Genomic DNA, 437,707 nt, shown 5'->3' with positions numbered 1-437,707 from the left:
TAATGATTAAAAATCATGCATTTATTGCGTCAAAATAGCCAAATAAGTGGCCCAAGGCCGCGTATTATGAAGACACTTTATCCACAAGTAAAAGATTGATTTTTATAAAATTGTTGATATCGCTGTATAAAAACATTAACAGACTGATTTAAATAAGCTTTTATTTCAAAGCCTGATGACAGATCATAACAAAATAACGCTAAGATCGCGAACCAATTTTACGATCCATTTTACTTTTCCCCTGCTTTTATTCACTTTTTATACAGGGGCTGTGGAAAACTTCTTATTTATGATGATCCTAGTGGATCATAATTCTCGATCACCATGAATAGAGTAACTAACACTTAGTATAGGCTGTAATTATGATTGACTTTGAGTCACTTCATCTATAATATCTCGCGCTCGCAATGGCACCTATGCCAGGATCGCGACCTGTATAGGATGTTTTAACTTTAACCGATCGGATGAGATTGTTATGAAAAGAACTTTTCAACCTAGCGTTTTAAAACGCAAACGTGCACACGGCTTCCGTGCTCGCATGGCAACTGTAAATGGCCGTAAAGTATTAGCACGTCGCCGCGCTAAAGGCCGCAAAGTTCTTTCTGCTTAATTTATAAGTGGAAGACTTTAGCTTTGGCAGGGAGTTACGTCTGTTAACTCCCTCGCATTACTCTCGCATATTTAATGAACCCGCTCGGGCTGCAACTCCTTTCTTTACTCTATTAGCTAAACCAAATAACCAAGATAAACCTAGGTTAGGGCTTACTGTTGCTAAAAAACGTGTAAAAAAGGCATGCCAACGAAACCGTATTAAACGTCTCGCTCGCGAAAGTTTTCGTTTAAATCAACACAGCATCGATAATATTGATATTGTGCTTATGGTTAAAAATGGTATTGATGAGCAGTCTAATGAAGAAATAACCAAACAACTTACTAAATTATGGCGAAAAATTAACGAACGCTGTAAACCAGGTGCACCTAAACCGCCACCTTTTAAGAAACGCCCAAACAAATCAGCTAAATCTAATAAACAAACCTAATTGCAATAGAATTGCAGGGTTAATTAATGTATCTTTAGCTCACCTTTTAATCATGCATTTAAAATTTCTAATTGAGTCTTTAAATACATGATATCTATCTCACTAAACTTAAGTAGGGGCATAAACATCATGAGGTTACTTAAACCACTTGTTGCTTTACCAACTTTTTGTTTAGTGTTATTTATCCGCGGTTATCAAAAGTGGATTAGCCCGCTGTTAGGTCCGCATTGTCGTTTTAATCCAACCTGTTCTAGTTATGCTATTCAAGCAATTAAATTGCATGGATCGGTAAAAGGTAGTTGGTTAGCTTTGAAACGCATATTAAAATGCCATCCTTTACATTCAGGCGGAGACGACCCCGTCCCTGAAAAATTAACCCATATTAACCACCAACACGAGAAATAAGAGCTGTTATGGAATCGCAACGCACGTTTTTATTAATTGGCCTAATGCTAGTGTCGTTTTTATTGTTCCAAGAATGGGACAATGATTACAACAAGCCTAAAGTCGATCCAAGTGCCACAACACAAACACTAAAAGCAAATTCACCAGAGTCGGATGATTATATTCCTTCATCGTCAGATTCAGAATTACCTACTTCAGCAACTTTAGCTAAACGTTCAGTTATTGAAATCACAACTGACGTTTTTAAAGTTAAAATTGACACCAAAGGCGGTGACATTGTTGAAGCAGACCTTCTTCAATACGAAGACACCAAAGGAAGTAACACTCCTTTTATGTTGCTTGGTGAGTTTGATGGCAAACAATACTTTTCACAAAGTGGCTTAATTGGCTTAAATGGCCCTGACGCATCAGCTAACGGTCGCCCTACTTACAATACCGAACAAAAGTCATATACCTTAACGGGTGATGAGCTTCGCGTTCCACTTCAGTTTACAGATCGTAATGGTGTTAGTTTTACTAAAACGTATGTATTCAAAAAAGGTCAGTATGACGTAGGCTTAGAATACAAAATTAACAACACCACCAGCGCACCACTTCAAGTACAGCTATACACGCAAATTAAGCGCACAGTACAAGAAAAAGGCAGCATGGTTGATCAAAACTATTTAGGCGCTGCATACGGTACTGATGAAGAAAAATACGAAAAGTATAGTTTTTCAGATATGGCTGATAAAAACCTAAACAAAAACACCCAAGGTGGTTATGTTGCGTTTATCCAGCATTACTTTGTAAGTGCTTGGGTGCCAATGCAGGATCAATCAAATACACTTTATAGTTTAATTACAAAAAGTAATGCCGCTATTATTGGTGCTAAAGATGAAGCTGTTAATATTCAAGCAGGTAGTGAGCAAACACTAACTGCTATTTATTACATGGGCCCGAAAGAATCGGATATTCTTGAAGCGATTCACCCAGACCTAGATTTAACTGTAGATTACGGTTGGTTATTTTTTATCTCGCAGCCTTTATTTGTATTACTAAAATGGTTACACAGCATTTTAGGTAACTGGGGTGTTGCAATTATTGCCATCACTATTATCGTTAAATCGTTAATGTACCCACTTACCAAAGCGCAATACACCTCAATGGCAAAAATGCGTGCCCTACAACCTAAAATGGCAGCTCTTAAAGAAAAGTTTGGTGATGACCGTCAAAAGTTCGGCCAAGCAACTATGGAAATGTACAAAAAAGAAAAAGTTAACCCTATGGGTGGCTGTTTCCCTATTTTGCTACAAATGCCAATTTTCTTAGCCTTGTTCTACGTATTCTTAGAGTCAACTGAACTTCGCCACGCTGAATTCATTTTTTGGTTAACTGACCTTTCTGCGAAAGACCCATACTACGTATTACCAATATTATTTGGTGCGAGTATGTTTGTGACGCAAAAGCTACAACCTATGACGGTTACTGATCCAATGCAGCAAAAAATGATGACCTTTATGCCGGTTATCTTCTCTGTATTTTTCTTATGGTTCCCATCGGGTTTAGTTCTTTACTGGTTAGTGTCTAACCTTATTTCTATTGTCCAGATGTTAATCATCTACCGTGGCATGGAAAAGAAAGGAATTAAAGTAAGAGGCTAATTGCCTGTACCCAAGCCACATCGAGATGGTTTGGGTATATTACTTATATAAAGGCGACTTAGGTCGCCTTTTTTATTGCCTGTTTTTCACCAGAGTATTCGCGAGTGTTTATTTCATAGGTTACAATACCGCCATAAAGTTACTCATCGTTGGCAAATTAATAGCATGATCAATCAAGATACAATTGCAGCACAAGCAACCGCTCCCGGACGTGGTGGCGTTGGTATAATTCGCGTTTCAGGCAGCCTTGCTAAAAGCGTTGCCGAAAAAGTGGTAGGTAAAATTCCTAAAGTTCGCTACGCCGATTACGTGCCATTTAAAAGCCTAGCTGGCGAGCAACTTGATCAAGGTCTTGCCATTTACTTTGCAGGTCCTAACTCATTTACAGGCGAAGATGTGCTTGAGCTACAAGGCCACGGCGGCCCTGTAGTACTGGATATGTTACTTAAAGAAATTAGTAAAATCGAGGGCGTTCGTTTAGCAAAACCAGGTGAGTTTTCTGAACGTGCATTTATGAACGACAAGCTTGATTTAACACAAGCAGAAGCCATCGCCGACTTAATTAATGCCACCAGCGAACAAGCCGCTAAAAGCGCCTTACAGTCTCTCCAAGGTGAATTTTCTAAGCACATAGAAACACTCGTTGAAAAAGTAATTCACTTACGTATGTACGTAGAAGCGGCAATTGATTTTCCTGATGAAGAAATTGATTTTTTATCTGACGGTAAAGTATCTGGTGATTTAGATGCCATTATAAATCAGCTCAATACCGTAACTAATCAAGCCAAGCAAGGCAGCATAATGCGCGAAGGTATGCGTGTTGTTATTGCTGGTCGCCCAAATGCGGGTAAATCAAGCCTACTCAACGCTCTAGCTGGTCGTGAAGCCGCAATAGTAACAGAAATAGCCGGTACCACTCGCGACGTACTACGAGAGCATATACATATAGATGGTATGCCACTGCATATTATAGATACCGCAGGCCTACGCGAAAGCCCCGATCGCGTAGAGCAAATAGGTATTGAACGTGCTTGGGATGAAATAAATCAAGCCGATCGGGTTTTATTTATGCTTGATGGCACCGATACTACAGATACCGACCCACACAAAATTTGGCCTGAATTTATGGCAAAATTACCAGAAGGTATGGGCGTGACAGTCATCAGAAACAAGGCCGATTTGTCGGGCGATATTGTCGGTATGGAGCAAGAGCAACAATACCCGGTCATCAGCTTAAGTGCCAAAAATGCTGACGGTATTGAACTTGTTCGCGAGCATTTAAAAGCCTGTATAGGCTTTCAAGGTGCAACTGAAGGTGGCTTTATGGCGCGCCGTCGTCATCTAGATGCACTGGAAAGTGCGGCCCATCATTTAGATACCGGTAAAACACAATTAGAAATGCACATTGCCGGTGAAATACTGGCTGAAGAACTGCGTTTAACACAGCAGTATTTGAATGAAATAACCGGTGAATTTACCTCTGACGATTTACTAGGAAAGATATTTAGCTCGTTTTGTATCGGCAAATAACAAGGTAAACTAAAGGAAACAAACATCCAACTTAAGTTAAAAAACCTAATTTATTCATACATTTAATAACTTTTTTATCTTTCAATAGTTTCCTTTAGTTTCATAATATGGGTCTTGAACGGCCCACCTACTTCTTTGATGTGGGCCACTATTGGTCCACCAAAGAGGAAGTTATTATGAAACTAACCATCGAGAAAAAGTCACCTGATAGCACAGGCCGCCAACAACTACTATTAACGAGAAATTATGGTTCTTACCTAAACGAAAACGGCAAACGAGTTAAACGCCGTAAAAGACAATCAATGGACTTGTTCATTTATGCTAACCCTAAGGACAAGTTCCAACGTGACCACAATAAAAAGACCTTAGATATTTCAGAAAAGATAAGAGCGCAAGCGATTGTCGATTTAGCTAACAACAAGCATCACTTTGAAGACTCAGAAAAACAGCAAGAAAGCTTTTATAGCTACATGCAGCAAATAATTAATGACAAAGAACACACGGATAGCCCTTCAAATGTATCGCTGTGGGAATCAGCATTAATCCATTTGCAAAAATATTGCGAGGGTAACCCTTTATCATTTGCAGACTTCGATGCTAATGTATTATTAGGATTCAGAACATACTTAATAAAACATGCACGAACAAAGTCAGATAAGCTACTTTCTTCAAATACTACATCATGCTATTTCAATAAAGTGAGAGCGGCTTTAAACAAAGCATTTCACGAAGGCATTATTCGCCGAAATCCTGTAAACGAAGTAAAAAGCATCAAGATAGAACAAAACCCTCGTAATTACTTAGAAGAGGAAGAAGTAACAGCTCTTTACAGAACAGAGTGCCGATATGATGTACTAAAGCGAGCATTCTTATTCGGATGCCTAACAGGTATGCGCTGGAGCGATATTCAAAAACTAACGTGGGATCGAATCGCTTTAAAAGAGCAACGCGCGACGTTCAGACATACGAAAACAAAACACCTCCAGTACCTTGATTTACCCGATGATGCGATCAGCTTATTAGGTTCGCAAGGAGAAGCCCATGAACGTGTTTTTAAAGGCTTAAGATACTCGAGCTATACTAACGTAGCCCTAACCCAATGGATGCTCAGAGCAGGTATTACAAAGCACATAACCTTTCACTGCGCGAGACACACATTTGCAGTCCGTATGTTAACTAATGATATCGATATCTATACGGTATCAAAGCTACTAGGCCACTCAGAGTTGAAAACAACACAAATTTACTCTGATATAGTTGAGCGTAAGCGAAAAGAGGCGATGACCACCCTACCTAGTTTATTTCAATAAAGGATATTAGGTTGGGAAATATGGGAAACTGGGAAAATATAATAAAAACAGATAAATATAAATTTATTTACCTTCCCTCTTTCCCGTTTTTATTTGATAAGCCAGTTGTATCCAGGAGGTATGAAAGCGTCGAGTGCTTGCCACTCAGAGCGCCGCATACCTCTTGGATAACCTTCACTACGCAGTGAAAATCCAGTCAAGCTAGAAATCGCCCGAAGGGTTGCGTAGCAAGGGGGCCCCGCTTGCGGGGTTCCGATTTATAGCTTTACGGGATTTGAAAGGAGTGGTTTTACTAATTCAAGTAACTGTACTATTTGAGTTTTGTCGTGGTAGAGTTAGTTATTATATTTAAATTATTGGATTCTTATGGACGAGGCGACAAAAGAACTATCAATGGCTGGTCAAGAGCTTTGTACATCCTATCAAAAAGAACTACTCCCAATAGACGCAATACAAATTCATAAAAATGACCAAGGAAGTGCTGATCTTAATGTGATTGTTACTGCATCAAATAATAAAGACTATGCTGTTAAATTAATTTCCGATGGGAATGGTTATGTTCCAACGACTGAACTATTTTGTTATGAGCTAGCCACTATTTTAGATATTCCTACACCAACTTATGATCTAATTCGTATGAGAGATGGCTCTTTAGCTTTTGGATCATTATGGGAAGGAGGAGTTCATCATATTAGAGACTTCAATCAACTTTCGGATATTTTATCTGGTAAGCTGCGTGTTAGAGATTTAAGTAGGTTTTTTAGTAAGGTCTATGCCTTTGATCTATTTATAAACAACATAGATAGACATTTTGGTAACTATATATTTAGGCAAAGTTATAACTCCCTCATTGGTCTTGCATTCGACTTCAGTAGAGCTTGGTACGAAGTTGGACCATATGAGTACGATAGCCTAAAAGATAAAGAAACTAATACTCAAAAGTGTTATCAATTAATAAAAGATAGAAAAAAATATGATAAAGATGTAGCCATACAAACATTGAACGATATTGCTAAAATTGATGTGGAAAAAATACGAAAAATACTACAGCAAATTCCTGAACCTTGGTTTCAAAAAGAAAAAAGAGAAGAGGTTCTAGCGTGGTGGCAAAGCAGTGATAAAGCTAATCGCCTTACAAAATTGTTGGGGAGTGTGTAATGATTTGGTTTGATTATTCTCTTTTAAAATATTTACCAGACCCAAAACGAGGGGAAGTTATAAATATCGGCTTGATCGTCTTTCGTAATTCAGGTGTTGATGTAAGGCTGCTTAAAAATACAACAAAGGTAAGAGTTTTTGACGGAGTAACAAGTATCAATGAGTTATCTCGTCTTAAGGCATCTATTGAAGATTTATGTGGAAAGGATGTATCAGCACAAGTCCAGCATCAAAGGTTGAAGATGTTAGGGACAGGTATATTTACTAGTGGGTTATCTGCTTTTTCGATTGAGAATATTAGTAACTATGAAAAGACTGTTAGTGATTTATTTCATCAACTTGTGTCTCCATATTCTCCTAGAGAACCTAGAAGACCAAACTCGAGACTTTTCACTAAACTAAAGAATGAATTCAAAGCATTAGATATATTAGCTAAAGAACTTAGTGATATAGAACAGCATAAAGTAGTACCTTCCTATTTAATCGATGCCAATACAGGTCTAGAAGCTGATTTCATGCTAAAAAATGGTAAATTTCACATGACGGAGGTTGTTGACTTTAATGTCGAAGATGTCCAAAGAAAGTTCCGAGAAACTTCTTTAAAAACTATGACTTTTATAACAGGAAAACGTGTTATTGAAAGTAATATGGGATGTTATTTTTTATATTCTGCTTCAACATCGAAAGAGCAAGAAATCATATCTCACTTAAATTTAGCAGAAGCAAACTGCGATAAAATGTTTAATATAGAATCATCAAGTGAGAAAGCTGACTACTACCAAATGCTCTCCGATCTCATTGGTAATGAGCTACCATTAGCTATAAATTAATAACCAATGTTTGAAGAGTATACAGTCGTCCCTACTCGAAAGAGGTAGGGACGACTCGCAGAGTCGCCCGTCGAGGCCACTGCTCATGATGCCTCGACACCCAATCTGCCCTGAAAAATTGCAGGGCCAGAAGAGGGATGGAGATTTGAGCGCATCAAAAAGGTGTTGCAATCTCTGATCACTGTGATAATTTTAATATTGAACTCGCTCGAAATGAGCACAAAGAAAAAGGGCGTATTCACTGCCCGCAACACGTTCCTGAGGAGCTGCATTCGCAGCATTATGGGTCACACGACCACCCCACTATAAACAACACAAATATAAACCACAGTAGTTCGCGCTGTATTTCAACAGAAATCACACGGCTCAGCTTTGTTGCTTTAGACCAGTTAGCCTTTATGTCTTACGACAATATGCTCGGTTACGCACCGTTCATATGGCTTTAAAACTTACCTATTTTGGCGTTTCGCCCCCTGGTCTTCGGTTTGGTGTTTTTCTCAATACTTTCAAAATTACTTTTTAAATTAATGAGGAACATGAAATGAGCCAATTAGGATATCGACTTCATCAAATGGTGAACGTCACACACCGAGAAAGTAGCTTTAGCACTAGAGCTACACGAAGCAAAGTTTTAAACCTTGCAGCAGTACAGCTACTTAGCCATGGTTATCGATTAAGAGATCCATCAGGTCTAAAAACTAAACATATCAATCACCTTGTAACGCGATGGCAAGATGAAGGTTTAGCACCAAAAACGATTAAAAACAGAATGGCCGCACTGCGTTGGATTGCCGAAAAAATAGGTAAACCTAATATCTGTTCACGCAGCAATGATGATTACGGCATTCCAAGAGTGCGTATTCTCATGACTTTGATCACCGATTCTCATCAGCTTTGATCACCTGATTTATCATTTTGTAGAGCCATTTTTAAATTAGCTTAACTGATCATCATCAGTCAATTTATTTAACTGTTTTCGTATCGATTCTCCTTTTAAATTCAACTTAATCGAACCATGAATTAGCCTATCTAAAATGGCGTCAGCATGGGTTGATTCTCCAATCATCTCATGCCAGTTTTCCTGCGGGAGCTGACTTATAATTATGTGTGATTTATACCCATACCGCGCATCGATTAATTCGAGTAAGTCACCTCGTTGCTGTGCACTCAGTGGTTCAAGCCCCCAGTCGTCTAAGATCAGTAGATCATACTTTATTAACTTCGCCAGTAATTTCCGGTAACTACCATCTGCTTGTGCTAGAAACAGGCTTTCAAGTAGTTCTTTTAATCGAATATAGTAAACGCTTTTTCCTTGTAGGCAGTGCTCATGCCCTAAGGCACATGCGAGGTATGTTTTTCCACAGCCTGTTGCCCCGGTGATTAAGATATTTTGATGTAAGTTCAGCCAGCTATTTTGGCTTAAGTTACGTATCTGTGCTTTTTCTATATTACGTGCCGGTGAGTAAATCAGCTGATTTAACTGAGCCGGTAAGCGGAATTTAGCGTGTCGCACGAGCCGGTCGATTTTTCTTTGCTCACGCGTGTCAATTTCATGTGTTAGCAATAAACTGATGCGCTCTATAAAGCTTTGCTCTTGGTATAAGTTAGGCTGCTCAAGCTGCTGCTTTAATGCGTGTTTTATACCGGATAACTTGAGTAGTTGAAGTTGTTGGTTAATGGTGTCTATCATGATTCATTTCCTTAATGGTAATACTGTGTGCCGCGTATGTTGTCATGCTTTATTGGCTTTTCTGGCTCTGTTTGCTGTGTGGGTAACGGTTGTTGATCCAACCCTTTCTTCAGCATCTGCTTTATTGATTTGAGTGTTGTCGTATTCATTATGATTGCGCGATAACACGCTTGATCAAGCCGTTCTTTTGAATAAGTTTTAGCTAAACTTAACACCCCTAAACAGGCGCGATAAGCGTGCTCGGGGTGACGCCGTCCACTGAGCTGTAACTCAATAACTTGGTGAGTATACTCCCCGATACTTAATGCCCATGAGCGTAAATTTATCGGTGACTGCTCATGCTGTTTTTGATGCGCCAGAGGCATATGATGAGACTGTGTTGTATGCCCTCCTAAACGATGTGAGCGCGGATGCTGTGCGATTAAGGTATCGTCATGATAAAGCTGTACTAGCTGATTGGTTATGTGTGCGCGTAATTGTTTCTTAACCCACTGATACGGCACACTGTAATAATGTTTTTCTATTTCAACATGATAATCAATGTGTACTCGCACCGTTTTGATTTGTGTATAGTGATAGGGCTTTTCAGGCAATGGCTTTAATGCGCTTTTATCCACCATCTCAAATAGCTGTTTACGTGACTGTTGATATTGCTTCATGACCTTATTGTTCATTACATCAAGTAGCTTTGCTATTTCTTGATTTAGATGCGCTAAGCTGTAGAAGGTTTGCTTGCGTAGACGTGCCATGATCCAACGCTCAACAATTTGTACACCGACTTCAGCCTTCGATTTATCTTTGGGTTTATAAGGTCTAGCCGGTATGACAGCGACATTAAAATACTCGGCTAATTGATGATACGTGGGGTTTAAATCAGGCTCGTAGCGACAGGGTTTACTAACGGCGCTTTTTAAGTTGTCGGGAATAACAAGCTCTGGAACACCGCCTAAAAATGCAAAGCAACGGGCATGACTCATCACCCAATCTTCAAGTTGTTGACTATACGTTGCCTCAGCATAGGTATAATTTGATGCGCCGAGCACGGCAACAAACACTTGAGCAGGTCGTGTTTCCTGTGTTGTAGGGCACGTGATGGTCAGCGTAGGGCCACAATAATCCACAAACAGCTTTTCACCGCCTTTATGATGCTGACGCATCGACAACCGTTGTTTTCCTAACCATTGCCGGTAGGCGCGGCAGAAGTGGCTATAGCTGTAATAAGGCTCACCGACTTTCTCACACAATTCATCGAAGACTAACTGCAACGTCAAATGTTTGTGCTGCTTTAAATCCTTATTGATGGTGAGCCAGTCAGGTGTTGGGTATCTTTTTTGACGGGTTGAGAAGTCCCTGATTTTTGTATTAAGAAAAGTACCGTGTTGTTTATCTTCAGGTAACGGCCATTGGTTTAACCCTAACTCATTGGCCTTTTTAACGTAATTAGCCACAGTGCCAGGGGAGATATTTAAGCTTCTAGCAATCTCTCGATGGGATAATTTTGCTGAATATTTCAGCCGTAAAATAGCATGTAATTTACTCATAGATATAGGTCTTGTTGACATTATTGTTATCCTCATCAAATGATTTAGATAACGGTTTAACATACCTACAAAAATGATAAAACGTGAACTCGGTTACGAGTGGCATTAAGCTTTGATCGGCAAAATCATTAAGAACACAAAAGTGATCATTATAGAGTGATTTTCGTGATCAAAGCTTAATGAGAATAAGTGATCAAAGTTAGTGCCATTGGGTGATCAAAGCTGGGGAGAATATGCAGGCTCATGGGCTAAGGGTGGCAAATACCGCAAAATTCCGATTTTAAAAGAGTCTCAACAACAGCTTATTCGTGATATTGGTGCCGTTACTAAAGGCGCACTTATCGAACCTGACAAAAACTATAAGTCACAAATGGAACAGTACGACCGCGAAACAATTCGAGTTGGATTAAATAAAAATCACGGACTGCGTCATCATTACGCAAGGGAGCGTTATTTAGAGCTTACAGGCTGGAAATGCCCTGCCGACGGTGGCCCGCATAGAAGAGAGCTCTCGCCAACCGATTATGAGCACGATACCAAAGTCCGTGAACAAATTAGCCAAGAGTTAGGTCATGAACGTTTAAAGATAACCTATGCTTACTTGGGAAGTTAAAATTAGGCATGCCTAATTTTGAATGGGCGAATACACTAACATCGCCCTAGTTTATTGCTCTACTAACCCTCAGTTTTTACAACCGTTTTTATCGCAGTTGATTTTAGAGTGAGAGTCTACCCAATGGGTAGCTTCCTTTTTAGTATCAAAACCACATCCTGTTGTTCCACCTTTACTTCCTTTGTGAACAATTCCAGTTGGCACATGTTTAACAGCCATAATTCTACTCCATCAGATTGATTTAAAAATTAACGCTTATAAGTTAAGCATTAATAGGATGGCAATTATTGAGCAAAAAGCTAGTTGTTTATTCTTATTTTTTGAAAAAAGTAAAAGTATAGGTTTTGAATAATTTACTATAACCACATGAAAGTTATTGTTTTTAGTGTTTCAAATTTTAACGTGTGAGACATCCTCCATATTGATTTAAAAGGATTTATTGGCTTAACTAAAAATAAGACAATGAATCGATCAGATTAGGCATGCCTAATTTCTTTGGAGGTAGAAATGGGATTCGAAGGCTTTTTGGGAATATTAGTTGTTGTAGCTTTTTTCGTAGCAAGTACATTTTTCAGTTGCAGCGAAACAGCCAAAAATGAAAGCGAACAACTAGATAAACTAGATGATGGTATGGGAAATATTATCGCTGATGGCGAGCATATGACTCGTGCAGAGGCTGAGGATGCTCAGGCTCGTGGCGAGCTCTACGATACTTATCTGTAAATTAGGCATGCCTAATTTTAAAAGGGGAAATAATGACAAATAAAGAGCTTTGGCCATTTAAGCCTGTATACGATGAGTTAAAGATTCGCTTAGCTGGTATTGAGGACGAATGTGAGCCACTAGGTTTAGAGGTAAACCTTTGCAATGAAACGGAAGAAGAGATGTTCATTGCTTTAAACACACAAAAAGCGTTTGCATTTGATGTTATGAATGAACATGGCGATATTTGGGATATTCGACTAGAACCCTTTTCAACGTTCAAAAGGCGTAGTGCTCAGATTTTCTTTCCTTTCACAGGCCTTAACCCAGCTAAACGGTTGAAAATTAGTAACTGGATTTTAGAGCTTTGCAATTGGGAAGGTAATATCTACTTGGGTAATACAAGACATTAAGGTGTTCTTATGACTGACTATGAATGGTTTCAGATGTGGGTGTTAATGGTACTAGCTATTCGCGCTACTCGCCACTACGACAAACTGAAGCATGATCTATTTGAAGCAATTAAAGAGGGGAAAATATAGCAATGGCTCCTTTACTTACAGGATGCGCCATGGTTCCAACGTTGGTGATATTTTTTGCTTTGCTATTTCATTTTAATCGCGACAACCTCAATAAATTCGACTGATATCCAATATTTCTAGCGAAAAAATTAGGCATGCCTAATTTTTTACGTTCAAAAACGTCATTTTTACGCCAATTTTATGTAAAAAAGTCGTACCCATAATGTCAACACCGCATTTTTAAAGGGCTGAAAAACCCACTGAAATTCCCCCTAGTTTTTCCCAGCATCCCATGAAATTTCCTGCTCAAATAACTCCAAACGAAACTAAAAGAAATCAAAGTAAAGGAGCTTTATTATGTTTGAGCTTAGAGAAACAGGTTTATTTTACACCCCAACAGCCGATTCAGAACCAAGGTTCTTGTGTGGCCCAATTCAAGTGCTTGGCATTTCAAGAGGAGGTAATAGTACTCGAGACTACGGCTTGCTTGTTGAGTGGAAAAACTTAGACGGTATTTGCATACGCAAGCTAATACCACGACGCCACATTATTAATGATCAAGGTAAGGTGTTAAAAGAATTGCTTGTAGATACAGGCCTTGCACTTTCAAGTCGTAAAGGTATATGGGACCCAATAACATCTTACCTGATTCAAGCAAGGCCAGAAAAACGATATAAGAGCGCGACTCAAACAGGCTGGCTTAATAATAGCTTTGTTACACCCAGTTGGTGCGTAAGTAATGGAGCAGAGCAAGTTATTTACTCAGGCACAAAAGAAGCTGATTTTTTAAGTTCCGCAGGTACCTTATCTAGTTGGCAGAAAGAGGTTGGTACTCTTTGTATTAATAACCCATTACTTGCATTTACTGTTTGCACAGGCTTGTGTGCCCCCCTGCTTCATTGGTTAAATTGGCCCAGTTGTGGTGTTCACCTGTTTGGTAAGTCCAAAGTATCTAAAACAACGATCTTAATCATGGCTGCAAGCTTGTACTCAGGTACTGACTTCTATTATGCATGGAGAAGCACCGCTAATGGGTTAGAAGCAATAGCGGTAGAACACAATAACTTACTGCTTTGCTTAGATGAACTGCATCAGGTAGACCCTGAGGTCGTCGATCAGTCCATTTATACAATAGCTAATGGAATGTCAAAATCACGCAGTAATAAAGATGGGTCCCAAAGCCAGCGAAAAAAGTGGCGACTTATCTTTTTAAGTACCGGTGAAATGGGACTTGAAGAAAAACTTTCATCAATACATAAAGGCGTAAAAGCAGGTCAAGAAATCCGTTTCTTAGAAGTACCAGCCCAAAGGCAACATGGTGCTTATGACGATCTTTATGGTCATAACAACATGAATGACTTCTCTGAATCTATTTGGAAAGCCGTTAACGAAAATCACGGCACTGTCATGCCACAATGGGTTGAGTACTTAAGCACTATTGATGATCTCCCTACTCTTTTAAATCGCAATATCAAAGCGATGTTAACCCATTGGGAAATAACAAAAGAAAATAATGGCAATCAGGTTATTGAAGCAGCAAAAAGATTTGCGTTACATGGCGTGAGTGGTGAGTTAGCAGCTTCAGCTGGGCTTATGCCTTGGCCTAAAGGCCTTGCTGAAAAAAGTGCAAAAGAAGCATTTGATGCTTGGCTCGAGATACGTGGCTCTTCTAGTGACTCAGAAGATGACAAGTTGATAAAACAATTACCAGCTGCATTAAAACTTTGGCGACGGAAATTATTACCTGAAGGTAAGTTTTTGGGTGATAACTTCGGCTACGCAATAGAAAAAGATGGTCAGCTTGCTTGGTTCGTAACTCGTGATGCATTTATGGAAGGCTTAAAGGTTAGTTATAGAACTGATATTTCTCATACGATTAAACTAATGTGTAAAAATCATTGGTTGGAAAGTCGTGAAGGTCGAGGAACATTCAAGAAAGTAATCGCAGGTGGGCCACCTGGTGGTCGCTACTTTAAAGTGCTACCACAACAAATAGTAGCAGATCTAGCTTTAGATGAAGCACTTTCCCAAGTTTATTTCCCAACTTAAAGTTATGAATTAATTTGATTTTCCCAACATTCCCGTTTTCCCAAAGATTTTAGAGAGTAGACCATGAAAAATGATATAAGTGATGCATTACGTAAGAATGACGAATTACCAGATATCCGAAATACAATTGAAGAGATGATCTTGAAAAGTCACTTATGCAACAAAGCCGCATTAACAGTTGACGAATGCGCACTTTATACAGGTATGGCAAAAAGCTACATCTATAAACTAACCCATGAAGGCATTATTCCTCATGCAAAACCTAATGGTAAAAAGATCTTTTTCGATAGGTTAGAGCTTGATCAATGGCTTCTTGGTAACAAGATAAAAGGTGATATAAGCGAAAGTAAATTCATCAAAAAAACGGCTGAAAACCTAAATAGAAAGGCGAGTATAAGTTTAAGGAAATGAAAAAGGCTGCCATAAGGCAGCCTTCTCAAGATACTTTGCTGTTTGCAGCCCTACAAACCTGCTATTAGAGGTGGTTTATAAGTTACCGCTACAAACGCTTACGAGGTAAATTCTGGTCAATTACAACATTTTTGTCAACTGTTATTTTTAATTTATGATAATGTTTAAAACATAGTTTTCTAAAGGATGTGAGAATAAATTGAGGCCAAATAACCTAACCATTGTTTTTGATTCCTTATCTCAGCCTAGAATAAATGCGTATAAACGTTACTTTGGGAATCAATTATCTGATGATGAGGTTTACAACTGCTATCTATGGAACGACGCTATAAGTAAGGCGTTATTTAATGTCATAACTCAAATAGAAATTACTTTGAGAAACCGTATGCATGTAAGCCTAAGTAATCATTTGTATAATCCACAAAAAATAATTGTAGATCGCTGTATTGGCAATCCAAGAAATTGGAATACCTCAATTACAAGCACAATAGGTACAGCAACGTCATGCAACTGGTACGAAGCTGGGTTACTCGAAACTAAATCGCTGTCTAAGATACATACCACTACTCATCATTATCGTAGCAAGACCCCTCTGTTAGGAAGAGATCGCCCTTCACCCGATGATGTAGTATCAAGTCTACATTTTGGTTTCTGGTCATCCCTTATTGATAAGAACCCTAATATTCAATGGGGAAACGTACTAGCTCATATATTCCCTAAACATAGAGCTTCTAACAGTAGCCAATGGAATGTTGTAACTCAGCAGAAAAGATTGACGTATCGTTTAGAATTGGTAAGAGATATCCGTAATAGAATAGCTCACCATGAACCACTTTGGAAAACGCCAAGAATATTAGATGAAACCCCTCCTACACAAAGCTCTAATAGAGCTGTGTTACATCCACCAAGCTCAGGTCCAAGTGAAAGTATCCATCGCCTGAGAATCATATTGGACTTCCCATAGTTTGCTAGACACCCAATAAGTTACATTGTAACTTCTAATAAGAGGTGTTTTATGAGCAAAGGCAAACGTTATACCCAAGAGTTTAAAGAAGCGGCTGTTAAACAAATTACTGAGCGTGGATATTCAGTTGCTGAAGTCGCTGAACGATTAGATATTTGTACCAAAACGTTATATCACTGGCGGAGTCAGTTATCAGATAAACCTAAATCCGTTCAATCATCCGATGAAAAATTGAAGATCGCTAAATTAGAGGCACAATTGAAACGTGTCACGGAGGAACGGGATATTTTAAAAAAGGCCGCAAGGTACTTTGCCAGCAACCCCGAGTAAAGTACGGCTTCATTCGTGATCACCAAGATGAATTTTCTATCACAACGATGTGCCGCCTTTTTAAACTGCATCGCAGTGGTTTTTATGCGTGGTTAAAAAAGCCTTTAAGCAATAGAGCGCTTGAAGATAATCGCTTGTTGAAGCTCATTAAAGCGTTTTATGTAGCCAGTGGCGGCACGTATGGTAGCCCTTGGATACATGCAGACTTGCGTGAAGCCGGTGAGCAATGCAGCGTAAATCGTGTCGCTAAGATCATGCGACAACATAAGCTTAAAGCGCAAATTGGATATAAGCGTCGCCATATTAAAGGCGGTAAGACATCGCGGATTGCAGATAACTTATTAGCGCGTCAATTTAACCCACCTGCGCCGAATCAATCATGGGTGAGCGACATAACTTACATAAGAACTTATGAAGGTTTTTTATATGTGGCAACAGTAATGGACTTATTCTCTAGGCGTATTGTGGGTTGGTCGATGGATAAAAATATGGACAAACACCTTGTTATAAACGCATTGTTGATGGCTGTATATCAACGTCAACCGAAGGCTGAGGTAATGGTGCATAGTGATCAAGGTAGTCAATACGGTAGCGCAGACTATCTCGCATTTATGAAAGAACACAATCTTGTGCCTTCAATGAGTCGCGCGGGGAACTGTCATGATAATGCGGTTGCAGAAAGCTTTTTTGCGACAATTAAAAAGCGAATAGTTAAGCGTAAGATATACTCGACACGCGAAGATGCGAAAGGTGAGATATTCAATTTTATAGAAATGTTTTACAATCCAAAAAAGCGCCACTCACATACAGGCGGTGTTTCACCTGCTAAGTTTGAAGAAGCGTATTATTCTGAATTAAAAACTGTCTAGTGAAAGCTGGGAAGTCCATATATTCTAAAATAACCGAACTGTTAAGATGGATGTCTCAAGAACTTTACGATGATTTAATGAATTCAGCAACTCATACTCATTTTCTCTGGTTGTGCTCAACTGATGGACTAGATTTCTACATTAAACACCACGAAATAGCGAGTAGCCATATTAAAAGCTGTAAATTCAAACGAGAGTTAGGATCTATAATAAAGATGAAAAAAAGTGTGTTTCTGGTTCACGGTAAGAGAGGTATGTCAGCACTGCACCCTATTTAGTTTCCTTTAGTTTACTTGCACGATATTTTCTAATGCGAAAGTGGGCCACTACAGACCCACCATAAAACAGGCATTGATCAGACCCCTAGGCAACTTTTTGGATTTTATATAAATGCAACGCATGTCCACCAATGAGCCTTATTATCTTTTCCCTGAACTCATCAAAACCATCCAAGCTGATTTTGTCGCCTTGCTGGAGTAGATTAATTCCCTCAAAACACTGAAAGACCCAACGTAATGTTGGGTTAGATATTTCTTTATTGATTTGATTCGCTATCGTGGCTTTTTCTTTTTTCATATTCGCTCTCATTCGTCTTTGCGCGATTGAATAAACTAACAATGAAAGTGTCATCACCATCAACAGAGCATCTATTCTACTTGGCTTTTTGATAAATAATGATGAAACAAAAAACAAGGGGTCTTTTAAAAACCTAAACCCTTTTTCTACTTCAGATTGTGCTTTGTAATGCTTAAGTAAACCTACTGGTGAAAGGGCTTCTTTATCAATATTCGTTGCTAATACGAAGCATGACTTTTGTTCTACAATCTGTTTTATTGCGCTTTCGTTTTCTTCAATTTCTGCCGTGATTTGCCATTCAATATTTTTTACTGGCGCATCTTTTTTAGGTCGCCCTTTACCTTCATAGACTTTATGCTTAATAAATTGCTGAGTCGCTATTTGATGATGCTTCATCTTTTTCGCTAATTTATCTAATGCGCGTTGTGCGTCAGTTTGACAAGCGAAACGTTGAGCTTGTAAATGGAAGAGGTCTTTTTTGATGCCTGTGTGTGCTCGCTCAACTTGTCGAACAATGCTTTTTTGTGCTCGGCTATTAGCTGCTTTTGAATAAATAATCATCCATCTTTGCTTTATCCCCATATGCTCAATCTCTTCAACAACATATTGATAGTTATCATCAATATTAACCCATTGGTTGGCTGCTATGGCTGTACTTATAGAGGATTTTTCAAGAGAAATTGTTGAAGGTACTAGCGTGAGAAATTGAATTTTGGTTAAAAACTCAGCATTACTTTTATGATAAAGTTTACAGTCTGCCACAAGGTATTTAGGAGCTTGGCTTTTTTTGAACTCGTCAACAAGCGCCTTACTTCGCGCTTTAAAAATAGCGGTGTCTGCGCTGTTACCATCCCAGTTTTTACATGCAAGCGGGATCCCACCATCTTGGCTAACAATGATTTCTTGTACGACTTGTTTTAAATCAGGACGGTGAGCCTTGCTATAGCCATGAGTAATTTTAATGACGTTTTCATCACTATCTCCATCATCAAAAGCATATTCACCTGTCAGTGAGTGACTCGTTGTATCAAGTGATTCAAAGGTTTTATCAACTTGTTCTATTTCACATGCTTGTCCGGAGACTAATGAAAATAAGCTTTCACAGCCAAACTCGAAGCATTGATCGAGAGTTCTACCAAGTTTGTGACGATTAAAATGTGATGCTTGAACCCCTTCACGAAATAAATGTTCAAGAGGCAAGTTAGTAAAAAATTGAGGGCTGAGTGATAAAGGTCGATTGGCAAAACCGAGTCCATTCATGATCATGCCTTTTACAGCTTCACCGGGGGTGATTTCTTGTTTATCGTCTTGAGGTAAGTATTGATCTAAAAGGCTGACAATTTTTAAGTCTTCTATAACACCTGAAACAATACCGTGATGGTCTAACCGTTTGATTTTTAGATTCATATACACCTCAAAGTTGAGATGTTATTTTATCAAATTAAAGAGAATTAAGCGTTTAAATTAAATCGAAATTTTTGAAATTGGTCTGATCAATGTCTGATAAAAACATAAACCTAATGTTTTTATTGGATTTTTCACTTATTGTATTGGTAAATAAACACCTTATTACAAGCATATTCTTATTATAAAGAGCACTCAGGTGCTCTTTTTCATATAAAAAATTAGGCTTTAAAATATGCTATTTATACGTCTAATACCTGAGAGTTACAGTCGATAAATCATATTCAAAGCTACCTTTGTTACGTGCTAAGAGAGGTCTGATTTCGTAGATTAAACAATGTGGAATATACTCTTTAGCGGCATTAATAGCGTAAATTACCCCTATTATTAATACAAAACCGATACATTTTTCAAACAATAACACACTTTTAAAGCGTTATACTTCATACAAAAATTAGTTATAAATGGCTTTCTTATACTTACTTTAGCCCACAAAAATGCACTAAAACACACCTCATACACGCAAAGAATGATGTTTTTTGCTCAATTAAAGAGCTAAAAAACACTGGTTAATGCTCTAAAAAGCTTACTTTTTAAATATATGATTTGATGATCACTGTGATTATTTAAATAAAAAGCTCAACAGTTAATTTTGATCTACTAATCCACCAGCAAAATATATAAAAATAACGACTCTAAACCTACATTCATAGGTTGGATCTTAAGAAAACTTGAAGTTGAACTCTGTTAATGATCAAATAGTTACGCCAATAAAAACATGACTAAAAACAGAGTTCACATGCAGATTAACCAAGTTTCAAACCAATTAAAAGCCCTTATCTCAGAAAAACACCTCATTGAGCTTGCAAAAACCTCTGGATTTCAAGTTCGACACCGTTGCCTGTCGATCGTTTCTCTGCTCAAAGCCGTATTTAAAAGCTTATCTTGCCTGCAAGACGCTAACTTGTCAGATATCCATCAAAACTTGCGAACGCAGGCTGATTGCACGATAAGTTATAAACCCTTTCATAATCAAATTCGAAAACCAGCCTTGACTGAGCTTGTCCGTGAGCTCGTTATTCAAGCGATGTCTAAATTGACTGTAAACACGCTGGATAAAACCTTTTTTACCCAGCGAGGAATACAGCGAGTGTTATTGCAAGATGGTTCTTCATTTGCTCTACATGATGAATTAGCGCAGGTTTTTGCTGGTCGTTTTACTGCTGTAAGTCCTGCCGCAATTGAGTTGCACGTTACCTATGACCTATTTAATGAACAACCCTGCGAAATAGATATTCGTCCTGATGTTGAAACTGAGCGCGCCTTTTTACCAGGTAGCCACACACTTGAAGATACGTTATTACTTGCTGATGCTGGGTATTTTGACTTAGATTACTTTGAGCAAGTAGCTCAAGATGGCGGATATTTTTTGATCAGAGCAAATAAAAACATTAACCCAATCGTTACATCAGCTTATTGCGCGGGTATAGAACTTAAAGAAAAGAACATTAAAATCAAAACGTTACTCGATAAATTCGCAAGCCAACCACTTGAATTAACAGTACGTTGGAAGAAAAATGGGCCCGAGTACAGGCTTATCTATTTACCGAATGAAAAGCGCCCCGTTTTCCTTGTTACTAATTTAAAAGAGGCACAGTTTAGCTTTGACGAACTACTCGATATATATGCAACTCGTTGGCAAATTGAGTTGTTTTTCAAAGAACTAAAGTCATGGAATAACCTTAAAGGGTTCATCACACGAGATCCTCATATTGCCGAATCATTGGTTTGGCTGAGCATACTGCAAACACTTATCAAGCGTTTTATCTGCCATAGTGCAGCGGGTATGTTTAAGTGTGCGATCTCGACATTTAGAGCGAGTAAGTGCAGTTATCTTTGGTTGGATGATATTCTGGATTGCATAGAACAAACACGGTGCAGCCATAAGATACATCGTGTATTTGAGCTACTAGCGGTAAATTGTAAGCGGCAAAGCATTGAGAAAAACAATGATATTTGCCGTTTTAAGATAGGAAGTCACACGGTCTGTGTTCCTTAAGAACTAAGCTATGAACCTACATTAAATTTAAAAAACCTCGATCACTTATCCACAATGCCAGCTTTTTTGATCAAACAAATACCAAAAACAGGTAAATAAGCTGAAAAAACCTCACTATTTATTAATATTTATCCGTTTATGAGCTTATTTTTAATTAATTTCATTAGATCTGCTGTATTAGATCATTTTAAAAATTTATTTTAGATCTAAATTTGAGGTTATCAACAGGCTTTATATCCACATTATGATCAACATCTACTTTTAATATATAAATTACTATTTCAACTTTTTACTGATTAGAAATATCAATAACTTAGCGGATATAAAACAACCTAATGAGCCTACTTAAGCAGAGCTTTCCCCACTGTTATCAACAACTTGATCAGAAGATTACATTTAAAGATAATTTGTTAAACCCTATATTATCAACAAGTTAAAGAAACACTTTTGAATGAGCGTAAAATTGCTGCAAAAATAGTTATACAAAATGGCACTCTTAACTTTACTGTTACCCTCACTCAGTTATCATAGTCAGCAATTAAAACAAATGTGATCACTAATATTCATGAGTTCAGTAAATCTTATTGTTGGCAGCCAAATGGGATCAGCCGAGTATGTTGCAGAGCAACTAAGCGACGCGCTAAATAACCTTGGTATTACTACACAACTACATGATCAACCTGAATTTAGCGATATTGATCAGCAAAATACCATTTGGTTAATTTGCACATCTACTTATGGCGCAGGTGATTACCCTGAAAACTTTATTAGCTTTGTTGAAGATGTGACACAAGCTAATGATTTATCTCAATTAAAATACTCAGTAATCGCTTTAGGTGATACCAGTTATGACACTTACAACCAAGCTGGACGTAATATAGATGCCTTATTAGCTCAAAAAGGCGCTATAAAAGTAGCAGAACGCTTAGAGCTTAATATTCTCGATGAAGCACTACCAGAGGACACCGCATTAGCATGGTTAGACTCTTGGATAACCAAAACAGGCTTAAAATAGAGAGATAAAGTAAAAAGTTACATATAAAGTTACCCACAATTTACTAATAATTTAATAGATTTTGTGGATAAAGATTGAATAAACTGCTTTTTAAAGCATGCTTATCCATGGGATAAGATCTAACTTATTCAGCCCTGTGCATAAAGTGCCTTTTTGATCAGAGCTTATTTGCGGGATGATCCGATCATATTAACACCTTTAGATCTGATCTAATTTGATGTTTTTAATAAAGATCTAAACCTTATCAACAGAAAAGTCGATCAGTAGTAGTAATAGTAATAAAAGATCTCTTTAAAAGATCCTTTATATTATTAGAGATCACATACTTAGATCTTGCCCACTGTTTAATCATTTATCTTCTGCCAATTTCTAGGTAGAATACGCTCCCTTTTGAAGTTTACCGGTTTGATTTAAGTAGGATCCCATTAATGATTTTTCACGAAAATTTTGACGTTATCGTAGTAGGTGGTGGACATGCTGGCACTGAAGCCGCATTAGCAGCTGCCCGTATGGGGATGAATACCCTGCTACTGACTCACAATATGGATACCCTTGGTCAAATGTCTTGTAACCCAGCAATTGGTGGGATAGGCAAAGGTCATTTGGTAAAAGAAATTGACGCGCTTGGTGGTGCAATGGCACAGGCCATTGATAAAGGCGGGATCCAATTTCGTACACTAAATTCTTCAAAAGGACCTGCTGTTCGTGCAACTCGAGCACAAGCAGATCGCGCCTTGTACAAAGCGGCTATTCAAACAACATTGCAAAATCAAGATAATCTTAAAATTTTTCAACAATCGTGTGATGATCTTATTGTTGAAAACGATCGTGTTACTGGCGTAGTAACTCAAATGGGTTTGCGTTTTAGTGCACCAAGTGTTGTTTTAACCGTGGGTACTTTTTTAGGTGGCTTAATCCATATAGGGTTAGAAAATTACAAAGGCGGCCGTGCAGGCGATCCTCCTTCAATCGCTTTAGCTGATCGCTTACGTGAACATCCATTTAGAGTTGATCGTTTAAAAACAGGTACACCGCCACGTATTGATGCACGTACTGTTGATTTTACAAAAATGGAAGCACAGCCTGGTGATACACCAACACCTGTGTTTTCGTTTATGGGTAAACAATCAGATCACCCACAACAGATACCGTGTTACATCACTTACACAAACGAAAAAACACATGATGTTATTCGTAAAAACCTACATCGCTCACCTATGTACTCAGGTGTTGTTGAAGGTATTGGTCCTCGCTACTGCCCTTCAATTGAAGATAAAATTGTTCGTTTTGCAGATAAAGATAAACATCAAATATTTGTTGAGCCTGAAGGTTTAACATCATACGAATTATATCCAAATGGTATTTCGACTAGTTTACCGTTTGATGTACAACTTGAGATTGTGCAATCTATTTCTGGTTTTGAAAATGCACATATTTGTCGACCAGGTTATGCAATAGAATATGACTACTTTGATCCACGTGATTTAAAACAGTCTTTAGAAACTAAATTTATTGAAGGCTTATTTTTCGCGGGTCAAATTAACGGTACTACCGGCTATGAAGAAGCAGGTGCACAAGGCTTAATTGCAGGTATGAATGCTGCGCTAAAAGTGCAAGGCAAAGATTCTTGGACACCACGTCGTGATGAAGCTTATGTTGGTGTATTAATCGACGACTTAGCAACACTGGGTACAAAAGAACCCTACCGTATGTTTACCAGCCGTGCTGAATATCGTTTATTACTTCGTGAAGATAATGCTGATATTCGTTTAACTGAAAAAGGCCGTGAGCTTGGTTTAGTTAATGACGAACGCTGGCAGGCATTTAACGAAAAAATGGAAGTAATCGAAAAAGAGAAACAACGCATTAAAGATACATGGATCCACAAAGATCATGCCGTTGTAGATCAAGTAAACGCATTACTTAAAACCCCGCTTACGCGTGAAGCAAGCTTGGAAGAATTACTTCGCCGTCCGGAAATTCGTTACAACGATCTGATGGCTATTGACGGATTGGGATCTGAATTCACAAATAAAGCAGCACTCGAGCAAGTTGAGATCCATACTAAGTACGCAGGTTATATTGCGCGCCAACAAGATGAAATCAATAAACAGCTTCGTCATGAGCAAACAATTTTACCAAAAGAGTTTGATTACAAAACCGTATCTGGTTTATCAAATGAGGTAGTTGCTAAGCTTATTGAGTCACGTCCTGACACGATTGGTCAAGCATCGCGTATTTCTGGTATCACCCCTGCGGCGATTTCGCTATTATTGGTGTATCTGAAGAAGCAAGGCTTATTACGCAAATCTGCGTAACTATAAGGGTACATAGTGTTACAGCAACAATTAACTACATTGTTAGCGCAAACTGATATTGCGCTAACAGAAAAACAACAGCAACAGCTAGTCCGTTACGTTGAGTTATTAAATAAGTGGAATAAAGCTTATAACTTAACTTCAGTACGTTTACCTGAAGAAATGATGATTAAGCATATTATGGACAGTTTAGTTGTTGCGCCTCATTTACCCGGGCATCATTATATTGATGTAGGTACAGGCCCTGGCTTACCGGGTATCGTGTTGGCAATTGCATTACCAAATACACATTTTGTGCTATTAGATAGTTTAGGTAAACGTGTGCGATTTTTAATGCATGTTAAACATGAACTTGGACTTGATAACGTCACCCCTGTGCAGTCAAGAGTTGAAGAATATCAACCAAGTGTTAAATTAGACGGCGTACTCAGTCGTGCATTTGCTTCATTACAAGATATGGTTGACTGGTGTTCGCACTTAATTGATCATTCGGGTAAATTTATAGCACTTAAAGGCGTGTTCCCTAGCGAAGAGCTAGAGTCATTACCCGCAGGCGTTAAGTTTGAGCAAAAAATTGCATTAGAAGTGCCTAAGTTAGATGCACAACGACATTTAATTATTCTTTCTAAAGACTAGGGATCAGAGACACTGTGGCAAAAGTCATCGCATTAGCAAATCAAAAAGGTGGGGTGGGTAAAACTACAACCGCTGTTAACCTCGCTGCGTCTATGGCTGCAACGAAACGTAAAGTGCTGTTAATTGATCTCGATCCGCAAGGTAATGCGACTATGGGGAGTGGCGTAGATAAGTACGGCGATGTGCCAACTATTTACGACTTACTTATTGAAGATAAACCTATAAAAGACGTTATCATCAAAGAAACGTCTGGCGAATACCATATGATTGCTGCAAACGGTGATGTAACCGCTGCAGAAGTTAAACTCATGGAATTATTTGCCCGTGAGGTGCGTTTACGTAACGCACTTGAAAAAATTCAGGACCAGTACGAATTTATTTTTATAGACTGTCCGCCTTCTTTAAATATGTTAACTGTTAATGCTATGGCTGCGGCTGATTCTATTTTGGTACCAATGCAGTGTGAATATTATGCACTTGAAGGGTTAACCGCATTAATGGATACGATTACGCAGCTTGCTAGATTAGTGAATCCGAGTTTACAAATTGAAGGCATACTTCGTACTATGTATGACCCGCGTAACCGTTTGGCAAATGATGTATCAGAACAATTAAAACAACATTTTGGCGATAAAGTATACCGTACGGTGATCCCACGTAATGTTCGCTTAGCTGAAGCACCTAGTTTTGGTGCTCCAGCTATGTATTATGACCGGGCATCAAGTGGCGCTAAAGCGTATTTAGCACTCGCTGGTGAAATGTTACGCAGAAAAGAAAAAACAGCGTCCGTTGTCGCCTAACTTTGAGGTAAAAAAATAACATGTCTGCTAAAAAACGAGGTTTAGGCCGAGGACTCGATGCACTTTTAAGTTCGTCAAAGCCTGCACCGAGCGCAAGCAAGGAACAAGACACATCAAACGTGACTGAAGTTGTAAAAAATGCAGCTGGGCCAAATAATAGTGAATTACAAAAACTTCCAATAGAGTTTTTACACTCTGGTAAATACCAACCTCGTAAAGACATGTCTGAAGAGGCGCTAGAAGAGCTTGCTAGTTCTATTCGCTCACAAGGTATTATTCAACCTATTGTTGTGCGCCCTATTGCACATAATAGCTTTGAGATTATAGCGGGTGAGCGTCGTTGGCGCGCAGCACAGATAGCGAAGCTTGAAACAGTACCTTGTATTATTAAAGATGTGCCGGATGAAGCTGCGGTTGCTATAGCGCTGATAGAAAACATTCAGCGTGAAGACTTAAATGCCATGGAAGAAGCGGTTGCGTTAAATCGTTTGCTAAATGAGTTTGAACTAACACATCAGCAAGTGGCAGACGCCGTTGGTAAATCACGCACTACAGTAACGAACTTACTTCGTTTAAATAATCTAAACAGTGATGTGAAAATTCTGTTGGAACATGGCGATATTGAAATGGGTCATGCCCGTTGCTTGTTAGCCCTTGAAGGCGAAGCGCAATCAGATGCTGCTCGTTTAGCCGTAGCTAAGGCGCTCACTGTTCGCGAAACAGAAAAGCTAGTACGCTCAATTTTAGAACCTGTACCTGCCAAAGAAGTAACCGAGAAAGATCCAGATGTTAAGCAGTTAGAGCAACAACTCGCTGAAAACCTTGGTGCTAAAGTAGAAATAAACTATAACAAAAAAGGCAAAGGTAATCTGGTTATTTCGTACACGAATCTAGATGAACTTGACGGCATTTTAAACCGTATCAATCAAGACAATACTCAGCATTAGTTTTCTACATGTCCAATAAGGGACATTTGTAGCTATTTTGTGTTACAAACCGTCTACTCAAGTTGCAAAACTGGCAGGATTAAGTATAATTTCGCCAGTTTTCACGCCCTAGCAATTAGAATGTCATAAAGGTTAACTAAACGTGACTAATAAGTTAGCAGGCCCTTATAGGCTTGCCGCATTTAAATTAATTTGTCTTCAGGGTTTAGTAGCATTAGTTGCTGCCGTAATTATTTTTGTTGGTTGGGGAGTTGATGCCAGTCTGTCAGCGTTAGCTGGTGGTGCTGTGACGATACTTCCTAACTTTGTATTTGCTACTTACGCATTCAGATATATGGGTGCAAGTAAAGCAAAACAAGTGTTTGCCTCGTTTAAACGTGGCAACGGATTAAAATTTTTGCTAACAATTTTTTTGTTCGCACTTATATTTAAACTTTATCCGGTAATGTTGTTGCCATTTTTTTGTAGTTTTATATTAGTGATGTTCGTTGGATTGTTCGCGCCAGTTTTTTTTAATCATTAACTTTTGGGATATAACATGGCTGCAGGTGAAGAGCTAACTCTAACGGGTTACATCAAGCACCATTTAACTAATGGTCAGGTGCGTCTAACCGACGACCCTAACAATTGGTGGATGGTACTTAATGTCGATACCCTCGCATGGTCTATCGGTTTAGGATTGATTTTCCTTTGGATTTTCAAGCGCGCAGCTAATAAAGCAACGCTTGGTGTTCCGGGGAAAATGCAGTGCTTTATCGAGATGGTCGTAGAATTCGTAGACTCTAACGTGAAAGATACTTTTCATGGTAAGAGTAAACTGATTGCCCCACTTGCCCTTACAATTTTTGTATGGGTATTTTTGATGAACTTAATGGATTTAATCCCAGTTGATTTTTTACCTACACTTGCTGCGCTTATAAACGGCGAGTCAATGGATGTTATTGCTGCGGGTAAATCTCATACGTACATGAAAGTGGTACCAACTACTGACCTTAACCTAACGCTTGCGATGGGTTTAGGTGTATTTGCACTTATCATTTTTTACTCAATTCGTGTTAAAGGTGTAATGGGTTTTGTAAAAGAACTTACATTACAACCGTTTAATGTTAAAAACCCAGTGATTCAAGCGCTATTTATTCCAGTAAACTTGTTATTAGAGTTAGTAACATTGTTTGCTAAGCCAATTTCGTTGGCACTACGTTTATTTGGTAACCTATATGCAGGTGAGTTGATCTTCATCCTGATTGCAGCTATTGGTTTATTCCAATTACCACTGCACTTTATATGGGCTGTATTCCACATTCTCGTAATCGTATTGCAAGCATTTATCTTCATGATGCTAACAATTGTATACCTGAGCATGGCGTCAACTGACCACTAATTGATGCCAGTTCAATAAAGATTTTTTTACTTAAACTTTAAACTTTGAAAATTAATCGGAGAAAACAATGGAAATCGTACTAGGTCTTAAATATATCGCTGTAGCGTTGCTAATCGGTTTTGGTGCTTTAGGTACTGCTATCGGTTTTGGTAACTTAGGTGGTAAATTCCTTGAGTCTGCTGCTCGTCAACCTGAGCTTGCACCACAACTACAAGTTAAAATGTTCATCGTAGCGGGTCTTATCGATGCTATCGCTATGATCGGTGTTGGTATCGGTCTATACATGTTGTTCGCACTTTAATATTGAGAAAAAACACTTTTTTCCGCGATCAACATTTGACTAAGGAGGAGTGGTTGTGAGTTTAAACCTTACTCTACTCGGCGAATTAATAGCATTTATCGTATTCGTTTGGTTCTGCATGAAGTTTGTGTGGCCACCATTAAACGGTGCGATTGAAGCTCGCCAGAAAAAAATTGAAGATGGTTTAGCCGCCTCAGACCAAGCTGAAAAAGATTTAGAACTTGCTCGTAAAAAAGCAACTGCAGGTCTTAAAGAAGCAAAGTCACAAGCCGCTGATATCATCGAGCAAGCTAAAAAGCGTGCAACGCAAATCGTAGACGAAGAGACATCTCGTGGTCACGAAGAGCGCGAAAACATCATTGCTCAAGGTCATTCTGAAATTGAAGCCGAGCGTAACCGTGTTAAAGAAGAACTGCGTAAGCAAGTTGCTACTTTAGCGGTTATCGGCGCACAGAAGATTCTAGAGCGCGAAATCAATGAAGCCGCGCACAGCGACATTGTTGAAAAACTTGTAGCTGAGCTTTAATAGGAGGGTCTGAGCATGTCTGAATTGACTACTATCGCTCGCCCATACGCTAAAGCGGCTTTTGAATTTGCCGTTGATCAGGGCGCAGTTGAGAGTTGGAATGACATGTTGTTTTTTGCTTCAGAAGTTGCAAAAAACGAACAAGTCGCTCAATTCCTAACTGGAAGCGCCTCTGCTGATAAGCAATCAGAAATTATGATTTCTGTTTGTGCAGAGCAACTCAACGAATACGGTCAAAACCTTGTAAAGGTTATGGCTGAAAATGGACGTTTGACAGCTCTACCAGCTGTTGCACAGTTGTTTTCTGTTTTTAAAGCAGATTTCGACAAAGAGATTGATGTAGACATCATCTCTGCAACAACCCTTGCTGCTCCGCAGCAAAATTTATTGGTAGCGGCACTTGAAAAACGTTTCGCACGCAAAGTTAAGCTGAATTGTAGTGTTGACGCATCAGTTGTTGGTGGCCTTTATATCCAGGCTGGTGACACTGTAATCGACGGCACTGTTCGCGGTAAATTAAACCGTTTAGCCACTACACTACAATCGTAATTGGGAAGAAGAGCATGCAACTTAATTCCACTGAAATTTCTGATCTGATCAAACAACGTATTGAGAAGTTCGAAGTTGTAAGTGAAGCTCGTAACGAAGGTACTATCGTATCTGTTACTGACGGTATCATCCGCATCCACGGTCTTGCTGACTGTATGCAAGGTGAAATGATTGAGCTTCCAGGCAGCCGTTACGCTATCGCACTAAACCTTGAGCGCGACTCAATTGGTGCAGTAGTAATGGGTCCTTACGCTGACCTTACAGAAGGCGTTAAAGTATACACAACTGGTCGTATCCTAGAAGTACCTGTTGGTCCTGGTCTACTTGGTCGTGTTGTAAACACACTAGGTGCACCGATCGATGGTAAAGGCGCTTTAGATAATGACGGGTTTGAACCTGTAGAAAAAATTGCACCAGGTGTAATCGAGCGTAAATCTGTAGATGAGCCAGTTCAAACTGGTTATAAATCTATCGATGCGATGATTCCAGTTGGTCGTGGTCAACGTGAACTTATCATTGGTGACCGCCAAACAGGTAAAACTGCACTAGCAATCGATGCAATCATCAATCAAAAAGACACCGGCGTTAAGTGTGTGTACGTTGCGATTGGTCAAAAAGCATCCACTATTGCAAACGTAGTTCGTAAATTAGAAGAGCATGGTGCACTAGCAAATACTATCGTAGTTGTTGCATCTGCTTCTGAATCTGCGGCACTTCAGTACTTAGCACCGTTTGCGGGCTGTACTATGGGTGAATACTTCCGTGACCGTGGTGAAAACGCATTAATCGTATATGATGATTTGTCTAAGCAAGCAGTTGCTTACCGTCAAATTTCATTACTACTTAAGCGTCCACCAGGCCGTGAAGCATACCCAGGTGACGTATTCTACCTTCACTCTCGTCTTTTAGAGCGTGCATCGCGTGTAAACGCAGATTACGTTGAAAAGTTCACCAATGGTGAAGTGAAAGGTAAAACAGGTTCATTGACGGCATTGCCAATCATTGAAACTCAAGGCGGCGACGTTTCTGCGTTCGTACCGACTAACGTTATCTCTATCACCGATGGTCAGATTTTCTTAGAAACTGACTTATTCAACTCAGGTATCCGTCCGGCAGTAAATGCTGGTATCTCGGTATCGCGTGTTGGTGGTGCTGCACAAACTAAAATCGTTAAGAAACTAGGTGGCGGTATTCGTCTAGCCCTAGCTCAGTACCGTGAATTAGCTGCGTTCTCGCAGTTCGCGTCTGACCTTGATGATGCTACTCGTGCTCAACTTGAGCATGGTGAGCGTGTAACAGAGCTAATGAAGCAGAAACAGTACGCGCCAATGTCTGTTGCTGAAATGTCTTTGTCGTTATTTGCTGCTGAAAAAGGCTTCCTTCAAGACATCGAAATCGCGAAAATCGGTGACTTTGAAGCGGCTTTACTTTCTTATGCAACTAGTACATACGCAGAGCTTGTGGCTCAAATCAATGAAACAGGTAACTTGAATGCCGAGATCGAAGCGCAACTTAAAGAACTTCTAACGAAGTTCAAGTCTACGCAAACTTGGTAATTTAGTTATTAATGGTGTGCTTTAGTTTTCTAAAGTACACCTTGATTCGGAGAAAGAGTCATGGCCAGCGGAAAAGAGATTAAAAGCAAGATCGGTAGTATTAAAAATACTCAAAAGATCACTAGCGCGATGGAAATGGTTGCTGCGTCTAAAATGAAAAAGGCTCAGGAACGTGTGGCTTTAAGCCGTCCGTACGCTGAAAATTTACGCAAAGTGATCGGTCATGTTGCTAATGCTAACCTCGAATATCGCCATCCTTATATGGAAGAGCGTGAGGTCAAGCGCGTTGGTTATATCGTCATCTCTACAGACCGTGGTTTATGTGGTGGCTTAAATTCTAACGAGTTTAAAAAAGTAGCACTAGATATCAAAGCGTGGAAAGAAAAAGGTGTTTCTGCAGATTTTGCAGTAATGGGCTCAAAAGCCGGCACTTTCTTTAACCGTTTTGGTGGCACAGTACTTGCCAAAAAATCAGGGTTAGGCGATGCGCCTTCAGTACAAGACATAATTGGTCCTGTACGTGTAATGCTTGAAGCATTTAACGAAGGCAAATTAGACCGTTTGTTCGTGGTTTACAACAAGTTTGTAAACACCATGAAGCAAGAGCCAACAATCGATCAGTTGTTGCCTTTGCCAAAAGACGAAAGCAAAGAACTTGCTCACCGTTGGGATTACATTTACGAACCAGATCCAAAAGCTTTATTGGATACATTAATGGTTCGTTTTATGGAATCTCAGGTATACCAAGGTGTAGTTGAAAATGCCGCCTCTGAACAGGCCGCCCGTATGGTTGCAATGAAAGCTGCAACTGATAACGCAGGTGACCTTATGGATGAGCTTCAGCTTGTTTATAACAAGGCGCGCCAAGCAGCAATCACACAAGAAATTAGTGAGATTTGTTCTGGCTCAGCAGCAGTTTAATGCTTCGGGTAAAGATTAACGAGAGGAATAGACATGAGTTTAGGTAAGGTCGTCCAAATTATCGGCGCCGTTGTGGATATTGAATTTCCACAAGACAGCGTGCCAGCCGTATATGACGCGTTAAAAGTAACAGATGGCGATTTAGCTGGTTTGACTCTAGAAGTTCAACAACAGCTAGGTGGCGGTGTGGTACGTACTATCGCACTAGGTACTACTGACGGTTTGCGCCGTGGTGCAGCAGTATCAAACACAGGTGAAGCGATTCAAGTTCCAGTTGGTAAAGCAACGCTTGGTCGTATCATGAACGTACTTGGTGAGCCAATCGATGAAGCAGGCCCAATCGGCGAAGAAGACCGTATGTCTATTCACCGTGCAGCTCCTTCTTACGAAGAGCAATCAAGTTCAGTTGAGCTTTTAGAAACTGGTATCAAGGTAATCGACCTTGTATGTCCATTTGCTAAAGGTGGTAAAGTTGGTTTATTCGGTGGTGCCGGTGTTGGTAAAACCGTAAACATGATGGAACTTATCCGTAACATCGCAATCGAGCACAGCGGCTACTCAGTATTCGCAGGTGTTGGTGAGCGTACACGTGAGGGTAACGATTTCTACCATGAAATGAACGATTCAAACGTACTTGATAAAGTATCGCTTGTATACGGTCAGATGAACGAGCCTCCAGGTAACCGTTTACGCGTAGCGTTAACAGGTCTTACTATGGCTGAAAAGTTCCGTGATGAAGGTCGCGACGTACTTTTCTTCGTAGATAACATCTACCGTTATACACTTGCTGGTACAGAAGTATCTGCACTTCTTGGTCGTATGCCATCAGCGGTAGGTTACCAGCCTACACTTGCTGAAGAAATGGGTGTGCTTCAAGAGCGTATCGCTTCTACTAAGACGGGTTCAATTACATCAATCCAAGCGGTATATGTACCTGCGGATGATTTAACGGATCCATCTCCAGCAACTACCTTTGCTCACTTAGATGCAACTGTAGTACTTTCTCGTGATATCGCATCACTTGGTATCTACCCAGCGGTAGACCCACTTGATTCATCGTCACGTCAACTTGATCCATTAGTAATCGGTCAAGAGCACTACGATACAGCACGTGGCGTTCAAACAGTTCTTCAGCGTTATAAAGAACTTAAAGACATCATTGCAATCCTAGGTATGGACGAGCTTTCTGACGAAGATAAGCAACTTGTATCTCGTGCACGTAAAATCCAACGTTTCCTATCTCAGCCATTCTTCGTGGCAGAGGTGTTTACAGGCGCGTCTGGTAAATACGTATCACTAAAAGATACAATTGCTGGCTTTAAAGGCATCTTAAACGGTGAATTTGATGATATGCCAGAGCAAGCGTTCTACATGGTTGGCTCTATCGAAGAAGCTCAAGAAAAAGCCAAAGGCATGTAACTAGGAGGGTAGTATGACAGCTATGACTGTACATCTTGACGTAGTAAGCGCTGAGCAGAGTTTGTTCTCTGGTCTTGTTGAATCGATTCAAGTATCTGGTAGTGAAGGCGAGCTGGGTGTAAACCTAGGCCATGCTCCATTACTAACTGCCCTTAAACCTGGTATGGTACGTTTAGTTAAGCAATTTGGTCACGAAGATGTGATATATGTTGCTGGCGGTACATTAGAAGTTCAACCAAATCACATCACGATTCTTGCAGATACAGCGGTTCGTGGTGAAGATTTAGATGAAGATTCTGTACAAAAAGCTAAACGTGAAGCTGAAGAACATATGGCGAATTCGTCAGCTGTTGAGTTTGATTATCAACAAGCGGCAACGCGACTGGCAGAAGCAGTTGCTCAGTTACGCGTAATTCAGCAATTACGTCACAAGTAAGCCTATCCGGTTTTAAAAAGCCCACTTTATGTGGGCTTTTTTGTGACTGTTCAGATGACATTACTTTATATAGCTGTTAATCTCTCGTTAATGTTTTCCCATTTGAAACAGTTTAAACATTTTTTATTCTCAAGCTGTGATATGGATGTTGGGTTATAACAATTATGAAAGAAGTAAATTTCCCCCGTAGTGTCAAAGAAATCAAGTTTGGTGCGTGGAGCCTTAATCCAAAACTTCAAATAATTTCTGATGGTGAAGTAGAAAGAGAATTGGAGCCTCTTCTTTTTAAAATCTTATGTTATTTGATCATAAATAAAGACGAGATTATTACGCGTCAAGATCTTGTTGATGATGTTTGGTGCCAACACTATGTTGATGACAACGCAATTAACCGAGCAATGTCAGAACTTAGAAAAGTCCTAAAATCTGAAATTCAACGCGGTTTAGTAGTAAAAACACACTACAGAAAGGGCTATAGTTTTTTTTTAGAGCCGGAAGTTATTTACTATGAAGACGAATCTTTGGCTTTGGGCCAAGTTAGCGCATTAAAAGAAACACCTAATAAAAAACAAAAAAAGTTAATAGTGCTAATAGCCATGTTAATTTTAGGATTTTTTAGTAGTATCTACATGCTTCAAAGCATACTAAATCAAAATGGCAATAAACAAAAAGATACGTTATCAAAGGTTGAAACAAAAAGCTCAAAGATTGTAGAGAAAAAATTTAACGAAGAAACGCTTTCTTGGCTACAGGGAGTGTATAGTCGAATGATACTTTCCCCAGACAGCTCAACTGTCGCACTTTCATTCCTTGAAGAAGATCAATCATATTCAGCACTTTTATTAAAAAACTTAAATACCGGGCAAGAGAGAAAAATCTCAGAAGTAAACGCTAATATATTCCCAGCAGGTTGGTCAATTGATAGCGAACGTGCAATTTATAGTTTAGAAACTGAAGGTAAATGTGAGCTGTGGGAGGTTGGTTTAACAGGTAATGCTGATAGTAAATTTTTATTCGAGTGTGAGCCTTCGCATCAAGTAAACGCTTTAAGTTTAGCTAACAACTCTTATATTTACTCAAAATATGGTTACAGGAAGCGTTCAGAATTGTCAGCCCTTGTTAATCGAAACTTAAGCACTGGTGATGAGTTTCAAATAAGTTCGCCAAACTTAAATTCGTATGGAGATAAGCTTCTCTACTTTATAAAAAGTAAAAACAAAATTATATTTGAAAGACACCAATTTAATTCTAGTGAATTATATATGACGGATTTGGAAGGTGGCGCACAAATAAAACTATACGAGACTAAGAGTAGAATATGGTCAATTAATTACCAAAATGAAACAGATTCATTGTTGTGGTATGACAATAAAGAAGAGATTTTTTACGAATACTCATTAAGAAATAATCGTTTAGAAAGTAAGACAAAGGTGGATAGTGAAAGTGTTTACTCAGTAACCTATCCAATTGATAATAAAAATATTTTAGGGCTTACTTACCCTTTTTCTCATAATATTTACAGGTTCGATTTAACTTCTAAAAACTTTGAACGTGTATCAAAGCTAGAAAGTGGCTTTGCAAATATAGTTGGAGAAAATGTTGTTTTTTTAAGTAGGGATGGGGGATTAATTAAGTTAAATACAGTATTCAAAGACGGTAAGGTCACGTCTAAAAAGGTAAATTTAAGATATAAGGACTTTAAAATATCTTCTGATTCCCAAGAAGCCCTTGGTATTAATAAAAATGAAATAGAAATACTCAGATATGAAGATTTATCGGTTAAAGATGTCATTACGCCAAAAGGTAATTTAATCTCGGTTAATTATTTGCAAGAAAATAATATTGGCTATATTGTACAAGGTGAAATTACTACGAATAGTACTGCTTATATTTTTAACAGGAGCAATTCTAATAGTATATTGTTGCCAGTAAAAAATGCGGTGTGGTTTGGCCAGTTACTTGATAATAAACTCGTTTTTTTGAATAATCTAGATATGTTGATATTTTTCGATTTATCTACAGGGGAGCAAACAAAAGGTTTTAAAGTTAAACAATCAGCTTATAAACACTCTTTATCAATAAGTCAAAATAAACTTTATCACTCAACGGGGAAAGCTGTTTACGAATATGATTTTTCTGAAGGCATTAAAGTTATTCCTAAAAAAGTATATGAAGTTAATAAGACCGAAGAACTCATTTTAAATGTTAATTCTTCGAGTACAGTAAATACCCTATCATTAGAAGTATCAGAGTTAGTGAATAATGAACTTGTGAGGTTATCACTATAGAAAAAATAAATTACTGTTTTGTAAGGTGAGCGCTATATATCAAAATTAGTACCAGGGCAAGAGCATGAAAAAAGTCTATGCGTTCAGTACCTTTTCAAGGTAGGCTGTACTGCGCATAGCTTTTTTCTGTTTTGCGGGCATGCCTTTACTAAAGCTTTTTTCTGCTTTTAGCTGATTAAATGCGATGTGTCTCAGCCCCGCAAATACAGGTGCTGCACCTTCGCGCCTAATTCGACACTCATCTTCTTTAAATCCTACATCTAAACGCCAATGTAATCCATTTTCTATTTGCCAATGTTGTCGTGCTCCTCTCGTGAGCTCTTCCGCTGTTAAATTCGCTGAACTAATATAGTATCTATAGCATAACTCATTGCTTAATTTACCTTTTTCTTTCCTATAAGAAACAATAACACCCACTGTTTTTACACCTTCCCAGTGTATCGTTTCTGATAAACCGCTCACGTTATGGCTCACTGCACAGCACCTAAATTCTTCTCTATTTTTTTGATAATCGGCTTCGTTAAACAAGAGCCCATCAGATGCTTGTCGTGCTACCTCAGGTAATAGCACATCTTCTATTTGTGACAGTAGCCTTTTATGGTTTGCTTTTACCGCAAGTAAGTAATCGGCTTCTTTACCAACTATTTTTTTTGCAATTGATTTTTGACACCCCATAGCGTCAATCGTTACTAAGCAGCCTTTTATCTCTAATAATTCAAGCAGCTCTGGCAACGCTTTTATTTCATTTGACTTTTTATCAACAGGGCATTGTGCCAAAACAACACCATTTTCGCATGCAAATGCACTGATCATATAAAGCGCATCGCGTCTATCTGACTGATTAAATGAACCTTTCAATCGTTTACCGTCAATAGCAACTACACCGCCTTGAGTTAATTTGGAGCAGGCTTTCATCCAAGAAGAAAAGGAATCTTGGAATTGCGTCATGTCAATACGGCTCGAGCTATAGTCGTTTCTGGTGTATGAGAAAAAGTCATTGCGATGTAATCTGTTAATTGATCTTGACCGGATCAACAATTAACCAGAGAGACATCGCAATGACTGAAAATGATAATGTTATTTCCATTGAAAAACCAGACAATCCGTTAGAGCAGTTGCTTAAAAGCGGGGCGCAGCAGTTGTTAGCTCAAGCGATTGAGGCTGAGTTGGCTGTTTTATTGGCTCAATACCAGCATGAGACCGTCGAGGGACTTCAGCGGATCGTCAAAAATGGTCACCAGCCTGAGCGTACGATCCAAACAGGCCTTGGTGATATTGAGGTCAAAATACCTAAAGTCAGGGATCGAAAAAAGGAAGGCATTAAATTCAATAGTGCCTTGATCCCGCCTTATCTGAAACGGACAAAAAATATCGAAGAGCTGATCCCATGGCTCTATTTACGAGGAATTTCGACGGGTGATATGCAGCCCGCTTTAGTGTCTCTTTTAGGCGAGCAAGCCAAAGGTTTGTCGGCCAATAGTGTCTCTCGGTTGAAATCCACCTGGGAAACGGAGTATCAGCAGTGGTCTAAACGTTCCTTGGCTAAACGTCGATATGTGTATATCTGGGCCGATGGGATTTACAGTAAAATTCGAATGGATGATAAGCTGTGCTTACTGGTAATTATGGGGGTAGATGAAACGGGCAGAAAGGAGCTATTGGCGGTGGTTGACGGGGTTCGTGAGTCTGAGCAGAGCTGGACTGAAGTGTTAAATCAACTGCGCTCACAGGGTCTAACAATACCACCAAAATTGGCCATAGGGGATGGTGCGCTGGGGTTTTGGAATGCCCTCACCAAAGTATGGCCAACAACCCAACATCAACGTTGCTGGGTGCATAAAATCGCGAATGTGCTAAACAAAGTGCCGAAATCAATGCAACCTAAAATCAAAGCGAATTTACAAGATATCTGGATGGCAGAGAGTCGAGCTTCTGCTTATAAAGCGTATGATTTATTTGTTAAAAATTACTCAGTCAAATACCCAAAAGCGACGGATTGCTTGATGAAGGATAAAGATGAAATGCTGGCATTTTATGATTATCCTGCTGAGCATTGGATGCACATAAGAACGAGTAATCCGATAGAGTCAACGTTTGCGACGGTAAGGCTGAGAACGCATAAAGTGAAGAGTTGTGGCAGCCGGACAACCACCTTAATGATGGTTTTTAAACTCGCGCAGTCGGCAGAGAAAAAATGGTACCGCTTGCGAGGATTTAAGCTACTGGCTGAAGTAATTACAGGGGTAAAATTTAAAGACGGCGAAAGAATAACTCAAGATCAAACAGAGCATCAAGATGAGCTCATACACCAGATTTGACAATAACTCTAAACCAACTCAAGTTCTTTTATTTCCCTACCTATAAATATTTTTTGATAACTTAAGTCTACTTGTAAATTATATCTTTCATACAGCGACCTATGGTGGCCTTCATTGATAGCCCCACCAACTATCAATGGTGTGGTAATCCCCCCGAAAAATAATAGATGCCAAACGTAGAATTTTCTCTTATTGTAAACACAGGAGAAAATTATGAAAAAAGCACATTTTACAGACAGTCAGATCCTTGCCATTTTAAAACAAGCAGAAAGCGGCGTGCCTATTCCTGAGCTATGCCGTGAACATGGTATGGGCAACTCAACCTTTTATAAATGGCGCGCTAAATACGGCGGCATGGATGCGTCTTTAATGACACGAATGAAAGAGCTTGAAGATGAAAATCGCCGTTTAAAGAAAATGTATGCAGAAGAGCGGCTAAAATCTGAGGTCATTCAGGAGGCAATGGCAAAAAAGTGGTAAAGGCTTCTGAGCGCAAAGTCTTGGCTCATGAAGTCGTTAGCACAAATAAAATGAGTATTGCCTTAGCCTGTCGCTTGTTCAATGTGATTGATGATTTCAATCGCGAAGGACTCACAATAGATGCTGACTTATCACTCCCCGCTGAGCGTGTTATCCGCTCACTCAATCAAATTATAGAATGGCGTGGTAAGCCAAAAGCTATCAGGTGTGACAATGGGCCTGAATATATTAGCCATAAATTAGCAGAGTGGGCGTTAAATAATAATATTGAATTACGATTTATTCAACCAGGTAACCCGCAACAAAATGCTTATGTAGAGCGGTTTAATCGCACGGTTAGGTATGACTGGCTAAGTCATTATATTTACAGTGATATTAGTGAGTTACAAGATAAAGCAACCGATTGGTTATGGACTTATAATAATGAACGCCCTAACATGGGCATAGGTGGCATAACACCCATACAAAAACTGGAAAAGTTAAACAACGAAAATTCTACAGATAGCCTCCATTAAAAATGGGGGGATTACCGTGTAATCTCATTTGGTACGAGCTGCATGCCTGAGGATAAGCTTTTAATATTCTTTTTATGTAATTTCATTTCTAATTTATAGCTTAGTAACATAGTAGTACGTTATTACACCACACTAAGTTAAACATGCAATGTAAAACATTAACATTTGTACTTTTAATGTTAATATGAAATTATGATTATTTAAAATTTAAAGATGTTGATAGAAAGGAATTCCATGATAATCAATGGGTTGGTTGGAAGTGCGCAAAGCGATGTGATGAGGGGTATCCTCAAAGAAATAACTCAAAAAATATCAGAAGAGATAATAAAAAAAGAGAGTGGTAATGGGCTATTAAATGGGCTGGCTGGTTACATCTTGTTTTTATACAATGCAGGTAAGTTTGAGGATATTTGTGTCGGTGATTCACTCCTAAATGAAAAAATGGAGCTTTTACAGGCTCAGTTAGCTAAGCAGTCCTTGGAGTTTAGTTCGGGATTAGCTGGGCAGGCATGGTTGTTGGAGTTTTTAAATCAATCAAATAAAGCTGATTACGATAGCGAGCTTCTTGAAAGTATAGATATTCTATTTGCTAATAGTTTGTCTCAGAATGATGTTTGGCTTGGTGAGATTGAAACAATACTAGGTCTAGCAGGTTACACACCTTATACAGCAAGACGTGCTCGTTTTACTGATCAAACAAGACTTTACAGTATTATCGTTAGAGCTTTTGAGCAAACAGCCACTTACTTTGATAATGGAAACATTACTTGGTCTCAACCCTATAAGTCGGCTTATAGGTTTAATCAAAATGATGAAAACTTACCTGAGTATAATTTAGGCTTAGCCCATGGTGTGCCAGGTATTATTGCTGCTTTAGTTCCTGTCCTACATATACCCAAACTAAAGGCAAGAGCGCGTAAGTTATTATTAGGCAGTTGTGATTGGCTATTGACTAATCAAAACTGTAATTTAAGTAGTAACGCTTGTTTTGGCAGTTGTGCTGGTGATGGGGGAGATTCCCGTTTAGGTTGGTGTTATGGTGACTTAACAATTGCTTTGACTCTTATGCGCGTAGGGGTCGCTTTAAATATGCCTCATTATGTTGAAAGAGCACTAGGTATCGCTCGTCACGCAGCCAAGCGTGATGAAATTTCTGGTTACGTCAAGGATGCGGGGATTTGCCACGGTTACTTTGGGTTAATAATGATATTTAGCTTGTTAAATAAACTATCTCCACACCCAGATTTACAAGCAGCAATTAACTATTGGCTAAGTTTTGCTTTAGAGCAATATGAAGATAATGGAGTTAGCAGCTTTTACAGCTATAAAGGTGATGAAGGCGGTTATGAAGAGGATTTCAGTCTCTTAATGGGGTATTCAGGAATTGGGCTAGTAATTATAAGTCTTTTAAATGGTGAGTTTGGTTGGGCCGATAGTTTGCTAATTGATTAAAATACAAAAGGAAATTGGAATGACCAATAAAATAAAAAATGCTCCATTCTTTGTTGTACGTGCACCACGGTTAAGTAACGAACAACTTCTACAGTTTAATAATGCGAATGCTGATACTAATAAAATACTTGAAAGCTGGTTATCTATGTATGGTGTTCAAGAAGCACTTTATTTAGCTAGCCCCTCGCTATTAGAACGCATAAATCTATGGCGTGAAAAACCAGACACTAAGCAAGGTAAAAAGGTATCACACGCTTTAATAAAATATATGATCCGGATGTGTTCAAGAGCAACACCGTTCGGTTTATTTTCGGGTGTAAGTAAAGGTGAGATCACTTCGGTTACAGATTTAATCTGTGGGGATTATAAAAAAGATAGCCGAAAGACTCGTTTAGACATGTTTTACCTAAATGAGCTTAAAGACTATTTTATCAAGCATACCTCGAAATCTGACACACTAAAATATAAACCAAATCCCTCTCATTATTTCATCGCGGAGCAGTGTCGTTACATAGAAGCTTACCTCTTCGATGATAGTATGCAATATCGTTTAAGCGCGGTGGAAAGTGACGAATATTTTAAATTTGCTTTAAATTTAGCAAGTACCGGGATTAGCTTTAATAACTTATGTAAGGCTTTTTGTGAGCAATATATAGATGCCGATAAAGAAGATGTAGAGTCATACATTCAAGATTTAATAGATGAAGGCATTTTAATAGCTGATATACCATTGCCATTAACTGGAGATTCTCCAGATTATGCTTTATTAAAGTCTATTCAAAATCTTAAAGAAAATATTTACGCTGATCATCTTGCTACAGTTTTGGTAAAAATAGATCATCTAGATGAAGATAACTTAGGAAGCATTGCACCATACAAGCAATTACTTACACATTTAGATAAATTGCCAATAAAAGCACAAGAAAATAAGCTGTTTCAAGCTGATATATATCGCAACTACAGTACTTGTTATTTAAGCGAAATAGAAATTAACCGCTTGCAAAAGCAACTTGAGCTACTGTCTGGTTTGAGCTTGAACGAAAGAAGCAATCCTTTATCCCCGTTTATTAACCAATTTAATGCTCGTTTTGAAGGGCAGTTTGTAGCACTTGATGTCATTTTAGATGATGAAACCGGAATTGGCATTTCAGATGAAACAGGCTATGAAGCACCTTTGGTTGCCGGCTTACACTTCGCTCGGGCTGGCGGTATTGTCAATACTCCGGCAGGTGTGAGTCTAATTGATGCAATTATTGAAGAAGCAATTAGTTTACCAAAAAATCGCAATAAAAACTGTATTGCTCTAAAAAGTAAAGAACTCAAAGTTAAAGCGACAAATACTGACGCACTAAAATATTATCCCAGCTTTTTTGCTGCAATGCTAAGTTTGTACGAAGATGATAAACACAATCCTATAATTAAGTTTAATGGCTGCTATGGGCCATCATCAGCAAATTTATTAGGCCGTTTTTGTCATTTAGATGAAAGTTTAAAAAATGCAGTGAGGGAAGAGTTAAGGCTAGAACAGGCGCATTCTCCAGATGTTATTTTTGCTGAAGTTGTACATATGCCAGAAGGGCGACCCGGTAACGTTATTGCTCGTCCGCATTTACGTGAATACGAGATTGTATTTATGGCTGACAGCAGCCTAAATGACGAATATCAAATTCATTTAAGTGATTTATATGTTTGGGTTGAAGGCCATCAGGTTAAGCTCTGGAGTAAGCGATTAAATAAACAAATTGTTCCGCGCTTGTCATGTGCACACAATTATTCTTCGCGCAGCCTTAGTGCATATAAATTTTTATGCATGCTGCAACATCAAGATGGGCGAGTACCGCAGTTTTCTATGCCGCAAAGTACAACCAGAGATAGTTTTGTACCACGGATAATGTTAGATAATTTAGTGCTTAGTGAAAAAACATGGCGCATCGATAGAAAATATCTACAAGAAGTGTTAATTGATGGCCAGCTTAATATGGATAAGCTCAATGCTCTCTTAGCTACCTTCCAATTAGACCCGCAAGTTTGTTATGCAATGTTTGATAATATTTTGCAATTGGACTTGCGAAACTCTGACATGTTTGAAATTTTACTAGCAGAGACTAAAGGACAAACCAGGGTTGAATTAAAGGAGGTTTTATCTTCTAACTTTTCCTCACGTGTAAAAGATGAGCAAGGGCATCATTATAATAATGAAGTAATAGTACCTTTTAGAAATACAGCGGCAAAAGTACATAAGCACTTTGTAGATGAGCCACTTGCAAATATATCGGCCAAGCCAATTAAAAGAAGGTTTAGTGCTGGTTCTGAGTGGCTCAGTTTAAAAATTTATAGCGGTAATTCTTTAGTTGAACAACTTCTGTGTGAGAAGTTACTTCCACTCATTGAGTCAAACAAAAACCTTTATAACAAGTGGTTTTTTATTAGATACTCAGATCCAGACTGGCATATTAGAGTTCGTTTTCATGGAAAGCCAAATATATTATGTGGTGAGTTACTACCTTTATTAAATAACCTACTTGATCCAATGATCGAAAGCGGTGAATTACATAAAGTAGAGCTAATGACATATGAGCGAGAAGTTGAGCGCTATGGTGGGCCTGAGTCCATAGCCTTGGCTGAATCTTTATTTATGTATGATAGTGAGTTAATTACAAACGCATGTTTACTAGTTGACGACTACGGTGAAGATATACGTTGGCGAATAGCATTAAATTATACACATAAGTTACTCAATCTATTTAATTACACGGATGATGAGCGTTTAAGTTTGATTAGCCGTTTACGAGATGGTTTTGGTAATGAGTTTAACGAAAATAGTATTTTACGTAAGCAGTTAGGTAGCCGTTTTCGAGAGTATCAAGATCAGTTAAATGACGACTTCATTAAGCTAAATACTGTTGATACAGATGGCCTTGATGAAACGCAAAAGTTTATTTTTAAATTACTTAAAAAATGGCAAAATAACGCTGAGCCAATTGTTAAAACCTTAGTTCAGCTCATTAAAGAAAATAAGCTTAACTGTACACGAGATTCACTTTTAGGCTCACTTTTACACATGCATAATAACCGTATATTTAAAGCATATGGAAGAGAGCAAGAGTTTGTAATACATGATTTGCTAAGGAGAAAATACTTTTCTACAGGTAAAGCTAAATAAAAAAGCGCGTTTAAAGTTGTAATACCTTTAAACGCGCTTATATATTTTACCAATCCTCGCTACAATAACGCTATTCAATTAAGTGTGTTTTTCAGTCAAGATTCAGTACTAATAAACTAACCTACTGAGTATTTGCACAAGAAGTGATTTACGTAATCTTCTGCACAAACATAAGACTTATTTAGCTAAAACAACGGAAAAAGGAAATTGTTTTAATGGCTCTAACAACTGTTATTCTTGCTGCGGGTAAAGGTACTCGTATGCGCTCTGCTCTACCTAAAGTTTTGCACAATGTTGCAGGTAAACCAATGGTACAGCACGTTATTGATAATGCGATGGCATTAGGTGCAACGACTACAAACTTAGTTTATGGACATGGCGGCGAACTATTACAACAACAACTTGCCGATAACGATGTAAATTGGGTACTCCAAGCAGAACAACTCGGTACTGGCCACGCAGTAGCGCAAGCCAACTCTCATATTAACGATGAAGACACAGTATTGATTTTATACGGTGATGTACCGCTAACAAAACAATCAACACTAGAGCGTTTATTAGCCGCAACACCTAAAAATGGTTTAGCGGTATTAACGGTAAATTTGGTAAACCCAAATGGCTATGGTCGAATGCTTCGTGCCGGTGGTAAGTTAGTCGGTATTGTTGAGCAAAAAGATGCAAGCTCAGAGCAGTTACTTATTAACGAAGTAAATACAGGCATTATGGCTGTTAACGGTAAGCTATTAAAAACATGGTTAGGTAACCTATCTAACAATAATGCACAAGGCGAGTACTACTTAACAGATATCGTTGCAATGGCTCACAATGAAGGCGTAGAGATCACTTCAGCGCAACCAGATCATGCAATGGAAGTTGAAGGCGCAAATAACCGTGTACAACTTGCAGGTCTTGAGCGTGCTTACCAAGCATGGCAAGCGCAAGAGTTAATGTTAAATGGTGCCACCCTCGCCGACCCTGCTCGTATTGATGTACGTGGAACAGTTACCACCGGTGAAGATGTACTTATTGATATAAACGTTATTTTTGAAGGTAATGTAACCCTTGGTAGCAATGTACAAATTGGCCCTAACTGTGTCCTTAAAAACTGTACCATAGGTGATAACGTTATTATTAAAGCTAATACGCTGATTGAAGATGCCACAGTTGCAGATAAGTGTACGTTGGGTCCTTATGCTCGGCTTCGCCCAGGCGCTGTAATGGAAGAAGACTCACACATTGGTAACTTTGTTGAGATGAAAAAAACCCGTTTAGGCAAAGGCTCAAAAGCCAACCACTTAAGTTACTTAGGTGATGCTGAAATTGGCGAAAAAGTGAATATTGGCGCGGGTACTATTACCTGTAACTACGATGGTGTTAATAAATCAAAAACTATTATTGGCGATAATGCTTTTATTGGTTCTAATTCATCACTTGTTGCCCCAGTAAATATAGGTGCAACTGCAACAATTGGTGCAGGCTCTGTGATCACCAGTACCGTTGAAGATGACCAATTAGCAATAGCACGCTCTAAACAGCGTAATTTAACAGGTTGGAAACGCCCAGTTAAAAAATAATAAGCCAACACCTTTTTAAAGCGAGTTATATACTCGCTTTTTATTGCCTAAATTTTCTTGATTAAGTAGACTATAAAATAATGGATTAAAATATACTCAAGGAAGTGTTATATGTCAGCTCATGCTCGCCGTGCTATTGCCGAAAGGCAACGTCAAAGCCAAATAAAAAGCATTCTATCAGGTAATAACCACACTCTTATTCAAATGAACTCAGCAGAGTTTGTAGACTACATTATCTCTGTAAAGATGAAGCAAGGTAAATCTCGTTCAGAAGTGGTTGATTGGCTTGATGAGTTACTAGAAGAGCATAATTCACTATCAAGTAAATGGAAACGAATTAAAGAACCATTAAAGACAGGAGGTGGGTTATACCCTTTATTTGATGATATTAAGGCATTAGCCATTATAGCGGCTACAATGCAGCGCCAAGGTAATGTTTTCGGTAAGTTTAAAATTAAAGTTTATAACGGTTCCCCCGCTATTATAATCACTTCTTACTCTGGTATCCGAGCTCATTTAACGGGTACTCGTTATTTAGCAAGTAACCCCAAACTTTTTACTATCGGTGTCGGTAAATTAGAAGCTGCAAAAGCTATGAAGGGTGGGTTTGTGCTCACTCTAGCAATTTCAGTGACATTTCATGCTACAGACTACCTTTTAAACGATCAAAAAACATGGCATGACTTAGTGGCAGGTGTAGCCGTGGATATGGCTGTAGTTGGAGCTGCTATTGTGACTACTAGTACAATATTAGGTGTCGCATCAGCAGCATCAGCAGGTTTAGCAACAATAATTGCTGGTACAGTATTAGTGCCCTTGTTGGTTGTTGTAATCGTTGGGGTGGCTTTTTCAATTGCATTTTCGGATACCAGTGATTATGTAAAAGTACTTTCTGATGAGTTAAGAAATATTGAAAATAAGATACAGAGTGGTGTAGTTAAAATTAAGGCTGGAGCGCAGAAAATTAATAGCGAATATAAAGAAAATCCAAATGAATTTTTACATGAAACCTTTGGAGTTCCTATGTTTAAAAAAACTAGGTCTTATAACTAATGCCTATTTTAGAATGGAAAAAAGCAGATAAAAAGTTATCCCTTGCAAATGTGAAAGAATTAGCTTCTGTTTTCTTCTTGTTAATTGTTAGTGGAGGACTGTGCTATAAAATAGCCTTAAATTTTTTTTCCGAAGTGGAAACAATATTTTTAGTTAGTCGGCCTCAATTTTTTATCAAAGAGCAAGCCACCATACTGCTATCTTTTTTATTATTACCTTGCTTATTTCTAACGTTTTTATCGACTTTACAGCGCTTTTTGGGGTTTGATATAAAGTTAACTTTAATTAATGCATTTAAAAGTGCAGTTGTAGGTTTAATTGTTTTATTAATTCTATCAATCCCGACGAATCTTGTCATAGAGTCTAATTTAAAAAGCCAAGGTTACACTTATTGTAGTTGGTATACTGGACCCTCACTTCGAGCGCCTGATGTTTGGCTAAAAAATAATGATTTATGTCTACAAGACGGTTCTATAATAATTAGCGACATAGCCGATTGGTTTGAAATGCATAATGAAAAAGGCATTGAGCCAACGCTTAATGAGCTTAAAGTTTTTATACAGAAAATTAGAGCAGAGTATAATCGCTAAAATTAAAACAAGATTGCTTTAGCCGTTTTTATTTAAAAACCAGATAATCTAGTCAATTACACAAGAGATTTTTTGTTTTCCAACGATAAACCTGAATCGTAGTGGGTTGGCTAGAAAGTGTACTCGAAAGATCAATACGCTCTAGGCATACTATTTTTCTTGATTTATAACTCCCTCTTTTCCCCCTCATGGCTTTTAAAAGGCACCAAATATCTTTATAGCCGATCATAAGCTGTTTTAACCAGATAGCCTTATCTGCCATTATTCCCTTTTATCCTCCTATAAAGCCACCCATCACCTAATTTACCAAGCTCACATTATCGCTTTACAATTTTTGCAGATCAGGAGGATAAGATGAAAATAATATTGGGTGTTATTTGCAAAGTATATGTGCTGTTCGTGATGGTTATATCTTCAGTGAGTGAAGCAAAACAGTTTACAGAAAAATTACAGTTTGATAGTCAAATTCGTATTAATGGGCAAAATATAAAAGGGACGAATCAAGCAATTTTTGCAACTAAAAATATTTCATCTCTTTTCTCGGCTCTGGATGTAAGTTTAGAAGGTGAAGGGTTGCGTTTTGCGGCAACTGCTAACGTATATAAAGAAGGTGGGACGAGTGAAACCGATTTTACTATTTCAGAAGCGTTCTATGATTTTAGTACGGAAAATTGGTTTTTATCTGTAGGGAAAAAGAAGCTTGATTGGGATGTTGCCTATGGATTTAGACCATTAGACATGTTTTCTCCAACTGACTCATTAGCGATATATACAGCAGTGCCCCCTGGTGTGTTAATGATAACGGGGGACTACTTTACTGAATCAGGAAATATCACTGTGATTTGCAATGAAACGAAACCTGATTATCTTGAACGAGGTATTAAAGTAGCACAAAGTTACGGTTGTGGTGGGCGTTATTATCAATTCTTTGATGGTTATGAAGCGCAAGCAATAGCGCACTATGACGATAAACTGGGCTTTAGAATTGGTGGAAGTACCCTTGCAGTAATAGGTGATAGCTTAGAATTACATAGTTCATTACTCTGGCAGCAAAACTATCGTTCGCCTAAAGTTACTCAACTGTATAAGAATACTTTATCTGCATATGATAATGTTGAAACAATTTGGCGCAAAGGCAGTTTGCAAGCTTTAGTGGGTTTTAACTACAGTTTTTCGATGGGGGTAACAGCCATTGTAGAATACTGGCATGATGGTCGAGCACCAAGTGACAAGCAATGGCGAACATTAATTGCACGCGCTAATGAAGGTGTCCAATATCATCAATTGAGATTATATCGAGCTCACTTTTCGACACAAAATCTATTCAGAGATAGTGTGATGGTGCATTTGAGAACATCTAATTCTACCTGGCAACCTTCGATGACATGGTTAACAAACCCTCAGGATAACAGCATGTTAATAAATAGTGAGCTGTGTTACTCTGGTTTTAAAAATGGTCGTCTCTGTCTCGGTTATAGGAGCTATGCTGGCGGAAGCGAAACAATATATGAGCAGCTAAGCCATCAAAAAACTGGATATCTTAGCGTCGAAATTAAGTTGTAATTTAATGCCTTTTATTAAACCATTCTCAGGATCAGAAAGCTGGGTGAGTAATTTAAAGTTAGCTGTAGTCTGTATTTCTCTTGGGTTATTGATTCACTTTATTGGGTGGGCTAAGTATCCTGTTATTTCAATTATGATCTCTCTTGGAGTTGGGTTCAGTATTCGCTTATGCCGTAAATGGTTAAAGCGGCATTATCCACAAATGAATCTTGCCTTGCAGTTTTTCTTAGCTGCTCTTTTTTCTTTTATTGTGTGGGGACTGACACCACTCTTATTAGGTGTTGTGAAGAGTAGTGGTGGCTATATTGGTGATTTACAACAATATGTAGGTATTTTGCTGATTGGCAGTTTTATTATGGTGGTGGTGAGTTTTACATACTATCGAAGTGCACAAGCACAGAATTTAAAACAATCGTTAGCACAAGTTGAATTAGAGCAAATAAAGAAAGATAAAGTATTGTTAGAGACTCAATTAAGGTTACTACAATCTCAAATTGAGCCGCACTTTTTATTTAATACACTCGCTAATATTCAAGCATTGATAGCTGTTGATACTAAACAGGCGAATAAGATGTTAGCCGCACTTTCGGCTTTATTGAGACAAAGTTTAGATAGGACTAGGTCTGAGTGGTTAACCCTCGGCCATGAATTACGTTTTAATAAAGCTTATTTGGCCATACAGAAAATACGTTTAGGGGATAGACTTAATATTCACTATGACGTAACGGATAAAATAACCGATGATATTTTGTTTCCTCCAATGTTACTTCAACCTCTCATAGAAAATGCCGTTACACATGGTATAGAACAGTTAACATCGGGTGGAGAATTGACTCTATTAGTCAAAAAGGAAGAAAATAACTTATTAATACGCATTACGAATAATACACCTAATGAAGGCAGTAATCACAAAGGCACACAAGTTGGGATGAACAACGTAAAAACCAGATTACAACAATTGTATGGTGAACAAGCCAGCCTTTTATTTGATCACAGTCAGGCGGGTATTGTGACCGTCACTATGGAGGTACCCTTAAATGTCTCACCGAGTTAGAGTTGTTATTGCTGACGATGAGCCCATTTTGCGTACACATTTGAAAATGATGTTAGAAGAGGTTTGGCCTGAAATCGATATTGTTGGTCAAGCAGCTAATGGTGAAGAAGCTTTAGCACTGACCGAGGCATTTACACCTAAGGTTGTATTTTTAGATATTAATATGCCAGGAATGGATGGTTTAGAAGTTTCTAAAAAACTATGTGATGATGACTCACCCCCCATTATGGTTTTTGTAACTGCTTATAATGAATATGCAGTTACTGCATTTGAGAACCAAGCAATTGACTATCTTTTAAAACCTTTAGAAAAAATAAGGCTTGAAAAAACCGTACAGCGAATAAAAAAGCTTTTGTCATCCGAAAGCACTGAGACTAGTCAACAAACACAGTTACAGGCTATGTTCTCCCAGTTAATGCAGAGTAATAACCTAGCATCATCTAATGCGTATTTAAAGTGGATTAAAGCAAGTAAAAACAATCATATATATATGATTGATGTTGATGACGTAGATTATTTTATCGCCGACAATAAGTACACCGAAGTTACTGCTGGGCAACAGAAGCATTTAATAAAAACATCTATTACTCATTTAGAAAGTGAGTTAGAGCCTGATACTTTTTGGCGCATTCATCGTAATTGTATTGTTCGAGTTGACACTATTGATCATGTATCTAAAGATGATTTAGGTCATGTCTATATATACTTGAAAGGGAGTGATGAAAAACTTTCTGTGAGTAGAAAATATCACCATTTATTTAAGCAGATGTAACAGAAAAAATAACCAACCATTATTGAAGCGGATTTAATACTGTAAAAGAGGTAAATCATGATTTACCTCTTTTTTGATTGTATTGAGTGCGCTCTAATCACTATCATAATTCAACTTACTAATTTGATCGCTCCCCTAAAAAAGGACTACAAAGTATACTCATCATTACTATTTCCCGTTTATCTCCCTATTCAACCGATTATCGCCTGCCTAACATTCTATGGTGATTGTTTCTTAAGATATGTTCATCAACAGAAACAATACAGGATAACGATAATGAACCAATTTTCTACGATTAAAAAAATGCTTTTAGGCGTTGTACTAGCAAGCTCTTCAGTTACTGCAAGTGAAATCCCAGCGCATGTTATTACAGCATATCAACAGGGACTTACTGGCTCCCAAGAGCAAAATCAACTTGCTGTTAACGCGCTTTCTGAACTCAACAATAAAGCATCAAATCCCGTTGTTTTAGCTATGTTAGGAAGTGCTGAAACAACGCAGGCACGATACACCAGTCAACCTTGGCAAAAAATGAAATTCGCAGAAGCCGGCATTGCGAAATTAAATAAAGCAATTAAGCAAGTTAAAGGAATGCCATATCCACTTAAGGCAAGCGTTTATGTGACTGCTGGCTGTACCTTTGCGCAGGTACCAAAAATGATGAATCGTGCTGAACATGGTGCTCATTTATTAAATCAAGTATTGGCCGATAGTGATGGATTTTCAAAGTTAGATAAACAGCTAAAACAATCAACTTATAGATGTGCCGCATTGGCTGCAAATAAATTAGAAGATCAAACTAGAGCGAAATTATTCATCGAAAAATCTGACGCTCTAGCGCGCCTTTCAAAGGCTGAAAAAGGATAATTGTAATGCTTAAATTTTCGAACATTGTTAAGTCTTACAAGACTGGAGAAGTCGTCGTCAACGCATTAAAAGGCGTATCTGCTGAGATAAAAAAAGGGGAAACTGTTGCATTATGTGGCCCTTCAGGTAGCGGGAAATCAACACTTTTAAACATTTGTGGCTTGCTTGACGATGACTATAAAGGTGAAATTTGGCTTGCAGGTAAAGCAGTCTCAAAAGATAAAAAAGTAATGACACAAATTCGTCGTGAAAAACTAGGATTTATCTTCCAGAGATATAATTTGATCCCAGTGATGTCTGTTTATGAAAACGTGGAGTATCCACTTTTAATGCTTAATATGAATAAGCGAGAAAGAATGGATAAAGTTGTTGATATTATTAATAAAGTTGGTTTAAAAGGTCATATATCTAAACGCCCTGATCAATTATCAGGTGGTCAACAGCAGCGTGTTGCTATTGCTCGAGCATTGGTTAAGCGACCTGAGATTGTGATTGCGGATGAACCCACCGCAAATTTAGATACATCGACCGCGAATATGGTCATTGATCTGATGCGTGATTTAGGCAATGACCTAGGTTGTACCTTTATTGTAGCAACACATGACCACCGTATGACAGATCGCTGTCATCGTGTTTTAAATCTAGCTGATGGTAATTTATCGGCATTTAATCCATATGAAACTCATAGGAGAGCAGGATAATGCGTTGGATCTCATTTGCATTTTTTAACGTTTGCCGAAATGGTAGGCGTTCATTATTCACAATATTAGTTGCTGCAGTTGCCGTAGCCGCTATTTTAACGACGAGTGGTTTTGCCTTATTTACTTATCAATCACTGGCAGAAAAAGCGGCTAGAGATGAAGGTAATTTTATTATTACACATCAAAAATTTCTAAAAGAAGAAGAAGATACACCGCTGCAATATGGTTTATCTGATATTGAAAAGTTAATAGCTCAACTTGAAACCGACGAAGGCATTAAAAGTGTATTGCCACGCATAAACTTCAATGGTCTTGTATCTAACGGTGAAAAAAGCTCAATTTTTATTGGTCTGGGTGTAGACCCCGAAGAGTTTATGGTTAAAGGGCCTTTTTTAACAATGTTAGAAGGTAAAGCATTATCAAACTTTGGTAATGAAGATGAAGCAGAAGTTGTATTAGGTAAGGAGCTAGCACGCAACTTAAAGGTGACTGTGGGGGATTATATTACGCTCATGTTGACAACGACAGATGGTGCGTTGAATGCGATGGATTTTACAATAAGGGGTATTTATACGACAGGTGTGCCAGATTTAGATAAGCGACAGCTCTATGTGAAACTATCAGATGCGCAATCATTGTTGTATACCGAGAAAGTCAGCTCATTGTCGGTTTACTTATTTGACATAAGTAAAACACAACAAACAGTTTTAGATTATCAGAAGCGTGACCAGTCATTGGAGTTTACACCTTGGTGGAAGCGCGCATTCTATTATCAGTCAGTAAAAGATCTTTATAACCGTATTTTTGGCCTGTTAGGTGGAATTATGGTGTTACTTGTATTCTTCTCAATTTCAAACACGATGGCGATGACTGTTAGTGAAAGAACCCGTGAAATAGGGACTGTATCGGCAATGGGCTCTTATCAATGGGAAATTATTCGTAACTTTGTATTAGAGTCAAGCATGATAGGGTTCATTGGCGCGGCGTTAGGTATTGTTGCATCTGCCTTCATTGCTTGGGGATTGGTTTATTTAGGTTTAGAAATGCCACCACCGCCAGGTAGCAATCAGGGTTACCCTTTAACCATTACTTTCTCATGGGAAGTAGCAGGTATTGTATTACTTACTATGGTATTGGTATGTGTATTAGCGGCACTAAAGGCTGCATATAAAGGCAGTTCAAAATCAATTACAGAGGCGCTAAGTCATGTTTAAATTTAAAAATATTATATCTATCTGTGCGCTTTTGCTTATTTCTGTATCAGCTGTTGCGCAAACTGTAAATGAACAATACGAAGGTGGACTTGATCTGCAAACAGCTCTTGTCAACGTTGATGCTTATCGAAGTGAAGCAGAGTCAGTAAAAATTTCGGCAACAGTCAGTGCATATAATAAAGAGAAGCTAAAAAGTGAAAAGCAATATGATGTTTATTCATCTATCAATAAACAATCACTTGTTGTTTTTAAAACGGCTTCAGAGCAAGGACAAAAGGTCTTGATGAAGGAAAATGATTATTGGATGTTCATGCCGAAAAGCCGACGACCAATACGCATAACCCCTTTACAAAAATTATTGGGGGAGGCATCACTGGGCGATATTGCGACACTTAGTTGGAGTCAAGATTACGATATAGAGTCTTATGAAACGAATGAAGCTGTCATAGTGTTTAATTTAACGGCTTATTCAGAAAAGGCGAGCTATCAAAAAATTCAACTTACCGTTGATAAAGCCGATTTATTTCCATTGCAAGCAGAGTTGTATCTTCGTTCTGGCAAACATGCCAAAACGGCTACCTTTGAAAGAGGTGAGAGAAACAACAAAGTTAAAGTGATTTCTATGTCGTTAATCGATCAAATGCAGCCAGGTAAAAAAACAGTGATTGCTTATGATGAAATTAAGCCAATTGATGTACCGCAAAAGTTATTTAATCCGCAAATATTAATTCGCAGTGATTTAAATAGCCTTTTAACTGAGTGAAAGGCTAAAAACTTGGAACTACAATTAAATGAGCATCAAATCGATACTTGGCAAACCTCTTCAAGTTTGTTTGAACAAAATAATGCGCTTTCAGATCTTGATGTACAGTTAAGTGTGTCAGATAAGCTGGTGGCCAACTAAACTTGGCCACTGATTTTAGTGTAAGCCATTATCGCTTGTTTGATTTGTATTATTGCAACGTTAGTTTAAATTGCTCTTTATAGCGTCTAGATAGGTTTAGTACTTTACCTGTTGTTAGTTTTATTTCACTGTCGCCACTGGGTAGTGGTGTAATGGACTCCACTTTATCGAGTTTTACGCCATGGCTGCGGTGAATTCTACAAAACCCCTGCACTTCAAGTTGTTTACTTAATGCTGTAAGCGTTGCCCTTAACGGATATATACGTGAGCCTATATGTAGGTTTACATAATTACCCGACGATTCAAGCCAATCAACATCCTCTATTTTTATAATGAATTCTTTTCCGAGCTTTTTAACTAATAGGCGGTTTATGGTCGATGTTGTTTGCTGCTCACTTTCTTCAATTGAAGAGGCTTCACCTAGTAACTGCTGCACCACATATTGATATACTTTGATAAGTACGATGAAAAACACAAAGCTTATAGCGTCTTTCTGGTATTCATAAATAAGCTCAAACCAGCTAAGTCCAAAGTTGTAAGACCCATCATTCAACAAATATATGAATTTACGAATCCCTACCATAATACCAACGTGTAACACGCTAAATATAATAGAGGCACCAAAGTACATACCTAATGAGGCCGTAATATTTTGCCAATTAAAAGGTAAGTGTCTTAAAAACCAAATTAGAATAGGGAATATAAGCAAAGTACTCAAGGCACTTGAATACTCCCAAACAAATGGCTCCCACATTAAAAAAGTTAAAGCGCCTTCTCTTTGGGCTTCCATTATTTGGGTTGTAGCGTTTACTGTATTATTAATTAATACGTAAGCACACAGTAATACTGATGCGTAAATGCTTTGAAAACGTTGAAAGTGCTGTAGGTTCATAAATGTATGCTTATTGCTGATGTGGCACGCTTATCCCTGTATACCACCTTTTATCACTATTGCCTGTAATATAAGCACTTGTAGATAGTTTTAGCGAGAGCTTTAGGTATGAATAACGCATAAAATTCATAAAGTAGTAAAAGCATGAACACTCAAACACAACAACCTTCATTAGTTAATTCGCGTAAATATTATCTTGATTGGCTTAGGGTAATCGCATTTGCGTCGCTAATTTTTTATCACATTGGCATGTTGTATAGCGAAAACTGGGGATTTCATTTTAAAAGTAATTACACATCACAGTATGTTGAATATTTAATGTTGGTGTTTTCACCTTGGCGTATGTTGCTCATTTGGTTTATATCGGGCGTAGCACTGCGTTTTATGATTGATAAAGTAAGCGGCTTTAAGCCTTGGTTATTGTTCACTTTAACTCGTTCCATTTTTTTACTATTACCCTTGCTGGTGGGATTATGGCTAATAGTGCCTTTTCAGCTGTTTGCAGAAATGTTGCAGCAAGGTGTTATTGATATTAGTTATTGGCAATTTTATTTAGCTTTTATAGAGACTAACAATACGCTTTTTATTAATTATCAGTCTGGAGTGTGGCCGAATGTGGATGTAAATCACTTATGGTATTTGCGCTCATTGTGGCAATTTATGCTGATCATTATTGTTTTAACTCTTTTTGCACGCTTGCCCTTTATTGCGCCTTTAAAAACATTTGTTAAAGGGGATATGTCATTTGGGCTTTTAATTACCTTGTTCACTATTGCCGTACTATTTACAAGCCATTACTTAACTGGTGATTTAATCAGAGAAACCAATGGCTTTATGCTGCTACTCGCAGGATACATCCTTGCTAAAAACACTTACTTTTGGAACTGTTTAAATAAAAACTTGGTATTACTGGCTTTGTGTTTTTCGGTTTTGTTTGTACTTATAATATTAAGTTATCAGAAGGCGTTTACTCTTCCTCATTTTATTTTAAGCGGTAGCTACAATATTCAACGTGTTGTAGGTGTATTTTTTGTACTTGCGCTCGCTCACCGATTTTTAAATTTTAATACCTACTATTTAAAGCAGCTCAATGCATGGGTGTTTCCCTTTTATTTATTGCATCAAAGCATTTTGATTATTTTGTGTTTTTTACTGCAACCTTTAAGTTTAGGGACTGTTGTTGAGCCATTTATCATTATTACAGGAACTTGGTCTCTCTGCGGGGTTATAACATGGAGTATTACACGTATTGATGTACTTAGACCTTTGCTAGGAGTTGCAATTAAACGAGAGTATTCCTCGAGTGCAAAAATGCTTGGTTATACGGCCGCTTTAATTTTAATTACTCCGCTAGCGTATAAGCTAATTACTTAGGCTAAGAGGCTGTATTAAAACTGCCATAATCTTGTCATGCCTGTGTGTTGATATTTAGCAAATACAATACTAAGGAAAATCACATGTTTAAAAAATCAATTATTGCGCTCTCACTTATATCTATTCTTACTGGTTGCGCACTTGATGGTGACGATGGTCAAAACGGCTCTCAAGGATTACAGGGAGAACAAGGCGCAAATGGCATTAATGGGATAAATGGTGTAAATGCTAATTCAGCATTAAATATTAACCTTGTGGGTAGAGGTGTACTAAATGCACAAAGCCCAGAAGGTGCGGCTGAAATAGTTGCATACCAAGCATCTAAAAAATGGATTTACGCTATTAACAGTTCAGGCGATGACGCTGTTGTTGATATTTTACCCGCCGACACCTTTGATACTGCCGCACTCGTTAAAGATAACGAAGGGGTTATCAGCGCCACAAATTTAACGTCCGTTATTACGTTGTCTTTAAACGAGCATACCCAAGGCGATGCAAACAGCATTGCTATTGATGAAGATAATAATTAACTAGCGGTCGCAATGGCTGCTAAAAGCACGGGTGATGCAGGTCAAATTGCTTTTTACGATATAAGCGGCGACTCACCTGTATTTATTAAAAATGTTACAGTCGGATTTTTACCAGACATGGTGACGTTCACCCATGATGGCGCAAAGGCAGTGGTTGCTAACGAAGGTGAACCAAGTGGCGACTACAGCGTAGATCCTGAAGGTTCTATTAGTATTATCGATATAACAAATAATGTAATAGCCGATACAGCAATAAATATTGATTTTAAAGCCTATAACAACAAACAAACCGAACTAGAAGCGCAAGGGGTAGTTTTTGCAAACCCAAATGGTCGTACTATTAACGGTAATCTAATAAATACTACAGTAGCTATGGATTTAGAGCCCGAGTACGTTAGCATTTCTAAAGATAACAAATATGCTTATGTATCTATTCAAGAAAACAATGCACTTGCAATAGTTAACCTACAAGACAACAGTCTTGAGCTAAAGGGCTTAGGCTTTAAAGATTGGTCAAGCTTACAGCTTGATGCCTCAGATAAAGATGGCGGCGTTAATTTTAAATCATACCCAGGGCTTTATGGTATGTACCAGCCCGATACTATCTCAAACTTTAGTTGGAAAGGCGCAAACTTTATAGTCACTGCCAACGAAGGTGACGCAAGAGAATACTTTTTTGATGCAACAGGTGAAGCCGATTGCATAGCAAAGGGCGGACTTGATTACGATAAAGGCGATGGCTGCTTAGCTTATATAGATGAAAGCCGCGTTGAAGACTTAACGCTTGCTGCTAATTTTGATTACTTAAATAATGACGATGATGATATTGGTCGCTTAAAAGTAACAACAATAAAAGGCGATACCAATAACGACGGACAATACGAATCGCTTTACGGCTATGGCGCACGTTCTTTTACTATTTGGGATAGCAATGGGCTGGTGGTTTTTGATTCAGGCGACGATATAGCACGTATAACAGCATCTGTGCATGGTGAATCATTTAACAATAATGAAGATGAAAACAAAGGTGACTCACGTTCAGATGATAAAGGCGCAGAGCCTGAAGCGCTGACTATTGGTAAAATTGACGATCGTACATTTGCTTTTATAGGGCTTGAGCGTATGGGCGGCATTATGGTGTACGACATTACTAGTCCATACAATGTGCAGTTTGAAGACTACTTCTATAATAGAGGCTTAATTAAAGACGCTAATATTACAGGCGATTTAGCGCCTGAAGGAATGGAATTCGTTCCAGCAGAGCAGAGTGCTACAGGAAACCCACTCTTAATCGTTGGAAATGAAATATCAGGCTCCATTGCCGTATGGGAAATAGCATCTAAATAAACCTTTAATTTAAAATAAAGCTGTGTGTTGTTTGTTTAACATACAGCTTAGTTTAAACCTTACTAATACCTCATCAATAGATACATATGTTGTGCGTGTTTTTTAAACTAAAAGTATCCTGTAGCCCTTTATTTGTATAGCTTTCATACTAAATTCATTTAATTGTCAAAAAGCTGAAATAAAACATTGACCCCCGCTCGAATCTCCCTATAATGCGACCCCACTGAGACGGGAAAGGCCAACGCATAGCGAGGCACGAACTACTCACAGAGTTAAATAAAACTTCGGTTTTAAATTGTCGAAAGAAAGTTTGAAACAAAGTGTTGACTCGAAAAATAAAGGGTGTATTATTCGCATCCCTTGAGACGCTAAAGCGACTCAAAACGTTCTTTAACAATGTAAAGCAATCATCTGTGTGGGCACTCGTACAGATTGAGTTCTAACAGCCAAGCTACTTCGTTCTTTATTGAGCAAGTAGCGAGGCAAACAAATTAGAGTCTCAATTGAAAACTGAGTGACCAACAGAAGTAACTTATTTATAAGTTGCTTCGGCACAGTCAATTCAATATCGAAAGATATTAAAAAATTCAGAATTCATTGAGCTGTCGAAAGACATAAAACTTTTTAATTGAAGAGTTTGATCATGGCTCAGATTGAACGCTGGCGGCAGGCCTAACACATGCAAGTCGAGCGGTAACAGAGAGTAGCTTGCTACTTTGCTGACGAGCGGCGGACGGGTGAGTAATGCTTGGGAACATGCCTTGAGGTGGGGGACAACAGTTGGAAACGACTGCTAATACCGCATAATGTCTACGGACCAAAGGGGGCTTCGGCTCTCGCCTTTAGATTGGCCCAAGTGGGATTAGCTAGTTGGTGAGGTAATGGCTCACCAAGGCGACGATCCCTAGCTGGTTTGAGAGGATGATCAGCCACACTGGGACTGAGACACGGCCCAGACTCCTACGGGAGGCAGCAGTGGGGAATATTGCACAATGGGCGCAAGCCTGATGCAGCCATGCCGCGTGTGTGAAGAAGGCCTTCGGGTTGTAAAGCACTTTCAGTCAGGAGGAAAGGTTAACGGTTAATACCCGTTAGCTGTGACGTTACTGACAGAAGAAGCACCGGCTAACTCCGTGCCAGCAGCCGCGGTAATACGGAGGGTGCGAGCGTTAATCGGAATTACTGGGCGTAAAGCGTACGCAGGCGGTTTGTTAAGCGAGATGTGAAAGCCCCGGGCTCAACCTGGGAACTGCATTTCGAACTGGCAAACTAGAGTGTGATAGAGGGTGGTAGAATTTCAGGTGTAGCGGTGAAATGCGTAGAGATCTGAAGGAATACCGATGGCGAAGGCAGCCACCTGGGTCAACACTGACGCTCATGTACGAAAGCGTGGGGAGCAAACGGGATTAGATACCCCGGTAGTCCACGCCGTAAACGATGTCTACTAGAAGCTCGGAGCCTCGGTTCTGTTTTTCAAAGCTAACGCATTAAGTAGACCGCCTGGGGAGTACGGCCGCAAGGTTAAAACTCAAATGAATTGACGGGGGCCCGCACAAGCGGTGGAGCATGTGGTTTAATTCGATGCAACGCGAAGAACCTTACCTACACTTGACATACAGAGAACTTACCAGAGATGGTTTGGTGCCTTCGGGAACTCTGATACAGGTGCTGCATGGCTGTCGTCAGCTCGTGTTGTGAGATGTTGGGTTAAGTCCCGCAACGAGCGCAACCCCTATCCTTAGTTGCTAGCAGGTAATGCTGAGAACTCTAAGGAGACTGCCGGTGATAAACCGGAGGAAGGTGGGGACGACGTCAAGTCATCATGGCCCTTACGTGTAGGGCTACACACGTGCTACAATGGCGCATACAGAGTGCTGCGAACCTGCGAAGGTAAGCGAATCACTTAAAGTGCGTCGTAGTCCGGATTGGAGTCTGCAACTCGACTCCATGAAGTCGGAATCGCTAGTAATCGCGTATCAGAATGACGCGGTGAATACGTTCCCGGGCCTTGTACACACCGCCCGTCACACCATGGGAGTGGGTTGCTCCAGAAGTAGATAGTCTAACCCTCGGGAGGACGTTTACCACGGAGTGATTCATGACTGGGGTGAAGTCGTAACAAGGTAGCCCTAGGGGAACCTGGGGCTGGATCACCTCCTTATACGATTTAGAACTTATTTGTTCGTAGTGTCCACACAGATGATTGTTAATTAGTGCTTGTTCTTCGGAATAACTAATTAATATGCTCTTTAAAAATTTGGAAAAGCTGATAATAAAATTCTGATAGATACATTGTATTTATCAAGAGTTTTCAAAAGTAAAAAACAATGGTAGCAGTACCATTGAGTGCCATTTAGTTAACTCTTATGAGTTGATTGATTGGTATCTACTTTAGTATTCAATATTGACTTCTGGCGAAGTTAAACTGTCACGAAACAAAGACCCGTTTGGGTTGTATGGTTAAGTGACTAAGCGTACACGGTGGATGCCTTGGCAGTTGGAGGCGATGAAGGACGTATTAACTTGCGATAAGCCTAGTCAAGCTAGTAAAAAGCGCTTGAGACTAGGATTTCCGAATGGGGAAACCCACCTGCTTGCAGGTATCGTTAACTGAATACATAGGTTAACGAGGCGAACGCGGAGAACTGAAACATCTAAGTACCCGTAGGAAAAGAAATCAACCGAGATTCCGAAAGTAGCGGCGAGCGAAATCGGAACAGCCCTTAAGCTCATTATGTGTTAATGGAAGGCTGCTGGAAAGCGCCACGATACAGGGTGATAGTCCCGTACATGAAAAGACATTTTAAGTGAAATCGAGTAGGTCGGAGCACGTGAAACTTTGACTGAATATAGGTGGACCATCATCTAAGGCTAAATACTCCCAACTGACCGATAGTGAACCAGTACCGTGAGGGAAAGGCGAAAAGAACCCCTGTGAGGGGAGTGAAATAGAACCTGAAACCGTGTACGTACAAGCAGTAGGAGCCCACTTGTTGGGTGACTGCGTACCTTTTGTATAATGGGTCAGCGACTTATATTTTGTAGCGAGGTTAACCGAATAGGGTAGCCGTAGGGAAACCGAGTCTTAACTGGGCGACTAGTTGCAAGGTATAGACCCGAAACCCGGTGATCTAGCCATGGGCAGGTTGAAGGTTGAGTAACATCAACTGGAGGACCGAACCCACTAACGTTGAAAAGTTAGGGGATGACCTGTGGCTAGGAGTGAAAGGCTAATCAAACCGGGAGATAGCTGGTTCTCCCCGAAATCTATTTAGGTAGAGCCTCGGACGAATACTTACGGGGGTAGAGCACTGTTAAGGCTAGGGGGTCATCCCGACTTACCAACCCTTTGCAAACTCCGAATACCGTAAAGTAATATCCGGGAGACACACGGCGGGTGCTAACGTCCGTCGTGAAGAGGGAAACAACCCAGACCGCCAGCTAAGGTCCCAAAGTCATAGTTAAGTGGGAAACGATGTGGAAAGGCCCAGACAGCCAGGAGGTTGGCTTAGAAGCAGCCATCCTTTAAAGAAAGCGTAATAGCTCACTGGTCGAGTCGGTCTGCGCGGAAGATGTAACGGGGCTAAACTATGCACCGAAGCTGCGGATTCAGAATTTATTCTGAGTGGTAGGGGAGCGTTCTGTAAGCGGTTGAAGGTGTACCGGGAGGTATGCTGGACGTATCAGAAGTGCGAATGCTGACATGAGTAACGATAATGGGAGTGAAAAACTCCCACGCCGGAAGACCAAGGGTTCCTATCCCATGTTAATCAGGGTAGGGTAAGTCAACCCCTAAGGCGAGGCCGAAAGGCGTAGTCGATGGGAAACAGATTAATATTTCTGTACTCGATATAATTGCGATGGGGGGACGGAGCAGGCTAAGCAAGCATAGCGTTGGTAGTCTATGTGAAAGTGAGTAGGGCGTTTGTTTAGGTAAATCCGGACGAACACTAAACCTGAGACACGAGACGAGTCACTACGGTGATGAAGTTGCTGATGCCATACTTCCAGGAAAAGCCTCTAAGCTTCAGATTATATGGAATCGTACCCCAAACCGACACAGGTGGTCAGGTAGAGAATACTAAGGCGCTTGAGAGAACTCGGGTGAAGGAACTAGGCAAAATCGTACCGTAACTTCGGGAGAAGGTACGCTCCTATCTGTGATGAGACTTGCTCTCTAAGCGGACGGGAGCCGCAGTGACCAGGTGGCTGGGACTGTTTATTAAAAACACAGCACTGTGCAAAATCGCAAGATGACGTATACGGTGTGACACCTGCCCGGTGCCGGAAGGTTAATTGATGGGGTTATCCTTAGGGAGAAGCTCTTGATCGAAGCCCCGGTAAACGGCGGCCGTAACTATAACGGTCCTAAGGTAGCGAAATTCCTTGTCGGGTAAGTTCCGACCTGCACGAATGGTGTAACCATGGCCACGCTGTCTCCACCCGAGACTCAGTGAAATTGAAATCGCAGTGAAGATGCTGTGTACCCGCGGCTAGACGGAAAGACCCCGTGAACCTTTACTACAGCTTGGCACTGAACATTGAACCTACATGTGTAGGATAGGTGGGAGACTTTGAAGCAGCGACGCTAGTTGTTGTGGAGTCAACCTTGAAATACCACCCTTGTAGTTTTGATGTTCTAACGTTGGCCCCTGAATCGGGGTTACGGACAGTGCCTGGTGGGTAGTTTGACTGGGGCGGTCTCCTCCTAAAGAGTAACGGAGGAGCACGAAGGTTGGCTAAGTACGGTCGGACATCGTACGGTTAGTGTAATGGTAGAAGCCAGCTTAACTGCGAGACAGACACGTCGAGCAGGTACGAAAGTAGGTCATAGTGATCCGGTGGTTCTGAATGGAAGGGCCATCGCTCAACGGATAAAAGGTACTCCGGGGATAACAGGCTGATACCGCCCAAGAGTTCATATCGACGGCGGTGTTTGGCACCTCGATGTCGGCTCATCACATCCTGGGGCTGAAGTCGGTCCCAAGGGTATGGCTGTTCGCCATTTAAAGTGGTACGCGAGCTGGGTTTAGAACGTCGTGAGACAGTTCGGTCCCTATCTGCCGTGGGCGTTTGAGAATTGAGAGGGGTTGCTCCTAGTACGAGAGGACCGGAGTGAACGAACCGCTGGTGTTCGGGTTGTCATGCCAATGGCATTGCCCGGTAGCTACGTTCGGAACTGATAAGCGCTGAAAGCATCTAAGCGCGAAGCAGGCCTCGAGATGAGTTCTCACTAGACTTTTAAAGTCTCTGAAGGGCCGTTGAAGACTACAACGTTGATAGGCAAGATGTGGAAGTGGTGTGAGCCATTAAGCTAACTTGTACTAATTACCCGTGAGGCTTAACCATACAACGCCAAACGCGTTTTATGTGATAGTGAAGCAAGCGAAGAAGTTAATATAACTAAAGTAGATATTACTTAGAAAGACTTAAAAAATATTATCAGATATTTTCCAAATTAAGTTAGTGCGCAGAAATACGTATTAACGCCCAAATTTGCTTGGTGACAATAGCGTTTTGGACCCACCTGACTCCATGCCGAACTCAGTAGTGAAACGAAACAGCGCCGATGATAGTGTAGCATTTGCTATGTGAAAGTAGGACATTACCAGGCTTCAAATTGTAGAGAGCCCGAATCTAACGATTCGGGCTTTTTTACGTCTGCAGAAAAGTGAAATGTGCACACTTAACACACACTCATATCGCGACACAAAGATAGTGTAGCATTTGCTATGTGGCTCTACACCGCTGTGGGCACTAAGACATCCTACTGCGTAGCGCACCGAATTCACATTGTAGAAAGCCCGAATCTAGCGATTCGGGCTTTTTTTACGTCTGCAGAAAAGTGAAATTCGCGCAATTAACACACACTACATCAACACCCATCACGTAGGGCGAGCGAGCGAAGCGACTCCCGACGCTAGAATCACAACAAAACCCCTCAATATCTCAGTCGGCCATTATCCCAGTCCGACCTCCCAATAAAGTAGCATTTGCTACGTGACTTTCCACCGCTGTGGGTACCACGACATTCTACTGCGTAGCGCACCGGCCTCACATTGTAGAAAGCCCGACTAGAAATAGTCGGGCTTTTTTACGTCTGCAGAAAATTTAAATATAAGGGAGTAGCGAACATTACTCACTCGAGGTCCTGCAGTCACAACTTATGTATTGTGTGGAGCAAGTATGTAGAGCATTAAATGTGTTTTGCTCAAATGTTGCAGTTTTAAATGTATGTATTTTAAAAATGGATAAACCGAATCACTTAATAAATGATATTGGTATGATTGATAAATAATCAAACCATTTCTTTGAAGGGTATATGAGCTGATAAAATTATCAGCTCATATATTTAATAATTAGCCAAGTAGTTAGCTATTAGACAAGAATACAGTAAGTTTTTTACCTATTTTTAAATGGTCACTTGAAAGGTTATTCCATTGTTTTAGTTTGTTAATACTGACTTTGTAATACTTAGCGATTTTCCATAAGCTTTCGCCTGATTTAACTTTATGCTCGATTTCTTGATCTGCAAGTATAGGGAGTATCAGCTTTTTCCCTGCGCGAATACGATTGCTTTTTAGATTGTTAAAGGCCTTTAACTGATTAACTGTTATTGCATGGCGTTTAGCTATGACACTGAGGCTGTCGCCAGATTGAATGGTGTAGTGTTGCCATTGACTGTAATCACTACTTTTTTGATTTGCGAGCATTGCTTTAAACTCTATTTGCTCATCGGCAAGAACAACGATATGAGGTGCATCAATAACTGCTGGAAAGCGGATCACACCGTAATTTAATGATTCGAGTTGTTGCCACTTCTTTTTGTTATCTATGATAACAGATCCCGAAACTGGTATTACCGCAATGGTATTTTTGTTTGCTATCGCAGGAAATGCCATTTTTTGGCTTTTGAGTAGTTGGGCAGCAGCAAGTAACTTAGGGACATATTGACTTGTTTGTTTAGGTAGTTTTAAGCTGAAGAAATCGGTTGGCTTACCCTGCCTTTTATTGTTTTTAATTGCTCTTAAAACGCGGCCTTCACCTAAATTATAAGCCGCAATAGCATGATACCAATTGCCATCGAAACGTTTGTATAAATACTCCATAAAATCCAATGCTGCACGGGTACTGTCTATCACGTCTTGTCTACCGTCATACCAAGGTGAAATTTTTACTTTAAAATATTGTAACTATTCAGCCACATTTTCAATAAATATATCAGGTAACTGATTTTTGAAGAGTAATTCAAGGGCTAGGCTTGCTGATACATGCTGTTTTCTGCAAGTCGAGAGGTAGCTTCTGATTAAACAAAACATCTCTGCACCTTGCATGCTTCTGAAGCACCCAGATATCTTTTGATGAACCTTGGTCATCCTAATATCATTCTCACCTTGGTTGTTGCTAAAAGGCACCGCTGTTTCCGTCATGAACCGTAAGACATCATCTTGATAATCTCTTAACCGCTCTAACAACGCTCTAGACTTTGTTCGTTTCAATCTGCCTCGCTGGCCTTTTACTCGGCTGTTTCTATCCGGTGGAGGGCATTTAATGTCACCTTGAGCCAATATTTGTTGATATTTCTCTATATAGTGAGCTTTTGTGTCTGCATCTAGCTCGGGGTTATCTATTTGATGTTTATTGATTTCAGTCAGTAGGGTTTGCAAATCCTTTGCCCATTGCATACCGTCTTGCTCCCATGCCCTTTCTAACTCTCGGATATGATGTGCATTACACAAGGCATGTTGGCACTGTGTATATTGATAATACGGTTTCCAGTGGTCGTGGCATAGTACCCCAGTAAAGTGAGGTAAAATATCGGCGTCATCCATCGCTATTTTCCCTCTTTTCTCATGCGGGTAAAAATACGTCCACCACGTCGTTGATGCACCATGAAGCCATCGTCGTTTACCACCTATATTAATCCCCGTTTCATCAACGTGTAAGGCTTGATAAGTCGTTTTCAGGGCTTTCTTGAGCGCGGCTTCTGCGCCGGAGGACTTTACCAAGGCCGCTGCTTGTTCATTAAAGTTAAATAAACTACCCGCACTGATTGGAATACCGAGTTGATCACAAAAATATTCTTCAATGCGGTTGTAAGGGAGTAATTGATATTGGGATAGGTAAACTGCATGGGCTTTTACACCAACCCCATATTGAATAGGACTGTTAACGTCTTCTGGAAATTCACCAATAAAACGCTTACCTTGCTCATTTTCCAGAATTTGTGCTTGGTATTCAGTGACCACTTTCCTGATATCTATATCGACAACCTGTCGTTTTTGAAAGCCAATTTCACGGTAGTGACCTTTCGGTAAAAAATCACGTTCAACTAGGATGATTTTGATCTCATCAGGCGTCTGTGTTTGGGTTAGTGTTTTACCTGCACGGCCTTTTTGACCACCCGCTGACTTGGCTGATTTCTCTTTGTTTTGTTTTTTTCGGTTGATGTCTTTTGATGGCGGGATACTGCTATTGTTACTGTTAAGTCCTAATTTACTTGCTAACATAACAACGACAACCAGAATGAGTTCAATAGACATCTTCAGCGCAGGCGTGAGAGTTTTACCTTCTTGTAATTGAGCTTTGGTTTTCTCAACGATTTCGTCGATGTTGATGCTGTTTAAATTCATTGAAGCTAGGGCTATTAGGTCATAGCCCTAGCTTGGCATACTGGCGGGATCGGTCAATAGTTAAAAAAGATCCTTTGAAAATAATTTACCATGGTGAATAGTTACAAAATATTTAGCAATAGAGGGCGTTAGCTGCCACAGGCCAGACGCATGTTTATGAGAATAGGCGCTTGCATCAAAATCGCTTTCAATAAGTGGCATTAATGCCAGCTCTATTGGTAAATCTCGTTTTTCTATTTCAGTCACTATATGATAAAGATAGGGTGTAGCGCGGCGGCTAATTTCATCCATATAATTAGGATGAGATAAGTACCAAGCAATACGCTTGTTCACAGCGGGGTGGCTTGAATTAGTAAAGCTTAGCTGCGCGCGAATACGTTGCCAAACATCATCCAGCTCTTTAGGACTTAAAGGCGCGATTTGTTCAATTGCTTTACTTTGTTGATTAACAACAGGATTGGCTTTAATAATTGTTTTAGGGGCTGGTTGTTCTGGTGTTGTCTCACAGCCAGATAAAATAAAAATCAGTGGCAAAATGCCGATATATCGATTTAAAAACACGTAAAAACTACTCCGTAATATAAATGCAGCTAGCTAAAAGCCGGTTAGCTTAACATAGGGAATGTTCATAGGTTGGATCTTAAGAAAACTTGAAGTTGAACTCTGTTAATGATCAAATAGTTACGCCAATAAAAACATGACTAAAAACAGAGTTCACATGCAGATTAACCAAGTTTCAAACCAATTAAAAGCCCTTATCTCAGAAAAACACCTCATTGAGCTTGCAAAAACCTCTGGATTTCAAGTTCGACACCGTTGCCTGTCGATCGTTTCTCTGCTCAAAGCCGTATTTAAAAGCTTATCTTGCCTGCAAGACGCTAACTTGTCAGATATCCATCAAAACTTGCGAACGCAGGCTGATTGCACGATAAGTTATAAACCCTTTCATAATCAAATTCGAAAACCAGCCTTGACTGAGCTTGTCCGTGAGCTCGTTATTCAAGCGATGTCTAAATTGACTGTAAACACGCTGGATAAAACCTTTTTTACCCAGCGAGGAATACAGCGAGTGTTATTGCAAGATGGTTCTTCATTTGCTCTACATGATGAATTAGCGCAGGTTTTTGCTGGTCGTTTTACTGCTGTAAGTCCTGCCGCAATTGAGTTGCACGTTACCTATGACCTATTTAATGAACAACCCTGCGAAATAGATATCCGTCCTGATGTTGAAACTGAGCGCGCCTTTTTACCAGGTAGCCACACACTTGAAGATACGTTATTACTTGCTGATGCTGGGTATTTTGACTTAGATTACTTTGAGCAAGTAGCTCAAGATGGCGGATATTTTTTGATCAGAGCAAATAAAAACATTAACCCAATCGTTACATCAGCCTATTGCGCGGGTATAGAACTTAAAGAAAAGAACATTAAACTCAAAACGTTACTCGATAAATTCGCAAGCCAACCACTTGAATTAACAGTACGTTGGAAGAAAAATGGGCCCGAGTACAGGCTTATCTATTTACCGAATGAAAAGCGCCCCGTTTTCCTTGTTACTAATTTAAAAGAGGCACAGTTTAGCTTTGACGAGCTACTCGATATATATGCAACTCGTTGGCAAATTGAGTTGTTTTTCAAAGAACTAAAGTCATGGAATAACCTTAAAGGGTTCATCACACGAGATCCTCATATTGCCGAATCATTGGTTTGGCTGAGTATACTGCAAACACTTATCAAGCGTTTTATCTGCCATAGTGCAGCGGGTATGTTTAAGTGTGCGATCTCGACATTTAGAGCGAGTAAGTGCAGTTATCTTTGGTTGGATGATATTCTGGATTGCATAGAACAAACACGGTGCAGCCATAAGATACATCGTGTATTTGAGCTACTAGCGGTAAATTGTAAGCGGCAAAGCATTGAGAAAAACAATGATATTTGCCGTTTTAAGATAGGAAGTCACACGGTCTGTGTTCCTTAAGAACTAAGCTATGAGGGAATGTTATAAACAGCGCTATAATCACCCGTTTAAACTATTTTACAGGTGAGTATTTTAGATGGTATGTATTGTTAAACTCAGTTAAATTAATAGGGTTACAATAATTTATCGATTTAGTATTGGCCAAACGGGCTTGTTTTTTAAGGATGATGGATGCGTTTAATCTTACTTTTTTTATTTTTATCGACTTTGCTGAACGTAAATATTGTCGCAGCCACACAAGTCACACCTCCTGTAACTATGGCTCCTTCGTTGCCTAATACGCAAAATAACCATGATTTGGTATACCAGCAATTATTTAGTATACACAGCCAACTTGCTAGGGCGTGTTGATCTTTGCGGTATAAAAAACAAACAGCATAAGGATAAGGTATAATTGAATTCGCTAAAAAACGTTACACCGAACCCTTTAAGGCGTAGCATAGTCAACAAGCTTGGTGATTACCCTTTTTGGAATTCAGTATATTTGTAGGTATTTGTCGCCATAAATGACGACCTAGAGTGGACGTACTTTAGCGCGTAAGGCAGTTTGTAGTAGAGTTAAGCTACTCTGTGTTGTCGCCATAAATGACGACCTACAGTGGACGTGCTTTCGCACGTAAAGCAGTTTGTTGTAGGATTGCTGCTTTATGTTGTTGCTGTGAACGACGATCTACTGATTACTCACCCAAACACACACCTAAAACATGCCCCTTGTGGTTTTTGTACATAAACCAAATCACCGCCGTGGTTGAGCATAATTTGCCGCGACAAGCTCAAACCAATACCCGAGCCTTGTTGTTTGGTAGAAAAAAAGGGCACAAATACCATGTCGATAACATGTTCAGCAATACCAGGTCCGTTATCGCTGACTTCAATGTAAAGCTGTTGTGCGTGATTTTGCGCGAGGGTGAGTTGAATCGTTGGTGTTTTATTAGGATTTTGCGCGTTATGTTGGTGGCTTGTGGCGAGTACTTCAAGTGCATTTTTAACTAAGTTAACCAGTACTTGTTCTATTTGACTGTTGTCGAGCATCACTAATTGTTGGGTATTAATATTAAGCTCAAAAGTAGTGCCTTGGCTAAATGCTTGCTGCTGATGTAATGCAACTATTTGTGTGAGCACACTAGCTAAATTATAAGGCGCTAATTTAGGTGTAGGTAAGCTACTAACTTGACGAAAGCGTGCTATAAAATCGCCTAAATGCTCAGTGCGAGACGCAAGTGTAGTGAGTGCGAGCTGTAAATCTTGCTTATCTTCAAGCTCATTAAAGCACAGTGTTTGCGGTAATAAAGTGGTGCACGTGTTAGCGAGTGATGAAAGTGGCGTTATAGAATTCGCTATTTCGTGAGTTAGCACTTTAGTTAAGCGCTTATAGGCCTGCTGCTCTTTTAACTGCAATTGGTCGTGAATAGACTGTATGCTGACAACGCGGCGAACTTTACCTTGAATTTCGGCGATGCTGAGTGCAATTGATAATGTATCTTGCTGTTCACCTGTTTGCCAATGCAGGGTATTACGTACGTTTCGCTCGGCTTTTAAAAGAAGATCACCCACAGCGCCCAATTCACTCAAGTGCTTAATGTTTCTACCTAAAAGCTTACTTACAGCGGGGTTTGATTCAATCACTTGGCCACTGTTATCAGACACCAATACAGCCAAATCGACATGAATTAGTAATGCTTGTAAAAACTGAGCTTGTTGCTCGGCATTAAAGCGTGCGGTTTGCATTTGTGCTTTTACTTGATCGAACTGCTGGCGCATTGGGTGATACTGGCTAAGGCCTAACGTACTATCGCCATTAGCGAGTGCGCGAATAACTATTTCAGCTTGTTTTTGTTGGCGAGTAAATAGTGTGAAAATATGGGCGCTCAACGCAATACTAACTAAGACGATTAACAATAATGTTGCCGAGAAACCTTTATTAATAAGTAAGTAGCACAGTAATGCACTGCAGCTGCTTAATGCGACTAGGTTAAATCCGAGGGAAAAGTAAGGTCGCATGTTTATAATCCATACTTTTCAAGGCGACGATACATAGCACCGCGCGTTAAACCAAGCGCTTTGGCAGCGTGGCTTACATTACCTTGATGATGAGTAAGGGCAGCTCGAACTGTGCGTTGTTCAAGTGCCTCTAAATCAAAAGTGTCGTATGAATTATTGCTATTAACGGCTGTATTATTCGCATTATTATTGTTGTTAGCGGTAGCGCCAACCACTGAACTCACATCAAGATTTTCGCCTTCACTTAATATTACCGCGCGCTCTATTGAGTGGGCTAGCTCACGCACATTACCCGGCCATGAGTATTGGCAAAGTGATGTCATATCATCTGCTGCAATGGTTAAGTCGCGTTTGTATTTTTGTGAAAAATGATTTAGGTAATAATCTACTAGTAATGGAATGTCGTCACTACGCTCACGTAAGGGAGGTAATCTGATTTCAACAGTATTAATACGATACAGTAAGTCTTGACGAAAGCGACCGTCAACGACGGCTTGCTCAAGATTATCGTTAGTGGCACAAATGAGGCGAATATCAATATCAATTGTTTTACTGCTGCCGATCGGAGTTACTTGGCGGTTTTGCAATGCGGCGAGTAACTTAGCTTGATGTTCAAGAGGTAAGTTACCTAACTCATCTAAAAATAAACTGCCGCCTTGGGCAAGTTCAAATTTACCAATTCGATCAGCTTTAGCGTCAGTAAACGCGCCTTTTTTATGGCCGAATAACTCACTTTCAAACAGGTTTTGCGCTATTGCGCCCATATCTACACTCATAAAGGTTTGTTCGCTGCGCATACTTGCTTGATGAATTGCGTGAGCGGTGAGCTCTTTACCTGTGCCACTTTCGCCAGTGACCAATATATTAGCGTCGGTTTGCGCGGCTTTTTCGATAGTATTAAATACTTGCTGCATTGCTGCGCTTTGCCCTAAAAACTCAAATGATGGCGTGTTTAATGCCTGATTAAGTCCCTGCTTTTGGCGAGTAAGTTTACCAACTTGTTGCTTGTCTTTTGCGTGCGAGAACGCAGCAGCAACCGCGCCAAGTAATTGCTCATTTTGCCAAGGTTTAGCAATAAAATCAGACGCACCTGCTTTAATGGCATCCACCGCAAGCTGAATATCACTGTAAGCGGTCATCAGTAGCACCACAATATTAGCGTCTTGCTCAATGATTTTTTTGAGCCAATAAAACCCTTCTTTGCCGCTAATCGAATCTTGGCTAAAGTTCATATCCAATAAAATCACGTCAATGGGCTGATCGCTTTCTCGTTGCTTGCTAATAATGCCAGCAATATCAAAGGGATTATCAGTAGTTTTGACGCTTTGATAGTGTTGCTTTAATAGCAAGCGTGCTGCAATGAGAATATCGGGATTGTCGTCAACAATTAAAATTGAGTCTGTGTGTTTCATGGTTTTTATTTTTATAGAGTTTTATTTAGACTAAAACAAAAAAGGAACAGTGTCCATAAATGGACGCTTATTAAAATAAAAAGTGTTCTATAAACGGACACTTAAAGTATCTATCTGTATAAGGTGTTATTCAAGCTGTTGTAATTAAAGAATAATTAAAGTTGGCATACGCTTTGTAATAGCAATAGGTAATTAGTTAAATTAAACCTGTATCAAGGCGGCAACATGGATAAGAAAATAGAACGCTCATTTACTCAAAAGTATTTTAAAAAATTCATCTTTGCAACGATGGCCTTAGGTGTTGCGGCGGCTGCGTATGGCTTTACGCAAACTAGCGATATCGGTCGTAGCCAACATGTTGAGCGCAGTAGCCTCACCGTTAGCACAGTTAAACAAGGTGCATTTAAAGATGCGTTGAGCTTACGCGGTCAAGTGGTGCCAAAAACCAGTATTTACCTTGATACTATCGCCGGTGGCCAAGTTGAGGAGCGTTTGGTAGAGCAAGGCGAATTTGTAGAAGCAGGCCAGCCCTTGGTGCGCTTGAGTAATACTAACTTGCAACTTGATGTTATGGGCCGTGAGGCTCAAGTAACAGAGCAGCTAAATTTTTTACGTAATACGCAAATGAATATGGAAACCAGCCGTTTAAACTTACGCCGCGACTTATTAGAAATAGAGTTAAAGATTACGCATTTAACGCGCCGTTTAAAACAAACTAAACCATTAGTTAAAAGTGGGGTGTTGGCGCAAGATAAATTAGCAGAGCTTGAGGAAGATTTAAGTTATTACCATGCTCGCAAGGAGCTAACGCTTGAGCGTCAAAAGCAAGAAAAGTCAATACGTGAAGTGCAAGTCGCACAGCTTTCAGATAGCGCTAAAATGCTCGAGAAAAACCTTCAATTTGCTCGTCGAAACCTCGATAACTTATTAGTAAAAGCACCGGTATCAGGTTATTTAAGTGAGCTTGATGTAGAAATTGGCGAATCAAAAAGCAGCGGCGCACGCCTCGGACAAATCGATATTCCTAACGAGTACAAATTAGTGGTGCGTCTTGATGAGTTTTATTTAAATCAAGTTCAGCGCGATATGGCCGTGATGATTGAACTTGATGATGACGCGATTACTGCCAAAGTGAGCAAAATTGATAGCCGCGTACAGCAGTCTCAATTTCAAATCGAAGTGGATTTACCAAGTAACATTAAAAGTATTAAGCGTGGCCAAAGTATTGACCTTGAGTTGATGCTTGGCAACAACAAAAACAATGCCTTATTGCTTAATCGAGGCGCATTTTTCACAAACTCGGGTGGTAATTGGGTTTACGTAATTGAGCAAGGTAGTGATAAAGCACTGCGCCGTGATATTCGTTTAGGTAAAAAAAATCAACATTATTTTGAAGTGCTTGAAGGGCTAAAAGCAGGGGATCAAGTGATCACCTCAAGCTACAGCAACTTCGAAAAAGCACAACAACTACAATTTTAAGGATAACAATAATGATTAAACTAACTAATTTAAGCCGTGTATTTCGTACTCAAGATGTTGAAACAGCTGCACTAAGCAATATTACTCTAACCGTAAAAGAAGGTGATTTTTTAGCAATTATGGGCCCATCTGGCTGTGGTAAATCAACCTTATTATCTATTTTAGGCATGTTAGATTCGCCAACAAGTGGAAGCTTTGAGTTTGCAGGTACTGACATTGCAGGTTATAGCGAAAAACAATTAGCAGAGTTACGTAAAGCCTCGATTGGTTTTGTATTTCAGAGCTTTAACTTAATTGATGAATTGACAGTTTATCAAAATGTAGAGCTGCCTTTGCAATATCAAAAAATTTCAAAAAGTGAGCGTAAAGAGCGTGTTGAAACCATTTTAAAGCGAGTGGGTATTGATCATCGAGGCGATCATTTACCGCAACAGTTATCGGGTGGTCAGCAGCAGCGTGTGGCTGTAGCGCGTGCTTTGGTGATTAACCCTAAGCTAATTTTAGCTGATGAACCAACGGGTAATTTAGACTCAAAAAATGGTGATGAAGTAATGGCAATGCTCCGCGAATTAAATAAAGAAGGCACCACGGTAATTATGGTTACGCACTCTGATAAAGAGGGTAATTACGCAGATCGTTTAGTACGCCTACTTGATGGCCAAGTGATGCTTGATAAAGCAAATAACGTACAACAAACGGTGGAGGTTGCATAGCATGTTTGTAAGTTACTTTATTACAGCGCTGCGTTCGTTCAAACAGCAAAAACAACATTTTATTTTAAATGTATTAGGTTTAAGTATTGGCTTAGCTTCAGCTATTTTAGTGGCGTTGTTCGCACAAAATGAGCTGTCTTACGATAGTCAGCAGCCACATGCTGAACGTGTTTACCGCGTAGGCCAAGACTTCTCGAAGTTGGGCTTATTTGTGATCCCAATCTTCAATTATTCACAAGGAGCGAAGGCAGTCGAGTATAGCCAAGTGGAAGAAGTCTTTGGTTTGACTATGGTGTCGATGACTAGAGAGGCGATGGTTGACGTACAGTATCGCGATCAGGGTTTTAAGCTCAGCGATTTATATGGAGCAACTCCCAATATTGAGAATTTTATCAATATGAACACATTGGCTGGCGATTTAAAAAATGCTATGAGTACACCTGGTAGCCTAGCATTGAGTGAGTCTGAAGCACTGCGTATTTTTGGTTCTGTGAATGTTATTGGTAATACGCTACAGCACGAACAAGGGCAATATACTGTACGGGCGGTGTTTGCGGATTTACCAAGCAATACTCACTTTGCATTTAAAAACCTAGTGTATGTAAAACATGACCCGAGCAACCTTATGATGAATAGTAGCTACGTTTATATGCGTTTAGCGCCACAGGCCGATCCAATCGCACTTGCGGATACACTTTCTAAACAATACTTTAATGGGCAAATGGCGGGGCAAATTGCCATTGAATTTCACCCACTATTAGACTTACATTTAATAGCCAAATCACCATTTGAAATGAAAGCGGGTGGCGCAAAGCAAGTCGTAATGATTTGTGCGGGTTTGAGTGTGTTGCTTATTTTAATTGCGGGCTTTAACTTTATCAATATGACGGTGGCGCAGTCCACAAGGCGTGCTAAAGAAGTTGGGGTGCGTAAAGCGCTTGGCGCAAGTAAAGGGCAGTTAGTAACGCAATTTTTAGCTGAGTCTATGTTGGTTGCGTTATTGTCGATGATTACTGCATGTGTATTAGTAGAGCTGTTATTACCGAGCTTTAATCAGTTAGTCGATCGTGAGCTAGTCGTGATTTATTTTTCAGCCTTTGGTTTGGGTATTATGAGCGTGGTGATTGCTGTAGGCATACTTGCCGGTTTGTACCCTGCATTGTTTATCTCATCATTTAGCGCTAAACGAGTATTAAGTGGCGATTTACAACGAGGCAGTACAGCTACTTGGGTGCGTAAAAGTTTATTAACCCTACAAGCTTCATTGGCAATAGGCCTGATCATTGCCTCGATTACGTTATTAAACCAATTATCTCACTTACAAAGTCTTCCTTTGGGCTATCAAACACAGCAACGCTTAGTGGTTTCAGAGTTGCCTGTGCAATCGGTATTTACGCAGCAGCCTAGCGCACTCATTAATCGCTTGACGGCTATTGATGGCGTAGAGCAAGCAACGATTATTGATACCCGTTTAACCGTTTCAATTAATAATACATTACAGCCAACTTGGCCCAATGGAGAATCATCAGGTGGAATAACCCCTGTGATAGGTTCTGGTTTTGATGTCGTAAAAGGGCTAGGCCTTACGCTCATTGCTGGTAGAGACTTTAGCCGTGAGTTTTCCTCAGACTGGGCGACGCGAGCAAACGGAGTTACAACGGTGGGCACAATTATTACAGAAACCGTTGCCAAGCAGGCTGGTTATAGCAATGTGGCTGATATTGTTGGACAAACAATTAAAGACACAGGGCGTAATGTGGATATGCGGGTTGTCGGTGTTGTAAAAGATGTAAAAATTGGTAATGCACAAGATGCAAATTCTAACATTATGTTTTTATGTGGCTTTAACTATTTAGCACCGGTATCTGAAGTGATTTTAACAGTTAATTTGCATAAGCTCCCAGCTATAAAGCAAGAAGTGATCGCAGCCTTGGCTGAGGTGTCTAATATTTATGAGCCAAAAATAAACCTACTAGCTGAAAACTATAAAGCGGTTTTAAAAGCTGATGAGCGTGTTTCTTTTGTAGTACTTATTTTTACGGGCCTTGCGGTATTCTTAACCTGCTTAGGTACATTTGGTTTAGCTTCGTTTGCCACAATTCGTCGCCAAAAAGAAGTGGCGGTACGCAAAGTACTTGGCGCATCACGTATTAGTATTATGAACCTACTGGCAAAAGAGTTTTTAATTTTAGTGTTGGTGAGTGTAGCCATTGCATACCCATTAACCTATTGGCTGGTGGGCGATTGGCTCGCTAATTTTAATGAGCGTGTTGATCAAGCGCTGTGGGTTTATTTAATTGCAGCCCTTAGTGTTGCAGTAATTACTTGGCTGACGGTTGCAAGCCTTGCATTTAAAGCTGCAAGCACAAGGCCATCGCTTACTTTACGTTATGAGTAAATAAAATTTATTAGTCAAAACCATGGTCTATCGGAGTAACAGGTAGGCCATTTTTGGGTGAGAACAAAATCTTATAGGTTAGATATGTTGATATCACATGTAACAACAGCATTTAGAGTATTTAAGCAACATAAGCTTTATTCGTTATTGAGTGTCTCTGGGTTAAGTATTGGTCTTGCCGCAGCTCTGTTAGTGGCTTTATTCGCAGAGTATGAATTGTCGTTTGATGAAATGCAGCCCGATCACCAGCAAGTATATCGTCTGCATGTTGATGTAAAGGTACCGGGTTTAGAAGAGATTCCATTAACCGTTGTAAGCATTGCGCAGACAGTGTCTTCACGTAGTGATGTAAGCGACTTATTGGTGCTGGCAGATGTGGTCGATAGTGATTTATTTACTGATCATATTAATGTTGCAGGGCAAGTATTTAAGCTGCGTAATTTATATGGAGCATCGGCCAATTTACGTGATTTTATTCATCTAGATGTGATGGCTGGCAACCTTGAACAAGTGCTCTCAGAACCCAATCAAATCGCCTTGAGTGCTAGTGAGGCTGCGAGGTTATTCGGCAGTGTTAGCAATGCGTTCGAACAAACCTTATTGATGGGCGAGAAAAGAGTCACTGTGCGTGCTGTTTTTGATGATTTACCCGATAACAGCCACTTTTTGTTTCATGCTTTAGTGTCTGTTGATTTCACCGAACATAATGATATATCGAGTTATGTTTATCTAAAAACTCAGCAAGGAGCTGATTTAAAAGACATAGAAAAGCAGTTAGCTAGTCGTCTTATCGAAAAATATCAGATAAAGAACAGCCAACTTGAATATCGTTTAGTGCCGATGCGAGAGGTGTACTTTAAAGCCCATTCGCCATTTGAATTTAAACCTGGCGGGTCGGCTTTTTTAGTGAACTTGAGCCTGATATTGAGCGTGTTACTACTCGCCATTGCTGCAGCCAATTACATTAATATTGCGGTATCGCAATTACTTTATCGCAGCAAAGAAATTGCCATGCGCAAAACCTTGGGGGCGAGTAAGCGACAATTAATACTGCAATTTTTGTTAGAAGCCTTACTAATGGTGACCCTTGCTACGGTGTTAGCGTTGTGTTGGGTTGAGATGTTATTACCAAGTTTTAGTGGCTTTGCAAACCGCCCATTGCTGCTAGTTTGGGGTTGGTCACAATTGATAGCTGTATTGGGTGTGGTGTTTTTATTGGCTTTTATATCTGGTGCTTATCCGGCTTTTTGTGTCGCACGCGCACCGCTAAAAAGTTTACTTGCAGGGCAATTGCAAACAGGTCAGGTGGTGCGTAAAGGTCTGTTAGTATTTCAAGCAGCCATGGCAATGGCCTTAATTGTTTGTACTATGGTGAGCTTACAACAGTTAACGTTCTTGCAAAACTTATCGCTTGGTTATGATGCGACAGATCGCATTGTGATACACGATTTAAGTAGCAAGCAATTGATGGAAAAAGAACACGCGATACTCAATGAGATCCGAGCGTTGCCCGGTGTAGTGCAAATAACTACTACTGACACAGACTTAACCGACAGTATTCTTGAAAGCTTTTATTTCCGATGGCCAAACGGCTATGAGGAAAGTGAACTGCCACCGACCATAGGCACAGGTTTCCATGCCGTTGAAACCTTGGGTTTGACACTACTTGCAGGCAGAGACTTTTCACCACAGTTCCAGAGCGATTGGTTGCACTCTACTAATGAGCATACTGGGGCGCAGCAGGGCGAAGACAACCCTCAAGCAGTGGCTATTTTGGTGACCGAACAAATGGCAAAACGTGCTGGTTACGATAATATGGATGAGGTGGTAGGTCTGCAAGTTCAGGGGCTTTATCGCAACATTAATGCAACCATTGTCGGTGTGGTAAAAGACATTAAAGTCGGCTCGGCGAAAGATGATTGGCTACCTGTGTCATTTTCAGCAGGGTATAGCTCACAATCAACCGTTCGATTGGTGATAAGGACCGAACAAGCAAACTTTCCTCAGTTATTTAATCAGTTACGCCAGCTTTTAAAGCAGTTTAATTTAACCGCCGATCCGCAATTTAGCCTGATGCAGCAAGACTTAGCCAAGGTTTATCGCGTCGAGCATGACTTATTTGTGCTCATTCGAAATTTCTCTGTGCTGGCCATGTTTTTAAGTTGCTTAGGTTTATTTGGACTTGCAGCGTTTGCAGCGAAACGTCAGCAAAAGCAATTAGCCATTCGAAAAGTATTGGGTGCAACCCGTTTAAGTTTAGTTAATCTACTTGCCCGTGAGTTTTTAATCATGGTGTTCGCAGCGGCGGCAATTGCTTTGCCTCTAGCTTATTGGCTAATGGATAATTGGTTGCAAGGTTTTAACGACCGTATTGAGCAAGCCATTTGGGTATATGGCGTTGCGGCGCTTGTGGTCGCACTCTTTACTTGGCTCACGGTTGCAAGCCTTGCATTTAAAGCTGCAAGCACACGGCCATCGCTTACTTTACGTTATGAGTAAATAAAGCTCCGTGAATTAAAAAAGGGTTAGTGAACACACTAACCCTTTTTTGTATCGTAAATTTTATTGATACGAAATGTAATACCCAGCTACATGTGCTTGGGTATACAAATGCCCGTCAATGTATGAATCTTGTATTAAAGTTCCAATATTTGCAGCGTTAATACGCATACGAGCCACCATTTCATGGACTGCTTCAGCTGTAAAAACGTCTTCGACAGGAGGGTCGCCAACAAAATTAGTAAACCACGGAAACCAGCTATTATCATTGCCACTTACGCTTTGGTCGGGGTGGTAGATACCGCCCTGCCAGCGATCAAATTTCAGACTTTCTAAACTAAATAGGCCAAAGTTTGCTTGCGTCATACATGCATCAGCGGCTTGGTATTCAGGCTAGCCAGAACTGGCAGCAAACTGATTGCACACATTGTGTGGAAGGTTGCTGGTATTTGCTGCAGAATATTCTACAGCTCTAAACATAACAGGACGAGAAGAGCTACCTGCGGGGAAAATAATATTTGCCGCAACAGGAGAATTCCAACGTTCATTATACATCGCAATTGATAGGCCTAAGTCCTCTTTGTTTATTGCAACGTTATTTTCATGTGTCCATGAGCCGCCAGGATCAACAGGAGTGCCGCTGTTATCGAATATTGTTCCATGTTGGTTTGCCTCCAGTTGGTTAAGTAGGTTTGGCGTTGTATTGTCAACAACCGTTACTGGGATCATGCTACTAGCTGCACTAGGTGTATAATTTGTAGTTGGGTTGTTCAATGCTTTCCAACATAATAAGCCATAACCATAGCCGTCATTTATCATCGGGCAGTTTGCCATATTTGCAGATGATTGGTTGCTTTGATAAGTGTGATTAACCGATGCAGCTGCGGCTTCACCTGTACCTACTAATACTCCCCACGATTGAAGTGTTATTTGTGCATACGGTAGTTCACTTTCTGGTAAATAGAGTGTGGTGCTAGATATTAAGTTAAGCGCTAAATCGAACTCATAGAGCACTACGGGGCGCATTCTATTTTGCTTTTTCTTAGGGTACTGGGCTATCACGGTTTGCTTTGAAGGTGGGGTTAGGTACTTATCACTCACTTGTGCTAATAAATAAATCTGATTTTTTGATATATAGCTGCTTATAAATTTGTTTACGTGCCAAGTTGATAGCTCGCGAGACTTTATAATTTTTGCATTATTATCAGTCAGCTGTAGAGTACTATCTTGTTGCAAAAGCCATGTATTTTCACTCAAACCAATTACTTTAGTATGCTCAAAATTATATTGATTTTGTTGATCATGACTCAGTGTATTTATGATGGCATTACTATTTACTTGGTAGCTAGAAAATGATGTTTCTTCATTGTGATACTGATGTAAAGGCGCCGAATATTGACCAAATAAAGCGGTTAATTCAATTCTAATAGTGTTATCTAATTCTTTAACAACCCACTGATCCTTTGCCTGCTGGTGGAAAGTTATTGGAGTGTATTGACCCTCCTCACCTACACTGTATGCCTGCCATGTTGTTTCACACTTTGATATACATAACTTAGACGAGCGAACAAGGGCATGTTGTTCCTGTGAGATTAGAGAATCTTGTTCGTCTTCAAATTTGAACCGTAATGGCGTGCCTTTTTCAGTGATCTCGAAAGAAAAAAGAATACGCCGTTGGTTACCGCTAACATGCAATGTATTGTGATTACTCTGGCCTAATCTGAGTTTGGAATAGGTATTTGATGTGTGTACTTTATCTGCTTTACCTAAAAAAGCTGAGCCATTATTTTGTTTATGGCTTTGCTCTCCTTCTTGAAGTTCTAAAAATTGTAAACGTTGAATACACGCTTCTTCCTTACAAGTTTGTAGCTGTATTTTACGTTGCAGGTATGTAAAATTAAACCAAGGTGTTTGAGCTAAATAGCTTTCTTGGTTTGCATAAAATAGTACGGGTAGTGTGCTTGTATCGAATTGTTTTGCTATTGCTGCACAATGCATACTTGCTGTTATTGTAAGTGCAGTGATAAAAAATGTAAGTAGTTTTTTCATGATGGTTCCTTTGCTTTAAACATACAAAAGAGGGTAGGAAACACCTACCCTTTATAAGTTTGATCGCAGTGCTTAATATACAACCCCTTGCTGCTGAATAGCATTAACACCTTGATTTAGCTGAATAGATAGCCAGCCTTCTACATCACTACGAAGAGATGCGGTGTTATCAGGACCTGACTGGCTGGCATAAAACCATAAACCGGTAGGCATAGGTGCGGTAACATTTGGGCCACAAGTAAAGTGATTAGCGGCATACATTACAGCGCCAGAGCTACCAAACTCAAAATGACTATCAGAATAACCGCCATAACCTCGTGCTTTAACATGGGCTTCTGAGTCCAGCGTGAAGTGGTAAACTTCGTTAGGTTGCAACAAAAATGGACTTACGTCAGATGAATCAAATCGAGCTCGCATCGTCGAGTTTACGCTTGCTTCGTTACCCGAGCGGGTAATTATGCCTGCAATATTAGTAATTAAATCACTGGCAAGTTGTGCATCGAGTAAGCTGCCCGCATTGTCATTCACTATTGCAGCAGTAATACCTAAAGCTGCTTTTATAGTGCCCAGCACCGAGTTAATATCCCATCCAGTGTTAAAGCTCATTGCTGCACCACCGGCTTTATTAAACAATACAATCTCAGGGGCAGAACCAGGTAAATCAACGGCAAACTTTGCACCATCGGCAGAGTGTGCATTAGTGGCTTTTGACCAAATTTGTCTTGCAGTCCCTTTTACATGGAAACGCGAGGCATAAGTGCCTCTAACTTCTAAGTTTCCTGAACATGAATTACTTTGATTACAATCAAAACCCGCTTTATCGGCACACAGCATTTTTACCGAAAACTCAGTAGAGTTATGGCTTATTGTGTTGTCGTAGCCATAGGCTTTGTGTTTTGACCAACGCTCACCATCGCCTGAATGAAATGCGCCGTAAGCAGTACTGGTAAAGTTAAGTCCGTGTTTAGACATTCCTTTATTGTCACTAGACGTATCAGTTGAGGCTGATGGGGTTGAAGGGTAATTTGTTACCACAGTACCAGAGCCTGTATTTGGCACTACCATTTGGCAGGCGCAGGCTGACTTTGGACCACCCTTTGCATCTTTATTTAATAACTCTTTAATTTCATTATAAGTAGTTGGATCCATTTCCTTGTTATAGCTTAAAACAGAGAGCCCTTTTTTCTTAGGAGCTGCGTAAGTTTCAAACCACGCTTCAAATAACCGTGGATTGTTTATTTCGACAAACTCAGCTAACGAAACCATTTTTTGCATTGTTAACCATTGCTTAAAAAGAGCCGGCTTATATTGTATAAGGTAGCGCGCAAGGTAATAGCTGTCCTCTGGTGAGTGATCAGCAAGCACCGTAGACCATAAATCAAGCGCATTTACGTCTATCTCTTTTATTTGGCTTAAGATTTCTTCGGCCCGATAAGTTGCGGTTAGTTTTTCAATATAATGATTGAGTACCGCTTCTTCGTCGTTTTCAGCCATAAAATCAAGCAAAGAAAGCGAGTCAGTAGACCACGCTGAAATAGTCTGCCAAGTTTGTTTGCTAACTTGAGCAGGTGCCATTGCACCATAATCATTTTCTAAAGCGGTAGTACGGTGGTTGGTATTTTCAACAGTACCTGCAAATGCAGTGGTACTTATGATTGCCATATATACAAGAGAACCTAAAGCAAGTGGTGTCATTAATGTACGTTTCATTTTTATTCCTCCATAAATAATAAATAAGCACAAATAATGTGCCCTTTTATATTGCTTGTTTATTTTCATCACGAAAGGAATTAGCAGGGTCAGCAGGGGGCGAGTTAGGTAAAAGTGAGAAAAGTAAGGGGGTGTAAACATGCTGGGCATCATTTTTTGAATTGAATAAATATATATATTTTTAAATACAATAACTTAAAAATAAATTTACCCGTTTTTACCCAATTGCCCCATGATTTTAAGTGTGATTTACCTCTCTTTGATGCACACTTTTTGAGTTGATTTTGTATTTAATAGATATGTAAATACAGTCTCAACAACAGGAGCAAGTAAATAAATGGAGGTAAATATAATGAAATATACAATTTTAATATCAAGTCTGTTACTAACAACCTTTGCACATGCTCATAGTGCAAAAATGCTGCAAGAAGAACTGCAAGCTAATGCGCAAAACGGCCCTAAAAAGCAAACAACGTTCCTCGCTTCAATGAAAATATCGACAGGAACGTTTTCATTTTTAAAAAGTGATACAAGTAGTGGGTGTACGGAAAAAAGGCTTTCAGCATCAGGTCGAGAAAGTCCGATGTTAGATTGTGGCCAGTTTGATGATTGGCGTTTAGCTTACGATATGGGAAACAATATGTGTGAGTCGTTACACTCAAATATGATGCGTTTTGACAATACATTAAACCCAGATATGCAAATATTTACTCGCTTTGAAGGCCCTTATGAATTTAAAGGGGACGAACATCATCAAAAATTTAAAGCCAACATGGGCGTTACATTAGCGTGTTATATCTGTGATACAGCAAAATAGTTAAACCGTAGCACGAGGTGATATAAGTGATACCTTGTGCTTTTTAATTCTGATTCAGGTTAAGTAACCTGAACTCTGGATAATAAATCTATCTCGAGCAGCTATTTTCAGCGCTAACTGCGTTGAATTTACTTGCAATAGGCCCGCTATTGACGCGTAAATTCGCCTTGTTTTCATTGAAAATCTCTGGCTAGAGAAAATAAATTTAAATATCACCATGATTCAATATGTTAGTAAATCTCTTAACCAGAGTTCAGGTTAAATAGTGAGGTGAGGCTTTAGCAAGTACTTCAAGCTTTTGTATTTGTTGTTTTAGTTTATGTAAATCATCATGCTCTTCATTGCAGTGGTTAATAACATAATGTGCGGTTTTTATTATATTACGCCAGCGTGGTTTTTTAGGCAGTGTTTTAATCGCTAAATAGCGCTCTAATGTACGCACCCGCAGCCGACCATCATCAATGTTTACTTTCCACATTTTACTTTCTTCTGCTAGCTCAATTCTTGTTTTTGAGCTTGTTTGTTCCCAAATACTCAGCGATAGCGTCATAACTTCTACAATTAATTGGCGAGTGTCTTGCTCTGTGTCGGTAGCTTCGTTGGGGGCGGCGTTATTCACTGTATTTGGAGGTTTGCTTATTTGTGCTAAATATTTATAACTGAGCAACATTCCTGCCATAAAGGCACTAAATACCGCTAATACATTATAAAGAGTGAAATAGTTATGTTGTGGCTTATTTGGGAGAATATCGGCTTGCTTCAAGCGTAGCTGGTATAGATTGGCCGTATCTGTTCGATTTTGGCGTAACATTGTATTGTAATCTTCAAGCGTACTTAGCGCATCACGGTATTGTTTTGATTGTTGTTGTGACTGAGCGAGTGCGATGTAAAATAACTCTGTTAGTTGGCTGTTTTGATTGTGGTTTTTGGCTAACCCTTGTTTTAATAACACTTGTGCTTCAGTGTCATTACCTTCTAGTTGTTTTAATTTTGCCTCTATTAATAGCGCCCGTTGGTCAACTTTGTCATTTTGAATAAGGCTACGGGTACGTTTTTGTGTTGCTAGCCATTTATGTGCTTCATTAAGTTTATTTTGAGCTAAAGCGATTTCAGCGAGTAGTAAGTAGGCGCGTGAAGCTTGAGTATGCGCACCACTATTATTTAACTGCGTGAGCGTTGAATTTATAAGATTTATAGCTTTATCAAACTGTAACTTTTTAAAAAACACTTCAGCTAAGCTTATCAGCGTATGGTTTGCCTTTGTTTGATTGCCAAGTTGTGTATGTAGTAAATGTGCTTGTCGAAATGACACGATAGCATCATCTAATTGATTAATATCTCGCGATATATTACCTAAATTATTTAAAGTAACGGCTTGGCGTTTTAAGTCGTTTAATTGCTTAGCAATGTCGTAACTGTTTAAAAATAAAGTTAAAGCGGTGTCTAAATCCCCAAGCGCTTGATATACATTAGCAAGATCATTCGATGTTTGACCTTCATAACTTAAGTTTTTTAACTGCGTAGCAAGCTTTTGTGTTTTATGAAAATAAGTAAGAGATTGAATATAACCTCTTTGTCTGTATGCATTAATACCGAGTTGTCGCGTTACATGATATTGCTGTGAAATACTTAAACTTTGGCTAAGTAGTTGCTCAAGCTCTGAATTTGCTAAGGCTAAATCACCAGCTTGCCTATACAGTACAGCTAATTCTAATTTAGCCTCAAATGATGCTGTTGAATGTGGCTTGAGTTTACTGATTTTTTGCTTGCAGGTTAAAATGTCACTCGTTATATCAACCGATTTATCCTGCTCACAAACACTTGCCGATACCGGATAAGAAAAAAGTAAAAATATAATAAAAACAATATTTAGAAACATCACTAAGTACGAGTTGCATTTTTGTTAAATTAAAAGTAACACAGTATTAACTTTACGTCATAAAGATTGTGTGACTATTAAATGTCACGTATTTTTTGTGCTGGATTTCCTACAACCACGGTATTAGCGGTTACGTCTTTGGTGACTACCGAGCCGGCACCAATCACGCTATTATCGCCAATGGTAATACCTGCTAAAACAATAGCTCCCGCGCCAATCCATACGTTATTACCTATAGTTATTGGTGCTGCAAAGTTTTCTTTATTTAAACGCTGAGCTGGGTTTAATGCGTGGGACACAGTTAAAATTTGAACATTAGGGCCAATTAAGCAGTCACTGCCAATCGTTATTGCACCTTCATCAATTGGTGCATCTAATACAGTACAATTAACATTCATAAAAGTACGATCACCAATAACGATTTGATTGCCGTAATCGCAATGAAAACCAGCTTCAATTATAACGCCCTCACCACATTCCAAAAATAACTCTCTAATACGTTTTAAGTTGCCTTTGCTCGGACTTTTATTAAATAGGCGGCAGGTGTCGCCAGTTTGTTTGCGCAGCGCTAAATATTCTTTGTTTAAACTAGTAAATACTTGCATGTGGTTTCTTTTAAAATAAAGCTTATGGCATTCTACCTTTATTATTATTTGATTAAAGCTGCTTTAATTTCATTCATTCACTTGTCATTTAACTTGTTTCGTTTAAAATCTAATAACTTTCGAAACGAAACTTAATTTATGACTAAACGAAACACACAGCAACGTCGTCACAATATCTTGGTTCAAGTTAATGAGCTAGGTGAAGTCGTGGTTGAAAAGTTAGCAGAACAGTTTCAAACCTCCGAAGTAACCATTCGAAAAGATTTAACCGCGCTTGAAAAAAGTGGTTTATTGCTGCGCCGTTACGGTGGTGCTATTGCACTGCCTAAAGAGATTGTTAGCGATGAAATAGATTCAAAGCGTAAAGTCGCAATAGCAAAAGCTGCAGCAAAACTTATAAAAGATCATAACCGAATTATTATAGATAGCGGGCGCACTACTGCTGCGATGATCCCCGAGCTTGCAAATAAGCGTGGGTTAGTTGTTATGACCAATGCCATTAAAGTCGCGAGTCGTTTACTATCACTTGAAAACGAGCCGACACTTTTGATGACCGGTGGAACATGGGACCCGCATTCTGAGTCGTTTCAGGGGCAAGTTGCCGAAAATGTATTATGCTCTTACGACTTCGATCAGCTATTTATTGGTGCTGATGGCATAGATGTAAAACGTGGCACAACCACTTTTAATGAGCTGGTGGGTTTGAGCCAAGTTATGGCAAAAGCGGCACGTGAAGTAATCGTAATGGTTGAATCCGACAAGATTGGCCGAAAAATACCAAATTTAGAATTACCGTGGAAAATAGTAACCACATTAATAACCGACAATGGCTTAGCTGACGATAAACGCAAGGCAATTGAGGCGTGTGGTGTAAAACTAATTTGCGCAGAGATTATACAATAGCTACTTAGTAGCAAGTATTTAAAAAATTAATGGAGACACTATGTGTGGAATAGTCGGGGCAGTTGCAGAACGTCCAGTAAACAAAATTTTAGTTGAAGGCCTTAAGCGTCTTGAATACCGTGGTTATGACTCAGCAGGCGTAGCATTGCTTGATGGCAACACACTTAATACTGTTAAAGCAGTAGGTAAAGTAGTTAACGTAGAAGCAGCGCTAGAAAAAGCAGGCGTTAGCGGTCATACAGGTATTGCACACACTCGCTGGGCAACACACGGTAGCGTAACAGAAGCCAATGCACATCCACATGTTTCAAATAGCCAGCTTGCACTTGTCCACAATGGTATTATTGAAAACCATGCAAGCTTACGTGCTGCGCTTAAAGGTGACGGCTATGAATTTTTATCAGACACCGATACCGAAGTTATGGTGCATTTAATTCATCAATTACGCCAACAACACACTACATTGTTAGCCTCTGTTCAAGCTGCTGTTAAACAGTTTGAAGGCGCTTTTGGTACCGTTGTATTTGATAAAGACAACGACAACGAAATTATTGTAGCGCGCTCAGGCAGCCCACTTGTTATTGGTTTAGGCCTTGGTGAAAACTTTATTGCCTCTGACCAACTTGCATTATTACCAGTTACTCGCAGCTTCATCTTTTTAGAAGAAGGCGACGTAGCGCGTATTACACGTGACACAGTAGAAATTTTTGATGAAAATGGCGACGCTGTAGAGCGAGAAGTGATTGAATCAAACATTACGCAAGATGCATCAGGCAAAGGCGACTACCGCCATTACATGCTAAAAGAAATTTACGAGCAGCCACTTGCTGTACGTAATACCCTTGAAGGACGTTTAAACGACGACCGCGTAGCAATTGATGCCTTTTGCGAAAGCGCTCAGCAAATATTTAAAGATGTGAAACACGTACAAATTATTGCCTGTGGTACGTCTTACCATTCAGGTATGGTTGCACGTTACTGGCTTGAGCAGTTTGCGGGTGTTAGCTGTAATGTAGAAATAGCTTCTGAATTTAGATACCGTCAGTCGTTTGTACACGAAAACAGCCTACTAGTTACTATTTCTCAATCGGGTGAAACAGCCGACACGCTAGCCGCATTACGCCTAGCTAAAGAGCAAGGTTACATGGCCTCAATGACCATTTGTAACGTACCGGGCTCATCGCTTGTACGCGAATCAGACCTTGCCTTTATGACCAAAGCGGGCGCTGAAATTGGTGTTGCATCTACTAAAGCATTTACTACGCAATTAGTTGGTTTGTTAATGCTTACTGCGTCTATCGCGCAAGAAAAAGGCCTTGATCAAAGCGCAATTGTAAATGCAATTAAAGTACTTCCAGCTAAGTTAGAAGAAACATTACTACTCGCTGATGGTATTGCAGACCTTGCAGAAGAGTTTGCCGACAAGCACCACTCACTGTTTTTAGGCCGTGGCTCGCAATACCCAATTGCAATGGAAGGTGCGCTTAAACTTAAAGAGATTTCGTACATTCACGCAGAAGCCTACGCCGCTGGCGAGCTAAAACATGGGCCACTCGCGCTTATTGATGCCGACATGCCAATTATTGTTGTAGCACCAAACAATGAGCTATTAGAAAAGCTTAAATCAAACGTAGAAGAAGTACGCGCACGTGGCGGCATTATTTACGTATTCGCAGATAAAGATTCACACTTTGAGTCAGACGACACAATGCGTGTAATCAACGTAAACCACACTGACGATATTATTGCGCCAATTGTTTACACACTGCCATTACAGCTACTGTCGTACTACGTAGCGGTAATTAAAGGCACAGACGTTGACCAACCACGTAACTTAGCTAAATCAGTTACAGTTGAATAAAATCAATAGGTTGGTAATTACCTGTTAAAGATAAAAAGGCGCTTAATGCGCCTTTTTTATTAACCTTAATTCAAGGTTTTGTCGCATTGATTTTAACGAGCGCTCTCAGGTATGCGTGGGAGCGAGCTTTAGCCGCGAACGTTTATCTCTAAAATTACCGTAATTAATGTAAATGAGTCTGAAATCCTCGAATATAAGTTCTACCTCAAGCCGTTGAAATGGCAGTTTAAAAAACAGTCAAAAATCCTCTTAAAAAAATAAGTGTTTAAGCGCTGGCTATGCAGTAATATAAACCTAATTATCATAAGTTTATGTTAGCCCAGTGATTTGCTAGCCATTATTAAAGAGACTCTCCATGCTAACAGGTAAAATTCGTAATCAAGTCGACCAAGTTTGGGAAATGTTTTGGACTGGCGGTGTCGCCAACCCAATCTCTGTTATCGAGCAAATATCCTACCTGCTGTTTATTCGCCGTTTAGACGAATTACAACGTACCGCAGAGCGCCGCAGCCAAGCAACAGGCTTGCCAGTTAATAACCCAACGTTTGCAGCCGATGAGCAAACATTGCGTTGGAATAACTTTAAAGATAAAGATCCCGATATCATGATGGATATCGTGCAAAACCAAGTATTCCCCAAAATTAAAGCCTTACAAAACGAAGGCAGCTTTGCCGAGCACATGAAAGACGCTATTTTCATGATCCCGTCGGCCAAATTACTCGACCAAGTGGTGCAACTGTTAAGTGCCATTAACATGGACGACAAAGACACCAAAGGCGACTTATACGAATACCTGTTAAGCAAGTTGCAACAATCGGGTGTTAACGGGCAGTTCCGTACCCCACGTAACATTATCGAAATGATGGTTGAGCTAATGCAGCCTAAAGTGGGCGACACTATTTGTGACCCATCATCAGGCACCTGTGGCTTTTTAATGGCCGCAGTAGAATACGTAGAAGAACATCATTCAAAAGACATTAACAAACCAGACAACCGCAAACACTTTAATAACGACATGTTCACTGGTTTTGATTTCGACAAACACATGTTACGTATTGGCGCGATGAACATGCTATTGCACGGTATTGAAAACCCCAGCGTACACTACCGCGATAGCTTGCAAGACCAAGGTGATGGCAATATTTCAGAGGCTTACAGCCTAATATTAGCAAACCCGCCGTTTAAAGGCGCGGTCAACTTTGGCATAGTTGCGCCAGACTTACTGCGCGCCTTAGGTAAAAACCCGATAGTTAAAAAGGCCGCCCCTAAGTATAAAACCGAAATAGACGAAGACGGCAATGAGATACAAGTAGAAGTTAAAACCAAAGGACCTACTGAAAAATCAGAGCTACTATTTTTAGCGCTTATTTTACGTATGCTAAAAGTGGGTGGTCGAGCAGCGGTTATTGTGCCAGACGGCGTATTGTTTGGCTCAACCAAAGCGCATAAGTCGATACGTGAAAAAATCATTAACGAGCAAAAGTTAGAGGCGGTTATTTCACTGCCCTCTGGTGTATTTAAACCGTATGCTGGTGTAAGTACCGCCATTCTTATTTTTACTAAAACCAATAGTGGCGGCACCGATAACGTGTGGTTTTACGATATGTTAGCTGATGGTTTATCACTCGATGACAAGCGTACACCACTCTTTAAAGAGGGTGCAACACCAACCCACGAACAAAGCAATATTGCCGATATTCTTAGCCGTTTCAAAACACTAACGAATGGAGATAATACGCCAAATACAAACAGCCCAGAATACACCCGCCCAAAAACCGAACAAAGCTTTATGGTGCCAGTGGATTCTATAATCAATAATGACTTTGATTTAAGTCTTAACCGCTACAAAGAAGTGGTATACCAAGAAGTACATTACGATGCGCCCCGAGACATCCTAAAACGCATTAAGACTTTGCAAACAAAAATGGCTAAGGGTGTTAGTGAGTTAGAAGGGTTACTGAAATGAGCTGGCCTTTAGTAAAGCTAAAGGATATCTGTGAAACAACTCAGGGAGTCCAAGTAACAAAGGAAAACACTTCAAGTAAACCTTATAAAGGAGGGTACAGATATCTTTATATAGCTGACTTTTTGCGCGACACAAAGTTGAGTTTTATTGATGATGTATTTGAACATAAAAAAGTAACTATAAATGACTTGGTTATGGCTAATACAGGTAGCCCAGGTAGGGTGTTTAAGGGTAAAGAGGGAATACTAAGCAATAATTTATTTAAGATATCGTTCAATCAAGTTACTGTTGATCGTGATTATCTTTTTTATGTGCTGTCCTCCGACGAATTTCAGTATATTTTACAAACTCAGATGAAAGGCGGGATACAAAAGCACCTAGGGCATCAGACGATTTCTAAGCAGGTAATCCCACTTCCTCCACTCGAAACACAAAAGAAAATTGCGGCGGTATTAGAAAAAGCCGACCAACTGCGTAAAGACTGCCAGCAAATGGAACAAGAGCTAAATAGCCTCGCCCAATCTGTGTTTATTGATATGTTTGGCGATCCAGTGACGAATCCGAAAGGTTGGGAGAAATCTCCTTTATCATCTATTACAGAAGATTTTTTAGGTGGGAAAAGTTTAGTTGCCTCAGATGATAATAATACTGAATTTACAAACCGAGTTTTAAAAATTAGCGCGGTTACATCTGGTGAATTTAAACCTAACGAAAGCAAACCCTTACCCAATGATTACCAGCCACAAGATGAACATTTTGTTCAAGTGGGTGATCTGTTATTTAGCCGTGCGAATACAACAGAGCTAGTTGGTGCTACATCAATGGTTTTTGAGGAATATAAGAATTTACTACTTCCTGATAAATTATGGCGTTTTATCTGGAATAAAGAAAAACCTGTATCTGTTGTGTTTATATGGCAACAATTATGCGGTGAAGCGGTTCGTAAGGAGATAAGTAAACTATCATCTGGTTCTGGTGGCTCAATGAAAAATATATCTAAAGGTAAGTTGAAAACCTTACCTGTTATTTTACCTCCTATTGAGTTACAAGAAAAGTTTGAGCGCGTTTATATGAAGCTACGTGCAGAGCTTCAAAATAACAAGCAGCAGATTCAATCTTCAGAGCATGCTTTCAGCTCTCTTATGCAAAAAGCGTTTAAAGGCGAATTGAATTTATAAAGCGTTGAATAGCGCTAAAACAACAAGATAAATGATGTCAAAGGAAGGCTAATGTCAGAGACGGTTAATCAATCAGCGGCTTCTAATACAGCTCAAGGCTGTAGCAATTTTGATTTTTTTGAAATTGCGTTAAGTACGCACAATGCAACCAATAAAAATATTGCAAGTGATATGTTTTCAACCCGTTGCACAGAAATTTTAACGCGTGCAAAGAATGCTGAGAGCAACATTAAAACCGACCCACGTATTGCTGGTTTTTATGCCCGTAATGCCTTGGAGTTAATGGTTGAAACCGTATTTGACATAGACAACTGGTTAACCCGACCACGCCATGACGCGGCCTTAATGTCGCTGATTCATGACAAAGACTTTAAAGAAAACCTTACTAGTAATTTATTCCCGAAACTTAAACTGATTATTAAAGTAGGTAATGAAGCGGTACACAGCAAAACCAGTTTGCCGCAACGTGATGCCTTGCAAGCCGTTAAAGAGCTGCACCATGTGTTGTATTGGTTTATTCGTACTTATACGCCAAACCTTGAGCGCGATAAATTTGTGGTTCAACCGTTTGATGAAGCGATAACCCCGCAAAAAGTAGCCATTGATTCTACCTTAGTCACCAAAGCCGTTAGTAGCATTAAGCGGGTTAAAGAGTTAGAGCAACAGCTTGCAGAGAACGATAAAGTTGCGCGGGATGAATACTTAGCAACGCTTAAAGAAAATGAACAGCTTAAAGCCGATAACCAAGCACTATTAGCGCAAATTGAACAAGCCAAACAAGCAGCTAAAGAACAAGCTGACCCACATAACTACAATGAAGTAGAAACTCGTGATTATTTAATTGATGGCCTTTTGCTTGAAGCTGGCTGGCAGCTTAAAAACAAGCGTGATAGAGAATACCCAGTAAACGGTATGCCTATTTCAACCGCTAACCCAAAGAGTAATGGTTTTGTTGATTACGTATTATGGGGCGATGACGGTACGGCGCTCGCTGTAGTTGAGGCGAAAAGAACCACCTTAAACCCTGAAAACGGCCAACAACAAGCCAAACTTTATGCCGATTGTTTGGAAAAAGAGTGCGGCGTTCGCCCTGTTATTTTTTATACCAACGGTTATGAAACTCGCCTTTGGGATGACTTTCAATCTAGTGAGCAAGCCGTACACGGCGGTTATATACCAAGGCCTGTGCAAGGGTTTTATACCAAAGCAGAGCTAGAGTTATTAATAAAACGCAGACACGACAGGGCTACTTTTTTTAGCTTAAATAAAAGTGACGACGTAGGTAGCAATAAGCGCTTTACGGCGCAAATTAGTAACGATATTACTAACCGCTATTATCAAAAGGCCGCCATTACCCATATTTTAGATGACTTTGAAAATGAGCATCAGCGCAAGGCGTTATTGGTTATGGCTACCGGTACCGGTAAAACCCGTACTGTGATCAGCTTAGTTGATCTGTTATTAAAACATGATTGGATTAAAAACGTATTATTTTTGGCTGACCGTAATGCGCTACTCACCCAAGCAAAGAAAAACTTTGTTAAGTTACTGCCGCGTATTAGTTGCTCTGTTTTAGACTCAAGCCAAAGCAAAGACAGCATTGACAGCAGGCTGTATTTTTCTACCTACCCGACTATGAAAAACCTACTGGATAGAGCTGCAGATGAACGCCCTTTTGGAGTTGGCCATTTTGACCTTATTATTGTAGATGAAGCGCATCGCTCGGTTTACTCAAAATACCGCCAAATATTTAAGTATTTTGATGGCTACCTTGTAGGGCTTACCGCCACGCCAAAAGACGAAGTAGAAAAAGATACTTATGGCATTTTTGATTTACAAAAAAACATGCCTACCTATGCCTATGAAGACGAAAGTGCATACGCTGAAAAATACCTTGTTCCACCCACTAAGATATCGGTAGCCACTAAATTTATTCGAGAAGGTATTAAGTACAAAGAACTCTCAGCCCAAGAACAAAAAGAATGGGAAGACAAAGCCGAACTTGAAGACAGAGACGAAGTACTACCGTCAGAAGTAAATAAGTTTTTATTTAACGAAGATACCGCCGAAAAAATGTTTGCTCAGTTAATGAGTAAAGATAAAGATGGCGGTATTCATGTTGAAGGTGGTGATGTAATAGGTAAAACGATCATTTTTGCGGCCAATAACGACCACGCACTATTTTTAGAAAAAATGTTTAACCGGAGTTATCAAAAATGGGCAGGAAAACTAGCCCGTGTTATTACCTTTAAAGAAACGTATGCGCAAAGTTTAATTGACGAGTTTAGTGGTGATGAAAACGAGCGCAAAGACTTTGACCCTAAAAATCCAACGTGCCGTATTGCGATTTCGGTAGATATGCTAGACACCGGTATTGATGTGCCGGAAGTGGTTAATCTTGTATTTTTTAAAGTGATACGCTCTAAAGTTAAATTTACCCAAATGATTGGCCGTGGTACGCGTTTGTGTGAAGACTTATTTGGACCTGGGGATAATAAAAAGACCTTTAAGGTTTTTGATTATTGCCAAAACTTTGAGTACTTTGATGCAAATCCTAAAGGGGTTGCGGTAGGAGGTTCAACGCCTGTTAGTCAGCAAGTTTTTGAAAAACGCGTGAAGTTAAGCACGCTGTTAAATCATTGCTTGAAAGATGAAAAATTTCAGGCTGAGCAGTCTGAATATTGTGAACGCCTGAGTGATTTAAACAATTATCAGCTCGATATGCTGCATCATTTAGTTGTTGGTATGAATTTAGACAACTTTATTGTTAGGCCGAAACGTCAATTAGTTGAGCCGTTTTTAGAAAGAGAGCACTGGAACAATATTGACGACAGTAAGTTTACGGTGCTAGAAAGTCATGTTTCTGATTTGCCCACAGACGCTGAGCCCTTTAATAGCGATGAGCAACTTAATAACTTATCTAATCGTTTTGACAATATTATTTTGACCATGCAATTGGCGTTACTTGAAAAAGGTAGGATACCCGATCAAAACCGTATTCGCGTGATGGAGTTTGCCCAAATGCTAGAAGGAAAGGCTAGTAATATTCCGGCGATACAGGCACACCTTGAGCTTATTCAAGACATTCAAACCATAGAGTTTTGGCAAGATATAAATTTAGTGATTTTAGAAGAGGTAAGAAGACGTTTACGCAACTTAATGTTTGCCCTCGACAAAGACAAAAAAGAAGTGGTTTACACCAATTTTGAAGACGAAGTGCAAGGCGTGCACGATGTAACCGCTGTTTATGCAAGCCCAACGGTTGATTTAGCGCAGTATCGTAAAAAAATTGAGCTGTATATTCAAGATCATCAAGATCAATTGACCATTCAAAAACTTAAGCGTAATAAAGCGATTACCCAAGCTGATTTAGACGTCTTAGATAGCCTTTTGCTTGACGCAAGTGGAATGGCAGACGTTGACATATATCGTGAAAAAATTCTCAATGAAAAGCCTCTAGGAGCGTTTATACGTGAATTAGTAGGTCTTGACCTGAACGCTGCCAAAGAAGCCTTTAGCGAATTTCTAGATGAAGGGGTTTACAACATTGAGCAAATTCAATTTGTTAACCAAGTTATTAACTATTTGGTAGATAACGGCGTGCTAGATATGGCACAAATATTTGAACCACCCTTTACTGATCAACATGGCGAAAGCGCATACGGATTTTTTGATGAAGATAAGGTAGTCGAACTGTTTGGCGTTATTCGCAAAGTAAACGCTAATGCGGTGGTTGAAGAAAATAAGAGTGCGTAATTTGATTATTTGTAATTACAAAGGAAGGTATTAGTGGTGGATTATTTATTTGAATATATTGATGATCTACTAAGGTTACAATCAAAGGCTGTGGAGCGTTATAACCATAAAGGCGTACTTGGGGATGCTCGTGAGGAATTTGTTCATTCTGAAATAAAACTGCGAATCGATGATTTAGCTAGTCAACTGCATAAAGGCGAGATTTTTTGTAAAGATACAGAATATGGTCAGCATGATATTATTTTGCGAAAAAAAGACACTCTTAATCTTTCTTTAGGTGGGCAATTTCGAATTGATAGTAATGACTGTGCGGCAGTTATTGAAGTAAAAACAAATGCAAAATTAACAGAAATAAGAGATTTTGAAGAAAAATCAAAACAGTTAAAAGAGAACGTTCCTAGCCTTATTTGCGGTATGTTCTGTTATAAAATTAGAGGAAAAACGAGTACAGTTCTAGAGCGGGCTGGTTTTAAATTTGATCGTGAGTATCAGCTTTTTGAAGAGAATAGTGACAAAAAACAGTATGAAAATATCGATTTTATACTGTGTTTAGATGACCAAATAGAGATCAATGGAGTTGATCATGATAAAGCTGATATTACCTACTCAAAAGGTTTTTTCTTAAAAAAAGGTAATGAAGACTATCAGTTACATCATGCTGCACCATTCTCCAAGTTTCTATTTCAAGAATTAAAAAGAGCAGATGAACTGAATCGTTAATCAGGTACTAATTTTGTTCCTTAAAAGTTTAGGTGGAATAGATATGGTTACTATAATACAAAAGTATTCTCGCTTTACTTTGGCGGCTAAGGTTTTATAAAAAACTAGGTCGATTGTGAAATTAAGTTTATGTCAGTTATTTTTCTTTTTTATATTTCTTATTTAAACAGTTTGTTACGAGTATTTTTTTCATAATTTTTGTCGTATTTTTTCTTTTATCAATGCCGTATTTTTTCTTTTATCAATGCCGTATTATTTTTAAACAGTGGTGGATTTAAGTTATACTAAAACAAATCATTACGTAGGAAAATTAGCCATGACTGCAACTGACCGTATTTATCAAAAAATAAAGCGTTCTCGCCGCTATGTGTTTGAACGTAAAGATTTCGACAATTATGCAAGCTACGATCAGGTTGGTCGTGTGTTAAAGCAATTAGTCGATAAAGGCATACTGATGAAAATTGGCTATGGTTTATATACTAAAGCAGCGATTAACAGCCTTACTAATAAGCCGATGCCAACAAGCCCAGGCGGTACTGACGCAATAATGCGTGAAATTTTAAAACTGCGCGGTGTAGACTTTGAGATGGATGCCATGTCATTGAGGAGTATTAACGGTGAATCTACCCAAATATCCGCGTCTATTAAGTACAGCTGGGATTCTAAGCAATTTAACCGAAATCTTAAAGTTGGCAATAGAATATTGAGTTATCGCAGATGAGTATACCCAAACTGAAAAAACAGTTTCTTGAGATCTCTGATGCATTGGATTTAGGTAATCCATCGATTCCAGAGCAGCTTATTGGGTAACATTTAATTCATTCATTTAAGTACTTTGAATACAAGGATTATTCTAAACACATTAATTAAGTGCGGGATAAACTCGCGTCTACAAACACACAAATCTGCTCGCAATTTATAGCTCGAATCGCGCAGCTGTTTCCTATACAAACATTAAAATCACTAATCCCTACTTAATAAGCGGTAAATACGCTAAAATTGCAGGCTACTTTTTTAGCAATAAGCCCGTAATAAATATGACCTCAGCCACAAGCCCTAGCACTTTTTCCGAACTTGGCCTTATTCCAGAGCTATTAGCTCGTTTAACCGATTTGGAATATACCCAGCCTACACCTATTCAAGCTAAGGCTATACCTAGTGTGCTTGCGGGCAGTGACCTAATTGCAGGGGCAAATACGGGTTCAGGTAAAACGGCAACGTTTGCATTACCTATGTTGCAAAAAGCTTTCCTTGAGCAGGGCGCTAAAAATACTGCGAGCAAAGGTAACTTTGTAACGGGACTTATTTTAGTGCCGACTCGTGAGCTTGCTACGCAAGTGGCCGATAGCATTAAATCGTATTCTGCTAACTTTAATGGCGCAATTAAAACGGTGGCTGTGTTTGGTGGTGTGTCGGTTAATACACAAATGCAGGCACTGCGTGGTGGTGCTGACATTATTGTGGCAACACCAGGGCGCTTACTCGATTTAATCTCAAGCAATGCCATTAAGCTCGATAATGTAACTACGCTTGTGCTTGATGAAGCCGACCGTATGCTAAGCCTTGGCTTTACCGAAGAGCTGGCTAATTTGTTGGCTCTTATGCCTGCTAAAAAACAAACTATGTTGTTTTCAGCGACCTTTCCTGAGCAAGTAACACAATTAACGCAAGAGCTGCTAAATAATCCAGTTGAAATACAAGTACAAAACAAAGAAGAGAGCACACTTGTTCAACGCGTGTTTAGTGTTAATAAAGGCGAAAAAACCACGGTTTTAGCGCATTTAATTAAAACTCACAAATGGCGCCAAGCACTGATTTTTGTCAACGCCAAAAAAGATTGTGAGCACTTAGCCAGCAAACTTGAAAAACGTGGTGTTAATGCACAAGTTTTCCATGGCGATAAAGGCCAAAGTGAACGTACCCGCGTAATTGAAAAATTTAAAGCGGGCGAAATCGAAGTACTTATTGCAACTGATATTGCTGCGCGTGGTTTGGACATTGAAAAGCTGCCAGTGGTAATAAACTTTAATCTACCACGTAGTCCTGCTGATTATATGCACCGTATTGGCCGAAGCGGCCGTGCTGGTGAAGTAGGTTTAGCGTTATCACTAATTGATTACGAAGACTTTCATCACTTTAGAATCATTGAGAAGAAAAACAAGCTACGTTTAGAACGCGAAGAGGTTACAGGCTTTGCCGTAAACCAAGCCAACCTTGATGCCGCACAAGCGCTTAAAAATGAAAAGCCAATGGCAAAGCCAGAAGGCACAGGCAAGAAAAAGAAAAAAAATAAAGCCGATGATATAGATGATGTATGGAGTGGCTGGCGTCGTAAGTAACAATAGAGCTAAATAAATAGCTGTAAAAAACCCGTAATTAGTAAACCTAATTACGGGTTTTTTGTTTTGTGGCTTTAACTTAAAGCGTTAGTTTTAAATTAATGGTCGTGACCTTCATCTTCTACTTCTTCTGCAATCCCTAACCAGGTAATGCTTGCAGGTGGAAAAGTTAACTCTAGCTCGCCTTCAACTTCTAGATCTTCTAGGTGTACTTGCACTATGTGTTGAGCAATTGGGTCGGCAATATAAGCAAACTGACCATTTTGCGCCACTGTCATACTAAAGCTCATACCTTCGGGCATTGTGGTTACGTCTGCTTGAGTAATATCTACTTGGCCTGCGAGTTCCCAGTGCATTTCGCCATCATGGTCGTGTGCGCTAAATACATTTAAAAAGCCTAAGCTGTCTAATATTAAAAAGTGCTCGCCATGGGCAGAAAAAGAGTACGATACAGCACTTGCGCCATCCGCAAGTTGCCATTCTACTTCTTCCATTTCTGCGGTTGCTGGTTTAATAGTTACAATGACAGCCTCGCCTCCGCCATGGCCAGATGCTATGCCAATAAAGCTCTCGCTATCTTCGTGGCCATAAATACTACCAATACGAAGATCGCCTACAGCTACAATGTTTGCTATTTTTTCAGCTTCGTACTCATCACCTTGCTGGTGGGCAATCAATACACCATCGCCACAACCAAATACAACATAATCGTGATTTTGTGCTGCGCCGTGTAAATCGGGGCAGGTTACTTCTAACGTTTGCTCTAGTTCGTAATTACCATCGTGAAGATGATATACACCCACTTGATCGGGAAGTACTTTGGCATTAGATGTGCTACTTGCATCGTCTCGACGAATGGTTGAGAGTAAATGCTCACCGCGAGGCTCAGCTACACCATGCATGTTAATATCGTAGTTAATGCCAGTAAGTGTGGCTGTTGCATTGGTAATATCGTTATCGGTTAATACTTCAACCGAAGCAGAAGCGCCTGAATCTGCATCGCCATCGTAAAATATTGCTAATTGTCCGTCGTGAGTTATTAAGTGTGTAGGGCGGCTGCCGCTTGTAAGCTCGTAACTACTAAACACCGGGCCTTGCTCGTAATCATGTAAATGAGCGCCGTGATCTTCGCGCCACATACCGCCGTCTATAAACCCTAGGTAATCTTGGGTACGATTAGCAATAACAGCATAACGAAAGTCAGGTGATGCAGATAACGTGTTTGAGTCATCGTTTAATACAAACGTATCAAGTAGTGCGTTATCGTCTAAATCAAAAAAGCTCGCTTCGTTGCTGTCACCTGCCAGAACAGCAAGCCTGCCAAATGAGCTTATGGTATAGCCGTCGTCATGCTCGTCATCACTTTTATGCTCGTCATCTACCACAGCAATAGGATCTTTTTCTACAATGTTGGTTTCTGCATCGCCACAGGCGGTAATTAATGTGCTGCTTACTGCAAGTGCTATCAATTTTAGTTTGAATAATTTGGTCATATTAGTTTCCCTTTATTTAAAATTCTTTTAGAAGTAACCGCGAATACCAAGTGCGAAACTTCGTCCTGGGCGTGGCGCTATCTCTTTTAAAAATGAGCTATGCACGCGTGCCTCTGTATCTGTTAGGTTTGTACCTTTTAAATACAGAGATAGGTCTTGATTAAGTATCGATAGGTCGTAACTCACACTGGCATCAATTAGGGTGTAACCGTCTGTCGCGGTTTCTTCAGGAGCCGTGCGATCTTGATCTTGGTAGCGAGTTACATGAATATGCGCACTTAATTTTTCGGTTTGGTAGCTAAATTCAGTACCGAAACGCAGTGGAGGTGTGCGCGGCAGGTCGCCGCCGTCTTTAAGGCGTGCACGTACATAATCTGAGAATAAATCTAACTTAAACTCATCTGTTAATTGCCACGCAATTTGCGCTTCAAACCCGTGTAAAATTACATCATCTGTTTTAAATAAATAAACAGGAAGCTCTTCTGAGTGCTCGTCCTCGTCGCCATGATTGTGCTCATCTTCATCATGGTTGTGGCCACTTTCGGCGTATAAGCCGGTATTTATTTGGTAGTAATAGTTGTCTACTTGGTTATAAAAGGCGTTAAATATAAAGCCAATATCACCTTGGGTTTTACGAAAGGTTAAATCAATATTATTGGCAGTTTCTAGGTCTGTTGTTTGCTCAGACAAGCCTAAATGGCCATCTTCATCTAAATCAAATAAGGCGCCAACTTCATAAGTTGCGGTGCCAATATGTGGCCCAAACGACAATAATTCAGACGCAGAAGGTGCGCGCTCTGAGCGCGATACCGAAAGCCCTAAGTTATAGTTAGGTGTAAAGTCCCATACTACACCGGCCGACAAACTGACTGGCGTAAATTCATGCTCTGCATCAAATACGCGAGTAAAATTGGTTTCTTCTTCGTGATTATGATCGTCATGTTCATCACTTTCATTATGTGCATGAGCATCAATACTTGGCAGTAATACATTGCTTGCGTTAAGTTCTACGCGCTCTATTCGGCCACCTAATTGCACTAAAAAGTCGCCAAAGTGCCTTTCTTCCATTAACGCTACAGCAAAGCTTTCGGTCTCTGATGGCGGTGTAAAAGCTTCTTCACCTTGCGCCTCTACATCACTATTTTTATAGTGAAAACTAAAGCCGCCATTCCACTCGCTAAATTGGTTATGTAGTAGGTCTATGCGTAATTCGTTTGTTTCGTTTTTAAAGGTCGTGCCAACAGCGCCACCCTCAATTTCAGCGTGTTCGTAGTCGGTATGGCCAGCGCGCAGATTTACTTTGTGTAGCCACTTATTATTTAGAGTGTATTCACCTAGTAATTGCACTTTAGTTTGCTCTAAATCGGCAAATACACTTTCCTCTTCATCGCTATGCTCTTCCTCTTCTTCCTCGCCGTGCGTATGGCCTGGAATGCCGTATTGACGATTAAATTGCTCTACTGCTAAGCCAATAAATCCGTTATCCATTAAATAGCTAGCGCCAACAGTAAAACCGTCAGACTCTTCATTACTGTTTTCAACAGTGTAATCGCCACTATGGCTTTCACCATCGCTATCTATATCGGCAGCGACAGGTATCTCGTAGTCATCGGCTTCACGCCAAAACGCATCGGCATAAAATGCAAAAGAGTCTGTACCTGTGGTGGCATTAAACGAGGCTATTTTTTGATTGTCTACTGAGTTGTGCTCTACGTTCCATTCGCCACGTGTTGTGCTGTCGGTTGGTACGCGATTATCAACTATATTTACCACGCCCCCAATAGCGCCACTGCCGTAAAATAAGGTCGCAGGACCGCGTAATACTTCAATTTGTTGTGCGGTAGAAGCCTCCGATGCTACCGAGTGATCGGGACCAACGCGCGAAACATCACTTACATCAAGGCCATTTTGAGTTATGAGTACACGGGGGCCACTTAGTCCACGAATTATTGGTGTACTCGCCACCTTGCCATGAAAATTGGTATTTACACCGGGGAGTTTTTCAAGGGTGTCACCTAGTGTGGCGGCTTGATCGCGCCTTAATTGTTCGCCTGATAAAACGCTGACTGGTGAGGCTGATTCCATAGCCGACATATGAATTGGTGTTGCCTCAATGTCTATTACTTCAATAGGTGAGCGCTGAAGCGTAAACGATACAGAGCGTGTTTCATCTGTGTCTATAGCAATATCACGATGTAAATGCGCATAACCTGGCGCAACGATGTGAAGCTCTTTGAGTCCATTGTTTAGTTTGGCTATTACAAAGTGACCGTTTTTATCGGTGGTGACTTTTATGTCTGAGCCTTCAAGTTCTATTACAGCATTACTTATAGCGCTGCCTTGTGTATTTACCACTGTGCCTTGAATGGTTTTTGCAAGCACACTCGCGGGAAATAAAGCGGCTATTAAAAGAGCTAACTGTGATTTTTTTTTCATTCTACCCTACTTTTGGTATGTTATATTGTATCAATTGTGCTTCAAATGTTATAATGTAGCAAGTGTAATTAACGATTGTTATTTAAATGCTCATGCAAAAGTAAATATTTATTTTTAGACATTGATTAGTAGAGGAAAAAATGAAATCGAGTCAAAGTGTAATGGATCGTCTAGCAATAGGGCTTTCGTTAATGTGTACAGTGCATTGTTTTGCAACGCCAATTATTTTAGTACTTCTACCTAGTTTGGCAGCACTACAACTAGATAACGAACAGTTTCATATATGGATATTAATGGCGGTGCTACCCACAAGTTTACTTGCGTTAAGCTTAGGCTGTAAAAAACATAAACAGTTTAGTTATATGGCTTTTGGGATTGTGGGGTTGTGCTTAATGTTACTTGCTATTTTTATAGGGCATGAAGGTGCAGAAAAGGCGCTAACTTTAACTGGCTCAGCTTTTATAGCTGTAGCACATTGGTTTAACTATCGTCAGTGTCTTAAAAAAGAAGATGAGGATTGTCCGTGCTCTGGTGATACATCGGAGCAGGTTACATAAAAAAGACGCCTTCGCGTCTTTTTTTGCATTTTATACCTTGCCTTAGGTGTGTTATTAGGTTTTTATATACGGCTCAAAACCGAACGTCTAATAACTTTTTGTTGGGCGTAAAATGCCGCATATGGATCATGTGTATTTAGTTAACTGGCTAAATGTTGCGTATTCATACTCAAACAAGCTACGCAGGATACGTAATGTCAGAAAAGCCACCTTTCCCGTCAGCACCTCAATCTATAAGTAAGCGCCGCCGTAATATATCAATACTGCTATTGATAGGCGCTAGCTCATTACTTATACGTACGCTAATGTCTTATAACTTTGATAAAACAGCATTATTATATGTTGGCATACCATTTTTTGTCTCAATCGCTTTACTGTACATAATTAAAAAGCCTGAACAACCCACCTTAAACCGATATTACGGAAATTTAGTTTTGTGGTCGCTTATTGTAATGTTTGGCACGTCTGTTGTTTTATTTGAGGGCTTTGTTTGTGTAATTATGTTTATGCCAATCTACTTTGGCATATTATTGCTTATGTATTTATTTCAGCTACTAACCTGTTATTTACGAAGTAGAAAGAAGGGCACACATTATGCCCATATATTACCGGCTGTTATTTTTTTAAGTGCATTTGAAGGAGTAGTGCCAAGTGCCAGTTTTGAACGAGAGTATTCGATAACTAAAGAGTTGGTTATAAATGCGACCCCTGAAGAAATCCAACAAAAACTTATCAAACCTATGCAGTTAGATATTGAGCGTAATTGGCTGTTAAGTTTATTCCCAATGCCAAGCAATATAGAAGCGGGTACTTTATCCGCTGGTGATGTGCATCATATTGATTTTACTTATCATCGTTGGTTTGTAACAAACACACACAAAGGGCATATGAAACTAGAGTTAACCCAAGTCGAAAACGATTATATTCGCACTACATTTTTAGAAGACACGAGCTACATAGGTAACTATTTAAAACTAAAGGGAACCGAAATCCGCTTTATTAAAACTGAAAATGGAAATACTAAAGTAGCGTTGACTATTTATTATCATCGATTTTTAGATCCCGCTTGGTATTTTAGTCCAATTCAAGAATACGCTATTGGGCAAACGGCAGATATGCTTTTGAATGAGCTATTTGTTCCAGAAACAGCTTAGGATAGCTATGTACACAAACGAGAGGATCTTAACAAATAAACAAAGCTGCGCCAAAGCTGGGCGTGTTGTTTTATCCCCAGTAAAAGTGTTGTGGGTAGGTGGGATGATATTAACTGCCATTATAGGAGGCTGGTATACGTTTTCACTTACAGTTTTATTTGTTTTTATTATAACGACTAGTGTTATTTTATGCTTTGGGCACTCTCTTGGGATGCATCGTAGACTGATACATAAAAGCTACCAATGCCCCGAGTTGCTTGAATACCTTTTTGTTCATTTAGGTGTAATAGTTGGTTTAGCTGGGCCTGTAGGTATGATTAAAACCCATGATATGCGCGATTGGGCACAGCGACAGCAGTATTGCCACGACTACTTTGGGCATCAGCAGCCTATGTGGAAAGATTTTTTCTGGCAAATTTTCTGCGATATTAAACTGACCCACCCACCGACTTTTAATATTGAAACATGTGTTACACAAAACAATACTTATAGATGGATGGAGAAAACATGGATGCTGCAACAGCTACCTTTGGCAATGTTGCTATTTTGGCTGGGAGGCATGCCTTGGGTTGTATGGGGAATATGCGTGAGAGTAAGTATTTCTATTACAGGTCACTGGTTGATTGGGTATTTTGCACATAACCATGGACAAAGAAATTGGCATGTAAATCATGCGCATATACAAGGTTATAACGTCCCCTTTGCGGCGCTGCTAACAATGGGAGAAAGTTATCATAATAACCACCATGCATTTCCTGGTTCGGCTAACTTTGCTTTAGAAAAAGGCCAGCTAGATATTGGCTGGCTAGTACTTAAAAAAATGGAGACACTAGGCTTGGTTTGGGATTTAGTATTACCAAAGCATCTCCCTAAACGCGATGAATTAAAAAGGATAAATCTTTAGTATGAAAATGAATTTACTACTAAAGTGGTTATTATTTTTTTGCGCAGTTATGTGCTTTAAATTAAGCGCCAATACGCCATACGAAATCCCCAGAAGTAATGTTTTAGAGCTTACTGAGCCTTCAACTAAGCGCGTTTATCCTATTTATATTCAGCTTCCAACATCATATACAAAACAGCCTGATAAAACGTATCCGGTTATTTATGTAACTGATGCGCCGTATACGTTTCCTATAGTAGCAGGAGCAACACGGTTCCCTATGAACAGCGGCAAAATGCAGCAGGCTATTATTGTGGCTATTGGTTATGAAAAAGGCTCTGTTGGCTCCAATAGTCGAATTAGAGATTACACGCCTACCTTTGCAAAAGATTGGAAAAAGCAAACGGGTAATGCCAAAGGGCATGCTGAATTTTTACAAAGTACAGTGTTTCCCTTTATCGAAAAAAACTATCGGGCCAGTAACTTACAAAGAACCTACATAGGTAACTCGCTAGGCGGCTTATTTGGTGCAACTATTTTACTTTTAACGCCTGATTTATTTAGTAATTATATTATTGGCAGCCCATCGGTTTGGTTTGATAATAATGCACTATTAGCGTTACAAGCGCATAAGTCAAAATTGCCTATAAAGGTGTATATATCTGTTGGTGCAAGGGAAATACCAGCTTTTGGCGAAGGGCAAAATATGGTTGAAGGTGTAGCGCAGCTAGTGCAAAAAATTAATGCGATTAAAAGTGACAATATAGAATTAAAAAGTGTTGATATTGAAGGGGCTAGTCATGCAACCGCATTTCCAACAACAGCAATCCAAGGCTTAGATTGGGTGCTGGGTAAAGCGAAAAATAATAAAATTAAATGATTCTTAACAAGCACAAAAAAAGCGACTACCTAATAAGGTGTCGCTTTTTTAGTAAGCATTATTAGCTTACTTGTAAAAGGCTTCAACAGTGCCTTTTCTTGTAAGTAAAAGTGGTTGCCCGCGACGATCAAGCCCTTTTGGAGATGCAAATTTTATCCAACCTTCGCTGATGCAGTATTCTTCAACATCAAAACGCTCTTTGCCGTTGAACGTGATACCAATATCGTGTTCAAAAACGTCTTCCACATGATGTGGGCTGCGTGGATTAATAGAAAGGCGATCTGGTAAAGCAGGTTTTGCGGTAGTGTCGTTCATGGTCATATTCTATATTGAATGAAGTATGCGCTATTGTAGGCAATACAAAGCTTTCGCTCAAGAGAGATAGTGGTAAATGTGTTTAAAAATGTACTAATTAATGAGTTGTGTATACAAATGAGATTGAGCTTGGAAAATATTTACAGAGGAGGATTTTGAAGATATTTGACTAAAAAGTGATAAAGGTAAAAATATTAATGGGTTATCTCTAACCCACTAAATTGTTTAGCAATTAGATGCAAACAATGTTTTCGGCTTGTGGGCCTTTTTGACCTTGTGTAACAGTAAACTGTACACGTTGGCCTTCAGCTAAAGTTTTAAAACCGTCGCCAGAGATTGCGCTAAAATGTGCAAAAACGTCTGCGCCAGATTCTTGCTCGATAAAACCAAAACCTTTTGCTTCGTTAAACCATTTTACTGAACCAGTAGTTGTATTAGACATAATATGTATCCTAAAAAATTAATATAAGTGTGCCTGAAAAGAGGCAATTGAGCCGGAAAAAATAGTTAACTTGAGGATATCGTGTAGGATTATTACTAAAACAACTCGGTACTAACAAATAAAACAGAACTTCTTTCAAACTAGTATTCAAAATGGGTTATTGCTAACCCATTTAACGAAAGCAATTAGATGCTAACGATGTTTTCAGCTTGTGGGCCTTTTTGACCTTGAGTAACAGTAAACTGTACACGTTGGCCTTCAGCTAAAGTTTTGAAACCGTCACCAGAGATTGCGCTGAAATGAGCGAAAACGTCAGGACCAGATTCTTGCTCGATGAAACCAAAACCTTTTGCTTCATTGAAAAATTTAACTGTACCAGTTGTAGTATTAGACATAATAGTATCCTAAGAATTAATAAAAGTGCGCCTTAAATTAAGGCAATTTAACAGGAAGAAAACATACATTTAACTGAGGATAACGCGAAGGATTATTACTAATATCAACGTGGTACTTACAAATAAATAGGGTTTTCTATCAACCCGATGCGAAGCAGGATAACAGTAAGTTAAGCCGTATACCAAGCTTTATTGTGATTTTATTTTAGAAGTACTACTTTTTTATCTGTTAATTATTAGCCAGTTTACTAACTCCTATGCAGATTTGTTTTTTAAAATTAAATTAAAGCTTTTTAAATCAGTTTGTTATGTTTTATGTAGTGTTCTTTGAAGTGAATTAAATAGAAACCTCAAGTGCTTAAAACGTCTATCACTTATCTGTTTAATTTTTATATGGATCTTAGATTATTTAATTGACTGGCTCTAAATTGCAAATTTAGGTGCTAATAATGTAATCCAAAGTGTTTCAGTAATTATTTAAATAATCGATTTTATGTCCACTTTGATGGGTTTTACCTCTTTTTATATTTATGGAGGCAAGCGTAATTAAAAAATAACAAAAGGTTATTGGCGTTTTTAATCACTATATAAAAGGTGAAAAGTAACTACTTGTTATACGGGCGATACTCAGTTCTATCAACATAGGCGAGTGTAACTTAGTCGCTTTAAGCCAGAGTTATAGCATTTAACATGCTGCGTTTTTTATGTCTTTTTTTTGTAAAATATTAGTCACTTTTTATTCACCAAAATTACCTTTTTTAGTCATATCTTTTTTCTATAGTGCAGCGGTTACTCATTTGAGATTTTTAACTTCAAGCAAAAAATAACCACTAAACAATGGGAATTATGAATGAAAATTAAAAAAGTCGCTGCGGCAATCGCTCTAACGTTTGCGTTTAGCGCAGTGAGCCATGCAGATGTACTACCGCAAAGCCAAAAAGGCAGCAGCTGGTATAGCGCTGCGCAAACTAAACTAACAACAAAAACAGAACAAGCGCAGGCTACACAAGCCACTAAAGCTAAAAATGTCATTTTATTTGTGGGCGATGGCATGGGTATTTCTACTCTTACCGCAGCGCGCATTTTGCAAGGGCAGCGTAATAACCAACCCGGCGAAGAAGGTTATTTAAGCTTTGAAGAGTTCCCATACTCTGCACAAGTTAAAACGTATAACGTAGATGCCCAAACTCCCGACTCAGCAGGCACGATGACGGCAATGATTTCGGGTGTTAAAACCGATGTTGGCGTAATTGGTGTAGATGAAGATATTGAACGCGGCGTGTGTTCAACAGTGGCAGGTAATGAATTACTTACAGCTACAGAGCTTGCTGAAATTAAAGGTCTTGCAACAGGCGTTATTTCTACAGCACGTATTACTCATGCAACCCCTGCTGCAACGTATGCTAAATCGGCTGACCGTAACTGGGAAGACGTATCCGATATGCCAGAAGATGCCGTAACGGGTGGCTGTGAAGACATTGCATCGCAACTGGTTAACTTCGAAAAAAACCTAGAAGCACGATTTGTAGGGACCGACGTAGACGGCCTTGATTTTGTAATGGGTGGCGGTCGTCGTCACTTTTTACCAAAAGACGAAACAGCTAACTCAACAGATGCAGTAAGTGCTATAGAAGGCGACCGTACTGACGAGCGCAACCTAGTGACTGAGTGGCAAACACAATACCCAGACGCTACGTACGTGATGGATCAAACAGGCTTTGATGCAATAGAGGATGACGCCACTAAAGTATTTGGTTTATTTAACGAATCGCACATGCAGTACGAAGCTGACCGCGCAAACGATGTAGCGGGCGAGCCTTCACTTACCGATATGACCACTAAAGCAATTGAAGTGCTTGGTAAAAACGATAATGGATTTTTCTTAACGGTTGAGTCGGGTCGAATTGACCATGCGCACCACGCGGGTAATGCGTACAACGCGCTTAACGACACCATTGAGTTTGCTAAAGCCGTGCAGGCTGCGGTAGATAACACCAACCCAGAAGAAACCCTTATTTTAGTAACCGCCGATCACAGCCATGTATTTACTATTGCAGGCTACCCTAAGCGTGGTAATCCAATTTTAGGTCAAGTAGTTGCAGTAGGTGCAACAACACCAAGCCTAGCCGCCGACGATATGCCGTACACCACAGTCGGTTACGCAAATGGCTTAGGTTTTAGAAATTTAGGCGACGAGACAAATGCTGATGCAAGTTACACAAGTGCTGCTGTTGCAGGGCGTGTTGAGCTAAATGGCGTTGATACAACAACCCCAGGTTTTCACCAACAAGCAACCGTACCAATGGGCTCAGAAACACACGCAGGTGAAGACATCTCTTTACATGCTAAAGGTCCTGGTGCTCAGCTAGCCCAAGGTGTAATTGAACAAAACGTTGTATTTCATCTAATTAATCAAGCTCTTGAATTAACTCAGCAATAATGGCGGCTAACATGAACAAATTAACGGTACTTTCTTTGGCAGTAATGGTCGCGCTTGCAGGTTGCTCGAGTGACGATAACAAAAATGAAAATAATATTATCGCAGTAGATAATACTATTGCAGTGGGCTCTGAGCAGTGCATTAATGGTGGCGTAGAGACGCAAGTAGGCGCAGATACCAATAATAACGACGTGCTAGACAGCGATGAAGTTAACTCAACTAATTTAGTGTGTAATGCACCCGCAACGTCGCTAACAAGCGAGCAGTTAGCCTCGCTCACTAGTAATGCTTGGTTTAGTGAAGCACAAACAAAATTAGGTGCTGCACAAACAGCCAGTAGCAACATTGTTACTGAATCAGGCAAAGCTAAAAACGTTATTTTATTTGTTGGCGATGGTATGGGTATTTCTACCATAACCGCAGCACGTATTTTAGCGGGTCAGTTAGAGGGCGAAATGGGTGAAGATCACCAGTTAAGCTTTGAAACTATGCCTTTTTCGGGCTTTGTAAAAACATACAACGTAGATGCGCAAACGCCAGATTCGGCAGGCACTATGACCGCAATGGCATCGGGCGTTAAAACCGATGCAGGCGTTATTGGTATTGATGAAGCGGTTGAACGTGGTAATTGTGCATCAGGCAAAGGGCACGAACTTGTTACCTCGTTAGAGCTTGCTGAAATTGCAGGCAAAGCAACAGGGATTATTTCTACAGCGCGTATTACTCACGCAACACCCGCTGCAACGTATGCTAAATCGGCAGAGCGTAACTGGGAAGATATCTCCGATATGCCAGAAAGTGCTGCAACATGTGAAGACATTGCATCGCAACTGGTTAATTTTGAAGCCAACCTAGAAGCACGCTTTAGTGGTGTTGATGTAGACGGTATTGACGTAGTAATGGGCGGCGGTCGTCGTCACTTTTTACCAAAAGATGCCGCGTTTAATTCAACCGATGCAGTAAGTGCTGTTGAAGGGGATCGAACAGATAACCGCGACTTAACCGCAGAGTGGAAAACGCAATATCCAAATGGCACTTACGTAATGGATCAAACCGGTTTTGATGCAATAAGTGACGACGCCACTAAAGTGTTTGGCTTATTTAATGAGTCCCACATGCAGTACGAAGCTGACCGTGCAAATGACGTTGCTGGCGAGCCGTCTTTATCACAAATGACCAAAAAAGCGATTAATGTGCTTGATAACAACGAGCAAGGCTTTTTCTTAACCGTTGAATCGGGCCGTATTGACCACGCACACCATGCGGGTAATGCTTATAATGCACTTAACGACACAATTGAGCTTGCTAAAGCCGTTAAAGTCGCGATGCAAAACACTAATCCAGAAGAAACACTCATTGTTGTAACTGCCGATCACAGCCATGTATTTACCATTGCCGGTTACCCTAAACGCGGTAATCCAATTTTAGGTAAAGTGGTTGGTGTAGGAAAAACAGAGCCAAGCCTTGCAGCGGATGATATGCCTTACACAACCGTAGGCTACACAAATGGTTTGGGTTACAGAGATTTAGGTAATGAAACCGATGCCGATGCTTCTTACTTAGCAGCCGCAGTAACAGGTCGCGTTGATTTAACTAACGTTGATACAACAACACCAGGTTTTCACCAAGAGTCGTTAGTACCACTTAGCTCAGAAACTCATGCGGGTGAAGATGTGGGTGTTTACGCTATGGGGCCAGGTGCTCATCTAGTAACAGGCACAAACGAGCAAAGCTTTTTATTCCATGTAATGGACTTTGCCGCTGACTTTGTAAAAACCGCAGACGAAAAACTAGCGCAATAAATACCGGCTAGTTATAAATTTAGTTAAATATATCTAAATAAAAAACCCCGCCTACTTTGCGGGGTTTTTGTCATTAAGCTGACATTTTTAATCGTTATGTTATTGCCATAAACTTGAAATATAAATAAGAGATAGCTAAATGAAAAAAGCGTTATTAATAATTGCCACGCTTGTAAGTACAAGTAGCTTTGCCTCGCAATGTGATATTGATGCTAAGCATTTAAAAGCCGATTATAAAATTACCAACAGCCATAAAGCGCAGCAAAGTAGCGAGTCACTTACCCTTTGGCGAAACAACCAGCAAATAGCGCATCAAAGTGAAGTAATAACCGAGCTTTGGCAGCACTTAGCCAATAATCAAATACGACCAATACGTTACTTTAATGCCCAGCAACGCGGCATTGAATACCAACCATCTGAAGTACGCGGCGTGCAAAATTGGAGTGCTAAAAGTCAGCTGGTGGATAACCACCTAATAAAAAAAATGACCTTAGTAAGCACACAAGGCAAAGGCTGCGATGAAGTAAAAAACTATACATTGAGCGAAAATGGCAACGACTTTAACCTCGCCTTTTTTACGCATTCAAAATTAGTTAAAACATTTAGTATTAGTAATAAAAAAAGCCAAACAACTACCTTGCTTAGCCTTAATAATGTAAGCACTGATGAGCCATTAATTACCGCTCAATTTGCACAGTGGGATCGCTTTCAAACCACCGACTACGCCGACATTGGCGATAACGAAGGCGACCCATTTTTAGCTAAAATGATAAACCTAGGTTTTATTGAGCACAGCGCAACTGGCTTTTATAACCAGCAGGGTGAGGCTATTCAAGGCGGACATCACCACTAGGTTTTAGTTGAGTTTTAATGTGGCGTAAAACGAGCTTGCTGTTTTGGGGGTAAATGTATACTTCAATCAGCAAGCCGTGGTGAGCTACCAATCGCCCTCTAAAATAAAGTGAATTTAAAATACTTCCGCCTAAACAATACCTCGAATAACCGTCCCTTCTTATAAATGAGCATAACTTTTTACTAATTATTTATAGTTGGCAATAACTTACGCTATTTGATACTAATAGAAGTCCACGCAATAGGGATGTTTGCAACAGTGCCTATTAACAAAGCTGTTATATGGGGAATTAAATGCGAGTACTTTTAGTTATATGCTTTGTATGGACTCACTTGTTATTTTCCTGCGGCAATGTTTAAACAAAGTTCATAGCTTAGTTCTTAAGGAACACAGACCGTGTGACTTCCTATCTTAAAACGGCAAATATCATTGTTTTTCTCAATGCTTTGCCGCTTACAATTTACCGCTAGTAGCTCAAATACACGATGTATCTTATGGCTGCACCGTGTTTGTTCTATGCAATCCAGAATATCATCCAACCAAAGATAACTGCACTTACTCGCTCTAAATGTCGAGATCGCACACTTAAACATACCCGCTGCACTATGGCAGATAAAACGCTTGATAAGTGTTTGCAGTATACTCAGCCAAACCAATGATTCGGCAATATGAGGATCTCGTGTGATGAACCCTTTAAGGTTATTCCATGACTTTAGTTCTTTGAAAAACAACTCAATTTGCCAACGAGTTGCATATATATCGAGTAGCTCGTCAAAGCTAAACTGTGCCTCTTTTAAATTAGTAACAAGGAAAACGGGGCGCTTTTCATTCGGTAAATAGATAAGCCTGTACTCGGGCCCATTTTTCTTCCAACGTACTGTTAATTCAAGTGGTTGGCTTGCGAATTTATCGAGTAACGTTTTGAGTTTAATGTTCTTTTCTTTAAGTTCTATACCCGCGCAATAGGCTGATGTAACGATTGGGTTAATGTTTTTATTTGCTCTGATCAAAAAATATCCGCCATCTTGAGCTACTTGCTCAAAGTAATCTAAGTCAAAATACCCAGCATCAGCAAGTAATAACGTATCTTCAAGTGTGTGGCTACCTGGTAAAAAGGCGCGCTCAGTTTCAACATCAGGACGAATATCTATTTCGCAGGGTTGTTCATTAAATAGGTCATAGGTAACGTGCAACTCAATTGCGGCAGGACTTACAGCAGTAAAACGACCAGCAAAAACCTGCGCTAATTCATCATGTAGAGCAAATGAAGAACCATCTTGCAATAACACTCGCTGTATTCCTCGCTGGGTAAAAAAGGTTTTATCCAGCGTGTTTACAGTCAATTTAGACATCGCTTGAATAACGAGCTCACGGACAAGCTCAGTCAAGGCTGGTTTTCGAATTTGATTATGAAAGGGTTTATAACTTATCGTGCAATCAGCCTGCGTTCGCAAGTTTTGATGGATATCTGACAAGTTAGCGTCTTGCAGGCAAGATAAGCTTTTAAATACGGCTTTGAGCAGAGAAACGATCGACAGGCAACGGTGTCGAACTTGAAATCCAGAGGTTTTTGCAAGCTCAATGAGGTGTTTTTCTGAGATAAGGGCTTTTAATTGGTTTGAAACTTGGTTAATCTGCATGTGAACTCTGTTTTTAGTCATGTTTTTATTGGCGTAACTATTTGATCATTAACAGAATTCAACTTCAAGCTTTCTTAAGATCCAACCTATGAAACAAAGTTAGAAGTTGCTTCATATGACAAAGTATATATTTAGTCTTTTATTTGTTTTATTACTATCTGGGTGTGATTTTAAAGTAACTGGGGCCGATGAGAAATTTGGTACACAAAATTTTGTATCTGCTATTTCTCTAATTGAACTACATAAAACCCGCAATGGGGTATACCCAAACACTTTAGCTGAACTGGATTTTTTAGGTGATTGGGATGGTATTTGGTTGTCCGCTGTTACATATGAAAAAAATGATGACGGCTACAATTTATATCTTGAAAGAGGCTGGGCTGGTAAGCCCACATTAGAGTTTCCTGTAAGCTTCAAGCAAGGTCTAGGTATTAAACAAACCAATATAAAATGGGTAAAAAATTAATTACCAAAGGTGAAACAGTTGTTTATACCCGTGATCAATGAAGGTGCTTGATTTTTACAGTAATGAGGATCATGATACCAGCATGAACAAAATTGAACTGACCGCCGAACAAAAAGTAGACCTTGAAGCCTTTCATGACACAAGTCGTGATGGCCGTATTCGAGATCGCATCAAAGCGGTATTACTACGCTCTGAAGGTTGGTCAACAGCGATGATTGCTCAAGCATTGCGACTTCATGAAACCACGATTACCAGACACATCGATGATTATATAAGTAAAAACAAGTTAGCACCTGAAAATGGGGGCTCACACCCTTATTTAAGTCAAGAGCAAACTGCGGATGTCATTGAACATATTACGCAAAATACTTATCGTTATTCTTACGAAATCATCGAGTACATATGGAAAACTCATGCAATCCGCTTTTCTATTTCAGGATTGAATAAATGGCTCCATCAGCACAATTTTAGCTACAAGTATCCTAAGGGCGTACCACATAAATTTGATGAAGAAAAACAAGCTGTTTTTATTAAAGAATATGAAGAGTTAAAAGTGCAAACGGCTGATGAAACAATCTATTTCATTGATGCGATGCACCCAACTCAAGCAACAAAAGTAAGTTGTGGTTGGATAAGAAAAGGACAGGATAAACCGCTAGCAACCACGGGGAGTCGAACACGATTAAATCTTATTGGTGCGATTGATTTAAATAACTTAACAGCGGCACACGTAAAGCGCTATGAGAAAGTAAATAGTGAGACAATTCAGACGTTTTTTACTGAGTTACGCGCGCGTAATGATGGTGACAAGCGCATTCATATCATTTTAGATGGTGCAGGATATCATCGAGCAATTGACGTTAAAAAGAAAGCAAAAGAGCTCAATATTAGACTTCATTACCTCCCTCCTTACAGCCCAAATTTGAACCCTATAGAGCGGCTATGGAAAGTAATGAATGAGTATGTCAGGAATAATAAATATTTTGCAACGGCAAAAGAATTTAGAGATAAAATTGATAAGTTTTTTAGTCAAACACTTCCTAATCTAGGTGATATTTTGGCGAGTCGAATTAACGACAATTTTCAGGTGTTAAATTCTGCATCTTGAAGTGTGATGGGTATATAAGGAGTTTGCGTTGAGAACACGTATTATGAATTTTATTGAGAAATCTAATCAGGTATTACTATTTATTGCTGCGATAGTTGTAATTTTTGCTATTGGTAAGAGCCTTATTAGTGATCTTTTTAAAAGTGGCTATTCTGCGCCTAAGGTTCAGGTGATTGAACATAGCGTAGCCCTTGATGAAGAACCAAAGTTACAAAAAAATTATATTGGTCAAATCAAAGATGTTCACATTTTAGAAATCACGTCTGACAAAATAATAAATCAAAAACCTTACAGCGCTAATGCTGAGATTATTATTTCATCAGCACTGAGTTTGAGTCGTAATGCAGTAAATTTAATGTTTACTAAAGCTGGCGAGAAAAACAAAGTGTTATTCAAAAATAACGTATTAATTGTAGGCTTTTCTCCGGTTCAATTAAAAGAAACCAGTTACCAAAGCGTTCTAAGTAAAAACATCTTCTCAGTTGTACAAAAAGATACAAATAAAAATGGCTTTTTAAATAGTGATGACCAAAAAGAGTTATTAGTTTCTGAATACGACGGCTCTGGCTTGAAATCTATTATGGATAATATTGAAGGCTATCAGCTAATTAGTAATAATATGGTATTAATTTATACCAAGCCGGAGAGTGAAGCACTTTATTATATTTTTGATGTACTATCAGGTGAGTTGGTTAAGCTTGATACACGCTTGTAGTTAGCTATTTACTTAAACACAAAACTTAATTGTGCGCTAAAAAGCGTTCTATATGGACATTACTATGCTCAAATCTATTACTGTTACTAAAAAGAATTATACCGACTATGCTGATTTTATAATAAAAAAGTTGTGTGCGCCTAAAGATAATAAAGGTTTAGGGTTTATAAAAAACATGATTGTATGGTTTGTGTTAGCCGTTGTTCTTATGACTTTTTTTCAGGTTGAGTCTATTCGCCTTTCTGACTTTCATTGGCCAAGTGGGTTAATTGTAGCAGTGCCATTTTTAATATTAATTATTGTATTTTTATACAATAATTATAAGTTAAAAGAGCAATCAATCCCCAATGAAAATGGCGTAATGATTGGCAATAAAACAATTGAATTTCAAGCTGATGGCATTTGCGAGACTAATCATCTTGGAAGTTACTTTTATAAATGGCAAGCCGTTGAAGCAATGGAAGAAAATAAAGGTGATTTATATATATTTGTAGACAAGTTATTGGCTTTAATAATCCCAGCTAGCACATTTACAAACGAAGCCGAAAAAGAAGAACTAAAAGCATTTATTAAAGCTCATATTTAGTCATGCGTAATTTTATAAATATTTACACCGTCTTAGTGTTTATTTTAATGCTTATACCTATTTCATCAATGGGAAGTGAAAAACCAGCTAACACTACCGATGAAAAATGGGGTAAGTATCTAGAGCATAGAGCTGCTTGGAATAAAATGCTTAAAGAGCGTTATGAAAATAAGTTAAAGCATACTCCGCCAAAACCGCCTTGGATTAAATTTCCAAATTATCATCCGAGCGATATATTTTGGAGAATGGGTGACGGCGAAAGCTACATAAGTGACTATTTTTCTATCTATTTTCAGTACGCTTCTAAGGCTGAAATAAATGCTTATAAGGTTAAATATCCTGAAAATTTAGATTGGCGTGGAACATATAAGCGCTTTGAACACTAACTAAAAAGTACAGCTATGCTTTCAGACAACTTATTTGATTGTAGCACTTATTCACAGTGCTATTAACTCACGCTAATAGCACATATCAGTTTTTAGACGCTACTCCAAATGAGCATCATCAGGCTTTTTAGGTTTACTCACTACTTCTGTTAAGCCGTCTTCGCAGTCGCCGCTATCGCAGGTATTTAAATCGCTTTGTGCTTGTTTATCTTGTTGCAGCACTTGCTTTAAATCTTCCATGCGTTGGCGAACTGCTACACCGTAGCTGGCGTCGTCTCCCCATAATGCAGCAAGTTGCAGTACTGCAGCGCGGTCGTGGTCTCTAAACAGCTTACCGGCGCGCTCTGCATCTTGCTTAGTGTTACCTAGTAACTCGAGTGCTTCTACGGCAAGGTTAATAGCTGAGTCAACTGTTTCGCGATTAAACGCATCTACTTTTAAATTAAGTAACTGATACGCATGGCGGCGGTCGATTGCGCGAGCAACTATTTTAAGCTGCGGGTAGTTTTTATGCGCGAACTTAATTATCTCAATAGTTTTATCGGGGTTATCAATTGCAATTACTAGCATTTGCGCTGTGTGCGCGCCTGCGGCTTCAAGGAGTTCTTGGCGTGCTGCATCGCCATAAAATACAGTATTGCCAAAACGGCGTAGTAATTCTATTTGGCTAGGGCTGTGGTCAAGTACGGTAATTTCGTAGCCTTGCGCGTGCAGTAAACGCCCCATAATTTGGCCAAAACGTCCGTAGCCCGCAATAATTACGTGCTTAGCGGTGCTAATTTGCTCTGGCTTATCAAACTCAGGTAAAGCACTGCTGCTGCGTTTTTGTATTTGCTCATAAACCATAAGTAATAACGGCGCTATTAGCATTGATACCGCGACAACTAAGGTAACAAGGCTGGTTTGCTCGGGCGTTAAAATACTTAAGGTGGTGGTTACGCTTAGCAGTACAAAGGCAAATTCACCCCCTTGGGCAAGCGCTAGGGCAAATAATAACTGCTGTTTGCTGCTAATTTTAAAGGTAACTGCAAGGGCAAATAAAATGCAGGCTTTAACTACAATGAGTAAAACCACTAAGCCTATAACGGTACTAAACTCGTTAAATAGCAGTTCAAAGTTAATTGATGCGCCAACAGTTATAAAAAACAATCCTAAAAGTAAGCCTTTAAAGGGTTCTATATCGGCTTCTAATTCGTGTCTAAATTCGCTCTCGGCAAGTACAACGCCCGCTAAAAAAGTTCCCAATGCAGGCGATAAACCAATACTTTGCATAACCAGTGCAATAGCGACCACTAAAAACAGTGCAAAAATAGTAAATATTTCACGCATGTGTGTTTGAGCAATGTATCTAAATAACGGGGCCGATACGTATTTACCGCCGGCAATAATAGCGGCAATAACCGCAACCGAAACACATACTTGTTGCCATACAGGCCAGCTTGCAATAATCGAATCGCTGATTTCTTTTGTGCTAGTTTGCGGGGCAAATGCAAGCAGTGGCAATAGGGCTAAAATAGGAATAATTGCGATGTCTTGAAACAGCAATACCGAAAAAGCGTTTTGTCCGGCTTCTTGCTTTAGCCAGCCTTTTTCTTCAAGGCTTTGCAGTACAATAGCGGTAGAGGAGAGCGCGAGCATTAAACCAATGGCGAGTGCGGTTTGCCAATGCATGGCAAAAAACCAATAACAAAATGCAAAAATAGCCGCTGCCGATAACACAACCTGTAAGCCGCCAAGCCCTAAAATAGAGTGGCGTAATGTCCATAAACGCGAAGGTTGTAGTTCAAGACCAACTAAAAACAGCATCATTACTACGCCAAATTCAGCGAAGTGCATTACATCGGTTTGATCGCCCACAACACCCAGCGCATAAGGGCCAATGAGTATTCCGGCAATTAAATAACCTAATACTGAGCCAAGTCCGACTCGTTTAGCAATAGGCACAGCGACTATGGCTGCTGCTAAGTAAATTAAAGCAATTTCTAACACGCGTTTATCCTAATAACGTCAAGGCTTTTAGAATGGCTTAGCTGCTTATAAAATACAATGGATTATATGGCTCAAAGTTGCTTATTTATCAGTAGTTATAACACTAATGGTTATAACTACTGGGCTAAAAATAGCACTTTATGTTGAAGGGCTTATTTGGGGGCTAAATATTACAAATACTTATAATTGCAGAGCTTGGTTGGCCTGAATCAGAATGGTAAATAGTAATGTTTGAGCTGATTGTATTTTCAACGTTTGTTTCAATTACTGTTACTTCAAATTCGGCTGATGCAGGTAGGTCGATATCTAATTCGCTATCGAGGTAAGTACTTCCGCTTTTTTGTAAAGTAAGTGGTTTTGTTTGATCAAAGCTAAATTGAAAGCTATCTGACGCTAAAAGTGTATCTACCATGTTAAAACGTAAATTAACGGTGTCGGGGCCTGAAAACTCAGCACACACAAATACCGAAACCTCAACAGCCTGTAAAACGGGCATGCTATTTTGGCCTATATCCACAGTAAAATTGCTTTGCGTAATAGCTACAGAGTTATATTCCCCAGCTGCAAGCCTTTGATCTGCTGTTGTTATCGTTATTTTTTCACCTTGCGCTAAATTAACCTCTTCATCAAAAAAGCCATTTGTGTTGGTGCTGTACTGCTGTCCATTAATTGTTAGCTGTGCATTGCTTATAGCGGCTTTTTGCACATTAGTGAGTTGCCCTTTAATACGACCGGTAAGTTGTGCAGAGTTAGTTACTGTAATTGAAAATTGCACACTTTTTGAAAAGCCATCAGCATCAGTTGCTACAACGGTTAGCGTGTAACTACCTGTCATATCTGCGATAAATTCGGTAATACTTTGGTTTGTATTGCTTAAGCTGGTGCTCGAGCCTGAAGGGGCTGATAGTGTCCAAGCGTAATCGAGAGTGGTTCCCTCTGGGTCGTAACTTTGGCTTACATCAAATTTAACCGTATTGCCCACTACATCGTAGCGTGATTGCTCCCCCGTGAAGCTAATTACTGGCAGTGCATTTTGTATTACATCAATTGTTAGGGTTTTTGTGTCAGAGAACTGCACGCCATCGTTAGTGCGTAACGAAATAACAACTTGCCCCTCTACTGATGCGCTAAACGTTGGTTTTGATATTGTATTACTGCTAAGCGTTGCTTGGCCTTGCGACGAAATGATTTCCCATTGGTAACTTAGTGGCTGGCCCTCTGGATCGTAACTATTTGAGGCATCAAGTAAAACTTGTTCATCAACTGTTATGGAGGTTGCATAAGTTACCAAAGTAATAGGCTTTTTATTGCTACTGGCATGCAGTACTGAGGTTGCTTGGTTTGAGCTTAATTGCACATCAGATACAGTAAGCACTACAACGTAAGCGCCTTCGTTATCGGCAATAATAGAGGGCATTGCTGATGTACTGTTGGTCAGTTGTGATGCACTATTTACAGGCTTGGCTTGTAACTGCCAGTTATAACTCAGCGTATCTCCGTCGGGGTCGCTGCATTGTTGGCACTGCAAAGTGGTTGATTCGTTTAACGTAATATCACGTTCGGATTCAAGTGTTGCTATTGGGGCTTTATTGCTTGTGGTAACAGTTAAAGTAACTGATGCGGTATCACTTTCGTTTTGTTGATCGGTAACAGTGAGTGAAAGCGCGTAATCTCCAACTGTTGACGCTGAAAACCCAGCGGTATGATTTTTCATGTTTGAAAGAGCTGGCGTGCTGCCCTGGGGTTTTGATGTAATTGCCCACGCATAACTAAGCGTATCGTTTTTATCGGGATCAGTACTTTGGTTACCATAAAGTGTAACAACTTCATTTGGGGCAATTGTTTTATTTTCTACGTTTATAACCGCTTGTGGTGATGAATTAGAATTAAGCGATTCACTTTTTATGAGTACGACAGTGCTTGCTGTATCACCTTGTGAATCAGTAACGGTAAGCTCAACTTTAAACTCGCCTATTTTGTCTGCAACAAACTGGCTTTTTACTTGAGTCGCATTTTCAAGCGTTGCATTACTTGCTACGGGCTTGGTAATAAATTGCCATTTGTATTGATTAATGGCGCCGCTGGTTGTGCTACTTTGCGCGCCATTTAAAAGCACAACATCACCTTGTTTAACGGTTTGTGTGCTACCTGCGTTAGCAATTAGTTGGGTACTTGCAGTAACGGTGAGTTGTTTTTGTGCAGGTGTGCTTGAAAGCTTGCCGTCACTCACGGTTAATACTAATTGGTACTCTTGTGCTTCAGATACTGAAAACTCAACGGTACTTTCATTATTAACCGTAATCGGTATTTCTACTTGTTCGTTTTTGCTGGTTAATTGCCATTGATAGGTGAGTGCATCGCCATCGGGGTCGCTACTTTGTGTTGCGCTAAAAACGAGGGTGGTATTTACTTTAAACTCCGATTGCTCGGTGGTGATAACCGCAATAGGCTTTGTGTTAGTGCTGAGCGGTTTAGTTACTGTTTTGGAGTCTGAACCTCCAGAGCCACATGCAACAAGCGTGAATAGAGTCGTGATTAGAATTAAGAGCTTCCATTTCATAGTATTAATATCCTTTTAATAAAGTCGAATACTAATATGTACCGAAATTAGCTATAAAGCAATAAAATAAATCAAATAAGTACTTTTTATATTATTTTAGGAAATAGTTAACGTGAAACAGTGCTGCTTTTGAATCATTTATACATTGAGGGGGAGTGCTTTATGCCCAGATTGATAGGGCATAAAGTATATTAAATGGCAGTTAAATAAAGTTAGTCAGCTACTTTTACTGAGCCGCTAATATTATCGATACTTACATCGCCCGAGCCTGATTCAGTAATGCTCAGCCCCTTTGCATGATTAACGCGAATATCACCCGAACCGTCTTCAATTGTTACGCTTGAACCAATATGCTCAATAAGCAGGTCACCAGAGTTATCATCAACATTAACAGCACCGCTTATATGGCTTATCACTAAATTACCCGATCCATCTTCAACGTTTAGCGAACCGTTTATGTTGCTCACGTGCATTTCGCCAGACCCATCGTCAATAGTTGCATTGACGCTTACGTTGTTAATGTGAATACTGCCAGATCCATCGGTTAATTCTAAATTACCTGCGATGTTTTCAAGGTTTACTTCACCTGATCCATCGTCAACAGTTAGGTTTTTAGCACCGCTTATTGTTAAATTTCCTGAGCCGTCTTTTACATCAATATTGCTTTGCATAGCACTTATAAAAATGTCGCCAGAGCCATCATCAATATCTAAATTTAGATTACTTGGCACAGTAACCACTAAATTAATACTTGGAGATTGACCACTGTAAAAGCTAATGCCATTACGGCTTTTATTTTGGGCAACAAGCTTTGCCTGTTTACCGTCTTGCTCGAGCGTTAGCTCGTATTCGTCTTCAATGTCGGCTGTGTAAATAGTGGCATCAACACTGATGCTGGTGGCCGTTTTTGAGCCTTTTATTTCAAGGCTACCTGCGCCGCTTAACACATTTAAATATTCTAAATTATTGCTTGGCAGTGATAGCTGTTTTGTTTGTTTTACTGAGGCAACGCTTGGCGATATATGAAATACACAGCCACTTAATAATAAAATGCCGCCAATAAGTGAAAGTGGTTTTGTAATGTTAGATACAGTTGATGAGCTCATGTTTAGTCCTTTGGTATTTATTGTTTGTATTTATATAAACAATATAGAGCAAAAATGAGGCCGAAATGTAAGCTGTTGTTTTATATAGGGTGGTGGTTTTTTATGAAAGTTGAAATACTAATAAGTGGTTAAAATAACTAATTATTAATATAAAAGGATGCGTGATGCATCCTTTGTTTAATTTAGAAACTTTAACTGTGGTATTAATGTGCTCTGAAGTAGCTTATTTGTTGCTTAATTTTTTCAGCTAATGTCATTAGTTCACTTGCCGAATTTACAGTACTTTGCGTGCGAGACTCACCCTCTTTAGCGAGTTGGCTTATAGAGTGTAAATTTTGAGTAATCTCTGCTGCAACGGTGCTTTGTTGATCTGTTGCCTCAGCTATATTATTTGATGAGCGAGTTAGATCACCAATACTTTGAGTGATTAAGTTAAGTTGCTCTCCTGTTTTTTCGCCCTCTTCAGCTGATTTAATACCCAACTGACGGCTTTGTTCCATTTGTTTAGTTGCGGCGGTAACTTGTATTTGTAGCTGTTCAATTGTTTGGCTAATTTCTAAAATTGATTTTTGAGTGCGCTGCGCTAATGTTCTAACTTCATCGGCTACAACTGCAAACCCTCTACCTTGTTCGCCAGCTCTTGCCGCTTCTATTGCTGCATTAAGTGCTAGTAAGTTTGTTTGCTCAGCAATCCCATTAATTACTTCGGTTACTTTACTTATTTCGTTACTCGCGGTGTTTACTTTTTCTACAGAGTTATGGCTATCATTTAACTGTTGGCTTAGTTGCATTAAATCATTAACAACTTGGGTTAATTGTGTTCGACCTAATTGAGCTTCTGCATCAACTTGTTGGGTTCGTTGAGCGCCTTCATTTGCGTTATTGGCTACATCTTTAATGGATACTGACATTTCTTCGATGGCGGTGGCTATTAGATCTGTTTGCCCCATCATTGCATGTGCTTCTTTGCCGTTAGTGAGTGCAATTTTTTTGGAGATGCCCGCTTGCTTTTCCAGCTCAACTACAGAGTTTTGTAAGGCGAGTATTAGTTTTTTGAGTTCAACCGACATGCTGCTTACACTCGCGGTAATTTGGTCTATTTCATTTTCACTATTTGTGTTGGTATTTAAAAAATGTTGTGACAAATCACCTTTACCTAATGCATCAACGCTACGTGTTAACTGTCTTAATGGTTTAAGTGTTTTTACTAGCACCCAAAAAAGTAAAATTGAGATAGCAAGGATCCCCCCAACAGACGTTATGCTGTTAACTACCATTAGTTTTATGCTTTCTTCAGTGAGTTCGCTTTCTTTTACACGACCAAGTAAGGTCCAATCCCACCCAGGTACCGTTTTACTGTAAGCAAACATCGGGGTGTTATTTTCACTATTGTATTTTAATGACAGACCCTTTTTAATTGCCTCTAGATTAAGCCCATCAAGTGCTTTGGAGTTCACTTTTGAGTCAACTGCGGCCTCTTTACCCGCTATAACTACATCATTTGTATTTCTGAAAACAAATAAGTTACCGCTTTCTTCAATTACTATTTTATTAACAGACTCTCTCAGCGATGCCAGTGCATCGTTTATATTAAAACCTATGTATAAAATACCAATTACTTGGTTTTGTTTATTTTTAATTGGTTGGTAAACAGTCATATACTCGTTGCCGAATAATTTAGCGTAACCTTCATAGCTTTGACCGTTCATAAGAGGCTGATAGCCTGTGTGTTTTTTTCCTAGGTATGTGCCAATAGCCCGTTGCCCATCACTCTTTTTTAAAGAGGTAGTAATACGAAAAAAATCATCCCCATCTCGCATAAATACCGTGGCGTTACCTCCGGTTAATTTAGCGTAATTTTCAACAATATCGATATTGTTATTAACCTGTTCACCATCATGTAAAAGAATAGGAACCATAGTATCTACGACCATTACTTTTTGATCGCTTTTTTTAAATTCACCAGGGTACATACCTTTAAATACGGTCGCATTGCGTTTTGCTATTGCAAGTAGGCTGTCGTATTGGAGTTCTAAAAGATCTGAAATAGCGGTTATTTCAGACTTAATCGCAGTTTCACTTTTTTCAGAAAGTGTATTAGCCGAGATTAAATAGGTAGATAGTCCCACTAAACTAAAAATACATAACGTTAAAGTGAATGCTAGGGCACCAATTTGTTTTGATATTGACCAGTTTTTATAGCTCATACTTCACTCCAAAGAAAGACGGTATTTATGCGTACTTAGTTTAATTATAGGCGTTTTAAGTTGTTTTTTGATGACTTACTAGCAACTAACTTAACCTAATAATCAATTTATCATATAAAAAAAATTTAATAATAATAAAAAGTTAGCAATTTATGTTGAAGGTGTTATTGCTGAATTTATTTGATTATAGCTAGGATGGTTATTTTTATTACTATTTTTTAAATATAAAAAATCCGATATGGCATGCCATATCGGATTTTAATTTAACTCATTAAATTTAAAGCTGTAAGTAATATTACCGTATAGGAAACGTCCGTCTAATCCGTAAGGTGCATACGGTGTGTACGGGAATATTTGGCCAAAGTCAGAGTAACCAATGTTATCCACGGTGGCTTGTGGGTACTGATCGAATAAGTTGTTTGCACCAACGGCAAATTTCCAATATTCGTCTGGACGGTATGCCACTTCTAGGTCGGTGATCCATTTAGGGTCTAGGTATTCATCGCGATCGGCTGTAGTTGATATATCAGCGACTTCACCATAACGTGTGGCACGAAGCGTTGTTTGCCATTCGTTAAAGTTCCACACTGCTGATAGGTTCCATTTGCTATCTGGCGTGCCTTCTTCAAAGCGACCTACTTCACGACGTGCAAACACTACGTAGTCGTCACCTAGTGAGTTAAGCTGTGCTGGGTTGTCGTTTACGTGTGTTACTTCGGTATCGTTAAAGTTAGCAGCTACGTTTAGGCGTAAATCACCTAAGTTGTCTAAATCTAGGTTATAAGTGGCTACTATATCTACACCTTGCGTGCGCGAGTCGATAGCGTTGGTAAAGTAACGTACGCTTTCGGTGTTTAGCTCACCGGCATTTTGTAGTATTTCAACAACTGCATCGCCCTCTAAGTTTTCAGATAATACAATACGGTCATCAATATCAATACGGTATGCATCAACGGTTAAGCTAAAGCTCCCTTGAGTGTAAATAAAGCCAGCTGTAACGTTTACTGACTCTTCAGCATCTAATGGCTGGGAACCTAGCGCTTGCGCTGCTGCAGAATCAGTTGGGAATAAACCAACTTCAAATGGTTGGTTGTTTTCAAGTACGGTTGATATTTGGCGGTACGAGCTTTGCGCTAAAGATGGCGCACGGAAACCTGTGCTAATTGCACCGCGCAGTGATAGGTTTTCAGTAATGCTGTAACGCGAAGCAAGCTTAGAAGTAAATGTGTCACCAAAGTCGCTGTAATCTTCATAACGACCCGCTAAAACTACGTTCCATTTTTCTGTTAAGTAGGTATCAAACTCAACAATTAAAGCGATGTTATGACGGCTTTCGTCAGTCGCACTTTCTGGTCCAAAACCAGCAAGTACTTGCGCGCCACCGGCTGCAATTGGGTTACCGTCGCTATCAAGTGCGGTGATGTAAGACGCTTCTTCGCCTTCTTCTATTTTGTAGCTTTCGTGGCGGTATTCAGTACCTACGGTAAAAAATACGTCATCAGGTAAGCCTAAATCGAGTGTGGTATTGGCCGTTGCGTTTACTAAAAACTGATCGTAAACCAATGCACCGTTGTCAAATTCGGTTGGGCTGTCGGCACCTAGTGATGTGTTAATACTATTTACAACACCGAAACCAAAGTCGTTGCGGCCGTAGTTGGTACTTACATCCCATATCCAGTCGTTAGTTTCGCCTTGTAAGCCCAATGCAAATGAGTAGTCTTGTACGTCAGTTTCAATTTGCGGCAAAAAGCCATCTGGGTACACTTCTAAAACGTTACGGCTGTCTTTTGCTCGGCGGTAAAAACCACCTGAATTACCTTCACGCTTTGAGTAGCTACCAAATGAATAAAGGTTTAAGCCGTTATTTAAATCGTAACCCATGTTGTAAAACAACGCGTAATCTTCAAGGTCGGCTTTACCAAAACGGTGATTGTAACGATCGATAGTAAATTCGCGTGGGTCTAGGCTGCCATCATCAAGGCGGCTGTATTGTTCGCGTGGGTCAAAGCCTGAGCGCTGCGTTGAGTCGTTATCGCGGTATTCAATTGATACGTTTACAAAGCCGTTATCAGATAACGCAAAACCAGAGTTTGCGCTAACAGTGCGTGTTGCACCGTCGTTTACTTCGCGGTCGCCACCGGTATTAAACGCTAAGTCGCCGTTAGCATCTGCATAGGTGCTTTCTAGCTGAGGTACGCCAGCCATTTGAGTATCGTATTTACCGTACGTTACGCTTACGCTGCCGCCTTCTGAGGCATCTTTAAGTACAATATTAATACCCCAGCAATTGCATCAGAACCGTACTGTGCGGCTGCGCCATCACGTAGTACTTCAACACGTTTAATTGCAGAGGTTGGGATCATGTTCAAATCAACAGCGGTAGAGCCTCGACCAACAACACCTGCTAAGTTTAATAGCGCACCGGCATGGCGGCGCTTACCGTTTATAAGCACTAGGGTGTGATCGGGTGCTAATCCACGTAAAACAGCTGGTTTTGCATGGTCAGTACCATCACCCATAGTGGCACTTGGGTAGTTAAAGCTAGGTACTTGGTTTGCTAGTATTTGGCTTATTTCTAGCTGACCCGTACTTTGCATATCACCGCTGGTAATAATATCTACAGGTACTGAGCTTTCGGCAATACTGCGTAAGCTTCTGCGAGTACCGGTAACCGAAATCACTTCGATATTCTTTTCTGCTTGATTATCTTGCTCTGCGGCAACGGCCATAGAGTAAGGTGTGCTAAGTGCAGTGGTAACGGCCAAGCTAAGTGCTAGTTTATTTGCAGATAAACGCTTAAAAGTCATTAATTGTTCCCCAAGAGCTGCTAGTCGAAAAGGAGCGCATCATATAGAAGCGACTACCCTAGTGCAAAGATAAAAACTATCTAAGATATTCTAAGTTGTTAACATATAAGGTCACTGATTACGCGCGATATAGGCGTTTGGATCGTTGTAGTTGCAATCTTGTGTCGAATGGTTGCGAATTCAAGGGGATTTTAGATAAAAGTTAGTAAGACGTAAAAAGGCCAAGCAAATGCTTGGCCTTTCAATTTTTTTAAATTTAGTAATTTAAATTATTCAGGGGCAACTTCAAGCGTTGTAAATAATGCATAACGTCCTGCATCTACGCCTTCTTCATTTACGGTAACCTTGTTAGAGGTTTCGATTAGGTATAGGCCTGGCTCTTTCCACGTAATTGTAAACATCCCGTCTTTATCGGTCGTTACTTTTACTTCGCCACGCTCATTACGGTAGCGTGTGTCGCCTTTTAAAATACTTACTTCAACGCCTTCACCAGCAGATTTACCATCTTGTAGTAACTGAAAACGTGCTTGTTCACCTACAAATAAATCGTTTGGATGCGTTGGACCGCTAAGCTCTAAGCCTAAACCTAGCTGTGCAGGTTTTGAGGTGCCATTTCGGCTTACAAATGTATCTACTGTTGAAACAACTTTCGTTGTCGTTACATCTTTTGCATTGCTAGGTAACTCAGCTTCTGTTTTTTTACCAAATACGCGCTTGCGCTTACCTTCTTCGTTTTTATAGAAGGTCATGTACATTGGCTTTTGGGTCATTGCAATGTGGTAAGTGCCTTGCTCTGTTAAGCTTACCGCAGCTGAGCTTTTACGCTTTAAGTAATAAGCACGAATGGTTTCAGATACTGGCTCACCATTAGGCGCAAGTGCCATTAATAATGTGTCGTCGTACTCGGCGCCTTTTTCTTTAGGTTTAAAGGCTTTGTCTGGTGCAAACATTTCGTTAGAGATACTAGCGTCAATCATTACGTAATGCGCTTTATCGCCTGATAAAGATGTATGTGAAGGTAGTAACCAACGTCCGTGTGCACTTGCTGAAGTTGACACTAAAGCAGATAAGCTCAATGCGCCGATTAATGCCGTTTTTAATAAATTAATTTTCATTGTATTTCCTTAAATTCAAATGATTAAGTAGCAGCTACTTAGTGCTTACAGTGACGAAGCTTTTAGAAAACTCGTTTTTACCATCAATTGTTAGTTTGCCTGATTTAGTTAAATCGAGCTCAACGCGGGTGTAGTCTCTGCCGCCTTCTTCGCGTACAACTTCAATATTTAGTAAGTATTTACCTGGTTTTACTGGGTTACCGTCTAAATCATTACCTTGCCAATTTATGGTGTAAGTACCCGCGCGCTTGGTTGCGCCGCTAATGCCGTCAAAGTTGGCATCGCTTTTACCAGCTTTACGCCACCATTGGCGTAAGTCTTTAAACCATTCTGCTTTTTGCACCCAAAGTGCAAGCGTTGTCACGTGTTTGCGCTCTGGTGTTTCAAGCCAAACTGCAACGTATGGGCGGTGATACGGTTGCACTTCTAAGTCGGGAAGCGTTAATTCAACCTCTAGCTGTGGTGTTTGTGCATGCGCCGTTGTTTGAAAAAACGCAGCTACGAGCAGTAATGCGGCGCTTATAAATAATTTAAATTTAACCATTAATACACTCCTTTTATTTGTGGAACCCAACATAAATATATAACCAGTGGAGTTGCCACTCCTAGTAAAGTTATCCATATTCCTGCTAAGCGTTTTTTTCTATTTTGAAACAAAATAATCATGCCAGTGATGGCAAATAAAATCATCAGTACGGCAGATATATCAATTACCCAACTCCATACTTCACCGCTGTGGCGGCCTTTATGTAAGTCGCCAATAAGGCTTAAAAAGCCACCTGTTTGGTAATCAAGATTTAGCTCGCCAGTTGTAAAATCAAGCTCTGCGTAGGCAAACCCAGCAGGCAGTGGGTAGTCGAGCATGACAAGCGCGTCTTCTTTTTCCCACTCAATGCTTTTTACTTTTGTAAGTGAATATTGCTCGGCTAGGTAAGCTTCTATTTCAGGGTAAAGCGTTGGTAGCGTATTTAGCTGTTCATTGGCTTTGGTAACTAGCTCTGCTGGAATTGTTGCAGTTACTTGACCGTTATCTTTATCGTTTTTAAGCCAATCAATATGGTTGAGCACAATGCCGCTAACGCAAAACAAAATAAGCAGAAAAAATAAAGCTGTAGAAATATAAATATGTAGAGCGCGACTTGTACTATACAAAGTTCGCTTATTAATAAACGCCATAAATAGTTTAATATTGTAAAATTTACAACATGATAATGATTTGCATTAGTCATTACAAGTTTACTTACTTAACTTTACATTAAGATTTTACAAGTGGAGGGTATTTGTAGGTATACGTTTAGTACTTAGGTGGAGTAGAGGGCCTTAAGATAAGGTAAATCATTACCGATATTTCTATCGCTGCAACGAGGTAAATAACCCAAATCGGGGCAGTAGAGTACAGTAAAAATATAAACCCAATTAACATGCCAATGGCGGCATAACATTTTGCTTTAACGGGAACCACTTTGTGAGCTTGCCACTGTTGTAATGTAGCCCCATAACGAGGATGGTTAAGTAACCAGTGTTCTAGCGCGGGCGATGAGCGAGTAAAACAAGTGAGCGCTAAAATGAAAAATATAGTGGTGGGCATAACAGGCAGTACAATGCCAATAATACCAAGTGCAACCAGTATCAGCCCTAGCATTTTTAGCCATAAATTTTTATAACAAACAAAGGCTGCTCTTATATTCACTTATGCTCATTTTGTTTAATTACGGATACATTAAATTGTAGGCTAATTGAGGCGTAATTCGAAGTACTTATGCCAATTTTATTAAAAACATGATGATTATATAGCCTAAATTCGGATAATAAGTGCAATTTCTCAGATTAGATGGCCAGCTGTTATAATTCGGCCATTCTCTCGCCAAAGGAAATTGCTTTAATGAAATATAAACAGCTGACACAAGCAGAAAGATACCAGATTTACGCGTTAATAAAAGCAGGAAATAACCAAAAACAGATAGCTGATGAACTCACTCGTTCACCGTCATCTATCTCTAGAGAGTTAAAACGCAATAAAGGGCTTAAAGGCTATCGACCTAACCAAGCCAATAATTTTGCAGAGCAAAGACGCAAGTCATCTTTCAAAGCAAGTAAGTTAACAGATGATGTTACTGACTGGATTAATAAATTGTTGGTTGACGGACTTTCGCCAGAGCAGGTGGCAGGCCGCTTAGCTTTAGAGAAAAAGGTCGTTTTGCATCATGAAACGATTTATCAATATATTTACAGAGACAAGGCTCGTGGTGGTGAACTACATAAGACACTCACTCGTGCATGTAAAAAGTATAAAAAACGCTATGGAAGCTACGATAAACGTGGACAGATAGTTAATCGAGTCAGTATTGATGAACGCCCAAGTATTGTGGATTCAAAGTCTAGGATTGGTGATTGGGAGGGCGATACAGTGATAGGCAAAGGGCGTAAAAATGCCCTTGTTACAATGGTTGAACGTAAAACGTTATATACAGTCGTTCACAGAATTGAAAGCAAGCATGCGAAAATAACAGCCGATGCGCTGATCAAGTGTATGACACCCTATAAAGGTAAGGTTATTACCGTGACTTTAGATAATGGAAAAGAGTTTGCTCACCATGAGCATGTTGCACAAAAATTAGAAGCGGATGTGTATTTCGCTCACCCATATTCATCATGGGAGCGGGGCATAAATGAGAATACCAACGGCTTACTTAGACGCTTCTTCCCCAAGGGAACTGACTTTATGTCGCTAAGTGAAGCAGAAATACAGGCGGCAGTTGATAAGCTCAACCATCGGCCAAGAAAAACAAGAGGGTATAAAACCCCTCATGAGTTATTTACGGGGCAATCAGAAGTTCTGGTGGCTGCATAATGATTGCACTTAATACTTGAATTCAAGTAGTATTAAATAGTGGACTCATTTCGTTAAAAGTTTTTGCTTGGTTTTAGTGAGGTTTTTAATCATTAAATAGACCAAATATATAAGCAGATTGGTATGAAATAACAACAGCACGCAATAAAAAAAGGATAAATGTATTTTGCCCTTTTTTATTGTTGAATAGATTATGTGCGACTTTTTAGAAGTAGTAACCTAAATTTATATTGAAGCGACGCTCTGTATCGCCATCTCCTATCATTGTTCCGCCAATAAATGGCTGGTTACGCGCTTGAACATAATCAAAGTAGGTAAAAAAGGCACCGGCCGATACACTCACACCTGTTATATTCATCCACGTATTGGCGCTATCGTCTGATTTGTCGTATATGGTGCTGTAGTCGTTATAAAATTGTAGGGCATTTACAGGCCCCCATTCTACCGAATAATTGTAGGCAACGTTAAGGCTAGACATAGTTGCCTCGCTTGAAATCGTATCGTAATAGGCATAGGCTGCAACCGAAATACGGTCACTTTGATCGTCTAAGTCGTAGTCATACTCGCCATGTTGAAGCTGAATATTCCAGTTATTAATCTGACTATCAAGGTGTACAGCCCATGCACCATAACTACCTGCTCGATCTACACCGTCATGTAAGCCGCCACTGAGTAGTGAAATACCAATATCTGTTGTTATGTTTTTATTGTGCTTAATTTGATATGTTGCACGCCTAAAGTATCCCCAGAATTAGCCTTTATATATCAATAAACTAACAGTATTAAAAAATGTGGGAAGCGAGGGAACATTCATGGTGTTTTGTGATCTTATGAATCACTTACAAACAACAGAGCTAAACACCATGAATGCTTTTACTATTTTGCACAATATGCTCCGCGCTGTCACCCCTAAATCAATTCATAAAGCCAGATTTAATACTCTAGTCGCTGCCGTTAAATCTCTTTTGCACTGTCAGCAATGCACCTTGACGTCTATTGGTCGCAATTTGAATTCAAAAACAACTGAAAAACATGATATTAAACGTATTGATCGACTGCTCAGTAACCACGAGCTTTTACGTGAATCAACAACGGTTTATGTTCACTTAAGCCGTTTTGTGGTCACTGAAAAGCATCCCGTCATTTTGGTTGATTGGAGTCATGCCGATACACAAACCAAATATTGTATTCTGCGTGCCAGCATTGTCAGTGAAGGTCGCTCTTTAACCCTGTATCAGGAAAGTGCACTCAGCTTTCAATATCATTGCCCAAAAGTACAAAAACGGTTCTTGAAGATGCTCAAACTGATCTTGCCGAGTGATTGCCGGCCCGTCATTGTGACGGATGCGGGCTTTAAAGTACCTTGGCTCAAAGCCGTGCGAAACAATGGCTGGCATTATATTAGCCGAGTTCGAGGTACGGCACACTTGAAAACGCAGGGCAGCGATGAGTTTGTTCCATGCCAGTCACTATTCAAGAGCAATCAACGTAAGAGCCAGTATCTTGGCGCGACCGAGTTGACCAAAAGTGCAAAATATCAAACGCATGCAGTGCTGGTTGGCAAGGGGCATAAGTTATTAAAAAGAGATAAAAAACGTGGTTATAAGGAGCCTTGGCTACTCGTTTCTTCACTTCCAAAAAGGCACCACTTCCTCGAAAAAGTGCTCAAATTATATGGTATGAGAATGCAAATAGAAGCCGGATTTCGAGATCAAAAAAGTGTTAGGTTCGGCTTAGGCTCAGATCTACACAGAACGAACAAACTCTACCGATTAGACATACTTTTACTGCTCGCAACACTGGCGCATTGGTTCTCAATGATGCTGGGTGCAGTGATAGACAAAGCAGGAAAGACAGGATCTTTTCAAGCTAACTCAACCAAAAGCAGGCGAGTAGTGTCATGGGCATTTGTTGGGTTGCGATACTTCAAAAACAGTCCATTAAACTGCGACGGCGAGATTATTTAGAAGGGCTCGCCTATTTCGCACAAGTGGTAGTGCAACTCGATTGGAAAAATATGGATGTGAGTGATGTAATTGAAACTTAATGATTATTTTTGGGGATCCCTTAGGTTGCACGCCCAGCAAAGGTATTGTACTCACCAAGCTCATTAGCTGGTTCTGCATATGTTCCTTCGCTTGCACTGCGGCTACCAACAATATCATAAGAATAACGATGGCTTTTATCTGATGCTGATCCGTCAACACCGCCAAGCTCGTCATTTTTGAAAAAGCCTAACTCTAATTTCCAGTTATCTTTCAATTTGCGTTTAACGACAACACCTAAATCAAAATCATCTTCTAGGCCAATATAATAGTTGCTGCTAAAAAAGTAGTTATGAGAATTATAAGGACCGTTACCAAATGGCACTTGTGTAATGCCTGCTTGCGCTTCCCAATCATTTGTAAACTCATAACCTAGATAGGCATATTTAATTACGGTCATATAATCAAAAAAGCGAATTTCACCATTTACTGAGATATCGTTAATTTTTCCTGATACATTTAAACGAAAAATATCAAAATCGAAATCACCGTCACGATCTTTATTATCTTCATCGTATGAGGCCACGCTATAGTTAGCGCGAATTGCACCACCGAATTTAATACCGTCGTCTTTTTTTACTGGCTCTACAACAGTTGCTGTTTGCTGAGCCTTTTTACTAATTTTAGCAACTTGCTCTTCATGCTTTTTATTGATTTTCTGTTGTTTGGATTTCTCTTCGATTAATTGATTTTCGAGCAGCTGCATTTGCTGTTTTAGTTGTTTTAATTGGTTTTGAAGGGTGTCGAGATCCGTGGCGTAAGAAGTGCCAGTAACACCACTTAAAATTAATGCTAACGTTAATTTAGAGAGTTTAGTCATAGTAGCTGCTCAGATGTTGATTAAAAAATAAAAAATTCAAGGCGTCAAAAAACGCCTTACGTTTAGAGTAAGTACAAAACTTATGTGTTTTTATTATTTATTCTTTAGGAGCTTGAGTCAGCGCACCAACTTCTAGTAGGGGAGATGCATCTAATTTGTCAGCATCCATCATTGCGGCTACGCGCTGCATTGACGAGAGTAAAAGACTCTGTTCCCATTCAGCAAGTGCAGAGAACTTTTCAATAAAGTGTTCTTGCAATGGCTGAGGTGCTTTTTCAAGTAACTCTTTTCCTTTTTCTGTGAGGTATAAGCTCACTCGTCGTTTATCCATTTGACTGCGTACGCGTGTTACTAAATCTCTACTTTCGATTCTATCGAGAATATTTGTGACGGTTGCTGGGCTTAAATTGACATTTTGAGCAATACGACTGGCAGTTATGCCGTTTGTTTGGGAAACTTCCTGCATAATAAGCAGTTGTGGCCCTGTTAAACCCGCTGTTTTATTTAGTTGCTTAGAGTGCAAATCAATCGCACGGATCACTTTACGTAAAGAAACTAATAACTCGTCATATTTCTGCATTTTTTTATCTCGTCGAAAAAGCAATAGCTTGCCGTAATCGCGAAATGTTACACATCAAATAAATTGAATTCAAATTATATATTGTATTTCAACCCGCTTTTATTGGTTTTTAATGCTTAGAGCAGAAACTAATGTAAAATTATATTGTTCAAAATTTATTAAATATTCTTAGCATCTTGTATACATTAAGTTGCGCACAGTACGTAGGTTGTGAATAATTGGCAAGTCTTATTACATAGACTTTAGTATTATTCATTTACAGCTGTTAGTACAAAGTAATTGTTTGTGAGTTTACTGTAGATGTATTAATCGGCAATGAACAAATTCAGCAATCAATATTTAATATCAATAGCGTATACTTTAAGTATGCATTATTGTTTTTGCACAAATATTAAAAATCTTTAGTATCAGTATTATAGGGGAAGGTATGAAATTATCGCCATCAGTTAGCATTGAGCAAAGCGAAACCGGTCTTGAGTTTATTAAAATAGCTAGTGCAAAGTGCGATGCAAAAATATTTTTGCAAGGTGGGCAAATTACCGAGTTTATTCCTAAAAATAACAAGCCGCTTATTTGGGTGTCACAGAGCGAAACCTATCAAGAAGGTGTAAGTATTCGAGGTGGTATTCCAATTTGTTGGCCATGGTTTGGTACACATGCTAATGATGGATGGCCTGCCCACGGTTTTGCACGCACAAGTGTGTGGCAAGCCGATGAAGTACACGAATCTGATGAGCAAATTACGGTTAGTTTAAAGTTACCTATGAAGCTAGTTAATACAACGTATTGGCCGCATCAGTCAGCATTAAAAGTTGAGTTTGTGTTAAGCGATAAATTACAGGTTCGCTTGACGACCACTAACTTAGGAAGTGTGCCATTTAGCTTTACTCAAGCGCTGCATACCTATTTTCCAACCTCAGATATTACAAATACCCATGTTGATGGTTTGCAAGGCGCGCAATATATTGAGTTTAGTGAAGGGCCATTTGTACAAAATGATGTTGTAAGCTTTAATCGCGAAACCGATATGGTTTATACACAAGCAAGTACAGTGCAAAGCATTAATACGCCAGAAGGTGTTATTAATGTGAGCCGCGAAAACTCAAGTTCGTGTGTGCTGTGGAATCCATGGATAGAAAAGTCAAAACGCTTATCTAACTTTGCTGATGATGAATATAAAACAATGCTCTGCCTAGAGGCCGCTAATGTACTGACAGATAAAGTAACGCTTGAGCCAAAACAAAGCCACACCTTAATAACCACCATTAGTTGGTAAGTAATTAAAGCAGTAATAGGGATAAATAGTGTTTAGCAATCAACAAATAATGGATTTACCAAAGCATAGTGATATTAGCTTTAAGCCATTGGCTGATAAAGCCTTATTACATACACAGCTTAGCTCGCTTCTGTTTTATGTACCGCTAATTGGAGCGCTTATTGCTGTTTGTTATTTTAATAAAGCCTTTGCTAATAATGCACAAACGTATTTGCTAATTGGTATGCCAATTTTGGTGGCCGTATCTATGGCGTACAACATGATAAGTGTGAGGTTGCGAGGTTTTGCAGTGCGAGATCATGACATTGCTTTTAAAAAAGGCGTTATTTGGCAACAAGTGACGGTATTACCTTTAGCGCGTGTACAGCATATGGAAATACACCAAGGGCCAATAGAGCGAAAACTTAGCCTTGCAAGCATTAAATTATTTAGCGCTGGCGGTGTAAGTGCCGATTTACAAATTAGTGGGCTAACCCATGATGATTGTAAAAATATGCGCCAATTTGTACAAAACTACCGCCAAGACGACGCAACTACTCAGGCAGCTTTAGTCGATGAGTAATACAACTATCGAAGATAAAGCCAGCCCTATTTACTGGCAAAAAGTATCGCCCTGGGCACTTTTATACTTTGTTGTGCACTTTAGTGTGCGCTTTGTAAAAGATGGCCTTTTAAACTTACTGCCCATGCTTGTGGTGTTTGTTACTCAAGTAGAAAATAAGTTGTTTTGGGCGCAGGTTGCAGGCGGTATTGCACTAATTTTGCTACTTGTTTACTCATTTTTATATTATTTAAATTTTAAGTTTAGTATTAGGGGCTGTTGATCTTTCACATTGGTAGCCAAATCATTGCACATGCCAGCGCTAACATACTCTCAAACTGTAATTTCAATTTATCGTACCTTGTCGCTATAGCACGGAAGTGCTTTAGCCTTGCAAAGGCATTTTCAACTAAATGCCTATATTTATATAAGCACCAATCAATATCACCATTACCTGTTTTTGAGTTTTTCTTTCTAGGGATCACTGGGCTTGAGTTTCTCTCTCGAACCTTATTTCTAATGACTTCACTATCATAGCCTTTGTCTGCGATAACAAAATCGCCTTGGGGCAATAATTCAATCAGTTCATTTGCCACTTTACTATCATGAACATCGCCGCCTGTAATAATAAATTCAATTGGTAAGCCATAACTATCAACAGCTAAATGAATTTTACTTGTATTACCGCCACGACTTAATGCTATCGCTTGTTCTTGTTGAGACGCAGCACCTGTACTGTGTTGATGTGCTTTAACATAACTGCCATCAATGAATTCCCACTCAGTGTCACTATTGGCGGATAATGATTTGAACAACCTTATTAATATTCCTTTTTTAGACCAAAGTAGAAATCGGCGGTAAATAGTATTCCATAAACCAAAACACTCAGGGAGGTCACGCCATGGGCAACCAACACGTAAGCGATATAAAATTCCTTCCATCGTTTGTCTGTGTTCAAGCTTGTTATAAACTCTATCTTCAAGCAAAATTGATTTTAGCTTCGACCACAACTTATCAGTGAGCATTAATCGGGGCATGGTAATCTCGTAAGGTTTGTTTTTGGCGAAGTAAATTATACGAGATTACCGCTTACGCACAAAATTCAAACAAAGATCAACAGCCCCTAGTAGCGACAACGAAATATTGCTTAACAAAGGTGTATTTAAAAAAGAGCGACTTACGCTTAAATTTGGCCGCGTGCAAAACGTTAATATTGCCGAGCCGTTTTATTTTACCCCCGTAAACTTAGTTAATTGTATTTTTGATGCCGCTGGCAGTGTGTCGCAAGAAGTTGTTTTACCTGGTGTCACTAAAGATTATGCACAGCAAATGCGTAAACAAATATTTGATTTTAAAGCGCAGCAACAGCAAGAAGCACCAAATACTGAACAAAACGAAACAGACACTATCGAAAACAGCCTAAGCATTAGCAATAAAGAAATAGCCAAATTTGGTTTAATGTCGAATATGGCTATTTTAGCAATCGCTGCTTTTGCCCCTTTTATAAACCTAATTGTTGATTTTTTAGAGAAGCAAATTATTGCGAAAGTAGAAGGTTTTTACCAACAAGAGCTTGGTATGCTGGCAAGTGCTGCTGTTTTTGCGATGATCACCTTAATTGTTTTGCTAGTTTTGGTCGCTGTGATGCTATCGGTGACTATGTCGCTTATTCGTTTTTATAACTTTGAGCTTTATTTTAAAGGTCAAAAGTTTAAACGTATTGCTGGCTTGTTAGAGCGCCATCAGCTTTCTATGAGTATGGACAAGGTGCAATCTATTGTTATAAAGCAAAACTTAATGGGGCGATTACTAAAGCGATTTACCGTTGAGTGTTTACAAGCAAGTAGCGGCGGAATAGCAGCCGGTGTGGCGGCTAAAAAAAATAAACAAACGTTAGTATTACCTGTATTAAATAGCGAACAAGTTGATAGTGTATGCCAATGGATTTACCCGTGGTTTAATAGTAAAAAACTCGCTTTTAAGCGCGCAGAGCGTGCGCTTTTGTATAAAAATTTAGGCTTTTATTCATTGCTACCCAGTGTATTAGTGTTTGGCTTTTGTTTTATTGCTGATATTAATACTTTGATAAGCCTTGGTGTTTTGGTGGGGTTTTCTGGCTTGGTAACTTTGTCGTATCAGCGTTATGGTTATTACATGCATGAGGATAATGGCCGATTTTACATGGTTGTACGCAAAGGTATGATTGGCGTTCATTACCGAGTTTTTGAGCTTTATAAAGCGCAAAGTGCACGCAGTATAAGTACGTACTTAATGAGAAAATCAGGTTTAAAAAGCCTGTATATACAACTTGCTTCAGGCTTTGCATTTATGCCCTACATAAAGCAGCAAGATGCTGACTTTATTATTGATTTTACAATTAAGCAGATTGAGTCAGATACGCGCAGCTGGATGTAAACTCCCCTAATAAAACATGTGTAAATACACATTTGCACATGCTTTATTACACTTTCTTACTGCCCATGAAAGACATTTAATAATACCCTAGATGGTATTAAGGAATTCTTTTAGGGACGCTCATGAAAAAAACAGTTATCGCATCAGCTTTATTACTAGCAGCACCGAGCTTTGCAGCCGATTGGCAAACTATTCATACCGAACATTTCAACATTCACTACAGTGTTGAGCATGCTGATTTTGCTAAATCAACTGCAGCAGAGCTTGAAATAGTTCGCACCAAAGTGCTTGAGCAGCAAAACCGAGCGCTTGATAAAACAGTTGATGTAGTAGTGTTTGATCCCCTAAATGCAGCTAATGGCTTTGCGTTACCTACCTCAAATAACCCTGTGATGGCACTTTTTACAACCCCACCGCAATCGGATACGGTTATATCAAATAGTACAGGTTGGCAGCAGTTACTTGTACTGCATGAATATATTCACTTAGTACACTTAGCGCAGCCTACACGTAATGACTGGCAGCAAAAAATGCGCGGTATATGGGATTTATACGATTTAACCTATAGCAATACACCACGATGGGTTGCTGAAGGCTATGCCACTCTAATTGAATCTAAAATGACGGGACGTGGGCGCCTGTTTGATAACTACTCTGAGTCAATACTGCGAGAATTTGCTCAGCAAGGTGCTTTGCCTACATATGGGCAATTAAATGGCGAGCAGGGCTTTATGGGCGGCTCAATGGCGTATTTAATGGGGAGCCGCTTTTTATATTGGCTAGAGCAAAATTATTCAGAGCAAACACTCGATAGTGTTTGGACGCGAATGCAAGGCGTAAAAACGCGTGATTTTGATGAGGCATTTAGCGGTGTGTTTGGGCAAAGTGCAGCCAAGCTATACCGCCGATTTATAGCTGAATATACCTATAAATCAATGCAAATAGAGCAAGGGGAACCGTTACTTAATAGTGAACATTGGCTTGAGCTTAACTTATATGCAAGTAACCCAGTACTCTCAAAAGATGGTAGTAAAATTGCGATTGTTGAGCGAGATAAAGAGAGTAATACCAAGCTTATAATTTATAGCACGGATGACAACATTAAAGCGCAAGAAGAGTTTACTAAAGCGCAAAAAGAGCTACTCGAAAACGATGCACAAGACATTCCCGATACAGCACCAAGTGTATTTAAGCGCGAACAAAAAAAAGTGCTTAATCAAATTAACCGAGCCGGTATTGCAAACCCGCAATGGGTAAATAACACAACGTTATATTTTAATGCGTACAGCAATGAAGAGTCGGGTATTTATAACAAAGTGTCTGACATATTTAGCTATAACACTGAAACTGGTAATATTGAACAGCTTACCGAGCTTGCTGGTATACGCCGCTTTAACGTAACCAGTAACGGTGAAACCTTATATGGCGAACAAATAAGAGATGGCTACTCTGAATTAGTGAAGGTTGACCTCAATACGCAAACCATCACGCCATTATTTACAAAAAGCCTTGAGACAACTTACGATTACCCAATTCTCAGTCCTGATGAGACTAAATTAGCTTATTTATCAACATCATTAAATGAAAATTGGCAATTGTATATACAAGGTGTAGGCGGCAATCAGCAGCAATTAGTACCTATGCCAAACGGGTATCAATATTTAAGTCAGCCGAGCTTTAGTCTTAATGGCGAGTCACTTTACTTTGTTGCAGGTTTAAATAGCGCTACTGATATTTATAACTACAACATAGAGAGTAAAACACTCACCAAGTTAACCCAAGGGCAAGAGGCAGTTGCCCACCCAATTGAAAGGGCTGATGGCTCGTTACTCTATTTTTCGATAACCGCAGATGGGCCAAATGTAAAAACACTGCCAAAAGCTATAAAAAGCACTGTAGTTACTGAGTTTGCAGCTAACAAAAAAGCACCGCTGCTAATAGTAAACGAACATAAACTTCCAAAAGCTAAAATATATACGCACGAAACTACAGAGCAAACAAATTACAACGTGCTCGACCAGCACGCTACCTTTGCGCTTGGCTCTCAGTATTATTCGGCTTCTACCAGTTTGTTAGATTTAAGCATTAAAAGTAGCGACTTATTAAAGCAGCTCGACTTACAAGCGGGTTATAGCACTGATTTACACGATGGGGCACTGCACGGTGGTTATGTGCAGGCAAAATATAATGCGCTTGATGTAAAACTGAAACTTGCACTGTTTGACTATGATTTAAATACATCGCGCCAGTACCAAGCAAGTTTAAATACCGACATAGATGCCCGTGGTGGTTTTGCTGCAGTAAGTTACCCAGTTAAATTTGGGCAGCTAAGTTTAACGCCAGAGATTGCCTACAATTACACTGATTATAAGCTAAGCCATAAAAGTTGGACGCGTTTAGGCGTTGCTCAAAATTGGCAATATGATCGTCAAGATTTTGCGATAGGCCAAAGTGTTTATGCGAGTTGGTACGATGGCAGTAGTAAAAGTAGTAATTGGCAAGGTTACGATTTAGCCGCCAAAATTTTTGGTAGGGCGTTTGGTATTCCTCTTTATGCAAACTTTGATCAAAAACAGCGTGATGACAATAGCCTTGCATTAGGTGGTTTTAGCTCAAATCTTATTAATCAGCAACAAAGTAGTGAACATGTACTTTCATCTGTTCTGCCCTTTTACAGCGCAACTGCAAAGCGCTATCAAGGCTACGGTGGCGGCTTTAGCTTTAAAGAAGGCATGCCGTGGCTTTATTATAAGCAACATCAACTCGACGACACCGTATACGCACAAAGCTACGGCTTAAAATACCAAGGTGATTTTAGTTTTGGGATGGGGCCTGCGGGCGTAAATGATTTAACATTTAATATGGGACTGTCGCGAGTAGAAGGCGACAGTTTTGAAGATGAAAAGCGTGCTTGGCTGAGCTTCTATTATTCGCTTTGAATGGTTATTAAGTAAGTGTTATATTCTGATTTAGTTTAATAAAATAAGTATTTTAACAATGTCATTTAAACACTTGAAAGTCCCACTGGATGTGGTACTTCCAAGCGTCCCGTCCGACGCACCAGGCTTAAGGTATGAAAAGCCATCAATTGGTAACAACTATTGGGTTGTTGATGACTTTTTTGATAGCGAAGAGGCGATGAGTATTCGCTCTTCATGTTTAAACAGTGAAGTTTGGAAATTCGGCAAACCTTATACAAAAGAGCTTTGGCCAGGAATGCGTACGCCCGATGCGTTAAGTGATTTACAGCTTAATAAAGTAGAAGAATATGTTAAGTCTGTTATAAAAAAAGATAAATTATGGGTTGCTAAGTCAGATAAAGTTGTAGTGGATACGAATACTGCAATATTAGTGGGTGCAGATGAAGGGGCATCTCGACCTCATGTAGATAATCGTTTTTTATGCAGATATGCAGCCGTTTTATATTTAAGCCCGAACCCTAAACCCTCTGCAGGTACCTCTTTTTATCGTTTAAAATATGCAAATGAAGCGGCTGGTGGGAATATTGTAGATCCTCCGTTCGCTAATCTGGTTGATGCTTTGAATGTAACTAGTTTACCTTATAGTGCATGGTATAAAGACATCGACATTGATAACCGCTTTAATCGTTTAATTGTATTTAAAGGTAAGCGCTTCAAAGTATTTTGGAGACGATTTAAATACTAAAAGGTTGGCGGTAACTTTTTTTTGGATGTGTGAAGATTAATTAAAAATAATTAACTATTACCTGCTCGTCCCAATTGTTATTTCGTCTTTTCTTAGATAAAACACCTTATTGTTAAACCAACAACAAGGTGTTTCTTTATTAAGCGTTTGTGGCATGTCGTTTTTTATAGCGATTTACCTGTGACTGTTTTTTACGTTTTCGGCGGGTAAACCATAAGTAAAAGCCGGTTCCGGCTAGCCATACCAGACTTAAGCCAATTACACACCACAGTATTTTACTAATAAGACCTGCGAAATAACCAAAGTGAAGTTTTCTGAAGCTATCAATTACTTGCCAGCCAATACCAACTTCGCGAATATCCCAGTTGACCATGTGGTCACCAGTCAATTTATTGTAGGTAACAGTATTGGCGTATTCACTGGCAAACGGGTTGGCCGTTTTAACTTCTCCAAATACGGTAATATTTTCATCCGGTTCTAATGGCATAACCAAAAAAGTGCTATTAAAAGTAGTTATTTGTTGTTTGCTATTATCTAAAATATCTTGAAACGAGATATCTGCACTATGTAGCTTTTTGGTTAGCACAAAATGTTCTTCTTCTGCGTGCTCTATTACTTCGTGATACCAAACAGCCCAGTTAAAGTAGCCACCTGTAATCGCTAAAATAATAATGATAGGGGAACCAATAACACCGGTCATTTTATGAATATCGCTAAGGACTATTTGTAGTGTCGCACGCCAGCGTACACTAAACAGACGTTGCCAAAACTTGCGATAAATAATGAGGCCTGTAATGCCTAAGATTAATAAAAACAAAGCAAAAAAGAAGCCTAAAACAGTACCTGTTTGCCCAGGTAAACTTTTTAAGTCATTTAGTAAAAATGTGTAATGTAGTTCTAAAAACCAATCAGTAAAGTAATGGCTAGTGTCTACTGGCTCCGATAAAATATCACCTGTGTACTGGTTTAAATGAAACTTATACCATTGCTCTGTACCGCGTTTAACTAAGTAAACCCGATCAGCAGTATCATTGTTAAAAATCTCCCAGCTACCCACTAGATACTCAGGGTAAGCATGTTCTGCTTTAGCGATTAATTTATCGATTGCTATACGCTCTGGCAACGCTTTTACAACAAAGTGACTATCAGGCATAAGTAAGCCATCTATTTCACTTTTAAAAACTAATACACTGCCTGTAATACTAATGACAATGAGTGGAATGATTGCAATAAGGGCAATCCAGCTGTGGATCTTAAAAAGTATTTTTCTCATGGATGGTTTTATATGCAGTAGCTAATGACCTGCGCATGATAACAACTATCATTTTTATTTGTAAGTTTCAGTAATGAATTTCAATAAAACAAACAAACTGTGAACTTAATTCTACGGTTTTTGTATACTCAGCTTGCCAGTACCTAAAATAAGTTTTTGCTATTTAGTTGAGTTAAATTTACGCGGCTCTACAATGCCGCGCTCATAGTAAAAGCCTTTTAAAACATATGTTTAATAAATGTTTTTATTTCCATTTCTAGTTAACATTTATGTAACGAGTGAGGTTGCTTTGGCGCATTATTTGCCTATATTGTCTTCTTTTATTTTGGTTTTTAGTTTTTTACCACTACTAAACAAAATTCGAAAAAATCGTAGTGTCTCAGGTTTATCACTATTGATGATGACGTTTGGGTTAGCGCAAAGCCTTTATTTTATAACCTACAATATTTACTTTGAGCGCTATTATATTGCATTACCATTTATTGTAACCGGTGCGTTAAGCGGGCTTATTTTGTATTTTTTTGCACGTTTCAATGCAGCTAAACGAGAGCGCGTACAGCTGGTTACTATGTTAGGTTTTTCGTTACTGCCCTTTTCACTGCTTTTGAATTCAAACCTCGATACTGCAACGGTATTAAGCGCTTTAACGTATGTTGGCCTTGTGATGAGTTCGGTACGTGTTATGCCGCAAACTTATAAAACATTGCGTACGGGTAATGTAAGTAATTTAAGCGCGCGCTACTTTAGCTTGCAGTTTATTGCTGGTATTTGCGGCTTAGTTGTTGAGCTTTCAAATGCAGCCACAAGTACTGCGCACTTACTTATGTTTATTATGTTGTTGCTTACAAATGCTGTGCAATTTGGCTGTATGCAATATTATAGAGTGCGACCTGTAATGGCTTAAAGCTAAAATAAAAGTGCTAATTGAGTTTAGGTGTGGCAGTTTTAAGCTATTAATCATTACAAAGTTTAAACAATGCAATTAACTATTCATCAAATTGATGCGTTTACGAATGAGTTATTTAAAGGTAACTATGCGGCAGTGATCCCATTGAAATCGTGGCTAAGTGACGATTTAATGCTAAAAATTGGCGCAGAAAATAACGTATCTGAAACGGCTTTTACCTGCCAGCAAGACGATGGCAGTTTTGTTATTCGCTGGTTTTCGCCGTTAATGGAAATCGACTTTTGCGGTCATGCCACACTTGCGGCTGCCTATGTTTTATGTGAAGAGCATAATATATCGCAAATTCGCTTTATTGCTGATGCGGTGGGCGAGCTAATCGTTAATAAAAACGCTGATGGCAGCTTTGCAATGACCTTTCCGAAACAAGCACCGGTTGAAGTGCAAAATGTACCGCAGCAATTGCTTGATGGCTTGTCTATACAACCGAGTAAAGTGCTTAAAAACCGCCAAGCTTACTTTGCTATTTATGAAAATGCCGATCAAATACTTGAATTAAAAACTAGCTCAGAGCTTTTAAAAACGCTTTATCCACTTGATGTAGTGGCCACTGCTCCGAGTGCTGAATATGATTTTATATCTCGTTATTTTTGGCCTGCAAGCGGTGGCGACGAAGATTATGTGACAGGTTCTATTCATACTGGCTTGGCACCTGCTGCAATTAGGTAAAACTACGTTAAGCGCTTATCAGGCTTCAAGCAGAGGCGGGCAGCTAACTTGCGAAGTGGGTGATACAACCGTCACCTTAACCGGGCATGCTGTAAGGTATTTAAAAGGCACTATTTATATTTAATCTTTATTGTTCTTGTTATAAAAAAGGCCACGTTTAACGTGGCCTTGGTTTTACTCAATTGTTAGAGCTGCTTTACGCTTCTAGCGCTTTTGCAATTAAGCGATCAATATATTTTTTATGCGCTTTAGTCGCAGTATCTGATCCCCATGCAACACTGGTATCGGCTATTTGAGTTAGCTGATATAACGCAGCGGTTTTAGCTAGGTTATCAAATTTACTTGCTTTACCAAGGCCTGCAATCGCGATTAGCTGGTTAACATACTCAATTTGTAAGTTGTGGCTAATAGAGTTGGCGTCTTTGCTTTTCACAAAAATGCTGGCAGTTAAATCTTGCATAAACTGAGTTAGGCTATATTCATTACCGTATAGAGCGGTGTCAGAAATACGCAGTAATACGGCTGGATGTAATAGCTGCGCAAGTACAGACTTTTGCATGCCTAAAATCATTTTGTGTGCTTTAGGGTCTTCATTTTTACCAAAGTGATTAAAGCCACGACGTTGCAGTTGCAAGTAGCTATACAGAGGTTGCATGTTTTGTAGTACGTCTGGTGCAAATACAAACTTTGCGAGTATATCCATCGCTTGTGTTTGACGCTCAAGCGATACCGGTGTAAATGGTTTATCTGCGTTTGCATCACCCACTACAGCGCGCTCAACGTACACACCACCAATCTGGCGAGAAACAACACCTGCTTGAGCTCGGTATTGACCAAATAAGCTATTAGCAGAGGTAACAAGCTGTTGGTAAGACTCACCTTTAACCGTTGCTTTATCTTTTAGTTCAGTAAATAGTTTATTGATAAGTGCCATACGATCTGCGCCATAGGCTGCAGGGTTTGACGACAAATCACCAATCATTACACGTGGATCGATATGGCGACCTGGTGCGCGCATGTCGTCGGCATCGTTACCAAAGGCAAGGGCATGTTCACTTGAACGAGCAAGTATTTTTTCAAGTCGAGCTTGCTCAGCAGCTTCATCTGCAAGCGCTACGCTGTAGCCGTAGTTAATTGCCCAATCGTCATAAGGACCTGGTTTTGTTTGAAAAATATCACCTTGCTGCATACCAATTGGGGCAATGTTAGCGGGTGCATAATCCATTACAGAACCGGTTACTATGCCTTGGGTTTTGTTTTTGTCGTGTACTTCTTTTTCATCCCACAAAATAGATGATTTCATATTGTGGTTAAGACCTAAAGTATGGCCTACTTCGTGAAGTACCAGTTGCGTTAAACCTTGGCGAAGCATTTCTTTATCTTCAATTTTTTCGCCGCTAGCAAGGCCTTTAGCAAGCATTAGATTTTGTTGAATCTCATGCCCAAGAGAGCAATTGAGTTCGCCGGTATTTGTTGTTTCACCGTGGCTCATTGTTCCTTGGGTGAAAAGTGTGTCGTAAATCCAGCGATTTTTCATAAATACAAACTCAAGCATAATGTCTGAGCCCAGTATTTCGCCTGTTAATGGGTTAGCAAGTGCTGGTCCGTATCCACCAAATGGAGGTTTAGGTGACGAGGTCCAGCGCAGTACGTTGTAATTAATATCGCCCGCATCCCAATCTGCATCATCTGGTTGTACTTTTACCTCTAAGGCATTTTTAAAACCGGCTTTTTCAAAAGAGGTATTCCATGTTAAAACAGCGTCACGAATAGTATCGCGCCATTGGATAGGTGTGGTGTTTTCTATCCACCAAGTAATTGGTTTTACTGGCTCTGAAAGCGCTGCACTTGGGTCTTTCTTTTGTAAGTCCCAGCGCTTTATAACATCTTCATAAGGTGCCCAATCGGTAGATGTCATTTGATCAAATTGATTTGTAAAATAACCAATACGGGCGTCGTCCATGCGCGGCTGGTAATCGTTTTTAGGTAGAGCAACAAATGAGTGCTGTACTTTTACCGATACGCTACGCGGGTCGCTTACTGCATTTGAGCCTCGTACCGTTGGGCTTGGGTTAGTAAATACGTAATCAACAACCACGTCTAAGTTATTAGGGTATGGACGCTGTTTAATAATGCGTGATTTTTTAGCGTCTAGTTTACCTACTTTAAAGCGCTTTTTAGCGTTTTTATCAGCTGGATTTGGCGTAGGTGATACTTTATGAAGTGCTTCGCTTAAAAATAACTTATTTACATTAAATGCTATTTTACCGTCTTCTTCTTTTTCTATTTTAATGCTCGCAAGTACCGCTTCACTAATATTGGCATCACTCGCTTTTGAAATAGCACTGTTTTCGTCAAATTTGTAGCGAGGTGTTTTGCTAATAATATCGATACGATCAAAGTATTTTCTAAATTCAATTAACTTAGTTTCGCGGTACGAACCACGATAATGGCCTGCGTCTGTAACGCCATCAACGGTATGCGCAAAATACACAAATGGTGTGTTGAGTTGCGACTCGTTAATTACCATTAAATGCTTACCTGTTTTTTCGTCTTGGTAAAGGCTAAATATACCGGCAAATTCGGTTTGTCCTTTGATCATTTCGCTAAGTGTTTTTGGCTCTTTTTCGTCTTTTTTATCGGCTGCAAATGCATGGCTGCCAAACGCTAAGCCAAGCGCAAGGGTGATGGTCGTTAATTTCATTTTGAGACTTCTAATATTAGTTAATTTAATTGGACTGTACGTAAATTAATTTAATTTCGCACATCTTCGCGATGAAATTTAAGCGTTCAAAGCTAATTGATTGATATTAATAGATAAAAGTTTGTAACAAAATATAACGAATGAGATTAATCACCATTTCATTCATCTTTTATACTTATATAAAGTTGTAATTTGGATGTATTTGCAACAGTTGCTTACAAATATCATCTTAATGTTTCGTATGGCTCTGGTATTATGGTGTTAATAGAATTTTAGGGATAAATAAGATATGCAAACAAATTCACTTAGATGGGTTTTTCCATTCGTCGCGCTTGCTTTAGGTATCGTTGGTTTTATGGCAATTAACGCTATTGCAAAAGAATCAGAAAAAAAAGAAGTTATTGATGCTCGTCCAACGGTGCAAGTTGAGCCTGTGGCAGCAAATGATCACCAAGTTATCATTAATAGCTACGGCGAAGTAAGACCACTTGAAAATACACAGCTTTCGGCGCAGGTGTCGGGCGAGGTGTTAAGTTGGCATCCTAATTTTGTAGCCGGTGGCATAGTTGCTCGCGGTGAAACCTTATTCACTATCGAAAAAGACAACTATGAAGCAGCAGTACTTGTTGCAGAGGCAGAGCTTGCTCGCGCGCAAGCCGGTTTAATTGAAGAGCAAGCTCAAGCTCAAGTAGCCGAAGACGAAGCCAAGCGCTTTCCAAGTAAAGCGCGCACAGATTTATTTTTACGTAAACCTCAAGTGCTCAGTGCTCAAGCATCTGTTAAGTCGGCGCAAGCAGCATTAAAGCGCGCGCAACGTGATTTGGATAATTGTGATGTAACAGCCCCTTATGATGCGTTGGTGATTAGCCGAAATATAGGTGTTGGACAATTTGTCACTATGGGCTCGCAAGTTGCTGAGCTCAATAATATTGAGACCGCTGAAGTGATTATTCCTATAGCAGGGTTCGATAGCGTTTTTTTGCCAGAGCGTATTAAAGGTATTACCGCAACGATTATTCAAAAAGGCCTAAACAGCTTCACCCGTGAAGGTGTAATTGACCGCGACCTAGGGATTGTTGATAACGCTACGCGTATGAGCAGTTTAGTAGTGCGTATAGAAGACCCATACGGTCTTAAAAACATACAACCAGCCATTAAGTTTGGTAGCTACGTACAGGTAAATTTTGCAGGTGCAATGCTTAATAATATTTACCGCTTACCGCAAGAATTAGTTAATAACAAAACCGTATGGATCGTTAATGAAGAGCAGCAACTTGAGCCGCGCAAAGTCACAGTTATTCGTGAAGAGGGTGAGTACTTTTACATCAGTGATGGTTTGCAAGCAGATGATAAGTTGGTGATTACGTTGCCAGAGTATCCGCAAAAAGGCATGGCTGTAAAAATTGCGGGCCTTCAAAATACTAAAAATACAGAGGCACTTGAAAATGCTTCCACTGAAAAATTATAAAGGTAGGCTGAGTTATGAGTAACACTGAACTACCAAATACAGCGCCTAACGCTGAAAAGCAAACCGGTATTATTGCTTATTTCGCTAATAACTCCGTTGCTGCCAACCTAATGATGATTTTTATTGTGGTGATGGGAATTATTAGCTTTCTAAATATCCAACGCCAAATGTTCCCTAATGTAGAAATTAACTACATTAATATTGAGGCTAATTACCCCGGTGCCTCTCCTCAGGAAATAGAAGAAAGCATACTTATAAAAATTGAAGAGTCGCTAAAAGATGTGACCGAAATTAAAAAAGGTGTGTACAGGGCATTTAGAAATGGCGGTAGAGCAAGTCTTGAAATTAATACTGATGTAGAGCTGACCGATATACTCGATAAAGTTAAGTTACGGGTTGATGGTATAGCAACGTTCCCAGCCGGTATGGAACCGGTCACCATAAGTCAAGTTGAGTTTAGGCAAGATGTTATAGGTATGACGCTCGTTGCTGACTTGCCGCTTACTGAGCTTAAGCCTATAGCAAACCAAATAGAGGATGAGTTACTACAGCTATCTAACGTGTCGTTAGTGGTAAACGATGTTCCTCTTGATGAAATAGCAATTGAAATAGAACCCGATACGCTGCGTCAATATAACCTAACCCTTAGTGATGTAATGAATGCAGTGCGTCGTTACTCAGCTAACTTTTCGGCGGGGCAGTTAAAAACCGATGCGGGTGTTATTTCTGTACGAGTCGAAAATCAGTTTTACTCAGGTGAAGAATTTAGACAAATACCGGTAAAAATAGGGGCTAATGGCGCTAAAGTGTTGCTGCAAGATATTGCCGTGATTAAAGATCAGTTCACTGAGGGTGAGCGTTACTTTAAATTTAATGGTGAAAATGCGGTTTATATATCGGTGAAAGCGACCGAAGAGCAAAGTATTATCCCAGTTGCTGATTCAGTAAAAGCATTTATAGAATTAAAAAATAAAGAGCTACCACTGGGGGTTCGTTTAGAGCCATTAATGGATATGACGTACTACTTAAATGCTCGCTTAGACATGATGGTTACAAACCTTATTCAGGGTGCTGTTTTGGTTGCAATTATGCTATCAATCTTTTTACGCTTTAAGTTGGCATTATGGGTAATGATTGGTTTACCAGTGTGCTTTTTGGGCGCAATGATGATGATGCCACTGTTTGGTGTAACCATTAATATTTTATCACTTTTTGCTTTTATTATGGTGCTAGGGATTGTGGTGGACGATGCCATTGTCATAGGCGAAAGTGCCTACACCGAAATAGAGAAAAAAGGCGGTGGTGTTGTTAATGTGGTTAATGGCGCAAAACGCGTAGCAACCCCCGCAACTTTTGGTGTACTAACTACCATTGCAGTATTTGCTCCGTTTACGTTATCTACAGGCCCAGAAAGTGCCTTCTTTTATGGTATAGCTGTGGTGGTAATGCTGTGTTTGGTATTTAGTTTGATTGAATCAAAGTTGATATTGCCTGCCCATATTGCCCACACTCACTTTTCACCAATAAAAGAGGGTGGCTGGCGCGATCGGTTTAATACGCGATTTTTTGGTTTTGTAAATGGCCCATATAAACGCTTTGTTATACGTTGTGTTGAATGGCGTTGGTCAGTGTTATTTTCATTTATCGCCCTGTTGATCGTAACCTTTGCTTTAATCTCATCAAATCAAGTTCGTACCGGGTTTATGCCAAAGATCCCGCATGACTACCCGCAAATAAATCTAGAAATGAATGACAATGTATCAGACATACAAACAATAAATGCTATTCGTGAAATAGAAGCGATGGTGATTGCGATTGATGAAGATACTGAACGCAAATATGGTCAAAAACTCATAAGAGATATTTTAGTCTATAACCAAGGGCGAACTGAAGCACAAGTGCTTGTTCCCCTTGTTGATGAAAGTATAAGGCCTTATAACGCGTTTGAATTATCACGACGTTGGCGCGAGGCGATGCCCGATATTGCCGGTGTTAAATCATTAACCATTTATGATGATGTAAATGGAGGAGGCAGTGATGGCGAATTTGGTTATTTATTATATGGCTCTGATATTGATACATTAAATAATGCAGGACGTCGTTTTATAGAGTTGCTGCAACAGCAAGAAGGCCTGTTTGATATTAGCTCAACAATAGATCCTGCAAGTAAAGAAGTGCAAATGAGCCTAAAACCGGTCGCTTACGACTTAGGTTTAGACTTAGCTTCTATTGCAAATCAAGTTGGGGCAAGCTTTTACGGTGGTGAGGCTCAACGTGTTATTCGCCGAGGCGAAGAGGTGCGTGTAATGGTGCGTTACCCTAAACTGACTCGAGAGGCATTTTCGTCACTTAAGCATGCGGTTGTTACTACCCCGCAGGGCCGTGAAGTACTGCTTGGTGATGTAGTTGAACTTACTGAAACACCAGGCATTAGTTATATCCGCCGGGAAGGGGGCTATCGTACTGTGTATGTTTATGGAAACATAGATGAAGAAGTGATTGAGCCAAACGAAGTTGTAGATCAAATTAAAGAAAAGCTACTACCACAACTTAAAGAAGAATATCCAAGTGTTAAGTCAGAACTAGGTGGCGCCATTGAAGAGCAACAAGATCAGGCTAATCAGCAGAAGATGTTTTTCTTCGGCGGTATGATTTTGGTGTATATTTTATTAGCCGTACCCCTTAAGAGTTATGCGCAACCACTTATTGTTATGTCGGTGATTCCATTTAGCTTAACGGGAGCAATATGGGGGCATTACTGGTTTGGTTTGGATATAACTTTAATGTCAGGCTTTGGTATTATTGCAGCAGCAGGGGTGGTTATAAACGACTCACTCGTTATGACCGATTATGTGAATCAAGCCCGTAAAACAGGTGTTAGTATTAAAAATGCTGTAATAGATGCCGGTTGTGCTCGATTCAGACCTATATTACTTACTTCAATTACTACATTTGCAGGTGTATTGCCCATTATGTTTGAAACAAGCCTGCAGGCTAAGTTTGTAATACCTATGGCGGTAGCGCTTGGTTTTGCAGTGATGTTTGCAACATTAATAACACTTATATTGGTGCCATGTTTGTACATTATATTAAGTGATATTGGTAAGGTGTTTCCACGCATTTTGGGTGGGATTAGGACTGTATTTAAACGTCGCCCGCAGAAGGTTTAGCTCAATAAATAACATACGGGCTTAAATGCCGGGTACAAAAAAGCACTGAACGATTAACCGTTCAGTGCTTTTTATCATTTGTTGTTACTACATTAAGTATTAAAACAACAATAATTAATCTTTAAATTGCTTATGGCAATCTTTACAGCCTTTAGCCCATGCACCAAAAGCTTTACCAATTACGGCCTTATCGCCTGATTGAGCCGCTACTGCTAACTCATCTGCGTATTGTTGGAATGCAGTTGCTTTTTTCATAAAAATATCGTTTTCAGACCAAACAGCAGCAAGTGCAGCTGTGTCGCCTTTATCTGTCCCTTGGTAAAAAGCTTCCCATGGCATTTTTGAGAGTGCAGCTGCGTTGTTAGCACGCTTTTTAAATTGCTCTGCGTCAAAAGGTACTTTGCCTTTTAGCATTGCGCCCATGTCACCAATTTGTACTGAGATCATTGAAAACGCTGCTTGGCGGTATTCAATCGCGTCACTTGGCTCTTTAAATGCAGAATTTGCCGATACGCTAAATGCACACGTTGCCAGTGCTATTGTTGCTAATACTTTTTTTAATTTCATGTTTGCCACTGTTGAAAATTTTAATTATTAATTAAGTATATTGTATCTAACATCGTATTTATTCAAGCAAATGCGATGGGTTTAATTAAAATTTAATCGTTTATGTCTATGTCAGCAAATATCATCCCGCGACGCATGCTTCGAGTTGCTAAAAACACCTCGCCAAGTAAAGACATAAAGGCACATATAAGCAATGCCATTGCTGCAACAAAGCAGCAGGCAATTGTAACGCCTAAATTTATAGATTGAATATGTGATAAAAACAACAGCATAACAACGGCACATACAAGCAAAGCACTTAAAACACTCAAGCTAAAAGCGATATGTATACATCGAGAGCGCTTTAAAAGGGCGCGAAGTTCTGTCGCTAGTGATTTATTAAAATCTTCATCTGTACTTACTTTTAACCTGCGTTCTAATTGGCGTGCCCTATCGGTAATTCGTGCTAAGCGATTAGATAAAACACCCAGCGTGGCAGCAATCCCGGTTATGAGGAACACAGGAGCCACTGCGGTTTGAATTACTTTAGCCATAGTTAAGATATTAATCACTTCATTATTCATATTTGTCTCAAAAAGGTCGATTTGTTTACACTTGTTTACAAATTTAAGTTGAATTATTGTTAATTCAAATCAATTGCTTAGGGTTGTTTTTGGTCTTTGTGTAGACGCATTGTAATTTGTTTGTAATCAAGGTGTTGCTCAGGGTGGGTGTAAAGTTTTATATTCTAGTTACAAACCAATTACGATTGGTATATGCACAATAATATAAAATTCATCCCAGGGGAAACAATGTCAAATATAATAATGAGAAAAACAGCTATATCGACTGCTATTGGTTTAGCTATGATGTCATATGGTGTAGTTGCTGGACCTGATTTATCTAAAGGATATGTACCTGAAAATTCAAGTATTAAAACTTACTCTCAAGATAAAACAATATCGAGTAAAGCGCGTTATATTATTCAACTTGAAGATGAGCCGTTAGCGACTTACAAAGGTGATATTGCAGGGCTTGAAGCAACTTCTGCAGCAGTAACAGGTGATAGAAAATTAAAGCTATCTTCAGCACCGGCTTTAAAGTACAGCAGCTATTTAAAAGCAAAACAAAAAAGCGTAGCACAAGTTGCAGCATCAGTAAGTGGTGGTTCTATATCACATTCATTTAGCACGTTGTTTAACGGTATTGTTATTGAGGGCGAACAAGGTCAACGTGAAGCGCTTGCTAAGCTTTCAGGCGTAAAAAAAGTATTTTTAGATACTGAATATCACACGTTAATGGATGCATCTATTGATGTGATAAAAGGTGTAGAAGCATGGCAGGCTCTAGGCGGCCAATCTGAAGCCGGTAAAGGCGTTAAAGTTGCTATTATTGACTCAGGTATTCGCCCAGAAAACCCTATGTTCTCTGATATTGGTTTTGCTGCGGCTGAGTTTAGTGAAGACGAAGCAGCTTATATTGCTGAAAACCCAGATTACTGTCGTGTAGAGGGTGGTGAAGCTAATTTTTGTAATAACAAATTAATTGTAGCGCGTGCATTTGGTCCAACACCAAGTGATGTCCACCCTGATGAATATATTGGCTCTCCATTAGGCTACAACGGCCATGGTACTCACGTCGCAGGTACTGCAGTTGGTAATCCTATTGAAATTACCTATCACGATAACAATGTGTCAATTTCAGGTGTTGCTCCAGCAGCGCAGTTAATGGCTTATAAAGCGCTTTGGCATACAGCTGATGGCAGTGGCAGTGGTACAACCGTTGCACTAATGGCGGCATTAGAAGCGGCAATTAAAGATGGCGCAGATGTCATTAACAACTCGTGGGGTGGCGGTGCAGGTGGTAACCCTTCTACTAGCGCCTATAGCGATTTATTCACAGCTGCGGAAGAGGCGGGTGTGGTAGTTGTAACTGCCGCAGGTAATGATGGTAATGGCGCACAGACTATTGGCTGTCCTAGCTGTATTGAATCTGGTTTAACTGTTGCGAATACGCAAACGGGTCGATTCTTTTCACAACAAATTGAAGTAGCTGGAGAAACTTATTCAAGCACTGAAGGGAGCAATGGTTTATTAACTGATCCTATTTCATTACCTATCATTTCTGCGCAAGTGATCGCTCCTGATAATTTTGAAGGGTGTGAAGAGTTTGCTGAAGATGTCTCATTTGCAGATTCTGTAGCGCTAATTTCTCGTGGTAGCTGTGCATTTTCAGCTAAAGCTGCAAATGCTGAAAAAGCAGGTGCAACGGCTGTAATAATCCATAACAACGTTGCAGGCGGTGCGATGGGTATGTCTATGGATGATGCTACAATTCCTGCCTCAGCTATTAGTCAAGAAGATGGCTTAAGCCTAGTTGAACTTTTAACTGATGCTGAAGAGCCGATTATTGCTTCATTAGATCCTAGCGTTAAAAGAACGATTCAAGAGAAATTTACTGATGCTGTGAACTCTTCAAGCTCACGTGGCCCTAATGGAGAGCCTAGCTTTTTAAAACCTGATATTGCAGCGCCGGGTACGGACATTCTTTCTGCGTACTCTCCAGATGAAGGTAACGGTATAACCTTTAATGCGATTACTGGTACAAGCATGGCTAGCCCACATGTTGCTGGAGCAGCAGCATTAATGAAACAAGCTCACCCAGAGTGGAATGCAGTACAAATTAAAACAGCGCTTATGAGTTCATCTAAAATGGATGGCCTACATAAAGAAGACTTAGTTACTAAAGCAGATGCATTTGATGTAGGTGCCGGTCGATTAGATATGCCTAATGCGCTAGATGCAGCACTTACGTTTGATCATGGCTCTTACGCCGATCCTAGCTGTTTAAGCGTTTGTAGTTTTTCAAATACCGTGCAAAACATGACTGATACTGCCGGTGAGTGGACTGCAAAAGTAGTGACTGATATGAAAGGCGCTGAAATTACTGTATCTCCTAGTACTGTTATGCTTGGCGCACATGTCTCTACCTCTACAGATTCAGAAGGTGCAGAAACAAGCACTGATATTGCTGAATTTAACCTAGATATTGATTCAACGTTTAATGATGTAAAAGGCTGGAACTTTGGTCACGTAGTGTGGACTCATACTGAGACAGGCCAAGTCGCCCATTTACCATTTGCTATTTACGATAACGAAGCAACAAATAGCAGTGTATTTAATGCAACGGTAGATGCCGATTCTTTAAATTCTTCTACTCCTGCAAAAATAGGGGTGCAATTTAACAATACTCTGTTCACTGACGAGCTATCAGTAAATGTAAAACTTGATGAAAATGCGGAGCTTCTTAAAGGTGCGGCCCCTGTTGTTGAAGTTACTAATGGTGCAGGTGAAGTAACATTAAGTGAAGACAATAAAGAGCTAACCTGGACGGGTACATTAGGGCCAAAAGAGTTTGCTATTAACAGCAGTGATTTCTTAGGTACCTTCTCATTAGCTGATGAAGGCTTTGAGCCACAAGCTTGTCCTGACGGGTGTGATGAAATAACCATTACGGTTGAAGCTGACTTTATTTTTGATGGGAAAGAGTATTCAGCATTTACCATCTCAGATAACGGCTTTATTGCTGTTGGTGCAGATGTAAATACGACTAACTCTTGGAGCCCTCAAGCAATGCCTAATGCACGTACACCTAACGGTGTCATTGCGCCGCTTTGGGCTGACTTTGATTTAGCTGGCGGTACGAGCGGTGGTGGTGACCTTTATGTCGCTAAATTTGATAGCGGCTATGTAGTTGTAGAATGGCATGACGTTGAGCTTTGGGGTAGTTCTTTAGGTGATAAGTACACGTTCCAAGTGATCTTAAAAGAAGGCACAGATGAAGTTCGTATGAACTACATTGATGTGCCTGCTTTACCTGCACCTTACTCAGCGGGTGTTGAGTCTGCCGATGGCAACGTAGGTGCTATGTTAGATACAGTTCCAACAGGCAGTGGTATTGGTAGTGGCTACTTGGTCGATCAAATTAAAGGCGGTGTTGTTGATATACAGTATCAAGCCTTTGCAAAAGATCGCAGCCATTACACAGCTGCAGATGCAGTAGACGTTGATGAAGAGCAAACAGTGACTATTGATGTATTAGCTAATGATATGGCAGAGTCGCGTTTTGTATTTGATGCGCTAGCTTCTTCAGAAACAGAAAATGCAGAATTTTCTGCTCATAAAGGTGTAAGAATTAAAGGCAGCTTAGTGGCATCAACTGTTGAGGTGGTTTCTGCACCTGTAAATGGCTCTACAACCGTGAATGAAGATGGCACGATTGATTATACGCCAAATGCACAGTTCTCTGGTGAAGATAGCTTTACATACACTGTACGTGAAGCATCAGGCATTAGCGCTGAAGAAACTATGGTATCAATCGTTGTTAACGATACCATTGCAGACCCTCAGCCAGAGCCTGAAAGCAATGGTTCATCGGGCTCACTAGTTTGGTTAACGTTACTTGCTGCGCCGTTTACATTTATGCGTCGTCGTAAACAAAAGTAGTTTTATAACTAACACGTTATTTTAAAGGGAGCCTCGGCTCCCTTTTTACATAGCTTCACAAACTAAATTACACCACGCTTTATTATTAGGTATATTTAATGTCACCAATAATAAAAACCATAGAGATTTCATAATGATTCGTTCTTCATTCACGCTAGCCGCGTTATCACTAGCTGTGCTAGCCGGGTGTGATAATGCCCCAAAAAGTACACCTTCAGATACAGCAACAACTATGCAAACACAGCAAACAGAAAAACCAGTGAGTGCCGTGGCGCCGATTGCTAAAAAAGTACCTCATGAAATGACTATTCATGGGGATACGCGTATAGATGATTACTATTGGCTACGTGATGATGAGCGTAAAGCACCTGAAGTGATTAACTATTTAGAAGCCGAAAATACATATACAGATGCAATGCTTGCACATACTAAAACGTTGCAAAGTAAATTGTTTGAGGAGCTAAAAGGGCGTATTCAAAAAGACGATGATTCAGTCCCAGTTAAAAACGGTGATTATTTTTACTCAACGCAAACACGTGGCGATAACGAGTACACTACTTATTTACGCAGCAGTGATTTTACAGGTACCGATCAGCAAGTTATTTTAGATGTAAATGAGCTTGCTAAAGGCCATGATTATTATGCGGTAAGTGGCTTAGATGTAAGCCCGAATGGCAATTTAATGGCTTATGGCGAAGATACTGTTAGCCGTCGTATTTATAGTGTAAAAATAAAAGATTTAACAACCGGTAAATTACTCGAAGACACACTTGAGGGCACTAACGGTGGCATTGTGTGGGCAAACGATAATAAAACGGTTTACTACATTAAAAAAGATTTGCAAACCCTACTAGGCTACCAAGTTTATCGTCATACATTAGGTACATCACAAGCTGATGATGAGCTAATTTACGAAGAAACTGATACCAGTTACTACATGGGTATGAGTAAAAGTAAAGATGAGTCAGAGATTTATATTTGGCACAGCAGCACGGCTGCATCAGGTGTGTCGGTATTGAGCGCTGATGATGCTAAGGCAACGCCTAAGCGTTTAATTGAGCGCGAAGTAGGGCTTGAATATGAAATATCTAAACTAGGAAATACTTACTACATTGTAACTAATTTAAACGCAGTAAATTTTCAGCTAATGAAGGTGGATGTTGATAAAGCGGGTAACAAAGCTAATTGGCAAAGTGTGATCCCAGCGCGTGATAATGTCAAACTAGAGGGCATTGATTTATTTGGTAACTACCTAGTATATCAAGAACGTGAAATGGGTCAGTCAAAACTTATTGCTCGCAATTTAAAAACAGGTAAAGAGTTACCACTGAGCTTTAACGACAGCGCTTATACAATTAGCACTTATGGCAATAATGAGATTGATAGCGATACGTTACGTGTTTACTACACAAGCATGACAACGCCTGATTCATCATACGATGTAAATTTAGCAACAGGCAACAAAACATTACTTAAACAACAAACTGTATTGGGCGGCTTTAGTGCTGACAACTATGCCTCAGAGCGCATTTTTGTAACTGCGCGTGACGGTATAAAAGTACCGGTAAGTTTGGTTTATCGTAAAGATGCGTTTAAAAAAGACGGTACAAATCCATTGCTGCAGTACGGTTATGGTTCGTACGGGGCAACGATGGATCCAACGTTCTCCAGCTCACGCTTGAGCTTGTTAGACCGTGGCTTTGTATTTGCCATTGCTCATGTTCGAGGCTCGCAAATGTTAGGTCGTCCTTGGTACGAAGACGGCAAGCTACTAACTAAAAAGAATACGTTTAATGACTTTGTTGACGTAACTAAAGCATTGGTTTCTCAAAAGTATGGCGCAAAAGATGAAATATTTGCGTTAGGTGGTAGTGCTGGTGGCTTATTAATGGGCGCAGTTGCAAACCAAGCACCAGAGCTTTATAAAGGCATGGTTGCTGCGGTGCCATTTGTCGATGTAGTAACAACCATGCTAGATGCGAGCATTCCACTTACAACAAATGAATATGGAGAGTGGGGTAATCCGAACGAAAAAGCGTATTACGATTACATGTTGTCTTACTCGCCATACGACCAAGTATCTAAGCAAGCATATCCTAATATGTTAGTAACGACTGGCTTGCACGATTCGCAAGTTCAATACTTTGAGCCTGCAAAATGGGTTGCTAAGCTGCGTGACTATAAAACAGATGACAATAAGTTACTGTTTAAAATAGATATGGAAGCAGGGCACGGTGGTGCATCAGGTCGCTTTAAGCGCTTAGAAGATACCGCGCTAAACTATGCATTTATGCTTGATTTAGCAGGTATTAAAAAGTAACGAACCTGTTGAGCTAAAACAGGTCATTATGTGAATATAAAGTGCTTCTTAAAGAAGCACTTTTTTTTGTGGTAGGTTAAAACTAAATATAGTGCCTTTACCAAGTTCACTGTGTACATTAATTTCGCTGTCCATCAGTTTCAATAACCCCGACATATAGCTAGCCCTAAGCCGCCTTGCTGACGACCCGCTTTATTTGAATTAGTGGCTTGATAGTGAGGATTAAAAATAGCACTCAGTTCATCTTGTTTTATTCCAACGCCAGTATCTGAAACATGCACGAATAGCTGATTGTCGCCACTGCGCTTTACATGCACTGCAATGCTACCACCGCTAGGCGTATGCCTAATCGCGTTGTCAATTAAGTTACTTAACACGCGTTCTAATTTTGCGATATCGGCTACAACAGGGAAATCACAAATTGCAGGTTCTACCGATAAATGAATACCCTTTTTATTTACAGCTAAGCTAAATTTAGCAATGCAGTCATAAATTAACTCGCCTAAATTAAAGGTTTCTTTATTTATGTTTATTTCGCCATTTTCTAAATGGGCAAGTTCAAATATTTGCTCTATGAGTAATTTTAATTGTCCGCAATTATTAAGTGACACTTGTAAGTATTCTTGTTGTTCTTTTTGACTTAATTGCTCACCAGATTGATTTAAAACCTCTAAAAATCCTTGCAGTGATGCAAGTGGTGTACGTAGGTCGTGCGATAAGTGAGTGAGTAACTCTTTGCGTTGTTTATCGCCCTCTTCAAGTGCTTTAAATTGCTCATTAATACGGGTAAGCATTGCTTGAATGCTGCGACCCAAACTATGTACTTCATTGCTTTTTTGTGTTGAATAGTTACTTAATTTTGTATCTGTAAGGCTGTAATTGGCCGCTTCAATATTGCTTACATCACGGGCTAAACGCTGTATTGGATTGGTGAAAAAACGCAGTAAAATTAGCATTGCAATGAGTAAAAAGGCTAAAGCGGAGCCAAGCCATAAAGCGGCTAGCCATAGCCTGTCATTATTTTTTATAGTATTGAGGGAGGTATCGTAGGCTTCACCGCCAATAATTACATATAGGTAACCTTGTAACTTGTCGTGATTAAATACAGGCGCAACCGAAAATATTTTTTTTTGGTCTTTATTGCGCGGATTATCACCATAGATAGGTGCTGCTTTAGGATCATTAATGAGCTTTTTTAAAGGCGCTAAATCGATATAGTTACGCTTAACTTTTCCTGGCTTTGCTGAGTAAGTAAGAATTTTTCCGGTTTCGTCTACAAAATAAAATTCAAACGCAGGGCCTAATAGCATTAAAGTATGAAAAAGGTTTTCGAGCGCTTTATAGTCGTAAACACCTTCTTTTATCAATGGGTTATCTTGTACTAAATGCTCAGCTAATGCTAAATGCAGATTTTGCTCACCATGGTGTTTTGAAGTAAGTTCTAATTGTTTGCTCCAGCCATAAACAAGTGCACAAATAAAACAAAATATAACAACTAACGATATGGCTAATTTTTGGTACAAAGATAATTTCATAATAGGAGTCTTAATTTAGTTGGCTAGGGTTTAGTTTATAACCCACACCCCAAGCCGTTTCTATAATGGGCACTTTCTGGTGCTCTTCTAGCTTGGCGCGTAAGCGGTTTATGTGCGAATTAACTGTGTGCTCGTAACCACTATGTTGATATCCCCATACTTTATCGAGTAATTGTTGGCGACTAAAAACATGACTAGGGTGGCGTGCAAAATAAACAAGTAAATCAAATTCGGTGGCGGTAAGGTTGAGTGCTTGCTTGCCTAAATAAACTTGGTGCGAACTGAACTCAATGTGGAGTGACCCTACGTTTAGCGTTTGTTCGCTATCAACGGGTGAGTTATCGTTATTCTGACTGGCAAGTAATTGTGCTCTGTGGCGCAGTTGGGTCTTTACTCTGGCTTGTAACTCACGCGCAAAAAAAGGTTTACAAATATAATCATCTGCGCCCATTTCAAGACCAATCACTCTGTCCATATCGCTACTGAGCGCGGTCAGTAAAATCACAGAAGTAGTAGGATAATGTTCTTTTATTTTCCGGCATAAACTCAAACCATCCATTTGCGGTAAGTTTATATCGAGTAAAATGAGTCCGTAGGGGTGCTTAGCTATTTTTTTTAAAGCAAGCTCGGCACTCACAACATGATCAACATGTAAGTTAAGTGAAGTAAGCTGCGTGGTAATTAATTTACCTATTTCTCTGTCGTCTTCTACTACTAATAATTTTTCGTGACGCATGTATAACCTCGTAAAAAGGGGGGCATCCGTGCTCCCTTACTTCCCCATTACAAGCTGGTATGTCAACGCGTAAATATCGTTAATATTAATTACTGAGTTCGAGTAATGACAACTTTCGCCAATGGATTATCAAATTTATGTTCAGGGCTTAGCACTGAACTTGATAGCCCGTCTTCATTAGTAACTACACCAGGGTGTCTTGCTACAAAATCAACATCATCGCGGGCTTCATTAAAGCCTTCGCCGCCATCCACAGGACCCGGTAATGTACCAGCTGCTTCTGTATTTGCTTCCGTACCTGCATCATAAGCAACGGTGGTGCGCATAATAGACTCACCAACGGCTAATGTAGATACATCTACAGCACTAAGACCGGTAAACCCATCATTTGTATTCACCATCATAGTGGCAAGCGATAGTTTTAGTACTTCAAGCGTGTCGGTAGTAATCGTGATTGTGGTATTTGCACCAGGTCCAACTGGGCCTTCACTCGATGCATTAGCAATACCATTTTCAAATGTAAGGAGTTGGCTGTTATCCCCGCCTTCAGCCATTGTTTCTAATGCCACTGATGAAGGACTGCCTATTTGCCATAGCGTACCTTCATGGTGTGCAATAACGGCAACTGGTGAAAATGGTTGACCAGCAGTTAAATTACTTACAGTAACATTAAATTCATAGCTGGTAGCTGTCGGTGCTGGTGTTGGTGCAACTACTTGATCAGGCTCGTTGCTATCATTGTCGCCACATGCTGCAAGAGTAGTTGCAAGCGCTAGTATTAAAGCGCTTTTTTTAAAGTTTTTAAAAGATGACATTATAGCGCTCCTACTTAACCGTAACGGTTAGTTTTGCTACTGGGTTTAACCATCTGTGCACTGTATTGCTTAAGTCACTATTACCAGCGGTTAGATCATCATCACCTAAGTTACCAGGATGAATATGAATATTAATATTGCTATCGGTGCTTGTTAAACCAGCACCACCGGTACCAGCATTACCACCAGGAGCAGCTGGAATACCAGGCGTACCTGGTGCACCTGAACCTTCTACTACAAGTTCATTATTTTGTTCAGTACCTGCATCGTAAGCATTTAAAAACACAGTATACGTTCCGGCTTCAGTTGGAATTTTCCAGCTATCAAGACCGACAAAACCGTCATTTGTAGGAAGTAGCATTGCGGCAACAGAAAGGTATTCGTTACCATCAGATGTCGTTAGGGTTGCCATTGCAGATACTGTTGGCGCAAGTAGACCTTCAGCCGGGTTTGCAGCCATATCACTACCTGCGGCAGTTGCTTGTGCAACTAGTTCTGCAATATTTCCGCCCTCAGCCATTGTTTGTAATGCGGTAGAGGCTTCCGTTGCTACTTCGAACAGTTTATCTTCACTGTCGTGAGCAGTTATTAATACGGGTGTAAAATGGATGCCTTGAGTTAAGTTGGTTATTTTTAAATCTAACTCTGCGGCCATAGTTGATTGGCTAGCTGCCGCTAAAAGAGTTGCAATTGTTAATGTAGAAGCTTTCATTATTATTTCCTGTAAGTGATGATTCGAGTTAAGTATTGAATAATCGTCTCCAGAAACTCTCACAAACTTATCACTTTTTTATCACAAGATTTTACGTTGTGATTTTTTGCTAATACAGCAGTTGATTTATGGACATTTGTTTAATTAAAAGGCAACATACATGAAACAAAAAGGAGAGTGTTATGGAAGAAAATCAACAGGTTGAACCAGTTAATAAAGATGACCGTACGTGGGCTATGCTATGTCATTTAAGTGCATTAGCTGGATTTATTGTGCCGTTTGGCTCAATAATTGGGCCATTAATTGTGTGGTTAATTAAAAAAGATGAAATGCCAGTTGTTGACGTGCACGGTAAAAAGGCGCTTAACTTTCAAATAACGATGGCAATTGCATATGTAGTTTGTTTTTTACTGATGTTTGTAGCAGTAGGCTTAATATTACTACCTTTAGTGGCAATTTTTGGGTTTGTAATGGTTGTACTGGCGAGTATTAAAGCTAACGAAGGTACATAGCTTAGTTCTTAAGGAACACAGACCGTGTGACTTCCTATCTTAAAACGGCAAATATCATTGTTTTTCTCAATGCTTTGCCGCTTACAATTTACCGCTAGTAGCTCAAATACACGATGTATCTTATGGCTGCACCGTGTTTGTTCTATGCAATCCAGAATATCATCCAACCAAAGATAACTGCACTTACTCGCTCTAAATGTCGAGATCGCACACTTAAACATACCCGCTGCACTATGGCAGATAAAACGCTTGATAAGTGTTTGCAGTATACTCAGCCAAACCAATGATTCGGCAATATGAGGATCTCGTGTGATGAACCCTTTAAGGTTATTCCATGACTTTAGTTCTTTGAAAAACAACTCAATTTGCCAACGAGTTGCATATATATCGAGTAGCTCGTCAAAGCTAAACTGTGCCTCTTTTAAATTAGTAACAAGGAAAACGGGGCGCTTTTCATTCGGTAAATAGATAAGCCTGTACTCGGGCCCATTTTTCTTCCAACGTACTGTTAATTCAAGTGGTTGGCTTGCGAATTTATCGAGTAACGTTTTGATTTTAATGTTCTTTTCTTTAAGTTCTATACCCGCGCAATAAGCTGATGTAACGATTGGGTTAATGTTTTTATTTGCTCTGATCAAAAAATATCCGCCATCTTGAGCTACTTGCTCAAAGTAATCTAAGTCAAAATACCCAGCATCAGCAAGTAATAACGTATCTTCAAGTGTGTGGCTACCTGGTAAAAAGGCGCGCTCAGTTTCAACATCGGGACGAATATCTATTTCGCAGGGTTGTTCATTAAATAGGTCATAGGTAACGTGCAACTCAATTGCGGCAGGACTTACAGCAGTAAAACGACCAGCAAAAACCTGCGCTAATTCATCATGTAGAGCAAATGAAGAACCATCTTGCAATAACACTCGCTGTATTCCTCGCTGGGTAAAAAAGGTTTTATCCAGCGTGTTTACAGTCAATTTAGACATCGCTTGAATAACGAGCTCACGGACAAGCTCAGTCAAGGCTGGTTTTCGAATTTGATTATGAAAGGGTTTATAACTTATCGTGCAATCAGCCTGCGTTCGCAAGTTTTGATGGATATCTGACAAGTTAGCGTCTTGCAGGCAAGATAAGCTTTTAAATACGGCTTTGAGCAGAGAAACGATCGACAGGCAACGGTGTCGAACTTGAAATCCAGAGGTTTTTGCAAGCTCAATGAGGTGTTTTTCTGAGATAAGGGCTTTTAATTGGTTTGAAACTTGGTTAATCTGCATGTGAACTCTGTTTTTAGTCATGTTTTTATTGGCGTAACTATTTGATCATTAACAGAGTTCAACTTCAAGTTTTCTTAAGATCCAACCTATGAACGAAGGTAAAGAGTTTAATTACCCGTTTAGTTTAAATTTTATAAAATAAAACCTCAGTTTATTTTTATACCAATTGCATTAAATTAGTGATCTATTATAGCGATAAGAAAATAGCTCAATAACAAGGCTAAAATTATGATACTTAGTTGTCTATATAAATAATTTTTAACGTAGTTAGTGAGTTATTTAATACGCTAGAATGATCATGTTTTTAATAAAATTGGTATTATAAACCCAGCTATAGGCTTAATGCCGATCAGTTAAGAAATATTTGACGATCCATTGACCGATCTTCTGGTTAGTTTATAAAGGCTTCTGAATTTATTCAGGAGCCTTTTATTTTGCAACTCACTACCGCACTTTCTCTTGCCAATAGCTACGCACCCAATTCAGAAGGCTTAGGTCAACTGAGTCATTTGTATGTCGTTTTATCGTGAAGACCCACTGTGGAGTATTGTCAGTAAATTAGGGCTCGCTTTACCAGGTAAAAAAGAACTCGTTGCACCCAGTGCGGTTGTACAGGCTAGGCAGCGGCTTGGGGCTGATGCCGTTAAACAGGTTTTTGAGAAAAGTCAGCAAATGTGGAATGCTGATGCGAACCATCCCACATGGTGCGGGCTATCACTACTGGGTGTTGATGGTGTTATTTGGCGCACACCGGATACTGCTGAAAATCAACATGCATTCTCCGTGTGGAAAAATCAGCATGGTGACACGGCTTTCCCTCAGGTTCGCATGGTGTGTTTGATGGAGTTAACTAGCCATTTATTAATGGGGAGCGCCTTTGATAGTTGTCGTACTAGTGAAATGGTGTTGGCTGAAGACTTAATCGAGGCAACACCCGATAACTCACTGACGTTATTTGATAGAGGCTTCTATTCTCTAGGCTTACTCAATCGTTGGCATCATGCTGGGGAAAATAGGCATTGGCTTCAACCGATGAGAAAAGGCACGCAATATGAAATTGTTCGCTCTTTAGGTCGTCAAGACAAACTTATCAAGCTAAAAGCAACAGCACAAGCGAGAAAAAAGTTCGACGATTTACCACAGAGCATTGAAGTCAGGCTAGTCACAAAAACGGTTAAGGGGAAAGAGGTGAATATACTCACTTCACTGACTGATCCAATGCGTTTCCCTAAGGCTGACATTGTTGACCTCTATAGTGAACGGTGGGAAATTGAACTTGGTTATCGAGAAATGAAACAAACGTTACTGAATAGTCACTTCACGCTACGCAGCAAGAAACCTGAGATGATAGCGCAAGAATTATGGGGCGTAATGTTGAGCTATAACTTGCTCCGATATCAGATGGTGAAAATGGCGCAGAAAAAGTCTGGAATATATGCAAAACACCTGAGTTTTACGACGTGTGCTATTAGTATTATTAACCTTATTCATACAATGTTTATAGAAAATGCAGGACGGATACCTAAATCAATAGAGCAATTACAAGCTCAAGTTGAACATCACATATTACCGATAAAACAGGAGCGGGCGTATCCGAGATGTGTGAAACCAAAACCCAGTAAATACCCCAATAAAAAACGCCAGTCAGCTGTTAACTGACTGGCATTAAGCTATAGGCTGGGTTTTTACGTTTAGCCATAAGGGCATTATGCTTTATCTCACGTTATTTATTAGCGCATTTATATCTGCCACATTATTGCCCAGCTCTTCTGAGGTAATCATGGTGGGGATGATTACTCAAGGTGAAGTTAATTTATGGCTTATGTGGTGCGTAGCAACACTTGGAAATGTATTGGGAAGCTGCGTTAATTACTGGTTAGGCACGCAGGTACTGCGTTTTAAAGATAAAAAGTGGTTTCCTGTATCGCAAAAAGGGCTTGATAGCGCACAAAAACAATTTAATAAATATGGTGTATATAGTTTGTTATTTGCTTGGTTACCGGTTGTGGGAGATCCATTAACAGTAATTGGAGGCATATTTAAAGTACGGTTTAGTGCTTTTTTGTTGCTAGTAATGCTAGGCAAAGGCGCGCGCTATTTAGCGGTTATCGCCCTTGCCGTTGGATTCGAAAAACTCATTTAGATACAAAAGTTATTTCGCCCAATCAAGTGTTAACGACACTGAGTCGGCAAAACGCAGTGCATGCGGTTTATCAACACGTGCTTTAGCGTAATGAACACTTGGGTGCGAGTGACAAACCGCAAGAATTTCAGCAACTAATTTCTCGAGCAGTAAAAAGTGCCCTTGCTCTACTAAACTAATCACTTCTTTGGTGATCACTTTATAATTTAGTGCTTGGTCTACTTCATCCGTTTTACAGGCATCATCAGCAGGGTAGTGAATCTCCAGATTGATCACTACGTCTTGCTTTTTTTCACGCTCATCGGGGTTAAAGCCAATAAATGTACGCAGTCGCAAATTAGTAACGTTAATAATTGCATTAGCCATAGGTTAACCTTTTATAAGCTGCAAAAATTCGTTACGCGTTTTAGGATCGCTTCTAAAGTTACCTAACATTACTGATGTACGCATGCTTGAATTTTGCTTTTCTACACCACGCATCATCATACACATGTGTTTTGCCTCAACAATAACGCCTACGCCCTTAGCGCCTGTCACTTCTTCAACTGCTTTAGCGATTTGATGCGTTAGCTGTTCTTGAATTTGAAAACGGCGTGAAAACATATCAACAATACGGGCAAATTTAGACAAGCCTAATACTTTACCGTTTGGAATATAAGCAATATGGCAGCGGCCAATAAAAGGCAGTAAATGATGTTCACACATAGAGTAAAGCTCTATGTCTTGCACTAACACCATGTCGTCAGCATCAGACGTAAATACCGCTTTATTAGTTATTTCATCAAGTGTTTGACGATACCCCTGCGTTAAATATTCCATTGCTTTTGCAGCACGTTTTGGCGTATCAAGTAAACCTTCGCGGTTAGCATCTTCGCCTACTGCGGTGATGATTTTTTGGTAACTTTCTTTTAATTCATTATGCATAAATATCTCAGTTTATTTAGCTTATTTACTTTAAATGACGACCGCCATCTACAGGCAAAGAGCGCCCTGTGATGTATTGGCTTTGTAATAGTAAATCAATGCTATTGATAATTTCTTGGCATCCGGGTTCAATGCCCATTAATGATTTTTTAAGGGTCTTAGCTCGATATTGCTTATCGTCATGTTCATTAAAAATAATGAGTGATGGAGCAACCGAGTTCACTTTTATGTTTGGCGCATATTTAGCGCTAAACGATTTAGTTAGGTTGTCGAGTGCTGCTTTACTTGCTGCGTAAGCTAAATGTTTAGGGCTGCCTGTTTCAACTACATAATCAGTGAGATGAATTATATCGGCAGGTACTTTTTCATTTTGCTGATAGTTTAAAAGCAGCTCTGCGCACATTAAATTAATTAAATACGGTGTTTTGGCATGTATACGCATCATATTATCAAACAGTGCTACAAAATCAGGGTTGTTAGCTTCGCAGTCCCAGCTTGATGCGTTATGTACAATAGCGCGCAGCGATGTTGTATGCATATTAAGCGTATTTATAAATGCACTAATACCGTCATCGGTACTAAAGTCAGCATAAATACATACAGCGCCTTGTTGCTCTAATTTATCAACAGCGTCGTGACGAGTACGATACGTAATAATAACAGCCTGCCCTTGGGCTATGTAATGCTGAGCTAGCGCTAAACCAATACGTTGGCCTGCGCCGGTAATTAAAATGGGCGATGTCATATAATGCAGTGTTCTCTTTGGCGGGTAATTAATAAATATTAGCGTGTTAATTTAGTAAAATATACGCAGTCTCTTGATCTGTCGATCAAAAAAGCAATTAATCATTAATGGTATTAATTGCTTTATTTTATTTACTAAAACATTAATCGTAAATTGTCGGAATTGGTTGGCGCTTATGTTGTGTACGCGTGTAAATACTCACAAGCTTTTGTTCAACATCATTAGACACAGGTTTACCTTCTAAAAAGTCATCAATTTGCTCATAGCTTAAACCAAGTGCTTCTTCATCTGTTAAGCCTGGGCGGTCACTTTCTAAATCAGCTGTAGGTGCTTTATCTACTAATAAAGCTGGCGCACCTAGTGCAGTTGCAAGCGCACGAACTTGGCGTTTTGATAAACCAAAAAGCGGCGCTAAATCGCATGCACCATCACCAAATTTGGTATAAAAACCAGTAATGTTTTCAGCACTATGATCAGTGCCTACGACTAAACCTTGGCAAAAACCTGCAATTTCATACTGAGCAACCATACGTTGGCGTGCTTTAACGTTGCCTTTGATAAAATCTATCTGAGCTTGTTCAGGAAGGGCTTCGCCGCTACCAACTATAGCTGCAAGCGCTTGCTCATGCAGCGCATCGGCTGCCGGTTGTACGTTAACGGTCATACGTTTACTTGGCTGAATAAAATCAACCGCCATTTGGGCTTCGTCTTCATCGGCTTGTACGCCATAAGGCAAGCGAACAGCAATAAATTGATACTTATCAGTGTCTAGCTCTTCATTTAGCTGGTTGACTGCTAATTGGCACAAACGTCCACAAGTTGATGAGTCAACGCCACCACTTATACCGAGCACTAACGACCTTGAGTAAGCTGCCACTAAGCGTGCTTTTATAAAATTAACTCGACGGATTATTTCTGCGTTTATATCAATTGTTGGCTGAACTTTCATTTCAGCCATAATTTCGGCGCGCATGGCCAGCTCCTATAGTCTTATATAAACTTATTATGTGATTAAGCGTTTAATAATTAAAGCCCTAAATGGGCTTTAATTTGACGTAGTTCTGTTTTTAGTTGCTCAACTTCTGCGAGTAGTTCGTCTAACTCACTATTTTTAAGTGCATTAACTTTTGGCTCATGAGTATTATTTGTTAAGTTAGTTTGCTGGTCTGCGAGCTGATGTATATAGCGACTTTCTCGCTTACCAGGTTCTCGTTCTAACTTTATTACGTAATCATTTTCAATAAGCTCATTTAGTGCACTCTCTACTTCGTTTACATTATTAAACTCAGCAAGTCGAGTACTTCGAGTTCTCAGCTCTCCTGGTGTTTGTGCGCCGCGTAATAGCAGTAAACAAACAATAGCGCGCTGTTGCTGTGAAAATTGTAAATTATTAAATTCAGTATTACAAAAACGATGGTCGTATTTATTTACGCGACCAGAAAGGCCTTCGTCTATTGTAACCAAATGCAGTTCGATTAGTTCATCAAGTATATTTTGTACGTCGTTTTCAGTGAAATTTACAACAGGATCGCGATTAGACTTTTGATTACATGCATTTGTAAGGCCATTTAACGATAGCGGATAATGCTCTGGCGTCGTACTTTGCTTTTCTAGTAAGCAACCAATAACACGTTGTTGATTTGCTGATAACTGCATAAATAATCTCAAATTAGTAAGCGTATTTTATTAGCTTACACTTTTATTGGGTATCAAGCCATTGGCTAAGTTTAGGTTGTAAAGCGGCTAGATCGAGAGGTTTACTCAAATAGTCGTCCATTCCAGCGGCAAGGCATTTATCTTTATCGCCCTGCATAGCATTTGCGGTTAAGGCTATTATAGTAATATTTTTATTATACTTACCTGCATCGCCTTTTCTTATCGCTTGTGTTGCCTGATAACCGTCCATTTCTGGCATCTGGCAGTCCATTAAAATAAGCTCATAAGGCTCGCCTTGCTTTGTATTGAGCTTAACAATTGCCTCAAACCCATTTTGTGCAATATCAAAGCTCACTCCAGCCTGTTTTAATAACGCTGAGGCGACTACTTGGTTTACTTTATTATCTTCCACTAATAAAATTTGTGGTTGAGAAAAGTTAGTGGCGACCATTTTTGTGAGTTTGTTTTGCAACTGAGCTTGCTTTTGTTGTAGTTCTAATTAGTGAGTGAATCAAATAAATCAGAAGGCGTTAGCGGTTTTAAAATCATACAATCAATCTTTATCGCTAGCTTTGATTCCTCTTTTGAGTAGCTCATAGGTGCCATTATTACTAATTTACAGCCTTGTATATTTATAAATCCTTTTAGAGCAGTAATGCATTCTGGCGACGCTTTTTCAAAAAAGTAGTAATCAATTAAAATGGCATCAGTATTTTGAACCTCATTATGTGAGTAATTCAATATTTGTTGATAGTCATTGATGCAATCTACACTAGCGCCCCAAACAGAGAGCTGCTTACTTGCTGTATTAGCATTTAAGCTGCATTCATCAATTATTAAAATATGCTTATCTTTAATTAAATGACTCGGTAGATCTTGCTCTTTACTGAGTCGAGGTTGTATCTTTATTGTGAAAGAAAAAGTGCTGCCTTGGCCTTTCACGCTGGTTACACTAACCTCTCCGTTCATGAGTTCACAAAGCTGTTTTACTATCGCAAGGCCTAATCCTGTACCACCAAACTGACGCGTTTTTGAGGCATCTGCCTGTGTAAAGGAGTTAAACAATGTCGCTTGTTTTTTAAAGTCGATACCAATACCAGTATCAATAATAGAGCATTGTAAAAATGAACCGTTGGTTGTGTCATTTATTTTTGCCACAATTATTACTTCACCATTTAAGGTGAATTTAACAGCGTTACCGATCAAGTTATTTAAAATTTGACGTAGCCTGTTTGGGTCGCTAATTATTTCGCTGACTGTAATTTGAGTGGCATCTAAAATAAGCTTGGTATTGTTTTGCTCTACTTTTAAGGCGAACGATTCAACCACCTCACCTAATAATTTAGGTAAGTTAAATTGTACATTGTCGATATCGAGTTTACCGGCTTCTATTTTTGAAAAGTCTAAAATGTCATTAATTATATTAAGTAATGATTGAGCAGAAGATTGGGCTAACTCTATATGGTGTTCTTGTTGTTGATCTAATTTTGTTTGCTTTATTATATTTAACATTCCGAGCACGCCGTTCATTGGGGTGCGAATTTCGTGACTCATACTCGCTAAAAACTCACTTTTTTCGGCAACTGCTTGTTCTGCTGTTTCTTTAGCTGTTACTAGCTCTTGTTCAGTTTCAATACGTTGCTGGCTAGAATGTAGGCTACCTATCAATGCGGCGACAGCGATTAAAAAACTTTCCTCATTTTTAGTCCAATTACGTTTAATTCTACATTGCTCAGCACAAATAATACCCAATACACCACTGCCTGCAGGTATAATTACACACAGCATAGATTTGATCTCTAACGGCAGTAAATAATGTGTGGAGAGAGGCGCCAAGGTTGAATTTTGTAAAACATCAGAAGCATTAAATACAGCTTGATGGTCAATAGTATTAAAAAAGTCTGGGAGGTTTTTCCTAAGCCAAAGTAACTCTATTTTATCTGCTGAGTTCAATTCACTGTGCACGGCAAATGGAATTAGTTGGCTTTTGCCTTTATCAAAAAACCGTATGCTGGCGCGCTCAATTTGAAATGCTTGGCAAATAGATTGTGTAATTATGTCTTTGGATTGGCTTAGCTGGCCGTTTAAAATTAATTTATTTATAGTAAGCGAGGCTAAAATTTCGTTATGCAACGCTATAGAGCTACTTTCTAATTCAACTTTTTTTCGGGTATCTATATTCTGCAATGATCCAAAAATTCTTACACATCGTCCGTTTTTTTGCTCTGCCTCACCATGCACAAGCACCCAAATTGACTCTCCTTCTGCATTCATTACCTCCAGCTCAACTTCGTATTTTTCGCCGAGTTTTATAGCACGTTCAATCAAAGGTTTAATGGTTTCTCTGCTCATGCCTTTTTTAAAGTAGCTCAAATCTATTGGCCACTTAGGTTGGGTATTTAATGGGTATTTGAATATTTTTTTGGTCATATCTGACCAATACACTTGCTGAATTTCTAAATTAAATGACCATGCGCCGATTTGTGCTAAATCACTCATTGTTTCGAGCATTTTCTCGTTTTGTTGTTGGCGATTAAGCATTTTTAAAAAGAATAAAAACGCCCAAGTCAGTAATCCACAAATAATAATAATAGCCAAACGCAATGGCCAAATAGCTGAATGAGGCGGATTCCAACCGAGCTTTGGGGTAACGTATAGTTGCCAGCTTCCACCTTGGAAGTTCAAAGTGAATTCAAGAGGGTTTTGTTCAATAATATTTGAGTTCCCATAAAAAAACTCCCCCTTTTTACCTAAACCATTGCGACCTTGTATGGCAACGAGATACTCCTTTTCAAGTTCATAGATTCCAGAGTTGGTATAAATTTTTTGAATATCGAGCACAACTGATAACAAACCCCAAAATTCATTTTTAGGAGGGGTGTATACAGGGACTCTGGCTATTAATGCCTCACCTCCTTGCACTAAAGTGAGTGGCCCAGCCATGATGATCGTGTTTGTGTCGCGGGCTCTAATTGCATCTGCACGTTGATTTTTGTTATTTAAAAAATTAAGACCTATCGCTTTTTCATTTCCTTTTAAAGGATAAGTCATTTGAATAACCATATTTGGGGCGCCGCCAATATTACGCAGTTCTTTTGAGGTATTGAAAAGAGGGGTGGCAATCTGTGCAAAGCGTTCTTGCTCTAAGTTTGGCTCTACGGCTACGGCAACACCTAAGCCACGCACTAGTTGGATATTAGAAACTAAAGTCGATTCAAGCTGGGCGCGATAGGTGCTTACTTCGGAGAGGATTTGCAATCGATGGGCGTCTTTTGCTCGATTATAGTTAATACGCTCAAGTACCACACAAACCAATACAGTTAATGTAAGCGATAGCCAAAAGGTCAGCTTAAAGTTATGAACATTCGTTTTTTTATTATTAATCGATGGTGGCATTAGCTGCATGTTGGCGTTAATTAAGGCAAATTAACTATAGCTAATTTATTACGAAAATGAAAACAGCGCTAGAGCCTGTTGGTCTTTCGAGGTTAAAAAATTAATCCTGAAAGGTCAACATGCCCTTAAATACGCCGTTTATTTTTTATAATTAGTTGTTTAACTAGTTACGCATCGCTAACTTCACGCGCCCAATGATTTTGCTTTGCTACATGTAGCTTGCGGTAACCATCAAGTAGCGCCGCATGCTTTTTAAAGCCTTCAAGCGATAAACCAGGGAAAGTTAAACCGTTAAACTGCTTTTCACCGTCGGCAATTTCTATAGCCAGCGCTACATTATTAGCACCAAACATTAAGCCTAATGCATCTTGGTAATCGGCGTATTCGCGCTCGTCATCGTATTTAATTTCAAGAACTGCTTTTAAACAGCGGAAGTGGCGCATTGCCTCTTCGTTTACTTGGCCTGTATGAAGTATCCAGTCAACCCAATCAATGGCTTCTTCGCTGCCTGCAGCTAAACATAGGTGTGCTTTAAGCTCACCAATGCGCAGCGTGTGCCATGGTGTGTTGGCATCGGTTGCAAGGCCAATAAATTCTGCGGCGCGGATAATATCGCTGTGGCCTGCTTCTTCAAGGCTGTCGTAAATGTCCATCCATTGCTCTGCATCGTACTGATCAAGCGATAGGAATGTTTCGCGGAATTTCGCGCCTTCGTTGTTGTTGCGCCAAATAAGCTCATCAACAGGGTAAATGTCTGACATGCCCGGTACTAAAATACGACATGCGTATACGTTTAGATGCGTGTAATCCATGATGTAGATATCATGATCCATGCTGTGAATTAGGTCAGTACAGAAGTTATATTCTTGCTCTGTTGTGCCGCTAAAGTCCCAATGGACAAATTTAAAGTCAGGTTTTGCACGGAAGAAATCATGCGAAATCAAACCGCTTGAATCAATAAAGTGCAGTTCAATGTTCTCTGGTGTTGCTACTTCATCGTTATCAAATGTTGCAGGTTGGAATACATCTAGCTGATCAAGACGACGACCTTGTAGTAACTCGGTAACGGTACGCTCAAGCGCAACTTCAAATGATGGGTGAGCACCAAACGAAGCAAATACAGAGCCATCTGTTGGGTTAATAAGCGTTACGCTCATTACAGGGTATTTACCCCCAAGCGATGCATCGGCAATGCGTAAATGAAAGCCATGGCTGCGAAGCTCTTCACACGCTTCGTGAATTTTAGGGTATTGCTTAACAACGTCTTCAGGCACGATTGGTAAACAAATACCTTCGGCGATGATGCGGTTTTTAATCGCGCGTTCAAATACTTCTGATAAACCTTGTACGCGCGCTTCAAATTTCGTGTTACCAGCGCTCATACCGTTAGATACAAAAATATTACCAATAACGTTTACCGGTATGTATACGTCTTGGTTATCGCGTTGGCGAGTGTAGGGCAGGGTACAAATGCCACGATCGATATTGCCTGAGTTAAAATCAAAAAGGTGTGATGCGTTAAGTTCGTGCTCTGGGTCAAAGTAATCCCATAAGCTTTCATCCATAATACCTTGTGGTACTTCATCGCCTTCAACTTTAAACCATTTTTCGCTTGGGTAATGAGTGAACTCGCCATTAGCAAATTCTTCACCTAGATAAAAGTCTGCAAAAAAGTAGTTACAGCTTAAACGTTCAAAGTATTCACCTAGCGCTGAAGCAATAGATGCTTTGTCGGTTGCGCCTTTACCATTGGTAAACATAACACCGCAGTCGCTGTCTTTTATATGAACCGAATAACAGTTAGCTACAGGATTAAGCCAAAGCGCTTCTTCAACATTAATGTTTAGGGCTTTAAGCTTGTTTTGCATGGTAGAGATTGACGATTCTAGGTCGCGGTCTTTACCTTTGATAAATGTTTTTTCAGTCATATTGATCTCAACTAGTTCTGCACGATGTGTGGAGCTGACATTATCGTGGATTTTGATGTTTATTTCACCCTTTGCGAGCAAGAACATTATTATTTAATAAAACTGTGGTTATTATATGCTCTCAACGCTTGGTGAAAATTATCAAAGGAAAGGCCGATGTTTAAATTAATCAAATGGTTACTGTTATTGACTGTTATTTTAGGGTTGGCGAGTACCGCCGTTGTTTATGGTGTACTTAGTTTAAGTTTACCGGCTCTTGACGGAAGCGGGCGTAGTAACGCGGTAGTAGAGCCTGTAAAAATTTCGCGAGATGCATTAGGGCAAGCAGTAATAAACGCCAATAGCCGAAACGACGCCGCCTACGGTTTAGGTTATGCACACGGGCAAGACCGATTCTTTCAAATGGATTTATTAAGGCGTAATGCAGCAGGCGAGCTAAGTGAATTATTTGGCGAAGCTGCGCTGGGGCTTGATAAAAAAATGCGTTTTCATCAATTGCGTAAACGCAGCCAAATTATTTTACAAACGCTGCCAGAGGCAGATAAGCAATTACTTAAACGTTACGCTCAAGGTGTAAACGAAGGTTTAGCGCAAGTAGGGTATTCAAGCTTTGAGTATTTACTAACCGGTGCAACACAAAAGCCATGGCAAAGTGAAGACAGCCTACTTGTGATATTTAGTATGTACCTTGATTTACAAAGCGCCACATTTGAGCGCGACCAAGCACTCATTCAAATTGAGCAAGCGTACACAAAGCAAATGGTTGATTTTTTAACGCAACCAAGTAATTACCAAGCCGCACTTGATGGCAGTAGATTAGCGCCTTATAGCGGCGGCATACCTACTTTGCCAACTCAAACACAACACACAGTTAAAAGTATTGAAGCCAATCAAGAGCGCGGCAGTAATAACTGGGCTGTTACAGGAGCGCTTACTAAAACAGGCGCTGGTATGGTGTCGGATGATATGCATTTATCGATGGCAGTGCCTGTAATTTGGTACAGAACACAGCTAAATTACATGCAAAATGGAGCGCCTACCCAAGTAACTGGTGTATCGCTGCCAGGCGCACCTGCCATTGTAGTGGGCACAAACAATAATATTGCATGGGGATTTACGAATGGCTATTTAGATACTGCCGATTGGATTGCTTTAAATGACGAGCGTAAAACATGGCAAGTAGATGAATCGATTGCATTACCCGATGGGGAGGTTGAAAACTACCCATTAATACTTAGCGAATATGGCCCTGTAAAATATATTAACAAAAAACCTTATGCACTTAGCTGGGCTGCACATCAGCCTTACGCCGTTAATATGCAACTCTTAAAGTTAGAGCAAGCCAAAACAGTAGATGATGCACTTGCTGTAGCAAGCGATGTGGGCATTCCGGTGCAAAATTTAATGGTGGTAGACAGCCAAGGTAGCGCAGCGTGGAAAAATATCGGTGGTATACCGGCTCGTAAAACACCAAGTGAGCTTGGCGTAAATGCCGATGATTACAGCGTGCTTTGGCAGCAAAACGAATTACAACGGCCCTTTGTTAAAAACCCACAGAGTGGGCGATTATGGACTGGTAATTCTCGCGTGGTATCGGCTGAAGATAACGCGCGTTTTGGTAATGGTGGTTATGCACTCGGTGCGCGTTCAAGTCAAATTCGCGATAGATTATTTGAAAAAAAAACATTTGCTGAGAGCGACTTTTACGCATTACAACTTGATAATCAAGCTCGCTTTTTAATGCCTTGGCATGCTCTGCTATTAAAGCAATTAAAAACCGATACAACTAAAAATCAACAATATATAACAGCACTCGAAAATTGGCAGCAATGTGCATGTTCAAACTCCATAGGGTATACCTTGGTTAAGCGCTACCGCAATGAAGTGATTAATATTTTATTTAGCGATATGGAAGACGAATTAAATAAACAACAAGGCACACTTAAATACGTAAAACGAGATTTAGAGCCCGCAGTTTGGCAGCTTATTAACAACAAACCCAACACATGGATAAACCCACAATTTAAGAGCTGGGATGCACAATTACACGGTGCATTTAGCCAAACTATCACTAAGCTTACAGAACAATTTGGCAATAACGTACAAAGCTGGCAGTGGGGCAAGGTAAATGAGTTAGTGATAGAGCATCCATTTGCAAAGCAAATGCCGTTACTTGCTAAGTTATTAAATATGCCTACAGCTAAGGGTTTTGGTGATAGTTACATGCCTGCTGTACAAGGGCGTAGTTTTGGCGCATCGCAACGCTTTATTGCTCAACCTGGGCATTTAGAGCATGCAATTATGGCTATTTCTGGTGGGCAATCGGGGCATCCATTATCTGAATTTTATAGAGCGGGTTTTAGTGATTACGTTGAGGGCAAACATACACCTTTATTGCCGCAAGAATTAATACATCAAATTGTAATAGAGCCTGCGCAATGAACTAAAGTATAGCTAAACACGTTCTATATAATTACTAATAAAACAACAGAGAACTAAAATGAAAAAAATATTACCCGCATTAATAACAGGTTTATTACTAAGTACAGCAGTGCAAGCAGATGAAGGTCCAGTAACAGCACAAAAATTAAGTGACCATGTATACGTACTATTTGGGCAAGGCGGTAATATTGCAGCAAGTGTAGGCGATGATGGCATATATATTATTGATGATCAGTTTGCCAAGTTATCAGACGACATCAAAAAAACCATTAGCGATTTAAAACCAGATAGCGCAGAGTTTGTTATTAATACGCACCATCATGGCGATCATACCGGTGGCAACGAGAACTTTGCTAAAGCGGGCGCGCACGTTATAGCGCACGACAACGTACATAAACGCTTAAAAGAAAAGCATGGAGAAGGGTCCGATTTTTTACCCCGCATTAGCTTTGGTCACGATTTAAAACTGCATTTCAATAACGAACACGCCCATGTGGTGCATTATGAACATGCACACACCGATGGCGACTCAGTTATCTTTTTCAGTAACGACAACATAGTGCACATGGGCGACATTTACTTTAATTTTGGCAGCTTACCGTTTGTTGATGTAGATAGCGGCGGCAGCGTTGATGGTATTTTAGCGGCAGTAAACGATGTAGTTAATCAAATTGACGACAACACTAAAGTAATACCAGGACACGGCAAGGTAAGTGACCGTTCAGGACTGATAGCGTATGGTAAGCTAGTTCAAAACGCGAAAGGCGTAATGCTAAAAGCAATGCAAAATAATGCAAGCTTAGAGCAAGTACTTAAAGCCGATCCATTGGCAGAACTTGGTCTTGAATACGCAGGCTGGTTACCAAAAGAGAAAGTAACCACACTTTTTTATCGCAGTTTAAAGTAGTACATCTAAAGTAAAAAACATGATACAAAGCTGAGTGTATTCTTGATTTAATCGAGCGTACATTTGGCTCTTATTTTCTTATGCCTAAAGGAGTTGTGTATGTCGGCAGAAAAAACCCATCTTGAAATTTGTAACTTAACCAGAGAGCAATATCCGCAAATTAAGACCTTGATGGATCAAGCGTATCCCGACTTAGGTGGTGCGTGGCCAAGTCATACCATTTTTAGGTTAATAGACCAATTTCCTGAAGGGCAAATAGGTATTGTAGATGACAGCGTGCTGGTGGGCTTAGCGCTGAGCGTACAAGTTGATTACACACGTTTTTCAAACCCGCATACATACGAAGACATTGCAGATGGTCACGACCGTGTATTTAGCGATACCGACGGCGATGCACTATATGGCTTAGATGTTGCCATTAGCGAAACTCACAGAGGCATGCGTTTAGGTCGTCGCCTTTATGATGCCCGTAAAGAACTGTGCCGCCAATATAACCTACGCGCTATTTTAGCGGGTGGTCGTATTCCACGTTATTACAATCATAGCAGTGAAATGACGCCAATGGAATACATTGCAAAAGTAGATCAGAGAGAGCTATACGATCCTATTTTAAGCTTTCAGCTATCTAACGATTTTCAGGTAAAGCGTTTGCTTAAAAAGTACTTACCAGAGGATCAAGAGTCAGTTGGTTACGCCACTTTACTTGAGTGGAATAACATTATGTATGAGCCAACCGACACGGTACTTGAGTCAACTAAATCAATTGTGCGTGTGGGTGCTGTGCAATGGCAAATGCGCTGTGTTGAATCGGTTGAAGAAATGCTAAAGCAGGTTGAATACTTTGTAGATACCGTATCTGACTACAAAAGTGACTTTATACTATTCCCTGAGTTTTTTAACGCGCCATTAATGGGCTTAGGAAATCAAAGCAACCAAACTGAAGCAATTCGTTATTTAGCTGAATATACCGAAACGTTTAAAAATGCCATGTCGCGTATGGCAATAGAATACAACGCCAATATTATTACAGGCTCTATGCCACTTGCCGAAGATGATAAAATTTATAACGTGAGTTATTTATGCCACCGCAGCGGTAAAATAGACGAGCAACGTAAAATACATATTACCCCGCATGAGCAAAACGATTGGGTTATTCAAGGCGGCGATAAAATTGCCGTGTTTGATACCGATGCTGGTCGTGTAGGTATTCAAATTTGTTATGACGTAGAGTTTCCTGAGCTTTCACGCATATTGGCCAAACAAGGTTTAGATATTTTGTTTGTGCCATTTTGGACCGATACCAAAAATAGTTATTTACGTGTGCGCCATTGTGCACAAGCGCGTGCAATAGAAAACGAATGTTATGTGGTTATTGCGGGCTCGGTAGGTAACTTACCACAAGTAGAAAGCCTTGATGTGCAGTATTCGCAATCAGCTGTATTAACGCCATCGGACTTTTCGTTCCCGCACGATGCAACACTTAACGAAGCCACGCCAAACACCGAAATGCTATTATTTAGCGATCTTGATATGGATAAACTTAAAATTCTTCACAGCGAAGGCACGGTGCGTAACTTAAAAGATCGCCGCGAAGATTTATACGAAGTTATTTTGAAAAAGAGAGACGTTTAATGGCGTGGGTGTACTTAATTATTGCTGGGTTACTTGAAATTGGCTGGCCGATAGGTTTAAAAATTTCGCAAAACGATGATACTCGCTGGCAGGGTATAGCAATAGCTGTGGCATTTATGGTCGCTAGTGGCTTTATGTTGTGGCTTGCGCAAAAGCAAATATCAATGGGCACATCATACGCCGTATGGACAGGTATTGGCGCTGCAGGTACGTTTTTGGTGGGGATATTGTTTTATAACGATGCCGCTACATTTGGTCGTATTGCGGGAGTATTAATGATTATTAGTGGTGTGATAACCCTAAAAATCAGCTCTTAGAATCAGTTCTTAAAGCTATAAAAAATTATAACAGCGCAGGTATAAAAGCCTGCGCTTTTTTGTGCCCTTAATTCGGCAACATAACCAAAACAGCGGCAATGGCTATGAGGATTAAGCCTGCGGTGTCTTGCTTTTTAAGCGGTTGTTTTAGCCAAAGCACAGCAATTAGCATGGTAAAAAACACTTCAACCTGTCCAAGTGTTTTAACGTAAGCAACGTGCTGTAAGCTCATTGCACTAAACCAGCCAATAGAGCCGATACAACTAAAAACACTAATTGCGGCTGTAGTACCTTTGTATTGCCACAGTTTACTAAGTGTTTGCGGCTCTTTTAATAATAAATAGCCCAGTAGTATTAGTGTTTGTAGGCTAATTACAAACAGCAAAACCCAAGCTGCTGAGTGAGGAAATAATAATCCTGAGTTTAAGCTTGCTTCTCGTACCCACAGCGATGTAAGTGCAAAGCAAGTACCACAAGCCAGTCCTAGTAATGCTGTTTTAGCATTAAAGTGTTTAACGCTTGTTATGCCGCTGAGTAGCAATACGGCAATAGCGCCAAAAAACACACCAAGCCAACCGAGTAAAGAAAGTGCCGAGCCAAAAAATAATACACCTAAAATGGCAGCTACTAACGCCTCGCTTTTGGCAAGCCCAGCACCTACGGCGTAATTATTCATTTTAAATAGCTTAACCATTAAACCAGTGGCAAGTATTTGCATCACACTTGCGCCTACAATAAATCCCCAAAAGGCATTATTAAACGTAGGCATGGCTGTATCTTGGTATTGATACAAACCATATAAATACACGGCAGCAATGGGGCCTGCGATAATAAAGCGAGAGAGGGTTACGCCAGCCACACTCACATCGTTACTTAATTTACTTTGCAGGGCATTACGCCATGCTTGCATGAAGGCGGCTAAAAAAGTGAAAAATATCCAGGTCATGGTCGTCATCGTTAAAATGTAAGGCAGTAAAGTTAACAAGCTTTGAGAAGTAAAGCGATGCATTAACCGTGATGTTGAATATTCATCATCTGCGACATTATGTCGCACAAGATTGAAGATAAATTTAGTTATAGTAAGCCTGATGTTATTGCTAGCCGCTAGAGTTTGCCATAAAACGCATCTGGCGGCTTTTTTACATTGGTTGTGTTATTTTATCTAATTAACAATAACTCAGAATACCACTATGACTATTTTAATTGTTTGTGCTTTATTGGCTGTATTAATGCCATACATTGCTAGAATCCCTGCCGTAATTGAGTTAAATAAACTCGGCGGATACGATAATAAACATCCTCGACAACAACAAACTCAATTAACCGGTTTGGGAGCACGTGCTTTGGCAGCTCATCAAAATTGCTTTGAGTCGCTAGCTGTTTTTGCGGTCGCGCTTGCGGTAGTTTTAGGTACTAACAATGCAAATGCAGTGACTGAAACCCTTGCCATGACACATATTATTGCACGTGTTTTATTTTGTGTTTTTTATTACTTAAATCTTGATATTATTCGCTCAATTATGTGGTTTATTGGTTTGGGGTCAGCCATTGCCATGATTGTGGTGAGCTTATAACTTTATAGCGTAAAACTACAAAGCAAGCAGCCTAAAAGGGCGCTTGCTTTGTAGTCTTGAAAAATCTAATAAAGTTAGTGCGATACTTTAATTCGCTCTATTAAATCGGTATTAGCAACTTCATTGTTTATTGCAAAATCGAGCTGTACAAGTACGTTTTGATAACCCATTGATGAGGGTTTATATTGCCACTGTCTTAGCGCCTTTTTAGCTTCACGGTCAAATATGGCTTCAGGCTTTGCACTAACAACAGAAACATTAGCGGTTTCACCATTGGGAGTTATATCGTACTTTAATACCACTGAGCCACTGATGCCTTGTTGAGCTGCTTGTTTCGGATAAAGGGGTTCAATACGCATTGTCGGTGAAATGTGATCCTCTTTAGTCATTGCCTCTGGTTGCTTTGCAATCGCCAATCCACTTAGCATACTTGCTGCTACAAGTAATAAGCCACCTTTAGCAAACTTTGAATGTTTTCCGCTGTGTTTTATATTAGTAAGTCGTTGTAACATCGTTTTTTTATCTCCGTAGTGTGAATAAGCCATAAGTCCTGTGGGCGCATTTTCCGCACAGCTTATTAAGGCTTTGCTGTATAAAATGTGTTGTTGTGTGGTTTTATTGGCAAGTACCCGTTCATCACAAGTCAGCTCTTGTAGTCGGCGCATGCTTGCGTAACAAGCCCAAGCTAGTGGGTTAAACCAAAGTAAAATAGTAGGCAGTAATATAAGTGCGTTTGTTAGGTTGTCTTTGCGTTTAATGTGTACGTTTTCGTGCTCTAAAATAAGGGCTAATGTGGCTTTATCGAATTGCGCATTATAGTTACTAGGTAACACCAGTTTACTGTTTAAAATCCCGATCACCATTGGCGTGGCTACATGTTGACTGGTGTAAGTTTTAACATCAGCGGTAAGAGTGCCTTCAAATTGGGTTAACTCAGTTAACTGCAGGCTTTTAACAAAACGGGTATGTGTAATAAAACTAGCTATTAATAACCCTGCGGTAATAAGTAGATACATGAGCGCCCAGCTAATACCTACCTCGTTTGTAAAAGGTTGGTTGGGGGTGATTAAGTAGTGACTAATATTACTGTTTTGCAGTGGTTTAATTGCGTTTGGTAAATTAGCAATAACCAATGCCGCAGGTAATAGCCATGCTAATTTATATACAAATCGCGAGCCAAGGGCTTTTAAACCAAATCGCTCGAGTAAAATAAATCCACAAAACAAAATACTTAATAGTAGTTGCTGCTCAATCAACCAATTAAAACCAGTTTGAATAACCATGTTAACCCCTTACTTTTGGTTTTTCTCCCAGTCATCTATAACTTTTTTAAGCTCGTTTATATCTTGCTGAGAAAGCTGCTCCGATTTAGCAAAGCCACTTACAAGTGGCGCAATACGCCCACTAAAAAATCGCTCAATAAAGTTTTGGCTTTCTTTTAGGGTGTAGTCGGCGCGCTCCATACAGGGAGTATAAATATATTGGCGACCTTCTTTTTCAAATGTAAGTGCGCCTTTTTTTACTAGTTGACCTAGCAGGGTTTTAATGGTTTTTTCGTGCCATTGCTTATCGTCGCTTAAGCGCTCAATTATTTGGCTCGCGGTGGCGGGGTAGTTAATCCAAAGTGCGTCGAGCACGTCAAACTCTGCTTTTGATAACTCAATCATGCTATTGCCTACAAATGTAATCTTTAATTAAAGACTACACCTGTAATCTATAATTGCAAGTTTATTTTTAACTTTTTGAGATGTAGTTAAGTGACTTGGTATTAGATTTTTGAAATGTCGGTTTTATTAATTTGTATATATTGGTTTTCAGGTAGGTTTAGTTTTGAAAGGGTGAGGTCACTAAATTGCGATCTATATAAATCAATAACTTTGTATCCGCAGTAATGCGCCATTTTACGTATTTGCCTGTTTAGCCCTTGTTTTAAAACAATACTAAACTGATTACTGGCTATTTTATTTACTTCACAAGGCAGGGATATGTGTTTATCAACGGGTACGCCTGCTGCCATTTTGCTACAAAAAGCATCGTCTAAAGGCTTATTTACGGTGACTAAATAATGTTTAGGCTGGTGGAAATCAGGATGTATTAGTTGGTTACAAAAATCCCCATCGTTGGTCAAAATAAGCAAACCACGAGAGTCTTTATCTAATCGACCAATAGGGTAAACACGGGTAAGTGTAGGCAAGTGGTGAATAAGGCTGGCAGGGTCATCAATATTTAATTTGCAGTCAATGCCTACCGGCTTGTGATACGCAAAATAAACTAAATCGGCCGCGCCTTTAATTTCTTTTTCGTTCACTATTATTGTGTCTTGCTCGTCAACGTGATCTATATGATTCGCTGGGCGATTATTTACAGTCACAACACCTTCATCAATTAAACGCGATGCTTGTTTACGAGAGCAAATACCTGCATGGGCAATATATTTAGCGAGTCGGATTTTTGTGATCATAACGTGTGACGCCAGCGGCTAATAAAAATTTGATCGCGATTATAGCAAAGCTGCGTATCTATGAGGTTACTTTTAAAAAAGGTGGTTGTTATGGGTATGAAATTCTCAGAATTAAAGAAACATGAGCCATTACAAAAGGTGGTTGCGCATTCTCTTGAAATGGCATTATACCAAGTCTCTGTAATTATAAATAATGTCGAATACTATGTGACAGAGGAAAATGGTGAGTTTATAAAAGCACTAAGTCCACTGCATATTCAAAAGCGTTTTGAAAAAATAGCCTATGCACAAATGATGCTACGCCATACAAGTGCTTACGATGAAATGTGCGGTCAACCCGAAAAAACAGCCAGTAATATGCTTGAAGTCCCATTTGGAAAAAATAATCTGTTTTGATTGAGCTAGTTTGCTAGTATCAGCTCTTTAACAGGCATTGATCAGACCCCTAGGCAACTTTTTGGATTTTATATAAATGCAACGCATGTCCACCAATGAGCCTTATTATCTTTTCCCTGAACTCATCAAAACCATCCAAGCTGATTTTGTCGCCTTGCTGGAGTAGATTAATTCCCTCAAAACACTGAAAGACCCAACGTAATGTTGGGTTAGATATTTCTTTATTGATTTGATTCGCTATCGTGGCTTTTTCTTTTTTCATATTCGCTCTCATTCGTCTTTGCGCGATTGAATAAACTAACAATGAAAGTGTCATCACCATCAACAGAGCATCTATTCTACTTGGCTTTTTGATAAATAATGATGAAACAAAAAACAAGGGGTCTTTTAAAAACCTAAACCCTTTTTCTACTTCAGATTGTGCTTTGTAATGCTTAAGTAAACCTACTGGTGAAAGGGCTTCTTTATCAATATTCGTTGCTAATACGAAGCATGACTTTTGTTCTACAATCTGTTTTATTGCGCTTTCGTTTTCTTCAATTTCTGCCGTGATTTGCCATTCAATATTTTTTACTGGCGCATCTTTTTTAGGTCGCCCTTTACCTTCATAGACTTTATGCTTAATAAATTGCTGAGTCGCTATTTGATGATGCTTCATCTTTTTCGCTAATTTATCTAATGCGCGTTGTGCGTCAGTTTGACAAGCGAAACGTTGAGCTTGTAAATGGAAGAGGTCTTTTTTGATGCCTGTGTGTGCTCGCTCAACTTGTCGAACAATGCTTTTTTGTGCTCGGCTATTAGCTGCTTTTGAATAAATAATCATCCATCTTTGCTTTATCCCCATATGCTCAATCTCTTCAACAACATATTGATAGTTATCATCAATATTAACCCATTGGTTGGCTGCTATGGCTGTACTTATAGAGGATTTTTCAAGAGAAATTGTTGAAGGTACTAGCGTGAGAAATTGAATTTTGGTTAAAAACTCAGCATTACTTTTATGATAAAGTTTACAGTCTGCCACAAGGTATTTAGGAGCTTGGCTTTTTTTGAACTCGTCAACAAGCGCCTTACTTCGCGCTTTAAAAATAGCGGTGTCTGCGCTGTTACCATCCCAGTTTTTACATGCAAGCGGGATCCCACCATCTTGGCTAACAATGATTTCTTGTACGACTTGTTTTAAATCAGGACGGTGAGCCTTGCTATAGCCATGAGTAATTTTAATGACGTTTTCATCACTATCTCCATCATCAAAAGCATATTCACCTGTCAGTGAGTGACTCGTTGTATCAAGTGATTCAAAGGTTTTATCAACTTGTTCTATTTCACATGCTTGTCCGGAGACTAATGAAAATAAGCTTTCACAGCCAAACTCGAAGCATTGATCGAGAGTTCTACCAAGTTTGTGACGATTAAAATGTGATGCTTGAACCCCTTCACGAAATAAATGTTCAAGAGGCAAGTTAGTAAAAAATTGAGGGCTGAGTGATAAAGGTCGATTGGCAAAACCGAGTCCATTCATGATCATGCCTTTTACAGCTTCACCGGGGGTGATTTCTTGTTTATCGTCTTGAGGTAAGTATTGATCTAAAAGGCTGACAATTTTTAAGTCTTCTATAACACCTGAAACAATACCGTGATGGTCTAACCGTTTGATTTTTAGATTCATATACACCTCAAAGTTGAGATGTTATTTTATCAAATTAAAGAGAATTAAGCGTTTAAATTAAATCGAAATTTTTGAAATTGGTCTGATCAATGTCTGCTTTAAGGGCGGCACATGTATCAATTAACAGCAGATAATACTGATGCGTTAAACGTAGCGCTTCGCGCGCAAATGGTTGAATTTAACGCCCAGCATTTTGATGCGCAAAGGCTGCCACTAGGCTATAAATTTACTGATGAGCAAGGCGAGCTTGTTGCCGGTATTAGTGGGTGTGTGTTTGGTAATTGGCTAATGATTAACTGGCTTTGGTGTAGCGATATTGCGCGAGGTAAAGGGCTTGCAGATAAACTGCTAACGGCACTTGAACAAGCTGCTATTGAGCTAGGTGCTACAACTGCTCAGCTTGATACACTTGATTTTCAAGCAAAACCTTTTTACGAAAAGCGCGGTTATAGTTTTAAGTATCAACTTAATAATTACCCACGCTCAGGTACGCGTTACTTTATGGAAAAGCCACTTTAATTTTTGCGGGCTATTTTTCTTTTAGTGGCTCGCCTTCAAAGGTAATACCTAAAAAAGGTGTTGCCTCTGGTGCTAACATGAAAGTGCGAATATTTAGGTGATCATCGCCTTTTGGGTTTTGCAGCACGTCTTCTCGGTAAAACTTACCAAAGCAATCTAACGTATTTTGTTTACTTAAATCGTTTAATTTAGCAAACGCAAAAATTTTACATGAGCCGTTGTTCTCACTCGCAGCGCTAAGTAATCCATGGTTATTAAAGCCACATGCAGTAAAGTCGTAATTTGCTTCAATCACCGCCATTGTATCGGTAAATTGAATGCTTTTTGGGTTTTCAGCAAGTGCTTTTAAATAGTTATTTAGTGTCATGTGTTACCTTTGGATTTTTAATTATTTAGCGCTCAACTCTAGCTCATCTGTTTGCTGATTTATATTGAATTTAAATCGCGATAAAAAGTTCATCCCTAGCAAACCTTGTCCGCGTGTGTTTTCAATGCTCAACACTTCAAAACCATAAATAATTTGCGAGCCCACTTTAAACGATTCAATTTGATAACGTTTTACAACAATTTGACCGTTAGCTGTGTTTACCGTTACATCGCCTAAATATAAAGGTTGTGGCGAAATTTGCTCAATTATACTTGTAGGTAGTGAGGTTACGCTTGCGCCTGTATCAATCATTAGTTCGGTTGATAGATTATTATTTATTTCGGTGTTTATTAAGTAGTGCGCGCCGTAAGGCGTTAAAGCAACGAAGTCGTCTTGCGATTGTACTTTATTGATCATAGCTTGCAGTGTTTGCACTTGGCTTTTCAGATTGTGCTGGTTTGGCATTCGATCGAGGGTTGCTTGTGCGCTAATTAAATCGCCTTGCTGATAGTAGGCATACGCAAGCGGATATAAAAACTGTGCGTTATCGCTTTTATAGTCGAGCCAAATTTGTGTTTGCTCAATAATAGCTTGCCAATTTTGTTGCTCAGTTAATGTGTGTAATTCGTTTTGAGTGAGCGTATTTAAACGTGTATTTACGTTACTTTGCTGATCAGCCGGCAGTAATGAATTAAGCTCAAATAAAGCAATAATGGCATTTTGTGTTTGCTCGCTATTTATTAAATACTCAACCTGTAAATTAAGTAACTCTACGTTATAAGGGTTATTATTTAATAGCGCATTGAGAAATGATTCGCTAAGTAATAAATTGCTATTTAGCCATATTTTAAGCTGTATCAGCCATGATGAATAAAGGTTTATTGCGATTTCTGGATTGCTGCTTTTGAGTTGTTGATAGCTACTAAGTGCGGCTTCAAATTGGTGTTTTTTAAACTGCTGCTTTGCCGTATTTAATAGCGTATTTTGCTGTTTAGGCGATATGCTTTTTTCAGTACCTTGCGTTTTTTGTACTTTGGTTGGCGCGGGCTGCGGCCACAATAAATAAGCGTTAAGGCTAAGTGAGCCAATTAATAACAAGGTAATTGGCTTGGTATAGTGGCTCATTGTGACCTCTTATTTAATGCAATTGGTATTATTTAATAAAGCGCGTTAGGGCATGAATATTGGCTATTTCAATATCAGCTAGCCCTTTATAAGCATAATTGGCGTCTTGATCGTTTAACCATACCGATTGGCAACCGGCATTATTTGCGCCTTGTACGTCGGTATCTAGGCTATCGCCAATGTGTAAAATTTCACTTTTAGCAACGTTTAAGTGCTCGGCGGCTTTATCAAATAAGGTGCTGTGAGGTTTTGCTTTACCGTGCATACCTGCTTGTAATACTAGCTCAAATTTATCGTGTAAGTTAAAGCGTTCAATTTCAACATTACCATTAGTTATAGCAACCAGCGTAAAGTGCTGGGCTAAGTTATCTAGCAGCTTTAGTACGTCATCGGTTACTACTATTTTACTGCGCGCATCGGCAAAGGCGTTGTAGGCAGCATCGGCATGATGCTCTACCTCTTCCTCATTCAAATCTAGTTTAGAAAGGGCTAAGCGCAATGTATGTTGGCGCCATTTAGTGACGTTATCAGCAAGTTCAGGTAACTGTAATACGGCCTCATTGCGGCATTGTTGCCAGTATTTTGGGCCTTGGGCTAAGTAGCTAGGGAGCGCATTTAAATAATCTTGCTGCGCTTTAACCGCTGCTTTTATAATGGGGTGATTGTTGTAAAGAGTGTCGTCTAAATCAAAGCTCATGACAGAAAATGGCTTAATAGCACGATTAAATCGGATCATTTTTATTTACCTAATCAGTTCGTTTTTTTGCACGAGGGTGAGTGTTGTCGTACACCTTGGCTAAATGTTGAAAATCTAAATGCGTATACACTTGTGTAGCCGACAAACTGCTGTGCCCTAGTAATTCTTGCACGGCGCGTAAATCACCAGATGATTCTAAAATATGTGACGCGAACGAGTGGCGCAGCTTATGCGGGTGAACCTGCGAGCTAATACCTTGTTTTATTCCCCACTCTTGCATACGCAGGCGTACTTGGCGAATCGAAATACGGTTTTTTTGGCTACTTAAAAAAACGGCTATTTCATCGGGCTTTGTAAACTGAGGGCGTATTGTGAGCCATTTTTTTAATGCGTCTAACGCTTTTTTACCCACCGGAATTAACCGCTCTTTATTGCCTTTACCACGCACTAAAATTTCGCCATTGGCAGCGCTAATATCTTGCATGTTAGCGCCAACTAACTCGCTTATACGCAGCCCTGATGAATACATCAACTCCATCATTGCTTTATCTCTAATAGCGAGAGGTTCGTCGTCGGGTATTTCGAGCAAGCGTGCCATTTGATCTACATCGAGGTTTTTAGGTAAAGGCTTTGCAAACTTAGGGCCTTTTATACCCACTGCCGGATTATGGTAATGCGATTGCTCGGCAATGTTTTTTGCTTTTAAAAACTTATACAAACTGCGAATGCAGCTGAGCTTTAAGCTAATAGTACGGCCACTTAATTGTTTTGAACGCAGTGCCATGCTGTAGCGGCGAATATGCTCGCCTTGCACGCCAAACCAGTCATCACATAATTTGTTAAAATAAAGAGCTGCAAAGCTAAGCTGGCTTACGTATTGATTAACTGTGTGCGCTGAATATTGTTTTTCAAACTTTAAATAGTCGCTAAATAGCATTATGGGTGTGCGCCAATTGTCGCTTAATTGGGTAATGTTAGGCGCGTCTTCACTCATGCTAGTTCAAGTAAACGTAGTTGTAATGAACGTACAAAATCGAGAGCAAATAAATTATCTTGTGTGGGCTCAAAATGGTTAGCATTATTGCTACCAAAAGCCAATATGGCAATTGGGTTTACAGCCTCTCCAATTAAGTAAATAGCCGTTGATTGTGTTGTTTCATTAAATAACAACAGGCTTTCTTGTTGATCTATGCGGCCTAAATAATGGCTTGAATTAGTTAGGCGGTGAGCAATCAGTTCATCATAATTTTTGTTGTACTTTAATAATTTACAATTGCTTATTGTTGGGTTTGTGCAAATAATATTTTGTAAGTTACTTGCTAATGTATTGAAGTCGTAGTTACTCCAAAGCTGGCGATGACATTGACTAAATAAGCGATAAACAAACTCGTTTTGAGTAGCGTGTTGGCTCATGGTCTCTATTTGGTTTTTTAAAAGCGTATTATGCTCGCGTAGCTGGCGTTGTTGAATATGTACCAGCGATGTTGCACCTTGAGTTTGCTGCTGCAGTTCAAGTTGGACTAGTAGTTCTGGATGCTGAATTAAAAAATCAGGGTGTTGCTGCAAGTAATCAATAACTTGCTCTTTATTTAGCTCGGTCATAGCGCGACTTGTCCATCGAATACATGCTCTGCTGGGCCTGTCATACGTACTGGGTGACCTTCGCCACTCCAGCGCACTTGCAAACTTCCACCTGGCAAATCGACTTGAACGGTTGTTGATAATTTATTTTGAATATGACCAATAACCATTGCTGCACACGCGCCAGTTCCACACGCTAGGGTTTCGTTAACGCCGCGCTCCCAAACTCTTAATTTAATGTGCTCTTGCGATACAACCTGCATAAAGCCAATGTTCGCTTTTTGCGGAAAGCGTTCATGGTTTTCAAGCAATGGACCCAATATATCAACTTGGGCGGTAGTGATATCGTCAACTTCCAGCACACAATGCGGATTACCCATAGATACCGCGCCACTAAATACCGTGTGCTCTTGCGTTCTAATAATATAAGTAAGCTCACGCTTGCTGGCTTTTAAAGGAATTTTACTTGGCTCAAAGTTAGGGTGACCCATGTTAACCGTTACTTGACCGTCTTTTTCTATGTAGAGCGTTAAGTTGCCCGACTTGGTCGATACACTAATTTTGTGCTTGTTAGTAAGGCCTTTCATACGTACAAAACGGGCAAAACAGCGTGCGCCGTTGCCGCATTGCTCTACTTCGGTACCGTCGGCATTAAAAATTCGATAATGAAAGTCGAGATCGGGAGAGTACGGCGCTTCAACCATCAGTAATTGGTCAAAGCCAATGCCAAAATGGCGATCTGCCAGTTTTTTGATTTGATCTCGCGACAAAAAAACATTTTGTGTAATGTTATCAATCACAACAAAGTCGTTGCCTAAGCCGTGCATTTTGGAAAAATTAACTAACATAGCGCTCTAATTCGGTTTTGCTCTGTGCTAATCATGCCACAGAGCAGCTAGTAGACAAAAACGTTTATGGTAAAACTTTCTCACCTTGATAAAGGCTTTCAATAGTTTCGCGTTCGCGAATAAGATGATGCTGCTGACCATCTACCATTATTTCTGCAACACGCGGGCGCGAGTTGTAGTTTGAGCTCATGGTAAAGCCATATGCCCCCGCACTTCTTTGTGCGAGTAAATCGCCTTGTTTTAGGGCAAGTTCGCGGTCTTTTCCTAAAAAGTCGCCGGTTTCGCACACCGGCCCCACAATATCAAAGTTGTGAGTCGGTGTTTCGTCGTCGCGCACGGATACCGGAATAATTTTTTGCCACGCTTGATAAAGCGCAGGGCGAAGCATATCGTTCATACCAGCATCGACAATGGCAAAAAATTTGTCTTGGTTTTGTTTAATAAATTCAACTTGAGTAACTAAAATACCTGCGTTAGCTGCAATAGCGCGCCCTGGTTCAAAAATTAGTTCAAGGTGTTTATAGTTAGCTAAGCGCTCGGTAACTTGCGCTGCATATTCACTTGGGTGCGGTGGTTGCTCGTTGTTGTACGGTACGCCTAAACCGCCACCAATATCTAAATGAGTTAGTTCAATACCGTTAGTTTTTAGCTCATCAATAAGCGCCATTAGTTTATCAAGGGCTTCTAAAAAAGGTCTGACTTGCGTTAATTGAGAGCCAATATGACAATCGACACCAATTACTTTTAAACCAGGTAAAGCCGCTGCTTGTTGATAAACACTCACTGCTGTTTGAATATCAATACCAAATTTATTCTCTTTTAAACCGGTAGAAATATACGGATGTGTTTTTGCATCTATATCGGGGTTTACGCGAATAGAAATAGGCGCTTCTAGGTTAAGCTCGCAAGCCACTTCAGAAATACGTTCAAGCTCAGAGGCTGATTCAACGTTAAAACATTTAATCCCCAGCTTTAATGCATACGCTATTTCGTCAGACGTTTTAGCCACGCCTGAAAAAACCACATTAGAGGCGTCGCCACCTGCTTTAATTACACGCGCAAGTTCGCCTTTGGATACAATATCGAAACCCGATCCTAAGCGCGCTAATATATTAAGTACGGCAATATTTGAGTTTGCTTTTACAGCGTAACACACCAAGCTTTTATGATTTTTAGTGGCGTTAGCAAATGCTAAGTAATGGCGTTCAAATGTAGCACGCGAGTATACATAACACGGCGTGCCGTATTGCTGCGCTATGCTTGCTACGCTGACGTCTTCGGCAAATAATTGGTTGTTTTTGTAGTTAAAATAATCCATTTATTGCTCCTGACTTTGCGATGTTTTAGCTTGCTCAGCGGTAGTGGCTGGTTTAGCTGTATTTTGAGGTTGGTTTTGCTCTGTTTGTTGCTCTGGTAAATATAACGGACCGCTTTGTCCGCAGCCAGCTAAGGCGCTTAACAGTACAGTGCTTATTAATAGTCTTTTTAATTGTAAGGTATGTGTCGCTTTCATTAGATTAATACGGTTGCTGGCTTTATAATCGCAGAGTAACAGAATATCTAAAAAATGCAGCTATTCGCGGATGATTTTATTCCTGTTACACTAGCTGCACATTTTTAAAGCTAATTTAAAGCTAAAACGTACCCAATATTAGGCGGCTCGCCTGCAAAGGAAATAACAATGACTGAACACGAATATCACCAATTAGCCGAAGCTCTTATGTTCACTATTGAAGAGCAGGTTGATGATTGCGAAGCTGATTTAGATTATGAATCGGCACAAGGTATTTTAGAAATTATTTTTCCTGATAAAAGTAAAATAGTGATCAATAAGCAAGCACCTCTTCACCAAGTATGGGTTGCGACTAAGTTTAACGGACATCATTTTGAAATGCGTGATGGGTTATGGATTGATAACCGCTCTGGCGCTGAATTTTGGGCGTTTATAAATGAAGCCTCAACTCGCCAAGCAGGCCAAGAAGTTAAGTGGCAATCATCACTATGAGTTTAGAATTTGTAGAATATGCAGCCCAAAGTGAACACAAAGCAACGGTTATTTGGTTACATGGTTTAGGTGACTCTGGGGATGGTTTTGCGCCAGTAGCCCCACAGCTAAATTTACCAAGCGAGCTTGGTATACGGTTTATTTTTCCGCATGCGCCAGTGCAACCGGTCACCATAAATGGTGGCATGGAAATGCGCTCTTGGTACGATATTAAGTCTATAGAATTAGATAAGCGTGCCGATGAACAAGGCGTAAGAGATTCTGCTGCAAAGGTAGAAGAGTTAATTAATAAAGAAATTGCTAATGGCATTCCTGCTAATAAAATAATTTTAGCTGGTTTTTCTCAAGGTGGTGTTGTGTCTTTGCATTTAGCGCCGCGCTTTGGGCAAAAGCTTGGGGGTGTTATGGCGCTTTCTACTTATATGTGTGTGCCACACAAATTTGCTGATGAAGCAAAACATACTGATTTAAACGTATTTATGGCTCATGGTAGTCAAGATAATGTTGTACCTTATAGCGCAGGTAAAAGTGCGTTTGAAGTATTAACAGCACATAACATGGATGTAAGCTGGCAAGAATATCCAATGGCTCATCAAGTTTGCGCAGAAGAATTGCAAGCTATTCGCCAATGGTTGGTTGCTCGTTTAAGTTAATTTTGGAACCGCTGAGGTCAATATGAGTCAAAAAATAGTTATAAAAGCAAATGTTAAACGCGAATTACAACAGAGCGTACCAACGGTAAGCTACGAGTGGAATTGGCGTCGTATTGTGAGTATTGCTATGTTGGTATTAATGACCTCTGCAGCAGTTGTTTATGGCTTAACCACCTCTGTTAATGCAGAGCAAGGTGAGCACCCAAATGAGCAGGAACAATTCTTAAGTTTCAGCAGTAACGCTGAAAACCAAACAAGCGATGAGGTAATGGATGTTGAGCCTCAATCATCAGTAAACAATACCCCAGCTGAGTCTGCAGAGGTAACTCAAGCGAGTATTGAACCTTTGTTAGCTGAGCAAAATGAGACTCAACTAAGCATTTCAAGTAATACACCTGCCGAAGTAGACCCTGTAAATAATACCCCGACTTTGTTGGCTAACAACGATATTGTTACTGATCAAAGCGAAAGTATTAATACAGAGTTAAACTCAAACCTTGATAATGATGTGCAAGAAGAAACCGCAGAAGCCCAAAACGTAACTGAGCCTGCTAGTCAAAGTGACTTACTTTTAGAGTTAGAAAGTGATGATGGCGCATTGAGTGGCACTGAAGGTTTTTCCTCTACAGCACATGTGGCAAGTGTGGCATTGGGGGCGCAAATAGACACGGGTAAAATTAGTCGTGCGGTACTTACTCGTAAAGTAAGTAAGCGTGAGCCTACTAATGTGTTTGCTGCTGATATTAGGTTAAGCCAGTTTGAGGAAGGGTTATCGTTTTTTAGCGAGATTAAAAACCTTCAAGGCCAGCAAGTTAAGCATGTTTGGTCGTTTGAAGGTGAAACGATGGCTGAAATTACACTTAATGTTACTTCGCCTCGTTACAGAACGTACTCAACAAAAAATATCATGAACACACAAACAGGTCATTGGCGTGTTGATGTAGTTGATGAGCAAGGTAATTTAATTGCCCAAAAAGAATTTAGAATTTTAGCTGACTAAAACAGGCTAAACGCAGTAATTAATTGGATACCCCTATGACAGAAAAAACAAAACTAGTACGCATCGCAACGCGCAAAAGCGCTTTAGCACTTTGGCAGGCCGAATTTGTAAAAGCAGAGCTTGAGCATTTTCATACAGATGTGCGCGTAGAATTAGTCCCAATGTCAACGCAAGGGGATATAATTTTAGATACGCCATTGGCTAAAATTGGCGGTAAAGGCTTATTTGTTAAAGAACTAGAGCAAGCCATGCTAGATGGCCGAGCTGACATTGCCGTACATTCTATGAAAGATGTGCCAGTAGAGTTTCCTCAAGGGCTAGCACTGCATACTATTTGTGAGCGTGAGGATCCACGCGATGCGTTTGTATCAAACAATTTTGCTAATTTAAGTGCCCTACCACAAGGCGCTATTGTTGGTACTTCGAGCTTACGCCGCCAGTGCCAAATTAAGGCACTTCGCCCTGATTTAGATATTCGTGATTTACGCGGCAATGTAAATACGCGTTTAGGTAAATTAGATGACGGCCAATATGATGCTATTATTTTAGCGGCTGCAGGGCTTATTCGTTTAGAAATGGAGTCGCGTATTGCTGACTACATTGAGCCAGAAGTGTCATTACCAGCAAATGGTCAAGGCGCTGTAGGTATCGAGTGTCGTATTGATGATGAAGTAACCAAAGCATTACTTGCACCACTTGAGCATACACAAACACGTATTCGAGTAAACGCAGAGCGTTCGATGAATCGCTATTTAGAAGGTGGTTGCCAAGTTCCTATTGGTGCTTATGCATTGGTTGATGGCGAACAAGTGCATTTACGTGGTTTAGTTGGTGCTGTTGATGGCAGCGAAATTTTACGTGACGAAGTAACGGGCCATGTAAATGACGCAGAAAAACTAGGTATTGAGCTTGCTAAAAAATTACTAGCTCAAGGTGCAGACAAAATATTAGCTGAAGTTTATAGAGACGCATAAATGACACATATTCTGATAACTCGGCCCGAAGGAAAAGGCGCAGCCCTTGCACAGCAACTTGAGCAAGCGGGTTATCAGGCGTCTTTATTTCCGGTATTAAAAATAACGCATTTAACACCCTCCAGCACTGAGCTTAGTCCACTATTAAATGCAGATAAAATAATATTTATATCGCAAGATGCAGTCAGTGCACTTTCGCAATTAAAACCAGATATAAATACCAAAGCGCAGTTTTATGCGGTTGGGCAACAAACAGCCGATGTTATATATGAGCAATTTGGTGTGCGCGCAGCAGTACCAAAGCAGTATGATTCAGAAGGGTTACTTGCGCTTAAATCACTCGCCGAGGTGGATGGCTGTAATATAGTATTAGTTAAGGGCCAAGGTGGCCGCCCTGAGTTAGCTAAAACGCTCAAAGAGCGCGGTGCTTTTTTAAATAATTGTGTTGTGTACAAACGTGAGCCTACAGAGAGTATCACCTCTAACTGGACAGACCACTGGAAAAGCCAGAATGTACACGGTATAGTCATAACAAGTAATGCAGCAGTTGATGCTATATTTAAAAGCCTTGCTGCACAACAACTACTATGGTTACAACAGTGCCAATTTTATGTTGCCAGCGAGCGGATAGCCGCTTATTTAAAGCTGCAACAAGTAAGCTTGGCTAATATACATATTGCAGCAGGGGCTAGCGATGATGCTATGTTTACCTGCATAAATCAGCAAGGTAGCAACATGAGCGAACAGTCAAAGCCAGTTACGGCAGAAAAAGCCACACCAACAACAGCTAACACAGCCTCAGCTAAATCAACAAAGCAAGAGCCTGTAGCTACAAAAAATACGGCAGACAAAAATAAACAAAAAGCAAGTAAGGTTGCAGCACTTGCGCTTTTGATTTCGTTAATTGTGGCCTCTGGTGTTGGATACGAGTTTTATCAAAAATTAAATGCTGGTAAGGCGCAAAACCTAGCCGTTAATGAGTTAAGCGAGCAAAATAAGTTACTCGTTCAAGAGCTGCAAGCACTTAAATCGGCGCAATCTAATTTACAGCAAGCGCTGTTTAATAGTGAGAAAAAAATTGCCACAGCCCTCAGTGAAAGTGCAGCTCAAAATCAGCAAGAATTGAAAGCAGCTTTGCAAAAGGCGCAGCAACAAGGCTCGTCTCTAAACCCACAAGAAGTAACCAGTTTACAACGTATGGCTGAGTTTAAGCTATGGGCTGAAAAAGATTACCAAGGCACTAGTGCTGTTTTAAAACGCTTAGATGGATTACTTAGTGAGCACCCAGGAACAGTTGAAGTTCGCCAAGCTATTATGCAAGACATACAAACACTTGATAGCCTCAAACCAATAGCAACAGAGGCTATTTATTTACAGCTAAACAGTGCACTTAATAACGTTGATAATTTAGTTTTTAATGCGGTTAATTTACCTGAAGAAGCAGCTGCAATAGATGAAAATGCTTTAAGTGGTGACGTGAGTGATTGGCAGCAAAACTTGAGTAATAGCTGGAATAAAATTGTGGATAGCTTTATTACTATTCGCCAGCACGAAGGTATTTCCATTGAGCCATTACTTACGGATCAAGAGCGCCATTTAATAAATCAACGAATCAAGCTTAATATAACTCAGGCACAAGATGCACTTATGAGTAAGCAGGCGAGTATTTTCTTTAGCGCCTTAAGTGAAGCAAAACGTTTAGTTGGTGAGTACTTTAAGCAAGACGATGATACAACTAAAACGGTACTTAAAGCGTTGTCTAAACTTGAAAAAGAGCAGCTTAACTTTAATCCAAAAGTAACCTTAAACAGTACACAAAAGGTTAAGGAGTGGGCGCAATGATAGGGCTAATTATTTTAATTGTAGCTATTGTTGTTGTACTAGCGGTTACTCCATTCGTTCTAGATGAAAAAGGTTATGTACTTATTTCATTTAACAATACGACGATAGAAGGCACTATAGTATCGTTTTGTATAATGGCAGTCATTACCGCTGTTGTTTTATATTTAACATATAAGTTAATTCGTTATTTATTATCGATTTATCATAATACTAAGCATGGCTTTTTTGCACGTAATCAAGAGCGCAAACAAGCAGCTATTGAGCAGGCTCTGTGGAGTGCTATTAACGATGATTATGAGCATGTAGAGCAGGCTTTATCGGGTAATAGTGTGCCAGATAAGTTTGAAGATATTCGCTTAGCATTACTTGCCAAAGCAGCGCTTGCTAATAATCAAACAGATAAAGCACTTGAGCGTTTATTTGAAATAAGCCCTGAGCATCAACTAAAAGTCGCGAAACTTTGGCTAGCAAGTGGCGATAGTAGCGCAATTGAATCGCAGATGCGTGTAAGCGCCGAATCTAAAAAAGCTACTGCGCTTGAGTTAAAGCTGTATACCGAAGTGTTGGTGCAACAGCAGCACTTTAATGCTTTAGAAGACGTTTTACCAAGATTGTTACGCAAAAAGGTGTTTTCAAGCGAGCAGTGGACATGTGTTTTTAATGCTTACTTTTCAGCTCTGCCAATTGAAAAAATTACACATAAATATAAACAGCTTCCTAAAAAGCTACAAGCTTATGCGCATACTGCTTATTTAGCGAAAATGGCAGCGATAGGTCAGCTAGCTGTAATTGAGGGCGACTTGATAAAAATGGTTAAACACAACGAACAGCACAATCAACTTGCCCATATCTTAAATGGCGCAGCCAATGCTGATGCAATCAAGTTGCAGACCTGCATTCAAGAGCGCCTTAAAAAAGATGAAAGTAATAATGCTTTATTACTAGCACTTGCTTGCCTTGCCAATGCACAAGGTGACTATGATTTAGCCGCAAGGGTATTTGATAAAGCGTTGAACTCTGAAAATAAAAAACAGTACGCGGAACAAGCTGCGCTAAGCTATAGTAAAAGTGCACAAACTGAGAAAGCACTGGTTTTGTATCAATGAGCTTAAATATGAAAAACTAAACTAAACTAAATGTAAGTACAGGTATAGGAGCTGAGTATTGAAAAATTTATTCGTATTAACTTTCAGCCTAGCCAGTGCTTACTTTTTAACTGGATTTGCTAGTAATCTTCTTCTTTCTATTGATGGTTATGCCGTTGCTTCATGGCCTCCTTCGGGCATTGCACTGGCTGGACTTTTACTGTGGAATCGTAGAGCTTTACCTGGCATCATTATTGGTGCGTTATTAACAAATATAGTTAACCTCGATAGCGCATCTGATATCTTCAATCGGCAAATTGCCATTCAAGCCTTGTTAGTTACTACAGCGTCTGTGTTGCAAGCATGGATAGGCGCTCAATTTATTACAAAAGTTATAAAAGCCCCCCTTGATCTCTCTTCTTTAAAGCATTGTATACAAAGCTTATTTATAGCTGGTCCAGTGTGTTGTGTTCTGGCTGCAGGAGTCGGTACGTTTTTATTAGTTAGTAATCACGTAATACCAGCACATGGCGCTATTGATAATTTTATCGCATGGTGGATAGGTGATAGCGTTGGAGTATTAATTTTTACTCCGCTGGTGCTTGCTGGGTTTAACTATCAACAAGTTCAAAATAGGCTGCAGGTTATTATTCCTTCTCTAATGATATATATCATTATTAGTGCAGGATTTTATACTGCGTCTAATTTTAAAAAAGAAAAAGAAATACAAAAACAAGAGCTTAAAATATTGTCTGTTCAAGATGCTATAAGCCAACGAATTGATGAAGTGTCAGCCCATCTAAGCTTGCTAGCAACATTTTTTGCAAGTAGTGATGAGGTGACTTTTGATGAATTTAAGCTATTCACTTCTAAACAGCTTAGTTATAGTCAAGAAATTGTTGCATTTGAATGGGTACCTTACATTTCAGCAGAGCAATTAGCCGATTTTGAACGCTCAGAAAACACTCAATACATTGATGATTACTATGTAAAAGAAAGATGGTCAGAAGGGGTATGGGAGCCAGTAAGTTCACGTGACTTTTATTACCCTGTACTTTATGCATACCCATTGATTGGTAATGCAAGTGTTGTTGGTTTTGACTTAGCCTCAAATAAAGGGAGGGCGGCAGCATTACACAAAGCAAAAATTTTAAATGAGCTAGTGCTAAGTGAGCCCATCGATTTAGTACAAAATACGCAAGAAAAAGGTGTGTTATTTTTGCACCCTGTTTTTGGAAACTCCACTACTGAAGATGACTTTAAAGGGTTTGTTGTTGCAGTAGTAAGCCTTAAAAAATTATCGCAATCGTTATTATTTGACCAAAATAACCTCGTTGCAGCTAGCTTTTTAGATGTGACTTTACCCAATCAAAAACAGAGTATTTACACAGCCGATACTCATTCTTTTGAACTATTAAAAGAATACCAATTACTTATTGGCAAGCGGATCTGGCAAGTGCAATTACATGAGCCTGTAGTTAGAACATCATGGTTAATGTATTGGCTTGCACAAATAGTAGGTATGCTATTTGTGTGGTTATTAATAACTTTTTTGATTTCGGTTACTGGTACAAATATACAAATTCGTGAGCAAGTGGCAAAACAAACTCGTGTTTTACGTCAAGAAAAGCAAAAAGCTGATGAAGCAAGCCATATTAAAAGCCAGTTTTTAGCTAATATGAGTCATGAGGTGCGCACACCTATTAATGGTATAAAAGGACTGCACTATTTAGCGCTGCAGCAAAATGATTGGCCACAGGCTCGAACTTATATAGAGCAAGCGGATGGTGCGCTTGGTGTGTTACTGAGGGTATTAAACGATGTACTCGATTTCTCTAAGATGGAAGCTGGCAAACTTGATTTAGTACAAGAGCCAATTAATGTGGGTCGCTTAGTGGATGAAGTGACGAATTTAATGCAATTTGAAGTAGATGTTAAGTCACTGGAATTGCATCTCGATTACGATAAAACAACAAACTTAACTATTCATACCGATCCTATTCGTTTAAAACAAATACTTTTAAATTTACTTAATAATGCAGTTAAATTTACAGCGCAAGGCTGCATAACACTTAAAGTATGGCAATCAAAAAAGATGACTTATTTTAGTGTTAACGATACGGGTATTGGTATTAGTGAAGCAGCTCAAAAACAGTTGTTTAAACCTTTTTCTCAAGCCGATAGTTCTACTTCTCGACAATATGGTGGCACAGGACTAGGTTTGAGTATTTGCAAAAAACTGGTTGAGTTGATGGGAGGGGCTATTGATTTAGCTAGCCACGAGGGTAAAGGCTCTACTTTTACATTTAGTGTGCCGTTGAATTCCCCCCTACCAAAAGCAGAGCAGGTACAGCAACAATATAATGAGATAGATGTTGAGAGCTTATCGTTTACTGATTATAAGCTGCTTTTAGTTGAGGACAATTCTTTAAATCAACATGTTGCTAGTGCAATATTAAAGACCAAGGGGTGTGTAGCTGATATTGCGAGTGATGGGTTTGAAGCAATAAAAATGTTGACTACCAATAGTTATGACATTGTGCTGATGGATATTCAAATGCCAAATATGGATGGTTTACAGGCAACCAAAGTTATCCGTAATGATTTAGGGCTGATTGATTTACCTATTATTGGTTTGTCTGCCAACGCGCATGATGATGATGTTAAAAAAGCAGTTGCTTGTGGAATGGATAACTATATAACCAAGCCAATTGATGCTAATACGCTATTTAAAACACTGTGGCATCATTTATCACATAAATAAGTTACGTTATTTTTGCACAAAAAGCAGACATATGACCGCTTAAACTTACCGCAAACCATATAGACTTGAAAAATAACTATATCTGCGTATCATGCGCGCAAATTTAACTAAACTGGGTTGCTATTATGATCAATAGAAAATTACCTTTGCTAGATATTCACCGCCATTTAGACGGTAATGTACGTGCGCAAACCATATTAGAACTTGGTCGTCAGTTTAATATAGAGTTACCTGCAGATAATGTTGAGGCACTCATTCCTCATGTTCAAGTTATTGATCCTGAGCCAAATCTTATGGCTTTTTTACAAAAGTTAGATTGGGGTGTTGCAGTACTTGGCGACTACGATGCGTGTAGGCGCATAGCGATTGAAAACATTGAAGATGCTCAAGCCCAAGGCCTTGATTACGTAGAGCTTCGTTTTAGCCCTTACTATATGGCACAAAGCCAAGGTTTACACCCGCAAGGGGTTGTAGAAGCGGTTGTTGATGGTATTAAATCAGCAACAAAAGGCGCAAACATAAAAGCAAATTTAATTGGTATTTTATCGCGTACTTATGGCGTAAAAACATGCCAGAAAGAGCTTGATGCATTACTCGCATTTAAAAATGATTTAGTAGCGGTTGATTTAGCGGGTGACGAAATTGGCTTCCCGGGTGAGTTGTTTGTAGCGCACTTTAAACAGGTACGAAATGCCTATTTAGCATCGACTATTCATGCTGGAGAAGCTCTTGGTGCTCCGAGTATTTGGCAAGCAATTAATGAATTAGGGGCGAGCCGAATAGGGCATGGCGTTAAAGCCATTGAAGATCCAAAGCTCATGGATTACTTACGCGATAATCGCATTGGTATTGAGTCATGCTTAACAAGTAATATTCAAACCAGTACAGTGAGCGACCTAGCTAAGCATCCACTTAAGCAGTTTTTAGATCACGGTATTTTAGCGTGTATTAATACTGATGATCCTGCTGTGGAAGGGATTGAAATTGAGTATGAATATGCAGTTGCAGCACCTCAAGCTGGTTTATCTCAAGCTGATATGGAAAAAGCCCAAGCAAATGCATTAGAAATAGCATTTTTAAGCGATGGCGATAAAAAAGAACTTTCGGCAATCGTTAGCGCACGTTAATTTAAGAGTATTAAAAATGCCGCTTTATATAAGCGGCATTTTGTTATCGAGCTATAGTCGTTTCTGGTGTATGAGAAAAAGTCATTGCGATGTAATCTGTTAATTGATCTTGACCGGATCAACAATTAACCAGAGAGACATCGCAATGACTGAAAATGATAATGTTATTTCCATTGAAAAACCAGACAATCCGTTAGAGCAGTTGCTTAAAAGCGGGGCGCAGCAGTTGTTAGCTCAAGCGATTGAGGCTGAGTTGGCTGTTTTATTGGCTCAATACCAGCATGAGACCGTCGAGGGACTTCAGCGGATCGTCAAAAATGGTCACCAGCCTGAGCGTACGATCCAAACAGGCCTTGGTGATATTGAGGTCAAAATACCTAAAGTCAGGGATCGAAAAAAGGAAGGCATTAAATTCAATAGTGCCTTGATCCCGCCTTATCTGAAACGGACAAAAAATATCGAAGAGCTGATCCCATGGCTCTATTTACGAGGAATTTCGACGGGTGATATGCAGCCCGCTTTAGTGTCTCTTTTAGGCGAGCAAGCCAAAGGTTTGTCGGCCAATAGTGTCTCTCGGTTGAAATCCACCTGGGAAACGGAGTATCAGCAGTGGTCTAAACGTTCCTTGGCTAAACGTCGATATGTGTATATCTGGGCCGATGGGATTTACAGTAAAATTCGAATGGATGATAAGCTGTGCTTACTGGTAATTATGGGGGTAGATGAAACGGGCAGAAAGGAGCTATTGGCGGTGGTTGACGGGGTTCGTGAGTCTGAGCAGAGCTGGACTGAAGTGTTAAATCAACTGCGCTCACAGGGTCTAACAATACCACCAAAATTGGCCATAGGGGATGGTGCGCTGGGGTTTTGGAATGCCCTCACCAAAGTATGGCCAACAACCCAACATCAACGTTGCTGGGTGCATAAAATCGCGAATGTGCTAAACAAAGTGCCGAAATCAATGCAACCTAAAATCAAAGCGAATTTACAAGATATCTGGATGGCAGAGAGTCGAGCTTCTGCTTATAAAGCGTATGATTTATTTGTTAAAAATTACTCAGTCAAATACCCAAAAGCGACGGATTGCTTGATGAAGGATAAAGATGAAATGCTGGCATTTTATGATTATCCTGCTGAGCATTGGATGCACATAAGAACGAGTAATCCGATAGAGTCAACGTTTGCGACGGTAAGGCTGAGAACGCATAAAGTGAAGAGTTGTGGCAGCCGGACAACCACCTTAATGATGGTTTTTAAACTCGCGCAGTCGGCAGAGAAAAAATGGTACCGCTTGCGAGGATTTAAGCTACTGGCTGAAGTAATTACAGGGGTAAAATTTAAAGACGGCGAAAGAATAACTCAAGATCAAACAGAGCATCAAGATGAGCTCATACACCAGATTTGACAATAACTCTTTGTTATCTGCAATTTAGTGTGTTTGGCAGCTTATGTAATTATCGTAAAGTGCTTTAAGTACATCTGCCCGGCTGATCATACCGATTACTTTAATGCCATCTACAACTGGGTAGTTTTTTGGTTTACCAGGCTGCATTTTTTCAGCAAGCTCAATAATATTTGTATCACCATCTATAGTAACGACTCCTGTTTGCATAAGCTGCGATACTTTTACTATACCATCACAAAAATAACTGCTTTGCATAAGTGGCTTTAAAAGCTCTTGTTCGGAAATAAATCCGACTAAGCATTTATCTTTATCGAATACTGGTGCACCAAGTAGTTTAAATTTTTGTAGTTCTGCTATGGCTGTCGTCATTTCTGTATCTGGTGTGATATTTGGCAACTTGCGTTGCATAAAATCTTTTACTTTTGTATTTAGCATTTGGGTCTCTCCCGCTGATGTTCTATACAAAGTATGGTTTATAGATAGGGATTTAGGAAATTGTTTATATTGATGGGGTTGATAGGTTTTAACTATTAAATATTTGTTGTTATAAAAATAAAGGCACCGATTAGGTGCTTTTATTTATAACTGAAAGTAAATTTCAATTATTTGATAAATGCGAATGCGTCGGCGTACATGTTTTCACGAATTGCACCATGGGTAATAAAGTCATCGCGGACTATACCTATCATGTCAAAACGACCCGCCATATAAATATCATATGGGGCAAGTGATACGATATCTTGCATTACGGCTTTGTGTACATAGCCAGTATGACCTTGCCAATTCGCTGATGGATTTTCTACCACAGGGATAAACTCAAAGTTTTTATGGCTATCGGCCCATGTTTGCATTTCTGTGCGCGCGTATAAAGCTGACTCTTCTTTTACACCCCAGTAAAATAATACAGGACGGTCGCACTTAATTTCAGCTAAGTGATCAGCCATTGATTTTGCGTATGAAAAACCAGTACCGCCGGCGAGTAAAATAATAGGGCGCTCACATTGCAGGCGCAACTGTGAAATACCTAGGCCAGCTTCAATGTCTACTAACTGCCCTGTGGTATGGGCGTTTCGTAAATGTTCTAACGATTGCATTGCATAAGAATCGGCACCAGATGCGCCAATATGCAGTTCTATTGCATCGCACTGTGAAGGGCGGCTAGCAATAGAAAAAGCACGTTTGTCTTTTTCGCCTAATACGAGTTGCATGTATTGGCCAGCTTCAAAGGTCACAGGTTGTTGTGGCTTTAAAATTACTTTATGAACAAATTCTGTAAGTGGGCTGATAGCTACAACTTCAGCTTTTAATGTTTGCATTTTTTACCTTTTAGCAGCGCTTTTAACAGCAGATACGCAATCGAATGACTCGATTCTAGCATATCTGCAGGGTTATTTTATAGCCTGTTATGTACTTACATATAAACACTTAAACAATATTAAGGCTTTCCCAAATATCATCTACGCGGTCTTTGGTGTCTTTATCCATAACAATAGGCTCGCCCCATTCGCGGGTGGTTTCGCCAGGCCATTTATTGGTAGCATCCATTCCCATTTTTGAACCAAGGCCAGAGACTGGCGATGCAAAATCGAGATAATCAATAGGCGTGTTTTCTATTAATGTTGTATCACGCGCAGGATCCATTCGGGTTGTTATAGCCCAAATAACATCTTCCCAATCACGGGCATTAATATCGTCATCGCACACAATTACAAACTTGGTATACATAAACTGACGTAAGAACGACCAAACCCCCATCATCACGCGCTTGGCATGGCCAGGATATTGTTTTTTCATTGTTACAATCGCCATACGATATGAGCACCCTTCAGGCGGAAGGTAAAAGTCAACAATTTCAGGAAATTGCTTTTGTAATATCGGCACAAACACTTCATTAAGTGCTACACCTAAAATCGCAGGCTCATCAGGCGGTCGGCCAGTAAATGTGCTGTGATAAATAGGATCTTTACGATGCGTTAAGTGAGTGACCGTCATTACTGGAAAGTCATCTACTTCATTATAGTAACCGGTATGGTCACCATAAGGGCCTTCTGGCGCCATTTCACCAGGCATTATGTAACCTTCAAGTACTATTTCTGCACTGGCAGGGACTTGTAGGTCATTTGAAATAGATTTTACAACTTCGGTTCTGCTACCACGTAATAAGCCAGCGAATGCATATTCGCTTAGAGTGTCAGGTACAGGCGTTACAGCACCTAATATAGTGGCAGGATCGGCACCTAGTGCTACCGATACAGGGTAGGGTTGCCCTGGGTTTTCTTTACACCATTCTTGAAAATCAAGCGCGCCACCACGATGTGACAACCAACGCATAATTATTTTATTTTTTCCTAATAATTGCTGGCGATAAATACCCAGATTTTGGCGTTTTTTATATGGGCCTTTAGTGACCGTAAGGCCCCAAGTAATTAATGGCGCTGCATCACCTGGCCAGCAATGCTGAATGGGCAACTTAGTTAAATCGACATCATCACCTTCTAAAACTACTTGTTGGCAAGGCGCTTTTTTAACTTCTTTTGCTGGCATATTAAGCACTTGCTTAAAAATAGGTATAGCGCCTAGAGCTTCTTTAATGCCTTTTGGTGGCTCAGGCTCTTTTAAAAAAGCGAGCAGTTTACCGACTTCACGTAGCTCGCTAACCTCTGTTTGGCCCATTCCCATAGCAACGCGCTTTGGTGTACCAAATAAGTTGGTAAGCACCGGCATATCGTAGCCTTTTGGATTTTCGAATAATAACGCAGGACCTTTTGCACGCAATGTGCGATCAGATATTTCGGTCATTTCAAGATACGGGTCGATTTCTTGGGTGATACGTTTAAGTTCGCCTTTTTTCTCAAGTAAATCGATAAAATCACGTAGATCTTTATATTTCATTGTGGGCCGCTATTAAGCAAAAGAGTTGAAGTATTATACCCATTTCATGCAAGGCAAGTCATTACTTGTGCTTAAAACTTAAAGCGCTCTACGGCACTCGTTAGAGAGTGTGCAAGTTGATTTACGTCTTCACTTTCGCTTGCTAGGGTTGTCGCGTTTTTGGCATTTAAGGTGGCTTGCTCTGTTACCTTTGCCATTATTTTTTGGATGTCGTTACTATTAGTTAACTGTTCATGAGAGGCCTTTGCTATTTGTTCGCTCATTTGATTAACCGATAGTAATGTGCTTTTTATACGCTCTACAGCTTTATTTAGTTCAGCACTATTTTCAACACATTTTTTGGCTTGTTGTTGGCCATCATTAATTTCACTTTGTGTTGTTTTAGTATGCTGTTGTAATGTTTGGATCATGGTATTTATTTCGCTTGTTGAGCTTTGTGTACGCGCAGCTAGTGAGCGAACTTCATCAGCGACAACTGCAAATCCTCGTCCATTTTCACCAGCTCTTGCCGCTTCTATTGCAGCATTGAGCGCAAGCAAGTTTGTTTGCTCAGCAATACTACTAATAGTCTCTACAATGGCACCAATGAGTTCGGTAAATTCAGCAAGCTCTTTTGTGCTACTAACTGCCTTATCTAAACGGCTTAATAGTGCCTCAATACTTTGGCTATTTTGATTGGCTATTTGGTTAACGTCATTAGCAAACTGTGAGGCGTTAGTTATTTCATTTGATGTGCTATCAGCTTGTTCGTACACGGCTTGTGAATTATCTAGCATACTTTGTGCAAGCGCAGTTGCTTGTGCGCTCCGCTCTAGCTGTAGTTGGGCAACAATGGTCATTTGCTGGCCTTTTTCACTGGTTTGAATCGCTGATTTGTCTAGTTCATGTGCATCGTTACTAATTGCTTTTATTAAATGGCTTAAGTCGTCACTAAGTTTATTAATATTGTTAAGTAAAGTGCCAAACTCATCTTTACTGCGTGGATGGCTGCGCTTAGAAAAGTCACCTGAGGCTATGCAAGCTAAATCACGATTTACTTTATTAAGGGGCTTTAGCATTGCATTGGTGGTAAAAATTGAAATTATGATCACCAGTATAATCAGTACAAGGGCGATTATAATTACCGAGCTTGAGCCCATATTAATGGCTGATTTGGCATTATTTTGAAGGGTGTTAAATCGTTCATCAGCAAGTTTATTAAGTTTAAGTAATTGGTTTTCTGTGTTTATAAATTCTTGTTGAAAGCGTTCAAATTTTTGTTGCGCCGTTGTTTTGTTTTCAATCGTTTTCTTTTGTTTTACATAAATACCATTTGGCGCATTTAAGAGATCCCTTAAATCGTTGAACTCAATAGTAAGTTGGCCGATGTTTAGATCATTACTAAAAGGTGTCGCCTGCTGCTCTAGGTAAGTAAAGTTAGGCTGAATATTATCGAGTAAAAACAAAGTATCTTGTTGGTGATTACTTAAGTCGCTAGTACTTGTAGTTTGAGTGATGCTTTTAACATTGTTACTTAAATTAAATAGTAGATCATCAATACGTGTTGCCGTACCAAACATAGAATCGAGTAGAGGCTGTTGTGTTGAGGGTACTTCTAATAGCTCTATATCAAGCAAACGATTACTCAAGCTACTCAATTGCTCAATGAATTCTTTAATAAGTGATAGGGCCGAGTTTTGTGCTTTAAATCGTTGTTCCTTTGCACTAAACATTGCAGCACTTATTTTGCTTAGTTGATTAAAGTTATCAGTTGTTGCTGCAAGTAAAGCTTGCATATTTTGCTGCTGAAACAGTTGAGATTCAAGCGCATTAAGCATTGTTAGAAATTGCTCTTGCTCTGCGTATGCTTGGTCTTTATTTCGCAATAGTGAATCTGGTTTGGTCTGGCTGTAAGCAACAGCATTAAATTTAGTTATGGAAAGAAGTGAAAGCCTTAAATCTTTACTAACTTGTTGTACTGGAACGGCTAAGGTTTCTATACGTGAAGTAGTAATACTAATTTGGTTTAACGACCAATAAAAAAACACACAGCTAGTCAGCATTAACAGCCCTATGGCAGAAAAAGCTAAGATTATTTTATGTTTTATAGCAATAGAGCGCATAACTTCATCAACAAAATTAACACTTTATTTAGTGTAGCAGTGTTTTTTAGATGTTGTTAATTGGTGGCTAATTAATAATGCATTGCTGCTTTTTCCCTGAAATTATAAGCATGGCGTGATTATCTTTACCCCAAAACAGTACATTTTCGCTTATGTACTTATTCCCTGATGCACTTTTTTCATGATTAATTAAATGCGTTTCGTTGTTAAAAGTAAGCTCAGCATATTTATCGTTGATAATACTTAGTGTTAGTTTGTTTTTACCACATAGATAGGTAGTATTTACTTGCTGTTCGCTACATGCGATTAAGCTAAGTAAGCTGACTATAATTGCTATATTTATTTTCACTCTTACCTCCATCTACGTTCAAAATGATCATCTTTGGGAAGCCCTGCCCTTAATTCTAATTAGAGATTAACAAAGCTAAATTAACCGTTGGTGAAAGTAGTGCTTTACGTTATGTTTATAGCAATATTTTTTGAGCTCGGAAGCTTTATGGCAGGCACTAACCTTTTAACGTTATTAGATGATATAACCACTTTACTTGATGATATTGCGACAATGAGTAAAGTAGCAACAAAAAAAACAGCGGGTGTATTAGGCGATGACTTAGCACTCAATGCACAGCAGGTTACAGGTGTAGCAGCAGAGCGTGAATTACCGGTTGTTTGGGCTGTGGCAAAGGGCTCATTTTTAAATAAAGCGATACTCGTACCCGCCGCTTTATTAATAAGCGTATGGCTGCCTTGGTTAATAACACCGCTTTTAATGATGGGTGGTTTGTTTTTATGTTTTGAGGGAGCTGAAAAAGTATTTGCTAATTTTTTACCTCATCATAATGAAGTAGTTGATGAAAGCGAGAAACTAGATTTAGTTGAGTACGAAAAACAAAAGATTAAAGGCGCTATAAGAACAGACTTTATTCTTTCTGCTGAAATCATTGTTATTACGCTAGGTACTGTTGCTGGTGCTACATTATTTAACCAAGCTTTAGTGCTCTGCGTTATCGCAATTATAATGACTATTGGCGTTTATGGCTTAGTGGCAGGTATTGTAAAACTGGATGATGCCGGACTTTATTTACTTAACCAATCAAAGGTGAAGGCTAGGGCGTGTTGATCTTTGCGGTATAAAAAACAAACAGCATAAGGATAAGGTATAATTGAATTCGCTAAAAAACGTTACACCGAACCCTCATGCCAAGATTAATGTTAACAGACGCGACATGGAATGTCTTATCAAAAGTAATGCACTTAAGTGGTCGAATTTATAATAAGCCTGAGCATAGAAAAACGCTCGAAGGCATACTCTATAAGATGCGTACCGGTATTCCTTGGCGAGATTTACCGTCTTATTTCGGCTCGTGGAGTGCTATTTATAGACGATTTAATTTATGGTCCAAAAAAGATATTTTGAATGAATTATTTCGAGTGTTATCCCACTATGCTGATATGGATTGGATCTTTATTGATGGCAGTATTGTCAGGGCTCACCAGCATAGTTGCGGTGCAAGAACCGCTGACAATGAATCAATCGGTAAGAGTCGAGGTGGTAATTCGACTAAAATTCATCTTGCAGTAGATAGCGGAGGATTGCCTGTTTATTATGAATTATCCTGTGGAAATACGCATGATATCGTCCATGCAGAGTCACTTGTAGCCAATTGCCCAACGAGTAATGTTGTTGTCGCAGATAAAGGCTACGATAGTGAAAAACTAAGAGAGTTTATTCGTGACAATAGCGCTACACCCGTTATTCCACGCAAGGATAACAGTTTAGTGGGTAATGAAGATATTGACTGGTGCATGTACAAATATAGGCACTTAGTTGAGAATGCCTTTGGTCGGATCAAACAATATAGAGGGATAGCCACACGGTATGAAAAGCTTGAGCGGAATTATCATTCCATGCTCGCTTTAGCATTCACTATGATGTGGCTACCAATATGGGCTGATTAATATATATACTACAAAGATCAACAGCCCCTAATAAATTTAAAGAATTACTAGGTAAAGGTTTGCTTGCCGCCGCACCTAGGCTAATGCAGTTTTTAGCGTTTGCGGGCACCATTGCGATGTTCTTAGTAGGCGGCGGTATTTTGGTCCATGGTGTTGCGTTGCTGCATCATATACAGTTGGATGTAACAAGCTATGCTCAATCGGTTGCTGGCGGTACAGGAGAAGTATTAGCACCTCTCTTGTTTGATGGTTTGCTAGGCGTTATTGCCGGCTTAGTTGTTGTGCTTATACATGTAGGTTATACAAAGTTATTTACAAAATAATTTATAGCTGGCGTACTTGTTGCGCCAGCTATATTAAAGTTCACTCATTTACAGATAGTTATTTTACAAAGTGACTCCAATTCAAATTGTGCTTTAGTATTTTTTTGCTCAATGGCCTTTTTATACCAATAAATAGCTTGCTGTTGATCCTGATCTATTCCCTGACCATCACGATACATTTGCGCTAAATTTAATTGCCCCCACTGAGAGCCTGCTTCAGCAGCTAGCTTAAAGCTATTAAATGCTTCAACAAATAACTTATCTTTAAAATAAATTATGCCTTGTTGATTGTTTTTATCGAGTTTTAAACCTTTATATAGTGGCTTAGGTTTGGGAGGGAACATCACAAACCCGCCATAAAGGCTGTTGGCATAAGGTCGCAGCACGTCATAAATAGCTTCGTCTTTATACAAACGCTTTACTTCATCACGAGGGAGAGTGATTGTTTTAGTGGAAAAGTAATTGTCTTGAATTAGCTGGCTGGTACGCATTGCCAAAGTAATACTATTATTACGTTTATAGCTGTAGTTGCTTATCTGAAAGGTAATAAACTGTTTATCAAAACTTAAAACTTGAGCAATTCTTAAATTGGTTAGGGTCCAGGGTTCGTGTGTAAATTTATCGGCGTGTACTAAATAGGTGTCATATATTTTAGGTGTATTCAAATAGCTTTGCTTTTTAGTCTCGGTATCAAGATGCTGTTGATAAAAAAACGAAACAATCCAAAGTAATAAAAATGCGCCAATAAAGTATTTGGGTAGGCTTAGTTTTTCTATTAACGGTAGTTGCGTTATTTTAACCTGTTCGCTTTTTCCGCATTGATAGCACTCGCGTTTATAACTTAATTTTAAGGCAAGCATAGGTAAAATACTAAACCGTAAATAGCGGCTTTTATTTACTAAATGGTAGGCGTCGCTTTGACAATGAGGGCAGCGTGTTGTTTGTGCAAAATGTGGAAATGATTCACTCGTGTTGAAAAGTAACATAAAGCACGCTCCTTGTTTAATTACCTAAAGGTAAAACAAGAAGCGTGTTAGTTAAAGCCACAAACTGTAAGTAAGTATGTCTGTTATTACTTATTTTGAGCTTTAGGCTTAATAGTTGTTTTTGCATCGGCAGCCATTAGAGCAAATACAGCGTATGCAGCGGTATTTTGACGAAGCTTAGCAGGTGTTACTTTATCAAGCGTATCGTCAGCTGTATGGTGGTAATCAAAGTAATCTGTTCCATCTTGAGCAAGTTCAAAAATAGGCGCTGAGGTTGCTGCTTTAAGTGGAATTAGATCGGGGCCACCATTCGCTTGGTTTTTACCAATATGCTCAATATTTAACGGCGAAAGTTCTTTTGCAATAGCACGCACTACAGGAAGTGACTCTGCGCTTACGTTCGATTCAAAAGCATATACAACATCGGCGCCAAAATCAGACTCAGCGGCTGCAACAATATTGCTTAGCTCGTTTTTATGCTTTGCAAAATAGGCTTTTGCACCCCAAAGGCCTAGCTCTTCGGCTGCAAAAAGTACCACACGAATACTGCGCTTAGGACGTTTTACATCGCTAATATGTTTAGCGGCTGCCATTGTTAGTGCAACGCCTGCGCCGTCATCTAATGCGCCAGTCCCTAAGTCCCAAGAATCTAAATGCCCGCCAATTAATACATATTGCTCAGGGTTTTCGGTACCATTAAATTGGCCAATAACGTTATAACCAGTGCCTTCACCAAGGCTTTCGGTTTGCACATTAATATTTACCGATACGTCCTTATTTAAAGCGACTAAGCGTGCTATTTGATCTGCATCTGGGTTAGCAATGGTTACGTTAGGTATTTTTGTAACACCTTCTTTATAGTAACTACCACCGGTGTGTGCAAAACGATGATGACCGGTACTTACCGAGCGCATCATGTAGGCAACAGCGCCTTTTTTAGACGCTTCTATAGCGCCAGTTGCACGTGCTTTTACAGCAGGTCCGTAACCATTCCCGTCTATATCGCGGTTCATGCGGTAATTAATATACGCAATTTTGCCTTTTAAGCTGTTCGCCGGTGCGGCTTTTAGTTCATCAAGTGTTTCGAACAAGACTACTGGTGCGGTAATCCCATCTTTTGGGGTACTTATACTGTTACCTAATGCAGTTAAGTGCAGTGGTTGCTCGCTTGGTGTTAGTATTTTTCCGCTTTCACTATAACGGCGCCATTCAGGAAAAGTCGCTTCTTCAAGCCATACTTTATCAAAACCAAGCTCATTAAATTTAGCTTTAGCCCATGCCATTGCTTTTTTATCATTTTCAGTACCAGGTAAGCGAGGGCCTACTTCAGTTGTTAATGACTCTAGTAATTTATAGCTTAGATCACTATTTAGTGCAGAGGTGCGCACTTCATTGACTTGTTGTAATTGCTTTTGGGTAAATTCGGCGTTGTTAGCGTTTGCAGCCATACTGCTAGTAAGCAGCAGTGCGGTAATTAATTTTTTCATTTTGGTAGGCCTTTTTAATAATTAGTGCTATTAGAACATGTAACAAACATGATAAAAAATAGATGAGATGAATAGGCTTTGTAATAGGTTTAATGCTGTTAGGTATAAACGTTTAGATATAAAAAAAGCCCGCGTACATGTACGCGGGCTATATTTTAAAGCTGTTATTTAAGGCATTTATTTAAAAGCTAAATTGCGCAGCTAAACGAAGATTAGTACCTTCGCCAACAGTTACATTATTAGTGCCGCCACCACCTAAATAGCTTTTATCAAATAAGTTTTTAACGTTAAACGTAGGTTGATATCAGTATTGTTTATATTAAATTTGTAAGTTGCACCAACATCAACACGTGTATATGCATCTTTAGTAATTGTATTATCGCTATCTGCAAAGCGCTCGCCTTCATAAAAAGCACCAGCGTTAAAAGCAATCGCATCATTTAGCTCATAACGAGTCCAAAGTGATGCCGACCATTTAGGTGCGTCGGTCGGGCGTTTACCTTGCAGCTCATCATTCGCTCTTTCATAGTTCGCATCTAAATACATCGTAGAGGCCATTACAAATAAACGATCGGTTGCAGCGCCTTGTGCTGCAACTTCAAAGCCTTTGTGGCGTTGTTCGCCAACCTGATTTGTCTCGGTTGTAACTGAGCCAATAGGAGCTACAAGGTCTTCAGTGACCAGCGTTCCGTTTTTACTTATATCGAAAACGGCACCACTAAGCAGTAAACGGTCATCAAGCAGTTGCCATTTTATGCCAAGTTCTCTTTGTTCAGAGGTAACAGCATCTATTTCCATACCGAAGTTAATATCAGTTTCGTCGGTGATGGTCTCATTTTGTGGCTCAAAGCCTTCTGAGTAACTAGCGTATATAGTTGCAGAAGCATTTGGGTGATAAAGCACACCTACTTTTGGTACAAATGATTCGTTATTTTGGCCTTCACGCGTTTGCTTATCGTAACGGCCACCTAGCGATAATTGCCACTCTGGTGAGAACGAAATTAAGTCTTGAACGTAAATACCGTAGTAGTCGTATTCAGTTTCGCTTATTGTATCATCTGTTTTATAGCTGATTGATGGACGAGATGGCTCGTCTTGACCTGCTGAATAGTAAAGGTATTCTTCTTTAGGCAGTGCTGTGCGTAATTGCCCGTAGTAGTAATCAAGCGAGTTAGCGCCTACTAATAACTGGTGTTGAATGCCCGCGGTTTCAAACTCACCAATAAAATCAATAAATGCAGTTTTAAATTGCCAATCATCAAAGCGATCGTAAGGGCGAGATTCATAGCTGTCACCTTCAGCAAAGCCATTAGGCATGCGAGGTGCTGACTCAAAGCGTTGGCGTTCAAACGTTTGTTCGTTGTAACCAAGTTTTACTTGCCAGTTATCGGTTAAAAATACCTCTAGGTCTACACCTAGGTTTTCTACGGTTATGTCGGTAAATGCCCAAGACATATCACGGATTGTTTTATCATCGCCAATTACATTTGCATTGTCGTCTATCCATGCGCCCGTATCTAAACCGGCTTCGTCGTCTGTGCGGTCGTAATGTACACGCACTAATGCGTTGTCGCTAATATCGTAATCTACAACTAAAGCACCTAAAAAGCGGTCGCGTTCACGGTTTTCGCCGTTTTGGTATTCACGCCAGTAGTCAACGTCTTGCTTTACTAAAATACCACGAGCACGTAAATCTTCCGATTCAGTTAATGCGCCTGCAGCATCAACCATAAAACGGGTTGAGCCATGCTGATCTACATCGGCACTGGCATTAAATAATGTTTGTGCTGTAGGCTTTTTAGTGACCATATTAACCAAGCCACCCGGGCCTGACTGACCATATAAAATGCTTGATGGACCTTTAATTACTTCAACCTGTTGCAATATTTCGATGGGTTGTTGATAGTGTGACCAATGTTGATGCCCGTCGCGTAAATAACCCGTAGATGAACTTAGCTCAAACCCACGCAAGTTAAATACTTCACGGTTTCGTTGTTGTGAGCCAGCTGTTAGGCTTGCGTCATTTGTGAGTACTTCGCCAAGGGTAGTGGCAAGTTGTTCGCTAATAATAGTGTCGGTTATTACAGTAACAGATTGTGCAGTTTCAAGTAATGAAGCTGATGTTCTCATTGCGCCATTGGCGTTATCTACTTTGTAATCGTTAAAGTAGCTACCTTTTACTTCTATGCGTTCAAGGTCGGTAGAGTTTGCATGTGCGTTTGCGGTAATACTTGCTAATAGTGCTATGTAAAGAGAGTTCAGTTTCATTAATTGCTTCCAGGGCAGATATGTAAAAAACAATCAAGATTTTAATGCAAACTACTGTCATTTTTAACACCTTTCATTAACCTGTTTATAATGTGTTTGCTAATGGTTGCCAATTACGAATTCTGCTATTATTAGCGGCATATTTAGTGGGACTTTCTCCCATGTTATTTTATTGCTATGGAATTTACTGTGACTTCAACTGCTTTTTCATCTTTGGCTTTACCAGCTGGACTCGTTGATAATTTATCAACACTTGGCTATGCCCACATGACACCTGTGCAAGCGCAAAGTTTGCCGCCTGTACTTGCTGGTAAAGATATCATTGCTCAGGCAAAAACCGGTTCAGGTAAAACTGCTGCGTTTAGCTTGGGTGTTTTAGCTAAACTAAACGTAAAACGTTTTCGTATTCAATCTTTAGTGTTATGTCCGACTCGCGAACTTGCTGAGCAAGTTGCAGTTGAAATGCGTAAATTAGCGCGCGGCATTCATAATATTAAAATACTGACGTTATGTGGTGGTGTTTCAATTGGCCCGCAAATTGGTTCACTTGAACATGGCGCGCATATCATTGTTGGCACACCTGGGCGTGTTGATGATCATATCCGTAAAGGTACTTTGCGTTTAGATGATGTTGAAACACTGGTACTTGATGAAGCAGATCAAATGCTTGATATGGGTTTTCAAGACACACTTGATGCAATTATTGAGCGTATTCCACAAAATCGTCAAACATTGTTATTTAGTGCAACATTCCCAAGAGCTATTGAAGCAATTGCTAAGCGTGTACTTCAAAATCCAGAAATGGTTAAAGTAGAAGAAGAGCAAGCTAAAAGTACAATTAAGCAGTACTTCTACAAAATGGATAATAACAAGCAGCGCTACCCAACGCTTAAATTATTGCTACTTAAATTTACGCCACAAAGCTGTGTTGTATTTTGTAATACCAAAGTAGAAACACAACAAGTGTGTGATGATTTAGCTGACGAAGGCTTCAGCGCTGTTGCATTGCATGGTGATTTAGAACAACGCGATCGTGAACGTACGCTAATTCACTTTGCAAATAAAAGTGCTTCAATACTTGTTGCCACCGATGTTGCAGCACGTGGTTTAGATATTGATGACATGGACATGGTTATTAACTACCATTTAGCACACGACACGCAAACACATGTACATCGTGTTGGTCGTACTGGTCGCGCTGGTAAAAAGGGCATTGCATGTTCGATTTATGGTGAAGCCGAAGCGTTTAAAATTGCACAAATTGGCGATCATTACGAACGCGATATTACGCCTGAGCAAATGCCTCCGTTTAATTTATTAGACAAGCCGCCGTACCGCCCAGAAATGGTTACTTTAATGATAGATTCAGGTAAAAAGCAGAAAGTGCGCGCTGGAGATATTTTAGGTGCTCTGACAGGTAAGGATGGGGTTGCAGGTCGTCAAGTAGGTAAAATTAATGTACTCGATAACGTAGCATTTGTTGCTGTTGAACGTAACTCATCAAAACCAGCACTTCGTAAATTAACCGAAGGCAACATTAAGGGGCGTAAAATACGCGCTCGTCGCCTTACACGTTAATTTATATTTGAATTAATGTGTTAACGAGCAGCTGCTTTTAGTTGCTCGTATTCTCCTTTTACTTTTTTAAATTTTATTTCGCAGCCGCCAGGCTTGTCAGGATGATTTTTGAGAGCTTGTTGCCGCCAGCGTTTTTGTAGCTCTTTAAGGGTAAAGTTAGTTGGCAATTCCCACTCAGCAGTGAGCTCATCATAATTTTCTTTTGTTAACGTTACTGTTGTATCTGCATGTTTTACCCTCTCCCAAAAACTAGTCAAGAGTGCATCCACTTCTTGTGCTGAGGCGTCGTAATTTTCCCAGTTTAGATAATAGTCCTTCAAACTTGTTTTAATTATTAGTGGGTACTCACTCTCTTTTTCTAAAAGTTCTATATGCAAAGCTGAAACTAACAATGTTTGCGGATGAAGCTGAGTTTGAAGTTGATACAGTGCATTCATGATGAGAAAGTTGCGCTTAAATAAATCACGATCAGGATTTTTATCAAGTGATTTAATTGCACCACTATTTATAAGTTCTGATGCTAGAATATGAACTTGCCAAACTTGCTTTGTTAATATTAAATCAAATATCTGGTCAATCAGTGGGTTAAGCATTGTTTACGCCCTAGTAATTGGTGTATCTTCGATAAAGATTACATTGTTATAAGTAACAATCTGAAGGATTAAAATTATGCGAGGCAAGTTTAAGTGCCTTTTATTCATTGTATGTAGTGCGCTAGCTCCACCGAGCTGTGCACAAAATGCTACTTTGTTACTTGATGAGTTTAAACAACAACAGCAATGGAGTGCAAAGCTTCAATCTGGTAATACATTGCTGGAAATGCAGGCAACCACCGCTAAAGATCGTGCTTTAGTGTATTCAGAGTTGGGTAATTTAGCATTTTCTAACGGCCAATATCCTGATGCATTACACTATTTTAAACTACTCGAAAAAGAAACATCCCTCTCATTTTTACCTACAGAAAATTTTCGCGCAATAAAAATGCAAGGGGTGATACTGTTTTATCAAGGCTTATTTCAGCAGGCTATTGTTGAATATAGTCGTGCATTGGTTATTGCTGAAAATAACAATGAAAAGCTTGAACAAGCTAATATATTAAATAATATAGGTTTAGCCTATTTTGATATGCATAATTTAAAGCTCACTCTTGATTATTATTTAAAAGTACAAAGCCTCTATGAAACTGAAGGTAGCGATCAGGATAAGGCTGATATTTTGCTTAATATCGCTGGAGTTTATGTGCGGTTATCGCGATATGACAGTGCATTCGCTATCTATAAAGATGTTCTTCAAGTTTACCAAAAGCTAGGAGATCAAAGTGGTATTGCCCAAGTATATAACAATATGGGTGTGGCTTCTTTTGAAAGTAATCAATTCGACTTAGCACTACATTACTACGAGTTAGCACTGCATTATTATTTATCTGTTAATGACTATAACCACTTATCAACTCAGTACACCAATTTAGCGAATATTAACTTAATATTAAATAAAGTGGATGTTGCCTATGAACAAGCAAGATTAGGTGAGAAATTTGCACTTAAAATTTCAAATCAAAGTTTGGAGCTTAATGCGCTATATGCTTTGGGAAAGGTACAATTTGTAAAAGGGGAACTCGATAAAGCTAAAATGAGCTTGGAGCGTTCAACAGCGCTTGCCCACGAGTATAAAAGTGAGCGGATGATCCGAAATGGTTTAGGCACCAAGTCATTACTTGAAGCAAGCCAAGGTAATTACTCTAGTGCAATGATCCTTCATGAAAAGTTTATAGGTGAACTAAGACTATTGAGAAGCGATAGTATTATTAATGCATTGGCTGCATTGCAGGATCAATTCAAAGCAACTCAATTAAACCAAGAAATAAAGCAACTTAAGCAAGAGCGCAAAGTACAAGAATTAAAAATGGCTCAGCGCTCTCAGCTCACTTTGTTTGTTTTTGTATTGTTATTCTTGGTTGTTGTGACTGGTGTGGCACTGTATCGGCGTGGTGCAGAAAAGCGGGCGAAACATCACCTAGCTGAGCAGGTTGAGCAGCGTACAGCTGAATTGCAAGCAGTGGCGCAAGAATTAAGAGAAGCTAATGATGTAAAAAGTCAGTTTTTAGCAAATATTAGTCATGAAATTCGCACTCCTCTGACCGCAATTTTAGGCCAAACTGATGATTTAATTAACGGACTGTATGAACCTGAGCAACTTCAAGATGAATTAGAGATAATTCAACGCCATAGTGATCATTTAAAGAGTTTAATTAATGATGTGCTCGATTTAAGTAAAATAGAAGCAAACAGATTAGAGCTCAGTATTTCTTGTTTTGATATTGTGCAGTTAATAAATGATGTACACGCTATGTTTATTACTCAAGCGACAGCAAAAAACCTACGTTTAGTGTTAGATAATCAAATTGGTGATGAGTTTTACACAAAATTAGATTTAATTCGTGTTAAACAAATACTCATTAATTTATGTGCTAATGCGATCAAGTTTACCCATTCAGGCCAAGTAGTGATTGTTCTAAATAAGACAGAACAAGGAGTCGTATTGGTCATTAAAGACACCGGAATTGGTATGAACTCAACACAATTAAAACTGATTTTCGAGTGCTTTAGCCAAGCTGATAACAGTATTAGTCGCCGATTTGGTGGTACGGGTTTAGGTTTGAGTTTGTCGCAGCAATTAGCCTCTATGATGGGAGGTTATATTAGTGTGCAAAGCGAATATAAGAAAGGCAGTCAGTTTTCATTCTTTTTACCGTGTGTAAAAGTTTCGAAAGAGCAGGGTCTTGCCGAATTACAAGCTCCAGTTTTAAAAGACAAGCAGTTAAGTGGGAGGGTTTTACTTGCTGAAGATCACCCTGATAATCGAAGGCTAATAAGTCGTTATTTACGCTCAATAGGACTCGAAGTTATTGCAGTTGAAAATGGTGAGCAAGCCGTTGAACAATGCTTGCAAGAAGATCCAGATATAGTCTTACTCGATATACAAATGCCAGTGATGGACGGACGAGCTGCCTTTCAATTATTACAACAATGCGGTTTTCAACGTCCTATTTTTGCTTTAACTGCGAATGCAATGAGCCATGAGGTGGATGATTATTTAACACTAGGGTTCAGCGGATATCTAGCCAAACCTATCGATAAAGAATTATTTTATAAAACGTTAACTCAGTATCTTGGTTACACTAAAACGCCACAACAAGTTGAACAAAGTGATATTGATATGAGTGACTTGGTTATTAGTTTTAAGCAGAGTTTTACTTTAGAAAATGAGACTATAACACAGCACTTTATATGTGAAGATTTTGAAGCATTACAAAAAGATAGTCATCGTATTTTAGGTGCAGCGCAAATGTTTGGGCTGGATGAAATAGCGCAAGCAGCTAAAGATCTAGACAGAGCTTTATTACAAAAAGAAGATAATAGGAATAAGCAACATATCAAAGAGTTAGTGTTTAACCTGCAAGCTATTCTTCGAAAATACATGAAGGTTAACACATAAGTCAAATTGTTATTTATGGTATTAAAAAAGCGCCAAAAGGCGCTTTTTATTTTGAGTTTGGACGCTTCTTATTGACGTCTCATCGAATCAAAGAACTCATCGTTGGTTTTGCTCATTGATAGTTTATCGATTAAAAATTCCATCGCATCAATTTCTGACATGTCATGAACAATTTTACGTAAAATCCAAAGCTTCTGTAGCTCATCTGGCTTAGTTAGTAATTCTTCACGACGAGTACCTGAGCGGTTAAAGTCGATAGCAGGGAATACACGTCTTTCCGCAATTTTACGGTTAAGGTGCAGTTCCATGTTACCAGTACCTTTAAACTCTTCGTAGATAACTTCATCCATTTTAGAGCCAGTGTCGATAAGCGCTGTAGCTATGATTGTTAAGCTACCGCCTTCCTCAACGTTACGTGCAGCACCAAAGAAACGCTTAGGTTTATGAAGTGCGTTAGCATCAACACCACCAGTAAGTACTTTTCCTGATGAAGGAATAACGGTGTTATAAGCACGTGCTAAACGAGTGATTGAATCTAATAAGATAACAACATCTTTTTTATGCTCAACTAAACGTTTTGCTTTTTCGATAACCATTTCGGCAACTTGTACGTGACGAGAAGCGGGTTCATCGAATGTAGAGGCAATAACTTCGCCTTTAACTAAGCGCTGCATTTCTGTTACTTCTTCCGGACGCTCATCAATTAACAATACCATAAGCGTTGCATCTGGATGATTGTGTGTAATCGATTGCGCGATATTTTGTAGTAGCATTGTTTTACCCGCTTTTGGCGGAGCCACTAACAAACCACGTTGACCGCGGCCAATTGGCGATGCTAAATCAAGTACACGGGCTGTAATATCTTCTTTACTGCCGTTACCGCGTTCCATACGAAAACGTTCGTTAGCATGTAACGGAGTCAGATTTTCGAAAAGAATTTTAGTACGAGAGTTTTCAGGTTTATCAAAGTTAACTTCATTTACTTTAAGTAAAGCAAAGTAGCGTTCACCGTCTTTCGGTGGACGGATAAGACCTGAGATTGAATCGCCAGTACGCATGCTGAAGCGGCGAATTTGGCTAGGTGAAACATAAATGTCATCTGGCCCAGCTAAGTAAGAGGCTTCTGATGATCTTAAAAAGCCGAAACCATCTTGTAAAATCTCTAATACACCGCCGCCGAAGATGTTCTCTCCGCCTTTGGCATGTGATTTAAGAATAGCAAAAATAATGTCCTGCTTTCTTAAACGGGCTACGTTTTCGAGCCCCATGGACTCAGCTTGGTTTACAAGTTCTTTTATAGACTTGTCTTTTAATTCGCGTAAATGCATATTGGTGGGTTCTTTATTACAGTTGTCATACTCAAAATCGCTTTGATCGTTGAGTGAGGTTTGTTGAATATAACTAAGGATTAGTTGGCTTTATAAACTAGCAGTTCACTGGCGAAGCGTCCAGTCTTTATACAAAATAAATTCAAAAAAGGGCAAAAAGCCCTTTTTTATAGTTCTAGCTTACAGTTAGATGTTGTTTTCTAAAAACTCGATAAGCTGAGTTTTTGAAAGGGCACCTACTTTCGTTGCTGCAACTTGGCCGTCTTTAAAAAGAAGCAAAGTAGGGATACCACGAATACCAAATTTTGGCGGTGTGCCCGCATTTTGGTCAATATTTAATTTAGCAACAGTTACACGGCTGTCGTATTCATCAGCAACTTCGTGAAGAATAGGGGCGATCATCTTACAAGGTCCACACCATTCAGCCCAGAAATCTACTAGTACTGGTTTGTCAGATTGTAATACGTCAGCTTCAAAGCTATCGTCAGTAATTTGGATTATTTTCTCGCTCATTGCGCTCTCCGATTTAGTTAGGCGAAATATTTAGTGCGTATTTAAACACTCTTGTTTCTTATTGCAAGTTTAAACGTTATGCTTAAACGCTATGACTAAGACACATTTAACCGATAAAAAGTTTTCAGACTTTGCTATCGCACCGGAAGTGGTTGCCGGTTTAACCGAGAATGGGTTTGAATATTGCACACCTATTCAAGCAAAATGCCTACCTTTTATTTGTGATGGACGCGATATCGCGGGCCAAGCTCAAACTGGTACAGGCAAAACGTTGGCATTTTTAACTGCCACGTGCCATCGGTTATTACAATCTAGCAAAGCACCTAGTAAACATCCAAGAGCCCTGATCATGGCCCCTACTCGGGAGCTTGCGATTCAGATACACAAAGATGCTAAAATTTTAGCGCCGCACTGTAATCTTAACTTAGGTTTAGTATATGGTGGCGAAGATTACGAAAAACAACGTGCACAACTAGAAAAAGGCGTTGATATTTTAATTGGTACTACAGGTCGCCTAATTGATCTGTATAAGCAAGGCTGTTACACCCTTAATGAAATTGAGGTTGTCGTGCTTGACGAAGCTGATCGTATGTTCGATTTAGGTTTCATAAAAGATATTCGTTATATGTTTCATCGTATGCCGGATACATCAAAGCGTTTAAACTTATTATTCTCTGCCACACTATCGTATCGCGTACAAGAATTAGCGTTTGAGCACATGACAAACCCAGAACATGTTCAAATTGAACCTGATGTTAAAACGGGTAAACGCATCCAAGAAGAGCTATTTCATCCTTCGCAAGAAGATAAAATTAAGCTGTTATTAACCTTAATTGAAGAAGAATGGCCGGAAAAAGCAATTGTATTTGCAAATACAAAACACAGTTGTGAAACCGTTTATGCTTGGCTTAAGTCAGACGGTCATCGTGTGGGCATGCTTACTGGTGATGTTAATCAGAAAAAACGCCAAACTATATTAGCGCAATTTAGTAAAGGTGAATTGGACTTTTTAGTAGCAACTGATGTTGCAGCACGGGGTCTTCATATTCCAGAAGTAAGTCATGTATTTAACTTTGATTTACCGGACGATTGTGAAGATTATGTTCACCGTATTGGTCGTACTGGCCGCGCTGGTGCATCAGGCCATGCAATTAGCTTTGCGTGTGAGCAATATGCATATAACCTGCATGAAATTGAAGAATATATAGAGCACAGCATTCCTTTATCGCATTACGATAAAACTGCATTGCTAGATGATTTAACTCAGCCTATTATTCAAAGAAAGCGCAACTATTCAACAGGTCCACGTAGCCGTAGTAATAACAGCGGACGTCGCCCAAATAATAGTTACCAAAAAGGACGGTCGTAAGCGATCGTTTGTATAAGCAGTAGTAACTAGAGGTTTTTGAACGGTGGGGCAACTTAAACCGCAAAAAAATGTTTATGCAGTTATTGATTTAGGCTCAAATAGCTTTCATATGCTTATTGTTAAATCAATCGCTGGTGGCCTACAAACAATAGGCCGCGTTAAACGAAAAGTTAGATTAGCCGCAGGACTTGATACAAAAAATGTATTGAGTTCTGAAGCAATGCAGCGAGGCTGGGAATGCCTTGCTCTTTTTGCTGAGCGCTTACAGGATATCCCCAAAAAAAATATCACCATAGTTGCAACTGCAACACTGCGTTTAGCAACGAATGCTGATGTTTTCAAAATTAAAGCCGAAAAAATTCTTGGTCATAATATCAATGTAATTAGCGGAGAAGTAGAAGCGCGCACAATTTATAAAGGTGTTGCTCATACTTCATCATGCACGGGCAAACAGCTTGTTATTGATATCGGTGGTGCTAGTACCGAGGTTGTTATCGGCAAAGGTTTTGAAGCACTGCACTATAAAAGCCTCAATATGGGGTGTGTAACCTATCTTGAACGCTACTTTAAAGATTGCCAATTAAGTGATAGTAACTTTAATACGGCAATAAAAGCAGCTCGCACTGTCATTGACGAAATATCTCCCGAATATAAAGCCGCTAGTTGGAAAGTTGCTTCAGGTGCTTCTGGTACAGTCCAAGCAATTCAAGAAATAATGGTCGCGCAAAATCTTGACGACTTACTTACGCTTGAAAAGCTTAACACGATAAAAAATCAAGCCATTGCATTTAGCACTATAGCCGCATTAGACCTTCCAGGGCTAAGTGAAGACCGCCGCTTGGTATTTGTATCCGGACTCGCTATCTTAATTGCGTTATTTGAATCTCTTGAAATAGAGAGCATGGGATTAGCGGGTGGAGCTCTGCGTGAAGGTGTTTTATATAGTATGGTGCCAGAGCTTCATAATAACAATATTCGTAAACGCACAGTTGATGGGTTTATGAGTCGTTATCATGTTGATCAAAAACAAGCGTGTCGAGTTTCAGGTTTAGCTGTGCAGTTAGCTGCAAATATTAATAAAGATTGGCCAATTGAAAGTTTAAATGGGCTACCATTATTAAAAGCAGTAGCACAGCTTCATGAGGTTGGATTGCTAATTGAGTATAAGCAGTACCATAAACACACTGCTTATATTTTGGAAAATACCGATATGCCAGGTTTTTCACAGTCTGAGCATAAATTAATAGTAGCGGTAGCAGATGCACATCGTTCTGACTTTCCAAAAGACTGCTTTAACTCTCTCGGTATAAATAGTTTATTGGCACAATACATTGTTAGGCTATTACGTATTGCGGTTATTTTATCAATGCGTAGACAAGATGATGTAGTGCCTCATTTTGAGTTAACTGCTAAAAATGAAGTGTTAGACCTTAAGTTCGAAAGAAACTGGTTAAAGGATCATCCATTAATGGCCAGTGAGCTACAACAAGAGTCTAAACAACAAGGTAAACTTGGGTGGAAGTTCATAGTAAACTAATTAAAAAGGCCCATCAGGGCCTTTTTAGTGTTTAAAGTAACCATTTCGATGCAAATATGTGCGAACAGCATATTATTTCAAGTTTTCTTCAAAAAAGTGCTTGCGTAAAAATCTGTTCTCCCTATAATGCGACCCCACTGAGACGGGAAAGGCCAACGCATAGCGAGGCACGAACTAATCAGAGAGTTAAATAAAACTTCGGTTTTAAATCTTCTAAAAAGAAAGTTTAAAACTAAGTATTGACTCGAAAAATAAAGGGTGTATTATTCGCATCCCTTGAGGCGCTAAAGCGACTCAAAACGTTCTTTAACAATATAAAGCAATCATCTGTGTGGGCACTCGTACAGATTGAGTTCTAACAGCCAAGCTACTTAGGTAGCGAGGCAAACAAATTAGAGTCTCAATTGAAAACTGAGTGACCAACAGAAGTAACTTATTTATAAGTTGCTTCGGCACAGTCAATTCAATATCGAAAGATATTAAAAATTCAGAATTCATTGAGCTGTCGAAAGACATAAAACTTTTTAATTGAAGAGTTTGATCATGGCTCAGATTGAACGCTGGCGGCAGGCCTAACACATGCAAGTCGAGCGGTAACAGAAAGTAGCTTGCTACTTTGCTGACGAGCGGCGGACGGGTGAGTAATGCTTGGGAACATGCCTTGAGGTGGGGGACAACAGTTGGAAACGACTGCTAATACCGCATAATGTCTACGGACCAAAGGGGGCTTCGGCTCTCGCCTTTAGATTGGCCCAAGTGGGATTAGCTAGTTGGTGAGGTAATGGCTCACCAAGGCGACGATCCCTAGCTGGTTTGAGAGGATGATCAGCCACACTGGGACTGAGACACGGCCCAGACTCCTACGGGAGGCAGCAGTGGGGAATATTGCACAATGGGCGCAAGCCTGATGCAGCCATGCCGCGTGTGTGAAGAAGGCCTTCGGGTTGTAAAGCACTTTCAGTCAGGAGGAAAGGTTAACGGTTAATACCCGTTAGCTGTGACGTTACTGACAGAAGAAGCACCGGCTAACTCCGTGCCAGCAGCCGCGGTAATACGGAGGGTGCGAGCGTTAATCGGAATTACTGGGCGTAAAGCGTACGCAGGCGGTTTGTTAAGCGAGATGTGAAAGCCCCGGGCTCAACCTGGGAACTGCATTTCGAACTGGCAAACTAGAGTGTGATAGAGGGTGGTAGAATTTCAGGTGTAGCGGTGAAATGCGTAGAGATCTGAAGGAATACCGATGGCGAAGGCAGCCACCTGGGTCAACACTGACGCTCATGTACGAAAGCGTGGGGAGCAAACGGGATTAGATACCCCGGTAGTCCACGCCGTAAACGATGTCTACTAGAAGCTCGGAGCCTCGGTTCTGTTTTTCAAAGCTAACGCATTAAGTAGACCGCCTGGGGAGTACGGCCGCAAGGTTAAAACTCAAATGAATTGACGGGGGCCCGCACAAGCGGTGGAGCATGTGGTTTAATTCGATGCAACGCGAAGAACCTTACCTACACTTGACATACAGAGAACTTACCAGAGATGGTTTGGTGCCTTCGGGAACTCTGATACAGGTGCTGCATGGCTGTCGTCAGCTCGTGTTGTGAGATGTTGGGTTAAGTCCCGCAACGAGCGCAACCCCTATCCTTAGTTGCTAGCAGGTAATGCTGAGAACTCTAAGGAGACTGCCGGTGATAAACCGGAGGAAGGTGGGGACGACGTCAAGTCATCATGGCCCTTACGTGTAGGGCTACACACGTGCTACAATGGCGCATACAGAGTGCTGCGAACCTGCGAAGGTAAGCGAATCACTTAAAGTGCGTCGTAGTCCGGATTGGAGTCTGCAACTCGACTCCATGAAGTCGGAATCGCTAGTAATCGCGTATCAGAATGACGCGGTGAATACGTTCCCGGGCCTTGTACACACCGCCCGTCACACCATGGGAGTGGGTTGCTCCAGAAGTAGATAGTCTAACCCTCGGGAGGACGTTTACCACGGAGTGATTCATGACTGGGGTGAAGTCGTAACAAGGTAGCCCTAGGGGAACCTGGGGCTGGATCACCTCCTTATACGATTTAGAACTTATTTGTTCGTAGTGTCCACACAGATGATTGTTAATTAGTGCTTGTTCTTCGGAATAACTAATTAATATGCTCTTTAAAAATTTGGAAAAGCTGATAATAAAATTCTGATAGATACATTGTATTTATCAAGAGTTTTCAAAAGTAAAAAACAATGGTAGCAGTACCATTGAGTGCCATTTAGTTAACTCTTATGAGTTGATTGATTGGTATCTACTTTAGTATTCAATATTGACTTCTGGCGAAGTTAAACTGTCACGAAACAAAGACCCGTTTGGGTTGTATGGTTAAGTGACTAAGCGTACACGGTGGATGCCTTGGCAGTTGGAGGCGATGAAGGACGTATTAACTTGCGATAAGCCTAGTCAAGCTAGTAAAAAGCGCTTGAGACTAGGATTTCCGAATGGGGAAACCCACCTGCTTGCAGGTATCGTTAACTGAATACATAGGTTAACGAGGCGAACGCGGAGAACTGAAACATCTAAGTACCCGTAGGAAAAGAAATCAACCGAGATTCCGAAAGTAGCGGCGAGCGAAATCGGAACAGCCCTTAAGCTCATTATGTGTTAATGGAAGGCTGCTGGAAAGCGCCACGATACAGGGTGATAGTCCCGTACATGAAAAGACATTTTAAGTGAAATCGAGTAGGTCGGAGCACGTGAAACTTTGACTGAATATAGGTGGACCATCATCTAAGGCTAAATACTCCCAACTGACCGATAGTGAACCAGTACCGTGAGGGAAAGGCGAAAAGAACCCCTGTGAGGGGAGTGAAATAGAACCTGAAACCGTGTACGTACAAGCAGTAGGAGCCCACTTGTTGGGTGACTGCGTACCTTTTGTATAATGGGTCAGCGACTTATATTTTGTAGCGAGGTTAACCGAATAGGGTAGCCGTAGGGAAACCGAGTCTTAACTGGGCGACTAGTTGCAAGGTATAGACCCGAAACCCGGTGATCTAGCCATGGGCAGGTTGAAGGTTGAGTAACATCAACTGGAGGACCGAACCCACTAACGTTGAAAAGTTAGGGGATGACCTGTGGCTAGGAGTGAAAGGCTAATCAAACCGGGAGATAGCTGGTTCTCCCCGAAATCTATTTAGGTAGAGCCTCGGACGAATACTTACGGGGGTAGAGCACTGTTAAGGCTAGGGGGTCATCCCGACTTACCAACCCTTTGCAAACTCCGAATACCGTAAAGTAATATCCGGGAGACACACGGCGGGTGCTAACGTCCGTCGTGAAGAGGGAAACAACCCAGACCGCCAGCTAAGGTCCCAAAGTCATAGTTAAGTGGGAAACGATGTGGAAAGGCCCAGACAGCCAGGAGGTTGGCTTAGAAGCAGCCATCCTTTAAAGAAAGCGTAATAGCTCACTGGTCGAGTCGGTCTGCGCGGAAGATGTAACGGGGCTAAACTATGCACCGAAGCTGCGGATTCAGAATTTATTCTGAGTGGTAGGGGAGCGTTCTGTAAGCGGTTGAAGGTGTACCGGGAGGTATGCTGGACGTATCAGAAGTGCGAATGCTGACATGAGTAACGATAATGGGAGTGAAAAACTCCCACGCCGGAAGACCAAGGGTTCCTATCCCATGTTAATCAGGGTAGGGTAAGTCAACCCCTAAGGCGAGGCCGAAAGGCGTAGTCGATGGGAAACAGATTAATATTTCTGTACTCGATATAATTGCGATGGGGGGACGGAGCAGGCTAAGCAAGCATAGCGTTGGTAGTCTATGTGAAAGTGAGTAGGGCGTTTGTTTAGGTAAATCCGGACGAACACTAAACCTGAGACACGAGACGAGTCACTACGGTGATGAAGTTGCTGATGCCATACTTCCAGGAAAAGCCTCTAAGCTTCAGATTATATGGAATCGTACCCCAAACCGACACAGGTGGTCAGGTAGAGAATACTAAGGCGCTTGAGAGAACTCGGGTGAAGGAACTAGGCAAAATCGTACCGTAACTTCGGGAGAAGGTACGCTCCTATCTGTGATGAGACTTGCTCTCTAAGCGGACGGGAGCCGCAGTGACCAGGTGGCTGGGACTGTTTATTAAAAACACAGCACTGTGCAAAATCGCAAGATGACGTATACGGTGTGACACCTGCCCGGTGCCGGAAGGTTAATTGATGGGGTTATCCTTAGGGAGAAGCTCTTGATCGAAGCCCCGGTAAACGGCGGCCGTAACTATAACGGTCCTAAGGTAGCGAAATTCCTTGTCGGGTAAGTTCCGACCTGCACGAATGGTGTAACCATGGCCACGCTGTCTCCACCCGAGACTCAGTGAAATTGAAATCGCAGTGAAGATGCTGTGTACCCGCGGCTAGACGGAAAGACCCCGTGAACCTTTACTACAGCTTGGCACTGAACATTGAACCTACATGTGTAGGATAGGTGGGAGACTTTGAAGCAGCGACGCTAGTTGTTGTGGAGTCAACCTTGAAATACCACCCTTGTAGTTTTGATGTTCTAACGTTGGCCCCTGAATCGGGGTTACGGACAGTGCCTGGTGGGTAGTTTGACTGGGGCGGTCTCCTCCTAAAGAGTAACGGAGGAGCACGAAGGTTGGCTAAGTACGGTCGGACATCGTACGGTTAGTGTAATGGTAGAAGCCAGCTTAACTGCGAGACAGACACGTCGAGCAGGTACGAAAGTAGGTCATAGTGATCCGGTGGTTCTGAATGGAAGGGCCATCGCTCAACGGATAAAAGGTACTCCGGGGATAACAGGCTGATACCGCCCAAGAGTTCATATCGACGGCGGTGTTTGGCACCTCGATGTCGGCTCATCACATCCTGGGGCTGAAGTCGGTCCCAAGGGTATGGCTGTTCGCCATTTAAAGTGGTACGCGAGCTGGGTTTAGAACGTCGTGAGACAGTTCGGTCCCTATCTGCCGTGGGCGTTTGAGAATTGAGAGGGGTTGCTCCTAGTACGAGAGGACCGGAGTGAACGAACCGCTGGTGTTCGGGTTGTCATGCCAATGGCATTGCCCGGTAGCTACGTTCGGAACTGATAAGCGCTGAAAGCATCTAAGCGCGAAGCAGGCCTCGAGATGAGTTCTCACTAGACTTTTAAAGTCTCTGAAGGGCCGTTGAAGACTACAACGTTGATAGGCAAGATGTGGAAGTGGTGTGAGCCATTAAGCTAACTTGTACTAATTACCCGTGAGGCTTAACCATACAACGCCAAACGCGTTTTATGTGATAGTGAAGCAAGCGAAGAAGTTAATATAACTAAAGTAGATATTACTTAGAAAGACTTAAAAAATATTATCAGATATTTTCCAAATTAAGTTAGTGCGCAGAAATACGTATTAACGCCCAAATTTGCTTGGTGACAATAGCGTTTTGGACCCACCTGACTCCATGCCGAACTCAGTAGTGAAACGAAACAGCGCCGATGATAGTGTAGCATTTGCTATGTGAAAGTAGGACATTACCAGGCTTCAAATTGTAGAGAGCCCGAATCTAACGATTCGGGCTTTTTTACGTCTGCAGAAAATTTAAATATAAGGGAATAGCGAACATTACTCCAGTACTCAAAGTTAATAACCAAATTTAAAGGTTATTTAAAATAGTCCGTAAGCTTGGGTTTCTTCACTTTCGGATTCTTCTATTTGGGTTGGTTTAAATATCACGCTTGGATCAATTAACACACTGTGCTTTTGTGAAAGCTTGATTAATCCTCGCATCATATTTTTAGTTTGTGGGTCTAGATCAAAACCAACCTCAGTGAGCTTATCCAGTGGCCTTATGTCTTCTTTTTTATAGTCGATATTGTCTTCGACTTTATCTACTAATAAACCAACATGTGGATTTAATCCGTCTTTGGTGGTGAAAACAATAATAGGTTTATAGTCTAAGGTTATTTGCTCTTTAGCTGATTCAAATAAACGCTCAAGCTGAATTAGACTATTACGCTTAATTTTGTCGAGCAGAGCTGATGTGTGTTTATGATCACTTTGATTATGGGCTGCTATGGCTGCTTTCGCTGTCTCTAGTAATGATTGGAAAGGCTCGTCAAGCCGAGAGATTGTTAATTTTAAATCTTCATTGTCGGTGTTGAATTCTTTGTAAAACAAAACAAAATCTTGTAGTTCTGCGTCATTATTTGAAATAGAAGCCGAGCTATTTAATACGTTACTTTGAAGGGTATTAAACCAGTTTAATAGTTTGTCTTGCCATATTCTTAGTTGCTTTAGTACATGCGTATTACTTTGTTCAGTTGAGATATTATTTAAAATAATACCTAAATCAAAAACAGGTGTTGGTATATCCATATAATCTTTAACACCAATAAAGCTTTTATTATTGTTTGGTAAAGTTGTTAGATTATTGTCAAAGCGCTCAGTTAATAAAATGTCGAGTATCTTTAGTGAAATTGTTTTGCAGCCCACTTTAAAGTTTATTAATTCCATGCCTTTATCTTAATTTACCTATTAATGCTTTAAGGATAGAACAAATTAAATAAATAGCTTAAAGATGGATAAAATTTAACAGAGATAGGGCAACTAGAAATTATTAGATGGTACTAGTGAGGTTTTTTATGGCACGTTTAAATTGATTCTCAAGCTGTTTTTTTCCTAATAATCCTAAGTGTTGAATCACTTTTTCATTACTTTCATTTTGAAGTACTAACTTTATTAACAGTTGTTTATCAGACTCTGTTAATTGAGACATACAAGAAGGTGACTGGCTCAGTAACTGCCAAAGAGTTGCAGAGATACTAAATTGAGTGAAGTTACTTTTAGTGAGCAGCGCTAGTCGCTCGTGAGTCTCTAGGCTTATTAACTCGTCGCTAAATCCTTCAATTAAAATATTCACGAGTTGCGAATCTAGTGTTTTAAAGTGTGTTAAAAGAGCATAAAAGAAATCATTTTTAAACTGCTTTTTTAGGAGTTGAATAATTGTACTTTTGTCACTTAAGCATTTAACCACAAGCGCCGAATGTTCAGCGGTGCTTTTATCGCGTTGATATCCCAGTTTTACAGTATCAAACCCTCGGTTTTGCCAAAAATTAAGTAACTGCGCTGTTGCCCCGAAGCTTGCACCAAGCCAACTACATTGGCTTTTTACCTGCGACTCGCAATAACTAAGTAGCTTTTTACCAAGTCCTATATTGTGGGAACTCGGATCAATCGCTATTCGTACAACGCGAGCGCTCAGTTGTGTTAAACAGTCATTATTAAAGCTAAGTTGTGAGAGTGCTTGCGCCATTAAGTGACCCTGTGGGCGACGCTCTCCACTTATAACCTGTAGGGCAAGGTCTTCACTCAAACCACCTTCTATGGCGATTAAGCATACGCCAACTAATTGATTATTAATTTTGCTAATAAATAGCCGTTGCGATGGTGCGTCTAGTAGTTGGCGTAAGTCGTTGACACTACTTTGATAGTGAGCCAGTGCAAGTAGGGCAATAACTTGTTGCAGTAAAGGCTCATTGTTTACAAGGGATTGCTGAGTTATTTCGCTATGTACTGGCTGCTCTAATTGATCACTACTTAACTCTATATATTGTGCATCGAGTGCTAGTAGTGTGCGAATGTGTTGCTCAAGAGGATCGTGTTTAGCAAAGCGCAGGGGCTCATCAAGCGTTACAACTTTAGAGGCTTTATAGTGTGCTTTAATATAGTTACTAAAGCGAATGGTATAACCCCTACCATTGCCTTCATACCCAACCAGAGTGCTTGCAAATACTATACGAGGGTAATGAGCTAGCATTTGTAGTAATAACGGAACAGGGATTGCTGCAGCTTCATCAACGAGTAGTAAATCGCACTCAGGTAGTGTGTTTAATAACGCGTCAGGTGCAACGTAGTGCAAGTTGGCGAGCTGTTTATGTTCAGCGTTGTATTGAAGGCTTAACTCTTGGGCTAAATGTTTAAAGCTGCTATGGGTCGCTTTAAACTGAGTGCTGCAAATAATTACTTTTTTATCAGTTAGTTTTGCGGCTGCTAAGCCAAGTGCTGCCGACTTGCCTCTACCTCTATCAGCATTAATGAGTAAAGGCCTGTTGGCACGGCCATTAGCTACTTTTACTATTTGTTCAACGCAGTTTTGCTGTGGTAGATAATCAATTTTATTATCCGTAACAGAGCTGACGAGATTACTAATACAGCCATTTTGTTCACTAAAATGAAAAGCGGGTAATCGCTTAATAATAGTCGCGAAACGTTGATTAAATAAACTGTAGTCAATGCTCTGACCGTGTGATTGCACTGTACTTAATGCTGGATCTTGCCAAGAGGCTAAATCATCTAGTTCAGGCAGTAATAAAAACAGTATACCGCCTGCTTTAACGGTGCCGGCAAGTGCTGCAAGTTTATCAGGGTGCAAACCACTAAAGCCATCGTAAACAGCATGAGCAAATTCTTGCCCTAAAATTTGGTGTGTGCGAGTAGGCCAGTACGAATTTTTAATCGCACACTGCTTGGATACAACAAGTATATTGTTTTCATCTATTAATGAGTTAAGTAATTCACAACACCAAGTTGAGCTGCCAGTAATTAGCACCAGCTGACGATGATACGCGCCAGCTAATTGTTGCTCTAACTCATTTAGGTGTGCTTTATACCGCTTGTAATCGTGCATAAGCCGTTACTAACCATTTACTACCAAGGTCGTCAAAGTTAACTTGTACGCGAGATTGCGCGCCACTGCCTTCGTAATTTAGTACGGTACCAATACCAAACTTAGCATGCAGTACGCGTTGTCCTAAGTTAAAGCCACTGTCTTCAAATGCGGCATGGCTAACTGATGCGCTAAAACGCCCAGCGGCAGGTGGACGAGAAACCTGTGTTTTAATACGGATTTCTTCTACGCAGTCTTCAGGGATTTCGCGTAAAAAGCGTGATGGGCTATGGTACTTTTCTTGGCCGTATAAGCGGCGACTCTCAGCATGGCTAATGTATAACTTATCCATTGCTCGTGTCATGCCTACATAACAAAGGCGGCGCTCTTCTTCTAAGCGACCCGACTCTTCGTTACTTTGCTGAGAAGGGAACATGCCTTCTTCTACGCCTACCATAAACACTAGCGGAAACTCTAAGCCTTTAGCTGAGTGAAGTGTCATCATTTGAACGGCGTCTTCGTGTTCTTCTGCTTGTCCTTCACCTGACTCAAGTGATGTATGCGCTAAAAAGCCTTGTAGTGGTGAGCTGTACTCTTCGTCTTCAGGCAGCTCATACTGATCACACGCACTAATTAGCTCTTCTAAGTTTTCTACGCGAGCACGGCCTTTTTCACCTTTTTCGGCTTGGTACATTGCCATCAAGCCTGAGGTTTGAATTGTGTACTTGGCTTGCTCATGCAAAGTTAGATCGCTAATTTTATCTTCTATTTGTTCAACGAGTTCTACAAACTTACTTACTGCGCCAGAAGCACGACCAGATAAATGCTGTTGTTCTACAATTGCTTTGGCGGCATACCAAAGCGGTAACGATTCTGCTCGTGCGCAGTCGCGTATATGGCTCAATGTTTTATCACCAATACCGCGTGCTGGCGTATTAATTACGCGCTCAAATGCGGCATCGTCTTGACGATTACCTACTAGGCGTAAGTACGACAACGCATCTTTAATTTCTTGTCGTTCGAAGAATCGCATACCACCATAAATACGGTATTTTAAGCCTTCTTGCAGCATAGCCTCCTCGAGTACACGAGATTGCGCGTTACTACGGTATAAAATTGCGGCATCTTGTAGGGCATTACCTGCATTTAACCAGCTTCGTAGTTTGCTACTTACAAAGCGTGCTTCGTCTAATTCATTAAATGCCGCATAAATAGAGATTGGCTCGCCGTCATTACCGTCGGTCCACAAGCTTTTACCCATACGTTCTGAGTTATTTTGAATTAATGCGTTAGACGCTTTCAAAATAGTTGCAGTTGAACGGTAGTTTTGTTCAAGGCGAATGGTTTCTGCGCTAAAGTCAGTTAAAAATCGTTTAATATTTTCGATTTTAGCACCGCGCCAACCGTAAATACTTTGGTCATCGTCGCCTACAATCATGATACTGTTTGTATCGCCTGCAAGTAACTTTAACCAAGCATATTGAATGGTATTTGTATCTTGGAACTCGTCTACGAGCATATGTGCAAAGCGTTGCTGATAATGACGTAGTAACGTAGGGTTATTTTTTAATACTTCGTAGCTGCGTAGTAATATTTCAGCAAAATCAACTAGGCCCGCTCTATCACAGGCCTCTTGATAGGCGGCATAAACACGCAGCATCATTTGCTCGTTAATATCGTATGCTTGAATATCTTTAGGGCGAAGTGCTTCATCTTTTTTGGCGCTTATGTACCAGCCAAATTGTTTAGCAGGCCATTTTTTATCATCAATATTCATCGATTTTAATAAGCGCTTGATCATCCGAAGTTGATCGTCAGAGTCTAAAATTTGAAAGGCTTCAGGTAAGTTAGCTTCACGGTGATGAGCACGTAAAATACGATGCGACAAACCATGGAACGTACCAATCCACATACCACCTACAGGGGCTTTTAGTGTTTCTTCAACGCGGCTGCGCATTTCTTTAGCCGCTTTATTAGTAAAGGTTACGGCAAAAATACTGTAAGCAGATGCTTGCTCAACTTGCATAAGCCACGCAATACGATGAACTAACACTCGTGTTTTACCAGACCCAGCACCTGCTAACACCAGCATGTTTTGTAGTGGGGCTGCAACGGCATCGCGTTGTTTGTCATTTAAGCCATCGAGTAATTGTGAAACGTCCATCGTTACGCCTTTTTAATCAATATTGTGGGCAGTATAACAGGTGTTTTTGTTAGGCTAAATAAAATACTGTTTTTATAAACAGCTATTTATAAAATAGCCTTAAAAACGAGTAACTTGCTAATTTTTTGAACAAACAAAAAAGCGTAAACGCACAATAAAAATTGCTAATTTGACCTAAAGTTAGCAAAATTTACTAACTCTCTAAATCTAGGCTAATTTAACTATTTGATTTGTAAGCTTTAATAAATTGGCATAGAGTGTGTAAGTAAATAATTATAAAATCAAATAAATACAGAGGTTAGTATGGCAGATCAAGGTTCTGGCGGTAACGTAATCGCAGCATTATGTAATATATTTTTTCCAGGTTTAGGGCAGTTAGTGCAAGGGCGTATTTTAGCGGCTATATTTTTTGCACTCGCTATTATAATAAGTTACGCACTAATTTATGTGCTTGTAGGCTTTGTACTTGTGCCTATTATTTACTTATGGTCGATTATTGACGCAGCGCGTTATAGATCGCGAAGTTAACGGCTTTAAAGTTGAGTAAAATAGCGCCCATGTGGCGCTATTTTACTTTATATATCCTGTGGTTTACGGGCGTTTACGTATATAATTACGCAATTAAAGATTTACAGGCAAACCCTATGGAATATCAATTTATTCGTGACCCTATTAGTGGGCTACGTATTAAAATAAGCAGTGAACACGCTATTATTGGTCGCTGGCTAAACGAAGAAATAGGCAAAGACAAAGTAGCCATGGTGCAAGCGCTTATTGCATCGGTGAACTCAAGCTATGAGCCGCTAACGCTAAAAGGCCAAGAAATAGATTTAATATTAACCAAAGACGAAGCATTATTTGAAGCCCATGCGCTTCATCAAGACAGCGAAGACCTAATAGCGTATCAAGATGACGATTTAGCGCTTGAAGAAAATGGTTTAAGTAGTGGTTGTGGCTTTGAAGATTTCATTGATTTAATTGATTCATGGCATGAGTTTACGACTTCAAGATAAGCATAACTAGCACACTAATAAAAATATACAGCAATGCACAATCAGCATTTTATCTGTATTATTCTGTTTATAAACTTATTCAAAGTAGAAAGTGAAAATGAGAAATATTGATTTAAAAATTATAGATAAGCGCCTAGGCACTGAATTCCCATTACCAAAATATGCAACAGAAGGTTCTGCTGGTATTGACCTTAGAGCTTGTATTGAAGCCGATCTAGTTTTAGAACCTGGGCAAGTTGAACTTATTCCATCTGGTTTTGCTGTACATATGAAAGATAATGGTCTTGCCGCTACTATAATCCCTCGCTCAGGATCTGGTCATAAGCATGGCTTAGTCATGGGTAATTTAGTTGGGCTTATTGACTCAGATTATCAAGGGCAAATATTTATTTCTCTTTGGAATCGCAGTAATAAAACATATACAGTTGAAGTGGGTGAAAGAATAGCTCAGCTTGTGTTTGTACCAATTGTACAAGTAGGTTTTAACGTTGTTAACGAATTTGATGCGACTGAGCGTGGAGAAGGTGGTTTTGGTAGTTCAGGTAAAAGCTAACTAAATACTAAGGATAGTCTATGATACTTGCAAAGGATTTAGAAAATAGAAGAATAGATATAGCTCCTCTGTGCACTGATTCGGCAGAGCAGGTTTCTGTTGATCTTAGTGTCGGCTCTATGTACAAGAAAGCTGGGGATTCTGATTGGAGAAATATCACAGATAAAGTCGTGATTTCGCCAAACAGTTGCTTACTTATCTGTACAGAACAGACAATAAAGATGCCGAATAATGCCTTTGCATTTTTGTCTTCTAAAGGAAGTCTTGGTGCGAAGGGAATCCTCGTCGCAAATACCAAGGTAGATCCTTTATTTGAAGGAAAGCTACACATACCGGTTTTTAACGTAGGTAATAAAAAAGTATCTTTATCAGCGAAGGATAAATTTTGCTCTCTGACTTTTTTGACGACAGAGCATCCAATTATTGGCGACAGTACCAGAAATGCTGTAAATATTGAACCTAGTGATACAAGTATAATTAAAGACTTCTTCAGTAACCATACACCGCATGTAATCACGGGAGTTGTGTCTATTTTAGCATCGCTAATGGCAGTTCTTTTAACATACCTACTTACAAAGGCATAATGATGATTCTGACACAAGTTGCACTTAGAGCTCTAGTTGAAAAGAATGCAGTGGTTAGAAGGAACCAGGATGTTGTTGTTGATACAACATCAATAGGGCTCCATTTAGATAATCAGTTTACTAAATATGCACCTTATGATGGTGAGGCTTTTACTCCACCAAGAAAAATGGAAACAACAACGACGACATTAGGTGAAGGACAAGACATTATTCTTCCGCCTAATGGTAAGTTGCTTGCGTGTACACAAGAAGAAATCGTATTACCTACTAACAAATTTGGATTGGTACAAACCAAGGGCTCAATTGCTCGAGGTTTTCTGTTTGCTCATGTTTGTGATGGTCAAATAGATCCTGGGTATAGAGGAAAAATTACTTTGGAATTAATTAATATGAGTGAATTTTACTATAAATTAGTACTAGGTATGCCTATAGCTTCTTTATTTCTTTTTGAAACGGACACTGATGTAGCAGGTTATGCTGGGCGCTATCAAAATTCAATGCACCCAACAGCCATGGCTTAAAAGAGCATTACCAAAAAGCTAGTTTATCCAAAGTTGAGTTAAATAATCTTACGATAGTCGGTAACACTCAGGTAGTCGGCTATTTCATTATGTGGTTGTTGGCTATCAGGGTTCGCAACTGCAAGTAAGTGCTCGATGCCGTATTCTCGTGCGGCATTTAATACCGGCACACTGTCATCTACAAACAAAGTGCGCTGCTTATTAAACCCTAAGTCTTTTTGTACTTGGTGCCACAAACTTTGTTGCTCTTTACTCACTCCATATTCATGAGTAGACACTACACCATCTAGGTAGTTATCAATCGCTGTATGCTCAAATTTCAGCATGACACTTTCAGGGTGGGCGTTGGTAAGTAAAATTAACTCTTTGCCTGCTTTTTTAAGCTCGGTTAAAAAATGAGGTACGTCTTCGCGCATTTTAATTAAATGCTGAGACTCTCGTTTAAGCTCCATTATAGGCAAGCTTAATTGCTGCTCCCAATAATCTAAACAATACCACTGTATTTGACCGCTCACAGCCTGATAGCGTTTTAAAATATCTGCTTTAGCTGCATCTAGGCTAATGCCTCTTGCTAATGCGTGTTGCGCAGGGATAACGTTAAGCCAAAAATGACTGTCGTAATGTAAATCGAGTAATGTTCCATCCATATCGAGCAAAACGGTATCGATTTTTGACCAATTTAACATAGGAATTTCAACTTATAAGGTTTATTATTGAACTAACTGCCATGATAGCAAATTAACGCCAATGACACAGAAAAAGCACCCAACACCACCACAAATCCTCAGTAACAATGTTGTTGCTAAAAGTCGCCTGTTTACTGTGGAGTCTTTAGAGTTAAAGTTTTCTAATAACGAAGAGCGCCAGTATGAGCGAATTCGCGGCGGTGGCCGGGGAGCAGTGATGATTGTTCCGTTAAGTGCAGATAATGAGTTACTACTTGTACGTGAATACTGTGCGGGCACAAACAATTACCAGTTAGGTTTTCCTAAAGGCTTAATTGATCCGGGCGAAACCCCAGAGCAAGCTGCTAACAGAGAGCTTAAAGAAGAAATTGGCTTTGGTGCTGAGTATTTTAAACCATTAAGAACAGTAACAATGGCGCCGAGTTACTTTAATGCCACAATGCATATTTTATTTGCTAAGCAATTATACCCTCAAACCCTTATTGGTGACGAACCTGAGCCGCTTGTTGTTGTTAAGTGGCCATTAACTCAGTGGCAGTCATTATTAGAGCAAGAAGATTTTACCGAAGCACGCAGTGTTGCAGCTTTGCTATTATTAGATAAGTATTTAGCGTCTGGAGCTGCCGATGAATAAATTAATCGAACCGTGTATTGAATTAGCTGAGCGCGCTGGCGATGCAATTATGGCCATTTATAAAAAAGGCGATATTGGTCAGCAAGAAAAATCAGACAACACGCCTGTTACCAAAGCTGATTTAGCAGCAAATGACGTACTGGTTGCTGGATTAAAAGTCTTAGCGCCCGATATTCCAATTATGTCGGAAGAAACACCTATACCAGCACTCGCTGACAGACAAGACTGGCAGCGTTATTGGTTGCTCGATCCGATGGATGGTACAGGCGAATTTATTTTAGAAAGTGGCGACTTTGCAGTAAACATTGCATTGATTGAAAATAACCACCCAGTGCTAGGGGTTATTCATTGGCCTGCCAAAAGTGTGACTTATTTTGCTACAGCTAAAAATGGTGCTTTTAAACGTGAAAACTCAATTGATAAGCAAATATCTGTAGCGCCACCAGAGAACTTAACGCTTGCAGTGAGCCGCCGCCAAAAAATAGAAGCGGTGAGCCAGTATTTAAATAGTCAGTTTACAACGATAGCTGTTGGCTCCTGTTCTTTAAAAGCTTGTATCGTTGCAGAAGGCAAAGCAGATTGTTTTTTAAGAATTGGCCCAACGGGTGAGTGGGATACAGGTGCTTCGCAAGTTATTATTGAAGAGGCGGGTGGTTGCATTACCGATGCAGAATTTAACCCGTTAACGTACAATCAACGCGAGAGTACTGAAAACCCTGACTTTATTGTTATGGGCCATCCTGATTGGGAATGGCAAAAAATGATAAATCCACACCAAAGATTGAGCGCAGAATAGCGCTTTGGTTGCTTTTTGTTCACTTGAACAGCATTAAGTAGTTTAAGCCTTGCATTATATGTTTATTCCTATATAGTAGCGCTCTCTTCAAGGCAGGCTCGTAAATATTACGAAAATGTTTTAAAGAAATTATAGTCGCGGGATGGAGCAGTCTGGTAGCTCGTCGGGCTCATAACCCGAAGGTCGTCGGTTCAAATCCGGCTCCCGCAACCAATATTTTTATTGAAATTTGGTGCAATAGGTAGTTTTAAAAGGTCGTCGGTTCATTCTTCACCTTCACAACTCCCGCAACCAATTTCCTTAGGGATTGAGGTTGCTGTAAACTCTAACTTAAGAGATAAAATAAAGTAGTCGATAGACTTAAAATATACAGGCGCGGGATGGAGCAGTCTGGTAGCTCGTCGGGCTCATAACCCGAAGGTCGTCGGTTCAAATCCGGCTCCCGCAACCAATTTTTTATAAAGATTTAGTGCAGTAGGTAGCTTAAAAAGGTCGTCGGTTCACTTTCCACCTTCACAGCTCTCGCAATAAATTTTTAATTGGAAGCCAAGTTGTAATGTAAGCAACTTAAAACAAGTCTACAAATTTCAGGCGCGGGATGGAGCAGTCTGGTAGCTCGTCGGGCTCATAACCCGAAGGTCGTCGGTTCAAATCCGGCTCCCGCAACCACTGAAATTAAATATCTAAAAAATTAAAACAAAATCGCACTCTTTATTGAGTGATTTTTTGCGTTTGGAGTTTAATAAATTATTATAAATTTAAATCCACTGTTAGTGCGTAAAACACTTTGCACAAGTAAGCGAAGGTCGTCGGTTCGCTTTTTACAAACTCAAGCTCCCGCAACCACTGAAATTAAATATCTAAAAAATTAAAACAAAATCGCACTCTTTATTGAGTGATTTTTTGCGTTTGGAGTTTAATAAATCATTATAAATTTAAATCCACTGTTAGTGCGTAAAACACTTTGCACAAGTAAGCGAAGGTCGTCGGTTCGCTTTTTACAAACTCAAGCTCCCGCAACCACTGAAATTAAATATCTAAAAAGTTAAAAAAAATCGCACTCTTTATTGAGTGATTTTTTGCGTCTGAAGTTTGGTAAAATTCTTTATATTCTGCTTTATTTAATGACTTTCCTCTAATACCTGTAGCCTTTAACAAATAAATTTTTTAAAAGAGTATTTTATGTTAAAACGGTTAAAATATTTTAAGTAACAATACACATGACAGAACTTTATCACTGGTTTGATTTAATAGGCATTGCGGTGTTTGCTGTATCGGGCACTTTATTAGCGTACGAGAAAAAAATGGATGGCTTTGGAGTCGTAGTTTTAGCTACGGTAACCGCAATTGGTGGTGGTACAGTACGAGACCTAATTTTAGACGCTCCTGTGTTTTGGTTACACGATCAAAGTTACTTTTTTGCCATACTCGCTTCAGTATTTGTTACAACACGCCTTATAAATAAGCAAAAGCCGATACCTCATTATATTTTACAAACAGCGGATGCGTTTGGCTTAGCTTTTTTTGCCGTAATGGGGGCGCAAAAAGCGCAACTTGCTGGTATGCCTGATATGACAGCGGTAATAATGGGTGTAATTACAGGCTGCTTTGGTGGATTAATTCGAGATGTACTTGCCCGTGAAATCCCTATGTTATTAAAAGGTGAGCTTTACGCTATTACCTGCATAGCGGGAGGCACTGTTTATACACTTAGTATTGGTATTTCGTTAGCAACCGAAGTGGCAATGATATTAGGTATGTTAATGACCTTATTACTTCGTTTAGCTGCAATAAAGTGGCAAATCACATTACACGTTTTTAAATATCCTGACTAAACTGGTGTAATCACACCATTTACTAGGATAAGGAATGTCTTTAGCTCGTATATTTTCTCGTGCCCAAGTGGGTATAAGCGCCCCTGAAGTTATTGTAGAAGTTCACCTAGGAAATGGTTTACCCGCTTTTCATATTGTAGGCCTGCCCGAAGCGTCAGTTAAAGAGTCGAAAGATAGAGTGCGTAGTGCGCTCGAAAACTCTCAATTTGGCTTCCCCGATCAACGAATAACCGTAAATTTAGCCCCTGCTGATTTGCCAAAAGATGGCGGGCGGTTTGATCTTGCAATTGCTGTGGGTATTTTAGTTGCCTCTGGACAAATAGTGTGTCCTGATATTCATAAATACGAGTTTTATGGTGAGCTTGCACTTAATGGTGAGGTGCGTGGTGTGAATGCTATTTTACCTTCGGTACTTGCTGCAAAAGAGCAAGATCGCTGCTGCTTTTTACCCTTTGCAAATGACAGTCTAGCAAGCCTAGTTAATGGCGTTAAACGCAAAGCCGTCAGTTCTATTCAAGAAGTGTGGGGGGACTTACTTAATCAACAACCCTTGCCATTAAATATAGAGTACCCCGACTGTACGCAAGCCCCTGACTTTTTGCTCGATTTAAGCGATGTGAAAGGTCAGCCTGGCGCAAAGCGAGTATTAGAAATCGCCGCAGCTGGCGGGCATAATTTACTTTTTTTAGGCCCCCCAGGCACTGGTAAATCAATGTTGGCCCAGCGAATGGCAACTATAATGCCTACTATGTCGGACGATGAAGCTATTTCAACTGCTGCGCTTTACTCTATTATTGGGCAATCTATAGATTTAACTAATTGGCGACAGCGGCCATTTCGTAACCCGCATCATACGTGCTCAGCGGTTGCTTTGGTTGGTGGCTCATCAAACCCTAAACCGGGTGAAATTTCATTGGCACATAATGGAGTGCTTTTCTTAGACGAATTACCAGAGTTTGAGCGTAAGGTGCTTGATTCACTGCGTGAGCCGATGGAGACTGGTACGGTTACTATTTCACGTGCAGCTAGGCAAATGGAGTTCCCAGCGCAGTTTCAGCTTATAACCGCATTAAACCCAAGTCCAACAGGGAGCCATACTGATAAGCGAGCAACTCCCGATCAAGTTATGCGTTATTTATCGCGCGTGTCGGGGCCTTTTATTGACCGTATTGATTTACAAATAGAGCTTCCTCGGTTAACGAGTGTTGAATTACAAAGCACTCAGCCGGAGGAAAGTAGCGCTGAGGTTAGAGTAAGAGTTGAAGCGGCTTATTACCTACAGTTAAAACGCCAAGGTAAGGTTAATGCGAGGCTTAATAATAAAGAAATGAGTGTGCATTGCGTATTAGCGCCTGCAGAGTTGCAGTTCTTAGCCAGAGCAAGCGAGAAGCTGTCTTTATCGCCACGTTCTTATCATCGAGTGATAAAAGTGGCGCGTACTATTAGTGATTTAAAAGGCACTGAAAATATTAGTTTAAATGAGCTTAAAGAGGCACTTAATTACCGTGCTTTTGAGCGCCTTATTGCGCAATTGACTAAGTATTAAATAGAAAGCATATAACCTTTACCGCGTACGGTAACAATGCGTTTCTGATCTTTTTCGTCATTTAACTTTTTACGTAAACGACCAATAAGTACATCAACAGTGCGATCATTTGGGCTCCAATCTGGCTGGCCTATTTCTTCTGATATTTTTTCGCGGGAAGTTGCTTTACCTGCATTACTAATTAAACAAATCAGCACTTTATGCTCGGCTTCAGTTAAGCGTGATTCAGCGCCCGCAGCAGTAATTAATGTGCGGTTATCGGGATGAAGCTTAAAGTCAGCATACTCTATAAACTCTTCGCTTTCGTCGTCTTCTAGGTTAACGGCAACACGCTTATAGAGTGCGCGCATGCGTAGCTCCAACTCAAGTAAATCGACGGGCTTACAAATATAGTCGTCAGCACCTTGAGCAAGACCAGCAATACGATCGGCTTGGGAGTCACGACTCGATAATACAATAACGCCAATATCGGTCAGTGTGTTTAATTCTTTTGCGAGCTGAAGACCATCGCGCTTAGGTAAAACAATGTCAATTATGGCTAATGATATAGCACCGCGCAGGTTTACTCGCTGCTTTACAATGCTAAGTGCATCAGCGCCAGTGGGGTCTACCTCTATTGTAAATTCGGTATCTGCAAAGTGATTTTGGATGCGTTTAACGAGTAGTTCATCGTCTTCAACCAATAAAACATTAATAGCCATAGTACTTTATTTTGAATGCTTATAGCCTTATATGGTAGCACCATTAGGTAAATGCTGAGAAGGGTGTTTAGTAGTTTTAGGTAACTTAATATTTCAAAAGAGAGAAAGGCGTTATGAGAGGATGAGATTAGCACCTTTAAACTAATTCAAAGGTGCTAAATAATTAATACTGCTATTAATAAATCTGTATTAAGTCGTTATTTTTAAGGTCTAGGCTCAGTCATTTTTATACATGGAGTCCCACCATTGAGGCTCGTCTTTTAGTTTTTTATCAAAATATGCGAGCATGGTGTTCCACCAATTAAATCGTTTATCGCGTGCAAAAATTTGGTGGTCGGCGCCTTTGTATTCTATTAACTCTACGTCTTTATTAAGCAGTTTAAGTGCGGTGTACATTGTTAAGCTCTCGCCAACAGGTACATTGGTATCGCTATCACCATGAAGAAGTAGCATAGGTGTTGTTACTTTGTCGGCATGAAATACAGGACTATGTTGGCTGTACAGCTCAGAGTTATTCCACGGGAAGCTATTTTTTGATGCTTCGCCAGAATATAAGTAACCCCACCAACCTTCACCCCAATACGAAGTAATATTAGAAATACCCGCATGAGCTATTGAAGCGCTAAATATATCGGTTTTAGTTGCCAATAACATGGTCATGAAGCCACCGTATGATGCCCCTAAATTCCCTATTTTTTTACTATCAACATAGTTGTATTTTTTTAAAAAGGCTTGCGTGCCTTCGATAATATCGTCTGCGGTGTAGTCGCCCCAGGCATTAACATGCTGCGCTGAAAACTTTTGTCCAAACCCTGTTGCGCCAGTAGGTTGTACTACATAAACAACGTAGCCATTTTCTGCCCATAAGTTAAATGGATAACGACCTGTAAAACCACGCGTAACTGGTGAAGTACCGCCGTAATAATACACGAGCGCTGGGTGCTTTTTAGTTTTATCTAAATTGCTCGGAATGTAAACACGGCCAGTTATTTCAACACCATGTTTATTTTTAAAATTAAAGTCTTCTAATGTAGGGAGTCGTGTATTTGCATAGCTACTTGGTTTTGAATCCCATATTAAATCTGTTTTATTTTTACTTACGTTCAGGCGCTTTAGTTGTTGTGGCGCTAAAGCGTTAGTGCCACTTAGTAAAATTTCGGTATTACGGTCGTGCGAGTAACTAAATTTTTCAACAATATCCAATCCCGTATTTAATTTTTTAAAGCGCTGTTTACTTAAATCAAATAGATAAAGTGGTTGAGTGTCTTGCTCTGTTACTTTAATAAGCGCATCGCCGTTTTCTAAAACGTGCAGTTGGCCAATAGCGGGGTCGAACTGTTTACTGAGTGCTTTTACGTTTTTACCGCCTTCAGTAAGTAGGTAAAGTTGCCCGTCGTAGTTATTAGCGAGCATAGCTTTTGGTAATGCTCTGCCTGCGCCATTTTTAAAGTCGGGGCCTGCAACTACATAAATATCTTTATTTGTGTATTTGGCTAAATTAAACGTTTTGAATTTACCAAGCGATGAAAGTTTGCTCGATTTTAAATCGAGTTCAACTAACTCTGTTTCTGGGTGGGTTGATGCCTGCATTGCCATTACTGGGCGGCTCATTAATATTTTGCCACGGTTACTATTTGAATCTTCAAGGCTGTAAGAAAGAGGACCTTGGCTAAGTGCTTTTGTTAAACCACTTTTAGTATCAAGCATATAAATTTGGCTGATGGAACGTGCATACGACCAGCGATCTTGCAGACCTTTATAATGCTTAGTTAAGCTATCAGTACTCTCAGGTGATTTAGACCAGCTAAATAAAAGGCTACTGTCGTTATAAAAGGTAAAGCCATTGGCTCCTTCTAAATCGTTTGCTAATATTTTTATTGATAAATTTTTACGATTCAGTTGTTTTAATTCACCGTTGAGCAAATACACCAAAAACTGATTATCAGGGCTCCAGATTATGTTACTTGGTTGACCTGCTTCAAATCGATATAGCGTGTGGTCGTCTGCATCTTTAAGTACAGTAACGGTATTCGCTTGGTTTTGTGTTTTATCGCTATAAGTGCGCGTGGTAGTAACGTACTGCTTGGCATTAGGTGCGAGTGATAATTGGCTAATTGTAGGGGCGTCAAACAGTTGTTTTGCAGATAAACGTTTTGTTTGTGAAGTGCTAAGCGTAATTTTATCAACCTCGCTTTTAGGTGTAAAATCAAGCGTTACGTCGCGCCAATTAGCTACTTGCTGAGCTACTATTAAAACAGTGTGAGTACTGTTATTCAAAGCTAGCTTATAGCTATTTTTATCGCCAGTTTGTAGTTCACCATTAATAAATAACTGATCTTGCTCGAGCCCTTTTAAGGTAAGCGTACCTTGTGTGAAGCGGGTTGTTTCAATATTAAATTTTAGTGCTTGTAACCCACCTAGAGTAAGTGCATTAATTTTATTAAATGGTTGCCAATTTTGTTTTTTCCCAAATACAGAAAAACTCTCTGAGTCTGCTTGTAATTGCGGTAATAGGTTGTTAATAATGGCCTCACCGTGAGGTGTTTGAAAAGGCTTTAACTGCATGTCTTCGGCAAGTGGGCCGATAAATTGAATTTTTGATTTATCCAATGGTGCTGCTATTGCTGCAAAGCTTAAGCTACTAAGCGTTAAAAGAGTTGCTGCGCGTTTGACTAGCTTATTTTGATGACACCAAGGTGCGCTAAATTTCATTATTGTGCCTATTATTATTGGAAGTTTGGTCAAATATAGCATGTATTGTTACTATGCTTACATACCCAATATAGAGGAGAGAAAGTGACTTTACTGATAGTTTATATGGTAGTGGCGATTGTGATATCGTTTTTATGTTCTGTGATGGAGGCTGTGCTATTAAGTATTTCGCCCAGTTATGTTGCATCACTTAGAAAAGAGCATCCTGAGCTTGCTAAACGGCTCGAAAAGCTTAAAAACAATATAGATCAGCCTTTAGCTGCTATTTTAACTTTAAATACAGTTGCTCACACTGCCGGTGCTGCTGGAGTGGGGGCACAAGCTGCCGTCGTATTTTCCGACGCAGCTGTGGGTATTGCATCAGCTATTATGACGTTACTTGTATTAATTCTTTCTGAAATTATTCCTAAAACATTAGGTGCTAATTACTGGCGAGCTTTAACGCCAAGTGTGACCTATTCATTACGCTTTTTAGTTATATCCTTAAAGCCTTTTGTTTGGTTTGCACAAAAGCTCACTAACCTGATGAGGCCAGAGCACAACGAAGCGTATTACATCCGTCAAGAAATAGAGGCTATGGCTGATATAGGCACTGAATCAGGGGCGCTTCATCAAGATGAGTCTGAAATAATTCGTAACCTATTGCACTTTAGACATGCAAAGTTATGCGATTTAATGACACCTCGTACGGTCATTTTTAAAGTTCATAAAGATTTGACGGTTAATCAGTATTTAAACGATCACGGCTCGTCATCATTTTCTCGTATATTGGTATTTGATAAAGACAGCGACGATATTGTAGGGTTTGTGCATAAAAACGATATTATGCTGGCATTTCACCGTTTAGGTACTGATTACAAAATTAGCAAATTGATTAAGCCCATTTATACGGTGCCAACCTCTCAGAATGTATCGTCATTACTGCAAACTCTTTTAACAAAGCGCACACATATATGCTTAGTTGTTGATGAGTACGGTGACGTGCAAGGAATTGTAACGCTAGAGGATATGATTGAAGCTTTAATGGGATTAGAAATCGTAGATGAGCGTGACCAATCAACTAATATGCGAGCAGTAGCTAAGCAACGTTGGCACAAACGCTTAGCAAGTAGTGCGCATATAGTTAGTGAAGAAGATAAGCACACTCGGGGTGATAATTAGCTAACAGGCCCCGAGTAAATATTAGTACCGCTTTAAGCGGGGCTGCCATCAGTTTTTAGCCAATTTATAGCCCAATCTATAAATTCATTTTTGGGTTTAGGAGAGCTATATAGAAAGCCTTGTATGGTTAAGTCTTTTTTATAGTGTTTTAGATAGGCAAGCTCTTCTGGTCGTTCAACACCCTCGGCGACTAAATCTAAATGCTCTTTGTTCGTGATATTAACCAATGAACTAACAATAACCTGAGAAAATAAGTCAGTTTCTATATTACTAATGAGGGAGCGATCTATTTTAATTTCAGTAAAGGGTAGGTTTCTGAGTTGGTTTATATTAGTAAAACCAACACCAAAGTCGTCAAGCGACACTCCAAAACCATGCATTCTTAATCTGTTTAATGTTTCAAGCTGTGCGAGGCTTGAGAGTGCATGCTGTTCTGTTATTTCAATAATAATGTTACTAGGAGTGAGTTGATTAAGCTCTAAAATTAGCAGTAATTTATTTGGACAATTTAGATCATCAAGTTGGATAGATGATAAGTTAAATGCCATTTTAAAATCGTGACCGAGCTGTGCTTTTATATTTGAAAATTCGCTGGTGGCCTTTTCAAAAAGAGAGAATGTAATTTGATTAATTAAATTGCACTGCTCAGCAAGGCTAATAAAGCGATTTGGTAAAATAATGCTACCATCTTTACTTGATACAATCCGCGCCAGTATTTCAACACTCTCTATTTTATTATTGATCGCATTAACTTTAGGTTGATAAAAGGGTGTTACCTCATCATTTTTTAATGCCTTAATAAGTTCACTTTTTGAGATCAGGCTCTCTCTTAATAAAGTATGGCTATTTAATTTTGCTACTTTGGTAAGTAATTTTCTCATTTGGGATAGTTGAACAGGTTTTGGTATATTACCAATCAGGTGTGCGTTGTGTTGTTTTGCCAGATCAGCTGCTAGGCTAATTACTTTATGGTCCATTTCAGACACAATAATAATTCCGCCTTGATAATTTAATGCTCCGAGATGTCGTATTAATTCCATTCCATCCATTTCAGGCATATTGAGATCGGTGAAAACAGCGTCAAAGCGGTTTATGTCATTGGCTACTTTTTCGAGTGCCTCGGCAGCACTTAAGCAGGTAACAACCTTTTCAGACATATCTAATTCACTGAGTATGGCTTCCATAATTATCAAAATTGCCTTTGAATCATCAACGACTAAAATATTTGGTACCATTTTTTTCATTGTTATCCCTTTCAAAATAAGGCGTATTATTACTGTAAAAGTAGTAGTATTTTTTGCGTTTGTCAGTTTTAAATAATTTTATTTAAAAAGTTACTAACTACCGTTACTCGTGTTTTTAGCCGATTCGGTATACTAACGCCATTGTTTTAAACGGTTTTAATTATGATAAGAATAGATCTTACTTTAGCTGAACAGCCTTTTTCATTTATGGTTTCAGGGCAAAAGATTGTACAAGTTTTTCATGCTCAACAAGCCATTACCTTTGATAATCCTCGTGAAAACTATTATCAATTTACTTACGACAACAAAGTAATAGGTATTGATACAGAGGCAGTGGAAGAGCAAAGCATTTCGCTATTTGTAGATGAGCAATTTGCAACACAACTTGCGTTACCTGCCCCGGTAAATGCAGCACCTAAAAAAGGCTTTTTAGGATTAGCAGCATTAGGTTTTAAGCTTTTTAAAAGTGCCAAGGTAATTAAAGTAGTGCTTGCAGGGGCTTCTGTTGCAGGCTATGCGTGGTTATTTAGTATCGAATTTGCACTAATGCTAATTGGTTGTTTGGTCGTACATGAGTACGGACATGTGCGCGCAATGAAATACTTTGGCATAAAAACCAAGGGCATTTACCTAATCCCATTTGTGGGTGGACTCGCTGTTAGTGACGATAAAATAACAACGCGTTGGCAAGATGTAGTTATATCACTAATGGGGCCTGCATTTGGTTTAATTACTTCTGTATTGGGCGTGGTTTTATATTATGCCACAGAGATGGAAATATTTGCCGGTGTGGCGGTGCTTAGTGCGTTATTAAATTTATTTAACTTGTTACCTATTTTACCGCTTGATGGTGGGCATGTATTAAAAAGTATCAGTTTTTCAATGCGTTCATGGATTGGTTTGAGCGTATGTTTACTCGGGGTACTATTTGGCCTATGGCTGAGTTACACATTTGGTTTGATGTTACTGGTATTCTTTTTGTTTGTCGGTGCGCTGGAGATTGTATTTGAATGGCGAGGCCGTCACTATTCACATTTGATGCCGCTAGATAAGTATGGCCAAGGCTTTTCAGCTGTTATGTATGCAGTTGTAGTGGCTGGGCATGTAGCAGTAATAATGCATTTTGCCGACTCGGAGAACCCCATATTAAGCCTGCCTATGACCATTTTATCGAGTTGATAATTTACGATTAAAGAAATATCTCAGTAAGCTGTATACGTAGACAATACAAAAGGGTACCTATTGTCTACGTATAATTAAGCACTATCTTTAAACGGCTTTGTACTTCTTCAACGAGTAAGTCTGGCTGAAACTTAGATAAGAATGCATTACACCCTACTTTTTCTACCATAGCTTCGTTAAAACTACCACTTAAGGAAGTATTAAGGACGACATAGAGATTTTTAAGCCTGCTATCATTACGTATTTCATGGGTTAAGCGATAGCCATCCATTGAAGGCATTTCAGCATCTGTAATTACCATTAAGAGCTCTTTTTCGACATCTCGCCCTTCATCAGCCCAGCCTCTAAGCATGTTAAGAGCTTCTAAGCCATTACTTGCAGGCACAATCTCAATGCCCAGTTGTGACAGCGTATCGCTTACTTGTTTACGTGCAGTGGGTGAGTCATCGGCGTGAAGTATTTTACGTCCTGCAAACTCATTGACGATACCTTGATCAAGTACTCCCTCTGAAATATCTACTTCATATTCAACTATTTCGGCAAGCACTTTTTCTACATCAATAATTTCAACGAGCTGTTCTTGGCCATCGCGCTTTATTTTAGTGAGGGCTGTTAAGTAATGATTTTTACCAACAGAGCTAGGCGGAGGCATAATATCTGACCATGTCATATTGACGATTTGATCAACTTTGCCAATTAAAAAGCCTTGTACGCTTCTATTGTATTCAGTAATAACTAAGTTACAGTCTTCGGCGTATTTTACTGCGGACATAGAAATAGCCTGCCGTAAATCGATTACAGGTATAGATTCACCTCTAATATTCGCAACTCCGGTTATTTTGGAATGAGAATGGGGAATTTTGCTTAAATGTGGCAATTTTACCACTTCCTTTATTTTAAACACATTGAGTGCAAATAAATGCCGGCTATGTAAATAAAACAGTAACAACTCTAAGCGGTTTTCACCAACCAACTGAGTACGTTGATCAACCGAAGCTAAAACACCAACCATAATGAACTTATCTAATCCAATTATTTTATAACTATAGTCTACTATTTTTTAACTTCATAGCTCAGTTATTATTTTTCGATTACAGCTAGTTGTTGCTATGGTGGTATAATTTGCAGTACCGTACTACAGAGTAATTTTACTAATCTATTAGCAATAACTATGCATCATATTTTTAAACGTTTTATCGTGTTATTACGCAGTCATATAGAGCAAGTGAGTTGGCAATCTGTTGCGATTGTTACCTTTATGCATATTATTATTACGTGGTGCTTATTAGTGATCGCAAATGAAAAAGCCTTGATACCCCCAAGTACTTTTTTTTACTATTACGTAATAACAACATCAACGGTAGGTTATGGTGATTTTAGCCCAACGACAGAACTTGGCCGTTGGGTGGTAGCATTAGTACAGATCCCATTTGGTTTAGCTTTATTTGGTGTCCTGCTTGGAAAAACAGGGCAAACAGTTACTTATTTAATTAGGCGCGCTATGACTGGTGATAAAAGTTTTGCACACAGTATTAACCATATTATTATTTTTGGTTGGCACGACACTCGTACAAAAAAGATGATTGATTACATTTTGGCTGACAGGAAGCGAACTGACCGCCGTATTTTACTCGCGGTAACAGAGCAAATGGATCACCCTTTTTTAACTAACGAACATGTTGATTTTGCACATCTAACCAGTTTTACAAATTTATCCGAACTTGAGCGTGTTGCAATAAGTCGTGCCGATAAAGTCATTATTGATGGGCAAGATGACGATCAAACATTTACTACTGCACTGCGTATAAGCCGTTTAGTTAAAGATGATTGCCATATCAGTGCTCATTTCTTAGATGAGACAAAAATAGATATGCTGTTAGAGCATTGTCAAAATGTAGAGTGTAGCAGTGCTAAATCGGCAGAAATACTTGTACGTTCAATGCAAGATCCAGGTTCTAGCCGTGTACAAGAGGAGCTGCTTTCTACACTCCATGGTGATACGCAATTTAGTTTGGCAATACCTAAAGACTGTAAAGATATGAAATTTGGCACTTTGTTTCATCATTTTAAGCTTGAACATGATGCAATATTATTAGGCGTTGCACACAATTTGAGTGCGCAAAATATGGATTTAAACCCACCGCTTGATTACAAAGTAAGTGAAGGTGATATTTTGCACTACATATCTGTAGAGCGAGTATTAAGTAGTGAAGTTGATTGGACAAGTTTGGAACGATAGTTAGCCTACCCAAGGCGATGAAAAAGGCTCTTTTATCAGTGTCGTGACTTTTTGTGACACAGGTTACTTCTTTGCTTTGGATTGCGCCTAAAGACCGAAAGAATAAAGCTAAGTGCTAACCATCTTCACTATTTGCAGCCAGTCATGTTCTGTGACTGGCATAACAGATAATCGCCCTGCTTTTTTTAGTGCTAACTCAGTAATTGAATCATTCGCTTTTATATCTTTAAGACTCACCAATTTTTTTAGATGGCTTTGATAGGTTACTTCAACGACAACCCAACGAGGATTTTCGCTGGTGGCTTTAGCATCGTAATAATCACTACTTAAATCAAATTGAGTGGGATCTGGGTAGGCTTCTTTTGTAACTATCGCAATACCCGCTACACCCACTTGTTTACAGCTTGAATGATAAATCATCACCAAGTCGCCAATTTTAACGCCATCACGCATAAAGTTCCGCGCTTGGTAATTACGTACGCCTTCCCAAAGCGTGGTTTGTTTTGGAGCGTTTTTTAAATCATCTAATGAAAACGCATCGGGTTCAGTTTTAAAAAGCCAGTAAGCCATAACAGTATTCCTAACATATATTTACTTCCCACTATTGTATAGTATCATTTGAATATCAGGGTAATGAGGAAGAAATGATGAGCCAAGTATTAGATGATTTATTGTCGTTGTTAACACTTGAAGAAATTGAGCAAGGTTTATATCGAGGACAAAGCCAAGATTTAGGCTTTGGTGCTGTGTTTGGCGGTCAAGTTATGGGGCAGGCGCTTTCTGCTGCTAAAGAAACTCTACCTGAAGGGCGAATAGTTCATTCATTACATTCTTACTTTTTACGCCCAGGCGATCCGGCTAAACCCATTGTTTATGATGTTGAAACTATTCGAGATGGGAAGAGTTTTAGTACACGCCGAGTAAAAGCGATTCAGTACGGTAAGCCTATTTTTTACATGACTGCGTCGTTTCAGGGTGAAGAAAATGGTTTGTCGCATCAAGCGACGATGCCTGATGTTCCCGCACCTGAAGAACTACGTTCATCGCTTGAGTTTTACCAAGATAACGCTTCACACATTCCTGAAGTCATCCGTAATAAGTTTACCCGTGAGATGCCAATTGAAATGCGACCTGTGACATTTCATAACCCGTTTAAGCCAGAAGTTATGGAGCCAGTAAAACATATTTGGTTTAAAGCCAATGGTGAAATGCCGGACGATCAGCGTATCCATAATTACTTATTAGCGTATGCGTCTGATTTTGAGTTTTTACCAACTGCATTACAACCTCATGGTGTATCGTTTATGCAGCCAAATATGCAAGTAGCTACTATTGATCATGCAATGTGGTTTCATCGCCCATTTAGAATGGATGATTGGATTTTGTATTCAATTGATAGCCCAAGTGCGAGCAATGGTTGTGGTTTAGTACGCGGGCAGTTTTTTGATCGCCAAGGCAACTTGGTTGCCTCAACAATGCAAGAAGGGGTTATGCGCCAGCGCTAACCCCTTCTGTAAATGCATTGCTAGTTACACTGGTCTTGTACTATATCGCTGATTGACTGCCAGACGCGTGCTGGCAGTAATGTTTTAAGGTGTGCGTAGGTTTCACATAGTTGTGTGCTACCTACTAAGCCCTCTTCACCTTCTGTTATTAATGACTCTCCACGTAAGTTATCGATAAAGCTAACAAGTACTTTTTTGTCAAAAAACTCAGGTGTTTTAATGCCATGCAGTGTGCCTAAACGTTGCGCGAGCACTTGGCTTTCTCTTTCAAGTTCTGCTTTTTCAATGCCATCACTTGTTTGAATAAAACCAATTACAATAGCGTATCGTTGCAGAGTGAAGCTAAGTGCTCGTCCAAGCATTTCAAGCTTAGCTAGGCAGTCATTACTGTTCGTTATATGAATGTTATCGCCATCAAACTCAATTAAATTTTGATCAGCAAAGTTAGCTAAAATTCGTGTTATATAGTTTTCATCAAGAGGCTGTAAGTACCATTCTTTAGCAAATAGCGGATAAAATGTTTTTACAAGTTGCTGGCATTGAGTAATCGTAGTGCTGTGTTGTTTAAATAGGTGCAGTGCAATTAAACTTGGTACTGCGAATAAGTGCAAAATATTGTTTCTATAGTAATTAAATAAAACTTTCTCTTTATCACTAATTGTGATTATTTCACCAAATTCATCACTAATAACTTCAAACTTATTAAGCTTTAATGCATGTGTTAGTAATTGCTCTGGTGTTTCGTCAGGCGCTGTTACTTTATCGCTATAACTGGCATCGCGTTGTAAGCGCAGGTAAAAATCAAGTTGTGCTAAAAGTTTTGGCTTACTCAATGCTTGTTTATCGTTAACGAGTAAAATCATCGCCAATAAGTTAACAGTATTAAGTGCTGCTGCATTATTAATTTTAATCATTACTTGATCAGCAAGTTGAGTTACTTGTGTGCCTAACCATTGTGGCTTTTGTACATCGGTAGGATGTATTGAATCACGCCAATCGGGTTGGTTGTCGTTTAAATATTGATTAATTGAAATTGGATCACCAAAGTTTAGATAACCACGACCATAGTTTTTAAGGTTTTTAATCGCCTTAAAAATACCGAAAATAGATTCGCCTTTTTTATCTTTACCATCCAGCTCTTTAAGGTAAGTGTTTATTTCCATTACGTGCTCGTAGCCAATGTACACCGGCACGATAGATATCGGACGGTCTATTCCGCGAAGCATCGCTTGTAAGGTCATTGAAAGCATACCTGTTTTAGGCGGAAGTAAGCGCCCAGTTCGGCTTCGACCGCCCTCCGTGTAAAACTTAACAGAGTAACCTTTAATAAACAGTTGGCTTAAATACTCTTTGAAGATGGCAGAATAAAGCTTATTACCTGCAAATGAGCGACGAATAAAAAATGCCCCCGAGCGTCTAAATATCCCGCCGGCAGGGAAAAAGTTAAGATTAATACCTGCAGCTATATGTGGCGGTACTAAGCCTAAATGATATATTGAGTAAGTAAGGAGCAAGTAGTCCATATGACTGCGATGACAAGGCATGTAGATTATTTCATGGCCTTTATTAGTCAATTCATGAAGTTGTTCTGTGTGTTTAATATTAATACCGTTATAAAGCTTATTCCACAACCACGTTAAAAATCGCTCAGCTACACGTATCATTGCTTCAGAATAATTAGCGGCTATTTCGTCAAGTAACTTGAGTGCATTTTGACGAGCTTCAGTTTGGCTAATATTTTTAGCTTTAGCTTCATCTAGGATTGCTTTTTTAATTGTAGGGGACGCTAATAAAGAATTAAATAATTGTTCACGAGATGGCATTTTTGGGCCAGTAGCTGCGAGCTTTTGACGTTTAAAGTGAACGCGAGCGACACGCAGTAATTTGTGTGGTAACTCACTTACATCGGCTTTCTCGTTTACCAAAAGCGATAAGTCGAGAGGTTGACTAAAGCGAATAAAGTTATCACGTCCTGAAAACAACACGACAAAAAACTTTCTAAACCAACTAGGTGTTACCGAGTGTGTAATTAATGTGCGTAAACCTGGTTTTTCTTTACCCGGATCGCGGCCCCATAAAATTGTAACAGGTACAACTTGTACGTTCTGTTGACCACTATTAATTAAGTGTTCAATAATTTGCTTACCTTGAGCTAAAGCATTTGTTGGTTTAGCTTTGTCGCCAAATAATGGTGGTGGATTTTTGATTCCAATAAAACGATCTAAATGCTGAGAGCCTAATACTTGCTCTTCAATTGGGCTTGGCAAACCATGTTTTTTACATACATGTGTGAGTGCCGCTAAATCAAATCGTGAATTTAAACGCACTATATAAAATGTAGGGTATTCTGGGTTTAGATCATACTGCTCAATGGGGTTCTCTGGCAGCACTTTACTTCGTACTAGTAAGCGGCTAAATCCAGCAGACAAAACATTTAAACAATAATTAAAAATACGCATCGACTCACCATATTGAGAGTATTAAAGGCAAAATTAGCGCAATAGGATACCATAATATCTAAAAATCCTTTAGTTTGCGCTATTGAGTAGTTAACTTATTAATTGACTAATAGTAGAGGTATTAGTTCAAGTATAGCCAGTGAGTATGTACGGGCGCTTATTTAATCAAATTAGTGGTCATTGTATTGTTTCTAAATAGTTGTTGCATTTATCACCAACACCTCTATAATACGCAGGCTTTCAAAATTCCCTAGGGAACTAGAAAGGATAAATTAAGCTTGGATTTCAAGCTAATAAACAGGAGTTCCGATTTGGAACTCAACGTAGATATAATCAAACAGCCGACATCTTAAGTTTTAAGATTGTTTCGGTCGTTTTTTTATGCTCTTTTAAATGCTCTTTATATTGAGGTTAAGAATGTCAAATCAACGCATTCGTATTCGCCTAAAAGCTTTTGACCACCGTTTGATTGACCAATCAACGGCAGAAATCGTGGAAACTGCGAAACGCACTGGCGCACAAGTACGTGGTCCTATCCCACTACCTACACGCTTTGAACGTTTTACTGTACTAACTTCACCGCACGTTAATAAAGATGCGCGTGATCAGTACGAGATCCGCACCCATAAACGTCTGATAGACATCGTAGAACCAACTGACAAGACTGTAGACGCGCTTATGCGTTTAGATCTTGCTGCTGGTGTTGATGTTCAAATCAGCCTGGGTTAATCGAAAGATTAGAGAGGTTTTAGGAAAATGGCATTAGGTCTAGTCGGTCGTAAAGTGGGTATGACACGAATCTTCACTGAAGATGGTGTATCTATCCCTGTGACAGTTATTGAAGCGACACCTAACCGCATTGCTCAGATCAAATCTGACGCAACAGACGGTTATAACGCGCTTCAAGTAACCGCAGGCACTAAAAAAGCAAGTCGTGTAAACAAAGCTAAAGCGGGTCATTTCGCTAAAGCTGGTGTTGAAGCGGGTCGCGGTCTGTGGGAATTCCGCCTTAACGGTGGTGAAGGCGATTTTGAAGTAGGCGCAGAGCTTACTGTTGAATTATTCAACGAAATCAACAAGGTTGACGTAACCGGTACTTCTAAAGGTAAAGGTTTCCAAGGTGGTGTTAAGCGCTGGAATTTCAGCATGCAAGACGCTACACATGGTAACTCTCTATCTCACCGTGCTCCTGGTTCAATCGGTCAAAACCAATCACCTGGTAAGGTGTTTAAAGGTAAGAAAATGGCCGGTCATATGGGTGCTGAGCGTGTAACGACTCAAAACTTAGAACTAGTTCGCGTTGACGCTGAGCGTAATTTGCTTTTAGTAAAGGGTGCAGTACCTGGAGCTATTGGCGGTGACGTTATCGTTAAACCAGCTGTTAAAGCATAAGTCCTGGAGATTTAGTGATGGAATTAGCAATTAAAGACGCTTCTGGCGGTCTTGAAGTTTCTGAAGCTACTTTTGGACGTGAGTTTAACGAAGCATTAGTACACCAAGTAGTTGTTGCATACGCAGCAGGTGCTCGTCAAGGTACTCGTGCTCAGAAGACACGTTCTGAAGTAAGCGGTGGTGGTAAAAAACCATGGGCTCAAAAAGGTACTGGCCGTGCACGTGCCGGTACAATCCGTAGCCCAATTTGGCGTTCAGGTGGCGTTAGCTTTGCAGCTAAACCACAAGACCACAGCCAAAAAGTAAACCGTAAAATGTACCGTGGTGCGATTAAAAGCATCTTATCTGAATTAGTTCGTCAAGAGCGTTTAATCGTTGTTGAAAGTTTTGCTCTAGCAGCACCAAAAACTAAAGAACTAGTTGCTAAGCTTAAAGAACTTGAGCTTAAAGATGTTCTTATCGTGACTGAAGAAGTAGATGAAAATCTTTTCTTATCGGCACGTAACCTTTATAAGGTTGACACGCGTGATGTAGCTGGTATCGATCCTGTAAGCTTAATTGCTTTCGATAAGGTACTTATTACAGCCGCTGCTGTTAAGCAACTTGAGGAGGCGCTAGCATGATTCGCGAAGAACGTCTTTTAAAAGTGATCCTTGCTCCACATATCTCTGAAAAAAGCACTATTGCTGCTGAAGAAAACAACACTATTGTTTTCAAAGTAGTAAATGACGCAACTAAAGCTGAAATTAAAGTAGCAGTTGAGAAGCTTTTTGAAGTAGAAGTAACTGGTGTTCGCACACTTAACGTTAAGGGTAAAACAAAACGTACTGGCGCACGTTTCGGTCGTCGTAGCGACTGGAAGAAAGCTTACGTTACTCTTAAAGAAGGCAGCGAGCTAGACTTTGTCGGCGGCGCCGAGTAATAAGGGGATAGAATTATGGCACTTCAAAAGTGTAAGCCTACTTCTGCGGGCCGTCGTCACCTAGTTAAAGTGGTTAACCCAGATCTACATAAGGGTAAGCCATACGCACCACTTTTAGAGAAAAACTCTAAATCAGGTGGTCGTAATAACAATGGTCGTATTACGGTTCGTCATATCGGTGGTGGTCATAAACAACATTACCGTTTAATCGATTTTAAACGTACTAAAGATGGCATTCCAGCCACTGTTGAACGTTTAGAATACGATCCAAATCGTAGCGCAAACATCGCTCTTGTATTATATGCAGACGGTGAGCGTCGTTACATTATCGCACCAAAAGGCTTAAAAGCTGGCGATGCAATCCAGTCTGGTGTTGATGCACCAATCAAACCTGGTAATGCATTACCAATGCGTAATATGCCTGTAGGTTCGACTGTTCACAACGTAGAATTAAAACCAGGTAAAGGTGCTCAAATCGCACGTTCTGCTGGTGCATACGTTCAAATCCTTGCTCGTGATGGTCAGTATGTAACATTACGTCTTCGTTCAGGCGAAGTTCGTAAAGTTGAATCTGATTGTCGTGCGACTCTAGGTGAAGTAGGCAATGCTGAGCATATGCTTCGTTCACTTGGTAAAGCAGGTGCAAATCGCTGGCGTGGTATTCGTCCGACAGTTCGTGGTGTTGCCATGAACCCGGTAGATCACCCACACGGTGGTGGTGAAGGTCGTACATCTGGTGGTCGTCATCCTGTGTCTCCATGGGGTAAGCCGACTAAAGGTGCGAAGACGCGTAAGAACAAGCGTACGGATAAATTTATAGTACGTCGTCGTACTAAGTAATATTGAGGAATAGCCATGCCACGCTCTCTCAAGAAGGGTCCTTTTATAGACCTACACTTGCTGAAGAAGGTAGAGAAAGCTTTGGAAAGCGGTGAGAAAAAGCCAATTAAAACTTGGAGCCGTCGTTCAATGATCATACCTAACATGATCGGATTGACCATTGCTGTCCATAATGGTCGCCAGCACGTACCAGTTTTCGTTTCTGACGAAATGATCGGTCACAAACTAGGTGAATTTGCACCAACTCGCACTTACCGTGGCCATGCTGCGGATAAGAAAGCGAAGAAACGATAAGAGGGGAAGATAAATGCAAGCATTAGCTAAACATAAATTCGCCTCTGGTTCGGCGCAAAAAGCACGTCTAGTTGCAGATCAGATCCGCGGGTTACCTGTCGATCGCGCACTAGAAATCCTGGCGTACAGCCCTAAGAAAGCCGCTGTATTAGTTAAGAAAGTACTTGAGTCTGCTATTGCTAACGCAGAGCATAACGAAGGTGCTGACATTGATGAGCTTCGCATAACAACGATCTTTGTGGACGATGGTCCTACAATGAAGCGTATTATGCCTCGTGCTAAAGGACGCGCAGACCGCATCCTTAAGCGTACAAGCCATATCACTGTTATGGTTTCAGATAGCTAGGAGTATAAGTAATGGGACAAAAAGTTCATCCTACTGGTATTCGCCTAGGTATATCTAAACCTTGGGTTTCTACCTGGTACGCGAGTTCAAAAGATTTCTCTGCACAGCTTTTTGGCGATCACAAAGTTCGTACATTCCTTACTAAGGAATTGAAAACGGCTTCTGTGTCTAAAATCGTTATTGAGCGTCCAGCAAAATCAATCCGTGTAACAATCCATACGGCTCGTCCGGGTGTTGTTATCGGTAAAAAAGGCGAAGACGTAGAAAAATTACGTCAAGCGGTAACTAAAATCGCTGGTGTACCTGCTCAGATTAATATCTCTGAAGTACGTAAACCAGAACTAGATGCACAACTAGTAGCAGACGGCATTGCCTCTCAACTAGAACGTCGTGTTATGTTCCGTCGCGCTATGAAGCGTTCGGTGCAAAATGCAATGCGTATCGGTTCTAAAGGGATTAAAGTTGAAGTTAGCGGTCGTCTTGGCGGCGCTGAAATCGCACGTTCAGAATGGTATCGTGAAGGTCGTGTACCTCTACATACTCTTCGTGCTGATATCGATTACGCAACTTCTGAAGCCTTAACCACTTATGGTATCATTGGTGTTAAAGTTTGGATCTTCAAAGGCGAAGTTATTGGTGGTTTACCACTAGTACAAGAGCAAGAGAAGCCAGCTAAACGCGCACCAAAGAAAGCCAAGAAAAGTGCTAAGTAGAGGTAGCGAGTAATGTTACAGCCAAAACGTACAAAATTCCGTAAAATGCACAAAGGCCGCAACCGCGGTTTAGCGCAAAACGGTAACAAAGTAAGCTTCGGTACTTTCGGATTGAAAGCAACTGGCCGTGGCCGTATGACTGCTCGTCAAATCGAAGCAGCTCGTCGTGCTATGACGCGTCACGTGAAACGTCAAGGTAAAATCTGGATTCGTGTCTTCCCTGACAAACCGATTACAGAAAAACCTCTTGAAGTTCGTATGGGTAAAGGTAAAGGTTCTGTTGAATATTGGGTTGCTGAAATTCAGCCTGGTAAAGTACTTTACGAAATGGAAGGTGTTTCAGAAGAGCTTGCTCGTGAAGCGTTTGACCTTGCTGCTCGTAAACTGCCATTCAAAACAACTTTCGTAACTCGGACGGTAATGTGATGAAAGCTAGCGAACTAAAAGACAAAAGCGTAGAAGAGCTTAATGCTGAACTTCTAGGACTACTTCGTGAGCAATTTAATATGCGCATGCAAGCTAGCACTGGTCAGTTGGCTCAGACACACACGCTAAGAACAGTACGCCGCGATATCGCGCGTGTAAAAACAGTTATTAACCAGAAGGCAGGTCAATAATGAGCGATAAAATTCGTACTCTTCAAGGCCGTGTAATCAGCGACAAGATGGAAAAATCTTTCACTATCGCTATCGCACGTTATGTGAAGCACCCAATCTATGGGAAATTCATTAAACGTACGACTAAGTTACACGTACATGACGAAAATAACACAGCAAAAGCGGGTGACGTAGTTACTATCCGTGAATGCGCACCAATTTCTAAGAATAAATCTTGGACTTTAGTAGACGTTATTTCTAGTCCAAAACTAGCTTAATTTTTTAATTAAATTAGTTTTGTAAAAAAGCCCCGGCATTAGCTGGGGCTTTTTGTGTTTAGAGCAGTTTTTAGCGGTAAGCTTTCAGCCGCTCGAAGTGAGTTTGAGCGCCGTAGCTTGGGTTGAGTTCAGCGAAACCCGAGGAAAAAAGAATATTTATAATTTAAACTTCCTTGTTTACTAAATCTTTAAAAAAGACAAGGCGAATAATATCTAGTCTACAGACTGTTTTTAAGGTATAAATTACGGCTATTTAAAGATAGTTTAAGTAGTTGAGAAGGATGATTTATTATATGGAAATAGAACAAAAAATTGAGTTTTTAACTTCTGAAGTTACAAAATTAAAAGAAAGTTTTAAAAATGGTAGTAATATTTCAGAAGATACTAGAAAGGCAATAATACACGATGTCTCGAACTTAGAAAAAGAGAGTAGGAATAGGCGTTGGCTACTGACAATTAGTGTTTTAGCTGTCTTTATATCATTAGTTTCATACATTGGTTTTATATCTATTAAGCAAACTATCTCAGATTCATTTATGAAATCAGATTTAAAAGATGACCTTATGGTATTTATAAGAGAAGAAAGAACTCTTTTAAAAAATGATGTGAAATTAATTAATAATATGCTCAAAGTAGCAAATGAAAATAATATTAGATTGGCGAAAGAATATGATGATTTGTCAAAAGAGCTTAATCAAAAAAAAGAAGACCTACATAACTTAGCTAGAATAGTTACAAAAGCTACAGCAAAATACATCGATTTTAGCGAATTAATAGATAAAAATACTGCGGCTAAATTAGAAAATTCATCGTCATTTAATTTTATTAAATCTTTAGGAGTATCTGAATTTTCAGTGATGAAAGTTTTGTCAATATTTGTAGTTTCATTCGAGTCAACAAATTTGACGTTTGATAATTTATCCGAGTCAATAAAAAAGATCCAACTCCGTTATGAACTAACGCCAGATGGGGAGTTAGGGCCATGTACAGCTCTTGTAATTGGCTCGCTTTATAAAGCGGCATTTCCTTTAGAAGCTGATACAAATATGAAGGATTCTATATTTTTGAATCACTCTTGGTTAGCAAACGCTTTTCAAGCTTGCTCCTTTAATGATCGCACTAATATAGAAAGATATTTAGCTTATCCCGATTTGCCTTTGCATAAAGAGCTAAATGACTTCGTTGATGCGTTAAAGTTAGACAGGGATATTCTTAATAATTCATTGAAAAGCAAAAAAGTAGATAGAGTTGGATATAAGGCATTGGATTATATTGGTTATTTGGGCGAGGTTAATCATTAGTATATAGTCAACGCTGTAGTTATTAGCCTATAGAGGCTCAGTTTAATATGGATTACCCTGGGCGAAAGGTCTTCTTTTCCTCGTAATAAGTTTAGGGGTTACGATAAAAAGCCTTTGCAAATGCAAAGGCTGATGTTTTCTGCGCAGCCCGAAGCCCGAGCCCTTTTACCAAATCATCTCTACAAATTCAGGATGGTCGATATATGGATTACGATTACCTTGAAATTCATAAGCGGCTTGGTTGCGATCTAGCTCCATTTGGCTCACAGGATCACTGTTATGCCAGTTGAGCAGCATGGCTACAACCCAGCTTTCAAATACTTGGTTGCGTGAACCGTTAAGTACTGCGTTGCTTGAGGTTGTTATATTTTGCCAGTTACCAATTACATTTTCGTAGCGTGTTGCCATATAAAAATAAGCACGGGCAAAGTCGCCTTTAAATTCGTCAATTGGTTCAAATACAGTACCTGAGTAATTTAATGAGCTTGTAGCTGAACCTAATTTGCTGCCGTTAGTTGACGTAAATGAAGCACTTGATACTTCACCAAATGGATAGTTACTACGCTTTGAGTTTACATAACCATCGGTTGCGTAAATATGGTGAACATCTGAGTTCATAGGTTCAATAGTGCCGCCAAACCAACTTTTCGGAAATGAATGCTCACGGTTGTAACAGCCGCCTTCTCCACTATAGTTACCGCACTGATCGCTCACGGCTGTATAGTTATAGCTGTCTGAACCGTTTGGCTTTTCGCTATACATATCTAAAATACTATTATCGTTTTCAAAGTATTTATCACGTGCTGATGAATCATAAAAATTCCAAATCGCCGAATAACCCTGTGCATTATGATCTTTAGTAATATTATAAAGCTCAGTTTTCAACGCATAGCCAGTTAAGCCCTGTGTCGTTACATAATAACCAGTGGGTGTTGGATTAGTTCCGCCAGAGCCATTACCAGGTTCTGTACCAGAATTTCCTAACTCAAAAGCTGAGCTGTCTGTATTGCTAAAGCTCGCACCGCTGGCAAGAGTGATAGAGCCTTGCTTAAGTGTATAGCTACCATTACCAGTAGAGCAACACATGCCATCACCATAACTATCACTAATTACAAGCGTGTATGCCCCATCAGTTAAGCATATTTGTTCATCATACTGAGTGTTTGACTCATAACCACCACCGTTAGCAATTGAACTACCTTGACTATTATTAATAGACCAACTTGTTTCGCTGCCATAATTATCGGTATTAAGCGTTAGGGTAAGGCTATTGTCAGAACAGCTTGTTGATGAGCCACCATCGCTATTTGGTAAAAAATTATCTACGTAGACAATTTCGCTACCGTCAAATCCACTAACATCATAAAAACGCAGACCCACGTTAATTGTTTTGCTGCTACTTGCTGTGTAGCTATGGCTGATTTTTTGCCATTGATTCGTTTGCGCCTCATTTGAATAGCCTTGGTAACCATCGACATACAAACGGGCTTTAATTTTACCTTCCGTATGGTAAATATCAGCAGAAAAATCGTAAGTTTGACCTGCTTCAACAGCAATTTGCTGTAGTAAATCCGTGTTACTTTGCGAACCAGTTGTTACATTTACAGCAGCAGAGCTACTACCGCTTTTCACTGTGCTAGTTGAGCGTGATAAGTTAATACCGCTATCTATAGTAGTCCATGATGCAGGTGTATTTCCTGACCACTGTTCAAAGCTACCATTAGCTACATTGGCCATTACTGGCAGTGAGCCGAGTAATAAAGCCGTACTAAGTAGTTTGTTTTTATATGTCCCGTATGACATGAGTATTCCTATTTTTTATTTTGAATGAAGAATATACCTTATATTAGTTTGGTTACAAAATTGTTAATTTAAAATTCGATAAAAAGCAATAATAAGTCTTTAATCTGTTTTTGAAGGTAATTTTATAAATTAATAACTAAATGGAATATCAAAGCAGATTCTATTCTTTTTTTATCTATGCAGACCCCGTTATCCTACATACTTAGAAAACCTCAACAGATACACTCTGGATGAGGTAAAACTCATTTTTTAACAATACATAAAGTGTATTGTGTTTAATTTTCAGGGTTATGGGGAATCGATTCATGTTGTTAGGTCAACTAAATGCTGCGGCAAGTCCGCTATCGCAAGAGCAAGTACAGAAGCTGCAAGGTTTAGTGGCTGAACTTAATCCAATTCAACAAGCGTGGGTAAGTGGTTACTTAGCTGCTAATGCTAATTCAGCTGCGCTAGGAGCTCCTATTTCAGGCGCACAGGCTAATGGCGATTCTGCAGCACTAACTATTTTATATGGTTCGCAAACGGGTAATGCAAAAGGTGTTGCTACCAAAATGAAAGAGCAGGCCGAATCACGAGGCCTAGCAGTTAAATTGGTTAGCATGTCTGATTACAAACCAACAGCCCTGAAAAAAGAAAAGTTTTTAACTGTCGTTGTGTCTACTTATGGTGAGGGTGAGCCTCCTGAAGACGGTGAAACACTACATGAATTTTTAGCCACTAAAAAAGCGCCAAAACTAGACGATGTAAAAATAGCCGTTATTGGTTTGGGTGATTCTAGCTATGAGTTTTTCTGTCAAACAGCAAAAGACTTTGAAGAGCGCTTAAATAAACTTGGTGCACAAACTATATATCAACGTGCTGATTTAGATGTAGATTACGAAGATGAAGCTGCAACATGGATCGCCGGTGCACTTGATGCATTTGAACCTGATTTAAAAGCGCAACAAGATGCCGCCGGCGGTCAAGCTTTAGCTATGCCTTTTGGTTCACCAACTACCGCTTCAAGCCAATATACAAAACAAAATCCATTTGAAGCAGAGCTTTTAACAGTTCAAAAAATTACCGGTCGCGACTCAACTAAAGATGTACGCCACGTTGAAATTTCACTTGAAGGTTCAGACATTACTTATACACCAGGTGATTCATTAGGTGTGTACTTTTTAAATGACGATGTATTAGTTGATGAAGTACTTACACTCACTCAAATAGATGCAGCAAGCATTGTAAAAGTAGGTGATGAAGAGCTAAGCGTACGCGGCGCACTTATTGAAAAACTAGAGCTGACTCAGTCATACCCAGGTTTTGTAGAAAAATACGCAACAGCAACAGGTACGCCTGAATTATTAAAGCTTGTGGAAGATAAAGCTGCAATGCGTGCGTATATTGAACCTCGCCAGATATTTGATGTAATTCGCCAAAATCCAGCAAAAATTGATGCGCAAACATTAGTCGATTGCCTACGTAAGCTGCAAGCTCGCTTGTACTCAATTGCATCTAGTCAAGCAGAGGTTGAAGACGAAGTGCATTTAACTCTAGGCTTAGTTGAGTTTGATGCGTTTGATAGTGAGCACTTAGGTGGTTGTTCGGGTTACTTAACTCGCCGAGCTGAAGAAGGCTGTAAAGTTAAAGTATTTAGCGAACATAACGACAATTTCCGCCTACCAACTAACGATGATACACCGGTGATCATGGTTGGCCCAGGTACGGGCATTGCGCCGTTCCGTGCATTTTTACAAGAGCGTGATGCGCGTGAAGCACAAGGTAAAAATTGGTTGTTTTTTGGTAACCCACATTTCACTCAAGACTTTTTATACCAAGTAGAAATACAGGGTTATTTAAAATCGGGCCTACTTAATAAAGTAGATGTTGCATTTAGCCGCGACCAAGCCGAAAAAGTATACGTGCAAGACAAGTTGCGCAGTAACAGTAAAGACGTGTTTGAATGGTTAGAAGCTGGCGCTCATTTTTACATTTGTGGTGATGCAAATCGCATGGCAAAAGATGTACACAGCGCCTTGGTCGATATCATCAAAGAAAACACAGGCAAGAGCGATGAAGACGCAGAGCAATACTTAAAAGATTTGCGTAGCGCAAACCGCTATCAGAAAGACGTGTATTAATCACGTTTCTTATTTTATTTAACAGCTAACAGCCGTCACTGTAACAAATTTAGGATTTAAAATGAGCGAACAAGATAAAAACGTAAAGCTTTCTGATAACGAGCGTTTGAAAAGAGAAAGTAACTTTTTACGTGGCACCATAGAACAAGATTTAAAAGACGAAATTACCGGTGGCTTTACCGCTGATAACTTTCAGCTAATACGTTTTCACGGTATGTACCAACAAGATGACCGTGATATACGTGGTGAGCGTGCTAAGCAAAAGCTAGAGCCCCTACATAATGTAATGTTACGTGCACGTATGCCTGGCGGTATTATCAAGCCAGAGCAGTGGTTAGCAATTGATAAGTTTGCTGATGAAAAAACAAGCTACGGCAGCATCCGTTTAACAACGCGTCAAACGTTTCAGTTTCATGGTGTGCTAAAGCCAAACATCAAAGGCATGCACCAAATGCTTGATAGCGTGGGCATAGACTCTATTGCTACCGCAGGTGATGTTAACCGTAATGTGCTTTGTACTACTAACCCAGTTGAGTCTGAGCTACATCAAGAGGCTTACGATTGGGCTACAAAGATTTCTGAACATTTATTACCAAAAACAAAAGCGTATGCCGAAATTTGGTTAAATGGAGAAAAAGCGCAAACCACAGAAGAGCCAATTTTAGGATCTAACTATTTACCGCGTAAGTTTAAAACAACGGTAACAATTCCGCCTAATAACGAAGTTGATATACACGCTAACGATTTAAACTTTGTGGCTATTGCTGATAACGGCAAGCTTGTTGGTTTTAACGTATTAGTGGGCGGTGGCCTTGCCATGACGCACGGCGATACAGCAACTTATCCGCGTAAAGCCGATGACTTTGGTTTTATACCGCTAGAAGATACCTTAAAAATTGCAGAGCATGTTGTATCTGTGCAGCGCGATTGGGGTAATCGTTCAAATCGTAAAAATGCAAAAACTAAATACACATTAGACCGTGTAGGCGTTGATGTATTTAAAGCTGAAGTAGAAGCGCGTTCAGGCGTTACGTTTGCGCCAAGTCGCCCGTTTGAGTTTACTCATCGTGGCGATCGTATTGGTTGGGTTGAAGGCATTGATGGTAAGCACCACTTAACATTATTAATTCAAAGCGGTCGTATTTTAGACTACCCAGACAAACCGCTTAAAACCGGTTGTCGTAAAATCGCTGAAATTCACCAAGGTGATATGCGCATGACGGCTAATCAAAACTTAATTATTGCCGGTGTGCCTGCAGATCAAAAAGCGGTAATTGAAGAAATCGCCCGTAGTCATGGCTTAATTGATGACACCGATTCGCAGCAGCGTAAAAATTCAATGGCGTGTGTTTCACTGCCAACGTGCCCACTTGCAATGGCCGAAGCAGAGCGTTACTTACCAAGCCTAGTAGAAAAAACAGAAGCATTACTTGCAAAGCACGGTATACCAGATGACAGCATTATTATGCGCGTTGTAGGTTGCCCGAACGGCTGTGGCCGCGCAATGCTTGCTGAAGCTGGTTTAGTAGGTAAAGGTCCTGGTAAGTACAACGTTTACTTAGGTGGTAATTTAGAAGGCACACGTATTCCTAAATTGTACCTTGAGAACGTAGGCGAAGATGTTTACCTAGACGCATTTGATAAGCTAATTGGCCAGTGGGCTAAAGAGCGCAACGACGGTGAGTGTTTTGGTGACTTTGTTATTCGCAAAGGCATTGTTGCTGAAGTAAAAGTATCAGTAACCGATTTTCACGCTTAATTAAATACCAGCGCTAAGCGCTGGTGAGGTTTGGAATTTACCATGAGTGAATTTAAAAACATTTTACAGCTAGATAAACAAAGCCAAGCGGCTATGTTAGCTGATGCTAATGGTTTACTAGCAAATATGAGCGCAGAGCAGCGCGTTGCGTGGGCGCTTGATAACTTACCTGATACGGCCTTTTTATCATCTAGCTTTGGTATTCAAGCAGCGGTAATGCTGCATCTAATGACCTCACAGCGTCCTGATATTCCTGTTGTATTAACCGATACAGGTTATTTGTTTCCTGAAACGTATCAGTTTATTGAGCAAATGAGCGAGCGCTTATCACTTAATTTAAAGGTGTATAGAGCACAGCTTAGTCCTGCATGGCAGGAGGCTAAATTTGGTAAATTATGGGAGCAAGGCGAAGGTGGAATTAAGCAATATAATCAGCTTAACAAAGTAGAGCCAATGACCCGTGCGTTAAAAGAAATAGAAGCGGGTACTTGGTTTAGTGGCTTAAGACGCGATCAATCATCTACACGTGCAGATAAACAGTTTGTAGAAATTAGTCGTGGCACAGTTAAAGTGTACCCGATTATTGAATGGTCGAATCGCGATGTGTATCAGTATCTTACTAAGCATGACTTACCTTATCACCCATTATGGGAGCAAGGTTATGTGTCGATGGGAGATGTACACACTACGCGTAAATTAGAGCCGGGTATGACAGAAGAAGAAACTCGTTTCTTTGGTTTAAATCGTGAGTGTGGGTTACACATTGATGGCGATGGTATTTAACGCGGCACACGTATAGCTAAATCGAAAATAAAAATGCAGCTTCGGCTTAATGCCAGTCAGTTAACAGCTGACTGGCGTTTTTTATTGGGGTATTTACTGGGTTTTGGTTTCACACATCTCGGATACGCCCGCTCCTGTTTTATCGGTAATATGTGATGTTCAACTTGAGCTTGTAATTGCTCTATTGATTTAGGTATCCGTCCTGCATTTTCTATAAACATTGTATGAATAAGGTTAATAATACTAATAGCACACGTCGTAAAACTCAGGTGTTTTGCATATATTCCAGACTTTTTCTGCGCCATTTTCACCATCTGATATCGGAGCAAGTTATAGCTCAACATTACGCCCCATAATTCTTGCGCTATCATCTCAGGTTTCTTGCTGCGTAGCGTGAAGTGACTATTCAGTAACGTTTGTTTCATTTCTCGATAACCAAGTTCAATTTCCCACCGTTCACTATAGAGGTCAACAATGTCAGCCTTAGGGAAACGCATTGGATCAGTCAGTGAAGTGAGTATATTCACCTCTTTCCCCTTAACCGTTTTTGTGACTAGCCTGACTTCAATGCTCTGTGGTAAATCGTCGAACTTTTTTCTCGCTTGTGCTGTTGCTTTTAGCTTGATAAGTTTGTCTTGACGACCTAAAGAGCGAACAATTTCATATTGCGTGCCTTTTCTCATCGGTTGAAGCCAATGCCTATTTTCCCCAGCATGATGCCAACGATTGAGTAAGCCTAGAGAATAGAAGCCTCTATCAAATAACGTCAGTGAGTTATCGGGTGTTGCCTCGATTAAGTCTTCAGCCAACACCATTTCACTAGTACGACAACTACCAAAGGCGCTCCCCATTAATAAATGGCTAGTTAACTCCATCAAACACACCATGCGAACCTGAGGGAAAGCCGTGTCACCATGCTGATTTTTCCACACGGAGAATGCATGTTGATTTTCAGCAGTATCCGGTGTGCGCCAAATAACACCATCAACACCCAGTAGTGATAGCCCGCACCATGTGGGATGGTTCGCATCAGCATTCCACATTTGCTGACTTTTCTCAAAAACCTGTTTAACGGCATCAGCCCCAAGCCGCTGCCTAGCCTGTACAACCGCACTGGGTGCAACGAGTTCTTTTTTACCTGGTAAAGCGAGCCCTAATTTACTGACAATACTCCACAGTGGGTCTTCACGATAAAACGACATACAAATGACTGTCCAAACGGCTATCTCAACAGGAAGCCTTCTTTTCCTTATCGTCGCGACACCAGCGGTTTCAGCGCATTGTTTGATAAAGTCAGGACATAAAAAATCACTCAGTTGACCTAAGCCTTCTGAATTGGGTGCGTAGCTATTGGCAAGAGAAAGTGCGGTAGTGAGTTGCAAAATAAAAGGCTCCTGAATAAATTCAGAAGCCTTTATAAACTAACCAGAAGATCGGTCAATGGATCGTCAAATATTTCTTAACTGATCGGCATTAAGCTTCGGCTGCTTTTTTATTGTGAAAAAATTGCCGGATTAAGTATTTTTAATTAGACTCAAAGGAGAAAGGATTAATTTAAAGCAGGAACGCTATGAAATACTTTGCCTATTTAGCAATATCAATCATGACTATTGCGCTCATATCTTTATTTTATTTAAAAAAGCCCGATGGTAAAACATGGCTTTCAGTGTCATCAATGAGTGACAAGTCGCATCATATTAAAGAAAAAATAGCGACGCTCACCGGTAATACATTTGATAATGCTGTACATAACGTAAAGCAAGCAAGCGAAAAAATAGTGAGCTCTACAGCCTCAAATAGTAAAATTTTTAAATGGCAAGATGACACAGGTCAATGGCATTTTTCAGACACGCCAAATCCGCATGCAAAAAGCATTGAGGTTAAACTCAATCCAAAAGATATTACAGTTATTGCCGCAGAAGATACGTCTATTTTAAATAACACTCCAAAAGTATCAAGTATGTCAGCAGCATCAGAAACAATAAGTATTTTAGATCCTGATTCTGTTCAAAAGTTATTTGAAGATGCAGGTAGCGTACAAGATAAACTTGAAAAACGTAACAAAGAAATTAATAGCTTAAGCGGTCTATAATAAAGCTAAGGTTTTTATAGGCACGTCGCGATAACGTTTCTCGGCTTCCATGAATAATATGGTTAAATATATCTTTGTCGAAGTGGCAATAGTACCCCTATAGCAATATATGCAGCCGCGACCATTATCCCCTTAATATCATGCTCGACAGTAAAGTAGCTCGATACAATTAATGTATGGCCAGTCACAAAAAGGCCTCCCTTTATTAAAAGGGAGGCCTTTGTTATTTTTAAAACATACTTTGCTTAATCGAGCATATTACGCAGTACATATTGTAAAATGCCGCCGTGTTTGTAGTAATCCCACTCTTTAGGGGTATCAATACGTACATCGGCACTTAAGCTAACTTTTTTACCTTCAGCATTGGTTGCAATAACGGTGACTTCATCGGTTTTATCATACAAGCCATCAATATCAAATTGCTCTTGCCCTGTTAGCCCATGTGACTCGTAGCTTTCACCTTCTTTAAATTGCAGCGGTAATACACCCATACCAATTAAGTTAGAGCGATGAATTCGCTCATAGCTTTGCGCTACAACCGCTTTAACGCCTAATAAAAGAGAACCTTTAGCTGCCCAGTCGCGAGATGATCCCGTACCGTACTCTTTACCGGCTAAAATAATTAACGGAGTTCCGTTTTTTTGATACTCCATAGCTGCATCATAAATACTTGCTAAGTCATTTTCTGGCTGGGTACGTGTTACACCGCCTTCAGTTCCCGGTGCTAATAAGTTTTTAAGACGAACGTTGGCGAAAGTACCGCGCATCATTACTTCGTGATTACCACGGCGTGAACCGTACGAGTTAAACTGGCCTTTATCTACGCCGTTTTCTTGCAGGTATAAACCTGCTGGTGCATCTGCTTTAATAGCGCCCGCCGGGGAAATATGGTCAGTGGTTACTGAATCCCCAAGCTTAGCTAAACAACGTGCACCTCCAATAGTAGGAATGCCCGGTGGTTCTACTTTCATGCCATCAAAAAAGGGTGCTTTTTTAATGTAGGTTGATGCATCGTCCCAATCATAAAGTTTACCATCAGGTATTTGAATTTTCTGCCAGCGGCTGTCACCTTCATAAACGTTAGCGTAGCTTCTTGCGAACATTTCTTTAGTCACTGTTTCTTTAACTAAGTCACTAACCTCTTTAACGCTTGGCCAAATGTTTTTAAGGTAAATATCGTTGCCGTTAGCATCCTGCGCGAGAGGTTCGTTGTATACGTCAATATCTGTTCTACCTGCAATAGCGTATGCAACAACAAGCGGAGGAGACGCTAAAAAGTTCATCTTAACGTCTTGGTGAATACGCCCTTCAAAGTTACGGTTACCTGATAAAATAGAGCTGACCACTAGTTTATGTTTTTGAATCGCGTCTGATATTTCAGTTGCAAGTGGCCCTGAATTACCAATACACGTCGTACAGCCATAGCCTACTAAATTAAAGCCTAGACTTTCTAGGTCGTCCATCAAGCCTGCTTTTTCTAAGTAGTCGGTAACTACTTTAGAGCCAGGTGCAAGGGATGTTTTAACCCAAGGTTTTACATTAATACCTAATTGCTTCGCTTTTTTAGCGACCAAACCTGCGGCTAAAATTACACTCGGGTTCGAGGTGTTAGTACAACTGGTTATAGCGGCAATAACACATGCGCCATCGTTTAGCTCAAACTCTTGCCCTTTAAATTTAACTTTAGCGGCGCCCATAAATTGCGCTTCATCAACAGGTTCATCGGGGTTTGTTGCCGGGCCTTCACTTTCGATACGCGCTTGTTCTTCATCGCTTTTATCACGACGAGCCATACGCTCATCTTGAAAGCCTTTTAAATGCTCGCTAATAACTTTGCCAGCCTCATTTAAGGCAATTCTGTCTTGAGGACGTTTAGGTCCTGCAAGGCTTGGTACAACATCATCTAATTTAAGCTCGAGTGTGTCGGTGTAATTAGCTTCGTCGCCATCGTTACGCCATAAGCCTTGGTGCTTAGCGTAATCTTCAATGAGTTTAAGTTGCTTCTCATCGCGGTTTGTTAAGCGAAGATAGTTAATGGTTTCATCATCAATCGGAAAAATACCACACGTAGCGCCGTACTCTGGTGCCATGTTAGCTATGGTTGCTCTATCAGCGAGTGGTAAATCGGCAAGACCGTCGCCATAAAACTCGACAAATTTACCCACTACACCATGATTACGTAATATCTCTGTTACTGTTAATACTAAATCAGTTGCGGTGGTCCCTTCAGGTAGGCGGCCGCTTAGCTTCATACCCACTACTTGTGGGATGAGTAAGCTAATTGGCTGCCCAAGCGTTGCTGCTTCGGCTTCAATACCGCCTACACCCCAACCAAGCACACCTAAGCCATTAATCATGGTGGTGTGAGAGTCAGTCCCTACAAGCGTATCTGGGTAAGCGAATTTTTTGCCGTCGCGCTCTTCATTAAAAACAACGCGCGCTAAATATTCTAAATTCACTTGGTGAACAATACCGGTTGCGGGTGGCACTACTTTTAAATTATCAAAAGCGGTTTGCCCCCAACGCAAAAATTCGTAACGTTCTTTATTTCGGTCGTATTCAAGCTTTGCATTTAAATCGAAAGCACCCTCGTTACCATAGCCATCTACCTGTACCGAATGGTCAATAACCAGTTCAGCAGGTGATAACGGATTTATTTTTGCAGGATCTCCGCCTAATTTTTCCATTGCGTCACGCATTGCGGCTAAATCAACAATAGCGGGTACGCCTGTAAAATCTTGCATAACAACACGAGCTGGGGTAAAAGCAACTTCAGATGCTGGTTTTGCTTGAGGATCCCAATTAAGCAGAGCTTGAATGTCTTGTTCTTTAATGTTTGCGCCATCTTCGTTACGAAGGAGGTTTTCGAGTAATACTTTTAAGGAAAAGGGCAATCGTTTTGCTTTGTCACCAAGTCCTTTTAGAGAATGAATATGGTATTGCTCACCATTAATTGTGAGCTGATGTTGGGTGTCGAAACTATTATTCATTATTTGCCCCTTTATGAATTATAAAAATATTTTGAAGAGTGACCTCTGTAGTGCTTGAGTTGCAAAGTACATACCAGCGTAAAAAACCATACTTAGAGAACGAAATTTATACAGTTACCAAGATAGAGATGATGCTGAAAACTTTATTTTCAAGGATGATTTAAAAGAGGGAGGGGGCCAAACGTTATTCGGCCCATACTGATACCTACTTGATTAAAAAAATGATCATTTTATCGCATTAAATAGCGCACTCACTGCGTTAAAAATTATTTTTATAGAACAACTATATATCGTAATTTCGCCTCGTGATTACGCTATTTTCTTAGCGTTATAATAGCCCACTAATTTAATGCAATTGGTATAATTACTGTAACCAGCCTTGTTGCGTAACTTTAACACTCACACAGAGCAAAACCGGCCAAAAGTGCCTCTTAATACGGCAATAGTAAATGTAATGGTTAACTAAATAGGAATGTTAGAATGCGCAGCTTATTGATTTATAGTTGGTTTAATTATCATCTTGGGAGTCATCATCTGCATAAAAATACAATAACGCCAAGTAAGTTCCATACGAGTTAATGCCTATACAGCAGGTTTAAACCAATGTTGGGATGTATTGACAGGCATGTAACCACCTTATTTTTATTATTTACTAACACGCCCTAGGTTATTGAAGAGTAAAAAGGCCAACTATATAAGTTGGCCTTTTTATATAAAAAGAGGGGGTTTTAAACACTTAACCAAATGAAATAGGACGACGTCCTGTTTTGTCATCTACTTTTGGCTTTTTAGTTCGCTTACGCTTACTTTTAGCAGGCTGAACTGTTGGTTGAGAGACCGCCGGCTTTGGTTCAGTGTGAGTTTGTACAGCAGGTTTTTCTGCAGGGATTGCATCCGCACTTAGTGATAGTTGAAAAAACTCACCATCAAACTCTAACACATCACCACTGTATAATTTTTTCCGTTTAATTGTACAAATTTCATGGTTAACACCCACATAGCCTTCAGTTATTAGGTTTTTAGCTTGGCCGCCACCTTCAACTAAGTTTAGTACTTTTAATAATTTACAGAGCTCAATCGGCTCTTCTTCTAATTCTATTTCTATGTATTCTTCGTTCATATTTGCTCTCGGTGGGGTAACGCACAAGCTTTAGTATAAAGGCTTGCAGCTACTTTTGCACCAAAGCAAGTGACTTTAGCTAATTGTAATAGGTAAATAGTTATGAAAGTTTTTATGTATTTTGTCTGTCTTTAAAAAAACTGAAGCAATTGAAGGTTAAGCTTTGCAGCAGTTAATTTTACGTATGGCCTGCTAATTGCTAAAACTTTGGCGGAATAAATATTTTTCATTAAATGGAGTAGGAAATGGGCGTAAGATTAGCAATGAAAAAAGAGCTAATGGGATTAGATAATTCAGGTATGTTAACTGCTGACGATGTTAGAGAGCACCTTGCTAATTCTGTAAAAACGCAAGCTGATCAAGATGAGCGCGGTTTTTCTGTAATTTCAAAATTCAATGATACCCATAGCCGTTTAGTTAGTGGTGATGCCACGAGAAAAACAAAACTTGAATTTGAACGTCATCGTTTGTTTAAAGAAGTTTTATATACTCGCAAAAGTGTTGATGCTTGGTTAGATAGCCAAACAAATTAAATTGCCATAAATAGTTACCTTTAATAGACTGCAATTGTAATCAAAAAGGGGTAACTATGAAAAATGGAATTTTAATATGTGTGTTGGCATTACTATTAGCTGCGTGCCAACAACCTACCGTGTATGTATTTAGTGAAAACTTGCAAGATGAACAGCGCAATCAGCTCGATGCTGCGCTAAAAGCACAATCGCTCCCTTATGAATATGTTGAGCTGGTAATTCCATCAGAGTTTAGTGAAGCCACATTACTCTTATCAAGCGATAAAATTTACCCAAAAGAGACTGAGAAGTTAGCTACTATTATGCAGGGGCTAGGTTACGAGCCACAAGTTAACTATACAACGCGTTCAAATCATTTTTATGGTGATGGCAATATAGGCTTTTATCTAAAAAATGCAGTGGCGGGTACAACCTTTGTTATGCCTAAAAAGTTACGAACAACTCAATGCAGCGAAGACAAGTACAATGATTTAGCGGTCAAATTTGCAAATGAACATGTTGAATTTACACTATCAAGTGGCGCAATAGTTAGGCTGAGTTGGGAGTATTTATATGGTTATCTTGTTATTTATTACAAAAATCATTCGCAAACATACAGTCACTCACAACCACTTATAAATACGCCCTTTGGCGCAAAACCATCCGATACTTACAGGTTTACAGCTCACGTTAATAACCCCAGCTGGCTTGATTGCTCACTACAAATTGTTTATATGGACTGAGTGATAGAGTTAACCGTGGGTTTCTATATGCTCACTTAGTTTTGCAATTCGTTCGCTCATGCCCTCGATAATACGGTCTTTAATTTTTTCACGTATAACATTAGGTAAACGAGTCAATGCTTCAGGAGTTATAGCGAGTACGATAGTGTCGCTTTTAGCTTGGGCATTGGTACTTCTTTGTCTGTTACCAATAAAGGCGCCTTCACCTATAAATTCACCGGGCTCAATGGTACCTAATTCTAATAAGTGATTATGCTTAAAGACTAAAAGGGCGCCACTTAGTACAATGTATAAATGTTTGTCGTTATCAAACTGCTTAAATAAAAATTGCTGTTGGTTAACTAAATACAACAGGCCAAACGATTCTAATAATATTTGACGTTCGTTGAGCGTAAACTCTTTAAAAAAGTGTAGCCTGTTTATAATTTCCATTTGTTTGAATAATGGAATATGTTCGATTAGCTTCATCAATAACCAAATTTGTTAGACACGTTTAATTAGTTAATATTGCGCTCTTTTAACTTACGGGTCAACGTGTTGCGCCCCCAGCCAATTTTTATAGCTGCATCTTGTTTATGGCCAGAACAATTGGCGAGAGCTGTTTTTATTAGCCGAGTTTCTAGTTGTGCTTGAATATCGGGCCAAATATTTTCTTTGCCTTGTTTAAGTTCGTGGTTAAGCCATTGTTGAAATGCATCAAGCCAATCACCTTCCTCTTGAATTGGCGACGCATCAAGGATCTCAGGTGGTAAATCTTGTTCTGTAACAAGTTCACCTGGCGCCATCACAGTAAGCCAACGACACGTATTTTCGAGCTGACGTACATTACCGGGCCAATTAAAGAGTTTAAGCTGCTCTGTTGCTTTAGGGCTGAGTACTTTGCTTTCTACTTGTAAGTCTTTAGCGCTTTTGTGCAAAAAATGTTGCGACAAGCGATCAATATCTTCAGTGCGCTCCCGAAGAGCTGGCAAGCGTAGGCGTACTACGTTTAAACGATGAAATAAATCATCCCTAAATTTACCTTGTTTAACTAAGTCTTCCAGATTTTGATGCGTAGCTGCAATAATGCGTACATCCACCTTTATGCTTTGATGCCCGCCCACACGATAAAATTCACCATCGGCAAGCACGCGCAATAAACGTGTTTGCACATCAAGAGGCATATCACCAATTTCATCTAAAAAAAGCGTGCCGCCATTGGCTTGTTCAAAACGCCCTTTACGCACACTGTCAGCGCCCGTAAATGCGCCTTTTTCGTGGCCAAATAATTCTGACTCAACAAGCTCTTTTGGAATTGCGGCCATGTTAAGTGCAATAAATTGATTTTCTTTACGTGGACTATGATTATGCAAGGCGCTGGCGACCAGTTCTTTACCTGTGCCAGACTCACCATTTATTAATACACTCATGCTAGAGGCTGACAGTTTACCTATTGCTCTAAATACCTCTTGCATAGCGGGTGCTTCACCAATTATGTGTGCACTTTTAGGTGGGGCCTGCTTACGTTTAGTTTTTTTTGTAGAGTTTGCTCTAAATGCACTTTCAACAAGGGCAACCGCTTCGTTTAAATCAAACGGTTTAGCTAAATACTCAAAAGCACCTTTTTGAAAGGCATTAACGGCCGAATCTAAATCTGAGTGCGCGGTCATTATAATAACCGGTAGCCCAGGATTTTGCTCTGCAATAAGCTCAAGTAAAGCCATGCCATCCATGCCGGGCATTTTTACATCCGACACCAAAACAGCGGGTTGGCTAAATTTTAGTGCGCTTAATACATCTTGCGCATTTGAAAAGCTCTCAGCATTAAACCCAGCACGGGTTAGTGCCTTTTCGAGTACGAAACGAATTGATGCATCATCATCTACAAGCCAAACTGTTTTCATGCAAACTCCAAACATTAATCTGCAAAGGGCAGATAGATATTAAATTCAGTATGTCCAGGCCAGCTATCACATTCAATATAGCCGTCATGCTGATCAATAAGCGTTTGCGCAATAGAAAGCCCAAGTCCTGAACCACCTTCTTTATTGGTGATCATCGGGTAGAACAATGTTTCGCGTATGCTGTGGTCAATGCCTGGTCCGTTATCAGATATTTGGATCAACAAGGCTTTTTTAGGTGCTTTACCTGGGCGACGATGTTGATGGTTTATGCGGGTTTTTATTTTTATTTCACCGCCATCTACAAGCGCCTGTTGGGCATTTCGAACAATGTTTAATACGACTTGTTGTATTTTGCCTTGGTCAATATATACATCAGGAATACTCGGGTCATAATCCTTCACTAAGCCAATATTAGAACAATTATCTAACGTACTTAGCCTGACAACCGACTCTAGGGTTTGATGAATATTGCCATAAGACTTTTGCGGTAGCTGATTTGGCCCTAAGAGCCTATCTACTAATTCGCGCAATCTATCTGCTTGCTCAATGATAAGCTCAGCGCATTGGTCTCTTTCTTGTTGATCAACTTCATACTGCAATAACTGCGCCGCTCCGCGAATTCCACCTAAAGGATTTTTAATTTCGTGCGCTAAACCACGAATTAAGTTTCGTGCAGCTTGATATTGATGCATTTGGTTTGATGCTTGGTCGTGCTTTATTTCATCATCTGTTTGGCGCCATTCTAATAATATATATAACGTGTCTTTAAATTTAAGCTGTCTTGAGCTGACTGCTACCTTGGCATGGCGAGAATCGCTAAAAACCACGTCAGCTCTATGTTGCTGGCAATCAACGCCATCAATTAATGAATACTGTTCAATACGTTTCAAGTCAATAGAATGGTAATTAAAAAGGCTATCGAAAGGTTGATCTAACAAGCGTTTAGTACCAAGGCCAAGTAACTCACTCGTACTGGTATTAGCATAAACAACAGTAAATTTTTTATCGAGCAACATGACCGCTGTTGTTTGGTTTTGCCAGATAGCGTCAAGCAGTTCTGGGCTGAAAATTTCATTATTAATCATAGTTGCACCATTTTAGTGCGCCAATATTTGCAGGCAATTAATATTAATAAAATGCACTGCTGCGCCTCAGTTTTAAACTTAAATTTAGTTCTTGAATGTTATACCAATCTGCTTAATTAAGTGAGCTATTTTGAGGTATGAAAACCGTGTCGATAACAGGGCAAAAAATTCGTTATTTAGTTGTTCTATATCAGAAATTTTTAACACAGTTAGCGTCAAGCTTGAGCCCTCAAATTGATCAAGTATTATTGCGGATTGGTATTAAGCCCTTTCTGCGCATAAAAAACACATAAGGTTGGCTCACGGCAATAATTTGGTTTTTATTATTCAACAGCTTTACTTGCAATGTATGTTCACCGCGTTCAACATCTTTTATAGCAAAGGTTGAATCATGACTAGCAGGGCCATGTGTTTGACCATCAACAAACAGCTGTATTGTTAACCCACTTTCGAACCGTGGTGTTATACGGCTGGTAACATATACCGTGCCTGTATTTTCATGAATTGTTTGATTATGCTCTGGTGACAAAATAGCAATGTTAAACGCTGCTTTTTGGGGTTGAGGTTGGTTATTTAAAATATCAGTATTGGTCGCAGGCATTGTAAGGTGCTGACTTGTAAGCTTTACCTCCGTCGCGCCTTTATGCGGTGTATCTGAGAACACTAACACGCCATTTTTATCTTCCCAAGCGTATATTTTTTTTTCAGCAGCATAGCCATAATTACTTAATCCTAAAGTAATTGTTAGTAATAAAATGTAATTATTCACTCGGCGGTCCTGCGTTTTAGAGTAACTTTACTCTAGTGGAGATTGCTTTGATTTACCATTAAAAAAGCCCGCAGAGCAGCGGGCTTGAGAACACACATATTTTTTACAGCTTAATTAACAGCTGTAGTACATTTCAAACTCAACTGGGTGAGTTGTCATGTTAAGCTTTTCAACTTCTTTAGACTTAAGTTCGATGTAAGCATCAATTAAATCATCAGTGAATACACCACCTTGAGTTAAGAATTCACGGTCTGCGCTAAGTGCAGATAGTGCTTCGTCAAGTGATGCTGCAACCGTTGGAATTTCTGCTGCTTCTTCAGCTGGTAAGTCGTATAAATCTTTATCCATAGCATCGCCAGGGTGGATCTTGTTTTTGATACCATCAAGGCCAGCCATAAGCATTGCTGAGAAAGCAAGGTATGGGTTAGCAGTTGGATCTGGAAAGCGTACTTCAATACGACGACCTTTTTCAGATGGAACCACTGGGATACGAATTGATGCAGAACGGTTACGTGCAGAGTATGCAAGCATAACTGGTGCTTCAAAACCTGGTACTAAACGCTTGTACGAGTTAGTAGAGGCATTTGCAAAAGCATTGATTGCTTTAGCATGCTTAATGATGCCGCCAATGTAGTAAAGTGCATCTTCAGAAAGACCGCCGTACTTATCACCAGCAAAAAGGTTTACACCATCTTTAGCAAGTGACTGGTGACAATGCATACCAGAGCCGTTATCACCAACAACTGGCTTAGGCATAAACGTTGCTGTTTTACCGTATAAGTGAGCCATGTTATGGATAACATATTTCATTTCTTGAATTTCATCCGCCTTTAATACCATTGTATTAAAGCGAGTAGCGATTTCGTTTTGACCTGCTGTTGCTACTTCGTGGTGATGTGCTTCTACTACTTGGCCCATTTCTTCTAGCACTAGACATGTAGCTGAACGCCAATCTTGGAAGTCATCAACTGGAGCAACTGGGAAGTAACCGCCTTTAACACCTGGACGGTGACCTGTGTTGCCATCTGCATATTCTTTATCTGAGTTCCAAGCAGCTTGCTTAGAATCAATTTTATACATAGAACCAGACATGTCTGATTTGTATTTAACATCATCAAATACGAAAAATTCTGGCTCTGGGCCAAATAACACAGTGTCTGCAATACCAGTTGAACGCATGTAATCTTCAGCACGCTTAGCAACTGAGCGTGGGTCACGTTCATAACCTTGAAGTGTTGAAGGTTCAACAACGTCACAACGAACAATTAGTGTTGTTTCTTCTGTGAAAGGGTCTAATTTGATAGAGTCTGCATCTGGTAATAAAACCATGTCTGACTCATTAATGCCTTTCCAACCAGCGATTGAAGAACCATCGAACATTTTACCGTCTTCGAAAAAATCTTCATCAACTTGATGATGAGGAATAGAAACATGTTGTTCTTTACCTTTAGTGTCAGTAAAGCGTAAATCAATGAACTTAACGTCATTTTCTTTAATAAAATCTAAAACCGATTGTGACATGTGTCCTCCAAGTGTGGGGTTTTGTTATTGCTGCATAATTGCTTTAGCATTTATTAAGCTGATTTTGTGCCATTTTTATAACTGCATGTTTATAAATTAAAAAAAATAAGTTGTTATAAAATCCAGCATAGCGGCGCACTAATTTGGTGCGTAAAATATCCCTTTTGGTGCAATATTTACGCGGTGCAATTTGCTGATAATTTAATCGCTTAAAATTAGCATAAACTAAATGCAAAAGAGTACCAAAAAGATCAGCAAAATAGCCAAAATGGCTGTTTTTCGAAAAAATATCGAAATTTAATTCATATAATTGTCATATATAAAACAGATACTTAGTAAAAGTATTGAGAAAGTTTTCAAATTTGTATTGGATAAACTTTCATCCATGTCATTAATGAGGGATAATATGCGCCCTTTTAAATCCTATGCTGGGACATCTCGCGAAAGCGTGGATGAGTGCGTAGATCTTGCAGGATCAATGAGAATTTAATTTCTCTGAGTAAATATATGAGCATCGAACAGTTAAGAAATATAGCGATTATCGCGCACGTTGACCACGGTAAAACAACACTGGTTGACAAACTACTTGAGCAATCAGGTACATTAGAAACACGCGGCGGTAACGAAGAGCGCGTGATGGACTCAAACGACATTGAGAAAGAACGTGGTATTACCATTTTGGCTAAAAACACAGCCATCTCTTGGAACGACTACCATATCAATATCGTAGATACCCCGGGACACGCCGATTTCGGTGGTGAAGTTGAACGCGTACTTTCGATGGCTGACTCAGTATTATTACTTGTTGATGCTCAAGAAGGTCCAATGCCGCAAACGCGTTTCGTTACGCAAAAGGCATTCGCGCAAGGCTTAAAGCCAATTGTAGTTATCAATAAAATTGATAAGCCAGGCGCTCGTCCAGATTGGGTTATGGATCAAATCTTTGATTTATTCGACAACCTTGGCGCGACTGACGAACAGTTAGATTTTAAAGTAATCTACGCTTCAGCAATCAACGGTTGGGCAACACTAGATTTAGACGAACCATCAGACAACATGGAACCTATGTTCAAGATGATCGTTGAAGAAGTATCACCACCGGATGCAGATCCTGAAGGTGACTTCCAAATGCAAATTTCTCAACTAGATTACAACTCTTATGTTGGTGTAGTTGGTATTGGTCGTATTAAACGTGGTTCTGTTGCTCCTAACCAACAAGTTACTATTATCAGTGCTGATGGCACTACACGTAATGGTAAAATTGGCGCAGTACAAAGCTACCTAGGTCTTGAACGTATCGAAACTGATAGAGCTTACGCTGGTAACATCGTAACTGTAACAGGTATTGGTGAGCTTAAGATTTCTGACACAGTTTGTTTCCCAGGAAACGTTGAAGCATTACCACCACTAAGTGTTGATGAGCCAACTGTAACAATGACATTCTCTGTAAATAACTCACCTTTCTGTGGTAAAGAAGGTAAGTTTGTAACGTCACGTAATATCCGTGAGCGTTTAGACAAAGAATTAGTACACAACGTAGCACTTCGCGTTGAAGATACTGCTAGCCCAGATAGCTTCCGTGTTTCTGGTCGTGGTGAATTACACCTAGGTATCTTAATCGAAAACATGCGTCGTGAAGGTTACGAGCTTTCAGTTTCTCGTCCAGAAGTTATCTTACGTACTGTAGATGGCGTTCTAGAAGAACCGTTTGAAACAGTGACTATTGACTGTCAAGACGAGCATCAAGGTTCTGTTATGGAACAAGTTGGCCTACGTAAAGGTGAACTTACTAACATGACTCCAGATGGCAAAGGCCGTATGCGTTTAGACTTCATGATCCCTAGCCGTGGTTTAATTGGTTTCCAAACTGATTTCATGACGCTTACTTCGGGTTCTGGTCTTATGTACCATACGTTCGATCATTACGGTCCTCACAAAGGTGGCGACATCGGTGTTCGTAAGAACGGCGTAATGATTGCAAACGCAACGGGTAAAGCACTTACTAACGCATTATTCAACTTACAAGAGCGCGGCCGTTTATTCATCGGTCACGGTGTTGAAGTATACGAAGGTATGGTTATCGGTATTCATAACCGTGATAACGACCTTACAGTTAACGCCCTTAAAGGTAAGCAGTTAACTAACGTGCGTGCATCTGGTACTGATGAAGCGCAAACGCTTTCTCCACACCTTAACTACTCACTTGAGCAAGCGCTTGAGTTCATCGATGATGACGAGCTAGTTGAAGTAACTCCACTAAACATTCGTATCCGTAAGAAACACCTTACAGAAAACGAACGTAAACGTGCGGGTCGTGCACCTAAAGCATAACCTATTAATTTAGAATTATGATTTTAAAAGCCGCTGTATTGCAAAATACAGCGGCTTTTTTGTGTTTGTGACAAAGAGAAGCTTTAAAGTCAAGGCAACTATTTACGGCAAGGCTAGAGTCGCTTTTAGAAACAAAGTATTATTTCTAAGAATACACTGCTAAATTGCTATGGGAGTTATTATGGAATTTGATGAAATAATTTTAGGTGATAGAACTATTGCAGGTTTTAAATCTGATTTTGAGATTGACGTAATTCAGATTTTGAAACATTTAAATACTTGTGAGACCGCTTTCAAAAATTTCATACTTACAAATGAGAACCCTAAATTTAAGTGGGTTCAAGAATATCTATTCTTGTCTTTAGAGACTTCGGTTACTTCATTGAGATTATTAGCCGAAGGTCATATTAATGCCGCTGGTAATACTATGAGAATATCTTATGAATCTCTCTGTATGTCTATCTTGCTTTCATCCCCAGTAAGGTTAAAAGTTGGTCGTGGTAAACAACAAAAAGAAATAGATTTTTATTCTGGCTATTTAAATAAAGATGCCTTCACTAAAGCGCACTTATCAATTGATTTAGTAGTAAGAAATGCAAGCGTGTTAGGCGTTACATCGGGAAAAGGTTGGCTCAAACAAGCTAAAGACTTTTATAATGGTTATAGTCATGCTTCTGAAATGGTATTTTCTTCTTTAGTACTTAAGTCCGGTAAATCGATTATAGGTGGTGGTTATAATGAAGAAAAACGAGAAATAATTTCAGCTCATTTAAAGCAAATTCATAAATTAGCCAAACAACTTCCAGAACTTATTAAGGAAATTTCTTTGCGTAATCAATTAAAATAATAAATAAAGTTATTCTTTGATAGGTAATTTTTTCGTTGGGTTTCGCTGCGCTCAACCCAACCTACGTGTTCAATTATTTTATTGGTAGTTACTTACTTTTTAGGGAGTAGGGTGATTTTGCCAAATACGTCTGCATCTATAAAACCACGATTTCTGTCGCCGTTTACTGGCTGTACTTCGTGTGAGCCCATAAAGTGCTCGCGCACGTCACTGCCATCGTTATCGCAATACGCTAACATAAAGCCAATGACTTGTTTTTCGCTAAGTGTAAGTGGGATGTTATTAGCTCCTTCTTTATAATCATTAGGATAGAGTTTTATTGCTACTTCCCACGTAATGTTAAAAGGTGCGGTGGTGTTGCGCTTCCAGTTACTCACTAGGTGGTCGGTATACAAATGGGCTTGTTTATCAGGTCCGTAATCGGCGGCTTGGTTATCAAGGCCAATATGGTACGCCAAAGCGGTGTGATTAAATTGGTGGTTTCCACCGGATGCATCGCTATCAATAAATACTTCAAGCGCATCGTCATCCCAATATTTATACGTTGGATCAGCGTGTGTATCTATTAAAACATCATCCACAATATCGGCTTGTAGGTATAAATAGTTTTGATCCCACAGTAAGCGATAACGCCCTTTAAAGTCGGCATCGTTTGATGGTAGTGTGCCATCCATTAGATAAGGCATGTCGTGCCAAGTGGCTTTATTCCACGCATCTTCTGATACGCCATCAATAGTAATTGGAGTTGATGTATGTTCAACATCAATAGCCATTGCTGGCGTGCTTAATAAAAAGCTTAAGGCGAGTGCTAATTTTTTCATTAATTTCTCAATCTTATTATGTATTTTTATTGATGTAACACCATCTTAAAGTAGCTAAGTGATTAGTTACAGTGAAATACTTTCGCCTTCGTTTAAAATATACAGCGGTGTTTTAGCATCCATTTTTTTAACCATGTGCAATAAGCGCAGCAAGGCTGAATGACTGCTGTGGTCGCCCATTTTCCAACTTGAGTTACCGTACCCCCACGGTATCATTACTCTACAATTAAGCTCTTGTGCTGCGCTTAGTGCATCTTCAGGTGTGGTATGCACGTAACGGTACCAGTTAGGATCGTCTTTACTGTAGTAAGAAGCGATTGGCATTAAGCAAATATCGATATCGCCGTATTTTTGCTGTATGTCTTTAAAATGTTTTGAGTAGCCTGTATCGCCTGCAAAAAATAAAGTGCTACCGTTTTGTTCAAGTAACCAGCCATTCCATAGGTCTTTATCGTGATCTTCGTAAATAAAAGGCACTGAAATACGACTGCTAAAGTGATGTGCAGGTACGCCATGAATTGCTAAATCGTCAATACTCGTTTTTGCATACCAGGCCATTTCGCTAATGTTAAATCCACCTGTTGGGAAGTTATCAGCCATTCCCAGTGGCGTTAAGTAGCGTGGTTTGTTACCTATTTCTGCTATATCTGCTTTATTAAAATGATCATAATGAAGGTGAGAATATATAACGGCATCTAAATTAGTTAGTTCGCTGTTAGTTAGCCAGTCACCGGGCTTACGATAAAACCCTGAGGCAAGTTTAAAGGCTAAATCAACAGGGGAGTCGAACTGCTCTTTTACAGGATCAAACACCACTTGCTGCCCGTTTGGTGTGCTGATCATAAACCCTGCATGGCCAAGCCAGCGAACAGTGTATCCGGTATTTAATTTTGGAGTTACTTGCCCAGCAATATATTGGCAGTTTTCACTTCCTTCTTCACATTGCAAATGAGTGTTGCTTGGATAGCAGTCATTTTCACAAGTAATAGGGTACGTTTTTTTGCCTGGGTATAGATTATGGTAGCGCCCTTCGCGCTCACCATCTTTATGTAGTGGTACTACAGAATCAGGCCCTGCGATTCTTTCTATGTGATTAGCAGTTCCGCAAGCGGTTAGTAAGCTAGAGATAGCTAAAAGAGTTAAGGTACTTATTTTCATTGTAGCTTTTTATTTTAATTCTAATTTTATGAAAGTGTACCAAAAACGTTAGATTAATAAGTGGTTAAAAAGTAACAAAAAGTAACAATAAATAAGCCTGCGAAATTGCAGGCTTATTTTTGTTTGTAATATATTAGTTAGCCTGCGTTATTCATTTGTTCAATAAATTTGTTTGAATCGGCAATCGATTTGTTCATGTCATTCATTAACACTTGTATGTCGCGTTTAAGGTTAGTGAATTCGCCTTTAATAGCCGATACCGCTTGTGCGTTTAAGTTATGCTTTAAATATAAAACATTATCGTGAAGCGACGTTAATACTGGCTCCATTTTACTCTCTGCGCTGCGCATCGAGCGTAATAGCTGTTCAAATTGACGCTTAGTCGCGGTTAGCTTTTTGCTGCTTTCACGCTTAAGTGATGCACTTTTGTATTGCTCTAGCTCATCGCTCCACTCATCAAAAAGTGCTTCTGCTACGTCTTCTACTTTATTGATGTTAGTTGATACTTCGTTTGCGGCTTTTAAGCTAGACTCGTAATCGTCGTTTAATTGATTGTAAGTGTCTTGTAGTTCGCCACCATTAAAATCGATTAGAGTAGTTAAGCGCTCTAGTGCAGATTTAAATTCTTCTTGAGACTCTTGCTGCGAGTCTTTGGTTTCTTCTACGCGGTCGATAAGGATGTCGCGTTTGTGAATACCTACTTTTTCCATTGCAGAGTAATAAGCTGTTTGGCAACCTGACAAAGTAAGTGTTAGTACAAGCATTGAAACACTAAGTAATGTTTGTTTTTTCATCTGAATTCCTGTTTACGCGTGTTAGTGCTGTAAATTATGGCGCTGATTGTTATTATAATCAAAACCACATAAGCACAAGTCAATTGTATGAATGATAAGCTCTCCAATTACAAACAGCAAGTTAAGACCTTTATACGCCAGCAGCCAAGTTGGTGGATGCAGTATTTTAATCGCTGTATAGATGATCAAATAACGGTTAATGCCGGCTATTTGGCCTATGTTACGTTACTTTCTTTGATACCGCTTATTGCAGTGGGTGTTGCTATATTTTCGGCTTTTCCAGGTTTTGAATCCACTCGTATGGAGATTGAGAGCTTTTTGTTTACTAACTTTGTGCCTACTTCTACCGATGTTATTAGAGAGCACATTAGCTCTTTTGCCGGTAACGCAAACCAAATGACCGCAGTAGGTATTGGTTTTTTAGCTGCAATTGCATTGTTGCTAATACGTAATGTGGATGCCACGCTAAACCGCATTTGGCGAATAAAGAAAAAGCGTCCGATGATGATTTCCTTTGCAGTATATTGGATGGTTTTGAGCTTAGGGCCCATGTTACTTGGTGCCAGCATTGGTGTTACCTCTTATATTGTATCTTTGGTATCGTTTGCTGATCAGGGTATTCCTGGGTTTAGCGGGTTTTTGTTAAAGCTATTGCCGTATGGTATTTCGATGGTGGGCTTTATTATGCTCTACACCTTAGTGCCTAATACGCGCGTATCGTTTAAAGCGGCGATACCGGGAGCATTATTTGCGGCACTTTTATTTGAGCTAACTAAAAAAGGGTTTGCACTTTATATTAGCCATTTTCCTTCATACGAAGTGATTTACGGCGCAGTGGCGACGATTCCTATTTTGTTTGTTTGGGTGTATTTATCGTGGGTTGTTGTTTTGCTTGGCGCTGAATTTACAGCATGTATTAGCCCAGATGAAATACCAGAAACACCAGAAATTGAGTTTGAAGATGACAAGCCAACAGTAAAGGACACAGTTTAAATGCAAGGGTTAATACAGCGCGTAAAGCATGCCAAGGTAGAAATTAATAATCAAGTTGTAGGCGAAATTAGCCAAGGTATATTGTTGTTGCTGGGTGTTGAAAAACACGACGATACGCAAACGGCCGATAAGCTTTTACACAAAGTAAGTAACTATCGTATTTTTACTGACGAAAACGACAAAATGAACTTAAGCCTCAAAGATATTAAAGGTGAATTACTCGTGGTTTCGCAATTTACCTTAGCGGCTGATATTAAAAAGGGTATGCGCCCTAGTTTTTCATCTGCGGCAACGCCAAGCCAAGCTAATGAGCTTTACGAGTACTTTGTTGCTCAAGCTAAAGAGTTGGGGCTTACAATAGCCTCAGGTGAGTTTGGTGCCGATATGCAAGTAAGCTTGTGTAACGATGGACCCGTTACGTTTAACTTATCTGTTTAAGTTTTTTGGTTACCACGACAATATGATTCACGTAGCCCGTAATTTTTTGCGGGCTAACATTACAACCAAATACATCGAGTAATAGCTGCTGAAGTTGCTTTAATTGCGACTCATGCTGCGATAAAAAGTTAATAAATAGCACGCCGTTGTTATTTAAAGCCGAGTAGATTTTTTTATAAAATGCCTCTTCAAATAAAAATCGAGGTGCGTCTATTTGGCTAAATAAATCTAAGATAATCCAGTCAATATTTTGCACACTTTTTAAAATCTGTTGTGCATCGGCGCACAGCAGTTGCTCATTCTTATTTGACGAAAAAAACTGGGTATAGCAATCAATAATATCAGCGTTTTTTTCAACGGATGTTATGTGTGCTTTGGGGTATTTGTGTTGTAAATAATTACGAATTGCACCGCCGCCAAGGCCAAGTTCTAGCACCTTTTTTGGCGCGCTAAGAGCTTGCCAGTGCTTACCTAAGCACAATAAATGTGGAAAAAGTAATAAACTCGGGTCATTTAAATCAATAACAGATTGAAGTGTGTCGTTAATGAGTAACCAGCGCAACTGCTCATGACCACGTATCTGAATGTGATCGCCACTGCATTTATGCCAATAGATTAACTGACCAATGCTGTGGCTATTCTCAATAAATTGATCGTCCAGCAAGCCCGTCAGCGAATTTATATAACTGATTTTTTCTATCATATTCTCAGCATAAACTAGCACCGTTAAATGGCAATGCCTTGTGTTATTAATTTTTAGATATTTTATGGCCATCACCAAAGTCGTATTTGCAGTTTTTTTAAGATGGAGTATGGTATTTGCCATAAATAATACCAACGGACTTAATTATTTAAGCTTTTTAGTTTGGTAGATAATCAATATGATTAGTATAGCGCCGTAGCCTTTTTGATTTTTATTTACGGCTTATATAACAACAGGAGTATGTATGTTTCAGGTAAGCACCCCACAAAGTAGCGAAGATTGGCAAGCGTATTACCAATTGCGCTGGCAGGTATTACGCGCGCCTTGGGGCGAGCCACGTGGCTCTGAGCAAGATGATATGGAGCAAGATTCTGAGCATCGGTTTATAAAAAATAAAGAAGGTGAAGTGCTAGGCGTAGCACGTTTGCACTTTAACAATCATGAACAGGCACAAGTGCGTTACATGGCCGTTGCTGAAGGGAATCGTAATCAACATATTGGTAGTCGTTTATTACATGAGCTTGAAAAAATAGCATGGACGCAAAATGCTGATGAACTGGTTTTATTTGCTCGCGAACGTGCGCTTGAGTTTTATAAACGCCACGGTTACGAATTAAAAGAAAAAGCACATTTAGCGTATGGCGATGTACAGCATTTTAAAATGGTAAAGCAAAAGCCGTGTGAGCCAGGTTGGTTTCGTCACCCTAATTGGACGCAGGTACTACAAAATACGTGGCGGGAGTCTATTCCAATTAGTGACGCGATGGGCATTAAGGTAGAAAGCTATACCGATTGGCAATTTACAACCAGCGCCGACCTAGACGCTAACTTAAACCTCCATAACACTATGTTTGCAGGTTCTATTTATAGCTTGGCCACGCTAACAGGTTGGGGCGCTACGTACTTAGCACTTAAAGAAGCTGGGCTTGAAGGTAATATTGTATTAGCCGATGCTAACATTAAGTACTTAAAGCCGCTTACTACCGACCCACGAGGGTGTGTAGATTTGCAAGCCTGCAAAGGTAAGTTGAGCGATTTAGAAACCGAAGGTAAAGCAAGCTATGTTGTGCCTGTTACTATTTATGATGGTGATAATATAGTTGCGGAGTTTGAAGGGCAGTTTGTAGTAAAAAAATAACTGTTTAGTTGTTCAAAACACTAAAAAGCCAAGCAATGCTTGGCTTTTTAATGCGTAAAACTTAGGGAAGTATTACAGCAGATCGGTTAATAATATACCTACACCAATACGTTCTATATCGGCATTATAGTCAATTAAGCTTTCGCCATAACCATTGAAGTATTGTGCATAACCACGAACTCGGCCCCATAATGGAAATGACCAGTCAAGCTGAATAGCACCACGATTGTCTGAATTTAAGTTATTACGCGACATAAAGCTAAATTCATGATCGTTAAGACGGTATGCACCGCTAAATTCAAAATAGCCCATGTATTTGTATATGTCTGGATTATCGTCGCCTTTAGCTTCTAAAACGTTGTCTTTTTCGTCCTCGGCTATGCGATACCAAGGTTTAAAACTAAAAACAAACCCTTCATTTTCCCAAATGAAATCAGCGTAAATACGGTTCCATGAGCGTGAGTTGGGCTGGCTACGACCATTTGACTGATGTGAAATACCTAAAACAATTGCCATTTCATCGCCCCAAAGTACATTTTCTGGATCTAGGTAGTTTATCCAAAAAACTTCAGGTTCGTAGTTCGTTTCACGAAATGGTGAGGAGATTTCTGAATTATATATTTGCCAATATGATTGCAGCGTAAAACCAAAAAATAATGCTTGGTCTTCATCTGAAAAATCATCGTACAAAGGTACTTTAATGGAAAGCTGGTACTTTGCCTCTAAGTTGTCGAGCGGTTCGCCATCTTCTTCATCCGTTAATTCATCAAAGCCATCAAAAGGACGACTGTTAGGATGTGAGACGTACGAAAGAGGTAAAATATAATTACGTTTATGTGGCGTAATAACATTACGATTTTTTTTACCCACTTCTTCACGTGCTTGGCGTTTATCAAGCGCGGTAAGTTGTTTGTTTTCTTCAAGAGCCGAGCATTTTTTACGAAGATCGTCTAGAGTTTGTTTACCGTCTCCACCAATAACTTCGTTTAAAATACACTGTTTTACAAGGTTTATTTCGTTGTCTTGCTCGTTTGTAGCAACCTCTTCTTGTGCTAAGGTAGCTGTACTTATTAAGGCAGAAAGTGTGATCCAGTGGCGCCAGCTCATTGTAGTTCCTTTGTGAGTTTAAGTTATTGTATGCGTTAATTTAATTATAACGTCTTTTTACATATGTAACGGTGAACTTTTACTGAATTTTTTCTTATACTTCGTATTATACGTATTTGAGATAAACACAGATCAAAAGAAAAGCGGCCTGGGCCGCTTTCTAATGCAAATTAACTACTTTAGTTAATTTATACCAATTTTATTAAAAACATGATCATTCTAGCGTATTAAATAACTCACTAACTACGTTAAAAATTATTTATATAGAACAACTATGTACCATAATTTTAGCCTTGTTATTAAGCTATTTCCTTATCGCTATAATAGATCACTAATTTAATGCAATTGGTATTACTCTCACGCAATGAGAAGGGTGAGCTAAAGCTCGAATATGTTAGTAAAAAACTTATAAAGTTCGGTACCTTGGTTAACACTCGCTGAGGCAAAGTGCAAAATAGCAATTGCATCGCAATCAAGAGTGAGTATTTGCAGTGGCTGCTCGCTTAAGTAGCGCTCCATGCGTAAAATATGTGCAATAGGCTCACCGGCTTTAATGTGCCCGCCAAGAGGTGCTATGTATTCAACCATACCGCCAATAGGGGCGTAATAAGCAAAGTAGTCATCTAAATTACATGCATAGCGAGTGATGTTAGCTGGCGTATGCGGTGCGTTTTGTAATACGCCTTTGTGATTTAAGTAACTTAAAATGCTGTTTGAATCGTTTAGTGCTTCTTTTAAGTCTATTTTTTCTTGGCTGCCTAGCTCTACCGTAAATGCTTCTACAGGTATTGATAATTCACGACCTTGCTCGCTAAGTGCATCACTTAAATGCCACCATGGGCAAAAGTTAGCTTCATCCATAGCGCCGTCAAAATCACTGGGGATAAGCAGTACATGTTCAATATTAAAGTAACGTGCGCTGTCGGTTGCATAGGTTGGGCAGTACAAATGCTTGCTGGAAATAGGACCAGTGTGTAAATCGAGTACTATATCAGCCTGATGAGCGAGTTTTTGTAAGTTAAGCGCAATGCGTTTACCCGTATTGAGTAAATAAGCAGGGCCGTTAAGTTTGCTGTCTACTTCGTCAATAAGCGCCTGTTTGAAGTTACTTTTTAATGTAGCGTTATCATACTGAGTATGATTTTGCGCAAACTGTGTCACTAAATTTTTATTGTAATGATACATGCGATTCCAATTAGTGCCCGTAATCGGATCGAACCTGCCAAGGGTAAACTCGCCAGATTTTTGATTACAACCAATCGGATTTGCATAAGGTACAAGGGTAATATCGCCATTAAGGTTAAGGTGTTTTAATTGCTCCAGCAGCTGAAAAATAACTGCGTTACCTTGCACTTCAGCGCCATGCATATTGGCCTGAATGTAAACACTAGGCCCTGTACCATCGCCTTTTAAACGATACACAGGAATTGTAAGCGGTAAGCCGTTTGCAACTTCCCCTACTACAATGTTCTCTTGGCTGATGTGTGTTGTATTACTCATGCTTATTACCTTAAATAGTGGCTGGCATTTTCGGCTTGGCGAACGCAGGTAAGTGTACCGTTTTGCAATGTGTACTCGCCAGCTAGCTCATGGCATAAAAAATACGGCATACTTTCGGTAAAGCCGTAAGCACCGCATTGGCTAAACACTAGCCAGTCGTGCTCATTTAAATCGCTTGGCAGGTTATGTTCACCCAAGCAATCAAGCGCTGTACAAAGCGGGCCGTATAAAGTGACCGCTTGAGTTTTAGCACTGGATTCACGCAGTAATGCAGCAGGAAAATCTTGACTGGTAACAGCAGGGCGTAATAAGTGATTAATACCGCCGCTTAAAATTACTTGTTCTTGATTATAGTTTTGTTTGCGCTCTACTACTGGGTTTGCGTAATGACCGCATTCGCCCACGGCATAGCGACCAAGTTCCATCCATAATTCTTCTACACCCGCATCATTTTTAATTTTAGCGAGCGCAGCAATTAAGTCATCCCAATCAAGCGTTGCTTCATTTTGTGTATAAGGAATACCTAAGCCGCCGCCTAAATCGAGAATTTTAAGGCTAATATTTAAATCGCTGGCAAGTTGACTAAGTGGTGCAATCATTTGTGACCACAAATCGCTTAGTTTTTGCGTGCTAAGCATGTTGCCCCACTGAAAAATATGCAGGCCGTCAAACTTAAGTGCAGGGTAGTTGGTTACATTGAGTGCTTGCCACTCATCACAGCCCAAACCAAATGGTGTAAGGCTATCGCCGCCCAGTGGGTTTTTTTCACCTTCAGGCCAGCGTAATTGTACACGCAGTAATACTTGTAACTGTGTGTTTTGTAGTTGTGCTTGTTGGTTTAACCAACGTACTTGATTGAGGCTTTCTGCTACGAATATACGCACGCCGCGCTCAATAAAGTGTTTTATTTGTTTAGGGCTTTTTGCAGGCCCTGTGTTGAGCACGCGCTGTGAGCTAATACCTTGAGCGAGTACTTGCCCAAGCTCACCTTTACTTGCTACGTCAAAATTAAAGCCAGCACTGTCTAAGCTTTGAATAATTTTAGACAGTGGGTTTGCTTTTACCGCGTACCACAGTTTTACATCGGTTTGCGCAACTAAACGCGCAAGATGCGCGTTTAGTTGATCTAGGTCGTAAACAAAAAAAGGTGTATCAAGTTGTTGTGTAATAGTATTTACAGCGGTTTTGATAGGCGTGCTCAAAAAGATCATTATCGTAAAACCTCTTCAAGTAATAATGATGCATCGCTTTTCTCGTCGCGGTATTTAACTATTAACGCACACGACATGCTTAGGCCTTGTTCGCGCGCCCATTCGTTTGACGCAGGGCGAGAGCCCGGTATTACAATGGCATATTCTGGGATTGGCTCGCCTTTATCAAGTTGGCGCTCGTTTACGCAATCGTATACTGGAATAGTTGCTGATAAACGCACGCCAGGGGCAAGTACTGCGCCTTTTTTAATGACTACGCCTTCAACAATAATGCAGCCCGCACCAATAAAGGCGTCGTCTTCAACCACTACTGGGCTTGCACCAATTGGCTCAAGTACACCACCAAGCTGAACTGCAGCACTTAAATGTACGTTTTTACCTACTTGTGCACACGAGCCAACTAATGCGTGGCTATCTACCATTGTGCCTTCGTCGATATATGCACCAATGTTTACATACGCTGGTGGCATAATAATCGTGCCTTTAGCCACATAAGCACCACGGCGAACACTTGAGCCACCCGGCACCATTCGCACGCCATCTTCAGTACTAAATTCTTGCGGAGCTAAGTTATTTTTATCAACAAAACCACCTGCAAACTCAGTATTAGTGCCATTTTTAAAGGCTTCTAAAATACCTTTTTTTACTTCTATGTTAGCTTGCCATTGGCCGCTTTCGTTTTGTGATGCTGCGCGTACAGCGCCCGATTCTAAATTATTTAATAGTTCTAACCAGCTCATTATAAAAACCTGTATTTAATGCCAAGATAAAATGGTGTTGTTTGCAGTTGTGATGCAATCGGTTTGAGTTAACTCAAGGTGTGTTAAAGGTGGACGAAGTTGCGGGCTGCTTAAGCGGCCTTGCAAATGCATCAGTACCTTTACGGGAATAGGGTTTGCGACAGCAAATAGGCTATTAATAGCGCTTGACCATTGGGCAAATAAATTAGGGTGTTGACCACTTAAGCTGCGTTTAACAAACTCGTGAGTTTGTTCAGGCCATGCGTTTGCAGCTACCGACACTAATCCTTTTGCACCGGCTTGTGCAAAATAAGGCATTAGCGCATCGTCGCCACTAAAAATAGCTAAATTAGGGGCCGCTTGGCGGTAAGCTTCAAACTGAGCAATACTGCCGCTCGCTTCTTTTAACGCCCATAAATTTTTATTGTTTTTTAAGTTTTGAATAGTTGCCGCTGGGATGCTAACAGCACTTCGTCCCGGTACGTTATAAAGCATACACGGGTGATCGCTTGCATTAAGTAGGCTTTCAAACCAATGAGTTTGACCTATAGCGCCGGGCTTTGCATAAAGCGGTGAACCAAGTAAAAAGCTATGAATTGGCAATGTATTACAGTAGTTAACCCACTCAATTTGTTGCTTTAAGTTACTACCGCCAACAGCTACCATGAGTGGTACTGCTGGTTTTAGCTGGCATACGTGTTCAACAATGGCTTGTTGCTCTTTTTGCGTTAGCGCTAAACCTTCGCCTGTACTGCCAAGTAGCAAAATGCCATTATGCGCCGCTTCTTGATCCCTAACCAGTTTAGTTAACGTGTTGTAGTCAACATCGCTGTGTTGATCAAATGGCGTTACGAGCGCGGTCCACAATGAGTAGTCGTTTAAATTGAAGTTGTTGATCATCTCTCACGAACTTATAATTTGTACCAATTTTATTAAAAACGTGATCATTTTATCGATAACTAATTTAATGCAATTGGTATTATTCGAAGAGTTAAAAAGCTTTATGGAAGGAGCCGCATTAACGTCGTTCGAACTAATAATTCGAAGAGCGAATGGGCTTAAAATAATAGGGCGCACGGCCTTAATATTTAAGACCAGAAGCTCTCCACCAAACTAATAAGCTGCTTTTTATAAGCAGCTATTGGTGACAGTCGCTAGGGTTCAACCTAGTCGCCCGAAATAAACACCTCGCAAAAGTGATTACTTCTCGGCGTTAATTCCCCTCACGTATGCTCACTGGAGTTTGCGCTCCTAACATACGCTACCTGAATAACGCACCTCTTCTAGCCCTTTGCACCTGTTTGTAGAGTAAAAACTTACAAACCTGTGCAATTTAAATAGGGTAATTACGGCGATTAAAGCATTTTAGCCGTCTAGGTGTCAAGCGACTAAATGCATATTCATTCATCCATAATGGGAGTGGTTACGTATTGGGTGCTTTTCTCGTACACTAGCAATATAAATAGTGAGGTATTTAATTAGTATGGAAAAATTTAGCGATATTTATAAGCGAGCGGTAGAGCGAAAAGGCTCTGAAAAAATGCTTAAGTTATTACTTGCAAAACCGCTATCTAAAAAACAACTAAGCACGTTAAGTGACGACGATTGGCTTGAAGAATTTACTCGAAAAGTATTTCAAAGCGGTTTTTATTGGTCAGTCATTAATAATAAGTGGCCGGGCTTTAGAGAGGTTTTTTGGGATTTTAGCGTTGATAAGTTATTAATGATGCCACCCGATATGCTGGAACAAAAAGCTACGGATGAGCGTATTGTTCGTAACTATAAAAAAGTAAAAACAATTACCGAAAATGCTTACATGATCCACGAGATAGCAGGGGAGCATGGCAGTTTTAGCCAGTTTATCGCTAATTGGCCAACAGACGATATTATTGGTTTATGGGCGTATTTAAAAAAGCATGGTTCGCGTTTAGGCGGAAATACTGGCCCTTATGCATTGCGAGCACTTGGTAAAGATACTTTTTTATTATCACGCGATGTAGAGAATTATTTGCGTGCGCATAAAATTATAGACGGCGGCTTACAAACTAAAAAGTCACTGAATGCAGCCCAAGCCTTTTTTAATGAAATGCAAAAGCAAAGTGGCTTAAGTATGCAAGAGTTGAGCTTAATTGTTGCTTATGGCGTAGGTGACAACCGTGTTGGTATAAGTCAGCAACAATAGGAATTACCATGAAATTAGTGCCAAGATACACAGACATTGCGGAAAACTTCGCGATTGAAGATTTCCCTGCAAGTGTCGCCTCTCCTCAGTTATTGCTGTGGAACGAGAGCTTAGCAAAAGAGTTTAATATTAACGTTGCGGCTGATTTGCGTGCCAGCACTTTTAGCGGCAACGATAAACAGGCAATTCCTGCAGTAGCACTTGGTTACTCTGGGCACCAATTTGGACATTTTTCACCACGTTTAGGCGATGGGCGAGCGCATTTACTGGGCGCTATTAATGATGATAAAAACCAGTTGTGGGATATTCAATTAAAAGGCTCTGGTGCTACTCCTTACTCAAGAGGAGGGGATGGGCGTTGTGCACTTGGTCCTGCTATTCGTGAATACGTAATGAGCGAGGCAATGCATGCGCTGGGAGTTAAAACCACACGCTGCTTAGCGGTTGTTGGCAGTGGCGAAACGGTTTACCGTAATCCGCCACAAGCAGGGGCTATCGTTACTCGCGTAGCAACGAGCCATATTCGTGTTGGTTCATTTCAATATTTAGCGACGCAAGGCGATGTTGAAGGGCTTAAAAATTTAGCCGATTTAGCTATAGAGCGACACTACCCAGAAATAACTGATACAGGTTCGCAGCGCTATTTAGCCTTTTTAGGCGCAGTGATTAAAAACCAAGTTAAGCTAATTGTGAGCTGGATGCGTGTTGGTTTTATTCACGGAGTAATGAATACAGATAATACGCTAGTAAGCGGAGAAACCATTGATTACGGCCCATGTGCCATGATGAACAGTTTTGATTTTGATACTGTATTTAGTTCTATTGATAAACAAGGCCGCTATGCATTTGGTAACCAGCCGAATATGGCTAACTGGAACTGTGCCCGTTTAGCTGAAAGTCTGATACCACTAATTCATGACGATGATGAGCAAGCTGTTTCGCTAATGACGCCACATATAAATAGCTTTGCTGAACAGTTTAATACTGAATTTACGGTTATGTGGGCAAAAAAGTTGGGCTTAGTCGGTATTGATGAAAACGATACAAAATTAGTTGCAGAATTGTTAACATTATTAAAAGTTCATGAACTCGATTACACCAATACCTTTGATGCATTAACTGAGTCGTTAAAACAGGAAGCGCTTATTCCTGAAGCATTAGCGCAATGGGCATGTAAATGGCAAAGCCGGGTTGATGGAAATAGTTATACAGTAATGCGAAAAGCGAACCCTCGAGTAATACCACGCAATCACATCATTGAATCAATTATTACTGACTACAGCGAAATGGGGTCAAGTGCGCTATTAAGTGATTTTTTAAAAGTACTGAGCAATCCTTATAATGAAGTGAATAAGCTTGTCGATTTTCAGACGCCTCCTAAAAGTGATCAGGGGTATCGTACTTTTTGCGGTACTTAACTATTAATTTTAGATGTAAGTTTATGATTATAAATATTCATTTTTCATTTTTAGAAGTGTTCATTGATTGAGCAAAATAAATTCTAGTGTTATCATCCATTTTATAAGGATAAGTAAGTTTTACTGTGTATAAAAGTGCATTTAACTGAATTGTTCCTGTTTTTATCGCAGGCTATCGATTTATAAAAAAACCACAACTATAAATTATTTGCAGAGTAGGTAATATTTTTAATTTCACCTACAATGGGTGGTTGGATGTCGTTATAGATCATTAAAAAATTTATAAACTTTATTATTCGTTAAGTATTGATTAACAAAGGTTCGGTTAGTCTGTATAAAACAGATTGAGCTAGTATTGATTAGCTACAATTTTTAATTGTTAAAATGGGAAGAAAACAATGAAATTAAAATCACTTACAATCGCAATTGCGTTAGCTGCAACTAGCGTATCTACATTTGCTGCAGATAAAGAAGAAGGTTTCTACATTGGCGCATTTGGTGACTACTATGACGCATCTTGGAAAAACATGCGTGCCCAAGCTGGTCTTGATGTAAATGAATCAACTGGTTGGGGTGTTGAAGCTGGTTACCGTTTCAGTGATTACTGGAGCGCACGCCTAGAATATGCAGACATGGATTTTAATGCTTTTGATAAAGTTGCTGGCAACCGCAACAGTATTGATGGCGAGCGTTACGGTATTGATGCTCTTTATCATTTAAATGGCGGTCCTTTCTACGGTCTTTTCGGTATTAAAGAAATGGACGTAGTAGATGACAACACATTCTTAAATGCAGGTGTTGGTTACCAACATTTCATTACAGATGGTTTATTTGTAAATGCTGAAACAGCTGTATACCAAGGTCTTGACCGTGGTTACACAGATGTAGGCGCTAAAATTGGTATTAACTACTTATTTGGCCAAAACTCAGCACCAGTTGAGCCAGTAAAACCAGCTCCAGAAGTAGTTGAAGTTGCAGTTGCTCCTTCAGACAGCGACAATGATAATATTTTAGATGCTGACGATAGATGTCCAAACACGCCAATGACTGACGCAGTTGATGGCACTGGTTGTACTTTATATGAAGATAAAGAAGTAACTGTAAGCTTATTAGTGACTTTCCCTAATAATACATCAGCAGTATCTACTCAGTACTTAAATGATATCGAAAAAGTATCTGAGTTCTTAAAAGAGTACCCAGGTACAACAGTGCTTTTAGAAGGTCACACTTCAGCTGTAGGTAAAGCAACTTACAATAAATGGTTATCTAAAAAGCGTGCTGATGCTGTAGCTAAGCAACTTGTTGCTGATGGTATTGCTCAAGATCGCATTACTACAGTTGGTTTAGGTGAAGAGCGTCTTAAAAATGATGCAAACACTAAAGCTGCAAACGCAGAAAACCGTCGTGTAGAAGCGCATATCAAAACTATCAAAAACGTTAAAGTTTTACGTTAATTAAATAGTTTGTAATAGAAACCCAGCCAAGCGCTTAATGCCGATCAGTTAAGAAATATTTGACGATCCATTGACCGATCTTCTGGTTAGTTTATAAAGGCTTCTGAATTTATTCAGGAGCCTTTTATTTTGCAACTCACTACCGCACTTTCTCTTGCCAATAGCTACGCACCCAATTCAGAAGGCTTAGGTCAACTGAGTGATTTTTTATGTCCTGACTTTATCAAACAATGCGCTGAAACCGCTGGTGTCGCGACGATAAGGAAAAGAAGGCTTCCTGTTGAGATAGCCGTTTGGACAGTCATTTGTATGTCGTTTTATCGTGAAGACCCACTGTGGAGTATTGTCAGTAAATTAGGGCTCGCTTTACCAGGTAAAAAAGAACTCGTTGCACCCAGTGCGGTTGTACAGGCTAGGCAGCGGCTTGGGGCTGATGCCGTTAAACAGGTTTTTGAGAAAAGTCAGCAAATGTGGAATGCTGATGCGAACCATCCCACATGGTGCGGGCTATCACTACTGGGTGTTGATGGTGTTATTTGGCGCACACCGGATACTGCTGAAAATCAACATGCATTCTCCGTGTGGAAAAATCAGCATGGTGACACGGCTTTCCCTCAGGTTCGCATGGTGTGTTTGATGGAGTTAACTAGCCATTTATTAATGGGGAGCGCCTTTGATAGTTGTCGTACTAGTGAAATGGTGTTGGCTGAAGACTTAATCGAGGCAACACCCGATAACTCACTGACGTTATTTGATAGAGGCTTCTATTCTCTAGGCTTACTCAATCGTTGGCATCATGCTGGGGAAAATAGGCATTGGCTTCAACCGATGAGAAAAGGCACGCAATATGAAATTGTTCGCTCTTTAGGTCGTCAAGACAAACTTATCAAGCTAAAAGCAACAGCACAAGCGAGAAAAAGTTCGACGATTTACCACAGAGCATTGAAGTCAGGCTAGTCACAAAAACGGTTAAGGGGAAAGAGGTGAATATACTCACTTCACTGACTGATCCAATGCGTTTCCCTAAGGCTGACATTGTTGACCTCTATAGTGAACGGTGGGAAATTGAACTTGGTTATCGAGAAATGAAACAAACGTTACTGAATAGTCACTTCACGCTACGCAGCAAGAAACCTGAGATGATAGCGCAAGAATTATGGGGCGTAATGTTGAGCTATAACTTGCTCCGATATCAGATGGTGAAAATGGCGCAGAAAAAGTCTGGAATATATGCAAAACACCTGAGTTTTACGACGTGTGCTATTAGTATTATTAACCTTATTCATACAATGTTTATAGAAAATGCAGGACGGATACCTAAATCAATAGAGCAATTACAAGCTCAAGTTGAACATCACATATTACCGATAAAACAGGAGCGGGCGTATCCGAGATGTGTGAAACCAAAACCCAGTAAATACCCCAATAAAAAACGCCAGTCAGCTGTTAACTGACTGGCATTAAGCCAAGCGCTGGGTTTTTTTATGTCTGTAATAAATTAATATTGGTTAATGGTAATGATTATTACTTAACAAGTATTCATGGGAATAGTTTTTACTACAACCACTATTCATAGTATTTATAATCGGTATAATCAGTTGCGTAACTGGATGGATTTTCATCTATCCATAAAAGCTTTATAATTACGCGTTAGAATACTATAAGTATTGGGTAACTTATTTGCGCTTGAAGCGCTACCGGATACTTTCACGTCACCAAGAGGGCAATATTGTGCTACAAGAATATCGTAAACACGTAGAAGAACGTGCCGCGTTAGGTATCGTACCAGCGCCATTAGATGCTCAGCAAACTGCTGATCTTATTGAATTAATCAAAACTCCACCTGCAGGTGAAGAAGAATTCATTTTAGATTTGTTTATTCAGCGTATACCAGCGGGTGTTGACGATGCTGCTTATATTAAAGCGGGATTTTTAGCAGCTATAGCTAAAGGTGAAACTAATTCTCCACTTGTTTCTAAAGAAAAAGCGGCAGAATTATTAGGTACAATGTTGGGCGGTTACAATATCGCACCAATGATTGACCTACTTGATGACGAAACACTTGCACCAATCGTAGTTAAAGGCCTTTCAAATACATTACTTATGTTTGATGCGTTCTACGATGTTGAAGAAAAAGCAAAAGCGGGTAACACATTCGCTAAGCAAATTATTGAGTCTTGGGCAAATGCGCAATGGTTTACTAATAAACCAGCTGTTGCTGAAAAGATCTCAGTTACTGTATTTAAAGTAACTGGCGAAACAAATACGGATGACTTGTCACCTGCACCAGATGCATGGTCTCGTCCAGATATCCCACTACATGCTTTAGCAATGCTAAAAATTGAACGTGATGGAATTACACCAGACAAGCCAGGCGAAGTAGGTCCAATCTCTCAGCTTGAAGAATTAAAAACTAAAGGCCTACCACTTGCATATGTAGGTGATGTTGTTGGTACTGGTTCTTCTCGTAAGTCTGCAACTAACTCTGTACTTTGGTTTATGGGCGATGATATCCCGTTCGTACCAAACAAGCGTGTTGGCGGTGTATGTCTAGGTAATAAAATTGCGCCAATCTTTTTCAATACAATGGAAGATTCAGGCGCATTACCAATCGAGTTAAATGTTGATGAGCTTAACATGGGCGAGCAAATCGACATTTACCCGTACGAAGGTGTTGTTAAGCAACATGGTACTGATAAAGTGATTTCTACTTTTGAGCTTAAATCTGATGTGATTTTAGATGAAGTTCGTGCTGGTGGTCGTATTCCACTAATTATCGGTCGTGGTTTAACTGATAAAGCACGTACATCACTTGGTCTAGCTCCAACTGACGTATTTAAAGTACCAACAGCAACAGAAGTATCTGACAAAGGCTTCACACTAGCGCAAAAAATGGTTGGTAAAGCATGTAACGTTGCAGGTATTCGCCCAGGTCAATACTGTGAGCCTAAAATGACAACTGTTGGTTCGCAAGATACAACAGGTCCTATGACACGTGATGAACTTAAAGATCTAGCTTGTTTAGGTTTTTCTGCAGATTTAACCATGCAGTCTTTCTGTCATACATCAGCTTATCCTAAACCTATCGATGTAAACACTCACCATACGCTTCCTGATTTCATCATGAACCGTGGCGGTGTTTCACTTCGCCCAGGTGATGGTGTAATTCACTCATGGTTAAACCGTATGTTACTACCAGATACTGTAGGTACTGGTGGTGATTCACATACTCGTTTCCCATTAGGTATTTCATTCCCAGCAGGTTCGGGTGCAGTTGCATTCGCAGCAGCAACGGGTGTTATGCCACTTGATATGCCAGAATCTATTTTGGTTCGTTTTAAAGGCGAAATGCAACCAGGTATCACTTTACGTGACCTTGTACATGCAATTCCTTACTACGGTATCAAAGCGGGTTTATTAACAGTTGAGAAAAAAGGTAAAATTAACGAATTCTCTGGTCGTGTACTAGAAATTGAAGGCGTCGAACACCTTACTGTTGAGCAAGCATTTGAATTATCAGATGCATCTGCAGAGCGTTCAGCAGCAGGTTGTGCGGTTAAACTTTCTAAAGAATCTATCGCAGAATACCTAGAGTCAAACATTGTTATGCTTAAATGGATGATCTCTGAAGGTTACGGCGATGTACGTACTATTGAGCGTCGTATTACTGCAATGCAAGATTGGTTAGCTAACCCAGAACTAATGGAAGCTGATGCTGATGCAGAGTACAAGCATGTACTTGAAATTGATTTAGCTGAGATTAAAGAACCCGTTCTTTGTGCTCCAAATGACCCAGATGATGCGCGCTTACTATCTGACGTTACTGGCGAGAAAATCGACGAAGTGTTCATCGGTTCTTGTATGACTAACATCGGTCATTTCCGCGCAGCGGGTAAATTACTAGATGGCTTTAAAGGTCAGTTACCAACTCAACTTTGGGTTGCTCCACCAACTAAGATGGATAAAGACCAGCTTACTGAAGAGGGTTACTACGGTATATTTGGACGTGTTGGTGCACGTATCGAAACACCAGGTTGTTCACTTTGTATGGGTAACCAAGCACGCGTTGCAGACAAAGCAACGGTTGTGTCTACCTCTACACGTAACTTCCCTAACCGTTTAGGTAATGGTGCAAACGTATTCTTAGCATCAGCAGAACTTGCTGCTGTAGCGGCTATCTTAGGTAAATTACCTACTCCAGCTGAGTACCAAGAGTATGCAGCGAAGATCAATGCAACGGCTGCAGATACTTACCGTTACTTGAACTTCCACCGTATGCCTGCTTACACTAAAAAAGCAGACAAGGTTATTATTCAACAAGCTGTATAATTTTTAAAGTTTGTTTAAAAACCCGCTTCGGCGGGTTTTTTATTGACTAAAATAAATATTAGATAGTTCATGCTTCTTTTTTTATATTTTTGTATTAACTCTGGCCTTAAGTCGTTTTTAAGTTGAGTAATAAAGCAAAAAATCCTCTCAATATGCATTAAAATCCTCACCAATATTCTCATTATTTTAGGCGAGATTTTATGACAGCATTAAACAACCAGAATTTACTGCAACTACGTTTTATTAACCAAGTAAATATTGATTTGGTTAAGCCTTCTTTTGATAACCTGCCTGCAAATCCATATGCAGATGGTGCTTTTCGTAAACGTCGTTATTCAGTAGTTAAAATGCTAAATGGTGAAATAAAGTTACAAAAAACCAAAGCATTTGTTCAAGACGATTCAATTAATACTTTTCAGGGTAATGTAGAGCGTACTTACGAAAACCTAGGGCAAAGTTTACTTGAATCAGAGGGTATGAAAAATATCGTCAATGAGTTTCGCCAACTTACCGGTATTGATGAGCAGCGCGATATTGAAATTCATCAGTTCCGCATGCTTGCCATTGATAGCGATACACCTGCAGCGCCAGAAGGCGTGCATCAAGATGGTTTTGACCATGTATGTATATGCGGCGTATCTCACGAGAACTTAGAAGGTGGCGAACTGCTTGTATACGAAAACAAGCAAGCTGAGCCTTGTTTTAAAATGGAAATAAAAGACGGCATGTTTGCATTAATAAACGACCGTCAAGTGTGGCACAACGCAACACCTATGAACAAAATTGATGCTAGCAAACCAGGTTACCTGGATTGTTTTGTATTAACGTCTTAAGGAATAAGCATGAACATAACGCAATTACGTGAGCAGTTTCCAGCATTAATGCAAGACGTTGATGGTAAATCGCCAATATTTTTAGACGGACCAGGCGGCTCGCAGGTACCAACATCGGTGCTTACTGCGATGACTGCTTATTTAGGTCATTATAATTCGAACTTAGGTGGCGCGTTTTTTTCAAGTGATAAAACGGTTGAGTTGATGGCGAATGCGCGTCAAGCCGCCGCTGACTTACTTAATGCACCTAGCTCACAACAAATTGTGTTTGGTCCAAACATGACCAGCCTCACATTTAGCTTTAGCCGTGCAATTTCGCGTGATTGGCAGGCTGGCGATGAAATAATTGTAACTAACGCTGATCATTTCTCGAATGTATCGTCGTGGCAACAAGCCGCAGAAGATAAAGGTGTTGTTGTAAATACTGCGCTTATTAACGAAGCTGATTGCAGCTTAGATATGGCGCAGTTTGAAAGCTTATTAAACAGTAATACTAAGCTTGTTGCGGTAACGTATGCGTCAAATACCACAGGTTCAATTAATAATATTAAACGCATTGTAGAGCTTGCTCACAGCGTAGGCGCACTTGTTTATGTTGATGCAGTACATTACGCACCGCATGAACTTGTTGATGTACAAGCACTTGATTGCGATTTTTTAGCTTGCTCGGCGTATAAGTTTTTTGGTCCGCATTTGGGTATGGTTTACGGTAAAAAAGAGCATTTAGATGGGTTTACACCGTACAAAGTTGAGCCAGCTAAAGACATAGCACCAGGTCGCTGGGAAACCGGCACACAAAGCTTTGAAGCAATGGCTGGTTTTATCGCGGCTGTTGATTACATTGCGGCGATTAGTGAGCTTGATGATAGCCATTCACGCCGCGAAAAGTTAAGCATAGCTTTTGCTAAAACTAAGCAGCACGAAATGGCGCTTAGCGAACACTTTTTAACGCGCTTAGTTAATTATCCACGCATTAATTTGTTTGGTATTGATGATTTTGATCGCCTTAATGAGCGTACACCTACCTTTGCGCTAACTTTCGAAGGGCTTGAGCCGCGCGCTGTTTCAGAATTTTTAGGCAAACAGCATATTTGTGTGTGGGACGGTAACTTTTACGCGCAAGGTTTGTGTAAGCAGTTAGGTGTACTCGACAAAGGCGGTGTAGTGCGTATTGGTTGTATGCACTACAACACCATTGAAGAGCTAGATCAGTTGTTTAATTTATTTGATGAACTGCTCGGTTAAATAATACTGATTTTGGTGCGCTAACTCTTAGGTGCACCATATATTTGTTCTGCTCGATTAAACAACACCCACGATGTTAAAATATACTTATCGTTTGATACTGGCTTATTGCCTCTATGAGTATGTGTAAAGTAGCCAGGTGCTATTACCATAGTGCCTTTTTTAGGGGCTATTTTACGGTTTTGATAATAAAATTCTGTTTCACCACCTTCTTCTACATCGTTTAAGTAAAACATAAATAGCAACACGCGATGTAATGCTTCATTGTGCTGTAGCTGCGGATAAACTTCACTGTGCCAGTAAGGGTAGCCACCTTTATTTACTTCGTATTTTTGCGCTTGAATATTGCCAAGTCTAAAAATCTGCTGCACTAAAACGGGGAGTTGCGGCTTTCCTACTTCTTCAAAATTAGCATGAGTTAAATCAACTACCTCCCCCGTTTTTGGATGATATACCTTTAAACCAAACGCCCCAATCATCATAAAAATATGCTCTTCAATATACTTAAAAACATGCTGTGCAGTCGTTTGTTGTATATGTTTTAATTGTTGTGCATATTCGGGGTGATTGTTTAGGTGTAGATCGTGGCTGTCTTTTTTCTTTAGATCGACACCGCCCGATGTCACCCCTTGTTTTACATGCGAGCTTTGCGCGAATGTGGTAATAAATTCATCGCAAAAATCATTGCCTAGCGCGTTATCGTATACGCGAATAAAGTCCGTCATGAGTAACCTTTATATAATTATTATTGGATTTTTATGTTTATTGAAAAAGTGATGCCGCGCTTTAGTGAAACTGATGCGCTCGGGCACATTAACAATACCGTACTCCCGGTATGGTTTGAAGTTGCACGTGCACCTATTTTTAAGTTTTTTACACCTGACTTAAACCCACATGATTGGAAGTTGATAATTGCCAAAGTTGAAGTGTCGTTTGTAGGCGAATTATTTTATGGCCACGAAGTAACAGTGAAAACCTCTGTAGAGCATATAGGCACTAGCTCTTTTACGCTTATGCAAGAAGCATGGCAAGATGATAAATGCTGCGCAATAGGTAAAGCCGTTATGGTGAGATACGATTTTATCGCAAAATCAAAGCAGGCCCTTAGTATTGACGAAAAAACAGCGCTTAATGAGCATATATGCCAAAGAAGCTGACCTTGAGGAGCCTATATTTTATATAACCTCCGGCGAAGCTTAATTATTGTAAACCTAAATTCGGATAATAAGTGCAATTTCTCAGATTAGATGGCCAGCTGTTATAATTCGGCCATTCTCTCGCCAAAGGAAATTGCTTTAATGAAATATAAACAGCTGACACAAGCAGAAAGATACCAGATTTACGCGTTAATAAAAGCAGGAAATAACCAAAAACAGATAGCTGATGAACTCACTCGTTCACCGTCATCTATCTCTAGAGAGTTAAAACGCAATAAAGGGCTTAAAGGCTATCGACCTAACCAAGCCAATAATTTTGCAGAGCAAAGACGCAAGTCATCTTTCAAAGCAAGTAAGTTAACAGATGATGTTACTGACTGGATTAATAAATTGTTGGTTGACGGACTTTCGCCAGAGCAGGTGGCAGGCCGCTTAGCTTTAGAGAAAAAGGTCGTTTTGCATCATGAAACGATTTATCAATATATTTACAGAGACAAGGCTCGTGGTGGTGAACTACATAAGACACTCACTCGTGCATGTAAAAAGTATAAAAAACGCTATGGAAGCTACGATAAACGTGGACAGATAGTTAATCGAGTCAGTATTGATGAACGCCCAAGTATTGTGGATTCAAAGTCTAGGATTGGTGATTGGGAGGGCGATACAGTGATAGGCAAAGGGCGTAAAAATGCCCTTGTTACAATGGTTGAACGTAAAACGTTATATACAGTCGTTCACAGAATTGAAAGCAAGCATGCGAAAATAACAGCCGATGCGCTGATCAAGTGTATGACACCCTATAAAGGTAAGGTTATTACCGTGACTTTAGATAATGGAAAAGAGTTTGCTCACCATGAGCATGTTGCACAAAAATTAGAAGCGGATGTGTATTTCGCTCACCCATATTCATCATGGGAGCGGGGCATAAATGAGAATACCAACGGCTTACTTAGACGCTTCTTCCCCAAGGGAACTGACTTTATGTCGCTAAGTGAAGCAGAAATACAGGCGGCAGTTGATAAGCTCAACCATCGGCCAAGAAAAACAAGAGGGTATAAAACCCCTCATGAGTTATTTACGGGGCAATCAGAAGTTCTGGTGGCTGCATAATGATTGCACTTAATACTTGAATTCAAGAAATAAATAATTAAGCTGTAAATTTTTATCGAGAAATTTTAACGTATTTAGATTGAGTTACAGGCTTCAGTTATATACTATTTATAATATATATTGTTGCGCCGTCATAACAGAAAATGTTAATTCGGTAATTTGATTGGAGAATACATGTGGTAGCTATTGCCAATAACCAGCCTTTACAAGTTATTCAGCTCAGTGATGGTAAAGATTTAACCGCTGAAATTTTGCCATTTGGTGCAATAATTAAAAGCATAAAGTTTAAAAAGCAAGAAATGACACTTTGCGTCGATGACCCTCAATACTATCTTGAAAACCCATTTTACCTTGGCGCTACAGTAGGTAGATACGCTAACCGTATTGCAAAGGGGCGTTTCAGCTTATCTGGTACGCAGTATCAATTAGAAACGAACAACGGCCCTAATAGCTTACATGGCGGTGTTAAAGGCTTTAATAAAGTACTTTGGCAAGTAACCAAACAAACTGAAAGTGAAGTTGAGCTTTATTATTGCTCGCCCGATGGTGAGCAAGGCTTCCCCGGTGAGTTACAGGTTTGGCAAACGATTAGTGCTAAAAATGGCGAGCTTGCATTACGCTTTAAAGCTACGACTAACAAAGAAACACTCGTTAATTTTACTAACCATTGTTATTTTAACCTTGATGGCAGCGAATCAATTAATGATCATTCTGTTCAAGTAAATACCAGTCACTACCTTCCCATCGATAAAACCAGCATCCCGCTTAATGAAGCGGCATTAGTGACAGGTAGTTGTTTTGATTTTACCAAACCAAGTCAAGTTGGGGAGGCATTAAGCGCCATTCATCCTCAGCTAGAAGCTGGAAATGGCTTTGACCACTGCTATATTTTTAATGATGACAGCAGTTTAAAGACGATGGCTACATTAACCTCGCCACACACGAAGGTTAATTTAACGCTCAAAAGCACTCAGCCAGGTATGCAGTTATACACCGCTAACTTCGTCGGTGCGCCGTTTAAAGCACGACAAGCTTTGTGTTTTGAAGCGCAAAATTGGCCTGACGCGCCAAACCGTGAAAATTATCCAAAAGCTAATTTATTACCTGATGAAGTTTATGAACAGGTTATTATTTACGCATTTTCGTAATTAACTCAATATGTTGATGTTAATTTAAAGAAAATAAAAAGAAAAAATACGGTAATAAATAACGCTCTACAATCAAGGAAAAGGTTGCACTTCAGCTTGATTTAAAGTATTTATAATATAAATAGTATTTGAAACTATTTGCACTAGCACAACGACACAACGACTACACACAATCAGGAGTTTTTAAAAAATGATAATTAACAATAAGTTATCGTTCAACAAGAAAACCGCGATCAGTATTGCTATCACTGGCATATTGGCAAGCGGAAACGTTGCAGCTCAAGGCGCTGAAGGCGATACGTCTACAGTAGTAAATGAGGATGTTGAAGTTATCGCAGTAACGGGTATCCGCAGCAGCTTACGTTCATCAATGTTAGATAAAAAAGCATCTAATGTTGTTACAGACGGGATTAAAGCAGAAGATCTTGGTAAATTTCCTGATTTAAACGTAGCAGAATCTCTGCAACGTATTACAGGTGTAGCAATTGACCGCAGTGGTGGTGAAGGACAAGCGGTAACTATTCGTGGTTTTGGTCCACAATTTAATACTGTACTTGTTAATGGTCGTCAAATTGCGACAGACAGTGCAGGTCGTGAATTTAATTTTGATGTATTAGCCGCAGATCAAATCACCGGTGCTGATATTTATAAAAGTAATACAGCAACGCTTCAAGAAGGCGGCATTGGTGGTACGGTTAACGTAACTACAGCACGTCCTTTTGATTTTGGTGGTTTACATATTTTAGGTTCAGTTAAAGGTATGTACGAAAGCCTTTCTGAAGAAGTATCCCCATCAACATCATTCTTAATAAGTAATACGTTTAACGATGATAAGCTAGGTGTGCTTTTTGCCATCACTAATCAACAACGTAAACTTCAAAATAACCAAATTTTAACGGCAGGTTGGCGCGGCGGCCAAACAATCTCTAATCCAACTGATGGTGTATTGTTTGAAAATGCCTATATTCCACGTAACTGGGACCAAGTTGTTGATGAGCAAGATCGTGAGCGTACAAATGCAAGTTTAGTACTGCAATATGCGCCATCTGACGATGTTACTATTACTGTTGATGGCATGATTTCAAAATTTGAAGTTGATTCAACAGTACGCGATTTAGCATCTTGGTTTGAACCAGACCGCGTAGGTAGCGCAACGATTGATCCAGAAACAGGCACGCTTTTAACTTTCTCTCAAGAAGTGGGTTTAGGTGCGCCAAGTGGCGACCCTGCAAGTGACTTTGTGTCGCACACTCGTAACTCTCGTGATGTAACTAATAAAGCATTTGGTATTAACGTAGATTGGCAAGTAAACGAATTATTAAAAGCTAAATTTGATGTGTCTCGCTCAACAGCTGAAAATGACCGTGCAGGTACTGACCGTTTTAATGTTGTAGGTATTATTAATAGCTATAGCTTTGATGGTACAGGCAGTGTTCCTACTGTTCAGCATGACGGGTTTGAAAATGGTTCACTCCCAGATCCTAGCCTTGCGCGCCTTCACTACAATGAAGTCGGTCTTCAGTTTACAGATGAAGATGAAATCACAGAAGTAAAAGCTGATTTTGAATACGTGCCAGATAAAGGCCCTGTAGATCGAATCAACTTTGGTGCTTATCGCCAAGAGCGTGAAAAATCAAGTTTTCAAGTTTATGGTACTCAATGTCAATTTTGTGGTTATGGGACGCAAGCACCACTTGATGCAATTGATTTTGAAGCCTATCAAGCAAGTAACTACTTCCCAGGTTTGATCGATACTTTTTACACCTACGACGGTGATAAAATGCTTGATTATTTAGCCGATCAAGGTTTCCCAGTAGAGCCAACATTACAAAATAACCGTTACACAATCAACGAAGACATCACCAGCCTATACATGGACTTTACGCTTGGTTTTGACCTTGCGGATATGCCTGTAACCGTTAACTTAGGTGCACGTTATTCTGAAACTGATATTGAAGTAGCTGCAATACAGAGCTTTATTAGTGATGTAATCCCAACGACGGATGCAACTTTGTTTGCTAACGTATTTGGTCCGGCTACAAGCATTGAACAAGGGACTAGCTACTCAAACTTACTACCATCTTTAAATGTTAAGTTAGAACTGCAAGACAATATGATTTTACGTTTTGCTACGTACGACAGTATTACTCGTCCAACGATGTCGCAGTTATCACCAGCGACTACGTTTAACGAGCCTCGTCGTCAAAACTTAACGGCAAATGGTGGCAACCCTGCTCTTAAGCCATTCCAATCAGAAAACTGGGATATTTCTTACGAGTGGTACTACAACGATGCTAACTTATTTAGCTTTGCAGTATTTAGTAAAGAAGTTGATGACTTCATTGTCACGCTAACAGGTGCAGAAACATTTGAAATGTCTGACCGTTCGGGTCCTGATTTTGCGTGTACTACATGTACAGACCAAGCTGATGATGAACTCAATGGTAGTTCAGAGGTATACACAGTAACTCGCCCTCAAAATGGTGAGTCAGCTAAAGTAACGGGCTATGAAGTTGGTGTGACGCACATATTTGATAATGGCTTTGGTATTATAGCCAATGCCACAGTCGTAGATAGTGACATTAGCGTAGGCGAAGACACCACACAAACGTTTGCACTTGAAGGTTTAGGCGATTCGCAAAACTTAATATTGTTTTATGAGCAAGATAACTGGCAAGCACGTGTTGCATTTAACAACCGTGAAGGCTTTTTACGCTTAGTTGATAATGGCTTTAACGGTGAACCAGTGAACGTAGAAACTTACGGTCAGTGGGATATTAGTGCAAGCTACGATATTAACGAAAACTTCACTATTTTTGCTGAAGGCATCAATATCACTGAAGAAGAGCTAGTACAAACAGGTCGTTTTGCTAACCAAATCTATTCAGTAGAAGATAATGGCTCACGTTACGCGTTTGGTATTCGTGGATCGTTTTAATTGATAGCAGAGGCAGCGACTGCCTCTTAGTTTTCATTGCAGTGCATTATAAGTCCTGTTACTAATAAAGTTAGTAGCTATTTTGCACAAAATGAGACTAATTTAAACAAATGCCCGAAAGGGCATTTGTTGTCTAACCGGTTATCAATAAAGTACTCAAAGAGTAGTCCGTTATGAATAAAACAATAAAAACAATCGCCGTAATTGGTGGCGGCACAGCAGGATGGCTGAGCGCTGCAATTATAGCTTCGTATCACCAAGGTAAAAATGGTGACGGCTTAAAAGTGATGTTGGTTGAATCGTCAGATATTCCAACAATTGGTGTAGGTGAAGGTACCTGGCCCACTATGAAAAACACTCTTCAGCAAATAGGTTTGCGTGAAGTTGATGTATTTAAAGCCTGTAACGCTACCTTTAAGCAAGGTGGTAAATTTGTAAATTGGACGCACGGCAACAACGATTTTTACTACCATCCATTTACTGTACCGCTAGGCTACGGCCGCATAGATTTAGCCCCTTATTTAGATAATGTTGAAGACTTTGCACAGCAAACTAATTTTCAACATGATATTTGCGAAGCAAGCTTAGCCCCAAGAGGTATAGCGCAAGGTGAATATCAAGGTAATTGTAATTACGCTTACCACTTAGATGCCGGCGCTTTTGCAGAAATGCTTAAACAGCATTGTAAAAGTAAGCTTGGCGTAGAGCATATTATTGGTACTGTTGATCAGGTAAAACTTGATGACGATGGTGCAATAAATGAGCTTGCTCTAAAAGATCAAACCCGCACTATAAACGCCGATTTATTTATAGACTGTACTGGTTTTTCATCATTGTTATTAGGCCAAGCGCTCAACGTACCATTTAAAAAAATGGACCACGTGCTATTTAACGACAGCGCACTGGCGATGCAAGTCCCTTATGATGAAAACGATGACTCCTTAGCCAGCCATACCATAGCAACAGCGCAAAACGCTGGATGGATTTGGGATATAGGTTTAACGCATCGCCGTGGTGTAGGGCATGTATATTCAAGCAAGTTTCTATCAGACGATGAAGCAGAGCAAAACCTAAGAAACTATTTAGGCGATGCAGCAAGCGGTTTAACTGCCCGTAAGATTAGCTTTGAGTCGGGCTACCGTGAAAAGTTTTGGCATAAAAACTGTGTTGCCATTGGTATGTCGGCAGGGTTTGTGGAGCCGCTTGAAGCAACCGCTATTATGCTTGTTGAAATTTCAGCACGCTTTGTAGCAGAGCATATGCCAGCAGATACACAAGTAATGCCTATTGTAGCTAAACGCTTTAACGAGCAAATGGATTACCGCTGGCAGCGTATTATCGACTTTTTAAAGCTACATTACATGCTAACCAAGCGCCCAGAGCCTTACTGGCAAGCACATGTACAGCCCGATACTATTCCACAAACCCTGCAAGAAGATTTACTTCTTTGGGGAAGCCGTGGCCCGCTTATTCAAGATTTTCATGGCGCATTAGAGTTATTCCCTGCTGCCAGTTATCAGTATGTTTTGTACGGTATGGGCTTTAAGCCTGACTTTACTAAACAAGCATATTTGTATTCACAACATGTGCAATCCAAGCAAATAATTGAACGTAACAGCCAGCTTACACAGCAGATGTTACAAACTTTGCCGCCACATCGTGCTTTTATAGAGCAGTGGCTAGCAGCTAACCCAGTTTAAGGATGTGTAACTATGGCTATTAGTGAACTCGTAAATACTAAACACCAAACATTAAAAATTAACCCCAATGCAGCCGTTGAATACGCAAAAACTCAGCACTTAGTTAATTTAAGAGCAAATGAAATAGCAAAAGTAGCCTGCGACTTACCTATTTTTTTAGCCCGTAACGCACAAAATGGCAGCTACACAATATCAGCGTTAACAAGTTTTAACGCCGGGAAAAGTTTATTGGTTAATAACAACCAGTGGCAGGCACTTTACACACCGGTATGTATGCAAACTCACCCTCTTCATTTAATGACCCGTGAAGCAAACAGTAGCGATTACTTTATTGCGATTGATGAGCAAAGCTCAGCCGTAAACACCGAGCAAGGCGAGTCACTATTTGATGCTAAAGGTAACCCAAGCTTATTTTTAAATTCACAGCACAAGCTACTTGAGAGCGATTTAAAAAATGATTATCAAACGTATCAATTTACTCAAGAAGTAGCGCGCTTAGGGCTTATTAAAAACATAGATATTGTATTGCAGTTTGAACAAGGCGAAACCCAAACTATTCAAGGTTTGAGCACCGTTGATGAAGACAAACTGCAAACTTTAGATAGCGATACCGTTGCAAACTTACACAAGCAAGGTTACCTAAGTGTGCTTAACAGTATGCTTATTTCACTGTTTCAGTTAAATGCATTGGTAAAGCTGCACAACCTACGTCCCGAACTTATGCCTTTAAAGCAAATTAAGTTAGAACTAAGTCGAGATGCGCACGCGCTGTAGCGTGCACTTTTTTATTACACAGACATTGCGCGTAACGCGCAGGAGACACACACATGTCAGACAACATTTTACAGCTGGTGGTTTTTGTTTTTGTCACCGCTTTAATCGGTGGCCTTACTTATTGGAAATGCCGAGGCCAAAATCGTAATAACGGACAAAGCCAAACCAAAGAGTATTTTTTAGCGGGCGGTGGCCTTACTTGGATGTTTGTTGCAGGTTCAATCACATTAACTAATTTAAGTACTGATCAGCTTGTAGGTATGAATGGCAACCAAATGGCTTTGCTTGTTTGGTGGGAGCTTGCAGCAATTATAGGTTTGATTATTTTAGCCAAAGTGTTCATTCCTGTTTATTACAAATACAATTGTACTACCACCACAGAGCTTTTAGAAAAGCGCTATAACAACAAACATATTCGCGCTGTTATTGGGGGATTATTCTTTTTAGGTAATGCACTTATTTACATGCCGGCTGTAATTTACTCAGGTGCGCTGTTTATGCAAACCATGTTTAAGGTTGATATTCCGCTTATGTATATTGCCACCGCATTTGCCATTGTAGGTGCTATTTATGCGTTTCTTGGTGGTCTACGTGCAGTTGCAGTGTCTGATACTTACAACGGCTTACTGGTACTGGGTATGGCTGTTTTAGTGGTGTTTTTAGCACTAAATGCCATTGACTATGACTTTACGGGCATTCCAGAGGAGCGCTTAACACTCATCGGCGATGCTGATTCACCTATTCCTTGGCCAACACTTTTAACCGGTATGATCTTTATTCAAATGTATTACTGGGGTACTAACCAAACAATTACGCAACGAGCAATGGCAGCGCCTAATGTTAAAGAAGCGCAAAAAGGTATATTTGCAGCAGCAGGTATTCGCTTTTTAATCGTCCCTGCAATTGTGGTATTACCGGGTATTATTTCGTTTAAACTTTATGGCGATATTGGCGACGCTGCTTATGGTCGAATTGTGGGTGATGTAATGCCAGCATGGTTAACCGGTGTGTTCGCTGCGGCAATGGCGGCGGCAGTGCTGTCTACTTACAACAGCTTATTAAATTCAGCTACAGCACTATACGTGTGTGACATTCACGAAGCTTACTTTAATAAAGAGCCAAGTGTGGTAAAGCTCAGTGGTTACGTAACATTGCTACTAACAAGCTTAACACTGGTACTTGTACCAATTTATCAGCAAGCCGACAGTATTATTAACTTACTACAGCAATTAAACGGCTTATTAAGTATGCCTATATTCTCTATTTTTGTTGTGGGCTTATTATTTAAAAATGTTGATGCCCGTGCGGGTATTGCAGCGGTAATTTTAGGCGTGGTTATGTACGGTATGCTTACGTTTACAAACTCACCACTACATACCGACATTCATTACATTCACTTAATGCCAATTACACTCATTGTATGTGTGACTTTTGCATTAGTAGTAAATAAAGTGGTATTTGGCTTAAACGCACAGTGGGCAGGTAAAACCCCTGATCTTGATGGCGCAACGCAGACGCTAATACAAAAATAAACTACAGATAAATTAAGCTATTAAAATCGGTCACAGGTAATTCTTGGCCGATTTTTTTATCCAGCAAAAAGAGAGTAATTGGATTTTTGAGTTAAGGTTAGTTTAATGTCTTTTATTGCAGTGGTACTTCCAGTGAGTTTATCTAACTATTTGTAGTGCAAAGGCTATCAAAAGCTAATTTATATGATATATACTATTATTATTGAGGGCCACTGTCTGACCGGTCGTATCTCAAGCAACGGTAAATGAGTTCACACACAAAATAACTGACTCACATACTCACATACTCACATTATTTAACTCGTAATAGATTAAAAGGATAGGAAAATCATGGCCGACACTAAATCATTTTATCGATTAGACAGTGTAAACAGCACCGTTATTTTCGACTGCCAGAGCAAAACACCGGCGTTACTGTACTTCGGTAAACGCCTATCTGAGCAAACAACCGAGGCAATGCTAACTCAACTTGCTACCCGTCAAGAAGTTAAATGTGCCGTGGTTGAAGAAGCGCCTATTTCTCTATCTCCTTTATTAGGCGAAGGCTTTACTGGTGCGCCAGGCCTTGAACTTGTGAACGACTCAATCGCATGGTCAGTTGGGCCGGAGCTTCAAGAAGTACGTCAACTTTCAAGTGCGACCGTTGAGTTTGTAAGTGTAGATAAACTTCGTGGTATTGAAGTAGTACACAGCATCACGCTTGATAAAAATACTGACGTATTGAGCGCACATACTGTATTAACTAATTTAGGTGATTCGCCATTAAGTGTTAACTTTTGCGCGGCGCCAACATTTCAATTGCCAGATAGCGTAAGCAAAATAGTGAGCTTTGAAGGCCGTTGGTCAAACGAATTCCAACGTCAATCGGTTGATTTAGTGCTTGGCAGCTTTGTACGTGAAAACCGTAAAGGCAAAACATCACACGATGTATTTCCTGGTTTATTAGTGCATAACGAAAATGCAGGCGAGCAACACGGCGAATGTTACGGCTTTCATTTAGGTTGGAGCGGTAACAATAAACTACGCGCAGAACTTTTAGCTGAAGGTCGTCGTTATGTACAAATGGGTGAGCTATTACTTCCTGGTGAGCTTACGCTTGCTAAAGGTCAAACGTATCAAAGCCCGAGCATTTATGGCTCGTTTTCAAGTGAAGGTTTTAGCGCGCTTTCTCGTAATTTCCATCGTTTTGTTAAAGCTAATTTACTTAGCCAAGCACAACGCGAAAAAACGCGCCCTGTGCATTACAACACATGGGAAGGTATTTACTTTGATCACGACGTAGACACGCTTAAGCAACTAGCCGACAAAGTAGCGCCGTTAGGTATTGAGCGTTTTGTACTTGATGATGGCTGGTTTAAAGGCCGCCGTGGCGACCATGCAGGCTTAGGTGATTGGACAGTAGATTACAAAATTTACCCAGATGGTTTATCGCCAGTCATTGATCATGTGAATAGCTTAGGTATGGAGTTTGGTATTTGGTTTGAACCAGAAATGGTTAACCCAGATAGTGATTTATACCGCGCGTATCCAGATTGGGTTTTAGGATCTGAAAACAACGAACAGTTAAGCTTTAGAAACCAGCTAGTGCTTGATTTAACGCGCTCTGAGGTTGTTGAGTACTTATACAAAGCCATTGACGATATTTTAGTTGAATACCCAACCATTAAGTACATTAAATGGGATATGAACCGCGATATTAACCATGCGGGTAATTTTGATGGCAAGCCTGCTGTGCATCAGCAAACATTAGCACTTTATCGTTTAATTGATCGTATTAAAGGTGCGCACCCAGGGCTTGAAATAGAAAGCTGTTCGTCAGGTGGTGCACGTGTAGATTACGGCGTACTTGCACACACAGATCGTGTATGGACGTCAGATTCAAACGATGCGCTTGATCGCCTTGAAATACAGCGTGGATGTTCGTTCTTTTTCCCATCGTCGGTAATGGGTGCACACGTAGGCCCACGTGATTGTCATATCACAGGGCGTAATGTGAGCATTGAAATGCGTGCTGCGGTATCAATGTTTGGCCACATGGGCATTGAAATGGACCCACGTGAGCTGACCGATCACGAATACAATGCCCTTAAAGCGGCAATCGCACTTCATAAAGAGCATCGGGAGTTTATTCATAGCGCCGATTTATACCGCCTTGATAGCGACGATTTATCAATTAACTTTGGTTTAATCGATGAGCAAAAAACAAAAGCGTTATTTGCTTATAATAGTGTTCGCGAAACACCGCGTACAGCGCCTAATAAATTACGTTTTGTTGGCCTAGATACCGATGCGCAGTACACACTTAATTTAGTGTGGCCGGTAAAATTTGAAGAGTATCGTCCATCTTCTATTGCTGCGGTAAATGGTCAAACATTTACCGGTGAAGCGTTAATGCAGTTTGGCTTACAAATGCCAATTTCATTCCCGCAAACATCGCTTATTTTTGAACTTACAAAAGCGTAATTTTAAATATGGGCAGCAAAAAGGGAGCTAATTAGCTCCCTTTTTTAATCTGTCAAAAGTAACTTTTTACTACACCAGCTTTGATTCGATAAGCTCAAGCGCTTCTTCTAAAATTGTTTCTACTGCTTTTTTAGCGCGTTCAGGGTCGCGTGACTTTATGGTATTTAAAATGTCTGCATGCTTTGCTACATCAGCACCGGGTACACCTTTAATATGGTTAGTGTAGCGAATACTTACACGTAATGCGGTGCTAATAAACTCAGTCAATTGTACAAAAAATCGATTGTTGCTGGCCACTAATATACTGGTATGAAAGGCAATATCAGCTTCGAGAGGATCATCTAATCCTTCATCGGCATCGGCCATACGCGCTAACGCGTTATCTATTTCAACGAGTTGTTCAGCAGTTGCATTCACCGCTGCAAGCGCTGCAGCTTGAGGCTCAAGTGCTACACGGACTTGGGTAAATTCTTTTAATAAAGAAAGTGAAGGTTTGCTGCTTAAAATCCAACGCAGTACGTCGGTATCAAACATGTTCCAGCTACTTTCAGGTAATACACGAATACCCTGCTTAGGACGCGACGAAATTAATCCTTTAGCAGAGAGCATTTTTACCGCTTCGCGAGTGGCGCTACGGCTCACATCGTATTTTATACATAAGTCAGCTTCCGACGGCAGACCTTCACTTACAGGGTACACGCCACGCACAATAGCAAAACCCAAATCATGGGTTAGTTGGTGTGTTAAGTTTTGACGAGGTTGGCTTTTCATTGTGCGAGTTTCCGAGTTCATATTGCTAGATTATATATCATATATCATATTAATGTACGTAAGGATATGGTATAAACTTTTTATTAGTTAAGTATTTTAACACAGTAATAACAATTTGGTTTGGCCCTTTATGTTGTAAGTATCAGTTTATAAAGGGTTTAAATAAGATTTTATATGTGCTGTATGGAGAGTTGAATTTGAACACCCTCGCTCAATATCATAGTCTTTCTGGTAAAGTTATTTTTATTACTGGTGGTGCATCAGGCATCGGTAGAGCAATGGTCGAATCATTTACTAAGCAAAATGCCAAAGTTGCTTTTATCGATATAGATGACGATGCTGCGCAGGCGCTCATTAACAATCTCCCACAAGCTAACTTATGGTACAGGCAAGTTGATGTAACTGATTCCCATGCTCTGCAGCAATCATTAGTTGATGCGTGTGCTGCCCTTGGTAGCGTCAATGTACTGGTCAATAACGTAGCAAACGATCGCCGTCAACCTAGCGAAGACGTTACAGTGCAAGACTGGGATCAGTGTCTGCAAATTAATTTAAATCCAGCCTTTTTTGCTTCCCAAGTCGCTATGTCATTTATGCAGCGAGAAGGGGCGGGCAGTATTATAAACTTTAGTTCTATCAATGCCATAATGGGCCAACCGCAAATGGCTGGTTACGTTACCGCTAAAGCAGGTCTTATAGGCATGACTAAGGCACTTGCTCGTGATTATGGCGAGTTTGGTATTCGCGTAAATGCTATTTTACCTGGGTGGGTGGCTACCGACCGTCAATTAGCAAGCTGGTTTACAGAGGCCGAGCAAGTAAAATGGATGGAAGCTATGGCGCTTAAAAAGCTAGTTTCACCTGAGGATGTTGCTAATTTAGCGATGTTTTTAGCGGCAGATGAAAGCAGTATGATTACCGGGCAGGGTATTAAAATTGACGGTGGGAGACTTTAAAGTTTGGCTACTTCATCTCTTTTTATAGCCGTTGATTGGGGTACCAGTCATTTACGTGCTTATTTGTGCCGCGTTAACGCAAAACAACCGCTTACATTACTTGAACAACGTGATGGGCCTGGTGTTGTAAAAGTTAATCAAGACTTTGAGCAAACGCTTCTTAGTGCTATCGAGCCTTGGAGTCAGCAGTATGGCTGCGTACCTGTATATATAGCAGGGCAAATCACATCAAGCATAGGTTGGTACGAAACGCCCTATTTAGAGTGCCCTATAAACCCTGAGAGTTTGCTTGATGCTGCTATTAGCTTTAATTGTGCAGGGCATACTATTAAAGCGTTGCCGGGTACTAAATGTACCCTACAAAATTCTTTATTTGATGTAATGCGCGGTGAAGAGCTGCAAATTTTAGGGTTTTTAAAACAAAACCCAGAGTATCAACAGGGTAAAATATTACTGTGTTTACCAGGTACACATACTAAGTGGGTACTTATAAACCATGGTGAAATAATCTGCTTTAAAACCGCAATGACTGGCGAGTTATACGATTTACTGTGCCACCAAAGTGTATTGATACCCAGTGACTGTGAAGAGGGCGACTTTGATTGGAAAGCATTTGATCAAGGGTGCAAACTCACGCTTGGCAGTGATAGTGGTAATTTAGCGCATGGTATTTTTAGTGTGCGTACTCGTCAGCTTTCAAAGGAGTTAACACCTGTACAAGCTAAAGCGTATTTATCGGGTGTGTTAATTGGCAGTGACGTACGAGCAGCACGCCATGCCAGTGAGTGGCAATTGCAAAGTAATACACAAGTTGTGGTAGTGGGAACCAAACAGCTTAATAAATGTTTTTCTACGGCACTTAACCAAATAGGCGTTAAATGTGTTGAGTTTGACATTAAAATGGCTACGTTGAGCGGTTTTAATTTTTTATATCAATCAGCTTAATTAAGTGAGCGATTTTGAAGTAAGAAAATAGGGTCGATAACAAGGTGAGAATTTCGTTATTTAGTTGTTCTATATCAGAAATTATTAACATAGTTAGCGCCAGGTTTAAGCCCTCAAATTGACCAAGTGTTATTGCGGATTGGTATTATATAACCGAGAAAATTAAACCCCTTCATAATGATTAAATTATAAAGGGGTTTCGTAGAAAGCTTTTAGGGCTATTGCAGCCAATTTCTTTAGCGGTTATTAAGCAATTTTGGCCGCTTTGCTTTGTTCAATATAATTATTAAGGGTGGTAGTTTGGGTTTCACTAAAGCGCAGTCCTAACTTTGTGCGGCGCCATAATATGTTATATGCGTTTTGTGCCCACTCTTCATTTAATAAAAAATCGACCTCTGCTGCAAATAAGTTATGCCCAAAATCTTGACCTAAATCGCTTAGTTGTTTTGCATCACCCAAAATATTTATAGTGCGCGTACCATAGGTGCGTACAAAGCGATTTAGCAGTATTTTTGGTAACCAATTATAGGTTGTTTGTAATTGCGCTTTAAGTGCTTCTACAGAGCTAAAATCGCCACCTGGTAACGCACTATGTTTAGTCCAAGCTTCACTCATTTGCGGGTAAAAGTCTTCAAGCTTGTTAACCGCAGCTTCGGCAAGTTTACGGTAAGTTGTAATTTTTCCGCCAAACACACTCAGTAGAGGTGTTTGTTTAGCATCACTCGAAAGCTCTAGTTTATAATCGCGAGTAACGGCTTGTGCATTAACTGATTCATCATCAAGTAATGGACGTACACCTGAAAAAGTATGCACAATATCTTGGCGTTTAATCGGAGTTTTAAAGTAGCTATTAGTAATCTCGATAAGGTAATCGATTTCTTCTTCACTAATTTTAACGTCTTGTGCCTCACCTTTGTGCTCAACATCAGTCGTGCCAATAAGTGAGTAATCATCTTCAAACGGAATAACAAACACAATACGCTGATCTTTGTTTTGTAAAATATAAGCTTGCGGTTCGTTATGAATGCGTGGCACGACAATGTGGCTGCCTTTTACAAGGCGAATATTTTGTGGTGATTTTTCTTCGAGTGCTTCATCAAAAAGCTTAGCAACCCAAGGGCCCGCTGCATTTACAATGCCTTTAGCAGCAATACTGTAATGCGATTTTGTACTTTGTTGCTCAAGCGTTACTTGCCATTTATCTTGCTCACGATGCGCTTTGACACATTTAGTTTGTGTGGCAATTACTGCGCCTTTTTGCTGCGCTGCAAGGGCGTTTAAAATAACTAAGCGAGAGTCATCAACCCAGCCATCAGCGTATTCAAAACCTTTAGTAATTGAAGGTTCTAGTACGCTATGCTCGCCAAATTTAATGCTCTTCGATGCAGGTAACGTAACTCGTTTTGCTAGGTTGTCATACATAAATAAGCCAATGCGGATCATCCATGCAGGGCGTAAATGCTTTTGATGGGGTAATCTAAACGTAAGTGGCCACATAATGTGAGGGGCATTTTTAAGCAGCACTTCTCGCTCGGCTAAGGCTTCTTTTACTAATCTAAATTCGTAGTGCTCAAGGTAGCGCAGACCACCATGGATCAGCTTGGAGCTGTTTGAAGACGTTGCAGAAGCTAGATCTGACTGTTCGCACAAAAGTACTTTAAGTCCTCTACCAGCAGCATCTGCTGCTATGCCTGTGCCGTTTACGCCGCCACCGATGACTAGTAAGTCATATTCGTTATCTGCTAATTTCACCGAGCACCCTTTTATTTATAATATAAATAATACATATAGCATCATAAAGCTGCTGTTTTCATTTGACAATAGAAAACCCAGTTTTTTATTTGTTAATTTTGACGCGAATCCACTTTCAATTTGGAGCAGTAAAGTGTGCCTTTTAAATCGAGCATTTAGCTAAGTTAAAAAAGACAAAGTGACTAAAGTATTAGCCTTAGCCACTTAGTATTTACTACGGGCAATTTTTATTTGTTAAGCACACTTGAGCTACACAGTGCTGCCATTTTGCATATAAATCATTACGCTCGTCGGCACTCATAGTTGGCTCAAAACGACGGTCACATGTCCACATTTTCGATAACTGCTCAGTTGATTCGTAAACGCCGGTTTGTAAGCCTGCTAAATAAGCGACCCCTAAAGAGGTGGTTTCGGTCACCGTTGGACGCTCTACTGTTGCACCTAAAATGTTTGATAGGAAGGTCATAACCCAATTGTTTTTTACCATGCCGCCATCTACACGAAGCACACTTGGGCGAAGGCCATCACGCTCCATCGCTTTTTGTAAATCTTTGGTTTGATAACCCACTGATTGCAAAGCAGCCGCAACAATAGTGCTAATTCCTGAGTCGCGTGTAAGACCTAAAATAGCGCCACGTGCATTTGGGTCCCAATAAGGTGCACCTAAACCCGTAAACGAAGGCACTAAAAATACACCATGATCGAGGGGGACATCTTTAACCATCGATTCACTTTCGCCAGCATGACTAAGTAGTTTTAAGCCTTCCACAATCCACTGCATAGTCGCGCCAGCCATAAAGATACTGCCTTCAATGGCGTAAGTTGGTTTGCCGTTTAGTCTGTAGGCAACAGTGGTCAATAAGCGGTTTTCTGAGGTAAGTGCTTTTTCGCCGGTGTTAAGCATTAAAAAGCAGCCAGTGCCATATGTACTTTTTGCCATGCCTTGCTCAAAACATGCATGACCAACAAGGGCTGCCTGTTGATCACCAGCAATACCGCATACACGAATTGGTGCACCAAAAAGATCAGCGCTCGTTGAGCCAAATTCGTCGGCTGAGTCCATTACTTCTGGCAGCATAGATTCTGGAATATCGAATAACTCTAGAAGCTCTTGATCCCACTGCTGGGTATGAATATTAAATAACATAGTACGGGATGCATTCGTTGCATCAGTGCGATGTTCTTTACCACCTGTTAGTTGCCAAAGTAGGTAAGTGTCAACCGTACCAAAAGCCAGTTCGCCAGCGAGGGCTTGTTCGCGTGCGCCTTCAACATTATCTAAAATCCAACGAACTTTAGTGGCTGAAAAATAAGGGTCAAGTAGCAAGCCTGTTTTTTCGCTAATAGTTTGGCAAAGTTCATCGGTCGTTAAGCTTTCGCAGTAGTCACTAGTGCGTCTATCTTGCCAAACAATCGCGTTATAAATCGTTTTGCCTGTTTTTTTGTTCCATACTAGGGTGGTTTCGCGTTGGTTAGTGATACCTATAGCGATAATTTCTTCAGGCTTTACATCTTGTTTAGCGAGTACTTCGCGACTAGTGCTAAGCACTGTTTGCCAAATATCGTTAGGATCATGCTCAACCCAGCCGTTTTGTGGAAAATGCTGAGGAAATTCTTGCTGTGCTGTACCAAAAACGTCTGCATCTTTTGTAAACAAGATGGCACGAGAGCTTGTGGTTCCTTGATCAATTGAGAGTATGTATTTGGACATATTTATTAATATTATTTATCTTATATATAGCTAGATTGCCTTTAACGTTAGCTAATGGCAATGGTTTTTCTTAAAATATCTTACTAAAAAGTAAACTCGCCTGTTTTTATTGATAACTTTTAAAAAGCAGGGCGTTTTACTTTGAGTCAATTTTAAGTGCGAGCGCGACTATTTAAGAGAAACAGTCGCTTTTAGTGAGTTACTTAACTTGAAATCTGACGGACTATTGCAAGTAAATTCAACGTAGTTAACGCTGAACATAGCTGCTTGAGATAGATTTATTATCCAGAGCTCAGTTACTTAACGTGTGGTTTAGCTTGTTGCCAATCCATACCAGTGGAAAAGCGATTATCAAATCCGTGCCACTGTGGTAGTGGCTTACCATCAACAACAGCTTGGTCGCCGTTTTGTGGTAAATCTAAGTATTTACACTCACTGGCTATACCTTTTACGTGGCAATCCATCATAGCAAGCACAAAGTGTTTATTGATTTCGTTTAGTGTGCGCATAGACCACGATGGCTCGTAGTAATGGCCTATATCTAACTCACTGCTGCTTTGTGCAATAGCAGGGGCTGGGTGTGGTGCAATATTATGGCGCGCATTTTTGTAAGTAAGCATGTACTTATCTTCGCTGCCTGTTTGGTTATAAAGGTTTTTAATGCCTTCATAGCCTGAAATATCATCTAAGTTACCGGCTATATAAAGCGAAGGTACTTTAATATTTGCCATTGCTTTGGCATCAAATATAGCGTGCTGCCCGCCCCACGGTGCAAAGGCAACCATGGCTTTTATGCGTGGGTCTACTTTCGGGTTTTGGTATTGCCCACCAGCGCAGCTGTTGAGTAGTTGCTGTACTTGTTTAATTTGAGCTGGGTCTTTTATACCCGTAAACATGGCCGTAGTTTGCTCATTAAAAGCGTAACAACCACCTATCGTATTTACCGCGCCATAGCCACCCATTGAGTAACCAATTACACCAGCGCTTTTGTTATCTACTTGCTTACTTGCAAAGTTATTTTGCTCGTTGAAGTAATTAATAACAAACTGCTGATCGCGAGAGCGATTTATAAGCGTACTGAAAAAGCCTGAGAACGGCGCATTTTTAAAATCAACATCTGCGTTAGTTGAATCAGTATGATCAATCGCTACAACTATGTAACCGTGCGACGCTAAGTGCTCGCCTAAGTAGTACATAATTGTACGGTAACCGGTATAACCGTGCGAAAGCACAATGACAGGGTAGTGCTCTTTACTATTTATGGCGACATCACGCATTGCATCGGCTTGCAAAGTAAACTCTTTACCTGAGCGAGTTTCATCTGTGTAGCTGCTAAGTGGTGCTTTTGCTGTATTTGCAGCCGGATACCACACTTCTACTTTTAAAGGACGATCTTTTTGACCTTGTGTAGCGGGATCAAATTGCGCAGGGTTAACTAAACCAAGTGTTTGCACACCTACATTGTAGCTACCTTTAGCTGCAAGTTCTGGCAGTACTTCGCTAGTGATTGGCGGGTATAGCTGCTCTGGTTTATTAGATTCAGCAACAGCTACACTGGCAGATAAACTGCACGTAGCAAGTAATATAGCTTTTGAAAGCGCCTTGAGTGTGTGTGTCATTGTGTGTCCTTGTTGTGTATTTTTATTTTTTAATTTATCAGTTCAGCCGACTCGACGGTATTGCTATATTGCAGCTGCCATTGTGCTCGCAAGGTATCCATTATGTTCATAACTCGCAAGCTAGTACCGAGGGGTAATACGCTGCTTTGGGTTTGTTTTTGTAATATACACTGCGTGACATGTGCAATTTCAAACTTAAAGTTTTCATCGTCACTAAAGTCGTATTCAAAGTATTGCGGGTCTTGGTCGTTTATGTGTAGCTCTAGCGTTTGTGCACCTACAAACTGAGGTATTCGAATATAGCCAAGCTCACCATTAATACATGCTTCTGTTGGGCCGTTTTGCTGCAGTGCGCTGGCAAGAGATGCAAATTGCCCGTTACCGTAATCAACTATAGCAGTGCTTCGCTCATCAACACCGGTTGTGCTTTTATGTACAAAGGATTTGATGTGTTCAGGGGCTTTATTAAATACCACATCAGCAATCGAAATAGGATAAATACCTAAATCGAGTAGGGCGCCACCCGCTGTTACAGGATTCATTAATCGGTGAGTGTCGGTAAAGCTGCCAGGTAAACTAAAGTTGGCATTAACACTGTGCACATTACCAATAACACCTTCACTTAGGAGCTGTTGTAATTTTACTATGGCTGGTAAAAATCGCATCCAAACGCCTTCCATTAAAAAGCAGTTTTGTTGTTTTGCAAGCTCAGTGAGGCTTTGCAACTGCTTAGCATTAACGGTAATTGGTTTTTCGCTAAGCACGTGCTTATTGTGTTTTAAGCATTGGGCTATCGTTTTAAAGTGTTGATCGTGCGTATTGGCAATATAAATAGCATCTATATTTGGGCATTGCATAAGAGCTTGATAGCTCTCGTAGCCTTGAATATTGTACGGTGTGGCAAATTCTTTAGCGCGCTGCATACTCGTTGATGCCGCGCCAATAAGCTGTGCATCCCTACAATGTGCAATGCTTTTAGCAAAGGTGTGAGCTATATTGCCACACCCAATAATACCCCAATTAACCTTTGCCATGCTTATTCCTTAAGTTTATTTAAAAAGACGTAATTTGTAATCCTGAACCCGCTGAACATACGTAAATATCAGCATTTAAGCTAAAGCGTTCAAAGTAATGCTTTTCTACCGCTGCTTTAATTAGTGGTACTTCAGCATCGCGACACAAACATACAATTGCGCCACCAAAACCACCCCCTGTCATACGTACTGCGCCGCGCTCGCCCATCGCTTCTTTACAAATTTCTACTAGGCCATCGGTTGCAGGTACGGTTACTTCAAAGTCGTGTTTAAGCGATTGGTGCGATGCAGCCATTAGCGTGCGAAGTGCATCCATATTGTTATTTTGTAGTGCAGTAGTTGCTGCAATTACACGGTCGTTTTCGCTAATTACGTGGTGTGCACGTTTATATTCGTTTTCGCTTAATGTCGCTTTTACTGCTTGCAGGCCAGCCATGGTGGCTTGGCGAAGTGTTTCTACACCCATTTTTACAGCAGCTTGTTCGCAGTCAATACGGCGCTGGTTGTATTCGCTATCAACTAATTTACGCGGGTAGTTTGAATTAACAATAACAATGTTTAAATCATCTGGTACTTTTACCGCCGTAGTCGCTAAGTTTTCGCAGTCAATTAAAAGTGCGTGACCATTCTCGCCTTTAGCCGAAATAAGCTGATCCATAATACCGCATTGGCAATGCATAAAGTCGTTTTCGGCTTCTTGGCCAAATAACGCAATTTTCTCTGGTGGTAAACCAAGCTGTGCAATATGGTTAAACATACCGCCAACAGCAACTTCGAGTGCTGCCGATGACGACAAGCCACTGCCTTGCGGCAAATTACTATCAATAAGTAGGTCAGCGCCACGTAATGTATGGCCTGCTCGTTTAAGTACAAAAGCCACCGCGCGAATGTAGTTACCCCATTGCGATTGGCCTTCGCTGATTGCCTCATCAACGCTAAAGCGGTCTTGCTCGCCTGGGTAATTTAAAGAGCGCACAGTGATAATATTATCGTCGCGCTGTTTAAACATAACTTGGGTACGAAATGCTAACGAACACGGTAAAACAAAGCCATCGTTGTAGTCGGTAAATTCGCCAATGAGGTTTACACGCCCCGGTGCTGCTGCAATACCTTGAGCAGGAGCGCCATACAGTGACAAAAATTGTTGTTGGAATTCGTTAAGCTTCATCTATGTGTCCTGCTGTATCTTTATAATGTGTGGTACTGGCTGCTTTTAAAATAGAAGCGGCGGTTTCTGCGCTTAAATCGCGTTGGCTTTCGCCTAGCATTTCGTAGCCTACCATGTGTTTTTTAACGGTAGCAGAGCGAAGTAGCGGCGGATAAAAATGTGCATGCAAGCGCCAGTGCTGCTCATCAGAGCCTCTATTGGCCGGTGCATTGTGCCAACCCATTGAGTAGGGGAAGCTGCAATTAAATACGTTGTCGTATTTAGTGGTTAATACTTTAAGAGCCTGAGCTAAAGAGTCGGTTTGTGCATCGTTTAGCTGGCTAAAGTTTTGAATGTTATCTTTAGTTACTAGCATTGTTTCAAACGGCCATGCAGCCCAAAATGGCACAACCACAAGCCAGTGCTCGTTTTCAAATACTACACGAGTTTGATCTGCTTGCTCTTTTTGCGCGTAATCGGCAAGCAAGGCTGTGCCATGCTTTTCATAATAGGCGAGCTGCTGGTTATCTTCGGCTTCAATTTCCGTTGATAAATGCGAATGCGCCCATACTTGACCGTGAGGATGAGGTTGCGAACAACCCATGATCTCACCTTTATTCTCAAAAACTTGTACGCATTCGTACTGCTGTGCAAGCTCTGTGTAATTTTGTTTCCAAGTTTTTACTACTTCGTGCAATGCATTTTGGCTAAGCTCTGGTAGTGTTTTATTGTGCTCCGGAGAAAAACAAATTACGCGGCATTCGCCACTGGCTTCGTCGGCAATAAATAAATCGCTGTCTGACTCTAAGCTTTGTAATTGCTCGCTGGCATTAGGTGTGAGTGCGCCAAAGTCATTTCTAAATACATGGGTGTATTTGTAATCTGGGTTACTGTCGCCATTTGCACGGGTGTTGCCAGGACAAAGTGGGCAGTTTTCATCGTGTTTTGGTAATACGTTTTCGTTAACAGCTTCTGTTGCGCCTAACCATGGGCGATTATTACGATGTGGTGACACTAATACCCAACGACCCGTTAGCGGATTTTTACGTCTGTGAGTACTTTCTAATAAAGTCATATTAACTCTCCAACCCACTTGGGTAATTAGTTTGCCAGCGCCATGTGTCGTTTGTCATGTCGCTAAGTGTTAGTTCTGCGTGCCAGTTAAGTGTGTTTTGCGCTTTTGTGGCATCGGCGTAATTACAGGCAATATCACCTGCTCGGCGCGGTGCAATCTTATACGGAATATCTTTATTGGCTGATGCGCTAAATGCTTTGATCATATCAAGCACAGAATAACCTTGCCCTGTGCCTAAGTTATAAGCATGAAAAGCGGTGTCTGTTTTGTGCTGCATAAAAGCGGCAACGTGGCCTTTCGCTAAATCTAAAACGTGAATATAGTCGCGCACGCCGGTGCCATCTTCGGTGTCGTAGTCGTCACCAAAAATATTTACCACGTCGCGCTTACCTACTGCAGTTTGGGCAATAAATGGCATTAAGTTATTAGGAATACCATTAGGACTTTCGCCTAGTAAACCGCTTGGGTGTGCACCTACTGGGTTAAAGTAACGAAGCGCAATCCCCATAAATTGACTGTTGGCATTACATACGTCTTGCATGGCTTGCTCAACCATGACTTTAGTCCAACCATAGGGGTTAGTTGCGCGTATAGGATGCTTTTCGTCAATAGGGAGGTAGTCTGGCTCGCCGTACACAGTAGCCGATGAGCTAAATATAATATGGTTAACGCCTGCCTCTTGCATGCTCTGTAACATGCTTAATGTGCCCGACACATTATTTTGATAATAACGCAGCGGTTGCTCAGTTGATTCGCCAACGGCTTTTAAAGCTGCAAAGTGAAAAACAGCTTCGGCTTTAGTATGTTTTAGAGCGAGTTTAAATTGTTGCTCGTCTTGAATGTCACCCAAAATAAACTCAAACCGAGTACCTGTAATTTTTTCGAGTTGGTCAAGTACCCGCGCACTTGCATTAGATAAGTTATCATAAATAACAGGTGTAATACCTGCTTCATGCAATGCAATGCATGTGTGGCTACCTATGTAACCCATGCCGCCAGTAACTAAAACTTTCATGTTATTTCTCGAAAAGTATATTTATATGATAAATACTACTATTAAGGGGGTGTAAAAACAATAGTAATGATTAGAGCAAAATTCAAATAGAAGAATAAAAAACATTCGCTCATCAGATCCTCGCTTTATCAATTTATTTTATAAACTGATTCTATTACATGGCTAATTATCACGACGGTATTGGGGTGCTACGATAGCTGCATAATTTACTTTAAGACTGTAACTGGGCTTTAACTAACCACAACCCTGGTTAAGATATTTATTATCTAGAGTCCAGGTTAACTACTTTAATGTTGCACTGAGAGGGCATACACATGAAAAAAATCATTTTAATCACCGGTGCAACAGATGGCATTGGTTTAGAGACGGCAAAAATGTTACTAGCCCAAGGTCACACTGTATTACTGCATGGTCGTAATATAGAAAAGCTTAATAATGTACAGACAATGTTAAACGAGCATTACCCGCAAGCAAATACTCAAAGCTATGTGGCCGATTTAAGCGAAATGTCACAGGTACATTATTTGGCAGAACAGATAAGCGCAGATCATAAACAAATTGACGTACTTATTAATAACGCTGGTGTATTCAAGCTTGAGAACGTAATAACACCTGATGGCCTTGATGCGCGTTTTGCCGTAAATACATTTGCACCTTATTTACTGACTAAATTACTGTTACCACTATTAAATAAAAATGCGCGTGTAGTTAACGTATCATCGGCCGCGCAATCAAGCGTTAACCTTGATGCACTTATTGGTAATAAGGCGCTTTCGGATGGTGACGCTTATGCACAAAGTAAGTTAGCTATTACGATGTGGTCGCGCTATCTAGGACTTAAATTAAAAGAGGTAGGCCCGTTAGTTGTATCAGTAAATCCAAAATCGTTACTGGGTAGCAAAATGGTTAAAGATGCATACGGATTAGACGGTGGAGATCTAAAACTAGGAGCTGATATTTTTTATCGTGCTGCGCTTAGCGATGAATTTAACAACGCCACAGGTTTGTATTTTGATAACGATGCTGAGCGTTTTGCACCGCCACATATAGATGCATTAAACGAGACTAAAAACCAACAACTAGTTGATACATTAGATAGTGTTTTAGCACAGCTTAAATTAGGTGAATTATAATGAATACACCTATACGTGGACTGCTGAGTGCGCGCTTTATGACAACTTTAAAGCCCTGCTACTGTGTTTATGAATCCAGTGGGTGATTTTGTAAAGTAATATAGATTTTTGATTGAAGACGATCAAAGAGTTCACTGTTTACAACGAACTCTTTTTTACTTTTTAGTGTTGTTCGGCTTGAAGTAAACGCTGGTATAGCCAATCTTTTAATTCTGAGCGATCATGCTTTAATTGATGCATTTGTTCATCGCTAATTGGCGCATCTTTAAGCTCCAATACTCTTATTTCTTTGTCTAACTTATCGTATTGTGTTGCCTTTTCGGCAAATTCAGAATCGTCAGTATTGAGTGTTGCAATGGCATTTAAATGATCTGGAAAGTCGTTTGTTAATGAGTGGTCTTCGCCTAACATATTCGCTCCTTAATAGGATATAAATGAGCTCACAAGTAAGTGAGTTGTTTAAGTGAATTATTACCTTCATATAATACACTGGGGTTTAAACAATCATAAATCAACCATTGCCAACTTAATTTGATATAGCGCAAACAACCGCTTTTACTTTTTAGCAGTTATTGTTTTTTCTAATAAGGGACTTCACCAAAGCAGGCAATAAAATGATCGATAAACGCACGTACTTTAGCGGTCAATAATTTATGGCTGGGGTATACAGCTGAAATAGTCGTATTAACTACTCGTGAAAAGCTTAGGGCTTGATATTATTGCTCAAGATGCGAGGAAGTAGAATAACCACAGAAGTTAAGCGACTATGAGTGGAATTAAACTTAAGTAACCTGAACTCTGGGCAATAAATCTATCTTGAGCTGCTATTTTAGTTAAAAGAGCAAGTTTTTAACGCTTTTTGCTAATTTATGTTGGTTAATTAATAGTGGTAGAATGCAGCGCTTAGTACCACTTGTGTGAAGTAGTGGTCAATAATTTATAAGGTCTGTTGTGTAATGCTGTTAATGATCGATAACTACGATTCGTTTACTTACAACTTAGTGCAATATTTTCAGCGTTTAGATCAAGACGTTTTAGTAAAACGTAATGACGAGCTAAGCATTGCACAAATAAAACAGTTAAACCCGAAACACATCGTGTTATCGCCGGGTCCTTGCTCACCTAACGAAGCTGGTATATCGTTAAGCGTGGTTGAGCAGCTAAAAGGGCAATACCCAATTTTAGGCATTTGTTTGGGACACCAAACCATCGCACAAGCTTTGGGTGGGGATGTCATTCGTGCTAAAAAAATTATGCACGGTAAAACATCGCCCATCGTTCATACCAATAAAGGTGTATTTAAAGGTTTAGCCAACCCATTAACGGTATGTCGTTATCACTCTTTAGTCGTTAAAGCACAAACACTGCCTAAAGAGCTTGAAGTAACCGCGTGGAGTCAAACCGAATTAGGTGAATTTGACGAAATTATGGGGTTACTCCATAAAGAGTTAGCGATAGAGGGAGTGCAGTTTCATCCTGAAGCTATTTTAACTGAACAAGGATTAGCACTGCTTGATAACTTTTTAATGCGCTTCTAATTTTTAATACCGATACTTATTTTATATTTACTAATGAATGGATGTTATGACTGAACTTGTAGCGCAACAACGAACAGCTAAAATACTTGACCAACGAGCACATGATTTATTGCTTGGTCATAGCTTTGCGCATCAGCAAATTGGTTTTATTCATACATTAGAAATAGAATATGGCGAGCCAATGAAGCAACGTACGTTGCTTCAAGTTGAGGTCGCAGCACAACATAAACGTCAGCAGAGCAGTACTGCGCATCATAAGTATCGAGCTCAGGCGAGTGAAGTACTTCACAAAGCAATAGAAACAGCTATTTTTAAGCAACTAAGCGACATGGATGCCGTAATCCTAAATACGTTAGGGATTGAAGATGGTATTGCAACTATTCTTGATCTTTTAGCGGTTAAGTCTGCAACTGTAGGGCGGCTAGAGCCTCTAGTAAACGATTTAAGCTGGCTTGGGCGTGAGTTAGTCACACTCGTTAATTTACCTTACTATCGAAAACAGCGTAGTAAAAACACCTCAGTAAAAGTAGATAGCCCCGCGCTTGCTCTGCGCTACATTGGCCTTGATAATTTACAGTTAGTCATACCTACTTTTGCAGTACGTCATTGGATGCCACACAGTACTGAACCATTTTCACTGCTAAAGCGCAGGTTACGTGATAGTGCAATGGCTAATGCGATTGCAGCACAAAAAATAGCGCAAATTAACAATGTAAACGATATTCATGCATTTACCCTTGGTATGCTTTTAGATGTAGGGCGAATCGCATTAGTGCGTTTATATTTAAAAACTTTTGAGCAAGTATGGCAACGTAAAGTACAAATAGCGCGCCAAGAGCAGCGCAAAGACTTGCACACTGCGTTATTAGAATTAAAACCCGACCCGCTTTTTTTAACTACGTTACTTAATAACCAATCTTTAGCTATCAGCGCTAAAGTTATTGAGAAAATGAAATTTAAGTATTTGCCCTTTCAAGGGGTCATGCAGCAGTTGGTTAATGGAGTCGATAAGGGCGATACAATGTTACCTTTAACCGAGGTAATGTTAAAAGCGCGTTGTTACTCTCAATATCTAAATTTAAAAGAACACCAGCTTATTGAATCTGATGAAACAACAGCATGGTTTTCGTACTTTAAGTTCACTAAAACGGAACTAAAAACCCTCGAAACAAGTAATTTTACCAATCTAGCTATTCAAATTGACTAAAAACTTAAAATTTTTGTTAATTTTTTAGCGACTAATCATTCATTCTCACTCTATTGTTATATTGCATATTTAACACTTAAAGTGTGTGCGCCTCAGTGCTCATGCGGTTAGTTGTCTAAAAATGAGCATAATTGACTATGCAAATAGTTATTCACTATCTATGAAATAATATCTTTAGCCCTTTATTTTAAAGGGATACATGAAAGTTTTTAACGAGACAGATATAAGTAATTCTGAAATAATGTGCGTCTGAAAATTGAACCACAAAGCAATTTTGCGCAATTATCAGGTTACTGATCTTGCCTATAAAGTTGGTTACAAATATTAACCAAACACCTATTTTGATGTTTTGTGTTGCTCACAATTAAGAGGAAATAAAATGACAGTCAATCGCGAATTATTTGATCACGTAATGGTTCCTAACTACGCACCTTCAAGCGTAATTCCTGTTCGAGGCGAAGGCTCTCGCGTATGGGATCAACAAGGTCGAGAGTTTATCGACTTTGCTGGTGGTATTGCCGTTAACTGTCTTGGCCATTGCCACCCTGCATTAGTAGGCGCATTAAAAGAGCAAGGCGAAAAAATCTGGCATCTATCTAACGTAATGACCAATGAGCCGGCACTTCGCCTAGCTAAAAAAATGGTTGATGCGACATTTGCTGAAAAAGTTTACTTTGCCAACTCTGGTGCAGAAGCAAACGAAGCCGCGCTTAAATTAGCGCGTCGTTTTGCACTTGATAAGTTTGGCGCAGAAAAATCACAAATCATCGCGTTCAACAAAGGTTTCCACGGTCGTACATTCTTTACCGTAACTGTTGGCGGCCAAGCGGCATATTCAGATGGTTTTGGTCCTAAGCCAGGCGACATTGTACATTGTGATTACAACGACCTAGCTGCTTTTGAAGCGCTTATCAGCGACAAAACATGTGCCGTAATGATGGAACCTCTTCAAGGTGAAGGCGGTATTGTTTCACCAACTGATGAGTTTGCTCAAGGCGTTCGTGATTTATGTACTAAACATAACGCACTGCTTATTTTTGATGAAGTTCAAACAGGCGTTGGCCGTACTGGCGATTTATACGCATACCAAGGCTTAAACGTAGTACCTGATATTTTAACTACCGCTAAAGCACTTGGCGGCGGTTTCCCTATTGGCGCTATGATCACAACAACTGAAATTGCACAGCACCTTAAAGTAGGTACTCATGGTTCTACTTATGGCGGTAACCCGCTTGCGTGTGCTGTTGCAGAAGCTGCATTTGATACGGTAAATACGCCTGAAGTACTTGCTGGTGTAAAAGCAAAAGCCGCATTATTTAATGAACTACTTAGCGCGGTTAACGAAAAATACAACGTATTTAGCGAAATCCGTGGCCAAGGTTTATTAATTGGTGCAGTAGTGAACGAGCAATACAAAGGTCGTGCAAAAGAGTTTTTAGTGGCAGGTACTGAGCAAGGTCTTATGTCATTAGTTGCTGGTGCGGATGTAGTACGTTTCACTCCATCTTTAGTAATTCCTGATGCGGACATTCGCGAAGGTATGGCGCGCTTTGAAAAAGCAGTAGCAAGCGTAGTAAACGCATAAGCGACTTAAGCCAACCAATTAAGGGCAAGCACCGCTTGCCCTGCAATTCCTATTTACCGTTATTTATAAGGGAGCAAGCGGACTCATGATGATCCTTCGCCCAATCCAGCAAAATGATTATTCAGCATTACTGAAAATTGCCCACGAATCAGGGCATGGTTTTACGTCTTTGCCATTAAACGAAGAACTATTGCAAAAAAAGATTGACCATTCAGTAAGCTCTTTTGCTAAACAAACGTCACAACCTGGTGACGAAGGCTACCTGTTTGTTCTTGAAGATAGCGAAACCGGTGACGTTGTAGGTACGTCTGCAATTGAAGCTGCGGTAGGGCTTGATGATGCATTTTATCATTATCACTTAAGTAAAGTGATTCACTCTTCGCGTACATTAAACGTCTACAAAGCGGTTGATATTTTAACGCTATGTAACGACTACACAGGTGCTACAGAGCTTTGCACATTGTTTTTAAAAGATGGCTATCGTAAAAATTGTAACGGTAAGCTACTTTCAAAAGCGCGCTTTATGTTTATAAAACAGCATCAAGAGCGTTTTGCACAAACAGTGATCGCAGAAATGCGCGGTGTGTCTGACGAAAACGGCAGTAGCCCTTTTTGGCAGTGGCTTGAAGAGCACTTTTTCTCAATGGATTTTCCAACAGCCGATTACTTAACAGGTATTGGCCAAAAGGTTTTCATTGCTGAATTAATGCCTAAATACCCAATTTACGTAAACTTGCTAAGTAAAGATGCGCAAGCCGTAATAGGTAAAGTACACGACAACACTCGCCCAGCAATCGAGTTATTAAAAAGCGAAGGCTTTACGTTTAATGGCTACGTAGATATTTTTGACGGCGGCCCAACGGTTGAAGCAAAAGTAGATAACATTGCGACGATTCGTAATGCAAATCACTTTAACGTTGAAATTGGCGAAATGACTGGCGACACCATGGTGTTACTAGCGAACGAAAAGCTTGAAGATTTTAGAGCAACTGTTGCGCCAATGACATTTGACGAGCGCGCAAAAAGCCTTATTTTATCGCAAGAAATAGCAGATGCATTGCATTTGCAAGCTGGCGATATTGTTAGTGCAACCACGATTTAATTTAGGAGAAAGTATATGACTCATCCTGCACAATTTATAAATGGTCAATGGTCACAAGGCCAAGGCACAGAATTTAATTCGCTAAACCCTGCAAATAACGACGTTATTTGGCAGGCATCATCAGCAACTGCGGCGCAAGTAGATACCGCAGTAAATGCAGCGCGCGAAGCGTTTTACGCATGGGCTGATAAAAGCTTTACTGAGCGTTTAGAAATTATTAAAGCATTTGCAGCGCAATTAAAAGAAAACAGCGAAGAGCTCGCTATTACTATTGCACAAGAAACAGGCAAACCACTGTGGGAAACGCGTACAGAAGCGGGTGCTATGGTTGGTAAAATTGCCATTTCTGAAAAAGCATTTTTAGAGCGCACTGGCGACGTAGAAAACGCAATGCCACTTGGCCGTGCAATGATCCGTCATAAACCACATGGGGTTGTAGCCGTATTTGGTCCGTATAACTTTCCGGGTCACTTACCTAATGGCCACATTGTGCCAGCGCTTTTAGCAGGTAACACGGTTGTATTTAAACCGTCTGAGCTTACTCCTAAGGTTGCTGAGCTTACGCTTAAACTGTGGGAAAAAGCAGGCCTACCAGCTGGTGTAATTAACCTAGTTCAAGGTGAAGTAGAAACGGGTAAAGCCCTTGCTGCTCACAAAGGGATTGATGGCTTGTTCTTTACGGGTTCTTCGCGTACTGGTCATATTTTACATGAACAGTTTGCGGGTCAACCGGGTAAAATTTTAGCGTTAGAAATGGGGGGTAATAACCCACTTATTATTACTGACGTTGAAGACACTAAAGCGGTTGTTCACGATATTATTCAATCAGCGTTTATCTCAAGCGGCCAGCGTTGTACATGTGCACGTAAATTGTTTTTACCTAAAGGTAGCAAAGGCGATGCAATTTTAGAGCGCCTTATCACTGCAACTAAAGCGATTAAAGTAGGCAACTACGATGATGCAGACCAGCCATTTATGGGCTCTATGATCTCATCAGCGGCAGCAGCAGGCATGGTTAAAGCGCAAAACGAGCTTGTTGAGCTTGGCGCTCAAGTATTAGTAGAACTTGAGCACACAGCCAATACCGGTTTTGTAACACCGGGCATTATTGAGTGTACAAACATTAGTGACTTCCCAGATGAAGAGCATTTTGGACCACTTTTAAAGGTATTCCGCTTTGACGACTTTGACCAAGCAATTGATAAAGCAAACGATACAACCTTTGGTTTATCGGCTGGTTTATTAAGTGATAGTGCAGCAGATTATGACCACTTTTTACGTCGTATTCGTGCCGGCATTGTTAACTGGAACCGCCCAATTACTGGCGCATCAAGTGCAGCACCGTTTGGTGGTATTGGCGCGTCGGGCAATCACAGAGCAAGCGCGTATTACGCTGCTGATTACTGTGCATACCCAGTTGCTTCAGTTGAGCTTGAAAAAGTAGCGATGCCAGCAACGCTAAGTCCAGGTTTAAAAATAGATTAAGTACTACTTAATAACTACAAAAGCAGCTTCGGCTGCTTTTTTTGTATTGCTATCGTGCAAAGCTAGTAATTCGCGTCGCTTTCTGATTAAATCATGGCAATTAATTATTTTAAGGTGGTATAAAAAATGGTTTTAGATAGGCAAGGGTACGATGATTTGATCATGTATCTAACTCAAAATTTAGCATTGTTTGAGAAGCCAGGCGAGATAAAACCAGGTGCCCCAACAGTAATGGAATTAATTGAAGACGTCATTGCGCAAAATGTTATGCTTATTTGTGAGCAGCACACAGAGCTTAATACAGAGCAGCGTAGCTTAATTGTACGCGAAGTTGACGGCATAGTTTACGATTTAGAAGAAGTCCTCAGTAGTATCACCACACAGCCTGTCACGGTTGAGCAGCATGCATTTATAGATGAATTTGCTGGTTTAGTTAAAAACTTATTCGATAATGCAGTCTCGCAACAGTATTAATCAATTGCTTATATAGCCGCCTAGTACATTTTCATTTGCAACTGCGGCTAAGTTGCTTACAATCAAGAAAATATTTTTTTGAGATAAGCACATGCAAGCAAATGTAAAATGGGTTGAGGGCGATACGTTTATCGGTCGTTCTAATTCTAATCATAATGTTGTTTTTGACGCCGGTAGCGATAGTGCCGCGCCAAGCCCTATGGAAATGGTTTTAATGTCGGTTGGCTGTTGTTCATCAGTCGATGTTGTCAGTATTTTAAAAAAAGCCAAACAAGATTTTTCAGACGTGCAAGTACAACTTACTTCAGAGCGTGCCGAAACAGCCCCACGCGTATTTACTAAAATCAACTTACACTTTGTTGTTAAAGGTAATAATGTGTCTGAAAAACACCTTGCACGCGCCGTTTCCCTCTCTGCTGAAAAGTATTGTTCGGTTGCATTAATGCTTGATAAAACAGTAGAAATTACGCATAGCCACGAAGTTGTGCAAGATCAAGCAAAATAACGCTTTTTCCATAAGGAAAATTCGTATAAAATCCGCGAACTTTTCATTCTGCAGGTGCAGAGTTCACTAATTTATAGGTTGGTTTATTATGAACAAACCCTTCGATAAACTTAAACTTCATGGCTTTAACAATTTAACCAAAAGTTTAAGCTTTAGTATTTACGATATTTGCTACGCAAAGACCGAGCAACAACGTAAAGAATATATTGAATATATCGATGAGCAGTATAGTGCAGATAGACTAACCGACATTTTAGGTGAAGTTGTTGATATAATTGGCGCTAACATTTTAAATGTAGCGCGCCAAGACTATGAACCACAAGGCGCTAGTGTAACTATTTTGGTTTCAGAAGAACCAGTAGAAGAGCAGCAAAATTACGATGCTGACGAAGCGCCAGGTCCATTACCTGATTCAGTTGTTGCGCACCTAGATAAAAGCCATATTTGTGTACACACATACCCAGAAGCTCACCCTGATGATGGTATTTGTACATTCCGTGCTGATATTGAAGTGTCTACTTGTGGCATTATTTCGCCACTTAAAGCGTTAAACTTCTTAATTCATAGCCTTGAGTCAGACGTGGTAACAATTGACTACCGCGTTCGTGGTTTTACCCGCGACATAAATGGCGTTAAGCACTACATTGATCATGCTATTAGCTCGATTCAAAACTTCATGACAGAAGATACTAAAGAAGCGTACCAAATGATGGACGTGAACGTGTATCAAGAAAACCTGTTCCATACCAAAATGATGTTAAAAGAAACCGACTTAAATACCTATTTATTCGGCCTTTCTACGGCAGATTTATCAGAGGGCGAAGAAGACGAAATTCGCTCAAAACTGACCCGTGAAATGCAAGAAATATTTTATGGCCGTAACCTGCCAGATACAGAATAATAGCAACGAATTAAATTAAAAATGGCGCTCAGTGAGCGCCATTTTTTTGCTTTATTTTACAAGCAATAATTGTGTTTGTCGGCCATTTAAATACCAGACACCGCTTTTATCAAAAATAGCATCTTCCTCTAGCATTATTCTTATTTCTTTATTCCACTGCTTTATAAACACCGCATTGTTAAGCTCAATTGAGTAAGCCGTATTTAAATGCAGCGGATAGTCACCATCTCCCGGTACACCTTGCTGAGAATCCCACATACCTAATGTAGTACCAGCAGCGTGACCATGATAGCCAAGAGGATGAGTATAAATAGTGGGCTTTAATCCCTGAGCAATAGCGGCTTTTCGTGCTGCAGCTAACACTTCATTACCTGTTTTTCCTACCGCAAATTGATTGGTAAATATATCTTGTAGTTTATTACCGCTTTTTAGTGCTTCAACTAAGTAATTAGGCGCACTCGTTTCGTTTTCTTTGAGCACATACGCATGCTGCTGCGTGTCGGTATTTAAGCGTAAATAAGTAATACCAAAATCGACATGAAGTAAATCGCCGGCTTGTATAACGTTATCATCGTAGCCATTGGTAAAGCTTTCTTCATGATTAAACGACTTCGCATCGGCGCGCTGAATAGCAACGCTTGGGTGAAACCATGTTTGTAGTTTTAGCTCTTTTACGCGCTCTCTAAACCACCATACCAAGTCATCGCTAGTTGTTTTACCCACCGTAATTGTTTTACCCGAAAACCCCTCTGCAATAATATGATGGGCAATAGCCACAATATGTTTATACATTTCAACTTCTTCAGGAATGCGTTGCTCTAACCACGCGACAGCAAGCGGCTCTGCAGAAATTATTTTATTGTGATAAGTGGCGGGCAAGTTAGCCATTAAGGTTTTGTAATCGCCTAGCACAAGGCCATCGGCATGTGCCCAGTCGGTAGAAGTATTAAGCGCAATGTTGCGAGGTTTGTATTGCTCAATAAGCGTATTGAGTGCCTGCCACTGGCTAGGTTGTGTTTGCTTATCCCAACCTTTTTTAAATACATTACCTATTTTATAAGGTGCAATAGCGTAAGCATCAACCCCACCTTGTTTATTAAGCGCAAATAGCAAAATAGTAGTGCGTCTGGCTGAGAGCCATGTTGCAGGCAGCATTGTTTTTAATATTGGATCTTCATTGTATTCGCGGCTTATAAGAAGCCACATATCAGTGTTGTGCTGCTTCATTAACGAGGGCATTAAGGTGTTAACCCTAAGCTCAGTTATTTTATTAATAAACGCAGCGCGCTCTTTCATTGATAAAATTGTTGGGGGTTCTGAAGCTTGAACTAAAGGGCTTACAAATAGTGTTGCGAGCAAACATGCGCTTATTAGTAATAATTTATTGTATTGCATAGTTGGGCTATTTTTAGGCTAATTTATACTTAACATGCCAGAACCCACACTATAAAAAAATAATTTGAGACAAACCGTACAAACAAAAAAGCCCAGCTAATTAACTTAGCTGGGCTTTTGTGTATATAGCGTATTAATTAATCATGCTGTAAATAAGTGCAAATACAGCAAGTGAGCCAACCGCTAATATAAATAGCGTGCTTAAACGGTTACGGTATTTATGAAGTGCAGGCACTTTATAAACTGCAATCATTGGCATGATGAATAAAATCATTGCGATGATAGGGCCCGATAACTGATCCATCATATCTAAAATACTTGGGTTTTTAACAGCGCAAAACCAAATAGCTAAAAACATAATTAGCACACCAATTTTATCGGTAACGCCAGCGCTTAAGCTTGTTTGTTTAGTTACTAAACCTGTAAAGCTTTCGCGTGCACCTAAAAAGTGACCCAAAAACGACGATGTAATAGCAATAAAGGCAACAAGCGGCCCAAGTGTGGCAATAAACGAGTTATCAGTAATGTTAGCAAGATAGGACAGAACCGATACGTTAGCCGCTTTAGCAGCTGCCATTTGCTCGCCTGTAAGCGACAGCACGCAAGAGAACACAAATAACAGTACAAAGGTAATAAGTAGTAAGCTAGTGCGCTTTAAAATCGCCTCTGCCTTGCTTGTTGCTTGGTTACCGTAATGGCCGCGTTGCACGTTTACAAAGCTTGAGATAGCCGCTGCGTGGCTAAACGAAAATACAATAATAGGAATCGATAACCACAACGTTTTACCAAAGCTGCCCATTTCAGGCATCCTCATATCGGGCACTTGCCAGCTTGGGATTAAATAAAGTGATAAAAACAATAATATACCCACAAGCGGATAAACTAAGATAGCAAAGGCACGTAGCATTAAGCGCTCGCCGCCCATCATTAAGCTAATCATACCTGCAACTAATACACCCGAAAGTAATACGCGAGATGGCGACTCTAACCCCATTTGATTAACCATAAAGCTATCAACAGTATTGGTTAAGCCCACACCGTAAATAAGCAAAATTGGGAATATAGATAAAAAGTACAACAAGGAAATTAACCGACCTGCAGTCACACCAAAGTGCTCTTCAACTACATCGGTAAAGTCGGCATCTTTATTTTTCGACGAAAGTACAAAGCGTGCTAAGCCTCGGTGAGCACAAAAGGTCATTGGGAATGCTAAACACGCCATAATAATTAACGGCCAAAAACCGCCAATACCAATATTAATAGGTAAAAATAAAATACCCGCACCAACGGCCGTGCCAAATAGACTTAGCGTCCATTGTGTATCGTGTTGGTTCCATTTTGAGGTAGAAGAGTGTGTGTTATTTATTGGTGCATTTGAAAGCGTTGCACCTTGAGGTGTTGTCATGTGTGTGCTCATCCATTATTTGTAATAATAATTGCGCCGAAGAATATAGTTTTTGACTAAATTTTTCATGTTTTGAGCTGGTTTTAGAATGAATTAGTTGTAGTGGTTTAGTGACTAACTGTCATGAATATGAAACAGCGATTTAAAAGTGAGCAATGTATAAAGTAATAATTATACAATGTGTTGTTTATTTGAACGAAGTAACGGCTGTCAGGTTTTTTGTATGAAACAAAATCCTTTATATGCTGCAGATATTACATAATTTATCGCGATAAGAGCTTTAGCTTATTAGAGCGTGTTGATCTTTGGTCGTTGAATTTTCAACAGCATGTTTGCATGTAAGCCAACAAGGTAACGCAAGAGCTGTTACCGAGCTGGCTATGTTATAAATCTCGCGCTGGGATTAAATTTCCCCTAGATAGAACAAACTTTAATCCTGAGAGGTCACAGACCTTAACTAATAGCAAAAGATGATTTTTCATTTGAACTGCAAAGGTTACTTTTATTTACTTCTTTAGGCACTCGTTTTGAAGCCAGTTTCACGTAAAAAGCAGGCAATACAAAAAGAGTAAAAAGGGTTCCTATAAGCATTCCTGCTACTAATATAATGCCAATACTATTTCGGGCTTCAGCCCCAGCTCCAGATACCATTAATAATGGAAAGTGCCCAAGAACAGTGGCAGCAGTGGTCATTAAAATAGGCCTTAATCTAGTTGATGCAGATTCAATTACGGCTTCTATGCGGCTTTTACCTTGCTCTTGTAGGTGATTTGCAAATTCGACAATTAAGATACCGTTTTTTGCAATCAGACCAATGAGTGTGATTAAACCGATTTGAGAATAAATATTGATAGTCGTTAATTCAAAATACGATAGCATCAACGCGCCAGCCATTGCCAAAGGTACACTCCCAATTAACACAACTAGAGGGTCTCGAAAGCTATTAAATTGGATACTAAGCAGTAAGTAAACAATGACCAGTGAAATTAGCATAACGCCTAATAAACTATTACCTTGTTGTCTTATTTGTCTAGACTCTCCGGCATAATCAACAGTGTATGAAGGGGGGAGTAATTCTTGTGCGGCATTTTCTAATGCTGAAAGTGCCTCTTCTTTTGTGGAGTTAGGTAATACGGCTCCAAATATGCGAAAGGCATTTTGCTGTCCAAAGCTATTTAATTGTCTAGGAACTGTTGCCCATTTAACTTCAGCTATTGCAGATAATGGCACGCTGGTTCCATTAATTGATTTAATGTTTAAGCTTAGTAGTTTTCCAGGATCTGACTTTACATTTCGGTCAATAACAGGGATTACCTGATAAGCTTTTCCTTGCGCATCAAATCGATTAACGTAATTATTTGATAAAAGAACACTCAGTTGCTGATTGACATAAGCGAGATCCATTCCTAAATCGGCAATTTTATCGCGCTTTAATTGTAATTGTATTTGGGGTAAATCGATTTTTAAATCAGTGTCTGCGTATAAAAAGTGCCCACTAGCAAATGCTTTACCTATAAGTTGCCCCGCATAGCTTTGCATTATTTCAAAACTATCGCTGGACTTAACGACCATTTCTACATCGAATTGGCCCGCAGTAGGAAGTGGCGCTGGAAGAATGGGCAACGGGTTGACTCCAGGGGTTTTAGCCAAGCGTCCATAAACCTCAGGAAGAATTGATTTAGTTGTGTAATCTCGTTCGCTAGCACTTATAAATTCAATACCGCCAAAAGCACTATTGGTAAAAATGTTCTGCCACATTTGAGTTGTGCCGGGTATTTCTAATAAGCTATCAACCATGCCACGAATGTTATCTTCATTATAAGTTAACGATGACTCAGGGGGGGATTGTACAAGTACAAATATGCTGCTTTGATCCTCAACTGGCGCAAGCTCTTTTTGTGCACCTTGGTAAAATGGTATTATCATAAGGCTTAACGCAATTGCAGCGACAATCACTTGATTTCGCCACGACAATAAAAGAGTAAGTAACAACGCATATTTATTTCTTAGCTGATCAAATACCCAGTTTACTTTTTTTGTTAATTTAGTTTCTTGCCCTTCAGCAGGGATAACATACGCGCTCATTATTGGTGAAAGTGTGAGGGCAACAATGCCTGATATAAGCACTGATATTGCTAGGGTAAAAGCAAATTCTTTAAATAATACGCCGGTAAGTCCAGACAGAAAGCCAATCGGTAAATACACCATTGTTAGTGTGAGAGTCATTGATACAATTGGTACAAACAGCTCTTTGGAGCTTGTGAGCGCAGCGTCAATTTTAGATTTTCCTGCACGAATATGACGTGAAACATTTTCTACAACAACAATCGCATCATCAACCACCAAGCCAACAGAGAGAACAATAGCGAGCACGGTTAGTAAGTTTAACGAAAAACCGACGACATACATTGCGGCAATAGCACCTAATATTGAAATAGGAATAGTCACTAAAGGTACCGCTGAGCTTCTAAATGAACCCATCATAAAGAGAACAACAACGCCTACTAGAATAACCGTCTCAATAAGTGTTTTAAAAATCTCATTTAATGCATCGCGCATATATAAAGTACCATCATAGGCATAACCAATGCTGATACCATCCGGTAAAGTCTTATTAATTTTATCGGTTAATGCGTAAAGTGCGTCACCAACTTCAATTTCATTTGCACCTGGCTGCGGCCAAACTGAAATATAAACAGTATCATGCTGATTTAAGCGAGCACTTACCGTTGGCTGCTCAGAGCCAAGTTCAATATGGGCTACATCTCTCAGATATATAACATCATTATCTATACGTTTTACAATTAACTGCTCAAATTCATCGATACTTTTCAATTGTGTATTAGCGACCAGATCAATTTTTTGTTTATTAGTTTCTATATAACCTAGCGTAGCTATTGTATTATTTGCAGCCAACGCGGAGTAAATATCGTCAGCGCTAAGATCAAATGCTTCTAACTTTGCAGAATTTAAATGCACGCGCATCGCAGGCGTTCTACTGCCTTCAATTGCGACTCTTTGAACACCCTCAATATCTGTAATTATAGGAGTCACTTGCCTTGATAAAAAGTCGGTTAGTTGTGTAAGTGATTCGCCCTGATGCTCTATATTTAAATAAAATAGCGCATGAGGTCGATCGGTACGCTTAACGCTAACAATGGGATCCTCAGTATCATTCGGGAGCATATATTTAACTTGGCTAAGACGAGCAGTAAGCTGTGATAAAGCCCGAGTACTATCTTCGTTTAAATTTAAGTAAGCTGTTACAGTGCTGTTCCCTGCAATTGTGACTGATTCAACATAATCAACACCTGGAACCGTAGCGGAAATACGTTCAATTGGTTCTGTAATAAAACCTTTAACTGTTTCAGCTGATGCGCCTACGTAGTTAGTTGAAATAACTAAAGATGAACTTTCAATTTTTGGAAACTGTAGCACAGTCACCTTAAGCACTGACCAAATCCCAGCAATACAAATAATAGCGGATAAAACGATTGCAAGTGTTGGTTGTGTTATGAATCGATCCATAAAATGATTGTTTTTCATAATGATACCTTAGGAGATAACGTATCTTCCATAGCTACAGTACGCTCTGAATTAAGCAAGTATGCTCTTAAACCGTCACGCAATTTAAATGCTCCATGACTTGCGATTAATGCGCCTGAGGTTAAGCCATTGGTGATCATAACGAGATCCCCAATACGTTCGCCTAATTCAACTTGTGTACGCTTAGCGTATGTTTTTCCTTCCTCGTCTTTATTTAATAAATATACATAGTTCCCTAATTTACCTTTAATAACTGCTAAATACGGGATTGCAACAACCTCTTTTTTGTTGCCAATAGGTACCTTAATTTTAACGAGTTGATTTGAATTTAGTTTAGTATTTCCTAATGTAATTTTTGCACGGTATTTCAGCTGTCTTGAGTGTTTTGACATTTCTGGTGCAACAGAGGCAACTTGTGCAATTATTTCTGTCTGTGTGTCATCAAGTAGCGTTAATACTACCGGCGTATTAATTGCTAGCTCTGTATAGGTTTGCGGGAGAGAAAAATCGACCCACATATATTTTTCAATACCAATGAGCTGAGTTAGATTTGTATTAGCAGGTAAAAACTGACCGACTTGCAAGTCATGTATACCAACGCGGGCTGTAAATGGTGCTGTAATCACTTTTTTAGCAATTTTAGCTGAGAGTAGGTTTATTTCTGCTTGGTATTGAGCAAGTAAAGCCGTTGATTCATCTAATTGCTGAGCGCTCAATTTATTTGAATTATAAAGGCTTTTATATCTCTTTACGGTGGTGTTTTGTAGTTCAAAGCGTGATTTAGCTATTTGCAGTTGTGCTTTTTCCTCCTCGTGTTCTATTTCGAGTAACGTATCACCTGCATAAGTAATACCGCCAGATTGCAAATAGAGTTTTGTAACTTTACCTGCTGATTCATTAATTAACGATAATGTTTTAGGGGCTTTTACGATACCGCTAATATCTATATGTGACTGGTGAGCAACTTTTTCTACATACATAGCTTCGACATTAGCCGATTGTTCATTGCCTATATTGCTGCGCGCATCAATGATGTTACTTTTAACTGCAAAGCTGCCCGCTATTAAAATTGCTAGTATGCCTGTCGTTGTAATCCATGGAATGAAATTCATAATTAGCTCCTTGTGTGCATCTAGTAGGTAATATGCTTGGGTGAAGTTTGTTTATGTAAAGTATCTTTATATAAAGATATATAATTAAAAAAATTTGTCAATAAACTTCACCCATTATTTTTACGCTACTTCTCTTTTATTACTAGATTGCTTTGCATGGGCAACAGCTAAATGCCCTGCAACACGCGCTGTATTGATCAAAACGGCACTGTTAGCTTTAGCTGAACGCCCTTTAGTTACTTCATCAATTGCTTTCATAATGTACTTAGTGACTTTATTTCCACTGATCCCTTGCGCTTGAGCCGAGCTAATTGCCGCGTTGATAGCATCATTAACATCATCACTATCAATGGCGTCTTCGAGCTTAGTGGGTGTTGTAATTAATACACTGCGCTTATTATCAAGTAGCCATTGGGTTTCAATTATGTCGGCTAAAATAGATGCATCATCTATCCGTTGTGGTGCTTTATAGCCACTTGAGCGACAGTAAAATGCAGGGAAATCATCAAATTGATAAGATATAATAGGGACATTGTGGGTCTCTAAGTATTCAAGTGTTAAACCTAGATCGAGTATGTTTTTTGCACCAGCACATACAACGGCAACCCGTGAACGTGTAAATTGCATAAGATCTGAAGAAATATCCATCGTATTGTTTGCTCCTCTATGAACGCCACCAATGCCGGCAGATGCAAAAAAGCATATTCCTGCTAACTCAGCTGCAATAATAGATGAGGCAACGGTGGTTGCACCCAATTGCTTAGTCGCTAATACAACGGGTAAGTCACGCGTGCTGACTTTAGGTATATTTGCGGTTGTTGCAAATAACTCAATCTCACTTTCATCCATGCCAATTAGTAATTTACCATTAGCGATTCCAATGGTTGCAGGGATTGCACCCGATTCACGAACTGCTGCTTCTACTTGTAACGCGGTGTGTTTATTTTCAGGGTAATCTAAGCCATGCGTTATAACATTAGACTCAAGCGCCACGACCGCAAGCCCTAACTCAAGAGCCCGTTTAATTTCAGGCTTAATAACAAGATTTATCTTTGTATTGTTCATTTTATTTTCCTCTAATAACTTGGTTTTTTAATTAATTTATATTTTTGCTGAATAATATGTTTGTTATAAACACGTTGTCGCCAATTTTTCGGTTGCTCTGCATGCAGTGCGATTGAAATAAAGTCGTTATTGCATTTAAACTCTTTACTTATCAGTGCCGAAATTTTTTTCACGAGCCTATTCTTGGTAGAACTGGATACGTGAGAATCAAAATAATGTATGTTGATATGCGGCATATTGCGTCCTTACGCTATTAATAATGAACGATGGTTCTCGTAAGAACCTTGAGATTGCACAATGCAATTAAACAGCTCATCAACACCTTGATGTTTTAATAATGCGTAATGATCTGCTTGTAAGTGTTGTGTTATCGCTTCTTTTTCGTTGTACTCAGGAATGTTTTCAATAAATGAATAATCATCTCCTTGTGCTTTAAATATCACTTTTGGTGCTTTTACTTGGCGTTCAAGCAACTCTGTGAATGTATATTTAAACTCATAAGTGCGCATGGCTACTTCTATGATTTTACTGACAACATCTCGATTCAAAGTGCGATGATTCATACATACAAAGTCAATAAACTGTTGTTTATTAGTCACTGCCGATAAACATTGTTCTAATACCGGGCCTTGTATTTTTTGAAAGAACACTGAAAATAAAATGGTGACAAATGCAGGAGAAGTAAAACAAGGTGTCTGCTCTTTTTGTGAATACTGAGGTAGATTAGGTGAGCCAGGTGCAATGAGATAAAGTGCTTCCACGGTCTCGCCACTTGCTTCAAGTTGATGCGCCACTTCAAATGCAACACGAGCCCCAAAAGAGTATCCCCATAACGTATAAGGACCCGTTGGTTGCTCATTTTTGATTAGCTTGATATCAGCTTCTGCCATTTCTTGTATTGTATCGTAAGGAACTTCATCACAATTAAGGCCATGCGCTTGCACTGCAATAAACGTCGCTTCATCGGCCACTTTTTCAGCTAAAGGTTTTAAGCTCATTGGATACCCACCTAAACCAGGCCAGCAGAAAATTCGCGATTTTTGTGTAGAGTTATTTAAATTAATCAACCGACTATGTGAGCTGTTATCGTTTTGCTTAATATAAAGAGCAAGTGCTTCAATAGTGGGGGCTTGAAAGATAGCTTGCATCGGGATACTAATGCTCAACTCTTTATTTAAAGTATTCATAAATGTAACGGCTGTTAAAGAGTTTCCACCACTTTCAAAAAAATTATCTTGGACAGATACTTTGTCCCATTTCATAACATGGAGCCAAATATCAGCTATTTTCTCTTCTAATTTATTTCGAGGCTCAATGTAGGCTGCCTTATTTTCAATATTATTAAGTTTCTCTGAATTTTTTAGAGCGAGATAATCGACTTTCCCATTCGCTGTTTGTGGGAATTCAGCAAAAGTTATAATTTTATTAGGTACCATATAGCTAGGTAGCGAATTTTGTAAATCATGATTCAATATTTCAAGGGGGCCACGCATATGTATAGCGTCTTCTTTCATACCTTCGCTGCGTTTTTGCTCTTCTGAAATTTTTCCACCAATGCAAAAATAAAATGGTTTCATTGTACAGTTCGCATCAGATAAAATTTCTTCAATACGATTGGCTGAAGGTAAATTATTACCAGATTTTGAGCTATAACCAGAAGACATTAAACCTATGTTTAAGTCGTTCATTTGTAACTGCTGTAACTTACGACCTAAATCAATATAGTGTCGCCAAGCCGTTGTAGAATGATTAAGTAAAGAAATACCAAAAGAAGCTCTATCATAGACTTGCTGATTAATGGCAATCACTTTTTTCTTTTCAATTAGCTGATCAGAAAGGGGTGTCAGCTGATTATCTTGAACTGTGTATTGTCCTGAATTTAAACCATCTACATTTTGAATTTGCACTAAGGTCTCAACATTTGAAAGCGGGTCAGTTTCGCTATGTTGGCTAATATCAAAACTTCCTAAGTAGGCGTCATCTTCGTGAACAGCTAAGTAATCTTGGTATTCATTGTCAAAACTAGCAGCGCCAATTGAAAGGCCAAACTGAGGTAAAATATGATCAAATAAGCCAAGCATATGGCCTGTTTCCATTTCTAAAACTTCTAATATATTATTTTGATATACAGGTTCTATAGCTGATTGTTTACCTAAAAAATGGCAAGTTAATTTAACCGTGCTTACAGGCGCTAATGAGCGTACAAGATGCAGGGTATGTAGTTCAGGGTGATAATAATAAATACCCGATTTTAAATTAAATAAATTATGTATTTCTAAAAATAACTGCGTAGCATACAGGGCGCCTGGAGATGCATAGCCATACTTGGGCAGTAAGCGTTGCTTGCTTTTAAACTGGCCAAAATATCTCATGATTTGACCAAATTCATCATATTCTAATGCGCTGACAGGGCGTGTAGGGATCTCTGATTTTTGTTTTTTGAGTAAGTTAAGTATTTCTTGCTCACACACATTTCCACCATCAAAGTAACGATAAGTTTTACGAGCAAAAACAGTTTCAGTTTGCTCTTTTGATGCGTTTTTATTTGGTAAATTAAATACGGGTAAGTTTAACAGCGCTTGTGGTTGTCTAAATCCAGCATTAGAGAGTTGTGCTTTAACTTGTAATTTACTTTTTTTAGATTGATGGTGTTCACTCTGCTTGCCTTGATCCATTAAAGCGGCTTCACGATGATTTAATTCAATGCATGCAATAAGATTTTGAGAACCGGTACGCTGGTCATTTTTTACAACCATTGCGGCATTTTTTATCCAATCATGCTTTTCAATGGCAAGTCTAATTTCATCAAGCTCAACACGGTAACCACGTAATTTAATTTGATTATCGGCGCGACCTAAAAAGTGTGTGTTACCTTCTTTATCACGTTTTACAATATCACCACTGCGATAGAGCGTATTATGCATAGGCTCGCTATTGTGAGGGTTAGATATAAATCTTTCGAGCGTTGTATCGTTACGGTTTAAATAACCTCTAGCAACCTGCACACCACTAATATAAAGCTCACCAGATTCACCCTCATCAACTAAGTTTAACTGTTCATCAAGTATATAGTAGTGAGTATTGGCTACAGGCTTACCAATGGTAATTGCATCAAACGCTTGTTCTAAAGTATGAGGTGTTACTTTATGGCTGGATGAATTTATTGTGCATTCTGTTGGCCCATATAAATTGATTAGATCTTTTTCAGGCAGTGTTTCAAAAAATTGTAAGGCGAGCTGTTTAGTAAGCGTTTCACCCCCACTGAACACGTGAGACAATGAGTTACACAATTGAATACAAGGCTTGTAAAAGGGTAGGAACACATTGCAAAACGGTCACTTGTTTTTCAATGATTAAATCAATAAGTGCAAGCGGATCGCGATACATTCCTACTTCACTTGTAACAACACAAATACCGATTGCATTAGCTAAAATCTCCCATTGGGCTGCATCAAAGCTAAAAGGCGTTTTTTGTACAATACGAGTTGATTGGCTAAAGCTATGCTCTTCTTTTAGCCACAGAAGCTGATTAACAATACTGCTATGTTCAATGATGACGCCTTTTGGATCACCTGTGCTTCCAGAGGTGTAAATCATATAAGCAAGGCTATCTTGTGATAGTGGCGCATAATATGACGTATTATCATCAACATCATCTATTGAAATCACAGTAATGTCGCTGCTAACCAATGCAGTAATTTGCTCTTTTAAATGTGCTTGAGTTAAAACTAAACGCGCTTTAGAGTCTTTTAGCATATAGCTAATACGTTTTTCAGGGTATTCAGGAGACAGTGGAAGGTATCCGCATCCTGCATAAATAGCTCCCCACACACCAAAAATTAAGTCAGGCGATGGATCGACAAACAAACCAACATATTCACCTTGCTTAGCACCATGCTGATGGAGTAAAGAGGCAATGTTAGATGATTTTTTATCCAGCATTTTATAGCTCCAATCTCCTTGGTTACTAATTACTGCAGTTTCATCAGGTGTTTCAATAATTTGCTTTTGAATTAAATCAAACAATGTTCGAGTATCACTTTCTCCTAAAAAAGATATCTGATCTTGCTCAAAGTTTTCGGTTCGATTTAGTTGGTTATGTAGTTTCATTTCTATGCCTATTCCTTTATTTAAAATTTTATAGATGACTAATTTTTGAATTGCCTTGTTAAAAATGAGTACTACACATAACTCTCATGTAACAAAGTTAGGTAAAAGATAATACATACAATCTTAATGTCAAGTATCTTTGCGTGAAGATACTTGTTGTGATGAGTCTTGTCGTAGAGGTTGTTGTGAGTTATATTGGTTTATCAATTTAAATTAGAGTAGTAGATATGATGAAAAATGATCTTGTTGACGTCGTTATAGCCCAGTGGAATAAAGAAAGACCTGATTTAGACCCTTCGCCTATGGGAGTTATGGGCCGACTCGTTCGTACCGATGCAATGTTTAGCAAAGAATTACAAACTGTATTTGGCCGTTTTGGCCTCAATGGTGGCGAATTTGATGTATTAGCGACAATTAGGCGTTCAGGAAAACCGTTTACATTGAGTCCAAATCAACTATTGCAGACATTAATGCTAACCTCAGGCTCAATGACAAACCGTATCGATAAACTAGAAGCTAAAGACTTGGTTGCACGCAGCTCTGATCCTAATGACCGTCGAGGCGTTATGGTGTCTTTAACAGAGAAAGGTTTTCAATTGATTGATCAGGTTGTAGAGGAGCATATCGCAAAAGGGCAGTCTTTATTGTCACCTTTAGATAAGTCGGAGCAGCAGCAACTCGCAGTATTACTTAAAAAATTACTTTTAGGCCTTTCTAGCTCTACTTATAAATAAGGCCAGTTGGCCTTTCAGGAGCACAATTTGTTCTATCTAGGGCATGTTGATCTTTGTAGATTAAAATTTGTTCAATCGAGGAGCGATTTAATCGTGGCGCGAGGTTTGTAGCTTGGTAGCTTTGGTAACGCTCCTGCATCACCTTACTAATTTATCTTTATGTAAGAATAAGTAAGTTCGCGCAAAGCTTCCGCGCCCTACTCACGGCTTTTATTTACATCCATGTAGCAGCAAAAAGTAAATCGCCCCTAGGACGAACCTAAGGGCTACGGATGTTTGGTATTTACGCTGCATTATCAACTGCTTATGGTTAATAATCACACGACATAAACTCTGCCTCGCCTAACTACCAAACCTACAGCTGCAAAATTAATCACGAAAGCTCAACACGCTCTAATATAGATTCACTTTGTTTCTCAGATAGCGATGCACTTTTATCTACCATTGTAGGATAATCGGTATAACCGGTTTCGTCGCCACCATAAAACGTATCGGGATCTACATTATTAAAAGAAGCATTTAACTTAGTACGTTCTACCAAAGAGTTATTGTCAAATCTGGTGTATGAGCTCATCTTGATGCTCTGTTTGATCTTGAGTTATTCTTTCGCCGTCTTTAAATTTTACCCCTGTAATTACTTCAGCCAGTAACTTAAACCCTCGCAAGCGGTACCATTTTTTCTCTGCCGACTGCGCGAGTTTAAAAACCATCATTAAGGTGGTTGTCCGGCTGCCACAACTCTTCACTTTATGCGTTCTCAGCCTTACCGTCGCAAACGTTGACTCTATCGGATTACTCGTTCTTATGTGCATCCAATGCTCAGCAGGATAATCATAAAATGCCAGCATTTCATCTTTATCCTTCATCAAGCAATCCGTCGCTTTTGGGTATTTGACTGAGTAATTTTTAACAAATAAATCATACGCTTTATAAGCAGAAGCTCGACTCTCTGCCATCCAGATATCTTGTAAATTCGCTTTGATTTTAGGTTGCATTGATTTCGGCACTTTGTTTAGCACATTCGCGATTTTATGCACCCAGCAACGTTGATGTTGGGTTGTTGGCCATACTTTGGTGAGGGCATTCCAAAACCCCAGCGCACCATCCCCTATGGCCAATTTTGGTGGTATTGTTAGACCCTGTGAGCGCAACTGATTTAACACTTCAGTCCAGCTCTGCTCAGACTCACGAACCCCGTCAACCACCGCCAATAGCTCCTTTCTGCCCGTTTCATCTACCCCCATAATTACCAGTAAGCACAGCTTATCATCCATTCGAATTTTACTGTAAATCCCATCGGCCCAGATATACACATATCGACGTTTAGCCAAGGAACGTTTAGACCACTGCTGATACTCCGTTTCCCAGGTGGATTTCAACCGAGAGACACTATTGGCCGACAAACCTTTGGCTTGCTCGCCTAAAAGAGACACTAAAGCGGGCTGCATATCACCCGTCGAAATTCCTCGTAAATAGAGCCATGGGATCAGCTCTTCGATATTTTTTGTCCGTTTCAGATAAGGCGGGATCAAGGCACTATTGAATTTAATGCCTTCCTTTTTTCGATCCCTGACTTTAGGTATTTTGACCTCAATATCACCAAGGCCTGTTTGGATCGTACGCTCAGGCTGGTGACCATTTTTGACGATCCGCTGAAGTCCCTCGACGGTCTCATGCTGGTATTGAGCCAATAAAACAGCCAACTCAGCCTCAATCGCTTGAGCTAACAACTGCTGCGCCCCGCTTTTAAGCAACTGCTCTAACGGATTGTCTGGTTTTTCAATGGAAATAACATTATCATTTTCAGTCATTGCGATGTCTCTCTGGTTAATTGTTGATCTGGTCAAGATCAATTAACAGATTACATCGCAATGACTTTTTCTCATACACCAGAAACGACTATAGCTCTCTACCAAATCAGGGTTTGCTAAAAAGAGTGCCCCTAATGCCACACCATCGCATAAATTTTCATTTAACACATCTGATGCAATAGCAGGGGTTACAGGGCCATCTTGCCAAGATTTGTGAGGGTTTAATATAAGCTTACCTAACCATTGGTTACGGATCTGCTGGGTGTGCTCACGGTTAGCCGCTTCCATAATATGCAAATACGCCAGATCAGTTGGCAACTGACTAATAAGAGTTTGGTAGAGCACTTCACTGTCTTGTTCAATAATGTCATTGTAAGTATTGTCGGGAGAAATACGAATACCGACTCTTTTAGCACCAATAGCTTGTGTAACAGCCGCCACTACTTTTAGCGTAAATCTTAAACGGTTTTTGACGCTACCACCAAATAGATCGGCTCTATTATTTGTATTACTTGCCATAAATTGGTGAAGTAAAAAACCATTTCCCGCGTGTATTTCTACCCCATCAAAACCGGCCTGAATCGCTAATTCAGCTGATTTTGCGAAGTCTTCAATGGTTGCTGTAATTTCATCTAACGTCATTTCTTTTGGTGTAGGGTAGCTCTTTGGCCCTGTTGGTGTAAAAGCGTCTCCGGCAGCTTTAATTGCTGAAGGCGCTATTGATTGATGAGCACTGGGGTATAATTCAGGATGCCCAATACGACCAGAATGCATCAATTGAGCTACAATTTTGCCTTCCCTTTTATGTACTGCTTCAGTAATGGGCTGCCAGCTTTTCACATGTTGTAAATTATGTAGCCCTGGGGAATTCATAAAACCTTGACCAACTTGGTTAGGTTGAATACCTTCAGAAATAATTAACCCAGCTGTTGCTCTTTGAGCATAATAGGTTGCCATAAGAGGCGTTGCTAATCCTTCAGCTGTTGCCCTGTTTCTACTCATTGGTGCCATTACAAAGCGATTGCTTGCGTTGATTTTCCCAAAACGAGCTTCTGTAAATAAGTTGTCCATGTTTACTTCCTTTAACTAGTTTTTTTGTTTAATGGTGGTTCCAGATTAAAATTGGAACTTGATTTTTTAAACAGCTGTACTTGAGATATAACAATGGCTAATACAATAATGACTGCGCCTAATGTTTGACTCATCGTTAGCCTTTGCGAAAGAATAAAATAACCCAATAATGTTGCTGAGATTGGGCTTGCAAACGATATAAAAGACACCGTAACAACTGGCAGTTTTTCAATAGCTTTAAACCAAACTATATAAGCGAACAAGGCGCCAATGATACTTAAGTAGGAATAACCAATTATATTGTCCACTGTTAGGTTACTAGGTAAGCCTTCTTGTACTAATCCAATCGGGAGTAAAAATAATCCACCTACAACGAGTTGCCAGCCTGTAAAAGTATATAAATTAACGTCAGCAGGCTTGCCCCATTTTTTTGTTAATACTATTCCCGTGGCCATTGAAGCGGCACCAATTAAACCTGCAATAACACCTTGAACAGGTAAATTCATATTTGGTTCTAAGACCAACATCGCGACTCCAACAGCCGCAATTGCACAAGCAATAAATTGCCTTAAATTAAGGGTATCTTTAAAGAGTAGCGCACCAAGTATCATGACTATGATAGGTTGGCACGACATAACAAGTGCAGCTACACCACCGGGTAATAGATAGGCTGCTACAAATAAACAGTAAAAAAAGCCACCAATATTAAGTATGCCAAGCACGGTAGAACGCACCCACCAGATGCCTTTAGGTAGCTTTCGACCAATCAGTACCAATAAAATACCAGCAGGTAAAGCACGAAGTGTTGACGCCATTAAAGGCATATCTGGCGGTAATAGCTCGGTCGTTACTATGTATGTACTGCCCCAAATTGTTGGGGCAATCATAGCAACTAACATCCAAAGTATTAGTTGTTTATTTGTCATACGGCCCCCACATCGGTCGTACCGAAGTAGCGATCTCCGAAGTCGCCAATTCCAGGTATCATAAATGCGTTTCCATTTAGATACTCTTCAATTGAAGACGTGACTATTTGAATTTTCTTAAATTGCTGAGTAACTTTTTGAATCCCCTCAGGGGAGCACAAAAGATTAACAAAAATGATATTTTCTTCTAAAACACCAGCATCTATAAGCACCTGAATAGCACAAATTGCAGAGCCGCCTGTCGCCAACATAGGTTCGAATATCAGCACGCGACATTTAGCGATATGATCCGGAAGTTTTGAATAATAAAGAGTTGGCAATTTTGTGACGACATCGCGTTGTATTAAAATTTTTCCAATGGGAATTTTTAAGTCAATATGACGCAGCTCATTTTCCATACTTTCACCAGCACGAACCACAGAAACGGCACATATTGGATCTGCAAACTGCTTGCCTTTGTATGTTTCTCCCACGGGAGTAGTTACATCGAGATCTTTAAATGGTACTAATTCTAAGCTTTTTTCAATCAGCAGACGAAACACTTGATCAGCATAAAAAATGAATTGGCTTTTACTAGCTACCTTGTCACGCATTTTTGCATGCAGGTATTTTAGTCTATTTGTTTGCGGTAACTCGATCACACTACTTGAGAGTATTTGTGAGTCTTCTTTATATATTTGAATAACTTGATTTGCATTCATAACGCTCTCCCTATTTGAGTCTGCCAGATTAGGGGTGTTAATCTGGCAGTGAATTATATTAAGCATTGATCTCCGAAAATGCTTTTTCAGCTTCGCGAATGAATTTCTTCACCTTAGCGGCATCTTTTCTGCCGTCGCTACCTTCTAATCCCGTATGTGAATCAACTGCGGCTGGTTTAACCTTATAGATTGCATCAGCTACATTTTCAGGCGTTAAACCGCCAGCCATCATTAGAGGTTTTGGAGATCGTCTAACAAGTTCAGCGCTTACGTCCCAGTTATGCGTTAAACCAGTAGCGCCTTTAGCACCCGTTTTAGGGTTAAACGTATCAGTGATAAACATGTCAACAAAGTCAGCCATGGTATCAACAATTTCTAACAGCTCTTCAGCATTGTCTTCTTTCACAACAAGGCTTTTTAATAAGAAAAGATCAGGGCGCAGCTCTCTAAGCTTTTTCATTTCTGCCACACTAATATCACCGTGTAGTTGAACTGCTTTTACACCTAGCTCACTGCAATAACCGCTCACTTCTTCAGCATCTACCATATAGCTAATCAACACACCGGCTTGAGGCTCACTTAAGCCTTTAATAATGCTCATTGCATCTGTTTCAGAAATATCATCTTTTCCAGAAGGTAAGCGCAAAGGAAAGCCAAGCCACTCAATGCCAGACTCCAGCATTAGATTTGCTTCTTCTCGGTCGATAATGCCAGCTACTTGAATAATGTTTTTCATAATGTTCTCCAATTTAAAGTTAAAGGGTTGTAAAGAATCTCGACGTAAAGATATGTAAGAATTAACTTTGTGTCGAGTATCTTTATGTGAAGACATTAAATTAATATACGTTTAGCTGTTTCATAGAGTTGCTGAAGACTGATATTTTTATATCGTAATTATTTAAAAAGTTAACATAAGCAATAGTTTAAGTGGGTTTTTGAAGTGGTGCAGGGCGATTGGAAGCTTACTAAAAAATAATTTTCGGCCTTAAAAAAACTTAACATATTGAGCGTAAGTCTTAAATAAAAACAATATTTAGGCATTTAAAAAATTATATGGTGTGGGTATGGTTATCAAAACGTTAAGTTAACGAGGTCGTAAACGCGGACAAGAACAGTTGGCTTTGTCCGTGCCCCACCAAATTATTTTTAGCTGGTACAATGGCATTTGTATAACTATGTGCAGCAAGGGAGTATATGGAAAAGCAAGAAATAATAAGATTCATTAAGGATATACAATGTAAGTTTCCAGATGTGATCCCGCTAATGGATAAACACGAAAGTTGGGCGCTTACTTTTCGCATGGAAGAGTTTGCAAACTTAACAACTTTTGCATTCAACGAAAATAAAGTCACTAATGCTCTAAAGCACTTGTCATATATGAGTCTAAAATTAGACTCTGCAAGTCCTGCTGAACTTGAGTACATAGACACTTATTACGTTGAGCACTTATTTTGCAAGGCCACTCCCATTGGAATTGAAATAGGTTGGCCACTTGTTCCTGACAAACTTAAAAAACTGTACTTAGATTTTCACTGACAAGCGCCTAAAATACGTTGAGAATAGAAGCGAGTCGTTTTTATTTAAAAATCAAAATCTGCTCCGAAAAGTTGTTAAGTAGAAGCTATTGATCTGAACTTCATGAGAGATTTTTATTAAACTCCGTTATACTTCTTGCAATTGAATATGCCAAATGAAGTAAATAGGCCGCTAACTGCAATGAGTACAGAAATTCTTTTCCATACTACTTTTTCGCACGAAACCAGTAAAACATGGGTTGTATTTGTCCATGGAGCCGGTGGTAGTTCGGCAATCTGGTTTCGTCAGCTTAAAGCGTATAAAAAAGAATATAATGTGTTGTTGCTTGATCTTCGCGGTCACGGCAAATCGAATAATCTACTACAAAACTTTGTTGATAATAATTATTCATTTAATAATGTCTCTAAAGACATCATAGATGTGTTAGATCATAACAATATCACCAGCGCACACTTTGTTGGTATTTCATTGGGCACAATTCTTATTCGAAATATTGCTGAAATTGCGCCGCAATATGTTTCTAGCATGGTGCTAGGTGGAGCGGTTACTCGTTTTAATACTCGCAGTAATACATTGGTTTATTTAGGTAATACTTTTAAACACTTCTTGCCTTATATGTGGCTGTATCGCTTATTTGCTTTTATTATGATGCCGAAAAAGCGTCATAAAGAATCTCGACTTTTGTTTGTTCGTGAAGCAAAGCGCTTGTGCCAAAAAGAGTTTATAAAATGGTTTAAATTAGCCATGGATGTAAATCCTTTAATGCAATATTTCAAAGAAAAAGACATTGATATACCCATTCTGTACATTATGGGTAAGGAAGATCATATGTTCCTTGGCCCTGTTAAAGAAATGGTAAAGCGCCATAAAAATAGCGTACTGCAAACTATTCACCATTGCGGCCATGTTTGCAATGTGGAACGTCCTGACTTATTCAATCAGCACTCGCTTGCGTTTATCGCCCAGCAAAATCGTTAAGGGTTGTTGCTTTTAAAAAGCTTTCAGTTAATGGTAGGTAATTAGAAAAAATTTATAACAGCCATCATGAGTAAACTGGAGCAGATTTTTCTTTTGACTTTCGTCCTAAACTAAAAACAAGATCCGAAGGATAATACCCGCAACCAATAGGCCTGAAAGCAATACGCGAGAAAGCGATTCCATCCCGATTTGAATAACCATAAAGCTATCAATAGTATTGGTTAAGCCACACCGTAAATAAGCAAAATTGAGAATATAGATAAAAAGTACAATAAAGAAATTAACCGTTCTGCAGTCACACCAAACAGACATTGATCAGACCAATTTCAAAAATTTCGATTTAATTTAAACGCTTAATTCTCTTTAATTTGATAAAATAACATCTCAACTTTGAGGTGTATATGAATCAAAAATCAAACGGTTAGACCATCACGGTATTGTTTCAGGTGTTATAGAAGACTTAAAAATTGTCAGCCTTTTAGATCAATACTTACCTCAAGACGATAAACAAGAAATCACCCCCGGTGAAGCTGTAAAAGGCATGATCATGAATGGACTCGGTTTTGCCAATCGACCTTTATCACTCAGCCCTCAATTTTTTACTAACTTGCCTCTTGAACATTTATTTCGTGAAGGGGTTCAAGCATCACATTTTAATCGTCACAAACTTGGTAGAACTCTCGATCAATGCTTCGAGTTTGGCTGTGAAAGCTTATTTTCATTAGTCTCCGGACAAGCATGTGAAATAGAACAAGTTGATAAAACCTTTGAATCACTTGATACAACGAGTCACTCACTGACAGGTGAATATGCTTTTGATGATGGAGATAGTGATGAAAACGTCATTAAAATTACTCATGGCTATAGCAAGGCTCACCGTCCTGATTTAAAACAAGTCGTACAAGAAATCATTGTTAGCCAAGATGGTGGGATCCCGCTTGCATGTAAAAACTGGGATGGTAACAGCGCAGACACCGCTATTTTTAAAGCGCGAAGTAAGGCGCTTGTTGATGAGTTCAAAAAAAGCCAAGCCCCTAAATACCTTGTGGCAGACTGTAAACTTTATCATAAAAGTAATGCTGAGTTTTTAACCAAAATTCAATTTCTCACGCTAGTACCTTCAACAATTTCTCTTGAAAAATCCTCTATAAGTACAGCCATAGCAGCCAACCAATGGGTTAATATTGATGATAACTATCAATATGTTGTTGAAGAGATTGAGCATATGGGGATAAAGCAAAGATGGATGATTATTTATTCAAAAGCAGCTAATAGCCGAGCACAAAAAAGCATTGTTCGACAAGTTGAGCGAGCACACACAGGCATCAAAAAAGACCTCTTCCATTTACAAGCTCAACGTTTCGCTTGTCAAACTGACGCACAACGCGCATTAGATAAATTAGCGAAAAAGATGAAGCATCATCAAATAGCGACTCAGCAATTTATTAAGCATAAAGTCTATGAAGGTAAAGGGCGACCTAAAAAAGATGCGCCAGTAAAAAATATTGAATGGCAAATCACGGCAGAAATTGAAGAAAACGAAACCGCAATAAAACAGATTGTAGAACAAAAGTCATGCTTCGTATTAGCAACGAATATTGATAAAGAAGCCCTTTCACCAGTAGGTTTACTTAAGCATTACAAAGCACAATCTGAAGTAGAAAAAGGGTTTAGGTTTTTAAAAGACCCCTTGTTTTTTGTTTCATCATTATTTATCAAAAAGCCAAGTAGAATAGATGCTCTGTTGATGGTGATGACACTTTCATTGTTAGTTTATTCAATCGCGCAAAGACGAATGAGAGCGAATATGAAAAAAGAAAAAGCCACGATAGCGAATCAAATCAATAAAGAAATATCTAACCCAACATTACGTTGGGTCTTTCAGTGTTTTGAGGGAATTAATCTACTCCAGCAAGGCGACAAAATCAGCTTGGATGGTTTTGATGAGTTCAGGGAAAAGATAATAAGGCTCATTGGTGGACATGCGTTGCATTTATATAAAATCCAAAAAGTTGCCTAGGGGTCTGATCAATGCCTGACCAAAGTGCTCTTCAACTACATCGGTAAAATCGGCATCTTTATTTTTTGATGAAAGTACAAAACGCGCTAACTCTCGGTGGGCACAAAAGGTCATTGGGAATGCTAAACACGCCATAATAATTAATGGCCAAAAACCGCCAATACCAATATTAATAGGTAAAAATAAAATACCCGCACCAACGGCCGTGCCATATAGACTTAGCGTCCATTGTATATCGTGCTGGTTCTATTTTGAGGTAAAAGAGTGTGTTATTTATTGATGTATTTGAAAGCGTTACACCTTGAGGTGTTGTCATGTGTGTGCTCATCCATTATTAATAACAATTGCGCGCAAGAATATAACTTTTAACGTAGTTTTCATGCTTAGTTGCTAAGTGTAATGAAAATGAAACGATGTTTGAAAAGTGAACTGTAGTGGGGGTTGTAATAGTAATAAGCTTAGGCTTTATGCTCTTGCTTATTACTATTATTGGAAATTATTAGCTTTTAATCTACTGCCGAAAGGGCTTTTTGAGCAATTCGATTAACCATTTTAAGTGTTTTTTCGAATACCCACTTAATAAACTCGGCAGATAACTCCTTTATTTTAGTTCTAGCATAACCAGCAAAGGCCAGCATACATGCAAGTAATCCATTTATAGGGCCTGTTAAATCTACAGTATGAAAATTATTATTAGCTAAAATCATCGCAATTTTGTCGTATAAGCTTAAGCCGTTTGCAGTGCCTGATTGTAGTGCGTTTAAAGCGCCAAGTTTTGCTTGACGTAACACAGTCATAAGGGCTTCACTTAAGCGATTCATCCAATATATTGAAGGCTGTACTTGAGTGGCATGAGTAATATCTAAGGTAACGCGTTTAAATGGGTTAAATGTCACTCTTTTATTGATACTATCCCAAGATTGCTTTTGTGAGTTTCGGGTATAGTATTTCATCAAATGATGCCAAGGAGCTATAATTTGATTGTTATCCATTTTATATTCAGGAGCGTTGTAAGGAGCTTGCATGAATGGCCAGAATGGAACCATAGGCACAACATCTCCACCATTAACGCAACGGAAAATGTTTTTGGGCTCCAACGCATTTGTTGTGCTTAATGCAAAGTTTGTTAAGCCTACTTTTGGGGCTCCAAAAGTATATAATTTAACGTCTGAACTAAAACGTCGTTTTGCCCAGTCAGCTACTAATGAGGCAACTGCGCCGCCCAGACTATGACCAACACAGTGAACTGTAGCATTAGGCTTTAATTCACGTAATAAAGGGGCTAATTGTAATTTCAAAGTTTCAAACAAAGTGTTAAACCCTGCGTGTACACTATGCCCACCGTCACATACACTTATATTAGCTCTACAGTCAGTAGATGCATCGTATATTGATGCAGTTCCGCGTATGGCAAGTACTAAATCGTTTTTAAATGGGTTCATGCGACCAGCTGGAGAGGTGCCTTTGCCAACGAGTACAAACCCTGTTTGATGACCTGTTGCATGGGCCATTGCTCCGCCAGAGGTTCCTTTTATCGGACCGTTGGATAAATCAAAGGAAAAAATATTTTCTAAATAGTTTGATGCAATAACTGTGTATCGACCTCTTCGGTCTGGTTTTTTTATATCATAAGAAATTTTAGCAAGTTCAGCGCATAAAATGGGTGATAATGTTGCCACGGTAAATCCTTTTAATTTTGTTTTTCCCAACGAGCAATACTTTTAATGAAGTGCTCATCCAATGAATCTTCAGGGTTTATAAGGTGATGTTTGGTTTCATCATTTGTTAAATCGGCATTTAAATTTTTAAGAAGTCTTTTAAATTCTTTAGGTGTTTTTAGTCCATGCTGAAACCCAATCCACAGATTAAAAATCTTACCATCTTTTTCTAAGTCTATAATTATTCTAACTACAGGCTCATGAAAAATACTACCAGGTTTGCGAGAGGTTAAAGATTTTTCTGGGAAAGAGAAATAGCCTTCGCTATTAGTATATACACTGTCTAGCTCTTCATCATCATAGGTCAAGCTACGTTCAACGAGCTGATTTGCTAGTGGAATCCCATTGTTTAAAAGTTGACCTGTTACTTCTGGGCAAAGCTCAACTTTATATTTAATTAGACCAAGCATTCGACATCCCTTGTTGATAATTAATAATCCATATTTTGATGATTATCCATAAACAGGCTAAAACATCAATGTATTACTCTATATGATTTAGTTTACCCAACGGCAAATACTAGATATATTATGCTCTTCTTGGAAAGGGGAATCTGTGTTTATAAAATTGTGCACTTGCTCACTAGAAGTTAAATCCGCATTTAGACTAATTAAATGTTTTTTGAACTCTGATGTGTTTTTTAACCCTCTCTGATTACCAAACCAGAGCAAGTACACTTCGTCATTCCTTTCTAGATCAATAATTACTCGCACCACGGGCTCATGAAAAATACTGCCTGGTTTGCGAGATTTTAGAGATTTGGCAGGAAATGAGAAGCAACCGTTTTCATCAGTATAAACACTATCTAGTTCTTCTTCTTTGTAGGTTAAGCTTCGTTCAATGAGTTGATTGGCTAATGGGATTCCATTATCAAAAACCTGACCTTTTACTTCGGGGCATAGTTCTACTGTATAGCGAATTAATCCGAGCATATATCGTTCCTTGTTAACAATCCATATTTCGATGATTATCCATAAACAGGATAAAGCATCAATGTTTTTCCTGTACTATTCAATTTGTCCAGCGACAAATACTTGAAATATTATGCTCGCCGCTTGGTGCTTCTGAGTCAACGATTTGATGTTTTATTTCTTCAGCGCTTAAATCTGCATTTAAATTAATCAGTCTTTTTTGTAGTTCAATTGGGGTTTTAAGTCCATGTTGAAATCCAAACCATAAAGTATGATGATGACTTTTAAAGTGAGTCACTATTACGACTCTTATCATTGACTCATAAAATATACTGCCAGGCTTACGTGATTTAATTGATTTAGCGGAAAATGAGTCAGGGCAAGATCACGAACTTTACCTTGACTTAAAAGTATGATCTTATACTCCTTTTTTAAGGAGCATCCCCATGTCTAACATTCAGCTATTTAAATATTTCGAATCAATCGACGACCCTCGCCAACAAGGTAAAGTTGTTCATAAACTATTTGATATCATATTCTTAGCTGTTAGCGCTGTTGTTTCAGGCTGTCAGGGCTGGGAAGAGATTGAAGATTTTGGTCATGATAGACTAGATTGGCTCAGAAAATATGTTCTTCTTGAACAAGGGATCCCTCGCCATGACACAATTGCTCGTGTAATGAGCCGTATTGACATGACGCAATTCCAAGATTCCTTTTCTTCTTGGATGAAAGCCTGCTCCAAATTAACTCAAGGCGGTGTAGTTGCTATTGACGGTAAACGATTGAAAGGTTCATTTAATCAGTCAGATAGACGCGATGCGCTTTATATGATCAGTGCATTTGCATGCGAAAATGGTGTTGTTTTGGCACAATGCCCTGTTGATAAAAAGTCGAATGAAATAAAAGCGTTGCCAGAGCTGCTTGAATTATTAGAGATAAAAGGCTGCTTAGTAACGATTGACGCTATGGGGTGTCAAAAATCAATTGCAAAAAAAATAGTTGGTAAAGAAGCCGATTACTTACTTGCGGTAAAAGCAAACCATAAAAGGCTACTGTCACAAATAGAAGATGTGTTATTACCTGAGGTAGCACGACAAGCATCTGATGGGCTCTTGTTTAACGAAGCCGATTATCAAAAAAATAGAGAAGAATTTAGGTGCTGTGCAGTGAGCCATAACGTGAGCGGTTTATCAGAAACGATACACTGGGAAGGTGTAAAAACAGTGGGTGTTATTGTTTCTTATAGAAAAGAAAAAGGTAAATTAAGCAATGAGTTATGCTATAGATACTATATTAGTTCAGCGAATTTAACAGCGGAAGAACTCGCGAGAGGAGCACGACAACATTGGCAAATAGAAAATGGATTACATTGGCGTTTAGATGTAGGATTTAAAGAAGATGAGTGTCGAATTAGGCGCGAAGGTGCAGCACCTGTATTTGCGGGGCTGAGACACATCGCATTTAATCAGCTAAAAGCAGAAAAAAGTTTTAGTAAAGGCATGCCCGCAAAACAGAAAAAAGCTATGCGCAGTACAGCCTACCTTGAAAAGGTACTGAACGCATAGACTTTTTTCATGCTCTTGCCCTGGAAAATGAGTAAAAACCAAACTCATCAGTATAGGCTTCATCTATCTCCTCATTTTCTAAGGTTAAGCCTCTTTGGATAAGTTGGTTTGGTACTGGTTTACCGTTTAGCATAAGTTGCCCTTTAACTTCCGGACATAGCTCTACTGTATAGCGAATTAATCCGAGCATTTATTATTCCTTGTATAAAATCCATGTATTTATCTTTATCTATAAATAATGTGAAACGTTGATATACGGTATTATTCAATCTAAGAACAAAAATTATCATGGATAGCACCAGGGCGGGATCACACTTTGTAAATAAACAAATTTTATGATCTAATACCATAAATTTCATCACCTTAAACTTATTATGTCACTCTTCTCACATTTAGAACTCGTCAAAGATAATCGTTCACATATAAATCAGCACCATAACTTAGTTGATGTGCTTTTTCTTATTATTACTGCCGTTACATCAGGGTGTGAAAACTGGCAAGACATTGAAGTCTATGGCGAAAGTAAGCTTAATTGGTTAAGAGGATTTCGTTCTTTCAAAAATGGCATACCCACTCGACATAGTATTGCTCGGATTTTTAGAACCGTTGATACTGACTCATTACTACTCGCGATGTATAGCTGGGTCAATCAAAACCGCGTTAAGTCAGCGCATCCTGTCATTGCCTTCGATGGCAAAACTATTCGCGGAGCAAGTAAACACATTGCTGATAAATTACATCTCGTCTCAGCATTTGATTGTGAAGCAGGTCTCACATTATTCCACCAAACAGTTGGCAGTAAGACGAATGAAATACCGGCAGTTCGGGATTTATTGAAAATACTCGATATCAATAACACCGTCATTACACTTGATGCTTTGCACTGCCAAAAAGAAACGCTAAAACAGCTAATTAGCAGACATGCAGATTATCTAGTGCAAGCAAAGGGTAATCAAAAGAAACTTTATAGCGCGATTCAAGATGCATTTACACACCAGTATGAATCTGAAAACTCAGAGATACTTAGTCATGTAACACAAGATGAAGGGCATGGGCGAAAAGAAGTACGCACGATAGATTGTCTTGATGCGCGTTTATTACCGAGTGAAATTAAAGAGAGCTGGCCATCAGTTAGGACAATCGTTGCGGTGCAGCGAGAGCGAACGAAGGGTAATAGAACGAGTATTGACACACATTACTACCTAACATCGTTGACAGACAATATATTGATAAATAAAGCAATAAGACAACATTGGCTGATAGAAAATCAGCAACACTGGATACTGGATGTCGTATTTAAAGAAGATGCCTGTCAAATACATGAGCCATTAAGTGCGCAACATATGGCACTATTTAGACGCGTCGTTAGGAACATGATAAAGCAGCATACGAAAAGCAAGGGGTCAATAAGAAGTAAGTGTGTAAGAGCTTGTTATGATGATGCTTTTAGAGAAGAACTTCTTTTTGGTTAACATTTTTAACAAAGTATGCTCGCGCCCTATGGATAGCACTGACTGTTCAAATCGACAAATATAAGGTATACACTGGCAAAGTAACGTATTGATAAGGATATTAAGTTGTCGCAAGTTAAAACTCTCCCCATTACAGCCACGCGCTGGCTCTCTCTTTTATTGTGCGCAATTACCGCCGCAACAATTACTGTATTTTTAAGCAAAGTTGGTTTTGTACAAAAGGCATATTTAAGTTGGAGCGCTATTTTAAATGCGAATCCAATCCTACATTACAGCTGTGCATTTTTAGCGGGTATTGGCATAAAGCTCCTGCTTGATAAGTTTTATATATCGCACCCCAAACGCAGTATTGGATTTAACTGGCGATATCCGCCAGTGACAGTGAGCTTATGGTTGTCAGTGATTTTTATAGGATTTATTTTTTATTTCACTTCAAACCAAGAAGAGTTAATAGCTGCTACTTCTTGTTTTGAGTATTTCATCGTATTAATTTTAGGCTCTTCCATAATTACAGCTTATCAACAAAGCAATGAAAGAATTAGCCTTAATTTAGTTGTATGCTTCTCTCTTATCGCAGCGACTAGTACAGCTTTCATTTATTGGCATATCAGTCAGATAGGCTTTAGCTGGCCGCTTTTTATAACAGTAGATGTTTACATATTCTCTGCAATATTTTTGATAATCAAATATATAAATGAATGCATTAAAGCTAAATGGAATCGTAATCAAATAACTTTAGAGCGTACGAAAAATCTGAGTTCTGGTGATTTTAAAACATTAGATGAGTTTAAAAGTTGGTTTAAGGACGATTCCACTATTAAAAGCACAGAGAAATTAGAGCCAGACTTACAGGTATATGCAAAGCGTATCACCGAGCGGCTACAAAATGGTGGTGATAAAGATGAAAAGGATTTAGCACAGCACATAGCACTATGTGGGCCTTATGGTTGTGGTAAAAGCAGTATCGTCGAAAGTATTGTGAATTATTTAGCAAAAAACTCTGAAAAAGAGAGTATTTGGATACACAGCGATATATCAACTTGGGGCGCAGCCAGCGGCAGTGTTGCGCATGTGATACTCAGCAATATTATTGATGATATAAGCCAATATATTGATATGTGTGCCTTCCGTGCGCTACCAAAACATTATACCGAAGCACTAAAGTCGGGTGGTAGTGTATTTCAGTTTGCATCCACCTTGCTTGCCGGCCCTGTTGATATTGAGGAAAGTTTTCAAAAGCTTAATGACGTTCTTGATGCAACCAACCACAAATTACTGATCACCCTGCAAGATGTAGATCGCGGAACAGGCGGTGAAAATGAAAAACGGTTAAATGATATTGCTGCACTGTTGGATAAGCTAAAAAATAAAAATTTAAGTCGTATTAACTTTCTAATCGCGATGGGCAATACAAAGCCTTTTTATATTGAGATACAAAACAAGTTAGCTGACCATGTAGAGACAATAGTTCACCACGACTCTAAGAAAAGACTGCTTACGTGGGCAAAGTTATGTTCAGAGAAAGTCTTTGAAAATAATATGTTATTACCACATTCATTCATAGATAGTGCTGAGCAGTACTTTAAAGTATACCCACTAGCCTTTCATAGAAATCATTATCATCCAGTAACTATTTCTAATAATTTTATAGACTCAATTCGGATGTTGAAACGCGTTATGCGGCGTGTAAATAGATGTTGGACTGAAAATAAATTATTAGGGGAAGTTGATTTTGGAGCTTTGTTATTACTAGCTACCTTACGAGAAGCTGAACCAGCGTTATTTAATGCTTTTGTAAATTCATACACAAGCTTAGTTAATGGGAAGTCGTTACCAATAGCAAAAATAGAAGATGGCAAGCAAAGAACAGTTAACGAAATTCTCTTCGAATTAATAGCTGATTTTAAAAATGGTGATGCGGCTCATCTATATAATGCACTTTTTAAGGAACTGTTAAACCTTAAGGAAGATATAACTGATAAAAGCGGAAATGGTTTTAAAAGCAATAAAGGTAGTGGTGAGCAACATTTAGGTATAAAACCGGATACAGTTGATTACTTAAAACGTATGTTACTGGAAACAGTCCCTGAAAATGAGCTAAGAGATCAGATTGTTATTGATTCTATAAAATCTTTATCAACTCAAGAATTAGCAAAAAATATTTGTAGTGATTATCGATGGCAAGAGGAATTTGAACGTTTTGGCCGGATACTTTTTACTGATAATAAGTACCAAAATAGGGTTGAACAAATAGTTTTTGATGTTTTAGAGCATATTGGAAAAGATAAAAATGGCTTTTTGACTGACGGCCTTTTTGAGGAATATACAAAGCAAACCATCGATAATAATAATTTGGAAAAAGTTTTATATAAGCTAGGGTCTGTTGATCTTTGCGGATTAAAATTTGTTCAAACTAGGGGCTATTTAATCGCGGCGCGAGGTTTGTAACCTAGTGGGCTAAGTAAAAACCGAGCAACAAAGAGTAAATAGCCCCTAGAAAGAACCCTTTGGGCTGCGCCTGTTTGGCATTAATGCTACGTTATCGCCCATTTATGGGGAATAACCACACTACATAGGCTCTGCCTTGCCTAAATACCAAACAGACTGCTGCAAATTTAACCTTGAAAGATCAACAGACCCTAGTTGAATTAGAAAGCGGAGAAAAGTTGCTTGAACGACAATTGGAAAGATTACAGCGAAGTTTTGAAGGGAAAATTAAAATAAAGGATTTGAATAGAAATTATGTGGACATTAAAGATGAAGTAGAAAGAAAGGAAGCTGCAAGTCATAGTAATGCGCTTTTTCAAGGTCTTAATATAGTTAATTTTTTAAATGAAAATGCGCATAAGTTATCTGAACAATCTTTGTATGTGTGCCTAAGTTTTATAGCTTTTTCGCAGTTAGCCGATGGTGAATTTAACTTTTTAAATAGGCTAATGAAAAATCTATTAGAAGTTGTAATCAAAAATAAAAATACACGGACTGTTGAGTTTTTAGTTAGACCAGTACCGTACCAACATTTAACAATTAAACATTTGCAAGAGCATTTTTCAGACCTTTCACCTGGGCAGAGAGAAAACATTTTACAGATACTTGCAGAGCTTAAAGATAATCAAGAAAATAAATCAGATATCGATTTGGCAATAAAAAACTTAAGTTTTTCTGAGGCGTTGTAATCGCTCTGTGCAGCGAAGCGCCTCGGCGAGCTCTGCGGTGAAATTGTTTTTTCAAATAGAATACAGTGCAGGCTTTTTCGTGGCTAAAGCCATCTCCTACGAGGCGGAATATGCAGCTTATGGCTCAGCATTCTGGGTTTCGCTGAATGTCATATTGGTTATCAGAGCTAAATGTATCCCCACGAAATACAGTGTTTGTACTTGCGGTGCAGCTCTTTTGTAGGTCTGGCTTTAGCCTGACAAAATGACGGGATAAATCCCGACCTACAAATAATTTAACGCTGAGCTGCTTTTAAATTAACCGCTAACAGCTCTAGGCGCTTACTCTTCTATCGCACTCACAATAAAATACGGATTCAGGTACTCATCTTTAGTGTTATAAATAAGCGGGCTGCCATCAAGCTTAGTGACTTTAGCACCGGCTATTTCGGCGATGGCATGGCCTGCTCCTGTATCCCATTCGCAAGTTGGACCTAAGCGCGGGTAAATATCGGCGCTGCCTTCAGCGACTAAACACAGTTTAAGTGAGCTGCCTTTAGACACCATTTCAACGTCGTCAAAGCGTTTTACAAACTCGGCTAAATCGGATGATGGGTGCGAGCGGCTACCTACAACACGAATTAACCCTTTGTTAGGTTTAGTCGTTACTTTAAGCTCAATTCGCTCATCGCCTTTATCTTTAAAAGCGCCAATTGCTTCGGCGGCTAAGTACGATACGCCGAGTGCAGGTGCATCAACTACGGCTAAAATAGGAATGCCGTTTTTAATTAGGGCGATGTTTACGGTAAATTCACCGTTCTTTTTAATAAATTCTTTAGTGCCGTCGATTGGATCAACTAACCAGTAGCTTTTCCACGTTTGGCGTACATCCCAGCTTATGTCGGCGTTTTCTTCACTGAGTATTGGAATATCAGGTGTGAGCTGTTGAAGCCCTGCCACAATCAATTTATGAGCTGCTAAATCGGCGTCGGTTACGGGGCTTTCATCGGCTTTGTACTCAACGTTAAAATCCTTTTCGTAAATTCCCATTATCGCTTGGCCTGCTTTGCGGGCAAGGATGAGGGTTTCTTCTAGCAGTTCGGTTTGATTCATGGGGTTAACCTATATTATGTGCTTTTGTTTTAGATACGTTATCAGTTGTGTAACCGATTGGTCTAGGGTGTTTTTACTTGTATCTAAAATTATTTCTGGATTATTTGGCACTTCGTAGCTTGAATCGATACCAGTGAAGTGTTTTATCTCTCCAGCGCGGGCTTTTTTGTATAAGCCTTTTGGATCGCGGCTTTCGCATACATCCAGTGGGGTATCGATAAAGACTTCGATAAATTCGCCGTTATCTACTAAGCTGCGCACCATGTCGCGTTCCGCTCTAAAAGGCGATATAAACGCAGTAAGTACTAACAAGCCAGCGTCGGTCATTAGTTTTGCGGTTTCGCCTACGCGGCGTATGTTTTCAATGCGGTCTTCGTCGCTAAAGCCTAGGTCTTTACATAAACCGTGGCGTACGTTGTCGCCATCAAGCAGGTAAGTGTGCGTACCTTGCTGATTAAGCGCGGCTTCTAGTGCGTTTGCTACGGTACTTTTGCCAGAGCCTGAAAAGCCGGTAAACCATAAAATAGCGGGCTTATGTTTTTTTTGCTCACTACGCTGTGCTTTTGTAGTTGCGTAGTTATGCCAAACTATATTTTCATCCATAGTGAGAGTCTCTTATGCTGTGAGCGCAGGTATTAAAACGGAAATACCAGCGGGATCAGGGTTAATACCGTGATTGAATAAATAATAGAAAGGGGTAAGCCCATCACTATGTAATCTTTTAAGCGATAGTTACCCGCGCTATAAACCATTAGATTAGTTTGATACCCAAATGGCGATATAAAGCTGGCTGATGCGCCAAAGGCAACCGCCATAATAAACGGTAGCGGGTCTACATTAAAACCAACCGCGAGCGAGTAAGCAACAGGGAACGACAAGGCAGCTGCTGCGTTATTAGTAATAAGCTCGGTAAATAATACGGTCATTAAAAATATAGCTATAAACGCGCCGTACGGGCCAAAATCCCCAAGTACCATAAACATGGCGTCGGATATTTGCCCGGCAAGTCCGGTGCCTATCATTAATTTAGCAAGGCCAATGGCGCTACCTACAACCACCAATAACTCGATAGGAAAACGGCGTTTTACTTCGTTAAGTTTTATGGTGCCACTGAGCATTAAGCCAATCAGTAATACTAATAAGCCTTTAACCAGCGGCACTATGCCAATAATGCTTAAACCCAGTACTGCGGCAAAGCTTAGTAACACAATGTTTGATTGTTTAGGCGCAAGGTGGGCTTGTAAGTCAAACCCTGAAATATACACAAATTCGCGCTTTAAATTAGGCAAAGTGTAAAAGTTTTTGCCTGGTGCGAGTATAAGTGAGTCGCCAGCTTGTAATTGCACTTGCCCAAGGCCGCCTTGTAAGCGGTCGTGCCCACGGCGAATGGCAATAACAGCAGCATGAAATTGCTCTCTAAAGCGGGCTTCTTTTACGGTTTTGCCAATAAATTTTGAAGATTGACTTACGACTACTTCTACTAAGTGTTCTATGTCTTTTTGATGATTTTCGTGCACTACTTTTAGGCCGTCGAAACGGGTAAGTAATGGCACCGATTTTATGTCACCTACAAACAGCAGCACGTCGTCTTTTTGAATAATTTGCTGTGGAGTGACTGCGCAAATGCGGCTCCCGTCGCGAATGATTTCAGCGAGGAATAAGTCTTTTAAATCACGCAGGCCGTTTTCTTCTACGGTTTGGCCTATTAATTTTGAGCTTGCTTGTACTTTACCTTCTAGGTAAAAAGGCACGACTTCTTGGTCGCTTTTACCGTTGTCGGGTAAGTATTTAAGCATTACTAAAATGGTAATTAGGCCTACGCTTAGCGCGCCCAAACCCACTAAGGTAAAGTCAAAAAAGCCCAGCGGTTCCATGCCCGCATCTACTGCAAAGCCATTGACGATTAAGTTGGTTGATGTACCAATAAGCGTAATGGTGCCGCCCAAAATAGCAGTGTACGACAGCGGTAATAATAGCTTTGAAGGGGAGTGATTAGGGTTGTCTTTTATCGCGGTAATAAGCGATGCAACAACGGCGGTATTGTTAGTGAACGACGATAAAAAGGCGGTTGATAACCCCAATTTTGTTACCGATTTTACTAAACTACCTTTAGATAGCGATTGCGCTAACTTTTGAATTAGGGTGGTTTTTTCTATTGCGGTTGACACTAACACCAATAGTACTAAGGTGATAAGCGACGGGTTAGCGTAGTTAACTAACATACTTTCAAGATCGATTAGCCCTGCTAAGTAGCTGGTGCCAATAGCGCTTACAAATAACCATGCTGGATTAATACGGGTGCCAAAAAGGCACCCGACTAAGGTAAGCATAATGCCTGTTAAAACGAGCTGTTCTACCATGCTTTTAAATTCCTAACAGGCTAAAGTTAACTTATAACTTAGAAATATCAAGCGCTTGCCAATGTGGGAAGTGCTTGCGTACTAAGCTGTTAAATTCAACTTCAAATTCGCTAAAGTTACTTTGCTGTGCTTGGCTTTGCAGTACTTGTTCAATCATACCGGCAGCAACAGTTAGGTTTGATAAGCGATCGATTAGGATAAACGAGCCTGTTTCGTGATTGCTGTGGTACTCGTCTGCCAAAATAGTTTCGGTTAGTTCAAGCGTTACAATCGCAATTTCGTTTAGCTGCAGTGTGTCGCTAGTGCCGTGCTCAAGCGTGTTTACATCAATTGTGTAGTCAATCTTTTTAACAATAGCTGAGGTGTTTTTGCTACCTAGTTTTAGGTTATAGCTTTTACCTAATACTAAGGGCGATTCATGCATCCACACAATTTTAGCTTGCAGCTGGTTAGTAACAGCGGCCGTTGAGTTTGCAGGTACTATTACATCCCCTCGGCTAATATCAATTTCGTTATTTAGGGTAACGGTAATTGCTTGGCCTGCTTGTGCGCTATCTAGGTTGCCATCAAAGGTAACAATTTCTTTAATGCTTGATGTTTTACCCGACGGTAATACTTTTATTGCATCGCCTACATGTATCTTGCCCGATGTAAGTGTGCCCTGAAAACCACGGAAGTTTAAGTTAGGGCGCACGACATATTGCACAGGTAGGCGCGCTTCAAAGCCTGTATCTGTTTCGGCTGCTGGCGAATCTTCTAGTAATTCTAGTAGCGGCTTGTCGGTGTAATACGGTGTATGAGCAGAACGCGTTACTACGTTGTCGCCTTTAAGCGCCGACATAGGCACAAACTTAATGTTTGATACGTTAAGTTGCTCAGCAAATTTAAGGTAATCGGCCTTAATTTTTTCATACACGGTTTCGTCAAAATCAACGATATCCATTTTATTAACGGCAACAACAAACTGCTTAATGCCAAGCGAGTCACAAATAAAGCTATGGCGCTTGGTTTGTACTTGCACGCCGTAACGCGCATCAACCAAAATAATGGCTACATCGCTTGTTGATGCACCTGTTACCATGTTACGCGTGTATTGCTCGTGCCCAGGTGTGTCGGCAATAATAAATTTACGCTTAGCCGTTGAAAAGTAACGGTACGCTACGTCAATGGTAATGCCTTGCTCGCGCTCAGCTTGTAGGCCATCAACTAATAAAGCAAGGTCAAGATCTTCACCTGCATTACCTACTTTTTCGTTATCTTTATGAAGGGCAGCAAGCTGATCTTCATAAATTTGGTGGCTGTCGTGCAGTAGGCGGCCAATCAATGTTGATTTACCGTCATCTACGCTGCCACAGGTAAGCATGCGTAATAAGCTTTTATCTTGTTGGCGTGCTAGGTAGGCGTCTATGCCTATTTCTTTTACTTCGTTAAATGTATCGTTATTTTGGCTAGACATTAAAAATACCCCTCACGTTTTTTCTTCTCCATTGAGCCGGCTGAATCATGATCAATAACACGACCTTCACGTTCAGATGACGTAGATAGCAGCATTTCTTCAATAATTTCGGTTAAAGTACTGGCTGTTGACTCAACTGCACCGGTAAGTGGGTAGCAGCCTAATGTACGAAAACGTACAGATTTCATTTGCGGTACTTCACCTTCATTAAGTGGCATACGCTCATCGTCAACCATAATTAAAGTGCCGTCGCGCTCAACAACAGGGCGCTCTTTTGCTAGATAAAGCGGTACCATGTCGATGTTTTCTTGATAAATGTATTGCCAAATATCAAGCTCAGTCCAGTTAGACAACGGGAAAACACGAATGCTTTCGCCCGGATTAACTTGGCTGTTATAGGTGTTCCAAAGCTCAGGACGTTGGTTTTTAGGGTCCCAACGGTGGTGTTTGTCGCGGAATGAATAAACACGCTCTTTTGCGCGTGATTTTTCTTCGTCTCGGCGTGCGCCACCAAATGCAGCATCAAAACCATATTTGTTAAGTGCTTGCTTTAAGCCTTGGGTTTTCATTATGTCAGTATGTTTACCCGAGCCATGCGTAAACGGGCCTACACCCATTTCAATGCCTTCTGGATTTTTGTGTACCAGTAGATCAAAGCCGTATTCTTTAGCTATACGGTCGCGAAACTCAATCATTTCACGAAACTTCCAGTTGGTGTCTACGTGTAATAACGGAAACGGAATTTTTGCAGGGTAAAATGCTTTACGCGCTAAGTGCAAAAGTACCGACGAATCTTTACCAATAGAGTAAAGCATTACTGGGTTCTCAAACTCAGCGGCGACTTCGCGCATGATTTTGATACTTTCAGCTTCAAGTTGCTGAAGGTGAGTTAAAGCCATTGTTAGTCGTCCTACTAAAATGATTAAAAGTTACAAATTTAAAATTCGGTTATGTATTTGATACATCTGTTAGCGGCTGTGCAAAGCTGCTTGTTTGTTCGTTTTTCCCAAACCACGCTAGTTGCGAGTGCAGGGCGGCTACTTCACCAATAATGAGTAACGCAGGCGATATAATGCTGTTGCGCTGGATTAAGTCGGCAAGTTCGCCTAATTGGCCTGTTACTACACGCTGATTTTTGCGTGTACCGTTTTCGATAATGGCAACTGGTGTGTCGGCTTTGCGGCCATGTTTTAAAAGCTCGCTTTGTATGTGCGGCGACTTAATTACGCCCATGTAAATAGCCAGCGTTTGATTTGCTTTTGCCAGCGATTGCCAATCAAGTTCTTGACCGTCTTTTTTACAGTGGCCAGTTACAAATTGGATGGCTTGTGCATGGTCACGATGCGTAAGCGGAATACCCGCATAAGCACTACAACCTGCAGCGGCTGTAATACCCGGTACAATTTGATAATTTACGTTGTTAGCAGCCAGTACTTGTACTTCTTCGCCACCACGGCCATAAATAAACGGATCGCCACCTTTAATGCGGCACACTTTTTTGCCTTGTTTAGCAAGGTCAACCAGCATTTGGTTGGTGTCGTCTTGAACAACACTATGATCGCCTAAACGTTTGCCTACACAAATAAGGTCAGCATCGCGGCGCACTAATTCCATAATTTCGTCAGAGACTAAAAAGTCATAAACGACGACGTCGGCTTGTTGCATAAGTTGCAGTGCTTTAAGTGTTAAAAGCTCTGGATCGCCAGGGCCTGCACCTACTACATATACTTCGCCTTCAGGCTCTGCTTTAGCATCTAGCATTTGCTCTAGTTGCTGCTGTGCGGCTTGGGTATCGCCGGTTTGTACTTTACTGACGACAGATGAGTCGAACACGCCTTCCCAAAATTGGCGGCGGTCTGAAAAATGCTTAAAGCGTTTTTTTACTTTGTCTCTAAAGCCACCGACAAGTGTTGCAAGTGGGCCAATATGATGCGGAATAAGGGTTTCGAGCTTTTCGCGTAAGCGACGTGCAAGTACCGGCGCTGTGCCTGCACTTGATATAGCAATCGTAATTGGGTCGCGATCAACAATGGATGGAAATATAAACGTACATTTAGGTTGGTCATCAACCACGTTTACAAATACATTGCGGGCATTGGCAAGTTCAAATACGTTGTTGTTTACTTCATCGCGGTCGGTTGCTGCAATAACAAGCATTTTGCCATCAAGGTGCGATTCATCAAAATAAGCATCAATAAGCGTTACTTCATTATTATGTGCATGCTCTTTTAGTTCGTCGCAAAACCAAGGTGCTACTAAAGTAACGCTTGCTCTCGCTTTTAAAAACGCGCGACATTTGCGTAATGCGACCTCTCCACCGCCAACAACCAATACTGGTTTGTTGTCGAGTTTGGTAAAGATAGGTAAATACTGCACGTTAATAAGACCCCTAAACAAATTCAAATATAAGAAAACGCTTTATTCTGATAAGCAGAATATAGCGGCTATCAATAAGTAAAAAATAATTAAAACCAAGTTGATATAACCAAAAGTTATAATAGGTGGGCTTTTTAGGCCTAAGAGTTAGTTAACAAGGGATTGCGACGAGTTACAAGTAAAATAATCAGCTTATAGTGTTTGGTTATGAGCTATAGCGAGTTTGGTTTTATTTGTTAATATGGAGGCATATCAAATTTTGTACTCAAGAAGTAACGGAGCTCTAATGACACAACAACAAAAAGAAGCTGCATTAGCAGTCGCACTGATGGATTTAACAAGCTTAAATACCAGCGATACAACCAAAAGCATTCAAGCACTTGTTGATAGCATAAACCCTACCTTAGGTACACCTGCTGCAGTATGTGTTTATAGCGACTTTGTTGATGATGCAAAAATAGCACTCGCAGCACGTGGGCTTAACCACGTAAAAGTTGCAACAGTCACTAACTTCCCAACGGGTGATGCACCAATAAGTGATGTAATTAACGAAACACTTATTGCAATAGAGCGCGGTGCTGATGAGATTGATTTGGTTATTCCTTATAAAAAGTTAATCGCGGGCGATGCTCAAACTGTACTTAACTATGTAAGCGAAAGTAAAAAAGCGTGTGGGTCACGCGCCCAGCTAAAAGTAATAATTGAAAGCGGTGAACTTAAAACCGAAGCGCTAATAACACAGGCTACTCAATTGGCAATTAAAGGCGGTGCTGATTTTGTAAAAACCAGTACGGGTAAAGTCGCTGTAAATGCCACGCTTGAATCAACAAAAATTATGCTCAGTGCAATTAAAAATACTGGTAAGCATGTTGGCTTTAAAGCCGCCGGTGGTGTTAAAACAGTGGCCGATGCTAGTGATTATTTAGCACTTGCACGCGCGATAATGGGTGATGATTATTTGCAAGCAAATACATTTAGGTTTGGTGCTTCAAGCTTGTTAAGTGACGTTTATACAATATTAAAAAGTAATTAAAGGAAAGATGATGAGAGCAAGAAAATCCGGGACACAAACATTGTTTAATAACCTATTTAAAGGTGCATTGGTTGTAGGAGTCGTTGGTTTTGGATTAACTGCATGCACTAACCCAAGCACACCCGCAGGTGAAGAAGGCTACGTATTCGAAAAGCCGCGTGTATTTGGTGAAGGTGGTTATCAAGGTACAATGAAGGGCCCATCTAATTACGGTATGTCGTTACTGCGAAATGAAGTGGTAAACATCGATATGCGACCTAATACATATACCGAGACATTTAGAATCTTAGCGAATGATGATTTAAATATTAAATTTGATTTTCATGCTGTTATTGCTATTGAGAGTGGCACTGTTAAAACTGTGGTAGAGCAGTACGGCGCCGAAAATTGGTATAAACGCTTTGTACGTGAAACTTTCAGAACGTATGTGCGCGATACAGTACAAAAATACGATAGTGGCGAGCTTAAAACAAATCGTGAGAAAATTGCGAAGGAAGTGACTCTGCGCCTGCAAAGTTATTTATCGACAACGCCGTTTAAACTTGCAAACGTTGTAGTAGGCAATATTAATTACCCCGATATTGTTGCTAATGCAGTTGAGAAAAAATTGGCAGCTCAGCAGCTATTATCGGAAAAAGAAACACAAAAAGAGATTGCCAAAAAAGACGCTGAAATTAGGGTTGAAGAAGCCAAAGGGATTGCTCAAGCTCAGAAGATCATTAACGCAACACTAACAGCTAATTACATTCAACATGAAGCTATTAATGCACAAATAAAAATGGCTGAGTCACCTAATCATACAACTGTTTATATTCCGGTAGGTAATAACGGAGTACCACTTGTTAAAGGCGCTAACTAGATAGTGAGTACTTGGGTAGCTCTTTTTATTAGCTACCCAAGCCAAAGTCATTAATTAAACTTAAACATGTTGCCTATACTTTCGAGGCTAGATTTGTTCGTTTTGGCAATACAACCACTGTCATCAAGTGACTTTTTAGTTGTTTCATCAGCTAAACCGGTTACTTTGAGTTTTTTGTCTTGCTGATACTCACGAAGCGCGATAACTGTTTTACGATCGTATTCAACATCTTGTGTTTCAAACTCTTCGTAGTCAGGCTGATTTCTTAGGTAACCCAAACAAACTAAGCTTAGGCGTGACATTGCTAAATCCATTTTTTCATAATGCGGCATTCTATGAGTGGGTACATCAACTGTTACAGCGCTCTTGCTGGCTGCTTTTGCGCGTTTAGTAGCTGGTGGCGGCGCAGTGTAACCCGGTGCTAACGTGTTGTTACTGTTATAGCGATAGTAGGTATCTGGAATTTTAGTTTCTAAAAACTCAACCGCTTTAATAATAACTTCACGCAGGGCTTTTTCTTTAGGGGTATCAGACCATCCACTAATATTGCCACCAACGAGTGCGCCACCAAAATTGGTTGCAGCGCCTGTGAAATCAAAATCTTTACTACCCCCTTCAACACTCGTTGCAGCTAAAATGCGTGATGTGCGAGTATCTATAAGGCGTAGATCAATTGCCATATGTGAACCCGAAAAACCGGCAGATACAGAGCTAAATACATCACCGATAAAGCCGCCACTGCCAACACTTGCACCAGAGCTATCGTCATCAAATTCTGTTACCGCAGCAATCACGACTATTTCAGCACCTTCAATCTCGCCATAAGCAGCACCCGATGAAGCGCTAACGCGACCTGAGGCTGCTAGGTCTTGTTCTGATAAAACAGCATCAAGCGCTTGGCGCTCTAAAACAATAAAGCGGTTTGTTGATACTAGGGGCTGTTGATCTTTCACATTGGTAGCCAAATCATTGCACATGCCAGCGCTAACATACTCTCAAACTGTAATTTCAATTTATCGTACCTTGTCGCTATAGCACGGAAGTGCTTTAGCCTTGCAAAGGCATTTTCAACTAAATGCCTATATTTATATAAGCACCAATCAATATCACCATTACCTGTTTTTGAGTTTTTCTTTCTAGGGATCACTGGGCTTGAGTTTCTCTCTCGAACCTTATTTCTAATGACTTCACTATCATAGCCTTTGTCTGCGATAACAAAATCGCCTTGGGGCAATAATTCAATCAGTTCATTTGCCACTTTACTATCATGAACATCGCCGCCTGTAATAATAAATTCAATTGGTAAGCCATAACTATCAACAGCTAAATGAATTTTACTTGTATTACCGCCACGACTTAATGCTATCGCTTGTTCTTGTTGAGACGCAGCACCTGTACTGTGTTGATGTGCTTTAACATAACTGCCATCAATGAATTCCCACTCAGTGTCACTATTGGCGGATAATGATTTGAACAACCTTATTAATATTCCTTTTTTAGACCAAAGTAGAAATCGGCGGTAAATAGTATTCCATAAACCAAAACACTCAGGGAGGTCACGCCATGGGCAACCAACACGTAAGCGATATAAAATTCCTTCCATCGTTTGTCTGTGTTCAAGCTTGTTATAAACTCTATCTTCAAGCAAAATTGATTTTAGCTTCGACCACAACTTATCAGTGAGCATTAATCGGGGCATGGTAATCTCGTAAGGTTTGTTTTTGGCGAAGTAAATTATACGAGATTACCGCTTACGCACAAAATTCAAACAAAGATCAACAGCCCCTAGAGCCGTAGTTAATTGATCAGCCATACCGTCGCCTATTTCTTTGCGCCACCATTTTGAGTTGTTAGATTTATCGGTAAAGCGTGCAACAGCAATACGAGCTTTAGGGCCATTGTATTGTTCTTGTGCAACTGCATTTATGTCTGGTGAGTTTTGACCTGAAGTGACATTTGTAGAGGTGCTTTGACAAGCGCTCAGAGTGGTCGTTAATAGTGCCGTTAATAATAGTTTTTGTGGTGCTTTTAACATATGACTGTCCTTAATTAATATGCTTAAAGGAAATGTTGTGCATTTCCTTCAATATTTATATTCATGTTAATTTATTTAAATCAGTAGGTTAAGAATAGTACTGGTGCGAAATATTTAGTCACACAGGCGAAATTTATGAGGATTTTTCACGAAACTGTTTTGGGGACATGTTATATTTTGATTTAAAGCAGCGGGCAAAGTAGCTTTGTGAATTAAAGCCAACTTGCTGTGCTACTAAGCCAATCGCAAGCTCACTATTTTTTAAAAGCTCTTGTGCAAATTCTAAGCGAATGTTTCGAATGTAATCGCTTGGTGTTAGGTTGTACAAGGCTTTCATTTTTAATTGTAAAGCGCGAGGGCTAAGATAAAGCGCAGCTGCAAATTCTTCCACGTTAAACGCTTCGTCTTGATAATGCTCTTTTACTATCGTTTTTACACGTTCGGTAAATACATAATCTTTACTTTGCGCCATTTGTGGGTCGAGCTCGATTGTTTGTGATAAAGCAGGTAGTTGTTGTTTTAAATTCTGATTGAGTACTTCTCTAATCGTTAATAATCCTTGAACGCGGCTTAATAACAGCTGTGGTTCGAAGGGTTTACTTAAATAATCATCAGCAAGTAAGTCCAGGCCCTTTAATTTGCTGCGCGTATCAGCCTTTGCTGAAAGTAATAACACCGGGATATGGCTAATAGCCGTGTCGCTGCGCAGTGCTTTAATAAACTGATAGCCATCCATAACAGGCATCATTACATCACTTATTACCAAGTCAGGCATTTCGCTTTTACATAAAGCTAAACCTAGCTCTCCGTTAACGGCGTTTATACATACGAAGTTGCTAATAAAGAGTGACGTTAGTAAATCACGCATTTCATCGTTGTCTTCGATAATAAGAATTTTATTGTTTTTTACTGCACATAAATTATTGCTTTTAGATACAGCAAGAGCTGTAAGGTTAGAGGTTTTGTCTATTTGAGTTGTTGGGAGTGAAACAGTAAAACAACTGCCTTTGTTTAATTCACTTTTAAGTTCAATAGTTCCTCCATATTGCTCAACTAGCTGCTTCACCAGCGCTAAGCCAATACCGCTACCGCTTTGATTACTCGTATCTATGCGTGTAAATCGTTGGAAAATTGCCTCGAGGTGCTTTTTATCTATACCAACACCAGTGTCTGAGACTATGACGGCTAATATTTGCTTTTGAGTTAATAGCTGAAGTAATACTTTACCTCCGTTCGGGGTGTATTTTTGGGCGTTACTTAATAAGTTACTGATAATAGAAACTGTATGATTTGGCTCTAATTCAATGAGAATATTTTTTTGCGTTAAATCTTCAAACTCGAACGTAATATTTTTTTGTTTAAATAAAGGAGTGAAATCTTCGATTAATTGTTCAACTACCGGATTTATAGCATAGGGTGTTACGTGTTTCACTGCAGTGCTTGGGCGCTGATTGAGCTGTAAAAGTTGGTTTGTTTGGTCCAATAGCTTATGGCTATTACGTTGAATCATCGCTAGTTTTTGTTGGGTGTCTGAATCTTTATGACTTTTTAGTAAACTATCAAGTGGCGCTAATATTAAGCTCAATGGTGTTTTAAGTTCATGGCTAACGTTATCTAATAGCTGGGTTTTTAAGCTGCTAAGTTCTCTCTCTTTTAAGTTTGCTTGCTCTGCAACTTTAGCTCTATACCTTGCTGTTATAATTAACCACATTATAAATAATACGATAATGATGTAAGTGACATAAGCAACATTGTTCTTCCACCAAGGTGGAGTAACCGTAAGCGCAACCATCGTTTTATCATCACTCCATTGGCCGTATTGGTCTTTAACTTTTACAATAAAGTGATAGCTTCCTGCGGGAAGTTGAGAATAGCTAACTTGCCTCTGATTTTTGTTTGCGTATAAGAACTGCTTATCTAATCCAGCTAACTTGTAAGCATATTGGTATTGAGAAGGGGGCTCTGCACTGTTTAAAGCAGAAAACTTAAAACCGATAGCACCATCTTCTTCTTTAAAAAAGAGTCTGTCTGTATAGCTTATAAGCTTAGCCGCTTGAGTATTGGTTTTTATATATTGCTGCGTCGCGACTGACTGGTTATAAATAAGTAAGTCTGTAATAACGGGTTCTGGAGGTTTGGTTGCTAGGGTTAGTTTTAACGGATCAAATTGATTAAAACCGTTAATACCACCAAAAAATAGCTCGCCGTCATCTGCTTAAAAAGCGGCACCTAAAATAAAAGAATGGTGCTGTATACCGTTTGCGGGTAAAAAATGCTGCATTTGTTGAGTTTGAGGAGCGTAACGGGTTAACCCCTGATTACTGCTTAGCCACAAGTAACCGCTGCTGTCTTGTTTAATTGCAAAAATATTATCGTTAAGCAAGCCATCGAACTCTGTAATGTTTATTACTTTGTTTGTTTGTTTGGATATTTAACTTATTTAACCCGCCAAAAGTACCTACCCATAAAGTGTTTTTATCTTGTAAATGCAAGGATGTAACCATGTCATGCGTTAAACTATTAGGCTTTTTAAGATCGCTTTGGTAATGAGTGAAAGTTTCATCATTTAAAGAAAATTTATTTAATCCTACGCGGGTTCCAGCCCATATCGCGTTGTTCTCACTGTCATAAGTAATACTAAAAACAGTATTATTTGAGATGCTATTTTTATCTGCGCTGTATTTAAAGTGTGTAACTTGCAATGTATCGGGATTAAATCGCGTTAATCCTTCATTACTGCCCAGCCACAAATTACCAATATGGTCGCCCTCGATTGCATAAATACGGTTACTGCTGAGTTGGTGACTTTGCATAGTAAAAGCTGAAAAACTATCATTAACTGGGTTATAAAGCAGTAAACCACCGCCGTATGTGCCTATCCATACGCGTTTCTTGGCATCTTCATAAAGACTAAATATATTGTTGTTAGTTAAGCCTGCTGTAATGTTTTCATTCACTTTATAACGTTTAAAACCGTTGTTAGTTTGCTTGTTAAGACCATCGCGTGTGCCAATCCAAAGTAAGTTGTTACTGTCTTTGAGTATTGCCCTTACAAAGTCATTCGAAATCGAAGCCGAGTTATTGCTTTGATGCTTTTGATGACCAAACTGAATCTGTCTTTTATCATAGCGATGTAACCCATAACCATCTGTACCAATCCAAATAATCCCTTTAGGGTCTTGGTAAAGTGACAATAAGTGGTCGTTAGCTAAGCCATGCTTTAAATTTGGAGAGTAAGTAAGTTGCTGAAACTGTTTACTTAATAAAATATCTTTAGTTTGATAATAAAGACCATGGCCATAAGTGCTTACCCATAGGTTTTTTTCATCATCAATAAGCATATCAGTTACCCAAACATTTTTGAGTTGCTCAAAGTTATAAAATGCGAGTGTGTTTAAGTCAAAAACACTTAGACCAGTTTTGCCTCCTATAATAAATTTGCCGTTTGGTGCTTTTTTTAATTGCCAGAGCTGTTTAGGGCTATTAGGTATGTATGTGAACTGATTTGTTTTTGAATCGAACTTAATAAGCCCAATATTACTTGCTAACCAAAGGTTTTTTTTATCATCAAAAAGCATATCTTTAAAAACAACATTTAATTGATTTTTGCCCTGATAAGAAAATAACTCGGTAGTACCTGTTTTTGTATTTAACCGAGTAAGTTGCCCCTTATCGTGACCAATCCAAATTGTTTCTGGGGAGTTGGAGGTTATTGTTGAAATGCGTTGGTTTGTAATAGAGGGGGTTGAATACTGGTTAAAAACACTAAAACTTCCTGTTTCAGTATTTAATAAGTTGAGGCCGTTGCTGGTCGTCGCAAACCAAAGTTGGCCGTTTTCTAAATTCAGGCAGTCTGTAATCCAATTCCCTGAAATACTCGATTGTGAAGGATTGAATTTATAGTGTTTAAATTCATATCCATCGAATCGGTTTAAGCCGCCTTGGGTCGAAAACCAATGAAACCCCTTTTCATCAGTGGTACTGCAGGTGATTGAATTTTGAGATAAACCTTGTTCATTTGTATATGTATCTAAGTACAGTGGTAGGGCGAGCGAGCTAGTATGAAATAATAATAAAAGGCTGATGACTTTATATTTTATGATTGTTTTAATTGCTTTCACAGACTTCCTATCTCTTGTGAATCCCTTAGGGTGTGTTGACCTTTGTGGATTGAAATTTGTTCAATCTAGGGGCGATTTAGTCGCGGCGAGAGTTTTGTAGCCTAGTGGGCTAAGTAAAAACCGAGTATCTGGTCAATCATAAACTGCTTTTTAATCAATGTTAAGATTGATTTTTCAATGCAATGTTGAGATTTTGCATTGTGGGTATCTTTTAGGCTTGTGTTAATGAACTGCGTAAGTATAATAGGCATCCACTTTGCAGGGGCGTAGTTCCAATTGGTAGAACAGCGGTCTCCAAAACCGATGGTTGGGAGTTCGAGTCTCTCCGCCCCTGCCAGTTTTACTTGTGATTGAGTAGTCTGAGATTAAAAACCGGTTTAAATTAAGTCTGTTTTTAAGTTTAGATTTTAATGGATTAACCCTGCCGTAGTGTAGGGTTGTTGTGTCTGTAGTTAAGGTAATAATATTATGAGCACGAATGTAGAAACACCATCAAGTGCGATGGAGTCAGTAAAGTGGTTAGTAGCAATCGCGCTACTTGCAGGCGCAGTTGTTGGTAATCATATGTATGCAGATCAATCTGTATTACTACGTGCTATCGGCGTTGTTGTTGCAATAGCGGCCGGATTAGCAATTGCCTCACAAACATTTAAGGGACGTAACTTTCTTGCTTTCGCTAAAGAAGCTCGAATTGAAGTACGCAAAGTTATTTGGCCAACTCGCCAAGAAACTACCCACACGACATTAATTGTAATGGTTGCAACAGTGATTATGGCACTTATCCTTTGGGGATTAGATGGCATTTTATTCCGCGCTGTTGGCTTTTTAACTGGATTGGAGATCTGATCCCATGTCGGATGAGAACGAGAACAAAGAAATTAAATTACGTTGGTACGTAGTACAGGCTTTTTCTGGTTACGAAAAGCGTGTAGCACAAACGTTAATTGAACATATCAAAATTGAAGGTCTTGAAGCGAGCTTTGGTGAGATATTAGTACCAACTGAAGAAGTTGTTGAGATGCGTGCTGGTCAAAAGCGTAAGTCTGAGCGTAAATTCTTCCCAGGTTATGTATTAGTACAAATGGATATGAACGACGCAAGCTGGCACTTAGTGAACAGCACTGAACGCGTAATGGGCTTTATTGGTGGAACGTCTGATCGTCCAGCTCCAATTAGTCCTAAAGAAGCAGAACGCATTCTTAATCGTTTACAAGAAAATGCTGAAGCACCTAAACCTGCTACATTATTTGAACCAGGTGAAGTTGTACGCGTTACAGATGGACCATTTGCAGACTTCAGTGGTGTAGTTGAAGAAGTTGACTACGAAAAAAGCCGCGTAAAAGTTTCTGTACTTATTTTTGGTCGTTCTACGCCAGTTGAGCTTGAATTTGGTCAAGTTGAACAAGATAAGTAATTGATTAAAAAAGCTTCGCCACTATTTTTTAAATTTTGGCACGAAGCTTGAAAAAGGCCGCTGATTATCTTATAATCAGCGGCCTTTTTGTATTAAGGTAAAATTTATTTTTACTGTGCAAAAAGTACGAAACCAATTTTTAAACTGGGAAGCCGTTAGAGTACGCGTCCTCGCGCGCACAAGGCTGAGACCCACCAAATGAGGTATTTATAATGGCTAAAAAAGTTGAAGCTCTAATCAAGCTACAAGTTGCCGCTGGTATGGCTAATCCTAGTCCTCCAGTAGGTCCTGCACTAGGTCAACACGGTGTAAACATCATGGAATTCTGTAAAGCGTTTAACGCACGTACAGAGTCTATCGAAAAAGGCGCTCCAGTTCCTGTAGTGATCTCTGTTTACGGTGACCGTTCATTTACGTTCGACATGAAAACGCCACCTGCTGCTTACTTACTTAAGAAAGCTGCTGGTATCAAGTCAGGCTCAGGCCGTCCTAACACGGATAAAGTAGGCACAGTAACTCGTGCTCAACTTGAAGAGATCGTTGAGACAAAACGAACTGACCTTACAGCTGCCGATATGGACGCAGCGGTTCGCACTATCGCAGGTTCTGCGCGTGCGATGGGCTTGAACGTAGAGGACTAAGAAATGGCTAAATTAACTAAACGTATGCGTACTATCCGCGAAAAAGTGGAAGTAACAAAAGATTACGAAATCAATGAAGCAGTTGCTCTTTTAAAAGAGTTAGCGACAGCTAAATTCGTAGAAAGTGTTGACGTTGCCGTTAACCTTGGTATCGATGCTCGTAAATCTGATCAAAACGTTCGTGGTGCTACTGTACTACCTAACGGTACTGGTCGCGACGTTCGTGTTGCTGTATTCACACAAGGCGCTAACGCAGAAGCTGCGAAAGAAGCTGGTGCTGAATTAGTAGGCATGGAAGATCTTGCTGAGCTAGTTAAAAAAGGCGAGATGAACTTTGACGTTGTTGTTGCATCACCAGACGCTATGCGTGTTGTTGGTCAACTAGGTCAAATCTTAGGCCCACGTGGTCTAATGCCAAACCCTAAAACTGGTACTGTAACGCCTAACGTTGCAGAAGCAGTTAAAAATGCTAAAGCTGGTCAAGTACGTTACCGTAATGACAAGAATGGTATCATCCATACTACTATTGGTAAGGTTGATTTCACAGCTGAGCAACTTCAACAAAACCTTGAGTCACTAATTGTTGCACTTAAGAAGGCTAAGCCTTCTCAAGCTAAAGGTGTTTACTTGAAAAAAGTAACTATCTCTACAACAATGGGCGCAGGTGTTTCTGTTGACCAAAGCACTTTAACTACAACTGTAGCTTAATTTAGTGTTTACATGGCGTGAAATTTGTACTATAATTTCGCGCCATTTTGTTGATTAATTTATTAGTCGGCAAAGTAAAGAATTCGGGTTGAGGTCCATAATTTCGTTAAGCCTTAGGGTTTAACGATAAATTGGGCTTCCGTCCAAGACCGTAGGTGGCTCCGGCCTTAATATTCACCTACGTAGACGGTGTAGACCCCAGATAGATTTTTCCTAATCCTTCTGGCTCTCGCCGTAAAAAGCATCTCTACTTTGTTTGGTAGGGAAGAGTAAAACAGGGGAATCCGATAATCGGTATCCCCATTAAACCAGGAGTAACACCCATGGCTTTAAATCTTCAAGGCAAAAAAGCAATAGTTGCTGAAGTCAACGAAGCAGCCAATGGTGCTCTATCTGCAGTTGTTGCAGATTCTCGTGGTGTAACAGTTGGCGCAATTACTGCCCTTCGTAAAGAAGCTCGTGCAAACGGTGTTTGGATGAAAGTTGTCCGTAACACTTTAGCAAAACGTGCTCTTGAAGGAACAGATTTTGAGTGTCTTTCTGATTCATTTGTTGGTCCAAGCTTAATCGCTTTCTCATCAGAGCACCCAGGTGCTGCTGCGCGTATCTTTTCAGATTTCGCGAAAAAGAATGAGAAATTCGAGATAAAAACGGCCGCTTTTGAAGGAAATGTTGTTAATGCAGCAATGCTTGCTACATTACCTACATACGATGAAGCTGTTGCACGCTTAATGAGTGCTATGAAAGAAGCGTCTGCTGGCAAATTGTGTAAAACAATTGAAGCAGTACGTCTACAGAAAGAAGAGCAAGCTGCTTAATTTTAAGCTGTTTAATCACTTTCGGTGTAAAATTTATTTGGACGTAATGTCCGTTAATTATTAGGAAATTTGTAATGTCTGTATCTAAAGACCAAATCCTTGACGCAATTGCTGAAATGTCAGTAATGGACGTTGTTGCTCTTATCGAAGCAATGGAAGAAAAATTCGGCGTAACTGCTGCAGCTGCAATGGTAGCTGGTCCAGCTGCTGAAGCTGCTGAAGAGAAAACAGAATTTGACGTAATCCTTACTGGCGCTGGCGCTAACAAGGTTTCTGCAATCAAAGCTGTTCGTAGCGCAACTGGCCTTGGCCTTAAAGAAGCGAAAGCTCTTGTTGAAGCTGCTCCTACACCTGTTAAAGAAGGTGTATCTAAAGAAGAAGCTGAAGCACTTGCAAAAGATCTTACTGAAGCTGGTGCTGAAGTTGAGGTTAAGTAATTTAGCTTTTGCTAAGTTCGCTGCCTGAGAAATCAGGCAAGGGCTGGTGATTATTTAATCACCGGCCTTTTTGCGCTATAGAGTGATCCACTCTTTTAGTTCAAATAAAATCTGATTTTTTCTTTACTTTCAACGCTTTATAGTTTGCTAGTGTTAAAGTGGGATCTAATTAGAACAACAGTTAAATGTTGTAAAAATCTTGGCATAGCTGCCAGTTAAGTCTGTTCTTACAAGAACAGGTCGGGTCAAAGATCAGCAAGCTGAGGAACCCCATGGCTTACTCTTATTCTGAAAAGAAACGTATCCGTAAGGATTTTGGTAAACGTCCACAAGTTTTGGATATACCTTTTTTACTGTCTACACAGTTAGAATCGTTTAAAAAATTCTTAGTGCCGGACGCTGATGGCGATCATGGTTTGGAAGCTGCCTTCCGTTCTGTGTTCCCTATTAAAAGCTACTCGGGAAATTCTGAGCTTCAATACGTAAGTTATCGTATTGGTGAGCCAGTTTTCGATGTAAAAGAATGTCAAATTCGCGGTGTGACTTATTCTGCTCCACTTCGCGTGAAACTGCGTCTTGTTGTTATGGACAAAGAAGCTCCAGGCACAGTTAAAGACATTAAAGAGCAAGAAGTTTACATGGGCGAAATTCCGCTCATGACCGATACCGGTACCTTTGTAATCAATGGTACAGAGCGTGTTATCGTTTCTCAGCTACACCGTAGCCCTGGTGTATTCTTTGATAACGACCGCGGTAAAACTCATTCATCAGGTAAAGTATTATATAACGCACGCGTTATTCCTTACCGTGGTTCATGGTTAGACTTCGAATTTGATGCAAAAGATAACTTATATGTACGTATTGACCGTCGTCGTAAATTACCGGCGTCTATCATCCTACGTGCACTTGAGTACTCTAGTGAAGAAATCCTAGAAATCTTCTTCGACAACACGACGTTTGAAGTAGCTGACGGTAAAGTTCTTATGGAACTTGTGCCTTCGCGTTTACGTGGTGAAACTGCCGCTTTTGATATCAAGAGCGAAGACGGTGAAGTATTTGTTGAAAGCGGTCGTCGTGTTACGGCTCGCCACATCAAGAGCATCGAGAAGAAAGGCATTAACCGCCTAGAAGTACCTCATGAGTACATTATTGGCCGTATTATAGCTAAAAACTACGTTGACGAGTCAACGGGTGAAGTTATAGCAAGCGCGAATGATGAACTAACTCTTGAGCTAATGGCTGAATTGGTTAAAGCTGGTTACACTAAAATTGATACGTTATATATCAATGAAGTGGACAGCGGTGCTTACATGTCAAATACATTGAATATTGACTCTTCAAGCAGCCGTTTAGAAGCACTAGTAGAAATTTATCGCATGATGCGCCCAGGCGAGCCACCGACGAAAGACGCGGCTGAAGCCTTATTCCAGAACTTATTCTTCTCTGAAGAACGTTATGACTTATCTACTGTAGGTCGTATGAAGTTCAATAGCCGTGTTGGTTACGATACAGACACAGGCCCAGGCACATTAAGCAAAGAAGACATCGTGTCTGTTATGAAAGTATTAATTGCTATTCGTAACGGTCAAGGCGATGTTGATGATATCGATCACTTAGGCAACCGTCGTATACGTAGTGTTGGCGAAATGGCTGAGAACCAATTCCGTGTTGGTCTAGTACGTGTAGAGCGTGCTGTACGTGAGCGTTTAAGCTTAGGTGACCTTGACGCAATAATGCCACAAGATCTTATTAACGCTAAGCCTATTTCGGCTGCTGTTAAAGAGTTCTTCGGCTCGTCTCAGTTATCACAGTTTATGGACCAAAATAACCCACTATCAGAAGTTACGCACAAACGTCGTATTTCTGCATTAGGTCCGGGCGGTCTAACTCGTGAACGTGCAGGCTTTGAAGTACGTGACGTTCACGTAACTCACTATGGTCGCGTATGTCCAATCGAGACTCCTGAGGGTCCAAACATCGGTCTAATTAACTCATTGTCTACGTACGCACGTACAAATGACTACGGTTTCTTAGAAACACCTTACCGTAAAGTGGTAGACGGTGTTGTAACTGATGAAGTTGATTACCTATCAGCCATTGAAGAAGGTCAGTTTGTTATCGCACAGGCGAATTCAAACTTAACTGAAACCAATGAGTTTGTAGATGAACTTATTCCATGTCGTCACAAAGGTGAATCTACCTTTATGGGTCGTATGGATCAGCAATATATGGATGTATCACCACAACAGGTGATCTCTGTAGCGGCAGCACTTATCCCGTTCCTAGAACACGATGATGCTAACCGTGCATTGATGGGTTCAAACATGCAACGTCAAGCAGTACCAACATTGAAAGCGGATAAGCCGTTAGTAGGTACAGGTATTGAGTTAACACTAGCGAAAGATTCTGGTGTTACTATCGTTGCAAAACGTGGTGGTGAAGTAATGTATGCTGACGCAAGTCGCATCGTTGTAAACGTACATGAAGAAGAACGCGTTCCTGGCGAAGCGGGCATCGACATCTACAACTTAACCAAATACACACGTTCTAACCAAAATACATGTATTAACCAAAAACCAACTTGTATGGTTGGCGAACCGGTTACTCGTGGTGACGTGTTAGCAGATGGTCCTTCGACTGACTTAGGTGACTTAGCCCTTGGTCAAAACCTTCGCGTGGCATTCATGCCATGGAACGGTTATAACTTCGAAGATTCAATCTTACTATCAGAGCGCGTAGTTGAAGAAGATCGTCTAACGACTATCCATATTCAAGAACTACAGTGTGTTGCCCGTGATACTAAATTAGGTCCTGAAGAGATCACTGCAGATATCCCGAATGTGGGTGAATCTGCACTAGGCAAGCTTGATGAATCAGGTGTTGTTTATATTGGTGCTGAAGTTAAAGGCGGCGATATTCTAGTAGGTAAAGTGACTCCTAAAGGCGAGACACAGCTGACACCTGAAGAGAAGCTTCTACGAGCTATCTTCGGCGAAAAAGCGTCTGACGTTAAAGACAGCTCTTTACGTGTACCAAATTCTGTAACTGGTACTGTAATTGACGTACAAGTCTTCACCCGTGATGGTGTTGAAAAAGACAAACGTGCGTTAGAAGTTGAAGATATGCAGCTTCGCGAAGCGAAGAAAGACTTCAACGAAGAGTTCCGTATTTTAGAAGCTGGCGTTTTAGGACGTGCTCGCAAGTTACTTGTTGATGCAGGCTTCGAAGAAGACAAACTAACGTCACTGAATGCTGAAAAACTACTTACTCAAAGCCTTGCACAAGAAGACAAGCAGGCTGAACTTGAGCAACTAGCTGCACAGTACGATGAGCTTAAAGCTGAATACGATAAAAAGTTTGAAAATAAACGTCGTAAAATTACCCAAGGTGATGACTTAGCACCAGGCGTACTTAAGATTGTTAAAGTATACCTTGCTGTTAAACGTCGTATTCAACCTGGTGATAAAATGGCGGGTCGTCATGGTAACAAAGGTGTTATCTCGACTATCGTACCAGTAGAAGATATGCCTTACGATGATAAAGGTCGTACGGTAGATATCGTATTGAATCCACTAGGTGTACCATCACGTATGAACATCGGTCAGATCCTTGAAACACATATGGGTCTAGCTGCACGTGGTATCGGTGAACGTATTGAAGAAATGATGAAAGAGCAACGTGAGCTTCATGAGCTACGTGAATTCATCAAGCAAGCCTACGAAATTGGTGAATCTCGCCAAGTAGTAGATATTGCTAGCTTCACTGATGACGAAATTCGTCGTCTAGCTGAAAACTTAAAAGGTGGTTTACCAATTGCTACTCCTGCATTTGATGGCGCGAAAGAAAGCGAAATCAAAGACATGCTTGAGCTTGGTGGATATCCTCGAAGTGGTCAGGTTACACTTTATGATGGCCGTACTGGCGATCAGTTTGAACGTCAAGTAACTGTAGGTTACATGTACATGCTTAAACTTAACCACTTGGTTGATGATAAGATGCACGCACGTTCTACTGGTTCTTACAGCCTTGTTACTCAGCAGCCGCTGGGTGGTAAAGCACAGTTCGGTGGCCAGCGTTTTGGTGAGATGGAAGTATGGGCACTTGAAGCTTACGGTGCTGCTTACACTCTACAAGAAATGCTAACAGTGAAATCGGATGACGTGAACGGTCGTACTAAGATGTATAAAAACATCGTTGATGGTAACCATAAAATGGAACCAGGTATGCCAGAATCGTTCAACGTATTGTTGAAAGAAATCCGCTCACTGGGTATCAACATCGAGTTGGAAGAAAATTAAGCCAATTAGGTGCTGCAGTTAACGCTGCAGCATCTGTTACGGCTGAATAGAATGTAGGGACGAGATTACCCGTCCTCAAGATTAACTCCGACAGGAGAGCTAAGGTGAAAGACTTACTTAAGTTTCTGAAGCAACAAAATAAGACCGAAGAATTCGATGCAATTCGCATTGGTCTTGCTTCACCAGACATGGTTCGTTCATGGTCATACGGTGAAGTAAAGAAACCTGAGACTATTAACTACCGTACTTTCAAGCCTGAGCGCGATGGCTTATTCTGTGCCCGTATTTTCGGCCCAGTGAAAGATTATGAGTGTTTATGTGGTAAATATAAACGCCTTAAACACCGTGGTGTGATCTGTGAGAAGTGTGGCGTTGAAGTTACACTAACTAAAGTGCGACGCGATCGTATGGGTCATATTGACCTTGCGAGCCCAGTTGCACATATATGGTTTTTAAAATCATTACCGTCACGTATTGGCTTAATGCTTGATATGACGCTTCGTGATATTGAACGTGTTCTTTACTTCGAATCATTCGTAGTGACTGAACCTGGTATGACAACGCTTGAGCGTGGTCAACTATTAGGTGAAGAAGAATACCTAGATGCACTAGAAGAGCACGGTGATGAGTTTGAAGCGAAGATGGGTGCTGAAGCAGTTTTAGACTTGCTTCGTGAACTTGATCTTGCTCAATTAATTGCTGAGATGCGTGAAGAGTTACCAACAATTAACTCTGAAACTAAGCGTAAAAAAATCACTAAACGTCTTAAGTTAATGGAATCGTTCCACCAATCAGGTAATAACCCTGAGTGGATGATCATGACAGTACTTCCAGTATTGCCACCTGATCTACGTCCATTAGTACCATTAGACGGTGGTCGTTTTGCGACATCTGATCTAAATGACCTTTACCGTCGTGTTATTAACCGTAATAACCGTCTTAAACGTCTACTAGATTTAGCAGCACCAGACATTATTGTACGCAACGAAAAACGTATGTTACAAGAAGCGGTAGATGCGCTACTTGATAACGGTCGTCGTGGTCGTGCAATTACAGGTTCTAACAAACGTCCTCTTAAATCTCTTGCTGATATGATCAAGGGTAAACAAGGTCGTTTCCGTCAGAACTTACTTGGTAAGCGTGTAGATTATTCAGGCCGTTCTGTAATTACAGTAGGTCCTACACTTAAGCTTCACCAATGTGGTCTTCCTAAGAAGATGGCACTTGAGCTATTCAAACCATTCATCTATGGCAAACTAGAGCGTCGCGGCATGGCTACGACAATCAAAGCAGCTAAGAAAATGGTAGAACGTGAAGTTCCGGAAGTATGGGATGTACTTGACGAAGTAATTCGTGAACATCCGGTATTACTTAACCGTGCACCAACACTTCACCGTTTGGGTATCCAAGCGTTTGAGCCTGTGCTTATCGAAGGTAAAGCGATTCATTTGCATCCATTAGTATGTGCGGCGTACAACGCCGATTTCGATGGTGACCAAATGGCGGTACACGTACCGTTAACAATCGAAGCGCAGCTTGAAGCTCGTGCATTGATGATGTCAACAAACAACATTCTATCTCCTGCGAATGGTGAGCCAATCATCGTTCCTTCACAGGATGTTGTATTGGGTCTTTATTACATGACTCGTGACCGCATTAACGCTAAAGGCGAAGGCGCGATATTTAAAGATCCAAAAGAAGCAGAAAAAGCATACCGCAGTGGCAATGCAGACCTTCACGCAATCGTGAAAGTACGTATTAGCCAATCAGTTAAAAACGAAGATGGTGTAGTAGAAGATACTATTACTGTTATCGATACAACTGTCGGTCGTGCAATTTTGTCTCTAATTTTACCAACTGGTATGCCGTTTGCGTCAATCAATCAGCCGCTTGGTAAAAAGCAGATTTCTAGCTTATTGAATGAGTGTTACCGTCGTCTAGGCCTTAAAGACACTGTTGTGTTTGCTGACCAAGTTATGTACACCGGTTTCCATTATGCAATGAAGTCAGGTGTTTCTATCGGTATTGATGACTTAGTTATCCCACCGGTTAAAGCACAGATAATTGAATCAGCTGAAGCTGAAGTTACTGAAATCAACCAACAATTCCAATCAGGTCTTGTAACGGCTGGTGAAAAGTACAACAAAGTTATCGATATCTGGTCACGTGTAAACGAAAACTTATCACGTGAAATGATGTCTAACTTGTCGAAAGACACGGTTATCAATGCAAAGGGTGAAGAAGTAGAGCAACCGTCATTTAACTCAGTGTTTATGATGGCCGACTCAGGTGCTCGTGGTAGTGCTGCACAGATTCGTCAGTTGGCGGGTATGCGTGGTCTAATGGCACGTCCAGATGGTTCAATCATCGAGACGCCAATCACAGCTAACTTCCGTGAAGGTCTAAACGTACTTCAGTACTTCATCTCAACGCATGGTGCGCGTAAAGGTCTTGCCGATACAGCACTTAAAACAGCAAACTCGGGTTACCTAACGCGTCGTCTAGTAGACGTTGCACAAGATTTGGTAATCAATGAAGATGACTGTGGCACAGAAGATGGCTTAACAATGAAACCGCTTATTGAAGGTGGTGATGTTGTAGAAGCGCTTCGCGAACGTGTTTTAGGTCGTGTTGTTGCTGAAGATATTGTAATTCCAGGTACTAATACAGTGCTTGTTGAACGTAATATCATGCTAGACGAAAAACTGTGTGATCTTTTAGAAGAGCATTCAGTAGATGAAGTTCGCGTACGTTCTGTTATCACTTGTGATAATGACTTTGGTGTTTGTGCTAACTGTTACGGTCGTGACCTAGCACGTGGTCATATCATCAACGCTGGTGAATCAGTAGGTGTTATCGCAGCACAGTCAATCGGTGAGCCAGGTACACAGCTTACGATGCGTACCTTCCACATCGGTGGTGCAGCATCTAGAGCGTCTGCAGAAAATAATGTACAAGTTAAAACTAACGGTACGTTAAAACTGCATAACTCTAAATATGTATTAAATACAGACGATAAGATTGTTATTACTTCGCGTTCAACGGAAATTACTATCATCGATAGCCATGGCCGTGAGAAAGAGCGTTATAAAGTACCTTATGGTGCGGTATTAACAGTTAAAGATAATGCAGAAGTTCAAGGTAACGACATCGTTGCTACTTGGGACCCGCATAGTCACCCAATCGTTCTTGAGCATAAATCAAAAGTATCGTTCAGCGATATTGATGACTCAAATACTGAAGCACAGACTGATGAACTAACTGGTTTAACCCGTGTAGTTGTTAAAGACCTTGCTAAAGTAAATACGAAAGAACCAAAGCTTATCATCGAAAGTGAAGAGCGCGGCTTGCAAGAAACACGTCTTCCTTCATTCACAACGATTGAAGTAATTGACGGCGTTACAGCAAACCCAGGTGACGTGTTAGCACGTATTCCGCAAGAAGGTTCGAAAACTCGTGATATCACGGGTGGTCTACCACGCGTAGCCGACTTATTTGAAGCTCGTAAGCCAAAAGATCCAGCTATATTAGCTGAAGTAACTGGTACAATTAGCTTCGGTAAAGAGACTAAAGGTAAGAAGCGTTTAGTTATTACTCCACCAGAAGGTGATCATTACGAAGAAATGATTCACAAGTGGCGTCAACTTAACGTGTTTGAAGGTGAGCAAGTGTCTAAAGGTGAAGTTATCGCCGATGGTCCTGAATCACCACATGACATCTTACGCTTACGTGGTGTGACTCATGTTGCTAACTACATCGTTAACGAAGTGCAAGAGGTTTACCGTTTGCAAGGCGTTAAGATCAATGACAAGCACATTGAAACAATTATCCGTCAAATGTTACGTAAATGTACCATTATACACGGTGGTGATACTGACTTCTTAGCTGGTGAACAAATCGAAGTGGCGCGCGTTAATATCGCAAACCGTGACCTTGAAAAACAAGGTAAGATCCCAGCTAAGTTTGAAATCCAATTAATGGGTATCACAAAAGCATCACTAGCAACAGAATCTTTCATCTCTGCAGCGTCTTTCCAAGAGACAACACGTGTTCTTACAGATGCGGCAGTGAATGGTAAGAGCGATGAGCTTCGCGGTCTTAAAGAAAACGTAATTGTGGGTCGTTTGATCCCAGCCGGTACCGGTTTTGCGTATCATCAAGAACGTATGGCTCGCCGTAAACAAAGCAAAGTAGTCGTAGAAGAGCAAACAGTAAGTGCAGAAGAGGCAACTCAAGCACTTACAGACGCTCTAAATGCTGATTTGTCTGGAAATCAATAAACTGTTCTTAATCAATAGATTAAGTAATCGTAAGGCAGTTATATGCTGTCTTGCGATTAGTTTAGGTTGACAGGTTAAACTTTGCTCATTAAAATTCCGCCACCCATTTACTTGTGTGCTTAATGCAGGCTCGTAAATAAAGGGCGGATTTTTTATTTTTTTCAGTAGTAATTTTAATTTCAGGAGCTATTTAAATGGCAACTATTAACCAGCTAGTGCGTAAGCCACGCCGTAGCAAGGTTACGAAAAGTAACTCAGCTGCACTAAAAGCGTGTCCGCAAAAGCGCGGTGTATGTACTCGCGTATATACAACTACACCTAAGAAACCAAACTCGGCGTTACGTAAAGTAGCACGTGTACGTTTAACTAACGGTTTCGAAGTAACTTCATACATTGGCGGTGAAGGTCATAACCTTCAAGAGCATAGTGTAATCCTAATCCGTGGTGGTCGTGTTAAAGATTTACCAGGTGTGCGTTTTCACACTGTTCGTGGTGCACTTGACTGTGCAGGCGTTAGCGATCGTCGTCAAGCTCGTTCTAAATACGGTGCAAAACGCCCTAAAGGGTAATTGTATTCCGTTAGTAAGGCCAAGCACTAAATATTTATAATTATTGTTTTGGGTGATTGACTCGAAAGAGCAAACCTGAATAAACCGGAGATACAAAATGCCTAGAAGACGCGTAATCGGTCAACGTAAAATTCTTCCAGATCCTAAGTTCGGATCGGAACTTCTTGCTAAATTCGTTAACATCGTGATGTTAGACGGCAAGAAATCTACTGCTGAAAAAATTGTTTATGGTGCGCTAGACGTGGCTGCTGAGAAATCAGGCAAGTCGCACCTAGAAATCTTTGAAACTGCACTTGATAACATCCGCCCACAGGTAGAGGTTAAATCTCGCCGTGTTGGTGGTTCAACTTATCAAGTACCAGTTGAAGTACGTCCAGTTCGTCGTAACGCATTAGGTATGCGTTGGTTAGTAGACGCTGCACGTAAGCGTGGCGAAAAATCTATGGGCTTACGTTTAGCTCAAGAAATCGTTGACGCTTCTGATAATAAAGGCACTGCGGTTAAGAAACGTGAAGACGTTCACCGTATGGCTGAAGCGAATAAAGCATTCGCTCATTACCGTTGGTAATCTGTCTTTAACCTTTAAGAGGATCATATGGCACGTACAACTCCACTTGAGCGCTATCGTAATATAGGTATTGTTGCTCACGTAGATGCAGGCAAAACCACCACAACAGAACGTGTTCTGTTCTACACGGGTCTTTCTCATAAGATCGGTGAAGTACATGATGGCGCTGCAACTATGGATTGGATGGAGCAGGAACAAGAGCGTGGTATCACAATCACTTCTGCTGCAACAACGTGTTTTTGGAAAGGGATGGATGCTCAATTTGACGCCCATCGTATCAATATTATTGATACTCCAGGACACGTAGATTTCACTATCGAAGTAGAGCGTTCTTTACGCGTACTAGATGGTGCGGTAGTTGTTCTTTGTGCTTCATCTGGTGTACAGCCGCAAACTGAGACAGTTTGGCGTCAAGCGAACAAATACGAAGTTCCGAGAATGATCTTCGTAAATAAAATGGATCGCACGGGCGCTGACTTCTTAGCTGTGGTTAGCCAGGTGAAATCTCGTCTTGGAGCAACGCCTGTTCCAATTCAGTTGCCTGTAGGCGCTGAGGACGACTTTAAAGGTGTTATTGACCTTATAAAAATGAAAGTGATTAACTGGAACGAAGCGGACCAGGGTATGACTTTCTCTTATGAGGCAATACCGGCAGAGCTTCTGGAATTGGCTGAAGAATGGCGCTCTCATTTAGTTGAAAGCGCTGCTGAAGCCTCAGAAGAACTAATGGATAAATACTTAGAAGGTGAAGAGTTAAGTGAAGCAGAAATTAAAAATGCTTTACGTCAACGAACATTAGCTAATGAGATTGTTCCAGTTACTTGTGGTAGCGCATTTAAAAACAAAGGCGTTCAAGCTGTGCTTGATGGCGTTGTTGAATATATGCCGTCACCAGAACAAGTGAAACAAATCCAAGGTATCTTAGAAAATGGTACTGAGGAAGAACGTCCGGCTAATGATAAAGCGCCGTTTGCTGCACTCGCTTTTAAGATTGCAACAGACCCGTTTGTTGGGACCTTGACCTTTTTCCGTGTTTACTCTGGTACTGTTAAACAGGGTGACACGGTATATAATCCAGTAAAAAGTAAGCGTGAGCGACTTGGCCGTATCGTACAGATGCATTCAAACTCTCGTGAAGAGATCAAAGAAGTTTTCGCAGGCGACATCGCGGCAGCTATTGGTCTTAAAGACGTAACAACAGGTGAAACACTGTGTGATCCGAATTCTATTATTACGCTTGAGCGTATGGAATTCCCTGAACCAGTAATCTCTATTGCGGTTGAGCCTCGCACTATAGCTGACCAAGATAAGATGGGTATCGCGCTAGGAAAACTAGCTGCTGAAGACCCTTCTTTTCGCGTACAAACTGACGAAGAATCAGGCCAGGTTATAATCTCTGGCATGGGTGAACTTCACCTAGATATCATCGTTGACCGTATGAAACGTGAATTCAGTGTTGAATGTAACGTTGGTAAGCCGCAGGTCTCATACCGAGAAGCTATTCGTTCAACTGTTAAAGTTGAAGGGAAGTTTATACGTCAGTCAGGTGGTCGTGGCCAATATGGACACGTTTGGATTAAACTTGAACCGATGGATATTACGGATGATGAGTCACCAATTTACGAGTTCGTTAACGAAACCGTAGGTGGTTCTGTTCCTAAAGAGTTCGTCCCTGCGGTAGACAAAGGTATCCAAGAGCAAATGTCTCAAGGTGTACTGGCAGGCTACCCATTACTTGGCGTTAAAGCGACTTTATATGATGGTTCATTCCATGATGTAGATTCGAATGAAATGGCATTTAAAATAGCAGGTTCACTGGCAATGAGAGATGGGGCGCTTAAAGCTAACCCTGTACTTTTAGAGCCAGTAATGAAGGTTGAAGTACTCACTCCTGATTCAAATATGGGTGATGTAGTTGGCGACTTAAACCGTCGTCGCGGCATAATCGAAGGCATGGAAGATGCATTAGGTGGGCTTAAGCAAATTAATGCGCAAGTTCCTCTTTCTGAAATGTTTGGTTATGCGACTGCTTTACGATCTGCAACTCAGGGCCGTGCCTCATACTCTATGGAGTTTGTGAAGTACGCTGAAGCCTCTAAAAATGTTGCAGATACAATAATTTCAGCTCGCGCTGTTATATAATTTTAGCTTGTCTGGCTCAATAGTGAGTCAGGCTTTAATTTCTTTATTAGGAATTTTTTAAGATGGCAAAAGAAAAGTTTGAACGCGTAAAACCGCACGTAAACGTTGGTACAATCGGCCACGTTGACCACGGTAAAACTACACTAACTGCAGCAATCACTAACGTACTTGCAAAAGTATACGGCGGTGTTGCTAAAGATTTCGCATCAATCGACAACGCTCCTGAAGAGCGCGAACGTGGTATCACTATTTCAACGTCTCACGTTGAATACGATACTCCTTCACGTCACTACGCACACGTAGATTGTCCTGGTCACGCCGATTATGTTAAAAACATGATCACTGGTGCTGCTCAAATGGACGGCGCGATCTTAGTAGTTGCTGCGACAGATGGCCCTATGCCACAAACACGTGAGCACATCCTTCTTTCTCGTCAAGTTGGTGTTCCTTACATCATCGTGTTCATGAACAAATGTGACATGGTAGATGACGAAGAGCTACTTGAACTAGTAGAAATGGAAGTTCGTGAACTTCTTTCAGAATACGATTTCCCAGGTGATGACTTACCTCTAATCGCTGGTTCTGCGCTTAAAGCGTTAGAAGGCGAGAAAGAGTGGGAAGATAAGATTGTTGAGCTTGCAAACGCACTTGATTCTTACATCCCAGAGCCAGAGCGTGACATCGATAAGCCTTTCATCATGCCTATCGAAGACGTTTTCTCAATCCAGGGTCGTGGTACTGTTGTAACTGGTCGTGTTGAAGCTGGTATCATCCGCATCAATGACGAAGTAGAAATTGTTGGTATCAATGATACAACTCGTTCTACTTGTACTGGTGTTGAAATGTTCCGTAAGCTTCTTGACGAAGGTCGTGCTGGCGAAAACATCGGCGCACTTCTACGTGGTACTAAGCGTGAAGACGTTGAACGTGGTCAAGTACTAGCTAAGCCTGGTTCAATCAACCCACATACTACATTCACTTCAGAAGTATACGTACTTTCTAAAGATGAAGGTGGTCGTCATACTCCATTCTTCAAAGGTTACCGTCCACAGTTCTACTTCCGTACAACTGACGTAACAGGTGACGTACAGTTACCAGATGGCGTAGAAATGGTAATGCCTGGTGATAACATCAAGATGACAGTAACTCTAATCGCACCAATCGCGATGGATGAAGGTCTTCGTTTTGCTATCCGTGAAGGTGGCCGTACTGTAGGTGCTGGTGTTGTAGCAACTATCGTAGCGTAATAATTAGCTTTAAAGTTAATTGTTATAAAAAGGTCACTTAGGTGGCCTTTTTTAATGCCTGAAGAAAAGTGTCATATGAAGGTGGCGCTCTTACCTTAGGCGTAGGTGCTTTGTAGCAACGGTCAAAGCGTAATAATTAGCTTTAAAGTTAATTGTTATAAAAAGGTCACTTAGGTGGCCTTTTTTAATGTCTGAAGAAAAGTGTTATATGAAGGTGGCGCTCTTACCTTAGGCGTAGGTGCTTTGTAGCAACGTTCAAAGCGTAATTATTAGCCTAGCTAATTATTACCAAAAAGCCCGAGCCTAGTTTCGGGCTTTTTAATGTCTAAAATAAAGTGTCATATAAAAGCGGTATTCCTACCTTTGTTCCAGAGTGGCTTTTTATTTAAATATTTACCTCCTAACACAGCTACATAAAATACAAAAAATTAATTACTAATCTAGCCGATAGATTTGAGTCTTGATAAAGTAAAATTAGAGCCAGTTAAGGGGAATATTTATGTTGAACCAAACTCTATTTAGCGCCGAGCAGGTGAGAGATAACGAAGCGCTTGCAGCTAAAAATAGTCATTGTGATTTATTTACCCTAATGCAGCGTGCAGGAGAGGCTGTATATAAGCAATGGCAGTTATTTGATGCGCAGCATACATTAGTCATTGTTGGCCATGGTAACAATGCTGGAGACGGTTACGTTGTAGCTAGGCTTATTATGCAATCAGGTAAAAAGGTAACAGTATGCGCTGCTGAACCTGATAAGACATTAAACGGTGATGCTGCAAAAGCGCAGCAGCTATGGATAGAAGCGGGTGGGGTGGTTTCTCATTTTACAAAAGATGCTCTTAATGAGTGCGATATCGTTATTGATGCGCTCCTTGGTACTGGGCTTAATAGCGCCGTACGCGATAATTTTGCGAATATAATTAACGCTGTAAATAGCAGTGGTAAGCCCGTAATAAGCATTGATATTCCATCAGGCATTGAAGCAAATACAGGACAGCCTTTAGGGTGCGCAGTACAAGCTACTTCAACCGTTACTTTTGTAGGTATAAAGCAAGGGCTCACAACGACGGCTGGTAAACAATATAGCGGTAAGTTAGTTTTTGATGATTTAGCAATTGGCGATGCGTTTACTTGTATAGCTCAATCATCAGGAACCTTGATAAATATTAATAGCTTTAAAGGAATAGCCACGCGGGCAATCAATAGTCACAAAGGAAGCCACGGTAAACTTTTATGTGTTGGTGGCAATCAAGGTACTGCAGGTGAAATTAGGTTAAGTAGTGAAGCAGCCCTTAGAACGGGTGCTGGCATGGTAAGGGTGTATACACACGAAAGCTCAATAACGCCTATTAGTATTGGTAGACCAGAACTTATGGTAAGCAGTAATAACTTACATCAAGCGCTAGAGTGGGCAAGCTGCGTTGTTATTGGCCCAGGGCTTGGGCAAGACGAGTGGGCACAACAAACATTCGATGAAGTAGTGCAATATTGCCAAAACAATAAAATGCCATTGGTTATAGATGCAGACGCCCTTAATTTACTGGCTAAGAAAGCTTCATCATACACGTTAGAGCAATGCATACTTACGCCACACCCAGGCGAAGCTTCGCGACTGCTAAGTGTTAGCACCAGCGAAATCGAATCAGACCGCTTTAATTATGCCCGCCTTTGCGCCAAGCGCTATAACGCGACTTGTGTATTAAAAGGCGCAGGAACATTAATAGATAATGCTCAGCAAACGTGGGTATGTGAAGATGGCAGTCCGGCACTCGCCGTTGGCGGCAGTGGCGATGTACTGACTGGTATTATTGGGGCATTACTTGCTCAAGGTTTAACTATTGATGAAGCAGCACGCTATGGTGTAACACTGCATGCTAAAGCCGGTGATATCGCAAGTGAGCGAGACGGGCAAAGGGGCATGCTACCCAGTGATTTATTCCCAATTGTAAGAGAGTTAGTTAATAAAGTGACGTGAGTTTAAGCGTCACTCAACTATCAGTGTTCGGCTTTAAATTGTGGAACGTTATTGCACCCACTAAAAAGCATACACCTACATAAAGCCAAACACTGCTCGCTATAATATTCCACGTATCGGCACGCATTAATGCAGGGATAATTTTTAAGCTTCGTATGATACACAAGGTTGCAATAGCAATTAAAGCGGTTCTAGTAAGTACTATGTTACGCACTAAGCCAATTGCTGATAAGGCAAATGCAGTACAGGCAAACATAAGTCCAGCTATTGCAATACTGCCTAAAGGCGCAAGGAGCGTACCTTGCTGTGATGATTCTATTATTTGTATTGGAGCGCGAGCAAATATAAACCAACTAGTGCCACCCCATATACAAAGTAAATGCCATACAGCCGCTGCAGATGCAATAACTCCTGCGCTTAATAAAAATTTTGCTTTTATATTTAACAGCATTTTATCTCACTGATTATTAAGCTGTAATAAATCCCATTTTGTACCATATAAGTCTTCAAAAACCACTACGGTGCCATAGGTTTCTACTCTAGGTTCTTCGTTAAATGTAACGCCTTTAGAAAGCATTAAATTATAATCTCGCCAAAAGTCATTGGTATGTAAAAATAAAAACACACGACCACCCGTTTGATTACCAATAGCGCTCATTTGTTCGGGTGTTGTGGCTTTAGCAAGTAGTAGATTGGTTCTGTTCGAATTAGCCCTGTTTGAACAAGTCCCGTTTGAATTTGGAGGTGAAATTAACACCCAGCGTTTACCATCTCTTAAATCAGTATCCTCTACTAATTCAAAATTTAGCTTTTGAGTATAAAACTCAATGGCATCGTCGTAGTCCTTAACAACTAATGCAATGCTGCTTATATGCTGTTGAACGTTAGTCATGTTTGGTTTACTTCTTACTATTAAATAAATGTACTTTTTATCATATTTAGCAAACGATTACGCAGGTATATGCCCGCAGTATGTAATATGAATTAACTTACGAGTTCGTCTTCATCATCGGGTGGATCACCTGAGTCTTCTTTGCGTTTTCTTTGTTCTTGTTTTGCTTTTTGTACATTTTCGTATGTAGGTGGCGGAATAGGCATCAGTGAAATAAGCGGAAAGAATGCTAAAAATAAATAAGCCCCCTTAGACATACTTTTACCCCACGTGACCATTTTGAGCATAGCCCAAACTACGAATGAAAATAACCCAGTCACAAGGGCAATAAAAACAAAGAAGATGAATATTCCGTTGTTATTTAATAAATCCATTTAATATAAATCTTAGTTATACGTAACTTAGATATGGGTATAAATTAAACAGTATCAATCTGCTTTATAATAAAAAGCAAAACCCAACCGTGGCTGGGTCTACTTTAAATCAATTTTTTAGTACTAAGTGCATAAAGTGTTTATCTGTGTAATTCGCCAGCACGTTCTGGTTGATAGGTTACTTCTTTTATTTTTACCTTTATTAAGCCGCCACTCGGTTTAGGCCACTCAATTTCGTCGCCTTGGGTTAGTCCAAGTAATGCGCTACCTACAGGTGATAATATCGATATTTTATCGCCGTTAGAGTCACTGTTTTTCGGGTACACCAAGGTTAACGTAAATTCTTCTTTAGAAGACTCAACAATAAAGTTTACAGTTGAGTTCATCGTTACAACTGACGATGGCATATCTTTAGGTTCGACTATTTTTGCTCGTGCCAGTTCAGCTTCCAATTCTTTTTTATTAGCAAAGCTACCTGTAGGTAGTGATTCCATTAAGCCATACAATCTATCTGCATCGAGTGATGAGATGATTAGTTCAGGTTTTTTATTCATCTTAATATCCTTAATAATTTTTAATAAATAAAATTAACTCTGAGTATGGCTTGGCATGCATTTAAGAAGCAAAGGGATACGCGAAGTCATTTTATTAATTAGCCACACCTGTGGCTTTTACTTTATTTGTGCCCAATAGCTAACAACCCAGCCGAAGCTGGGTTTTTATTTGAGCTAGGTGCTTAGGGGATGATTACATCATGCTGCACAAAAAAATATAAGGCTATGATTTATATTTAAAATAAATTAAAAATAGAAAGCATACCCTTCATCGTACCCTTGTGTTATTAACACATGAAATTGAGGTTTTACACTAAGACACTTTCGCCTCCATAACGAGATACTGCTAACCATCACAATTGTCACATTACGGACATTAGGAATTAACCCCAATCCGTACTTTAGATTAGATATTTTAATCTAGATCCCAGTTATTTTGAGTGACTGTCCCTTATAAATGTTCCTGCTAATTGCATATATAAGATACGTAATAACTTACCCTGACTCTAGCCCATTAAAAGTCACAATGGATGTACAATTAATTTCTTTATTTTTCAATATATAAATGATTCAATAGCTTTATAATAACTTCTTAGTCGATTAACATTAATATGAACGGAATCATTCATAACCTCATAATATCATCCATTAAACGTAATGAACGAAGCAATATGGCTGTAGCAGAAACTAGAGAGCAAGAAAATGATATTGCAGATCTTTCTGAAACAGTAACGAATAAACTCACAACCTTGTTCAAGGGCGGAGGCATGAAAGTAGGTGATTTTGTTACAGAGCCTGAACAATCGGCTTTTGCTAACCTAATGGAACGTCATTTATCTCAGGAACAAATGGAATTCAATGATTATCGTGCATTTTCTTCAAGTATTGCTGAATTATTAGCTAGAAAATTAAACACAGCCCAAGCAATCAATGCTAAAGATGGCTTCTTGATTACTTACTTCTATTCTCAAGATGTAGGTGAAGAGGGTAATGTTGAAAATATCTACTTTTTATGCGTTGTTTTTTTGCACCGTATAGACGGTACCGACATAAATGATGAAGACTTAACTTTTGAGAGTATTGAACGTATCAACCTTGATTCATTGAATTTGGGTGCAAAAGTATGTCTGAATGATTGGATAGGCAACGAAGAACGCCCTATATCATTTAAACTTGGTAAAGGCACTGGCGATGTAAGGCGATATTTCCAAACATTTTTAGGTTGTGATGAACCTGTTAACTGTAAAATAGACACGCAATCCCTAAAAGATGCAATCACTGAAACATGTAACCGCCTAGAACGAAACAGCGAACAAATACATAACCTGTGTGACTCAGCAAAAAACTATTGTTTAGAACGTTTAAATACATTGGGTGAGGACAAAGTAAACCTAGAAGCTTTATCCCGCCATTTATTTCCAGAGGAAGAAGATAGCGAGATATTCCTACATGTTGCACATGAAGAATATCGTCTAAGTGACTCCATAGGTATAGACAAGACCGTATTAAGAACATTTTCTCGAATACAAGTGCAAACTGAACATTACAAAATTAGCTTTAACGCTAGTCAATTAAATCAGACTATTGAGTTTGACAGGGAAAATAGAAGTCTAAAATTTAACAATTTACCTCAATCTATAATTGATGATGTACAAAAATTCCAACCGAATACTACAAATAACGATAACTAACTTATGTCAATGCAACTAGCGCTTGAAGCATTAAAATTATTAACTCCATCTTGGAAGGATGGTGAGCGTCTACTTGAAGCTGAAATTGAGTTAAATGCAGATCTGTTAGAAAAGTTAAAGAAGTATTCTGGTAGTTCACTAATCAATGAACTATTTACTCCTTTACAAGCCAGAACGAAACGCCGCATTGACATCGGTACACTTGATACTAATAGTTTTGGTACAACCTTTAAAATCGAATTTAGACTTGATGGTGAAATCAAGTTCTATCAAAATTATGATGAGCTAGTATCTCGTCACCCCGTTGAGCCCCCTCCTTCTTTCTTATTAACATCAGAACCTGAAGGATTTGTTTATTTTCCATGTAATACTCCTACAGGAAAGCTAAAACATTATTTTGAAGTTCATGATATTTGGAATTATTTACTTAAAAAATCTGATGACCATAACTCAAAAAGTATCATGTTTTTATATAGGCAGAAGCTTGAGATATTTAATAAGTATTGTGCGGATGATCTAACTAACGGTTTCGATGGCCTAGCAAAATTTATTAGCTTGATCGACAGTGATGAAAAGCACGATTTAGAAAAAGGTCATATATTACAAAACACGTTAATAACAATGCTTTCAAACATAGATAGATGTGAGCGATTTACATACATCCTCAAAAATTTCTCTATGTTTAGTTTAAGATTTGATGAAGCATATCAAGCTTATGTAGTTGGATTTTCTTTCGATGAATTAAGGGAAGAGTATGAGGAAAAATATCGTGATTATATGGTTAAGATAAACGATCTTATAAGTTCATCATTAACTAAATCATTAGCCATTCCTGCGACTATTTTTCTTACATCAACAAGAACACAGGCTATTGTTTCTGCAAAAGGGAAAGCCCCTATTGATGAGTTAATTGCTGCTAATGTTGGTATAGCATTGGTAGCAGTGATTGTTTCAATTGTTATTTGCTTAATGATATTTACAGAGCTTCACTCACTCAAATCTATAAGAGCTGAATATGATAGCTTAATGTCACGTTTAGAAGATGAAAGTGCTGAAGCATACTCTACTATTCAAACTCTCAGAGAACACTTGTCTGTAAGACTGGTTTATGCACGCCATATGCTTATCACGTTAATATTTTTAGCTATTGCGAACGGTCTGGGTTCAGTTTACTGGGTTATATCAAGAACAGTAAACTTCTCAATTAATATTGGAATTGCTGAAGTAGCATCTTTTTGCCGAAATACTTTAGTTTTATTATCTAGATTACTCTTTTGTTAATGTTGCCCTACTCTAGGGTGGGTCAAGCTATTTAAATAAAAAAAAGCGACCCCTTTTCTAAATCCATAAAGATAAAAGTGACACCCAACCTAAATTTTATACTTTATAAAAAGAGCTATTAAGCTTTGAATTGAATTCTAAGGGCCAAATTTTGACTTCATACACCATATTGCAGATCTTGATGTGCTAAAAAGCAAAAAACCAGCCGAAGCTGGTTTTTATATAAGCGAGGTGCTTAAACGGTGATGTTTATTACATCATGCCGCCCATACCACCCATTCCGCCCATGCCGCCCATATCAGGTGCACCAGCAGATTCGTCTTTAGGGATTTCAGCTACCATTGCTTCAGTAGTGATCATTAGACCCGCAATAGACCCTGCAAATTGTAATGCAGAGCGTGTTACTTTAGTTGGATCTAGGATACCCATTTCAATCATGTCGTTGTATTCGCCAGTTGCTGCGTTGTAACCGTAGTTACCATCGCCGCCTTTAACTGCGTTAATTACAACTGATGCTTCGTCGCCTGCGTTTGTTACGATTTGACGAAGTGGCGCTTCCATCGCACGAAGTGCAACTTTAATACCGTGGTTTTGATCTTCGTTGTCGCCAACTAAATCAGCTAGCTTGCTAGCAGCACGTACAAGTGCAACACCGCCGCCAGGTACTACGCCTTCTTCAACCGCTGCACGAGTTGCATTTAATGCATCTTCAACGCGGTCTTTTTTCTCTTTCATTTCGATTTCAGTAGCAGCACCTACTTTGATTACTGCAACACCGCCAGCTAGTTTAGCCATGCGCTCTTGAAGTTTTTCTTTATCGTAGTCTGATGTTGCTTCTTCAATTTGTGCTTTAATTTGAGAAACACGACCGCTAATACCTGCTTCTTCACCAGCACCATCAATGATAGTTGTATCATCTTTAGTGATAATTACGCGTTTAGCTGTACCTAGGTCTTCAACTGTTGCTTTTTCAAGCTCTAAGCCGATTTCTTCAGAAATAACAGTACCGCCAGTTAATACAGCAATATCTTGTAGCATTGCTTTACGACGATCGCCAAAGCCAGGTGCTTTAACAGCTGATACTTTAACAATACCGCGCATGTTATTAACTACTAATGTAGCTAGTGCTTCGCCTTCAAGGTCTTCTGCAATGATTAGTAGTGGTTTACTTGCTTTAGCAACCGCTTCTAATGTTGGTAATAATTCACGGATGTTAGATATTTTTTTATCTACAAGTAGAATAAATGGGTTATCTAGTTCAACAGTGCCTTTTTCTGGGCTGTTGATAAAGTAAGGAGATAAGTAACCACGGTCAAACTGCATGCCTTCAACAACATCTAGTTCGTTTTCAAGTGATTGACCTTCTTCTACAGTAATAACACCACTGTTGCGGCCTACTTTTTCCATTGCTTGTGCAATGATATTACCAATCTCTTGATCAGAGTTAGCTGAAATAGTACCTACTTGTGCAATTGCTTTAGTATCAGAACAAGGAACAGATAACGCTTTAAGCTCTGCAACAGCAGCAATAACTGCTTTGTCGATGCCGCGCTTAAGATCCATTGGATTCATGCCTGCTGCAACAGCTTTAAGGCCTTCATTAACAATAGACTGTGCAAGTACTGTAGCGGTAGTTGTACCATCGCCGGCTGCATCATTTGCTTTAGATGCAACTTCTTTAACCATTTGTGCGCCCATGTTCTCAAACTTGTCTTCAAGTTCGATTTCTTTTGCTACAGATACACCATCTTTAGTGATAACTGGAGAGCCAAATGATTTGTCTAGTACAACGTTACGGCCTTTAGGACCTAATGTAACTTTTACTGCGTTTGCCAGGATGTTTACGCCAGTTAGCATTTTAGCGCGTGCGTCACCTGCAAAAAGTACTTCTTTTGCTGCCATGTTTTAAATTCCTCTAAATTCTTAAATGTTTATAAACGAAAAGTAGGTTTAGCCTACAATGCCTAAAATATTATCTTCACGCATGATCAGGTACTCTTGACCTTCGATCTTTTCAACTTTTTCAACATATGAGCCAAATAACACAGTGTCACCGGCTTTAACTTCTAACGCTCTCACGTCACCGTTATCTAAAACGCGACCATTACCTACGGCTACAACTTCTCCGCGAGTTGATTTTTCAGCTGCAGAGCCAGTTAATACAATACCGCCAGCAGATTTTGTTTCTTCTTCTAGACGTTTAACGATTACGCGATCTTGTAAAGGACGAATGTTCATGTTTTTTAGTTCTCCTAACAGTTTCTGAACAGTACAGAAAAAAGCTTTTCTAATTTGCATTCATTAATGGGGGTAGAGTGAAAAATTCCAAGAGAAAAAACGATAAATTTTTAATCTTTTCGCTCATATTCACCATCAATAGTGGTCGGCTGGTCCATTTGCTGCTGTTCACGCGGTGAATGTGGTTGTTGAGCAAACGGTGATGGCCCTTGTTGCATGCTTGCGCTCATTTTAACAGTTGCTTGGCTAGCAAGGCCTGCTGCCAATTTGTTACGAATTGCAGGCGTTAATAATAGTAGCCCAAATACGTCAGTCATAATGCCAGGAGTAAGTAGTAATACACCTGCAATTACAACGCATATTCCGGTAAATAATTCTTTAGCTGGCATTTGCCCTTGTGCCATTTGCGTTTGTACGTTTTGCAGGGCACTCATACCTTGTTGTTTAACCATTTTTGCACCTAAAATCGCGGTAATAACAACAAGTGCGATTGTTGCAAACCCACCAATCACATCGCTTACTTGAATCAGTAAGGCAATTTCGATAATAGGGATGATGATAAACAACACAAATAAAAATCTAAACATAACGCTCTCTAAATAATGACACTCAAAAGAGTTGATGAAATATAAATGAGGGTGACGAGGTCTCTTTTCAAGGTTAGGGCATAGGTATAGTCATTTTACTGATATTTAAGCGTCTACACATTGTATCGGCTATCAGATACTATGAAGCTAGACACTGTTAAATAAGTAAAGGTTCACAATGACTACGCAATTTAAACTGATTTTCACGATCTGCAAAGATGAAGACGAAGCACGTATACTTGCAAGGGCATTAGTTGAGCAAAAGCTTGCTGCTTGTGTAAATATTTTACCCAATGTGGGATCTATTTATATGTGGGAAGGCGAAGTGGCTGAAGCGACTGAAACTAAACTACTTATAAAAACGAAATCAGACAAAATGAACGATGTGTTTGTAACAATAAAAGCAATGCATAGTTATGAAGTTCCAGAGATACAAGTTATTGATGTTGCAACTGGAAACTTAGCATATTTTAATTGGATGGATGAGGTACTGAATTAATGCGTTTTTTCTTTTTATTATTGGTAACGCTATTAACTGCGCCTGTAAAGGCTACAACTAATAATGTGCTTGGTGATCTCCTTGGGCCTCCGCAACAGACTTTTTTACCTGTAGACCAAGCGTTTATGTTTGACTTTGATCAGCAAGGCAGCACCTTGTTTGTAGGTTGGGATATAGCGCCAGACTATTATTTATATAAAAAGAAAATAGAAATTATCGCCAAAGGTGCAAACATTCAAGTAGGCGACTCCGGCAGTGGCGAAATTATTGAAGATGAATTTTTTGGTAAAACAGAGGTTTTTTTTAATTCCGCAAGTGTTATTAGTAAGCTAAGTAATGTTACCGACGGTGCCGTAGTTAAAGTGCGTTACCAAGGCTGTGCTAAAGCCGGGCTTTGTTATCCGCCAGAAGTGATTAGCATTCCACTTAGTGTAATTAATGGCGCACAGGTTAAAAATGTAGAGCAAAATAACACTACAGATGAAGCAGCAACTGCGCAAAGTACGTTTGCAGCACTCAATGAGCCTGCCACTGAACCTACAACAAATTCGGATGATGGCGAAAAAGAACTTACTTTTACCGAGCAGTTAGCAAGTCAGGGCTTAATAACTAATTTACTCATATTTTTTGCTGTTGGTGTTGGCCTTGCTTTTACGCCATGCGTATTCCCTATGTTTCCTATTTTGTCGAGCTTAATTGCGGGTCAGCAAAACCTTTCAACTAAAAAAGCCTTTGCACTATCGTTTGTATATATACAAGGTATGGCTGTTACTTACGCAGCACTAGGTTTGGTTGTTGCAGCGCTTGGTGGGCAAGTGCAGGGGTATTTACAGCATCCATTTGTGTTAATCAGCTTTAGTTTATTATTTGTATTATTGGCTATGTCTATGTTTGGCTGGTACGAAATAAAACTGCCAAGCAGTATGATGAGCAAGTTAACTCAGGTAAGTAATAATCAAAAAGGCGGCAACTACGTTGGCGTATTTTTAATGGGCGTGCTTTCGGGATTAATAGCATCACCGTGTACTACCGCGCCACTGTCGGCTGCGCTCTTATTTGTTGCGCAAAGTGGTGATTACTTAGTAGGTGGTTTAACACTATACGTGCTTAGTTTAGGTATGGGGTTACCACTTTTATTACTTGGTACATCTGGCGGTAAATTGCTGCCTAAAGCCGGTGGTTGGATGGAGCAAGTTAAAACCTTGTTTGGTTTTGTGATGCTCGTTGTGCCGCTTATATTACTTGAACGCCTAATCAGCGCCGACATTATATTATTAATGGCAGGTGTGCTTGCATTAGCAACGGCACTGTACTTACATCATTGGCAGAGTAGCCAAACACAAAGCATGTTAAAAACTGCATTGTGGTTTGCTGCAACGCTATTAGTTATTACAGGCTTTACGTTAACAAAAAACTACTTTTGGCCGGTACAAGCGGTGCAGGTAAGCTCGCAAAGTAATGAGTTTAAAAAGGTGGCTGATTTAGCTGAGCTAAAAGAAGCGGTTGCACAAGCAAACGACGACGGTCGAATGGTTATGGTCAACTTATATGCTGACTGGTGTGTGGCGTGTAAAGAGTTTGAGCATTACACGTTTCCAGATGCCAAAGTGCAAAGTGAATTTAGCCATTATCAGCTAATTCAAGTTGATTTAACTAACAGTGACAATAAAACAATTGAGCTAATGGAAGAGTACACCGTGTTTGGTTTACCTAGTATTTTGTTTTTTAATACTCAAGGGCAAGAGCTTAGTATGCAACGAGTGACTGGCTTTTTAAACGCTGATGATTTTGCTAAACACCTAGCTATAGTGCGCGCCAGCGCACAATAATAGTGCAATAGTGCCACCTATACTGATTAAGTGGCACCTTCTTTATTCTTCTGATACCTGTACCCATCACACTGATAAGACCAGTATTTTGCTGCTATTTACGTCGAAATCACTATAATAGTTGGTTAACGTGAGAAATTGTTGCTACATTGCTTTTTCTACTTACTTAAAAGTGAAAAATTAGTTAGTAACCGCTTAACTCATTACTTATAGGATATATCGCGTATTATGGCTGCAAAATTTAACCTTTTAGTTATAAATGGTCCAAATTTAAACATGCTTGGCAAACGTGAACCGGACAAATACGGTTTTCAGACGCTCAGTGAGATTATGAACGAACTAACCAGTGCTGCTGATAGTCTAGATGTTAAGTTAACGCATTTTCAAAGTAATAGTGAGCAAGTACTCATCGAACGAATTCACGATGCTTGGCAAGCGGTTGATTACATAATTATCAACCCAGCTGCATTTACGCATACTAGCGTCGCATTACGTGATGCACTGTTAAGTGTTGATATTCCGTTTTTTGAGGTGCACTTAAGTAACGTGCACGCACGTGAAGCCTTTCGTCATCATTCGTATTTTTCTGATGTGGCACAAGGCGTGATATGTGGATTAGGTGCAATGGGTTATCACGCAGCATTAAATGCAGCAGTTAACCGGTTGCAAAACGCAATTTAATTTTAAATTAACACACAAACTAACAGGCGGGTCGTGTAATGGATATTCGCAAGATAAAGAAGCTTATCGAATTAGTAGAAGAATCAGGTATTGCTGAGCTAGAAATCACTGAAGGTGAAGAATCAGTACGTATTAACCGTAACAATATGAGCGCAGGCCCAGGTTACCCGCAATTTGCTCCACAGCAATATGCACCAGCGCCAGCAGCACCAGTTGCAGCGGCTCCTGTAGCTGTTGAAGCAGCAGCACCAGCTGAGCCTATGGGTCATCAAGTTAAATCACCAATGGTTGGTTCTTTTTACTCAGCTGCGTCCCCTGAAGCGCCAGCATATGTAGAAGTAGGTCAGCAAGTTAAAGTTGGCGATACACTTTGTATTATCGAAGCTATGAAAATGATGAACCAAATTGAATCAGATAAAGCCGGTACAGTAAGAGCTATCTTAGCTGAAAATGGCGAGCCAATAGAATTTGATCAACCTCTATTCATCATTGAATAATAGCGTAACCTAAAAGGCCAACTCTAATGTTAGATAAAGTAGTCATTGCAAACCGAGGTGAAATTGCACTTCGTATATTGCGCGCCTGCAAAGAGCTTGGGATCAAAACGGTTGCTGTGCATTCAACGGCAGATCGCGATCTTAAGCATGTATTGCTTGCAGATGAAACCATCTGTATTGGTAGACCATCAGCAACTGAAAGTTATTTAGATATTCCGCGCATTATTGCTGCGGCTGAAATAACTGACGCTGTAGCGATTCATCCTGGTTACGGTTTCCTTGCAGAAAATGCTGATTTTGCCGACCAAGTTGAGCAAAGTGGTTTTGTATTTATTGGCCCTCGTGGCGACACTATTCGTCTTATGGGTGATAAAGTGTCTGCTATCGCAGCAATGCGTAAAGCAGGCGTTCCATGTGTTCCAGGCTCTGACGGCCCAGTATCAGATGATAAAGAACGCAACATGCAAATCGCTAAGCGTATCGGTTACCCGGTAATCATCAAAGCTGCTGGTGGCGGTGGTGGTCGTGGTATGCGTGTTGTTCGCAGCGAAGCTGAACTTATTGATTCAATTGCATTAACACAGCAAGAAGCTAAGCAATTCTTTGGTAATAGCATGGTTTACATGGAAAAATTCCTTGAAAACCCACGCCATATCGAAGTTCAAGTATTAGCAGACGGCCAAGGTAATGCAGTACATTTAGGTGAACGTGATTGTTCTATGCAACGTCGTCACCAAAAAGTAGTTGAAGAAGCGCCAGCACCAGGAATTACTGCTGAAACGCGTAAGTTCATTGGCGAGCGCTGTACACGTGCATGTATTGAAATTGGATACCGCGGTGCAGGTACGTTTGAGTTTTTATACGAAAACGGCGAGTTTTACTTCATCGAAATGAATACACGTATTCAGGTTGAACACCCTGTAACTGAAATGGTTACTGGTATCGATTTAGTGAAAGAGCAGTTAAAAATTGCAGCGGGTCAGCCATTATCATTCACTCAAGACGACGTTGTTATTCGTGGTCATGCTATTGAGTGTCGTATTAATGCTGAAGATCCGGAAACGTTTATCCCGTCACCGGGTAAAATTACCCGTTTCCATCCAGCGGGTGGTTTAGGTATTCGTTGGGACAGCCATATTTACGCTGACTACACGGTTCCACCACATTACGATTCAATGATTGGGAAGCTAATTACTTACGGTGAAAACCGTGACGTAGCTATTGCTCGCGCGCGCAATGCACTTAACGAGCTAGTAATTGACGGAATTAAAACTAATACTCCTTTGCATAAGAGAATTCTTGCAGATGAAAACTTCCAAAATGGTGGCACTAACATCCATTATCTTGAGAAAAAATTAGGGTTATAATTCTAGCGTTTTAAAAAACCGGCTTAGGCCGGTTTTTTTATGCCTGAAACTGCAATTTATCGCCTTAAATAAATATTCTGGTATGATTGGCAAACATGCGCTTTTAAGTAAATTTTTGAGGTAGTAATGACGCGTAGTTTTGAATCACACCTAAATGATGAAGGGGCAACCGTTACTATGGGAAACCAAGTTGCAGCTATTATAGAGCAAGGTGCGGTGATTTATTTACATGGCGATTTAGGTGCTGGTAAAACCACGTTTACCCGTGGCGTAGTGCAAGGCTTTGGCCATGTTGGTAAGGTTAAAAGCCCCACATATACGTTAGTAGAACCTTATGAGCTTGAACGAGCAAATGTTTATCATTTTGATTTATACCGTTTAGGCGACCCTGAAGAACTCGAATACATGGGAATACGCGATTATTTTTCAGCAAATGCAATTTGTGTTGTTGAATGGCCTGAAAAAGGTGGCGAATTTATTCCTGTGCCTGATTTAGATATTACCCTAAGCTATGTGGGTAACGAACGTAAAATTGTTATTAATAGTGCGAGTGATCGCGGTGTAGCAATTGTCGAAAAACTAAATAAAAAACAATAAAATAGTGAAGGCAGTAATTATCAAATGAGTCGAGGTGCAGTTAAACTCTTTATTTACCTTATGGTTATTACCATAAGCCTGCCGCTGTGGGCGAAAAATACTATTAATAGCGTACGTGTATGGCCATCACCAGACAGTACGCGTGTGGTGTTTGATTTAAATGACAAGCCCGACTTTAGTTATTTTATGCTAAAAAACCCTAGCCGCTTAGTGGTCGATTTAGAAAATACTAGCGAGTTGAAAATACTGCCAGGTGTACCACCAAAACATCAAATAGTGAGCAAGCTACGCTACTCAAAACCTAAAAATAAGCACAGTGTACGGTTAGTATTTGAATTAAACGCACCAGTAAAGCCTGTTGTGTTTGCTTTAGCACCTACTGGTCCTTATAAAAATAGACTCGTTGTTGATTTATATAATAAGAGCCAAGCAAAAACTGTTGTATCACCTGCACAAACAGCGGCTAAAAATCGCCAATTAAGTCAAGAACGCGACATTGTTATTGCAATTGATGCAGGCCATGGCGGCGAAGATCCTGGCTCCATAGGTCCATCAGGCACGTACGAAAAAACAGTCACATTGCAAATAGCAAAGCGATTAGAGCGTATGATCGACGGTGAGCGCGGTATGATTTCACGTATGGTACGAAGCGGTGATTATTTTGTAAAACTCAATACGCGTACTAATCGAGCTCGTGAAAAAAAGGCCGATTTTTTTGTTTCTATTCATGCAGATGCATTTACAAGCCCAGGACCAAATGGTGCCTCTGTTTGGGTGTTATCATTAAGGCGTGCTAATTCAGAAATAGGTAAATGGATAGAAGATAAAGAAAAGCACTCTGAGCTTTTAGGTGGTGCTGCTGATGTGATGAAAGATGCCGCTAATGAAAAATATCTAGCACAAGCATTGCTTGATATGTCGATGGACCACTCGATGAAAACTGGCTTAAGTGTAGCCGACGAGGTGGTTAAAGAGTTGCGTAAAGTTGCCAAACTGCATAAAAAAGATCCGCAACACGCGAGCCTTGCTGTACTTAAGTCACCAGACATTCCATCTATTTTGGTAGAAACGGGGTTTATATCTAACCCGCGAGAAGAAAAATTACTTAAAAGCGCTAATCATCAAGAGCGTTTAGCTAAAGCGATATTTACTTCAATTAAAAATTATTATTTAAAAAATCCACCTGATGATTCTTTATTTGCTAAATTAAAGTCGCAATACCCAACAAAACATAAAGTACGCCCTGGAGAGTCTTTGAGTATGTTGGCAAGTCGTTATGGCATTACGGTCAGTAAATTAAAGCAAGTTAATAAACTAAGCTCTAATACTTTATTTATTGGGCAAGAGCTTGATATACCGCAAAGTTAGTCACTATTATCAGCGCAATGTTTGCTAGGAAGTTCCATGAATATTGAAATATTACCCGCGCGTTTAGCCAATCAAATAGCTGCAGGCGAAGTGGTCGAGCGTCCAGCGTCGGTAGTAAAAGAGCTAGTCGAAAATAGTTTAGATGCTGGTGCTAACCGTATTCAAATAGATATAGAGCGCGGCGGTCATAAGCTTATTCGTATTCGTGATAATGGCGCTGGGATAAGTAAAGATGAGCTAACGCTCGCGCTTTCTCGCCACGCAACAAGTAAATTAAAATCACTTGATGACCTTGAAAACATTTGCTCACTTGGCTTTAGAGGGGAAGCACTTGCGTCAATTAGTTCTGTGTCGCGTTTAACGCTGAGCTCAAAACCAAAAGAGCAAGAAGCTGCTTGGCAAGCTTTTGCAGAAGGCCGCGACATGGCCGTGCAAGTAAAGCCAGTAGCGCACCCCGATGGCACAACCATTGAAGTAAAAGATTTATTTTTTAATACTCCAGCACGTCGTAAATTTTTACGCACCGAAAAAACTGAATTTAACCATATTGATGAGTTGATAAAGCGTATTGCGCTTAGTCGCTTTGATGTCTCTATTACACTAACTCACAACGAAAAAGTAGTAAGGCAGTATCGTGCCAAAACTGATCCCTCTCAGGCTATAACACGCGTAGCACAAGTTGCAGGCAAGGCCTTTGCCGAGCAAGGTTTGCATATTCAATCAGGAGAAGGCGGTTTACAGTTGCATGGTTGGGTGCTGCCTGTAGGCTCAGCGAACACTACTCAGTACACTTATGTGAATAATCGCATGATGCGCGATAAGCTTATTTTACATGCGATACGCCAAGCGTTTGAAGAGGTGAGTGGGACGCAAGAGCTACCTGGGTTTGTTATTTATATTGATATTGACCCACGACAGGTCGATGTAAATGTTCACCCTGCTAAGCATGAAGTGCGTTTTCATCAAGGGCGATTAATTCATGATTTTATATTGCAAGCTATTAAGCAAGTTGTAGTACCTTTGCAAGGTGAGTTTGTTAGCGAGTCAGTAAGCACTGAAACTGAATTTCCTTCTGTGCTCACAAGCCCAACACATAGTAGCGGTAATAATATAGAGAGCGATGGAGTATTTGATTACCCTAAATCGCAACTACAGCCTTCTTATTCTGGAACGACAGGTAGTTCGTCATCAGGCACACGAAGTGGCGTGGGGAGTGGGACATATCGCGCTACATCAAGTGCGAATCATCATGATGTAAATGCATTTTATCAAGGTGTGAGTGAGCAACACGCTGCGCATTTTGACAATGCAGTAAACATACCCGCTGTACAACAGCCGTTAGAGCCAGCACAAACGCATAATACTTTACAGATGGTTTCTATCATTAGTGTTAATGAAGGTGCGTGTGTATTTAGTGCAGAGCAGCAATTGTATTGCTCACATTTCAAATATGTATTAGTGGATGATTGGCATAATCAAATCAAGGAGCTTGGGAGCTTAGAAGGGAAAGCCCTTTTGTTACCTGTGCGGGTAAGCCTAGACAAAGAAGATTGCTTGCTTATAAAGGCTCAGCAATCGTGGTTTACTTTACTTGGTTTTGAACTCGTAATAGAAAAACAGTTTGTAATGGTTAAAAAATTACCAGCGTGTTTATATTTACTTGATGTAAGTACAGCAATAGGTGAGCTGCTTAATGCATGTAAAGCGGGACTCGAAAATATAGAGAACTGGTTAGCGTGGCAGATGAAATGTGTACCAACTCGATTTTATTTGAGCAATGTATTTTTAGCGCAACAAATACGCTTACAAAATAATCCGCAAACTATTGAACGCTTACGCGAAAAAGCAGTTAAAATAGAGTTAAATCACTATTTAACGCAATTAGATTAAGGTATCAGTGTTGAGTAATTTACCAGTTATATTTTTAATGGGTCCAACTGCTGCTGGTAAAACAGCATTGGCTATCTCACTGTGCGAGCATTTAAATACAGAAATAATCAGCGTTGATTCAGCGTTAGTGTATAAAGATATGAACATTGGAACTGCAAAACCCGATGCAGAAGAACTTGTTAAAGCTCCACATCATTTAATTGATCTACTTGACCCGAGTGAAACGTATTCAGTTGCAGATTTTAGGCGCGATGCAGTGCAAAAAATTGACGAATTCCATAGACAAGGTAAAGTGCCTGTATTGGTTGGGGGTACAATGTTGTACTTCAAATCTTTAATTGATGGTTTATCGCCTTTGCCTGAAGCAGATGCAGTAATAAGAGCAGAATTAGAAGCACAAGCTAAAGAATTTGGCTGGCCTCATTTATATAAAGAATTAGCTAAAGTTGACCCTAAAGCAGCTGAAAAAATGAGTGAAAATGATTCACAAAGAATTAATCGCGCTTTAGAAGTTTACCGATTAACTGGTAAAGCCATGACTGAGTTGCAAAAGCAAAAACAGCCACCTTTACCTTATACTTTTCATCAATTTGCGATTGCACCGCAAGAACGCAGTGAATTACATGCGCGAATTGAAGAAAGGTTTAAAATAATGATTGATCAGGGGTTTGAAAATGAAGTTTCGACCCTATATCTACGTAAGGATTTACACCCCAATATGCCTTCTATTCGTTGTGTAGGTTATAGACAAATGTGGGATTACCTTGCGGGTGAGATAGACCATGATGAAATGGTTTTCCGCGGCATCGCTGCTACACGTCAATTGGCCAAACGTCAATTAACTTGGTTGAGAAGCTGGCCTGATGTTACTTGGTTAACAACAGGTGATGAAGAAAACTTGCATCGTGTAGTAAGTTCGCTAAGCTAGTAGTAGTTGAACAAAATTTAGCTTTGTTAAATAAGTTCAGCCACTTAATTATAATAACACCTAGAACGAAGGAATAATAACATGGCAAAAGGCCAATCGTTACAAGACCCATTTTTGAATGCACTACGTCGTGAGCGCATTCCAGTATCAATCTTTTTGGTAAATGGCATAAAATTACAAGGTAAAATTCAGTCATTTGACCAATTTGTTATTTTACTTGAAAATACTGTAAACCAAATGGTGTATAAACACGCAATTTCAACAGTTGTACCTGCTCGCGCAGTCAACTTCCAAGGTGTTCAAGGGGATGAGAGCACTGAAGAGCCAGAAGCTGGAAACTTTTAATTAGGAGCGTAATGCTTGTTTGACCGCTATGAATCCGGCGAACAGGCAATTTTAGTTCATATCGACTTACCTAAAGAAGGAGATCGTGAAGATCTTCATGAATTAGAAATGTTGGTATCCTCTGCTGGTGTTAGTAGTTTGGCGGTTGTGCAAGGCAGCCGTCAAGCACCACATCCGAAACTATTCGTCGGTACCGGTAAAGCAGAAGAAATAGCTGAAATTGTCAAAATCCACAATGCAGATGTCGTTATTTTTAATCATCAACTCAGACCGTCACAAGAGCGTAACTTAGAACGCGTTTGTGAGTGTCGTGTACTTGATAGAACGACGCTAATTCTTGATATTTTTGCCCAACGTGCACGTACCCATGAAGGTAAGCTGCAGGTTGAATTGGCACAACTTCGCCATATGTCAACTCGATTAATTCGAGGCTGGACCCATCTTGAACGTCAAAAAGGCGGGATTGGCTTGCGTGGGCCAGGTGAAACCCAACTTGAAACCGACAGACGATTACTTCGTGCTCGTATTCAAAATATTCGTGCGCGTTTGGCTAAAGTAGCTGTACAGCGCGAACAAGGTAGGCGAGCTCGTACACGTAATGAAATACCTACTGTATCGTTAGTGGGTTACACGAATGCGGGTAAATCTACGTTATTTAATCGTATTACACACTCAGACGTATATGCGGCCGATCAGTTGTTTGCAACGCTTGATCCAACTTTACGCAAGCTTGAATTAGGTGATGTTGGCCCCGTTATTTTAGCGGATACGGTTGGTTTTATTCGTCATTTACCGCATGACTTAGTCGCGGCTTTTAAAGCAACGCTTACTGAAACACGTGAAGCTGATTTACAGCTACATGTAATTGACGCAGCAGACTCTCGTCTTCAAGAAAATATTGAACAAGTACAATCTGTGCTTAAAGAAATTGAAGCCGATGAAGTACCACAGCTATTAATTTATAATAAAATTGATGCGCTAGATAACGTAGCTCCCCGTATTGATCGCGATGACGAAGGACAACCTATAAGGGTGTGGCTTAGCGCCCAGACTGGTGAGGGCTGTGAATTACTTAGTGAGGCCATTAGTGAGTTACTTGCTAAGAAAATGCTTAACGAAACCTTATTTCTTACGCCATTGTATGGTCGCCTAAGGGCTGCATTATTTAGTTTAAACGCAGTGCATGAAGAGCGATTTGATGATCAAGGTAATTGGCTGTTAGATGTTAGAATGCCTATGGTTGAGTGGAATCGTTTAATTAAAGAATTTGGTCCTGAAATTGCTGGTTTTATCAGCCGTAATTAAAAATTGACGTTTAAATGTCGGTTTTTGTATGAGAAACGCGGTAGATTTGTTAGATTTAACACAATTTCCTAATTTATTTAGATAACAATGGAGTATAGCTATGGCCTGGAATGAACCGGGTAATAATGGCAATGACAAAGATCCGTGGAATAATAAAGGCGGACGTGATCAAGGCCCACCTGATTTAGACGAGGTGTTCCGTAAATTTAGTAACAAGTTCGGCGGCTTATTTGGCGGGAAAAAATCCGGCAATGGTAGCGGTGGTGGACTTGGCGGAGCCGGTATTTCATTTATACTTATTATCGCCGTTATTGTATGGGCGTTAAGTGGTATTTACACGGTAAAAGAAGCCGAGCGTGGTGTGGTTCTTCAATTTGGCAAATATGACCGAATTGCAGATCCAGGTCTGCGTTGGAAAATGACGTTTATTGAAACAGTGATCCCAGTCGATATTGAAGCAGTTCGTTCACTATCAGCTACTGGCTTTATGTTAACTGAAGACGAAAACGTAGTAAGCGTTGAGTTTCAGGTGCAATACCGAGTTATTGACCCATACCTTTACAAATTTAGTGTAACTAATGCTGATAGCAGCTTAGAAGAAGCATTAGATAGCGCACTGCGCTATGTTGTGGGCCATGCCAAAATGGACCAAGTTTTGACTAATGGTCGTGAGGTTGTTCGTCAAAATACATGGGATGAGCTTAATAAGATTATCGAACCATATAACTTGGGTTTAATTGTAACTGACGTTAACTTTAAAGATTCTCGTCCGCCAACTGAAGTTAAAGATGCATTTGATGATGCAATTGCTGCACAAGAAGATGAAGAACGTTTCATTCGTGAAGCAGAGGCCTACGCCCGTGAAATTGAGCCTCGTGCACGTGGTCAAGTAACACGTATGACGCAGGAAGCTGAAGGTTACCAAGAGCGTATAACTTTAGAAGCACAGGGTGAAGTGGCTCGGTTTGAAAAGTTATTACCTGAATATCAAGCAGCTAAAGAAGTTACTCGTGAGCGCTTATACATTGATGCAATGGAAGAAGTGTTAGGGAGTAGTTCTAAAGTATTGGTTGATGTGAAAGGTGGTAATAACATGATTTATTTACCGCTTGATAAGATCATGGATAAGCAAGGCACAGCAACACGTGTTGCTCTACCAAGCTCAAGTGATATTCAAGATTTACGTAATAAAGTGAATACATCACGCAATAGCACTGTTAATGGTGGTAATGACCGCTTTAACAATGATCGCTTTAATGAAGGGAGATAAGCATAATGAAAAACTTTAGTTTAGTAATACTATTAGCTGCCATTGTGATGTCTTTCTCGTCAGTCTTTGTTGTACCTGAAGGGCAAAAAGCAATTGTTTTGCTATTTAGCAAAGTACAAAAAGACAGTGAAGACAGTGCTGTTGTTTACAGCCCTGGTTTACACTTTAAAGTACCGTTTTTTAGCCAAGTACGACGTATTGATGCGCGTATTCAAACATTAGATGGTACGCCAGACCGCTTTGTTACAAGTGAAAAGAAAGACTTAATTGTTGATTCATTTGTAAAATGGCGTGTAAACGATTTTAGCACTTTTTACTTACGTGCTCGTGGCGATAAGCAATATGCTGAAACGTTACTTGAACAAAAAGTAAATAATGGCTTGCGTACTAACTTTGGTACGCGAACTATTCGCGAAATTGTATCAGGTGAGCGTAGCGAGTTAATGGAAGAGGCGTTAGTACAAGCTTCTGAAAGTGCACGCGAGTTAGGTATTGAAGTACTTGATGTGCGTGTTAAGCAAATCAACTTACCTCAAGAAGTCAGTAGCTCTATTTATCAACGTATGCGCGCTGAGCGTACTGCCGTTGCAAAAGAGCATCGTTCTGAAGGTCAAGAAAAAGCTGAAACTATTCGTGCCGGTGTCGATCGCCGTGTAACGGTTATGCTTGCTGATGCAGAGCGTAATTCTCGTTCTGTACGTGGTCAAGGTGATGCAGACGCTGCTGGGATTTATGCAAATGCATATAATAAAGACCCTGAGTTCTTTAGTTTTGTACGCTCGCTAGAAGCATATAAAAAGACTTTTAAAAATAAGCAAGACGTTATGGTGCTTTCACCAGATAGCGACTTCTTCCAATATATGAAAGGTGCTAAAGCTCAATAAGCTTTACATTAAGTATTTAAAAGTTAAAAGCCTCGCATTTGCGGGGCTTTTTGTTAATGGGTATTTAATAGTTTAAATTACTGTTATTTATGTGGTTATTAGCTATCGTTTAGGTTTAAAAAAAACTACGCGGAAAAAATAAGCTGAACAGGGGTGATCTTTACTTTAGTTTTCTGGTAAAATCTCGTCCTAATTTTCTCTAAGTGAATTTACAATGGGTAAAAACGTTGTTGTATTAGGCACCCAATGGGGTGACGAAGGTAAGGGTAAGGTAGTTGACCTCCTTACGGACAAAGCATCTTTAGTAGTTCGTTATCAAGGTGGCCACAATGCGGGTCATACTTTAGTTATCGAAGGTGAAAAGACGGTTCTACACCTTATTCCATCGGGTGTATTACGTGACAATGTTAAATGTGTGATTGGTAATGGTGTAGTTTTATCACCAGAAGCGCTAATGAGAGAAATTGGCATGCTTGAAAAGCGCGGCGTACCAGTACGCGAGCGTCTTTTAATAAGCGAAGCATGTCCACTAATCTTGCCTTTCCATGTTGCATTAGATGTAGCCCGCGAAACTGCTCGTGGCGATAAGCCAATTGGAACTACCGGTCGTGGTATCGGTCCAGCGTACGAAGATAAAGTGGCGCGCCGTGGTTTACGTGTAGGTGACTTGTTTAATCCGGAATTATTTGCAACTAAATTAAAAGAAGTTCTTGAATACCATAACTTCACTTTAGTTAACTACTACAAAGTAGATGCTGTAGATTTCCAAAAAACGTTTGATGATGCAATGGCTGTTGCTGATATCTTAAAAGCAATGGTTGTAGATGTGACTGAGCTTTTAGATCAAACGCGTTTAGCAGGCGAAAACATTTTATTTGAAGGTGCACAAGGTACGTTACTTGATATCGATCACGGTACTTACCCTTATGTAACGTCTTCAAATACTACCGCTGGTGGCGTTGCGACGGGTGCAGGTTTTGGTCCATTAAACCTTGATTACGTTCTAGGTATTATTAAAGCGTACACGACACGTGTTGGTTCAGGTCCTTTCCCTACAGAGCTTTACGATGGTCTTGATAAACAAGATCCAGTTGGTAAGCATTTAGGCGATAAAGGCCATGAGTTTGGTGCAACAACAGGTCAACTTCGTCGTACTGGTTGGTTAGATGCAGTGGCTATGCGCCGTGCAGTTCAAATCAACAGTATTTCAGGTTTTTGTTTAACTAAGCTTGACGTTTTAGATGGTTTAGAAACACTTAAAATCTGTATTGGTTACAAGCTCGAAGATGGTACAGTTACTAACGTAACGCCATTAGCAGCTGAAGGTTACGATAAAGTAACACCAGTATACGAAGAGATGCCAGGTTGGTCAGAGAACACAGTTGGTGTAACAAGTCTTGACGGTTTACCAAAAGCTGCAATTGACTACATCAAGCGTATTGAAGAAATTACGGGTGTTCCAATTGATATTATTTCTACAGGTCCTGATCGTGTAGAGACTATGGTACTTCGCAACCCGTTTGCGTAATTACTATTAGATTAAAAAAAGCTGCCTAGTGCAGCTTTTTTTGTGCCTAAAATTCACTTTGGAACGATCTTTGTATAGTATTTTGTAGATATCATTTTTATATGTGGCGAATATGCGTTTATTATTTTGTAATTCAATGTTGGCAATATCGCTAACATCACTCTCTTTACTCATAAGTGGCAATAGCTTAGCTGAGGAAACATCTGCTGCTGTGCCGTTGTACACTGAGCCTGAGTTGATTGCATTGATAAATAAAAATGTCCATTTACAGCGCGTAAAGGCTGATGATTGCCAGTTAGTGCAAGATATAGAAGCACGAGCCAATAAAATGGCGTTACCGTCTTATCAGTTTTTATATGGCGATATGCTGGCTTATAACGTATGCGTTGATCGCAATGTAGAGTTAGGTTTGTATTATATGCGTAAAGCTGCTCAGCAGGGCTTAGCGGCAGCATTAGAGCAACTAGGACGTTACTACGACACTGGCCGATTAGTGCAACAAGATAAAGCGATGGCAATTACTTATTTACGTGAAGCTTCATCGCAAGGCAATTTAAAAGCTCAATTGCGCTTGGTTAAATTATTTAATGATGGCTTTGGTAGTCCACGAGACTTTGAAGATGCGTATCGATGGTTGTTTAACTCTATGGTAGCAGATAAAGCAACCCATCAAAAAATTGAACAATCACTTACTCAATTAGCTGAAAAAATGCCAGCAAGTGTGGTTGCTCGAGCTCGTCTTCCTATTTAATGGCTTTAAAAAACAAACCCTAACTTTTTAAGTTAGGGTTTTTTAGTTTTTACAGACTGTAAAAGTATTTAACTGTCTTCTTTAGCCTTTGTTTGCGGGTCTTTTAAAACTGACATTTTAGGCGGCTGTAATGCAACAACGCGTTCGCCTTCTTGCGGCGGTTTTTCCATGTTGATTGTAAACGGTCTGAGCTTAATTGGTGTATCCTCATCACTGTCTTTATCACCAATGAGAATAAACAGTGGTATAGCCTCAGGGTTCATTTCTAGATATTGCTCCCAGCTAAATTCATCAGAAATACGTGTTGAACTAACTTTACCACCTTTAGCTATAATGCTGCTTAAGCGTGCATATGACCCTTCGTCACCAAAAAGTATTTGTCGTGATAAAAACGTTGCGCTGTCTTTATTTGCTTTTGCGTGCGACGTTGAAGAGCGCAATGAGAATACATTTTTCTCATTAAGTAAGTGAGAAAAATATTGGACGCCCAACGCGTTGTGATGACGATTAGGTGAGAGTGCTAGTACACTGCGAATAGTAGTTAGTGGTAAATAGCGTTCGGCGTGCTCCGATTGCGGGTTACCGTAATAACACGCTAAGCCATCCATACGTGCCATTCTACAGTTTTCCCATGCTGGGTCTGATAAATGAACAGGAATATTTTGATCTTTTAAGCCTCGGCCAATGGCACGTGCAACATGGTTTGCACCAATAATCAAAATCGTATTTGGCGATGGTTGGCGTACACCTAAAAGTTTAGCAACAGGAATCGCAGTTAAGCTCTGTAGTACAACGGTAATTATAATTACTGTAAATATGAGAGGTACCATTTTTTCAGCATCAGCATCAGCAACACCAGACTCCATCATACTA

The 437,707-nt window shown here is 39.9% G+C and carries 350 protein-coding genes, 4 tRNA genes, 6 rRNA genes, 22 pseudogenes and 1 riboswitch (1 of these 383 only partly in view); of the genes and pseudogenes, 227 read left to right on the top strand and 155 right to left on the bottom strand.

Features of this window, described 5'->3' with window-relative positions:
* The first annotated feature begins 475 nt into the window (after positions 1–475).
* The 9 genes from rpmH (at position 476) to AC0VZ4_RS20260 (ending at position 8,814) form a co-directional block, all read left to right on the top strand.
* The gene (gene rpmH / locus AC0VZ4_RS20300) at positions 476–610 is read left to right on the top strand and encodes a 50S ribosomal protein L34 (RefSeq protein WP_004335215.1); all 135 of its coding nucleotides are present in this window, start codon (positions 476–478) and stop codon (positions 608–610) included.
* 7 nt (positions 611–617) lie between these two features.
* A complete protein-coding gene (gene rnpA / locus AC0VZ4_RS20295) occupies positions 618–1,040 on the top strand; it encodes a ribonuclease P protein component (protein ID WP_033031124.1) in 423 nt (140 codons plus the stop codon).
* A gap of 129 nt (positions 1,041–1,169) precedes the next feature.
* Complete coding sequence (gene yidD / locus AC0VZ4_RS20290; protein WP_008138026.1) at positions 1,170–1,445, top strand: membrane protein insertion efficiency factor YidD; 276 nt, start codon at positions 1,170–1,172, stop codon at positions 1,443–1,445.
* An 8-nt stretch (positions 1,446–1,453) separates the two neighbouring features.
* On the top strand, positions 1,454–3,088 hold the full coding sequence (gene yidC / locus AC0VZ4_RS20285; RefSeq protein WP_475440568.1) for a membrane protein insertase YidC: 1,635 nt from the start codon (positions 1,454–1,456) through the stop codon (positions 3,086–3,088).
* Positions 3,089–3,253: 165 nt separating this feature from the next.
* Positions 3,254–4,618, top strand: coding sequence for a tRNA uridine-5-carboxymethylaminomethyl(34) synthesis GTPase MnmE (mnmE, locus tag AC0VZ4_RS20280; protein WP_475440567.1), 1,365 nt, complete (start codon positions 3,254–3,256; stop codon positions 4,616–4,618).
* 176 nt (positions 4,619–4,794) lie between these two features.
* Entirely contained in the window at positions 4,795–5,928 is a 1,134-nt protein-coding gene (locus AC0VZ4_RS20275; RefSeq protein ID WP_475440566.1) for a tyrosine-type recombinase/integrase, read from the top strand.
* A gap of 393 nt (positions 5,929–6,321) precedes the next feature.
* Complete coding sequence (locus AC0VZ4_RS20270; RefSeq protein ID WP_475440565.1) at positions 6,322–7,086, top strand: HipA family kinase; 765 nt, start codon at positions 6,322–6,324, stop codon at positions 7,084–7,086.
* Positions 7,086–7,916 carry a DUF3037 domain-containing protein gene (locus AC0VZ4_RS20265; RefSeq protein WP_475440564.1) on the top strand — a complete coding sequence of 277 codons (831 nt, stop codon included), beginning with the start codon at positions 7,086–7,088 and terminating at the stop codon, positions 7,914–7,916. Before AC0VZ4_RS20270 ends, AC0VZ4_RS20265 begins: the two co-directional genes overlap by 1 nt.
* 541 nt (positions 7,917–8,457) lie before the next feature.
* Entirely contained in the window at positions 8,458–8,814 is a 357-nt protein-coding gene (locus tag AC0VZ4_RS20260) for a phage integrase N-terminal domain-containing protein (protein ID WP_475440563.1), read from the top strand.
* Positions 8,815–8,850: 36 nt separating this feature from the next.
* On the opposite strand, the gene istB is transcribed toward AC0VZ4_RS20260, so the two are convergent.
* Together istB and istA are read right to left on the bottom strand one after the other, a co-directional pair.
* Positions 8,851–9,606 (bottom strand): IS21-like element helper ATPase IstB, encoded by a 756-nt coding sequence (istB, locus tag AC0VZ4_RS20255; protein ID WP_290210805.1) that lies wholly within the window; start codon positions 9,604–9,606, stop codon positions 8,851–8,853.
* Positions 9,607–9,617: 11 nt separating this feature from the next.
* A complete protein-coding gene (gene istA, locus AC0VZ4_RS20250; RefSeq protein ID WP_475439695.1) occupies positions 9,618–11,168 on the bottom strand; it encodes an IS21 family transposase in 1,551 nt (516 codons plus the stop codon).
* A gap of 187 nt (positions 11,169–11,355) precedes the next feature.
* On the opposite strand from istA, the gene AC0VZ4_RS20245 reads away from it, so the two are divergent.
* Positions 11,356–11,760 (top strand): hypothetical protein, encoded by a 405-nt coding sequence (locus AC0VZ4_RS20245; protein WP_475440562.1) that lies wholly within the window; start codon positions 11,356–11,358, stop codon positions 11,758–11,760.
* Between the two features lie 69 nt (positions 11,761–11,829).
* Here the strand turns inward: AC0VZ4_RS20245 and AC0VZ4_RS20240 are convergent, their stop codons facing one another.
* Positions 11,830–11,979 (bottom strand): hypothetical protein, encoded by a 150-nt coding sequence (locus tag AC0VZ4_RS20240; protein WP_006793968.1) that lies wholly within the window; start codon positions 11,977–11,979, stop codon positions 11,830–11,832.
* A 288-nt stretch (positions 11,980–12,267) separates the two neighbouring features.
* Here AC0VZ4_RS20240 and AC0VZ4_RS20235 point away from each other — a divergent pair, with 288 nt between their 5' ends.
* The 6 genes from AC0VZ4_RS20235 to AC0VZ4_RS20210 all read left to right on the top strand — a co-directional run bounded on the left by AC0VZ4_RS20235 (position 12,268) and on the right by AC0VZ4_RS20210 (position 17,606).
* Positions 12,268–12,483 (top strand): hypothetical protein, encoded by a 216-nt coding sequence (locus AC0VZ4_RS20235; protein ID WP_475440561.1) that lies wholly within the window; start codon positions 12,268–12,270, stop codon positions 12,481–12,483.
* Between the two features lie 32 nt (positions 12,484–12,515).
* Positions 12,516–12,875, top strand: coding sequence for a hypothetical protein (locus AC0VZ4_RS20230; RefSeq protein ID WP_372762260.1), 360 nt, complete (start codon positions 12,516–12,518; stop codon positions 12,873–12,875).
* 465 nt (positions 12,876–13,340) lie between these two features.
* Complete coding sequence (locus AC0VZ4_RS20225) at positions 13,341–15,032, top strand: DUF927 domain-containing protein (protein WP_475440560.1); 1,692 nt, start codon at positions 13,341–13,343, stop codon at positions 15,030–15,032.
* Between the two features lie 63 nt (positions 15,033–15,095).
* On the top strand, positions 15,096–15,443 hold the full coding sequence (locus tag AC0VZ4_RS20220) for an excisionase family DNA-binding protein (RefSeq protein WP_475440559.1): 348 nt from the start codon (positions 15,096–15,098) through the stop codon (positions 15,441–15,443).
* A 199-nt stretch (positions 15,444–15,642) separates the two neighbouring features.
* A complete protein-coding gene (locus AC0VZ4_RS20215; RefSeq protein ID WP_475440558.1) occupies positions 15,643–16,407 on the top strand; it encodes an Abi family protein in 765 nt (254 codons plus the stop codon).
* Positions 16,408–16,458: 51 nt separating this feature from the next.
* Positions 16,459–17,606, top strand: a protein-coding gene (locus tag AC0VZ4_RS20210; RefSeq protein ID WP_475440557.1) for an IS3 family transposase whose coding sequence is annotated in 2 segments (ribosomal slippage) — positions 16,459–16,696 and positions 16,696–17,606 — 1,149 coding nt in all. Because the reading frame shifts where the segments join, the coding sequence is not laid out codon by codon here.
* Between the two features lie 363 nt (positions 17,607–17,969).
* On the opposite strand, the gene AC0VZ4_RS20205 is transcribed toward AC0VZ4_RS20210, so the two are convergent.
* Positions 17,970–19,589, bottom strand: a complete 1,620-nt coding sequence (locus AC0VZ4_RS20205) for an IS1634 family transposase (protein WP_475439728.1) — start codon at positions 19,587–19,589, stop codon at positions 17,970–17,972.
* A 796-nt stretch (positions 19,590–20,385) separates the two neighbouring features.
* Between AC0VZ4_RS20205 and AC0VZ4_RS20200 the strand changes: the two genes are divergently transcribed.
* The 16 genes from AC0VZ4_RS20200 (at position 20,386) to AC0VZ4_RS20125 (ending at position 36,738) form a co-directional block, all read left to right on the top strand.
* On the top strand, positions 20,386–21,645 hold the full coding sequence (locus AC0VZ4_RS20200; protein WP_337119945.1) for an IS4 family transposase: 1,260 nt from the start codon (positions 20,386–20,388) through the stop codon (positions 21,643–21,645).
* Positions 21,646–22,210: 565 nt separating this feature from the next.
* Complete coding sequence (mioC, locus tag AC0VZ4_RS20195) at positions 22,211–22,660, top strand: FMN-binding protein MioC (protein ID WP_007377656.1); 450 nt, start codon at positions 22,211–22,213, stop codon at positions 22,658–22,660.
* 428 nt (positions 22,661–23,088) lie between these two features.
* Entirely contained in the window at positions 23,089–24,978 is a 1,890-nt protein-coding gene (mnmG, locus tag AC0VZ4_RS20190; RefSeq protein WP_475440556.1) for a tRNA uridine-5-carboxymethylaminomethyl(34) synthesis enzyme MnmG, read from the top strand.
* A 15-nt stretch (positions 24,979–24,993) separates the two neighbouring features.
* Positions 24,994–25,614 carry a 16S rRNA (guanine(527)-N(7))-methyltransferase RsmG gene (rsmG, locus tag AC0VZ4_RS20185; protein ID WP_007377658.1) on the top strand — a complete coding sequence of 207 codons (621 nt, stop codon included), beginning with the start codon at positions 24,994–24,996 and terminating at the stop codon, positions 25,612–25,614.
* A gap of 14 nt (positions 25,615–25,628) precedes the next feature.
* A complete protein-coding gene (locus AC0VZ4_RS20180) occupies positions 25,629–26,414 on the top strand; it encodes a ParA family protein (RefSeq protein ID WP_475440555.1) in 786 nt (261 codons plus the stop codon).
* 20 nt (positions 26,415–26,434) lie between these two features.
* Positions 26,435–27,361 (top strand): ParB/RepB/Spo0J family partition protein, encoded by a 927-nt coding sequence (locus AC0VZ4_RS20175; protein WP_475440554.1) that lies wholly within the window; start codon positions 26,435–26,437, stop codon positions 27,359–27,361.
* A gap of 142 nt (positions 27,362–27,503) precedes the next feature.
* Positions 27,504–27,884: an ATP synthase subunit I gene (locus tag AC0VZ4_RS20170; RefSeq protein ID WP_475440553.1), complete on the top strand. Its 381-nt coding sequence runs from the start codon at positions 27,504–27,506 to the stop codon at positions 27,882–27,884.
* A 15-nt stretch (positions 27,885–27,899) separates the two neighbouring features.
* A complete protein-coding gene (gene atpB / locus AC0VZ4_RS20165; protein ID WP_475440552.1) occupies positions 27,900–28,742 on the top strand; it encodes a F0F1 ATP synthase subunit A in 843 nt (280 codons plus the stop codon).
* Positions 28,743–28,809: 67 nt separating this feature from the next.
* Positions 28,810–29,043 carry a F0F1 ATP synthase subunit C gene (gene atpE, locus AC0VZ4_RS20160; RefSeq protein WP_009838908.1) on the top strand — a complete coding sequence of 78 codons (234 nt, stop codon included), beginning with the start codon at positions 28,810–28,812 and terminating at the stop codon, positions 29,041–29,043.
* A 55-nt stretch (positions 29,044–29,098) separates the two neighbouring features.
* Entirely contained in the window at positions 29,099–29,569 is a 471-nt protein-coding gene (gene atpF / locus AC0VZ4_RS20155; protein ID WP_475440551.1) for a F0F1 ATP synthase subunit B, read from the top strand.
* A 15-nt stretch (positions 29,570–29,584) separates the two neighbouring features.
* Positions 29,585–30,118, top strand: a complete 534-nt coding sequence (atpH, locus tag AC0VZ4_RS20150; protein ID WP_475440550.1) for a F0F1 ATP synthase subunit delta — start codon at positions 29,585–29,587, stop codon at positions 30,116–30,118.
* Between the two features lie 14 nt (positions 30,119–30,132).
* Positions 30,133–31,674: a F0F1 ATP synthase subunit alpha gene (gene atpA / locus AC0VZ4_RS20145; RefSeq protein WP_004335270.1), complete on the top strand. Its 1,542-nt coding sequence runs from the start codon at positions 30,133–30,135 to the stop codon at positions 31,672–31,674.
* Between the two features lie 60 nt (positions 31,675–31,734).
* Positions 31,735–32,595, top strand: a complete 861-nt coding sequence (gene atpG / locus AC0VZ4_RS20140) for a F0F1 ATP synthase subunit gamma (protein ID WP_475440549.1) — start codon at positions 31,735–31,737, stop codon at positions 32,593–32,595.
* A gap of 33 nt (positions 32,596–32,628) precedes the next feature.
* Entirely contained in the window at positions 32,629–34,014 is a 1,386-nt protein-coding gene (atpD, locus tag AC0VZ4_RS20135; protein ID WP_475440548.1) for a F0F1 ATP synthase subunit beta, read from the top strand.
* A gap of 13 nt (positions 34,015–34,027) precedes the next feature.
* On the top strand, positions 34,028–34,450 hold the full coding sequence (locus AC0VZ4_RS20130; RefSeq protein ID WP_007377666.1) for a F0F1 ATP synthase subunit epsilon: 423 nt from the start codon (positions 34,028–34,030) through the stop codon (positions 34,448–34,450).
* 164 nt (positions 34,451–34,614) lie between these two features.
* Positions 34,615–36,738 (top strand): winged helix-turn-helix domain-containing protein, encoded by a 2,124-nt coding sequence (locus tag AC0VZ4_RS20125; RefSeq protein WP_306725311.1) that lies wholly within the window; start codon positions 34,615–34,617, stop codon positions 36,736–36,738.
* A gap of 75 nt (positions 36,739–36,813) precedes the next feature.
* Here AC0VZ4_RS20125 and AC0VZ4_RS20120 read toward each other — a convergent pair whose 3' ends face one another.
* Positions 36,814–37,686, bottom strand: a complete 873-nt coding sequence (locus tag AC0VZ4_RS20120) for an ISAs1 family transposase (RefSeq protein WP_475440547.1) — start codon at positions 37,684–37,686, stop codon at positions 36,814–36,816.
* A 110-nt stretch (positions 37,687–37,796) separates the two neighbouring features.
* Here AC0VZ4_RS20120 and AC0VZ4_RS20115 point away from each other — a divergent pair, with 110 nt between their 5' ends.
* From AC0VZ4_RS20115 to AC0VZ4_RS20045, 15 genes and pseudogenes are all read left to right on the top strand, one after another.
* On the top strand, positions 37,797–39,056 hold the full coding sequence (locus AC0VZ4_RS20115; protein ID WP_475439694.1) for an IS256 family transposase: 1,260 nt from the start codon (positions 37,797–37,799) through the stop codon (positions 39,054–39,056).
* Positions 39,057–39,269: 213 nt separating this feature from the next.
* Positions 39,270–40,051: pseudogene (locus tag AC0VZ4_RS20110) on the top strand (integrase core domain-containing protein).
* Positions 40,052–40,285: 234 nt separating this feature from the next.
* On the top strand, positions 40,286–41,503 hold the full coding sequence (locus AC0VZ4_RS20105) for a lanthionine synthetase C family protein (RefSeq protein WP_475440546.1): 1,218 nt from the start codon (positions 40,286–40,288) through the stop codon (positions 41,501–41,503).
* Between the two features lie 19 nt (positions 41,504–41,522).
* Entirely contained in the window at positions 41,523–44,666 is a 3,144-nt protein-coding gene (locus tag AC0VZ4_RS20100) for a lantibiotic dehydratase (RefSeq protein WP_475440545.1), read from the top strand.
* A 215-nt stretch (positions 44,667–44,881) separates the two neighbouring features.
* Positions 44,882–46,240: a bifunctional UDP-N-acetylglucosamine diphosphorylase/glucosamine-1-phosphate N-acetyltransferase GlmU gene (gene glmU / locus AC0VZ4_RS20095; RefSeq protein WP_475440544.1), complete on the top strand. Its 1,359-nt coding sequence runs from the start codon at positions 44,882–44,884 to the stop codon at positions 46,238–46,240.
* Positions 46,241–46,351: 111 nt separating this feature from the next.
* On the top strand, positions 46,352–47,293 hold the full coding sequence (locus AC0VZ4_RS20090) for a hypothetical protein (RefSeq protein WP_475440543.1): 942 nt from the start codon (positions 46,352–46,354) through the stop codon (positions 47,291–47,293).
* A complete protein-coding gene (locus AC0VZ4_RS20085) occupies positions 47,293–47,883 on the top strand; it encodes a DUF1240 domain-containing protein (RefSeq protein WP_475440542.1) in 591 nt (196 codons plus the stop codon). The genes AC0VZ4_RS20090 and AC0VZ4_RS20085 overlap by 1 nt, the downstream gene beginning before the upstream one ends.
* A 354-nt stretch (positions 47,884–48,237) precedes the next feature.
* On the top strand, positions 48,238–49,446 hold the full coding sequence (locus AC0VZ4_RS20080) for a hypothetical protein (protein ID WP_475440541.1): 1,209 nt from the start codon (positions 48,238–48,240) through the stop codon (positions 49,444–49,446).
* A 4-nt stretch (positions 49,447–49,450) separates the two neighbouring features.
* Complete coding sequence (locus tag AC0VZ4_RS20075; RefSeq protein WP_475440540.1) at positions 49,451–50,500, top strand: sensor histidine kinase; 1,050 nt, start codon at positions 49,451–49,453, stop codon at positions 50,498–50,500.
* Positions 50,484–51,272 carry a LytR/AlgR family response regulator transcription factor gene (locus AC0VZ4_RS20070; protein WP_475440539.1) on the top strand — a complete coding sequence of 263 codons (789 nt, stop codon included), beginning with the start codon at positions 50,484–50,486 and terminating at the stop codon, positions 51,270–51,272. The genes AC0VZ4_RS20075 and AC0VZ4_RS20070 overlap by 17 nt, the downstream gene beginning before the upstream one ends.
* A 276-nt stretch (positions 51,273–51,548) precedes the next feature.
* Positions 51,549–52,139, top strand: coding sequence for a hypothetical protein (locus AC0VZ4_RS20065; RefSeq protein WP_008137627.1), 591 nt, complete (start codon positions 51,549–51,551; stop codon positions 52,137–52,139).
* Positions 52,140–52,144: 5 nt separating this feature from the next.
* Complete coding sequence (locus AC0VZ4_RS20060; protein ID WP_475440538.1) at positions 52,145–52,840, top strand: ABC transporter ATP-binding protein; 696 nt, start codon at positions 52,145–52,147, stop codon at positions 52,838–52,840.
* A complete protein-coding gene (locus AC0VZ4_RS20055) occupies positions 52,840–54,054 on the top strand; it encodes an ABC transporter permease (RefSeq protein ID WP_475440537.1) in 1,215 nt (404 codons plus the stop codon). Before AC0VZ4_RS20060 ends, AC0VZ4_RS20055 begins: the two co-directional genes overlap by 1 nt.
* Entirely contained in the window at positions 54,047–54,817 is a 771-nt protein-coding gene (locus AC0VZ4_RS20050; protein WP_149613263.1) for an outer membrane lipoprotein-sorting protein, read from the top strand. The genes AC0VZ4_RS20055 and AC0VZ4_RS20050 overlap by 8 nt, the downstream gene beginning before the upstream one ends.
* A 12-nt stretch (positions 54,818–54,829) precedes the next feature.
* Positions 54,830–54,958, top strand: a complete 129-nt coding sequence (locus AC0VZ4_RS20045; RefSeq protein ID WP_008137620.1) for a hypothetical protein — start codon at positions 54,830–54,832, stop codon at positions 54,956–54,958.
* Positions 54,959–55,007: 49 nt separating this feature from the next.
* Here AC0VZ4_RS20045 and AC0VZ4_RS20040 read toward each other — a convergent pair whose 3' ends face one another.
* Positions 55,008–55,850, bottom strand: a complete 843-nt coding sequence (locus tag AC0VZ4_RS20040; RefSeq protein WP_475440536.1) for a LytR/AlgR family response regulator transcription factor — start codon at positions 55,848–55,850, stop codon at positions 55,008–55,010.
* A gap of 144 nt (positions 55,851–55,994) precedes the next feature.
* Between AC0VZ4_RS20040 and AC0VZ4_RS20035 the strand changes: the two genes are divergently transcribed.
* The 5 genes and pseudogenes from AC0VZ4_RS20035 (at position 55,995) to rrf (AC0VZ4_RS20015) (ending at position 64,715) form a co-directional block, all read left to right on the top strand.
* On the top strand, positions 55,995–57,224 hold the full coding sequence (locus AC0VZ4_RS20035; protein WP_475440535.1) for an acyltransferase family protein: 1,230 nt from the start codon (positions 55,995–55,997) through the stop codon (positions 57,222–57,224).
* Between the two features lie 83 nt (positions 57,225–57,307).
* Positions 57,308–59,101: pseudogene (locus AC0VZ4_RS20030) on the top strand (choice-of-anchor I family protein).
* Positions 59,102–59,726: 625 nt separating this feature from the next.
* Positions 59,727–61,262: ribosomal RNA gene (locus AC0VZ4_RS20025) — 16S ribosomal RNA — on the top strand.
* A 297-nt stretch (positions 61,263–61,559) separates the two neighbouring features.
* Positions 61,560–64,450: ribosomal RNA gene (locus AC0VZ4_RS20020) — 23S ribosomal RNA — on the top strand.
* 150 nt (positions 64,451–64,600) lie between these two features.
* Positions 64,601–64,715 (top strand): 5S ribosomal RNA (gene rrf / locus AC0VZ4_RS20015).
* The 16S, 23S and 5S rRNA genes sit together here, the layout of an rRNA operon.
* Before the next feature lie 757 nt (positions 64,716–65,472).
* On the opposite strand, the pseudogene AC0VZ4_RS20010 reads toward rrf (AC0VZ4_RS20015), so the two are convergent.
* From AC0VZ4_RS20010 to AC0VZ4_RS20000, 3 genes and pseudogenes are all read right to left on the bottom strand, one after another.
* Positions 65,473–66,291, bottom strand: a pseudogene (locus AC0VZ4_RS20010) (LysM peptidoglycan-binding domain-containing protein); the annotation flags it as partial.
* Between the two features lie 3 nt (positions 66,292–66,294).
* The gene (gene tnpC / locus AC0VZ4_RS20005) at positions 66,295–67,734 is read right to left on the bottom strand and encodes an IS66 family transposase (protein WP_475439674.1); all 1,440 of its coding nucleotides are present in this window, start codon (positions 67,732–67,734) and stop codon (positions 66,295–66,297) included.
* A 60-nt stretch (positions 67,735–67,794) separates the two neighbouring features.
* The gene (locus AC0VZ4_RS20000; protein WP_475440534.1) at positions 67,795–68,268 is read right to left on the bottom strand and encodes a transglycosylase SLT domain-containing protein; all 474 of its coding nucleotides are present in this window, start codon (positions 68,266–68,268) and stop codon (positions 67,795–67,797) included.
* A gap of 184 nt (positions 68,269–68,452) precedes the next feature.
* Here AC0VZ4_RS20000 and AC0VZ4_RS19995 point away from each other — a divergent pair, with 184 nt between their 5' ends.
* Entirely contained in the window at positions 68,453–69,712 is a 1,260-nt protein-coding gene (locus AC0VZ4_RS19995; RefSeq protein ID WP_475439645.1) for an IS4 family transposase, read from the top strand.
* Between the two features lie 681 nt (positions 69,713–70,393).
* Here AC0VZ4_RS19995 and AC0VZ4_RS19990 read toward each other — a convergent pair.
* Together AC0VZ4_RS19990 and AC0VZ4_RS19985 are read right to left on the bottom strand one after the other, a co-directional pair.
* The gene (locus AC0VZ4_RS19990) at positions 70,394–71,713 is read right to left on the bottom strand and encodes a sensor histidine kinase (protein WP_475440533.1); all 1,320 of its coding nucleotides are present in this window, start codon (positions 71,711–71,713) and stop codon (positions 70,394–70,396) included.
* Positions 71,714–71,715: 2 nt separating this feature from the next.
* A complete protein-coding gene (locus tag AC0VZ4_RS19985; RefSeq protein ID WP_475440532.1) occupies positions 71,716–73,125 on the bottom strand; it encodes a sigma-54-dependent transcriptional regulator in 1,410 nt (469 codons plus the stop codon).
* A 225-nt stretch (positions 73,126–73,350) separates the two neighbouring features.
* Here AC0VZ4_RS19985 and AC0VZ4_RS19980 point away from each other — a divergent pair, with 225 nt between their 5' ends.
* From AC0VZ4_RS19980 to AC0VZ4_RS19965, 4 genes are all read left to right on the top strand, one after another.
* On the top strand, positions 73,351–74,604 hold the full coding sequence (locus tag AC0VZ4_RS19980; RefSeq protein WP_475440531.1) for an efflux RND transporter periplasmic adaptor subunit: 1,254 nt from the start codon (positions 73,351–73,353) through the stop codon (positions 74,602–74,604).
* A gap of 11 nt (positions 74,605–74,615) precedes the next feature.
* Positions 74,616–75,317: an ABC transporter ATP-binding protein gene (locus tag AC0VZ4_RS19975; RefSeq protein WP_007377361.1), complete on the top strand. Its 702-nt coding sequence runs from the start codon at positions 74,616–74,618 to the stop codon at positions 75,315–75,317.
* A gap of 1 nt (position 75,318) precedes the next feature.
* Positions 75,319–77,715: an ABC transporter permease gene (locus AC0VZ4_RS19970; RefSeq protein ID WP_475440530.1), complete on the top strand. Its 2,397-nt coding sequence runs from the start codon at positions 75,319–75,321 to the stop codon at positions 77,713–77,715.
* 84 nt (positions 77,716–77,799) lie between these two features.
* A complete protein-coding gene (locus AC0VZ4_RS19965) occupies positions 77,800–80,214 on the top strand; it encodes an ABC transporter permease (protein WP_475440529.1) in 2,415 nt (804 codons plus the stop codon).
* A gap of 63 nt (positions 80,215–80,277) precedes the next feature.
* On the opposite strand, the gene AC0VZ4_RS19960 is transcribed toward AC0VZ4_RS19965, so the two are convergent.
* The 3 genes from AC0VZ4_RS19960 to AC0VZ4_RS19950 form a co-directional block, all read right to left on the bottom strand.
* Complete coding sequence (locus AC0VZ4_RS19960) at positions 80,278–80,580, bottom strand: hypothetical protein (protein WP_475440528.1); 303 nt, start codon at positions 80,578–80,580, stop codon at positions 80,278–80,280.
* 27 nt (positions 80,581–80,607) lie between these two features.
* The gene (locus AC0VZ4_RS19955) at positions 80,608–82,263 is read right to left on the bottom strand and encodes a hypothetical protein (RefSeq protein WP_475440527.1); all 1,656 of its coding nucleotides are present in this window, start codon (positions 82,261–82,263) and stop codon (positions 80,608–80,610) included.
* Positions 82,264–82,335: 72 nt separating this feature from the next.
* On the bottom strand, positions 82,336–83,973 hold the full coding sequence (locus tag AC0VZ4_RS19950) for a hypothetical protein (RefSeq protein ID WP_475440526.1): 1,638 nt from the start codon (positions 83,971–83,973) through the stop codon (positions 82,336–82,338).
* Between the two features lie 352 nt (positions 83,974–84,325).
* Here AC0VZ4_RS19950 and AC0VZ4_RS19945 point away from each other — a divergent pair, with 352 nt between their 5' ends.
* Positions 84,326–84,790: a hypothetical protein gene (locus tag AC0VZ4_RS19945; protein ID WP_475440525.1), complete on the top strand. Its 465-nt coding sequence runs from the start codon at positions 84,326–84,328 to the stop codon at positions 84,788–84,790.
* Positions 84,791–85,043: 253 nt separating this feature from the next.
* Here AC0VZ4_RS19945 and AC0VZ4_RS19940 read toward each other — a convergent pair whose 3' ends face one another.
* Together AC0VZ4_RS19940 and AC0VZ4_RS19935 are read right to left on the bottom strand one after the other, a co-directional pair.
* Complete coding sequence (locus AC0VZ4_RS19940) at positions 85,044–86,669, bottom strand: tetratricopeptide repeat protein (RefSeq protein WP_475440524.1); 1,626 nt, start codon at positions 86,667–86,669, stop codon at positions 85,044–85,046.
* Between the two features lie 77 nt (positions 86,670–86,746).
* Positions 86,747–87,274: a sugar O-acetyltransferase gene (locus tag AC0VZ4_RS19935; protein ID WP_475440523.1), complete on the bottom strand. Its 528-nt coding sequence runs from the start codon at positions 87,272–87,274 to the stop codon at positions 86,747–86,749.
* Positions 87,275–87,412: 138 nt separating this feature from the next.
* Here AC0VZ4_RS19935 and AC0VZ4_RS19930 point away from each other — a divergent pair, with 138 nt between their 5' ends.
* The 8 genes from AC0VZ4_RS19930 to AC0VZ4_RS19895 all read left to right on the top strand — a co-directional run bounded on the left by AC0VZ4_RS19930 (position 87,413) and on the right by AC0VZ4_RS19895 (position 99,997).
* On the top strand, positions 87,413–88,177 hold the full coding sequence (locus AC0VZ4_RS19930) for a DeoR/GlpR family DNA-binding transcription regulator (RefSeq protein ID WP_033030535.1): 765 nt from the start codon (positions 87,413–87,415) through the stop codon (positions 88,175–88,177).
* A 40-nt stretch (positions 88,178–88,217) separates the two neighbouring features.
* On the top strand, positions 88,218–90,038 hold the full coding sequence (gene glmS / locus AC0VZ4_RS19925) for a glutamine--fructose-6-phosphate transaminase (isomerizing) (protein WP_475440522.1): 1,821 nt from the start codon (positions 88,218–88,220) through the stop codon (positions 90,036–90,038).
* A gap of 355 nt (positions 90,039–90,393) precedes the next feature.
* The gene (locus AC0VZ4_RS19920; protein ID WP_475440521.1) at positions 90,394–92,004 is read left to right on the top strand and encodes a type I restriction-modification system subunit M; all 1,611 of its coding nucleotides are present in this window, start codon (positions 90,394–90,396) and stop codon (positions 92,002–92,004) included.
* Positions 92,001–93,182, top strand: a complete 1,182-nt coding sequence (locus tag AC0VZ4_RS19915) for a restriction endonuclease subunit S (protein ID WP_475440520.1) — start codon at positions 92,001–92,003, stop codon at positions 93,180–93,182. Before AC0VZ4_RS19920 ends, AC0VZ4_RS19915 begins: the two co-directional genes overlap by 4 nt.
* 51 nt (positions 93,183–93,233) lie before the next feature.
* Positions 93,234–96,938 (top strand): DEAD/DEAH box helicase family protein, encoded by a 3,705-nt coding sequence (locus AC0VZ4_RS19910; protein WP_475440519.1) that lies wholly within the window; start codon positions 93,234–93,236, stop codon positions 96,936–96,938.
* 36 nt (positions 96,939–96,974) lie between these two features.
* Positions 96,975–97,658, top strand: coding sequence for a DUF6602 domain-containing protein (locus AC0VZ4_RS19905; RefSeq protein WP_475440518.1), 684 nt, complete (start codon positions 96,975–96,977; stop codon positions 97,656–97,658).
* Between the two features lie 316 nt (positions 97,659–97,974).
* Positions 97,975–98,379, top strand: a complete 405-nt coding sequence (locus AC0VZ4_RS19900) for a DUF6088 family protein (RefSeq protein ID WP_475440517.1) — start codon at positions 97,975–97,977, stop codon at positions 98,377–98,379.
* Positions 98,380–98,695: 316 nt separating this feature from the next.
* On the top strand, positions 98,696–99,997 hold the full coding sequence (locus tag AC0VZ4_RS19895; protein WP_475440516.1) for a DEAD/DEAH box helicase: 1,302 nt from the start codon (positions 98,696–98,698) through the stop codon (positions 99,995–99,997).
* A gap of 98 nt (positions 99,998–100,095) precedes the next feature.
* Here the strand turns inward: AC0VZ4_RS19895 and AC0VZ4_RS19890 are convergent, their stop codons facing one another.
* Together AC0VZ4_RS19890 and AC0VZ4_RS19885 are read right to left on the bottom strand one after the other, a co-directional pair.
* Positions 100,096–101,490, bottom strand: coding sequence for a 5-methyltetrahydrofolate--homocysteine methyltransferase (locus AC0VZ4_RS19890; protein WP_475440515.1), 1,395 nt, complete (start codon positions 101,488–101,490; stop codon positions 100,096–100,098).
* A gap of 27 nt (positions 101,491–101,517) precedes the next feature.
* The gene (locus AC0VZ4_RS19885) at positions 101,518–103,926 is read right to left on the bottom strand and encodes a TonB-dependent receptor (protein WP_475440514.1); all 2,409 of its coding nucleotides are present in this window, start codon (positions 103,924–103,926) and stop codon (positions 101,518–101,520) included.
* Between the two features lie 140 nt (positions 103,927–104,066).
* On the opposite strand from AC0VZ4_RS19885, the gene AC0VZ4_RS19880 reads away from it, so the two are divergent.
* From AC0VZ4_RS19880 to AC0VZ4_RS19865, 4 genes are all read left to right on the top strand, one after another.
* Positions 104,067–104,483 (top strand): MerC domain-containing protein, encoded by a 417-nt coding sequence (locus AC0VZ4_RS19880; protein WP_475440513.1) that lies wholly within the window; start codon positions 104,067–104,069, stop codon positions 104,481–104,483.
* A 194-nt stretch (positions 104,484–104,677) separates the two neighbouring features.
* Positions 104,678–105,637, top strand: a complete 960-nt coding sequence (locus AC0VZ4_RS19875; protein WP_475440512.1) for a hypothetical protein — start codon at positions 104,678–104,680, stop codon at positions 105,635–105,637.
* 211 nt (positions 105,638–105,848) lie between these two features.
* Positions 105,849–106,541 (top strand): fatty acid desaturase, encoded by a 693-nt coding sequence (locus AC0VZ4_RS19870; RefSeq protein ID WP_475440511.1) that lies wholly within the window; start codon positions 105,849–105,851, stop codon positions 106,539–106,541.
* A gap of 7 nt (positions 106,542–106,548) precedes the next feature.
* The gene (locus AC0VZ4_RS19865) at positions 106,549–107,400 is read left to right on the top strand and encodes an alpha/beta hydrolase (protein ID WP_475441686.1); all 852 of its coding nucleotides are present in this window, start codon (positions 106,549–106,551) and stop codon (positions 107,398–107,400) included.
* 66 nt (positions 107,401–107,466) lie between these two features.
* Here the strand turns inward: AC0VZ4_RS19865 and AC0VZ4_RS19860 are convergent, their stop codons facing one another.
* The 3 genes from AC0VZ4_RS19860 to AC0VZ4_RS19850 form a co-directional block, all read right to left on the bottom strand.
* Entirely contained in the window at positions 107,467–107,715 is a 249-nt protein-coding gene (locus AC0VZ4_RS19860) for a DUF3297 family protein (protein WP_007377376.1), read from the bottom strand.
* Between the two features lie 232 nt (positions 107,716–107,947).
* Positions 107,948–108,157 carry a cold-shock protein gene (locus tag AC0VZ4_RS19855; protein WP_007377377.1) on the bottom strand — a complete coding sequence of 70 codons (210 nt, stop codon included), beginning with the start codon at positions 108,155–108,157 and terminating at the stop codon, positions 107,948–107,950.
* Between the two features lie 185 nt (positions 108,158–108,342).
* Positions 108,343–108,552: a cold-shock protein gene (locus tag AC0VZ4_RS19850; RefSeq protein ID WP_006792548.1), complete on the bottom strand. Its 210-nt coding sequence runs from the start codon at positions 108,550–108,552 to the stop codon at positions 108,343–108,345.
* An 850-nt stretch (positions 108,553–109,402) separates the two neighbouring features.
* Here AC0VZ4_RS19850 and AC0VZ4_RS19845 point away from each other — a divergent pair.
* The 3 genes from AC0VZ4_RS19845 (at position 109,403) to AC0VZ4_RS19835 (ending at position 113,647) form a co-directional block, all read left to right on the top strand.
* The gene (locus AC0VZ4_RS19845; protein WP_475440510.1) at positions 109,403–110,992 is read left to right on the top strand and encodes an alkaline phosphatase; all 1,590 of its coding nucleotides are present in this window, start codon (positions 109,403–109,405) and stop codon (positions 110,990–110,992) included.
* 11 nt (positions 110,993–111,003) lie between these two features.
* Positions 111,004–112,794 carry an alkaline phosphatase gene (locus AC0VZ4_RS19840; RefSeq protein WP_475440509.1) on the top strand — a complete coding sequence of 597 codons (1,791 nt, stop codon included), beginning with the start codon at positions 111,004–111,006 and terminating at the stop codon, positions 112,792–112,794.
* A gap of 139 nt (positions 112,795–112,933) precedes the next feature.
* Positions 112,934–113,647 (top strand): hypothetical protein, encoded by a 714-nt coding sequence (locus AC0VZ4_RS19835; protein WP_475440508.1) that lies wholly within the window; start codon positions 112,934–112,936, stop codon positions 113,645–113,647.
* 380 nt (positions 113,648–114,027) lie between these two features.
* Here AC0VZ4_RS19835 and AC0VZ4_RS19830 read toward each other — a convergent pair whose 3' ends face one another.
* Positions 114,028–115,287, bottom strand: a complete 1,260-nt coding sequence (locus AC0VZ4_RS19830; RefSeq protein ID WP_475439645.1) for an IS4 family transposase — start codon at positions 115,285–115,287, stop codon at positions 114,028–114,030.
* A gap of 115 nt (positions 115,288–115,402) precedes the next feature.
* Between AC0VZ4_RS19830 and AC0VZ4_RS19825 the strand changes: the two genes are divergently transcribed.
* The 5 genes from AC0VZ4_RS19825 to AC0VZ4_RS19805 all read left to right on the top strand — a co-directional run bounded on the left by AC0VZ4_RS19825 (position 115,403) and on the right by AC0VZ4_RS19805 (position 118,548).
* Entirely contained in the window at positions 115,403–115,753 is a 351-nt protein-coding gene (locus AC0VZ4_RS19825) for a hypothetical protein (RefSeq protein ID WP_475440507.1), read from the top strand.
* A gap of 82 nt (positions 115,754–115,835) precedes the next feature.
* The gene (locus tag AC0VZ4_RS19820; RefSeq protein WP_475440080.1) at positions 115,836–116,861 is read left to right on the top strand and encodes an IS630 family transposase; all 1,026 of its coding nucleotides are present in this window, start codon (positions 115,836–115,838) and stop codon (positions 116,859–116,861) included.
* Positions 116,862–116,889: 28 nt separating this feature from the next.
* The gene (locus AC0VZ4_RS19815) at positions 116,890–117,576 is read left to right on the top strand and encodes a hypothetical protein (RefSeq protein WP_475440506.1); all 687 of its coding nucleotides are present in this window, start codon (positions 116,890–116,892) and stop codon (positions 117,574–117,576) included.
* Between the two features lie 64 nt (positions 117,577–117,640).
* A complete protein-coding gene (locus tag AC0VZ4_RS19810; RefSeq protein ID WP_008136062.1) occupies positions 117,641–118,162 on the top strand; it encodes a YcxB family protein in 522 nt (173 codons plus the stop codon).
* A 2-nt stretch (positions 118,163–118,164) separates the two neighbouring features.
* Complete coding sequence (locus AC0VZ4_RS19805; protein ID WP_008136064.1) at positions 118,165–118,548, top strand: hypothetical protein; 384 nt, start codon at positions 118,165–118,167, stop codon at positions 118,546–118,548.
* Between the two features lie 99 nt (positions 118,549–118,647).
* On the opposite strand, the gene AC0VZ4_RS19800 is transcribed toward AC0VZ4_RS19805, so the two are convergent.
* The 9 genes and pseudogenes from AC0VZ4_RS19800 to AC0VZ4_RS19760 all read right to left on the bottom strand — a co-directional run bounded on the left by AC0VZ4_RS19800 (position 118,648) and on the right by AC0VZ4_RS19760 (position 132,022).
* On the bottom strand, positions 118,648–120,537 hold the full coding sequence (locus AC0VZ4_RS19800) for a monovalent cation:proton antiporter-2 (CPA2) family protein (RefSeq protein ID WP_475440505.1): 1,890 nt from the start codon (positions 120,535–120,537) through the stop codon (positions 118,648–118,650).
* 163 nt (positions 120,538–120,700) lie between these two features.
* On the bottom strand, positions 120,701–123,097 hold the full coding sequence (locus AC0VZ4_RS19795) for a PKD domain-containing protein (protein WP_475440504.1): 2,397 nt from the start codon (positions 123,095–123,097) through the stop codon (positions 120,701–120,703).
* Between the two features lie 212 nt (positions 123,098–123,309).
* Positions 123,310–124,203 (bottom strand): DUF4097 family beta strand repeat-containing protein, encoded by an 894-nt coding sequence (locus AC0VZ4_RS19790; RefSeq protein WP_475440503.1) that lies wholly within the window; start codon positions 124,201–124,203, stop codon positions 123,310–123,312.
* A 203-nt stretch (positions 124,204–124,406) separates the two neighbouring features.
* Entirely contained in the window at positions 124,407–126,410 is a 2,004-nt protein-coding gene (locus AC0VZ4_RS19785) for a methyl-accepting chemotaxis protein (protein ID WP_475440502.1), read from the bottom strand.
* A 258-nt stretch (positions 126,411–126,668) separates the two neighbouring features.
* Positions 126,669–129,217 (bottom strand): annotated as a pseudogene (locus tag AC0VZ4_RS19780) (TonB-dependent receptor plug domain-containing protein).
* 269 nt (positions 129,218–129,486) lie between these two features.
* On the bottom strand, positions 129,487–130,332 hold the full coding sequence (locus AC0VZ4_RS19775; protein ID WP_024596099.1) for a DUF4198 domain-containing protein: 846 nt from the start codon (positions 130,330–130,332) through the stop codon (positions 129,487–129,489).
* Between the two features lie 34 nt (positions 130,333–130,366).
* Positions 130,367–130,876, bottom strand: coding sequence for a DUF2271 domain-containing protein (locus tag AC0VZ4_RS19770; RefSeq protein ID WP_024589611.1), 510 nt, complete (start codon positions 130,874–130,876; stop codon positions 130,367–130,369).
* The gene (locus AC0VZ4_RS19765) at positions 130,876–131,508 is read right to left on the bottom strand and encodes a PepSY-associated TM helix domain-containing protein (protein ID WP_475440501.1); all 633 of its coding nucleotides are present in this window, start codon (positions 131,506–131,508) and stop codon (positions 130,876–130,878) included. The genes AC0VZ4_RS19770 and AC0VZ4_RS19765 overlap by 1 nt, the downstream gene beginning before the upstream one ends.
* A 118-nt stretch (positions 131,509–131,626) precedes the next feature.
* Entirely contained in the window at positions 131,627–132,022 is a 396-nt protein-coding gene (locus AC0VZ4_RS19760) for a YbaN family protein (protein ID WP_033023731.1), read from the bottom strand.
* A gap of 192 nt (positions 132,023–132,214) precedes the next feature.
* Here AC0VZ4_RS19760 and AC0VZ4_RS19755 point away from each other — a divergent pair, with 192 nt between their 5' ends.
* Positions 132,215–133,183, top strand: coding sequence for an IS30 family transposase (locus AC0VZ4_RS19755; protein WP_475439697.1), 969 nt, complete (start codon positions 132,215–132,217; stop codon positions 133,181–133,183).
* A 205-nt stretch (positions 133,184–133,388) separates the two neighbouring features.
* On the opposite strand, the pseudogene AC0VZ4_RS19750 reads toward AC0VZ4_RS19755, so the two are convergent.
* Positions 133,389–133,916 (bottom strand): annotated as a pseudogene (locus tag AC0VZ4_RS19750) (carbohydrate porin); the annotation flags it as partial.
* 97 nt (positions 133,917–134,013) lie between these two features.
* On the opposite strand from AC0VZ4_RS19750, the pseudogene AC0VZ4_RS19745 reads away from it, so the two are divergent.
* Positions 134,014–135,230 (top strand): annotated as a pseudogene (locus AC0VZ4_RS19745) (IS4 family transposase).
* Between the two features lie 23 nt (positions 135,231–135,253).
* On the opposite strand, the pseudogene AC0VZ4_RS19740 reads toward AC0VZ4_RS19745, so the two are convergent.
* Positions 135,254–136,048 (bottom strand): annotated as a pseudogene (locus tag AC0VZ4_RS19740) (porin); the annotation flags it as partial.
* 97 nt (positions 136,049–136,145) lie between these two features.
* Positions 136,146–136,628: a MarR family winged helix-turn-helix transcriptional regulator gene (locus tag AC0VZ4_RS19735; RefSeq protein ID WP_007377393.1), complete on the bottom strand. Its 483-nt coding sequence runs from the start codon at positions 136,626–136,628 to the stop codon at positions 136,146–136,148.
* Between the two features lie 427 nt (positions 136,629–137,055).
* Here AC0VZ4_RS19735 and AC0VZ4_RS19730 point away from each other — a divergent pair, with 427 nt between their 5' ends.
* The 3 genes and pseudogenes from AC0VZ4_RS19730 to AC0VZ4_RS19720 all read left to right on the top strand — a co-directional run.
* Complete coding sequence (locus AC0VZ4_RS19730) at positions 137,056–137,904, top strand: D-hexose-6-phosphate mutarotase (RefSeq protein WP_007377394.1); 849 nt, start codon at positions 137,056–137,058, stop codon at positions 137,902–137,904.
* A gap of 28 nt (positions 137,905–137,932) precedes the next feature.
* Positions 137,933–138,466: a PH domain-containing protein gene (locus AC0VZ4_RS19725; protein ID WP_475440500.1), complete on the top strand. Its 534-nt coding sequence runs from the start codon at positions 137,933–137,935 to the stop codon at positions 138,464–138,466.
* Positions 138,459–138,716, top strand: a pseudogene (locus tag AC0VZ4_RS19720) (PH domain-containing protein); the annotation flags it as partial. The gene AC0VZ4_RS19725 and the pseudogene AC0VZ4_RS19720, both read left to right, overlap by 8 nt.
* A 16-nt stretch (positions 138,717–138,732) precedes the next feature.
* Here AC0VZ4_RS19720 and AC0VZ4_RS19715 read toward each other — a convergent pair.
* Entirely contained in the window at positions 138,733–139,482 is a 750-nt protein-coding gene (locus tag AC0VZ4_RS19715; RefSeq protein ID WP_475439649.1) for an IS5 family transposase, read from the bottom strand.
* A gap of 88 nt (positions 139,483–139,570) precedes the next feature.
* Here AC0VZ4_RS19715 and AC0VZ4_RS19710 point away from each other — a divergent pair.
* The 3 genes and pseudogenes from AC0VZ4_RS19710 to AC0VZ4_RS19700 all read left to right on the top strand — a co-directional run.
* Positions 139,571–140,860, top strand: a pseudogene (locus AC0VZ4_RS19710) (PH domain-containing protein); the annotation flags it as partial.
* A gap of 122 nt (positions 140,861–140,982) precedes the next feature.
* The gene (locus tag AC0VZ4_RS19705; RefSeq protein ID WP_475440499.1) at positions 140,983–143,799 is read left to right on the top strand and encodes a TolB family protein; all 2,817 of its coding nucleotides are present in this window, start codon (positions 140,983–140,985) and stop codon (positions 143,797–143,799) included.
* A 58-nt stretch (positions 143,800–143,857) separates the two neighbouring features.
* Positions 143,858–144,526 carry a DUF6445 family protein gene (locus tag AC0VZ4_RS19700; RefSeq protein WP_475440498.1) on the top strand — a complete coding sequence of 223 codons (669 nt, stop codon included), beginning with the start codon at positions 143,858–143,860 and terminating at the stop codon, positions 144,524–144,526.
* Positions 144,527–144,665: 139 nt separating this feature from the next.
* Here AC0VZ4_RS19700 and AC0VZ4_RS19695 read toward each other — a convergent pair whose 3' ends face one another.
* Positions 144,666–145,799 carry a PepSY-associated TM helix domain-containing protein gene (locus AC0VZ4_RS19695; RefSeq protein WP_475440497.1) on the bottom strand — a complete coding sequence of 378 codons (1,134 nt, stop codon included), beginning with the start codon at positions 145,797–145,799 and terminating at the stop codon, positions 144,666–144,668.
* A gap of 289 nt (positions 145,800–146,088) precedes the next feature.
* Between AC0VZ4_RS19695 and AC0VZ4_RS19690 the strand changes: the two genes are divergently transcribed.
* Together AC0VZ4_RS19690 and AC0VZ4_RS19685 are read left to right on the top strand one after the other, a co-directional pair.
* Entirely contained in the window at positions 146,089–146,703 is a 615-nt protein-coding gene (locus tag AC0VZ4_RS19690) for a PQ-loop repeat-containing protein (protein WP_033015705.1), read from the top strand.
* 72 nt (positions 146,704–146,775) lie between these two features.
* Positions 146,776–147,556: pseudogene (locus tag AC0VZ4_RS19685) on the top strand (PhzF family phenazine biosynthesis protein).
* A 72-nt stretch (positions 147,557–147,628) separates the two neighbouring features.
* On the opposite strand, the gene AC0VZ4_RS19680 reads toward AC0VZ4_RS19685, so the two are convergent.
* Positions 147,629–150,136 (bottom strand): zinc-dependent metalloprotease, encoded by a 2,508-nt coding sequence (locus AC0VZ4_RS19680; protein WP_475440496.1) that lies wholly within the window; start codon positions 150,134–150,136, stop codon positions 147,629–147,631.
* Between the two features lie 289 nt (positions 150,137–150,425).
* Here AC0VZ4_RS19680 and AC0VZ4_RS19675 point away from each other — a divergent pair, with 289 nt between their 5' ends.
* Positions 150,426–151,604 carry an efflux RND transporter periplasmic adaptor subunit gene (locus AC0VZ4_RS19675; protein ID WP_475440495.1) on the top strand — a complete coding sequence of 393 codons (1,179 nt, stop codon included), beginning with the start codon at positions 150,426–150,428 and terminating at the stop codon, positions 151,602–151,604.
* A 14-nt stretch (positions 151,605–151,618) separates the two neighbouring features.
* Complete coding sequence (locus AC0VZ4_RS19670; RefSeq protein ID WP_475440494.1) at positions 151,619–154,774, top strand: efflux RND transporter permease subunit; 3,156 nt, start codon at positions 151,619–151,621, stop codon at positions 154,772–154,774.
* 114 nt (positions 154,775–154,888) lie between these two features.
* On the opposite strand, the gene AC0VZ4_RS19665 is transcribed toward AC0VZ4_RS19670, so the two are convergent.
* Positions 154,889–155,341 (bottom strand): c-type cytochrome, encoded by a 453-nt coding sequence (locus AC0VZ4_RS19665; protein WP_475440493.1) that lies wholly within the window; start codon positions 155,339–155,341, stop codon positions 154,889–154,891.
* 92 nt (positions 155,342–155,433) lie between these two features.
* Positions 155,434–155,904 carry a DUF2721 domain-containing protein gene (locus tag AC0VZ4_RS19660; RefSeq protein ID WP_007377300.1) on the bottom strand — a complete coding sequence of 157 codons (471 nt, stop codon included), beginning with the start codon at positions 155,902–155,904 and terminating at the stop codon, positions 155,434–155,436.
* A 228-nt stretch (positions 155,905–156,132) separates the two neighbouring features.
* On the opposite strand from AC0VZ4_RS19660, the gene AC0VZ4_RS19655 reads away from it, so the two are divergent.
* Entirely contained in the window at positions 156,133–159,825 is a 3,693-nt protein-coding gene (locus tag AC0VZ4_RS19655) for a S8 family serine peptidase (protein ID WP_475440492.1), read from the top strand.
* Between the two features lie 133 nt (positions 159,826–159,958).
* Entirely contained in the window at positions 159,959–162,145 is a 2,187-nt protein-coding gene (locus AC0VZ4_RS19650) for a S9 family peptidase (RefSeq protein ID WP_475440491.1), read from the top strand.
* 48 nt (positions 162,146–162,193) lie between these two features.
* Here the strand turns inward: AC0VZ4_RS19650 and AC0VZ4_RS19645 are convergent.
* The 4 genes and pseudogenes from AC0VZ4_RS19645 to AC0VZ4_RS19630 all read right to left on the bottom strand — a co-directional run bounded on the left by AC0VZ4_RS19645 (position 162,194) and on the right by AC0VZ4_RS19630 (position 165,943).
* A pseudogene (locus tag AC0VZ4_RS19645) lies at positions 162,194–163,680 on the bottom strand (sensor histidine kinase).
* A gap of 10 nt (positions 163,681–163,690) precedes the next feature.
* Entirely contained in the window at positions 163,691–164,416 is a 726-nt protein-coding gene (locus AC0VZ4_RS19640; protein WP_475440490.1) for a response regulator transcription factor, read from the bottom strand.
* 89 nt (positions 164,417–164,505) lie between these two features.
* Positions 164,506–165,231: a spondin domain-containing protein gene (locus AC0VZ4_RS19635; RefSeq protein ID WP_007377305.1), complete on the bottom strand. Its 726-nt coding sequence runs from the start codon at positions 165,229–165,231 to the stop codon at positions 164,506–164,508.
* A gap of 10 nt (positions 165,232–165,241) precedes the next feature.
* Entirely contained in the window at positions 165,242–165,943 is a 702-nt protein-coding gene (locus AC0VZ4_RS19630) for a spondin domain-containing protein (protein WP_007377306.1), read from the bottom strand.
* Between the two features lie 182 nt (positions 165,944–166,125).
* Here AC0VZ4_RS19630 and AC0VZ4_RS19625 point away from each other — a divergent pair, with 182 nt between their 5' ends.
* Complete coding sequence (locus tag AC0VZ4_RS19625) at positions 166,126–166,455, top strand: DUF4870 domain-containing protein (protein WP_475440489.1); 330 nt, start codon at positions 166,126–166,128, stop codon at positions 166,453–166,455.
* Between the two features lie 8 nt (positions 166,456–166,463).
* Here AC0VZ4_RS19625 and AC0VZ4_RS19620 read toward each other — a convergent pair whose 3' ends face one another.
* The gene (locus AC0VZ4_RS19620) at positions 166,464–167,723 is read right to left on the bottom strand and encodes an IS4 family transposase (RefSeq protein ID WP_337119945.1); all 1,260 of its coding nucleotides are present in this window, start codon (positions 167,721–167,723) and stop codon (positions 166,464–166,466) included.
* Positions 167,724–168,157: 434 nt separating this feature from the next.
* Between AC0VZ4_RS19620 and AC0VZ4_RS19615 the strand changes: the two are divergent.
* Positions 168,158–169,382, top strand: a pseudogene (locus AC0VZ4_RS19615) (IS4 family transposase).
* 49 nt (positions 169,383–169,431) lie between these two features.
* On the top strand, positions 169,432–169,866 hold the full coding sequence (locus tag AC0VZ4_RS19610) for a YqaA family protein (protein ID WP_337119602.1): 435 nt from the start codon (positions 169,432–169,434) through the stop codon (positions 169,864–169,866).
* Positions 169,867–169,875: 9 nt separating this feature from the next.
* Here AC0VZ4_RS19610 and folX read toward each other — a convergent pair whose 3' ends face one another.
* The 7 genes and pseudogenes from folX to ycaO all read right to left on the bottom strand — a co-directional run bounded on the left by folX (position 169,876) and on the right by ycaO (position 178,515).
* Entirely contained in the window at positions 169,876–170,232 is a 357-nt protein-coding gene (folX, locus tag AC0VZ4_RS19605) for a dihydroneopterin triphosphate 2'-epimerase (protein ID WP_007377309.1), read from the bottom strand.
* 3 nt (positions 170,233–170,235) lie between these two features.
* A complete protein-coding gene (folE, locus tag AC0VZ4_RS19600; RefSeq protein ID WP_007377310.1) occupies positions 170,236–170,790 on the bottom strand; it encodes a GTP cyclohydrolase I FolE in 555 nt (184 codons plus the stop codon).
* Between the two features lie 25 nt (positions 170,791–170,815).
* A complete protein-coding gene (folM, locus tag AC0VZ4_RS19595) occupies positions 170,816–171,535 on the bottom strand; it encodes a dihydromonapterin reductase (RefSeq protein WP_475440488.1) in 720 nt (239 codons plus the stop codon).
* Between the two features lie 142 nt (positions 171,536–171,677).
* Positions 171,678–172,508, bottom strand: coding sequence for an ammonia-dependent NAD(+) synthetase (gene nadE / locus AC0VZ4_RS19590; RefSeq protein WP_096793976.1), 831 nt, complete (start codon positions 172,506–172,508; stop codon positions 171,678–171,680).
* Between the two features lie 53 nt (positions 172,509–172,561).
* On the bottom strand, positions 172,562–173,191 hold the full coding sequence (locus tag AC0VZ4_RS19585) for a YceH family protein (protein WP_475440487.1): 630 nt from the start codon (positions 173,189–173,191) through the stop codon (positions 172,562–172,564).
* A 43-nt stretch (positions 173,192–173,234) separates the two neighbouring features.
* Positions 173,235–176,587, bottom strand: a pseudogene (locus tag AC0VZ4_RS19580) (ATP-binding protein).
* A 167-nt stretch (positions 176,588–176,754) separates the two neighbouring features.
* A complete protein-coding gene (gene ycaO, locus AC0VZ4_RS19575) occupies positions 176,755–178,515 on the bottom strand; it encodes a 30S ribosomal protein S12 methylthiotransferase accessory factor YcaO (protein WP_475440486.1) in 1,761 nt (586 codons plus the stop codon).
* 156 nt (positions 178,516–178,671) lie between these two features.
* On the opposite strand from ycaO, the gene AC0VZ4_RS19570 reads away from it, so the two are divergent.
* The 4 genes from AC0VZ4_RS19570 (at position 178,672) to AC0VZ4_RS19555 (ending at position 183,813) form a co-directional block, all read left to right on the top strand.
* Entirely contained in the window at positions 178,672–180,957 is a 2,286-nt protein-coding gene (locus AC0VZ4_RS19570) for a penicillin acylase family protein (protein WP_475440485.1), read from the top strand.
* Between the two features lie 58 nt (positions 180,958–181,015).
* A complete protein-coding gene (locus AC0VZ4_RS19565; RefSeq protein ID WP_475440484.1) occupies positions 181,016–181,864 on the top strand; it encodes an MBL fold metallo-hydrolase in 849 nt (282 codons plus the stop codon).
* Between the two features lie 99 nt (positions 181,865–181,963).
* Complete coding sequence (locus AC0VZ4_RS19560; RefSeq protein WP_007377318.1) at positions 181,964–183,496, top strand: carbon-nitrogen hydrolase family protein; 1,533 nt, start codon at positions 181,964–181,966, stop codon at positions 183,494–183,496.
* Positions 183,496–183,813 carry a DMT family transporter gene (locus AC0VZ4_RS19555; RefSeq protein ID WP_007377319.1) on the top strand — a complete coding sequence of 106 codons (318 nt, stop codon included), beginning with the start codon at positions 183,496–183,498 and terminating at the stop codon, positions 183,811–183,813. The genes AC0VZ4_RS19560 and AC0VZ4_RS19555 overlap by 1 nt, the downstream gene beginning before the upstream one ends.
* A gap of 67 nt (positions 183,814–183,880) precedes the next feature.
* Here the strand turns inward: AC0VZ4_RS19555 and AC0VZ4_RS19550 are convergent, their stop codons facing one another.
* Positions 183,881–184,759, bottom strand: a complete 879-nt coding sequence (locus tag AC0VZ4_RS19550) for a DMT family transporter (protein WP_337151603.1) — start codon at positions 184,757–184,759, stop codon at positions 183,881–183,883.
* A 244-nt stretch (positions 184,760–185,003) separates the two neighbouring features.
* Here AC0VZ4_RS19550 and AC0VZ4_RS19545 point away from each other — a divergent pair, with 244 nt between their 5' ends.
* Positions 185,004–185,387 (top strand): MAPEG family protein, encoded by a 384-nt coding sequence (locus tag AC0VZ4_RS19545; protein WP_007377321.1) that lies wholly within the window; start codon positions 185,004–185,006, stop codon positions 185,385–185,387.
* A gap of 74 nt (positions 185,388–185,461) precedes the next feature.
* Here AC0VZ4_RS19545 and AC0VZ4_RS19540 read toward each other — a convergent pair whose 3' ends face one another.
* From AC0VZ4_RS19540 to AC0VZ4_RS19530, 3 genes are all read right to left on the bottom strand, one after another.
* Positions 185,462–186,670: a TonB family protein gene (locus AC0VZ4_RS19540; RefSeq protein WP_475440483.1), complete on the bottom strand. Its 1,209-nt coding sequence runs from the start codon at positions 186,668–186,670 to the stop codon at positions 185,462–185,464.
* Between the two features lie 9 nt (positions 186,671–186,679).
* Complete coding sequence (locus AC0VZ4_RS19535) at positions 186,680–187,054, bottom strand: BlaI/MecI/CopY family transcriptional regulator (protein ID WP_475440482.1); 375 nt, start codon at positions 187,052–187,054, stop codon at positions 186,680–186,682.
* Positions 187,055–187,155: 101 nt separating this feature from the next.
* Complete coding sequence (locus AC0VZ4_RS19530) at positions 187,156–187,848, bottom strand: pseudouridine synthase (protein ID WP_096793969.1); 693 nt, start codon at positions 187,846–187,848, stop codon at positions 187,156–187,158.
* A 90-nt stretch (positions 187,849–187,938) separates the two neighbouring features.
* Between AC0VZ4_RS19530 and AC0VZ4_RS19525 the strand changes: the two genes are divergently transcribed.
* The gene (locus AC0VZ4_RS19525; protein WP_007377325.1) at positions 187,939–188,244 is read left to right on the top strand and encodes a DUF6482 family protein; all 306 of its coding nucleotides are present in this window, start codon (positions 187,939–187,941) and stop codon (positions 188,242–188,244) included.
* A 49-nt stretch (positions 188,245–188,293) separates the two neighbouring features.
* Here AC0VZ4_RS19525 and AC0VZ4_RS19520 read toward each other — a convergent pair whose 3' ends face one another.
* On the bottom strand, positions 188,294–189,913 hold the full coding sequence (locus AC0VZ4_RS19520) for an IS1634 family transposase (RefSeq protein ID WP_475439728.1): 1,620 nt from the start codon (positions 189,911–189,913) through the stop codon (positions 188,294–188,296).
* 111 nt (positions 189,914–190,024) lie between these two features.
* Between AC0VZ4_RS19520 and AC0VZ4_RS19515 the strand changes: the two genes are divergently transcribed.
* Complete coding sequence (locus tag AC0VZ4_RS19515) at positions 190,025–190,432, top strand: GNAT family N-acetyltransferase (RefSeq protein ID WP_475440481.1); 408 nt, start codon at positions 190,025–190,027, stop codon at positions 190,430–190,432.
* Between the two features lie 10 nt (positions 190,433–190,442).
* Here the strand turns inward: AC0VZ4_RS19515 and AC0VZ4_RS19510 are convergent, their stop codons facing one another.
* The 8 genes from AC0VZ4_RS19510 to lptM all read right to left on the bottom strand — a co-directional run bounded on the left by AC0VZ4_RS19510 (position 190,443) and on the right by lptM (position 196,563).
* Complete coding sequence (locus AC0VZ4_RS19510) at positions 190,443–190,799, bottom strand: HopJ type III effector protein (protein WP_024592619.1); 357 nt, start codon at positions 190,797–190,799, stop codon at positions 190,443–190,445.
* 21 nt (positions 190,800–190,820) lie between these two features.
* Positions 190,821–191,924 (bottom strand): retroviral-like aspartic protease family protein, encoded by a 1,104-nt coding sequence (locus AC0VZ4_RS19505; protein WP_096793967.1) that lies wholly within the window; start codon positions 191,922–191,924, stop codon positions 190,821–190,823.
* Positions 191,925–191,952: 28 nt separating this feature from the next.
* On the bottom strand, positions 191,953–192,660 hold the full coding sequence (locus AC0VZ4_RS19500) for an HAD-IA family hydrolase (RefSeq protein WP_337150434.1): 708 nt from the start codon (positions 192,658–192,660) through the stop codon (positions 191,953–191,955).
* A gap of 10 nt (positions 192,661–192,670) precedes the next feature.
* On the bottom strand, positions 192,671–193,615 hold the full coding sequence (locus AC0VZ4_RS19495; protein ID WP_096793965.1) for a tyrosine recombinase XerC: 945 nt from the start codon (positions 193,613–193,615) through the stop codon (positions 192,671–192,673).
* Positions 193,612–194,223, bottom strand: coding sequence for a DUF484 family protein (locus AC0VZ4_RS19490; RefSeq protein ID WP_096793964.1), 612 nt, complete (start codon positions 194,221–194,223; stop codon positions 193,612–193,614). Before AC0VZ4_RS19490 ends, AC0VZ4_RS19495 begins: the two co-directional genes overlap by 4 nt.
* Entirely contained in the window at positions 194,220–195,050 is an 831-nt protein-coding gene (gene dapF / locus AC0VZ4_RS19485) for a diaminopimelate epimerase (RefSeq protein ID WP_007377332.1), read from the bottom strand. Before dapF ends, AC0VZ4_RS19490 begins: the two co-directional genes overlap by 4 nt.
* Before the next feature lie 64 nt (positions 195,051–195,114).
* Positions 195,115–196,368, bottom strand: coding sequence for a diaminopimelate decarboxylase (lysA, locus tag AC0VZ4_RS19480; protein WP_475440480.1), 1,254 nt, complete (start codon positions 196,366–196,368; stop codon positions 195,115–195,117).
* Complete coding sequence (gene lptM / locus AC0VZ4_RS19475) at positions 196,369–196,563, bottom strand: LPS translocon maturation chaperone LptM (RefSeq protein WP_002960981.1); 195 nt, start codon at positions 196,561–196,563, stop codon at positions 196,369–196,371.
* A gap of 168 nt (positions 196,564–196,731) precedes the next feature.
* Between lptM and cyaY the strand changes: the two genes are divergently transcribed.
* From cyaY to AC0VZ4_RS19430, 9 genes are all read left to right on the top strand, one after another.
* Positions 196,732–197,055 (top strand): iron donor protein CyaY, encoded by a 324-nt coding sequence (gene cyaY, locus AC0VZ4_RS19470; protein ID WP_002960979.1) that lies wholly within the window; start codon positions 196,732–196,734, stop codon positions 197,053–197,055.
* Complete coding sequence (locus AC0VZ4_RS19465) at positions 197,052–197,708, top strand: alpha/beta hydrolase (protein ID WP_475440479.1); 657 nt, start codon at positions 197,052–197,054, stop codon at positions 197,706–197,708. Before cyaY ends, AC0VZ4_RS19465 begins: the two co-directional genes overlap by 4 nt.
* A gap of 22 nt (positions 197,709–197,730) precedes the next feature.
* On the top strand, positions 197,731–198,708 hold the full coding sequence (locus AC0VZ4_RS19460; RefSeq protein WP_475440478.1) for a DUF2914 domain-containing protein: 978 nt from the start codon (positions 197,731–197,733) through the stop codon (positions 198,706–198,708).
* A gap of 35 nt (positions 198,709–198,743) precedes the next feature.
* Positions 198,744–199,682 (top strand): hydroxymethylbilane synthase, encoded by a 939-nt coding sequence (hemC, locus tag AC0VZ4_RS19455; RefSeq protein WP_475440477.1) that lies wholly within the window; start codon positions 198,744–198,746, stop codon positions 199,680–199,682.
* Positions 199,683–201,524: a uroporphyrinogen-III C-methyltransferase gene (locus AC0VZ4_RS19450; protein WP_475440476.1), complete on the top strand. Its 1,842-nt coding sequence runs from the start codon at positions 199,683–199,685 to the stop codon at positions 201,522–201,524.
* Positions 201,521–202,630 carry a heme biosynthesis HemY N-terminal domain-containing protein gene (locus tag AC0VZ4_RS19445; protein ID WP_475440475.1) on the top strand — a complete coding sequence of 370 codons (1,110 nt, stop codon included), beginning with the start codon at positions 201,521–201,523 and terminating at the stop codon, positions 202,628–202,630. The genes AC0VZ4_RS19450 and AC0VZ4_RS19445 overlap by 4 nt, the downstream gene beginning before the upstream one ends.
* A 58-nt stretch (positions 202,631–202,688) precedes the next feature.
* Complete coding sequence (locus AC0VZ4_RS19440) at positions 202,689–205,373, top strand: CHASE domain-containing protein (RefSeq protein WP_475440474.1); 2,685 nt, start codon at positions 202,689–202,691, stop codon at positions 205,371–205,373.
* Between the two features lie 125 nt (positions 205,374–205,498).
* On the top strand, positions 205,499–206,500 hold the full coding sequence (gene add, locus AC0VZ4_RS19435) for an adenosine deaminase (RefSeq protein WP_008136170.1): 1,002 nt from the start codon (positions 205,499–205,501) through the stop codon (positions 206,498–206,500).
* A gap of 145 nt (positions 206,501–206,645) precedes the next feature.
* A complete protein-coding gene (locus AC0VZ4_RS19430; protein WP_475439694.1) occupies positions 206,646–207,905 on the top strand; it encodes an IS256 family transposase in 1,260 nt (419 codons plus the stop codon).
* A 24-nt stretch (positions 207,906–207,929) separates the two neighbouring features.
* On the opposite strand, the gene AC0VZ4_RS19425 is transcribed toward AC0VZ4_RS19430, so the two are convergent.
* The 5 genes from AC0VZ4_RS19425 to AC0VZ4_RS19405 all read right to left on the bottom strand — a co-directional run bounded on the left by AC0VZ4_RS19425 (position 207,930) and on the right by AC0VZ4_RS19405 (position 213,248).
* The gene (locus tag AC0VZ4_RS19425) at positions 207,930–208,340 is read right to left on the bottom strand and encodes a CBS domain-containing protein (RefSeq protein ID WP_007377343.1); all 411 of its coding nucleotides are present in this window, start codon (positions 208,338–208,340) and stop codon (positions 207,930–207,932) included.
* A 167-nt stretch (positions 208,341–208,507) separates the two neighbouring features.
* The gene (fre, locus tag AC0VZ4_RS19420; RefSeq protein ID WP_475440473.1) at positions 208,508–209,221 is read right to left on the bottom strand and encodes an NAD(P)H-flavin reductase; all 714 of its coding nucleotides are present in this window, start codon (positions 209,219–209,221) and stop codon (positions 208,508–208,510) included.
* 109 nt (positions 209,222–209,330) lie between these two features.
* Entirely contained in the window at positions 209,331–210,797 is a 1,467-nt protein-coding gene (gene ubiD, locus AC0VZ4_RS19415; protein ID WP_007377345.1) for a 4-hydroxy-3-polyprenylbenzoate decarboxylase, read from the bottom strand.
* A 71-nt stretch (positions 210,798–210,868) separates the two neighbouring features.
* Positions 210,869–212,899: a methyl-accepting chemotaxis protein gene (locus AC0VZ4_RS19410; protein ID WP_008136175.1), complete on the bottom strand. Its 2,031-nt coding sequence runs from the start codon at positions 212,897–212,899 to the stop codon at positions 210,869–210,871.
* Between the two features lie 67 nt (positions 212,900–212,966).
* Positions 212,967–213,248 (bottom strand): MliC family protein, encoded by a 282-nt coding sequence (locus AC0VZ4_RS19405; protein ID WP_007377347.1) that lies wholly within the window; start codon positions 213,246–213,248, stop codon positions 212,967–212,969.
* A 147-nt stretch (positions 213,249–213,395) separates the two neighbouring features.
* Here AC0VZ4_RS19405 and AC0VZ4_RS19400 point away from each other — a divergent pair.
* From AC0VZ4_RS19400 to AC0VZ4_RS19390, 3 genes and pseudogenes are all read left to right on the top strand, one after another.
* Positions 213,396–214,007, top strand: a pseudogene (locus AC0VZ4_RS19400) (DUF808 domain-containing protein); the annotation flags it as partial.
* 89 nt (positions 214,008–214,096) lie between these two features.
* Positions 214,097–214,858, top strand: coding sequence for an IS5 family transposase (locus tag AC0VZ4_RS19395; RefSeq protein ID WP_475439610.1), 762 nt, complete (start codon positions 214,097–214,099; stop codon positions 214,856–214,858).
* Between the two features lie 23 nt (positions 214,859–214,881).
* Positions 214,882–215,181, top strand: a pseudogene (locus tag AC0VZ4_RS19390) (DUF808 family protein); the annotation flags it as partial.
* 44 nt (positions 215,182–215,225) lie between these two features.
* Here the strand turns inward: AC0VZ4_RS19390 and AC0VZ4_RS19385 are convergent.
* From AC0VZ4_RS19385 to AC0VZ4_RS19375, 3 genes and pseudogenes are all read right to left on the bottom strand, one after another.
* Positions 215,226–216,167, bottom strand: coding sequence for a tetratricopeptide repeat protein (locus tag AC0VZ4_RS19385; RefSeq protein ID WP_008136177.1), 942 nt, complete (start codon positions 216,165–216,167; stop codon positions 215,226–215,228).
* Between the two features lie 86 nt (positions 216,168–216,253).
* The gene (locus tag AC0VZ4_RS19380; protein WP_475440472.1) at positions 216,254–217,654 is read right to left on the bottom strand and encodes a M20/M25/M40 family metallo-hydrolase; all 1,401 of its coding nucleotides are present in this window, start codon (positions 217,652–217,654) and stop codon (positions 216,254–216,256) included.
* A 181-nt stretch (positions 217,655–217,835) separates the two neighbouring features.
* A pseudogene (locus tag AC0VZ4_RS19375) lies at positions 217,836–219,922 on the bottom strand (TonB-dependent siderophore receptor).
* Positions 219,923–220,111: 189 nt separating this feature from the next.
* On the opposite strand from AC0VZ4_RS19375, the gene dbpA reads away from it, so the two are divergent.
* The gene (gene dbpA, locus AC0VZ4_RS19370) at positions 220,112–221,500 is read left to right on the top strand and encodes an ATP-dependent RNA helicase DbpA (RefSeq protein ID WP_475440471.1); all 1,389 of its coding nucleotides are present in this window, start codon (positions 220,112–220,114) and stop codon (positions 221,498–221,500) included.
* A 20-nt stretch (positions 221,501–221,520) separates the two neighbouring features.
* Here dbpA and AC0VZ4_RS19365 read toward each other — a convergent pair whose 3' ends face one another.
* A complete protein-coding gene (locus AC0VZ4_RS19365) occupies positions 221,521–222,093 on the bottom strand; it encodes a DNA-J related domain-containing protein (RefSeq protein WP_475440470.1) in 573 nt (190 codons plus the stop codon).
* A 76-nt stretch (positions 222,094–222,169) separates the two neighbouring features.
* Between AC0VZ4_RS19365 and AC0VZ4_RS19360 the strand changes: the two genes are divergently transcribed.
* The gene (locus AC0VZ4_RS19360; protein WP_475440469.1) at positions 222,170–224,995 is read left to right on the top strand and encodes a tetratricopeptide repeat-containing hybrid sensor histidine kinase/response regulator; all 2,826 of its coding nucleotides are present in this window, start codon (positions 222,170–222,172) and stop codon (positions 224,993–224,995) included.
* 68 nt (positions 224,996–225,063) lie between these two features.
* Here the strand turns inward: AC0VZ4_RS19360 and rho are convergent, their stop codons facing one another.
* Positions 225,064–226,323 carry a transcription termination factor Rho gene (rho, locus tag AC0VZ4_RS19355; protein ID WP_007377355.1) on the bottom strand — a complete coding sequence of 420 codons (1,260 nt, stop codon included), beginning with the start codon at positions 226,321–226,323 and terminating at the stop codon, positions 225,064–225,066.
* Positions 226,324–226,509: 186 nt separating this feature from the next.
* Positions 226,510–226,836, bottom strand: coding sequence for a thioredoxin TrxA (gene trxA / locus AC0VZ4_RS19350; protein ID WP_002960942.1), 327 nt, complete (start codon positions 226,834–226,836; stop codon positions 226,510–226,512).
* Between the two features lie 91 nt (positions 226,837–226,927).
* Here trxA and rhlB point away from each other — a divergent pair, with 91 nt between their 5' ends.
* From rhlB to rrf (AC0VZ4_RS19325), 5 genes are all read left to right on the top strand, one after another.
* Entirely contained in the window at positions 226,928–228,205 is a 1,278-nt protein-coding gene (rhlB, locus tag AC0VZ4_RS19345) for an ATP-dependent RNA helicase RhlB (RefSeq protein ID WP_007377356.1), read from the top strand.
* A 43-nt stretch (positions 228,206–228,248) separates the two neighbouring features.
* Positions 228,249–229,742 (top strand): guanosine-5'-triphosphate,3'-diphosphate diphosphatase, encoded by a 1,494-nt coding sequence (gene gppA / locus AC0VZ4_RS19340; RefSeq protein WP_007377357.1) that lies wholly within the window; start codon positions 228,249–228,251, stop codon positions 229,740–229,742.
* A gap of 525 nt (positions 229,743–230,267) precedes the next feature.
* A 16S ribosomal RNA gene (locus tag AC0VZ4_RS19335) occupies positions 230,268–231,803 on the top strand.
* 297 nt (positions 231,804–232,100) lie between these two features.
* Positions 232,101–234,991: ribosomal RNA gene (locus tag AC0VZ4_RS19330) — 23S ribosomal RNA — on the top strand.
* A 150-nt stretch (positions 234,992–235,141) separates the two neighbouring features.
* Positions 235,142–235,256: ribosomal RNA gene (rrf, locus tag AC0VZ4_RS19325) — 5S ribosomal RNA — on the top strand.
* 124 nt (positions 235,257–235,380) lie between these two features.
* Here rrf (AC0VZ4_RS19325) and AC0VZ4_RS19320 read toward each other — a convergent pair.
* The 3 genes from AC0VZ4_RS19320 to uvrD all read right to left on the bottom strand — a co-directional run bounded on the left by AC0VZ4_RS19320 (position 235,381) and on the right by uvrD (position 240,545).
* Positions 235,381–236,229, bottom strand: a complete 849-nt coding sequence (locus AC0VZ4_RS19320; protein ID WP_337119588.1) for a chemotaxis protein — start codon at positions 236,227–236,229, stop codon at positions 235,381–235,383.
* A 103-nt stretch (positions 236,230–236,332) separates the two neighbouring features.
* Positions 236,333–238,402, bottom strand: coding sequence for a tRNA(Met) cytidine acetyltransferase TmcA domain-containing protein (locus tag AC0VZ4_RS19315; protein ID WP_475440468.1), 2,070 nt, complete (start codon positions 238,400–238,402; stop codon positions 236,333–236,335).
* Positions 238,380–240,545 carry a DNA helicase II gene (gene uvrD, locus AC0VZ4_RS19310; RefSeq protein WP_008166456.1) on the bottom strand — a complete coding sequence of 722 codons (2,166 nt, stop codon included), beginning with the start codon at positions 240,543–240,545 and terminating at the stop codon, positions 238,380–238,382. Before uvrD ends, AC0VZ4_RS19315 begins: the two co-directional genes overlap by 23 nt.
* Before the next feature lie 303 nt (positions 240,546–240,848).
* Between uvrD and AC0VZ4_RS19305 the strand changes: the two genes are divergently transcribed.
* The 5 genes from AC0VZ4_RS19305 (at position 240,849) to AC0VZ4_RS19285 (ending at position 243,216) form a co-directional block, all read left to right on the top strand.
* On the top strand, positions 240,849–241,073 hold the full coding sequence (locus AC0VZ4_RS19305) for a hypothetical protein (protein ID WP_002963009.1): 225 nt from the start codon (positions 240,849–240,851) through the stop codon (positions 241,071–241,073).
* Positions 241,074–241,189: 116 nt separating this feature from the next.
* Positions 241,190–241,558, top strand: coding sequence for a YacL family protein (locus tag AC0VZ4_RS19300; protein WP_475440467.1), 369 nt, complete (start codon positions 241,190–241,192; stop codon positions 241,556–241,558).
* A 97-nt stretch (positions 241,559–241,655) separates the two neighbouring features.
* A complete protein-coding gene (gene dut, locus AC0VZ4_RS19295) occupies positions 241,656–242,111 on the top strand; it encodes a dUTP diphosphatase (protein WP_182693661.1) in 456 nt (151 codons plus the stop codon).
* Between the two features lie 20 nt (positions 242,112–242,131).
* Positions 242,132–242,695 carry a dCTP deaminase domain-containing protein gene (locus AC0VZ4_RS19290; RefSeq protein ID WP_182693662.1) on the top strand — a complete coding sequence of 188 codons (564 nt, stop codon included), beginning with the start codon at positions 242,132–242,134 and terminating at the stop codon, positions 242,693–242,695.
* Positions 242,695–243,216, top strand: a complete 522-nt coding sequence (locus AC0VZ4_RS19285; protein WP_475440466.1) for a dCTP deaminase — start codon at positions 242,695–242,697, stop codon at positions 243,214–243,216. Before AC0VZ4_RS19290 ends, AC0VZ4_RS19285 begins: the two co-directional genes overlap by 1 nt.
* A 38-nt stretch (positions 243,217–243,254) precedes the next feature.
* Here AC0VZ4_RS19285 and yrfG read toward each other — a convergent pair whose 3' ends face one another.
* Positions 243,255–243,902: a GMP/IMP nucleotidase gene (gene yrfG, locus AC0VZ4_RS19280; protein WP_007378908.1), complete on the bottom strand. Its 648-nt coding sequence runs from the start codon at positions 243,900–243,902 to the stop codon at positions 243,255–243,257.
* 61 nt (positions 243,903–243,963) lie between these two features.
* On the opposite strand from yrfG, the gene nudE reads away from it, so the two are divergent.
* The 7 genes from nudE (at position 243,964) to AC0VZ4_RS19245 (ending at position 248,713) form a co-directional block, all read left to right on the top strand.
* Positions 243,964–244,536 carry an ADP compounds hydrolase NudE gene (gene nudE, locus AC0VZ4_RS19275; RefSeq protein WP_007378907.1) on the top strand — a complete coding sequence of 191 codons (573 nt, stop codon included), beginning with the start codon at positions 243,964–243,966 and terminating at the stop codon, positions 244,534–244,536.
* Positions 244,529–245,332, top strand: a complete 804-nt coding sequence (cysQ, locus tag AC0VZ4_RS19270) for a 3'(2'),5'-bisphosphate nucleotidase CysQ (RefSeq protein WP_149613671.1) — start codon at positions 244,529–244,531, stop codon at positions 245,330–245,332. Before nudE ends, cysQ (AC0VZ4_RS19270) begins: the two co-directional genes overlap by 8 nt.
* A gap of 136 nt (positions 245,333–245,468) precedes the next feature.
* Positions 245,469–245,545: transfer RNA gene (locus tag AC0VZ4_RS19265), tRNA-Met, on the top strand.
* A 161-nt stretch (positions 245,546–245,706) separates the two neighbouring features.
* Positions 245,707–245,783: transfer RNA gene (locus tag AC0VZ4_RS19260), tRNA-Met, on the top strand.
* A gap of 141 nt (positions 245,784–245,924) precedes the next feature.
* Positions 245,925–246,001 (top strand) — tRNA-Met (locus AC0VZ4_RS19255).
* 551 nt (positions 246,002–246,552) lie between these two features.
* Complete coding sequence (locus AC0VZ4_RS19250; RefSeq protein WP_096793945.1) at positions 246,553–247,167, top strand: trimeric intracellular cation channel family protein; 615 nt, start codon at positions 246,553–246,555, stop codon at positions 247,165–247,167.
* A gap of 34 nt (positions 247,168–247,201) precedes the next feature.
* Positions 247,202–248,713, top strand: a complete 1,512-nt coding sequence (locus AC0VZ4_RS19245) for a YifB family Mg chelatase-like AAA ATPase (RefSeq protein ID WP_475440465.1) — start codon at positions 247,202–247,204, stop codon at positions 248,711–248,713.
* Here the strand turns inward: AC0VZ4_RS19245 and AC0VZ4_RS19240 are convergent.
* Complete coding sequence (locus tag AC0VZ4_RS19240) at positions 248,710–249,414, bottom strand: response regulator transcription factor (protein WP_475440464.1); 705 nt, start codon at positions 249,412–249,414, stop codon at positions 248,710–248,712. The two genes, AC0VZ4_RS19245 and AC0VZ4_RS19240, sit on opposite strands and share 4 nt — an antisense overlap.
* Positions 249,415–249,630: 216 nt before the next feature.
* The gene (locus AC0VZ4_RS19235) at positions 249,631–252,126 is read right to left on the bottom strand and encodes an alpha/beta hydrolase family protein (protein ID WP_475440463.1); all 2,496 of its coding nucleotides are present in this window, start codon (positions 252,124–252,126) and stop codon (positions 249,631–249,633) included.
* An 84-nt stretch (positions 252,127–252,210) separates the two neighbouring features.
* Here AC0VZ4_RS19235 and AC0VZ4_RS19230 point away from each other — a divergent pair, with 84 nt between their 5' ends.
* The gene (locus AC0VZ4_RS19230) at positions 252,211–253,287 is read left to right on the top strand and encodes a hemolysin family protein (RefSeq protein ID WP_033029281.1); all 1,077 of its coding nucleotides are present in this window, start codon (positions 252,211–252,213) and stop codon (positions 253,285–253,287) included.
* A 32-nt stretch (positions 253,288–253,319) separates the two neighbouring features.
* Here the strand turns inward: AC0VZ4_RS19230 and AC0VZ4_RS19225 are convergent, their stop codons facing one another.
* On the bottom strand, positions 253,320–254,531 hold the full coding sequence (locus tag AC0VZ4_RS19225; protein WP_475440462.1) for an EAL domain-containing protein: 1,212 nt from the start codon (positions 254,529–254,531) through the stop codon (positions 253,320–253,322).
* 162 nt (positions 254,532–254,693) lie between these two features.
* Between AC0VZ4_RS19225 and AC0VZ4_RS19220 the strand changes: the two genes are divergently transcribed.
* Positions 254,694–255,710 (top strand): metalloprotease, encoded by a 1,017-nt coding sequence (locus AC0VZ4_RS19220; protein WP_475440461.1) that lies wholly within the window; start codon positions 254,694–254,696, stop codon positions 255,708–255,710.
* A 67-nt stretch (positions 255,711–255,777) separates the two neighbouring features.
* Here AC0VZ4_RS19220 and AC0VZ4_RS19215 read toward each other — a convergent pair whose 3' ends face one another.
* Entirely contained in the window at positions 255,778–256,725 is a 948-nt protein-coding gene (locus tag AC0VZ4_RS19215; RefSeq protein WP_007376187.1) for a chemotaxis protein CheV, read from the bottom strand.
* A gap of 159 nt (positions 256,726–256,884) precedes the next feature.
* Between AC0VZ4_RS19215 and AC0VZ4_RS19210 the strand changes: the two genes are divergently transcribed.
* Entirely contained in the window at positions 256,885–257,952 is a 1,068-nt protein-coding gene (locus AC0VZ4_RS19210) for a potassium channel family protein (RefSeq protein ID WP_008134974.1), read from the top strand.
* Between the two features lie 108 nt (positions 257,953–258,060).
* Here the strand turns inward: AC0VZ4_RS19210 and AC0VZ4_RS19205 are convergent, their stop codons facing one another.
* Positions 258,061–258,522, bottom strand: coding sequence for an EVE domain-containing protein (locus tag AC0VZ4_RS19205; protein ID WP_007376189.1), 462 nt, complete (start codon positions 258,520–258,522; stop codon positions 258,061–258,063).
* Positions 258,523–258,599: 77 nt separating this feature from the next.
* On the opposite strand from AC0VZ4_RS19205, the gene tesB reads away from it, so the two are divergent.
* The gene (gene tesB / locus AC0VZ4_RS19200) at positions 258,600–259,457 is read left to right on the top strand and encodes an acyl-CoA thioesterase II (RefSeq protein ID WP_002957902.1); all 858 of its coding nucleotides are present in this window, start codon (positions 258,600–258,602) and stop codon (positions 259,455–259,457) included.
* Positions 259,458–259,477: 20 nt separating this feature from the next.
* Here the strand turns inward: tesB and plsB are convergent, their stop codons facing one another.
* The gene (gene plsB / locus AC0VZ4_RS19195; RefSeq protein WP_475440460.1) at positions 259,478–261,916 is read right to left on the bottom strand and encodes a glycerol-3-phosphate 1-O-acyltransferase PlsB; all 2,439 of its coding nucleotides are present in this window, start codon (positions 261,914–261,916) and stop codon (positions 259,478–259,480) included.
* A 417-nt stretch (positions 261,917–262,333) separates the two neighbouring features.
* On the opposite strand from plsB, the gene rpsJ reads away from it, so the two are divergent.
* The 12 genes from rpsJ (at position 262,334) to AC0VZ4_RS19135 (ending at position 268,598) form a co-directional block, all read left to right on the top strand.
* Entirely contained in the window at positions 262,334–262,645 is a 312-nt protein-coding gene (gene rpsJ / locus AC0VZ4_RS19190; protein ID WP_002957900.1) for a 30S ribosomal protein S10, read from the top strand.
* Positions 262,646–262,672: 27 nt separating this feature from the next.
* Complete coding sequence (gene rplC / locus AC0VZ4_RS19185; protein WP_002957898.1) at positions 262,673–263,308, top strand: 50S ribosomal protein L3; 636 nt, start codon at positions 262,673–262,675, stop codon at positions 263,306–263,308.
* 17 nt (positions 263,309–263,325) lie between these two features.
* Positions 263,326–263,931 carry a 50S ribosomal protein L4 gene (gene rplD / locus AC0VZ4_RS19180; RefSeq protein WP_002957897.1) on the top strand — a complete coding sequence of 202 codons (606 nt, stop codon included), beginning with the start codon at positions 263,326–263,328 and terminating at the stop codon, positions 263,929–263,931.
* The gene (gene rplW / locus AC0VZ4_RS19175; RefSeq protein ID WP_002957896.1) at positions 263,928–264,230 is read left to right on the top strand and encodes a 50S ribosomal protein L23; all 303 of its coding nucleotides are present in this window, start codon (positions 263,928–263,930) and stop codon (positions 264,228–264,230) included. The genes rplD and rplW overlap by 4 nt, the downstream gene beginning before the upstream one ends.
* A 15-nt stretch (positions 264,231–264,245) precedes the next feature.
* Positions 264,246–265,070 carry a 50S ribosomal protein L2 gene (gene rplB, locus AC0VZ4_RS19170; RefSeq protein ID WP_007376192.1) on the top strand — a complete coding sequence of 275 codons (825 nt, stop codon included), beginning with the start codon at positions 264,246–264,248 and terminating at the stop codon, positions 265,068–265,070.
* 15 nt (positions 265,071–265,085) lie between these two features.
* Entirely contained in the window at positions 265,086–265,364 is a 279-nt protein-coding gene (gene rpsS / locus AC0VZ4_RS19165; protein WP_004588689.1) for a 30S ribosomal protein S19, read from the top strand.
* A gap of 13 nt (positions 265,365–265,377) precedes the next feature.
* On the top strand, positions 265,378–265,710 hold the full coding sequence (gene rplV / locus AC0VZ4_RS19160; RefSeq protein ID WP_002957892.1) for a 50S ribosomal protein L22: 333 nt from the start codon (positions 265,378–265,380) through the stop codon (positions 265,708–265,710).
* Between the two features lie 11 nt (positions 265,711–265,721).
* On the top strand, positions 265,722–266,423 hold the full coding sequence (gene rpsC / locus AC0VZ4_RS19155) for a 30S ribosomal protein S3 (RefSeq protein ID WP_002957891.1): 702 nt from the start codon (positions 265,722–265,724) through the stop codon (positions 266,421–266,423).
* A 12-nt stretch (positions 266,424–266,435) separates the two neighbouring features.
* Complete coding sequence (gene rplP, locus AC0VZ4_RS19150; protein ID WP_002957890.1) at positions 266,436–266,849, top strand: 50S ribosomal protein L16; 414 nt, start codon at positions 266,436–266,438, stop codon at positions 266,847–266,849.
* Positions 266,849–267,040, top strand: coding sequence for a 50S ribosomal protein L29 (gene rpmC / locus AC0VZ4_RS19145; protein ID WP_002957889.1), 192 nt, complete (start codon positions 266,849–266,851; stop codon positions 267,038–267,040). The genes rplP and rpmC overlap by 1 nt, the downstream gene beginning before the upstream one ends.
* Positions 267,040–267,297 carry a 30S ribosomal protein S17 gene (rpsQ, locus tag AC0VZ4_RS19140; RefSeq protein ID WP_007376193.1) on the top strand — a complete coding sequence of 86 codons (258 nt, stop codon included), beginning with the start codon at positions 267,040–267,042 and terminating at the stop codon, positions 267,295–267,297. The genes rpmC and rpsQ overlap by 1 nt, the downstream gene beginning before the upstream one ends.
* A 293-nt stretch (positions 267,298–267,590) precedes the next feature.
* Positions 267,591–268,598, top strand: coding sequence for a hypothetical protein (locus tag AC0VZ4_RS19135; protein ID WP_475440459.1), 1,008 nt, complete (start codon positions 267,591–267,593; stop codon positions 268,596–268,598).
* 165 nt (positions 268,599–268,763) lie between these two features.
* On the opposite strand, the gene AC0VZ4_RS19130 is transcribed toward AC0VZ4_RS19135, so the two are convergent.
* A complete protein-coding gene (locus AC0VZ4_RS19130; protein WP_475440458.1) occupies positions 268,764–270,401 on the bottom strand; it encodes an endonuclease in 1,638 nt (545 codons plus the stop codon).
* Positions 270,402–270,706: 305 nt separating this feature from the next.
* Between AC0VZ4_RS19130 and AC0VZ4_RS19125 the strand changes: the two genes are divergently transcribed.
* From AC0VZ4_RS19125 to AC0VZ4_RS19115, 3 genes are all read left to right on the top strand, one after another.
* Positions 270,707–272,521 carry an assimilatory sulfite reductase (NADPH) flavoprotein subunit gene (locus AC0VZ4_RS19125; RefSeq protein WP_342865608.1) on the top strand — a complete coding sequence of 605 codons (1,815 nt, stop codon included), beginning with the start codon at positions 270,707–270,709 and terminating at the stop codon, positions 272,519–272,521.
* Between the two features lie 61 nt (positions 272,522–272,582).
* Positions 272,583–274,280, top strand: a complete 1,698-nt coding sequence (gene cysI / locus AC0VZ4_RS19120; RefSeq protein ID WP_475440457.1) for an assimilatory sulfite reductase (NADPH) hemoprotein subunit — start codon at positions 272,583–272,585, stop codon at positions 274,278–274,280.
* 42 nt (positions 274,281–274,322) lie between these two features.
* Positions 274,323–275,063 (top strand): phosphoadenylyl-sulfate reductase, encoded by a 741-nt coding sequence (locus AC0VZ4_RS19115; protein WP_033029261.1) that lies wholly within the window; start codon positions 274,323–274,325, stop codon positions 275,061–275,063.
* A gap of 56 nt (positions 275,064–275,119) precedes the next feature.
* On the opposite strand, the gene AC0VZ4_RS19110 is transcribed toward AC0VZ4_RS19115, so the two are convergent.
* A complete protein-coding gene (locus tag AC0VZ4_RS19110) occupies positions 275,120–276,445 on the bottom strand; it encodes an IS4 family transposase (protein ID WP_475440456.1) in 1,326 nt (441 codons plus the stop codon).
* 188 nt (positions 276,446–276,633) lie between these two features.
* On the opposite strand from AC0VZ4_RS19110, the gene AC0VZ4_RS19105 reads away from it, so the two are divergent.
* Positions 276,634–277,155 (top strand): DUF4124 domain-containing protein, encoded by a 522-nt coding sequence (locus AC0VZ4_RS19105; RefSeq protein ID WP_007376199.1) that lies wholly within the window; start codon positions 276,634–276,636, stop codon positions 277,153–277,155.
* A gap of 245 nt (positions 277,156–277,400) precedes the next feature.
* On the opposite strand, the gene acnA is transcribed toward AC0VZ4_RS19105, so the two are convergent.
* Both acnA and AC0VZ4_RS19095 read right to left on the bottom strand, forming a co-directional pair.
* Entirely contained in the window at positions 277,401–280,145 is a 2,745-nt protein-coding gene (gene acnA / locus AC0VZ4_RS19100) for an aconitate hydratase AcnA (RefSeq protein WP_475440455.1), read from the bottom strand.
* A gap of 736 nt (positions 280,146–280,881) precedes the next feature.
* Complete coding sequence (locus AC0VZ4_RS19095) at positions 280,882–281,265, bottom strand: RNA-binding S4 domain-containing protein (RefSeq protein ID WP_008133330.1); 384 nt, start codon at positions 281,263–281,265, stop codon at positions 280,882–280,884.
* Between the two features lie 245 nt (positions 281,266–281,510).
* Between AC0VZ4_RS19095 and AC0VZ4_RS19090 the strand changes: the two genes are divergently transcribed.
* Together AC0VZ4_RS19090 and AC0VZ4_RS19085 are read left to right on the top strand one after the other, a co-directional pair.
* A complete protein-coding gene (locus AC0VZ4_RS19090) occupies positions 281,511–281,798 on the top strand; it encodes a hypothetical protein (RefSeq protein WP_475440454.1) in 288 nt (95 codons plus the stop codon).
* Positions 281,799–281,854: 56 nt separating this feature from the next.
* Positions 281,855–282,520: a hypothetical protein gene (locus AC0VZ4_RS19085; RefSeq protein WP_475440453.1), complete on the top strand. Its 666-nt coding sequence runs from the start codon at positions 281,855–281,857 to the stop codon at positions 282,518–282,520.
* 9 nt (positions 282,521–282,529) lie between these two features.
* Here AC0VZ4_RS19085 and AC0VZ4_RS19080 read toward each other — a convergent pair whose 3' ends face one another.
* From AC0VZ4_RS19080 to glnA, 5 genes are all read right to left on the bottom strand, one after another.
* Complete coding sequence (locus AC0VZ4_RS19080; protein ID WP_008133336.1) at positions 282,530–282,988, bottom strand: Crp/Fnr family transcriptional regulator; 459 nt, start codon at positions 282,986–282,988, stop codon at positions 282,530–282,532.
* A 29-nt stretch (positions 282,989–283,017) separates the two neighbouring features.
* Entirely contained in the window at positions 283,018–284,403 is a 1,386-nt protein-coding gene (glnG, locus tag AC0VZ4_RS19075) for a nitrogen regulation protein NR(I) (protein ID WP_306724474.1), read from the bottom strand.
* A 14-nt stretch (positions 284,404–284,417) separates the two neighbouring features.
* The gene (gene glnL / locus AC0VZ4_RS19070) at positions 284,418–285,488 is read right to left on the bottom strand and encodes a nitrogen regulation protein NR(II) (protein WP_008133339.1); all 1,071 of its coding nucleotides are present in this window, start codon (positions 285,486–285,488) and stop codon (positions 284,418–284,420) included.
* Between the two features lie 238 nt (positions 285,489–285,726).
* On the bottom strand, positions 285,727–286,257 hold the full coding sequence (locus AC0VZ4_RS19065) for a DUF4124 domain-containing protein (RefSeq protein WP_033039485.1): 531 nt from the start codon (positions 286,255–286,257) through the stop codon (positions 285,727–285,729).
* Positions 286,258–286,371: 114 nt separating this feature from the next.
* Positions 286,372–287,778, bottom strand: a complete 1,407-nt coding sequence (gene glnA / locus AC0VZ4_RS19060; RefSeq protein WP_475440452.1) for a glutamate--ammonia ligase — start codon at positions 287,776–287,778, stop codon at positions 286,372–286,374.
* 507 nt (positions 287,779–288,285) lie between these two features.
* Here glnA and typA point away from each other — a divergent pair.
* Together typA and AC0VZ4_RS19050 are read left to right on the top strand one after the other, a co-directional pair.
* Positions 288,286–290,109: a translational GTPase TypA gene (typA, locus tag AC0VZ4_RS19055; RefSeq protein WP_149613662.1), complete on the top strand. Its 1,824-nt coding sequence runs from the start codon at positions 288,286–288,288 to the stop codon at positions 290,107–290,109.
* A gap of 181 nt (positions 290,110–290,290) precedes the next feature.
* Positions 290,291–290,956, top strand: coding sequence for a hypothetical protein (locus AC0VZ4_RS19050; protein WP_306724476.1), 666 nt, complete (start codon positions 290,291–290,293; stop codon positions 290,954–290,956).
* Between the two features lie 92 nt (positions 290,957–291,048).
* Here the strand turns inward: AC0VZ4_RS19050 and AC0VZ4_RS19045 are convergent, their stop codons facing one another.
* The 3 genes from AC0VZ4_RS19045 to AC0VZ4_RS19035 all read right to left on the bottom strand — a co-directional run bounded on the left by AC0VZ4_RS19045 (position 291,049) and on the right by AC0VZ4_RS19035 (position 293,729).
* Entirely contained in the window at positions 291,049–291,777 is a 729-nt protein-coding gene (locus AC0VZ4_RS19045; RefSeq protein ID WP_306724477.1) for a CBM9 family sugar-binding protein, read from the bottom strand.
* 66 nt (positions 291,778–291,843) lie between these two features.
* Positions 291,844–292,935, bottom strand: a complete 1,092-nt coding sequence (locus tag AC0VZ4_RS19040) for an MBL fold metallo-hydrolase (protein ID WP_306724478.1) — start codon at positions 292,933–292,935, stop codon at positions 291,844–291,846.
* 137 nt (positions 292,936–293,072) lie between these two features.
* A complete protein-coding gene (locus AC0VZ4_RS19035) occupies positions 293,073–293,729 on the bottom strand; it encodes a DUF2959 domain-containing protein (RefSeq protein ID WP_149605710.1) in 657 nt (218 codons plus the stop codon).
* A gap of 87 nt (positions 293,730–293,816) precedes the next feature.
* On the opposite strand from AC0VZ4_RS19035, the gene AC0VZ4_RS19030 reads away from it, so the two are divergent.
* Both AC0VZ4_RS19030 and dtd read left to right on the top strand, forming a co-directional pair.
* Positions 293,817–294,722: a virulence factor BrkB family protein gene (locus tag AC0VZ4_RS19030; RefSeq protein ID WP_008133351.1), complete on the top strand. Its 906-nt coding sequence runs from the start codon at positions 293,817–293,819 to the stop codon at positions 294,720–294,722.
* Positions 294,723–295,160: a D-aminoacyl-tRNA deacylase gene (gene dtd / locus AC0VZ4_RS19025; protein WP_475440451.1), complete on the top strand. Its 438-nt coding sequence runs from the start codon at positions 294,723–294,725 to the stop codon at positions 295,158–295,160. It begins immediately after the preceding gene.
* Here the strand turns inward: dtd and AC0VZ4_RS19020 are convergent.
* Entirely contained in the window at positions 295,144–295,863 is a 720-nt protein-coding gene (locus tag AC0VZ4_RS19020) for a spermidine synthase (protein WP_475440450.1), read from the bottom strand. The two genes, dtd and AC0VZ4_RS19020, sit on opposite strands and share 17 nt — an antisense overlap.
* Before the next feature lie 244 nt (positions 295,864–296,107).
* Here AC0VZ4_RS19020 and AC0VZ4_RS19015 point away from each other — a divergent pair, with 244 nt between their 5' ends.
* Positions 296,108–297,001, top strand: a complete 894-nt coding sequence (locus AC0VZ4_RS19015; RefSeq protein ID WP_007376219.1) for a bifunctional GNAT family N-acetyltransferase/hotdog fold thioesterase — start codon at positions 296,108–296,110, stop codon at positions 296,999–297,001.
* 72 nt (positions 297,002–297,073) lie between these two features.
* Here AC0VZ4_RS19015 and AC0VZ4_RS19010 read toward each other — a convergent pair whose 3' ends face one another.
* The 5 genes from AC0VZ4_RS19010 to dapA form a co-directional block, all read right to left on the bottom strand.
* On the bottom strand, positions 297,074–298,108 hold the full coding sequence (locus AC0VZ4_RS19010; RefSeq protein ID WP_008133355.1) for a phospholipase A: 1,035 nt from the start codon (positions 298,106–298,108) through the stop codon (positions 297,074–297,076).
* A 378-nt stretch (positions 298,109–298,486) separates the two neighbouring features.
* Positions 298,487–299,608, bottom strand: coding sequence for a succinylglutamate desuccinylase/aspartoacylase family protein (locus tag AC0VZ4_RS19005; RefSeq protein WP_475440449.1), 1,122 nt, complete (start codon positions 299,606–299,608; stop codon positions 298,487–298,489).
* 5 nt (positions 299,609–299,613) lie between these two features.
* Positions 299,614–300,819 (bottom strand): PLP-dependent decarboxylase, encoded by a 1,206-nt coding sequence (locus AC0VZ4_RS19000; protein WP_475440448.1) that lies wholly within the window; start codon positions 300,817–300,819, stop codon positions 299,614–299,616.
* Entirely contained in the window at positions 300,819–301,559 is a 741-nt protein-coding gene (locus AC0VZ4_RS18995; RefSeq protein ID WP_475440447.1) for a 2,3,4,5-tetrahydropyridine-2,6-dicarboxylate N-succinyltransferase, read from the bottom strand. Before AC0VZ4_RS18995 ends, AC0VZ4_RS19000 begins: the two co-directional genes overlap by 1 nt.
* Positions 301,560–301,574: 15 nt before the next feature.
* Positions 301,575–302,459, bottom strand: a complete 885-nt coding sequence (gene dapA / locus AC0VZ4_RS18990; RefSeq protein WP_475440446.1) for a 4-hydroxy-tetrahydrodipicolinate synthase — start codon at positions 302,457–302,459, stop codon at positions 301,575–301,577.
* A gap of 190 nt (positions 302,460–302,649) precedes the next feature.
* Positions 302,650–302,850, bottom strand: a riboswitch (Lysine riboswitch).
* Between the two features lie 192 nt (positions 302,851–303,042).
* On the opposite strand from dapA, the gene AC0VZ4_RS18985 reads away from it, so the two are divergent.
* From AC0VZ4_RS18985 to AC0VZ4_RS18955, 7 genes and pseudogenes are all read left to right on the top strand, one after another.
* The gene (locus AC0VZ4_RS18985) at positions 303,043–303,741 is read left to right on the top strand and encodes a DNA-3-methyladenine glycosylase I (protein ID WP_007376225.1); all 699 of its coding nucleotides are present in this window, start codon (positions 303,043–303,045) and stop codon (positions 303,739–303,741) included.
* 8 nt (positions 303,742–303,749) lie between these two features.
* Positions 303,750–305,159 (top strand): protein adenylyltransferase SelO, encoded by a 1,410-nt coding sequence (locus AC0VZ4_RS18980; protein WP_096793920.1) that lies wholly within the window; start codon positions 303,750–303,752, stop codon positions 305,157–305,159.
* A 398-nt stretch (positions 305,160–305,557) separates the two neighbouring features.
* Positions 305,558–306,613 carry an OmpA family protein gene (locus tag AC0VZ4_RS18975; RefSeq protein WP_007376227.1) on the top strand — a complete coding sequence of 352 codons (1,056 nt, stop codon included), beginning with the start codon at positions 305,558–305,560 and terminating at the stop codon, positions 306,611–306,613.
* Positions 306,614–306,742: 129 nt separating this feature from the next.
* A pseudogene (locus tag AC0VZ4_RS18970) lies at positions 306,743–308,067 on the top strand (IS4 family transposase).
* Between the two features lie 277 nt (positions 308,068–308,344).
* Entirely contained in the window at positions 308,345–310,942 is a 2,598-nt protein-coding gene (gene acnB / locus AC0VZ4_RS18965; protein ID WP_033039455.1) for a bifunctional aconitate hydratase 2/2-methylisocitrate dehydratase, read from the top strand.
* A gap of 200 nt (positions 310,943–311,142) precedes the next feature.
* Complete coding sequence (locus tag AC0VZ4_RS18960; protein WP_475440445.1) at positions 311,143–311,775, top strand: 2OG-Fe dioxygenase family protein; 633 nt, start codon at positions 311,143–311,145, stop codon at positions 311,773–311,775.
* Between the two features lie 9 nt (positions 311,776–311,784).
* Positions 311,785–313,020 (top strand): cysteine desulfurase-like protein, encoded by a 1,236-nt coding sequence (locus AC0VZ4_RS18955; protein ID WP_033029218.1) that lies wholly within the window; start codon positions 311,785–311,787, stop codon positions 313,018–313,020.
* Between the two features lie 20 nt (positions 313,021–313,040).
* Here the strand turns inward: AC0VZ4_RS18955 and AC0VZ4_RS18950 are convergent, their stop codons facing one another.
* On the bottom strand, positions 313,041–313,745 hold the full coding sequence (locus AC0VZ4_RS18950) for a 2OG-Fe(II) oxygenase (RefSeq protein WP_475440444.1): 705 nt from the start codon (positions 313,743–313,745) through the stop codon (positions 313,041–313,043).
* A 33-nt stretch (positions 313,746–313,778) separates the two neighbouring features.
* Between AC0VZ4_RS18950 and AC0VZ4_RS18945 the strand changes: the two genes are divergently transcribed.
* The 8 genes from AC0VZ4_RS18945 (at position 313,779) to AC0VZ4_RS18910 (ending at position 325,842) form a co-directional block, all read left to right on the top strand.
* On the top strand, positions 313,779–314,177 hold the full coding sequence (locus AC0VZ4_RS18945) for an acyl-CoA thioesterase (protein WP_475440443.1): 399 nt from the start codon (positions 313,779–313,781) through the stop codon (positions 314,175–314,177).
* A gap of 141 nt (positions 314,178–314,318) precedes the next feature.
* Positions 314,319–315,287 carry an IS30 family transposase gene (locus tag AC0VZ4_RS18940; RefSeq protein WP_475439697.1) on the top strand — a complete coding sequence of 323 codons (969 nt, stop codon included), beginning with the start codon at positions 314,319–314,321 and terminating at the stop codon, positions 315,285–315,287.
* A 176-nt stretch (positions 315,288–315,463) separates the two neighbouring features.
* Positions 315,464–316,435: an aldose epimerase family protein gene (locus tag AC0VZ4_RS18935; protein WP_475440442.1), complete on the top strand. Its 972-nt coding sequence runs from the start codon at positions 315,464–315,466 to the stop codon at positions 316,433–316,435.
* A gap of 190 nt (positions 316,436–316,625) precedes the next feature.
* Positions 316,626–319,373, top strand: a complete 2,748-nt coding sequence (locus tag AC0VZ4_RS18930) for a TonB-dependent receptor (protein WP_096793914.1) — start codon at positions 316,626–316,628, stop codon at positions 319,371–319,373.
* 173 nt (positions 319,374–319,546) lie between these two features.
* Positions 319,547–321,073 carry a tryptophan halogenase family protein gene (locus AC0VZ4_RS18925; RefSeq protein WP_475440441.1) on the top strand — a complete coding sequence of 509 codons (1,527 nt, stop codon included), beginning with the start codon at positions 319,547–319,549 and terminating at the stop codon, positions 321,071–321,073.
* Between the two features lie 12 nt (positions 321,074–321,085).
* Positions 321,086–321,847 (top strand): SapC family protein, encoded by a 762-nt coding sequence (locus AC0VZ4_RS18920; RefSeq protein WP_475440440.1) that lies wholly within the window; start codon positions 321,086–321,088, stop codon positions 321,845–321,847.
* A gap of 53 nt (positions 321,848–321,900) precedes the next feature.
* Entirely contained in the window at positions 321,901–323,379 is a 1,479-nt protein-coding gene (locus tag AC0VZ4_RS18915; RefSeq protein ID WP_475440439.1) for an SLC5 family protein, read from the top strand.
* Positions 323,380–323,709: 330 nt separating this feature from the next.
* Positions 323,710–325,842, top strand: coding sequence for an alpha-galactosidase (locus tag AC0VZ4_RS18910; protein ID WP_475440438.1), 2,133 nt, complete (start codon positions 323,710–323,712; stop codon positions 325,840–325,842).
* 69 nt (positions 325,843–325,911) lie between these two features.
* On the opposite strand, the gene AC0VZ4_RS18905 is transcribed toward AC0VZ4_RS18910, so the two are convergent.
* Positions 325,912–326,613, bottom strand: a complete 702-nt coding sequence (locus tag AC0VZ4_RS18905) for a FadR/GntR family transcriptional regulator (RefSeq protein ID WP_475441685.1) — start codon at positions 326,611–326,613, stop codon at positions 325,912–325,914.
* Between the two features lie 197 nt (positions 326,614–326,810).
* On the opposite strand from AC0VZ4_RS18905, the gene AC0VZ4_RS18900 reads away from it, so the two are divergent.
* Together AC0VZ4_RS18900 and AC0VZ4_RS18895 are read left to right on the top strand one after the other, a co-directional pair.
* Positions 326,811–327,569, top strand: coding sequence for an SDR family NAD(P)-dependent oxidoreductase (locus AC0VZ4_RS18900; RefSeq protein WP_007376247.1), 759 nt, complete (start codon positions 326,811–326,813; stop codon positions 327,567–327,569).
* A 3-nt stretch (positions 327,570–327,572) separates the two neighbouring features.
* Entirely contained in the window at positions 327,573–328,514 is a 942-nt protein-coding gene (locus tag AC0VZ4_RS18895; RefSeq protein WP_475440437.1) for a 2-dehydro-3-deoxygalactonokinase, read from the top strand.
* Positions 328,515–328,760: 246 nt separating this feature from the next.
* Here AC0VZ4_RS18895 and glpD read toward each other — a convergent pair whose 3' ends face one another.
* From glpD to galE, 7 genes are all read right to left on the bottom strand, one after another.
* A complete protein-coding gene (gene glpD / locus AC0VZ4_RS18890) occupies positions 328,761–330,266 on the bottom strand; it encodes a glycerol-3-phosphate dehydrogenase (protein ID WP_306724488.1) in 1,506 nt (501 codons plus the stop codon).
* Between the two features lie 214 nt (positions 330,267–330,480).
* Entirely contained in the window at positions 330,481–331,977 is a 1,497-nt protein-coding gene (glpK, locus tag AC0VZ4_RS18885; protein ID WP_475440436.1) for a glycerol kinase GlpK, read from the bottom strand.
* Between the two features lie 296 nt (positions 331,978–332,273).
* Positions 332,274–333,596: an alpha/beta hydrolase family protein gene (locus AC0VZ4_RS18880; protein WP_475440435.1), complete on the bottom strand. Its 1,323-nt coding sequence runs from the start codon at positions 333,594–333,596 to the stop codon at positions 332,274–332,276.
* A gap of 29 nt (positions 333,597–333,625) precedes the next feature.
* Positions 333,626–334,630, bottom strand: coding sequence for a Gfo/Idh/MocA family protein (locus AC0VZ4_RS18875; RefSeq protein WP_475440434.1), 1,005 nt, complete (start codon positions 334,628–334,630; stop codon positions 333,626–333,628).
* 19 nt (positions 334,631–334,649) lie between these two features.
* Positions 334,650–335,798: a galactokinase gene (galK, locus tag AC0VZ4_RS18870; RefSeq protein ID WP_475440433.1), complete on the bottom strand. Its 1,149-nt coding sequence runs from the start codon at positions 335,796–335,798 to the stop codon at positions 334,650–334,652.
* Positions 335,788–336,852 (bottom strand): UDP-glucose--hexose-1-phosphate uridylyltransferase, encoded by a 1,065-nt coding sequence (locus tag AC0VZ4_RS18865; RefSeq protein ID WP_475440432.1) that lies wholly within the window; start codon positions 336,850–336,852, stop codon positions 335,788–335,790. Before AC0VZ4_RS18865 ends, galK begins: the two co-directional genes overlap by 11 nt.
* 1 nt (position 336,853) lies before the next feature.
* On the bottom strand, positions 336,854–337,867 hold the full coding sequence (gene galE, locus AC0VZ4_RS18860) for a UDP-glucose 4-epimerase GalE (protein WP_024593405.1): 1,014 nt from the start codon (positions 337,865–337,867) through the stop codon (positions 336,854–336,856).
* Between the two features lie 314 nt (positions 337,868–338,181).
* On the opposite strand from galE, the gene AC0VZ4_RS18855 reads away from it, so the two are divergent.
* Complete coding sequence (locus tag AC0VZ4_RS18855; RefSeq protein ID WP_475440431.1) at positions 338,182–339,000, top strand: SDR family NAD(P)-dependent oxidoreductase; 819 nt, start codon at positions 338,182–338,184, stop codon at positions 338,998–339,000.
* 162 nt (positions 339,001–339,162) lie between these two features.
* Here AC0VZ4_RS18855 and AC0VZ4_RS18850 read toward each other — a convergent pair whose 3' ends face one another.
* Positions 339,163–339,411 (bottom strand): HP1242/YdcH family protein, encoded by a 249-nt coding sequence (locus tag AC0VZ4_RS18850; RefSeq protein ID WP_008133407.1) that lies wholly within the window; start codon positions 339,409–339,411, stop codon positions 339,163–339,165.
* Positions 339,412–339,956: 545 nt separating this feature from the next.
* On the opposite strand from AC0VZ4_RS18850, the gene AC0VZ4_RS18845 reads away from it, so the two are divergent.
* The 8 genes from AC0VZ4_RS18845 to speD all read left to right on the top strand — a co-directional run bounded on the left by AC0VZ4_RS18845 (position 339,957) and on the right by speD (position 347,797).
* Entirely contained in the window at positions 339,957–340,538 is a 582-nt protein-coding gene (locus AC0VZ4_RS18845) for an anthranilate synthase component II (protein WP_007376259.1), read from the top strand.
* Positions 340,539–340,584: 46 nt separating this feature from the next.
* Positions 340,585–341,745 (top strand): HDOD domain-containing protein, encoded by a 1,161-nt coding sequence (locus AC0VZ4_RS18840; RefSeq protein WP_007376260.1) that lies wholly within the window; start codon positions 340,585–340,587, stop codon positions 341,743–341,745.
* Between the two features lie 379 nt (positions 341,746–342,124).
* A complete protein-coding gene (locus tag AC0VZ4_RS18835; protein ID WP_149605729.1) occupies positions 342,125–343,330 on the top strand; it encodes an aspartate aminotransferase family protein in 1,206 nt (401 codons plus the stop codon).
* A gap of 85 nt (positions 343,331–343,415) precedes the next feature.
* A complete protein-coding gene (gene astA, locus AC0VZ4_RS18830) occupies positions 343,416–344,432 on the top strand; it encodes an arginine N-succinyltransferase (protein WP_008133413.1) in 1,017 nt (338 codons plus the stop codon).
* Positions 344,433–344,447: 15 nt separating this feature from the next.
* Positions 344,448–345,917 (top strand): succinylglutamate-semialdehyde dehydrogenase, encoded by a 1,470-nt coding sequence (astD, locus tag AC0VZ4_RS18825; RefSeq protein ID WP_007376263.1) that lies wholly within the window; start codon positions 344,448–344,450, stop codon positions 345,915–345,917.
* 126 nt (positions 345,918–346,043) lie between these two features.
* Entirely contained in the window at positions 346,044–346,391 is a 348-nt protein-coding gene (locus AC0VZ4_RS18820) for a DUF3802 family protein (protein ID WP_007376264.1), read from the top strand.
* Between the two features lie 91 nt (positions 346,392–346,482).
* Positions 346,483–346,896 carry an OsmC family protein gene (locus AC0VZ4_RS18815; RefSeq protein WP_007376265.1) on the top strand — a complete coding sequence of 138 codons (414 nt, stop codon included), beginning with the start codon at positions 346,483–346,485 and terminating at the stop codon, positions 346,894–346,896.
* Positions 346,897–346,984: 88 nt separating this feature from the next.
* The gene (speD, locus tag AC0VZ4_RS18810) at positions 346,985–347,797 is read left to right on the top strand and encodes an adenosylmethionine decarboxylase (protein WP_007376266.1); all 813 of its coding nucleotides are present in this window, start codon (positions 346,985–346,987) and stop codon (positions 347,795–347,797) included.
* Positions 347,798–347,848: 51 nt separating this feature from the next.
* On the opposite strand, the gene AC0VZ4_RS18805 is transcribed toward speD, so the two are convergent.
* The 8 genes from AC0VZ4_RS18805 to AC0VZ4_RS18770 all read right to left on the bottom strand — a co-directional run bounded on the left by AC0VZ4_RS18805 (position 347,849) and on the right by AC0VZ4_RS18770 (position 360,430).
* Positions 347,849–349,192, bottom strand: a complete 1,344-nt coding sequence (locus AC0VZ4_RS18805) for a M24 family metallopeptidase (protein WP_475440430.1) — start codon at positions 349,190–349,192, stop codon at positions 347,849–347,851.
* A gap of 133 nt (positions 349,193–349,325) precedes the next feature.
* A complete protein-coding gene (locus AC0VZ4_RS18800) occupies positions 349,326–350,597 on the bottom strand; it encodes an SLC5/6 family protein (RefSeq protein ID WP_475440429.1) in 1,272 nt (423 codons plus the stop codon).
* Between the two features lie 453 nt (positions 350,598–351,050).
* Positions 351,051–354,143, bottom strand: coding sequence for an efflux RND transporter permease subunit (locus AC0VZ4_RS18795; RefSeq protein ID WP_475440428.1), 3,093 nt, complete (start codon positions 354,141–354,143; stop codon positions 351,051–351,053).
* A complete protein-coding gene (locus tag AC0VZ4_RS18790) occupies positions 354,140–355,255 on the bottom strand; it encodes an efflux RND transporter periplasmic adaptor subunit (RefSeq protein ID WP_007376271.1) in 1,116 nt (371 codons plus the stop codon). Before AC0VZ4_RS18790 ends, AC0VZ4_RS18795 begins: the two co-directional genes overlap by 4 nt.
* 120 nt (positions 355,256–355,375) lie before the next feature.
* Complete coding sequence (locus tag AC0VZ4_RS18785; protein WP_475440427.1) at positions 355,376–356,320, bottom strand: pseudouridine-5'-phosphate glycosidase; 945 nt, start codon at positions 356,318–356,320, stop codon at positions 355,376–355,378.
* 11 nt (positions 356,321–356,331) lie between these two features.
* Positions 356,332–356,493: a tautomerase family protein gene (locus AC0VZ4_RS18780; protein WP_007376273.1), complete on the bottom strand. Its 162-nt coding sequence runs from the start codon at positions 356,491–356,493 to the stop codon at positions 356,332–356,334.
* Positions 356,494–356,565: 72 nt separating this feature from the next.
* Positions 356,566–359,589: a thioesterase domain-containing protein gene (locus AC0VZ4_RS18775; protein WP_475440426.1), complete on the bottom strand. Its 3,024-nt coding sequence runs from the start codon at positions 359,587–359,589 to the stop codon at positions 356,566–356,568.
* Between the two features lie 13 nt (positions 359,590–359,602).
* Positions 359,603–360,430 carry an AMP-binding protein gene (locus AC0VZ4_RS18770; RefSeq protein WP_475440425.1) on the bottom strand — a complete coding sequence of 276 codons (828 nt, stop codon included), beginning with the start codon at positions 360,428–360,430 and terminating at the stop codon, positions 359,603–359,605.
* Positions 360,431–360,657: 227 nt separating this feature from the next.
* Here AC0VZ4_RS18770 and AC0VZ4_RS18765 point away from each other — a divergent pair, with 227 nt between their 5' ends.
* Complete coding sequence (locus AC0VZ4_RS18765) at positions 360,658–361,164, top strand: MarR family winged helix-turn-helix transcriptional regulator (RefSeq protein WP_008133426.1); 507 nt, start codon at positions 360,658–360,660, stop codon at positions 361,162–361,164.
* Between the two features lie 373 nt (positions 361,165–361,537).
* Here the strand turns inward: AC0VZ4_RS18765 and AC0VZ4_RS18760 are convergent, their stop codons facing one another.
* From AC0VZ4_RS18760 to AC0VZ4_RS18735, 6 genes are read right to left on the bottom strand one after another with little or no spacing between them, the layout of a single operon-like run.
* On the bottom strand, positions 361,538–361,738 hold the full coding sequence (locus AC0VZ4_RS18760) for a hypothetical protein (RefSeq protein ID WP_475440424.1): 201 nt from the start codon (positions 361,736–361,738) through the stop codon (positions 361,538–361,540).
* Complete coding sequence (locus tag AC0VZ4_RS18755; protein WP_475439694.1) at positions 361,716–362,975, bottom strand: IS256 family transposase; 1,260 nt, start codon at positions 362,973–362,975, stop codon at positions 361,716–361,718. The genes AC0VZ4_RS18760 and AC0VZ4_RS18755 overlap by 23 nt, the downstream gene beginning before the upstream one ends.
* Before the next feature lie 42 nt (positions 362,976–363,017).
* Entirely contained in the window at positions 363,018–364,046 is a 1,029-nt protein-coding gene (locus tag AC0VZ4_RS18750; RefSeq protein WP_475440423.1) for an alkene reductase, read from the bottom strand.
* An 11-nt stretch (positions 364,047–364,057) separates the two neighbouring features.
* Positions 364,058–364,972: an EamA family transporter gene (locus tag AC0VZ4_RS18745; protein WP_475440422.1), complete on the bottom strand. Its 915-nt coding sequence runs from the start codon at positions 364,970–364,972 to the stop codon at positions 364,058–364,060.
* Complete coding sequence (upp, locus tag AC0VZ4_RS18740; protein WP_232224803.1) at positions 364,969–365,673, bottom strand: uracil phosphoribosyltransferase; 705 nt, start codon at positions 365,671–365,673, stop codon at positions 364,969–364,971. Before upp ends, AC0VZ4_RS18745 begins: the two co-directional genes overlap by 4 nt.
* A gap of 58 nt (positions 365,674–365,731) precedes the next feature.
* A complete protein-coding gene (locus tag AC0VZ4_RS18735; protein ID WP_008133429.1) occupies positions 365,732–366,409 on the bottom strand; it encodes a phosphoribosylanthranilate isomerase in 678 nt (225 codons plus the stop codon).
* Between the two features lie 458 nt (positions 366,410–366,867).
* Between AC0VZ4_RS18735 and AC0VZ4_RS18730 the strand changes: the two genes are divergently transcribed.
* Both AC0VZ4_RS18730 and AC0VZ4_RS18725 read left to right on the top strand, forming a co-directional pair.
* Positions 366,868–367,209: a DUF7674 family protein gene (locus AC0VZ4_RS18730; protein ID WP_475440421.1), complete on the top strand. Its 342-nt coding sequence runs from the start codon at positions 366,868–366,870 to the stop codon at positions 367,207–367,209.
* Positions 367,210–367,389: 180 nt separating this feature from the next.
* Complete coding sequence (locus AC0VZ4_RS18725; protein ID WP_475440420.1) at positions 367,390–368,187, top strand: alpha/beta fold hydrolase; 798 nt, start codon at positions 367,390–367,392, stop codon at positions 368,185–368,187.
* Positions 368,188–368,316: 129 nt separating this feature from the next.
* Here AC0VZ4_RS18725 and AC0VZ4_RS18720 read toward each other — a convergent pair.
* Positions 368,317–368,492, bottom strand: a pseudogene (locus tag AC0VZ4_RS18720) (HAAAP family serine/threonine permease); the annotation flags it as partial.
* A 107-nt stretch (positions 368,493–368,599) separates the two neighbouring features.
* Between AC0VZ4_RS18720 and AC0VZ4_RS18715 the strand changes: the two are divergent.
* Positions 368,600–370,207: an IS1634 family transposase gene (locus AC0VZ4_RS18715; RefSeq protein ID WP_475441684.1), complete on the top strand. Its 1,608-nt coding sequence runs from the start codon at positions 368,600–368,602 to the stop codon at positions 370,205–370,207.
* A gap of 18 nt (positions 370,208–370,225) precedes the next feature.
* Here AC0VZ4_RS18715 and AC0VZ4_RS18710 read toward each other — a convergent pair.
* From AC0VZ4_RS18710 to AC0VZ4_RS18690, 5 genes and pseudogenes are all read right to left on the bottom strand, one after another.
* Positions 370,226–370,523: pseudogene (locus AC0VZ4_RS18710) on the bottom strand (HAAAP family serine/threonine permease); the annotation flags it as partial.
* A gap of 190 nt (positions 370,524–370,713) precedes the next feature.
* Positions 370,714–371,886 carry a lipase family protein gene (locus AC0VZ4_RS18705; RefSeq protein ID WP_475440419.1) on the bottom strand — a complete coding sequence of 391 codons (1,173 nt, stop codon included), beginning with the start codon at positions 371,884–371,886 and terminating at the stop codon, positions 370,714–370,716.
* Positions 371,887–371,897: 11 nt separating this feature from the next.
* Positions 371,898–372,335: a DUF6795 domain-containing protein gene (locus AC0VZ4_RS18700; RefSeq protein ID WP_033029161.1), complete on the bottom strand. Its 438-nt coding sequence runs from the start codon at positions 372,333–372,335 to the stop codon at positions 371,898–371,900.
* An 87-nt stretch (positions 372,336–372,422) separates the two neighbouring features.
* The gene (locus AC0VZ4_RS18695) at positions 372,423–372,857 is read right to left on the bottom strand and encodes a DUF6795 domain-containing protein (protein ID WP_475440418.1); all 435 of its coding nucleotides are present in this window, start codon (positions 372,855–372,857) and stop codon (positions 372,423–372,425) included.
* Between the two features lie 79 nt (positions 372,858–372,936).
* The gene (locus AC0VZ4_RS18690; protein ID WP_475440417.1) at positions 372,937–373,134 is read right to left on the bottom strand and encodes a hypothetical protein; all 198 of its coding nucleotides are present in this window, start codon (positions 373,132–373,134) and stop codon (positions 372,937–372,939) included.
* Positions 373,135–373,282: 148 nt separating this feature from the next.
* Between AC0VZ4_RS18690 and AC0VZ4_RS18685 the strand changes: the two genes are divergently transcribed.
* A complete protein-coding gene (locus tag AC0VZ4_RS18685; protein WP_007378406.1) occupies positions 373,283–374,401 on the top strand; it encodes an ISAs1 family transposase in 1,119 nt (372 codons plus the stop codon).
* Positions 374,402–374,408: 7 nt separating this feature from the next.
* Here AC0VZ4_RS18685 and AC0VZ4_RS18680 read toward each other — a convergent pair whose 3' ends face one another.
* Complete coding sequence (locus AC0VZ4_RS18680) at positions 374,409–374,591, bottom strand: DUF6795 domain-containing protein (RefSeq protein WP_475440416.1); 183 nt, start codon at positions 374,589–374,591, stop codon at positions 374,409–374,411.
* Between the two features lie 184 nt (positions 374,592–374,775).
* Between AC0VZ4_RS18680 and AC0VZ4_RS18675 the strand changes: the two genes are divergently transcribed.
* The 3 genes from AC0VZ4_RS18675 to AC0VZ4_RS18665 all read left to right on the top strand — a co-directional run bounded on the left by AC0VZ4_RS18675 (position 374,776) and on the right by AC0VZ4_RS18665 (position 379,049).
* The gene (locus AC0VZ4_RS18675) at positions 374,776–375,873 is read left to right on the top strand and encodes an ISAs1-like element ISPsesp1 family transposase (RefSeq protein ID WP_475440415.1); all 1,098 of its coding nucleotides are present in this window, start codon (positions 374,776–374,778) and stop codon (positions 375,871–375,873) included.
* Positions 375,874–375,978: 105 nt separating this feature from the next.
* Positions 375,979–378,321: a P-loop NTPase fold protein gene (locus tag AC0VZ4_RS18670; RefSeq protein WP_475440414.1), complete on the top strand. Its 2,343-nt coding sequence runs from the start codon at positions 375,979–375,981 to the stop codon at positions 378,319–378,321.
* A 173-nt stretch (positions 378,322–378,494) separates the two neighbouring features.
* Positions 378,495–379,049 (top strand): PHP domain-containing protein, encoded by a 555-nt coding sequence (locus tag AC0VZ4_RS18665; RefSeq protein WP_475440413.1) that lies wholly within the window; start codon positions 378,495–378,497, stop codon positions 379,047–379,049.
* A 321-nt stretch (positions 379,050–379,370) separates the two neighbouring features.
* Here the strand turns inward: AC0VZ4_RS18665 and cysQ (AC0VZ4_RS18660) are convergent, their stop codons facing one another.
* The 6 genes from cysQ (AC0VZ4_RS18660) to cysG are packed head-to-tail and all read right to left on the bottom strand — an operon-like array spanning position 379,371 to position 386,333.
* A complete protein-coding gene (gene cysQ / locus AC0VZ4_RS18660) occupies positions 379,371–380,141 on the bottom strand; it encodes a 3'(2'),5'-bisphosphate nucleotidase CysQ (protein WP_475440412.1) in 771 nt (256 codons plus the stop codon).
* Positions 380,142–380,150: 9 nt separating this feature from the next.
* Positions 380,151–380,744, bottom strand: a complete 594-nt coding sequence (gene cysC, locus AC0VZ4_RS18655) for an adenylyl-sulfate kinase (RefSeq protein ID WP_475440411.1) — start codon at positions 380,742–380,744, stop codon at positions 380,151–380,153.
* A 32-nt stretch (positions 380,745–380,776) separates the two neighbouring features.
* Positions 380,777–382,501: an SLC13 family permease gene (locus tag AC0VZ4_RS18650; RefSeq protein ID WP_002958871.1), complete on the bottom strand. Its 1,725-nt coding sequence runs from the start codon at positions 382,499–382,501 to the stop codon at positions 380,777–380,779.
* Positions 382,502–382,532: 31 nt separating this feature from the next.
* A complete protein-coding gene (cysN, locus tag AC0VZ4_RS18645; protein WP_475440410.1) occupies positions 382,533–383,957 on the bottom strand; it encodes a sulfate adenylyltransferase subunit CysN in 1,425 nt (474 codons plus the stop codon).
* Positions 383,957–384,856 (bottom strand): sulfate adenylyltransferase subunit CysD, encoded by a 900-nt coding sequence (cysD, locus tag AC0VZ4_RS18640; protein WP_033029149.1) that lies wholly within the window; start codon positions 384,854–384,856, stop codon positions 383,957–383,959. Before cysD ends, cysN begins: the two co-directional genes overlap by 1 nt.
* Positions 384,857–384,905: 49 nt before the next feature.
* On the bottom strand, positions 384,906–386,333 hold the full coding sequence (gene cysG / locus AC0VZ4_RS18635) for a siroheme synthase CysG (protein WP_101164434.1): 1,428 nt from the start codon (positions 386,331–386,333) through the stop codon (positions 384,906–384,908).
* Between the two features lie 286 nt (positions 386,334–386,619).
* Here cysG and deoC point away from each other — a divergent pair, with 286 nt between their 5' ends.
* A complete protein-coding gene (gene deoC / locus AC0VZ4_RS18630; protein ID WP_475440409.1) occupies positions 386,620–387,366 on the top strand; it encodes a deoxyribose-phosphate aldolase in 747 nt (248 codons plus the stop codon).
* A gap of 10 nt (positions 387,367–387,376) precedes the next feature.
* The gene (locus AC0VZ4_RS18625) at positions 387,377–388,225 is read left to right on the top strand and encodes an SPFH domain-containing protein (RefSeq protein WP_475440408.1); all 849 of its coding nucleotides are present in this window, start codon (positions 387,377–387,379) and stop codon (positions 388,223–388,225) included.
* A 50-nt stretch (positions 388,226–388,275) separates the two neighbouring features.
* Here the strand turns inward: AC0VZ4_RS18625 and AC0VZ4_RS18620 are convergent.
* The 7 genes and pseudogenes from AC0VZ4_RS18620 to AC0VZ4_RS18590 all read right to left on the bottom strand — a co-directional run.
* Positions 388,276–389,160 (bottom strand): annotated as a pseudogene (locus AC0VZ4_RS18620) (CsgG/HfaB family protein); the annotation flags it as partial.
* Positions 389,161–389,174: 14 nt separating this feature from the next.
* The gene (locus tag AC0VZ4_RS18615) at positions 389,175–389,924 is read right to left on the bottom strand and encodes an IS5 family transposase (RefSeq protein WP_475439649.1); all 750 of its coding nucleotides are present in this window, start codon (positions 389,922–389,924) and stop codon (positions 389,175–389,177) included.
* 87 nt (positions 389,925–390,011) lie between these two features.
* Positions 390,012–390,260: pseudogene (locus tag AC0VZ4_RS18610) on the bottom strand (CsgG/HfaB family protein); the annotation flags it as partial.
* A gap of 133 nt (positions 390,261–390,393) precedes the next feature.
* Positions 390,394–392,052, bottom strand: coding sequence for a hybrid sensor histidine kinase/response regulator transcription factor (locus tag AC0VZ4_RS18605; RefSeq protein ID WP_475440407.1), 1,659 nt, complete (start codon positions 392,050–392,052; stop codon positions 390,394–390,396).
* 42 nt (positions 392,053–392,094) lie between these two features.
* Positions 392,095–392,256 (bottom strand): annotated as a pseudogene (locus tag AC0VZ4_RS18600) (triple tyrosine motif-containing protein); the annotation flags it as partial.
* A gap of 219 nt (positions 392,257–392,475) precedes the next feature.
* Positions 392,476–392,643, bottom strand: coding sequence for a two-component regulator propeller domain-containing protein (locus tag AC0VZ4_RS18595; protein ID WP_475440406.1), 168 nt, complete (start codon positions 392,641–392,643; stop codon positions 392,476–392,478).
* On the bottom strand, positions 392,636–394,381 hold the full coding sequence (locus AC0VZ4_RS18590) for a ligand-binding sensor domain-containing protein (RefSeq protein ID WP_475440405.1): 1,746 nt from the start codon (positions 394,379–394,381) through the stop codon (positions 392,636–392,638). Before AC0VZ4_RS18590 ends, AC0VZ4_RS18595 begins: the two co-directional genes overlap by 8 nt.
* Positions 394,382–394,641: 260 nt before the next feature.
* On the opposite strand from AC0VZ4_RS18590, the gene AC0VZ4_RS18585 reads away from it, so the two are divergent.
* The 14 genes from AC0VZ4_RS18585 to AC0VZ4_RS18520 all read left to right on the top strand — a co-directional run bounded on the left by AC0VZ4_RS18585 (position 394,642) and on the right by AC0VZ4_RS18520 (position 413,478).
* A tRNA-Trp gene (locus AC0VZ4_RS18585) sits at positions 394,642–394,718 on the top strand.
* A 131-nt stretch (positions 394,719–394,849) separates the two neighbouring features.
* Positions 394,850–395,227, top strand: coding sequence for a preprotein translocase subunit SecE (gene secE, locus AC0VZ4_RS18580; protein WP_002958877.1), 378 nt, complete (start codon positions 394,850–394,852; stop codon positions 395,225–395,227).
* Between the two features lie 4 nt (positions 395,228–395,231).
* The gene (gene nusG, locus AC0VZ4_RS18575) at positions 395,232–395,795 is read left to right on the top strand and encodes a transcription termination/antitermination protein NusG (protein ID WP_007378450.1); all 564 of its coding nucleotides are present in this window, start codon (positions 395,232–395,234) and stop codon (positions 395,793–395,795) included.
* 212 nt (positions 395,796–396,007) lie between these two features.
* Positions 396,008–396,436, top strand: coding sequence for a 50S ribosomal protein L11 (rplK, locus tag AC0VZ4_RS18570; RefSeq protein ID WP_002958879.1), 429 nt, complete (start codon positions 396,008–396,010; stop codon positions 396,434–396,436).
* Between the two features lie 3 nt (positions 396,437–396,439).
* Positions 396,440–397,144, top strand: coding sequence for a 50S ribosomal protein L1 (gene rplA, locus AC0VZ4_RS18565; RefSeq protein ID WP_007378451.1), 705 nt, complete (start codon positions 396,440–396,442; stop codon positions 397,142–397,144).
* Between the two features lie 323 nt (positions 397,145–397,467).
* On the top strand, positions 397,468–397,962 hold the full coding sequence (gene rplJ, locus AC0VZ4_RS18560) for a 50S ribosomal protein L10 (RefSeq protein WP_007378452.1): 495 nt from the start codon (positions 397,468–397,470) through the stop codon (positions 397,960–397,962).
* Positions 397,963–398,036: 74 nt separating this feature from the next.
* Positions 398,037–398,399 carry a 50S ribosomal protein L7/L12 gene (rplL, locus tag AC0VZ4_RS18555; protein WP_002958882.1) on the top strand — a complete coding sequence of 121 codons (363 nt, stop codon included), beginning with the start codon at positions 398,037–398,039 and terminating at the stop codon, positions 398,397–398,399.
* A gap of 272 nt (positions 398,400–398,671) precedes the next feature.
* Positions 398,672–402,697, top strand: coding sequence for a DNA-directed RNA polymerase subunit beta (gene rpoB / locus AC0VZ4_RS18550; RefSeq protein WP_007378453.1), 4,026 nt, complete (start codon positions 398,672–398,674; stop codon positions 402,695–402,697).
* Between the two features lie 104 nt (positions 402,698–402,801).
* Complete coding sequence (rpoC, locus tag AC0VZ4_RS18545; RefSeq protein WP_008133458.1) at positions 402,802–406,977, top strand: DNA-directed RNA polymerase subunit beta'; 4,176 nt, start codon at positions 402,802–402,804, stop codon at positions 406,975–406,977.
* Between the two features lie 194 nt (positions 406,978–407,171).
* Positions 407,172–407,546: a 30S ribosomal protein S12 gene (rpsL, locus tag AC0VZ4_RS18540; protein WP_002958885.1), complete on the top strand. Its 375-nt coding sequence runs from the start codon at positions 407,172–407,174 to the stop codon at positions 407,544–407,546.
* Positions 407,547–407,643: 97 nt separating this feature from the next.
* Positions 407,644–408,114 carry a 30S ribosomal protein S7 gene (rpsG, locus tag AC0VZ4_RS18535; RefSeq protein ID WP_010555004.1) on the top strand — a complete coding sequence of 157 codons (471 nt, stop codon included), beginning with the start codon at positions 407,644–407,646 and terminating at the stop codon, positions 408,112–408,114.
* A gap of 27 nt (positions 408,115–408,141) precedes the next feature.
* Positions 408,142–410,256, top strand: coding sequence for an elongation factor G (gene fusA / locus AC0VZ4_RS18530; RefSeq protein WP_008133459.1), 2,115 nt, complete (start codon positions 408,142–408,144; stop codon positions 410,254–410,256).
* A gap of 62 nt (positions 410,257–410,318) precedes the next feature.
* The gene (tuf, locus tag AC0VZ4_RS18525; RefSeq protein WP_008133488.1) at positions 410,319–411,503 is read left to right on the top strand and encodes an elongation factor Tu; all 1,185 of its coding nucleotides are present in this window, start codon (positions 410,319–410,321) and stop codon (positions 411,501–411,503) included.
* 499 nt (positions 411,504–412,002) lie between these two features.
* Positions 412,003–413,478 (top strand): NAD(P)H-hydrate dehydratase, encoded by a 1,476-nt coding sequence (locus tag AC0VZ4_RS18520; protein WP_475440404.1) that lies wholly within the window; start codon positions 412,003–412,005, stop codon positions 413,476–413,478.
* 13 nt (positions 413,479–413,491) lie between these two features.
* On the opposite strand, the gene AC0VZ4_RS18515 is transcribed toward AC0VZ4_RS18520, so the two are convergent.
* The 4 genes from AC0VZ4_RS18515 to rnk form a co-directional block, all read right to left on the bottom strand.
* On the bottom strand, positions 413,492–413,929 hold the full coding sequence (locus AC0VZ4_RS18515; RefSeq protein WP_008138814.1) for a hypothetical protein: 438 nt from the start codon (positions 413,927–413,929) through the stop codon (positions 413,492–413,494).
* 6 nt (positions 413,930–413,935) lie between these two features.
* Positions 413,936–414,370: a VOC family protein gene (locus tag AC0VZ4_RS18510; RefSeq protein WP_475440403.1), complete on the bottom strand. Its 435-nt coding sequence runs from the start codon at positions 414,368–414,370 to the stop codon at positions 413,936–413,938.
* Between the two features lie 92 nt (positions 414,371–414,462).
* On the bottom strand, positions 414,463–414,657 hold the full coding sequence (locus tag AC0VZ4_RS18505) for a hypothetical protein (protein ID WP_475440402.1): 195 nt from the start codon (positions 414,655–414,657) through the stop codon (positions 414,463–414,465).
* A 227-nt stretch (positions 414,658–414,884) separates the two neighbouring features.
* A complete protein-coding gene (gene rnk / locus AC0VZ4_RS18500) occupies positions 414,885–415,298 on the bottom strand; it encodes a nucleoside diphosphate kinase regulator (RefSeq protein WP_475440401.1) in 414 nt (137 codons plus the stop codon).
* A 611-nt stretch (positions 415,299–415,909) separates the two neighbouring features.
* On the opposite strand from rnk, the gene AC0VZ4_RS18495 reads away from it, so the two are divergent.
* Both AC0VZ4_RS18495 and AC0VZ4_RS18490 read left to right on the top strand, forming a co-directional pair.
* Positions 415,910–416,989 (top strand): nucleoid-associated protein, encoded by a 1,080-nt coding sequence (locus AC0VZ4_RS18495; protein WP_475440400.1) that lies wholly within the window; start codon positions 415,910–415,912, stop codon positions 416,987–416,989.
* Between the two features lie 3 nt (positions 416,990–416,992).
* Positions 416,993–418,270 (top strand): hypothetical protein, encoded by a 1,278-nt coding sequence (locus AC0VZ4_RS18490; RefSeq protein WP_475440399.1) that lies wholly within the window; start codon positions 416,993–416,995, stop codon positions 418,268–418,270.
* Between the two features lie 252 nt (positions 418,271–418,522).
* Here the strand turns inward: AC0VZ4_RS18490 and groL are convergent, their stop codons facing one another.
* The 3 genes from groL to AC0VZ4_RS18475 all read right to left on the bottom strand — a co-directional run bounded on the left by groL (position 418,523) and on the right by AC0VZ4_RS18475 (position 421,095).
* Complete coding sequence (gene groL, locus AC0VZ4_RS18485) at positions 418,523–420,172, bottom strand: chaperonin GroEL (RefSeq protein WP_475440398.1); 1,650 nt, start codon at positions 420,170–420,172, stop codon at positions 418,523–418,525.
* Positions 420,173–420,220: 48 nt separating this feature from the next.
* Entirely contained in the window at positions 420,221–420,508 is a 288-nt protein-coding gene (locus AC0VZ4_RS18480) for a co-chaperone GroES (protein WP_002958836.1), read from the bottom strand.
* 110 nt (positions 420,509–420,618) lie between these two features.
* Positions 420,619–421,095: an FxsA family protein gene (locus AC0VZ4_RS18475; RefSeq protein WP_149614009.1), complete on the bottom strand. Its 477-nt coding sequence runs from the start codon at positions 421,093–421,095 to the stop codon at positions 420,619–420,621.
* Positions 421,096–421,273: 178 nt separating this feature from the next.
* Here AC0VZ4_RS18475 and cutA point away from each other — a divergent pair, with 178 nt between their 5' ends.
* The 15 genes from cutA to AC0VZ4_RS18400 all read left to right on the top strand — a co-directional run bounded on the left by cutA (position 421,274) and on the right by AC0VZ4_RS18400 (position 436,834).
* Positions 421,274–421,594: a divalent-cation tolerance protein CutA gene (gene cutA / locus AC0VZ4_RS18470; RefSeq protein WP_007375930.1), complete on the top strand. Its 321-nt coding sequence runs from the start codon at positions 421,274–421,276 to the stop codon at positions 421,592–421,594.
* Entirely contained in the window at positions 421,594–423,423 is a 1,830-nt protein-coding gene (locus tag AC0VZ4_RS18465) for a protein-disulfide reductase DsbD (protein WP_475440397.1), read from the top strand. Before cutA ends, AC0VZ4_RS18465 begins: the two co-directional genes overlap by 1 nt.
* Before the next feature lie 228 nt (positions 423,424–423,651).
* Positions 423,652–424,104 carry a type II 3-dehydroquinate dehydratase gene (gene aroQ / locus AC0VZ4_RS18460; RefSeq protein ID WP_007375932.1) on the top strand — a complete coding sequence of 151 codons (453 nt, stop codon included), beginning with the start codon at positions 423,652–423,654 and terminating at the stop codon, positions 424,102–424,104.
* A 38-nt stretch (positions 424,105–424,142) separates the two neighbouring features.
* Entirely contained in the window at positions 424,143–424,601 is a 459-nt protein-coding gene (accB, locus tag AC0VZ4_RS18455) for an acetyl-CoA carboxylase biotin carboxyl carrier protein (protein WP_007375933.1), read from the top strand.
* Positions 424,602–424,627: 26 nt separating this feature from the next.
* The gene (accC, locus tag AC0VZ4_RS18450) at positions 424,628–425,968 is read left to right on the top strand and encodes an acetyl-CoA carboxylase biotin carboxylase subunit (RefSeq protein ID WP_007375934.1); all 1,341 of its coding nucleotides are present in this window, start codon (positions 424,628–424,630) and stop codon (positions 425,966–425,968) included.
* Between the two features lie 126 nt (positions 425,969–426,094).
* Positions 426,095–426,565, top strand: a complete 471-nt coding sequence (tsaE, locus tag AC0VZ4_RS18445; protein ID WP_475440396.1) for a tRNA (adenosine(37)-N6)-threonylcarbamoyltransferase complex ATPase subunit type 1 TsaE — start codon at positions 426,095–426,097, stop codon at positions 426,563–426,565.
* Positions 426,566–426,589: 24 nt separating this feature from the next.
* A complete protein-coding gene (locus AC0VZ4_RS18440) occupies positions 426,590–427,933 on the top strand; it encodes an N-acetylmuramoyl-L-alanine amidase (protein WP_033038180.1) in 1,344 nt (447 codons plus the stop codon).
* Between the two features lie 36 nt (positions 427,934–427,969).
* Positions 427,970–429,823 carry a DNA mismatch repair endonuclease MutL gene (mutL, locus tag AC0VZ4_RS18435; protein WP_475440395.1) on the top strand — a complete coding sequence of 618 codons (1,854 nt, stop codon included), beginning with the start codon at positions 427,970–427,972 and terminating at the stop codon, positions 429,821–429,823.
* A gap of 10 nt (positions 429,824–429,833) precedes the next feature.
* Positions 429,834–430,751: a tRNA (adenosine(37)-N6)-dimethylallyltransferase MiaA gene (miaA, locus tag AC0VZ4_RS18430; RefSeq protein ID WP_475440394.1), complete on the top strand. Its 918-nt coding sequence runs from the start codon at positions 429,834–429,836 to the stop codon at positions 430,749–430,751.
* 81 nt (positions 430,752–430,832) lie between these two features.
* The gene (gene hfq / locus AC0VZ4_RS18425; protein WP_007375939.1) at positions 430,833–431,096 is read left to right on the top strand and encodes an RNA chaperone Hfq; all 264 of its coding nucleotides are present in this window, start codon (positions 430,833–430,835) and stop codon (positions 431,094–431,096) included.
* A gap of 15 nt (positions 431,097–431,111) precedes the next feature.
* Positions 431,112–432,401 (top strand): ribosome rescue GTPase HflX, encoded by a 1,290-nt coding sequence (gene hflX, locus AC0VZ4_RS18420; RefSeq protein ID WP_475440393.1) that lies wholly within the window; start codon positions 431,112–431,114, stop codon positions 432,399–432,401.
* Between the two features lie 100 nt (positions 432,402–432,501).
* On the top strand, positions 432,502–433,671 hold the full coding sequence (gene hflK, locus AC0VZ4_RS18415; RefSeq protein ID WP_007375941.1) for an FtsH protease activity modulator HflK: 1,170 nt from the start codon (positions 432,502–432,504) through the stop codon (positions 433,669–433,671).
* Between the two features lie 5 nt (positions 433,672–433,676).
* Positions 433,677–434,555 carry a protease modulator HflC gene (hflC, locus tag AC0VZ4_RS18410; protein ID WP_007375942.1) on the top strand — a complete coding sequence of 293 codons (879 nt, stop codon included), beginning with the start codon at positions 433,677–433,679 and terminating at the stop codon, positions 434,553–434,555.
* A 214-nt stretch (positions 434,556–434,769) separates the two neighbouring features.
* Positions 434,770–436,083 carry an adenylosuccinate synthase gene (locus AC0VZ4_RS18405; RefSeq protein ID WP_475440392.1) on the top strand — a complete coding sequence of 438 codons (1,314 nt, stop codon included), beginning with the start codon at positions 434,770–434,772 and terminating at the stop codon, positions 436,081–436,083.
* Positions 436,084–436,195: 112 nt separating this feature from the next.
* The gene (locus tag AC0VZ4_RS18400; protein ID WP_475440391.1) at positions 436,196–436,834 is read left to right on the top strand and encodes a tetratricopeptide repeat protein; all 639 of its coding nucleotides are present in this window, start codon (positions 436,196–436,198) and stop codon (positions 436,832–436,834) included.
* A 68-nt stretch (positions 436,835–436,902) separates the two neighbouring features.
* Here AC0VZ4_RS18400 and AC0VZ4_RS18395 read toward each other — a convergent pair whose 3' ends face one another.
* A protein-coding gene (locus AC0VZ4_RS18395; RefSeq protein ID WP_475440390.1) for a cation:proton antiporter crosses the window boundary here: on the bottom strand, positions 436,903–437,707 show its 3' end. 1,049 nt of this gene lie beyond the right edge of the window; only the last 805 of its 1,854 coding nucleotides appear in the window; the start codon falls outside the window, past its right edge — the gene reads right to left on this strand; its stop codon occupies positions 436,903–436,905.

The organism is Pseudoalteromonas sp. QJM3NY_22 (assembly GCF_056173065.1).
Note: the sequence above shows the minus strand (reverse complement) of the source record. Positions and strands in the feature narration are given on the sequence as shown.

Coding starts and splice junctions, on each gene's coding strand:
- AC0VZ4_RS19220 (WP_475440461.1), top strand. CDS start 254,694: ATGATAAGAATAGATCTTACTTTAGCTGAACAGCCTTTTTCATTTATG.
- AC0VZ4_RS18675 (WP_475440415.1), top strand. CDS start 374,776: ATGTCACTCTTCTCACATTTAGAACTCGTCAAAGATAATCGTTCACAT.
- galK (WP_475440433.1), bottom strand. CDS start 335,798: ATGAAGCTTAACGAATTCCAACAACAATTTTTGTCACTGTATGGCGCT.
- AC0VZ4_RS19880 (WP_475440513.1), top strand. CDS start 104,067: ATGAAATCGAGTCAAAGTGTAATGGATCGTCTAGCAATAGGGCTTTCG.
- AC0VZ4_RS19860 (WP_007377376.1), bottom strand. CDS start 107,715: ATGAACGACACTACCGCAAAACCTGCTTTACCAGATCGCCTTTCTATT.
- AC0VZ4_RS19765 (WP_475440501.1), bottom strand. CDS start 131,508: ATGGCGTTTATTAATAAGCGAACTTTGTATAGTACAAGTCGCGCTCTA.
- AC0VZ4_RS18625 (WP_475440408.1), top strand. CDS start 387,377: ATGAGAGCAAGAAAATCCGGGACACAAACATTGTTTAATAACCTATTT.
- rplP (WP_002957890.1), top strand. CDS start 266,436: ATGTTACAGCCAAAACGTACAAAATTCCGTAAAATGCACAAAGGCCGC.
- AC0VZ4_RS18495 (WP_475440400.1), top strand. CDS start 415,910: ATGAACGGAATCATTCATAACCTCATAATATCATCCATTAAACGTAAT.
- AC0VZ4_RS19935 (WP_475440523.1), bottom strand. CDS start 87,274: ATGCAAGTATTTACTAGTTTAAACAAAGAATATTTAGCGCTGCGCAAA.
- AC0VZ4_RS20090 (WP_475440543.1), top strand. CDS start 46,352: ATGTCAGCTCATGCTCGCCGTGCTATTGCCGAAAGGCAACGTCAAAGC.
- AC0VZ4_RS20200 (WP_337119945.1), top strand. CDS start 20,386: ATGCAGATTAACCAAGTTTCAAACCAATTAAAAGCCCTTATCTCAGAA.
- tesB (WP_002957902.1), top strand. CDS start 258,600: ATGAGCCAAGTATTAGATGATTTATTGTCGTTGTTAACACTTGAAGAA.
- tsaE (WP_475440396.1), top strand. CDS start 426,095: ATGACGCGTAGTTTTGAATCACACCTAAATGATGAAGGGGCAACCGTT.
- AC0VZ4_RS19890 (WP_475440515.1), bottom strand. CDS start 101,490: ATGACCAAATTATTCAAACTAAAATTGATAGCACTTGCAGTAAGCAGC.
- glmU (WP_475440544.1), top strand. CDS start 44,882: ATGGCTCTAACAACTGTTATTCTTGCTGCGGGTAAAGGTACTCGTATG.
- AC0VZ4_RS19910 (WP_475440519.1), top strand. CDS start 93,234: ATGTCAGAGACGGTTAATCAATCAGCGGCTTCTAATACAGCTCAAGGC.
- AC0VZ4_RS19755 (WP_475439697.1), top strand. CDS start 132,215: ATGAAATATAAACAGCTGACACAAGCAGAAAGATACCAGATTTACGCG.
- AC0VZ4_RS19830 (WP_475439645.1), bottom strand. CDS start 115,287: ATGCAGATTAACCAAGTTTCAAACCAATTAAAAGCCCTTATCTCAGAA.
- AC0VZ4_RS19915 (WP_475440520.1), top strand. CDS start 92,001: ATGAGCTGGCCTTTAGTAAAGCTAAAGGATATCTGTGAAACAACTCAG.
- AC0VZ4_RS20050 (WP_149613263.1), top strand. CDS start 54,047: ATGTTTAAATTTAAAAATATTATATCTATCTGTGCGCTTTTGCTTATT.
- AC0VZ4_RS19730 (WP_007377394.1), top strand. CDS start 137,056: ATGAAATTATCGCCATCAGTTAGCATTGAGCAAAGCGAAACCGGTCTT.
- AC0VZ4_RS18945 (WP_475440443.1), top strand. CDS start 313,779: ATGTTTATTGAAAAAGTGATGCCGCGCTTTAGTGAAACTGATGCGCTC.
- AC0VZ4_RS19240 (WP_475440464.1), bottom strand. CDS start 249,414: ATGGCTATTAATGTTTTATTGGTTGAAGACGATGAACTACTCGTTAAA.
- AC0VZ4_RS19425 (WP_007377343.1), bottom strand. CDS start 208,340: ATGCTAAATACAAAAGTAAAAGATTTTATGCAACGCAAGTTGCCAAAT.
- AC0VZ4_RS19985 (WP_475440532.1), bottom strand. CDS start 73,125: ATGAAACACACAGACTCAATTTTAATTGTTGACGACAATCCCGATATT.
- AC0VZ4_RS19610 (WP_337119602.1), top strand. CDS start 169,432: ATGCTTTATCTCACGTTATTTATTAGCGCATTTATATCTGCCACATTA.
- AC0VZ4_RS19395 (WP_475439610.1), top strand. CDS start 214,097: ATGCCAAGATTAATGTTAACAGACGCGACATGGAATGTCTTATCAAAA.
- AC0VZ4_RS19810 (WP_008136062.1), top strand. CDS start 117,641: ATGCTCAAATCTATTACTGTTACTAAAAAGAATTATACCGACTATGCT.
- AC0VZ4_RS20060 (WP_475440538.1), top strand. CDS start 52,145: ATGCTTAAATTTTCGAACATTGTTAAGTCTTACAAGACTGGAGAAGTC.
- rpsL (WP_002958885.1), top strand. CDS start 407,172: ATGGCAACTATTAACCAGCTAGTGCGTAAGCCACGCCGTAGCAAGGTT.
- AC0VZ4_RS19705 (WP_475440499.1), top strand. CDS start 140,983: ATGAAAAAAACAGTTATCGCATCAGCTTTATTACTAGCAGCACCGAGC.
- AC0VZ4_RS18440 (WP_033038180.1), top strand. CDS start 426,590: ATGAGTCGAGGTGCAGTTAAACTCTTTATTTACCTTATGGTTATTACC.
- AC0VZ4_RS20235 (WP_475440561.1), top strand. CDS start 12,268: ATGGGATTCGAAGGCTTTTTGGGAATATTAGTTGTTGTAGCTTTTTTC.
- AC0VZ4_RS19920 (WP_475440521.1), top strand. CDS start 90,394: ATGCTAACAGGTAAAATTCGTAATCAAGTCGACCAAGTTTGGGAAATG.
- cysI (WP_475440457.1), top strand. CDS start 272,583: ATGAGCGAACAAGATAAAAACGTAAAGCTTTCTGATAACGAGCGTTTG.
- AC0VZ4_RS18700 (WP_033029161.1), bottom strand. CDS start 372,335: ATGCTTGGTCTAATTAAATATAAAGTTGAGCTTTGCCCAGAAGTAACA.
- atpA (WP_004335270.1), top strand. CDS start 30,133: ATGCAACTTAATTCCACTGAAATTTCTGATCTGATCAAACAACGTATT.
- AC0VZ4_RS18510 (WP_475440403.1), bottom strand. CDS start 414,370: ATGACTAACGTTCAACAGCATATAAGCAGCATTGCATTAGTTGTTAAG.
- AC0VZ4_RS19840 (WP_475440509.1), top strand. CDS start 111,004: ATGAACAAATTAACGGTACTTTCTTTGGCAGTAATGGTCGCGCTTGCA.
- AC0VZ4_RS19825 (WP_475440507.1), top strand. CDS start 115,403: ATGACAAAGTATATATTTAGTCTTTTATTTGTTTTATTACTATCTGGG.
- AC0VZ4_RS19005 (WP_475440449.1), bottom strand. CDS start 299,608: ATGAGTAATACAACACACATCAGCCAAGAGAACATTGTAGTAGGGGAA.
- glnA (WP_475440452.1), bottom strand. CDS start 287,778: ATGTCACAATCGGTTTTAGATTTTATTAAAGAAAATGACGTTAAGTTC.
- AC0VZ4_RS19315 (WP_475440468.1), bottom strand. CDS start 238,402: ATGCACGATTACAAGCGGTATAAAGCACACCTAAATGAGTTAGAGCAA.
- folM (WP_475440488.1), bottom strand. CDS start 171,535: ATGACATCGCCCATTTTAATTACCGGCGCAGGCCAACGTATTGGTTTA.
- AC0VZ4_RS18800 (WP_475440429.1), bottom strand. CDS start 350,597: ATGACAACACCTCAAGGTGCAACGCTTTCAAATGCACCAATAAATAAC.
- AC0VZ4_RS19290 (WP_182693662.1), top strand. CDS start 242,132: ATGATACTTGCAAAGGATTTAGAAAATAGAAGAATAGATATAGCTCCT.
- AC0VZ4_RS20055 (WP_475440537.1), top strand. CDS start 52,840: ATGCGTTGGATCTCATTTGCATTTTTTAACGTTTGCCGAAATGGTAGG.
- AC0VZ4_RS19585 (WP_475440487.1), bottom strand. CDS start 173,191: ATGCAGTTATCAGCAAATCAACAACGTGTTATTGGTTGCTTACTAGAA.
- AC0VZ4_RS18995 (WP_475440447.1), bottom strand. CDS start 301,559: ATGAGCTGGTTAGAACTATTAAATAATTTAGAATCGGGCGCTGTACGC.
- AC0VZ4_RS19940 (WP_475440524.1), bottom strand. CDS start 86,669: ATGTTTCTAAATATTGTTTTTATTATATTTTTACTTTTTTCTTATCCG.
- rpsG (WP_010555004.1), top strand. CDS start 407,644: ATGCCTAGAAGACGCGTAATCGGTCAACGTAAAATTCTTCCAGATCCT.
- rpsS (WP_004588689.1), top strand. CDS start 265,086: ATGCCACGCTCTCTCAAGAAGGGTCCTTTTATAGACCTACACTTGCTG.
- AC0VZ4_RS20070 (WP_475440539.1), top strand. CDS start 50,484: ATGTCTCACCGAGTTAGAGTTGTTATTGCTGACGATGAGCCCATTTTG.
- AC0VZ4_RS19570 (WP_475440485.1), top strand. CDS start 178,672: ATGTTTAAATTAATCAAATGGTTACTGTTATTGACTGTTATTTTAGGG.
- cysQ (WP_149613671.1), top strand. CDS start 244,529: ATGAATAAATTAATCGAACCGTGTATTGAATTAGCTGAGCGCGCTGGC.
- AC0VZ4_RS19000 (WP_475440448.1), bottom strand. CDS start 300,819: ATGATCTTTTTGAGCACGCCTATCAAAACCGCTGTAAATACTATTACA.
- atpB (WP_475440552.1), top strand. CDS start 27,900: ATGGCTGCAGGTGAAGAGCTAACTCTAACGGGTTACATCAAGCACCAT.
- AC0VZ4_RS19650 (WP_475440491.1), top strand. CDS start 159,959: ATGATTCGTTCTTCATTCACGCTAGCCGCGTTATCACTAGCTGTGCTA.
- AC0VZ4_RS19540 (WP_475440483.1), bottom strand. CDS start 186,670: ATGGTTATTCAAACTGGTTTTAATTGGTTGATTGAGCAGCAACTACTA.
- AC0VZ4_RS19515 (WP_475440481.1), top strand. CDS start 190,025: ATGTATCAATTAACAGCAGATAATACTGATGCGTTAAACGTAGCGCTT.
- rplA (WP_007378451.1), top strand. CDS start 396,440: ATGGCTAAATTAACTAAACGTATGCGTACTATCCGCGAAAAAGTGGAA.
- AC0VZ4_RS19500 (WP_337150434.1), bottom strand. CDS start 192,660: ATGATCCGATTTAATCGTGCTATTAAGCCATTTTCTGTCATGAGCTTT.
- AC0VZ4_RS18790 (WP_007376271.1), bottom strand. CDS start 355,255: ATGAATTTCATTCCATGGATTACAACGACAGGCATACTAGCAATTTTA.
- AC0VZ4_RS19875 (WP_475440512.1), top strand. CDS start 104,678: ATGTCAGAAAAGCCACCTTTCCCGTCAGCACCTCAATCTATAAGTAAG.
- AC0VZ4_RS19490 (WP_096793964.1), bottom strand. CDS start 194,223: ATGACCGAGCTAAATAAAGAGCAAGTTATTGATTACTTGCAGCAACAC.
- rhlB (WP_007377356.1), top strand. CDS start 226,928: ATGACTAAGACACATTTAACCGATAAAAAGTTTTCAGACTTTGCTATC.
- AC0VZ4_RS18695 (WP_475440418.1), bottom strand. CDS start 372,857: ATGCTCGGATTAATTCGCTATACAGTAGAACTATGCCCCGAAGTAAAA.
- AC0VZ4_RS19665 (WP_475440493.1), bottom strand. CDS start 155,341: ATGAAATTAAAAAAAGTATTAGCAACAATAGCACTGGCAACGTGTGCA.
- AC0VZ4_RS20120 (WP_475440547.1), bottom strand. CDS start 37,686: ATGACGCAATTCCAAGATTCCTTTTCTTCTTGGATGAAAGCCTGCTCC.
- AC0VZ4_RS19680 (WP_475440496.1), bottom strand. CDS start 150,136: ATGAAATTAACGACCATCACCCTTGCGCTTGGCTTAGCGTTTGGCAGC.
- ubiD (WP_007377345.1), bottom strand. CDS start 210,797: ATGAAATATAAAGATCTACGTGATTTTATCGATTTACTTGAGAAAAAA.
- AC0VZ4_RS19955 (WP_475440527.1), bottom strand. CDS start 82,263: ATGAAAAAACTACTTACATTTTTTATCACTGCACTTACAATAACAGCA.
- rnk (WP_475440401.1), bottom strand. CDS start 415,298: ATGAATAAAAAACCTGAACTAATCATCTCATCACTCGATGCAGATAGA.
- AC0VZ4_RS19090 (WP_475440454.1), top strand. CDS start 281,511: ATGGGCGTAAGATTAGCAATGAAAAAAGAGCTAATGGGATTAGATAAT.
- glpK (WP_475440436.1), bottom strand. CDS start 331,977: ATGTCCAAATACATACTCTCAATTGATCAAGGAACCACAAGCTCTCGT.
- AC0VZ4_RS18835 (WP_149605729.1), top strand. CDS start 342,125: ATGACAGTCAATCGCGAATTATTTGATCACGTAATGGTTCCTAACTAC.
- folE (WP_007377310.1), bottom strand. CDS start 170,790: ATGCATAATGAATTAAAAGAAAGTTACCAAAAAATCATCACCGCAGTA.
- AC0VZ4_RS19460 (WP_475440478.1), top strand. CDS start 197,731: ATGAGTCAAAAAATAGTTATAAAAGCAAATGTTAAACGCGAATTACAA.
- rplW (WP_002957896.1), top strand. CDS start 263,928: ATGATTCGCGAAGAACGTCTTTTAAAAGTGATCCTTGCTCCACATATC.
- AC0VZ4_RS19640 (WP_475440490.1), bottom strand. CDS start 164,416: ATGCGTCACGAAAAATTATTAGTAGTAGAAGACGACAGAGAAATAGGT.
- AC0VZ4_RS19465 (WP_475440479.1), top strand. CDS start 197,052: ATGAGTTTAGAATTTGTAGAATATGCAGCCCAAAGTGAACACAAAGCA.
- AC0VZ4_RS18795 (WP_475440428.1), bottom strand. CDS start 354,143: ATGAAAAACAATCATTTTATGGATCGATTCATAACACAACCAACACTT.
- hflC (WP_007375942.1), top strand. CDS start 433,677: ATGAAAAACTTTAGTTTAGTAATACTATTAGCTGCCATTGTGATGTCT.
- AC0VZ4_RS18805 (WP_475440430.1), bottom strand. CDS start 349,192: ATGCAATACAATAAATTATTACTAATAAGCGCATGTTTGCTCGCAACA.
- AC0VZ4_RS19210 (WP_008134974.1), top strand. CDS start 256,885: ATGCATCATATTTTTAAACGTTTTATCGTGTTATTACGCAGTCATATA.
- AC0VZ4_RS19635 (WP_007377305.1), bottom strand. CDS start 165,231: ATGTCATCTTTTAAAAACTTTAAAAAAAGCGCTTTAATACTAGCGCTT.
- AC0VZ4_RS18615 (WP_475439649.1), bottom strand. CDS start 389,924: ATGCCCCGATTAATGCTCACTGATAAGTTGTGGTCGAAGCTAAAATCA.
- speD (WP_007376266.1), top strand. CDS start 346,985: ATGAACAAACCCTTCGATAAACTTAAACTTCATGGCTTTAACAATTTA.
- fre (WP_475440473.1), bottom strand. CDS start 209,221: ATGCAAACATTAAAAGCTGAAGTTGTAGCTATCAGCCCACTTACAGAA.
- rho (WP_007377355.1), bottom strand. CDS start 226,323: ATGCATTTACGCGAATTAAAAGACAAGTCTATAAAAGAACTTGTAAAC.
- AC0VZ4_RS19250 (WP_096793945.1), top strand. CDS start 246,553: ATGACAGAACTTTATCACTGGTTTGATTTAATAGGCATTGCGGTGTTT.
- AC0VZ4_RS20040 (WP_475440536.1), bottom strand. CDS start 55,850: ATGAACCTACAGCACTTTCAACGTTTTCAAAGCATTTACGCATCAGTA.
- glmS (WP_475440522.1), top strand. CDS start 88,218: ATGTGTGGAATAGTCGGGGCAGTTGCAGAACGTCCAGTAAACAAAATT.
- folX (WP_007377309.1), bottom strand. CDS start 170,232: ATGGCTAATGCAATTATTAACGTTACTAATTTGCGACTGCGTACATTT.
- AC0VZ4_RS19970 (WP_475440530.1), top strand. CDS start 75,319: ATGTTTGTAAGTTACTTTATTACAGCGCTGCGTTCGTTCAAACAGCAA.
- AC0VZ4_RS19535 (WP_475440482.1), bottom strand. CDS start 187,054: ATGATTGAGTTATCAAAAGCAGAGTTTGACGTGCTCGACGCACTTTGG.
- yrfG (WP_007378908.1), bottom strand. CDS start 243,902: ATGTTAAATTGGTCAAAAATCGATACCGTTTTGCTCGATATGGATGGA.
- AC0VZ4_RS18475 (WP_149614009.1), bottom strand. CDS start 421,095: ATGTTTAGATTTTTATTTGTGTTGTTTATCATCATCCCTATTATCGAA.
- AC0VZ4_RS18905 (WP_475441685.1), bottom strand. CDS start 326,613: ATGAAAAGCCAACCTCGTCAAAACTTAACACACCAACTAACCCATGAT.
- AC0VZ4_RS18760 (WP_475440424.1), bottom strand. CDS start 361,738: ATGAGCTCATACACCAGATTTGACAATAACTCTTTGGTAGAACGTACT.
- rplB (WP_007376192.1), top strand. CDS start 264,246: ATGGCACTTCAAAAGTGTAAGCCTACTTCTGCGGGCCGTCGTCACCTA.
- upp (WP_232224803.1), bottom strand. CDS start 365,673: ATGAATGCAAATCAAGTTATTCAAATATATAAAGAAGACTCACAAATA.
- AC0VZ4_RS20130 (WP_007377666.1), top strand. CDS start 34,028: ATGACAGCTATGACTGTACATCTTGACGTAGTAAGCGCTGAGCAGAGT.
- AC0VZ4_RS19885 (WP_475440514.1), bottom strand. CDS start 103,926: ATGAAAAAAAAATCACAGTTAGCTCTTTTAATAGCCGCTTTATTTCCC.
- rplV (WP_002957892.1), top strand. CDS start 265,378: ATGCAAGCATTAGCTAAACATAAATTCGCCTCTGGTTCGGCGCAAAAA.
- AC0VZ4_RS18975 (WP_007376227.1), top strand. CDS start 305,558: ATGAAATTAAAATCACTTACAATCGCAATTGCGTTAGCTGCAACTAGC.
- AC0VZ4_RS18735 (WP_008133429.1), bottom strand. CDS start 366,409: ATGAAAAACATTATTCAAGTAGCTGGCATTATCGACCGAGAAGAAGCA.
- nadE (WP_096793976.1), bottom strand. CDS start 172,508: ATGCGCGCCGAAATTATGGCTGAAATGAAAGTTCAGCCAACAATTGAT.
- AC0VZ4_RS18925 (WP_475440441.1), top strand. CDS start 319,547: ATGAATAAAACAATAAAAACAATCGCCGTAATTGGTGGCGGCACAGCA.
- cutA (WP_007375930.1), top strand. CDS start 421,274: ATGACTACGCAATTTAAACTGATTTTCACGATCTGCAAAGATGAAGAC.
- istB (WP_290210805.1), bottom strand. CDS start 9,606: ATGATAGACACCATTAACCAACAACTTCAACTACTCAAGTTATCCGGT.
- AC0VZ4_RS19695 (WP_475440497.1), bottom strand. CDS start 145,799: ATGAGAAAAATACTTTTTAAGATCCACAGCTGGATTGCCCTTATTGCA.
- AC0VZ4_RS18910 (WP_475440438.1), top strand. CDS start 323,710: ATGGCCGACACTAAATCATTTTATCGATTAGACAGTGTAAACAGCACC.
- accC (WP_007375934.1), top strand. CDS start 424,628: ATGTTAGATAAAGTAGTCATTGCAAACCGAGGTGAAATTGCACTTCGT.
- mutL (WP_475440395.1), top strand. CDS start 427,970: ATGAATATTGAAATATTACCCGCGCGTTTAGCCAATCAAATAGCTGCA.
- rpsQ (WP_007376193.1), top strand. CDS start 267,040: ATGAGCGATAAAATTCGTACTCTTCAAGGCCGTGTAATCAGCGACAAG.
- AC0VZ4_RS19620 (WP_337119945.1), bottom strand. CDS start 167,723: ATGCAGATTAACCAAGTTTCAAACCAATTAAAAGCCCTTATCTCAGAA.
- rpsC (WP_002957891.1), top strand. CDS start 265,722: ATGGGACAAAAAGTTCATCCTACTGGTATTCGCCTAGGTATATCTAAA.
- rplL (WP_002958882.1), top strand. CDS start 398,037: ATGTCTGTATCTAAAGACCAAATCCTTGACGCAATTGCTGAAATGTCA.
- AC0VZ4_RS18940 (WP_475439697.1), top strand. CDS start 314,319: ATGAAATATAAACAGCTGACACAAGCAGAAAGATACCAGATTTACGCG.
- AC0VZ4_RS20260 (WP_475440563.1), top strand. CDS start 8,458: ATGAGCCAATTAGGATATCGACTTCATCAAATGGTGAACGTCACACAC.
- AC0VZ4_RS19085 (WP_475440453.1), top strand. CDS start 281,855: ATGAAAAATGGAATTTTAATATGTGTGTTGGCATTACTATTAGCTGCG.
- AC0VZ4_RS19505 (WP_096793967.1), bottom strand. CDS start 191,924: ATGAGCCACTATACCAAGCCAATTACCTTGTTATTAATTGGCTCACTT.
- galE (WP_024593405.1), bottom strand. CDS start 337,867: ATGAAAGTTTTAGTTACTGGCGGCATGGGTTACATAGGTAGCCACACA.
- AC0VZ4_RS19715 (WP_475439649.1), bottom strand. CDS start 139,482: ATGCCCCGATTAATGCTCACTGATAAGTTGTGGTCGAAGCTAAAATCA.
- AC0VZ4_RS18505 (WP_475440402.1), bottom strand. CDS start 414,657: ATGCTCAAAATGGTCACGTGGGGTAAAAGTATGTCTAAGGGGGCTTAT.
- AC0VZ4_RS19040 (WP_306724478.1), bottom strand. CDS start 292,935: ATGAAAATAAGTACCTTAACTCTTTTAGCTATCTCTAGCTTACTAACC.
- deoC (WP_475440409.1), top strand. CDS start 386,620: ATGACACAACAACAAAAAGAAGCTGCATTAGCAGTCGCACTGATGGAT.
- AC0VZ4_RS18755 (WP_475439694.1), bottom strand. CDS start 362,975: ATGACTGAAAATGATAATGTTATTTCCATTGAAAAACCAGACAATCCG.
- plsB (WP_475440460.1), bottom strand. CDS start 261,916: ATGCGTATTTTTAATTATTGTTTAAATGTTTTGTCTGCTGGATTTAGC.
- AC0VZ4_RS19655 (WP_475440492.1), top strand. CDS start 156,133: ATGTCAAATATAATAATGAGAAAAACAGCTATATCGACTGCTATTGGT.
- hflK (WP_007375941.1), top strand. CDS start 432,502: ATGGCCTGGAATGAACCGGGTAATAATGGCAATGACAAAGATCCGTGG.
- AC0VZ4_RS19015 (WP_007376219.1), top strand. CDS start 296,108: ATGTTTCAGGTAAGCACCCCACAAAGTAGCGAAGATTGGCAAGCGTAT.
- AC0VZ4_RS18685 (WP_007378406.1), top strand. CDS start 373,283: ATGTCTAACATTCAGCTATTTAAATATTTCGAATCAATCGACGACCCT.
- AC0VZ4_RS18680 (WP_475440416.1), bottom strand. CDS start 374,591: ATGCTCGGATTAATTCGCTATACAGTAGAGCTATGTCCGGAAGTTAAA.
- AC0VZ4_RS19965 (WP_475440529.1), top strand. CDS start 77,800: ATGTTGATATCACATGTAACAACAGCATTTAGAGTATTTAAGCAACAT.
- AC0VZ4_RS19770 (WP_024589611.1), bottom strand. CDS start 130,876: ATGGTTAAATTTAAATTATTTATAAGCGCCGCATTACTGCTCGTAGCT.
- AC0VZ4_RS18820 (WP_007376264.1), top strand. CDS start 346,044: ATGGTTTTAGATAGGCAAGGGTACGATGATTTGATCATGTATCTAACT.
- AC0VZ4_RS19045 (WP_306724477.1), bottom strand. CDS start 291,777: ATGAAAAAATTAGCACTCGCCTTAAGCTTTTTATTAAGCACGCCAGCA.
- yidC (WP_475440568.1), top strand. CDS start 1,454: ATGGAATCGCAACGCACGTTTTTATTAATTGGCCTAATGCTAGTGTCG.
- AC0VZ4_RS18840 (WP_007376260.1), top strand. CDS start 340,585: ATGACTGAACTTGTAGCGCAACAACGAACAGCTAAAATACTTGACCAA.
- AC0VZ4_RS18765 (WP_008133426.1), top strand. CDS start 360,658: ATGATGAAAAATGATCTTGTTGACGTCGTTATAGCCCAGTGGAATAAA.
- AC0VZ4_RS20115 (WP_475439694.1), top strand. CDS start 37,797: ATGACTGAAAATGATAATGTTATTTCCATTGAAAAACCAGACAATCCG.
- AC0VZ4_RS20230 (WP_372762260.1), top strand. CDS start 12,516: ATGACAAATAAAGAGCTTTGGCCATTTAAGCCTGTATACGATGAGTTA.
- AC0VZ4_RS18515 (WP_008138814.1), bottom strand. CDS start 413,929: ATGCTGTTAAATATAAAAGCAAAATTTTTATTAAGCGCAGGAGTTATT.
- AC0VZ4_RS19385 (WP_008136177.1), bottom strand. CDS start 216,167: ATGTTACTTTTCAACACGAGTGAATCATTTCCACATTTTGCACAAACA.
- lysA (WP_475440480.1), bottom strand. CDS start 196,368: ATGGATTATTTTAACTACAAAAACAACCAATTATTTGCCGAAGACGTC.
- AC0VZ4_RS19225 (WP_475440462.1), bottom strand. CDS start 254,531: ATGAAAAAAATGGTACCAAATATTTTAGTCGTTGATGATTCAAAGGCA.
- AC0VZ4_RS20205 (WP_475439728.1), bottom strand. CDS start 19,589: ATGAATCTAAAAATCAAACGGTTAGACCATCACGGTATTGTTTCAGGT.
- astA (WP_008133413.1), top strand. CDS start 343,416: ATGATGATCCTTCGCCCAATCCAGCAAAATGATTATTCAGCATTACTG.
- AC0VZ4_RS18400 (WP_475440391.1), top strand. CDS start 436,196: ATGCGTTTATTATTTTGTAATTCAATGTTGGCAATATCGCTAACATCA.
- rpmH (WP_004335215.1), top strand. CDS start 476: ATGAAAAGAACTTTTCAACCTAGCGTTTTAAAACGCAAACGTGCACAC.
- istA (WP_475439695.1), bottom strand. CDS start 11,168: ATGTCAACAAGACCTATATCTATGAGTAAATTACATGCTATTTTACGG.
- AC0VZ4_RS18730 (WP_475440421.1), top strand. CDS start 366,868: ATGGAAAAGCAAGAAATAATAAGATTCATTAAGGATATACAATGTAAG.
- cyaY (WP_002960979.1), top strand. CDS start 196,732: ATGACTGAACACGAATATCACCAATTAGCCGAAGCTCTTATGTTCACT.
- AC0VZ4_RS19105 (WP_007376199.1), top strand. CDS start 276,634: ATGAAATACTTTGCCTATTTAGCAATATCAATCATGACTATTGCGCTC.
- dtd (WP_475440451.1), top strand. CDS start 294,723: ATGCAAGGGTTAATACAGCGCGTAAAGCATGCCAAGGTAGAAATTAAT.
- rpsJ (WP_002957900.1), top strand. CDS start 262,334: ATGTCAAATCAACGCATTCGTATTCGCCTAAAAGCTTTTGACCACCGT.
- AC0VZ4_RS19670 (WP_475440494.1), top strand. CDS start 151,619: ATGAGTAACACTGAACTACCAAATACAGCGCCTAACGCTGAAAAGCAA.
- AC0VZ4_RS20065 (WP_008137627.1), top strand. CDS start 51,549: ATGAACCAATTTTCTACGATTAAAAAAATGCTTTTAGGCGTTGTACTA.
- nusG (WP_007378450.1), top strand. CDS start 395,232: ATGTCGGATGAGAACGAGAACAAAGAAATTAAATTACGTTGGTACGTA.
- tuf (WP_008133488.1), top strand. CDS start 410,319: ATGGCAAAAGAAAAGTTTGAACGCGTAAAACCGCACGTAAACGTTGGT.
- AC0VZ4_RS19790 (WP_475440503.1), bottom strand. CDS start 124,203: ATGAGCTCATCAACTGTATCTAACATTACAAAACCACTTTCACTTATT.
- AC0VZ4_RS19530 (WP_096793969.1), bottom strand. CDS start 187,848: ATGATCACAAAAATCCGACTCGCTAAATATATTGCCCATGCAGGTATT.
- yidD (WP_008138026.1), top strand. CDS start 1,170: ATGAGGTTACTTAAACCACTTGTTGCTTTACCAACTTTTTGTTTAGTG.
- acnA (WP_475440455.1), bottom strand. CDS start 280,145: ATGAATAATAGTTTCGACACCCAACATCAGCTCACAATTAATGGTGAG.
- lptM (WP_002960981.1), bottom strand. CDS start 196,563: ATGAAAGCGACACATACCTTACAATTAAAAAGACTATTAATAAGCACT.
- AC0VZ4_RS19990 (WP_475440533.1), bottom strand. CDS start 71,713: ATGCGACCTTACTTTTCCCTCGGATTTAACCTAGTCGCATTAAGCAGC.
- AC0VZ4_RS18650 (WP_002958871.1), bottom strand. CDS start 382,501: ATGGTAGAACAGCTCGTTTTAACAGGCATTATGCTTACCTTAGTCGGG.
- AC0VZ4_RS18920 (WP_475440440.1), top strand. CDS start 321,086: ATGGCTATTAGTGAACTCGTAAATACTAAACACCAAACATTAAAAATT.
- AC0VZ4_RS18865 (WP_475440432.1), bottom strand. CDS start 336,852: ATGACTTTATTAGAAAGTACTCACAGACGTAAAAATCCGCTAACGGGT.
- AC0VZ4_RS18490 (WP_475440399.1), top strand. CDS start 416,993: ATGTCAATGCAACTAGCGCTTGAAGCATTAAAATTATTAACTCCATCT.
- AC0VZ4_RS18875 (WP_475440434.1), bottom strand. CDS start 334,630: ATGGCAAAGGTTAATTGGGGTATTATTGGGTGTGGCAATATAGCTCAC.
- AC0VZ4_RS19560 (WP_007377318.1), top strand. CDS start 181,964: ATGTCGGCAGAAAAAACCCATCTTGAAATTTGTAACTTAACCAGAGAG.
- AC0VZ4_RS19450 (WP_475440476.1), top strand. CDS start 199,683: ATGACACATATTCTGATAACTCGGCCCGAAGGAAAAGGCGCAGCCCTT.
- AC0VZ4_RS18985 (WP_007376225.1), top strand. CDS start 303,043: ATGGAAAAATTTAGCGATATTTATAAGCGAGCGGTAGAGCGAAAAGGC.
- glnG (WP_306724474.1), bottom strand. CDS start 284,403: ATGAAAACAGTTTGGCTTGTAGATGATGATGCATCAATTCGTTTCGTA.
- atpH (WP_475440550.1), top strand. CDS start 29,585: ATGTCTGAATTGACTACTATCGCTCGCCCATACGCTAAAGCGGCTTTT.
- mioC (WP_007377656.1), top strand. CDS start 22,211: ATGAGTTCAGTAAATCTTATTGTTGGCAGCCAAATGGGATCAGCCGAG.
- AC0VZ4_RS18960 (WP_475440445.1), top strand. CDS start 311,143: ATGACAGCATTAAACAACCAGAATTTACTGCAACTACGTTTTATTAAC.
- AC0VZ4_RS18880 (WP_475440435.1), bottom strand. CDS start 333,596: ATGACACACACACTCAAGGCGCTTTCAAAAGCTATATTACTTGCTACG.
- atpE (WP_009838908.1), top strand. CDS start 28,810: ATGGAAATCGTACTAGGTCTTAAATATATCGCTGTAGCGTTGCTAATC.
- AC0VZ4_RS19795 (WP_475440504.1), bottom strand. CDS start 123,097: ATGAAATGGAAGCTCTTAATTCTAATCACGACTCTATTCACGCTTGTT.
- AC0VZ4_RS18480 (WP_002958836.1), bottom strand. CDS start 420,508: ATGAACATTCGTCCTTTACAAGATCGCGTAATCGTTAAACGTCTAGAA.
- AC0VZ4_RS20125 (WP_306725311.1), top strand. CDS start 34,615: ATGAAAGAAGTAAATTTCCCCCGTAGTGTCAAAGAAATCAAGTTTGGT.
- mnmG (WP_475440556.1), top strand. CDS start 23,089: ATGATTTTTCACGAAAATTTTGACGTTATCGTAGTAGGTGGTGGACAT.
- AC0VZ4_RS19135 (WP_475440459.1), top strand. CDS start 267,591: ATGGAAATAGAACAAAAAATTGAGTTTTTAACTTCTGAAGTTACAAAA.
- AC0VZ4_RS18930 (WP_096793914.1), top strand. CDS start 316,626: ATGATAATTAACAATAAGTTATCGTTCAACAAGAAAACCGCGATCAGT.
- atpG (WP_475440549.1), top strand. CDS start 31,735: ATGGCCAGCGGAAAAGAGATTAAAAGCAAGATCGGTAGTATTAAAAAT.
- cysD (WP_033029149.1), bottom strand. CDS start 384,856: ATGGCTTTAACTCACCTTCAGCAACTTGAAGCTGAAAGTATCAAAATC.
- hfq (WP_007375939.1), top strand. CDS start 430,833: ATGGCAAAAGGCCAATCGTTACAAGACCCATTTTTGAATGCACTACGT.
- AC0VZ4_RS19215 (WP_007376187.1), bottom strand. CDS start 256,725: ATGGTTGGTGTTTTAGCTTCGGTTGATCAACGTACTCAGTTGGTTGGT.
- AC0VZ4_RS19700 (WP_475440498.1), top strand. CDS start 143,858: ATGTCATTTAAACACTTGAAAGTCCCACTGGATGTGGTACTTCCAAGC.
- mnmE (WP_475440567.1), top strand. CDS start 3,254: ATGATCAATCAAGATACAATTGCAGCACAAGCAACCGCTCCCGGACGT.
- AC0VZ4_RS20220 (WP_475440559.1), top strand. CDS start 15,096: ATGAAAAATGATATAAGTGATGCATTACGTAAGAATGACGAATTACCA.
- hemC (WP_475440477.1), top strand. CDS start 198,744: ATGACAGAAAAAACAAAACTAGTACGCATCGCAACGCGCAAAAGCGCT.
- AC0VZ4_RS20225 (WP_475440560.1), top strand. CDS start 13,341: ATGTTTGAGCTTAGAGAAACAGGTTTATTTTACACCCCAACAGCCGAT.
- AC0VZ4_RS19865 (WP_475441686.1), top strand. CDS start 106,549: ATGAATTTACTACTAAAGTGGTTATTATTTTTTTGCGCAGTTATGTGC.
- AC0VZ4_RS19365 (WP_475440470.1), bottom strand. CDS start 222,093: ATGCTTAACCCACTGATTGACCAGATATTTGATTTAATATTAACAAAG.
- AC0VZ4_RS20075 (WP_475440540.1), top strand. CDS start 49,451: ATGCCTTTTATTAAACCATTCTCAGGATCAGAAAGCTGGGTGAGTAAT.
- AC0VZ4_RS19960 (WP_475440528.1), bottom strand. CDS start 80,580: ATGACGCAAGCAAACTTTGGCCTATTTAGTTTAGAAAGTCTGAAATTT.
- AC0VZ4_RS19900 (WP_475440517.1), top strand. CDS start 97,975: ATGACTGCAACTGACCGTATTTATCAAAAAATAAAGCGTTCTCGCCGC.
- cysC (WP_475440411.1), bottom strand. CDS start 380,744: ATGGATGAAAATATAGTTTGGCATAACTACGCAACTACAAAAGCACAG.
- AC0VZ4_RS19130 (WP_475440458.1), bottom strand. CDS start 270,401: ATGTCATACGGGACATATAAAAACAAACTACTTAGTACGGCTTTATTA.
- rplD (WP_002957897.1), top strand. CDS start 263,326: ATGGAATTAGCAATTAAAGACGCTTCTGGCGGTCTTGAAGTTTCTGAA.
- cysQ (WP_475440412.1), bottom strand. CDS start 380,141: ATGAATCAAACCGAACTGCTAGAAGAAACCCTCATCCTTGCCCGCAAA.
- uvrD (WP_008166456.1), bottom strand. CDS start 240,545: ATGGACGTTTCACAATTACTCGATGGCTTAAATGACAAACAACGCGAT.
- AC0VZ4_RS19445 (WP_475440475.1), top strand. CDS start 201,521: ATGATAGGGCTAATTATTTTAATTGTAGCTATTGTTGTTGTACTAGCG.
- rpmC (WP_002957889.1), top strand. CDS start 266,849: ATGAAAGCTAGCGAACTAAAAGACAAAAGCGTAGAAGAGCTTAATGCT.
- AC0VZ4_RS18845 (WP_007376259.1), top strand. CDS start 339,957: ATGCTGTTAATGATCGATAACTACGATTCGTTTACTTACAACTTAGTG.
- aroQ (WP_007375932.1), top strand. CDS start 423,652: ATGGCTGCAAAATTTAACCTTTTAGTTATAAATGGTCCAAATTTAAAC.
- AC0VZ4_RS19675 (WP_475440495.1), top strand. CDS start 150,426: ATGCAAACAAATTCACTTAGATGGGTTTTTCCATTCGTCGCGCTTGCT.
- AC0VZ4_RS19020 (WP_475440450.1), bottom strand. CDS start 295,863: ATGATAGAAAAAATCAGTTATATAAATTCGCTGACGGGCTTGCTGGAC.
- AC0VZ4_RS20080 (WP_475440541.1), top strand. CDS start 48,238: ATGAAAATAATATTGGGTGTTATTTGCAAAGTATATGTGCTGTTCGTG.
- AC0VZ4_RS19205 (WP_007376189.1), bottom strand. CDS start 258,522: ATGGCTTACTGGCTTTTTAAAACTGAACCCGATGCGTTTTCATTAGAT.
- AC0VZ4_RS19285 (WP_475440466.1), top strand. CDS start 242,695: ATGATGATTCTGACACAAGTTGCACTTAGAGCTCTAGTTGAAAAGAAT.
- AC0VZ4_RS19410 (WP_008136175.1), bottom strand. CDS start 212,899: ATGCGCTCTATTGCTATAAAACATAAAATAATCTTAGCTTTTTCTGCC.
- AC0VZ4_RS18725 (WP_475440420.1), top strand. CDS start 367,390: ATGAGTACAGAAATTCTTTTCCATACTACTTTTTCGCACGAAACCAGT.
- rplJ (WP_007378452.1), top strand. CDS start 397,468: ATGGCTTTAAATCTTCAAGGCAAAAAAGCAATAGTTGCTGAAGTCAAC.
- AC0VZ4_RS19125 (WP_342865608.1), top strand. CDS start 270,707: ATGTTGTTAGGTCAACTAAATGCTGCGGCAAGTCCGCTATCGCAAGAG.
- AC0VZ4_RS18520 (WP_475440404.1), top strand. CDS start 412,003: ATGTTGAACCAAACTCTATTTAGCGCCGAGCAGGTGAGAGATAACGAA.
- AC0VZ4_RS19300 (WP_475440467.1), top strand. CDS start 241,190: ATGGAATATCAATTTATTCGTGACCCTATTAGTGGGCTACGTATTAAA.
- rplC (WP_002957898.1), top strand. CDS start 262,673: ATGGCATTAGGTCTAGTCGGTCGTAAAGTGGGTATGACACGAATCTTC.
- AC0VZ4_RS19360 (WP_475440469.1), top strand. CDS start 222,170: ATGCGAGGCAAGTTTAAGTGCCTTTTATTCATTGTATGTAGTGCGCTA.
- AC0VZ4_RS19775 (WP_024596099.1), bottom strand. CDS start 130,332: ATGAAAATTAATTTATTAAAAACGGCATTAATCGGCGCATTGAGCTTA.
- AC0VZ4_RS19035 (WP_149605710.1), bottom strand. CDS start 293,729: ATGAAAAAACAAACATTACTTAGTGTTTCAATGCTTGTACTAACACTT.
- AC0VZ4_RS18980 (WP_096793920.1), top strand. CDS start 303,750: ATGAAATTAGTGCCAAGATACACAGACATTGCGGAAAACTTCGCGATT.
- AC0VZ4_RS19660 (WP_007377300.1), bottom strand. CDS start 155,904: ATGAATAATGAAGTGATTAATATCTTAACTATGGCTAAAGTAATTCAA.
- fusA (WP_008133459.1), top strand. CDS start 408,142: ATGGCACGTACAACTCCACTTGAGCGCTATCGTAATATAGGTATTGTT.
- AC0VZ4_RS19430 (WP_475439694.1), top strand. CDS start 206,646: ATGACTGAAAATGATAATGTTATTTCCATTGAAAAACCAGACAATCCG.
- AC0VZ4_RS19495 (WP_096793965.1), bottom strand. CDS start 193,615: ATGAGTGAAGACGCGCCTAACATTACCCAATTAAGCGACAATTGGCGC.
- AC0VZ4_RS19095 (WP_008133330.1), bottom strand. CDS start 281,265: ATGAACGAAGAATACATAGAAATAGAATTAGAAGAAGAGCCGATTGAG.
- AC0VZ4_RS19545 (WP_007377321.1), top strand. CDS start 185,004: ATGACTATTTTAATTGTTTGTGCTTTATTGGCTGTATTAATGCCATAC.
- AC0VZ4_RS19305 (WP_002963009.1), top strand. CDS start 240,849: ATGGCAGATCAAGGTTCTGGCGGTAACGTAATCGCAGCATTATGTAAT.
- secE (WP_002958877.1), top strand. CDS start 394,850: ATGAGCACGAATGTAGAAACACCATCAAGTGCGATGGAGTCAGTAAAG.
- AC0VZ4_RS19550 (WP_337151603.1), bottom strand. CDS start 184,759: ATGACCTGGATATTTTTCACTTTTTTAGCCGCCTTCATGCAAGCATGG.
- AC0VZ4_RS20035 (WP_475440535.1), top strand. CDS start 55,995: ATGAACACTCAAACACAACAACCTTCATTAGTTAATTCGCGTAAATAT.
- AC0VZ4_RS19975 (WP_007377361.1), top strand. CDS start 74,616: ATGATTAAACTAACTAATTTAAGCCGTGTATTTCGTACTCAAGATGTT.
- AC0VZ4_RS19845 (WP_475440510.1), top strand. CDS start 109,403: ATGAAAATTAAAAAAGTCGCTGCGGCAATCGCTCTAACGTTTGCGTTT.
- AC0VZ4_RS19320 (WP_337119588.1), bottom strand. CDS start 236,229: ATGGAATTAATAAACTTTAAAGTGGGCTGCAAAACAATTTCACTAAAG.
- AC0VZ4_RS19895 (WP_475440516.1), top strand. CDS start 98,696: ATGACCTCAGCCACAAGCCCTAGCACTTTTTCCGAACTTGGCCTTATT.
- AC0VZ4_RS19050 (WP_306724476.1), top strand. CDS start 290,291: ATGGAATTTGATGAAATAATTTTAGGTGATAGAACTATTGCAGGTTTT.
- AC0VZ4_RS20105 (WP_475440546.1), top strand. CDS start 40,286: ATGATAATCAATGGGTTGGTTGGAAGTGCGCAAAGCGATGTGATGAGG.
- AC0VZ4_RS19995 (WP_475439645.1), top strand. CDS start 68,453: ATGCAGATTAACCAAGTTTCAAACCAATTAAAAGCCCTTATCTCAGAA.
- AC0VZ4_RS19945 (WP_475440525.1), top strand. CDS start 84,326: ATGAAATATACAATTTTAATATCAAGTCTGTTACTAACAACCTTTGCA.
- add (WP_008136170.1), top strand. CDS start 205,499: ATGATCAATAGAAAATTACCTTTGCTAGATATTCACCGCCATTTAGAC.
- rplK (WP_002958879.1), top strand. CDS start 396,008: ATGGCTAAAAAAGTTGAAGCTCTAATCAAGCTACAAGTTGCCGCTGGT.
- AC0VZ4_RS19630 (WP_007377306.1), bottom strand. CDS start 165,943: ATGAAAGCTTCTACATTAACAATTGCAACTCTTTTAGCGGCAGCTAGC.
- AC0VZ4_RS20085 (WP_475440542.1), top strand. CDS start 47,293: ATGCCTATTTTAGAATGGAAAAAAGCAGATAAAAAGTTATCCCTTGCA.
- AC0VZ4_RS19835 (WP_475440508.1), top strand. CDS start 112,934: ATGAAAAAAGCGTTATTAATAATTGCCACGCTTGTAAGTACAAGTAGC.
- nudE (WP_007378907.1), top strand. CDS start 243,964: ATGACACAGAAAAAGCACCCAACACCACCACAAATCCTCAGTAACAAT.
- AC0VZ4_RS20175 (WP_475440554.1), top strand. CDS start 26,435: ATGTCTGCTAAAAAACGAGGTTTAGGCCGAGGACTCGATGCACTTTTA.
- AC0VZ4_RS18815 (WP_007376265.1), top strand. CDS start 346,483: ATGCAAGCAAATGTAAAATGGGTTGAGGGCGATACGTTTATCGGTCGT.
- AC0VZ4_RS19080 (WP_008133336.1), bottom strand. CDS start 282,988: ATGAAGCTAATCGAACATATTCCATTATTCAAACAAATGGAAATTATA.
- AC0VZ4_RS18405 (WP_475440392.1), top strand. CDS start 434,770: ATGGGTAAAAACGTTGTTGTATTAGGCACCCAATGGGGTGACGAAGGT.
- groL (WP_475440398.1), bottom strand. CDS start 420,172: ATGGCAGCAAAAGAAGTACTTTTTGCAGGTGACGCACGCGCTAAAATG.
- AC0VZ4_RS19520 (WP_475439728.1), bottom strand. CDS start 189,913: ATGAATCTAAAAATCAAACGGTTAGACCATCACGGTATTGTTTCAGGT.
- AC0VZ4_RS19235 (WP_475440463.1), bottom strand. CDS start 252,126: ATGAAATTTAGCGCACCTTGGTGTCATCAAAATAAGCTAGTCAAACGC.
- AC0VZ4_RS18850 (WP_008133407.1), bottom strand. CDS start 339,411: ATGTTAGGCGAAGACCACTCATTAACAAACGACTTTCCAGATCATTTA.
- AC0VZ4_RS19870 (WP_475440511.1), top strand. CDS start 105,849: ATGCATCGTAGACTGATACATAAAAGCTACCAATGCCCCGAGTTGCTT.
- AC0VZ4_RS19930 (WP_033030535.1), top strand. CDS start 87,413: ATGACTAAACGAAACACACAGCAACGTCGTCACAATATCTTGGTTCAA.
- typA (WP_149613662.1), top strand. CDS start 288,286: ATGAGCATCGAACAGTTAAGAAATATAGCGATTATCGCGCACGTTGAC.
- AC0VZ4_RS19805 (WP_008136064.1), top strand. CDS start 118,165: ATGCGTAATTTTATAAATATTTACACCGTCTTAGTGTTTATTTTAATG.
- glnL (WP_008133339.1), bottom strand. CDS start 285,488: ATGATTAATAATGAAATTTTCAGCCCAGAACTGCTTGACGCTATCTGG.
- astD (WP_007376263.1), top strand. CDS start 344,448: ATGACTCATCCTGCACAATTTATAAATGGTCAATGGTCACAAGGCCAA.
- rpoB (WP_007378453.1), top strand. CDS start 398,672: ATGGCTTACTCTTATTCTGAAAAGAAACGTATCCGTAAGGATTTTGGT.
- cysN (WP_475440410.1), bottom strand. CDS start 383,957: ATGTCTAGCCAAAATAACGATACATTTAACGAAGTAAAAGAAATAGGC.
- AC0VZ4_RS18750 (WP_475440423.1), bottom strand. CDS start 364,046: ATGGACAACTTATTTACAGAAGCTCGTTTTGGGAAAATCAACGCAAGC.
- AC0VZ4_RS20270 (WP_475440565.1), top strand. CDS start 6,322: ATGGCTGGTCAAGAGCTTTGTACATCCTATCAAAAAGAACTACTCCCA.
- AC0VZ4_RS19525 (WP_007377325.1), top strand. CDS start 187,939: ATGGGTATGAAATTCTCAGAATTAAAGAAACATGAGCCATTACAAAAG.
- AC0VZ4_RS18855 (WP_475440431.1), top strand. CDS start 338,182: ATGAAAAAAATCATTTTAATCACCGGTGCAACAGATGGCATTGGTTTA.
- accB (WP_007375933.1), top strand. CDS start 424,143: ATGGATATTCGCAAGATAAAGAAGCTTATCGAATTAGTAGAAGAATCA.
- AC0VZ4_RS20265 (WP_475440564.1), top strand. CDS start 7,086: ATGATTTGGTTTGATTATTCTCTTTTAAAATATTTACCAGACCCAAAA.
- AC0VZ4_RS20240 (WP_006793968.1), bottom strand. CDS start 11,979: ATGGCTGTTAAACATGTGCCAACTGGAATTGTTCACAAAGGAAGTAAA.
- AC0VZ4_RS18745 (WP_475440422.1), bottom strand. CDS start 364,972: ATGACAAATAAACAACTAATACTTTGGATGTTAGTTGCTATGATTGCC.
- AC0VZ4_RS19735 (WP_007377393.1), bottom strand. CDS start 136,628: ATGCAGAAATATGACGAGTTATTAGTTTCTTTACGTAAAGTGATCCGT.
- AC0VZ4_RS20275 (WP_475440566.1), top strand. CDS start 4,795: ATGAAACTAACCATCGAGAAAAAGTCACCTGATAGCACAGGCCGCCAA.
- AC0VZ4_RS19785 (WP_475440502.1), bottom strand. CDS start 126,410: ATGAGCTATAAAAACTGGTCAATATCAAAACAAATTGGTGCCCTAGCA.
- AC0VZ4_RS19010 (WP_008133355.1), bottom strand. CDS start 298,108: ATGAGCTGGCGCCACTGGATCACACTTTCTGCCTTAATAAGTACAGCT.
- AC0VZ4_RS19625 (WP_475440489.1), top strand. CDS start 166,126: ATGGAAGAAAATCAACAGGTTGAACCAGTTAATAAAGATGACCGTACG.
- AC0VZ4_RS19980 (WP_475440531.1), top strand. CDS start 73,351: ATGGATAAGAAAATAGAACGCTCATTTACTCAAAAGTATTTTAAAAAA.
- AC0VZ4_RS19245 (WP_475440465.1), top strand. CDS start 247,202: ATGTCTTTAGCTCGTATATTTTCTCGTGCCCAAGTGGGTATAAGCGCC.
- AC0VZ4_RS19565 (WP_475440484.1), top strand. CDS start 181,016: ATGAAAAAAATATTACCCGCATTAATAACAGGTTTATTACTAAGTACA.
- AC0VZ4_RS19855 (WP_007377377.1), bottom strand. CDS start 108,157: ATGTCTAATACAACTACTGGTTCAGTAAAATGGTTTAACGAAGCAAAA.
- AC0VZ4_RS20100 (WP_475440545.1), top strand. CDS start 41,523: ATGACCAATAAAATAAAAAATGCTCCATTCTTTGTTGTACGTGCACCA.
- AC0VZ4_RS19950 (WP_475440526.1), bottom strand. CDS start 83,973: ATGAAACGTACATTAATGACACCACTTGCTTTAGGTTCTCTTGTATAT.
- dapA (WP_475440446.1), bottom strand. CDS start 302,459: ATGATCAACAACTTCAATTTAAACGACTACTCATTGTGGACCGCGCTC.
- AC0VZ4_RS19380 (WP_475440472.1), bottom strand. CDS start 217,654: ATGAAAAAATTAATTACCGCACTGCTGCTTACTAGCAGTATGGCTGCA.
- AC0VZ4_RS19510 (WP_024592619.1), bottom strand. CDS start 190,799: ATGACACTAAATAACTATTTAAAAGCACTTGCTGAAAACCCAAAAAGC.
- AC0VZ4_RS18915 (WP_475440439.1), top strand. CDS start 321,901: ATGTCAGACAACATTTTACAGCTGGTGGTTTTTGTTTTTGTCACCGCT.
- dapF (WP_007377332.1), bottom strand. CDS start 195,050: ATGTTAGTTAATTTTTCCAAAATGCACGGCTTAGGCAACGACTTTGTT.
- AC0VZ4_RS19555 (WP_007377319.1), top strand. CDS start 183,496: ATGGCGTGGGTGTACTTAATTATTGCTGGGTTACTTGAAATTGGCTGG.
- AC0VZ4_RS18770 (WP_475440425.1), bottom strand. CDS start 360,430: ATGAAACTACATAACCAACTAAATCGAACCGAAAACTTTGAGCAAGAT.
- AC0VZ4_RS19850 (WP_006792548.1), bottom strand. CDS start 108,552: ATGTCTAATACTACAACTGGTACAGTTAAATTTTTCAATGAAGCAAAA.
- trxA (WP_002960942.1), bottom strand. CDS start 226,836: ATGAGCGAGAAAATAATCCAAATTACTGACGATAGCTTTGAAGCTGAC.
- AC0VZ4_RS18465 (WP_475440397.1), top strand. CDS start 421,594: ATGCGTTTTTTCTTTTTATTATTGGTAACGCTATTAACTGCGCCTGTA.
- AC0VZ4_RS19030 (WP_008133351.1), top strand. CDS start 293,817: ATGAATGATAAGCTCTCCAATTACAAACAGCAAGTTAAGACCTTTATA.
- tnpC (WP_475439674.1), bottom strand. CDS start 67,734: ATGAATTTAAACAGCATCAACATCGACGAAATCGTTGAGAAAACCAAA.
- AC0VZ4_RS18605 (WP_475440407.1), bottom strand. CDS start 392,052: ATGGTTGCGCTTACGGTTACTCCACCTTGGTGGAAGAACAATGTTGCT.
- dut (WP_182693661.1), top strand. CDS start 241,656: ATGAGAAATATTGATTTAAAAATTATAGATAAGCGCCTAGGCACTGAA.
- AC0VZ4_RS19820 (WP_475440080.1), top strand. CDS start 115,836: ATGAACAAAATTGAACTGACCGCCGAACAAAAAGTAGACCTTGAAGCC.
- ycaO (WP_475440486.1), bottom strand. CDS start 178,515: ATGACTGAAAAAACATTTATCAAAGGTAAAGACCGCGACCTAGAATCG.
- AC0VZ4_RS18955 (WP_033029218.1), top strand. CDS start 311,785: ATGAACATAACGCAATTACGTGAGCAGTTTCCAGCATTAATGCAAGAC.
- AC0VZ4_RS18785 (WP_475440427.1), bottom strand. CDS start 356,320: ATGAACAATACAAAGATAAATCTTGTTATTAAGCCTGAAATTAAACGG.
- AC0VZ4_RS19115 (WP_033029261.1), top strand. CDS start 274,323: ATGAGTGAATTTAAAAACATTTTACAGCTAGATAAACAAAGCCAAGCG.
- AC0VZ4_RS18950 (WP_475440444.1), bottom strand. CDS start 313,745: ATGACGGACTTTATTCGCGTATACGATAACGCGCTAGGCAATGATTTT.
- atpD (WP_475440548.1), top strand. CDS start 32,629: ATGAGTTTAGGTAAGGTCGTCCAAATTATCGGCGCCGTTGTGGATATT.